General features: G+C 61.4%; 384 protein-coding genes, 5 tRNA genes, 12 pseudogenes and 1 riboswitch (2 of these 402 cut by a window edge). Of the genes and pseudogenes, 215 read left to right on the forward strand and 186 right to left on the reverse strand.

What is annotated here, in order from left to right; genetic code table 11:
- From ACZ0AI_RS18910 to ACZ0AI_RS18925, 4 genes are all read right to left on the reverse strand, one after another.
- Nucleotides 1-1,136: the 5' portion of a TRAP transporter large permease gene (locus tag ACZ0AI_RS18910; RefSeq protein WP_463563189.1), read on the reverse strand. 145 nt of this gene lie to the left of the window's left edge; only the first 1,136 of its 1,281 coding nucleotides appear in the window; it begins with the start codon at nucleotides 1,134-1,136; the stop codon falls past the left edge of the window.
- Entirely contained in the window at nucleotides 1,137-1,745 is a 609-nt protein-coding gene (locus tag ACZ0AI_RS18915; protein ID WP_463563190.1) for a TRAP transporter small permease subunit, read from the reverse strand.
- Nucleotides 1,746-1,815: 70 nt separating this feature from the next.
- Nucleotides 1,816-2,871, reverse strand: coding sequence for a TRAP transporter substrate-binding protein (locus ACZ0AI_RS18920; RefSeq protein WP_463563191.1), 1,056 nt, complete (start codon nucleotides 2,869-2,871; stop codon nucleotides 1,816-1,818).
- A 132-nt stretch (nucleotides 2,872-3,003) separates the two neighbouring features.
- Nucleotides 3,004-3,675 carry an RraA family protein gene (locus ACZ0AI_RS18925; protein WP_463563192.1) on the reverse strand — a complete coding sequence of 224 codons (672 nt, stop codon included), beginning with the start codon at nucleotides 3,673-3,675 and terminating at the stop codon, nucleotides 3,004-3,006.
- Between the two features lie 108 nt (nucleotides 3,676-3,783).
- On the opposite strand from ACZ0AI_RS18925, the gene ACZ0AI_RS18930 reads away from it, so the two are divergent.
- The gene (locus tag ACZ0AI_RS18930) at nucleotides 3,784-4,722 is read left to right on the forward strand and encodes a LysR family transcriptional regulator (protein WP_463563193.1); all 939 of its coding nucleotides are present in this window, start codon (nucleotides 3,784-3,786) and stop codon (nucleotides 4,720-4,722) included.
- A 140-nt stretch (nucleotides 4,723-4,862) separates the two neighbouring features.
- Here the strand turns inward: ACZ0AI_RS18930 and ACZ0AI_RS18935 are convergent, their stop codons facing one another.
- The gene (locus ACZ0AI_RS18935) at nucleotides 4,863-5,693 is read right to left on the reverse strand and encodes a DUF1206 domain-containing protein (RefSeq protein ID WP_463563194.1); all 831 of its coding nucleotides are present in this window, start codon (nucleotides 5,691-5,693) and stop codon (nucleotides 4,863-4,865) included.
- Nucleotides 5,694-6,098: 405 nt separating this feature from the next.
- A tRNA-Arg gene (locus ACZ0AI_RS18940) sits at nucleotides 6,099-6,175 on the reverse strand.
- 348 nt (nucleotides 6,176-6,523) lie between these two features.
- Between ACZ0AI_RS18940 and gabD the strand changes: the two genes are divergently transcribed.
- The 7 genes from gabD to ACZ0AI_RS18975 all read left to right on the forward strand — a co-directional run bounded on the left by gabD (nucleotide 6,524) and on the right by ACZ0AI_RS18975 (nucleotide 17,044).
- The gene (gabD, locus tag ACZ0AI_RS18945) at nucleotides 6,524-7,972 is read left to right on the forward strand and encodes an NADP-dependent succinate-semialdehyde dehydrogenase (RefSeq protein WP_463563195.1); all 1,449 of its coding nucleotides are present in this window, start codon (nucleotides 6,524-6,526) and stop codon (nucleotides 7,970-7,972) included.
- A 281-nt stretch (nucleotides 7,973-8,253) separates the two neighbouring features.
- Nucleotides 8,254-9,534 (forward strand): 4-aminobutyrate--2-oxoglutarate transaminase, encoded by a 1,281-nt coding sequence (gene gabT / locus ACZ0AI_RS18950; protein ID WP_463563196.1) that lies wholly within the window; start codon nucleotides 8,254-8,256, stop codon nucleotides 9,532-9,534.
- A gap of 210 nt (nucleotides 9,535-9,744) precedes the next feature.
- The gene (locus ACZ0AI_RS18955) at nucleotides 9,745-10,959 is read left to right on the forward strand and encodes an HDOD domain-containing protein (protein ID WP_225836292.1); all 1,215 of its coding nucleotides are present in this window, start codon (nucleotides 9,745-9,747) and stop codon (nucleotides 10,957-10,959) included.
- 193 nt (nucleotides 10,960-11,152) lie between these two features.
- Entirely contained in the window at nucleotides 11,153-12,229 is a 1,077-nt protein-coding gene (locus ACZ0AI_RS18960) for an FAD-dependent oxidoreductase (protein ID WP_463563197.1), read from the forward strand.
- A gap of 200 nt (nucleotides 12,230-12,429) precedes the next feature.
- Entirely contained in the window at nucleotides 12,430-13,995 is a 1,566-nt protein-coding gene (locus ACZ0AI_RS18965; RefSeq protein WP_463563198.1) for a methyl-accepting chemotaxis protein, read from the forward strand.
- A 327-nt stretch (nucleotides 13,996-14,322) separates the two neighbouring features.
- Nucleotides 14,323-15,687: a glutamine synthetase family protein gene (locus ACZ0AI_RS18970; RefSeq protein WP_463563199.1), complete on the forward strand. Its 1,365-nt coding sequence runs from the start codon at nucleotides 14,323-14,325 to the stop codon at nucleotides 15,685-15,687.
- A 55-nt stretch (nucleotides 15,688-15,742) separates the two neighbouring features.
- The gene (locus tag ACZ0AI_RS18975; protein ID WP_463563200.1) at nucleotides 15,743-17,044 is read left to right on the forward strand and encodes an NAD(P)/FAD-dependent oxidoreductase; all 1,302 of its coding nucleotides are present in this window, start codon (nucleotides 15,743-15,745) and stop codon (nucleotides 17,042-17,044) included.
- 226 nt (nucleotides 17,045-17,270) lie between these two features.
- Here the strand turns inward: ACZ0AI_RS18975 and ACZ0AI_RS18980 are convergent, their stop codons facing one another.
- The gene (locus ACZ0AI_RS18980) at nucleotides 17,271-19,226 is read right to left on the reverse strand and encodes a metallophosphoesterase family protein (protein ID WP_463563201.1); all 1,956 of its coding nucleotides are present in this window, start codon (nucleotides 19,224-19,226) and stop codon (nucleotides 17,271-17,273) included.
- A 111-nt stretch (nucleotides 19,227-19,337) separates the two neighbouring features.
- Nucleotides 19,338-20,015, reverse strand: a complete 678-nt coding sequence (locus ACZ0AI_RS18985) for a Crp/Fnr family transcriptional regulator (RefSeq protein ID WP_463563202.1) — start codon at nucleotides 20,013-20,015, stop codon at nucleotides 19,338-19,340.
- An 87-nt stretch (nucleotides 20,016-20,102) separates the two neighbouring features.
- On the opposite strand from ACZ0AI_RS18985, the gene ACZ0AI_RS18990 reads away from it, so the two are divergent.
- Nucleotides 20,103-20,624 carry an Mpo1 family 2-hydroxy fatty acid dioxygenase gene (locus ACZ0AI_RS18990; RefSeq protein WP_463563203.1) on the forward strand — a complete coding sequence of 174 codons (522 nt, stop codon included), beginning with the start codon at nucleotides 20,103-20,105 and terminating at the stop codon, nucleotides 20,622-20,624.
- Between the two features lie 173 nt (nucleotides 20,625-20,797).
- On the opposite strand, the gene ACZ0AI_RS18995 is transcribed toward ACZ0AI_RS18990, so the two are convergent.
- The 6 genes from ACZ0AI_RS18995 to oscA form a co-directional block, all read right to left on the reverse strand.
- Complete coding sequence (locus ACZ0AI_RS18995) at nucleotides 20,798-21,556, reverse strand: sulfite exporter TauE/SafE family protein (RefSeq protein ID WP_463563204.1); 759 nt, start codon at nucleotides 21,554-21,556, stop codon at nucleotides 20,798-20,800.
- A 107-nt stretch (nucleotides 21,557-21,663) separates the two neighbouring features.
- Nucleotides 21,664-22,662: a sulfate/molybdate ABC transporter ATP-binding protein gene (locus ACZ0AI_RS19000; protein WP_463563205.1), complete on the reverse strand. Its 999-nt coding sequence runs from the start codon at nucleotides 22,660-22,662 to the stop codon at nucleotides 21,664-21,666.
- Nucleotides 22,663-22,723: 61 nt separating this feature from the next.
- Nucleotides 22,724-23,590 (reverse strand): sulfate ABC transporter permease subunit CysW, encoded by an 867-nt coding sequence (cysW, locus tag ACZ0AI_RS19005; RefSeq protein ID WP_463563206.1) that lies wholly within the window; start codon nucleotides 23,588-23,590, stop codon nucleotides 22,724-22,726.
- Between the two features lie 10 nt (nucleotides 23,591-23,600).
- Nucleotides 23,601-24,413 carry a sulfate ABC transporter permease subunit CysT gene (cysT, locus tag ACZ0AI_RS19010; RefSeq protein WP_042554213.1) on the reverse strand — a complete coding sequence of 271 codons (813 nt, stop codon included), beginning with the start codon at nucleotides 24,411-24,413 and terminating at the stop codon, nucleotides 23,601-23,603.
- An 81-nt stretch (nucleotides 24,414-24,494) separates the two neighbouring features.
- Nucleotides 24,495-25,496 (reverse strand): sulfate ABC transporter substrate-binding protein, encoded by a 1,002-nt coding sequence (locus ACZ0AI_RS19015; protein ID WP_463563207.1) that lies wholly within the window; start codon nucleotides 25,494-25,496, stop codon nucleotides 24,495-24,497.
- Between the two features lie 157 nt (nucleotides 25,497-25,653).
- Nucleotides 25,654-25,836 carry a sulfur starvation response protein OscA gene (oscA, locus tag ACZ0AI_RS19020; RefSeq protein WP_463563208.1) on the reverse strand — a complete coding sequence of 61 codons (183 nt, stop codon included), beginning with the start codon at nucleotides 25,834-25,836 and terminating at the stop codon, nucleotides 25,654-25,656.
- A 274-nt stretch (nucleotides 25,837-26,110) separates the two neighbouring features.
- Between oscA and ACZ0AI_RS19025 the strand changes: the two genes are divergently transcribed.
- Both ACZ0AI_RS19025 and ACZ0AI_RS19030 read left to right on the forward strand, forming a co-directional pair.
- Nucleotides 26,111-26,692, forward strand: coding sequence for an alpha/beta hydrolase (locus ACZ0AI_RS19025; RefSeq protein ID WP_463563209.1), 582 nt, complete (start codon nucleotides 26,111-26,113; stop codon nucleotides 26,690-26,692).
- An 82-nt stretch (nucleotides 26,693-26,774) separates the two neighbouring features.
- Nucleotides 26,775-27,725 (forward strand): sigma 54-interacting transcriptional regulator, encoded by a 951-nt coding sequence (locus ACZ0AI_RS19030; RefSeq protein WP_463563210.1) that lies wholly within the window; start codon nucleotides 26,775-26,777, stop codon nucleotides 27,723-27,725.
- A gap of 204 nt (nucleotides 27,726-27,929) precedes the next feature.
- Here the strand turns inward: ACZ0AI_RS19030 and modC are convergent, their stop codons facing one another.
- The 7 genes from modC to ACZ0AI_RS19065 all read right to left on the reverse strand — a co-directional run bounded on the left by modC (nucleotide 27,930) and on the right by ACZ0AI_RS19065 (nucleotide 35,070).
- Complete coding sequence (gene modC / locus ACZ0AI_RS19035) at nucleotides 27,930-29,024, reverse strand: molybdenum ABC transporter ATP-binding protein (protein WP_463563211.1); 1,095 nt, start codon at nucleotides 29,022-29,024, stop codon at nucleotides 27,930-27,932.
- A complete protein-coding gene (gene modB, locus ACZ0AI_RS19040) occupies nucleotides 29,021-29,704 on the reverse strand; it encodes a molybdate ABC transporter permease subunit (RefSeq protein ID WP_463563212.1) in 684 nt (227 codons plus the stop codon). The genes modC and modB overlap by 4 nt, the downstream gene beginning before the upstream one ends.
- A gap of 266 nt (nucleotides 29,705-29,970) precedes the next feature.
- Nucleotides 29,971-30,729, reverse strand: coding sequence for a molybdate ABC transporter substrate-binding protein (gene modA / locus ACZ0AI_RS19045; RefSeq protein ID WP_463563213.1), 759 nt, complete (start codon nucleotides 30,727-30,729; stop codon nucleotides 29,971-29,973).
- Nucleotides 30,730-30,926: 197 nt separating this feature from the next.
- Nucleotides 30,927-31,787 (reverse strand): glycine betaine ABC transporter substrate-binding protein, encoded by an 861-nt coding sequence (locus ACZ0AI_RS19050; protein ID WP_463563214.1) that lies wholly within the window; start codon nucleotides 31,785-31,787, stop codon nucleotides 30,927-30,929.
- A 213-nt stretch (nucleotides 31,788-32,000) separates the two neighbouring features.
- Nucleotides 32,001-32,945, reverse strand: coding sequence for a choline ABC transporter substrate-binding protein (locus ACZ0AI_RS19055; RefSeq protein ID WP_463563215.1), 945 nt, complete (start codon nucleotides 32,943-32,945; stop codon nucleotides 32,001-32,003).
- A 45-nt stretch (nucleotides 32,946-32,990) separates the two neighbouring features.
- Nucleotides 32,991-33,872 (reverse strand): ABC transporter permease, encoded by an 882-nt coding sequence (locus ACZ0AI_RS19060; protein WP_225836256.1) that lies wholly within the window; start codon nucleotides 33,870-33,872, stop codon nucleotides 32,991-32,993.
- A 1-nt stretch (nucleotide 33,873) separates the two neighbouring features.
- Complete coding sequence (locus tag ACZ0AI_RS19065) at nucleotides 33,874-35,070, reverse strand: quaternary amine ABC transporter ATP-binding protein (protein WP_463563216.1); 1,197 nt, start codon at nucleotides 35,068-35,070, stop codon at nucleotides 33,874-33,876.
- A gap of 1,294 nt (nucleotides 35,071-36,364) precedes the next feature.
- On the opposite strand from ACZ0AI_RS19065, the gene gbdR reads away from it, so the two are divergent.
- Nucleotides 36,365-37,465 (forward strand): choline metabolism transcriptional regulator GbdR, encoded by a 1,101-nt coding sequence (gene gbdR, locus ACZ0AI_RS19070; protein WP_463563217.1) that lies wholly within the window; start codon nucleotides 36,365-36,367, stop codon nucleotides 37,463-37,465.
- A 474-nt stretch (nucleotides 37,466-37,939) separates the two neighbouring features.
- Here gbdR and ACZ0AI_RS19075 read toward each other — a convergent pair whose 3' ends face one another.
- The 8 genes and pseudogenes from ACZ0AI_RS19075 to ACZ0AI_RS19110 form a co-directional block, all read right to left on the reverse strand.
- Nucleotides 37,940-38,188: a hypothetical protein gene (locus tag ACZ0AI_RS19075; protein WP_463563218.1), complete on the reverse strand. Its 249-nt coding sequence runs from the start codon at nucleotides 38,186-38,188 to the stop codon at nucleotides 37,940-37,942.
- Between the two features lie 39 nt (nucleotides 38,189-38,227).
- Nucleotides 38,228-39,001 carry an electron transfer flavoprotein subunit beta gene (gene etfB, locus ACZ0AI_RS19080; protein WP_463563219.1) on the reverse strand — a complete coding sequence of 258 codons (774 nt, stop codon included), beginning with the start codon at nucleotides 38,999-39,001 and terminating at the stop codon, nucleotides 38,228-38,230.
- A 54-nt stretch (nucleotides 39,002-39,055) separates the two neighbouring features.
- A complete protein-coding gene (gene etfA / locus ACZ0AI_RS19085; RefSeq protein WP_463563220.1) occupies nucleotides 39,056-40,285 on the reverse strand; it encodes an electron transfer flavoprotein subunit alpha in 1,230 nt (409 codons plus the stop codon).
- Nucleotides 40,286-40,375: 90 nt separating this feature from the next.
- Nucleotides 40,376-42,348: pseudogene (gene dgcB / locus ACZ0AI_RS19090) on the reverse strand (dimethylglycine demethylation protein DgcB).
- 175 nt (nucleotides 42,349-42,523) lie between these two features.
- Nucleotides 42,524-44,584, reverse strand: a complete 2,061-nt coding sequence (gene dgcA, locus ACZ0AI_RS19095) for a dimethylglycine demethylation protein DgcA (protein ID WP_463563221.1) — start codon at nucleotides 44,582-44,584, stop codon at nucleotides 42,524-42,526.
- Between the two features lie 84 nt (nucleotides 44,585-44,668).
- Nucleotides 44,669-45,199, reverse strand: a complete 531-nt coding sequence (locus ACZ0AI_RS19100) for a DUF5943 domain-containing protein (protein ID WP_463563222.1) — start codon at nucleotides 45,197-45,199, stop codon at nucleotides 44,669-44,671.
- A 55-nt stretch (nucleotides 45,200-45,254) separates the two neighbouring features.
- A complete protein-coding gene (locus ACZ0AI_RS19105; protein WP_463563223.1) occupies nucleotides 45,255-46,232 on the reverse strand; it encodes a dipeptidase in 978 nt (325 codons plus the stop codon).
- 358 nt (nucleotides 46,233-46,590) lie between these two features.
- Nucleotides 46,591-47,553, reverse strand: a complete 963-nt coding sequence (locus ACZ0AI_RS19110) for a GlxA family transcriptional regulator (RefSeq protein ID WP_463563224.1) — start codon at nucleotides 47,551-47,553, stop codon at nucleotides 46,591-46,593.
- A gap of 191 nt (nucleotides 47,554-47,744) precedes the next feature.
- Here ACZ0AI_RS19110 and choX point away from each other — a divergent pair, with 191 nt between their 5' ends.
- From choX to ACZ0AI_RS19130, 4 genes are all read left to right on the forward strand, one after another.
- A complete protein-coding gene (gene choX / locus ACZ0AI_RS19115; RefSeq protein ID WP_225836236.1) occupies nucleotides 47,745-48,680 on the forward strand; it encodes a choline ABC transporter substrate-binding protein in 936 nt (311 codons plus the stop codon).
- Between the two features lie 67 nt (nucleotides 48,681-48,747).
- On the forward strand, nucleotides 48,748-49,632 hold the full coding sequence (gene cdhC / locus ACZ0AI_RS19120) for a 3-dehydrocarnitine:acetyl-CoA trimethylamine transferase CdhC (RefSeq protein WP_463563225.1): 885 nt from the start codon (nucleotides 48,748-48,750) through the stop codon (nucleotides 49,630-49,632).
- Nucleotides 49,633-49,654: 22 nt separating this feature from the next.
- Entirely contained in the window at nucleotides 49,655-50,620 is a 966-nt protein-coding gene (locus ACZ0AI_RS19125; RefSeq protein WP_463563226.1) for an L-carnitine dehydrogenase, read from the forward strand.
- A gap of 2 nt (nucleotides 50,621-50,622) precedes the next feature.
- Nucleotides 50,623-51,093: a thioesterase family protein gene (locus ACZ0AI_RS19130; protein ID WP_463563227.1), complete on the forward strand. Its 471-nt coding sequence runs from the start codon at nucleotides 50,623-50,625 to the stop codon at nucleotides 51,091-51,093.
- A 276-nt stretch (nucleotides 51,094-51,369) separates the two neighbouring features.
- On the opposite strand, the gene ACZ0AI_RS19135 is transcribed toward ACZ0AI_RS19130, so the two are convergent.
- Both ACZ0AI_RS19135 and gbcA read right to left on the reverse strand, forming a co-directional pair.
- Nucleotides 51,370-55,386: a hypothetical protein gene (locus ACZ0AI_RS19135; protein WP_463563228.1), complete on the reverse strand. Its 4,017-nt coding sequence runs from the start codon at nucleotides 55,384-55,386 to the stop codon at nucleotides 51,370-51,372.
- Nucleotides 55,387-55,717: 331 nt separating this feature from the next.
- A complete protein-coding gene (gbcA, locus tag ACZ0AI_RS19140) occupies nucleotides 55,718-57,010 on the reverse strand; it encodes a glycine-betaine demethylase subunit GbcA (RefSeq protein WP_463563229.1) in 1,293 nt (430 codons plus the stop codon).
- A 356-nt stretch (nucleotides 57,011-57,366) separates the two neighbouring features.
- Here gbcA and gbcB point away from each other — a divergent pair, with 356 nt between their 5' ends.
- Together gbcB and ACZ0AI_RS19150 are read left to right on the forward strand one after the other, a co-directional pair.
- Nucleotides 57,367-58,467 carry a glycine-betaine demethylase subunit GbcB gene (gbcB, locus tag ACZ0AI_RS19145; RefSeq protein WP_463563230.1) on the forward strand — a complete coding sequence of 367 codons (1,101 nt, stop codon included), beginning with the start codon at nucleotides 57,367-57,369 and terminating at the stop codon, nucleotides 58,465-58,467.
- 964 nt (nucleotides 58,468-59,431) lie between these two features.
- Nucleotides 59,432-60,295 carry an alpha/beta hydrolase gene (locus ACZ0AI_RS19150; RefSeq protein WP_463563231.1) on the forward strand — a complete coding sequence of 288 codons (864 nt, stop codon included), beginning with the start codon at nucleotides 59,432-59,434 and terminating at the stop codon, nucleotides 60,293-60,295.
- Nucleotides 60,296-60,481: 186 nt separating this feature from the next.
- Here ACZ0AI_RS19150 and ACZ0AI_RS19155 read toward each other — a convergent pair whose 3' ends face one another.
- On the reverse strand, nucleotides 60,482-61,522 hold the full coding sequence (locus ACZ0AI_RS19155; RefSeq protein WP_463563232.1) for a threonine aldolase family protein: 1,041 nt from the start codon (nucleotides 61,520-61,522) through the stop codon (nucleotides 60,482-60,484).
- A gap of 311 nt (nucleotides 61,523-61,833) precedes the next feature.
- Here ACZ0AI_RS19155 and ACZ0AI_RS19160 point away from each other — a divergent pair, with 311 nt between their 5' ends.
- The 10 genes from ACZ0AI_RS19160 (at nucleotide 61,834) to ACZ0AI_RS19205 (ending at nucleotide 72,694) form a co-directional block, all read left to right on the forward strand.
- Nucleotides 61,834-62,022, forward strand: coding sequence for a hypothetical protein (locus ACZ0AI_RS19160; protein WP_463570064.1), 189 nt, complete (start codon nucleotides 61,834-61,836; stop codon nucleotides 62,020-62,022).
- A 107-nt stretch (nucleotides 62,023-62,129) separates the two neighbouring features.
- Nucleotides 62,130-62,867, forward strand: coding sequence for a TraX family protein (locus ACZ0AI_RS19165; RefSeq protein WP_463563234.1), 738 nt, complete (start codon nucleotides 62,130-62,132; stop codon nucleotides 62,865-62,867).
- A gap of 168 nt (nucleotides 62,868-63,035) precedes the next feature.
- Nucleotides 63,036-64,289 (forward strand): serine hydroxymethyltransferase, encoded by a 1,254-nt coding sequence (gene glyA, locus ACZ0AI_RS19170; RefSeq protein WP_463563235.1) that lies wholly within the window; start codon nucleotides 63,036-63,038, stop codon nucleotides 64,287-64,289.
- A 98-nt stretch (nucleotides 64,290-64,387) separates the two neighbouring features.
- Nucleotides 64,388-65,638, forward strand: coding sequence for a sarcosine oxidase subunit beta family protein (locus ACZ0AI_RS19175; protein WP_463563236.1), 1,251 nt, complete (start codon nucleotides 64,388-64,390; stop codon nucleotides 65,636-65,638).
- 55 nt (nucleotides 65,639-65,693) lie between these two features.
- On the forward strand, nucleotides 65,694-66,020 hold the full coding sequence (locus ACZ0AI_RS19180) for a sarcosine oxidase subunit delta (protein ID WP_042553864.1): 327 nt from the start codon (nucleotides 65,694-65,696) through the stop codon (nucleotides 66,018-66,020).
- Nucleotides 66,017-69,034 carry a sarcosine oxidase subunit alpha gene (locus ACZ0AI_RS19185; protein ID WP_463563237.1) on the forward strand — a complete coding sequence of 1,006 codons (3,018 nt, stop codon included), beginning with the start codon at nucleotides 66,017-66,019 and terminating at the stop codon, nucleotides 69,032-69,034. Before ACZ0AI_RS19180 ends, ACZ0AI_RS19185 begins: the two co-directional genes overlap by 4 nt.
- Nucleotides 69,027-69,656: a sarcosine oxidase subunit gamma gene (locus tag ACZ0AI_RS19190; protein WP_225836200.1), complete on the forward strand. Its 630-nt coding sequence runs from the start codon at nucleotides 69,027-69,029 to the stop codon at nucleotides 69,654-69,656. The genes ACZ0AI_RS19185 and ACZ0AI_RS19190 overlap by 8 nt, the downstream gene beginning before the upstream one ends.
- 220 nt (nucleotides 69,657-69,876) lie before the next feature.
- On the forward strand, nucleotides 69,877-70,734 hold the full coding sequence (purU, locus tag ACZ0AI_RS19195) for a formyltetrahydrofolate deformylase (protein WP_463563238.1): 858 nt from the start codon (nucleotides 69,877-69,879) through the stop codon (nucleotides 70,732-70,734).
- A gap of 217 nt (nucleotides 70,735-70,951) precedes the next feature.
- Nucleotides 70,952-72,151 carry a formaldehyde dehydrogenase, glutathione-independent gene (gene fdhA / locus ACZ0AI_RS19200; protein WP_463563239.1) on the forward strand — a complete coding sequence of 400 codons (1,200 nt, stop codon included), beginning with the start codon at nucleotides 70,952-70,954 and terminating at the stop codon, nucleotides 72,149-72,151.
- Between the two features lie 108 nt (nucleotides 72,152-72,259).
- Nucleotides 72,260-72,694, forward strand: a complete 435-nt coding sequence (locus ACZ0AI_RS19205; protein ID WP_463563240.1) for a VOC family protein — start codon at nucleotides 72,260-72,262, stop codon at nucleotides 72,692-72,694.
- A gap of 25 nt (nucleotides 72,695-72,719) precedes the next feature.
- Here ACZ0AI_RS19205 and ACZ0AI_RS19210 read toward each other — a convergent pair whose 3' ends face one another.
- The 10 genes from ACZ0AI_RS19210 to ubiE all read right to left on the reverse strand — a co-directional run bounded on the left by ACZ0AI_RS19210 (nucleotide 72,720) and on the right by ubiE (nucleotide 79,862).
- On the reverse strand, nucleotides 72,720-73,613 hold the full coding sequence (locus tag ACZ0AI_RS19210) for an acyltransferase (protein WP_463563241.1): 894 nt from the start codon (nucleotides 73,611-73,613) through the stop codon (nucleotides 72,720-72,722).
- Nucleotides 73,614-73,863: 250 nt separating this feature from the next.
- Entirely contained in the window at nucleotides 73,864-74,571 is a 708-nt protein-coding gene (locus ACZ0AI_RS19215; RefSeq protein ID WP_463563242.1) for a 16S rRNA (uracil(1498)-N(3))-methyltransferase, read from the reverse strand.
- The gene (gene tatC / locus ACZ0AI_RS19220; RefSeq protein WP_463563243.1) at nucleotides 74,568-75,362 is read right to left on the reverse strand and encodes a twin-arginine translocase subunit TatC; all 795 of its coding nucleotides are present in this window, start codon (nucleotides 75,360-75,362) and stop codon (nucleotides 74,568-74,570) included. The genes ACZ0AI_RS19215 and tatC overlap by 4 nt, the downstream gene beginning before the upstream one ends.
- Entirely contained in the window at nucleotides 75,359-75,766 is a 408-nt protein-coding gene (gene tatB, locus ACZ0AI_RS19225) for a Sec-independent protein translocase protein TatB (protein WP_463563244.1), read from the reverse strand. The genes tatC and tatB overlap by 4 nt, the downstream gene beginning before the upstream one ends.
- 9 nt (nucleotides 75,767-75,775) lie before the next feature.
- Entirely contained in the window at nucleotides 75,776-76,042 is a 267-nt protein-coding gene (locus ACZ0AI_RS19230; protein WP_042553873.1) for a twin-arginine translocase TatA/TatE family subunit, read from the reverse strand.
- A gap of 27 nt (nucleotides 76,043-76,069) precedes the next feature.
- Entirely contained in the window at nucleotides 76,070-76,414 is a 345-nt protein-coding gene (locus tag ACZ0AI_RS19235) for a phosphoribosyl-ATP diphosphatase (protein ID WP_463563245.1), read from the reverse strand.
- The gene (gene hisI / locus ACZ0AI_RS19240; protein ID WP_463563246.1) at nucleotides 76,407-76,808 is read right to left on the reverse strand and encodes a phosphoribosyl-AMP cyclohydrolase; all 402 of its coding nucleotides are present in this window, start codon (nucleotides 76,806-76,808) and stop codon (nucleotides 76,407-76,409) included. The genes ACZ0AI_RS19235 and hisI overlap by 8 nt, the downstream gene beginning before the upstream one ends.
- A 62-nt stretch (nucleotides 76,809-76,870) precedes the next feature.
- The gene (gene ubiB, locus ACZ0AI_RS19245) at nucleotides 76,871-78,478 is read right to left on the reverse strand and encodes a ubiquinone biosynthesis regulatory protein kinase UbiB (protein WP_463563247.1); all 1,608 of its coding nucleotides are present in this window, start codon (nucleotides 78,476-78,478) and stop codon (nucleotides 76,871-76,873) included.
- Complete coding sequence (locus ACZ0AI_RS19250) at nucleotides 78,475-79,092, reverse strand: ubiquinone biosynthesis accessory factor UbiJ (protein ID WP_463563248.1); 618 nt, start codon at nucleotides 79,090-79,092, stop codon at nucleotides 78,475-78,477. The genes ubiB and ACZ0AI_RS19250 overlap by 4 nt, the downstream gene beginning before the upstream one ends.
- On the reverse strand, nucleotides 79,092-79,862 hold the full coding sequence (gene ubiE / locus ACZ0AI_RS19255) for a bifunctional demethylmenaquinone methyltransferase/2-methoxy-6-polyprenyl-1,4-benzoquinol methylase UbiE (RefSeq protein WP_463563249.1): 771 nt from the start codon (nucleotides 79,860-79,862) through the stop codon (nucleotides 79,092-79,094). Before ubiE ends, ACZ0AI_RS19250 begins: the two co-directional genes overlap by 1 nt.
- Nucleotides 79,863-80,103: 241 nt before the next feature.
- Between ubiE and ACZ0AI_RS19260 the strand changes: the two genes are divergently transcribed.
- The gene (locus ACZ0AI_RS19260; RefSeq protein ID WP_463563250.1) at nucleotides 80,104-80,382 is read left to right on the forward strand and encodes a polyhydroxyalkanoic acid system family protein; all 279 of its coding nucleotides are present in this window, start codon (nucleotides 80,104-80,106) and stop codon (nucleotides 80,380-80,382) included.
- A gap of 157 nt (nucleotides 80,383-80,539) precedes the next feature.
- Here the strand turns inward: ACZ0AI_RS19260 and ACZ0AI_RS19265 are convergent, their stop codons facing one another.
- Together ACZ0AI_RS19265 and ACZ0AI_RS19270 are read right to left on the reverse strand one after the other, a co-directional pair.
- Nucleotides 80,540-82,342 carry an ATP-binding response regulator gene (locus ACZ0AI_RS19265; RefSeq protein WP_463563251.1) on the reverse strand — a complete coding sequence of 601 codons (1,803 nt, stop codon included), beginning with the start codon at nucleotides 82,340-82,342 and terminating at the stop codon, nucleotides 80,540-80,542.
- Nucleotides 82,339-82,950, reverse strand: coding sequence for a response regulator (locus tag ACZ0AI_RS19270; protein WP_463563252.1), 612 nt, complete (start codon nucleotides 82,948-82,950; stop codon nucleotides 82,339-82,341). Before ACZ0AI_RS19270 ends, ACZ0AI_RS19265 begins: the two co-directional genes overlap by 4 nt.
- A 175-nt stretch (nucleotides 82,951-83,125) precedes the next feature.
- Between ACZ0AI_RS19270 and ACZ0AI_RS19275 the strand changes: the two genes are divergently transcribed.
- From ACZ0AI_RS19275 to ACZ0AI_RS19285, 3 genes are read left to right on the forward strand one after another with little or no spacing between them, the layout of a single operon-like run.
- Complete coding sequence (locus tag ACZ0AI_RS19275) at nucleotides 83,126-86,152, forward strand: two-partner secretion domain-containing protein (RefSeq protein WP_463570066.1); 3,027 nt, start codon at nucleotides 83,126-83,128, stop codon at nucleotides 86,150-86,152.
- Entirely contained in the window at nucleotides 86,127-88,490 is a 2,364-nt protein-coding gene (locus ACZ0AI_RS19280; RefSeq protein WP_463566272.1) for a beta strand repeat-containing protein, read from the forward strand. Before ACZ0AI_RS19275 ends, ACZ0AI_RS19280 begins: the two co-directional genes overlap by 26 nt.
- Before the next feature lie 3 nt (nucleotides 88,491-88,493).
- A complete protein-coding gene (locus tag ACZ0AI_RS19285; RefSeq protein ID WP_463563254.1) occupies nucleotides 88,494-90,146 on the forward strand; it encodes a ShlB/FhaC/HecB family hemolysin secretion/activation protein in 1,653 nt (550 codons plus the stop codon).
- A 293-nt stretch (nucleotides 90,147-90,439) separates the two neighbouring features.
- Here the strand turns inward: ACZ0AI_RS19285 and ACZ0AI_RS19290 are convergent, their stop codons facing one another.
- Entirely contained in the window at nucleotides 90,440-90,871 is a 432-nt protein-coding gene (locus tag ACZ0AI_RS19290; RefSeq protein ID WP_463563255.1) for a nuclear transport factor 2 family protein, read from the reverse strand.
- A gap of 139 nt (nucleotides 90,872-91,010) precedes the next feature.
- Complete coding sequence (locus tag ACZ0AI_RS19295; RefSeq protein ID WP_463563256.1) at nucleotides 91,011-91,475, reverse strand: TIGR02444 family protein; 465 nt, start codon at nucleotides 91,473-91,475, stop codon at nucleotides 91,011-91,013.
- A gap of 50 nt (nucleotides 91,476-91,525) precedes the next feature.
- Here ACZ0AI_RS19295 and ACZ0AI_RS19300 point away from each other — a divergent pair, with 50 nt between their 5' ends.
- Genes ACZ0AI_RS19300 through ACZ0AI_RS19315 form a run of 4 tightly spaced genes read left to right on the forward strand, consistent with a single transcriptional unit; the run spans nucleotide 91,526 to nucleotide 95,130 of the window.
- On the forward strand, nucleotides 91,526-93,436 hold the full coding sequence (locus ACZ0AI_RS19300; RefSeq protein ID WP_463563257.1) for an ATP-binding cassette domain-containing protein: 1,911 nt from the start codon (nucleotides 91,526-91,528) through the stop codon (nucleotides 93,434-93,436).
- Nucleotides 93,437-93,486: 50 nt separating this feature from the next.
- Nucleotides 93,487-94,020, forward strand: a complete 534-nt coding sequence (locus tag ACZ0AI_RS19305) for a mechanosensitive ion channel family protein (RefSeq protein WP_225839547.1) — start codon at nucleotides 93,487-93,489, stop codon at nucleotides 94,018-94,020.
- A 25-nt stretch (nucleotides 94,021-94,045) separates the two neighbouring features.
- The gene (rhtB, locus tag ACZ0AI_RS19310) at nucleotides 94,046-94,675 is read left to right on the forward strand and encodes a homoserine/homoserine lactone efflux protein (RefSeq protein ID WP_463563258.1); all 630 of its coding nucleotides are present in this window, start codon (nucleotides 94,046-94,048) and stop codon (nucleotides 94,673-94,675) included.
- A 2-nt stretch (nucleotides 94,676-94,677) separates the two neighbouring features.
- On the forward strand, nucleotides 94,678-95,130 hold the full coding sequence (locus ACZ0AI_RS19315) for a YaiI/YqxD family protein (RefSeq protein ID WP_463563259.1): 453 nt from the start codon (nucleotides 94,678-94,680) through the stop codon (nucleotides 95,128-95,130).
- 52 nt (nucleotides 95,131-95,182) lie between these two features.
- Here the strand turns inward: ACZ0AI_RS19315 and elbB are convergent, their stop codons facing one another.
- Complete coding sequence (gene elbB, locus ACZ0AI_RS19320) at nucleotides 95,183-95,842, reverse strand: isoprenoid biosynthesis glyoxalase ElbB (protein WP_463563260.1); 660 nt, start codon at nucleotides 95,840-95,842, stop codon at nucleotides 95,183-95,185.
- 149 nt (nucleotides 95,843-95,991) lie between these two features.
- Nucleotides 95,992-96,543 carry a DedA family protein gene (locus tag ACZ0AI_RS19325; RefSeq protein WP_463563261.1) on the reverse strand — a complete coding sequence of 184 codons (552 nt, stop codon included), beginning with the start codon at nucleotides 96,541-96,543 and terminating at the stop codon, nucleotides 95,992-95,994.
- A gap of 266 nt (nucleotides 96,544-96,809) precedes the next feature.
- On the opposite strand from ACZ0AI_RS19325, the gene hemB reads away from it, so the two are divergent.
- Together hemB and ppk1 are read left to right on the forward strand one after the other, a co-directional pair.
- Nucleotides 96,810-97,823 carry a porphobilinogen synthase gene (gene hemB, locus ACZ0AI_RS19330; protein ID WP_225836153.1) on the forward strand — a complete coding sequence of 338 codons (1,014 nt, stop codon included), beginning with the start codon at nucleotides 96,810-96,812 and terminating at the stop codon, nucleotides 97,821-97,823.
- A gap of 18 nt (nucleotides 97,824-97,841) precedes the next feature.
- Nucleotides 97,842-100,055, forward strand: a complete 2,214-nt coding sequence (gene ppk1 / locus ACZ0AI_RS19335; RefSeq protein ID WP_463563262.1) for a polyphosphate kinase 1 — start codon at nucleotides 97,842-97,844, stop codon at nucleotides 100,053-100,055.
- A 47-nt stretch (nucleotides 100,056-100,102) separates the two neighbouring features.
- Here the strand turns inward: ppk1 and ACZ0AI_RS19340 are convergent, their stop codons facing one another.
- Nucleotides 100,103-101,905, reverse strand: coding sequence for an acyl-CoA dehydrogenase (locus tag ACZ0AI_RS19340; protein WP_463563263.1), 1,803 nt, complete (start codon nucleotides 101,903-101,905; stop codon nucleotides 100,103-100,105).
- A 172-nt stretch (nucleotides 101,906-102,077) separates the two neighbouring features.
- Here ACZ0AI_RS19340 and ACZ0AI_RS19345 point away from each other — a divergent pair, with 172 nt between their 5' ends.
- Nucleotides 102,078-102,920, forward strand: coding sequence for a 23S rRNA (adenine(2030)-N(6))-methyltransferase RlmJ (locus ACZ0AI_RS19345; RefSeq protein ID WP_463563264.1), 843 nt, complete (start codon nucleotides 102,078-102,080; stop codon nucleotides 102,918-102,920).
- 235 nt (nucleotides 102,921-103,155) lie between these two features.
- Here ACZ0AI_RS19345 and ACZ0AI_RS19350 read toward each other — a convergent pair.
- The 6 genes and pseudogenes from ACZ0AI_RS19350 to aceE all read right to left on the reverse strand — a co-directional run.
- Nucleotides 103,156-103,686 (reverse strand): annotated as a pseudogene (locus ACZ0AI_RS19350) (alpha/beta fold hydrolase); the annotation flags it as partial.
- 29 nt (nucleotides 103,687-103,715) lie between these two features.
- Nucleotides 103,716-104,963: an HD-GYP domain-containing protein gene (locus tag ACZ0AI_RS19355; RefSeq protein WP_463563265.1), complete on the reverse strand. Its 1,248-nt coding sequence runs from the start codon at nucleotides 104,961-104,963 to the stop codon at nucleotides 103,716-103,718.
- 88 nt (nucleotides 104,964-105,051) lie between these two features.
- A pseudogene (msrA, locus tag ACZ0AI_RS19360) lies at nucleotides 105,052-105,700 on the reverse strand (peptide-methionine (S)-S-oxide reductase MsrA).
- Between the two features lie 70 nt (nucleotides 105,701-105,770).
- Complete coding sequence (locus ACZ0AI_RS19365; RefSeq protein ID WP_463563266.1) at nucleotides 105,771-108,464, reverse strand: sensor domain-containing phosphodiesterase; 2,694 nt, start codon at nucleotides 108,462-108,464, stop codon at nucleotides 105,771-105,773.
- A gap of 328 nt (nucleotides 108,465-108,792) precedes the next feature.
- On the reverse strand, nucleotides 108,793-110,775 hold the full coding sequence (gene aceF, locus ACZ0AI_RS19370; protein WP_463563267.1) for a dihydrolipoyllysine-residue acetyltransferase: 1,983 nt from the start codon (nucleotides 110,773-110,775) through the stop codon (nucleotides 108,793-108,795).
- Nucleotides 110,776-110,786: 11 nt separating this feature from the next.
- Complete coding sequence (gene aceE, locus ACZ0AI_RS19375; protein ID WP_463563268.1) at nucleotides 110,787-113,435, reverse strand: pyruvate dehydrogenase (acetyl-transferring), homodimeric type; 2,649 nt, start codon at nucleotides 113,433-113,435, stop codon at nucleotides 110,787-110,789.
- A 270-nt stretch (nucleotides 113,436-113,705) separates the two neighbouring features.
- Here aceE and glnE point away from each other — a divergent pair.
- From glnE to ACZ0AI_RS19510, 27 genes and pseudogenes are all read left to right on the forward strand, one after another.
- Nucleotides 113,706-116,648 (forward strand): annotated as a pseudogene (glnE, locus tag ACZ0AI_RS19380) (bifunctional [glutamate--ammonia ligase]-adenylyl-L-tyrosine phosphorylase/[glutamate--ammonia-ligase] adenylyltransferase).
- A 49-nt stretch (nucleotides 116,649-116,697) separates the two neighbouring features.
- Entirely contained in the window at nucleotides 116,698-117,729 is a 1,032-nt protein-coding gene (gene waaF / locus ACZ0AI_RS19385) for a lipopolysaccharide heptosyltransferase II (protein WP_225836136.1), read from the forward strand.
- Nucleotides 117,730-117,735: 6 nt separating this feature from the next.
- Entirely contained in the window at nucleotides 117,736-118,737 is a 1,002-nt protein-coding gene (gene waaC / locus ACZ0AI_RS19390; protein ID WP_463563269.1) for a lipopolysaccharide heptosyltransferase I, read from the forward strand.
- Nucleotides 118,738-118,757: 20 nt separating this feature from the next.
- A complete protein-coding gene (locus ACZ0AI_RS19395; RefSeq protein ID WP_463565975.1) occupies nucleotides 118,758-119,879 on the forward strand; it encodes a glycosyltransferase family 4 protein in 1,122 nt (373 codons plus the stop codon).
- Between the two features lie 16 nt (nucleotides 119,880-119,895).
- On the forward strand, nucleotides 119,896-120,729 hold the full coding sequence (rfaP, locus tag ACZ0AI_RS19400) for a lipopolysaccharide core heptose(I) kinase RfaP (protein WP_463563270.1): 834 nt from the start codon (nucleotides 119,896-119,898) through the stop codon (nucleotides 120,727-120,729).
- On the forward strand, nucleotides 120,722-121,459 hold the full coding sequence (locus ACZ0AI_RS19405) for a lipopolysaccharide kinase InaA family protein (RefSeq protein ID WP_463563271.1): 738 nt from the start codon (nucleotides 120,722-120,724) through the stop codon (nucleotides 121,457-121,459). Before rfaP ends, ACZ0AI_RS19405 begins: the two co-directional genes overlap by 8 nt.
- Nucleotides 121,456-122,205, forward strand: coding sequence for a lipopolysaccharide kinase InaA family protein (locus tag ACZ0AI_RS19410; protein ID WP_463563272.1), 750 nt, complete (start codon nucleotides 121,456-121,458; stop codon nucleotides 122,203-122,205). The genes ACZ0AI_RS19405 and ACZ0AI_RS19410 overlap by 4 nt, the downstream gene beginning before the upstream one ends.
- Nucleotides 122,202-123,632: a lipopolysaccharide kinase InaA family protein gene (locus ACZ0AI_RS19415; RefSeq protein ID WP_463563273.1), complete on the forward strand. Its 1,431-nt coding sequence runs from the start codon at nucleotides 122,202-122,204 to the stop codon at nucleotides 123,630-123,632. The genes ACZ0AI_RS19410 and ACZ0AI_RS19415 overlap by 4 nt, the downstream gene beginning before the upstream one ends.
- Nucleotides 123,633-123,710: 78 nt before the next feature.
- Nucleotides 123,711-125,441: a carbamoyltransferase family protein gene (locus ACZ0AI_RS19420; protein ID WP_463563274.1), complete on the forward strand. Its 1,731-nt coding sequence runs from the start codon at nucleotides 123,711-123,713 to the stop codon at nucleotides 125,439-125,441.
- 8 nt (nucleotides 125,442-125,449) lie between these two features.
- Complete coding sequence (locus ACZ0AI_RS19425; protein WP_463563275.1) at nucleotides 125,450-126,502, forward strand: glycosyltransferase family 9 protein; 1,053 nt, start codon at nucleotides 125,450-125,452, stop codon at nucleotides 126,500-126,502.
- A gap of 75 nt (nucleotides 126,503-126,577) precedes the next feature.
- On the forward strand, nucleotides 126,578-127,681 hold the full coding sequence (locus ACZ0AI_RS19430) for a glycosyltransferase (RefSeq protein ID WP_463563276.1): 1,104 nt from the start codon (nucleotides 126,578-126,580) through the stop codon (nucleotides 127,679-127,681).
- A 14-nt stretch (nucleotides 127,682-127,695) separates the two neighbouring features.
- Nucleotides 127,696-128,556 (forward strand): AarF/UbiB family protein, encoded by an 861-nt coding sequence (locus tag ACZ0AI_RS19435; protein ID WP_463563277.1) that lies wholly within the window; start codon nucleotides 127,696-127,698, stop codon nucleotides 128,554-128,556.
- A 39-nt stretch (nucleotides 128,557-128,595) separates the two neighbouring features.
- A complete protein-coding gene (locus ACZ0AI_RS19440) occupies nucleotides 128,596-129,261 on the forward strand; it encodes a hypothetical protein (protein WP_463563278.1) in 666 nt (221 codons plus the stop codon).
- Nucleotides 129,262-129,398: 137 nt separating this feature from the next.
- Nucleotides 129,399-130,223: a hypothetical protein gene (locus ACZ0AI_RS19445; RefSeq protein WP_463563279.1), complete on the forward strand. Its 825-nt coding sequence runs from the start codon at nucleotides 129,399-129,401 to the stop codon at nucleotides 130,221-130,223.
- Nucleotides 130,220-131,176, forward strand: a complete 957-nt coding sequence (locus tag ACZ0AI_RS19450) for a glycosyltransferase family protein (protein WP_463563280.1) — start codon at nucleotides 130,220-130,222, stop codon at nucleotides 131,174-131,176. Before ACZ0AI_RS19445 ends, ACZ0AI_RS19450 begins: the two co-directional genes overlap by 4 nt.
- The gene (locus ACZ0AI_RS19455; RefSeq protein ID WP_463563281.1) at nucleotides 131,173-132,039 is read left to right on the forward strand and encodes a DUF6625 family protein; all 867 of its coding nucleotides are present in this window, start codon (nucleotides 131,173-131,175) and stop codon (nucleotides 132,037-132,039) included. Before ACZ0AI_RS19450 ends, ACZ0AI_RS19455 begins: the two co-directional genes overlap by 4 nt.
- Nucleotides 132,036-132,950: a glycosyltransferase family 2 protein gene (locus ACZ0AI_RS19460; protein WP_463563282.1), complete on the forward strand. Its 915-nt coding sequence runs from the start codon at nucleotides 132,036-132,038 to the stop codon at nucleotides 132,948-132,950. The genes ACZ0AI_RS19455 and ACZ0AI_RS19460 overlap by 4 nt, the downstream gene beginning before the upstream one ends.
- Nucleotides 132,943-133,758, forward strand: coding sequence for a glycosyltransferase family 2 protein (locus ACZ0AI_RS19465; RefSeq protein WP_463563283.1), 816 nt, complete (start codon nucleotides 132,943-132,945; stop codon nucleotides 133,756-133,758). Before ACZ0AI_RS19460 ends, ACZ0AI_RS19465 begins: the two co-directional genes overlap by 8 nt.
- Nucleotides 133,759-133,846: 88 nt before the next feature.
- Entirely contained in the window at nucleotides 133,847-134,245 is a 399-nt protein-coding gene (locus ACZ0AI_RS19470; RefSeq protein WP_463563284.1) for a sugar 3,4-ketoisomerase, read from the forward strand.
- Complete coding sequence (locus tag ACZ0AI_RS19475) at nucleotides 134,242-134,490, forward strand: LbetaH domain-containing protein (protein WP_463570069.1); 249 nt, start codon at nucleotides 134,242-134,244, stop codon at nucleotides 134,488-134,490. The genes ACZ0AI_RS19470 and ACZ0AI_RS19475 overlap by 4 nt, the downstream gene beginning before the upstream one ends.
- A complete protein-coding gene (locus ACZ0AI_RS19480; protein WP_463570125.1) occupies nucleotides 134,450-134,674 on the forward strand; it encodes a DapH/DapD/GlmU-related protein in 225 nt (74 codons plus the stop codon). The genes ACZ0AI_RS19475 and ACZ0AI_RS19480 overlap by 41 nt, the downstream gene beginning before the upstream one ends.
- Before the next feature lie 37 nt (nucleotides 134,675-134,711).
- Nucleotides 134,712-135,800 carry a DegT/DnrJ/EryC1/StrS family aminotransferase gene (locus tag ACZ0AI_RS19485; RefSeq protein ID WP_463563286.1) on the forward strand — a complete coding sequence of 363 codons (1,089 nt, stop codon included), beginning with the start codon at nucleotides 134,712-134,714 and terminating at the stop codon, nucleotides 135,798-135,800.
- Complete coding sequence (locus tag ACZ0AI_RS19490; protein ID WP_463563287.1) at nucleotides 135,787-136,866, forward strand: glycosyltransferase; 1,080 nt, start codon at nucleotides 135,787-135,789, stop codon at nucleotides 136,864-136,866. The genes ACZ0AI_RS19485 and ACZ0AI_RS19490 overlap by 14 nt, the downstream gene beginning before the upstream one ends.
- A gap of 233 nt (nucleotides 136,867-137,099) precedes the next feature.
- The gene (gene msbA / locus ACZ0AI_RS19495) at nucleotides 137,100-138,860 is read left to right on the forward strand and encodes a lipid A export permease/ATP-binding protein MsbA (protein WP_463570071.1); all 1,761 of its coding nucleotides are present in this window, start codon (nucleotides 137,100-137,102) and stop codon (nucleotides 138,858-138,860) included.
- A 50-nt stretch (nucleotides 138,861-138,910) separates the two neighbouring features.
- Nucleotides 138,911-139,846, forward strand: a complete 936-nt coding sequence (locus ACZ0AI_RS19500) for a glycosyltransferase family 2 protein (RefSeq protein ID WP_463563289.1) — start codon at nucleotides 138,911-138,913, stop codon at nucleotides 139,844-139,846.
- A complete protein-coding gene (locus ACZ0AI_RS19505; RefSeq protein ID WP_463563290.1) occupies nucleotides 139,843-140,985 on the forward strand; it encodes a glycosyltransferase in 1,143 nt (380 codons plus the stop codon). The genes ACZ0AI_RS19500 and ACZ0AI_RS19505 overlap by 4 nt, the downstream gene beginning before the upstream one ends.
- A 58-nt stretch (nucleotides 140,986-141,043) precedes the next feature.
- The gene (locus tag ACZ0AI_RS19510) at nucleotides 141,044-142,222 is read left to right on the forward strand and encodes an O-antigen ligase family protein (RefSeq protein WP_463563291.1); all 1,179 of its coding nucleotides are present in this window, start codon (nucleotides 141,044-141,046) and stop codon (nucleotides 142,220-142,222) included.
- Here ACZ0AI_RS19510 and ACZ0AI_RS19515 read toward each other — a convergent pair.
- Together ACZ0AI_RS19515 and ACZ0AI_RS19520 are read right to left on the reverse strand one after the other, a co-directional pair.
- Entirely contained in the window at nucleotides 142,181-143,155 is a 975-nt protein-coding gene (locus tag ACZ0AI_RS19515) for a glycosyltransferase family 2 protein (protein ID WP_463563292.1), read from the reverse strand. The genes ACZ0AI_RS19510 and ACZ0AI_RS19515 overlap by 42 nt on opposite strands.
- A 2-nt stretch (nucleotides 143,156-143,157) precedes the next feature.
- Nucleotides 143,158-143,829: a BUD32 family EKC/KEOPS complex subunit gene (locus ACZ0AI_RS19520; RefSeq protein WP_463563293.1), complete on the reverse strand. Its 672-nt coding sequence runs from the start codon at nucleotides 143,827-143,829 to the stop codon at nucleotides 143,158-143,160.
- A gap of 148 nt (nucleotides 143,830-143,977) precedes the next feature.
- Here ACZ0AI_RS19520 and hldE point away from each other — a divergent pair, with 148 nt between their 5' ends.
- Nucleotides 143,978-145,399, forward strand: a complete 1,422-nt coding sequence (gene hldE / locus ACZ0AI_RS19525) for a bifunctional D-glycero-beta-D-manno-heptose-7-phosphate kinase/D-glycero-beta-D-manno-heptose 1-phosphate adenylyltransferase HldE (protein ID WP_463563294.1) — start codon at nucleotides 143,978-143,980, stop codon at nucleotides 145,397-145,399.
- A 90-nt stretch (nucleotides 145,400-145,489) separates the two neighbouring features.
- On the opposite strand, the gene ACZ0AI_RS19530 is transcribed toward hldE, so the two are convergent.
- The 4 genes from ACZ0AI_RS19530 to ACZ0AI_RS19545 all read right to left on the reverse strand — a co-directional run bounded on the left by ACZ0AI_RS19530 (nucleotide 145,490) and on the right by ACZ0AI_RS19545 (nucleotide 148,955).
- Complete coding sequence (locus ACZ0AI_RS19530) at nucleotides 145,490-146,455, reverse strand: metal ABC transporter ATPase (RefSeq protein ID WP_463563295.1); 966 nt, start codon at nucleotides 146,453-146,455, stop codon at nucleotides 145,490-145,492.
- Nucleotides 146,456-146,524: 69 nt separating this feature from the next.
- On the reverse strand, nucleotides 146,525-147,361 hold the full coding sequence (locus tag ACZ0AI_RS19535; protein WP_463563296.1) for an aldo/keto reductase: 837 nt from the start codon (nucleotides 147,359-147,361) through the stop codon (nucleotides 146,525-146,527).
- Nucleotides 147,358-148,530 carry an NAD(P)/FAD-dependent oxidoreductase gene (locus tag ACZ0AI_RS19540; RefSeq protein ID WP_463563297.1) on the reverse strand — a complete coding sequence of 391 codons (1,173 nt, stop codon included), beginning with the start codon at nucleotides 148,528-148,530 and terminating at the stop codon, nucleotides 147,358-147,360. The genes ACZ0AI_RS19535 and ACZ0AI_RS19540 overlap by 4 nt, the downstream gene beginning before the upstream one ends.
- Nucleotides 148,531-148,622: 92 nt before the next feature.
- Nucleotides 148,623-148,955 (reverse strand): DMT family transporter, encoded by a 333-nt coding sequence (locus ACZ0AI_RS19545; protein WP_042553924.1) that lies wholly within the window; start codon nucleotides 148,953-148,955, stop codon nucleotides 148,623-148,625.
- Nucleotides 148,956-149,041: 86 nt separating this feature from the next.
- On the opposite strand from ACZ0AI_RS19545, the gene ACZ0AI_RS19550 reads away from it, so the two are divergent.
- Nucleotides 149,042-149,929, forward strand: coding sequence for a LysR family transcriptional regulator (locus ACZ0AI_RS19550; RefSeq protein ID WP_463563298.1), 888 nt, complete (start codon nucleotides 149,042-149,044; stop codon nucleotides 149,927-149,929).
- Between the two features lie 70 nt (nucleotides 149,930-149,999).
- Complete coding sequence (waaA, locus tag ACZ0AI_RS19555) at nucleotides 150,000-151,280, forward strand: lipid IV(A) 3-deoxy-D-manno-octulosonic acid transferase (RefSeq protein ID WP_463563299.1); 1,281 nt, start codon at nucleotides 150,000-150,002, stop codon at nucleotides 151,278-151,280.
- Nucleotides 151,281-151,364: 84 nt separating this feature from the next.
- Here the strand turns inward: waaA and ACZ0AI_RS19560 are convergent, their stop codons facing one another.
- Nucleotides 151,365-152,336, reverse strand: coding sequence for an IS110 family RNA-guided transposase (locus tag ACZ0AI_RS19560; protein ID WP_463566181.1), 972 nt, complete (start codon nucleotides 152,334-152,336; stop codon nucleotides 151,365-151,367).
- Nucleotides 152,337-152,780: 444 nt separating this feature from the next.
- Nucleotides 152,781-154,214 carry a TolC family outer membrane protein gene (locus ACZ0AI_RS19565; RefSeq protein WP_463563301.1) on the reverse strand — a complete coding sequence of 478 codons (1,434 nt, stop codon included), beginning with the start codon at nucleotides 154,212-154,214 and terminating at the stop codon, nucleotides 152,781-152,783.
- Nucleotides 154,215-154,365: 151 nt separating this feature from the next.
- A riboswitch (TPP riboswitch) is annotated at nucleotides 154,366-154,472 on the forward strand.
- 171 nt (nucleotides 154,473-154,643) lie between these two features.
- Here ACZ0AI_RS19565 and thiC point away from each other — a divergent pair.
- Nucleotides 154,644-156,530, forward strand: coding sequence for a phosphomethylpyrimidine synthase ThiC (thiC, locus tag ACZ0AI_RS19570; RefSeq protein ID WP_463563302.1), 1,887 nt, complete (start codon nucleotides 154,644-154,646; stop codon nucleotides 156,528-156,530).
- A 43-nt stretch (nucleotides 156,531-156,573) separates the two neighbouring features.
- Here thiC and ACZ0AI_RS19575 read toward each other — a convergent pair whose 3' ends face one another.
- Nucleotides 156,574-157,332, reverse strand: coding sequence for an RsiV family protein (locus tag ACZ0AI_RS19575; RefSeq protein ID WP_463563303.1), 759 nt, complete (start codon nucleotides 157,330-157,332; stop codon nucleotides 156,574-156,576).
- A 170-nt stretch (nucleotides 157,333-157,502) separates the two neighbouring features.
- Here ACZ0AI_RS19575 and ACZ0AI_RS19580 point away from each other — a divergent pair, with 170 nt between their 5' ends.
- The 9 genes from ACZ0AI_RS19580 to ACZ0AI_RS19620 all read left to right on the forward strand — a co-directional run bounded on the left by ACZ0AI_RS19580 (nucleotide 157,503) and on the right by ACZ0AI_RS19620 (nucleotide 166,989).
- Nucleotides 157,503-158,120, forward strand: a complete 618-nt coding sequence (locus tag ACZ0AI_RS19580; RefSeq protein WP_463563304.1) for an NUDIX domain-containing protein — start codon at nucleotides 157,503-157,505, stop codon at nucleotides 158,118-158,120.
- Entirely contained in the window at nucleotides 158,111-158,563 is a 453-nt protein-coding gene (locus ACZ0AI_RS19585; RefSeq protein ID WP_463563305.1) for a DUF1249 domain-containing protein, read from the forward strand. The genes ACZ0AI_RS19580 and ACZ0AI_RS19585 overlap by 10 nt, the downstream gene beginning before the upstream one ends.
- A gap of 116 nt (nucleotides 158,564-158,679) precedes the next feature.
- Complete coding sequence (gene cpdA / locus ACZ0AI_RS19590; RefSeq protein ID WP_463563306.1) at nucleotides 158,680-159,498, forward strand: 3',5'-cyclic-AMP phosphodiesterase; 819 nt, start codon at nucleotides 158,680-158,682, stop codon at nucleotides 159,496-159,498.
- A 220-nt stretch (nucleotides 159,499-159,718) separates the two neighbouring features.
- On the forward strand, nucleotides 159,719-160,300 hold the full coding sequence (locus ACZ0AI_RS19595) for a YqiA/YcfP family alpha/beta fold hydrolase (protein WP_463563307.1): 582 nt from the start codon (nucleotides 159,719-159,721) through the stop codon (nucleotides 160,298-160,300).
- Between the two features lie 45 nt (nucleotides 160,301-160,345).
- A complete protein-coding gene (gene parE, locus ACZ0AI_RS19600) occupies nucleotides 160,346-162,244 on the forward strand; it encodes a DNA topoisomerase IV subunit B (RefSeq protein WP_463563308.1) in 1,899 nt (632 codons plus the stop codon).
- Nucleotides 162,244-163,242: an esterase-like activity of phytase family protein gene (locus ACZ0AI_RS19605; protein WP_463563309.1), complete on the forward strand. Its 999-nt coding sequence runs from the start codon at nucleotides 162,244-162,246 to the stop codon at nucleotides 163,240-163,242. Before parE ends, ACZ0AI_RS19605 begins: the two co-directional genes overlap by 1 nt.
- Nucleotides 163,239-163,763, forward strand: a complete 525-nt coding sequence (locus ACZ0AI_RS19610) for a retropepsin-like aspartic protease family protein (protein ID WP_463563310.1) — start codon at nucleotides 163,239-163,241, stop codon at nucleotides 163,761-163,763. The genes ACZ0AI_RS19605 and ACZ0AI_RS19610 overlap by 4 nt, the downstream gene beginning before the upstream one ends.
- Nucleotides 163,764-163,770: 7 nt before the next feature.
- Nucleotides 163,771-166,026 (forward strand): DNA topoisomerase IV subunit A, encoded by a 2,256-nt coding sequence (parC, locus tag ACZ0AI_RS19615; protein ID WP_463563311.1) that lies wholly within the window; start codon nucleotides 163,771-163,773, stop codon nucleotides 166,024-166,026.
- Nucleotides 166,027-166,284: 258 nt separating this feature from the next.
- Entirely contained in the window at nucleotides 166,285-166,989 is a 705-nt protein-coding gene (locus ACZ0AI_RS19620) for a PqiC family protein (protein ID WP_463565976.1), read from the forward strand.
- A gap of 10 nt (nucleotides 166,990-166,999) precedes the next feature.
- Here ACZ0AI_RS19620 and ACZ0AI_RS19625 read toward each other — a convergent pair whose 3' ends face one another.
- Nucleotides 167,000-167,932 carry a LysR family transcriptional regulator gene (locus ACZ0AI_RS19625; protein ID WP_463563312.1) on the reverse strand — a complete coding sequence of 311 codons (933 nt, stop codon included), beginning with the start codon at nucleotides 167,930-167,932 and terminating at the stop codon, nucleotides 167,000-167,002.
- A 144-nt stretch (nucleotides 167,933-168,076) separates the two neighbouring features.
- On the opposite strand from ACZ0AI_RS19625, the gene ACZ0AI_RS19630 reads away from it, so the two are divergent.
- Together ACZ0AI_RS19630 and sstT are read left to right on the forward strand one after the other, a co-directional pair.
- Nucleotides 168,077-169,465 carry an L-serine ammonia-lyase gene (locus tag ACZ0AI_RS19630; protein ID WP_463563313.1) on the forward strand — a complete coding sequence of 463 codons (1,389 nt, stop codon included), beginning with the start codon at nucleotides 168,077-168,079 and terminating at the stop codon, nucleotides 169,463-169,465.
- 249 nt (nucleotides 169,466-169,714) lie between these two features.
- The gene (gene sstT / locus ACZ0AI_RS19635) at nucleotides 169,715-170,977 is read left to right on the forward strand and encodes a serine/threonine transporter SstT (RefSeq protein WP_463563314.1); all 1,263 of its coding nucleotides are present in this window, start codon (nucleotides 169,715-169,717) and stop codon (nucleotides 170,975-170,977) included.
- 67 nt (nucleotides 170,978-171,044) lie between these two features.
- Here sstT and ACZ0AI_RS19640 read toward each other — a convergent pair whose 3' ends face one another.
- Entirely contained in the window at nucleotides 171,045-172,229 is a 1,185-nt protein-coding gene (locus ACZ0AI_RS19640) for a BaiN/RdsA family NAD(P)/FAD-dependent oxidoreductase (protein WP_463563315.1), read from the reverse strand.
- 256 nt (nucleotides 172,230-172,485) lie between these two features.
- Between ACZ0AI_RS19640 and ACZ0AI_RS19645 the strand changes: the two genes are divergently transcribed.
- The gene (locus tag ACZ0AI_RS19645; RefSeq protein WP_463563316.1) at nucleotides 172,486-173,250 is read left to right on the forward strand and encodes a substrate-binding periplasmic protein; all 765 of its coding nucleotides are present in this window, start codon (nucleotides 172,486-172,488) and stop codon (nucleotides 173,248-173,250) included.
- Between the two features lie 11 nt (nucleotides 173,251-173,261).
- Here ACZ0AI_RS19645 and ACZ0AI_RS19650 read toward each other — a convergent pair whose 3' ends face one another.
- The 3 genes from ACZ0AI_RS19650 to mdtD form a co-directional block, all read right to left on the reverse strand.
- On the reverse strand, nucleotides 173,262-174,497 hold the full coding sequence (locus ACZ0AI_RS19650; RefSeq protein WP_463563317.1) for a diguanylate cyclase domain-containing protein: 1,236 nt from the start codon (nucleotides 174,495-174,497) through the stop codon (nucleotides 173,262-173,264).
- Between the two features lie 36 nt (nucleotides 174,498-174,533).
- On the reverse strand, nucleotides 174,534-175,913 hold the full coding sequence (gene dbpA / locus ACZ0AI_RS19655) for an ATP-dependent RNA helicase DbpA (RefSeq protein ID WP_463563318.1): 1,380 nt from the start codon (nucleotides 175,911-175,913) through the stop codon (nucleotides 174,534-174,536).
- Between the two features lie 77 nt (nucleotides 175,914-175,990).
- Entirely contained in the window at nucleotides 175,991-177,406 is a 1,416-nt protein-coding gene (gene mdtD, locus ACZ0AI_RS19660) for a multidrug transporter subunit MdtD (RefSeq protein WP_463565977.1), read from the reverse strand.
- Nucleotides 177,407-177,554: 148 nt separating this feature from the next.
- Between mdtD and torT the strand changes: the two genes are divergently transcribed.
- Nucleotides 177,555-178,571 (forward strand): TMAO reductase system periplasmic protein TorT, encoded by a 1,017-nt coding sequence (torT, locus tag ACZ0AI_RS19665; protein ID WP_463563319.1) that lies wholly within the window; start codon nucleotides 177,555-177,557, stop codon nucleotides 178,569-178,571.
- On the opposite strand, the gene betA is transcribed toward torT, so the two are convergent.
- The 5 genes from betA to ACZ0AI_RS19690 all read right to left on the reverse strand — a co-directional run bounded on the left by betA (nucleotide 178,568) and on the right by ACZ0AI_RS19690 (nucleotide 185,095).
- Nucleotides 178,568-180,277: a choline dehydrogenase gene (gene betA / locus ACZ0AI_RS19670; protein WP_463563320.1), complete on the reverse strand. Its 1,710-nt coding sequence runs from the start codon at nucleotides 180,275-180,277 to the stop codon at nucleotides 178,568-178,570. The genes torT and betA overlap by 4 nt on opposite strands.
- Nucleotides 180,278-180,396: 119 nt before the next feature.
- Nucleotides 180,397-181,869, reverse strand: a complete 1,473-nt coding sequence (gene betB / locus ACZ0AI_RS19675) for a betaine-aldehyde dehydrogenase (protein ID WP_463563321.1) — start codon at nucleotides 181,867-181,869, stop codon at nucleotides 180,397-180,399.
- Nucleotides 181,870-182,215: 346 nt separating this feature from the next.
- Nucleotides 182,216-182,818, reverse strand: coding sequence for a transcriptional regulator BetI (betI, locus tag ACZ0AI_RS19680; protein ID WP_463563322.1), 603 nt, complete (start codon nucleotides 182,816-182,818; stop codon nucleotides 182,216-182,218).
- A gap of 59 nt (nucleotides 182,819-182,877) precedes the next feature.
- Nucleotides 182,878-183,570, reverse strand: coding sequence for a response regulator (locus tag ACZ0AI_RS19685; protein ID WP_463563323.1), 693 nt, complete (start codon nucleotides 183,568-183,570; stop codon nucleotides 182,878-182,880).
- Entirely contained in the window at nucleotides 183,563-185,095 is a 1,533-nt protein-coding gene (locus tag ACZ0AI_RS19690; protein WP_463563324.1) for a sensor histidine kinase, read from the reverse strand. The genes ACZ0AI_RS19685 and ACZ0AI_RS19690 overlap by 8 nt, the downstream gene beginning before the upstream one ends.
- A gap of 167 nt (nucleotides 185,096-185,262) precedes the next feature.
- Here ACZ0AI_RS19690 and ACZ0AI_RS19695 point away from each other — a divergent pair, with 167 nt between their 5' ends.
- Nucleotides 185,263-187,137, forward strand: a complete 1,875-nt coding sequence (locus ACZ0AI_RS19695; protein WP_463563325.1) for a potassium transporter Kup — start codon at nucleotides 185,263-185,265, stop codon at nucleotides 187,135-187,137.
- 305 nt (nucleotides 187,138-187,442) lie between these two features.
- Here the strand turns inward: ACZ0AI_RS19695 and ACZ0AI_RS19700 are convergent, their stop codons facing one another.
- Complete coding sequence (locus tag ACZ0AI_RS19700) at nucleotides 187,443-188,075, reverse strand: class I SAM-dependent methyltransferase (protein WP_463563326.1); 633 nt, start codon at nucleotides 188,073-188,075, stop codon at nucleotides 187,443-187,445.
- A gap of 117 nt (nucleotides 188,076-188,192) precedes the next feature.
- Between ACZ0AI_RS19700 and ACZ0AI_RS19705 the strand changes: the two genes are divergently transcribed.
- The 10 genes from ACZ0AI_RS19705 to ACZ0AI_RS19750 all read left to right on the forward strand — a co-directional run bounded on the left by ACZ0AI_RS19705 (nucleotide 188,193) and on the right by ACZ0AI_RS19750 (nucleotide 198,637).
- Nucleotides 188,193-190,550, forward strand: coding sequence for a DNA polymerase II (locus ACZ0AI_RS19705; protein ID WP_463563327.1), 2,358 nt, complete (start codon nucleotides 188,193-188,195; stop codon nucleotides 190,548-190,550).
- 261 nt (nucleotides 190,551-190,811) lie between these two features.
- Complete coding sequence (locus ACZ0AI_RS19710; RefSeq protein WP_463563328.1) at nucleotides 190,812-192,158, forward strand: OprD family porin; 1,347 nt, start codon at nucleotides 190,812-190,814, stop codon at nucleotides 192,156-192,158.
- 311 nt (nucleotides 192,159-192,469) lie between these two features.
- On the forward strand, nucleotides 192,470-193,021 hold the full coding sequence (locus ACZ0AI_RS19715) for a sugar O-acetyltransferase (RefSeq protein WP_463563329.1): 552 nt from the start codon (nucleotides 192,470-192,472) through the stop codon (nucleotides 193,019-193,021).
- Nucleotides 193,022-193,182: 161 nt separating this feature from the next.
- Complete coding sequence (locus ACZ0AI_RS19720) at nucleotides 193,183-193,821, forward strand: peroxiredoxin (RefSeq protein WP_131178117.1); 639 nt, start codon at nucleotides 193,183-193,185, stop codon at nucleotides 193,819-193,821.
- A 9-nt stretch (nucleotides 193,822-193,830) separates the two neighbouring features.
- Nucleotides 193,831-194,418, forward strand: coding sequence for an NADPH-dependent FMN reductase (ssuE, locus tag ACZ0AI_RS19725; protein WP_225835995.1), 588 nt, complete (start codon nucleotides 193,831-193,833; stop codon nucleotides 194,416-194,418).
- Nucleotides 194,419-194,527: 109 nt separating this feature from the next.
- Nucleotides 194,528-195,517, forward strand: a complete 990-nt coding sequence (locus tag ACZ0AI_RS19730; RefSeq protein WP_463563330.1) for a sulfonate ABC transporter substrate-binding protein — start codon at nucleotides 194,528-194,530, stop codon at nucleotides 195,515-195,517.
- Between the two features lie 58 nt (nucleotides 195,518-195,575).
- Nucleotides 195,576-196,724, forward strand: coding sequence for an FMNH2-dependent alkanesulfonate monooxygenase (gene ssuD, locus ACZ0AI_RS19735; RefSeq protein ID WP_042554443.1), 1,149 nt, complete (start codon nucleotides 195,576-195,578; stop codon nucleotides 196,722-196,724).
- A gap of 54 nt (nucleotides 196,725-196,778) precedes the next feature.
- Nucleotides 196,779-197,573: an aliphatic sulfonate ABC transporter permease SsuC gene (ssuC, locus tag ACZ0AI_RS19740; RefSeq protein ID WP_225835989.1), complete on the forward strand. Its 795-nt coding sequence runs from the start codon at nucleotides 196,779-196,781 to the stop codon at nucleotides 197,571-197,573.
- Complete coding sequence (gene ssuB, locus ACZ0AI_RS19745) at nucleotides 197,570-198,370, forward strand: aliphatic sulfonates ABC transporter ATP-binding protein (RefSeq protein WP_463563331.1); 801 nt, start codon at nucleotides 197,570-197,572, stop codon at nucleotides 198,368-198,370. The genes ssuC and ssuB overlap by 4 nt, the downstream gene beginning before the upstream one ends.
- Before the next feature lie 51 nt (nucleotides 198,371-198,421).
- Nucleotides 198,422-198,637 (forward strand): TOBE domain-containing protein, encoded by a 216-nt coding sequence (locus ACZ0AI_RS19750; protein WP_463563332.1) that lies wholly within the window; start codon nucleotides 198,422-198,424, stop codon nucleotides 198,635-198,637.
- Between the two features lie 263 nt (nucleotides 198,638-198,900).
- On the opposite strand, the gene ACZ0AI_RS19755 is transcribed toward ACZ0AI_RS19750, so the two are convergent.
- Complete coding sequence (locus ACZ0AI_RS19755) at nucleotides 198,901-200,424, reverse strand: AhpA/YtjB family protein (protein WP_463563333.1); 1,524 nt, start codon at nucleotides 200,422-200,424, stop codon at nucleotides 198,901-198,903.
- A gap of 179 nt (nucleotides 200,425-200,603) precedes the next feature.
- Between ACZ0AI_RS19755 and serB the strand changes: the two genes are divergently transcribed.
- Nucleotides 200,604-201,818: a phosphoserine phosphatase SerB gene (gene serB, locus ACZ0AI_RS19760; protein ID WP_463563334.1), complete on the forward strand. Its 1,215-nt coding sequence runs from the start codon at nucleotides 200,604-200,606 to the stop codon at nucleotides 201,816-201,818.
- A 43-nt stretch (nucleotides 201,819-201,861) separates the two neighbouring features.
- Here the strand turns inward: serB and ACZ0AI_RS19765 are convergent, their stop codons facing one another.
- The 5 genes from ACZ0AI_RS19765 to ACZ0AI_RS19785 all read right to left on the reverse strand — a co-directional run bounded on the left by ACZ0AI_RS19765 (nucleotide 201,862) and on the right by ACZ0AI_RS19785 (nucleotide 209,232).
- Nucleotides 201,862-203,925 (reverse strand): EAL domain-containing protein, encoded by a 2,064-nt coding sequence (locus tag ACZ0AI_RS19765; RefSeq protein WP_463563335.1) that lies wholly within the window; start codon nucleotides 203,923-203,925, stop codon nucleotides 201,862-201,864.
- Nucleotides 203,926-203,988: 63 nt separating this feature from the next.
- Nucleotides 203,989-205,791, reverse strand: coding sequence for a molecular chaperone (locus tag ACZ0AI_RS19770; protein ID WP_463563336.1), 1,803 nt, complete (start codon nucleotides 205,789-205,791; stop codon nucleotides 203,989-203,991).
- A 130-nt stretch (nucleotides 205,792-205,921) separates the two neighbouring features.
- Nucleotides 205,922-206,779, reverse strand: coding sequence for an archaetidylserine decarboxylase (asd, locus tag ACZ0AI_RS19775; protein ID WP_463565978.1), 858 nt, complete (start codon nucleotides 206,777-206,779; stop codon nucleotides 205,922-205,924).
- 58 nt (nucleotides 206,780-206,837) lie between these two features.
- A complete protein-coding gene (locus ACZ0AI_RS19780) occupies nucleotides 206,838-207,653 on the reverse strand; it encodes a rhodanese-like domain-containing protein (RefSeq protein ID WP_463563337.1) in 816 nt (271 codons plus the stop codon).
- Between the two features lie 67 nt (nucleotides 207,654-207,720).
- The gene (locus ACZ0AI_RS19785) at nucleotides 207,721-209,232 is read right to left on the reverse strand and encodes an HDOD domain-containing protein (RefSeq protein WP_463563338.1); all 1,512 of its coding nucleotides are present in this window, start codon (nucleotides 209,230-209,232) and stop codon (nucleotides 207,721-207,723) included.
- Nucleotides 209,233-209,354: 122 nt separating this feature from the next.
- On the opposite strand from ACZ0AI_RS19785, the gene motA reads away from it, so the two are divergent.
- Nucleotides 209,355-210,206 (forward strand): flagellar motor stator protein MotA, encoded by an 852-nt coding sequence (motA, locus tag ACZ0AI_RS19790; RefSeq protein WP_463563339.1) that lies wholly within the window; start codon nucleotides 209,355-209,357, stop codon nucleotides 210,204-210,206.
- Nucleotides 210,207-210,211: 5 nt separating this feature from the next.
- Nucleotides 210,212-211,231, forward strand: a complete 1,020-nt coding sequence (gene motB / locus ACZ0AI_RS19795; protein WP_463563340.1) for a flagellar motor protein MotB — start codon at nucleotides 210,212-210,214, stop codon at nucleotides 211,229-211,231.
- A 38-nt stretch (nucleotides 211,232-211,269) separates the two neighbouring features.
- Here motB and rsgA read toward each other — a convergent pair whose 3' ends face one another.
- Entirely contained in the window at nucleotides 211,270-212,301 is a 1,032-nt protein-coding gene (gene rsgA, locus ACZ0AI_RS19800; RefSeq protein WP_225835972.1) for a small ribosomal subunit biogenesis GTPase RsgA, read from the reverse strand.
- A 118-nt stretch (nucleotides 212,302-212,419) separates the two neighbouring features.
- On the opposite strand from rsgA, the gene ACZ0AI_RS19805 reads away from it, so the two are divergent.
- Both ACZ0AI_RS19805 and orn read left to right on the forward strand, forming a co-directional pair.
- Nucleotides 212,420-213,235, forward strand: a complete 816-nt coding sequence (locus ACZ0AI_RS19805) for a class I SAM-dependent methyltransferase (protein WP_463563341.1) — start codon at nucleotides 212,420-212,422, stop codon at nucleotides 213,233-213,235.
- 26 nt (nucleotides 213,236-213,261) lie between these two features.
- Nucleotides 213,262-213,804 carry an oligoribonuclease gene (gene orn, locus ACZ0AI_RS19810; RefSeq protein ID WP_225835968.1) on the forward strand — a complete coding sequence of 181 codons (543 nt, stop codon included), beginning with the start codon at nucleotides 213,262-213,264 and terminating at the stop codon, nucleotides 213,802-213,804.
- A gap of 114 nt (nucleotides 213,805-213,918) precedes the next feature.
- Here orn and queG read toward each other — a convergent pair whose 3' ends face one another.
- Nucleotides 213,919-214,989, reverse strand: coding sequence for a tRNA epoxyqueuosine(34) reductase QueG (queG, locus tag ACZ0AI_RS19815; protein ID WP_463563342.1), 1,071 nt, complete (start codon nucleotides 214,987-214,989; stop codon nucleotides 213,919-213,921).
- A gap of 58 nt (nucleotides 214,990-215,047) precedes the next feature.
- Between queG and ACZ0AI_RS19820 the strand changes: the two genes are divergently transcribed.
- The 13 genes and pseudogenes from ACZ0AI_RS19820 (at nucleotide 215,048) to ACZ0AI_RS19880 (ending at nucleotide 230,199) form a co-directional block, all read left to right on the forward strand.
- On the forward strand, nucleotides 215,048-216,547 hold the full coding sequence (locus ACZ0AI_RS19820; protein ID WP_463563343.1) for an NAD(P)H-hydrate dehydratase: 1,500 nt from the start codon (nucleotides 215,048-215,050) through the stop codon (nucleotides 216,545-216,547).
- Nucleotides 216,535-217,002, forward strand: coding sequence for a tRNA (adenosine(37)-N6)-threonylcarbamoyltransferase complex ATPase subunit type 1 TsaE (gene tsaE, locus ACZ0AI_RS19825; protein WP_463563344.1), 468 nt, complete (start codon nucleotides 216,535-216,537; stop codon nucleotides 217,000-217,002). Before ACZ0AI_RS19820 ends, tsaE begins: the two co-directional genes overlap by 13 nt.
- Before the next feature lie 8 nt (nucleotides 217,003-217,010).
- Nucleotides 217,011-218,438 (forward strand): N-acetylmuramoyl-L-alanine amidase, encoded by a 1,428-nt coding sequence (locus ACZ0AI_RS19830; protein ID WP_463565979.1) that lies wholly within the window; start codon nucleotides 217,011-217,013, stop codon nucleotides 218,436-218,438.
- A complete protein-coding gene (gene mutL / locus ACZ0AI_RS19835) occupies nucleotides 218,435-220,309 on the forward strand; it encodes a DNA mismatch repair endonuclease MutL (RefSeq protein WP_463563345.1) in 1,875 nt (624 codons plus the stop codon). Before ACZ0AI_RS19830 ends, mutL begins: the two co-directional genes overlap by 4 nt.
- Nucleotides 220,310-220,378: 69 nt before the next feature.
- On the forward strand, nucleotides 220,379-221,335 hold the full coding sequence (gene miaA, locus ACZ0AI_RS19840) for a tRNA (adenosine(37)-N6)-dimethylallyltransferase MiaA (RefSeq protein WP_463563346.1): 957 nt from the start codon (nucleotides 220,379-220,381) through the stop codon (nucleotides 221,333-221,335).
- Between the two features lie 108 nt (nucleotides 221,336-221,443).
- Entirely contained in the window at nucleotides 221,444-221,704 is a 261-nt protein-coding gene (gene hfq, locus ACZ0AI_RS19845; RefSeq protein ID WP_463563347.1) for an RNA chaperone Hfq, read from the forward strand.
- 14 nt (nucleotides 221,705-221,718) lie between these two features.
- Nucleotides 221,719-223,020, forward strand: coding sequence for a ribosome rescue GTPase HflX (gene hflX, locus ACZ0AI_RS19850; protein ID WP_463563348.1), 1,302 nt, complete (start codon nucleotides 221,719-221,721; stop codon nucleotides 223,018-223,020).
- A 97-nt stretch (nucleotides 223,021-223,117) separates the two neighbouring features.
- A complete protein-coding gene (gene hflK, locus ACZ0AI_RS19855; RefSeq protein ID WP_463563349.1) occupies nucleotides 223,118-224,305 on the forward strand; it encodes an FtsH protease activity modulator HflK in 1,188 nt (395 codons plus the stop codon).
- On the forward strand, nucleotides 224,305-225,174 hold the full coding sequence (gene hflC, locus ACZ0AI_RS19860) for a protease modulator HflC (protein WP_225835948.1): 870 nt from the start codon (nucleotides 224,305-224,307) through the stop codon (nucleotides 225,172-225,174). The genes hflK and hflC overlap by 1 nt, the downstream gene beginning before the upstream one ends.
- A gap of 346 nt (nucleotides 225,175-225,520) precedes the next feature.
- Complete coding sequence (locus tag ACZ0AI_RS19865) at nucleotides 225,521-226,705, forward strand: ATP phosphoribosyltransferase regulatory subunit (protein WP_463563350.1); 1,185 nt, start codon at nucleotides 225,521-225,523, stop codon at nucleotides 226,703-226,705.
- 79 nt (nucleotides 226,706-226,784) lie between these two features.
- Nucleotides 226,785-228,077, forward strand: coding sequence for an adenylosuccinate synthase (locus ACZ0AI_RS19870; protein WP_463563351.1), 1,293 nt, complete (start codon nucleotides 226,785-226,787; stop codon nucleotides 228,075-228,077).
- A 1,003-nt stretch (nucleotides 228,078-229,080) separates the two neighbouring features.
- Nucleotides 229,081-229,341, forward strand: a pseudogene (locus ACZ0AI_RS19875) (HAMP domain-containing protein); the annotation flags it as partial.
- Nucleotides 229,315-230,199 carry a methyl-accepting chemotaxis protein gene (locus ACZ0AI_RS19880; RefSeq protein WP_463565980.1) on the forward strand — a complete coding sequence of 295 codons (885 nt, stop codon included), beginning with the start codon at nucleotides 229,315-229,317 and terminating at the stop codon, nucleotides 230,197-230,199. The pseudogene ACZ0AI_RS19875 and the gene ACZ0AI_RS19880, both read left to right, overlap by 27 nt.
- A 118-nt stretch (nucleotides 230,200-230,317) precedes the next feature.
- On the opposite strand, the gene ACZ0AI_RS19885 is transcribed toward ACZ0AI_RS19880, so the two are convergent.
- Nucleotides 230,318-230,404, reverse strand: a tRNA-Leu gene (locus ACZ0AI_RS19885).
- An 83-nt stretch (nucleotides 230,405-230,487) separates the two neighbouring features.
- A tRNA-Leu gene (locus ACZ0AI_RS19890) sits at nucleotides 230,488-230,574 on the reverse strand.
- A 201-nt stretch (nucleotides 230,575-230,775) separates the two neighbouring features.
- Between ACZ0AI_RS19890 and rnr the strand changes: the two genes are divergently transcribed.
- The 7 genes from rnr (at nucleotide 230,776) to dnaB (ending at nucleotide 237,786) form a co-directional block, all read left to right on the forward strand.
- Nucleotides 230,776-233,265, forward strand: coding sequence for a ribonuclease R (gene rnr / locus ACZ0AI_RS19895; protein WP_463563352.1), 2,490 nt, complete (start codon nucleotides 230,776-230,778; stop codon nucleotides 233,263-233,265).
- On the forward strand, nucleotides 233,262-234,011 hold the full coding sequence (rlmB, locus tag ACZ0AI_RS19900; RefSeq protein ID WP_225835943.1) for a 23S rRNA (guanosine(2251)-2'-O)-methyltransferase RlmB: 750 nt from the start codon (nucleotides 233,262-233,264) through the stop codon (nucleotides 234,009-234,011). The genes rnr and rlmB overlap by 4 nt, the downstream gene beginning before the upstream one ends.
- Nucleotides 234,012-234,196: 185 nt before the next feature.
- Nucleotides 234,197-234,619, forward strand: coding sequence for a 30S ribosomal protein S6 (gene rpsF / locus ACZ0AI_RS19905; RefSeq protein WP_225835941.1), 423 nt, complete (start codon nucleotides 234,197-234,199; stop codon nucleotides 234,617-234,619).
- Between the two features lie 28 nt (nucleotides 234,620-234,647).
- On the forward strand, nucleotides 234,648-234,878 hold the full coding sequence (rpsR, locus tag ACZ0AI_RS19910) for a 30S ribosomal protein S18 (RefSeq protein WP_225835939.1): 231 nt from the start codon (nucleotides 234,648-234,650) through the stop codon (nucleotides 234,876-234,878).
- Between the two features lie 36 nt (nucleotides 234,879-234,914).
- Nucleotides 234,915-235,808 (forward strand): hypothetical protein, encoded by an 894-nt coding sequence (locus tag ACZ0AI_RS19915; protein WP_463563353.1) that lies wholly within the window; start codon nucleotides 234,915-234,917, stop codon nucleotides 235,806-235,808.
- Between the two features lie 21 nt (nucleotides 235,809-235,829).
- Nucleotides 235,830-236,276, forward strand: a complete 447-nt coding sequence (rplI, locus tag ACZ0AI_RS19920; protein WP_463563354.1) for a 50S ribosomal protein L9 — start codon at nucleotides 235,830-235,832, stop codon at nucleotides 236,274-236,276.
- A gap of 115 nt (nucleotides 236,277-236,391) precedes the next feature.
- Nucleotides 236,392-237,786 (forward strand): replicative DNA helicase, encoded by a 1,395-nt coding sequence (gene dnaB / locus ACZ0AI_RS19925; RefSeq protein WP_463563355.1) that lies wholly within the window; start codon nucleotides 236,392-236,394, stop codon nucleotides 237,784-237,786.
- 6 nt (nucleotides 237,787-237,792) lie between these two features.
- Here dnaB and ACZ0AI_RS19930 read toward each other — a convergent pair whose 3' ends face one another.
- Entirely contained in the window at nucleotides 237,793-239,610 is a 1,818-nt protein-coding gene (locus ACZ0AI_RS19930; RefSeq protein ID WP_463565981.1) for a diguanylate cyclase domain-containing protein, read from the reverse strand.
- A 249-nt stretch (nucleotides 239,611-239,859) separates the two neighbouring features.
- Between ACZ0AI_RS19930 and ACZ0AI_RS19935 the strand changes: the two genes are divergently transcribed.
- On the forward strand, nucleotides 239,860-242,163 hold the full coding sequence (locus ACZ0AI_RS19935) for a YgiQ family radical SAM protein (protein WP_463563356.1): 2,304 nt from the start codon (nucleotides 239,860-239,862) through the stop codon (nucleotides 242,161-242,163).
- A 158-nt stretch (nucleotides 242,164-242,321) separates the two neighbouring features.
- On the opposite strand, the gene ACZ0AI_RS19940 is transcribed toward ACZ0AI_RS19935, so the two are convergent.
- From ACZ0AI_RS19940 to ACZ0AI_RS19960, 5 genes are all read right to left on the reverse strand, one after another.
- The gene (locus ACZ0AI_RS19940; protein WP_463563357.1) at nucleotides 242,322-243,047 is read right to left on the reverse strand and encodes a class I SAM-dependent methyltransferase; all 726 of its coding nucleotides are present in this window, start codon (nucleotides 243,045-243,047) and stop codon (nucleotides 242,322-242,324) included.
- A 71-nt stretch (nucleotides 243,048-243,118) separates the two neighbouring features.
- On the reverse strand, nucleotides 243,119-244,384 hold the full coding sequence (locus tag ACZ0AI_RS19945; RefSeq protein WP_463563358.1) for an Hsp70 family protein: 1,266 nt from the start codon (nucleotides 244,382-244,384) through the stop codon (nucleotides 243,119-243,121).
- Between the two features lie 67 nt (nucleotides 244,385-244,451).
- Nucleotides 244,452-245,405 (reverse strand): lysylphosphatidylglycerol synthase transmembrane domain-containing protein, encoded by a 954-nt coding sequence (locus tag ACZ0AI_RS19950; protein ID WP_225835921.1) that lies wholly within the window; start codon nucleotides 245,403-245,405, stop codon nucleotides 244,452-244,454.
- A 212-nt stretch (nucleotides 245,406-245,617) separates the two neighbouring features.
- Nucleotides 245,618-246,058 (reverse strand): YqaA family protein, encoded by a 441-nt coding sequence (locus tag ACZ0AI_RS19955; protein WP_225835919.1) that lies wholly within the window; start codon nucleotides 246,056-246,058, stop codon nucleotides 245,618-245,620.
- A 12-nt stretch (nucleotides 246,059-246,070) separates the two neighbouring features.
- A complete protein-coding gene (locus tag ACZ0AI_RS19960) occupies nucleotides 246,071-246,799 on the reverse strand; it encodes a VC0807 family protein (RefSeq protein ID WP_225839936.1) in 729 nt (242 codons plus the stop codon).
- A 307-nt stretch (nucleotides 246,800-247,106) separates the two neighbouring features.
- Here ACZ0AI_RS19960 and ACZ0AI_RS19965 point away from each other — a divergent pair, with 307 nt between their 5' ends.
- The 3 genes from ACZ0AI_RS19965 (at nucleotide 247,107) to ACZ0AI_RS19975 (ending at nucleotide 249,332) form a co-directional block, all read left to right on the forward strand.
- Nucleotides 247,107-247,862: a substrate-binding periplasmic protein gene (locus ACZ0AI_RS19965; RefSeq protein ID WP_463563359.1), complete on the forward strand. Its 756-nt coding sequence runs from the start codon at nucleotides 247,107-247,109 to the stop codon at nucleotides 247,860-247,862.
- Nucleotides 247,863-248,070: 208 nt separating this feature from the next.
- Nucleotides 248,071-248,934 (forward strand): isocitrate lyase/PEP mutase family protein, encoded by an 864-nt coding sequence (locus ACZ0AI_RS19970; protein WP_225839934.1) that lies wholly within the window; start codon nucleotides 248,071-248,073, stop codon nucleotides 248,932-248,934.
- Between the two features lie 131 nt (nucleotides 248,935-249,065).
- On the forward strand, nucleotides 249,066-249,332 hold the full coding sequence (locus ACZ0AI_RS19975) for a DksA/TraR family C4-type zinc finger protein (protein WP_225835916.1): 267 nt from the start codon (nucleotides 249,066-249,068) through the stop codon (nucleotides 249,330-249,332).
- On the opposite strand, the gene ACZ0AI_RS19980 is transcribed toward ACZ0AI_RS19975, so the two are convergent.
- Nucleotides 249,333-249,860 (reverse strand): GNAT family N-acetyltransferase, encoded by a 528-nt coding sequence (locus ACZ0AI_RS19980; RefSeq protein ID WP_463563360.1) that lies wholly within the window; start codon nucleotides 249,858-249,860, stop codon nucleotides 249,333-249,335.
- Nucleotides 249,857-250,375, reverse strand: a complete 519-nt coding sequence (locus ACZ0AI_RS19985) for a GNAT family N-acetyltransferase (RefSeq protein WP_463563361.1) — start codon at nucleotides 250,373-250,375, stop codon at nucleotides 249,857-249,859. Before ACZ0AI_RS19985 ends, ACZ0AI_RS19980 begins: the two co-directional genes overlap by 4 nt.
- Nucleotides 250,376-250,689: 314 nt before the next feature.
- On the opposite strand from ACZ0AI_RS19985, the pseudogene ACZ0AI_RS19990 reads away from it, so the two are divergent.
- Both ACZ0AI_RS19990 and ACZ0AI_RS19995 read left to right on the forward strand, forming a co-directional pair.
- Nucleotides 250,690-251,454 (forward strand): annotated as a pseudogene (locus tag ACZ0AI_RS19990) (PDC sensor domain-containing protein); the annotation flags it as partial.
- A gap of 411 nt (nucleotides 251,455-251,865) precedes the next feature.
- The gene (locus tag ACZ0AI_RS19995; protein WP_463565982.1) at nucleotides 251,866-252,567 is read left to right on the forward strand and encodes a methyl-accepting chemotaxis protein; all 702 of its coding nucleotides are present in this window, start codon (nucleotides 251,866-251,868) and stop codon (nucleotides 252,565-252,567) included.
- 33 nt (nucleotides 252,568-252,600) lie between these two features.
- On the opposite strand, the gene ACZ0AI_RS20000 is transcribed toward ACZ0AI_RS19995, so the two are convergent.
- From ACZ0AI_RS20000 to ACZ0AI_RS20020, 5 genes are all read right to left on the reverse strand, one after another.
- Nucleotides 252,601-253,362 (reverse strand): SDR family NAD(P)-dependent oxidoreductase, encoded by a 762-nt coding sequence (locus ACZ0AI_RS20000; RefSeq protein ID WP_463563362.1) that lies wholly within the window; start codon nucleotides 253,360-253,362, stop codon nucleotides 252,601-252,603.
- Nucleotides 253,363-253,421: 59 nt separating this feature from the next.
- Nucleotides 253,422-254,183 (reverse strand): amino acid ABC transporter ATP-binding protein, encoded by a 762-nt coding sequence (locus tag ACZ0AI_RS20005; protein WP_463563363.1) that lies wholly within the window; start codon nucleotides 254,181-254,183, stop codon nucleotides 253,422-253,424.
- Nucleotides 254,176-254,838 (reverse strand): amino acid ABC transporter permease, encoded by a 663-nt coding sequence (locus ACZ0AI_RS20010; protein ID WP_463563364.1) that lies wholly within the window; start codon nucleotides 254,836-254,838, stop codon nucleotides 254,176-254,178. The genes ACZ0AI_RS20005 and ACZ0AI_RS20010 overlap by 8 nt, the downstream gene beginning before the upstream one ends.
- 12 nt (nucleotides 254,839-254,850) lie before the next feature.
- Nucleotides 254,851-255,492, reverse strand: a complete 642-nt coding sequence (locus ACZ0AI_RS20015) for an amino acid ABC transporter permease (protein ID WP_070880824.1) — start codon at nucleotides 255,490-255,492, stop codon at nucleotides 254,851-254,853.
- 94 nt (nucleotides 255,493-255,586) lie between these two features.
- Nucleotides 255,587-256,492 carry a transporter substrate-binding domain-containing protein gene (locus ACZ0AI_RS20020; RefSeq protein WP_463563365.1) on the reverse strand — a complete coding sequence of 302 codons (906 nt, stop codon included), beginning with the start codon at nucleotides 256,490-256,492 and terminating at the stop codon, nucleotides 255,587-255,589.
- 191 nt (nucleotides 256,493-256,683) lie between these two features.
- On the opposite strand from ACZ0AI_RS20020, the gene pdxR reads away from it, so the two are divergent.
- Complete coding sequence (gene pdxR / locus ACZ0AI_RS20025) at nucleotides 256,684-258,123, forward strand: MocR-like pyridoxine biosynthesis transcription factor PdxR (protein ID WP_463570127.1); 1,440 nt, start codon at nucleotides 256,684-256,686, stop codon at nucleotides 258,121-258,123.
- Nucleotides 258,124-258,350: 227 nt separating this feature from the next.
- Here pdxR and ACZ0AI_RS20030 read toward each other — a convergent pair whose 3' ends face one another.
- Entirely contained in the window at nucleotides 258,351-259,676 is a 1,326-nt protein-coding gene (locus tag ACZ0AI_RS20030; protein ID WP_463563366.1) for an aminotransferase class III-fold pyridoxal phosphate-dependent enzyme, read from the reverse strand.
- Between the two features lie 203 nt (nucleotides 259,677-259,879).
- Here ACZ0AI_RS20030 and ACZ0AI_RS20035 point away from each other — a divergent pair, with 203 nt between their 5' ends.
- Entirely contained in the window at nucleotides 259,880-260,662 is a 783-nt protein-coding gene (locus ACZ0AI_RS20035) for an aldolase (protein WP_463563367.1), read from the forward strand.
- Between the two features lie 149 nt (nucleotides 260,663-260,811).
- On the opposite strand, the gene urtE is transcribed toward ACZ0AI_RS20035, so the two are convergent.
- The 9 genes from urtE to yrfG all read right to left on the reverse strand — a co-directional run bounded on the left by urtE (nucleotide 260,812) and on the right by yrfG (nucleotide 274,242).
- On the reverse strand, nucleotides 260,812-261,510 hold the full coding sequence (gene urtE / locus ACZ0AI_RS20040) for an urea ABC transporter ATP-binding subunit UrtE (protein WP_463563368.1): 699 nt from the start codon (nucleotides 261,508-261,510) through the stop codon (nucleotides 260,812-260,814).
- A 169-nt stretch (nucleotides 261,511-261,679) separates the two neighbouring features.
- On the reverse strand, nucleotides 261,680-262,519 hold the full coding sequence (gene urtD, locus ACZ0AI_RS20045; protein WP_225835898.1) for an urea ABC transporter ATP-binding protein UrtD: 840 nt from the start codon (nucleotides 262,517-262,519) through the stop codon (nucleotides 261,680-261,682).
- The gene (urtC, locus tag ACZ0AI_RS20050) at nucleotides 262,516-263,604 is read right to left on the reverse strand and encodes an urea ABC transporter permease subunit UrtC (RefSeq protein ID WP_463566183.1); all 1,089 of its coding nucleotides are present in this window, start codon (nucleotides 263,602-263,604) and stop codon (nucleotides 262,516-262,518) included. The genes urtD and urtC overlap by 4 nt, the downstream gene beginning before the upstream one ends.
- A gap of 109 nt (nucleotides 263,605-263,713) precedes the next feature.
- On the reverse strand, nucleotides 263,714-265,285 hold the full coding sequence (urtB, locus tag ACZ0AI_RS20055) for an urea ABC transporter permease subunit UrtB (protein WP_463563369.1): 1,572 nt from the start codon (nucleotides 265,283-265,285) through the stop codon (nucleotides 263,714-263,716).
- Between the two features lie 137 nt (nucleotides 265,286-265,422).
- A complete protein-coding gene (gene urtA, locus ACZ0AI_RS20060; protein ID WP_463563370.1) occupies nucleotides 265,423-266,688 on the reverse strand; it encodes an urea ABC transporter substrate-binding protein in 1,266 nt (421 codons plus the stop codon).
- Between the two features lie 61 nt (nucleotides 266,689-266,749).
- Nucleotides 266,750-267,472 (reverse strand): GntR family transcriptional regulator, encoded by a 723-nt coding sequence (locus ACZ0AI_RS20065; protein WP_042555070.1) that lies wholly within the window; start codon nucleotides 267,470-267,472, stop codon nucleotides 266,750-266,752.
- A 1-nt stretch (nucleotide 267,473) separates the two neighbouring features.
- Nucleotides 267,474-271,100, reverse strand: a complete 3,627-nt coding sequence (uca, locus tag ACZ0AI_RS20070; RefSeq protein ID WP_463563371.1) for an urea carboxylase — start codon at nucleotides 271,098-271,100, stop codon at nucleotides 267,474-267,476.
- A gap of 191 nt (nucleotides 271,101-271,291) precedes the next feature.
- Nucleotides 271,292-273,088, reverse strand: coding sequence for an allophanate hydrolase (atzF, locus tag ACZ0AI_RS20075; protein ID WP_463563372.1), 1,797 nt, complete (start codon nucleotides 273,086-273,088; stop codon nucleotides 271,292-271,294).
- 494 nt (nucleotides 273,089-273,582) lie between these two features.
- Complete coding sequence (gene yrfG, locus ACZ0AI_RS20080; protein ID WP_463563373.1) at nucleotides 273,583-274,242, reverse strand: GMP/IMP nucleotidase; 660 nt, start codon at nucleotides 274,240-274,242, stop codon at nucleotides 273,583-273,585.
- A 136-nt stretch (nucleotides 274,243-274,378) separates the two neighbouring features.
- Here yrfG and nudE point away from each other — a divergent pair, with 136 nt between their 5' ends.
- The gene (nudE, locus tag ACZ0AI_RS20085) at nucleotides 274,379-274,945 is read left to right on the forward strand and encodes an ADP compounds hydrolase NudE (RefSeq protein WP_225835883.1); all 567 of its coding nucleotides are present in this window, start codon (nucleotides 274,379-274,381) and stop codon (nucleotides 274,943-274,945) included.
- Nucleotides 274,942-275,772: a 3'(2'),5'-bisphosphate nucleotidase CysQ gene (gene cysQ / locus ACZ0AI_RS20090; RefSeq protein WP_463563374.1), complete on the forward strand. Its 831-nt coding sequence runs from the start codon at nucleotides 274,942-274,944 to the stop codon at nucleotides 275,770-275,772. Before nudE ends, cysQ begins: the two co-directional genes overlap by 4 nt.
- A 142-nt stretch (nucleotides 275,773-275,914) precedes the next feature.
- Here the strand turns inward: cysQ and ACZ0AI_RS20095 are convergent, their stop codons facing one another.
- From ACZ0AI_RS20095 to ACZ0AI_RS20155, 13 genes are all read right to left on the reverse strand, one after another.
- Nucleotides 275,915-277,831 carry a beta-ketoacyl synthase gene (locus ACZ0AI_RS20095; protein WP_463563375.1) on the reverse strand — a complete coding sequence of 639 codons (1,917 nt, stop codon included), beginning with the start codon at nucleotides 277,829-277,831 and terminating at the stop codon, nucleotides 275,915-275,917.
- Between the two features lie 277 nt (nucleotides 277,832-278,108).
- Entirely contained in the window at nucleotides 278,109-279,389 is a 1,281-nt protein-coding gene (dctM, locus tag ACZ0AI_RS20100) for a C4-dicarboxylate TRAP transporter large permease protein DctM (protein WP_463563376.1), read from the reverse strand.
- Entirely contained in the window at nucleotides 279,386-280,024 is a 639-nt protein-coding gene (locus tag ACZ0AI_RS20105; protein WP_463563377.1) for a TRAP transporter small permease, read from the reverse strand. The genes dctM and ACZ0AI_RS20105 overlap by 4 nt, the downstream gene beginning before the upstream one ends.
- Nucleotides 280,025-280,181: 157 nt before the next feature.
- Nucleotides 280,182-281,177 carry a C4-dicarboxylate TRAP substrate-binding protein DctP gene (dctP, locus tag ACZ0AI_RS20110; protein ID WP_463563378.1) on the reverse strand — a complete coding sequence of 332 codons (996 nt, stop codon included), beginning with the start codon at nucleotides 281,175-281,177 and terminating at the stop codon, nucleotides 280,182-280,184.
- Nucleotides 281,178-281,502: 325 nt separating this feature from the next.
- Nucleotides 281,503-282,888, reverse strand: coding sequence for a sigma-54-dependent transcriptional regulator (locus tag ACZ0AI_RS20115; protein ID WP_463563379.1), 1,386 nt, complete (start codon nucleotides 282,886-282,888; stop codon nucleotides 281,503-281,505).
- A complete protein-coding gene (locus ACZ0AI_RS20120) occupies nucleotides 282,885-284,702 on the reverse strand; it encodes a sensor histidine kinase (RefSeq protein ID WP_463563380.1) in 1,818 nt (605 codons plus the stop codon). Before ACZ0AI_RS20120 ends, ACZ0AI_RS20115 begins: the two co-directional genes overlap by 4 nt.
- Nucleotides 284,703-284,828: 126 nt before the next feature.
- A complete protein-coding gene (rfbD, locus tag ACZ0AI_RS20125) occupies nucleotides 284,829-285,698 on the reverse strand; it encodes a dTDP-4-dehydrorhamnose reductase (protein ID WP_463563381.1) in 870 nt (289 codons plus the stop codon).
- Nucleotides 285,695-286,240 (reverse strand): dTDP-4-dehydrorhamnose 3,5-epimerase, encoded by a 546-nt coding sequence (rfbC, locus tag ACZ0AI_RS20130; protein ID WP_463563382.1) that lies wholly within the window; start codon nucleotides 286,238-286,240, stop codon nucleotides 285,695-285,697. The genes rfbD and rfbC overlap by 4 nt, the downstream gene beginning before the upstream one ends.
- Nucleotides 286,240-287,109, reverse strand: a complete 870-nt coding sequence (gene rfbA / locus ACZ0AI_RS20135) for a glucose-1-phosphate thymidylyltransferase RfbA (RefSeq protein WP_225835866.1) — start codon at nucleotides 287,107-287,109, stop codon at nucleotides 286,240-286,242. Before rfbA ends, rfbC begins: the two co-directional genes overlap by 1 nt.
- Nucleotides 287,106-288,173 carry a dTDP-glucose 4,6-dehydratase gene (rfbB, locus tag ACZ0AI_RS20140; RefSeq protein WP_463563383.1) on the reverse strand — a complete coding sequence of 356 codons (1,068 nt, stop codon included), beginning with the start codon at nucleotides 288,171-288,173 and terminating at the stop codon, nucleotides 287,106-287,108. Before rfbB ends, rfbA begins: the two co-directional genes overlap by 4 nt.
- Nucleotides 288,174-288,236: 63 nt before the next feature.
- Nucleotides 288,237-288,800, reverse strand: a complete 564-nt coding sequence (locus ACZ0AI_RS20145; protein ID WP_463563384.1) for a hypothetical protein — start codon at nucleotides 288,798-288,800, stop codon at nucleotides 288,237-288,239.
- A gap of 96 nt (nucleotides 288,801-288,896) precedes the next feature.
- On the reverse strand, nucleotides 288,897-289,757 hold the full coding sequence (ypfJ, locus tag ACZ0AI_RS20150) for a KPN_02809 family neutral zinc metallopeptidase (protein ID WP_463563385.1): 861 nt from the start codon (nucleotides 289,755-289,757) through the stop codon (nucleotides 288,897-288,899).
- Nucleotides 289,758-289,782: 25 nt separating this feature from the next.
- Nucleotides 289,783-290,217, reverse strand: coding sequence for a DUF411 domain-containing protein (locus tag ACZ0AI_RS20155; protein WP_463563386.1), 435 nt, complete (start codon nucleotides 290,215-290,217; stop codon nucleotides 289,783-289,785).
- Between the two features lie 152 nt (nucleotides 290,218-290,369).
- On the opposite strand from ACZ0AI_RS20155, the gene ACZ0AI_RS20160 reads away from it, so the two are divergent.
- The 9 genes from ACZ0AI_RS20160 (at nucleotide 290,370) to ACZ0AI_RS20200 (ending at nucleotide 297,622) form a co-directional block, all read left to right on the forward strand.
- On the forward strand, nucleotides 290,370-290,786 hold the full coding sequence (locus ACZ0AI_RS20160) for a DUF4345 domain-containing protein (protein ID WP_463563387.1): 417 nt from the start codon (nucleotides 290,370-290,372) through the stop codon (nucleotides 290,784-290,786).
- Nucleotides 290,779-291,231 (forward strand): GNAT family N-acetyltransferase, encoded by a 453-nt coding sequence (locus ACZ0AI_RS20165; protein ID WP_463563388.1) that lies wholly within the window; start codon nucleotides 290,779-290,781, stop codon nucleotides 291,229-291,231. The genes ACZ0AI_RS20160 and ACZ0AI_RS20165 overlap by 8 nt, the downstream gene beginning before the upstream one ends.
- A gap of 423 nt (nucleotides 291,232-291,654) precedes the next feature.
- Complete coding sequence (locus ACZ0AI_RS20170; RefSeq protein ID WP_463563389.1) at nucleotides 291,655-291,816, forward strand: hypothetical protein; 162 nt, start codon at nucleotides 291,655-291,657, stop codon at nucleotides 291,814-291,816.
- Nucleotides 291,817-291,957: 141 nt separating this feature from the next.
- Nucleotides 291,958-292,911 carry a SctD/MshK family protein gene (locus ACZ0AI_RS20175; RefSeq protein ID WP_463563390.1) on the forward strand — a complete coding sequence of 318 codons (954 nt, stop codon included), beginning with the start codon at nucleotides 291,958-291,960 and terminating at the stop codon, nucleotides 292,909-292,911.
- A gap of 182 nt (nucleotides 292,912-293,093) precedes the next feature.
- The gene (locus tag ACZ0AI_RS20180) at nucleotides 293,094-293,465 is read left to right on the forward strand and encodes a hypothetical protein (RefSeq protein WP_463563391.1); all 372 of its coding nucleotides are present in this window, start codon (nucleotides 293,094-293,096) and stop codon (nucleotides 293,463-293,465) included.
- Nucleotides 293,462-293,803, forward strand: coding sequence for a tetratricopeptide repeat protein (locus ACZ0AI_RS20185; RefSeq protein ID WP_463563392.1), 342 nt, complete (start codon nucleotides 293,462-293,464; stop codon nucleotides 293,801-293,803). The genes ACZ0AI_RS20180 and ACZ0AI_RS20185 overlap by 4 nt, the downstream gene beginning before the upstream one ends.
- Complete coding sequence (sctV, locus tag ACZ0AI_RS20190) at nucleotides 293,800-295,935, forward strand: type III secretion system export apparatus subunit SctV (RefSeq protein WP_463563393.1); 2,136 nt, start codon at nucleotides 293,800-293,802, stop codon at nucleotides 295,933-295,935. Before ACZ0AI_RS20185 ends, sctV begins: the two co-directional genes overlap by 4 nt.
- Before the next feature lie 29 nt (nucleotides 295,936-295,964).
- Entirely contained in the window at nucleotides 295,965-297,209 is a 1,245-nt protein-coding gene (locus ACZ0AI_RS20195) for a type II and III secretion system protein family protein (RefSeq protein WP_463565984.1), read from the forward strand.
- 14 nt (nucleotides 297,210-297,223) lie between these two features.
- A complete protein-coding gene (locus ACZ0AI_RS20200) occupies nucleotides 297,224-297,622 on the forward strand; it encodes a hypothetical protein (protein ID WP_463563394.1) in 399 nt (132 codons plus the stop codon).
- A 14-nt stretch (nucleotides 297,623-297,636) separates the two neighbouring features.
- On the opposite strand, the gene ACZ0AI_RS20205 is transcribed toward ACZ0AI_RS20200, so the two are convergent.
- Nucleotides 297,637-298,446 (reverse strand): tetratricopeptide repeat protein, encoded by an 810-nt coding sequence (locus tag ACZ0AI_RS20205; protein WP_463563395.1) that lies wholly within the window; start codon nucleotides 298,444-298,446, stop codon nucleotides 297,637-297,639.
- 144 nt (nucleotides 298,447-298,590) lie between these two features.
- On the opposite strand from ACZ0AI_RS20205, the gene ACZ0AI_RS20210 reads away from it, so the two are divergent.
- From ACZ0AI_RS20210 to ACZ0AI_RS20270, 13 genes are all read left to right on the forward strand, one after another.
- Nucleotides 298,591-299,184 (forward strand): type III secretion protein, encoded by a 594-nt coding sequence (locus tag ACZ0AI_RS20210; RefSeq protein WP_463563396.1) that lies wholly within the window; start codon nucleotides 298,591-298,593, stop codon nucleotides 299,182-299,184.
- Between the two features lie 39 nt (nucleotides 299,185-299,223).
- The gene (locus ACZ0AI_RS20215; RefSeq protein ID WP_463563397.1) at nucleotides 299,224-299,427 is read left to right on the forward strand and encodes a hypothetical protein; all 204 of its coding nucleotides are present in this window, start codon (nucleotides 299,224-299,226) and stop codon (nucleotides 299,425-299,427) included.
- A 102-nt stretch (nucleotides 299,428-299,529) separates the two neighbouring features.
- Nucleotides 299,530-299,850, forward strand: coding sequence for a hypothetical protein (locus ACZ0AI_RS20220; protein WP_463565985.1), 321 nt, complete (start codon nucleotides 299,530-299,532; stop codon nucleotides 299,848-299,850).
- Between the two features lie 2 nt (nucleotides 299,851-299,852).
- A complete protein-coding gene (gene sctJ, locus ACZ0AI_RS20225) occupies nucleotides 299,853-300,632 on the forward strand; it encodes a type III secretion system inner membrane ring lipoprotein SctJ (RefSeq protein WP_463563398.1) in 780 nt (259 codons plus the stop codon).
- Nucleotides 300,629-301,255 carry a type III secretion protein gene (locus ACZ0AI_RS20230; RefSeq protein WP_463563399.1) on the forward strand — a complete coding sequence of 209 codons (627 nt, stop codon included), beginning with the start codon at nucleotides 300,629-300,631 and terminating at the stop codon, nucleotides 301,253-301,255. The genes sctJ and ACZ0AI_RS20230 overlap by 4 nt, the downstream gene beginning before the upstream one ends.
- Nucleotides 301,252-301,836 carry a type III secretion system stator protein SctL gene (gene sctL, locus ACZ0AI_RS20235; RefSeq protein ID WP_463563400.1) on the forward strand — a complete coding sequence of 195 codons (585 nt, stop codon included), beginning with the start codon at nucleotides 301,252-301,254 and terminating at the stop codon, nucleotides 301,834-301,836. Before ACZ0AI_RS20230 ends, sctL begins: the two co-directional genes overlap by 4 nt.
- Nucleotides 301,833-303,155: a FliI/YscN family ATPase gene (locus tag ACZ0AI_RS20240; RefSeq protein WP_463563401.1), complete on the forward strand. Its 1,323-nt coding sequence runs from the start codon at nucleotides 301,833-301,835 to the stop codon at nucleotides 303,153-303,155. Before sctL ends, ACZ0AI_RS20240 begins: the two co-directional genes overlap by 4 nt.
- Entirely contained in the window at nucleotides 303,152-303,631 is a 480-nt protein-coding gene (locus ACZ0AI_RS20245; protein ID WP_463563402.1) for a hypothetical protein, read from the forward strand. The genes ACZ0AI_RS20240 and ACZ0AI_RS20245 overlap by 4 nt, the downstream gene beginning before the upstream one ends.
- Nucleotides 303,628-304,638 carry a type III secretion system cytoplasmic ring protein SctQ gene (gene sctQ / locus ACZ0AI_RS20250; protein WP_463563403.1) on the forward strand — a complete coding sequence of 337 codons (1,011 nt, stop codon included), beginning with the start codon at nucleotides 303,628-303,630 and terminating at the stop codon, nucleotides 304,636-304,638. The genes ACZ0AI_RS20245 and sctQ overlap by 4 nt, the downstream gene beginning before the upstream one ends.
- Nucleotides 304,635-305,294, forward strand: coding sequence for a type III secretion system export apparatus subunit SctR (sctR, locus tag ACZ0AI_RS20255; protein WP_042556778.1), 660 nt, complete (start codon nucleotides 304,635-304,637; stop codon nucleotides 305,292-305,294). The genes sctQ and sctR overlap by 4 nt, the downstream gene beginning before the upstream one ends.
- A gap of 3 nt (nucleotides 305,295-305,297) precedes the next feature.
- Entirely contained in the window at nucleotides 305,298-305,567 is a 270-nt protein-coding gene (locus ACZ0AI_RS20260) for an EscS/YscS/HrcS family type III secretion system export apparatus protein (RefSeq protein ID WP_042556779.1), read from the forward strand.
- A gap of 3 nt (nucleotides 305,568-305,570) precedes the next feature.
- On the forward strand, nucleotides 305,571-306,389 hold the full coding sequence (sctT, locus tag ACZ0AI_RS20265) for a type III secretion system export apparatus subunit SctT (protein ID WP_463563404.1): 819 nt from the start codon (nucleotides 305,571-305,573) through the stop codon (nucleotides 306,387-306,389).
- Nucleotides 306,389-307,444 (forward strand): EscU/YscU/HrcU family type III secretion system export apparatus switch protein, encoded by a 1,056-nt coding sequence (locus tag ACZ0AI_RS20270; protein WP_463563405.1) that lies wholly within the window; start codon nucleotides 306,389-306,391, stop codon nucleotides 307,442-307,444. The genes sctT and ACZ0AI_RS20270 overlap by 1 nt, the downstream gene beginning before the upstream one ends.
- Before the next feature lie 72 nt (nucleotides 307,445-307,516).
- On the opposite strand, the gene ACZ0AI_RS20275 is transcribed toward ACZ0AI_RS20270, so the two are convergent.
- The gene (locus ACZ0AI_RS20275) at nucleotides 307,517-308,251 is read right to left on the reverse strand and encodes an ATP-binding protein (protein WP_463563406.1); all 735 of its coding nucleotides are present in this window, start codon (nucleotides 308,249-308,251) and stop codon (nucleotides 307,517-307,519) included.
- Nucleotides 308,239-309,168 (reverse strand): winged helix-turn-helix domain-containing protein, encoded by a 930-nt coding sequence (locus tag ACZ0AI_RS20280; protein WP_463563407.1) that lies wholly within the window; start codon nucleotides 309,166-309,168, stop codon nucleotides 308,239-308,241. The genes ACZ0AI_RS20275 and ACZ0AI_RS20280 overlap by 13 nt, the downstream gene beginning before the upstream one ends.
- A 782-nt stretch (nucleotides 309,169-309,950) precedes the next feature.
- On the opposite strand from ACZ0AI_RS20280, the gene ACZ0AI_RS20285 reads away from it, so the two are divergent.
- Nucleotides 309,951-313,355, forward strand: a complete 3,405-nt coding sequence (locus ACZ0AI_RS20285; RefSeq protein ID WP_463563408.1) for a hypothetical protein — start codon at nucleotides 309,951-309,953, stop codon at nucleotides 313,353-313,355.
- A 195-nt stretch (nucleotides 313,356-313,550) separates the two neighbouring features.
- Here the strand turns inward: ACZ0AI_RS20285 and trmA are convergent, their stop codons facing one another.
- From trmA to ACZ0AI_RS20325, 8 genes are all read right to left on the reverse strand, one after another.
- The gene (trmA, locus tag ACZ0AI_RS20290) at nucleotides 313,551-314,648 is read right to left on the reverse strand and encodes a tRNA (uridine(54)-C5)-methyltransferase TrmA (protein ID WP_463563409.1); all 1,098 of its coding nucleotides are present in this window, start codon (nucleotides 314,646-314,648) and stop codon (nucleotides 313,551-313,553) included.
- Between the two features lie 211 nt (nucleotides 314,649-314,859).
- Nucleotides 314,860-316,149, reverse strand: a complete 1,290-nt coding sequence (locus tag ACZ0AI_RS20295) for an NCS2 family permease (protein WP_463563410.1) — start codon at nucleotides 316,147-316,149, stop codon at nucleotides 314,860-314,862.
- Nucleotides 316,150-316,412: 263 nt separating this feature from the next.
- Nucleotides 316,413-317,651 (reverse strand): MFS transporter, encoded by a 1,239-nt coding sequence (locus ACZ0AI_RS20300; protein WP_463563411.1) that lies wholly within the window; start codon nucleotides 317,649-317,651, stop codon nucleotides 316,413-316,415.
- A gap of 171 nt (nucleotides 317,652-317,822) precedes the next feature.
- Nucleotides 317,823-318,116, reverse strand: a complete 294-nt coding sequence (locus ACZ0AI_RS20305; protein WP_463563412.1) for a hypothetical protein — start codon at nucleotides 318,114-318,116, stop codon at nucleotides 317,823-317,825.
- Nucleotides 318,117-318,308: 192 nt separating this feature from the next.
- Entirely contained in the window at nucleotides 318,309-320,420 is a 2,112-nt protein-coding gene (locus ACZ0AI_RS20310; protein WP_463563413.1) for an ATP-binding protein, read from the reverse strand.
- 113 nt (nucleotides 320,421-320,533) lie between these two features.
- A complete protein-coding gene (locus ACZ0AI_RS20315) occupies nucleotides 320,534-322,924 on the reverse strand; it encodes a hybrid sensor histidine kinase/response regulator (RefSeq protein WP_463563414.1) in 2,391 nt (796 codons plus the stop codon).
- Between the two features lie 61 nt (nucleotides 322,925-322,985).
- Entirely contained in the window at nucleotides 322,986-323,471 is a 486-nt protein-coding gene (locus tag ACZ0AI_RS20320) for a response regulator (protein WP_225835795.1), read from the reverse strand.
- A gap of 20 nt (nucleotides 323,472-323,491) precedes the next feature.
- Entirely contained in the window at nucleotides 323,492-325,780 is a 2,289-nt protein-coding gene (locus tag ACZ0AI_RS20325) for an ATP-binding protein (protein ID WP_463563415.1), read from the reverse strand.
- A 296-nt stretch (nucleotides 325,781-326,076) separates the two neighbouring features.
- On the opposite strand from ACZ0AI_RS20325, the gene ACZ0AI_RS20330 reads away from it, so the two are divergent.
- Nucleotides 326,077-327,012, forward strand: coding sequence for an SdiA-regulated domain-containing protein (locus ACZ0AI_RS20330; protein ID WP_463563416.1), 936 nt, complete (start codon nucleotides 326,077-326,079; stop codon nucleotides 327,010-327,012).
- A 149-nt stretch (nucleotides 327,013-327,161) separates the two neighbouring features.
- On the opposite strand, the gene ACZ0AI_RS20335 is transcribed toward ACZ0AI_RS20330, so the two are convergent.
- The 5 genes from ACZ0AI_RS20335 to ACZ0AI_RS20355 form a co-directional block, all read right to left on the reverse strand.
- Nucleotides 327,162-327,725, reverse strand: a complete 564-nt coding sequence (locus tag ACZ0AI_RS20335; RefSeq protein WP_463563417.1) for a DUF4136 domain-containing protein — start codon at nucleotides 327,723-327,725, stop codon at nucleotides 327,162-327,164.
- Nucleotides 327,726-327,758: 33 nt separating this feature from the next.
- On the reverse strand, nucleotides 327,759-328,376 hold the full coding sequence (locus ACZ0AI_RS20340; protein WP_225835788.1) for a DUF4136 domain-containing protein: 618 nt from the start codon (nucleotides 328,374-328,376) through the stop codon (nucleotides 327,759-327,761).
- A 26-nt stretch (nucleotides 328,377-328,402) separates the two neighbouring features.
- Nucleotides 328,403-329,152, reverse strand: a complete 750-nt coding sequence (locus tag ACZ0AI_RS20345; protein ID WP_463563418.1) for a methyltransferase domain-containing protein — start codon at nucleotides 329,150-329,152, stop codon at nucleotides 328,403-328,405.
- Nucleotides 329,152-329,454 (reverse strand): MazG-like family protein, encoded by a 303-nt coding sequence (locus ACZ0AI_RS20350; RefSeq protein ID WP_225835784.1) that lies wholly within the window; start codon nucleotides 329,452-329,454, stop codon nucleotides 329,152-329,154. Before ACZ0AI_RS20350 ends, ACZ0AI_RS20345 begins: the two co-directional genes overlap by 1 nt.
- Nucleotides 329,455-329,528: 74 nt before the next feature.
- Entirely contained in the window at nucleotides 329,529-330,380 is an 852-nt protein-coding gene (locus ACZ0AI_RS20355; RefSeq protein ID WP_463563419.1) for a MaoC family dehydratase, read from the reverse strand.
- 255 nt (nucleotides 330,381-330,635) lie between these two features.
- Between ACZ0AI_RS20355 and ACZ0AI_RS20360 the strand changes: the two are divergent.
- Nucleotides 330,636-330,986 (forward strand): annotated as a pseudogene (locus ACZ0AI_RS20360) (helix-turn-helix transcriptional regulator); the annotation flags it as partial.
- On the opposite strand, the pseudogene ACZ0AI_RS20365 reads toward ACZ0AI_RS20360, so the two are convergent.
- Nucleotides 330,987-332,343, reverse strand: a pseudogene (locus tag ACZ0AI_RS20365) (3-oxoacyl-ACP reductase). It abuts the pseudogene before it with no gap.
- A 292-nt stretch (nucleotides 332,344-332,635) separates the two neighbouring features.
- Between ACZ0AI_RS20365 and ACZ0AI_RS20370 the strand changes: the two are divergent.
- Nucleotides 332,636-333,913, forward strand: a complete 1,278-nt coding sequence (locus ACZ0AI_RS20370) for an acetyl-CoA C-acetyltransferase (RefSeq protein WP_225835777.1) — start codon at nucleotides 332,636-332,638, stop codon at nucleotides 333,911-333,913.
- A gap of 79 nt (nucleotides 333,914-333,992) precedes the next feature.
- Here ACZ0AI_RS20370 and ada read toward each other — a convergent pair whose 3' ends face one another.
- Complete coding sequence (gene ada, locus ACZ0AI_RS20375; protein WP_463563421.1) at nucleotides 333,993-335,033, reverse strand: bifunctional DNA-binding transcriptional regulator/O6-methylguanine-DNA methyltransferase Ada; 1,041 nt, start codon at nucleotides 335,031-335,033, stop codon at nucleotides 333,993-333,995.
- A 173-nt stretch (nucleotides 335,034-335,206) separates the two neighbouring features.
- On the opposite strand from ada, the gene ACZ0AI_RS20380 reads away from it, so the two are divergent.
- From ACZ0AI_RS20380 to ACZ0AI_RS20415, 8 genes are all read left to right on the forward strand, one after another.
- A complete protein-coding gene (locus ACZ0AI_RS20380) occupies nucleotides 335,207-336,094 on the forward strand; it encodes a PA4780 family RIO1-like protein kinase (RefSeq protein ID WP_225835773.1) in 888 nt (295 codons plus the stop codon).
- Nucleotides 336,095-336,537: 443 nt separating this feature from the next.
- On the forward strand, nucleotides 336,538-339,111 hold the full coding sequence (gene nirB / locus ACZ0AI_RS20385; RefSeq protein ID WP_463563422.1) for a nitrite reductase large subunit NirB: 2,574 nt from the start codon (nucleotides 336,538-336,540) through the stop codon (nucleotides 339,109-339,111).
- A complete protein-coding gene (gene nirD / locus ACZ0AI_RS20390; protein ID WP_463563423.1) occupies nucleotides 339,111-339,491 on the forward strand; it encodes a nitrite reductase small subunit NirD in 381 nt (126 codons plus the stop codon). The genes nirB and nirD overlap by 1 nt, the downstream gene beginning before the upstream one ends.
- 103 nt (nucleotides 339,492-339,594) lie before the next feature.
- Nucleotides 339,595-340,407 (forward strand): formate/nitrite transporter family protein, encoded by an 813-nt coding sequence (locus tag ACZ0AI_RS20395; protein WP_463563424.1) that lies wholly within the window; start codon nucleotides 339,595-339,597, stop codon nucleotides 340,405-340,407.
- A 9-nt stretch (nucleotides 340,408-340,416) separates the two neighbouring features.
- Nucleotides 340,417-342,174 carry a protein kinase domain-containing protein gene (locus ACZ0AI_RS20400; protein WP_463570076.1) on the forward strand — a complete coding sequence of 586 codons (1,758 nt, stop codon included), beginning with the start codon at nucleotides 340,417-340,419 and terminating at the stop codon, nucleotides 342,172-342,174.
- A 235-nt stretch (nucleotides 342,175-342,409) separates the two neighbouring features.
- Nucleotides 342,410-343,168, forward strand: coding sequence for a TerC family protein (locus ACZ0AI_RS20405; protein WP_463563426.1), 759 nt, complete (start codon nucleotides 342,410-342,412; stop codon nucleotides 343,166-343,168).
- 418 nt (nucleotides 343,169-343,586) lie between these two features.
- On the forward strand, nucleotides 343,587-346,061 hold the full coding sequence (locus ACZ0AI_RS20410) for a sensor domain-containing protein (RefSeq protein WP_463563427.1): 2,475 nt from the start codon (nucleotides 343,587-343,589) through the stop codon (nucleotides 346,059-346,061).
- Between the two features lie 274 nt (nucleotides 346,062-346,335).
- Nucleotides 346,336-347,094 (forward strand): type IV pili methyl-accepting chemotaxis transducer N-terminal domain-containing protein, encoded by a 759-nt coding sequence (locus tag ACZ0AI_RS20415; RefSeq protein ID WP_463563428.1) that lies wholly within the window; start codon nucleotides 346,336-346,338, stop codon nucleotides 347,092-347,094.
- Nucleotides 347,095-347,161: 67 nt separating this feature from the next.
- On the opposite strand, the gene mapR is transcribed toward ACZ0AI_RS20415, so the two are convergent.
- Nucleotides 347,162-348,571, reverse strand: a complete 1,410-nt coding sequence (gene mapR / locus ACZ0AI_RS20420) for a GntR family transcriptional regulator MpaR (RefSeq protein WP_463563429.1) — start codon at nucleotides 348,569-348,571, stop codon at nucleotides 347,162-347,164.
- Nucleotides 348,572-348,854: 283 nt separating this feature from the next.
- Here mapR and ACZ0AI_RS20425 point away from each other — a divergent pair, with 283 nt between their 5' ends.
- From ACZ0AI_RS20425 to ACZ0AI_RS20440, 4 genes are all read left to right on the forward strand, one after another.
- Nucleotides 348,855-350,525 carry a nitrite/sulfite reductase gene (locus ACZ0AI_RS20425; RefSeq protein WP_463563430.1) on the forward strand — a complete coding sequence of 557 codons (1,671 nt, stop codon included), beginning with the start codon at nucleotides 348,855-348,857 and terminating at the stop codon, nucleotides 350,523-350,525.
- A complete protein-coding gene (locus ACZ0AI_RS20430) occupies nucleotides 350,522-351,037 on the forward strand; it encodes a DUF934 domain-containing protein (RefSeq protein WP_463563431.1) in 516 nt (171 codons plus the stop codon). The genes ACZ0AI_RS20425 and ACZ0AI_RS20430 overlap by 4 nt, the downstream gene beginning before the upstream one ends.
- Before the next feature lie 52 nt (nucleotides 351,038-351,089).
- Nucleotides 351,090-353,045, forward strand: coding sequence for a cytochrome o ubiquinol oxidase subunit I (gene cyoB / locus ACZ0AI_RS20435; RefSeq protein WP_463563432.1), 1,956 nt, complete (start codon nucleotides 351,090-351,092; stop codon nucleotides 353,043-353,045).
- Between the two features lie 472 nt (nucleotides 353,046-353,517).
- On the forward strand, nucleotides 353,518-354,276 hold the full coding sequence (locus tag ACZ0AI_RS20440; RefSeq protein WP_463563433.1) for a substrate-binding periplasmic protein: 759 nt from the start codon (nucleotides 353,518-353,520) through the stop codon (nucleotides 354,274-354,276).
- Between the two features lie 28 nt (nucleotides 354,277-354,304).
- Here the strand turns inward: ACZ0AI_RS20440 and ACZ0AI_RS20445 are convergent, their stop codons facing one another.
- The 8 genes from ACZ0AI_RS20445 to ACZ0AI_RS20480 form a co-directional block, all read right to left on the reverse strand.
- Nucleotides 354,305-354,790 (reverse strand): hypothetical protein, encoded by a 486-nt coding sequence (locus ACZ0AI_RS20445; RefSeq protein WP_463566185.1) that lies wholly within the window; start codon nucleotides 354,788-354,790, stop codon nucleotides 354,305-354,307.
- Between the two features lie 123 nt (nucleotides 354,791-354,913).
- Nucleotides 354,914-355,339 (reverse strand): GNAT family N-acetyltransferase, encoded by a 426-nt coding sequence (locus ACZ0AI_RS20450; protein ID WP_463563435.1) that lies wholly within the window; start codon nucleotides 355,337-355,339, stop codon nucleotides 354,914-354,916.
- 240 nt (nucleotides 355,340-355,579) lie between these two features.
- Entirely contained in the window at nucleotides 355,580-356,806 is a 1,227-nt protein-coding gene (locus ACZ0AI_RS20455; RefSeq protein WP_463563436.1) for a c-type cytochrome, read from the reverse strand.
- Entirely contained in the window at nucleotides 356,803-358,566 is a 1,764-nt protein-coding gene (locus ACZ0AI_RS20460) for a GMC family oxidoreductase (RefSeq protein WP_463563437.1), read from the reverse strand. The genes ACZ0AI_RS20455 and ACZ0AI_RS20460 overlap by 4 nt, the downstream gene beginning before the upstream one ends.
- Nucleotides 358,567-358,571: 5 nt before the next feature.
- Nucleotides 358,572-359,312, reverse strand: a complete 741-nt coding sequence (locus tag ACZ0AI_RS20465) for a gluconate 2-dehydrogenase subunit 3 family protein (RefSeq protein WP_463563438.1) — start codon at nucleotides 359,310-359,312, stop codon at nucleotides 358,572-358,574.
- A gap of 403 nt (nucleotides 359,313-359,715) precedes the next feature.
- Nucleotides 359,716-360,381: an SDR family NAD(P)-dependent oxidoreductase gene (locus ACZ0AI_RS20470; protein WP_463565986.1), complete on the reverse strand. Its 666-nt coding sequence runs from the start codon at nucleotides 360,379-360,381 to the stop codon at nucleotides 359,716-359,718.
- A gap of 262 nt (nucleotides 360,382-360,643) precedes the next feature.
- Nucleotides 360,644-361,117: a thiol-disulfide oxidoreductase DCC family protein gene (locus ACZ0AI_RS20475; protein WP_463563439.1), complete on the reverse strand. Its 474-nt coding sequence runs from the start codon at nucleotides 361,115-361,117 to the stop codon at nucleotides 360,644-360,646.
- A 232-nt stretch (nucleotides 361,118-361,349) separates the two neighbouring features.
- Nucleotides 361,350-362,969 (reverse strand): methyl-accepting chemotaxis protein, encoded by a 1,620-nt coding sequence (locus tag ACZ0AI_RS20480; RefSeq protein ID WP_463563440.1) that lies wholly within the window; start codon nucleotides 362,967-362,969, stop codon nucleotides 361,350-361,352.
- Between the two features lie 404 nt (nucleotides 362,970-363,373).
- On the opposite strand from ACZ0AI_RS20480, the gene ACZ0AI_RS20485 reads away from it, so the two are divergent.
- The 4 genes and pseudogenes from ACZ0AI_RS20485 to ACZ0AI_RS20500 form a co-directional block, all read left to right on the forward strand.
- Nucleotides 363,374-364,204: a hypothetical protein gene (locus ACZ0AI_RS20485; protein ID WP_463563441.1), complete on the forward strand. Its 831-nt coding sequence runs from the start codon at nucleotides 363,374-363,376 to the stop codon at nucleotides 364,202-364,204.
- A 159-nt stretch (nucleotides 364,205-364,363) separates the two neighbouring features.
- Nucleotides 364,364-365,974 (forward strand): YdgA family protein, encoded by a 1,611-nt coding sequence (locus ACZ0AI_RS20490; protein WP_463563442.1) that lies wholly within the window; start codon nucleotides 364,364-364,366, stop codon nucleotides 365,972-365,974.
- Between the two features lie 387 nt (nucleotides 365,975-366,361).
- Nucleotides 366,362-367,048: pseudogene (locus tag ACZ0AI_RS20495) on the forward strand (PAS domain-containing protein); the annotation flags it as partial.
- 114 nt (nucleotides 367,049-367,162) lie between these two features.
- Nucleotides 367,163-367,588, forward strand: a pseudogene (locus tag ACZ0AI_RS20500) (methyl-accepting chemotaxis protein); the annotation flags it as partial.
- Nucleotides 367,589-367,699: 111 nt separating this feature from the next.
- Here ACZ0AI_RS20500 and ACZ0AI_RS20505 read toward each other — a convergent pair.
- From ACZ0AI_RS20505 to ACZ0AI_RS20555, 11 genes are all read right to left on the reverse strand, one after another.
- Nucleotides 367,700-368,038, reverse strand: coding sequence for a hypothetical protein (locus ACZ0AI_RS20505; RefSeq protein WP_463563443.1), 339 nt, complete (start codon nucleotides 368,036-368,038; stop codon nucleotides 367,700-367,702).
- Nucleotides 368,039-368,428: 390 nt separating this feature from the next.
- A complete protein-coding gene (locus tag ACZ0AI_RS20510) occupies nucleotides 368,429-371,464 on the reverse strand; it encodes a DEAD/DEAH box helicase (RefSeq protein ID WP_463563444.1) in 3,036 nt (1,011 codons plus the stop codon).
- 4 nt (nucleotides 371,465-371,468) lie between these two features.
- On the reverse strand, nucleotides 371,469-372,332 hold the full coding sequence (locus ACZ0AI_RS20515) for a Hachiman antiphage defense system protein HamA (protein ID WP_463566186.1): 864 nt from the start codon (nucleotides 372,330-372,332) through the stop codon (nucleotides 371,469-371,471).
- A gap of 457 nt (nucleotides 372,333-372,789) precedes the next feature.
- Nucleotides 372,790-373,230, reverse strand: coding sequence for a GNAT family N-acetyltransferase (locus tag ACZ0AI_RS20520; RefSeq protein ID WP_463563446.1), 441 nt, complete (start codon nucleotides 373,228-373,230; stop codon nucleotides 372,790-372,792).
- 489 nt (nucleotides 373,231-373,719) lie between these two features.
- Nucleotides 373,720-373,795, reverse strand: a tRNA-Thr gene (locus tag ACZ0AI_RS20525).
- Nucleotides 373,796-374,084: 289 nt separating this feature from the next.
- Nucleotides 374,085-375,314, reverse strand: coding sequence for a methyltransferase (locus tag ACZ0AI_RS20530; protein ID WP_463563447.1), 1,230 nt, complete (start codon nucleotides 375,312-375,314; stop codon nucleotides 374,085-374,087).
- A gap of 33 nt (nucleotides 375,315-375,347) precedes the next feature.
- On the reverse strand, nucleotides 375,348-376,037 hold the full coding sequence (locus tag ACZ0AI_RS20535) for an ABC transporter permease (RefSeq protein WP_463563448.1): 690 nt from the start codon (nucleotides 376,035-376,037) through the stop codon (nucleotides 375,348-375,350).
- Nucleotides 376,034-376,729: an ABC transporter permease gene (locus tag ACZ0AI_RS20540; RefSeq protein WP_463563449.1), complete on the reverse strand. Its 696-nt coding sequence runs from the start codon at nucleotides 376,727-376,729 to the stop codon at nucleotides 376,034-376,036. The genes ACZ0AI_RS20535 and ACZ0AI_RS20540 overlap by 4 nt, the downstream gene beginning before the upstream one ends.
- Before the next feature lie 46 nt (nucleotides 376,730-376,775).
- Nucleotides 376,776-377,528: an ABC transporter substrate-binding protein gene (locus ACZ0AI_RS20545; protein WP_463563450.1), complete on the reverse strand. Its 753-nt coding sequence runs from the start codon at nucleotides 377,526-377,528 to the stop codon at nucleotides 376,776-376,778.
- Nucleotides 377,529-377,546: 18 nt separating this feature from the next.
- Complete coding sequence (locus ACZ0AI_RS20550) at nucleotides 377,547-378,320, reverse strand: ABC transporter ATP-binding protein (RefSeq protein WP_463563451.1); 774 nt, start codon at nucleotides 378,318-378,320, stop codon at nucleotides 377,547-377,549.
- Between the two features lie 270 nt (nucleotides 378,321-378,590).
- Nucleotides 378,591-378,986, reverse strand: a complete 396-nt coding sequence (locus tag ACZ0AI_RS20555) for a response regulator (protein ID WP_463563452.1) — start codon at nucleotides 378,984-378,986, stop codon at nucleotides 378,591-378,593.
- 377 nt (nucleotides 378,987-379,363) lie between these two features.
- Between ACZ0AI_RS20555 and ACZ0AI_RS20560 the strand changes: the two genes are divergently transcribed.
- Genes ACZ0AI_RS20560 through ACZ0AI_RS20580 form a run of 5 tightly spaced genes read left to right on the forward strand, consistent with a single transcriptional unit; the run spans nucleotide 379,364 to nucleotide 385,868 of the window.
- Entirely contained in the window at nucleotides 379,364-382,837 is a 3,474-nt protein-coding gene (locus ACZ0AI_RS20560) for a response regulator (RefSeq protein WP_463563453.1), read from the forward strand.
- Nucleotide 382,838: 1 nt separating this feature from the next.
- Nucleotides 382,839-383,657: a CheR family methyltransferase gene (locus ACZ0AI_RS20565; protein WP_463563454.1), complete on the forward strand. Its 819-nt coding sequence runs from the start codon at nucleotides 382,839-382,841 to the stop codon at nucleotides 383,655-383,657.
- On the forward strand, nucleotides 383,654-384,241 hold the full coding sequence (locus ACZ0AI_RS20570; RefSeq protein WP_463563455.1) for a chemotaxis protein CheB: 588 nt from the start codon (nucleotides 383,654-383,656) through the stop codon (nucleotides 384,239-384,241). The genes ACZ0AI_RS20565 and ACZ0AI_RS20570 overlap by 4 nt, the downstream gene beginning before the upstream one ends.
- Nucleotides 384,235-385,437, forward strand: coding sequence for a hybrid sensor histidine kinase/response regulator (locus ACZ0AI_RS20575; RefSeq protein ID WP_463563456.1), 1,203 nt, complete (start codon nucleotides 384,235-384,237; stop codon nucleotides 385,435-385,437). The genes ACZ0AI_RS20570 and ACZ0AI_RS20575 overlap by 7 nt, the downstream gene beginning before the upstream one ends.
- 56 nt (nucleotides 385,438-385,493) lie before the next feature.
- On the forward strand, nucleotides 385,494-385,868 hold the full coding sequence (locus ACZ0AI_RS20580; protein ID WP_463563457.1) for a response regulator: 375 nt from the start codon (nucleotides 385,494-385,496) through the stop codon (nucleotides 385,866-385,868).
- Between the two features lie 212 nt (nucleotides 385,869-386,080).
- On the opposite strand, the gene ACZ0AI_RS20585 is transcribed toward ACZ0AI_RS20580, so the two are convergent.
- From ACZ0AI_RS20585 to ACZ0AI_RS20615, 7 genes are all read right to left on the reverse strand, one after another.
- A complete protein-coding gene (locus tag ACZ0AI_RS20585) occupies nucleotides 386,081-386,266 on the reverse strand; it encodes a hypothetical protein (RefSeq protein WP_463563458.1) in 186 nt (61 codons plus the stop codon).
- Nucleotides 386,267-386,537: 271 nt separating this feature from the next.
- Nucleotides 386,538-386,777, reverse strand: a complete 240-nt coding sequence (locus ACZ0AI_RS20590; RefSeq protein WP_463563459.1) for a hypothetical protein — start codon at nucleotides 386,775-386,777, stop codon at nucleotides 386,538-386,540.
- Between the two features lie 245 nt (nucleotides 386,778-387,022).
- A tRNA-Phe gene (locus ACZ0AI_RS20595) sits at nucleotides 387,023-387,098 on the reverse strand.
- A gap of 89 nt (nucleotides 387,099-387,187) precedes the next feature.
- Nucleotides 387,188-387,460, reverse strand: coding sequence for an oxidative damage protection protein (locus ACZ0AI_RS20600; RefSeq protein WP_463563460.1), 273 nt, complete (start codon nucleotides 387,458-387,460; stop codon nucleotides 387,188-387,190).
- On the reverse strand, nucleotides 387,457-388,524 hold the full coding sequence (gene mutY, locus ACZ0AI_RS20605; RefSeq protein ID WP_463563461.1) for an A/G-specific adenine glycosylase: 1,068 nt from the start codon (nucleotides 388,522-388,524) through the stop codon (nucleotides 387,457-387,459). Before mutY ends, ACZ0AI_RS20600 begins: the two co-directional genes overlap by 4 nt.
- Nucleotides 388,521-390,752 carry an AsmA family protein gene (locus ACZ0AI_RS20610; RefSeq protein WP_463563462.1) on the reverse strand — a complete coding sequence of 744 codons (2,232 nt, stop codon included), beginning with the start codon at nucleotides 390,750-390,752 and terminating at the stop codon, nucleotides 388,521-388,523. Before ACZ0AI_RS20610 ends, mutY begins: the two co-directional genes overlap by 4 nt.
- A gap of 67 nt (nucleotides 390,753-390,819) precedes the next feature.
- On the reverse strand, nucleotides 390,820-391,926 hold the full coding sequence (locus tag ACZ0AI_RS20615) for an NAD(P)/FAD-dependent oxidoreductase (protein ID WP_463563463.1): 1,107 nt from the start codon (nucleotides 391,924-391,926) through the stop codon (nucleotides 390,820-390,822).
- 361 nt (nucleotides 391,927-392,287) lie between these two features.
- Here ACZ0AI_RS20615 and ACZ0AI_RS20620 point away from each other — a divergent pair.
- From ACZ0AI_RS20620 to ACZ0AI_RS20660, 9 genes and pseudogenes are all read left to right on the forward strand, one after another.
- Nucleotides 392,288-393,946 (forward strand): annotated as a pseudogene (locus ACZ0AI_RS20620) (OFA family MFS transporter).
- Between the two features lie 302 nt (nucleotides 393,947-394,248).
- The gene (gene hisB / locus ACZ0AI_RS20625; protein WP_042555462.1) at nucleotides 394,249-394,842 is read left to right on the forward strand and encodes an imidazoleglycerol-phosphate dehydratase HisB; all 594 of its coding nucleotides are present in this window, start codon (nucleotides 394,249-394,251) and stop codon (nucleotides 394,840-394,842) included.
- Nucleotides 394,842-395,480 (forward strand): imidazole glycerol phosphate synthase subunit HisH, encoded by a 639-nt coding sequence (hisH, locus tag ACZ0AI_RS20630; RefSeq protein ID WP_463563464.1) that lies wholly within the window; start codon nucleotides 394,842-394,844, stop codon nucleotides 395,478-395,480. The genes hisB and hisH overlap by 1 nt, the downstream gene beginning before the upstream one ends.
- On the forward strand, nucleotides 395,480-395,734 hold the full coding sequence (locus tag ACZ0AI_RS20635; protein ID WP_463563465.1) for a DUF2164 domain-containing protein: 255 nt from the start codon (nucleotides 395,480-395,482) through the stop codon (nucleotides 395,732-395,734). Before hisH ends, ACZ0AI_RS20635 begins: the two co-directional genes overlap by 1 nt.
- A 38-nt stretch (nucleotides 395,735-395,772) precedes the next feature.
- Complete coding sequence (hisA, locus tag ACZ0AI_RS20640) at nucleotides 395,773-396,510, forward strand: 1-(5-phosphoribosyl)-5-[(5-phosphoribosylamino)methylideneamino]imidazole-4-carboxamide isomerase (RefSeq protein WP_225835664.1); 738 nt, start codon at nucleotides 395,773-395,775, stop codon at nucleotides 396,508-396,510.
- Between the two features lie 42 nt (nucleotides 396,511-396,552).
- The gene (locus ACZ0AI_RS20645) at nucleotides 396,553-396,849 is read left to right on the forward strand and encodes a chorismate mutase (RefSeq protein WP_225835663.1); all 297 of its coding nucleotides are present in this window, start codon (nucleotides 396,553-396,555) and stop codon (nucleotides 396,847-396,849) included.
- A 22-nt stretch (nucleotides 396,850-396,871) separates the two neighbouring features.
- On the forward strand, nucleotides 396,872-397,642 hold the full coding sequence (gene hisF / locus ACZ0AI_RS20650) for an imidazole glycerol phosphate synthase subunit HisF (protein WP_131179645.1): 771 nt from the start codon (nucleotides 396,872-396,874) through the stop codon (nucleotides 397,640-397,642).
- A 213-nt stretch (nucleotides 397,643-397,855) separates the two neighbouring features.
- The gene (locus tag ACZ0AI_RS20655) at nucleotides 397,856-398,611 is read left to right on the forward strand and encodes a substrate-binding periplasmic protein (RefSeq protein ID WP_463563466.1); all 756 of its coding nucleotides are present in this window, start codon (nucleotides 397,856-397,858) and stop codon (nucleotides 398,609-398,611) included.
- A 187-nt stretch (nucleotides 398,612-398,798) separates the two neighbouring features.
- A complete protein-coding gene (locus ACZ0AI_RS20660) occupies nucleotides 398,799-399,551 on the forward strand; it encodes a substrate-binding periplasmic protein (RefSeq protein WP_463563467.1) in 753 nt (250 codons plus the stop codon).
- 545 nt (nucleotides 399,552-400,096) lie between these two features.
- On the opposite strand, the gene ACZ0AI_RS20665 is transcribed toward ACZ0AI_RS20660, so the two are convergent.
- The 3 genes from ACZ0AI_RS20665 to gpmI all read right to left on the reverse strand — a co-directional run bounded on the left by ACZ0AI_RS20665 (nucleotide 400,097) and on the right by gpmI (nucleotide 404,482).
- Nucleotides 400,097-401,410 (reverse strand): S41 family peptidase, encoded by a 1,314-nt coding sequence (locus ACZ0AI_RS20665; protein WP_463563468.1) that lies wholly within the window; start codon nucleotides 401,408-401,410, stop codon nucleotides 400,097-400,099.
- Between the two features lie 32 nt (nucleotides 401,411-401,442).
- On the reverse strand, nucleotides 401,443-402,687 hold the full coding sequence (locus ACZ0AI_RS20670) for a murein hydrolase activator EnvC family protein (protein WP_463563469.1): 1,245 nt from the start codon (nucleotides 402,685-402,687) through the stop codon (nucleotides 401,443-401,445).
- Between the two features lie 259 nt (nucleotides 402,688-402,946).
- A complete protein-coding gene (gene gpmI, locus ACZ0AI_RS20675) occupies nucleotides 402,947-404,482 on the reverse strand; it encodes a 2,3-bisphosphoglycerate-independent phosphoglycerate mutase (RefSeq protein WP_463563470.1) in 1,536 nt (511 codons plus the stop codon).
- Nucleotides 404,483-404,697: 215 nt separating this feature from the next.
- On the opposite strand from gpmI, the gene ACZ0AI_RS20680 reads away from it, so the two are divergent.
- The 3 genes from ACZ0AI_RS20680 to secB are packed head-to-tail and all read left to right on the forward strand — an operon-like array spanning nucleotide 404,698 to nucleotide 405,879.
- A complete protein-coding gene (locus ACZ0AI_RS20680) occupies nucleotides 404,698-405,111 on the forward strand; it encodes a rhodanese-like domain-containing protein (RefSeq protein ID WP_463563471.1) in 414 nt (137 codons plus the stop codon).
- 1 nt (nucleotide 405,112) lies between these two features.
- Nucleotides 405,113-405,367: a glutaredoxin 3 gene (grxC, locus tag ACZ0AI_RS20685; protein WP_463563472.1), complete on the forward strand. Its 255-nt coding sequence runs from the start codon at nucleotides 405,113-405,115 to the stop codon at nucleotides 405,365-405,367.
- A 47-nt stretch (nucleotides 405,368-405,414) separates the two neighbouring features.
- Nucleotides 405,415-405,879: a protein-export chaperone SecB gene (gene secB / locus ACZ0AI_RS20690; protein WP_463563473.1), complete on the forward strand. Its 465-nt coding sequence runs from the start codon at nucleotides 405,415-405,417 to the stop codon at nucleotides 405,877-405,879.
- Nucleotides 405,880-406,037: 158 nt separating this feature from the next.
- Here secB and trmL read toward each other — a convergent pair.
- Nucleotides 406,038-406,494: pseudogene (gene trmL / locus ACZ0AI_RS20695) on the reverse strand (tRNA (uridine(34)/cytosine(34)/5-carboxymethylaminomethyluridine(34)-2'-O)-methyltransferase TrmL).
- Here trmL and ACZ0AI_RS20700 point away from each other — a divergent pair.
- Nucleotides 406,493-406,933: a hypothetical protein gene (locus tag ACZ0AI_RS20700; RefSeq protein WP_463563475.1), complete on the forward strand. Its 441-nt coding sequence runs from the start codon at nucleotides 406,493-406,495 to the stop codon at nucleotides 406,931-406,933. The pseudogene trmL and the gene ACZ0AI_RS20700 overlap by 2 nt on opposite strands.
- 625 nt (nucleotides 406,934-407,558) lie before the next feature.
- Here ACZ0AI_RS20700 and ntrC read toward each other — a convergent pair.
- From ntrC to glnA, 5 genes are all read right to left on the reverse strand, one after another.
- A complete protein-coding gene (gene ntrC / locus ACZ0AI_RS20705) occupies nucleotides 407,559-408,995 on the reverse strand; it encodes a nitrogen regulation protein NR(I) (protein WP_463563476.1) in 1,437 nt (478 codons plus the stop codon).
- Entirely contained in the window at nucleotides 408,992-410,077 is a 1,086-nt protein-coding gene (gene glnL, locus ACZ0AI_RS20710; protein WP_463563477.1) for a nitrogen regulation protein NR(II), read from the reverse strand. The genes ntrC and glnL overlap by 4 nt, the downstream gene beginning before the upstream one ends.
- A 446-nt stretch (nucleotides 410,078-410,523) precedes the next feature.
- Nucleotides 410,524-411,150 (reverse strand): DUF4124 domain-containing protein, encoded by a 627-nt coding sequence (locus tag ACZ0AI_RS20715; protein ID WP_463563478.1) that lies wholly within the window; start codon nucleotides 411,148-411,150, stop codon nucleotides 410,524-410,526.
- A gap of 5 nt (nucleotides 411,151-411,155) precedes the next feature.
- Nucleotides 411,156-411,683, reverse strand: a complete 528-nt coding sequence (locus ACZ0AI_RS20720) for a DUF4124 domain-containing protein (protein WP_463563479.1) — start codon at nucleotides 411,681-411,683, stop codon at nucleotides 411,156-411,158.
- Between the two features lie 170 nt (nucleotides 411,684-411,853).
- Complete coding sequence (gene glnA, locus ACZ0AI_RS20725) at nucleotides 411,854-413,260, reverse strand: glutamate--ammonia ligase (RefSeq protein WP_070880561.1); 1,407 nt, start codon at nucleotides 413,258-413,260, stop codon at nucleotides 411,854-411,856.
- Between the two features lie 330 nt (nucleotides 413,261-413,590).
- On the opposite strand from glnA, the gene thiI reads away from it, so the two are divergent.
- The 4 genes from thiI (at nucleotide 413,591) to ACZ0AI_RS20745 (ending at nucleotide 421,924) form a co-directional block, all read left to right on the forward strand.
- Nucleotides 413,591-415,045 (forward strand): tRNA uracil 4-sulfurtransferase ThiI, encoded by a 1,455-nt coding sequence (gene thiI, locus ACZ0AI_RS20730; RefSeq protein WP_463563480.1) that lies wholly within the window; start codon nucleotides 413,591-413,593, stop codon nucleotides 415,043-415,045.
- Nucleotides 415,046-415,217: 172 nt separating this feature from the next.
- A complete protein-coding gene (gene typA / locus ACZ0AI_RS20735) occupies nucleotides 415,218-417,038 on the forward strand; it encodes a translational GTPase TypA (protein ID WP_463563481.1) in 1,821 nt (606 codons plus the stop codon).
- Nucleotides 417,039-417,302: 264 nt separating this feature from the next.
- Nucleotides 417,303-420,557 carry a DUF2339 domain-containing protein gene (locus tag ACZ0AI_RS20740; RefSeq protein ID WP_463563482.1) on the forward strand — a complete coding sequence of 1,085 codons (3,255 nt, stop codon included), beginning with the start codon at nucleotides 417,303-417,305 and terminating at the stop codon, nucleotides 420,555-420,557.
- Nucleotides 420,554-421,924: a DUF3999 domain-containing protein gene (locus tag ACZ0AI_RS20745; protein WP_463563483.1), complete on the forward strand. Its 1,371-nt coding sequence runs from the start codon at nucleotides 420,554-420,556 to the stop codon at nucleotides 421,922-421,924. Before ACZ0AI_RS20740 ends, ACZ0AI_RS20745 begins: the two co-directional genes overlap by 4 nt.
- A 57-nt stretch (nucleotides 421,925-421,981) precedes the next feature.
- On the opposite strand, the gene ACZ0AI_RS20750 is transcribed toward ACZ0AI_RS20745, so the two are convergent.
- From ACZ0AI_RS20750 to ACZ0AI_RS20760, 3 genes are all read right to left on the reverse strand, one after another.
- A complete protein-coding gene (locus ACZ0AI_RS20750; protein ID WP_463563484.1) occupies nucleotides 421,982-423,040 on the reverse strand; it encodes a serine hydrolase in 1,059 nt (352 codons plus the stop codon).
- Nucleotides 423,041-423,050: 10 nt separating this feature from the next.
- Nucleotides 423,051-424,121 (reverse strand): serine hydrolase, encoded by a 1,071-nt coding sequence (locus ACZ0AI_RS20755; RefSeq protein ID WP_463563485.1) that lies wholly within the window; start codon nucleotides 424,119-424,121, stop codon nucleotides 423,051-423,053.
- Between the two features lie 97 nt (nucleotides 424,122-424,218).
- Nucleotides 424,219-424,611: a YkgJ family cysteine cluster protein gene (locus tag ACZ0AI_RS20760; protein WP_042554281.1), complete on the reverse strand. Its 393-nt coding sequence runs from the start codon at nucleotides 424,609-424,611 to the stop codon at nucleotides 424,219-424,221.
- A 361-nt stretch (nucleotides 424,612-424,972) separates the two neighbouring features.
- Here ACZ0AI_RS20760 and ACZ0AI_RS20765 point away from each other — a divergent pair, with 361 nt between their 5' ends.
- Genes ACZ0AI_RS20765 through ACZ0AI_RS20785 form a run of 5 tightly spaced genes read left to right on the forward strand, consistent with a single transcriptional unit; the run spans nucleotide 424,973 to nucleotide 429,177 of the window.
- A complete protein-coding gene (locus tag ACZ0AI_RS20765; protein ID WP_463563486.1) occupies nucleotides 424,973-426,661 on the forward strand; it encodes a histidine kinase N-terminal 7TM domain-containing diguanylate cyclase in 1,689 nt (562 codons plus the stop codon).
- Nucleotides 426,662-426,696: 35 nt separating this feature from the next.
- A complete protein-coding gene (locus ACZ0AI_RS20770; protein WP_463563487.1) occupies nucleotides 426,697-427,707 on the forward strand; it encodes a class 1 fructose-bisphosphatase in 1,011 nt (336 codons plus the stop codon).
- A gap of 8 nt (nucleotides 427,708-427,715) precedes the next feature.
- Nucleotides 427,716-428,315 carry a DUF924 family protein gene (locus ACZ0AI_RS20775; RefSeq protein WP_463565987.1) on the forward strand — a complete coding sequence of 200 codons (600 nt, stop codon included), beginning with the start codon at nucleotides 427,716-427,718 and terminating at the stop codon, nucleotides 428,313-428,315.
- Between the two features lie 44 nt (nucleotides 428,316-428,359).
- Nucleotides 428,360-428,614, forward strand: a complete 255-nt coding sequence (locus ACZ0AI_RS20780; protein ID WP_042554284.1) for a lipoprotein — start codon at nucleotides 428,360-428,362, stop codon at nucleotides 428,612-428,614.
- Nucleotides 428,614-429,177, forward strand: a complete 564-nt coding sequence (locus tag ACZ0AI_RS20785; RefSeq protein ID WP_463563488.1) for a lipocalin family protein — start codon at nucleotides 428,614-428,616, stop codon at nucleotides 429,175-429,177. The genes ACZ0AI_RS20780 and ACZ0AI_RS20785 overlap by 1 nt, the downstream gene beginning before the upstream one ends.
- A gap of 96 nt (nucleotides 429,178-429,273) precedes the next feature.
- Here the strand turns inward: ACZ0AI_RS20785 and ACZ0AI_RS20790 are convergent, their stop codons facing one another.
- Nucleotides 429,274-429,705 (reverse strand): hypothetical protein, encoded by a 432-nt coding sequence (locus ACZ0AI_RS20790; protein WP_463563489.1) that lies wholly within the window; start codon nucleotides 429,703-429,705, stop codon nucleotides 429,274-429,276.
- A 102-nt stretch (nucleotides 429,706-429,807) separates the two neighbouring features.
- Between ACZ0AI_RS20790 and pip the strand changes: the two genes are divergently transcribed.
- From pip to ACZ0AI_RS20855, 13 genes are all read left to right on the forward strand, one after another.
- Nucleotides 429,808-430,779: a prolyl aminopeptidase gene (gene pip / locus ACZ0AI_RS20795; RefSeq protein WP_463563490.1), complete on the forward strand. Its 972-nt coding sequence runs from the start codon at nucleotides 429,808-429,810 to the stop codon at nucleotides 430,777-430,779.
- Nucleotides 430,776-431,213 carry a D-aminoacyl-tRNA deacylase gene (dtd, locus tag ACZ0AI_RS20800; RefSeq protein WP_463563491.1) on the forward strand — a complete coding sequence of 146 codons (438 nt, stop codon included), beginning with the start codon at nucleotides 430,776-430,778 and terminating at the stop codon, nucleotides 431,211-431,213. Before pip ends, dtd begins: the two co-directional genes overlap by 4 nt.
- A gap of 350 nt (nucleotides 431,214-431,563) precedes the next feature.
- Nucleotides 431,564-432,355 carry a transporter substrate-binding domain-containing protein gene (locus tag ACZ0AI_RS20805; protein ID WP_225835610.1) on the forward strand — a complete coding sequence of 264 codons (792 nt, stop codon included), beginning with the start codon at nucleotides 431,564-431,566 and terminating at the stop codon, nucleotides 432,353-432,355.
- Between the two features lie 295 nt (nucleotides 432,356-432,650).
- Entirely contained in the window at nucleotides 432,651-433,613 is a 963-nt protein-coding gene (locus tag ACZ0AI_RS20810) for an amino acid ABC transporter permease (protein WP_225835608.1), read from the forward strand.
- A complete protein-coding gene (locus tag ACZ0AI_RS20815) occupies nucleotides 433,606-434,340 on the forward strand; it encodes an amino acid ABC transporter ATP-binding protein (protein WP_073263853.1) in 735 nt (244 codons plus the stop codon). The genes ACZ0AI_RS20810 and ACZ0AI_RS20815 overlap by 8 nt, the downstream gene beginning before the upstream one ends.
- Before the next feature lie 279 nt (nucleotides 434,341-434,619).
- Nucleotides 434,620-435,120 (forward strand): retropepsin-like aspartic peptidase RloA2, encoded by a 501-nt coding sequence (gene rloA2 / locus ACZ0AI_RS20820; RefSeq protein WP_463563492.1) that lies wholly within the window; start codon nucleotides 434,620-434,622, stop codon nucleotides 435,118-435,120.
- 1,546 nt (nucleotides 435,121-436,666) lie between these two features.
- The gene (locus tag ACZ0AI_RS20825; RefSeq protein WP_463566273.1) at nucleotides 436,667-437,257 is read left to right on the forward strand and encodes a methyl-accepting chemotaxis protein; all 591 of its coding nucleotides are present in this window, start codon (nucleotides 436,667-436,669) and stop codon (nucleotides 437,255-437,257) included.
- A 754-nt stretch (nucleotides 437,258-438,011) separates the two neighbouring features.
- On the forward strand, nucleotides 438,012-438,689 hold the full coding sequence (gene creB, locus ACZ0AI_RS20830; RefSeq protein ID WP_463563494.1) for a two-component system response regulator CreB: 678 nt from the start codon (nucleotides 438,012-438,014) through the stop codon (nucleotides 438,687-438,689).
- Nucleotides 438,690-438,719: 30 nt separating this feature from the next.
- Nucleotides 438,720-440,141: a two-component system sensor histidine kinase CreC gene (creC, locus tag ACZ0AI_RS20835; protein ID WP_463563495.1), complete on the forward strand. Its 1,422-nt coding sequence runs from the start codon at nucleotides 438,720-438,722 to the stop codon at nucleotides 440,139-440,141.
- A 91-nt stretch (nucleotides 440,142-440,232) separates the two neighbouring features.
- Entirely contained in the window at nucleotides 440,233-440,670 is a 438-nt protein-coding gene (locus ACZ0AI_RS20840) for a CBS domain-containing protein (protein WP_463563496.1), read from the forward strand.
- A 192-nt stretch (nucleotides 440,671-440,862) separates the two neighbouring features.
- Nucleotides 440,863-442,215: a cell envelope integrity protein CreD gene (gene creD / locus ACZ0AI_RS20845; RefSeq protein ID WP_463563497.1), complete on the forward strand. Its 1,353-nt coding sequence runs from the start codon at nucleotides 440,863-440,865 to the stop codon at nucleotides 442,213-442,215.
- A 46-nt stretch (nucleotides 442,216-442,261) separates the two neighbouring features.
- Nucleotides 442,262-442,564 carry a hypothetical protein gene (locus ACZ0AI_RS20850; RefSeq protein ID WP_463563498.1) on the forward strand — a complete coding sequence of 101 codons (303 nt, stop codon included), beginning with the start codon at nucleotides 442,262-442,264 and terminating at the stop codon, nucleotides 442,562-442,564.
- Nucleotides 442,561-442,767, forward strand: a complete 207-nt coding sequence (locus tag ACZ0AI_RS20855; protein WP_463563499.1) for a hypothetical protein — start codon at nucleotides 442,561-442,563, stop codon at nucleotides 442,765-442,767. Before ACZ0AI_RS20850 ends, ACZ0AI_RS20855 begins: the two co-directional genes overlap by 4 nt.
- Before the next feature lie 82 nt (nucleotides 442,768-442,849).
- Here ACZ0AI_RS20855 and ACZ0AI_RS20860 read toward each other — a convergent pair whose 3' ends face one another.
- Both ACZ0AI_RS20860 and ACZ0AI_RS20865 read right to left on the reverse strand, forming a co-directional pair.
- The gene (locus tag ACZ0AI_RS20860) at nucleotides 442,850-443,557 is read right to left on the reverse strand and encodes a 3'-5' exonuclease (protein WP_463563500.1); all 708 of its coding nucleotides are present in this window, start codon (nucleotides 443,555-443,557) and stop codon (nucleotides 442,850-442,852) included.
- Nucleotides 443,554-445,485 (reverse strand): putative nucleotidyltransferase substrate binding domain-containing protein, encoded by a 1,932-nt coding sequence (locus tag ACZ0AI_RS20865; protein ID WP_463563501.1) that lies wholly within the window; start codon nucleotides 445,483-445,485, stop codon nucleotides 443,554-443,556. Before ACZ0AI_RS20865 ends, ACZ0AI_RS20860 begins: the two co-directional genes overlap by 4 nt.
- 229 nt (nucleotides 445,486-445,714) lie before the next feature.
- On the opposite strand from ACZ0AI_RS20865, the gene ACZ0AI_RS20870 reads away from it, so the two are divergent.
- A complete protein-coding gene (locus ACZ0AI_RS20870; RefSeq protein ID WP_463563502.1) occupies nucleotides 445,715-446,755 on the forward strand; it encodes a glycoside hydrolase family 5 protein in 1,041 nt (346 codons plus the stop codon).
- An 86-nt stretch (nucleotides 446,756-446,841) separates the two neighbouring features.
- Nucleotides 446,842-447,885 (forward strand): acyltransferase family protein, encoded by a 1,044-nt coding sequence (locus ACZ0AI_RS20875; protein WP_463563503.1) that lies wholly within the window; start codon nucleotides 446,842-446,844, stop codon nucleotides 447,883-447,885.
- 151 nt (nucleotides 447,886-448,036) lie between these two features.
- Here the strand turns inward: ACZ0AI_RS20875 and ACZ0AI_RS20880 are convergent, their stop codons facing one another.
- Entirely contained in the window at nucleotides 448,037-450,214 is a 2,178-nt protein-coding gene (locus tag ACZ0AI_RS20880; protein ID WP_463563504.1) for a malate synthase G, read from the reverse strand.
- Between the two features lie 314 nt (nucleotides 450,215-450,528).
- On the opposite strand from ACZ0AI_RS20880, the gene ACZ0AI_RS20885 reads away from it, so the two are divergent.
- Together ACZ0AI_RS20885 and ACZ0AI_RS20890 are read left to right on the forward strand one after the other, a co-directional pair.
- Nucleotides 450,529-450,975, forward strand: coding sequence for a GNAT family N-acetyltransferase (locus tag ACZ0AI_RS20885; RefSeq protein ID WP_463565988.1), 447 nt, complete (start codon nucleotides 450,529-450,531; stop codon nucleotides 450,973-450,975).
- A 23-nt stretch (nucleotides 450,976-450,998) separates the two neighbouring features.
- Nucleotides 450,999-451,517, forward strand: a complete 519-nt coding sequence (locus ACZ0AI_RS20890) for a glycine cleavage system transcriptional repressor (RefSeq protein ID WP_225835584.1) — start codon at nucleotides 450,999-451,001, stop codon at nucleotides 451,515-451,517.
- A 77-nt stretch (nucleotides 451,518-451,594) separates the two neighbouring features.
- On the opposite strand, the gene ACZ0AI_RS20895 is transcribed toward ACZ0AI_RS20890, so the two are convergent.
- From ACZ0AI_RS20895 to rarD, 4 genes are all read right to left on the reverse strand, one after another.
- Complete coding sequence (locus tag ACZ0AI_RS20895; protein ID WP_463563505.1) at nucleotides 451,595-454,051, reverse strand: TonB-dependent siderophore receptor; 2,457 nt, start codon at nucleotides 454,049-454,051, stop codon at nucleotides 451,595-451,597.
- Nucleotides 454,052-454,137: 86 nt separating this feature from the next.
- The gene (locus tag ACZ0AI_RS20900; protein WP_463563506.1) at nucleotides 454,138-455,109 is read right to left on the reverse strand and encodes a FecR family protein; all 972 of its coding nucleotides are present in this window, start codon (nucleotides 455,107-455,109) and stop codon (nucleotides 454,138-454,140) included.
- Nucleotides 455,106-455,627, reverse strand: a complete 522-nt coding sequence (locus tag ACZ0AI_RS20905) for an RNA polymerase sigma factor (protein ID WP_463563507.1) — start codon at nucleotides 455,625-455,627, stop codon at nucleotides 455,106-455,108. The genes ACZ0AI_RS20900 and ACZ0AI_RS20905 overlap by 4 nt, the downstream gene beginning before the upstream one ends.
- A gap of 165 nt (nucleotides 455,628-455,792) precedes the next feature.
- On the reverse strand, nucleotides 455,793-456,022 hold the 3' portion of the coding sequence (gene rarD / locus ACZ0AI_RS20910) for an EamA family transporter RarD (protein ID WP_463563508.1). The gene runs 655 nt beyond the window's last position; the window shows 230 of its 885 coding nt (coding positions 656-885); the start codon falls outside the window, past its right edge; the stop codon is at nucleotides 455,793-455,795.

A 456,022-nucleotide genomic window follows, 5' to 3' on the forward strand; every position in this document is an offset into this window, starting at 1 on the left:
AGATTCATCCCGAATGGCGGTGTAATCTGGCCCATCTCACAAAGAATGATCAAAATTACGCCGAACCACAGTGGGTCGAAGCCCAGCGCGATGATTACCGGCACCACCAGCGGCGCGGTGGTGATCAGCATCGCCAGGGTATCCATGAAGCAGCCGAGGATGATGTAGAACAGGATGATCGCCAGCAGCGTGGCCATCGGTGACATATCCAGGTCGGTGACGAAGCTGACCAGCGTGGGCGTCAAGCCGATGGCCGACAGCACGAAGTTGAGGAAGAACGCCGCCAGCGTGATGAAGATGATCATTCCGCTGGTGCGCATGGTGGATTCGAACGCCTGGCCCAGGTTCTGCCAGGTGAAGGTACGGCGCCACAGGCCGAGGCCGAACGCTGCCAGCACGCCGAGTGCCGCCGACTCACTGGCGGTGGCGAAACCGCTGTAGATGGCGCCGACCACCAGCACGAAGATTGCCAGCGGCGGCAGCAGGTCGGGGATGCTCGCCAGGCGTTCGGCCCAGGTGGCGTGCTGCCGGGTGCCGCCGAGTTTCGGCCAGATCATGCAGGTGATCACGATCATCGCCACGAACATCACGCAGAGCAGCAGGCCGGGAATGGTCGCCGCCAGGTAGAGCTTGGGTACCGAGATGTTGGCGATCAACGCGAACAGGATCATGTTGATCGAAGGTGGAATCAGAATGCCCAGGGTGCCGCCCGCCGCGATGGAGCCGAGGAACAGCGGCGCCGGGTAGCCTTTGCGCTCCTGCTCCGGCAAGGCGATGGTCGAGATGGTCGCCGCCGTGGCCACGCTGGAGCCGCTGGTGGCGGAGAACAGCGCCGAGGCACCGATGTTCGAGTTCATCAGGCCGCCTGGCAGCCACGACAGCCACTTGTCGGCAGCGCTGTACATGCGCCCGGCCACGCCCGAGCAGACCAGTAGTTCACCCATCAGGATGTACAGTGGAATGGCCACCAGCAGGAATTCGGCGCCGGTACTCCAGGCGATTTCGCCCATGGCGTTGCTCAATGGCAGCGCCGAGAACAGCTCGGCCAGCGACATGCCCAGCAGGCCCACGCTGACCGCTGCGGCCACGGTCAGGCCCAGCAGGCCCAGCAGTACGACAAGCGTAAAAACCAACATCTAGCGGCCCTCCCTGGTGATGTCGTGAGGGCGGCTGGAGTGCGATTCTTCCTCGATCTCCTCCTCGACTGAGTTGATGCCGATCAGTGCGTTGGCCGCCGCCCAGCGTTGCTGACGCAGCTGAATCACGCTGTTGTAGGCCAGCACCAGAATGGTGGTGGCGAAGAACAGGTACCCGGCGAACCACAGTGACTGGGGAATCCACTGCGGCACCTGCAGCGGCGTGGTGGAAATCGAGCGATAGGCGATGGAGTCCCACAGCACCCCGCCGACATGGAACAGCAGCGTGCCGACGAACAGTGCCATGCCGGCCAGTGCCAGCAGATCGAGGCCGACCTTGGGTTTGAGCGACAGGCGCGAGTAGATGATGTCCACGCGCAGGTGGGAACGTTTGAGCTGCGCGATGGGGAACGCCCAGGCGCTGACGATGGCCAGTACGTAGCCGGCGATCTCGTCGGCACCGCCCATGGAAAAGCCGAACAGGCGGCGCAGCAGCAGGTCGATGCTGATCATCAGGGCCGAGCCCATCAACGCGATGCCACCCACCCAGGCACTGACCTTGGCGATGCGATTGATGAGCCGCAGGCTCGGGGTATCGGTATGTTGCATGAGCAGGTTTCTCCGCGAACGGTTGGAGGTCAGCGCGGCAGCGCTGCATCGGGCGAGGCCTTCGCTGTGCTCAGGGATCTTTCAGGCTGACGCCTATCGCCTTGCCCGCCGTGGAGTTCCACTGCTGCACGCAGTCGGCGCCGCAACGCTTGCCCCAGTCATTGGCGATGCGCAGCACTACGGCGCGCAGTTTGGCGCGCTCCTCGTCGGTGGGGGCATTGGCCTGCATGTCGGCAGGGTGGTGAATCTGGCAGTCGGCTGCACCGGTGTTGCAGGCCAGCGCATAGCGGTTCTCCCTGGCGGTTTCCGTCCAAAGGGCATCCTCCAGCACCTGCGCCTGGGTCTGCAGCAGTTGCTGCACCTGAGGGGAAAGCTGTTGCCAGCGCTGCAGGCCCATGGCGTAGAAGCCGATCGACCAGTCCACCGGCAGGTCGTAGACATGGCTCGCCACGTCGTACCACTTGGCGGCATTGCCCGAGCCCATGCCGGTTACCGCGCAGTCGATGACGCCGGTCTGCATGGCCGTGACCACCTCGGCGAAGGGCAGCGTAACCGGCGATCCGCCGAGTGCGCCGACCATGTCGGCCATGTTGCGGCCACGTACGCGAACCTTGCGACCTTTGAGATCGTCCAGGCCATCCACGGCATCGCGGCAGAAGAACACCTGTGCGGTATAGGGCACGGTTGCCAGCAGCTTGACGCCGTGGCGCTCGGCCATGCGTGCCTCCAGCACCGGCTTGTAGGCATTGGCGATCTTGTGCGAGGTGTCGATGTCGGCCGCCATGCCGGGCAGGTCGATGCCTTCGAAAGCCGCATCGTCGCCCGCCACGAAGGCGAACACGCCCATGCCGATCTCGACCGCGCCGGAACGCAGCACGCGAACCATCTCCGGCCCCTTGAGGCCGCTTTCCGACAGGCCCATCAGGCGTGCGGTGACCTTGCCGCCCGAACTGGCGGGCAGGGTTTCATTCCAGAACGGGCGCTCGACGGCGCGAAAGGTGTAGTTGTGGCTACCGCCACCGACCACATTGAAATGGATGGACGACGCATCGTCCGCAAGCGCGCTGGCGCCGATCGAGCAGCCCAGCGCAGCCAGGATCACCCTGGGGAGCGAGTACAGTTTCATGGTAGTCCTGTTGTTCTTTTGGGGGAGCTACGGGGCAGAAACCTGATGAAAAGTGCAGCGGGTCAGTATTGGTATTGTCGTGGCGCCTGACCTTGCGCGCAGTGATGCCGGTCTATCGATGGAACTGCCGTATCAGCGTGCTTTGCCGATGGCCGCGTCGATCAGCGGGCGCGAGCCCACCACGTCGGGAAACTTCTCGCCTTGGGCCAGGCGCGCCAGCGTGTGCTTCTCGTTTTCCTGGAACTCGATGGCTCGTCTGGCCAGGGCCAGTGCCTGGGCGGGTGGCAGGATGACGATGCCGTTCTCGTCGGCGATCACCGCATCACCCGGCCGAACTACGACGCCACCACATTGCACCGCGGTACAGAATTCGCCTTCCTCGCCTTTCACCCGCGTGGTGATGGCGCTGGCGCCCCAGGACCAGACCGGCACGCCGTGCTGACGAATCTCGCCCAGGTCTGTGACGTAACCGTCGATGACGATCCCGGCGATACCCGCCTGCTTGGCGGCATAGGCCATGGCGCCGCCCATGGCAGCGGTCACGCTTTCGCCGCAGCGGTCGACTACCAGAAAATCACCAGGCCTCGCGCAACCCATCGCGTAATGTAAGATCCCGCCGTCGGCGCCGGGCATCTTCACCGTGACGGCTGTGCCCACGGTGCGCAGATTTTCGAAATGCGCCCGTATTTGTGGGCTCAAGATGCCAGTGGTAATGAAGTGCCCGATAGTCGCGGGCTCGGCTCGCAAAAGAACGGAAAGTTCTTCTGGATCAATTGCTTCAGGAAGTGCTTCGATAATATACATGCGCTATTTAATTATTCGTTTTGGGCAAGAAAGTTAGCCCGATCCTAGCAAGCATGTTTTTCTGGCGATAATAAAAATCAGCGAACAGAAGAGGGGAAGATTTTTATCATGCGTATTACCCTGATGCAGATCGAGGCCTTCTACTGGACTGCCCGATTGGGCGGTGTACATGCTGCATCACGCCACCTTCACCTCACCCAGCCGGCCATTTCCTCGCGCATTCGGGAGATGGAATCGCTGCTCAGCGTCAAGCTGTTCGACCGCAGCAAGCAGCGCATGACCCTCACCGCCGATGGCCATATCGCCCTGCGCCACGCCGAGCTGGCGCTCAACAACAGCGTGAAACTCGAGCAGTTCGCCGCCAAACAGAAGCAGCACCGCAGGCTGCGCCTGGGCGCCGACGAATGCTCGGCGATGGTCGGCCTGACCGCCGTGATCGCCGAGATCAAGGCGCACTTTCCCGAGATCACCCTGGAAATCACCATCGACGTCGGCGCGGTGCTCAACCGCAAGCTCAACGACCACGAGCTCGACCTGGCGCTGCTCACCAACCCCGCCACCCGCGAGGACGTCACCGACATCTTCATCGGCTGGATGACCTTCCAGTGGGTCGCCGCCCCGCAACTGTGCATCGACGCCGACCCCTTCCTGCCGGAGCACGCCGCCGGCCACCCCATCGTCAGCCACTCCGCCCCCTCGACCCTGTACTCGGTGGTCGAGAACTGGCTGAAGGGCGGCAACGCACCGTCGGAAGCCTTTCACTCCAGCAACTCCTTGAGCTTCATGGCCAAACTGGTCTCCGCCGGCCACGCCATTGGCATCCTGCCCGTACCCCTGATCCGCGAAATGCTCGCCCTCAACCTGCTGAAAACCCTGCCCTGCGACCCACCCATCCCACCGGCGCGCTTCTGCCTCTCCTACATGACGGAAATGCCCGACATGCAGATCGATGCGCTGGTCGCGATTACTCGGGAGACGTTATTGCGGCAGAAGTTTTTGGTGGGGGCGGAGGTTATTAACGAGGATCCCCAAGATGTCGAGACTTGAGAGTTACCGAGAGGGCCTGCATGTACTTGGGGGCAGGCCACATTTATAGGTGAGATCAATTATGGTCTGTCCTGAAGGCCTTTAGCTCGTATTAAATAAGATGCCCCGTTGTTACCCGAGGCTTTCATCGCAACGAGGGATCAGTTAAACACCGCCGCGGTGTCTATACGTCGCCAAATAGCTTCGGAAAAACTGTAGAGCGAGAACGCGATCAAGCCTGCGCCAATCAGCGCCAGCCAGAAGGTGCCGAAGTGCAAGGATTGCAATGCGCTCAATGCGTCCTCAAGTCCTGGTGGCTCTGTAGGCTTGTAGCGCGCACCACCGCTGAAGAGCATGCCGGACACCACCAGAAACGAAACGCCTCTGGCAATCAAGCCTACCTTCGAGACTGGCGTTACCCAGCGCATGACGTCATCCGACGCAGAGAAGTACTTTTCGAATTTGGCTTTCCAGCCCTTGATGATGTGCGCGATGCCGACGCCCAGCGGCACCAAAGCGACCAGGTAGACCAGATAGTTTGAATACTTCCAGCCCAATACACCCGAGAGAAAATCGCCGTTGCCACCGCCTCCATTAGAGGATTCACCTAGGGAGCTTCCCAAGAGACCCAGCGTAAACAGGGTCAGCAGGCTATAACTGATGGCGCCGCCAACGAGGCCTGTGCGCACAGCGAGGCCCTTGGCATCGGTGCCGTGATCTTCCGGGTCAGTAATGGCCTGGGTCAATCGCCATGCGGCATAGGCGACAAGTCCCGCGACCATGATCCATAACAACGTCTCGCCGAAAGGTTGTCCCAGCAATTGCGAGATAGCGCCTTTGGTTCCGACCGTTTTCCCGCTACCCCAGGCGGCCAGCAGCGCGAAGATGCCGATAATCAGATACACCACGCCGCGTGCTGCGTAGGCAGTCCGAGCGAGCCAGACGAGGCCCTGAGAGAGTTCGCCTTTGGCGTGGCTGGCTGGGTTATACAAAGTGGCGCTCCTGAGCGGGGGAATACAGATGACGCTGCAGTTGACACCCATTGCGGACGGCCGTTTCGACTGATTAGCAGGGCTGTGTTCACGGCGGCAAGTTCAGGCGCTGAGCGTTTTGAATCTGCGCATCTTCTTTTGATTAGCATGTGCATCTGAAAGCCGCTGCTACTTGAGTGCCATCGGGCAAATTCCCTTCCTAACAAAGCTTGATATCGCGGGGGGGTAGCTACCTGCTCCGGCTGATTACACTGGCGATTCAGGAAGTGGCGTGTACCGATCGGACAGCGCCTCATGAAGGGTTTAGCGCAGATCAAGCAGAACGCTAGAAACGACAAAGCCCGCACATGGCGGGCTTGTGTTTTTCGTCCTCGTCATCCCTATGAGATGAACAGAACATCAATTTGGCGCACCAGGCGGGATTCGAACCCACGACCCCTGCCTTCGGAGGGCAGTACTCTATCCAGCTGAGCTACTGGTGCGTTGCGGGGCGCAATCATACGCATGTCGCTGGCGTGCGTCCATGCTGCTGGCGGGGCGCGTTTGGTGGGTGGGGAAGGCGGGCTTGGGCTATAAAGAAGGGCTGCACGAATGCCGGTGATCGGCTGGGTTGTTAATTTTCTCGAACGGCCTATTGCCCTTTAACCCTGCTGATCTTAGGATCTGTTTGATATTTCAAACAGTTCATGTGGTTACGCTGAACTCTGGGCGTTACACCCCGTTCGAACGGCCAGGCAGTGGCTAATCTGTCGCTCTACCCATACCTGGGTTCGCTCCCAGTTTCTTTCGTCATCTCCTGGCGCCGTGGTGCCAGGATAGAGGAGACCGCCATGCAACTGAAAGACGCTCAACTGTTCCGCCAGCAGGCTTTCGTCAACGGTGCCTGGGCTGATGCCGACAGCGGCCAGACCATCAAGGTGACCAACCCGGCCACGGGTGACGTGATCGGCACCGTGCCGAAGATGGGTGCGGCCGAGACCCGCCGTGCCATCGAAGCGGCCGACAAGGCGCTGCCGGCCTGGCGTGCACTGACTGCCAAGGAGCGTTCCGCCAAGCTGCGCCGCTGGTATGAGCTGATGCTGGAGAACCAGGAAGACCTGGCGCGCCTGATGACCATCGAGCAGGGCAAACCGCTGGCCGAGGCCAAGGGCGAAATCGCCTACGCGGCGTCCTTCATCGAGTGGTTCGCCGAAGAAGCCAAGCGCATCTATGGGGACACCATTCCGGGTCACCAGGCCGACAAGCGCCTGATCGTCATCAAGCAGCCGATCGGCGTTACCGCAGCCATTACGCCGTGGAACTTCCCGGCTGCGATGATCACCCGTAAGGCAGGCCCTGCGCTGGCCGCTGGTTGCACCATGGTGCTCAAGCCTGCCTCGCAGACGCCGTACTCCGCTCTGGCCCTGGCCGAGCTGGCTACCCGTGCTGGTATCCCGGCTGGCGTGTTCAGCGTGGTGACCGGCAGCGCTGGCGATATCGGCAGCGAGCTGACGGGCAACCCGATCGTGCGCAAACTGTCGTTCACTGGCTCCACCGAGATCGGTCGCCAGTTGATGGCCGAGTGCGCCCAGGACATCAAGAAGGTGTCGCTGGAGCTGGGTGGCAACGCGCCCTTCATCGTGTTCGACGATGCTGACCTGGACAAGGCCATCGAAGGCGCGATCATCTCCAAGTACCGCAACAACGGTCAGACCTGCGTGTGTGCGAACCGTATCTACGTGCAGGACGGCGTCTACGATGCCTTCGCCGAGAAGCTCAAGGTAGCGGTCGAGAAACTGAAGATCGGCAACGGTCTGGAAGACGGCACCACCACCGGCCCGCTGATCGACGAGAAGGCCGTGGCCAAGGTCAAGGAGCACATCGAGGATGCCGTTTCCAAAGGCGCCAAGATCCTCTCCGGCGGCAAGACCCACGCCCTCGGCGGTACCTTCTTCGAGCCGACCATTCTGACCGACGTACCGAAGAACGCGCTGGTCTCCAAGGACGAAACCTTCGGCCCGCTGGCGCCGCTGTTCCGCTTCAAGGACGAAGCCGAAGTGATCGCCATGGCCAACGACACCGAGTTCGGTCTGGCTTCCTACTTCTACGCCCGTGACCTGAGCCGCGTGTTCCGTGTGGCCGAGGCACTGGAATACGGTATGGTCGGCATCAACACCGGCCTGATCTCCAATGAAGTGGCGCCGTTCGGCGGCATCAAGGCCTCGGGCCTGGGCCGTGAAGGCTCCAAGTACGGCATCGAGGACTACCTGGAAATCAAGTACCTCTGCCTGAGCATCTGATCAGGCAATGTAAAAACTACTGCGCTCGGTCATACGGCGTTAAAAACAGGCTCAAATGCTCATTTACACTTGTAAACTCGCTTTTCGCCTGTTTTTGCCTTGTCTGACCGTCGCTCGCTACGTTTTTACAAGGCCTGATCCCGCGCCACTTCGGTGGCGCAACTAAGCGTTTCCCCCTGCATCGCGCAAGGCCCGGCAGTCGATCATCGCATGCTGCCGCGGCTGTACCGGGATGCGTCATCCTTGAACCACACCGACGATGAGCGGTGAATGAGGAAGCCATGAGCAAGACCAACGAATCCCTGCTGCAACGCCGCCAAGCCGCCGTACCGCGTGGCGTCGGCCAGATCCACCCGATCGTCGCCGAGCGCGCCGAGAACGCCACCGTGTGGGACGTCGAAGGCCGTGAGTACATCGACTTCGCCGGCGGTATCGCCGTACTGAACACCGGCCACCTGCACCCGAGAGTGGTCGCCGCCGTTCAGGAGCAGCTGACCAAGCTGACCCACACCTGCTTCCAGGTGCTGGCGTACGAACCCTACATCGAGCTGTGTGAAGAAATCGCCAAGCGCGTACCGGGCGACTTCGCCAAGAAGACCCTGCTGGTCACCTCGGGCTCCGAAGCCGTCGAGAACGCCGTGAAGATCGCCCGTGCCGCTACCGGTCGTGCTGGCGTGATCGCCTTCACCGGCGCCTACCACGGCCGCACCATGATGACCCTGTCGCTGACCGGCAAGGTGGCGCCGTACTCCGCTGGCATGGGCCTGATGCCTGCCGGTGTGTACCGCGCCATTGCGCCATGCGAGCTGCATGGCGTCAGCGAAGACGAGTCCATTGCCAGCATCGAGCGCATCTTCAAGAACGATGCCCAGCCTCAGGACATCGCCGCGATCATCATCGAGCCGGTGCAGGGCGAAGGTGGTTTCTACGTCAATTCGCCAGCCTTCATGCAGCGTCTGCGCGCCCTGTGCGACCAGCACGGCATTCTGCTGATCGCTGACGAAGTGCAGACCGGCGCTGGCCGTACCGGTACTTTCTTCGCCACCGAGCAACTGGGCGTCGTGCCGGATCTGACCACCTTCGCCAAATCCGTCGGCGGCGGCTTCCCGATCTCCGGCGTCAGCGGCAAGGCCGAGATCATGGACACCATCGCCCCCGGTGGCCTGGGCGGCACCTATGCCGGTAGCCCGATCGCCTGCGCCGCGGCCCTGGCCGTGCTGAAGGTGTTCGACGAAGAGAAGCTGCTGGATCGCTCCAACGCCGTGGGCGAGAAGCTCAAGGCCGGCCTGCGCGACATCGCCGCCAAGCACAAGGTGATCGGTGATGTACGTGGCCTGGGTTCGATGATCGCCATCGAGCTGTTCGAAGGCGGCGACCACAGCAAACCGGCTGCCGAGCTGACGGGCAAGATCGTCGCCAAGGCGCGCGACAAGGGCCTGATCCTGCTGTCGTGCGGCACCTACTACAACGTAGTGCGCTTCCTGATGCCGGTCACCATCCCGTACGCTCAGCTGGAAAAAGGCATCGCCATCGTTGCCGAGTGCTTCGACGAACTGGCGTAAGCCACGCCGTGAAAAAGACCCGCTTCGGCGGGTCTTTTTTTGCCTGCTGCTCTGCCCCGGTCATAGTGCGGGTCACCGCTTACGTAGCCTGGTGTTGAGCGCAGCGATACCCAGTGCAATACGTGTCACCGCGCACGACCCGGGCTACGGCAGAGCGCTTGCTGACCTGTCTATACTGAGCCTCTTACACCTATGTGAAGAGGTTTGTAGATGTCTGCAGCGGCCACCGCCCCGGAAGTTCTCATCGCCGATACCGATCCGTGGACGGCCGATCTGCTCGAGCAACTGGTGCTCGACGTGCGCTGCGACGCCGTGGTGATCCGTGTCAGCGATGGCCAGGCGGCCATGGCACGCTGCAAGCGGCGTCTGCCTGAACTGGTGATCGCCGACAGCGAGCTGCCGGGTGTCGATGGTCTGGAGTTGCTGCGCCAGTTGCGCCGCCACCCGCGTACTCCGGCGCTGCCGTTCATTCTCATCAGCGGTCGCCTGGATGCCAACAGCGTGCGCGCCGCCAAGCCGCTGGCGCCCACCGCCTACCTGGCCAAACCCTTCAACGCCGAAGCACTGCGCCAGCGCCTGGCCGGGCTGTTGCTCAGCGAGGGCGAGGAGTTGCTGTGCCCGATTCGTCCGCTGCTGGTGAACCGCCTCGAAGATTACCTGGATGCCATGCGCGAAGAGGGGCAGGGCGCGCCGCTGCTGGCCTCGGTGCGTGACTCGGTCAGCCAGTACCTGAACAGCAGCGAGCCGAGCCTGCGTGAGCTGGAGCAGGTGTTCACCCGTGACCCGCAGATTACCGCCTGCCTGATCGCTGCGGCCAACAGTGCCGCTCACCACAACGGCTCACCCTGTCAGACCCTGGCCCAGGCCCTGCCGCGTCTGGGGGTGGCACGTACCCTGAATCTGGTGCTGGGGCTTTCCGTGCAGCGCAACGCACGGCTCAGCGACCCGCGCCTGGCCGAGCAGGGCGTGCGCACCTGGGCCGCCGCCCAGCGCAGTGCCGAGGTCGCTCATTGGCTGGCCTGCGAACTGTCGCTGGATGCCGAGCTCTGCTACACCGCCGGCCTGTTGCACAACATCGGCGAGCTGGCGCTGCTGCGCTGCATGCAGGACTGGCAGGACGCCGGCGGCAGCCTCAGTGATGAGGAGATCGAGCAGGCCATCCGCCTGCGCGCCGCCAGCTTCGGCTCGGCGCTGCGTATCCGCTGGCGCCTACCCTTTGGGCTGCGCGAGCTGGTGGCGGCTTATTACAGCCTCAACAGCGGGGTGTTCTCCCGCGAGGCGCTGGTGCTCAACCTCGCTGGGCAGGTGGTCGCTCTCGGTGCCTCGCAAAGCCCCAGCGAGCTGCGCGAGGCCCGCTGCGTGCGCCTGCTGCGCCTCGATCTCGGAGTGCTCGAGCGCCTGCCTGCTCAGGCGTCTGTGGCGTGATCTCGGCATAAATCACGCCGCAAAAATGTGTCGAAAGCCTGCCTCAAGCGTCTCTTCTCTTGCTCGAAACGACCTGCTGCCGCCATGCTCGGGGAGCGCGGATCATTCCGCGCGTGTTTCGGTCAAAGCTCGTTCTGCTTTCCGCTGAGCGGCCCGCGCCGCTCTGCTCAGGCTCACAAGGATATCGGTGTAGATGACTGACTACGATCTGTTGCTGGTAGGCGCAGGCCCGGCCCATCTCGGGGTTCTGCGGCGCTGGGCGCTGATCGAGCGGCCGGCGGGTCGCATCGGCCTGGTGGCCAGTGCCGAGCACACCTGGCACGCCGGCATGCTGCCCGGTTTGGTGGCGGGGCGTTATGGCGCCGAAGACTGCCAGATCGAGCTGACCGCGTTGTGTCAGGCCGCCCAGGTCGAGCTGATCGTCGCGCCGGTGACGACGCTGGATGCCGCCACGCGGCAATTGAGCCTGGGCGATGGTCGCGTGCTGCAGAGCAACTGGCTGTCGCTGAATACCGGCGACCGGGTCGCCTGTCCGCCCCGCGAGGGCGACGCGATGGACGTGCTGGCGGTCAAGCCGGTGGACAGCTTCATCGCCGGCTGGCAGGCCTGGCAGCGTGATCCCCAGCCGTTGGCGATTCTCGGTGGCGGCGTGGCGGGCGTGGAAATGGCCCTGGCGCTGGCCGATCAGGTGCCGCAGTTGGCGCTGTTCTGTGGCGAGCCGCTGCTGGCCGGCCACTGTGCCGGGTTGCGGATGCGCGCCTGGGGCCATCTGCGCATGCGCCGGGTGCAGGTGCGCGAGCATTGTCCGATCAGCCGCATCGACGGTGATTGCCTGATCAGCGGCGACGCGGCGGTGTGGCGTGGCGGCCGGCTGCTGCTGGCGAGCGGCGCCCAGGCGTTCCCGTGGATCGCCGACAGCGGCCTGAGCTGCGATGCCGATGGTTTCGTGCACACTGCGCCGACCCTGCAGAGCCATTCCCATCCGCAGATTTTCGCCGTGGGCGATTGCGCCAACCTGCCTGGGGTGCGCAAGAGTGGCCTGTATTCCATGCGCCAGGTGCCGGTGCTTGCCGCCAACCTGAGCGCCGCGCTGCGTGGCGGGCCGCTGCGTGACCTCAAAATCAGCGGCCAGCGGCCGCTGTTGCTGGCCAGTGGTGATGGCGGCGCCTTGTTCGGCTGGCGCCAGTGGAGCGCCGGCGGGCAGTTCTACGGGCGCTGCAAGGACTACTTCGACCGCGCCTTCGTCAAACGCCACAGCCTCAAGCGCTGACCTGCATTCCCCCAGCGGCCGACCCTCTGCTACCAAAGTGCCATAGCCCGGCGCATGATGAGGTGGTCAACTCGGTCGGGCGGCTGCCGCGCCTCTACAGATACGCCCCGCGCTGCCGATGAGCTTAAACAAGGCTCGGCCCTTGCCGGCGCGCCCGCTGCGCCCGACATCCCGGCACTATAAAAATAATGAGGTTCGCCATGGGTTCTGGTTTTACGCATGACCGGCTGGCATTGGCCCTGCACGTGCTCGGCTTGCTCGCGTTGCTGGTGGTCTGGCAGCAGGTGCATCTGCCGCCCTATCTTGGCGCCATTGCGCTGCTGTTGCTGGCGCTGTGGCCGTGGTTCGGGCCCTGGCGCAAGGCTGCTGCGCCGCCCGCCGACGCTGCGCCAGCAGCCTCGCTGGATGAGCTGAGCCGTAGCCTGTCGCAACACACCTGTCATAACGCGCTGTCGGCAGCTCAGGTGGCCTTCACCGTGCAGCAGCTGGCCGGCAAGCTGCAGTCGCAGTTGGCCGCGGTCGAGCAGATCGGCGAAGGTGCCCATGCCGTGACTCGCACCGAGCAGAGCAACGCCGAACTCGCCGGCCAGACACTGGGCGCCGCGCAAACCGTGCGTACCAGCAGTGCCAGCGGCCAGGCCGAGCTGCAGCAGGCGATCAGCCGCATGCAGCAACTGAGTGCACAGACCGCTGCCAGCCGCGAGCTGATCGACGGGCTCGGCGCCCGTACCGAGCAGATCGAGCAGGTTACCCAGGTGATTCAGTCCATCGCCAGCCAGACCAACTTGCTGGCGCTCAATGCTGCCATCGAGGCCGCCCGTGCCGGCGAGCAGGGCCGCGGTTTTGCAGTGGTCGCCGATGAGGTGCGCAACTTAGCCGGTCGTACCGCCACCGCCACCGGTGAAGTCGGGCAGATGGTCGCCGATATCCGCCAGCAGAGCACTGCGGTGGTCAGCCATATCCAGCGCCAGGCTGAAGAGCTGGAAGCGGCCGCCCGGCAGATCGAATTCACTGGAGAGCAATTGCGCGGTATCGCTGACCTGGCGGCCGATGTGGACACCCAGGTAGCGCAGATCAGTGCCGGTACGGCGAGCAACCACGAACACCTGGCCGAGCTGCTGGTGGCGGTCGAGCAGTTGCGCGGTGATGTGCGCAGCAGCGAAGACCAGACCCGCCAGTTGGGCAAGGCGGCCGAGCAGTTGGTCGGCCAGGCGGAAACCGTCAGTGAGCGGCTCGCCAGTGTCGGCCTGGACAGTTACCACCAACGCATTTACGACCTCGCGCTGGAAGGCGCTGCGGCGATTGGTCGGCAGTTCGAGGCCGATATTCAGGCCGGACGTATCAGCCTGGCGGATTTGTTCGACCGCCAGTACCAGCCGATCCCCAATAGCTTTCCAGCCAAGTTCAAGACCCGTTTCGACGGTTATGCGGATCAGGTGCTGCCTACCCTTCAAGAACCGCTGCTCAAACGCCACGAAGGCCTGGTATTCGCCATTTCCACCACCCCGGAAGGCTATGTGCCGACCCACAACGAGGCGTTCAACCATCCGCCCACCGGTGATCGCGCTGTGGACACGGTGAAGAGCCGTAGTAAGCGCATGTTCAACGACCGCACCGGCATCCGCTGCGGCAGCCACAAGCAGCGTGTGCTGCTACAGACTTATATGCGCGACACCGGCGAGCTGATGCACGACCTGTCCGTACCGATCCATGTGCAGGGCAAGCACTGGGGCGGTTTACGTCTGGGCTACAAGCCGGAGCCTTGAACGGTGATTGTTTAGCATCTGGCTATCTGAAGGTGCAGTAATAACGATTTAACGCGACTATTGCCGCGTGCGAGCCTCGTTGATATGTCTAGCCCGCTTTGCAGTTCAGCCCCTGTCATCGTTCTGCCTGCCTTGCACTCGCGGGGGCGGGCGCCCGAACCCACGGCGCTGCCACAGACGCTCACCTTCTGGGCGCTCTGGCATTGCCGCCACGCCCGCCCGCCGGATGTTCTTCTCGCTTCGCTATGATGCCCGGGCTGCCCATGCAGCCGATAATCCGATCCGGGTCACCCGTGACGGTCGCCCATGGCTATATGAGAAGTCATCATGCAATTCGCTCCGCTGCAGGACGCCGAGGATTTCCTCGCGCAGAACCCCGATATCGAGCTGTTCGAGCTGTTTATCATCGATGCCAATGGTGTGCCGCGCGGCAAACTGTTGCACCGCGACGAGCTGTTGGCCGTATACCGCAGTGGCCGGCCACTGCCGAGCACCATTCTTGGTCTGAGCATCAATGGCGATGACGTCGAGGACACCGGGTTGGTCTGGGAGGTTGGCGACATCGATTGCCGCGCCTACCCGCTGGCCGGCAGCCTGGTGCGCCTGCCCTGGCGGCTGATCCCCACCGCGGCGGTGCAGGTCAGCATGCACCCGCAGGAGGGTATGCCCGCCAGTGTCGCCGATCCGCGCCACGTGCTGGTGCAGGTGATCGAGCGGCTGCAGGCCGAGGGCTACCACCCGGTGATGGCCTGCGAGCTGGAGTTCTACCTGCTCGATGCCAAGCGCGACGCCCATGGCAAGCCGCAGCCGGCTCTGGATGCCGATGGTGGGAGGCCGCGCAACACCCAGGTCTATGGTTTGCGCGAGCTGGAGCAGATCGAGCCGTTCCTCGCTGACCTGTATGCCGCGTGCAAGGCCCAGGGCATCCCTGCGCGTACGGCGATTTCCGAGTACGCGCCGGGGCAGGTGGAAATCACCCTGGAGCATGGCGATGCGTTGCAGGCCATGGATCAGGCGGTGCGCTACAAGCGATTGGTCAAGGGAGTGGCCCACCGGCATGGCATGCAGGCCTGCTTCATGGCCAAACCGTTCGATCACCTGGCGGGCACCGGCATGCACATGCATGTCAGCCTGAACGATGCCGAGGGTCGCAATCTGTTCGCCAGCGAGGCGCCTGCCGGCACGCCGCTGCTGCGTTACGCGGTGGGTGGCATGCTCGCCAGCCTGCTCGACTCGTTGCTGCTGTTCTGCCCCAACGCCAACTCCTACCGGCGCTTCCAGGCCAACAGCTACGCGCCGCTGGCACCGACCTGGGGTGTGGATAACCGTACCGTGAGCCTGCGCGTGCCGGGTGGCCCGGCGGTCACGCGGCATATCGAGCACCGCATCTGCGGCGCCGATGCCAACCCCTATCTGGCCGCGGCGGCGATCCTTGCCGGCATCCACCGTGGCATCCGCGAGGAGCTGAATCCCGGCGAGCCCATCGAAGGCAACGGCTATGCCCAGGCCAAGACGCTGTTACCGACTGACTGGCTGACCTCGCTGTGTGCGCTCGAGCAATCGACCTGGGCGCCCGATGCCCTGGGTGCGGAGTTCCTGCGTGTCTATCTGGCGGTCAAGCGCGAGGAGCAGCGCCGCTTCATGGGTGAAGTGGGCGAGCAGGATTGGCGCTGGTACCTCAATCAGGCGTGAGCTGTCCGCCAAGCGATCAGTTGCAGCGTGCATGGCGCGCAGCTAAGGAAATGACATGAAAGACACGACGACGGCCGCCGAGCGTAGCCCGTCCTATTACAGCGCGACCATCGATCAGGACAGCGACTACCCCAGTGTCCAGGGTGAAGTGCGCGTCGATGTGGCGATCATCGGCGGCGGCTTTACCGGCGTAGCCACTGCGGTCGAACTGGCCGAGCGTGGCCTCAAGGTGGCCGTGGTGGAAGCCAACCGCATCGGTTGGGGCGCCAGCGGCCGCAATGGCGGGCAGGTCACCGGCAGCCTGTCGGGCGACACCGCCATGACCAAGCAGATGCGCAAGCGGCTGGGCGATGAGGTCGACGACTTCATCTGGAACCTGCGCTGGCGCGGCCATGACATCATCGAGCAACGGGTGCGTCGCTACGGCATCGCCTGCGACCTCAAGCACGGCCACCTGCACGCGGCGATGAAACCCGCCCACCTCAATGAACTGCGTGCCTCCCACGACGAAGCGCTGCGCCGTGGCATGGAGGCGGACTTGACCTTGCTGGACACCAGCGGCGTACGCGCCCACCTGGCCAGCGACCTGTACCTCGGTGCGCTGAAGAACACCCGCAACCTGCACCTGCATCCGCTGAATCTTTGCCTGGGCGAAGCGCGTGCGGCACACAGCCTGGGCGCGCTGATTTTCGAGCACTCGCCGGTGCTGGAGATCGTCCACGGCGCCACGCCGACGCTGGTCACGGCCGAGGGGCGGGTGGTCGCCAATCAGGTAATGCTGGCCGGCGACGTGTACCACAAGCTGGAGCCGGAAAAGCTCAAGGGCATGATCTTCCCGGCCATGGGCGGCATCGTTACCACCGCGCCGCTGGGCGAACTGGCTGCGCAGATCAATCCTCAGGATCTGGCCGTCTACGACTGCCGCTTCGTGCTCGATTACTACCGCCTGACCGCCGATGGGCGCCTGCTATTCGGCGGCGGCGCCAACTACTCCGGGCGCGACTCGCGGGATATCGCTGCTGAACTGCGCCCCGGCATCGAGCGCACTTTCCCGAGCCTGAAAGGCGTACCCATCGAGTTCCAGTGGAGCTGTGCCATGGGCATCGTGGTCAACCGCATCCCGCAGTTGGGCAAGTTGTCGCCCAATGTCTGGTACTGCCAGGGCTACTCCGGCCACGGCATCGCCACCAGTCACGTTATGGGCGAGATCATGGCAGAAGCCATGAGCGGTGAGCTGGCGCGTTTCGAGACCTTTGCCGGCTGTTCGCACATCAAGGTGCCGATGGGCGACGTGTTCGGCAACCCGATGCTGGCGCTGGGCATGTGGTACTACCAACTGCTGGAGAAGCTGCGCTAGACGATACGCTAAGAGCCGCGTCGCGCGGCGAATGGTGGGTATGGACGCCGCTTTTGCAGGATGGCCGCAATCGGCTCGCCCCGAGGTCGGGGCTCCTACGGATCTGAGGATTCACACGACCCTGTAGGAGCCGCGCCCCCGCGGCGAATGGTGGTCACGCCGCTATTTTTCTGGATGGCTGCTATCGCTTCGCCCCGAGGTCGGGGCTCCTACAGGATTGGTGGCTTCACGCGCGTTTAGGCTCTTCGTGCGGCTCCGGTACTTCGTCGCGGTCATCGATGAATTCGGTGCGCGGCGAGCCGTCGGCGTTGTGTTGGAACACGCGGCTGGGCTGGCCTTCGGCGTTGAACAGCACCTGACCGAGGCCGGCGGAATTCCACAAACGCTCGCCTGCCTTGCTCTGCTTGGGAATGTGCGGGAACACCTGCATGCGGCGGCGTTTGGTCAGCCAATTGAGGGGCGACCAGGGTGCATACAGCCAGCGGTTGAGGCGGTCGAACGTATCCAGCAGGCGTCGTGGAAATTCGTTCTTCACGCCGCTGCTGGTGATCTGCCAGACGGTCGGCCCATTGCGCCGTTGGCGTACCTTGACCTCGTAAAAGAACGAGTAGTGCACGTCGCCTGAGAGCACCACGTAGTCCCGTGGCGTACGCGAGTGACGGAAGATGTTCATCATCACGCTGGCAGCGCCGCGATGGGCCATCCAGTTTTCCGCATCGACCATCAACGGGTGGCCGGCCCAGCTGAATACCCGCTGCACCGCTTCGATCAGCTTGACGCCGAACATCGGCGCCGGCGAGACGATGATCGCCGAGGGGTGGTCGAGCAGATCCTGCTGGAATTCGCTCAGGGCTTCCCAGTCGAGCAACCCGGAGGGGCGTTTGATATTGCGCTCGCTGCGCCAACGTCGGGTGCGTGTGTCGAGTACCAGCAGCGCCGGTGTGCTGGGCAGCACGTAGTGCCATTGCTGGAATGCCATCAGCTCGTCGATCAGGCGATCCTGCGCCGGGCTGCCGAAGCCTCGTTCCCTGGCCTGCTCGCACAGGGCGCTGATATTGGCCATTGGCTCGGCGAAGGCGTCGGGATTGTTACCCCAGCCCTGACACAACAGATAGCCAATCAGCGCGTTGCCGATGATGCGCTTGGAGAAGGGATGGCCGTAAGCGGTTTCTTCCCATTGCGCCGAGAGGTTCCAGTCATCGGTCACGTCGTGATCGTCGAAGATCATCAGGTTCGGCAGGTGCGCCAGAACACGGGCAACCTGACCCAGGTTGGCGACGAAGGCCTCAATGCAAGCCTGTTCCGTGCGGTAGCGCTCGGCGTCTTCTTCGCTCAGTTCCGGCTGGTCGAGGTCGATCAGTGTCCAGGGCGTCGGCGACCAGACCAGCAGGTACATGGCCAGCACCTCGGCCAGGGTCACCAAGTGGTTGTCGGCGTTGCTGCTGGTGAAGATGGGCTTTTCGGTACCACCGAAGAAGCGCTCGCGCAGCGTTTCGTTGGTCTTCAGTGCGGGCAGCAGATCGGCACGATGGTAGTAACTGGCCGGGTGCACGTAGAGATCGGCGCTGTCTTCGACCACCGCGCCCTCGAGTTTCTCGTGATACAGGCCCAGGCGTTCGATCAGCGTGTGGACGGCACGCAACATCGGCCCGGCGACGTCATCGGCGTACACCTGATCGCCGCTGTGCATCAGCAGGGCAGGGCGTTCGTGCGGTGCGTGGGCGGTGGCCAGCAGGCGATCCGCGCAGAGCAGACCATCCTTGGACGGGTGATGCGGTTTGCGGCAGGAGCCGTGCAGCAGGTTATCGATGCGCGAGCGCAGCACGAAGTTGGGTTGCGTTGCACCGTCGTACAGCAGGTGCGCGGCCCAGTCGGCGATGCCCTGTTGGCCGTCGACCAGCAGGTCGTAATCGATGCGTTCGTCCTGGGGCAGCGGGGTGTCGAGGTGCAGGTCGATCAGGTGGATGACCGCGTGCTCGCCGATCACCAGGCGCTGACAAGCATCATCACCCATCGGGTAATCACGAGCGGCCTGGCCGGCCGGCGCGAGGCGCAGGGTCAGTTGCAACTCGCGGCTACCGACCAGCCACAGCACCAGACGGCCAGGCTCCAGGCGCCGAAGGATCGGGCCGGCGAGTACGGCAGGCAGGTCGGTGGAGTCTTGAGTTTCTGGCAACGGCATCCGGGATCGCTTCCGGCCAGCACGGGGTCAGCCGGCAGGCCTTTATTTCAGGGAATGAATAGGGACATGGCGCTTAGCCATTGGTTCGGCTGTCACAAAAGCTTCATGTGGTTACTGGGCGGCCTGTCGCAGGCCATCGAGGTCGAGAATCTCGATCTCACCGTAGGTCAGTCGCACGATACCGCGGGCCTGCAGATCCTTGAGCACACCGTTGGCGGTCTGTCGGGAGATCGCCAGCATCGCGGCCAGCTGCTCCTGTGCAAGATGGATGATGCGCCGTGGGCCCTGAGTTTCGCCATAGTCTTCGGCGATCAGTAGCAGGCGCCTGGCCAGACGTTGCGCGGCGGGCAGCAGGCTCAGCTCTTCCAGAGCGATGAACGCCAGGCGCACTTTGTGGGCCATCAGCAGGGCAATGTCGCGCCAGTAGGCGGGGTGTGCGTCGAGCAGGCTCAGCAGTCCGGCCTGGGGCACGTGCAGCAGGCTGCTGGCGCCCTCGGCGAAGGCATCGTGGGTACGCGGCTGGCCGTCGAACAGAGCGATTTCGCCAAACCAGTGCGGGGCTTCCACGAGCACCAGCAGCGCCTCTTTGCCGTCGGCATCCACGCTGCCGACGCGCATGGCGCCGGACAGCACGGCATACAGGCCGCTGGGTGAGTCGCCACGGCTGAACAGACGTTGCCCGGCCTCCAGGTTCAATTGCCGACCCTGGCTCACCAGCGCCTGCTGCAACGCCTGCGGCAGTGCGGCAAACCATTGGCCTTGAAGCAGAACGGCATGCAGATCGGTCATGGATGTTCCGGTTTGTCGGCTAGCTGACAGTGCTGGCGAGGTGGCAGCGCCATTATGCGATGACACGCACCCGTGAGGATAACAACAATGAAAACCCTGGTGGATCACCTCGCCCATTACGCGGCCTATCACCGCGATCGGCGCAATATCGTCACCCACTTCGTCGGCATTCCGATGATCGTCCTGGCGGTCACCGTGCTGCTATCGCGCCCTGGCGTGTCGGTTTCAGGCCTATGGCTGTCACCGGCGTTGGCCGTGGCGCTGGTGACGACGCTGTTCTACCTGCGCCTGGATTTGCGCTTCGGTGTGGTGATGGGCGCGTTGCTGGCGCTCTGCCTGTGGTTCAGCGCCGGGCTGGCGATGGGCGGCACGGCATTGTGGCTGAGCGCAGGGTTGGGGTTGTTTGTGGTGGGCTGGATCATCCAGTTCGTCGGCCACTTCTACGAAGGCCGCAAGCCGGCATTCGTCGACGACGTTATGGGGCTGATGATCGGGCCATTGTTCGTGGTCGCCGAAGCCGCCTTTCTCCTCGGCCTGCGTCAGGAGATTGAGCATGAAGTTGTCCAGCGTGCTGGCCCGACGCTGATTCGCGAGCGTGGGGTGGTTTGACCGGGCTTTTATAAGGCGAAAGCGGATGGTGAGCAGAGCTTTCTTTTTGTAGGAGGGGCTTTAGCCGCGAGCTCTTTACACCTAGCTAAGCAAAATCGAGGCTAAAGCGGATCGCCGCCCGGCCTCTCCCACAAAAGCTCTGCTCACCGGCTGCTTCCGCCACATCTCAGCCGCTAGAAACCACCGCGCAGCGCCAGGTCTGCGCCGAGCAACAGCAGGCCGATAAAGAACCAGCGTTTGAAGCGCTCCGGGCTGATACGGCGGCGCAGCCATTGGCCGCCGGCCATGCCCAGCAGGGCAGGCAGCAGTGCCATAGCGGACATGCCGAGCACTGCAGGTTGCAGCAGCTCGCCACTGTGGCCGAGGCTCAGCGCCAGAGCTAGGGTCGACACGCTGAAGGAAATCCCCAGAGCCTGCACCAGATCGTCTTTTTCCAAGCCAATGGCCTGCAGATAGGGCACCGCCGGAATCACGAACACACCGGTCACGGCGGTGATCGCCCCGGTAATGGCGCCTATGAACGGGGCGAGCCAGCTTTCAAGAGCCGGCTTCACCGTGAAGCGCACCGATGCCAGCCCCAGTACCGCGTAGAGGATCAGTGCTAGGCCCAGCCAGCGCGTGGCATTTGGCACGCTCTGGCTCTGCAGATAGAAGCCGATGACCAAGGTGCCGGCCACGATGCCCAGCAGCAGTGGCCATAGGCGGCGCATCATCGGCAGCGGGCTGCGACCATCACAGAGTTGCCAGATGTTGGTGACCATCGACGGAATGATCAGCAGCGCTGCGGCCTGCATCGGCGTCATCACCATACCCAGCAGGCCGACCGCGATGGTCGGCAGCCCGAGGCCGACCACACCCTTGACCATGCCGGCGAGCAGGAAGGTGAGCAGAATCAGCGGCAGGTAGGTGACGAGACCGTCGAAGGTGAGCATGGGCGAGCGTCCGTTGCAGGTAGGCCCTTATGGTAGGCGAAGGCGCAAACAAAAACGCCCTGGCTGTTTGGCCAGGGCGTTTCGACTTGAAGCTTATCGCGTGCCGCTTATGGCTGCACACCCGTGCTGACCGGCTTGCCGCCCTTGGGTTTGAAGTACAGCGTGGTGCCGCGGCTGAGGTTATCCAGGCTGAGGTGATCCTTGGCCACTTCGGCTTCGATCAGTTCGTCCTGGCCTTCGACCTTCAGAGTGATGCGGGTGATGGCGCCGAGCAGGCGGATGTCACGCACTTCACCAGCCTGATGACCTTCCAGTGCCTCGGTCGACAGGCTCACTTCGTGCGGGCGGAACAGCACGTGGTGATCGTCGCCGACATACAGGCGGTTGGCGTCACCGAGGAAGTGGTAGACGAAGTCGCTGGACGGCTTCTCGTAGACCTCGGCCGGCGAGCCGATCTGTTCGACCACGCCCTTGTTCATCACCACGATGCGGTCAGCCACTTCCATGGCTTCTTCCTGGTCGTGGGTCACGAACACGCTGGTCAGGTGCACTTCTTCGTGCAGGCGCGCCAGCCAGCGACGCAGCTCTTTACGCACCTTGGCGTCGAGGGCGCCGAAGGGTTCGTCGAGCAGCAGCACCTTGGGTTCTACCGCCAGGGCGCGGGCCAGGGCGATACGCTGGCGCTGGCCACCGGAAAGCTGTTCCGGGTAGCGGTCGGCCAGCCAGTCGAGCTGCACCAGGTCGAGCAGGTCGTGAACCTTCTTCTTGATCACGTTCTCGTTCGGACGCTCGCCCTTGGGCTTCATGCGCAGGCCGAAGGCGACGTTGTCGAACACGGTCATGTGGCGGAACAGGGCGTAGTGCTGGAACACGAAGCCGACCTTGCGATCACGCACGTCGTGCTCGGAAACGTCTTCACCGTGGAACACGATGCTGCCGGTATCCGGGACTTCCAGGCCGGCGATGATGCGCAGCAGGGTGGTCTTGCCGCAGCCGGACGGGCCGAGCAGGGCCACCAGCTCACCGCTGTTGATGTTCAGGTTGATGTCGTTGAGCGCCTTGAACTGGCCAAAGTGCTTGTTGATGCCTTGAACTTGAATACTCATGGGTTACACCTGTCGTTCTGTCTGGCCGGTTCGCGCAAGAGCGCGGCGCCGGCGGAATGATTCAATCGTCCTGATTCGTCTTGAGCTGCCGGCTCAAGCGCGCTTCGCTCCATTGGCGAAGCAGCAACACGACCAGGGCCATGACCAACAACAGGATGGCCACGCTGAACGCGGCGACGATGTTGTATTCGTTGTAGAGAATCTCGATGTGCAGTGGCAGCGTGTTGGTGTAACCGCGGATGTGCCCGGAAACCACCGATACCGCACCAAACTCGCCCATCGCCCGCGCCGTGCAGAGCACCACGCCGTAGACCAGCGCCCATTTTACGTTAGGCAGCGTGACATGCCAGAACATCTGCCAGCCATTGGCGCCGAGCAGGCGTGCGGCTTCCTCTTCGGTAGTGCCCTGTTCTTCCATCAGCGGGATCAGTTCGCGTGCGACGAAGGGGAAGGTGACGAAGATGGTCGCCAGGACGATGCCCGGTACGGCGTAGATGATCTGCAGATTCTGATCCTGCAGGTACGGCGCCAGCTTGCTCTGCGCGCCAAACAGCAGCACGTAGATCAGACCGGCGACCACTGGCGATACCGAGAACGGCATGTCGATCAAGGTGACCAGCACGCTCTTGCCGCGGAATTCGAACTTGGTCACCGACCAGGCCGCCGCGACCCCGAACACCAGGTTCAGCGGTACGGAAATGGCCGTGGCCAGCAGGGTCAGCTTGAGCGCGGAAATGGCGTCCGGCTCGCGGATCGCCTCCCAGAAAAACTCCAGCCCACGGCTCAGACCCTGGGTGACGACGATGTACAGCGGCAGCACGAGAATCACCGCGAACACCGCCCAGGCGATGACGATCAGGGTGATGGCGCCGGGGGAGCGGCGTACCGGGCGCGCAGCCGCGTTCTTGCTAAGGGTTGCAAGGCTCATGACGGGCTCCTCAGATTTGCGGCTGGATGCGGCGCTGCAGCAGGTTGATCAGCAGCAGCAGAATGAACGAGACCACCAGCATCAGCACGCCAATGGCGGTGGCGCTCGGGTAGTCGTACTGATCCAGCTTGGAGACGATCAACAGCGGCAGAATCTCGGTCTTCATCGGAATGTTGCCGGCGATGAACACCACGGAGCCGTACTCACCGACACCACGGGCGAAGGCCAGGGCGAAGCCGGTGATCCAGGCGGGCAGCAGGCTTGGCAGCAGCACGTGCCAGAACACCTGTAGCGGTTTGGCGCCCAGGCAGGAGGCCGCTTCTTCGACTTCCTTGGGGAAATCGGCGAGTACCGGCTGCAGGGTGCGCACCACGAACGGTAGGGTCACGAACACCAGCGCCAGGGTAATGCCCAGCGGCGTATAGGCGATCTTGAAGGGGAACAGCGAGCCGATCATGCCGTTGGGCGCGTACAGCGCGGTCAGGGCGATACCGGCGACCGCAGTGGGCAGGGCGAACGGCATGTCGACCATGGCATCGATGATGCGTCGGCCAGGAAAGGTGTAGCGCACCAGTACCCAGGCAATGATGGTGCCGAGGATGCCGTTGAGCAGCGCCGCCGCCAGGGCGGTACCGAAGGAAAGTTTGAGGGAGAACAGCACCTGGCGGTTGGTGATCAGGTTCCACCACTGCTCCAGCGACAGCTGCAGCGAGAACAGGAACATGGCACCCAGTGGGATCAGCACCACCAAGGCGAGATAGGTCAGGGTGTAGCCCAGAGTCAGCCCGAAGCCGGGTATGACCGAGGAGGTTCGACGAGACATGGAGAGTCCTTTTTAATCAGGTCCGCAGAGCAAAGCCCGCCAGTCCTTCAGGAGCGGCGGGCTTCGTCGGTAACGCGTGGCTTACTGATTGATCTTCTTGAAGATGTCGTCGAAAACGCCGCCGTCGTCGAAGTACTTGGGCTGTGCGGAGGCCCAGCCACCGAAGTCCTTGTCGATGGTGACCAGATCCAGATCCTTGAACTGATCCTTGAACTCGGCTGCCACTTCGGCGTTACGCGGACGGTAGAAGTTCTTCGCGGCGATGCGCTGACCTTCTTCGCTGTACAGGTACTGCAGGTACGCTTCGGCGGCCTTGCGGGTGCCTTTGCGGTCGACGTTCTTATCGACGACGGCCACCGGCGGCTCGGCGAGGATGGACAGCGACGGGGTGACGATTTCCAGTTGGTCGCCGCCTTCTTCGGCCAGCGACAGGTAGGCTTCGTTTTCCCAAGCCAGCAGCACATCGCCCAGGCCACGCTGTACGAAGCTGATGGTCGCGCCGCGGGCACCGGTGTCGAGAACCGGCGCATGACGGTACAGCTCGGTCACGTATTCCAGGGCTTTTTCGTCGCTGCCGTATTTCTTCTTGGCGTAAGCCCAGGCAGCGAGGAAGTTCCAGCGTGCACCACCGGAGGTTTTCGGGTTCGGGGTGATGATTTCGACGCCATCCTTGACCAGATCATCCCAGTCCTTGATGCCTTTCGGGTTGCCCTTGCGAACCAGGAACACGATGGTCGAGGTGTATGGGGTGCTGTTGTCGGCCAGGCGTTTCTGCCAGTCCTTGTCGATCAGCGGCTGGTTCAGGTTGATCGCATCGATGTCGCCGGACAGCGCGAGGGTCACCACGTCGGCCTGCAGGCCGTCGATAACCGCACGCGCCTGTTTGCCCGAGCCACCATGAGACTGCTGGATGGTCAGGGCTTCGTTGCCTTGTTCCTGCCAGTGCTTGTTGAAGGCCTTGTTGAATTCGACGTACAGCTCACGGGTCGGGTCGTAGGACACGTTGAGCAGGGTCTGGGCGGAAACCGGGCCGGCTACCAGGGCGCTGGCGATTGCAGCGAGTGCGAAACGGCGAATGGACATGGTGGAGCTCCTCGATACTGAATGCGGTGTTGGCGTGTTGGGCTTTGTTTTTTCGATGTCAGGTCTCAGCGCGACATTCGTGGGTTACATCGGCAGTAGCGATAGGGGTTCATGGTGAGTCTCACGTGCGGCCCGTCGTCGGGTGGCGAAACAGCGATCAGGCGTTCTTGCTAGCGGATGGCTGCAGGCGGAATTTTTCCTTGCGCTCGATCTGCACCACCTGACCGTTGTGCACGGTGATCTCTACCGAGCCGAACTTCAGGCCGTTCAGGGCGCTTTGGATCTCACGCAGGATGGTGGCGTCATCCTGGCCTTCCAGGTTGCGAAGGGTTGCGGTCATGGCTAAGGCTCCTTGCCCTCGTTCTTGGTACGACGGCTGTCGGCTGCGGGGCGTGGAGCGGATACTAGGGAATCTGAAATATTCTTAAAAATACTGTTTAAGAACATTTATATTTCTTTTTGGTATATGAGGGGTTTGCTGCTACTACCGATAGCTATTTGCTTATTAGGAATAAGCAAATAATTTCTTATTCTTTTTAGTGTCTATTTTTGCCTCCTACACTGCACGGCATGCAGATACAGCTGCACGGCATGCAGATACGGGAGGCGCCGCGATGCGCAGTGAAGCGATTCGATACCTGGTAGTGCCGGGCTGGCAGGGCTCGAGTGATGACCATTGGCAGAGCCACTGGCAGCGCAGCCTCCCCAACAGTGTGCGGGTCGAGCAGTTGGACTGGTTGACGCCGCGCCGCGAGGATTGGGTCGCGGCCTTGGAAAGGCAGATCACCGCTGATCCGCGGCCGGCGATTCTCATCGCCCATAGCCTGGGCTGCGTCACGGTCGCCCACTGGGCGGCGCAGGCGCCGGTGGCTTCGCTGCGTCGGGTGCGTGGTGCGCTGCTGGTCGCTCCGGCCGATGTACAGCGCCCCAACTGCCCCGAAGCGCTGCGCAACTTCGCGCCGATTCCTCGGCACCTGCTGCCCTTTCCCAGCCAATTGGTCGGTTCCGACAACGACTCGGCCGCCAGTGCCGCGCGCGCCATCGAACTGGCCCGCGAGTGGGGCAGCGAGACCGCCATCCTCAGTGGCGCCGGGCATATCAACGTGAAATCCGGGCACCAGCGCTGGGAGCAGGGCTTCGCTTACCTGTTCCGGCTGCAGAGCCGTATCGAGCAGCAGATGCGCCGCCGCGCCTGACAACGGCTGACCACCGCGCCTTGCATGGCGCGTGTCCATTTCCCACGGGTCGCTCGCGGCCTGACGTCAAAGAGAGTGAGTTATGAGCCTGTCATCGGCTGGCGATCAGTCGCTGCTGATTTTTCCCGATGCGGACAAGAGTCCGCTGAGTATTCGTGCCAAGGCGCTGGTGTTCATCGATCCACGAACCCGGCAATTGCGCGAAGAAGTCGAGCGCCTGGCCGGTCTGCCCGTGCCGATCCTGATTCAGGGTGAGACCGGGACCGGCAAGGAATTGCTGGCGCGGCACATTCACCGCGCCAGCGAGCGGCCCGGCCTGTTCGTCGCCCTGAGCTGCAGCGGCTTGAGCCTCAATCACGCCGAGGCCGAGCTGTTCGGCTACGTGGCCGGTGCCCATCAGGGCGCACCGAGCAGCCGCGCTGGCTGGCTGGGCTCCGCCAATGGCGGCACCCTCTATCTGGACGAGATCGCCGACCTGCCGCTGCCCCTGCAGGATCAGTTGCTCAGTGTGCTTGAGACCGGCGAAGCCTGGCGAGTAGGCGCTGCACAGCCGACCCCGCTGGATGTGCGCCTGGTGGCTGCCACCAGCATCGACCTGTGGCAGGCCGTGAAGGCCGGCAAGTTCGACGAGCGTTTTGCTCATTACCTGAGTGACGGCCGCCTCGAGTTGCCGCCGCTGCGCGAGCGGGTCGGCGACGTGCTGCCGCTGGCCGAGTACTTCCTGGGTATCTACGCTCAGCGTCTGCGCTTGCCGCTACCTGGCATCAGCCTCGCCGCTCAGGCCGTGCTCGAACGGCATGACTGGCCGGGCAATACCCGTGAGCTGGAGAATGTAGTGCACTTCGCGCTGCTGGTTTGCGGCGCCGACGAGATCGATGCGCAACACCTCAACTTGCCAGCAGCAGCGCCGTTGAAACGCATCGAACACGCCCTCGAGCAGTTGATCGATGACGGCGACGCCGCCCAGCTCGCCGCCCTGCGCGAACTGCTACGTCGAGCCGAGGCAAGGGCGCCGGTGTTGGCGGCTTCCTGATACGACACTGTGTGAGCGGGCGGTTAAAAGGCGAAAGCAGCCGTTTGTTGAGTGCTTTTGTGGGAGAGGCTTTAGCCTCGATTTTGCCTAGCTAGGCGTAAAGAGCTCGCGGCTAAAGCGGATCGCCGCCCGGCCCCTCCCACGAGATCGCGACCGTCCGCTTCCGCCTCCTTGTAGCCATATGCATTACTGGGCCCGTTGTGCCTATGACGCCAACAGCGACACCGATTTGACCTGCGCCCACAGCGGTTGCCCGACGCGGATATCCAGCTGATCGAAGGAGTAGCGGGTGATGCGCGCAATGATGCGTTGCTCGCCGAGCTGCAGTTCGACCAGGCGGTGCGCTGGATTGGGCAGCTCGAACCAGCGTTCGACCGTCGCCGGCAGCAGGTTGAGCACGCTGCTGTCGCGGGCCTGTTCCAGGCTCAGGCTGACGTCACGGGCCTTGATCTTGATCCGCACCTGACGGCCTGCCGGCAATGGCGCGTGGGCCAGCCGCAGGCAGGCCGTGCTGCCAGGCAGCCTGATATCGAGCAGGTCGTAGTGCGCGTCGTGCCGCTCGACCTGGCCTTCGATCACCGCCTCGGCATCGTCCTCGAAGATGAATGGCAGGTCGCTGCGGATCAGCGTTTCCTTGAGTGGCCCGCTGGCCGTGACCCTGCCTTCGTCGAGCACCACCAGATGATCGGCGAGACGCGCCACTTCATCCGGCGCGTGGCTGACGTAGAGGATCGGGATATCCAGCTCGTCGTGCAGGCGTTCCAGGTAGGGCAGCACTTCGCCCTTGCGTTTGAGATCCAGCGCCGCCAGTGGCTCGTCCATCAGCAGCAGACGCGGGCTGGTGAGCAGGGCGCGGGCCATGCCGACGCGCTGGCGCTCACCGCCGGAGAGACGATCCGGCAGCCGCTCCAGCAAATGCTCGATGCCAAGCAGTTCGACCGCCTGCTCCAGGGGCACACGCCGCTCTGCCTTGGCGATGCGTTTGAAACCGAACTGCAGGTTGCGCAGCACCGAGAGGTGGGGAAACAGGTTGGCGTCCTGGAACACGTAGCCGACCGGGCGCTGGTGGGCTGGCAGCCAGACACCGCTGGCACTGTCCTGCCAGGTTTCGCCATTGATCTGCAGATAGCCGCTGCCCGGACGTTCCAGGCCGGCGACGCAGCGCAGCAGGGTGGTTTTGCCCGAGCCTGAGTGGCCGAACAGGGCGCTGACACCGCGCCCGGGAAGCTGCAGGTCGACGTCCAGGGTGAAGCCGGGATGCGTGAGGCTGAAACGCGCGTGGATCCGGGAATCGCTCATGTCCAGGCCTTCTGGCCACGGCGGCCGCTGGAGTAGAGCGCCAGCAGCACCAGGAAGGAGAACGCCACCATGCCGCCGGCCAACCAGTGGGCCTGGGCGTACTCCATGGTTTCCACGTGGTTGTAGATCTGCACCGAAGCCACCTGGGTCTTGCCGGGAATGTTGCCGCCGATCATCAACACCACGCCGAACTCACCGACGGTGTGGGCGAAACCGAGAATCGCCGCAGTGATAAAACCTGGCTTGGCCAGTGGCAGCACCACTGTGAAAAACGTATCCCAGGGCCCGGCGCGCAGCGTTGCCGCTGCTTCCAGCGGTGCACGGCCCATGGCTTCGAAGGCGTTCTGCAAAGGCTGCACCACGAACGGCAGGGAATAGAACACCGAGCCGATGAGCAGCCCGGCGAAGGTGAAGGTCAGGGTACCCATGCCGAGTGCCTGGGTCAGTTGGCCGAAGAAGCCATTGGGCCCCATGCTGATCAGCAGGTAGAAGCCGATCACCGTCGGCGGCAGCACCAGCGGCAGGGCGACGATGGCGCCGATCGGTCGCTTCAGCCAAGAGTCTGTACGCGACAGCCACCAGGCGATGGGCGTGCCGACCAGCAGCAACAGCACCGTGGTCAGGGTGGCCAGCTCCAGAGTGAGGAGAATGGCGGCGAAGTCGTTGGGGCCCAGGGGCATGCAATGGCCTTTTAGCTGTGGTGGACGGAAAAAGCGCCGGAGCCGGCTGCTGATCTTCCGACTTGGGCTGCGGCATTTCAAATCGATAGCTGTAAAGTGGCGGAAGCGGCCGGTGAGCAGAGCTTTTGTGGGAGAGGCTTTAGCCTCGATTTTGCTTAGCTAGGTGTAAAGAGCTCGCGGCTAAAGCCCCTCCTACAAAAAGAAAGCTCTGCTCACCGTTCGCTTTCGCCTTACTGCATCCGCTCGCAAGGTCGTTAGCGGGCCATTTAAAGCTGGTAGCCGTAGGCCTTGATGATTTCGGCGGCTTTCGGCCCTTTCAGGTAATCGACCAGCGCCTTGGCAGCAGGGTTGTTTGCGCCTTTCTTGAGGATGAGCGCGTCCTGGCGGATCGGCTCGTACATCACTTCAGGCACCACCCAGGCCGAACCGCTGGTGATCTTGCCATCCTTGTAGACCTGGGAAAGCGCGACGAAGCCCAATTCGGCATTGCCGGTGGAGACGAACTGCAGCGCCTGGGTGATGTTCTGGCCTTCGACGATCTTGCCCTTCAGGGCGTCGCTCAGGCCCAGTTTGGCCAGTGTCTGGGTCGCGGCCAGGCCATAGGGCGCAGCCTTCGGATTAGCGATGGACAGATGCTTGAAGTCGCCTTTCTCGAGCACGGCGCCCTGGTCATCGACGACGCCTGCTTTCGGCGACCACAGCACCAGCTTGCCGATGGCATAGGTGAAGCGCGAACCGTCCACGCTCTGGCCTTCTTTCTCGAGCTTGGCTGGGGTGCTGTCATCGGCGGAGAGAAAGACCTCGAAGGGCGCACCGTTGCTGATCTGTGCGTAGAACTGCCCGGTGGCCCCGTAGGACGCCTGCACGCTGTGCCCAGTGTCCTTCTCGAACTCGCTGGCAATCGCTTGCATCGGCGCGGTGAAGTTGGCAGCGACCGCGACCTGTACCTGATCGGCAAGGGCGTTACCCGCCATGGCAAGGCTGGCGCAAAGAACGAAAAGTGGACGAACGAGGCGGTTACGCATGGACGGCTCCTGAGGGTGTGGGCCACCAACGGCGGCCACTTGCGGTAACGCTATATACAAAAATATATGGCGATAGGGAAGTGAAACCGTCAGTTCGCTCATCACAGTGAGCCGATCTCTTTCAGTGCCAGAACGAAAAATGCCAGTCAGATCACCTGACTGGCATTTTCGAGACCACCCTGTAGTGGGGTGTCAGATCACTTCAGCCATTCGGCGACGCGATCCGGGTTCTTGGCGATCCACTGCTTGGCCGCTTCGTCCGGCTTCACGCCATCGCGGATCGACAGCATCACTGCGCCTACTTCCTCGGCACTCCAGGAGATCTTCTTGAGGAATGCCGCAGCATCGGGTGCCTTGGCTTCCAGGCCTGGGTTGGCCACGGTGTCGACGTGCTCGGCTTCGCCGAAGACGTTTTTCGGGTCTTCCAGGAAGCGCAGTTTCCATTGCGCGAACATCCAGTGCGGGATCCAGCCCGTCACCACGATTGGCTTCTGATCTTTCTCAGCGCGGGTCAGTGCGGTGGCCATGCCTGGGCCCGAGCTCGGCATCAGCTTGATGCTCTTGAGGTCGTACTCCTTGATCGCGTCTTCGGCGCGGCGCATCACGCCGGCACCGGCGTCAATGCCGGTAATCTTGCCGTCGAAGTCCTTGGCATATTTCTCCAGGTCAGCGATGGTTTTGGCTTCTACGTAATCCGGCACGATCAGACCGATCTTGGCGCCGTCGTAGTTGGTGCCCAGGACGGTGACCTTGTCCTTGAGCTTCTCGAAATATTCGCCATGGGTGGCTGGCAGCCAGGCGGAGAGTGTGGCATCGAGGTCGCCGCGGGCCACGCCCTGCCACATGATGGCGGGTTCGACCGGCTGCAGGGTGACGTCGTAACCGAGTTTGGTCTTGAGAATTTCGCCAGCTACGTGGGTTACCGCGACGCTGTCGTCCCAGCCATTCACGTAGCCGATTTTTAGGGCGGGTTTGTCCGCCGCCATGGCGCTGGACATGCCCATGGCCAGGGCTGCGACGCCGAGGCTCTGCAGGCAGAGGCGTTTAAAGTTATGCATAGGTCTTGCTCCGTCAGTGAGTGGCAGTTCAGTTGGTTTACTGGCTCGTTCTGATCGCGGGCCTTGCGGCACCGGCTGTGCAGAGCAGGGCATGGCCCTGGTGAAACCGGGCGCATGGGAGGCGTGCCTCCCAGCTGACAGGTTGCGCAGTGTGCGCCACCGGTCTGTACCTGACCCGGCGTGTAAAAGCCGGATCACAGTGAGTGCGGGCTGTTAAAGCCCGACGAATTTCTTCACGGCAGCAACGCCGTCTTTGCCGTCGAAAGTGGTCACGCCTTCCAGCCAGGCGTCGAGCGCCTGCGGGTTAGCCTTGATCCACTCCTTGGCCACGTCGGCCGGGTCTTTCTTCTCCAGCACTTTCTCCATCAGCTGGCTTTCGATATCGACGTTGAACTGCAGGTTGTTGAGCAGTTTGCCAACGTTGGCGCAGCGCTCTTCGTAATCTGGCGGTACCACGGTGTAGACCTTGGCGGCGCCATAATCCGGGCCGAACACGTCGTCACCACCGGACAGGTAGGTGATGTCCTGCTGAGTGTTCATCGGGTGCGGTGCCCAGCCGAGGAAGACCACTGGCTCCTTCTTGCGAATCGCGCGTTGCACCTGCACCAACATGCCGGCCTCGCTGGACTCGATCATCTTGAAGTCGCCGAGATCGAAGGTGTTGCCCTTGATCATGCCGTCGATCAACAGGTTGCCGTCGTTACCCGGCTCGATGCCGTAGATCTTGCCGCCTAGCTGATCCTTGAACTTGGCGATGTCCTGAAAGCTCTTCAGGCCTGCTTCGGCAGCGTAGGTCGGTACGGCCAGGGTGTACTTGGCGCCTTCGAGGTTGGCCTTGGGCAGTACCTTGACGCTGTTGTCCTTGGTGAACGGCTCGATCACCGAGTCCATCGACGGCGCCCAGTAACCGAGGAACACGTCGATCTGCTTGTTCTTCACGCCGGTGAAGGCGATCGGTACCGAGGCCATGGTCTTGCGTGGCGTGTAGCCGAGGCCTTCGGTCAGGGTCATGGCCACGCCGGTGGTGGCGGCGATATCGGCCCAGCCGATTTCGGCGAAACGCACCTGTTTGCAGCTGGCCGGCTCTTGAGCCCAGGCGCCCTGCATCAACATGCAGGACAGCACACCTACGCCCGCCGCCTTGTAAAAGTTGTTCATCCGCGAATCCTTGTAGAGTTGAAAGAACGCTGAGTATGGTCGGCTTTACTGGCGCTGCAGACGCGCGCTCAGCCAGTTGAACCAACCGGCACGGTTCGCCGCAGTTTGCGGGGTGCCGAAGCTCTCGGTAATACGGTCGAGGATGATCGCCAGCAGAACCACGGCCATGCCGCTTTCGAAGCCCAGGCCGATGTCCAGACGCTGGATACTGGCCAGTACGTCGTTACCCAGGCCGCCAGCGCCGACCATCGAGGCAATGATCACCATCGACAGGGCCATCATGATGGTCTGGTTGACGCCCGCCATGATCGACGGCATTGCGTTAGGCAGTTGCACCTTGAACAGCAGTTGGCGACCGTTGCAGCCGAACGACTGACCGGCCTCGACGATTTCCTTGTTGACCTGGCGAATACCCAGGCTGGTCAGGCGTACCGCCGGCGGCATGGCGAAGATCACCGTGGCGATGATGCCGGGCACGCGGCCGAGGCCGAACAGCATCGCCGCCGGGATCAGGTAGACGAACGCCGGCATGGTCTGCATGAAGTCCAGAATCGGCCGGATGATGGTCGACACGCGCTCGCTCTTGGCCGCCCAGATGCCCAGCGGAATACCCATCAGCAAGCTGATCAGGGTCGCCGAGAAGGTCAGGCCGAGGGTCACGACTGTTTGTTCCCAGAAGCCGGTCATGACGATCAGCACGAAGGCGATGGCGGTGAATACGGCGAAGCGAAAGCCGATGCGCCACAGGCCGAGGGCCACGAAGATGGCGATCAGCAGCCAGGCCGGGGGCAGCATGAGTACTGCCTCGATGCCCTCGGAAAAGCCGCTGACCACGCTGCCGATACTGTCGAAGGCACCGCTGTAGTTATCCAGCAGGTGTTGTACCGAGTCGTTGACCCAGCTGCCCAGATCCAGTTTCTCGCTCATGTCATTCTCCCTGCAGACGAGTCAGAAGGCGGCCTTTGCTGATGGCGCCACTGTAATTGCCGTCCTGGTCGACCACCGGGATCGGCCCCTCGTTGTCCACCAGGCGACCGATCACCTGATCCAGCGGCATATCTTCGGGAACCGGATTGATTTCCTTCAGAACGGCCTGATTCAACGAACAGGATTCGCCGCCCTCGACCAGCAGGGCGATCTTCTCCAGGCTGATGGAGCCCTGGAACTTGTTGTCTTCGTCGACGATGAAGGCGTAGTGCTTGTCCTGTTCCTGCAACTCACGGCAAACAGTCTGCGCGTCGGGCGCCTTACCGTTGTGCACGTAGATCGGCACGCTGTCCGACTTGAGCTGGCCAGCGGTCAGATAACGGCTGGTGTCGACCGTATCGAAGAAGTTGCGCACGTATTCGTTGGCAGGGCTGTCGATAAGTTCCTGCGGCGTGCCGACCTGAATCAGCTTGCCGCCTTCCATGATGCCGATGCGATTACCGATACGCATGGCCTCTTCGATATCGTGAGACACGAAGATGATGGTGCGGCGATCGGTCTTCTGCAGCTCGAGGAGGATGTCCTGCATCTCGCGGCGCTTGAGCGGGTCGAGGGCTGAGAAGGCTTCATCCATGATGATCATCGACGGGTCGACGGCCAGGGCGCGAGCCAGTCCGACACGCTGCTGCATGCCGCCCGAGAGCTCGTGGGGGAATTTACTGGCGAAGGTGTCCAGGCCAACCTGGGTCAGAACCTGCATGGCGCGCTCTTCGCGCTCCTTGCGGCCCTTGCCGGCCACTTCGAGACCGAAGGCGGCGTTGTCCAGAACGGTGCGCGAGGGCATCAGTGCAAAGGACTGAAAGACCATGCTCATGTCGCGGCGGCGCAGTTCGATCAGTTGATCCTTGGGCAGCTTGGCGACGTTCTGCCCGTCGATGAAGACGTCTCCGGCAGTCGGTTCGACCAACCGGTTGATCAGGCGGATCAGGGTGGATTTACCGGAGCCGGAAAGGCCCATCAGGACGAAAATTTCACCTTCCTCGACGCTGAACGATACGTCGCTGACGCCAATGACGGCGCCTTTCTCGGCGAGAATTCTATCCTTGCTCCAACCTTGCTTTAGCAGGTCGATTGCTTCTTGCGGTTTGTCGCCGAATACCTTGTAGAGGTTCTCGACAACGATTTTTCCAGACTGCATGGGATGGTTCCCCTTCAGTAGACATCCAGAGCAGCTACACGCAGCCTGCCGCACGCCCACCGGGCATACGTCAGGCAATGTCGACTGTTCTCGCTTGTGGGTATGGACACGGTTCCGAGGTTTGGACAGCGTTCTGCTACATGGCGTTCTGCTGGCACTCGCGCACGCTCCCGAAGACCTGCCCAGGCGGCTTGCAGCCCCCGGCATTCCTGGGTTACGTGTCGAATGAATAATGCGTTGCCGTGCTGCAAACTGCTTTCCAAACCCTCTGGCAGTGTTACGAAGCCCAGTCCTTTGGGAATTCACACCCCATCCGAGGTGTGCGTACATCCGAAATTTCTTGTTGGACTGGCGCCCTGTTGCGGTAGCCAGCACTTATCTGTTCTTCGGTCCGGAGCGGAGGGCTCCGGTCTGCCACTCTGGTCAAGAGCGACAGCGACGAAATCGGCTGACTCAACGATATAGTCTTGCGGTCGCGGCAATTATCGAATTGCGACCCTGACGTGTTGGGCGACGACACCAAGGTGTGTCACCTAAAAAACCATAACAGATTTTTTCTACCCTTGGCCAAGGCTGGAGGCCACGTGTGGCGCGGTTCTCAGCTTTTCAGTCGGCCTTAGGCTAGGTGAGCCGGGGGCTGCAGCGAATTCGAAAAAAAACGTATGTAAGCCTGTCGGTAGTTGCAAAACGGACGTTGAAAGAGCGATTTTTGAACTGTTCTGATCGCCTGGTACATCCGGGAGCGGCTGGTACCTGCAGATTGATGACGTCTTTTCATGGATCCATACGACCCTGGCAGTCGGAGTGGCTGTGCCAACTTATTTGTTGAATCAGCCGCTGCGAGCTCATCGTCGAGCTATGCGGCGATAACAGGAAATCCGCCTGTTACCAATGGGCGTTTATCGCCCAGATGGCCGGTTGTCCGCCAGCTTTTGGTGCAGGTCGAGTAATGGCCGAATCGTCATTGCCGTGACCGCTCAGTCACGGGCTCCGTTACTGCCGCCGGGTAACCATCCCAAAAGTATGGGAACACCCTCAGGATGTAGTGCTACCAAAATGCTCAAGCCCTTGTGGCATGGCACTTTGCGCCAATTTTAAGATGAATCGCCGAGTACCTCTGGCTCGCTCTGCCGGGGCGTTCCAGCCTGGGCGATATTTTATTGAACGACCGTTCAATGTCGGCATGACCTTTGCGTTATATAGGCCATCTGCTTGACTGCCATGTGCCGTGAATACAAGAAAATCAGAGCCTCGTGATGAAGGCTCACAACGTGCTTAGCGTGAGGGTTCACCGATGTCACAGTTCAACCAGGGAGCGCAGCTCCAGAGCCGTGTTCCCCAATCCATCGGGTTTCTCCTGTTGGACAATTTCACCCTGATCTCCCTGGCGTCCGCCGTGGAACCTCTGCGCATGGCCAACCAGCTTTCCGGCAAGGAGCTGTATCGCTGGCACACCCTGACCCTCAATGGCTTGCCTGTGTGCGCCAGCGACGGTCTGCAGATCACCCCGGATGCCTGCACTGCCAACGCGCCAGCCCTGAGTGCGGTGATCGTTTGTGGCGGTGTGGATATTCAGCGTAGCGTCACCCGTGAACACGTGCAGTGGCTGCAAGCCCAGGCGCGTCAGGGCCGGCAGATGGGCGCGGTGTGCACCGGCAGTTGGGCGTTGGCCAAGGCCGGCTTGCTCGATGGCTACGATTGCAGTGTGCACTGGGAGTTTCTCGCTGCGATGCAGGAGGCTTTCCCCCGTGCGGCCATCACCACGCGACTGTTCTCCATCGACCGCAACCGCAATACCTCGTCCGGAGGCACCGCGCCGATGGACATGATGCTGCACCTGATCGGCCGCGAGCATGGTCGAGAACTGGCGGCGGCGATCTCCGAGATGTTCATCTACGAGCGCATCCGCAACGAGCAGGATCACCAGCGCGTGCCGCTCAAGCACATGCTCGGCACCAATCAGCCGAAACTGCAGGAAATCGTCGCCTTGATGGAAGCTAACCTCGAGGAGCCCATCGACCTCGATCAACTGGCGCTCTACGTGGATGTTTCGCGTCGTCAGCTGGAGCGTCTGTTCCAGAAGTACCTGCACTGCTCGCCGTCGCGCTATTACCTGAAGCTGCGCCTGATTCGCGCCCGGCAGTTGCTCAAGCAGACCTCCATGTCGATCATTGAAGTTGCCTCGGTCTGCGGCTTCGTCTCCACGCCGCATTTCTCCAAGTGCTACCGCGAGTACTTCGGCATTCCACCGCGTGATGAGCGCGCGGGCAGCAGCTCGAACGTGATTTCCCTGGTGCCGATTCGCGATGACCTGATGCATGAGTCGTCTTCCGCCATGTCCGCGCTCAGTCGTGCTAAGGGTGAGTCGACCTTCGCCAGCGTGCGCATCCTCTGATCCAGATGGTGGTGACGGCTCCTGGCCGTTACCGCCAGATGCATCCTGAGCAAAAAATCGCCTGGAGCGATTTTTGACGTCGCTTGCGAGGGCCCGAAGGGTGACCACCCGGGGGTGGTGGGCACAAAAACACCTGCCGCTCGAGAACCGCATGGCATCGGGCTTTCGGTGCTTTCCAAACAGCTTATCCACAGCCATGCACACAGTATTTGTGCGCAAGCTATTGGTGCTGACGATAACGTTGCCTGCTCTTTACGATTTTTGCTGGAGTGGCCCTGGAAAGGGCTTCTTGGCGGTTTTTCCGAAAAGCGTCTGGACAAAAAACCGACAAGCAGTTGCAAGGCCCGTGATGCCGGGCGGCTGGCAGTTATTCAACAGTTTATCCACAGGCGCATGCACAGTATTTGTGTGCAAATCGTGGCGGTTTGCAGAGTAGGGCAGGCTGCGCTGCAGCCTGCCCAATTACCAGAAGCCCTAGCGGCGTGGCACGAGAGCCGGCAGCAGGGTGCGTGAGATGGCTTCGCGTACGGTCGGCAGCACGGTGGCGCTGCCGGCGAGTATGTCTTCGACCATATGGCGCAGCGCCAGGGCGCGTTCCGGGCACAGGCCGGTGACCGCGTATTCGCAGGCCTGCTCGGCGCTGGCGCCACTGGGAATGCTGATGCCCAGGGCTACCAGGCGTTCACGGAGATCTTCCTGGTCGATCAATTCGGCGTGCATCATCGTCCTGTCCTCGTGGAGTGTTTGAAGATCGGCGCCCCGTCAGCGCAGTACGCCTTCGTCCAGCAACAACTTGAAGATAGCCTCTGCGCCCTCCTGTGGCGAGACGCCGTTGAGCACCTGGCCACCGCCGCCTGCGGCCTTGGCCGTGGCTGCTTTCATTCGTTCGGCGCCGGTCTTGGCCTTGATCACCTTGAGGCGTTTGGGTCGGGGGCGCGCTGGTAGCCACTGAGCATCGGCGTAGAGCGGGTCGTCGATCAGTTCCACCGATTCATTGTCCAGAATGCCGCGACGGGCCGGGCCGAATGCGCTCTGGCGAGCGGCTGGTGCCGCACCGTCGACACTGGCGACGAACGGCAGGCGCACCTTGAGCCGCCGCCGTTGCCCACGGGGCAGCGCCTGCAGCACCTGGGCGCTACCTCCTTCGATGCTTTCCACTTCTGCCAGGCCAATGATCAGCGGCCAGCCTAGGCGCTCGGCCAGTAGGTAGGGCAGCATGCCCGAGCCTTCGCCGGTTTCCGCCTGGCTACCGGTCAGTACCAACTGTGCGTTGGCGCGTTGCAGGTGCTCGGCGAGTGCTGGCAGGGCATCGGCCTCGCGAGTCTGTTCGAGCACAGTGAGGCCGGGCAGGCCCATGCCCAGGTAGGCGCGCAGGGTTTCTTCGTGCGGATCGCCGGCATGCACCACGTTGAGTTTCTCACCCGCCAGCGTCAGGCCCAGCTCCACGGCGCGGGCATCCTGCTCGGCGCGCCGCGGCCGCCCCGATGCCGGGTGTGCGCCGATGGAGACGAGGGCAACGACGTTCAATTCAGCCATGCTGGAACTCCACCGGTACTTGGGATTTCGCGGGCCATGCCCGCGATAGGCTGCTCATGCGGCATCGCGTTTGGCTCCCTGGCGGTGGGCTTCGACCCGTTCCATCAAGGCCTGGAGGATGGCGGCGGAGTCGCCGATCACTGCCATGTCGGCCCGTTTGATCATGTCGCAGCCGGGGTCGAGGTTGATCGCCACCACCTTGTCGCAGGCGCCGATGCCCTGCAGGTGCTGGATCGCGCCGGAGATGCCGACCGCCATGTACACGCGGGCGGTGACCCAGGTGCCGGTGGCGCCGACCTGGCGGCCGCGAGGCATATGGCCGTCGTCCACCGCCACCCGTGAGGCGCCTTCGGTGGCGCCGAGGGTCGCGGCGGCGCGATGGAACAGGGCCCAGTCCTTCACGCCGTTGCCACCGGAGAGGATGAACTCCGCTTCGGCCATGGGAATCTGTGCCGGGTCGACGGCCACCGAGCCCAGGTCTTCGATACGCGGCAGGTTGCGCGCGACCTGCGCCGACAGCTCGACCAGTCGCGCTTCATGGCGGCTTTCGCTGACCGGTTCGGCGCATTCCGCGGCAGCCAGAATCAGGCGCGGGGCTACCTGGGCGATGTCCTCGCGGCCCGCGCCAGCACGGCCGGTACTTTGCCCGTCCTTGACCTGCCAGACGCGCGTCGCCGGGCGCTCGCCCAGGCTGGCTGCCAGGCGTCGCCCAAGTTCACCGCCGCCGTTACGGCTGTCCGGCAGCAGCCAGTGACGCGGTGCGAACTGACTTTCCACCGCGCGCAGGGCAAGCACGCGCTGCTCCGGTGAATAGCCTGCGTACTCTTCGCCGTCGAGGTGTACCAGACGGTTCACGCCCGCGGTCTCGAAGGTGCTTTCGCGGATTTCGCCAAACACCACGGCAAGCACTGCGCCGTCCTTGCCGGCCAGTTGGTGGGCGAGGCCGAGCAGATCCTTGTCGTGACTGCTCAGGCGGCCGCCGACCATGTCCGGCACCACGGCGATGACGAATGCCGGCTGCTCGACGATGTGCAGTGGCAGTTGCACCTCCACGCTGGCGCTCTGGCGCTTGTTCGAGCCGCCCTGCTGCGCGCCGCTGCGGTCGATGCGTTTGAGTCCGGCCGGGCCGAGGAAACCGGCGGCCGCGGCGTGCGGGTTCTTGCGCACCAGGCCGTTGGGGCCGACCCACTGGATCTGCTGAGTTTGCAGGGCAGCGTGCAGCGGATGCAGGCGGTTGCGTGCGATCCATTCGGCGCGCGGGTCGCGTCGGATCAGGTCACTCATTTAGGCCACCTCCGCCAGCGCGGCACCGTAGGATGGGTGATAACCCATCGGCCATTGATGGGTTATCACCCATCCTACGCATCTGAGCCATCACGCCACCTCCACGGTGTCTGATTTGGCCACCGGTTTCTTCCGTTGTGCTTCGCTCTCGATCAGCACCTCGGCCACCAGCTCGGCGATGTCCTTGATCTGCGGGCGCGGTTCGACCACGCCTTCGAGCATCACGGTGCATTGCGGGCAGCCGACGGCCACCAGTTCGGCACCGGTTTCCTTGATGTCTTCCATGCGCATGTCGGGAATCCGCTGCTTGCCGGGGATGTCGGTGATCGGCGCGCCGCCGCCACCGCCACAGCAGCGTGAGCGGAAACCGGAGCGGGCCATTTCCCTGACTTCGATGCCGATGGCCTTGAGCACCGTGCGCGGCGCTTCATATTCGCCGTTGTAGCGGCCCAGGTAGCAGGGGTCGTGATAGGTCACGCTGCCGCCCTTGTGTTGGCCGAGAGGTAGCAGGTCGCGCTGCATCAACGATTCGATGAACGTGCTGTGGTGCATGACCTGATAATGGCCGCCCAGGGCGCCGTACTCGTTCTTCAGCACGTGAAAGCTGTGCGGGTCGCAGGAGACGATGGTCTTGAACTGGTACTTGGCCAGGGTGGCGATATTGCGGTTAGCCAGCTGCTGGAAGGTCGCCTCGTCGCCGAGACGGCGGGCCACGTCACCGCTGTCGCGCTCCTCCAGGCCGAGCACGGCGAAGTCCACCCCGGACGCCTTGAGGATCTTCACGAAGGCGCGCAGGGTGCGCTGGTTGCGCATGTCGAAGGCGCCGTCGCCTACCCAGAACAGCACGTCGGTGCGTTGTTTCTCGCTGAGCAGCGGCAGGTTCAGGTCGGCGGCCCAGTTCAGTCGTCCGCCCGGTGCGAAGCCGCCCGGGTTGTCGGTGGCGATGAGATTTTCCAGCACCTCGGCACCCTTGTTCGGCGTCGAGCCTTTCTCCAGGGTCAGGTGGCGGCGCATGTCGACGATGGCATCGACATGCTCGATCATCATCGGGCATTCCTCCACGCAGGCGCGGCAGGTGGTGCACGACCACAGGGTGTCGGCATCGACCAGCGCCTTGCCCTGCAGCGAGACGATTGGCTGATGCGGGCCGCCGCTGTACTCACCGAGTGGTTTGCCACGGCCGTCTAGGGATGGATAGGGCGAGCCGGCGAACTTGGCGTCGCTGCCACCGGCCAGGCCGATGACCATGTCCTGAATCAGTTTCTTCGGGTTCAGTGGCTGGCCAGCCGCGAAGGCCGGGCACATGGCCTCGCACTTGCCGCACTGCACGCAGGCGTCGAAGCCGAGCAGCTGGTTCCAGGTGAAGTCGGTGGGTTTTTCCACACCCAGCGGCGCTTTGGGATCGCTCAGGTCGAGTGCCTTGAGGCCGGTGGAGCGACCACCGCCGAAGCGTTCGCTGCGGCGGTGCCAGGCCAGGTGCAGGGCGCCGGCGAAGGCGTGCTTCATCGGCCCCCCCAGGTCATGCCGAAGAACAGCTCGGACACGCCCCAGGCCACGCCCACGGTCAGGAGGGCCGCAAGCACCCAGCCACCGAAGTCGGTGGGCAGAATGCCAGCCACCGGCAGCGTGGCGATGAAGAAACTTGCGGAGAACATCAGTAGGCTTTTTGGCAGGCGCATCCACGGGCCTTTCGACAGCCGTGCCGGCGGATTGCGTCTGCGTTTGGCGACGAACAGGGCGCCAACGAACATACAGGCCGTCGCGGCCAGCAGGGCGAAGCCAAGGATGCGGTTGTGCAGGCCGAAACCATGCACGACGATCGCCAGCACGGCGGCAAGCACGAAGCCCCCCGCAGTCGCCACGTGGGTTTTCGACATGTAGGCGTCACGCTCGACCACATGGTGCAGGTCGACTAGATAGCGCCGCGGCATGTTCAGCAGGCCACCGAGCCAGTCGACCTGGGCGGGCCGGCCACGGCGCCACATGAAGAAGCGTTTCGCTGCACCCAGTACGGCCAGGCCGAGGGCGGCGAAGAGCAGGATGGGGAGAATGGTTTGCAGCATGGTGGAGCTCCCGCAAGGGTCTTGTAGGAGCTGGCTTGCCAGCGATTCAGGCAGCGCGGTGTGGCGTGGCAGCCGCGTTATCGTTCATCGTCGGCAAGCCGGCTCCTACAGGCGTGTTCGGAGTTCCCTCGCGGACGGTTCGACGCCTCGACGTGGGAATCATCAGCGGCTTTTCTTAGAAATCCTTGCACAACCGCAGCGCGTCATAGATCGCCGCATGGGTGTTGCGCTGGGCCACGCAGTCGCCGATGCGGAACAGCAGGTAACCCTCACCGGCCTGGCTCAGCGAGGGCTGTGGCGCGATGGCGAACAGCGCGTCGATGTCCATCTGGCCCTTGTTGCGCGAGCCTTCCTTCAGGGCGTAGTACAAGCCCTCGTCCGGGCGCACGCCGTTCTCGACGACCACCTGATCGACCACGCGCTCTTCCTTGGCGCCGGTGTATTCGTTCTCCAGCACGGCAATCTTCTTGTCGCCCTCGGCGTAGACCTTCTCCAGCATCATGTCGCCGGTCATGATCACTTCCTTGGGATACATGCTGCGGTAGTAGGTCGGGAATGACGTACCGCCAATAGCCACACCCGGCTTGATGTCGTCGGTGACGATCTCGACCTGGCAACCCTTGTCGGCGAGGAAGTCCGCCACCGACATACCGGTGAATTCGCAGATGGTGTCGTACACCAGCACGTTCTTGCCCGGTGCCACCTTGCCGCTGAGGATGTCCCAGCTGCTGACCACCAGGCCTTCGGCCGCACCCCAGTGCTCGACCTGCTCGAGGAACGGGTGCCCGCCATTGGCGAGAATGACGATGTCGGCCCGCAGGTCGTTGATGGTGTCCACGTCGGCCGCGGTACCCAGGCGCAGGTCTATGCCCAGGCGCGCCAGCTCCAGCTGATACCAGCGGGTGATGCCGGCGATCTGGTCGCGCTGCGGGGCCTTGGAGGCCAGGGTGATCTGCCCGCCGAGCTGCTCCTGCTTCTCGAACAGCGTCACGTCGTGGCCACGTTCGGCGCTCACGCGAGCGGCTTCCATCCCGGCCGGGCCGCCACCGACGATCACCACCTTGCGTTTCGGCCCGTTAGATTTCTCGATGATGTGCGGCAGGCCCATGTACTCGCGGCTGGTCGCGGCGTTCTGGATACACAGCACGTCCAGGCCCTGATACTGGCGATCGATGCAGTAGTTGGCACCGACGCACTGACGGATCTGGTCGATCTGGCCCATCTTGATCTTGGCGATCAGATGCGGGTCGGCGATGTGCGCGCGGGTCATGCCGACCATGTCCACGTAGCCGCCTTCGAGAATGCGCGTGGCCTGGTTCGGGTCCTTGATGTTCTGCGCGTGCAGCACCGGCACGTTGACTACTTCCTTGATGCCGGCCGCCAGGTGCAGGAACGGCTCTGGCGGGTAGCTCATGTTGGGGATGACGTTGGCCAGGGTGTTGTGGGTGTCGCAGCCCGAACCGACCACGCCGAGGAAATCGAGCATGCCGGTTTCGGTGTAGTACTTGGCGATCTGCTTCATGTCGTCGTGGGACAGACCGTCCGGGTGGAACTCGTCGCCGCAGATGCGCATGCCCACGCAGAAATCGTCGCCCACTTCGGCACGCACGGCCTTGAGTACTTCCATGCCGAACTTCATGCGGCCTTCGAAGCTGCCGCCCCATTCGTCGGTGCGTTTGTTGACCCGCGGCGACCAGAACTGATCGATCATGTGCTGGTGCACGGCGGACAGTTCGACGCCATCCAGGCCGCCTTCCTTGGCCCGGCGTGCGGCCTGGGCGTAGTTGCCGATCACCCGCCAGATTTCCTCTGGCTCGATGGTCTTGCAGGTGGCACGGTGCACCGGCTCGCGGATGCCGGACGGCGACATCAGGGTTGGCCAATGGCCGCCATCCCAGCGCGAGCGACGGCCCATGTGGGTAATCTGGATCATGATCTTGGCGCCATGCTTGTGCATGGCGTCGGCCAGGTTCTGGAAGTGCGGGATGATCCGGTCGGTCGCCAGGTTCACCGATGCCCACCAGTGCTGCGGGCTGTCGATAGCCACCACCGAGGAGCCACCACAGATGGCCAGGCCGATGCCGCCCTTGGCCTTTTCCTCGTAGTACTTCACGTAACGCTCGGTGGTCATGCCGCCGTCGGTGGCATACACCTCCGCGTGCGCGGTGGAGAGCACGCGGTTACGGATGGTCAGTTTGCCGATCTGGATCGGCTGGAACATTGCTTCGAAGGCCATGACCTTCTCCTCGGCGACTGCACAGCGTTCACGGTTGACGCGGGCAAAGGCACCTTTATTGGGTGGCGCCTCTTGCCCTATTGGTTACAGCGGGCGGGTGATGAACAAGCCATCGTCGTGGCCTTCTTCCGAGCCGCTGTATTGCTGCACGGAGACGGTGCGGATCGAGCTGCCGTTGGCGGCGAGAATCTGATCGATGGCGCCGGAGAACCAGCCGGTGAACATGTAGTCCACCTTGCGACCTACCTTGCCGTAGACGTACACGAAGGCGGAGTGCTTGAGCTTCACTTCGGCATAGCCGGTTTGCAGATCGAGTTTCTGCGTTTCGAACAGCCCCCAGCCGCGTTGCGACAGGCGTTTCATGTAGTGCTCGAACACCGCGGCACCTTCGATGCCGTGGCACTCGGCTTCCTTCTCGCACCAGTGCCAGGCGGACTTGTAGCCAGCCTTGTAGAGTATTTCGGCGTATTTGTCGGCGCCGAGCACTTCCTCGATGCCCATGTGGTTGTTGACGAAGAAATGCCGCGGTACGTAAAGCATCGGCAGGGCGTCGGTGATCCAGACGCCCGTTTCGTCGTCGACCTGGATGGGCATTTCGGGGGCGTGGGTGGCCATGTGGATAACTCCATAATCAAGTCGTTCGTAGGGTGGATTTGGCGTCGCGTCCGGCCTATTCGCCCCAGACGTCGGCCAGCACCCTCACCCAGTTTTCGCCCATGACCTTGCGCACGGTACGTTCGCTCATGCCGCGCTTGAGGAGGGTTTCGGTGAGGTTGGGGAATTCGCCTACGGTGCGGATGCCCAGCGGGTTGACGATCTTGCCGAAGCTGGTCAGGCGGCGGGCGTAGCCCTTGTCGTGGGTCAGGTACTCGAAGAAGTCCTGACCATGGCCCTGGGTGAAATCGGTGCCGATGCCGATGGCGTCTTCGCCGACGATGTTCATCACGTACTCGATAGCCTCGGCGTAGTCGTCGATGGTCGAGTCGATGCCCTTGGCCAGGAAGGGCGCGAACATGGTCACGCCGACGAAGCCGCCGTGGTCGGCGATGAACTTCAGCTCGGCGTCGGACTTGTTGCGCGGGTGCTCTTTCAGGCCGGATGGCAGGCAGTGGGAATAGGTGACCGGCTTCTTGGATTCGAGGATGACTTCCTCGCTGGTCTTGCTGCCGACGTGGGACAGATCGCACATCACGCCGACGCGGTTCATCTCGGCGACGATCTCGCGGCCGAAGCCGGACAGCCCGCCGTCGCGCTCGTAACAGCCGGTGCCGACCAGGTTCTGGGTGTTGTAGCACATCTGCACGATGCCCACGCCGAGCTGCTTGAAGATCTCCACGTAGCCGATCTGATCCTCGAACGCATGGGCATTCTGGAAGCCGAACAGAATGCCGGTCTTGCCCAGATCCTTGGCGCGGCGGATGTCAGCGGTGCTGCGCACCTGCATCACCAGGTCGCTGTTCTCGCGGATCAGTTTCTGGCTGGAGGCGATGGTGTCGATGGTTTCCTGAAAATCCTCCCAGACCGACACCGTGCAGTTGGCCATGGTCAGGCCGCCCTTGCGCATGTCTTCGAACAGTTCGCGGTTCCACTTGGCGATGATCAAACCGTCGATGACGATGCTGTCGGCGTGCAATTCGGCTGGGCTCATCAGGCTGCTCCCCTTGATTGGTGGCACCAGATTCGTTGCTGGCGCTTTGTGGGGAGCATATGCCTCGCCGCCCGATCGACCGGGTGCAAAAACGACTGGGGGATTGCCGAAAGCGTCAAGGCGAGGTCGTGAATGGATAAGCCTCTTTGGGCAGGCCTGTTCCAGGGCAGGGGATGACCGGCATGCAGCTACAAGGCGGAAGCAGCCGGTGGATGCAGAGCTTTCTTTTTGTAGGAGTGGCTTTAGCCGCGAGCTCTTTACGCCTAGCTAGGCACAATCGAGGCTAAAGCCTCTCCCACAAAAGCTCTGCCCATCGTCCGCTTCCGCCTTTTTCAGCCCGTAGGATGCTTGCGCCTTTTCACGGTCGCAGAGTGGGTGGGGCTGTTTCGTGTCGATCCTGCCGTGGGCTGACGGCGAAGCGGGTGCGGTAGCGGCGGGCGAAGTAGGATGCCGATTCGAAGCCGCAGGCCAGCGCCACTTCCAGCACGCTGAGGTCGCTCTGGCGCAACAGCTGGCGTGCCTTGTCGAGCCGCAGGCCGAGGTAGAAGGTGATGGGCGTGGTGTCCAGGTGCTGACGGAACAGCCGCTCCAGTTGCCGGGTGGTGATGCCTACCGTGTCGGCCAACTGCCTGGGAGAACGAGGCTCTTCGGTGCAGCGCTCCATCTCGGCGATCACCAGGGCCAGCTTCTTGTCGTGAATGCCATAGCGGCTGCTGACCTGCATGCGCTGGTGATCCAGCCGCGTGCGGATACGGCCGAGCACGAACTGCTCGGATACCTGGATCGACAGCGACTCGCCATGGTCGCGGCCGATCAGCCCGAGCATCAGGTCGAGGCTGCTGGTGCCGCCGGCACTGGTGATGCGCCGGCCGTCGATTTCGAACAGCTCCTGGGTCGGTTGCAGTTGTGGATAACGTTCGCGAAAGGCATCCAGCGCCTCCCAGTGCAGGGTGAAGCGCTGCCGTGCGTCCAGCAGCCCGGCCTCGGCCAGCACGAAGCTGCCGGTGTCGATGCCGCCCAGCACCCGGCACTCTCGATCCGCTCGGCGCAAACGGCTCGCCAACTGCGGGCTGAAACCTGCCAGCGGATCGAAGCCGGCCACCACGAACAGGTTGGCGTCCACCAGCTCCTCATCCAGGGCGCCATCGACGTTGAGCGACATGCCGTTGCTGGCCGGCACGGCCTGGCCATCGTCGCTGAGCAGGCGCCAGCTGTAATGTGGCGCGTGAAAGCGATTGGCAACCCGCAACGGCTCGATGGCGGACATCAGCCCCATCATCGAAAAGCCGGGCAGCAGGAAGAAACAGAAGTGGTGCGACATGGCGGAGTCCCCGCGTGTGGAGTCCGCATCTAACGGCAGGAGGGCTCTCTGATCAAGTCGGTATGGTCTGGTTTTGTGTCGATATAGTGCGAATCGCTTACCGGGTATCTGCGTAAGGTGCATGCATCGGAATCACGCTTTTCCGGTCACGGTACTAAAAACCAGATCAAACCGTTGAGAGGAGCCTATCAATGAAAGCGCTTACCGCATTCGCAGCGTGCTGCACGCTTACCCTGTTGAGTACGCCCTTGCTGGCCGCCGACGAGGAGAGTTGCAAGACCGTTCGCCTTGGCGCCGTCGGCTGGACGGACGTCGTCGCCACTACCGCCGTAGCCAGCGAACTGCTGCAGGGCCTCGGCTATGAAACGACCCAGACCCAGGCGTCGCAGCAGATCATTTTCGCCGGTATCCAGAAGGGCCAGGTCGATGCCTTTCTCGGCTACTGGAAGCCGATCATGGACGACAACATCAAACCCTTCCTCGACTCCGGCGCGGTGAAGGTGGCCGAGCAGCCCTCGTTGAACGACGCCGTGGCGGTACTCGCCGTGCCCAGTTACGCCGCCGAGCAGGGACTGAAAACTCTGGCCGATATTCCGCGCTTCAAGAGCCAGCTGGACGGCAAGATCTACGGTATCGAGGCCGGCTCCGGCGCCAATATGGCGATCCAGAAGATGATCGACCAGAACCGCTTCGGTCTCGGTGAATTCAAGCTGGTGGAATCCAGTGAGGCCGGCATGCTCGCCGCCGTGGGCCGCGCCGTACGCAGCGAGAAGCCGGTGGTGTTCTTCGGCTGGAAGCCACACCCGATGAACCTGCAGATGCCGATCACCTACCTGAGCGGCACCGAAGGTGTGTTCGGCCCCAACGATGGCGCCGCCACGGTTTCCACCGTGACCTCGCCGGACTACGCCCAGCGCTGCCCCAACGCCAATCGCCTGCTGACCAGCCTGCGCTTCACCAGCGCGCAGGAGGCCGAGCTGATGCAGCCGATCATGGATCGCCAGGCGCCAGACAAAGTGGCGCGTGAGTGGATTGCCGCCAACCCCGAGGCAGTAGCCGGCTGGCTGGAAGGCGTCACCACCCGTGACGGCAAGCCTGCCGCCGAAGCCCTGAACGCCACCCGCTAATCCCATCCCGTGTCGTTACCGTGCTTGCGCGGTGACGGCGTTCGCCCCGAAGAAGAGGAGATCGAACATGAACAATGAAGTCATCATCACCTGCGCGGTCACCGGCGCTGGCGATACCGTTGGCCGTCATCCGGCCATTCCGGTCACCCCGAAGCAGATCGCAGCTGCTGCCATCGAGGCCGCCAAGGCCGGTGCCACCGTCGCCCACTGCCACGTGCGCGATCCGCAGACCGGCAAGCCGAGCCGCGACGTGGCGCTATACCGCGAACTGGTCGAGCGCATCCGCGAGAGCGACACCGATGTGATCATCAACCTCACTGCCGGCATGGGGGGCGACCTGGAGATCGGCCGGGGCGAACAGCCGCTGGAATTTGGCGCGGGTACTGATCTGGTCGGCCCGTTGACCCGTCTGGCCCATATCGAGGAGCTGCTGCCGGAGATCTGCACCCTGGATTGCGGCACCCTGAATTTCGGCGATGGCGATTTCATCTACGTTTCCACCCCGGCGCAGCTGCGCGCTGGCGCCAAGCGCATCACCGAGCTGGGTGTGAAGGCCGAGCTAGAAATCTTCGACACCGGACACCTGTGGTTCGCCCGGCAGATGATCAAGGAAGGTCTGCTGGACGACCCGCTGATTCAGCTGTGCCTGGGGATTCCCTGGGGCGCACCGGCGGATACCACCACCATGAAGGCCATGGTCGACAACCTGCCACCGGGCCTGACCTGGGCCGGCTTCGGCATCGGTCGCATGCAGATGCCCATGCTCGCCCAGGCCATGTTGCTGGGCGGCAACGTGCGCGTCGGCCTGGAAGACAACATCTGGCTGGACAAGGGCGTGCCGGCCAGCAACGGCTCGCTGGTCGAGCGTGCGACCGAGATCATCGAACGCCTTGGCGGGCGGGTGCTGAGCCCGGCCGAAGGGCGCGAAAAGATGAACCTGAAAAAACGCTGAGCCTTTAGCCTGGAGCTTGGAAATGTCCTTCATTACCGATATCAAAATCTTCGCCGCCCTCGGCACCGGCGTGATCGGTGCGGGCTGGGTCGCCCGTGCCCTGGCCCGTGGCCTCGACGTGCATGCCTGGGATCCGGCGCCAGGCGCCGAAGCAGCGCTGCGCACGCGCATCGCCAACGCCTGGCCGGCCCTCCAGAAGCAAGGGCTGGCGCCAGGTGCCGCAATCGATCGACTGCGCTTTTTCGATGACCTCAAGGCTTGTGTGGCCGATGCCGATTTCATTCAGGAGAGCGCACCCGAACGTCTCGACCTCAAGCTCGAACTGCACGCCCGGGTCAGCGCCGCGGCGCGCCCCGATGTGATCATCGGCTCCAGCACCTCGGGCCTGCTGCCCAGCGAGTTCTATGCCGGGGCGCGTCACCCGGAGCGCTGTGTGGTCGGCCATCCTTTCAATCCGGTGTACCTGTTGCCGTTGGTGGAGGTGGTCGGTGGCGAGCGCACCGCACCTGAGGCCGTGCAGGCGGCCATCGCCATCTACAGCGCACTGGGCATGCGCCCGCTGCACGTGCGCAAGGAAGTGCCGGGCTTTATCGCCGACCGCCTGCTCGAGGCGCTGTGGCGCGAGGCGCTGCACCTGGTCAACGATGGTGTGGCCACCACGGGTGAGATCGACGACGCGATCCGCTTCGGTGCCGGGCTGCGCTGGTCGTTCATGGGCACCTTCATGACCTACACCCTGGCGGGCGGCGACGCCGGCATGCGCCACTTCATGGCCCAGTTCGGGCCGGCGCTGAAGCTGCCCTGGACCTACCTGCAGGCACCGGAGCTGACCGAGGCGCTGATCGACGATGTGGTCGCCGGCACGGGCGAGCAGCAGGGCCAGCGCAGCATCGCCGAGCTGGAGCGCTACCGCGACGACTGCCTGCTGGCGGTACTCGATGCCGTGCGCCAGACCAAGGCGCGCCACGGTTTCACCTTCGAGGAATGAACATGCTGCCTGTTACCTACCGAACTGCGGTGCAGGCCGATTGGGTCGACTACAACGACCACCTGCGCGATGCCTATTACCTGCTGATCTGCAGTTTCGCCACCGACGGGCTGATGGATCTCGTCGGCCTCGACGAGACGGGCAGGGCGCGCACCGGGCATACGCTCTACACGCTGGAGTGCCACCTCAATTTTCTCGCCGAGGTGAAGCTCGGCGTGGAGGTTCAGGTGCGCAGCCAACTGCTCAGTCATGATCGCAAGCGCCTGCATATCCATCACCTGATCGAGCGCTGCGCTGACGGGCAAACCGTGGCCGAAAGCGAGCAGATGCTGATGAACATCGACACCGCCAGCGGCCGCTCGGCGCCCTTCGATGAGCAGGTCGCCGGGCGCGTTGTCGAACTGACCGGGTCGCAGCAAGGCATGCCGCGCTCCGCCTGTGTCGGCCGGGTGATTGGGTTGCCGGTTAGATAGCGCTGCAAGACAGGCCTCTGCAGGGCGCTTGCACCCTCGATCGCCCGCAAGCCGGCTCCTGCCGAGCCTGCTGGGATTTACCCATGTAGGAGCCGGCTTGCCGGCGAGCATCCGAGGGCGGATCGATTGGTGTGCTGAAGCGAATCGAAGCCAAACCGCGCGCTGTAGGGTGGGCTTTAGCCCACCAGAGAGACAAAAGCGCGAGTGCGGGTGACCTTGATCGCCCGCAAACGGCGCCCTGCAGGAGTCGATTGCCAATCGAACCGTTCTGGCCAATCAGCCGCGCATCACCCGCCAAGCCGGCATGTTGTCATTAGGGTTGTAGGTCAGCTCGCTCTTGTCGGTTTTTTCCACGCCAATGGCTTTCAACCAGGTTTCCAGATCGCCGGTGCTGATCTTGCCGTCGCGTCTGTCGTTCTTGGTCAGGTTGTCGAGCTGGTCGAAGAAGCCCTGGTTGTCGAGCAGGAAGCGCGCCGCCTCTTTCTCGGCGTCGCTGCCATCGCCGTTGGCGATCTTCTCCAGATCCTTCTTGCTGACGATGGCGTCCTTGCCGTTCCAGTCGTCCCAGCGATCACGGATGGTATCGATGACGCCCTGATTCTCGTCGAAGAAGGCGCGGTCGTACTGCTCTTCGTGGGCGCCGACCATTTTCAGCCAGGTATTGAGGTCGTTGGTGCTCACCTTATTATCATGGCCGCCTTTACCCCACTGGGTATCGAGTTGCGTCCAAAACTCACCGTTGTCGAGCAGGAACTGTGCAGCCGCCTTCTCTTCGTCGCTGCCGTCGCCGTTGGCGATCTTTTCCAGATCCTTCTTGCTGACGATGGCATCTTTGCCGTTCCAGTCATCCCAGCGCTCGCGGATGGTGTGCATGACCTCGCGATTGTCCTGATAGAAGTCCTTGTCGAACTTGGCCAGGTGCAGGTCGTCATCCAGACGATTGATGGACGAGCCGCCTTCTTGCGGCGTGTCCTTGAAATTCTCCCATTCATCCTTCTGGTAGTCGTAGATGCTCTGTCCGGCGGGAGCGTCGCGACCGTCGTATTCGTAAAAGCTGTAGCGCGCGTATTCGAGCTTGTCGCCCCAGTCTTCCTGGGTCATGCCGAGTTCGGCGAGATCCTTGAACCACTGGCCTTCCTTGTCGGTGGCTTTCTGTTTTTTCTCATGGTCGACGAAAATGCCAATGATGCCGGCGATCAGCCCAAGGCCCGCGGTAATCAGGAACAGCGGCCCGGTTGCGCCTGCCAGCGCGCCGATACTGGCGAACAGGCCGACGGTGCCGATCACACCAGCCGTTGTACCCGCTACGCCGCTAATGATCTGCAACGCACCTGCCGCTTTGCCCATGTCGCTGTTGTTGGCAATGGCGTCCTTGATGGCGTAGCCGCCCATGACGATGTCCGCCACGCTGAGGATGTCCGGGGCCACGCCCAGTACTTTGGTCAGGGTGCCGCCAATCTTTGCCGCCAATCCAGGCTTTATGGACGGCACGTCCACCGCGCCGGTCGGGGTCAGCGCGTCGCGAATGGTCGCGCTATCGACGATGTTCGGCGTCGTGGGTGCGTTGCGGATCGAGTCGTTGACCTGCTCGATAGCGTCATCAACGATATCCGCGGCAGGCGGTGTGCGACTTTCCTGCTCGAACATCTCGTTGATGGACTCGCGATCCAACTCGAAATTGCCGGAGAAACCGTCGAATGGGTCGTTGCTCGCTGGCGTACTGCGGCCTGACTGCTGCTGACGTTCATCGAATACCCGGTCGAATGACTCACGACTCGGTGGCGTGATGTTGCGCTCTTCAAAATACTCCACGGCATCTTCGTAAATCGACGAAACGGCATCGTAGTAGGTCGTGCTGCCGGACGAGATCGAGGAGCTAACCGAGCGACTGGCAGCGTTTTCCAGGTGATCGGCAAATTCGCTGATCGAGGCATCATCCGGAACATTGCCCAGCCCGCTCGCGGTGCGCTGTTCGTTGATACTGTCGTTGATGGTCTCCTCGGTGATGTTGAGGTTCTGCTCCTGAGCAATTTCGTTGAGGCTGTTGTAGCGCGAGTAGTCTGCCGGTGGCGTTCCCCCGGCGCGGGTAACGATGCTATCGAGTAGTTGCCGGCTGCCAGCATCATCGAGGGAGCCAATGCCCGAGGCTTCGGCGGAAAGCCTGACTTGGTCAACGGCGTTACCGCCGCCGCCACCGTTCAGCGAGCCCAGCTCGATAAGGCTGTTGGCGCGGTTTTCTGCCGCATCGGGAATACCGGAGATGCCGCGCTCGCGTAGGAAACCTTCGATCTTTTTACCGATCGTGCCGTTTTCTTTGCCCCAGATTTCCGGAAGGGTTTTGCTCAGTCCCAGTAGTTCGGCAGTGTTGGTCTTGGTGAACAAGTCGAAGATCTTGGTCTTCTCGAACTGCGCCCCACCACTGAGGAAGGTGATGAAGTCCTTGGCGATGGCCAGGCGTTCCAGCGGTTCGTCGGACAGCTGGCCGTTCTTGGCCGAAAGCATGTAAATCGCCCCGCCCAGGGAGCCGAATGCGGAGAGAGTGCCGAGTACACCGTACTGGTTCAGCGTGCCGATAGCCCTGGTGAAATCATCCTTGCTGACTTCCGCCGGAATGTATTTGGTTTGTAGCTGCTGATCGAAATCAGCCTGGGTAATGGTGCCGTTGTTGAGCTGGTTACTGAGCTCGACGAAGTCGGCCATCTTGGTCTTGTCATTGAGCAGCTCGTTGTAGAACTTCTCGATACTGTCCTGTACGCGGCGTGGGATATCGGCGGACTTGAGAATGGTCTTGATCAGGCCGCCCAGATCCTTGTAGGCCATTTCCTTGTATTCATCGGGAATTGCGCCAGGGTCGCCGACCAGGGTATCGATTTCGACCAGAATACCGTTCTGCTTGAGCTCGGACTCAGCCTTGCGGGCGCGTTCCGGGTCGAGCAGCTCCAGGCTCGACGCAAGGCGGGCAACTTCCGCTTGGCCCTCGCTGTTCAGGCCCTGTTTCTTCATGTCGGCCAGGTATTTGACGAAGTCCAGGCTGGTTAGAGTGTCGTAAATTTCGTCTGCCAGCTTGGCCTTGTCTTCGCCGCTGACCTTCTCGATGGCGCTGTCCAGCTCTGCCTGGAACTCCTTGCCGATCTTGTCCTTCTCGCCGTCGCCGCTGGTGAACATGTCGCTGAGCAGCTTATCCACCGAGTCGCCGTTGAGGATGTCCTGCATATCCTCGGTACTCAGGGTTTCGCCATCGGTATCGAACTGGCGCCAGGTGGTATTTCCGCCGCGCGGGTCTTCGATGTAGGGCGTGATGCGGTGGCCGCTTTCCATCGACGCCTTGGCCTCGATGGCCTTGACCAGCTTGTAGATGTCGCTGTCTTTGCCGACCGTGCCGTCGTCGATGAGCTTCTTGTACTTGTCGAGCAGGTTCTTGGTGGCCAGCTCGACCACCGTCATCTCTTCCTTGTCGTCCTTGTTGGCCTTCTCGCCGCTGCTCTGACCGAGCAGATCCAGGGTATCGAGATTGGGTAGGTCGTATTTGTCGCGCAGCGCCTGGATCGAGTCGCCGCTTTTGACGTGGTCGCTCCACATCCCCGCGACCCGGTCGTACATCTCCTTGTTTTCGTGCTGGGATACGACGTACTTCTTGCCGTCCTTGGTCTCGAACTGGATGACTCCATTGCCGAATTCGTCTGGCCCGCCCCACAGGGCAATATCATGCTCGGCCACGTAGGTGTCGGCACCCGCCACCTCACGGCCATCGGCCACGCGCTGCTCAAGGGTGTAGCGAGACAGGCCGATCTGCTGCACCGACGCGAACAGCTCGGGGGTCAGCGCCTTGGAGACGCTGACGGTTTCGCCGTCGGCGGTGATGTAGGTGATCACCTCGGCGTCTTCCAAATTGCCCTGCCACTTGAACTGGGTGTAGTCGCCCCAGTCCTGCACCTCGGTATTGCGGTCGGCGATGATGTGTTCGTCGCCCATTGCTGCGACGACCTGAGCCTTTTGCTCGGGGGACTGGTTAAGGGCGTGTAGGTTGACCAGAAACTTGTACAACTCGGGGTTGACCGAGCGCTCCACCACTACGCCCTGACCATTGACCTCGTAACGGATCTTGCCGTCCTTGGCCGCTTCGACCTGGGTTTTGTCCACTGGCGGCCACGTCTCATTGTCGGTGGCGGTGCGGTCTTCCTTGGGCTTGGGATTGCCTTCGGCCTTGAGGCTCAGACGCATGATGCTGTCGAAACGTAGGCCGTCACCGCCTGCCTGGTCGTTGGGGCCTTTGCTCAGTGGTTTCACGCTCACGGTAGTTTCCTCGCGAAAGTGGAAGCGCGTGGCCGGGCTGCTTCGCAGAGAACGCCGCGTGTGTGCCTATGGCCGGGACTGCCTCGATTGTTTCGCTTACTGGCGTGAAATGCTGTGAAACATTCCGTTCATCACCGAACGGGCAGGGAGAGGCCCCGCGGGGGCATGGTTAGGTTAAAGGCGGAAGCGACCGGTGGATGCAGAGCTTTCTTTTTGTAGGAGGGGCTTTAGCCGCGAGCTCTTTACGCCTAGCTAGGCAAAATCGAGGCTAAAGCCTCTCCCACAAAAGCTCTGTTCACCGTCCGCTTCCGCCTTTTTGCAGCCCTTGTGTTTACTGCGCCTTGACGTCGCGCAGGTAGGGCGCCGGAGCGGCGCCGAGGTTGTTGAGCATGCGGCCGCTGTACCAGTCGATAAAGTTGACCACGCCGAACTCGTAGGTCTTCGAGTAAGGCCCGGGCTGATAAGCAGTGGAGTTGATGCCGCGCTGGTTCTCTTCGGCCAGACGGCGATCCTGGTCGTTGGTGGCGTCCCAGACTTCACGTAGGCGGGCAACGTCGTAGTCAACGCCTTCGACGGCATCTTTGTGCACCAGCCATTTGGTGGTGACCATGGTTTCCTGGGCGCTGATCGGCCACACAGTAAAGACGATAATGTGATCGCCCATGCAATGGTTCCACGAGTGCGGCAGGTGGAGAATGCGCATCGAACCCAGATCCGGGTTCTGGATGCGCCCCATCAGTTTTTTGCTGCCCTGCTTGCCGTCCATGGTCATGGACACGGTGCCTTTGAGCAGCGGCATGCGCACGATGCGGTTACGCAGGCCGAAGCCGGCATGCAGGTAAGGGATCTTCTCGGCTTCCCATTTGGCGGCGGATTCGGCGACGTGATCCTTGAATGACTGACTGGCACGCGGGTCGTTGGTGTCATCCCACTCCAGCAAGGTGTTGAGCAGCTCCGGGTGCGAGCCATTGCAGTGGTAACACTCGCGGTTGTTCTCCAGCACCAGTTTCCAGTTGGCCTTCTCGTACAGGTTGGTCTGCACCGCCACCTTGGTGTTTTCCATGTCGTATGGCTCCATGTAATGAGCCAGGGTGGTGAGGAATTCGTCGATCGCCGGCGGGTTCTCGGCCAGAGAAATGAAGATGTAGCCGCCAGCGGTCTTGCAGTTCACCGGCTTGAGGCCGAACTGCTTCATGTCGAAGTCGGCACCCATTTCGGTACCGGCGAACAGCAAGCGGCCGTCCAGCTCGTACGTCCACTGATGGTAGGGACAGACCAGCTTGGCCACCTTGCCCTTGTCACTGGTGCACAGGCGCGAGCCGCGATGCCGGCAGACGTTGTGAAAGGCGTGCACGACGCCATCGGCGCCGCGGATGACGAGAACCGGGTTGTTACCGATCTGCAGGGTCAGGTAATTGCCCTTGGTGGGAATCTCGCAGGTCATGCCGGCGATCAGCCATTCCTTGTGGAAGATCTCCTGCATGTCGAGCTGGAACACGCGCTCGTCGTTGTAGAACGGCTGCGGTAGGGAAAAAGTGCGTTCGCGGTTCTGCAGCATGTCGGCGGCTGCGGCGCGGGCCGGTTCCAGCGGGTCGCCAAGGCTCAGAGTGGAGGTGACGGTCATCGGAGAACTCCTCGTGGCGAGCGCGCTGCGCGGGCCGTGAAAGTGGCTATTGCGGTGGTACGCAAGGTGGCGCATCGCACCCCTGATCGCCTGCCGAATGGCGCTTTGCAGAGGGGTTGCGGCTGACGCTCTTATCCTGTTCGGCTGGGGGCGAGTGTGGAGCCGGGCGCAACCTGAACCTTATCCATGGGCGACATGGCCGAATCATTTCCCGACTCGGTAGGCCAGTGTCTACGGGGCAGGTCGCCGTTAGCATGCCGATGTCGCTGGCAGGTAAATGAACGACAGGTGCGTTGCGCACAATCGCGGCAGAGACAGGGCCGGTGAGCGGCCTGCGTTGCGCGAGAGAAACGACCATGTCGAACGAATTCCTCTATCCCGTTACTACCCAGACCTGGAGCAATGGCCGCCACGTGGTGCGTTGCGTCAAGGTCATCCAGGAAACATGGGATGTGCGCACCTTCTGCTTCATGGCCGACCAGCCGGTGCTGTTCTTCTTCAAACCGGGTCAGTTCGTCACCCTTGAGCTTGAGATCGAAGGCCGGCCGGTGATGCGCTCCTATACCATTTCCAGTGCGCCTTCGGTGCCTTACAGCTTCTCGATCACCATCAAGCGGGTGCCGGGCGGCAAGGTGTCCAACTGGCTGCACGACAACCTGTCCGAAGGCCAGGAACTGGCCGTGCATGGTCCGGTCGGGCTGTTCAATGCCATCGACTTTCCGGCAGACAAGGTGCTGTTTCTCAGCGGCGGCGTGGGCATCACTCCGGTGATGTCGATGGCCCGCTGGTTCTACGACACCAACGCCAACGTCGATATGGTCTTCGTGCACAGCGCGCGCTCGCCCAAGGACATCATCTACCACCGTGAGCTGGAGCACATGGCGGCGCGCATCAACAACTTCAATCTGCACGTGATCTGCGAGAAGCATGGCCTGGGCGAGGCCTGGTCGGGCTATCGCGGCTATCTCAACGAGCCCATGTTGCAGCTGATGGCGCCGGACTATCTGCAGCGGGAGATCTTCTGCTGCGGGCCTACGCCATACATGGCTGCGGTCAAGCGGCTGCTCGAAGCCAAGGGCTTCGACATGAGCCGCTACCACGAGGAAGCCTTTGGCCCGGTACCGGCGGACGTGCGTGAGGAGGTCAAGGAGCTGGCCGAGCAGGCCGCCGATGCGCCGGACGTGCCAGCCGCCGATCTCAACCAGGTGGCATTCACCAGCACCGGCAAGAGCATTCAGGTCGGCCCTGGCGAGACCGTGCACGCGGCAGCGGCGAAACTCGGGCTGCATATCCCCAAGGCATGCGGGATGGGGATTTGCGGAACCTGCAAGGTACTGAAGACGGCCGGCGACGTGGATATGGAGCACAACGGCGGGATCACCGACGAGGACGTGGCCGAGGGATACATCCTGTCCTGCTGCAGCGTGCCACGTAACGACGTGAGCATCGATTATTGATCCTCGTGCGTTTGGTTAAAAAACCAGCAGCACCCTGCAGGGCTTGCAATCAGTGAACTGTAGGCAGCATCAAACAGCTTATCCACAGCTAGACACACAGTAATTGTGTGCAAAAAAGAATAAGTTACGCTCGAGCAACTGTGATCGGCGATAAGCCTGCTCAGTAGAATTGGTGGTTTTTTGATCGCTTTCCGCTAGGCCTTATAAATAAAGGGCTGTGGCTCGGTGGTGACAGGTTATTCACAGCTTGATCCACGGACTTTGGGGAAAGGCGGCGGCTGGGTTATTCACCGTTAGTTAACCCGATATCGATTGCGGAGCGTTGCCAAGGCGCTTGGTATGCTTGGATTGCTGTTGATCAAAAAACGATCTATTTGCTTGAGGCTACGTAATCACTGGCCTGTATGGCTGTCTGAACACCTTATGCACAGCTAAGCGCACAGCTTATGTGTGTAGATAACTCTGCAAGATCATGAATTAGAACGTTTTTCGCTCAAATCGCTAGATCCCTTACCAGATAACGGCTACAGCCGTTTATATACAGGTTACCCACGTCATCATCCACGGATTCTGGGGACGTCTATCCACAGCGCTGGAGTGGCACTTATCGCCTGTTGTGGATTAAATGGCCTATCAAGTCGGTGGTTGAAAAACATACAGATCGCTGCAGGCTGCGTTTTATAAGGCCTGTGGATACATATGCACAGCTTGTGCAGCGAGTGCTGCACTGCGAATGTGTGTAAGTGATGGGCCAACGTATTGATATAGAACATTTTTTGTACGAAAGCCGTCAGGTGCCGGGGTGTCTGCCCTGTAGGCCCTTGCCGACAGCTTATCCACATACTCATCCCCGATAGCTGGGGATAGTCTCATCGGTTATCCCCAGTTGTTGAAAATGGGCACTTGCTGCAATCGCCGGCAGTCGTATTGGCTGATGGGGCGATCTGCCCACATGGAGAGCTGAATGACTCTAGCAAAGCCCTTGCGTTACCTGGCCTTGATCGTGCCGTTATTAGGCCTGACCGCTTGTTCGACAGTGGACATCCTCAACGCCCTGGCGCCGGGTGGTGCCAGCAAGGTCAAGGGTGTGGCCTATGGCAGCGGGCCGCGGCAGTTACTGGATATCTACCGGCCCGCCAACCTGCTAGAGCCTGCTCCGGTGGTGCTGTTCTTTTATGGCGGGAGCTGGAACTCAGGCGCGCGTGGTGACTATGCCTTTGTTGGCGAGGCCTTGGCGGCACGTGGCATCGTCACAGTGATCGCCGATTACCGGCTTTATCCACAGGTGCGCTATCCGGAGTTTCTGCGCGATAACGCCGCCGCCCTGGCCTGGACGCTGCAGGAGGTGCAGCTCTATGGTGGCGATCCGCAGCGGTTATTCCTGATGGGCCACAGCTCCGGGGCCTACAACGCGGCGATGCTGGCGCTGGATCCGCGTTGGCGTGGGCAGGTGGGCGTGCCTGAGGGCGCGATCAAAGGCTGGATTGGCCTGGCCGGGCCCTATGACTTTCTGCCCATCGAGAACCCCGAGGTAAAACCGGTGTTCTTTCACCCCCACTCCCCGGCGGATTCGCAGCCCATCAATCAGGTGCATGCCGGTACACCGCCCGCCTTGCTGATGGCCGCTAACGACGATGAATTGGTCGACCCGCAACGCAACAGCGCTGGCCTGGCCAAACGCTTGCGCGAGGCCGGCGTACCTGTCCAGGAGCGCTACTACAGCAGGCCCAGCCATCGCACCCTGGTTGCTTCATTGACCTGGCCACTGCGCTGGCTGGCGCCAACGCTGGATGAAACCGTGGCGTTTATCCATGAGCCACCGCATTAAGAGGGCGTACGGAGCGCATGCTTGGTGATGCACTCGGCGGATTACGCCTGCGGCTAATACGTCCTACGTACGGCACGCTTTTGTAGGCGTCGCACCCTCGCGGCGATGCATGGGCATACACCGGATCTTCCAGAATGGCCGCTATTGCATAGCGCCGGGGGAGCGACCACAGGTTAGGCCAGCCCGTCAGGCCGCCATGACCTCGCGGATATCCGCTGCCAACTGGCGGACGCGGGCTTCTTCGGTGTCCCAGGAACACATGAAGCGTGCGCCACCGGCACCGATGAAGGTGTAGAAGCGCCAGCCGCGAGCGGTCAGGGCGGCGAGGGCAGGTTCGGACATCTGCAGGAACACGCCGTTGGCTTCCACCGGGAACATCAGGCTGACGCCGGGCACGTCTTCCACCAGCCTGGCGAGTAGTTGTGCACAGTGGTTGGCGTGATTGGCATAGCGCAGCCAGGCGTCGTTCTGCAGGATGCCGACCCAGGGCGCCGACAGATAGCGCATCTTCGAGGCCAGCTGTCCGGCCTGTTTGCAGCGGTAGTCGAAGTCTTCGGCGAGGTCGCGGTTGAAGAACAGGATCGCCTCGCCGACCGCCATGCCGTTCTTGGTGCCGCCGAAGCAGAGCACGTCGACACCGGCTTTCCAGGTCAGCTCAGCCGGGCTGCAGCCGAGGAAGGCGCAGGCGTTGGAGAAGCGTGCGCCGTCCATGTGCAGGTGCAGGCCGAGTTCCTCGCAGGTCTGGCTGATCGCCTGGATTTCTGCGGGGCTGTAAACGGTGCCGACTTCGGTGGCTTGGGTCAGGGTGACCACCCGCGGTTTGGGGTAGTGGATGTCCTTGCGTTTGAGAGCGATCTCGCGGATCGAGGCGGGCGTCAGTTTGCCCTGCTCGGTGTGGGCGGTGAGCAGCTTGGAGCCGTTGGAGAAGAATTCCGGCGCTCCGCATTCGTCGGTCTCGACGTGGGCGGTCTCCGAGCAGATCACGCTGTGGTAGCTCTGGCATAGCGCGGAGAGGGCCAGGGAGTTGGCGGCGGTGCCGTTGAAGGCGAAGAACACGTCGCAGTCGGTTTCGAACAGGCTGCGGAAGTGGTCGGCGGCGCGAGCCGTCCATTCGTCATCGCCATAGGCGCGCTGGTGGCCTTGATTGGCTTCTGCCATGGCTTCCCAGGCCTCGGGGCAGATGCCCGAGTAGTTGTCGCTGGCGAATTGCTGGGAATTGTCGGGCATTGGAAAATCCTTGTCTGCTGCGCCCCAACCGGGCGTATGCCGCTACTTTAGCCCGCCTTGGCTAGCCTTAGAACTCGCTGGCGCGACATATTGTTCAGGGCTCGTCGAGGGCAATCATTCTGAACTCACGGCGGTCTGTGGGCTCACAAAGCAGAGAGTCGTAATCAAAGACTCACCGATTCCACGCTACAGGAGCCCACCATGAGCTACCGTCATCTGATCGCACTTTTCGCACCGCTCGCCTTCGCCCTACCGGCCGTGGCAGCCGAACCCTGGTCCCTGAAGCCAAGTCGACCTTCGTGCAGGAATGCGTGAAAGGCGCTCAGTCCGGCCACTCTCAGGAACAACTCACGGCGTTCTGCGATTGCGCCGCGACCAAGGTCAGCGAAGAGTTCAGCGAGGCCGAAATGGCCGAGATGAGCAAGCAGGTTCCGCCGGATGCCGCGCTGCAGCAGCGCCTGGTCACGGCCTCGAGCAGCTGCAACGCCAAACTGCAGTAAGCCTCGAACCGGCGGCGCAGGGTTCAGCCCTGCGCCTCCTTCTGATTTGCGTCGAGGCAGCCACAGCCTCTACCGTGCAGCCTCATCTCCCAGTGTGACGCGTGCACATGCCTCCAGCACCACTTGCTCAGCCAATGCCTTTCGGCCGTGACGCGGCCCTTGATCTGATCAAATGGCTGGCGCTGCTGACCATGCTGATCGATCACCTGCGCCATGTCTGGCCCTCCCTGTATTTCCTCTACGTACCTGGCCGCCTGGCCTTTCCGCTGTTCTGTCTGGCCATCGCCGCCAACGTCGCACGGCCGAGAGTGGGCGATTCCAGTGCTGTCTCGCTGAGTTATCTCGGCTGGTTGCTACTGTTCTCGCTGCTTTCCGAATGGCCCTATCGACTGCTGGTGCCCACGGCGGAATCGCTCAATGTGCTGCCGACCCTGGTGCTCGGCCTGCTGATCGCCAACGCCGTGCAGCGCCCGCAGCCCCAGGCCTGCTGGTTGGGTGGGGCGGCGCTTTTGATCGCCGCGTTCGGCCATGAGTGGCTGATGTTCGGCGCTTTCGGCGCGGTGTTGCCGGCGGCTTTCCTGCTGGCGCTGCGCAAGCCTTATGGCGCCTGGCTGCTGCCGATGTTGTGCTGCCTGGCGGCCAACTACTGGGCGCCGTTCTACCGTGACGCGACCCGGGGCGACCCGTTCGCCTGGAGCGTGCTTGCCATCTGCCTGTTCGCCCCGCTGATCGGCCTGCTGCTGTTGCGCGCGCGTCCGCCATTCCCGGTACCGCCGGTACGACGCTGGGCCTATCTGTTCTACCCAGGGCACTTTCTCGCGCTGGTCGCACTGCGGTTCATCTGAGTTTGCGGCATGTGCAATTGCGACACTCGGTCATGTCGCAAACGCAATCTCCCGTGGCGTGCATAGGCATCTGGTTCTCGAGGGCGAGTCATACCATCGCTGCAACAAGACTCATATCGAGCAACCGAGCCAGATGCGGCGCCTTCAGGCGCTTCGGGGAGATACGTGATGTTCAGCAAGCAAGATCAGATTCAGGGCTACGATGACGCACTGCTCAGCGCGATGAATGCCGAGGAGCGTCGTCAGGAACATCACATCGAACTGATCGCCTCGGAAAACTACACCAGCAAGCGGGTGATGGAGGCGCAGGGCAGCGGGCTGACCAACAAGTACGCCGAAGGCTATCCGGGCAAGCGCTATTACGGCGGTTGCGAGCATGTGGATAAAGTCGAGGCGCTGGCCATCGAGCGTGCCAAACAGCTGTTCGGCGCCGATTACGCCAACGTGCAGCCGCACTCCGGTTCCTCGGCCAACTCCGCCGTGTACCTGGCGCTGTTGCAGCCCGGCGACACCATTCTCGGCATGAGCCTGGCCCACGGCGGCCACCTGACCCACGGTGCCAAGGTCAGCTCGTCCGGCAAGCTGTACAACGCCGTGCAGTACGGCATCGATACCGACACCGGGCTGATCGACTACGACGAGGTCGAGCGCCTGGCCCTCGAGCACAAGCCGAAGATGGTCGTAGCTGGCTTCTCCGCTTACTCCAAGACCCTGGATTTCCCGCGTTTTCGCGCCATCGCCGACAAGGTCGGCGCCTACCTGTTCGTCGACATGGCCCACGTTGCCGGTCTCGTTGCGGCTGGCTTGTATCCGAATCCGATTCCCCTCGCGGACGTGGTCACCACGACCACCCACAAGACCCTGCGCGGGCCCCGTGGCGGCCTGATCCTCGCCAAGGCCAACGAAGAGATCGAGAAGAAACTCAACGCTGCGGTATTCCCCGGTGCCCAGGGCGGCCCGTTGATGCATGTGATCGCCGGCAAGGCGGTGTGCTTCAAGGAGGCGCTGGAGCCAGGCTTCAAGGACTACCAGGCGCAGGTCATCAAGAACGCCCAGGCCATGGCCGAGGTGTTCATCGAGCGTGGTTTCGATGTGGTGTCCGGTGGTACCGACAACCACCTGTTCCTGCTCTCGCTGATCAAGCAGGGCATCACCGGCAAGGATGCCGACGCAGCCCTCGGGCGCGCTGGCATCACGGTGAACAAGAACGCCGTGCCCAACGATCCGCAGTCACCGTTCGTGACCTCCGGGCTGCGTATCGGCACCCCTGCGGTCACCACCCGCGGCTTCAAGGAAACTCAGTGCCGTGAACTGGCAGGCTGGATAAGCGACATCCTCGAGCACCTTGGCGATGCCGATGTCGAGGCCCAGGTGGCCGGCCTGGCTGCCGGGCTGTGTGCCGACTACCCGGTGTATCGCTAACGCATCGTCGTTGTCGTGGCAGCCGGCTCGCTGGCGATCGGTCTTACCGGTCGCCAGCGAGCCGGCTCCTACGTTGGAACAGAATTCAGGAGTCCCCCATGCAGCGCTATTCCGGCTTCGGCCTGTTCAAGCATTCCTTCAGTCACCACGAAAACTGGCAACGCATGTGGCGCAACCCGACTCCCAAGCCGGCGTACGACGTGATCATCGTCGGCGGTGGCGGGCATGGCCTGGCTACCGCCTACTACCTGGCCAAGGAGTTCGGCGTGAAGAACGTCGCCGTGGTCGAGAAGGGCTGGCTGGGCGGTGGCAACACCGCACGTAACACCACCATCGTGCGTTCCAACTACCTGTGGGACGAGTCCGCGCACCTCTACGAGCACGCAATGAAGTTGTGGGAAGGTCTATCGCAAGACCTGAACTACAACGTCATGTTCTCCCAGCGCGGTGTGTTCAACCTCGGTCATACGCTGCAGGACATGCGCGACATCGAGCGCCGCGTCAGCGCCAACCGTCTCAATGGGATCGATGGCGAGGTGGTCGATGCCAAGCAGGTGGCGGAGATGATTCCCTACCTCGATTGCTCGAAGAACACCCGTTACCCGGTACTCGGTGCTTCGCTGCAACGCCGTGGTGGCGTTGCCCGTCACGACGCCGTGGCCTGGGGTTTCGCCCGCGCCGCCGACGCCCTGGGTGTCGACCTGATCCAGCAGACGGAAGTCATTGGCTTTCGCAAGCAGGACGGCGCGGTAATCGGCGTGGAAACCAGCAAGGGCTTCATCGGCGCCAAGCGCGTCGGCGTGGTCGCCGCCGGTAACTCAGGTCACCTGGCCAAGCTCGCCGGCTTCCGCCTGCCGCTGGAATCACACCCGCTGCAGGCGCTGGTTTCCGAGCCGATCAAGCCCATCATCGACACGGTGATCATGTCCAACGCCGTACACGGTTACATCAGCCAGTCGGACAAGGGCGACCTGGTCATCGGCGCCGGGATTGACGGCTACAACGGCTACGGCCAGCGCGGCTCCTATCCGACCATCGAACACACCCTGCAGGCCATCGTCGAGATGTTCCCGGTGCTCTCGCGCGTGCGCATGAACCGTCAGTGGGGCGGCATCGTCGACACCACACCGGACGCCTGCCCGATCATCGCCAAGACCCCGGTAAAGAACCTGTTCTTCAACTGCGGCTGGGGCACCGGTGGCTTCAAGGCCACGCCAGGCTCGGGCAACGTGTTCGCGGCCTGCCTGGCCAAGGGCGAGATGCATCCGCTGGCCAAGGCTTTTTCCATCGAGCGCTTCCACAACGGTGCGCTGATCGACGAGCACGGCGCAGCCGGTGTGGCGCACTGATTTTGGCGCCCTCTCTCGCTGAGAGAGGGACGATGGTTTTCTGGAGGTACCGAACATGTTGCACATCTTCTGCCCACACTGTGGCGAACTGCGTTCCGAAGAAGAATTCCATGCTGGCGGCCAGGCGCACATTCCCCGCCCGCTGGATCCGAACGCCTGCACCGATGCGCAGTGGGGCGAGTACCTGTTCTTCCGCGACAACCCGCGTGGCATCCACCACGAGCTGTGGATTCACGCAGCAGGCTGCCGTCAGTACTTCAACGTCACCCGCCACACGGTGAGCTACGAGATTCTCGAAACCTACAAGATCGGCGAGCGCCCCAGCGTCACTGAGGCTTCGCTCGCCGAGAAGAAGGCCGTCGACCAAGGAGTAACGGCATGAGCCAGGTCAATCGTCTTTCCCAGGGTGGCCGCATCGATCGCAGCCAGCCGCTGACCTTCAGCTTCAACGGCCAGACCTACCAGGGTTATGCCGGCGACACCCTGGCCGCCGCGCTGCTGGCCAACGGCGTCGACGTGATCGGCCGCAGCTTCAAGTACTCGCGCCCGCGCGGCATCGTTGCCGCCGGCGCCGAAGAGCCCAATGCCGTGCTGCAGATCGGTTCCGCCGAAGCGGCGCAGATCCCCAACGTGCGGGCAACCCAGCAGGCGCTGTACGCGAACCTGACGGCCACCAGCACCAACGGCTGGCCGAGCGTCAACACCGACCTGATGGGGATTCTCGGCAAGGTCGGCGGCGGCATGATGCCGCCCGGTTTCTACTACAAGACCTTCATGTACCCGCAGAACCTCTGGCTGACGTACGAGAAGTACATCCGCAAGGCTGCAGGCCTCGGTCGCTCGCCGAAAGAAAACGACCCGGACATCTACGACTACCTGAACCAGCACTGCGACGTACTGGTGGTCGGTGCCGGCCCTGCCGGTCTCGCTGCAGCCCTGGCCGCTGGGCGCAGTGGCGCCCGGGTCATTCTCGCGGATGAACAGGAAGAGCTCGGCGGCAGCCTGCTCTCTACCCGCGAGATGCTCGACGACATGCCAGCTGCCGAGTGGGCCGCCAAGGCCATCGCCGAGCTGCAGGCCATGCCGGAAGTGACCCTGCTGGCGCGTGCCACGGTCAACGGTTACCACGACCACAACTTCCTCACCATCCACCAGCGCCTCACCGACCACCTCGGTGAAGTCGCGCCAATGGGCCAACCGCGCCAGCGCCTGCACCGTGTGCGTGCCGGTCGCGTGGTGCTGGCCACCGGCGCCCACGAGCGCCCGCTGGTGTATGCCAACAACGACGTGCCCGGCAACATGCTGGCCGATGCCGTGTCGACCTACGTGCGCCGCTATGGTGTGGCGCCCGGGCAGAAGCTGGTGCTGTCGACCAACAACGATTACGCCTACCGCGTGGTGCTCGACTGGCTCGACGCCGGTCGCCAGGTGGTGGCCGTGGCGGACGCCCGCAGCAACCCGCGCGGCAGCTGGGTCGAGGAAGCGCGCCGACGTGGCGTGCGCGTGCTCACCAGCAGCGGTGTGGTCGAGGCGCGTGGCAGCAAGCGTGTCACCGGTGCGCGCATCTGCGCCATCGACGCTGCCAGGCACAAGGTCACCAGCCCGGGCGAGACCCTCGACTGCGACCTGATCGTCAGCTCTGGCGGCTACAGCCCGGTGGTGCACCTGGCGTCGCACCTTGGTGGTCGTCCGGTCTGGCGTGAAGACATTCTTGCTTTCGTGCCGGGTGACGGTTTCCAGAAACGTCATTGCGCCGGTGCCGTGAACGGTGTGTTCGGCATGGGCGACAGCCTCGCCGATGGTTTCGAAGCCGGTGCCAAAGCGGCCGCGGAAGTGGGCTTCCAGCCGGTGAGCGGCACGCTGCCGAAAGCCGAGAAGCGCATCGAGGAAGCGTCGATTGCGCTGTTCCAGGTGCCGCACGACAAGAACACCGCACGTGCGCCCAAGCAGTTCGTCGATCAGCAGAACGACGTCACCGCCGCCGGTATCGAGCTGGCCACCCGTGAGGGTTTCGAGTCGGTCGAGCACGTCAAACGCTACACCGCGCTGGGTTTCGGCACCGACCAGGGCAAGCTGGGCAACATCAACGGTCTGGCCATCGCCGCCCGTTCGCTGGGCATCAGCATCGCCGAAATGGGCACCACCATGTTCCGCCCGAACTACACCCCGGTGACCTTCGGCGCCATCGCCGGTCGTCATTGCGGCGATCTGTTCGAGCCCAAGCGCTACACAGCCATCCAGAAGTGGCACCTGGAAAATGGCGCCGAGTTCGAGGACGTCGGCCAGTGGAAGCGCCCCTGGTACTTCCCGAAAAAAGGTGAAGACCTGCACGCCGCCGTGGCCCGCGAGTGCCTGGCCGTGCGTAACGCGGTGGGCATTCTCGACGCCTCGACCCTGGGCAAGATCGACATTCAGGGCCCGGATGCGCGCGAGTTCCTCAACCGCGTGTACACCAACGCCTGGACCAAGCTGGACGTGGGCAAGGCCCGCTACGGCCTGATGTGCAAGGAAGACGGCATGGTCTTCGACGACGGCGTAACGGCCTGTCTGGCCGACAACCATTTCCTCATGACCACCACCACTGGCGGCGCTGCCCGCGTGATGGAGTGGCTGGAGATCTACCACCAGACCGAATGGCCGGAGCTGAAGGTGTACTTCACTTCAGTGACCGACCACTGGGCGACCATGACCTTGTCCGGCCCCAACAGCCGCAAGCTGCTGGCCGAAGTTACCGACATCGACCTGGACAAGGACGCCTTCCCGTTCATGACCTGGAAGGAAGGCACTGTCGGCGGCGTGCCGGCTCGGGTATTCCGGATCTCCTTCACCGGTGAGCTGAGCTACGAAGTCAACGTGCAGGCCAACTATGCCCTGGGCGTATGGGAGAAGATCATCGCCGCCGGCCAGAAGCACGGCCTGACTCCATACGGCACCGAGACCATGCACGTGCTGCGTGCCGAGAAGGGCTTCATCATCGTCGGCCAGGACACCGACGGCTCCGTCACCCCGGACGACCTGAACATGGGCTGGTGCGTGGGGCGTACCAAACCGTTCTCCTGGATCGGCTGGCGCGGTATGAATCGCGAAGACACCCTCAAGGAAGGCCGCAAGCAACTGGTCGGCCTCAAGCCGGTGGATCCGAACAAGGTACTGCCAGAAGGCGCGCAGCTGGTCTTCGACCCCAAGCAGCAGATTCCGATGACCATGGTTGGCCACGTCACCTCCAGCTACATGAGCGCCGCGATGGGCCATTCCTTCGCCATGGCCCTGGTCAGGGGCGGCCTCAAGCGCATCGGCGAGCGCGTCTTCGCGCCGCTGGTCGATGGCAGCGTGATCGAAGCCGAAATCGTCAGCTCCGTGTTCTATGACCCGAAAGGGGATCGCCAGAATGTCTAACGCCAATCTTTATCAGCAACGCCCTGCCGACATCGCCGGGCAGTCGTCCCTGCACCATGCCGGGTTGCACGAATTGGCCGGCAAGGGCCGCCAGGGCGCTGGCGTCACCCTGCGCGAGAAGAGCCTGCTGGGCCATCTGGTCCTGCGTGGCGACGCCGACGATGCCAATTTTGCCGGCGGTGTACACAAGGCCCTCGGCCTCGAGCTGCCGGGCGCACTGACCCTAGTGGCCAACGGCGATACCTCGCTGCAGTGGCTGGGCCCGGACGAATGGCTGCTGATCGTGCCAGGCGGCAGCGAGTTCGAGGTCGAGCGCACGCTGCGCGAGACGCTGGATGGTCAGCATATTTCGGTGGTCAACGTCAGCGGAGGGCAGACCCTGTTGGAGCTGCGTGGGCCCAAGGTGCGCGAGCTGCTGATGAAGTCCAGCAGCTACGACGTTCACCCGAAAAACTTTCCGGTGGGCAAGGCGGTAGGCACGGTGTTCGCCAAGTCCCAACTGGTGATTCGCCGCACCGGGGAGGAGACCTGGGAACTGCTGATTCGCCGCAGCTTCTCTGACTACTTCTGGCTGTGGCTGCAGGATGCCAGCGCCGAGTACGGGTTGGCTGTGGAGGCCTGAGGTCTCGTTGCTGTAACCCACTGTGGGAGCGGGCCATGCCCGCGAAAAATCGCGGGCATGGACTAGGCTTCCCCGCCCGTTCCCGCAGAATAAATGCTGACCGTCGCTTCTGCTTTAGCTTCACCACTCCCAAAGGCTACGCACAAGCGCAGCCGATGACGCTCCCCGTCGTGCACTGCCGGCCGGCGCATGGGAGCGATCACCACAAGGAATCGCTTTCATGAGCCGCACCCCCGATACCTGGATTCTCACCGCCCATTGCCCGAGCCTGCTGGGTACCGTGGATGTGGTCACCCGCTACCTGTTCGAGCAGGGCTGTTACGTCACCGAGCACCACAGTTTCGATGATCGGCTGGCCAGTCGCTTCTTCATCCGCGTCGAATTCCGCGCCCAGGCCGGTTTCGATGAAACGGCGTTTCTCGCCGGCCTTGATGAGCGCACCGCACCCTTCGAGATGCGCACAGAACTGACGCCGCCGGGTTACCGCGCCAAGGTGGTGATCATGGTCTCCAAGGCCGATCATTGCCTCAACGACTTACTCTACCGTCAGCGCACCGGCCAGTTGCCGATGGACATCACCGCCATCGTCTCCAATCACCCTGATCTCAAGCCGCTGGCCGACTGGCACGGCATCCCCTATCACCACTTTGCCCTCGACCCCAACGACAAGCCGGCGCAGGAGCGCAGGGTGATGCAGGTGGTCGAGGACACCGGCGCCGAACTGGTGGTGCTCGCCCGTTACATGCAGGTGTTGTCCGCCGAGCTGTGCCGCAAGCTCGATGGCCGGGCGATCAACATCCATCACTCGCTGCTGCCCGGCTTCAAGGGTGCCAAGCCCTATCACCAGGCGTATCAGAAGGGCGTGAAGCTGGTCGGCGCCACCGCGCACTTCATCAACAACGATCTCGACGAGGGGCCGATCATCACCCAGGGTGTAGAAAGCGTCGATCATGCGCACTACCCCGAGGATCTGGTAGCCAAAGGCCGGGATATCGAGTGCCTGACCCTGGCTCGTGCCGTCAGTTATTTTCTCGAGCGACGGGTTTTCCTCAACGCCAATCGTACCGTGGTGCTCTGAGGGCATCTTTGCCGCGCATAGAACACCGACTGTCGGTTCTGTACCCACGGAACTGCCAGGCGCTGGCTACTCTCCCCTGACCCGCGTTCGACGACAGATCGTCGACACGCCCACTCGGTAGCCGTCCTGCCCTTACCGGCGGGTGCCGAGACAGACGCTTCAATACTCCCTTGCAAGGCCTGCGTGCCTTGTATCCACAACAAGAAAGGAGATGCATATGTCTGGTAATCGCGGTGTCGTCTATCTCGGCACAGGCAAGGTCGAAGTCCAGAAGATCGACTATCCGAAGATGCAGGACCCGCGTGGTCGCAAGATCGAGCACGGGGTCATCCTCAAGGTGGTTTCCACCAATATCTGCGGCTCTGACCAGCACATGGTGCGCGGGCGCACCACCGCCCAGGTCGGCCTGGTGCTCGGCCACGAGATCACCGGTGAGGTGATCGAGAAGGGTAGCGATGTCGAGAACCTGAAGATCGGTGATCTGGTGTCCGTGCCCTTCAACGTCGCCTGTGGCCGCTGCCGCTCCTGCAAGGAACAACACACCGGCGTCTGCCTGACGGTCAACCCGGCGCGTGCCGGTGGCGCCTATGGCTATGTGGACATGGGTGACTGGACCGGAGGCCAGGCCGAGTACGTGCTGGTGCCCTACGCCGACTTCAACCTGCTCAAGCTGCCGGATCGCGACAGGGCGATGGAAAAGATCCGCGACCTGACCTGCCTGTCCGACATTCTGCCCACCGGCTACCACGGCGCCGTCACGGCGGGCGTAGGGCCGGGCAGCACCGTATACGTGGCGGGTGCAGGCCCGGTCGGCCTGGCCGCAGCGGCTTCGGCGCGGCTGCTGGGCGCTGCAGTGGTGATCATCGGTGACGTCAATCCGGTGCGCCTGGCCCATGCCAAGGCGGTTGGCTTCGAGATCGCCGACCTGTCCAAGGACACGCCGCTGCACGAGCAGATCGCCGACCTGCTCGGTGAGCCGGAAGTGGATTGCGCCGTCGACGCGGTGGGCTTCGAGGCCCGCGGTCATGGGCATGCCGGCGCCCAGCACGAAGCGCCTGCCACGGTGCTCAACTCGTTGATGGGCGTGGTGCGGGTGGCCGGCAAGATCGGTATTCCCGGCCTCTACGTCACCGAAGACCCGGGCGCGGTGGACGCGGCAGCGAAGATCGGCAGCCTGAGCATCCGCTTCGGCCTCGGCTGGGCCAAGTCGCACAGCTTCCATACCGGGCAGACACCGGTGATGAAGTACAACCGTGCCCTGATGCAAGCGATCATGTGGGATCGCATCAACATCGCCGAAGTGGTTGGCGTGCAGGTCATCAGCCTGGAGGACGCGCCACGCGGTTACGGCGAGTTCGATGCTGGCGTGCCGAAGAAATTCGTCATCGACCCGCATAAGACCTTCAGTGCTGCCTGATGCAAATAAGCGGAGCCTTAGGGCTCCGCTTCCACCTTTACGTGATCCTTTTCTTCCGGCGGCATACTCGGCTGCTACCCTGTCTGGCTCAACCTGCAGGAGCAACTCATGAGCTTTGACCGACGGATTTCCCTGATTACCCTTGGCGTGGTGGACGTACAAGCCAGCGCCGCCTTTTACGAACGGCTGGGTTGGACGCGCTCGTCCGCTTCCCAGGAAAAGATCGTATTCATCAAGCTCAAAGGGCTCGCGCTGGGGCTGTTCTCGCGGGACGAACTGGCCAAGGATGCCAACCTGCCCGAGGCCGGGCCTGTGGGCTTCTCCGGCATCACCCTGGCGCACAATCTGGAAAGCCCCGAAGCCGTGGATGCGGCCATGGCGCTTGCTGTTGCCTCGGGCGGACGGCAGGTCAAAGCGCCTGAAAAGGTATTTTGGGGCGGTTACTCCGGCTACTTCGCCGACCCGGACGGCCATCTTTGGGAATTGGCGCACAACCCCTTCGCGCCGCTGGACGAGGCGGGCCATATGATCCTGCCGGACTGATGCACCGGGCCTGGTCGTAGCAGATTCAGGCCGCGCTCTCCTGCTTCAATTGCTCGATCAATGCATCCTTCTCTTCCCATAAAGCGCTGACCCAGTTCTGCACGTACAGGCGGAATTCGGCATCGTTCTGGTAGTCGCCCTGCCAGAGCGCGGGATCGAGCGCGCGCGTGCGGATATCCATGATGACTCTCGGTACCTGTCCGCTGATCAGCTTCCAGAAACCGGGCGGCGTTTCTTCCGAGTAGACGATGGTGACGTCGAGAATGGCGTCCAGCTGTTCGCCCAGCGCTGCCAGCACGAAGGCCACGCCGCCGGCCTTGGGCTTGAGCAAATAGCGATAGGGCGAGCCCTGCTGTGCCTGTTTGGCCGGGGTGCAGCGCGTACCTTCTAGGTAATTGACCACGGTGACTGGCAGCTCGCGAAACTTCTCGCAGGCGCGTCGGGTGATATCCAGATCCTGGCCCTTGAGGTGCGGATACTTTTCCAGTTTGGCCTTTGAGTAGCGCTTCATGAACGGATAGTCCAGCGCCCAGAACGCCAGGCCGAGGAAGGGCACCCAGATCAGTTGCTGCTTGAGGAAGAACTTGAAGTAGGGCGTCTTGCGGTTGAACGCCTGTACCAGCGCTGGAATGTCGACCCACGACTGGTGATTGCTGATGACCAGGTAGGAGGTGTCCTGATGCAGTTCGCCGCCGCCGCGAATATCCCACCGGGTCGGGGTGAGCGCCGCGAAGATGCGTTTGCAGTTTTCGGCCCAGAACTCGGCGACCCACATCACCTGGCGTGAGCAGGCGGCCTTGAGTGCTTTGCCCGGCAGCACGAACTTGCCGATGGCGATAATCAGCATCGGCCCGATCAGGATCAGGGTGTTGAGCAAGAGCAGGAAAATAACGGTGAGGCCGGTGAGCAGACGGCGCATGACAGCTCCTTGTGGGCACGAGGTGTTCATCATAGGCAGACAGCAGGCTGGCGCCAAATCGCTCTGCCGGACAAGGCGTTACTGGATGTCCCTTGAGGCGGTGGTTGGTTTCAGTAAGTTAAAAGCGGACATCCGGGATCGTGTAGGAGCGGCTTTAGCCGCGAGCCCTTTACGCCTATACAGGCACAATCGCGGCTAAAGCTCCTCCCACGAGATCACGAACGGACGGTATCGCTACCGAGCCGCCAGCTCAGAACAACCTGGCCAGCAGAGCCGTCACCGCTGTCTCTACCCGCAGGATGCGCTCGCCGAGCTGCACCGGCTGCAGGCCGGCCTCAGCCAGTTTCTCCACCTCGTAGGGAATCCAACCGCCCTCGGGGCCGATGGCCAGAGTCACCGGTTGTTCAACGGCGCGGGGGCAAGCCGGGTAGCAGCCGGGGTGGCCGGTCAGGCCGAGAGTGCCTGCCGCCAACTGTGGCAGGCGATCTTCGACGAAGGGCTTGAAGCGCTTTTCGATGATCACCTCGGGCAGCACCGTATCGCGGGCCTGCTCCAGGCCAAGAATCAGCTGTTCTCGAATCGCCGCCGGTTCGAGAAAGGGTGTCTGCCAGAAGCTCTTTTCCACCCGGTAGCTGTTGAGCAGGATCAGCCGTGGCACGCCCATGGCGGCGACGCTTTGCAGCACACGCTTGAGCATCTTCGGTCGGGGCAGGGCGAGCAGCAGGGTGATCGGCAGCTTGGCGGGTGCTGGCTGGTCGAAGTTGACCTGCAGCTCGGCGCTGTTGGCGTCCAGCTGCAGCAACTGGCCACTGCCCATGGCGCCGCCGAGGCGGCCGACCCGCAGGGTGTCGCCGTTCTCGGCGCGGTGCACTTCGTGCAGGTGGGTCAGGCGCCGGCCGTCCAGGCGCACTCGGTCGGCGGCGATGAAGTCGCCGTCCTCGAGCAACAGCAGATTCATGGCTGAGTGCTGGGCGGCTGGTCGACCGGCGCTTCATCCTCATCAGGGTCGGGCTCACCACGCCGTGTGCGGATCAGGCTACCGGCAATGATGCCCAGCTCGAACAGCAGCCACATCGGCACGGCCAGCAGGGTCTGCGAGAAGATGTCCGGTGGGGTCAGGATCATGCCGAGCACGAAGCAGCCGATTATCACGTAAGGGCGGATTTTGCGCAGATAGGCGACGTCGACGATGCCGATCCAGATCAGCAGTACCACGGCCACCGGCACTTCGAAGGCAAAGCCGAAGGCGAAGAACAGGGTCATGATGAAATCGAGGTAACTGGCGATATCGGTCATCATCGACACGCCTTCGGGCGTTACGCTGGCGAAGAAGTGGAAGATGATTGGAAAGACCAGAAAGTAGGCAAAAGCCACCCCCGCATAGAACAGCACGATGCTGGAGATCAGCAACGGGATGGCGATGCGTTTCTCATGCTTGTAGAGGCCCGGGGCTATAAACCCCCAGATTTGATGCAGGATCACTGGCATGGCCAGGAATACGGCAACCAGCATCGTCAGCTTGAACGGGGTGAGGAACGGCGACGCCACATCGGTGGCGATCATCGTTGCGCCTTCCGGCAGGTACTGACGCAGTGGTGCAGAAACCAGGGTGTAGATCTGCTGTGTGAAGTAGAACAGACCGGCGAAGAGCAGGAAGATAGCGGCTACGCAACGCAGCAGGCGCGTACGCAACTCGGCAAGATGAGAAACCAGCGGCATTTCCTGGTCGTTGTCAGAGAGTCGACTCATGGTTGCGGCGTCTTGTCCTGGCTGGCGACGGGCGCCGGGGCTGGCGTTGAGATCGGGGTGGGCGTAACAGCCGATCCCGCCGCGGGTTCGGCAACGGGCGCTGAAGGCTCCGTGGGGAGCGGCGTCTGGGCCTGTGGAGCGGGCGTGCTTGGCGGCAGAATGTCATTCTTTACCGCTTGCATTTCCTTCTCCAGCTCAAGGATGTGCTCGTTATGCAGCTGGCGACGGATCTCGTCGGCGCCGATTTCACGCTCGACCTCCGACTTGATCGCATTGAAGCTGCGTTTGATACGGCCAATCCATAGCCCAGCGGTGCGCGCGGCGCCGGGCAGGCGCTCGGGCCCGAGCACCAGCAAGGCGATCAGACCGACCACCAGCAGCTCGCTGAAACTGATACCGAACATGCTCTGGCCTCAGTCTTTACGCAGGGGTTCTTCGACCTTGCTGGCCTGGCCTTCCACGGTGTGTGGCTGGTTCAGCGGCGCTTGCTGCTGATAAGGCTGTTGCGGCTGTTGCGCTTGCGGTTCGGCCGGCTTGCCCTCGTCTTCGTTCATCGCCTTGCGGAAACCCTTGATGGTTTCACCGACGTCGGAGCCGAGGTTCTTGAGTTTCTTGGTGCCGAACACCAGCACGACGACGATAAGGATGACTACCCAGTGTTTCCAATCGAAAATGCCCATGCTGCATTGTCCTCGTCAGAGTCTTTATTAAGTGTCGCTGTCGCTGTCGCTTCGTGCGGCTTTTTCCGCATGCCCGGACAGGCCGAAACGGCGATCCAGTTCATCCAGTACCGCCTGCGGGTGCTGATCCAGCGCGGCCAGCATGACCATGCTGTGGAACCACAGGTCGGCAGTTTCGTAGATCAGATCGCTGCAGTCACCGCTGGTGGCAGCGTCCTTGGCGGCAAGAATGGTTTCCACCGATTCTTCGCCCACCTTCTCCAGGATCTTGTTCAGACCCTTGTGGTACAGGCTGGCCACGTAGGAGCTGTCTGGGGCCGCGCCCTTGCGCGACTCCAGCACCTCGGCCAAGCGCTTGAGGGTATCAGTCATGGCGGTGTTCCGGTGTATATATGGTGTGCGGATCTTTCAAGACGGAATCGACGGTCTTCCACGCGCCATTCTCGAATACCCGGTAGAAGCAACTTTCGCGCCCGGTATGGCAAGCGATGCCGCCGAGCTGTTCAACCTTTAACACGATTACGTCGGCGTCACAGTCCAGACGCAGCTCGTGGAGCTTCTGCACATGACCGGATTCCTCGCCCTTGCGCCACAGCTTGCCACGCGAGCGTGACCAGTAGATGGCGCGCTGCTCGCTGGCAGTCAGGGCCAATGCTTCGCGGTTCATCCAGGCCATCATGAGGATGCGCCCGGTCTGGTGATCCTGGGCGATGGCCGGCACCAGGCCGTCTTCGTTCCAAGTGACTTCATCTAACCAGTTGTTCATTGCTTTTCCGTATTCGAGACGCGGCGTTTCGTTGCAAGTGTGCCAGCCAGGGCGCTGGCTGGCTATCGGCGCACGATCAGGTACAGACCACTGGCGGTCATCAGCCAGGCTGGCCAGGCGATGGCCGGTTCACTCAGGTTGGCCATGCCCAGGGCCAGCACCACACCGCCGCCGATCAGCGCGGCGCCGATCAGTCGTACCGCCCAGCCGTCACGCTCGCGCCATGGCGGTGGTGGATCTTTGGCATGCGGCTGAGCCATGCGTTCGAGCAGGCTGCGGGTCATGTTGGCCAGGTGCGGCACTTGCTCGACCTGACTCTGCAGGTTTTGCAGCAGGTTGCGCGGGCTGACGCGTTGGCGCATCCAGCGCTCGAGGAACGGCTGAGCGGTGGTCCACAGATCCAGATCAGGGTACAACTGGCGACCCAGGCCTTCGATATTCAGCAGGGTCTTCTGCAGCAACACTAGCTGCGGCTGCACTTCCATATTGAAGCGCCGCGCGGTCTGGAACAGGCGCATCAACAGCAGACCGAAGGAGATGTCCTTGAGAGGGCGTTCGAAGATCGGTTCGCACACGGTACGGATCGCCGCTTCGAAATCGTTGACCTGGGTTTCTTGCGGCACCCAGCCAGAGTCGATGTGCAACTGCGCCACCTTGCGGTAGTCACGCTTGAAGAAGGCCACCAGATTGCGCGCCAGGTAATCCTGATCCTCGGGGGTGAGGCTGCCGATGATGCCGCAGTCGATGGCGATGTACTGCGGGTTCCACGGCGTTCGCGTGCTGACGAAGATGTTGCCCGGGTGCATGTCGGCATGGAAGAAACTGTGGGTGAACACCTGGGTGAAGAAAATCTCCACGCCGCGTTCGGCCAACAGTTTCATGTCGGTGCGCTGGTCGGCCAGAGTCGCCAGATCGGTGACCTGGATGCCGTAGATGCGCTCCATGACCAACACCTTGGGGCGGCACCAGTCCCAATACACCTGGGGCACGTAGAGCAGATCCGAGCCCTCGAAGTTACGTCGCAACTGGCTGGCGTTGGCCGCCTCGCGCAGCAGGTCGAGTTCGTCGTAGATGGTCTTCTCGTAATCGCTGACCACGTCCACAGGGTGCAGGCGACGGGCTTCGCTCGAGGCGCGCTCGGCCAGTTTGGCGAGCAGGAACAACCAGGCCATGTCGGCGCGGATAATCGGCTTGAGGTTCGGGCGAACCACTTTGACCACTACTTCTTCACCGCTTTTCAGCTGCGCCGCGTGCACCTGGGCGACCGAGGCCGAGGCCAGCGGTTCGGTGTCGAAACGGGCGAACGCTTGGCTGACCGGCATGCCGAGTTGTTCCTCGATCAGCGCCAGCGACTTGGCCGGGTCGAACGGCGGTACGCGATCCTGCAGGTGGGTCAGTTCGTCAGCGATATCCGGCGGGAGTAGGTCACGGCGGGTGGACAGCAACTGGCCGAATTTGATGAAAATCGGCCCCAATTCTTCCAGGGCCAAGCGCAGGCGCTGACCGCGATTGAGCGGCGAAGCCTTGCGCGGCAGCCAGCGCCAGGGCAGCAGGAAGCGCGGCGCGCGCAGCCAGAAGGGCAGCGGCAGGGCGAACAGCAGGTCATCCAGGCGGTAGCGGATAACCACGTAGAGGATGCGCAGCAGGCGACGAAGGGCAAGCAGCTTCATGCGATGGGCTTATGGCGTTGGGCGAGGCGCTCGATGCGCGCGTCGAGACGGTCGAGGGAAAGTTTCAGGGCATCCAGTTCGGCAAAGCGTGCGTCGGCCTCACGGTGACCAACCAGGGTGCGTGATTCTTCACTGAGGTAATCGGCCAGGCTCAGTTGCAGGCTGTGCAGAGTGTCCCGCGTCCAGCCCGTGCGGCTGCGCAGGTGGCCGGCCAGCAGTGGCGTGGCGATCGGGCCGAGCCAGCGTGACAGCTCGTATTCCCAATCCAGCTCAAGATCCTGCAACACGCCGGCCAGCTCCAGCAGCACGCCACTTTCGCCGTCCAGATCGACCTCTGGCGTGTGCAGCACGGCCTGCTTGTCCTTGGCCAGCGCCAGGCTCAGCAGAGAACTGGCTGGCGCGCGCAGGGTGCAGTCGACTTGCCCCGCCCATTGGCTGGCCAGGCGCAGGCCTTCACCGTCGGCGAGGATGAACAACTGGAACGCTGGTGCGCGCGACTCGACCGCGATCACCCGGCCATGCAGCCGGGTCAGGCGCGGCAGGGCAGTGCTGTCCAGCGCGAGTACGCGGTTAAGGCCGCGCTCGACGCCGGCGAACAGGGCCTGGCTCAGCATCAGGGCTTGATACCGCGGTGCAGCGCGACGATGCCGCCGGTCATGTTGTGGTAAGTCACGCGGTCGAAGCCTGCGGTCTCCATCATCGCCTTGAGGGTGTCTTGATCCGGGTGCATGCGGATCGACTCGGCCAGGTAGCGATAGCTTTCGGCGTCGTTGGTCACCAGCTTGCCCACGAGCGGCATGAAGTTGAACGAGTAGGTGTCGTAGACCTTGGACAGCAGGGTGCTTTTCGGCTTGGAGAACTCCAGCACCAGCAAACGACCGCCGGGCTTGAGTACACGCAGCATCGAGGCGATAGCGGCGTCTTTGTGAGTCACGTTGCGCAGGCCGAAGGCGATGGTCACGCAGTCGAAATGGTTATCTGGAAAGGGCAGCTTTTCGGCGTCGGCCTGGACGAAGGCGATGTTGCCCGACACACCGCGGTCGAGCAGGCGGTCACGGCCGACCTTAAGCATCGAGGCGTTGATATCGGCCAGTACCACTTCGCCGGTATCGCCGACGATACGTGAGAACTTACGCGCCAGATCGCCCGTGCCGCCGGCGATATCCAGCACGCGGTTGCCGCTGCGTACGCCGGACAGCTCGATGGTGAAACGCTTCCACAGACGGTGCATGCCGCCGGAAAGCAGGTCGTTCATCAGGTCGTACTTGGCGGCTACCGAGTGGAATACTTCGGCGACCTTGTCCGCCTTGCGGCTTTCCGGAACGTCCTGGAAACCGAAGTGAGTGGTGGGTTCGCTGCCGTCGTTCTTGCGCGGATCGTTCATGTCACCCTTTCCTGAAATCCGAGAGGCTTGGCGCCGTTTTAAAAGCCTATGAGCTAAAGCCATGCGAGGCACTGTCGCCAGTGGGGCCAGCGGCTGGCCCGCAGCATGGTTTCGACAGGCTCTAGTCAGCCGAGTGCCCGCATTCTAAACCTAAAAGCCGGGCACAGGCGCACGCCGGTAGTGGCCCACCGGGCGCTTCTTGTATATTCCCCCGCCAGCGATTTCAGTCAGGAGAGCCATGATGGCCAGAATTACCGTCGACCGCCCCCATAACCTGGGCGTCGAAGCCGCCCGCGGCAAGGCCGAACAACTGGCCGAGCGCCTGGCGCGCGAATACGACGTGCGCTACCAGTGGAACGGCGACACGCTGGAGTTCAAGCGCAGCGGCGCCGACGGTCGGATCGAGGTCAGTGAGGATCGGGTCAACCTGCAACTCAATCTTGGCCTGCTGCTTTCGGTGCTGAGCGGCAAGATCAAGAGTGAAATCGAAGAGGTGTTGGACAAGGAATTGCAGGCCTGACTTGGGTTACAGGTTTGATCGGTATACACAGCGTGCCCTGGAGGCACCGCTGTAACACTCGCGGTTTAAGCAAAACGTAATCAATGGAATCGCATCATTTGCTTTTTGTGCGTTAAGTAGAGGTGACCCTCTTCCTGTACGCGGTGTAGCCAAATAGTCAGAGTTGATTCACTGATTCCGACTCCATTGATTCCGTGATAATGCCGGCGAGTATCCGGTACAGCTGTGAGGGCGATACAGGTTTGTGCAGCAGCGGCACACCGCTGTCGCGGGTCTCGCGCAAGCGCTCCGGGGCCGTGTCGCCGGTGATGATCAAGGCCGGCACCTGCCACCCAAGCGCCTGGCGCACTTGGTTTATAGCCTGGGCGCCAGTCTGGTTCTCGCGTAGACGGTAGTCGCTGATCAGCATCTGTACGGGCCACTGGTTGACCACTTCCAGCGCTTCCTCGATACGTTCCACCGCCCGGCACTCGCAGCCCCAGTTCTGTAGCAACTGCTGCATGCCCTGGCGGACGATTGCATCGTCTTCGATCACCAGTACGCGCAAGCCCTGCAGTCGATCCGACTGTTGTTGCGGAGCGCCGGGCAAGGCGAATGCATCTTCACTGAGGCCGGCCCTGACCAGCGGCAGGCGCACGCGAAAGATGCTGCCGCGCCCTGGTTTCGAGACCAGTGTCAGGCCATGCCCCAACGAGCGGGCCAGCCCATCGGTGATCGCCAGCCCGAGGCCCAGCCCCTTGAGGCGGTCACGTTCGGGATTACCCAACTGGTGAAATTCGCGAAAAACCTCGCTTTGTTGTTCCGGTGCGATACCGATACCGGTGTCGATGACCTCGATCTGTACCTCGTCGCCGCGCTTGCGACAGGCAATCAGCAAACCGCCTGTGTCGGTATAGCGGATCGCATTGGTGATCAGGTTACGCAGCATCAATTCCAGCAGGTTGGGGTCGGAGCTCACCGCCAGCGATGTTTCGCGACAGCGGTAAACGATGTCCTTGGCATCCGCCAGGCTGCCCAGTTCGTTTTCCAGTTTGTTGAGCAGTGGCTGCAGGCGGAACGCCTTGCGCTGAGGCTCGATCACCCCGGCTTCGATACGTGAGAAATCCAGCAGGGTATTGAGCATCTGCGCGCTGGCCTGGCTGGCGGTTCGTGCATTGCCCAATACCTTGTGCTGCATCTCCGACAGCTCACTACGCGCCAGCACCTCGAGGAACAGCTCCTGGGCATGCACGGGCTGGCGCAGATCATGGCTGGCTGCAGCGAGGAATTTCGACTTGGCCAGGTTGGCCTCTTCGGCCTTGGCGCGGGCCTGCTCGGCACGCTCCGATTCAATCCGCAGTTGCTCGACCAGATCGAGATTCTCGAAGCGCAGGGCAATGGAGCGTTGCGACGAGCGCTGCGCCAGCAGAGCCTGGCCAAACTGGCCGATGACGTACAGGGTGCAGCCGATGGCCAGCATCGTGTACGAGTTGCCCTCGATCAGCCACAGCTTGGTGTTGATGGCCCCCAACTGCGCGAACTGCATGCTCGCATACAGTGGGAACACCGGCGCCAGCAGCGAGACCGCGTTGCCGCTGACCCCGGCCAGCGACGCCATGGCCAGTAATTGCTCGGGTAATGAAGCCTGGCCCATGACGATCCAGGCCAGCGCGCCCCAGGCCAGCCCTTCGAACACCTTGATGATGCTCATGCGCAGGATCAGGTGCGCCGTATTGTCGGGCGTCACGCCGCGGCGCAAGGCCAGCATCGCGTAGCTCACACAGAGCACCCGGCCGCATACCACCATGGCGAACCAGATGAACAACACCTGACGGTTCTCGGGCGTTTGGAGCGCGATCACGAGAATCAGCGCGAGCGCCGTGCCCAGGTACAGCGAGTTCTTCATGCCGATGAACACCAGGCGCACCTGTTCGACGCGAATATCCCTGTTTCGATCTTCACTGAGGGGCGGGGTGTTCAATGAATCAGCCCACGGCGGCGCGCGACGAAGGCCGCCTCGGAGCGGCTGGACACCTGCAAGGCTGCCAACGTGGCCTGCACATGGCCGCGCACGGTGTTTTCAGAAAGGTTGAGGCGCCTGCCGATCATCTTGTTCGAGAGCCCCTGGCAGAGTAGGTCGAGCACTTCGCATTGCCTTGGCGTCAGGCGGGTCGCCAGGCTGTCGCCGTCCGCAGACGGCGCTGGGTGATCCTCGAACAGCACCTGGCCAGCGAGAACCTGGGCGATCAGCTCCAGCATCCGGGTGGGTGTTTCAGCCTTGCAGATGAACCCGTGGGCGCCTCGCTCCAGCGCATCGCGCACCACCTGACCATCCTGTATCGCTGAGACCATCACCACTTTTGCCAAGGGCCACTTGCGCTTGAGCAGGGCGATGCCATCCAGGCCGTTGAGGCCGTCGAGCTGCACATCAAGCAACAACAGATCGAAGGCCTCGCTCGGGCAGAGCAACGCCTGCTCCATCGAGGCCGCCTCGGCAATCTCCACATCGCCCAGGCCGGCGGCCAGCACCATGCCGATCCCGGAGCGGAACAGCGCGTGATCATCGATAAGCAGCAGGCGTTTGGTCATGCTGGCCATTCAATCGCGCCAGCCTGCGCCACGCAAGCAACCAGTCCAAATGGACTATAGGGCGCCGCGTCATTCCGGGTTAGCGTGACCGCTTATAAATCGATGGGGTCAGCGGTGGTCACCAGCAGTCGCTGGTGCCGGCGTCATCCCTGCAGGCCTCTTCAGGGATGACAGCATGAACCGTGTATTCACCACCGTCTGGAATCACAGCCTTGGCGCCTGGACAGTCGCCAGCGAACACGCTAGCCGCCAGGGCAAGCGAAGTACCTCGAAAGGCCAACGCATCGGCAGCGTGGCCCTGCTGAGCGCCACCCTGTTCAGCCCGGTGCAGGCAGTCGCAGCGGATCTACCCGCGGGCGGGCAGATCGTGCAGGGCTCCGGCCAAATCGGCACGCCGAGCACCAACCAGATGGTCATCGACCAGGCCAGCAACAAGCTGGCCATCAACTGGCAGAGCTTCGATATCGCTGCCGGCAACAAGGTGACCTTCAACCAGCCTGGCAGCGACTCGATTGCCCTGAACCGCGTGCTCGGCGCCGATGGCTCGAGAATCATGGGCCAGCTCGACGCCAATGGCCGGGTCTTCATCATCAACCCTAACGGCGTGCTGTTCGGCCAGGGTGCGCAGGTGAATGTCGGCGGTTTGGTCGCCTCCACGTTGGATATCAGCGACGCGGACTTTGCTGCGGGTAACTACCAGTTCAAAGGTGATGGCAGCAATGCCAGCGTGATCAACCAGGGCTCGATCAATGCCCGTGATGGCGGCGCCATCGCCCTGCTCGGCGGAGCAGTGAGTAACCAGGGCGTGATCGTTGCCAACCGGGGCACGGTCGCCCTGGCGGCGGGCAATAAAATCACCCTGGACTTTGCCGGTGACGGCCTGCTCAACGTGCAGGTAGATGAGGCCGCGGTCGATGCCCTGGTGGAAAATCACCAACTGATCAAAGCCGACGGCGGCCAGGTGCTGCTCACCGCCAATGCCGGTGACGCGCTGCTGAAAACCGTGGTCAATAACACCGGCGTGATCGAAGCCCAGACTCTGGGTGAGAAAGACGGCAAGATTGTTCTGCTTGGCAGTTTTGACGGCGGCACCGTGCAGGTGGCGGGCACCCTCGATGCCAGCGCACCGACGGGCGGCAATGGCGGGTTTATCGAAACCAGCGGTGCCCACGTCAAAGTAGCCGACAGCACCAAGGTCACCACCAAATCTGCAAACGGCAAGACCGGCATCTGGCTGATCGATCCGACCGACTACACCATCGCGGCCACCGGTGGCGACCAGACCGGCGCGTTTTTTACGAATGCGCTCAAAAGCACCAGTGTTCAGATTCAGAGCACCTCGGGCAGCAGCGGCACGCTGGGCGACATCAACGTCAACGACACGATTTCGTGGTCGGCCAACCTGCTCAAGCTGACGGCGCAAAACAATATCAACATCAACCAGGCGCTGCGAGGCTCCGGCACGGCCAGCCTGGCGCTGGAATATGGCCAGGCGAACGTGGCCTCCGGCAACACGAGCAAGTACAACGTCAAGGCCGAGATCGACCTGCCGTCGGGGCAGAACTTCAGCACCAAACTGGGCAGCGATGGCGCGCTGACCAATTACACGGTGATCAACAGCCTGGGCGCGGCCGGCAGCACCAGCGGCACCGACCTGCAAGGTATCGGCGGCGTATTGAATGCCAACTATGTGCTGGGTGCCAATATCGATGCGACCTCCACCTCGGCCTGGAATGGGGGGCTGGGATTTACGTCCATCGGCACCAGCGGCGTACCGTTTTCCGGGCAGTTCGATGGCCTGGGCCATGTCATTACCGGCTTGAACAGTTCTACCACCAGCGTGACCGGCACCGCCGGTCTGTTCGGCTCCAACAGCGGAAGCCTGCGTAATATTGGCTTGGTCGCTCCGGTTATCGGCGCTAATAGCGGCAACGGTACCCAAGCCAATATCGCCGCGCTGACCGGTATTAACAGTGGTGCCATCAGCAATGCTTATGTCAGCGGTGGTTCGGTGGCCGTCACGACGGGTGCCATTGGTGGCGGCCTTGTTGGACTCAACAGTGGCACGATCAGTGACAGCTACAACAGCAGCAAGGTCAGCGTCGTGGGAAACTATGACTGGTGGCTGGGAGGACTGGTTGGCAATACCACCTCAGCCAGTACGATCATCAACAGCTATAACTCGGGTGAAGTGGTCGGCAGGTACACCGCAGGTGGCTTGGTTGGCAATAATCTGGGCAAGATCACCGATAGTTTCAATAGCGGCAATGTGTCAGGAACCACCAGTACAGGGGGGCTGGCGTCCCATAATCGCGCTACTGGAGTCATCACCAACAGCTTCAATACCGGCTCCGTGACGGGCAATAGCCTGACCGGCGGCTTGGTCGGCAACAATACGACGTCCGGCCAGGTTCTCAATAGCTACTCGATTGGTGCGGTGAGCAGCCGTGGCACTACCGGCAGTGGCTTTGGCGGCCTGGCTGGAGGAAACGCAGGCATCATCAGAAACAGTTACGCGACCGGTTCGGTGGCGGGCGTCACAGCGGTGGGCGGCCTGGTTGGCGCCAATACCAGCGCTGGCTCCATCGAGAACGCCTATTCGTCTGGCGCGGTAAGCCTGCTTGCCGGCGGCTCCGGCACCTTGGGCGGCCTGATCGGCACCATCGCTTTCGGCACAAGTCCCTCGATCACTGGCGGGTATTACAACACCACCGTGAACCCTGGCATGCCAGGTGTCGGTAATAATGGCGGTCCCAGCACCCCCGCGATCACTGGCCTGACCACGGCGCAGATGATGACCGCATCCAGCTTCGCCGGCTGGGGCCTTTGCCACCACCGGTGGCAGCTCGTCAGTCTGGCGCATCTACGAGGGGCAAACCGGCCCGCTGCTGCGCAGCTTTCTCACGGCCGTCACCGTCACCCCCACGAACCTCGCCGGCAAGACCTACGATGGCACCCTCGCCAGCGGCACCTTCACCTACACCCCCAGCCTGACGGATGCTGTGCTCGACGGCAGCGCCACCTACACCACCCAGTCAGCCAATGCTGGCACCTACAGCGTCGCCAGTGGCGGGCTAACCCTAGGCGGCCTGTATTCCGGCCAGCAGGGCTACGACATCAGCTATGGCAGCGACAGCAGCCTGAGCATCACGCCGAAAGCCTTGACGGTGACCGGCGTGACTGTCGCCAGCAAGACGTATGACGGCACCACGTCGGCCACGGTATCGGGCGGTACCCTGAATGGCCTGGTGAGCGGCGAAACCCTGAGCCTGTCCGGCCAGAGCGGTACATTCAACGATCAGAACGCGGGCAACGGTAAGGCCGTGACGGTGACCGGCGCCACCCTGGGCAATGGCACTGGCCTGGCCAGCAACTATACGGTCACCAACGCCACCGGCGCCACCGGCACCATCACGCAAAAAGCGCTGACGGTGACCGGCGCGGCGGCGGCCGACAAGGTCTACGATGGCAGCACGACAGCGAGCGTGACCGGCGGCAGCCTGTCCGGCCTGGTCGGCTCGGAAACGCTGGGCCTCAGCCTGTATGGAGTATTCGGCAACAAGAATGCGGCCAGCGGCAAGACCGTGACGATAACGGGCGGCGCGCTATCCGATGGCACTAACGGCGGCTTGGCCAGCAATTACACGGTCGGCCCGGTGACCGGCCTGACCGCCAGCATTACGCCAAAAGCCCTGACGGTCAGCGGCGTGACGGTCAGCGCCAAGGCGTATGACGGCACGAAAGCAGCGACGCTCACCGGCGGCACCCTGGATGGCCTGGTCTCCGGCGAAACCTTGAGCGTGTCCGGCCAGAGCGGTGAATACAACGACAAGAACGCGGGCACCGGCAAGGCCGTGACCGTCACCGGCACCACCCTGGTCGACGGCAGCGGCCTGGCCAGCAATTACTCGGTGACCAATCCGACCGGCGTGACCGGCGACATCACCAAAAAAGCGCTGACGATCACCGGTATCACGGCCACCAACCGGGCCTACACCGGCGGTACCGCGGTCAGCCTGGGCGGTACCGTGATTGTCGACGGCCTGGTCGGTGCGGAAGGCTTCGGCGTCGGCGGCATGGTCGGCGTGTTTGCCGACAAGAACGTCGGCACCGGCAAGGCCGTCACCATCACCGGCGCGGTCATGACCGTCGGCAGCAACGGCGGCCTGGCCAGCAACTACACGATCAGCAACCCGACCGGCGTGACGGCCAATATTACCAAGGCCACCATTTCCGCGGTCACCAATATCGTGATCGACGACAAAGTCTACGATGGCGGCCTGAACGCCATCGTCAATGCGGCCGGCGCCACGTTCGGCGGCATCAAAAGCGGTGACAGCCTGACAGTCAACGCGACCACCGCCACCTTCGCCGACAAGAACGTCGGCACCGGCAAGGCGGTGACGATCAGCGGCATCGGGCTGGGCGGCACGGACGCCGGCAACTACAACCTGACCACCACCACCGGCAGCAGCACCGGCGCCATCACGCCGAAAGCGCTGACCATCATCGGCATGTCGGCTGTCAGCAAGGTGTACGACGGCAACACCAAGGCCAGCGTCACGGGCGGCTCGATCGATGGCCTGGTCGGCTTGGAGACCCTGGGCGTGACGGGCCTGACGGTTACTTTTGATGACAAGAACGCCGGCACCGGCAAGGCGGTGACGGCGACCGGCACCACCCTGGTCAACGGCGGCAATGGCGGCCTGGCCAGCAACTACACGATGGCCAACCCGACCGGTTTCACCGCCAATATCACGCCGAAAGCACTCACGGTTACCGGGGTCTCTGCCAGCGACAAGGTGTATGACGGTAATACCGGCGCGGTTCTGGTGGGCGGTAATCTGAGTGGTCTGATCTCTGGTGAAACGCTGGCTCTGAACGGCATGACCGGCACCTTCGCTGATAAAAATGCCGACACCGGCAAGATAGTTACCGTTAGTGGTGCAACACTTGCCGACGGTACGGGTTTGGCCAGTAACTACACCTTAACCAATCCCACTGGGCTGACAGCCAATATAAACAAGGCCGGGCTGACCGTGACCGCCAACGACGCCAGCAAGATCTACGACGGCATCGCCTACAGCGGCGGTAATGGTGTTAGCTACAGCGGCTTTGTCAATAATGAGGACGAAACAGTGCTGGGCGGAACGCTGGTTTATGGCGGCAGCGCCCAGAACGCGCTCAATGCCGGTAGCTACAGCATTGCTGCCACCGGTCTTACCGCCAGTAACTATGACCTTGCATTCAATGACGGCACTCTGCAGATCGCCGCGGCCCCCGTGCAGCCCCCCGTCACGCCGCCGGTAACCCCCGAGCCACCTGTTACTCCAGAACCTCCGGTCACACCCGAGCCGCCCATCGAGCCTCCTCAAGAGGAGCCGACCCTGACCAGCCGCCAGACCCTGCAATATGCCGCGGCCCGTAACAGCGCTCGTGAGCAGCGCCTGAGCCAACCGGCGCCTAACCTGTCCAGCCAGGACAGCAGCCCGGCCTACGACATCGTCGACAGCGGCATCCGTTTGCCAGAGGGAATCTGACCCATGCGCTTCTCTCTCTCCCTGTTCGCCCTGGCGATCACAGCCAGCAGCACGGCCAGCCTGGCCCAGGTCGCCCCAGATGCTGGCCAGTCGATCCGTGAAATCGAGCAAGTGCCGCTGCCGCTGCCACCCAAACAGTCCATCGACCTCAACTTGCCGGCTGCGCCGAGCAGCGAGGCAGCGGTTGGTGGGCCCACCCTGCAGGTTAATGCCATAACCCTGACGGGCAACCAGGCGATCGACAGTTCCGAACTGTTACCGCTGATCACCGATCTGCAAGGCCGGGCGGTCTCGTTGGGTGAGTTGCAGGCCGGCGCCAGCCGTATCACCGCGCTGTACCGTGAACGCGGTTATCCCTTGGCGCGTGCTTACTTGCCGGCCCAGGAAATCGACGAGGGCCGCGTCACCATTGCGGTGCTTGAAGGCCGTTACGGCCAGGTCAGGATCAATAACAGCTCCCGCACTGGCGCTACTGCCCTGGCTCCGCTGGCCGCGCTCAAGCCCGGCGACGCCGTACGCGGGCAGGCGCTGGAGCGCAGCCTGCTGCTGCTATCGGACACACCGGGGGTGGAGGTCAAATCCACCCTCACGCCCGGCGCATCGGTGGGCACCAGCGACTTGCTCGTGGCTGTGCAGCCAGGGGCGCTGCTGTCCGGCTCGGTCGATGCTGACAACTACGGCAACCGCTTTACCGGCGAGTACCGCCTGGGTGGCACTCTCAACGTCAACAGCCCGCTGGGCCTGGGTGATCGCCTGTCGCTGCGCGCCATGGGTTCGGATGAAGACCAGCAGTACGGCCGCATCGCCTACCAGTTGCCGATTGGCCCCTGGGCCACCCAGGTAGGTGTCGCCTATTCGGATATGGACTACGAGCTGGCCAAGGATTTCGGCGATCTCAAGGCCCACGGCAATGCGCGGATCACCAGTGTCTATGCGATCCAGCCGTTGATCCGCTCGCGCGATCTTTCCCTGTATGCGCAGTTGCAGTTCGACGACAAGCGCCTGAAGGACGATATCGACCTGTTCGACAGCAAGAGCGACAAACGCTCACGCGTGGTCATCGCCAGCCTCAACGGCAACAGCCGCGACACCCTGCTCGGCGGTGGCGTCAACAGCTTTTCCCTGGCCTGGAGCCAGGGCAGCCTGAACATCGATGGTGAGCTGAACCAGTTGATCGATGACCTGACGGCCGGCACGCAAGGCCGCTTCCACAAGGCCAACCCGAGCCTGGTGCGCCTGCAACGCCTGACGGATCGCTTCAGCCTGTACGGCCAACTACAAGGCCAGTGGGCCGACGGCAACCTCGATAGCTCGGAAAAGCTGAGCCTTGGCGGCGCCTACGGCGTACGTGCTTATCCCCAGGGCGAGGCGTCTGGCGACCAAGGCTGGCTGGCCAACCTCGAACTGCGTTACGCGCTAACCGACGCCTGGCAACTGAACACCTTCGTCGATCATGGCGAGGTGCGTTTGAACAAGGACACCTGGAGCACCGGCGACAATCACCGCAGCCTCTCCGGGGCAGGTATCGGTGCACGCTGGGCAACGCAGGGCTGGCAGATCAGCACCGTGGCTGCCTGGAAACTCGGCAATGCCGAAGCACAAAGCGATGTGGATCGTAGTCCTCGGGTCTGGGCGCAGGTCGTGCGTTATTTTTGAGGCACGCCAGGATAAATGGATCCGCGCAATTGATTTCTTGTACGCAAAGAGGCTTGCTCTCTCCGGGGCGCCGTCAGGCTGAAACGCGTTAGTTCGCTGGGCTTTGTGTAGGGCAGCGTGGCAGAAAGTTGCGTTCTTACGTCGGGGTGAGCGCCTCCACTGAGGTCAGAGGAGGCCTATTACTTTCAGGTTGTTGCCGGCCTGCCAGGTGCAGGCTGGTGTCTATCTGTGATCAAACGCAGCGCGTTGTGCGACCAGCGTTGGCTGCACTAGCTTGATCACTGGTAGATAGCTTAGAAGCGGAAGGCCTGGCGACCGATCAACAGCCACTGGCCTTTCTGTTTTTGCCAGATCTGGAAGTTTTCGATTTCGGTCGGGACGATGCCTTTCTCTTTGTTGATGGCTTGAGCCGAGAAGTGATGGCGCACCAGCGCGACGTCTCCGGACAGGGTGATCTTCTGGTTAAGCATCTTCAGTTCTTTGAACGCGCTCTTGCCGGTTTCGATGTCTGCGATAAAGGCTTTTTTGTCTTGGATATTGCCGCTGGAGTGGCCATAGGTGAGGTTTTCGGCCGTCAGTGCCTGCAGCTTGGCGATGTCCTTGTGCAGCATGGCCTGGGTGAGGCCGTCCACTGCGGTGGCGACATCCTGTTCATCGGTAGAGGCAGCGGCCACGTAGCCGGTAAACAGGCACAGAAAACAGACGAGCAGTTTCAGCTTTTTCATGCACAGAACCCTTTTTGTAATTGTTAGGAGTAAAGGCGACGGGATTGTCCGTCGTCGTACAACTTAACTGATTCTGGGTTCCTGACAAGTGCCACGCTCACCCAAATAGCCAACATTTCGTCAGGCTGGCGTACGGCCATTATCGCTGCAGGCGTGTGCTGTGCAGCAGGTCGCACGCTTCGCGAGTCGCGGTTGTGCTGGTCGGGGCGAGGGCGTCCAGCCAATGCCGGGCGCTGCTCTCGGGTAATTTAGGCCAGCCAGCTGACAGCGCTTGCAGGCGCTGCAGGTGTTCGCGTTCCGCATCCAGCTCGAGTTGTTTGAGGTGCTGGCGTAATAGCGCCAGCGCCTGATCCGTCTGCGCGGCCTCATGCCAGGATTGACGCAACTGCCTCAGTGGTACGACGACGTCGCGCTGCCAGGGGGCTGCAGCCTGGCGTAATTGCGCCACGTAGTCGGTGGTGCAGTGTGTTGCGCGTTGATCCAGCCATAGGCCGCAGAGCACCAGGCAGACATCCGCTCCAGCATCCTGCAGCGCCAAACAGGCCGTCTCGACGCCAGGGCGGGCATAGAGATTCGCGGCGAAGTCCCACAGGTCAGTAGTCACGGTACGCTCCGAGTAAGCGGCAGGGGACTCTGGTAGAATCCGCCGCCATTATGATCCGACTTCTGAACCTTACCTTACAGCGTGGCCCGCAGCGTCTGCTAGAAGACGCCGAGCTGACCCTGCACGCCGGCCACAAAGCCGGCCTTATCGGTGCCAACGGCGCCGGAAAATCGAGCCTGTTCGCCTTGCTGCGTGGCGAGTTGACCCCGGATGCCGGCGATTGCCTGCTGCCCGGCGACTGGCGCATCGCCCATATGCGCCAGGAGGTCGATACCCTCGAGCGCCAGGCCGTGGACTACGTGCTTGACGGCGACCACAACCTGCGCCGTGTGCAGGCTGATCTGGCAGTTGCCGAGCAGCGCCAGGACGGCAGCGCCATTGCTCGCCTGCACAGCGAGCTGGACAGCGCCGACGGCTACACTGCCGACGCCCGTGCCCGCAAGCTGCTGGCCGGCCTGGGCTTCGACAATGCGCAGATGGATCGCCGGGTCGGCGATTTTTCCGGTGGCTGGCGCATGCGCCTTAATTTGGCCCAGGCGCTGATGTGCCCATCCGACCTGCTGCTGCTTGATGAGCCGACCAACCACCTGGATCTGGATGCCATTCTCTGGCTCGAGGGCTGGTTGCAGAGCTATCCGGGCACTTTGCTGCTGATCTCCCACGACCGGGATTTTCTCGATGCCGTGGTCGACCACGTCGCCCACGTCGAGCAGCGCAAGCTGACGCTATACCGTGGCGGTTACAGTGCCTTCGAACGTACCCGTGCCGAGCGTTTGGCCCAGCAGCAGCAGGCGTACGAGAAGCAGCAAGTGCAGCGTGCGCACATGGAAAAGTACATCGCCCGTTTCAAGGCCCAGGCGACCAAAGCACGCCAGGCTCAGAGCCGCATCAAGGCGCTGGAGCGTATGGAAGAGCTGAGTGCGGCGCATGTCGACTCGCCCTTCGATTTCGTGTTCCGTGAGGCCGACAAGATTTCCACACCGCTGCTCAGCCTTAGCGAAGGCCGCCTCGGTTATGGCGACAAGACCATTCTGCAGCAGGTCAAGCTGAGCCTGGTGCCGGGCGCCCGTATCGGCCTGCTCGGCCCCAACGGCGCGGGCAAGTCGACGCTGATCAAGAACCTCTCCGCTGAGCTGCAGCCGCTGAGCGGCAGCTTGCAGCGTGGCGAGAATCTGGTGATCGGCTACTTCGCCCAGCACCAGCTCGACTCCCTGGACGACAAGGCCAGCCCGCTGTTGCACCTGCAGCGTATTGCCCCCGGCGAGCGCGAGCAGACCCTGCGCGATTTTCTCGGCGGCTTTGACTTCCGTGGGCCGCGTTGCGATGAGCCGGTGCTGAATTTCTCCGGTGGCGAGAAAGCGCGCCTGGCCTTGGCGCTGATCGCCTGGGGCAAGCCCAACCTGCTGCTGCTCGATGAACCGACCAACCACCTCGACCTGGAGATGCGCTTGGCGTTGACCATGGCGCTGCAGGAATTCGCCGGGGCGGTGGTGGTGGTGTCTCACGATCGGCACCTGCTCAAGAGCACCACTGACGAGTTCCTGCTGGTCGCCGATGGCCGCGTGGCACCGTTCGACGGTGACCTGGAGGATTACGCGCGCTGGCTGGTGGATTATCGTCAGCGCCAGGCCGCTCCAGCGACTGCGACAGCGGTCAGCACGGGCAATGACAAGCGTGGCCAGCGCCAGGCCGCCGCTGCGCTGCGCCAGCAACTGGCACCGCACAAGAAGGCAGCGGACAATCTCGAGGCTGAGCTCGGTCAGGTGCAGGGCAAGCTCGCCGCACTGCAAGAGCGCCTTGGCGATAGTGCCATCTACGAGGCCGCGCGCAAGGAAGAGCTGCGCCAGGCGTTGGCCGAACAGGCAGGGCTGAAGAGCCGTGAAGGCGAGCTGGAAGAACAGTGGCTGGAAGCGTTGGAAACTCTGGAAGTGTTGCAGCAAGAACTGGAGGCAATGGCTTGAATTTCGATTTTACCGACCTGGCCTGGCTAACCGCCTGGAGCCAGCCACTGATGCTCGCTGGGCAGGTCGTTCTGATTCTGGTACTGGCCTGGCTGGCACAGCGGATTCTCACTCGTGGCATTAGCCGCTTGGGCCATCGCTATCCACAGCTACCGGCAGAGCTGCTGGTGCCGTTGCGCGGCCTCACCCGCTGGCTGATCCTGGGTAGCGCGTTCATGCTGGTGCTGGAGCGCTTAGGTGTTTCGGCCCAGGTGTTGTGGGGTGCTTTGACCGGCTTTGCGGCAGTGGCAGCCATCGCTTTCTTCGCCATCTGGAGCGTATTGTCGAACCTGTTCTGCGCGCTGCTGATCTTCGCCCTCGGGCCGTTCCGTATCGGTGACTGCGTCGAGGTGCTGGAAAGCGCCGACAAGCCGGGCGTGCGGGGTCGTGTATTGGACATCAACCTGTTCTACACCACCCTGGAAGACCTGACCGGTGACGCGCCGGGCACCTGGGTGCAGATTCCCAATAGCCTGTTCTTCCAGAAGGCCGTGAGGCGCTGGCGCAACGGTGATGTACCGGCAGCACGCAAGATCGAATCCTGATCATCATTAATTCGAGGTCGTCATTATGGCTCTGGAAACCTGGCTCGCGTTCTTCGTCGCTTGTTGGCTGATCAGCCTGTCGCCAGGTGCCGGTGCCATCGCATCGATGTCGGCCGGCTTGCAATACGGCTTCCTGCGCGGTTACTGGAACGCCTTGGGCCTGCAGCTCGGCCTGGCGCTGCAGATCATCATCGTCGCAGCTGGCGTCGGTGCGATTCTGGCGACCTCGGCGCTGGCCTTCAGCCTGATCAAGTGGTTTGGCGTCGCTTACCTGGTTTACCTGGGCTGGCGACAGTGGTCTGCGCTACCTGCCGATATGAACGTGAGCGGCGAGCGCCCGATTGGCCGGCCGCTGAGCCTGGTGTTGCGCGGCTTCCTGGTGAATTTCGGCAACCCCAAGGCCATCGTCTTCATGCTCGCGGTGCTGCCGCAGTTCATCAACCCCCATGCACCGCTGACTGAGCAGTACCTGATCATCGGCGTGACCATGGTGACTGTCGATCTGATCGTCATGGCTGGCTATACCGGCCTGGCCGTACGCGTTTTGCGCCTGCTGCGCACGCCGCGTCAGCAACGCATCATGAACCGCAGCTTTGGCGCGCTGTTCGTAGGCGCTGCGGCGTTGCTGGCCACCGTGCGTCGCGCACCGGTCTGAGCATGCGCGTATGGATCGATGCCGACGCCTGCCCACGGCTGGCGCGGGATCAGGTGGTCAAGTTCGCGCTCAAGCGTAACTTCGAAGTCGTCATGGTCGCCGGGCAAGCGCAGCCCAAGCCGGCTTTCGCCTGTGTGCGTTTGATCGTCGTGCCGAGCGGCCCGGATGCGGCTGATGATTATCTGGTGGAGCACGCCGTGCCAGGCGAGCTGGTGATCTGCAGCGACGTGCCGCTAGCTGATCGCTTGGTGAAGAAGGGTGTGCTTGCGCTGGATCCGCGCGGTAAGGAGTTCGACGAGCGCAACATGGGCGAGCGTCTGGCGGTACGTAATCTGTTCACCGACCTGCGTGAGCAGGGGCAGGTCGGCGGTGGTCAGGCTGCCTACGGCGACAGAGATCGGCAGGCTTTCGCCAATTCTCTGGATCGCCTGCTGACGCGCCTGTCACGCGGTTGAACGCCTTGTCGACCAAGCGTTTAAGCGTCGCCGCTGTGGGCGGCGATAGTTTTCACTCGTGGGTCAGTTCCAGTACGCGGTCTACCAGCTTATTGATCCCTGACGCCGCCTGGGAGATGGACTCAGCCAGCATGTAGGCCGGCGTGGTCACCAGCTTGCGCTGGGTATCCTCGACGATATCTTCGACGTTGCACTCGACGTGCTCGGCGCCCATTTTGGTCAGTGCTGCTGCGGTGTCGGCGTCATGGCCGATGGTGCAGGTCACGCCAGCGCCAAAGATGCGCGCCGCCAGGGCCGGGGCGATGCAGATCAGCCCGACGGGTTTGGAGGCACTGACGAACGACTGCGCAGCCGCCAGCACATCGGCCTGTACAGTGCAGTCGCCGCCAGCGCTGGCGAAGTCGGAAAGATTCTTGGCGGCGCCGAAGCCACCCGGCAGGATCAGTGCATCGAAGTCGTCGGCGCGCAGTTCGCGCACGTCTTTGATGTTGCCGCGGGCGATGCGTGCGGATTCCACCAGCACGTTACGCGCTGGCTGCATTTCTTCGCCGCTCAGGTGGTTGAGTACGTGTGTCTGATCGATGTCTGGCGCGAAGCACTGCACTTCGGCGCCGCGTTGGTCGAGGCGCAGCAGGGTGATCACGCTTTCGTGGATCTCCGAGCCGTCATAGACGCCACAACCGGAAAGAATCACTGCGACTTTCTTGTTCATCGACCAACTCCTGATGAGGTACGAGCCGAGCCCGGATCTAGCGTCCGGCGGTCTCGCCTGGGGGTAACATGTCTTTTGTTATGACTGATCAGTCAGCCAATTGTTACAGGCTTTTGAACGTTTGTGAGGTCGTCGTCAATTGCAGTGCTTCAGGTGCGGCGCTGTCTACGACGGTACAGCCAGATGCCCAGGCCGATGATCAGCAAACCCGCGAAGACGTACAACTGAACCTGATGCAGCTCGCCAAGCAGGCCTTCGAGTGCGCGGCCAAGCTTATAGGCGAGGGTGCCGAGCACGATGGCCCAGATCGCGGCGCCGATGGCATCGAGAATCACGTAACGGCGGCGCGGATAGCCGGAGATACCGATAGCCAGTGGCATCACGGTGCGCATGCCGTAGAAGAAGCGGAAGCCCAGCACCCACAAGTCCGGATGGCGGCGCAAGTACATCAGTGCCTTGTCGCTGAGCGCTTGCCACTGGGGACGATTATCGAGAATGCGTCGACCGTGACGGCGGCCCAGATGGAACCACAGTTGGTCGCTGGCATAAGTGCCGAGGAAGGCGAAGATTATCACCAGCTCGATCTGCAAAATGCCCCGCAACGCCAGATAAGCCGCCAGTAACAGCGACATTTCACCTTCGAGAAAAGTGCCCAGGGCCAGGGCCGGGTAACCGAAGTGCTGCAGCAAATTTTCCAGCATTGAAGATGACCGTAGAGGAGGGGAGGCAAGGCTACGCCGTTCGACAATGTAAAACAGCATTTGTCAGGAGACTGTGAAATGGTTCGCTGCGTTTTTTGACCTCTTCGGGCCTCGCGTCATGATTCTGTCTGCTTTTGACTTTTTCGATGTGCCTTATCGGCTGCGACGTGCCGTCGCAGTATTCGTTATCGTCGTCATCATTTGGTCATAATGGCGGCTTATAACTGTCACACTTCGCCCGCTTGAGCGGGCCCAGGAGTCTGCACGTGAGCTTTACCCCTGCTAACCGCCTGTTCCCAGCCACCCGCCTGCGCCGCAATCGTCGCGACGAATTTTCCCGGCGTTTGGTGCGTGAGAACGTGCTGAGCACCAACGACCTGATCCTGCCGGTATTCGTGCTCGATGGCGAGAATCAGCGTGAGGCGGTGGCATCCATGCCCGGCGTTGAGCGTCTGTCCATAGACCTGCTGCTGCAGGAAGCGGAGAAGTGGGTGGCTCTGGGTATTCCCGCGTTGGCGCTGTTCCCGGTAACCCCCGCAGAAAAGAAAACCCTCGACGGCAGTGAAGCCTGGAACCCGGACGGCATCGCTCAGCGTGCCACCCGTGCGTTGCGCGCGCGCTTCCCCGAGCTTGGGGTGATCACCGACGTGGCCCTCGACCCGTTCACCACCCATGGTCAGGACGGCATTCTCGACGAAGAAGGCTACGTGCAGAACGACATCACCGTCGATGCGCTGGTCAAGCAGGCGCTGTCTCACGCCGATGCGGGCGCTCAGGTGGTGGCGCCGTCGGACATGATGGACGGGCGCATCCAGGCTATCCGCGAGGCGCTGGAGCTGGCCGATCACGTCAACGTACGGATCATGGCCTACTCTGCCAAATACGCCAGCGCCTACTACGGCCCGTTCCGCGATGCGGTGGGCTCCTCGCTGAACCTCGGCAAGGCCAACAAGGCCTCCTACCAGATGGATCCGGCCAACAGTGACGAGGCGTTGCATGAAGTCGCCGCCGACCTCGCCGAAGGCGCCGACATGGTCATGGTCAAGCCGGGCATGCCGTACCTGGACATCGTTTCCCGGGTCAAAAGCGAATTCAAGGTGCCGACCTTTGTCTATCAGGTCAGTGGCGAATATGCGATGCACATGGCTGCCATCCAGAACGGCTGGCTCAGCGAAGCGGTCATTCTCGAGTCGCTGACGGCCTGCAAACGAGCGGGTGCCGATGGCATCCTCACTTATTTCGCCGTGCGTGCGGCCGAACTCATACGACAGGGGCAGTAGCCCCTCCAGGGTAATTCAATGAGCAACGAAGGACTCAGTGAGAACGAACAGCTCGATGTACCGGCAGTCAGCCTGCCGGTGATCGACGAAGCGCCGGTGGAAGCGATAGTGGAAACGCCAGTAGTCGAAACCACGGCGGTCGCCGTGCCAGTGCCCAGCCTGGATGACAGTAGCTTGTACATCCACCGTGAGCTGTCGCAACTGCAGTTCAACATCCGCGTGCTGGAACAGGCGCTGGACGAGTCCTACCCGTTGCTGGAACGTCTGAAGTTCCTGCTGATCTTCTCCAGCAACCTCGATGAGTTCTTCGAAATCCGCGTTGCCGGGCTGAAGAAGCAGATCAACTTCGCCCGTGAACAGGCCGGCGCCGATGGCTTGCAGCCGCATCAGGCGCTCTCGCGCATCGCCGAACTGGTACACGAGCAGGTTGGCCGGCAGTACGCCATCCTCAACGATGTGCTGTTTCCTGCGCTGGCCAAGCACGGCATCAACTTCATTCGCCGCCGCTACTGGACGACCAAGCACAAGGCCTGGGTGCGCCGCTATTTCCGCGACGAGATCGCGCCGATCATCACACCGATCGGTCTCGACCCGACGCACCCGTTCCCGCTGCTGGTCAACAAGAGCCTGAACTTCATCGTCGAACTGGAAGGCGTCGATGCCTTCGGTCGCGATTCTGGTCTGGCTGTAATCCCTGCGCCGCGTCTGCTACCGCGGATCATCAAGGTGCCGGAAGACGTCGGCGGCCCAGGCGCCAACTACGTGTTCCTGTCGTCGATGATCCACGCCCACGCCGATGACCTGTTCCCTGGCATGAAGGTCAAGGGTTGCTACCAGTTCCGTCTGACCCGTAACGCCGATCTGTCGGTGGACACCGAGGATGTCGAAGACCTGGCCCGCGCCCTGCGCGGTGAGCTGTTCAGCCGTCGTTACGGTGATGCGGTTCGCCTGGAGGTGGTCGACAGCTGCCCGAAACACCTCACTGACCAGTTGCTCAAGCAGTTCGGCCTGTCGGAGCACGAGCTGTATCAGGTCAACGGCCCGGTCAACCTGACCCGCCTGTTCAGCATCACCGGTCTGGAAAGCCATCAGGATCTGCAATACGCGCCGTTCACGCCGGTAATCCCCAAGTTGTTGCAGAACAGCGAGAATATTTTCAGCGTGGTCAGCAAACAGGACATCCTGTTGCTGCATCCCTTCGAGTCCTTTACGCCGGTCGTTGACCTGCTGCGCCAGGCCGCGAAAGACCCCCACGTGCTGGCCATCAAACAGACGCTCTACCGTTCTGGCGCCAACTCGGAGATCGTCGATGCCCTGGTGGAAGCCGCGCGCAACGGCAAGGAAGTCACCGCGGTGATCGAGCTGCGCGCACGCTTCGACGAGGAGTCCAACCTGGCCCTGGCTAGCCGCCTGCAGGCTGCCGGTGCGGTGGTGATCTACGGTGTGGTGGGCTTCAAGACCCACGCCAAGATGATGCTCATTCTGCGTCGTGAGAACGGCGAGATCGTCCGTTACGCGCACCTGGGTACTGGTAACTACCACGCCGGCAACGCCCGTCTGTACACCGACTACAGCCTGCTCACCGCCGACGTGGCGCTGGGTGAGGATGTGTCAAAAATGTTCAGTCAGCTGATTGGCATGGGCAAGACCCTGCGCATGAAGAAGCTCCTGCATGCGCCCTTTACCCTAAAGAAAACCCTGCTCGACCTGATCGCCAAGGAAACCCACCTGGCCAGCGAAGGCAAGCCGGCGCACATCATCGCCAAGTTCAACTCGCTGACCGATGCGAAGATCATTCGCGCGCTGTACAAGGCCAGCCAGACCGGCGTGCGGATCGATCTGGTGGTGCGTGGCATGTGCTGCCTGCGGCCGGGCGTGCCGGGCGTGTCGCACAACATTCAGGTGCGTTCGATCATCGGTCGCTTCCTGGAGCACACCCGGGTGTTCTACTTCCTCAATGGCGGCGAAGAGAAAATCTATCTCTCCAGTGCCGACTGGATGGAGCGCAATCTCGATAAGCGCGTGGAGACCTGCTTCCCGGTCGAGGGTAAAAAACTGATTCTGCGCGTGAAGAAGGAGCTGGAAACCTACCTGACCGACAACACCCATGCCTGGGTGCTGCAGCCAGACGGGCGCTACCTGCGGCTTTCGCCGACCGGCAACCAGAACTCGCGTAGCGCGCAGGCCAGCTTGCTGGAAAAACTCAGCGCACCAGTGATTATCCCGCGCTGAGTCGTTGGCGCTGAAAACGGGCCTTAAATGGGCCCGTTTTTTATCCCTCAAAACCACGCCTCGTTCATTGTCAGGCAGGTGTCGTCGCGCTGTTCCAGCACATCCAGGTCGTGATGGCAGCCGGGCACTTCACGCAGCAGAAAATAGCGCGCTGCCTGCAGTTTGCCACTGTAGAAGTCGACATCGGCCGCATTACCAGCTAGGCGACCCTGCTCCGCGTGAACGGCCTGCTCCAGCCAGCGCCAGCCGATTACCAGATGGCCGAATACCTTCAGGTACAGCGCCGAGTCCGCCAGAGCGCTGTTCACGCGGCCCTGCTGCAGGTCGCCGAGCAGCGCTAGCGTGACGTTCGATAGGCGCGCCAGTAGTTTTTCCAGCGGCTGACGCAAGGCGTCCAGTTCGATGAAGGGTTCGGCGCGCTGGCAGGTATCGATGATCTGCCGGCTCAATGCCTTGAGTGCCGCGCCGCCGTGCTGGCCGACCTTGCGCCCTAGCAGGTCGAGGGACTGGATGCCGTGGGTGCCTTCGTGGATCGGGTTGAGGCGGTTATCTCGGTAATACTGTTCCACCGGGTGATCGCGGGTATAACCGTGGCCGCCGAGAATCTGGATCGCCAGGGCATTGGCTTGCAGGCAATACTCGGACGGCCAGGACTTGGCCACCGGAGTCAGCAGGTCGAGCAGTTGCCCGGCCTGCTCACGCTGTTCGGCGTCCTCCAGCGTCTGGCTATCGTCGAACAGGCGAGCACAGTAGAGAGCGAGGTCGAAGGCGCCTTCCACGTAGGCCTTCTGGGTCAGCAGCATGCGGCGTACATCGGCGTGCTCGATGATCGCCACCTGAGCGCTTGCCGGGCTCTTGCCGTCGGGCAGGCGCCCCTGCGTGCGCTGGCGTGCGTATTCCAGAGAGTACAGATAGCCGGCGTAGCCGAGCATCACCGCACCCATGCCGACGCCGATACGCGCCTCGTTCATCATCTGGAACATGTAGGACAGGCCGGCATGAGGCTTGCCCACCAGATAGCCGACGCAATTACCGTGATCACCGAAATTCAATGCCGTGGAGGTGGTGCCGCGCCAGCCCATCTTGTGGAACAGGCCTGTCAGAACCACATCGTTGCGCAGGCCCTGGCTGCCGTCTTCGCCGATCAGAAATTTCGGCACGATGAACAGCGAGATACCTTTCACCCCGGCCGGCGCGTCGGGCAGTCGGGCCAGCACCAGGTGGATGATGTTCTCGCTCAGGTTATGGTCGCCACCAGAGATGAAGATCTTGTTGCCCTTTAGGCGGTAGCTGCCATCAGCTGCCGGCTCGGCACGGGTGCGGATATCGGCGAGAGAGGAGCCTGCATGGGGCTCGGTCAATGCCATGGTGCCGAAGAAGCGGCCTTCGATCATCGGCTGTAGAAAACGACGCTTCTGCAGTTCATCGCCAAAGGCTTCGATCAGGTTGGCGGCCGCCATGGTCAGCAGCGGGTAGGAGGCCGTGGCGATGTTGGCCGCCTGGAAATGCGCGAAGCAAGCCTGGGACAACAGGTTGGGCAGTTGCATGCCGCCTGCCTCGAAGTCTCTGGTCGCGTTCAGGAAACCAGCGTCGACGAAGGCCTGCAGCGCTGGCTTGACCTCGCCGATCAACTGCGCGGCGCCGTCGACATACTGCGGCTCATTCTCGTCGCCCTTGCGGTTGTGCGTAGCGAACAGCTCTTCGGCGATGCTGTGCGCGGTATCCAACGCGGCGTTGAAGGTTTCCCGGCTGTGCTCGCTGAACCGCTGGCGGCTGGTGAGCGCTTCGGCATTCAGCACTTCGTAGAGTTCGAACGCCAGGTTGCGGGCGCTGAGCAAGGTCTCGGGCATGATGGCTCTCCGGTTGAATGAGGCCAGTCTAGGGAGCTGCGCGCGGCCCGCTAGCATCATCGACCGCCGTGATGGCGAGGAACAAGCCGTAAATGGCCTGGGGCATTCCACCGCAGGCGCTGCAGCGCGCGCGCAGGACGGCTACAATTCGCCTCCTGCTCAGGAGCCGATGATGAATTACCGCCACGCCTTCCATGCCGGCAACCACGCCGATGTATTGAAACACTTGGTGCTGTGCCGCCTGTTCGCCCTGTTGGCGCGCAAGGAGGCCCCGTACGCCTATCTGGATAGCCATGCCGGTGTCGGCCTGTACGACCTGACTGGCGACCAGGCCAGCCGCACCGGTGAGTGGCGTGAGGGCATCGGTCGTCTGTGGGACGCCACGGATGCACCGGAACCGTTACTCGATTATCTGGAAGTGATCCGTGCGATGAACCCCGATGGCGTCCTGCGCCATTATCCGGGCTCGCCCGAGCTGGCGCGTCTGCACACCCGCGAGCAGGATCGCCTGCACCTCAACGAGAAGCACCCGGAAGACGGTCAGTTGCTCAAGGAAAACATGGCCGGTGACCGGCGTGTGGCCGTGCACCTGGGCGAAGGCTGGCATCTGCCGCGTGCCCTGCTGCCGACGCGTGAGAAGCGGGCAGTCATGCTGATCGACCCGCCGTTCGAGAAGGCCGATGAGCTGGAGCGCTGCGTTACCTCGCTCAACGAGGCCATCGGTCGTATGCGCCAGACCATCGTGGCGATCTGGTACCCGATCAAGGACGAGCGTCAGCTCAAGCGTTTCTACCGCGACATGGAAAAGAGCGCGGCGCCGAAATTGCTACGTGCCGAACTGTTCGTGCACCCCGCTGATGAGGCTCAGCGCCTGAACGGTTCCGGCCTGCTGATCAGTAACCCGCCATGGGGACTGGAAGAGGAATTACGCGAGCTGTTGCCCTGGCTGGCCGAACGCATGGCACAAAGCAAAGGCAGCTGGCGCCTCGACTGGCTGATCGCTGAGCAGAGCTGACGGCTCTTATCTGTATCGATCGAAGGCCTGGTTTCAGCGGCTTGTGAGGGCGCTCACGAACTGCTCCGGGTCTTCCAGCATCATCAGGTGCCCACCGGGCAGGCAGGTAACGCTGGCGGCCTTTTCCAGCGCCCACGGTGGGAGGGTTCAGACCTTCTTTCGAGCGCTCTCCGGCGATCAGGTGCACGGGTGTCGATCCTTCGAATATTTCCCTGACTGCTTGCAGGTAGTCAGCATGACCGGTTACCTCAACGACCGAGCGTGCGGTGGCCTGGATGGTCGATGCCGGCTGGTTGCCCAGGAGGCTCGATGCGCTTGCACGATGGCTCGCGGTGGTCGCGATCCCAGACTTTGCCAGCCAGCCATCCGGGTTCTCCCTGAATTGCGCCAGCATCGTATCAGCCTCATGGGGCGTCATCCGAGCCACGCTGGCTGACCAGAAGGCATCGGCCAGCGAGAAGTTTCCCTCGACACTGTAAATCGACGCGACCCTTGTCGGATGAGCCGTTGCGAACAGCATGGCGATTGCGCCTCCAACGGAGTGCCCTACCAGGTGCACACGCTCGATGTCTCTCTCCGTGAGCCATCGAGCAAGGTGCGCAACCTGCCCGGGTAGCGTGATGGTGGAGGGATCCACATGCTGCAGGCCGCCGTAACCGAGCAGGTCGGGCATGTGTGCCTGGATGCTCCGTGAGCGAAATAGCGGTGCCAGATCACGCAGGCTGCCAATCAGGCCATGAATGAGAAGATAGGGATACTCGGGCATCTGGGTGCATCCATGGATGACGGGCTGATCTACCTTCGCCGTGGATCGACGTAGTAGCTCAGTTGCTGACGCGGATTCAGGTACTCGCGGGCTTCGGGGGGCAGCTGCGAGGCGCGCACGCTGCTTGCGATGACCACTGAGGCGTCTGCTTCCAGATTGACGATCAGCGCTTCTTCCTTGGGCACCTGAGCATCGTAGATGATCAGCGTCGGCTTCATTGGCAGCGTTGGGTGCATACCCAGCACCAGGGCGTAGCGCTCGTCTTGCAACTGAACCAGGCTGCCCGGCGGGTAGACGCCCATGCAGCGAATAAACGCCTTTAGCGCGACCTCATCGAAACGCACTCGCTGCTGTGGCGAGTACATGCGTGCGAGAGCTTCGTGAGGGCTCAGGGCTGTGCGCGGGTCGAGTGGGTTGCACAGGTTGTCGAAGTGGTTGGTGATGCACACGATGCGGCTCAGGCGGCCGATCGATGCTTCGTGCAACTGCCGTGGATAGCCGCTGCCGTCACAATATTCATGGTGCTCGTGGATGATGCGCAGCACGTCGTCGTCGAGCATCAGCTTCTCGCCCATACGTCGGCCGAACACGGTGTGCATCTCCAGCAACTGCTGCTCGGCGTGAGTCAGGGGCGGTAGTTTGAGCAGTACCTTGCTGGGTACTTCCAGCTTGCCGATGTCATGCAGCAGGGCGCCCATGCCGAGCATGTGGCAGGCCTCGCTATCCAGGCCCAGCTGGCGGCCCAGCATGACCGATAGCACGGTGACGTTGAGCGAATGCACGTAGGCATCTTCGGCAGCCTTGCCGGTGATGCTGTGCAGTGCTACGCCATCCTCGCCAAGCATGGTCTCGACCAGCTCGTTGACCAATGCCCCAGCCAGTTTGACCGAGTTCTCCGGCTGGTTTCGCAGGCTCTGATTGAGTGTCTTGACCCGCTGGCTGGCCTGGGTGAAGGCGCGGTCGACCTCGGACAGCCTTTTGCGCAGCACGCTGAGTTGCTTGACCCGCACCTGACGCGCCTGTTCCTGAGGATCTGGCGGGGTTGGTGGCGCCTGTTCGACCACTTTGGTCGGCAATGCCAGCGGCCCGCAATCGCTACGCGCGGGGTCGTAGCGCAAGCGCTTGAGACCCAGCGCACGGAGCTGCTTGAGCTGGCTTTCGTCCTTGATCTTGAAATTACTGAAGGCGAACGAATGTTCCCACCAGCTCAGATCGAGTTGGACATAAAGCCCGACACAAAGCTGGTCGGGCGAAATGTACTGAGTGGTATCCGGCATTCCGTGCTTGATCTGCAAAGTGACTGTTGGCTAAGTCTAGCGCCGTCCTGGGGTTGTAGCATCCCGTCAGATAGGACTATTCCAGTCCTCAGGCGGGTAGGCACACACCGGTTCCTTTCAGGCCGCAATAGCCTTCCGGGTTCTTCGCCAGGTACTGCTGGTGATAAGCCTCGGCGTAGTAGAAGGTCGGTGCTTCAGCGATCTCCGTGGTGATCTCGCCAAGTCCGGATTTCTCCAACTCGCTCTGGAACTGTGCCTGGCTATGGCGGGCAGCCTCAAGCTGTTGCTCGTCGGTGCAGTAGATGGCCGAGCGGTACTGGCTACCGATGTCGTTACCCTGGCGCATGCCCTGGGTTGGGTTGTGGACTTCCCAGAACACTTTGAGCAACTCTTCATAGCTGGTCTGCTGCGGATCGAACACCACCAGCACCACTTCGGCATGGCCCGTTAGGCCCGAACAGGTTTCTTCATACGTCGGATTGGGCGTATGACCGCCGGCATAGCCCACAGCAGTGGTCCAGCACGCCAGGCTGCTGCCAGAAGCGGCGCTCGGCACCCCAGAAGCATCCCAGGCCGAACACCGCGGTTTGCAGGCCATCAGGGAATGGGCCCTGCAGCGGGTTGCCATTGACGTAATGGGCTTCGGGCACTGAAATCGGTGTCTCGCGGCCAGGCAAGGCCTGTTCGGCGCTGGGCAGCTCGAGTTTGTGGGCGAGAATTTGCGAGCGTAAGACCATGAATCATGTTCTCCGAGTCGTTGCTGTTGTTTGGGGTAGACCGCAGCGGCCGTTGGCTGTTAGCGACCGTTCAGCGCGTGGGGCGCCGCGGGTAGCGCTTGAGGCTTTCTACCAGATCTCGGCCGGGTATGGGGCGGTCGAACAGGTAGCCCTGGCCGATATCGCAATGCTGACGGCGCAGGAAACCCAGCTGGGCTGCGGTTTCGATACCTTCGGCGACCACCTTGAGCTTGAGGTTGTGCGCCATGGCGATCACCGCCGAGGTGATTTCCATGTCGTCCTGATTCTCCGGGATGTCCTTGATGAAGCTGCGGTCGATCTTGATCACGTCGATCGGGAATTTTTTCAGGTAGCTGAGTGACGAGTAACCCGTGCCGAAGTCATCCATGGCCAACGTCAGGCCCAATTGCTTGAGGCGGCTGAGCTGGCTGCGGGTACTTTCGGTAGCTTCCAGCAGGAGGCCTTCGGTGAGCTCCAGCTCAAGCATCTCCGGCGGCAACTGCTCTTCCTCCAGGATGGCGGCAATCGAGCCGACCAGATCCGGGTCGCTGAACTGCTTGGGCGACAGGTTGATTGCCACCTGCAGGTTACCCAAGCCGACGGCGGTGAGCTGCTTGCTCATGCGGCAGGCCTGACGCACCACCCATTTGCCGATGGGCACGATCAGCCCGGTTTCCTCGGCGACACTGATGAACTGATCCGGACGAATCATGCCTTTTTCCGGATGCTGCCAGCGCAGCAGCGCCTCCATGCCCAGCAGTTGTCCGGTCTTCAGGCACAGCTTGGGCTGGTAGTAGACCTCGAGTTCGTTCTGCGTCAGGGCGCGGCGCAGGTTGTTTTCCACGAATAATTTGTAGTTGGCCTCGGCATTCAGAACATCTGTGAATACCTGCAACTGATTCTTGCCGTTGGCCTTGGCCTTGTGCAGTGCGAGGCCGGCATGCTTCATCAATGTCTGCGGATCTTCACCGTGTTCAGGTGAGCAGGCCAGGCCAACGGAACCGGTGACGTTGATCAACTGGTTATCGACGAACAACGGCTTATCGAGGGTTTCCAGCACCTGTTGAGCGATCAATTGGCCGCGCTCACTATGGCAATTGTCGAGCAGGATGGCGAATTCGTTGCTGGCGAAGCGCGCCAAAGTACCTTCGCCGCCGAAGCTGTTGCGCAGGCGCTTGGACAGGCTCACCAGCAACTTGTCGCCAGTCTGGTGGCCAAGGGTGTCGTTGATTCGTTTGAAGTTGTCGATATCGACCAGTAGCAGGCTAATCGGTGAGCTGCTGGTGGTGGTGAAGCGTTTTTCCAGGGCTCGAATAAACGCATAGCGATTGCCCAGGCCGGTCAGGTTGTCGCTGTAAGCCAGGCGTTCGATGCGCTGCTGAGACTGTTTGGTTTCGGTAATGTCTTCATAAATGCCAATGTAGTGCGTCAGCGTGCCGTCGTCGGCGTGCACCTTGGAAATCGAGAACTGGCTCCAGTACGGTTCCAGGTTCTTACGCCGACTCTTGAATTCGCCCTGCCAGCTGTTCTGTTCTGCCAGCCCGGAAGTGCTGTCGAATAGCAGCTCGCTTAGATTCTCCAAGGCGGGTAGCTCCGACAGCTGACGACCCTGCACTTCGTCGGCGCTGTACTGGGTAATCGCGGTGAAGCTTGGGTTTACGTACTCCACCATGCCGTCGCGATTAAGCAAGATGAAGGCGCTGGCGCTCTGCTCGACGGCACGCTGGAACAGATACAGAGCGCTGGTGGCGTTACGGCGTTCCTGATTGCTCAGCACGTTGGCGTATTGATCGGCCAACTCTCCGGCGAAGGTGACTTCTTCCGCCTGCCAGATCCGCGGCCCACCGGTGTGTTCCAGGCACAGTACGGCAACCAGTTCACCACCGACCCGGATGCTGGCATCAAGTATGGCGGTGATCGCTTCGGGACGTAGATAGTCGTCACGCAGCTCACTGGTGCGCGGATCGCTTTCGGCGTCATGGGCGTTCAGCGAGCGACTTTCTTTCAATGCACGAAGGTATTTCGGGTAGCGACGACCGTCGATCGGTAACGGTACTTCGTAATGATCCTGATCGAGCAGATACAACGCCACGGGATCGAGCGTGTCGCCATTGATATGCCAGATACCCGCTCTGGCAACGCCGTATATCTCGCAGGCGCTGCGGGTGATCAGCTCGGCAGCTTCACGCGTCGGATCGCTGCTCTGATAGCGCTGGCTGGCTAGGCGCACGATGAGTTGCTGTTGCGCGAGAGAGCGCAGTTGATGCTGCTGCAGTTCAGCCTGGCTGCGCTGAAATTGCTCTAGCGAGTCCAGCACCTCGGTGTGCTCTGGTGGCTCTGGCGTGGGAAGGTTGTGGCTGTCTGCGAAAGCGTCGTCGGTGACCATCAGATAGCCGCGCAACAGGTGTCGTCCCCGTTGTTTGAATGGCTCGCCGAGCTCCATCAACCTCAACGGTCCGTGCGGTGTGTGCAGTGTGTAGTGCACCAGGTAATGTGTGCTTTCAGACAATTGTTGCTGAATGGCATCGTGCAGCCGGTAGCGTGCTTCCGGTTCCATCAGGCTGGCGTAGGGCGTTTCCACCAGGGTGCAGAGGTCACTGGCGGCGATACCGAGCTGCTTTTCGCAAGATGCATCAATGAACAGCAGCAGCCAGTTCGCTTCGTTCATCCGCTCGAAACGCAGCATGCCGAGCCGAGAAGGCACGGGCAGTTGCGTCACGACCTCGGCCGCTAAACGGCTCGCGGCATCGGGATGGCTTTTCATCGAATGGCTGTATCCATCTGCTGGCCTAGGCAAACGCCTGGCCTTTTCACTATAGCGCTAACGAGGGGGTTGCCGTATCTCCCTGGCCGCTGCAAGGCGGTAATGGCCCTTAGGTTGCACCATGGGGTGACGGCTGACAAGAAATCTAATGGCATTGTGACGTCTTTCTTTTAACTGGCTGATTTAAATAAATAATTATTTAAATTTGACGTCTATTACGGGGTTTCGAGCGCACTTTAACGCGACCACCGAGTTGAAATATGCAAAAAAAACCCCGCCTGATCGGGCGGGGTCGAGGTTACGAGCGTGGCGCTCGAAAACGTATTGCTTACAGCAGCATGGTGCGGATGTCGTTCAGCACATCGCCCAGGCGCTTGGTGAAGCGTGCAGCGGCTGCGCCATTGATCACACGGTGATCGTAGGACAGCGACAGCGGCAGCATCAGCTTGGGCTGGAAGGCCTTGCCATCCCAGACTGGCTGGATGGTTGCCTTGCTGACACCGAGGATTGCCACTTCCGGTGCGTTGACGATCGGCGTGAAGCCGGTGCCGCCAATGTGGCCGAGGCTGGAGATGGTGAAGCAGGCGCCCTGCATGTCGTCAGCCGAAAGCTTCTTGTTGCGCGCTTTCTCTGCCAGTGCAGCGGCTTCAGCAGCCAGTTGCAGCAGGCTCTTCTGATCGACGTTCTTGATCACCGGTACCAGCAGGCCATCGGGGGTGTCGACTGCGAAGCCAACGTTCACGTACTTCTTGCGGATGATCGCTTTGCCACTTGGCGCCAGCGAACTGTTGAAGTCCGGCAGCTCCTTGAGCAGGTAGGCGCATGCCTTGAGCAGCAGTGGCAGAACGGTCAGCTTCACGCCGGCTTTCTCGGCAACGGCCTTCTGGGCGACGCGGAAGGCTTCCAACTCGGTGATGTCAGCCGAATCGAACTGAGTCACGTGTGGCACGTTCAGCCAGCTGCGGTGCAGGTTGGCGGCGCCGACCTGCATCAGGCGGGTCATCGGCACTTCTTCGATTTCACCGAACTTGCTGAAATCGACGGTCGGGATCGGCGGAATGCCAGCACCACCGGTTGCACCGGCAGCCGCTGCGGCAGGAGCCGATTTGGCCTTCTGCAGCTCGGCCTTGACGTAAACCTGCACGTCTTCCTTGAGGATGCGACCTTTCGGGCCAGTACCTGCCACGGCGCTCAGCTCGACGCCGAACTCGCGGGCCAGCTGGCGTACGGCCGGGCCAGCGTGCACTTTGCTGCCATCACGGCTTGGCGTGGCTGCCGGAGCGGCCTGCGGTGCAGCCTTGGCAGGTGCCGAACCCTGAACGTTGGCCGCTTTGGCCTGTTCCGGGGCAGCAGCTGGCGCCTGAGCGGCGGCTGCAGGTTTGGCGGCGGCCTTGCCCTGGACTTTCAGAACCAGGATCAGATCACCGGTCTTGGCCTGATCGCCGACCTTGATGGAAATGCTTTCGATGACGCCAGCCTTGGGGGCAGGGATTTCCATGCTGGCCTTGGCCGACTCCAGCACGATCAGCGACTGTTCGGTTTCGACGCTGTCGCCAACCTTGACCAGTACTTCGATCACGCCAGCAGCATCTTCGCCGATGTCCGGGATGCGGACTTCTTCGCTGCTTTCGCCAGCCGGTTCTTCAGCTGCCGCAGGAGCGGCGGCTTCGGCAGGGGCAGCAGCACTCGGTGCGGCAGCAGGAGCGCTGGCAGCTTGCTTCGGCTGTGCACCCGCGGCGCCTTTGAGCACCAGGATCAGGTCGCCGGTACCCACTTCGTCACCGACCTTGACCGACACGCTCTCCACCACGCCTGCAGCGGGCGATGGAATTTCCATGCTCGCCTTGTCGGATTCGAGGGTGATCAGCGACTGGTCGACTTCGATGGTATCGCCCGGTTTGACCGCTACTTCGATGATGCTGGCCTTGGCGCTGGAACCGATGTCCGGCACTTTGACTTCCTGAGGCTCGGCACTGCCAGCAGGCTCAGCCTGCGGCTCGGCGGCTGGTTGCGCTGCTGCGGCAGGTTCTGCCTTGGCAGGTGCCGGTTCTTGCTCGGCCGGGGCGGCTTCGGCATCGCCTTCCACGTCCAGTTCGAGCAGCTCGTCGCCTTCTTTCAGGTTATCGCCCAGCTTTACTTTCAGGCTCTTGACGACGCCGGCCTTGGGGGCCGGGATCTCCATGCTGGCCTTGTCCGACTCGAGAGTCAGTAGGCTTTGGTCGGCCTCGATGCGGTCGCCAACCTTGACGAACAACTCGATGACTTCACCCTCACCACCGCCGATGTCGGGTACGCGAATCAATTCACTCACAATGCGTCTCCTCAGCAGTCCAGTGGGTTGCGTTTTTCGGGGTCGATACCGAACTTGACGATGGCTTCAGCCACGGCCTTGCGTTCGATCTGACCACGATCGGCCAGCGCTTCGAGCGCAGCCAGAACGACCCAACGGCGATCCACTTCGAAGAAGTCGCGCAGTTTGCGGCGGCTGTCGCTGCGGCCGTAACCGTCGGTACCCAGTACCTTGTATTCCTTGACCGGAACCCACTGACGAACCTGTTCGGCAAACAGCTTCATGTAGTCGGTGCTGGCAATGACCGGGCCCTGACGACCGCTCAGGCACTGCTCGATATAGCTCTTCTTGGGTTCCTGTTCCGGGTGAAGGCGGTTGCTGCGCTCCACGGCCAGGCCATTGCGACGCAGTTCGTTGAAGCTGGTAACGCTCCACACATCGGCGCCGATGTTGTAGTCGTTGCGCAGGATCTTCGCCGCTTCGCGAACTTCGTTGAGGATGGTGCCGCAACCCAGCAGTTGCACGTGGTGGGCGGCTTCCTTCTTGTCCTCTTCGAGCAGGTACATACCCTTGATGATGCCTTCTTCGACACCTTCGGGCATGGCCGGCTGCTGGTAGTTCTCGTTCATCACGGTGATGTAGTAATAAACGTTTTCCTGCAGGGTCATCATCCGGTGCGTGCCTTCGCGCATGATCACCGCCAGCTCGTAAGCGTAGGTGGGGTCATAGCTGCGCACGTTGGGGATGGTGCTGGCGAGGATGTGGCTGTGGCCGTCCTCGTGCTGCAGGCCTTCGCCGTTCAGCGTGGTACGGCCGGAAGTGCCGCCCAGCAGGAAGCCGCGGGTCTGGCCGTCGCCGGCAGCCCAGGCCAGGTCGCCAATACGCTGGAAGCCGAACATCGAATAGAAGATGTAAACCGGCAGCATCGGCGTGTTGTAGTTGCTGTAGGCGGTACCAGCAGCGATAAAGGAGGAGAACGCACCGGCCTCGTTGAGACCTTCCTGGAGGATCTGGCCGTCCTTCTCTTCGCGGTAGTACATCACCTGATCGCGGTCGACCGGCTCGTACAACTGGCCGACAGGCGAGTAGATACCCAGCTGGCGGAACATGCCTTCCATACCGAAGGTACGGGCCTCGTCAGCGAGGATCGGCACGATGCGGCTACCCAGCTCCTTGTCCTTGACCAGCGACGCGAGGATGCGACCGAAAGCCATGGTGGTGGAGATTTCGCGGTCGCCCGAGCCATCCAGAACGGCCTTGAGGGTTTCCAGCGGCGGCGTCGGGATGCTGATGTTGCCGCGGTTACGCTGCGGCAGGTGGCCACCAAGCTTCTCGCGGCACTTGCGCAGGTATTTCATTTCCGCGCTGTCTTCGGCTGGGCGGTAGAACGGCAGTTCTTCCAGCTGCGAATCGTTCAGCGGGATATCGAAGCGATCGCGGAATTTCTTCAGCGACTCGATATCGACTTTCTTGGTGTTGTGCGCGGTGTTCTTGGCTTCGCCGGCACCGGTGCCATAACCCTTGATAGTCTTGGCCAGAATGACGGTCGGCTGACCCTTGTGGTTGACCGCCTGGTGGTAGGCCGCATAGACCTTGTACGGATCGTGGCCACCGCGGTTGAGGTTGAAGATTTCCTCGTCCGACAGTTTCTCGACACGTTTGAGCAGCTCTGGGTCGTGCCCGAAGAAATGCTTGCGCACGTAGGCGCCGTCTTTGGCCTTGTAGTTCTGGTACTCGCCGTCGATCGCCTGATCCATACGGCGCTGCATGCGGCCGTCTTCGTCCTGAGCGAACAGCGGATCCCACATGCGGCCCCAGATGACCTTGTTGACGTTCCAGTTGGCGCCGCGGAACACGCCTTCGAGTTCCTGGATGATCTTGCTGTTACCGCGAACCGGGCCGTCGAGGCGCTGCAGGTTGCAGTTGATGACGAAGATCAGGTTGTCGAGGTTCTCGCGGCCGGCCAGGGAGATGGCGCCCAGGGTTTCCGGCTCGTCGGTCTCACCGTCACCGATGAAGCACCAGACTTTCTGCTTGCCGGCCGGGATGAGGCCGCGGTTTTCCAGGTACTTCATGAAGCGTGCCTGGTAGATCGCGGTGATCGGGCCCAGGCCCATGGATACGGTCGGGAACTGCCAGAAGTCCGGCATCAGATGCGGGTGCGGGTACGACGACAGACCGCCACCGTCCACTTCCTGACGGAACTTTAGCATCTGCTCTTCGCTCAGGCGGCCTTCCAGGAAGGCGCGTGCGTAGATGCCGGGAGAGGCGTGGCCCTGATAGTAGATCAGGTCGCCGCCGTGTTCGTCGGTCGGAGCCTGGAAGAAGTAGTTGAAGCCGATGTCGTAGAGGGTCGCACTGGAGGCGAAGGTAGAGATGTGACCACCCAGATCCGGATCCTGCATGTTGGCGCGCATGACCATGGCCAGAGCGTTCCAGCGAACGATCGAGCGGATGCGGCGCTCCATGAACAGGTCACCCGGCATACGCGCTTCGCGAGTTACCGGGATGGTGTTGCGGTAGGGGGTGGTAATCGAATAGGGCAACTGCGTGCCGCTACGAGTGGCCAACTCACCCAGACGCGTCATCAGATAGTGGGCACGGTCTTCGCCTTCCTTGTCGAGGACGGATTCCAGTGCGTCCAGCCATTCCTGGGTTTCGATTGGATCGAGGTCTTGCATGGCTTGCTCCAGAGCGGAAAGGCTTCCAGAATCGGAAGCCAGGATGCGTGGCCGGCTTTTTGAGCGGGCACATTAATTCTTGGATATACCGGTTGGGTAGATCCGGCTTTGTGTAGTTTTACTACATTTCGCTGGCGATTTCAGCTCTTCCGAACGATTGAGTCGTACCAAAACTACAATCAAATCAGGCGTGAGCCAGACGCGGCGAGCCTTCGCAAGGGCTTCGTCGGTTTCCCAACAGGTTCCGTAGCCCGCCGAAAAGGATAGACCATGAGCTTGCCCGCGCTGGTTTCTTTGCCCGCCATCCTCCAGCCGCTGGCCCAGCGCGCCGAACAGTCCCTGACTCAGGCCTTCAGCCAATTGTCTTCCCAGGCTGCCGCCGATTTCGCCGGCTGGCCGCCGCTGCGCAAGGAGCATTTGCAGCGTGTCGCGGCGGCCAGTGACTTCGTCACACAGCAGGGGCTGCGTGACCCGCAGATGCTCCTCGAGCTGGCCGATAGCGGTGAGCTGGAGCGCCGGCTGGCGGCTGGCGAGTTGCGGGGGCAGCTTGCCGAGCAACTGAGCGAGTGCACTGACGAAAACGCCCTGGCGCGCAGTCTGCGGCGCTTTCGCAATCGTCAGCAGGTGCGCATCATCTGGCGGGATGTCAGCCGTCAGGCGGATCTGGTGGAAACCTGTCGCGATCTTTCCGATCTGGCCGATGCCTGCATCGATCTGGCCTATCAATGGCTCTACCCCAGGCACTGCGAGCAGTTCGGCACGCCGGTCGGGCGCCGCACTGGCGAGCCGCAGCACATGGTTATCCTCGGCATGGGCAAGCTCGGTGCCTTCGAGTTGAACCTGTCGTCGGATATCGACCTGATCTTCGGCTATCCGGAAGGCGGTGAAACCCAGGGGGTCAAACGGCCGCTGGATAACCAGGAGTTCTTCATTCGGCTGGGCCAGAAACTGATCAAGGCACTCGACGCCATTACCGTCGACGGCTTCGTGTTCCGCACTGACATGCGCCTGCGCCCCTATGGCTCTTCCGGCGCGCTGGTCTTCAGCTTCAATGCGCTGGAGCAGTATTACCAGGATCAGGGTCGCGACTGGGAGCGCTACGCGATGATCAAGGCGCGGGTGGTCGGCGGTGATCAGGAGGCAGGCGCGCAGTTGCTGGAGATGCTGCGCCCGTTCGTCTATCGGCGTTACCTGGACTTCTCCGCCATCGACGCGCTGCGCACCATGAAGCAGCTGATTCAGCAGGAAGTACGCCGTAAGGGCATGGCCGAGAACATCAAACTCGGCTCCGGCGGCATCCGCGAGGTGGAGTTCATCGCCCAGGCCTTTCAGCTGATTCACGGCGGTCGTGATCTGAGCCTGCAGCAGCGCTCGCTGCTCAAGGTGCTCGATACCCTCAAGGGGCAAGGCTATCTGCCGTCGCAGGCGGTCGACGAACTGCTCGCCGGTTATGCCTTCCTGCGTTACACCGAACACGCCCTGCAGGCAATCGATGACCGGCAGACGCAGATGCTGCCGGACAACGATGAGGATCGTGCGCGGGTGGCGTTCATGCTCGGTTTCGATGGCTGGGAAGCCTTCCATGAAAAACTGATGTACTGGCGTGGGCGCGTCGACTGGCACTTCCGGCAGGTCATCGCTGACCCGGACGAAGATCAGGACATCGGCGAGGAGCCCATGGTCGGCGCCGCCTGGCTGCCGCTGTGGAACGACGATCAGGATGAGGAGGCCGCCTGCCGGCAACTGGCCGAAGCTGGCTTCACCGATGCCCAATCTGCCTGGCAGCGCCTGGTAGGCCTGCGCAACGGCAATCAGGTGCGGGCCATGCAGCGCATCGGCCGCGAGCGTTTGGATGCTTTCATTCCGCGGTTACTGGCCGCCACGGTGGAGCAGGAAAAGCCGGATCTGGTGCTCGAACGCGTGCTACCGCTGATCGAGGCGGTCGCGCGGCGCTCCGCCTACTTGGTGCTGCTCACGGAAAACCCCAACGCGCTGCTGCGCCTGCTTACGTTATGTGCGGCGAGCCCGTGGATTGCCGAGCAGATCACCCGCTTTCCGCTGCTGCTTGACGAACTGCTCAACGAAGGTCGGCTGTTCAGTCCGCCCCAGGCTCCGGAACTGGCGGCCGAGCTGCAGGAGCGGCTGACGCGCATTCCCGAGGACTAACTGGAACAGCAGATGGAAGCGCTGCGCCATTTCAAGCTGGCCCACGGCCTGCGCGTGGCCGCATCGGAAATTACCGGGACGTTGCCGCTGATGAAGGTCAGTGATTACCTGACCTGGCTGGCCGAGGCCATTCTCGATCAGGTGCTGGCCCTGGCCTGGCGGCAGATGGTCACTCGGCACGGCACGCCGCAGCGGCCCGACGGTAGCCTGTGTGCGCCGGACTTCATCATCGTCGGCTACGGCAAGGTCGGCGGTATCGAGTTGGGCCACGGTTCCGACCTGGATCTGGTGTTCATCCATGATGGCGATTCCCAGGCCGAGACCGATGGCGCCAAACCCATCGACGGCGCGCAGTTCTTCGCCCGGCTGGGGCAGCGCATCATTCACCTGCTGACTGCGCAGACCAACTCCGGCCAGCTCTACGAGGTCGACATGCGCCTGCGCCCCTCCGGCGCAGCGGGCTTGCTGGTCAGCTCACTGGGGGCTTTCCGGCGTTATCAGGAAGGCGAAGCCTGGACGTGGGAGCATCAGGCGCTGGTGCGCGCCCGGGTGCTGGTTGGTTGCCCGCGGGTAGGTGCGGCTTTTGCCGAGGTGCGTACGGCCGTGTTGGCCCGTGAGCGTGATCAGGCCAGACTACAAGCCGAGGTCAGTGAGATGCGCGCGAAGATGCGTGACAATCTCGGCACTCGCGCTACCGCTGCCGGCACGGCGGACAATGCCTTCGACGCAGCGTCGGTGTTCGACCTCAAGCAGGACGCCGGAGGTATCGTCGATATTGAATTTATGGTGCAATACGCGGCTCTGGCGTGGTCGAAGCAGCACCCGGTACTGCTCGAATTCACCGATAACATTCGCATTCTGGAAGGCCTGGATCGGCTCGGTCTGCTCCGCGATGGCGAGGCGACCCTGCTGCAGGATGCTTACAAAACCTATCGCTCTGCAGCCCATCGACAGGCGTTGCAGAAGCAGCCCGGGGTAGTGGGTGGCGACCAGTTCCACGAGCACCGACGCAACGTGATGCGCATCTGGCGTGAACTGGGCCTCTGATGACCGTCACTCGCCACCGTGCCCCCTCAATCATTGCACCGCTGAGCTTATGAATATTCTGATCATCGGCCCTTCGTGGGTAGGCGACATGGTGATGGCGCAGACATTGTTTCAATGTCTGAAAGTGCGCCATCCCGATTGCGCCATCGACGTGCTGGCGCCGGAGTGGAGTCGGCCGATTCTCGAGCGCATGCCCGAAGTGCGTGAAGCACTGAGCTTTCCTCTCGGCCATGGCGTGCTGGAGCTGGCCACGCGGCGGCGCATCGGCAAATCCCTGGCCGGCCGCTATGACCAGGCGATTCTGCTGCCCAACTCGCTGAAATCGGCGCTGGTGCCATTCTTCGCCGGTATCCCCGTGCGCACCGGCTGGAAGGGCGAGATGCGCTACGGCCTGCTCAACGACGTGCGCACCCTGGACAAAGCCCGTTACCCGCTGATGATCGAGCGTTTCATGGCGCTGGCCTACGCGCCTGGTGCCGAGCTGCCGCAGCCCTATCCACGGCCTTCGCTGAGCATCGATCCGGCGACCCGTGACGCGGCGCTGGCGAGCTTCGGCCTGACTCTGGATCGGCCGGTTCTGGCCCTGTGTCCGGGCGCCGAGTTCGGTGAGGCCAAGCGCTGGCCGAGCGAGCATTACGCTCGTGTCGCCGAGCACAAGATCCGCGAGGGCTGGCAGGTCTGGCTGTTCGGCTCGAAGAAAGATCACCCGGTCGGCGAAGATATCCGTTCACGGCTGATCCCGGGGCTGCGTGAGGAAGTGGTCAACCTGTCCGGTGAAACCAGCCTGGCCCAGGCCATCGACTTGCTGTCCTGCGCGGCCTCGGTGGTCTCCAACGATTCCGGGCTGATGCACGTGGCGGCAGCGCTCAATCGCCCGTTGGTGGCGGTCTATGGCTCGACTTCGCCTGCATTCACTCCACCTTTGGCCGAACAGGTCGAAATTATTCGTCTCGGTATCGAGTGCAGCCCGTGCTTTGACCGTACCTGCCGTTTTGGCCATTACAACTGCCTGGTACAGCTCGAACCGCGCGTCGCCAACGATGCGCTGGATCGGCTCGTCGCCCGTCCGGTCGAGGTCTAGCGCCGGATGCGAGTGCTGTTGATCAAGACTTCGTCGCTGGGCGATGTGATCCATACCCTGCCGGCGCTGACCGACGCGGCCCGAGCCATTCCCGGTATCCGTTTCGACTGGGTAGTGGAGGAGGGCTTCGCCGAGATTCCGGCCTGGCACCCGGCGGTTTCCCAGGTGATTCCGGTGGCCATCCGCCGCTGGCGCAAGCACCCGCTGCAGACCCTGCGTAGCGGTGAGTGGTCGCGCTTCAAGCAACGCTTGCGCGACACCCGTTATGACCTGGTTATCGATGCCCAGGGGCTGCTCAAGAGCGCCTGGCTGACTCGATACGTCAAGGCGCCAGTGGCCGGGCTGGATCGCAATTCCGCCCGCGAGCCGATTGCCACGCGCTTCTATGATCGCCGCTACAGCGTACCCCGTGCCCAGCATGCCCTGGAGCGCACCCGCCAGCTGTTCGGTCAGGCGCTGGGTTATAGCGTGCCCGCCGGTCTGGGTGATTACGGTTTGGATCGCGCCCAGCTTGCAGATCCGTCACCGCGCCCTTATCTGGTATTCCTGCACGGCACCACTTGGGCGAGCAAGCACTGGCCGGAAGTCTACTGGCGCGAGCTGGCCGAGCAGGTCAGCGAGCAGGGCTGGTCGGTTCGGCTGCCCTGGGGCAACGCGGTAGAAAAGGCGCGAGCCGAGCGTATTGCTGCCGGCATCGAGGGTGCTGCGGTGCTGCCGAAGCTCAACCTGGCCGGCGTCGCCAAGGTGATCGCCGGTGCCCAGGCCTGCGTTGCCGTGGATACCGGTCTCGGCCACCTGGCTGCCGCGCTGGATGTGCCTTGCGTATCGCTGTACGGGCCGACGTTGCCCGGCCGCGTTGGCGCCTACGGCCGTTCGCAGATTCACTTGTGTGCCAGCGGCCCGGATGCTGGCAAGGGTGATCGCGACAAGCCGTGTTTCGATGATTTGCTGCCGCAGCGGGTGTTCACCGAGTTGCACGCGCTGCTGCTGGACATGGGGATAGACTGATGCCACAGAGCGAAGGGCCGATGCGCCTGGCTTTCATCCTCTACAAATACTTTCCTTTCGGCGGTCTGCAGCGCGACTTCATGCGTATCGCACTTGAGTGTCAGAGCCGCGGTCACAGCATCCGCGTGTACACGCCGATCTGGGAAGGCGAAATACCTGAGGGTTTCGAGGTGGTCGTGGTGCCGGTCAAGGCGCTGTTCAATCATCACCGCAACGAAAAGCTCACCGCCTGGGTTCAGGCGGATCTGCGTCAGCGTCCGGTTGATCGCGTGGTGGGTTTCAACAAGATGCCTGGGCTGGATGTGTACTACGCCGCCGACGGCTGTTTCGAAGACAAGGCGCAGACCTTGCGCAACCCGCTGTATCGCCGCTGGGGCCGTTACAAGCATTTCGCCGAATACGAACGTGCGGTGTTCGCGCCCGAATCGAAAACCGAGATCCTGATGATCTCGGAGGTGCAGCAGCCGTTGTTCGTCAAGCACTACGCTACGCCGGCCGAGCGCTTCCATCTACTGCCGCCGGGCATTTCCCAGGATCGTCGAGCACCGGCCAACGCTGCCGAGATACGCGCTGAGTTCCGTCGCGAGTTCAAACTGGTCGATGACGATCTGCTGCTGGTGCAGATCGGCTCCGGCTTCAAGACCAAAGGGCTGGATCGCAGCCTCAAGGCGCTGGCTGCGCTGCCGCCTGAGTTGAAGAAGCGTGCCCGGCTGATCGTCATCGGTCAGGACGACCCCAAGCCCTTCCTGATGCAGATCACCGCGCTCGGGATCGGCGATCACGTGCAGATCTTCAAGGGACGCAGCGACATACCGCGCTTCTTGCTGGGCGCTGATCTGTTGATTCACCCTGCGTACAACGAAAATACCGGTACCGTGCTGCTTGAGGCGCTGGTAGCGGGTTTGCCGGTGCTGGTGACCGATGTCTGTGGCTACGCCCACTACATCAGGGATGCCGATGTTGGTCGCGTGGTGCCTAGTCCATTTGAGCAGGCCACGCTGAACTGCACACTCGCCCAGATGCTGGCAGACGCCGAAGGTCGTGCAGCCTGGCAACGCAACGGCTTGGCATTCGCCGGCAGCGCTGATTTGTACAGCATGCCGCAGCGTGCCGCTGATGTGATTCTGGCGCCGCGCCCGTGATGAGGAGTGTCCAGCCATGAATCTGTTTCTCGAACAGCCATTCGCCACGCTGTGGCAGGGCAAGGATGCCTTCCAGGAAGTCGAGCGCCTGCAAGGCCAGGTCTACCGGGAGCTCGAGGCGCGCCGCACGCTGCGCACCGAAGTCGACGGCAAAGGCTACTTCGTGAAGATTCACCGCGGGGTGGGTTGGGGCGAAATCCTCAAGAACCTGTCCACCGCACGTTTGCCGGTGCTCGGTGCTGGTCAGGAATGGAAAGCGATCCAGCGCCTGACCGAGGCCGGTGTGCCGACCATGACCGCCGTGGCTTACGGCGAGCGCGGCAGTAACCCGGCGCAACAGCATTCCTTCATCGTCACCGAAGAACTGGCGCCGACCGTCGATCTGGAGCAACTGACGGTCAATTGGCGTGACCAGCCGCCACAGCCAGCATTCAAGCGTGCGCTGATTCGCCGTGTGGCTGAAATGACCGGGCGCATGCATGCTGCCGGCGTGAACCACCGCGACTGCTACATCTGTCATTTCATGCTGCACACCGACAAGCCGTTCGACGCCGCTGATTTCCGCCTGTCGGTGATCGACCTGCACCGCGCCCAGATACGTCCTGCCGTACCGCGGCGCTGGCGCGACAAGGATCTGGCCGGGCTGTACTTTTCGGCGCTGAATATCGGCCTTACACAACGCGACTTTTTGCGCTTCCTCAAGGCTTACTTCGCTGCTGCCGGCAGCGCGCGTTCGCTGCGCCAGATTCTGAAGGATGAGGCCGCACTGTTGGCCTGGCTGCAAGGCAAAGCCGAACGCTTGCTGTCGCGCTATGCGCGCAAGTACGAAACAGGGGCAAGCCATGAGTGAGTGGCGCGTTACCGCTCTGGCGACCCCAGAGGCTGCCAGGGCCTTTGCCAGCCTGGATGCCGTATTCGCCCTGCAGGGCGAGCCGATTACCCGTGACCCACTGTCGGACGTGATCCGCGTGGAGTTCGACGGGCTGCGCTATTACGTCAAGCGTTACCACGGCGCGGGCAAAGGCGCTCGCCGCTTCGTCGGCAGGCCGCGGGTCAAGGCCGAGTGGCAGAACCTCAAGCATTTCGCCGCCTGGGGCGTTCCCACTGCGCCGATTGCCGCCTACGGCCTTGAGCGCAAGGGCACCGCCTTTGATCGGGGCGCGTTGATCACTCAGGAGTTGGCCGACACCATGGATATGTGGCGCCTTGCTGACAGCAACGATGCGCGCCTACGTGATCGTGCCTGGGTCGAGGATGTCAGCTGCCAGTTGGCCAAGGCCACGCGCACTCTGCATGACCACCACTTCGCGCACAATGATCTGAAGTGGCGCAACCTGTTGGTCGACGAGCACCGCCGCCTGTATTTCATCGACTGCCCGACTGGAGCATTCTGGTGGGGGCCGTTTCTGCGCAGGCGTATCGTCAAGGATCTGGCCTGCCTGGATAAGGTCGCCAAATATCACCTGTCACGTACTCAGCGGCTGCGTTTTTACCTGCAGTACCGGCGTCGCGAGCGATTGAACGACAGTGATAAGCATCGTATCGGCCAAATCGTCCGCTATTTCGAGGGAAGAGAATGAAGGACTTCATCGACAGCGAGGATCGCTCGCTGCTCGAACGCCACAATCTGGCCAGTTTCGAGGCGCTGTGGGCGCTCGAGCTGCATGCAGTGGACGAGCCTAACAAGGCGCCCCGTGGCGGCTGGAGTTCGGTGTACCGGCTCGACCTGGATGGTCATGGCTACTACCTGAAACGTCAGAGCAACTACCTGACCCGCAGCCTGGAGCGCCCATTGGGCGAGCCGACGTTAGCGCGTGAATTCCGCAGCATCCGCCGCTACAGCCGCCTGGGCATCCCGGCCATGAGTGCGTCGTTCTATGCCGAGCGGCGTGTCGCAGGCGAGCGCCGGGCCATTCTGCTGACCCGGGCGTTGGACGGCTGGCAGGATCTCGACAGCTGGCTACCCGGCTGGACGGCACTCGCTGCCGAACAGCGCCTGGCAATCGTCAGCGCCTGCGGTGCACTGGCCCGCCAGGTACATGACAAAGGGCAATTGCATGGCTGCTTCTACCCCAAGCATATCTTCCTGCAACCCAGTGTTGACGGCTTTTCTGCTCAACTGATCGACCTGGAAAAGACGCGCCCGCTGTTTTTCGGCGAGCGTGACCGGATCAAGGATCTTGAACCGCTGTTGCGCCGCGCCAATCCCTGGAGTGAAGAAGATACGGTCGCGTTCCTGGCCGCCTACCTGGGCAGTGAACAGAGCGTGCATCATTGGCTGCAGCGCCTGACGGCGCGCTTCAAGGACAAGGCTCAGCGCGCATGAAACTGGCCTCTCTGACCGATGTGGGGCGTAGCCCCGAACTGCCGCTGCTGATCGAGGCACCGGCAGAGCAATCTCTCGAGCTGCACAGCCTGCTGCGTGTGCTGCCAGGCCAACGCTATGTGGGCAGAGCGCAGTGGCAAGGGCGTGCGGTGCTGGCCAAGTTGCTGGTCGGCAGCAAGGCCGAGCGGCATTACGCCCGTGAGCTGCAGGGCGCCCAGTTGCTGGCGGAGCAGGGGCTGTGTACACCGCCCCTGATTGAGCATGGCTCAATCTCCGGGGAGGGTGGCTGGCTGCTGTTCGAGTTCCTCGAGAACGCTCGCAGCTTGGCCGACGACTGGCAGGCGGTGGCCGATCAGCCCTGGTTGAGTGACGCTCAGCAGCAGGTGCTGGGCGAAGCCCTGGCGGTGATCGCCGAACTGCACCGCAAGGGACTCTGGCAGGATGATCTGCATCTGGACAATCTGCTGCGCCAGGATGGCCGCCTTTATCTGATCGATGGCGGTGGCATCCGCGCTGAAACTCCCGGGCAACCGCTGTCGCGCGATAAGGTGTTGGCCAATCTCGGGCTGTTCTTCGCGCAGCTTCCCGGGGCCGTCGACAGTTTTGTCGAAGAGCTGCTGGTGCATTACCTGCTGGTCAATGGCGAGCATGCGCTGCCGCTGGAGGCACTGCTCAAGGCCGTGACCAAGGCGCGAGCGACGCGCATGCAGGCGTACATGGCCAAGATCGAGCGTGAGTGCACGGCCTTTCGGGCCTCCAGCAGCGCCTCGCGCCTGCAGGTGGTGCGGCGGGAAGACGATGCACTGCTGGCGCCATTGCTGGCCGATCCGGACGCGGCAATTGCCGCTGGGCAGCCGCTCAAACTGGGCGGCTCGTCTACTGTGGCCCGGGTCGAGCAAGCTGGCCGACAGTTGGTTATCAAACGCTACAACATCAAGAGCTTCGGGCACTGGCTGAGGCGTTTCTGGCGGCCCAGTCGTGCCTGGCACAGCTGGTGCGAAGGCAATCGCCTGGATTTTCTAGGCATCGCCACGCCCAAGTCGCTGGCCGTGCTCGAGCGTCGTACTCTGTGGCTGCGCCGTCAGGCTTATCTGATTACCGAACACACGCCGGGTGTGGATATAATTGCTCGTTTCGCGCCCTACCAGGCAGACGAGTTGCCGCCCGAGGCGGATCTGCAGGCGCTTGAGACCTTGTTCGCGGCATTGCTGCGTGAGCGCATCAGCCATGGTGACTTCAAGGGCAACAACATCCTGTGGCAGGCTGGCCGCTGGGCGCTGATTGATCTGGATGCCATGCAGCATCACGGCAGCACCAGCAGTTTCAAGGCCGCCTATGCCCGGGATCGTGCGCGCCTGTTGCGCAACTGGTCGGCAGAAAGCGCCTTGTATCAGGAGCTGGATCGGCGTTTACCGATTATCACCTGAGCCCGCCCCAGGCGGGCTTGGCGAAACCAAACAATCGCGCCTGTCGACGTTCGGCAAGCGCACTAAGAGGCTTTATCCGTGGCATTGACGATTCTTGGCCTTTCCGGCGCCCTCAGCCATGATCCATCCGCTGCGCTGTACATCGACGGCAAGTTGATCGCGGCTGCCGAAGAAGAGCGCTTTGTGCGCGACAAGCACGCGAAGAACCGCATGCCCTACGAGTCGGCCAAGTTCTGCCTGGAGCAGGCTGGCATTAAGCCCTCGGACGTCGACGTAGTGGCGATTCCCTTCGCCCCGATCAGCCTGTTCGGTAAAGAGCGCTGGCACTACGCCAAGCGCTACTGGTACGCACCGGATCGCGCGTTCGACGCGATCCTCATGGGCAACCGTCGCTACAAGCGCTACCGCAAGAAAATCGTCTGGTGCCTGGAACAACTCGGTTTCGACGCCAAAAAGATCAAGATCGAGCCGGTCGAGCATCACCTGGCGCATGCCGCCAGCGCCTATCACTGCTCGGGCTTTACCGAGAAGACCGCCATCCTCGGTATCGATGGCAAGGGCGAGTACGCCACCACCTTCTTCGGTTATGGCGAGAACGGCCGCATCCACAAGATCAAGGAATTCTACGACCCGGATTCCCTTGGTGGCCTGTATGGCGCGATTACCGAATTCCTCGGCTTCGAGATGCTCGACGGTGAATTCAAGGTCATGGGCATGGCGCCCTATGGCGATGCCAGCAAATACGATTTCTCCCGCCTGGCCAAGTTCGAGAACGGCGAACTGGTGATCAACACCGACTACGCCAACGTCATCGGCCTGCGTCGCTACAAGGAAAAGGGCAAGGGCTTCTACTTCTCGCCCAAGCTGATCGAGTGGCTGGGGCCCAAGCGTGAAGGCGATATCGCCGACGATCCCTACATCCACTATGCCGCCAGCATGCAAGCGCTGTTCGAGAAGCTGGCGCTGGAGATGATGGATTACTACCTGGGCGACATCATCCGCGAAACCGGCAAGATCGCTTTTGCTGGCGGCTGTGCGCTGAACGTCAAGCTCAACCAGAAGATTATCGCTCGTCCCGAGGTCAAGGAGCTGTTCGTACAGCCAGCCTCCGGCGACGCCGGTACTTCGGTCGGTGCCGCTGCTTACGTCTCCCACAAGCGCGGAGTACCGGTCGAGAAGATGGAGCACGTCTACCTCGGCCCGGCCTACTCGAACGAAGACGTCATCGCGGCCTGCGCACGCCACCCGAACGCGCCGAAATGGCAGCAGATCGACGACATGCCGCAGCGCATCGCGCAGATCATGGTCGACGGCAATCCCGTGGCCTGGTTCCAGGGCCGCATGGAGTTCGGTCCGCGTGCCCTTGGTGGCCGCTCCATCATCGGCTGCCCAAGCATCCCAGGCGTCGCCAACCGCATCAACGAACAGATCAAGTTCCGCGAGCGCTGGAGACCCTTCTGCCCATCGATGCTCGACACCGTCGCCGAGCAGATGCTCAAGGTCGATCACCCGAGCCCGTTCATGACCTTCACCTTCGAGGTCAACGATGAATGGAAAGAGCGCGTCAGCGAAGTCGTCCACGAAGACGGCACCTCCCGCGCTCAGGTTCTCAAGCGCGAATACAACCCGCGCTGGTACGACCTGATGCTGGAACTGGAAAAGCTCACCGGTAACGGCGTGTCCCTGAACACTTCGCTGAACCGCCGTGGCGAACCGATGATCTGCTCACCCACCGACGCCCTGAACATGTTCTTCGGCTCGGATCTGCAATACCTGATCATGGAAGATATTCTGGTGGTGAAGGAATAAGGCCGGCAGTGAGTGCAGATAATGCGGCTTTAGCTGGGCAAGCTCACCTCGAACGCTCGGACTGCTGTGTTGCTGTAGTGCCGTCGTTGGGGTTGGGCGATAGCCTGATTTATGTGCTCATTGCCAGTAATTTGGCGCGCGCTGGTTTCAGGGTGACTATGGTCAGTAATCACCTAGCTCATCTTGCGCAGTGGCTGCCTGGGCTGGAGATCATTTCCTTCCCCGACTCCAGTGCCGTGCAGTCACTACATGAATCCTATGATGTAGTGATTTCTGACTGCGGAGGGGTGATAGCCATTACGTCGCAGCCTGCTGAGTGGCTGGCCGAACGCTTTGTCTTTGTCGGCGCTTTGCGTGTTGCCCCTGACTATGTTGTCGATCATTTTGAGAGAATTGCGTCGACGCACGGCTTGGAGAAAGCGGTAGTTTTGCAAAAACTGGCGTCTTGCGCTGGGCGTTTGCGCGTCTTGGACGATGATAGTGCGACGATGGTTGAGCAAGCAGTAGCGTTCTGCAAGACCAAACTGGAGTTGCCGGATGCGTCAGCGGACATCGGATTTTGCATTCCAGGTCAACTGCAAACGCAACGTTACTCCACACGCGTCGTATTGCATGCGTCTTCGTACAACAAAAAGAAGAACTGGTCTTATAAGAAGTACCTGAGCTTGGCGCGTAGGCTGAAATTACTGGGCTATGAGCCTGAGTTTGTTCTGTCTCCAAAAGAACGGGCAGAGTGGGCACCTCTTTTTGAAGAGGAGTTTCCAGTACCCTTCTTGGCTGATGCAAAGGAGCTGGCCGCATACCTTTGCGAGTCCGGATACGTGATAGGTAATGACTCAGGTATTGGCCACCTGGCATCCGCTTTAGGTGTGCCGGTATTGACCATTTACCGTAAAAGGCGAGATGGCTTTTGTTGGCGCCCAGGCTGGGGAAATAATATCGTTGTCCGCCCAAGCCTTTCAATTGGTGCGGCCAGGCGGTTCTGGTCGTTTTTTTTAAGTGTGCGTCGTGTGGAGCGGGCCTTCCAGGTTCTGGTCTCCCAAGCCGGAGCTACCCAGTGAGTGCACGAGTCATTTCAATATGTATTCGCTTGGCATGTTCGCAATGCTGAACATGCCAGCTAGAGGCGGTCTTGAATGAGCAGTTCTGAGCCTTGGGTTCTACAAATCTGCCATGGCTACGATGGGCCTTTTTTGGATTGCGCTCGCCAGTACGCCAGCCTGTTTACAGGCACTCGCTATAAGGTAATGACTGTCTACTTGTCGGGGATAGCTAATACCGATGTCGAGGCGGGTTCCGCCTCCGATGAAGTGGTATTTCTCGGTTATGGCTCACGCGATATGCGCGGTCTCAAGTTAGGCGTCATCCGAGATATTCGCCGCCTAGTTGGTTCACATAATTTCAAACTCTGCATCGCTCATCGTTTTAAGCCTACTTATGTCGCTTGTTTGGCCACCCGGTTACCAGTAATTGGCATAAACCACGCCTTCGGTGTTTATCAGCGTCGCTTTCGAAGGTTCTTCGCCAATGCCTTTCGCAAACGACTGACGCTGCTCGGTGTTTCCAATGCTGTGCGTGACGACATCAGATCATGCCTGCCCGCCTGGCCTGGGACGCGTATAGAGACGCTCTATAACCGTATAGATACTGAGGCAGTACAGGCTTTGCAAGTCAGCCGCGAGGAATCTCGTGAGTTTCTCGGATTACCGCAGGATGCCTGGGTGGTCGGTAACGTCGGCAGGCTACATCCAGACAAGGATCAAGCCACTCTCATTCGCGGCTTTGCCAGAGCTTTACCAAGGCTTCCTAGTAAAAGTCAGTTGGCAATCATGGGGTGTGGCAAGTTAGAGGCGGATCTGAAGGCACTCGCAGCCGAGCTAGGTGTGAGTGCTTCTATTAAGTTTCTTGGCCAAGTACCACAAGGGCGACGCTATTTTAAGGCGTTCGACATATTCGCTTTGAGTTCTGACCACGAACCATTTGGCATGGTATTACTGGAGGCTATGGCGGCAGGGGTTCCGGTTGTATGCAGTGATTGTGGTGGTGGGCGTGAGGTGGTTAGCGGCGTAGGTGATCTATTTCCATTTGGAGATCACAGGAAGCTTGCTTTGATACTGGTTGAGCTTGCCGCGCAGGAGGGTATAGCGGGACTTAAATATGCTGAGGCACTTACGCGCTTTGATGATGCTGCCGCCCGGAACCGGTTTGGTGAGTTATTTCTGAAAAATATGCATGGTTGAGTGTTGGGATTTATATGGCGGCTTCAGAATGTGCGAAATTCAAAAAAACTAAAGTAGGGCATTTTGAGTTTTTTATTGCGCCGGGCAAGGAAGCTACTCACAAGCGTGTTAAAGAATTCTTGGTTGAGTATGTTGCTGATTTTCCGGCGTTTGGAATTGCCGACGCGGAGCGTGCGGTTTACCTACTAAAAAACGAAGATGCTGTATTCAAGTACAGAAAATTTGGGCGTTGGAGTGTTAGGTTTCGCAATGGATTAAGAGTAAAACGGTCGGGAAAGAATTGCTTGGCTGATGAGTTTTCAAATCTTGCTAAGCTAACAAGCAGTGATTTAACTCCCGCTGTATATGGTTATGCCCACAGGCGAACGTTTGGCTTTTTATTTGAAGAGCTGCTGGTGGTCGAGTATTTTTCAGGGAGTTGTACGCTCGATGCTCTTTTACAGCGAGATAGGTCTATCGCTGGTGATATATTACTGCGCGTCTTTGAGTTGTTTTCTCGGATGCTTGATCAGGGATTTGTTCACCTAGATTCGCATCCAAATAATATTATTGTCACAGCAGACGGTGATCTAAAGTTTATTGACTTTGAAGGGTGCTCTTTCGATGTCACTGATAGACTCTTCTGTCTAGCATTCTGTATAGGGCGATTTTATCGTTTTTGGTTTGAAAAATATATGCAGGAGGATGTTTACGATGCCGCGGTGTCTGGTTTAGTTACAAAGCATGATGCGTTGTCAGCAGAAAGATTTTTTGCGGTATATGCCAGATTCAAGTCGGAGAAGGTGTCGCGGAAATTATGCTATCAATATTTCTATAAAAGAAAAGTGCGCGAAGATTTTATCTCCAGTTGCCTGAAGATGTATCGTGCGAGATAGGTTCGCTCCGTCCGCTTTTCCAGGTTTAGGGGTTTTAATGTGAGTGATTGGTTCGCGCTCGATGGTGTTTTATGTATCAGTCTTGTTGAGCGAGAGGATCGGCGTGAAAGGTTGCTGGAACAATTTTCTCGTTTGTCTCTAACCGTAGAGTTCGTGCTAGCCGAACGCGACCCTTTGGATCCACAGCGGGGTTGCTTTCAGTCGCATCAACGTTGCGCTCAAATGCTGCTTGATCGTGGCTGGCGGCGTGCTCTTATTTTGGAAGATGACGTGTTGTTCTATGAGGTAAAGTCAGGGCAGGTCGATCGCATAAACTGTTATCTGGATCGGCATAATCCTCCTGTCTTGTATATGGGGTTGATACTGGGAAAGCTATGGCCAATATGGCGAAAAGGTATTGTTGGTTGTCGGGCATTGGGAACCCATGCTTACGTACTTGGCAGTGACGCTGCCCAGCATGTGATATCTCAGCAATACTGTAATCAGGGTATTGATACTTTTCTTAAGCGTCGCTTTCCGGGGCGGGCCGCTTATCCAATGCTATGCCAACAGCAGCCCGAATCAATCTGCAAAAGTGATCTGGACTGTGGTCGTGATCCTGGATTCGTTAAGGATGAAGGTTTCTGGCAAAGAAACAAAAACAGGCAGCATGTTGAATGGTGGAAAAATCTAATAATGCTACTGACTCCGAAAAGCTGGAGCTGATGTCCCTTTTAAGCGCCGTGTGCGCTTAAATCTCATGTCTCGAGGGCAGTTAAACTGCATCATGAGTTATAAGGGAAGTGGTTGTTCCGATTTTACCCGAGTTTTATGTCTTGCGTTTTTGTAATCGAGGCGGCAGAGTGAAAGTTGCGATTGTTTATTTTGGGATTCCTAGAAATACGGCGATGTGTTATCCCTCTATTGAGCAGCATATATATGCTCAGTTGCCAGCTGATTTTAGTGTCGAATCCTTTTATCATTTTTATGACCAGCAGGACGTAATCAACCCTCGTTCGGGTGAGCACGGCGTGCTGTCTAAAGAGAATTATGAGCCGTTTTCCTGGATGGATGGCGAACTAGAGTTGCCGGGCATCTGCCTCGCTCGCTGGGGTACCGATGAGTTAAAAGCTCGAGGAGACGTATGGAAAGATGAGTACAGATCTTTTTCCAATCTGATTCATCAGCTAAATTCATTATATAGAGTCACCTCGCGAGTTGAGGCCTATGGGCCTGATGTCGTGATTTTTTTAAGGCCGGATTTGCTCTATTTAGATCCAATCCCTGTTTTTGCCATTCGCGCAGCTGCCAATAAATCGAAAGCTGTTTATATTCCAAATTGGCAGTGGTGGAATGGGCTGAATGATCGCTTCGCGATATGTGGTCGACAAGCCTATTTACCATATGGGAAGCGTATCGAGCGAGCGCTTGAGTATTGCCAGCGCTCAGGGCGTGCTCTTCATGCAGAGCGCCTGCTGCGATTTGTCATGGCAGACTCTGGGGCTCTTTTACATACGTTAGACGTACGTGCTGCTCGGGTCAGAATCGGCGGGGAAATAGTCGACGAGACTTTTTCATCGACGCGCTCAATGGGGCGCCGAGAAAATCGTTATGCTCATATGATAGCCTCCATACGAAGTAGATCAGATAAGATTGTTGTCGAAGCGAAAGAATGGTGGAGGCCATGAAGGTTCTTTTGTTGGTTCAGGCGGAACAAAGAATAATACTCGATCGGCTATATGAAGGTATTGCTGCTCACTGCGAGTGTGATATCCGTAGACTGTCAAGTGACGAGCAGGACAGCCTCAAGAAGTACTTTGCGCGTCATGTTGATGTGCATAGATATGATCGAATTGTTTTTTTTCTGAGGTTCAAGAAAGAAATACGCCAGGTCTCTTTTATAAGAACAATTCCTAACGTGGTTTTCCTGGAGCATGATGCTTATCAGAACTATATCCCAGGAAAGTATAAGGGTGTTTTTTCGAAGCACTATCGGCATCTACCATGGGCTCGGGTCTTAAGCTCTGGGTTTGGAGTGGCCAGTCGCCTGCAGAGCGAAGGCGTGGATGCTGTATTTGTCCCTAAAGGCTACGACCACAGTTTATTGACCAATGCACAGGGTGAACGTGATATCGAATTGGCATTCGTGGGCAGCACCAAAAGTGGTGCTTATCATGGCCGTAAGGAGATGCTCGGGGCCCTGTCGCGTCTTGAACCTCTTCAGGTCATGCGCACGAGCTCTGGTAGTGAATACGTACAGACCCTGAATCGAATACGCTTTTTTGCCAGTGCTGATGTCGGGATGGGTGAATATATGATCAAGAATTTTGAAGCGATGGCCTGTGGCTGTATCTTGTTTACCTATGATCAAGGTGCCCAAGAGAATCAGGCTTTAGGCTTCGTTGATATGCAGAATGTTGTGCTGTATCGGTCGGTAGAGGAGTTTCGAGAAAAGCTAAAACGTTTGCGAACTGACTCGGTTCTGGCAAGTCGTATTGCTGAACAGGGATGCGACTTGGCTGAGCGTCGGTTTCGCTTTTTCGATTTAGGCAGGCAGATCGTTCTGGCGATGCAGGCCCCACTGCGCAAGGCTCAATACGAGCGGCGCTGGGGGAAAATCAGAGGTTTTCTTGGAGTTTGAAGGTGCCCAGCATTCGTTTTGTGATCCCCTATTTTGGTCGATGGCCTTTCTGGTTCGATTTTTTTCTCGAGAGCTGCCGCCGTAACCCGAGTATTGACTGGTTGTTGTATACGGATTGCGCTATCCCTGAAGATCCCCCTCCTAATGTCCGCTTCATCAGCATGACATTTTCTGATTACTGTGAGCTGGTTTCGGGGCGTTTGAGCATTAGTTTTAAGCCTGATAGCCCTTACAAACTGTGTGATATCAAGCCTGCGATTGGTGCCGTTCATGCCGAAGATTTGGAGGGGTACGATTTTTGGGCCTTCGGTGATATAGACGTGATTTATGGCGATCTACGCCGTTACTTCACATCCGACCGACTACAAAGTAAGGATCTATTTTCGACACATAGTCGAAGAATTTCTGGGCATTTATGTGTGCTGCGCAATACCGCTCTCATGCGGGATGCTTTTCGGCAGATTCCCAACTGGCAGCGTCGTTACGAGGATCAAGCTCACCAAGCGCTCGACGAAGGGGCCTTCAGTCGTATTTTCGTTCGACACAAGAATTGGCCGGAACCGCTGCGTGCATTTGCTGCACGCTTTAACGATTGGAGCCAGCGCAGCGAGTTTGTCGAGTCGCACAGCACGTATACCCTTCATGCGGATGGACGCCGCGTTGTGGCTGATAGCTGGTTCCTGAACGATGGTCGGTTGAGTAATAGCGAGCAGGGGGACGAAGAGTTGCCCTATCTGCACTTCATGATGTGGAAGAACAAACAGTGGAAGGATTTACCGGCTGATGTGTTGATCGGCCCACCGGGATTACACCTTGAAAAATCCTGGCAGGTAGGCCCCCGTGGCTGGCGAGGTCTCGAATGAAAGCAGCCGAGATGCCACTCGTCTCAGTCATCGTCCCCTGCTACAACTATGCCTCCTATATTGGCGATGCTTTGCGCAGTGTGCTGGAGCAGGACTACGCTAACTTCGAACTGATCGTCGTCGATGACGGTTCCAGTGATGACAGCGTGCAAGTCATCGAGCGCAGCCTGCAGGTCCTCCAGCCAGCCAGTCAGGTGCAGCGTGTCGAATTCGTTAGGCAGGAGAATCAGGGCGTCAGCGCAGCATTGAACACCGGCCTGGCATTGGCTCAGGGTGCTTACGTAGCGACCTTCGACGCCGACGATGTGATGCCCGCTGGTCGCCTAGCTCTACAGGCTGCTTATCTGCACGAACACCCGGAGGTAGGTTGTCTTGGTGGCGTGGCGATCCGTATAGATGAACTGGGTGAACTGCTTCCGAAGAAAGACAAGAAGCGCAGGGTGCGGCGTTATGATTTCTATCAGACTTTGGCTTTGGCTTTGGTTGTCGGCGGCAACATCGCAGTGTACCGGCGTGACGTGATGCTGGCCGTGGGTGGCTATGACCCCGCGATCAAGATTCAGGACTTCCAGATGACGCTGAAAATCGCCCATGCTGGCTACTATGTGGATATTCTTCCCGATGTCGTTACTCTATATCGCAAGCACCCAGACAGCCTGTCGAAGAATTACAAATCTGAATACGACTACGGCCTGCAGGTTATCCAAGCTTACAGGGAACATTCTGCATACGCATCAGGCAAAGCCCGGTTGATAACCAAAGCTCTGCGTATGGCGGTTACGGATGACAAAAAGTATGCGTGGAGCCTACTTCGGCAAGTGCCTCTTCGCGACTGGGATCGCCAACTCCTGAAGCGGGTCAGGCATCTTCTATTGAAAAAGAGTCATACCGCAGGGAAACCACATGCTTGAGTCGTCGCTTCATCCGCAAGTCAGCCTTAATGGTGCTCCTGTTTCCATTGATGTCGTGATATTGAGCTTCGCCAAGAATGAAGAGCTTCGCTCTATGACCGAGCATTGTCTTAGTACTTTGCTTGCGTCTGAAGATCCTGTTTCGATTGTTTTTCGCGTGATCGTGGTTGAGTCCAACCATATCGCGCCCGTATATGATTTCGAGTCTGTGGAGACGGTCTATCTGCCGCCACCGTTTAATTATCACCGCTACATGAATCACGGTATCTCCAAAGGGGATAGCCCGTTTGTCGCGATTTGCAATAACGACCTGAGCTTTCATCCCGGATGGGCTACTAGCCTGCTTAAGGCCTTTTCTGCTGATGAAAGATTGTACAGCGCCAGCCCAATTTGCTCGTTGCACCATCCACGCAATGGATTCGATCTGGACAGTGGAATCCATCATGGTTACGACGTACTGAGGGAAATATCCGGCTGGTGCCTGGTGTTCAGGCGAGAAATGCTCGATATCACTGGCATGCTAGATGAGCGCTTCTATTTTTGGTACGCGGACAACGATTACGCTCGAACGCTTAAAGAAAAAGGGCTTCTCCACGGTCTGGTGACTAGTTCAGTGGTTGATCATCTGGACAGTCGAACCCTCAAGACCCACAGCACCCTGCGCCAATGGCTGATGACAAAAAGGTCGCAGTATGTTTTTGAAAGAAAATGGTCAGGGAAAAGTGACTACTATTTTTTTCGAAAGTACGTGAAGTTATATATGAAAGTCCCGTTATACTTGCTGGGGATAAAGAAAATAAGAAGTTAATGGTTCGGCTTTCTTAGTTTGCATTGGAGTGCTGTGCTGGAGTGCGTTGCTATCGCAATTTTGCTACTCGGTTTGTATAGAGGTTTTCATGGACTATGAGCTGATAGATTTTCGAGTTATGGGAGATGAAACAGGCTCTTTAGTAGCAATAGAGGGCAAGGTGAATATCCCTTTCGACGTGAAGCGTGTCTATTATATTTATGGTACTACTTCAAATGCGGTCAGGGGCAGGCACGCGCATCGTAATTTGCAGCAATTAATATTTTGTCCTGTCGGTAGTTGTGAGTTCACTCTTGATGATGGGCGGGAGCGTAAGACGGTAAGGCTTCAGAGTCCTAGTCAAGGCCTATACTTGAAAGGTAGTTTGTGGCGTGAGTTTTCTGGATTCTCCCATGACTGTGTTGTGATGGTCTTGGCTTCGAGTGTGTATGATGAAAGTGACTATATTAGAAATTACGAAGAATTCTTGAGTGAGGTTGCACCATGATTCATCCACTTTCTGATGTTCAATCTAATCATATAGGCGTGGGCACAAAGATTTGGCAGTTTTGTGTGGTTCTGGAAGGTGCCGTTGTTGGTGAGAACTGCAATATATGTTCGCATTGCTTTATTGAGGGTGGTGCGCAGATTGGCAATAATGTAACTATTAAGTGCGGCGTTCAGGTTTGGACTGGTGTTAAAATAGAAGATGATGTTTTTGTTGGTTCCAAATGTTACGTTTTGCAACGATAAGTACCCGCGTTCGCAAAATAAAGATTGGCAGTTGGACGGTGTGCTCGTTGGGCGAGGGGCTTCTATAGGCGCTAATGCGACTATTCTACCAGGCGTTTCCATAGGAGAGAATGCTCTGATAGGAGCGGGTGCCATCGTTACGAAAAATGTTGAGCCCGGTCAAGTCGTTAAAGGAAAACACTAGGCGTTCTGGTCGGTATCAGGATAATTAAAGGCTGCGTATGATTAAGTTTCTAGATTTGCACAGGCTCAACGAGCAGTATTCAGCCGAGATTAATGAGCGGATTAGTCAGGTGCTCAGTAGCGGCTGGTATCTCCAAGGCAAACAGAACGAGTTATTTTCGGATAGTTTTTCAAATTTCTGTGGTAGCTCACATGCGCTAGGTGTGGCTAATGGCCTGGATGCACTGAGCCTTATTTTAACTGCGTATGGTTTTGGCACGGGTGACGAAATTATTGTTCCAGCTAATACCTATATCGCCTCTATTCTTGCTGTTTCGCAATGCGGCTGCATTCCGGTTCTAGTCGAGCCGGATATTAATACTTATAATATTGACCTTGAATTGATTGAGGAGAAAATCACCTCAAATACCAAGGCAATAATGGTAGTGCACTTGTATGGTCAGGCTGTTCAGATGGATCGAATCTGGGCGCTCGCTGAAAAGTACGGCTTGAAAGTCATTGAGGATGCAGCCCAGGCTCATGGAGCCTTCTATAAGAACCGCCGTGTAGGCGCATTGGGTGATGCCGCTGGCTTCTCGTTCTACCCAGGTAAAAACTTGGGGGCCATGGGGGACGCGGGCGGAATTACCACCGATGATCACGCTCTTTTTCAGCGAGTTAAGGCAATGGCGAATTATGGCTCTGACTATAAGTACAATCATATTTATAAAGGAGTTAACTCTAGGCTGGATGAACTTCAGGCGGGAGTCTTGGATGTCAAACTAAAGTATTTAGATAGGGATAACGTTAGGCGTAGGGAAGTTTCAAGGTATTATCGTGATAATATAAGTAATGGTTCTATTATATTGCCCGCGGCTTATGAAGAAGCTGCGCATGTGTGGCACGTTTTTGTCGTTCGTACTGAACGGCGGAATGAGTTCAAATCTTACTTAGAACTAAATGGGGTTCAGACCAATATTCATTATCCTACTCCTCCTCATAAGCAACGTGCGTATGAAGAATGGAATGATATGTCGCTACCAGTAACAGAGAAAATCCATCGAGAAGTAGTTTCGTTGCCTATTAGCCCTGTCATGGGCGATGATGAAGTTATGCGTGTCGTGGAGGTCGTGAATGAGTGGCGTTGAGGGGCGATTGCTGTCTATATGCTGTTTGGGCTATTGCCATGCGCGTTATCTTTCGGATGCTATCGGGTCAATACGTGATATCGGCTATGATAGAGTAGAGGTTGTGGTTGTTGATGATGGGTCTAGTGATAATAGTGTTGCCTTGTTAGAGGAACTCTCCAGCACTGTTCCATTTAGAATGACCGTTGTTGCGCAGAGTAATACTGGTAATATTGGTTTAAATTTTAATAATGCATACAAGCGGTCGGTTGGAGGCTTGGTGGCATTTATATCGCTGGATGATGTTTATAACCCCTCGATTATGCTAAAGCAGATCGAGATGATGAATGCTGATCCCGATCTAGCCTTCATTGCCTCATCGAAAACCGTCAGCATTGATAATGATGGATACGTAACAACCAAGGCAGCTCAGCTGCCGCTGTATAGTCAGCAAGTGGCGAGTGTTGATGACCTGTTGGAGCTGGAGTATTCGGAGCTCGGGTCTTTCTACATCCAGAGCGCAGTTTTTCGCAGGGAAGTTATTGATGCCGTCGGTGCTTTCGATGAAGACATGACCGGTGATGATATCGTTTTGAGGACAAAGATTTTGCGATATCTGCAAGATAATCCCAGTTACCGATTCGAGATTCTTAGGGATAATTCCTTTTTTTACAGGCTGCACGGAAGTAACGTGCATAGGAACTTCCCAAGGCAGGTGAGAATTGTAACTGAGTATCTTGGTCGGTATTGGGCGGAGCGCAGAAATCCAAAGCTCTTGGTTGATTGGGCTTGCGCCTATGTCTCTGATAACCGATTCGATGATTGTGTCGAGTTGTTTTCAATGAATGGGCGTGCAGCAGCTCTTTTATCTGAAGATAGAATACGACTGTGCCTTCGAAAGTCTCTAGCCGGGGAAGTTGGTTTTTTTAGGCAGTTTCAGCGCATGGTCTATAGTCGAGTCAAGCTTGGTGAGGGTAAAAGGAAAGTTACCTTCTTAGGAATCTTTGGTTTTGAATATTCAAAAGTGAGAAAAAAGCCAGCTTCAAACCGGCGAGAAGACTCAATTCATCACACGGATTATAAGTGAGCTCCGCGGTATCGTACGGTTGAATTTTTGGGGCTGATTTACTAGTCTATTTTATATTTGCTCAATTGAGTTCTGAGTTGGCGAGGTTTAGGTCATATGGTGCCTTAGGAGAGAGACACTGCCCTATGGTAGACTCGCGCCCCTGTTTACCAGATGGGCATCCCGATGTCTGACACCCCCGCTCGCCCCCCCAGCTGTCCAGCTTCAAGCTCTACATGCGTCTGTTGAGCTACATGAAACGTTACTGGTTCATGTTTGGCGTCAGTATGATCGGCTACGTCATCTTCGCTTCAACACAGCCGATGATGGCAGGCCTGCTCAAGTATTTCGTCGACGGCCTCGCAGCGCCGGATGCCGGGGCGGTGGATCTGCCTCTGCTGGGCAGCATGCAGCTTCTCTATGGCGTGCCGCTGGCCTTGCTGCTGATCACCGTGTGGCAAGGGCTGGGGTCTTTTCTGGGCGGTTACTATCTGGCACGGGTCTCCCTGGGGCTTGTGCAGGATCTGCGTATCGCACTGTTCAATAACCTGCTGACCCTGCCCAACCGCTACTTCGACAACCACGCCACGGGCTATCTGATATCGCGGATTACCTACAACGTGGGCTCTGTTACCGGCGCGGCAACCGATGCCCTCAAAGTGATGGTTCGCGAAGGCCTTACGGTAATATTCCTGTTCGGCTATCTGCTGTGGATGAACTGGAAGCTGACAATGGTGATGGTGGCAATTCTGCCGCTAATCGCCCTGATGGTGAAAAGCGCCAGCAAGAAATTCCGCAGTCAGAGCCGCAAGATCCAGAGTGCCATGGGCGAGTTGACCCATGTTTCTTCTGAGACCATTCAGAACTACCGGGTGGTTCGCAGTTTCGGTGGCGAGCGCTACGAGCGTGAGCGCTTTCTCGAGGCCAGCGAGGACAGTACTCGCAAGCAATTGCGTATGACCCGTACTGGCGCGATCTATACGCCGTCGTTGCAGTTCGTCAACTATGCCGCCATGGCATTTCTGATGTTCCTGGTGCTTCTCCTGCGCGGTGATGCCAGCGTCGGCGACCTAGTGGCCTACATCACTGCGGCCGGTCTGCTACCCAAGCCGATTCGCCAGCTTTCAGAGGTCAGCTCGACGATTCAGAAGGGGCTAGCGGGCGCAGAAAGTATCTTTGAACAATTGGATGAAACTCCTGAGCCGGATTCGGGGATCGTCGAAAAAGATCGTGTTCAGGGTGCCCTTGAAGTTCGTCAGCTGAATTTCGTTTATCCGGGAACCGACAAAGCCGTTCTGAGTGACATCAATTTCACCGTCGAACCTGGACAAATGGTCGCCCTGGTGGGGCGATCAGGCAGCGGCAAGTCTACGCTGGCCAATCTCATCCCACGTTTCTATCAACATGGCGAAGGGCAGATCCTGCTCGACGGGACGCCAGTAGAAGACTATCGCGTCGAGAATCTGCGCAAGCACATCGCTCTGGTGACACAGCAGGTGTCGCTGTTCAATGACACCGTGTTCAACAACATCGCTTATGGTGATCTGCGCCAATTACCGCGTGAGCAGGTCGAGGAAGCCGCTCGGTCGGCTTATGCCAGCGAGTTCATCGAGCGTTTGCCAAAGGGTTTTGACACAGTGGTCGGTGAGAATGGTGTGATGCTTTCCGGCGGGCAGCGACAGCGTCTAGCGATTGCTCGTGCCCTGTTGAAGAGCGCGCCACTGTTGATCCTCGATGAGGCGACCTCTGCTCTGGATACCGAATCTGAACGTTATATCCAAAGTGCTTTGGATCGGGTCATGGAGGGGCGAACTACGTTGGTGATTGCGCATCGTTTGTCCACCATAGAGAAGGCCGATCTGATTTTGGTCATGGATCAGGGACGGATCGTAGAGCGTGGCAGTCATGAGTCTTTGCTGGCGGCGAATGGTTACTATGCCCGCCTGCATGCCATGGGGCTGGACGATGAACAAAAGGATGCTCAGGGTGAGCCTTCAGTCCAGAGTGACCTTTGAGATAAATGCTTTAGTACTGGCGTGCCAGGCTGGTAATGGGGTGCGATGGAATGCCAACGCCTGAAAAACTGATCACTGTCGTTATCCCTGCGTACAACTATGCATTCGTATTGCCGCGTGCTGTGGCATCCGTGGCGACGCAATTGCACGATGTCGATGCGGAGTTGCTGGTAATCGATGATGGTTCCACTGATGACACGCCTAGTGTCTTGGCCGAGCTTCGAGCTGCCCATGGTGATTGCTTCACCACGATTCGTAAGGAAAATGGTGGCTTGGCTTCAGTCAGGAACTATGCGATCGCGCACTCTGGTGGGCAATATCTGGTTTTTCTCGATGCCGATGATGAGATGTTGCCGGGGGCGCTGGCCGCGCTAAGCGCTCACATCGCTGCACAGCCCCACAGCAGGATGGTCATTGCCGGCCATCACTCCGTTGCAGTTGGTGGCAGGCGCTCTGTGCACGCCGCAGCGCCTCTGCCAGCTACGGCTGAGGCACGTTTGCATGCATATCTGTTCGACAAGACGTTATCGCTTTGCAACGGAGCATGCGCGATGCACCGCGAGGTTTTCGCGGCAGGGCTTTATCCTGAGCAGTTCCGCAGTACAGAGGACATACCTGTCTTCGTTCAGGTTCTTGCACGTTTTCCCTGTACGACGCTTGATGTCCCTATGGCCGTTATTCACAAGCATCCTGCGAGCATGCGGCGAAATCTTGAGTTTGCCCGTCAGACTGGGTTGGCTCTGGTGGACGAGGTGTTTTCAGCGCAGCGGATGCCCGAACGTTTCCAGGGACTTCGGCGACGCTATTACGCTCAGCGCTGTCTTTCCCTATTTCGGGTTTTCAGCGGCGCTGGGTGCAATAAAGAGGCCATGTTTTTTTACCGCAAGGCGCTCAAAACAGACCCTGGAGTGATATTACGCTGGACATATACCCGTAAGGCTCTGCGTATTTTGCTGGGCAGAAGGGGCGGGGAGCGGCGTTCGTGACACAGCCCTTGAAAGTCTTGCAGTTGCAGAACCGCTATAACGTCAGTGCCGCTGATCTTGCTGAGCAGATCATCAAGTCCTTGCCGCGCGAGCGTTATGACGTCACCACCGCATTTCTGCGCGGCCGGCCGAGGCCGGGTGAGCCGGAAAGTTGTGCCGCGCGAACCGTCTATTTCGAATTCAGCCAGGCGGCGACCAAAGGTTTGCGTTTGCGGGCGCTCTGGGCGTTATACAAACACTGTCGTAGTAATCACTACGACATCGTGATCGGGCACCGCTTCAAACCGATCAACATGCTCATGTTGCTCAACCTGTTCTTGAGGGTGCCCGCATGCATCGGCGTGCTTCATGGCCTGGGTGAGTACGACCGCCGTTACCGACGCTGGGAAATGCGACGTTTGCTGACCAAGGCTTGGCGGTTCGTTGGTGTATCCCGCGCGGTGAGAGACGATTTGCTGCACTCCCATTGTGGTTTGACCACCGACAATACCGTGCAGATAAACAATGCCATTGATATCGATCGAGCCGAACAAATGCAGCTTGATCGTGTGCACGCCCGTGCTCGCCTGGGATTGGGTGGCGAGGATGTGGTTGTCGGCACTATCGGCCGCCTCGTTCCGGTCAAGGGGCATATCTATCTGGTTCAGGCGTTCGCGCGCTTGCAGCACGAATTTCCCCTGGCGCGTCTCTTGATAATCGGCGACGGCCGATCCCGCAAGGAGCTTGAGGCGTGTATCAGTGAGCATGGCATGCACGGTCGTGTGTTGCTGCCGGGCACGCTGGATGATGCTTTGCAATATGTGAAGGCTTTCGATGCTTTCGTCATGCCTTCATTGAGTGAGGGCTTGCCATTGGCATTGCTTGAAGGGATGAGCGGGGTGCTTCCGGTATTGGGGTCGTCAATCGATAGCCTGAGGCCCATTCTGCAGGACAGCGGCGGACTCACCTTCGAACCTGCAGATGTGCTGACATTGGCTCAGCAGCTGCGGGCGATGCTTGAAATGTCCAGTAGCGAGCGTGAGGCTCTGGGCCAGCAGGCATACGCATACCTGCGTCGAGCACATGCTGTGGAAGATTTTCGTGATCAGTACCGGCGTCTGATAGGAAGTCTGCTGGCAGAGCAGGTAGCTTCCGGGTAACGGAGGTCTTTGTTAATGCGGGCCCATGTGGGCATGGTCTTATGATGGAGTGGGTGTGGTGTCGCCGAATAGTTTTACAAGTCTTCAGTCCGTCTGGTTCAAGCAGCCGCTGATCCTGCTGCCGGGATTGCTGTGCCTTGTGCTCGGCATAGCGCTGCCTAGTAGCGGGCTTTATTACCAGTTGGTCATCCTTCTGCTTTGGCTGCCGACGCTGTATCTGCTGGTACTCAATAGGCAAGACTGGCGTAGCTGGTTCTCGCCATTGATGGTTGCACTGACCGTTTTTTTTTCTTGGGCGCTGCTCAGCAGTCTGTGGAGTAATGGCGAGGAGCCGGGGCGGGAGATCAAGCATGCTCTGATGATCTACCTGACATTGTTATCGGGTGTGTTGGCTTCCGGTATCGACAAACGTTTTCTGGTGAGGCTTCTGACGTTCAGCTGTTATGCGATGGCGGTTCTGGCAGGCATTTCTCTCTATACCGCCTACATTCACTATGATCTGCCACTCAGCTTTCGTCTGACCAGTTTCTGGCAGTTAAACCACCCCATTCTGGCTGCTCACGTATTCGGTTTCTTTCTAATGGCTTTGCTGTATCTACGCCCAGCCAGACTCGCTCAGCAGGGCGTTTGGTGCCTGGCTCTGCTGCTGCTGGCTGCCTTCATATTATTTACTCAAAGCCGTGGAGTCTGGCTGGCACTTAGTGCAGGGTTGCTGCTGACGGCGGCGATCAAGCGTGAGTGGATCTATACCTTGGCTGTTGTCGCCGGTCTCGCGGTTTGCACGATGGTGTTGATATTCCTGCCTGATATGGTCACCAATCGGGGGCTCTCATATAGGCCCCAGTTGGCTATTGAGGGCTTGGCGATTCTGGCACAGCATCCGCTGGGAGGGTTTGGTCTTGGTGGAGTGTATAGCGTGCCGCTGGCTATCATGAGAAATGAGCCCGATCATCCACACAACCTGTTTCTCAGCGTTGGCCTGGATCTGGGTAGTGTTGGCCTACTGCTTTGGCTCGTTATATGGGCAATGCTGTTCTTGGCCGCATGGCGGCATCGACATCTGGCTTTAGGCGGCGCATTACTGGGGATATGGTGCTTTGCGTCGGTGGCTTTTCTGACCGATGGAGCGGGTATCTGGAGTAAGCCACGTGAGGTCTGGTTTCTAACTTGGATTCCCTTGACGCTCGCGTTGTCGCTAGCGACTACCCCGAAGGTGCGCCAGCAGCCGCTGCCATAGTGACAGCGTGACGTCAGAATGCTCGGTAATCAATGCCAATGCATGGGCGTTTCGGGCGTGGAGGCGTGCCAGGTGCTGCCACAACGCCAGGATTAATACCTCTGCTCCTGCGTGCCGTTGCAGCCAGTCACATAGCTGAGCCATGAGGGGCAGGTAGGTCTCGAGCCTCTCATCCGGCAATGGTTGTTGGTCATGCCAGAGTCGATAGTGGCTGGCGAGCTGCTCGTGGTTGCAGGTAATGTCGGCGGTGGGTAGCCAGGTGTGCAGCAGCTGGCTAAGGCTACCCTGGTTTTCCGCTGCCAGCCGCTGAGAGGCCTGACCGGCATGGACACGGTAAGCGTATAGCGGCTGGTCGATATTGTGCATACGGACTTCTGGAGTTTGCAGCATCATCGACAGGAAAAAGCCGAAGTCTTCGGCGAACCGCAGGCTCTCGTCAAAGCGAATATCGGCAATAGCACTACTGCGTAACATTGCGGCGGGGCCTGGGATGGTGCGTCCGTAAAACAAGTAGTTGGCCTTGAGGCTAGCGTCGTCTGCCGGGTAGACGACAGTTCTCTCTTTGTGGCCGAACGTGCGCAGCGCACATCCGCAAACATCCAGTCGTAGACGCTCCATCGCCGCAAGCTGCTGCTCGAATCGTGCCGGTAGGCTGCGGTCATCGGCATCCATCAGCGCGATATAATCGCCCTTGCAATGTTCAAGGCCCAGATTACGGGCTTTGGATACGCCGCCATTGGCTATGCTGTACAGCTCTATGCGCTGTTCGGCACGAGCGTAGCGCTCCAGAATCTCCAGTGAGTCGTCAGTGGAGCCATCGTTGATGATAACGATCTGATCCGCAGGCCGGTCTTGTTGTAGGAGCGAGTCGATGGCTTGCTCCAGGTACGGAGCAGCGTTGTATACCGGTATCAGCACACTTAACGTGGTCACCTTCAGTCTCGCTCAGTTGCCTGCTTATCGAAGAGTGCGTCAAGACGATTGCGGAAATGAGCAGCGTCTTTCTCCGAGAGGTTTTGTGTATACCCCTTTATAAAAGCAGCCCGATGCGGCTCCAGGCTGCTTATATCCTGTCGGTACCGAAACAGATGCTGGAAGTTACGCGCACGTTTCAGTCGGCCTAGTGAGGTGTCGCCGCAGGTCATATCCGAAATGTCGATCAGGCCAATTTGGCCTGTCTCGTCCTGCACGACATTACCCAGATGCAAGGAGCGGAAATACACACCTTTGTCATGCAATTCTGCGATCAGTGAACCCAGGTCGCGGCACAGCTTTACCTGTTCATTGTTTTGCTGGGCGAGTATCTGGCGCAGCGTGTTGCCAGGGAGGGGCCAGTAGTGAACCGCAGTACGTTCGATACTGCGGATTCGATAAGTCGCGATGATCTCTGGGCAGAGGACGTCGCGTCGTTTCAGTTCTGTGGCGTTGTCGGCGAAGCGCTTGGCATGAGACACCAAGGTGGCTGACGAAATCAGTCGTTTGCGGCGGAACAGTTTGAGAAAACTGCCGTCAATCAACTTGAGGACTTTTTCGCCATTATGGTCGGCCTCGATCACCTCAGCATGCTGGCGCAGGGCGGAAAACTGTTCGTTACTGAGGCGTGACATGCAGATCTACTTATCGGCGTTGAGGGCGTACGGCAGTTTACCTGATGTCGCTAGCGTAAGTAGCTCAGGACGCATGAAGCCTGTTGCAGGTCGCCGCTATGCTAGAATTCTCGACATTTTCAGCGCTCAGTAAAGCCGGAGTTCCCGCATGAAGTTATCCATGCCCCGTTTCGATCAGGCCCCCGTTCTCGTGGTGGGTGATGTCATGCTTGATCGTTATTGGCACGGCGCTACCTCGCGTATTTCGCCTGAGGCCCCGGTGCCGGTGGTCAAGGTCGAGCAGATCGAGGATCGACCGGGCGGTGCGGCCAACGTTGCGCTGAATATCGCTGCATTGGGCGCGCCTGCGGTGCTGGTGGGTGTCACCGGCGAAGACGAGGCGGCGGAAAGCCTGCGTCAGAGTCTCGAAGCCATTGGCGTGAAAACCTATTTCCAGCGCATCGAGAGCCAGCCGACTATCGTCAAGCTGCGGGTCATGAGCCGTCATCAGCAGTTACTGCGCATGGATTTCGAGGAACCGTTCCACACCGACGCCGATGCGCTGGCGCGGCAGGTCGAGCAGTTGCTGGATGAGGTCAAGGTGTTGGTGCTGTCCGATTACGGCAAGGGCGCCCTGCAGAACCATCAGGTGCTGATTCAGGCCGCCCGGGCGCGGGGTATTCCCGTGCTGGCCGACCCGAAGGGCAAGGACTTCTCTATCTATCGCGGCGCCAGCCTGATTACCCCGAACCTCAGCGAGTTTGAGTTGATCGTTGGCCGCTGCGAAGACGAAGCTGAGCTGGTTAACCGTGGTGCGCGTTTGATGCGCGAGCTGGATCTGGGTGCGTTGCTGGTTACCCGTGGCGAGCACGGCATGACCCTGCTGCGCCCTGATCACGGGCCACTGCATCTGCCGGCGCGCGCACGCGAAGTGTTCGACGTGACGGGGGCTGGGGATACAGTAATCTCGACACTGGCAGCCTCTATCGCTGCTGGTGAAGAACTGCCTCAGGCCGTCGCATTGGCCAATCTGGCCGCAGGCATCGTGGTCGGCAAGCTGGGCACGGCGGCGATCAGTACCCCCGAGCTACGTCGTGCGGTGCAGCGTGAACAGGGCTCCGAGCGCGGTGTACTGAGCTTGGAGCAGCTGCTGCTGGCCACTGAAGACGCTCGCGCCCATGGCGAGAAGATCGTGTTTACCAATGGCTGCTTCGACATCCTGCACGCCGGTCATGTGACTTACCTCGAGCAGGCGCGTGCCCAGGGTGATCGTCTGGTGGTCGCGATCAATGACGATGCATCGGTCAGCCGCCTCAAGGGGCCGGGCCGTCCGATCAATGCCGTGGATCGCCGCATGGCTGTGCTGGCCGGCCTCGGCGCCGTGGACTGGGTGGTGAGCTTCAGCGAGGACACGCCCGAACGCCTGCTCAAGCAGGTTCAGCCGGATGTGCTGGTCAAGGGTGGGGACTACGGCATCGAGCAAGTGGTCGGTGCCGACATCGTGCAGGCCTACGGTGGCGAGGTGCGAGTCCTGGGGCTGGTCGAGAACAGCTCGACCACCGCCATCGTCGAGAAGATTCGCAGCCGCTGAGTGCACAAAACCCCGCTATTCAGCGGGGTTTCGCTTTGTATCCTTTATTCCATTGGCGGCCCAGGCGGCACCTGGCCAACGTGTCTGCTGTCAAACCGCGGCTGCAGTATCCAGGCGTACTCGGGGCGCCTGTACGGTGCCCGCGCGGATAGTGCCTGGGCCGGACTTGTGGGCCTTCGGCGTGATGTTTTGCAGCGCCAGCCAGTCCTTCCAGCGAATGCGCTCATCGCGTACCAGCCAGCCATCCTGGGCGGCGAAGCTCTCGGCTAGCCACAAACCACGGGTATTGGCAGGTACCAGTTGGCCCTGGCGCAGGGTCATCAGTTCCGCCGTCGGGCGGCCTTGTTGCAGAGGAATCAGATAGAGATCCGGGCGGGCGTGATCCAGGCGGGCGATCAGCTTGCCGTTCTCCAAATGTTCGTCGACGTGCAGCAGGCTGGGCTGTTTGGCTTCCTTGGGCAGATCCAGGCGCAAGTCGTAGACCAACTGCAACGAGGCCGTCGGTACATGCACGTAGGCGCGCGGGCGTTCCAGCAAGGTCAGGTTGCCACACTGCACGGGACGCGCCGCGCCGGAAAGCGGGCTGAGCCGGAAGTACACGCCATCGCGGTACTTGAGGGTTCCCTCGTAAGGTGCTGGCAGCCAGGTGTCGCCGAAGCGGCCGTGGAGCCAGCCTTCGCTGGTCTCCAGCAGGCACTCTTCGGCGACTTCCTGGATGGCCGTCATCAATGGCAAATTGAGTTCATGGGCCGGTACGTAGCCGGAGATCAATTTGAGTACGACGTCGCCACGGTCGAGACGCCGCTGGCGCACCAGCACCCAGTACTCGCGGCCTTGCCAGTTCAGGGTCAGGCGTACCGAAACGCCAAGGTTGGCCAATTCCACCGCGAAGCGCTGACTATCGTTCAGTTCGACTGGCTTGCGGCGTTCGAGCATTTCGCTGAAGTTTAGCGGTCTGCCCAGGCTCTGATAGACGATGCCGTCGGGCGAGGCCTCTACGAACAGTGGCAGCGTCTTGAAGGTGGCGGGGTCTTTTCGGGAAATGATGCGCGGCATGTCGGCTCCTTCTTACGTCGGGGTCGGCCGCATGAGCGGCGTCAAGGGTGTGCCTGGCACACCCGTTCATCACTCTCCTGATCCTTTGTTACCGCTATTAGTGCCCACAATTACATCAGCGGCCATGGCGACGTTGTGCGCCAGGTGCAACGGGCTGATGGTGCCGACGATGGCGCTACCGACGCCTGGATGAGCGAAGATCAGTTCGAAGCTTGCCCGAACCGGGTCGACACCGCTCTCCAGGCAGGCGTGGCCGCTGGCCAGGGCTTTCTTGATCAGGATGCCTTTGGCGTGACTCGCAGCATAGTCCAATACCGGGCGTTCATGCTGCTCGCCGAGGTTGTAGGTCACCATCGCGCAGTCGCCGCGTTCGAGGGCCAGAAGGCCGCCCTCGACGGTTTTTCCGGAGAAGCCGAAGCCGCGGATAAGCCCGGCCTGCTTGAGTTCGGTGAGCGTGTCGTAGACGGCTTCGTCACGCAGGATGGACAGGTCATCACCGTTCGAGTGCACCAGAACCAGGTCGATGTAGTCCGTTTCCAGACGTTTCAGGCTGCGCTCCACCGAGCGGCGGGTGTGGGCGCTGGAGAAGTCGAAATGCGACAGGCCGTTGTCGAATTCCTCGCCGACCTTGCTGACGATCACCCAATCCTGGCGCTGGCCACGCAGCAGCGGGCCGAGGCGTTGTTCGCTGATGCCGTAGGCGGGCGCTGTATCGAGCAGGTTGATGCCCAACTGCCGGGCGAGATCGAGCAGTTGGCGTGCCTGATGATCGTCGGGAATGGTGAAACCGTTAGGGTATTTGACGCCCTGATCACGCCCGAGCTTGACCGTGCCCAGGCCTAGAGGAGAAACGGTCAGGCCGGTCGATCCTAGCGGGCGGTGCAGACCGTGCAGATCACGTATCAAAACGAGGTCTCCCAGGCGGTGCGGCCGATGGCTGGGCGCGGCAGTTCGGGCAGCGAGGGGTGAATGGCAGGGTGGATGCTATCGCGTTCGAGATTGGCTAGCACGCGATCAGCGAAATCCGGTGCCAGGGCCAGTTTGGTTGGCCAGCCGACCAGCAGCACACCCTGGTCGCTGAGAAAGGCGTTGTCCGGGCGTACCAGGCCGCTTTGCGCCGGTTCGGCGCGTTCTACCCGCAAGGTGGCCCACTGGGCAGCCGATAGGTCGACCCAGGGCAACAGTTGCGTGAGCTCCTTGCGCGCTGCCTCGATCTGCGCCGCCTCGTCGCGCGCCACGCCGTCGGCTTCGGCCAGATCACCGCCCAGGTACCAGACCCATTCGCCGTCGGCACCGGGATGGCTGGTAACGGTGATACGGGGTTTGGGGCCGCCACCGAGGCAATGGGCGTACAGCGGCTTTAGAGTCGGCCCCTTGACCATCACCATATGCAGCGGGCGCAACTGTTGGGCTGGTTGCGCGACGTGCAGGCTGGCCAGCAGCTCGGCATTGCCACGACCGGCGCTGAGCACGATGCGCTGGGCGCGGATCTCACGGCCGTCGACGCATAGGCCAACCAGTTGCCCGTTCTCTTGTAGCGGTTGGATATCGTCGGCGGCGAGCAGGCTGTCACCGGCGAGATCGGCCAGGCGTGTGATCAAGCTAGGCACGTCTACCACCAGTTCTGCCAGGCGATAGACCTTGCCTTTGAATTTCGGATGCTGCAGCGCAGGTGGCAACTGCTCGCCCTTGACCTGATCGACACGGCCGCGCACCGCCTTGCTGGCGAAGAAGCTGGTGAGGTTGCCCGCCAGGGTGCCGGGCGACCACAGGTAATGAGCATCGGAAAGTAGGCGCACGCCCGACAGATCGAGTTCACCGCTGCCATCGAGTGCTTCGCGCCAGCGCCGCGGCATGTCGGCGATGGCTTCGGATGCGCCACTCAGGGCGCCATGCAGGGCATATTTAGCGCCGCCGTGAATGATCCCCTGGGACTTGACGCTCTGACCGCCGCCAAGGCTTTCCCGCTCGACCAACAGCGTGGCGTAGCCTTTGGCACGCAGGCGCGTATTCAGCCATAAGCCGGCGACACCGCCGCCAACGATCAGAACGTCTGTGCTCAGAGTGTGGGACATGCGGGCGCCTCTCGGGAAAACAGGTGCGCAGTATAACCTCGGTGAGAGTGGCAAGCTTCAAGCGGCAAACGGTTGGAGAGCTTGCGGCTACCTCAGTGCCCGGTGACGCGGGAGAACAGTTGGATCACCACGACACCACTGACGATCAGGCCCATGCCCAGCACCGCGGGCAAGTCCGGTTTCTGGTCATAGACGAACATCGCCGCGATGCTGACCAGCACGATGCCCAGGCCGGCCCATATGGCGTAGGCGATGCCTACCGGAATGGTGCGCACCACCAGAATCAGCATCCAGAACGCAATGCTGTAGCCCGCGATCACCAGCAGTAGCGGAAGCGGTTTGTTGAAGCCATCGACGGCCTTCATGGACGTGGTCGCAACCACCTCAGCAGCGATGGCCAGAGCGAGATAGAGATAACCATTCATCGGCAGCACTCCTATTAACAGAGGGCTGATTTTACGGATTCACTCTGTTAGGTAAACTCATTACCTATCTTGATTGGAGATAGGTTGTGCGCTGGACTCTTGAGCAACTTGAAGTGTTCGTAGCCGTTGCCGACGGCAACTCGTTTTCTGCCGTGGCGCGGCGTTTCGGGCGTGTGCAATCTGCAGTTAGCAACGCAGTGGCGGCGCTGGAGGACGATCTGGGTGTACGCCTGTTCGAACGCAGCAGCGGTCGGCAGCCGCGCCTGACCGAAGCCGGCCAGGCGTTGCTCGAAGAGGCGCGCGAGTTGCTGCGACAGTCCGAGCGGCTGGAGGGGCGAGCCCTTGGGCTGTCGCGAGGCGAGGAGGTGTGTCTGCGCCTGGCGCAGGATGAGGCGCTGCCGATGCCGCCGATACTCGACAGCCTGGAGGCCCTGGCCCAGGCGTTCCCACGGGTCGAGGTGCAGATGACCAGCGGCGGCCAGGGGGTGGTGGCGCGTCAGTTGCTCGAGCGGCGTGCCGACCTCGGCCTGCTGTTTCATCATGACGGCATGCCTGCCGAGCTGGAGCGCCGTCGTCTGGGTATGGTGGATATGGTCATGGTTTGCGGAGCCGCTCATCCACTGGCACAGGGCCGCTCCGTCGACCGTCGTGAGTTGGCCCAGCACCGGCAGTTGTTGATAACTCTGCAGGACAGTCACTATCCCGGCAACGAGCGGATCAGCCCGACCGCCTGGCGTACCGACAGCTTTTACGTGATGGCCGAGCTGCTGATGCGTAACCTGGGTTGGGCGTGTCTGCCACGGCACGTGGCGCAGTACCCGACCTATCAAGGGCATCTAATCGAATTGAGCAGTGACTGGATCGCGCCGCCGTTGCCGGTGGAACTGGTGTTTCGCCGTGATGAAACGTTGGGCCCGGCAGCGCAGTGGTTGGTGCGCTATCTCGGTGATCGGCTGCGCATACTGGAGCCCTGATGCGTGCGCTTGTGCCCGGCGTTCTGTGCCTGCTTGTGCTGCAACGCCGGCATCCCTAAGCTTCGCCGCCATGAACCGATATCTTTATAGCCTGCTGTTCCATCTCTGCCTGCCGTTGATCGGTCTACGCCTGATCTGGCGAGCCTGGCGTGCGCCTGCCTATACCAAGCGCGTTGGCGAACGCTTCGCCTTCCTGCCAGCCCTGCGTCCCGACGGCATCTGGGTTCACGCAGTATCGGTCGGCGAAAGCATCGCGGCGGCGCCGCTGGTGCGCGAGCTGCTGGCGCGCTACCCGGATCTGCCGATCACCCTGACCTGCATGACGCCCACTGGCTCAGAGCGCATCCGTGCGCTGTTTCCCGAGGCGCAGTTCGACGGACGTGTTCAGCACTGCTATCTGCCCTATGACCTGCCCTGGGCGGCGTCGCGCTTTCTCGAACGCGTGCGTCCGCGTCTGGCGGTGATCATGGAAACCGAGTTGTGGCCCAACTACATCCACCAATGTGCCCGCCGGGGTATTCCGGTGGCGCTAGCCAATGGACGTTTGTCCGAGCGCTCGGCCAGAGGCTATGGACGCTTTGCCAAGCTCACTGCGCCGATGCTCGCCGAGCTGACTTTGCTCGCGGTACAGAGCCAGGTCGAGGCGCAGCGCTTCATTGCCCTCGGCGCCCGGCCTGAAGCGGTAGAGGTGACCGGCTCGATCAAGTTCGACCAGCAAGTGGATGCAGCTGTGCTGGGGCGCGCCACGGCGCTGCGTGAGCAATGGCAGGCGCAGCAGCGGCCGGTATGGATCGCTGCCAGTACCCGTGAGGGGGAAGATGCGCTGGTGATCCAGGCGCATCAGCAACTGCTCGCCACTCAGCCGGATGCTCTGTTGATTCTGGTGCCACGTCATCTGGAGCGTTTCGACAGTGCGGCCGCGCAGTTGCGTGAGGCGGGCCTCACCTTCGTGCGTCGCTCCTCGGGCGAGGCTGTTGGCCCTGGTGTGCAGGTACTGCTCGGCGACAGCATGGGCGAGTTGATGTTTCTGTATGGCCTGGCCGATGTCGCTTTCGTCGGCGGCAGCCTGGTCGAGACGGGTGGCCACAATCCGCTGGAGCCAGCGGCGTTGGGGCTGCCGGTGATCATGGGGCCGCACCGCTTCAACTTTCAGGAGATCACCGCGCAATTGCTCGAGCGTGGCGCGCTCTGCGAGGTGGCTGACGCCGAGGCGCTCGGTGCGCAGGTCGCGTTGCTGCTGCGCGAGCCGGCACGTGCGGTGGCCATGCGCGAGGCCGGCCTGGCAGTGCTCAAGGCCAATCAAGGCGCGCTGCAGCGGTTGCTGGATGGGCTGGGAAGGCTAATCGTTTAGAGGCTGCTCAATGTGGCGGAATAAAGCGGAGCGCCGTCCGGCCCAGCCTAGATCGCGCATCTGCCGTAGATACCGTCTTGCCCGCTACCTAGCAAGTGCCAATTCAGCATCAAAAGGCATTCCCGATTTCAGCACGCCGTAGGCGATACACAGCAACTTGCGCATCGCCGCGCAGACGATCTGTTTTCCGGTTTTGCCTTTGTCTCTCATGCGCTCAGCCATTGCCCGTATCGCGGCGTTATGCGTTATGGACACCACGCCGGGCATGCACAGTCCCGCCCGCAAGGTGGCAGAGCCGGTGCGCGATATCCGCGTTTGGCCTTTGAATTTCCCAGACTCTTGGAGCCTGGGATTGAGCCCCGCATAGGCTGTCACAGCGCGGCTGCCGTCAAACCTGTCCAAATCGCCCAATTCGGCCAGCAACAGCGCTGCCGTCTTGTCCCCCACGCCGTCGATACTCATCAACAGGTCCCGTTTGCCCTTGAGATCGTCGTTGTCGTCGAAGTGTTTCTTGATCGCCTCAAGCGTCTCGTCGATCTGCTGGCGGGTGTGCTCAAGCACCGATCTGATTGACTCCACTACCCGCGCATCGCTCGTGACATCCAGGCGGTTCTGCTCCATCTGTTCGAGCTCCTGAAGATCCTTCAAGCGACGTACCAGGGCCTTGAGGCGGCGAAGCGACGGTGGATCAGGTTTCCAGATACGTAGCTCGTCCTGATGCTTATCGCCGTAGCTGGCAATCAGCTTCGCATCGACCTTGTCGGTCTTCACCCGCTGTAACTGGCTGCGCGCGTAGTAGGCAATCTGCGCAGGATTGAGCACGCTGACGCGGTAGTTTCTCTCGTAAAGCCACTCGGCTAGCGCCTCGTGGTACACACCGGTCGCTTCCATCACGATCCAGGCCTGTGGATCGGCGTGTTTGAGCAGCCACTGCTGCAGGGTCTCGAACCCTGCCGGGTCATTGGCGAGCTTGCCCTTGGTGCGGTGCTTGCCGTTTGCCTGCACCGTGGCAATGTCGAATGAGTGTTTAGCGATGTCGATTCCGACTACAGACATGGTCTCCTCCTCTTCTGTCTGATCGTCACTGCATCCGTCCAACCTTGCTGATGCGAGCTCGAAGCTCTGGATACCGTTCGGACTTATCAGGATGAGTGTGGAGCCATACAGCGCAATCTACGAAACAGGCTCAAGGCCTTAGGGTGGGCTCGACTTGCATGGCTCCCCCGATGATCAGTCGGGAACTATCGCCTCTTGTGAGGCGGTAGTCGAGATACAAGGGTGGGCTTCAACCCACAACCTTCAGCTATTTCCTCATACTCTGCGTGGGAGTGCCTTCAGAGGCGCTTTGCGGCTGATGTCGAAAGCCGCTGGCTAGCCCGAGCGTGCGCCGAGCGCTCCCACGCTGGAGCGTGGGAGCCATCAAAAGTTGGGGGCTGAAGCGGATCGCAGCCCGGCCCACCCGTCGCGCTGAGCAGGGCGGCGCTACGTCAATTGGTCTGGCTACTCGTCGCCTTGCAGGCGCGCTTCGGCGGCCTTGGCCAGATCCGAAGGAAGAAAGTCGCGATCCGGGTTGTAGTCCGGCTTGAGGTAACGGCCCAAGGCGTCCAGATCTGCCGGGCTGAGGGTGCCGGCAGCTTGTTTCAGGCGCAGGTTGTTGAGGATGTAGTCGTAGCGTGCGTCGTTGTAGTTGCGCACCGCGCCGTACAGTTGGCGCTGGGCGTCCAAGACGTCGACGATGTTGCGTGTGCCCACCTGATAACCGATTTCCGTGGCCTCCAGTGCGCTCTGGTTGGAGATGATCGACTGGCGGCGCGCCTGTACGGTTTCCACGTCGGTATTCACTGCGCGATACAGGTTGCGGGTGTTCTGCACCACCTCGCGGCGCAGCCCTTCACGTCGCTGCTCGGACTGGCTGAGGCGCTGGTAGGCCTCGCGGGCCTGGGAGCTGGTGAGGCCGCCGCTGTACAGCGGGATATTCAGTTCCAGGCCGATGCTGCGCTGCGACACATCGCTGCCGTAGTTCTGCCCGGTGTAATTGGGGTTGCTCAGGCCCAGCGCGTCGTTGTCTCCGCGCTCATAGCGGGCCACTGCATCCAGGGTCGGCGCGTGCCCGGCCTTGCGTTGGCGCAGGGTTTCCTCGGCGGCATTGACGGCAAAGTTACTGGCCTGCAGGTTGAGGTTCTGCGCGGCTGCCGTATTGACCCAGGCGGTGGCATCGTTGGGCATCGGGGTAAGAATCGGCAGGCTGTGCTGGATGCCTTCGATGCTGCGGTATTCGCGGTTGGTCAGGGTGATCAGGGCCTGGAAGGCATCGTCGACCTGACGCTGAGCAATGATACGGTTGGCCCGTGCGGTGTCGAAACCGGCCTGAGCCTGCAGCACGTCGGTCTTGTCCGAAAGGCCGACGTCGAAGCGCTCGTTGGCCTGGTCGAGCTGGCGATTGAAGGCGGCTTCTTCGGCTTTGGTCGAGGCCAGGTTGTCCTGCGCGCGCAATACCGAGAAATAAGCTTCGGCGCTCTGCAGGATCAGGTTCTGTTCGCTGGCGGAATATTCCAGAGCGGCTTGCTCACTGACCGCCTCGGCTGCCTGCAGTTGGAACCAGCGGTCAGCGCGAAACAGTGGCTGGCTGAGGTTGGCCTGGTACACCGTACCGCTGCGCGACTGGGTGGCGGATGGCTGTTGCAATGCGGTGCGGGTGTCGGTCGTCCGTGCGCCGGCGCTGAGGTTCGGCAGCAGGCCGGCGCGGGCCTGCGGTACGCCTTCGCGGCGGGCCTCGAAGTCGGCACGGGCGGCGGCCAGATCGGCATTGTTGGCGGCGGCCTCCTGATACACCGACATCAGGTCGGTGCGCACCGATAGCGGGGCCGGATCTGCCCAGGCCGTGGCGGTTGAAGTGGCGGTCACGGCAACGGCCAGGGAGAGTCTGCGCAGCATGTCAGCGAATCCTAGAATGGGCAGTAGTCGGCGAGACTAAGCCCGGCCATCGGGGTGGTCAAGGCGCGCGGTGGTGGACAGGCAGGCGTCACTATCCGACCTGCGGGTCTTGTCGGCGTTGCTGCGGTTGGCAGGTGCCAGTAGACTGGCCGAGTTCTTGTCGGGGTGCCTCGAATCGGAGGCTGAGATCGGATAGTTCCGGATCCCGTTGAACCTGATCAGGTTAAGGCCTGCGTAGGGAACAAGAGGTATCCACTCCTGCAGTCTACATTATGGATACCCCCGCACCGCGTTCGTGGTGCGCCCGCGCCCTGGCTGTTCGATCATGCCGGCGCTCTCACGAATCCTGCATGCTCAAACAGCCACGGTGTGGTGTTGCTTCATCGCGTCTATCAGGTTCGCTCCGACATTCAGCCTAGGAGCCAGCCGATGAGCAGCAAACAACAACAGCAAAATCTCAGTGAGTCCGCCCAGGTCGACCAGCAGTCGATCCAGCCCTTTCCCCGTTCGCAGAAAATCTACGTCCAGGGCTCGCGCCCGGACATCCGCGTGCCGATGCGTGAAATCAGCCTGGACGTGACACCGACAGACTTCGGTGGCGAGATCAATGCGCCGGTCACCGTCTACGACACCTCCGGCCCTTATACCGACCCGAGCGTCACTATCGACGTGCGCAAGGGCCTGGCCGACGTGCGCAGCGCCTGGATCGAGGATCGTGGCGATACCGAACGCCTCGATGGCCTGTCCTCGGAGTTTGGCCAGCACCGTCTGGCCGATGCCGAGCTGACCAAGATGCGCTTCGCCCATGTACGCAATCCGCGCCGCGCCAAGCCCGGCAAGAACGTCAGTCAGATGCATTATGCGCGGCAGGGCATCATTACGCCGGAAATGGAATACATCGCCATCCGCGAGAACATGAAGCTCGCCGAGCACCGTGCCGCCGGCCTGCTCAAGGAGCAGCACGGCGGCAACAGTTTCGGCGCCAGCATTCCCAAGGAAATCACCGCCGAGTTCGTCCGTGACGAAGTGGCGCGCGGCCGCGCCATCATCCCCGCGAACATCAACCACACCGAGCTTGAGCCGATGATCATCGGCCGTAACTTCCTGGTGAAGATCAACGGCAACATCGGCAACTCGGCGCTGGGGTCGAGCATCGAGGAAGAAGTCGCCAAGTTGACCTGGGGCATTCGCTGGGGCTCGGACACGGTGATGGACTTGTCCACCGGCAAGCACATCCATGAAACCCGCGAGTGGATCATCCGCAACTCGCCCGTGCCGATCGGTACCGTGCCGATCTACCAGGCGCTGGAGAAGGTCAACGGCGTGGCCGAAGACCTGACTTGGGAGCTGTTCCGCGACACCCTGATCGAACAGGCCGAGCAGGGCGTCGACTACTTCACCATTCATGCCGGCGTGCTGCTGCGCTACGTGCCGCTGACCGCCAAGCGGGTCACCGGCATTGTCTCGCGCGGTGGTTCGATCATGGCCAAATGGTGCCTGGCGCACCATAAAGAGAACTTCCTATACACCCACTTCGAAGACATCTGCGAAATCATGAAGGCCTATGACGTCAGCTTCTCGCTGGGCGACGGCCTGCGTCCGGGCTCCATCGCCGACGCCAATGACGCCGCGCAGTTCGGTGAACTGGAAACCCTCGGCGAGCTGACCAAGATCGCCTGGAAGCACGACGTGCAGTGCATGATCGAAGGCCCCGGCCACGTGCCGATGCAACTGATCAGGGAGAACATGGACAAGCAGCTGGAGTGCTGCGACGAGGCACCGTTCTATACCCTCGGCCCACTGACAACCGATATCGCGCCAGGCTACGACCACATCACCAGCGGCATCGGTGCGGCGATGATCGGCTGGTTCGGCTGCGCCATGCTCTGCTACGTCACGCCCAAGGAGCACCTGGGGCTGCCCAACAAGGACGACGTGAAGACCGGCATCATCACCTACAAGATCGCCGCCCATGCGGCCGACCTGGCCAAAGGACATCCGGGCGCACAGATCCGTGACAACGCGCTGAGCAAGGCGCGCTTCGAATTTCGCTGGGAAGACCAGTTCAACCTTGGTCTCGACCCGGATACCGCGCGCAGCTACCACGACGAAACCCTGCCCAAGGATTCGGCCAAGGTCGCTCACTTCTGCTCCATGTGCGGGCCGAAGTTCTGCTCGATGAAAATCACTCAGGAAGTGCGCGAGTACGCCAAGGTCAATGGCTTGTCCGACGAGAGCAAAGCGGTCGAGGCCGGCTTCAAGGAGCAGGCCGAGCGCTTCAAGGAAGAGGGCTCGGTAATCTACCGGCAGGTGTGACGCTCAGCCGGGTGAACGGCAGGTCGCCGCTCACCCGGTTCACTCAGCGTGCCGCGGCGCCGGGCATGTAGACCGGGCGCAGGATGCCCTGCAGCTGGCTGTAAGGGATCTTGATCTCGGGGTGGCCGTCGGAGTAGGGCGCAAGGCGCGCGACATCGTACTTGAGCATCATCGCGTCAGGGTTGAGGGCAATGTTCGGCGTGCGCTCGAAGGGCCAAGTCTGAAGGTATTCAGCATCGTTGCCATGACCTTGGGTGATCAACCACGCCTGGTGGGCGCGTTGGGCGACTTGCCAGAACGCCTCTTCCTCGCCGGGAACGATGAAATCCTGCGGGCTCAGCACCTTGTTCAGCTCACGGTCATAGTTCAGGTAGGTGCGCCCCGGCACGCCATGGGCGCCGCCAATGAAGTGGTAGGCCGACAGCTCGATCACCACCAGGCGGTCATGTTGGCTGAGTACCTTGGCCTGCAGATAGCTGACCCAGCCGGGTTTGCCGTTGGCGAGAAATTCGCGCTCATGGTCGGCCAGCGATTGCGGCCGGGTGCCAGTGGCGGCGCTCACCAGGCCAAGCAGGGTCGATTCGATCCGTGCATTGAGCTCGGGCTGATCGGTCAGGCGCTGCAGTTCGATATTGACCAGCGGGCAGTCCTGGGTGGCGCATCCTGGCGCTTTATGTTCCCAGCGCTCGTGGCTGGTCGCGAGCGCTGGCGGCGTACCTGGCTTGGACAGGCTCTGGCAGGCACCGAGCAGAAGGGCGAGGCTGAGGATGGCGCCGAGGCGAGCAATGGTGGATGTTTTCATGCAGGAAAAGCCGTTGGCGGAGGACGGTGGTTCGACTGCCCGAAAGCAGCGGAGTTCGCGATTATTCGCCAATGCGAGCAGATCGGCCAGGGTTTCGATGCGTCGCTTGCGGGAGAGCCTTAACAGCCCCTAGGATGCATTCAATGTGCAGGCAAACGAGAGAAATGCAGATGACCGAAACCTTTACCCCCGGCCCGGATGCGGTGGAAATCATCGAACGTGAAGAGTGCTTCCGCGGTTTCTATCGTCTGGATCGCTTTCATCTGCGCCACCAGCAGTTTTCCGGCGAAATGGGGCCGGTACTGCGCCGTGAGCTGTTCATCCGTCACGATGCCGTGTGCGTGCTGCCCTACGATGCGGTGACCGACAGCGTGGTGCTGATCGAGCAGTTCCGTGTCGGCGCCATGCACAAAGCCGCCAACCCCTGGCTGGTCGAGCTGGTCGCCGGGCTGATCGACAAGAATGAAGAGCCCGATGAGGTCGCGCTGCGCGAAGCCGAGGAAGAGGCCGGGCTGACGCTGACCTCGCTGTGGCCGATAACCCGCTACTTCCCGTCGCCGGGCGGCTCCGACGAATTCGTCCACCTGTTCCTCGGTCGCTGTGACAGCGCCGGCGTGGGCGGCATACACGGCCTAGAGGAAGAGGGCGAGGACATTCGCGTGCAGGTGTGGCCTTTCGAGGATGCTTTGCAGGCGGTCAAGGATGGGCAGATCAACAATGCGGCGAGCATCATCGCCTTGCAGTGGCTGGCGCTCAATCGCGCCGAGGTAAGGGGCCTATGGGGGTAAATCTGCTGCGTGAGCGCTACCGGGTCGATCTGATCGAACTGCAGGCGGCTTGCGAGGCCAATTACGCGCGGCTGATGCGTCTGCTGCCTGGCATGCGTGATGCGCAGGGCGCTCGACGTGTGGCGCTCAGCCAGGGTGAACGGCAGCTTGGCGTGCTGGCGCTGGAAGTGGTGGAGACTTGTCCGTACACCTCCACCGTGCAGGTGCGCCAGGAACACAGTCTGCCCTGGTTGCCCGTGCCACAGTTGGAAGTGCGCGTCTATCACGACGCACGCATGGCCGAGGTCACCGGTGCGCAGAGTGCGCGACGCTTTCGCGGCATCTACCCCTATCCGAACCCCGCTATGCACCAGCCGGACGAGAAAACCCAGCTCAATGTGTTTCTCGGTGAATGGTTAAGCCATTGCCTGGCGTGCGGGCACGAGACCGAGCCGCAGGTTTGAGCGCACGTGCCTGCACAAGAATGCTTCGGGTTTCTGTGAACTAGTCCCTATTGGCGGGTTTACCTAGCCCGCGTCTCGATTCCATAATTTGCGCCTGCCTTCCAAGGAGAAGCACTTTGTCGAGTGCGTCCGTGTCTACTTCTGCTGATTCTTCGGTATTGCTGGTGCAGCTTACCGATAGCCATCTGTTTGCCGACACGGAAGGCAAGCTGCTGGGCATGGGTACCGCTGACAGCCTGCGCCAAGTAATCGATCTGGTGCTGGAGGAGCAGACGGCCATCGACATGGTTCTGGCGACGGGCGATCTGTCCCAAGACGGCAGCCAAGCCTCCTATTTGCGCTTTCTTGAAATGAGCACCGCGTTGAATGCTTCGGCGCGCTGGATTCCCGGTAACCATGATGATATCCCGGCGATGCAGGCGGCGTGTGTGGGCACCGATCTGTTGGAGCCCGTCGTGGATCTCGGCAACTGGCGGTTGATCATGCTCGATTCGTCGATTCCGGGCGCAGTGCCCGGTTACCTTCAGGAGCCGCAGCTGGCTCTGCTCGAGCGGGCGCTGAGCGAGGCGCCGGATCGTCATCACCTGATCTGCCTGCATCATCATCCGGTGGATATCGGTTGTCAGTGGATGGCGCCGATCGGACTGCGCAATCCTGATGCACTATTTGCCGTGCTGGATCGTTTTCCGCAGACGCGGGCGATTCTCTGGGGGCACGTCCATCAGGCCATCGATGAGATGCGCGGCAAGGTGCGGCTGCTTGCCTCGCCATCGACCTGCGTACAGTTCACCCCTGGCAGCGAGGACTTTCAAGTCGATAGCACGGCGCCCGGCTATCGCTGGCTGCGTCTGCACGGCGATGGGCGCTTGGCAACCGGGGTGTCTCGGGTTCGCGGTATCGTCTTCGAGCCTGACTACAGTGTTCGCGGCTACTAGGGGCTGTTGACGCTTCAGCCCGAAGGGCCGGGCCCTTCGGGTTGTGCGGGAAATCTCGCCATGCGTCGTTGGAGGACTTGGCACGGGAACGACCATTCCCTGCGTCCTCCGCCTAGCGGATCGCCGCCCGGCCTGGCGATATTTCGCGCGGCAACGCGGCTTGTGCTGAAACGTTATCAGACGCTTGCGGCTTGTAGGGCAGCGCTAGTAGCCTCCGGTTATGACTACCAGCATTCTTTATATCCATGGACTCAACAGTTCGCCGGCTTCCACCAAGGCCTGCCAGTTGACCGTCGCCATGACCGACATGGGGCTGCAGGCTCAACTGCGCGTTCCGGCCCTGCATCACCACCCACGCCAGGCTATTGCCGAGCTCGAGGCGCTGATCGCTGAGCTCGGTCGCCCTGTGCTGGTCGGCAGCTCCCTGGGCGGCTACTATGCGACCCACTTGGCCGAACGGCATGGCCTCAAGGCACTGTTGATTAACCCGGCGGTGTGCCCGCACCGGTTGTTCGACGGATACCTCGGCCCGCAACGCAACCATTACAGTGGCGAAACCTGGGATCTGACGGCCGATCACGTGGCTGCACTGGCGGAGCTCGAAACGCCGCCGCCCACGGATCCGGCCCGTTTTCAGGTATGGCTGCAGACCGCCGACGAGACCCTCGATTACCGGCACGCCCAGGCGTACTACCGGCATTGCGCCCTGCGCATCGAGGCAGGCGGTGATCATGGTTTCCAGGGCTTCGCCGAGCGCTTGCCCATGCTGTTCGCCTTCGCCGGCATTGCGCCCGTGTCCTGACCGGCCGCGTCCGACCCCCGATTAATCAGAGCATTTCAGAGACCTATGGCCCAGCAAAACGCCTACAACGCAGATGCCATCGAAGTCCTTTCCGGCCTTGATCCGGTGCGCAAGCGGCCGGGGATGTATACCGACACCAGCCGCCCCAACCACCTGGCCCAGGAAGTTATCGACAACAGCGTCGACGAAGCCCTGGCGGGTCATGCCAAATCCATCCAGGTGATTCTCCACGAGGACAACTCCCTGGAAGTGAGCGACGACGGCCGTGGCATGCCGGTGGACATTCACCCGGAGGAGGGCGTGTCGGGGGTCGAGCTGATCCTCACCAAGCTGCATGCGGGCGGCAAGTTCTCCAACAAGAATTACCAGTTCTCCGGTGGTTTGCACGGGGTCGGTATCTCGGTGGTCAACGCTCTGTCGACCCGGGTCGAGGTTCGGGTCAAGCGTGACGGTAACGAATACGCCATGGCCTTCGCCGACGGCTTCAAGGCCAGCGACCTGGTTGTGATCGGCACGGTCGGCAAGCGCAACACCGGCACCGCTGTGCACTTCTGGCCGGACGCCAAGTATTTCGATGCGCACAAGTTCTCGGTCAGCCGTCTTAAGCACGTGCTCAAGGCCAAGGCCGTGTTGTGCCCCGGCCTGGCGGTGAGCTTCCATGACAAGGCTAGTGGCGAGCTGGTCGAGTGGCTGTACGAAGATGGCCTGCGCTCCTATCTGGTGGATGCGGTCAGCGAGTTCGAGCGACTGCCCAACGAGCCCTTCTGCGGCAGCCTGGCCGGTAACAAGGAAGCTGTGGATTGGGCGCTGCTGTGGCTGCCCGAAGGCGGCGACTCGGTGCAGGAAAGCTACGTCAACCTGATCCCTACCGCTCAGGGCGGTACTCACGTCAACGGCCTGCGTCAGGGGCTGTTGGACGCCATGCGTGAATTCTGCGAGTTCCGCAGCCTGCTGCCGCGCGGCGTCAAGCTGGCCCCTGAGGACATCTGGGAGCGTATCGCCTTTGTCCTCTCGATGAAGATGCAGGATGCCCAGTTCTCCGGGCAGACCAAAGAGCGCCTGTCCTCCCGTGAGGCGGCGGCGTTCGTTTCAGGCGTGGTCAAGGACGCGTTCAGCCTATGGCTCAACGCCCACCCGGAGTTTGGTCAGCAGTTGGCCGAATTGGTCATCAGCAACGCCAGCCGCCGTCTCAAAGCCGGCAAGAAGGTCGAACGCAAGAGAATTACCCAAGGGCCGGCATTGCCTGGCAAATTGGCCGATTGCGCAGGGCAGAACCCGATGCGCTGCGAGCTGTTTCTGGTCGAGGGTGACTCCGCTGGTGGCTCTGCCAAGCAGGCACGTGACAAGGAATTCCAGGCAATCCTGCCGCTGCGCGGGAAGATCCTCAATACCTGGGAAGTGGACTGTGGTGAAGTGCTGGCCAGCCAGGAAGTGCACAACATCGCTGTTGCCGTTGGCCTCGATCCTGGCTCGAGCGATTTGAGCCAGTTGCGCTACGGCAAGATCTGCATTCTCGCCGACGCCGACTCCGATGGTCTGCACATTGCAACGCTGCTCTGCGCGCTGTTCGTGCAGCATTTCCGCCCGCTGGTGGACGCGGGTCATGTGTACGTGGCAATGCCGCCGTTGTACCGCATCGACCTCGGCAAGGAAATCTACTACGCCCTGGACGAGCCTGAGCGCGATGGCATTCTCGACCGCCTGGTGGCCGAGAAGAAGCGCGGCAAGCCGCAGGTCACCCGCTTCAAGGGCCTCGGTGAAATGAACCCGCCGCAACTGCGCGAAACCACCATGGATCCCAATACCCGACGCCTGGTGCAACTGACCCTCGAGGACTTCGAAGAGACTCGCGAAATAATGGATATGCTGCTGGCGAAGAAGCGTGCCGGCGACCGAAAATCCTGGTTGGAGTCCAAGGGCAACCTGGCCGAGGTGCTGCTCTGATGCGGCGATTGCTCGGCGCCGTGCTGTTTTCAATTATGACGCCGGTTCTGACGCCAGTGATGGCGGATACTCCGCCACTCGATGAGCTCAAGTTGCTCAGCGAACACCCGATCGCCGGGATGGACGCTGGCAATCTGTCCGGACTGGCCTGGTGCGGTGATGCGCTGTGGGCGGTGTCAGACCGTGAGGATGATCGCCTCTACCGCCTCGACTCTTCCGCGCGCATCTGGCAGGCCGAAGCCGAGCGTTTCGTCGCGCCGCCAGCGCCGGTAATGCCGCTGCCCTGGGGCTTGCGCATGCGCGCTTGGGCAGCCGGTTTGGTACGCGGTGGTCATCTGGATTTCGAAGGCATTGCCTGCGACGCCAAGGGCAATCGCTACCTGGTCAGTGAAAGCCGCGCTGCGGTGTTGCAAGTGCCGCCAGCCGCCGATGCGCAGTGGCTGGCACTTCCCGAGGGCTTGGTGCGCCAAGCTCGCGCCAGCGGCATGCTGCTGCATTTCAATTCGCTGTTCGAAGGGATCGCCGTCGATCCTTCCGGTGAGCGCCTGTGGCTGGCAGCGGAAAAGCAACGCCGCGGTCTGCTGGTGGTGCATAACCGTCGTGCAACCTGGCGCTGTGAAGGCGGTTGCGTACTGCTTAGCGAGGGCGGCCAAGAGGCTTCGCCAGAGGCGTTGGGCGGTGCGCCGGCACATGTGGATTTCTCTGGCCTGGCGTTTCACAACGAAAAACTTTTTACCCTGGAGCGTCAGGCTCATCGTATCTGCCGGCGTGATCCGGCGAACGGTGATCCCGAACGTTGCTGGTCGTTCGCGGCCGAGGCACTGACCGATGAACGTCGCTACCCCATGAGCTACGGCGTGGCCGAGGCGCTGTCGGTCGACGCCGAGGGTGCTTGGGTGGGTATCGACAATGGCGGCCATGCCCGTGGCGATGGTGAGAAGCGCCCTGTGGTCTGGCGTTTTGCCGCGCCGGCGGGTGGCTGGGATGCGACGCGGTGAGCGAGCAGACTGCTGGCCGTCGTGCCGGCCGGGTGATGTTGGTGCTGGCCTGGGGGGCGGGGCTGCTGCTGGCCACGCATTTCTTCGGCAAATGGGAAGATGACAAGAGCCACCCCAACCGCCAGCCGCAGTCGGTACATGGTAGCGACTACGTTGAGGTGCGCCTGGCTAGCAGTCGTGGCGGGCATTATCTGGTGGACGGGCAGATCAACGGCGATCCGGTGACCTTTCTGCTCGATACCGGCGCCACCCAGGTGGCGATACCTAGCCAGGTTGCCCGCAGCCTGGGTTTGCAATCGGGCGCACCCGTACAGATCAGCACCGCCAACGGCCGCGCCACAGCGCACCGCACGCGCCTGGAGCGTTTGCAGCTTGGCGATATCGTGCTGCATGACGTCTCCGCGCTCATCGCGCCGGGCATGGATGGCGATGAAATCCTGCTGGGCATGAGCGCCTTGAAACAACTTGAATTCAGTCAGCGCGACGGCACCTTGATGCTGCGCCAATCCACCTTGCAATGAGGCACGCATGAGCGAAACCCTCGATTTGAGCCTGGACGGTGTTGAACGCCGCTCCCTTGCCGACTTTACCGAGCAGGCTTATCTCAACTATTCGATGTACGTGATCATGGATCGCGCGCTGCCGCACATTGGCGACGGCCTCAAGCCGGTACAGCGGCGCATCGTCTACGCCATGAGCGAGCTAGGCCTGGATGCCGATTCCAAGCACAAGAAGTCGGCACGTACCGTCGGTGACGTGCTCGGCAAGTTCCACCCGCACGGCGACTCAGCCTGTTACGAAGCCATGGTGCTGATGGCGCAGCCGTTCAGCTACCGCTACACCCTGGTCGATGGTCAGGGCAACTGGGGCGCGCCGGACGATCCCAAGTCCTTTGCCGCCATGCGTTATACCGAGGCGCGGCTGTCGCGTTATTCCGAAGTGCTGCTGAGTGAGCTCGGCCAGGGCACGGTGGATTGGGTGCCGAATTTCGATGGCACCCTGAATGAGCCAGCGACGCTGCCAGCGCGCCTACCCAACCTGTTGCTCAACGGTACTACCGGCATCGCCGTAGGCATGGCCACCGATGTGCCGCCGCACAACCTGCGTGAAGTCGCGGCCGCCTGCGTACGCCTGCTCGACGAGCCCAACGCCACGGTGGAGCAGCTCTGCGAGCACGTGCTCGGCCCGGATTACCCGACCGAAGCGGAGATCATCACCCCGCGTGCCGACCTGCTGAAAATCTACCAGACCGGTCGCGGTTCGGTACGCATGCGTGCCGTGTACAGCGTCGAAGACGGCGACATCGTGGTCACCTCGTTGCCGCACCAGGTATCCGGTGCCAAGGTGCTGGAACAGATCGCTGCGATGATGCAGGCCAAGCCGTCAAAGGCGCCGCAGATCGCCGACCTGCGCGATGAATCCGACCACGAGAACCCCTGCCGCATCGTGATCATCCCGGCCAGCAGCCGCGTCGATCACCAGGCATTGATGCAGCACCTGTTCGCCAGCACCGACTTGGAGTCCAGCTACCGGGTCAACGCCAACGTCATCGGCCTCGACGGCAAACCGCAGGTCAAGGATCTGCGCACTCTGTTGGTCGAGTGGCTGCGCTACCGGGTTGGCACCGTGCGCCGCCGCCTGCAGTTCCGCCTGGATAAGGTCGAGCATCGCATGCATCTGTTGGAAGGCCGTTTGATCGCCTTCCTCAATCTCGATGAAGTGATCCACATCATTCGTACCGAAGATCAGCCCAAACCGGTGCTGATGGAGCGCTTCGGCCTCACTGAGATACAGGCCGAGTACATTCTCGAAACCCGCCTGCGCCAACTCGCTCGCCTGGAAGAAATGCAGATCCGCGGTGAGCAGGACGCGCTGGCCAAGGAACGCGACAAGCTGCTGGCGCTGCTGGGCAGTGAAGCCAAGCTGAAGAAGCTGGTGCGCAAGGAAATCATCGAAGACGCCGAGAAGTACGGTGATGACCGCCGTTCGCCGATTGTCGAGCGTGCCGAGGCCAAGGCGCTGTCCGAGCACGATCTGCTGCCGAACGAAAAGATCACCGTGGTGCTCTCGGAGAAAGGTTGGGTGCGCTCGGCCAAGGGCCATGAAATCGACGCCACCGGCCTGTCCTACAAGGCTGGGGATGGCTTCCAGACCGCAGCGCCGGGACGTTCCAACCAGTATGCGGTGTTCATCGACTCCACCGGGCGTAGCTATTCGCTCGCCGCGCACACCCTGCCATCGGCTCGTGGCCAGGGCGAGCCGCTGACCGGTCGTCTGACGCCGCCTCCGGGCGCCAGCTTCGAGTGCGTGCTGCTGCCCGATGATGAGGCGCTGTACGTGATCGCTTCGGATGCCGGCTACGGTTTCGTGGTCAAGGGCGAAGACCTGCAGGCCAAGAACAAGGCCGGCAAGGCCCTGCTCAGTCTGCCCAATGGCGCGCGGGTAGTGGCGCCAAGGCCGCTCACCAGTCGCGAGGAAGACTGGCTGGCCGCTGTGACCACCGAGGGGCGTTTGCTGCTGTTCAAGGTCGCCGACTTGCCGCAACTGAGCAAGGGCAAAGGCAACAAGATTATCGGTATCCCCGGTGAGCGCGTCGCCAGTCGCGAGGAGTACCTGACGGGCCTTGCCGTGCTACCACAAGGCGCCACCCTTGTTTTGCAGGCTGGCAAGCGTACCCTGTCTCTGAAGGCTGACGACCTTGAACACTACAAGGGCGAACGTGGCCGACGCGGCAACAAATTGCCGCGTGGCTTCCAGCGCGTCGATGGCTTACTGGTCGAGTAAGGGCCTACTGGCAAGTGGCCTCCTACTGGAGTTGCAGGCCGGTTTGACGGATGATACAGCCCCTTGTGGGCCTGCCTGACGGTGGGCCCTATGCCATCTTTTCGGGTCAAAGCGCTCGGTGGCAGGCGCATTGCATATGGACAGGGATTATTTGACACCTCGCCGGCGTTTGCCGACGCGGTGATTTACCTATTTTTTGTTTTTGACCCTTTACCTGTAGCCATGTTCGCTGGCGACACTGCCAGCTGGAAGACATTGATGATTGTTAAGCGGCTTCCTCTCACGCTTCTTCTGGCCGGTCTGCTGACGCTGACCGGTTGTTCGCATTTCATGCCTGTCTCGCTCTACCAGCTCGACGGTGGCACCAGTGCCGCCAAAACCGCTGACAAGGATGGCATGAGCGTATTGCTGGGTCCTATTACCGTTGCCGATTACTTGCAGCGTGAAGCTTTGCTGCAGCGCCAGGACGACGGCAGCCTGAGCACAGCTGGCAATGCTCGCTGGGCCGGCAGCCTGGCCACCGATCTGGATCGCCAAGTGTTGCGCCAGCTGTCGGGACGGATCAATAGCCAACGTTTGGTGCTTGCCTCGGACAACCCGGGCTTTAAGGCCCAGGTGCAGGTGCTGCTGTCGGTGACCCGCTTGGACTCAGGCCCTCGTCAGCCTGCGGTGCTTGAGGCGCAGTGGCGTCTGGTCGGTCGGGAAGGGCAATTGCTCGATACCCGTTTGGTGCACCTCGAAGAGAAGCACCAGGGCGCCGTGGCCGATCAGGTACGCGCCCAGAGCGCGGTGGTACAGCAACTGGTCGAGCAATTGGCGAGCGCAGTGAAGAACCACGGCAATGCGCCTATTGCTGTGGAGGAGCCGCGTAAGAAAGCGCCGGTTCCCGCGGCGCGTCAGGAACCCCCTAAAATGCCAGTGGCCGAGCCGATTCGGATCGACGCGGAAGTGTTTCGCTTCTGATCCTGGCGAATCAGGCTTTGTCTTTCAGTTCAACTCTCTGATAGCCCTCTAGCACCCCCGCTGTCCGTATCGCCTCGTCGATGAATACGGTCACGGCGGGATGCTTGCGCTCGCCCTTGCGGTAGGCGAGGAATATCTTGCGCTGAATGGCCGGTGCCAGGCGCACGGCCGTGACATTGTCCAGCGGACGCACCAAGCGTAGCCCCGAAACCACCGAGATCGAATTGCCGGACGCGACCATCGCTGCGACCATCTCGAACCCGGCACAGTGCGCGTTGATACGCGGTGCGAAGCCGGAGCGGCGGCACAGGTTGCCGATGAACTCGCCGAACGAGCTGTTGGTGGAGTCCAGCGCCCAAGCCTCGTCCTGCAGGTCGGCGATGGTCAGGGTGCTGCGCGATGCCAGCGCGTGGCTCGTTGGTAGCAGTACGTGCAGACGATCTTCGGTCAGCGGGATCAGCTCGTAGTGTTCCTGGCGCGACTTCGCCGCACCGGCCAGGTCATCGATCACTGCCACATCGATCTGCCAGGCGCTCAGGGCGCTGAGGCTTTCTTGTGGTTCCAGATCCGCCACCACCACGTCCAAGCGTGGGTAGGCCTCGCGCAGCTTGCGCACGATGGGCGCCACCAAAGCTACGGCAATCGAAGGAAATGCGGCCACCCGCAGTTCTCCGGCGATTTCGCTACGCATCTGTGCCAGTTCCGAACGGGCCTCATCGAGAATTACCAGAATGCGCTCGACGTGCGCCACCAGCCGACTACCCGCCGGGGTCAGCACAACGCCGCGGCCACGCCGCTCGATCAATGCCACATCGGCCTCGCGCTCCAGCTGCGTGATCTGCTGGGAAACGGCTGAGGGTGTCAGGTGCAGAAACTCGGCGGTGGCTGCCATGGTGCCGCAGCGCGCCAGTTCGCGAAGGGTGCGTAAACGGATCAGATCCATAGGCGAAATTCTATAGGTAAAATTTTCTAATCAATGGGGTAAGAATAAATCAGTATACATAATGAAAGTGGGGTCTTAGATTTTTCCCATCGGCGGGTGCATAACCGGGCACCTGCCTTCACCTCATAAAAGAAAAATACCGCCATGGCCGTTAGCGTATTCGATCTGTTCAAGGTGGGCATCGGCCCATCTAGCTCGCACACCGTCGGGCCGATGCGTGCCGCGGCTCTCTTCACTCATGCACTGGAAAACCAGGGGCACATGCCCAATGTCGTGCGCGTTGTAGCCGAGCTGTATGGCTCGCTGGGCGCTACCGGCAAGGGCCATGGCAGCGATAAGGCGGTATTGCTTGGCTTGAGCGGCTACGAGCCGGATACCGTCGATGTCGAGCAAGTTGCCGGCTATATCGAGGCCATTCGCAGCGAGAGGCGCATCACGTTGCCAGGCGGCCACTCGGTTGCCTTCAACGAAAAGACCGATCTGAAGATGATTCGCAAGGCGCTTGCCCTGCACGCCAACGGCCTGCGCTTCGCGGCGTTCGACGCGGCTGGGCTGCAGGTGCACGAGGCCACCTACTACTCCGTGGGGGGTGGTTTCGTTGTCAATGAATCGGTGCTGGCCGATGGTTCGCGGCACAAGGAAATCGCCCCCGACGCGACCAGCCTGCCGCTGCCGTTTCGCAGTGGCGCCGACCTGCTGCGCCTGACCCGCGAGAACGGCGTCGGCATCGCCGAGGTGATGCGTCGCAACGAACGCCACTGGCGCACGGATGAAGAGATCGACAGTGGTCTGCTGGCGATCTGGCGCGTTATGCAGGCCTGCGTTGAGCGCGGCTGTCGCACCGAGGGCATCCTGCCTGGCGGTTTCAAGGTGCGTCGCCGCGCCGCCATCCTGGCGCGCAAGCTGGGCGGCTTCCAGCGCAGCTATACGGAAGACCCGTTGCGCATGCTCGACTGGGTCAACCTCTGGGCGCTGGCGGTGAACGAAGAAAATGCCGCCGGTGGCCGTGTTGTCACCGCGCCGACCAACGGCGCGGCGGGCATCATTCCCGCGGTGCTGCATTACTACGCCAACGCCATTTCCGGCGCCAGCGAGCGCGGCATCATCGACTTTCTGCTGACCGCCGGTGCGATCGGCATCCTGTACAAGGAAAACGCCTCGATCAGCGGCGCCGAAGTGGGCTGCCAGGGTGAGGTTGGTGTGGCCTGTTCGATGGCTGCTGGCGCGCTGTGCGCGGTGCTGGGTGGCACGCCCGAGCAGGTCGAGAACGCCGCCGAGATCGGCATGGAGCACCACCTGGGCCTGACCTGCGACCCGGTCGGCGGCCTGGTGCAGATTCCCTGCATCGAGCGCAACGCCATCGCCTCGGTGAAAGCCATCAATGCTGCACGTATGGCGCTGTATGGCGACGGTTCGCACCATGTGAGCCTGGACAAGGTGATCAAGACCATGCGCGAAACCGGTGCCGACATGCTGACCAAATACAAGGAAACCGCACGCGGCGGCCTGGCGGTGAACATCATCGAGTGCTGAGCCGCTCACCTGCTAAACCCCTATGATGCGCGGCCTGACGAACCGGCATCCTGATCCGACCATCCCACAACAATAACAAGTGAGACCTACCGGCATGACCATTCCAGCCATCTAATTGGCGCTGATCCTGTTTCCCTCCCTTATAATCGCGTGATGTCTTGGGGTGACCTGCCCGGTTGGCGTGGCTCGTGCCCTGCTGACCTGTCCCCCAATGCCATCAAGCCTAGAATTCTGGACAGCGTCTACTACATGAATACTCTAAAACGCATTGCTTCCGCCTATTCCAATACCAGCCTGGTCCTACGCATTTTCATTGGCCTGGTGCTGGGTATTCTGCTCGCCTACATTTCTCCATCCGCTGCGTTGAGGGTCGGTCTGCTCGGTGAGCTCTTCGTGCTCGCCCTGAAGGCGGTCGCTCCCGTGCTGGTGCTGGTGCTGGTGACGTCCTCGCTGGCGGCTCATCAGAGCGGCCAGCCCACCCATGTTCGCCCGGTACTGATGATGTACCTGGTCAGCACATTCAGTGCTGCGGCCCTGGCGGTGATCGCCAGTTTCCTGTTCCCCACCACGTTGTCGCTGGACATCAGTTCGGCCGTCGGCGAACCGCCTGGCAGCATCATCGACGTGCTGCACAACTTACTGATCAGCATCTTCGTTGGCCCGATCCAGGCGCTCAATACCTCCAACTACATCGCCATCCTGGCCTGGGCAATCGCACTGGGCTTGTTCCTGCGCCATGCCGCGCCGACTACCCGAGTGTTGCTGGCCGACATGTCTGATGCCTTTACACGCATCGTACGTTTCGTCATCGAGCAGGCGCCAATCGGTATCTTCGGCCTGGTCGCAAGCACTCTGGCGGCCTCCGGCTTCGAGGCGCTATACGGCTATGCCCGCCTACTGATGGTGATGGTCGGGTGCATGCTGGTGGTCACGCTGGTGGTCAATCCACTGCTCGCTTATATCAAGATGCGCCGCAATCCCTATCCGTTGCTGTTCACGGTTCTGCGCGAGAGCGCGGTGACAGCCTTCTTCACCCGCAGCTCGGCGGCCAATATCCCGGTCAACCTGCGTCTGTGCGAGAAGCTCAAGCTGGACAAGGATACTTACTCGATCACCATCCCGCTGGGTGCCACCATCAACATGGCCGGTGCGGCGATCACTGTTTCCGTGATGGCTCTGGCGACCACCCATACCCTGGGTATCAACGTCGATCTGCCGACGGCGCTGCTGCTCTGCGTGGTGTCGTCTCTGGCGGCGGCAGGGGTGTCCGGCGTGGCCGGTGGTTCGCTGCTGCTGATCCCGATGGCGACCAGCCTGTTCGGGGTCGATACCGACATCGCCATGCAGGTCGTGGCCATCGGTTTCGTCATTGGTGTAGTACAGGACTCCTTCGAGACCGCCCTGAACTCGCATACCGATGTGGTCTTCACCGCGGCGGTGTCATACGCCGGTGAAGAGCGTGGCGCTGTCGAGCAGGCCACGCGGATCGATACCCAGGCGTCTCGCAGTTGATTGTCAGCGGATGAAAAAAACGCGCCCTCGGGCGCGTTTTTTGTTGGGCGAAAGCCTGGCTCAACGACTACACGAACTGTGCCGCGGCATAACCCGAAGCCCAGGCCCACTGGAAGTTGAAGCCCCCCAGGTGGCCGCTGACATCCAGCACCTCGCCGACGAAATACAGCCCCGGTGCTTTCAACGATTCCATGGTCTTGGACGACACTTCGTTGGTGTCGATGCCGCCAAGAGTGACCTCGGCAGTCCGGTAACCCTCGGTGCCGGCGGGCACCAGCTGCCAGTCCGCCAGGCGCTCGGCGATGGCCTTGAGCTCGGCGGGGGTGTATTGCTTCATCGGTTTGGAGGCGAACCAGTGTTCGGCCAGCAGGCCGGCCATTTTCTTGGTGAAGAGTTCGCCCAGCAAAGTCTTCAGCTCGCTGTTGGGGCGCTCGCGCTGCTGTTCCAGCAGCCACTCAGGCAGGTCGATATGTGGCAGCAGGTCGATGCTGACTGCATCGCCAGGCTGCCAGTAGGAGGAAATCTGCAGGATCGCCGGGCCGCTGAGACCGCGGTGGGTGAACAGAATGTTTTCTACGAAGTTATGGCCGTTGCAGCTGACCCGACAGTCCTCAACCGAGGTACCCGACAGTTCACTGCACAGGGTTTTCAGCTGTGGATCGGTCAGCGTAAACGGCACCAGACCCGCGCGAGTCGGCAGCAGGGTATGGCCGAACTGGCGGGCGATCTGGTAGCCGAAGCCAGTGGCGCCGAGGGTCGGAATCGACAGCCCGCCGGTGGCGATCACCAGCGACTCGCAGCTCACGGGGCCGAGGCTGGTGCTCAGGCGATAGCCGTTTTCGCCGCGCTCGATGGCGTTCACCGAGGTATCCAGGCGCAGGTCGACGCCCGCCTGTTCGCACTCGTCCAGCAGCATGCCGAGGATGTCGCTGGATTTTTGGTCGCAGAACAGTTGGCCGAGTTTCTTCTCGTGGTAGGGCACGCCGTGCTTGGCCACCAGGGCGATGAAATCCCACTGGGTGAAGCGCGCCAGTGCGGACTTGCAGAAATGCGGGTTGTGCGACAGGAAGTTGCCTGGCTCACAGTACAGATTAGTGAAGTTGCAGCGTCCGCCACCGGACATGAGGATCTTCTTGCCCGCCTTGTTGGCATGGTCGAGCAGCAGCACGCTACGACCGCGCGCGGCGGCGCTCATGGCGCACATCAGCCCGGCCGCACCGGCACCGATAATGACAACCTGGGGTGAAAGCACGGCAATGTCCTCGCAGATGCTAGGCGCCAGGCATCGCTGCGGGCTGACGCGAAACGGCGCAGTTTACCTGAAGGCTTGGTTCAGCTGTCGGCGCCGGGATGCGATGGGGCCCTAGCCACACTATCGGATTTTTTTACGAACTGGCCATTGCTCCGGCTGGTCTAGCGATTATGCTCAGATATCAAAGAGGCATAGCTATTAGCCACTATTTCAGCAGCTGCTATCGTGATCCCTCTGCCGGCTTCGTCCTCGCGGCATGTTCCCCTTTCGCTGTCGAGGCCTACGACCATTGAAGAGCTGGCGAGCGTGGTTCCTGTCTCTGTTGTTGCTGCCCTGCGGAGCAGGCGCAGAGCATCTGCGTCTGGTTGCTGATACCTGGCCACCGTTCACCGATCAGCGGCTACCGGGCAATGGTGTCGCGACCGAGCTGGTGACGACCGCACTGAGCCGTGCTGGCTATACCAGCGAGTACCGGGAGGTGCCTTGGAATCGCGCCATTCTAGGGCTGCAGGAGGCTGACTACGATGTGCTGATAAACGCTTGGTACAGCGACGAACGCGCCGTATTCGGCCACTTTTCAGCGCCCTACCTGATCAACCGCATCCGCCTGGTGCAGCGCAAAGGCGATGACATCCTCTTCACCCAACTCTCCGACCTGTACCCCCACAGGATCGCCGTGCTGCGCGGCTATGCCTATTCCCAGGCATTCACTGCCGACAAACGCCTCACTAAGGTCGGCGTGAGTAGTTTCGAGAGTGCTGCCTACATGCTGCAGCATGGCCGGGTGAGCTTGGCCATTGAGGATGAATACGTCGCTCGGTTTCAGTTCAGTCATCAGCTCAAGGGCGTTGCCGATCAACTGGAGTTTCTGCCAATGCCGTTGAGTGAGAACGGCCTGCACATCCTCATCCGCCTCACCCATGGCAACCATGCCGAGATAGCCAGGCGCTTCGACGCCGAGATTGCGGCCATGCGCGCCGATGGCAGCTATGCGGCGATCATGCAGCGTCATGGTTTGTGAGCCTGCGAACGTTACTGCCAGAGCGTACGTGCGCGGCCTTGTCGCTTGGCCTGATAGAGCTGCTGGTCAGCCAGGTGCAGGAGGCTTTCAAGATCATCTGGTGCGCCATGGTAAACACCCGCACTGAATGACAGTGGCGGCGCACCGATAGCGTATTTGAGCTGCCCGCATTGCTCACGCAGGCGGTCTAGTGCCTGGCCCAACTGCTCGGCGTTCTGCTGGCTGACCATGGCGAACTCTTCACCACCCAGGCGGCCGAGCAGGGTATCCGGAAACGCCGCACTCAATGCTCGGGTGAAGGCGATCAACGCCGCATCCCCGCTGGCATGACCGTATTCGTCGTTGATCTGCTTGAAGAAGTCCATGTCGAGCATCGCCACGCTCAGATCGTGACCACTGCGCTGGGCCAGCTGAAACTGCTGGATGCCCTGCTCGTAGAAAGCTCGCCGGTTGTTCAACCCAGTCAGGGCATCGAACTGCGCGGCCTGCTTGAGCGCGCGCATCATATCGCGGCGTTCCAGGGTGGAGATCACCCGGCAGTTCAGTTCTTCCGGGCAGAAGGGTTTGCGCAGGAAGTCGTCAGCGCCGTGCTTGATGAACATGGCGCTGAGTGAGCCCTTGGTGTCTGCGGACAGGCCGAGGATGATCAGCTCGTTGCGCTTCATCTTCTGGCGCAGCAGCTTGACCAGCTCGAAGCCACTGATGCCAGGCATGCTGTGATCGACCACCAGCAGGTCGATATCCGGTTGTTCCTTGAGAATGCGCAGCGCTTCGTCGCCGTCGCTGGCGTCGATGATCTGGTAGCGATGGGGCGCCAGCACGTGACGGATGAAGTGCCGCGTGGCCTCCGAGTCTTCGGCGACGAGAATCTTTACCTGGCTGTTGCTATCCAGCCGGTGCAGCAGGCGGAAGGCATACTCGTAGGAGTGCTGGCTTTCCTTGAGCACGTAATCGACAACGCCCTTGAGCAGCAGGTCATCGCGACGCTTTTCGTTGTACGAGCCGCTGAGCACGATGCACGGCAGGGCGTAGCGCATCACCAGGTCGACGCTTTCGCCATCCGGCGCATCCGGCAGGTGCAGGTCGACGATGGCGGCGAAGAACAGCTCTGCCGAGGTCTCCAGCATCACCTCGGCTTCGCCTAGAGAGGCGCAGAACACCGGTTGCAGATCCGTTTCCTGGCGGAACAGGTGTTCAAGGATTTTCAGAACCAGCGGGCTGTCTTCGATGACCAGAATATTGCGCACGGAACCCCCTGTGACGGATCTGCAGTTAGCTTGAGTCTACAACGTGCGCACGCGTAGTGAGCGGCCCTTGATCTTGCCTTCGCTGAGGCACTTGAGTGCTTGCACGGCCAGGCTGCGTTCAACGGCTACATAGGCCTGGAAGTCGAAAATAGCGATCTTGCCGACCTGCGCGCCAGGGATGCCGCCCTCGCCAGTGAGCGCACCGAGAATATCGCCAGGGCGCAGCTTGTCTTTACGCCCGGCGCCGATGCACAGCGTCATCATGAGCGGCTGTAGTGGCGCCCCACCTTGGTGTTTCAAGCTGCTCAGCGGGTGCCAGTTGAGTGGCGATTTTTGCAGGGTTTCGATGGCTTGGGCACGATGACCTTCGGCTGGGGCAACCAGGCTCATGGCCAGGCCTTTCTCGCCTGCACGACCGGTGCGGCCAACGCGGTGAATGTGAATTTCCGAGTCGCGTGCCAGTTCGACGTTGATCACCATGTCCAGCGCATCGATATCTAGGCCACGCGCCGCCACATCAGTGGCGACCAGTACCGATAGGCTGCGGTTGGCAAACGTCGCCAACACTTGATCGCGGTCGCGTTGTTCGAGGTCACCGTGCAGGGCGGCGGCCGAGATGCCTTTGGCGGTGAGGTGGTCGACTACTTCCTGGCATTGTTGCTTGGTGAAGCAGAAGGCCACGCAGGATTGCGGGCGGTAGTTGTTGAGCAGCTTGACCACGGCGTCCATGCGCTCGTCGGGGCTGATCTCATAGAAGCGCTGTTCGATCTGCGTGTCGTCATGCAGTGCGTCGGCTTTGACCTGCTGCGGGTTGCGCATGAAGGTCGCGGACAGCTGCTTGATGCCGGCTGGGTAGGTGGCCGAGAACAGCAGCGTCTGGCGGCGCTCCGGGGTCTGCCCGATGATCTCGGCGATGCTGTCGTAGAAGCCCATGTCGAGCATACGGTCGGCTTCGTCGAGTACCAGGGTGTTGAGGCCATCGAGTTTCAGCGTGGCCTTGGCCAGGTGCTGCTGGACGCGACCGGGCGTGCCGACGATGATTTGCGCGCCATGCTCCAGCGAGGCGATCTGCGGGCCGAAAGGCACGCCGCCGCAGAGGGTGAGGATCTTGATGTTGTCTTCACCGCGGGCCAGGCGACGCAGTTCCTTGGCCACCTGGTCAGCCAGCTCACGGGTTGGGCACAGCACCAGTGCCTGGCAGCCGAAGTAGCGCGGGTTGAGTGGGTTGAGCAGGCCGATACCAAAGGCGGCGGTCTTGCCGCTGCCGGTTTTGGCCTGGGCGATCAAATCCATGCCCTTGAGCATGACCGGCAGGCTCTGGGCCTGGATCGGCGTCATCTGCGCGTAACCGAGGGACTCGAGGTTCGCCAGCATGGCGGGCGACAGGGCAAGCGAGGAGAAAGCGGTGGCGGTCACGGTACAGAGCCTAGGGGGAGCGTTTAGAGGCGCCTAGTGTAGCAGGCGCCGTGCACAGTTCCGTGGCGATCACTGCGTTACTCGTCGACGTCCACCTCCACGCGTCGGGCGCTGCGCCCGTCTTCCGGCGACAGCTGCAGGAAGATTCCCGCCGCCAGTATCGACAGCAGGCCGACGCACAGGTACGTGGCCTGGAAGGCGCCCAGTACGCTATCCGCCGCACCTTGATTGTCCAGGTTGAAGCCGCCAAGCAGTGCCGCGGCGGCGGCGATGCCCATGCTCATCGACAGTTGCACCACCACAGACAGCAGGCCGTTGCCGCTGCTGGCCTCGGTGTCGCGCAGGTCGATCAGGGTCACGGTGTTCATGGCGGTGAACTGCAGGGAGTTGACGGCGCCGATCAGGGTCAGCTGAATGGCCAGTTGCACGTGTGAGGTCTGCCCGTCGACCAGGGCCATGCTGGCGATCAGCAGGCCGAGCAGTACGGTGTTGCTGGTCAGGATGCGTCGGTAGCCGAGTCGGTCGATCAGTGGCTTGGCCAGCGGCTTCATGGCCATGGCGGCAAGAGCCAGGGGAATCATGCTCATGCCAGCCTGGGCCGGTGAATAACCCATGCCCAGTTGCAGCAGCAGCGGGGTGAGAAACGGCAGGGCGCCGCTGCCCAGGCGCGCGAAGATATTGCCAAGAATGCCCACCGCGAAACTGCGAGTCTGGAACAGGCTGGGCGGAAACAGCGCGTTGGGCGTGCGCCCGGCGCGCAGCCAGTAGGCCGCCAGGCAGGCCAGGCCAGCCAGCAATAGCAGCATCACCCGCACATGGGGCAAGTGCAGTTCACCGAGGCCTTCGAGCGCCATGGTGATCAGCAGCATGGCCGCGCCGAAGAGCAGGAAGCCGGCCAGATCGAACCGCGTGCGTTCGGGGCCGCGCAAGTCCGGCATGAAACGAAAGGCGGCCCAGCAGCCAAGGGCGCCGACCGGCAGATTGATCAGGAAGATCCAGTGCCAGCTGGTGTACTCCACCAGCCAGCCGCCCAGCGTTGGGCCGATCAACGGCCCCAGCAGGCCGGGCAGGGTGATGAAGCTCATGATCCGTACCAATTCGGTACGTGGATAGGCGCGCAGTACCACCAGGCGACCCACCGGCATCATCAACGCGCCGCCGAGGCCCTGGATGATGCGCGCAATCACCAGCATGTTCAGCGACTGCGAGACCGCGCACAGCAGCGAGCCGAAGCTGAACAGCAGGATGGCGCCAAAGAAGATGTGCCGCGTACCGAAGCGATCCGCCAGCCAGCCGGAGGCGGGAATCAGCAGCGCCACGGTGAGCATGTAGGCGATGACCACCGACTGCATGCGCAACGGGTCTTCGGAGAGGTCGGCGGCCATGCTCGGCAGAGCGGTATTGAGGATGGTGCCGTCCAGCGTCTGCATGAAGAACGCGATGGCGACGATCCAGGGCAGCAGGCGGGCGGTGCGGGCGTCGAGCAGGGTCATGGTGGTCTCACTACGGGGTGTCATACTCTATCCATGCCGGTCATCCAGGCATGGATGCTAGGATGAACCGTGGTCAGTGTACTAGGGTCTGTTGACGCTTCACGCACGGCTCGCGCTGAAAGGCCAACAGATACTAGGGAGGGTTCATATGCGCTGTCTGTTGTTGCTCGCTCTGCTCTGGTCGGGCCTTTCGGCGGCGGCGTGGTTTTCTCAGCCGGTTGTCGTCGATGGTCAGTTGCAGGTCTATCAGCCTGCGAGCGCAGCCAGTGAGCCCTGGCGCATCTGCGTACTGATCCCGAATGCCAAGGATCGTTACTGGTGGGGCGTGGCCTGGGGGTTGCAGCAGGAAGCTCAGCGTTTGGGCGTACGGCTTGGCATCTACGAGGCGGGTGGCTACGACCATCCCGAGGTTCAGGTCAGGCAGTTCGACCATTGTGTCAATAAAGGCGCTGATGGCTTCTTGATCGCCGGCATCAATCCTTCCGACCTGTGTTCGCGTATCGCGGTTCAGCAACGTGCCGGGCGCCCGGTAATCGATCTTATCAATGGCCTGGGATGTGAAACGCTGAGCTCTCGTTCGCGAGTCGATTTCGCCGATATGGCCAGCGCGACCCTGGGTTACCTGATCAAGCTCAGTGCAGGTCGGCCAATTCGCGTCGGCTGGGTGCCAGGGCCTGCCGATGCCGGCTGGATAAAGGACGCCGAGCGGGGCCTCAACGAAGCCCTGCAAGGTACCTCTATCACCCTGGTACACGGTGGCTACGGCCCGCTGGATCGCAGCCGCCAGGCGAAACTGGTGCGTGAACTGTTCAAGACCGAACCGCCGCTCGACTACCTGATCGGTAATGCCGAGGCGGCGTTGTTCGCGACCGAGCTGGCGTACAGCAGTGGTTCGTCGACCCAGATCCTGTCGGTCTACGCGACGGATCGCGTGCTGCAGCAAATCCGCAACGGCCGGGTGCTGGCAGCGCCGACTGACTCGCCGGTGATCCAGGCGCGTATTGCGCTGGATCTCGCCGTGCGTGGCCTGCACGGCGAAAGACTTCCCAGGCTGATCAGCCCGCAGATCGAAGTCCTCGATGCTGCCGCGCTGGAGCGTTTCGATCTGCAACGGCTGGCGCCGCCTGCAGGATATCGCATGACCAGCCAGGAACTGCCGAACTAGCCGGCCGAGCGCATCTCTTCGACCGCGCGCCGCGGGGTACCACGTACCGGCTTGCCATTGGCGGTGTAGTAGGGCGCAGTGCTGCGCGGCAGGGCCTGATCGCCGCGAATACGGTCGGCGATTTTCTCGGCGATCATGATGGTGGTGGCGTTGAGGTTGCCGGTGATGATCTCCGGCATGATCGAAGCGTCCACCACGCGCAGCCCCTGCACACCGTGCACGCGGCCCTGGCCATCGACTACCGCCATGGCGTCTTCGCCCATCTTGCACGAGCAGGACGGATGGAAGGCCGTTTCTGCGTGTTCGCGGATGAAGGCGTCCAGTTCGGCATCGCTCTGCACATGGGCGCCGGGGCTCAGTTCGCGGCCGCGATAAGCATCGAGAGCGGGCTGGTTGATGATTTCGCGGGTCAGGCGAATGCCGTCGCGGAACTCCTGCCAGTCCTGCTCATGGGACATGTAGTTGAACAGGATGCTCGGGTGCTGGCGTGGATCCTTCGACTTGACCTGCACGCGGCCGCGACTTGGTGAGCGCATCGAGCCTACGTGGGCCTGGAAGCCATGCTCCTTCACCGCATTGCTGCCGTTGTAGTTGATCGCCACCGGCAGGAAGTGGTACTGCAGGTTCGGCCACTCGAACTCTTCGCGCGAGCGAATGAAACCGCCAGCCTCGAACTGGTTGCTGGCGCCGATACCGTCGCCGGCCAGCAACCACTTGGCGCCGATACCCGGCTGGTTGAGCATCTTCAGGGCCGGGTACAGCGACACCGGCTGGGTGCAGGCGTACTGCACGTACACCTCCAGGTGATCCTGCAGGTTGGCGCCCACGCCTGGCAGATTGTGCACCACATCGATATCCAGGCTGCGCAGCAGCTCGCCAGGGCCGACGCCGGAGCGCTGCAGGATCTGCGGTGAGGCGATGGCGCCCGCACACAGCAGTACTTCGCGGCGTGCCATGGCGACGGTGGCATCGTTCGAATTGCCAATCAGATAGCTGACGCCGCTGGCGCGCTGGCCGTCGAACAGGATCCGATCGGTGGTGGCGTGGGTGACGATGGTCAGGTTGGCGCGCTCGCGGGCCTGATCCAGATAGCCACGTGCCGTGCTGGCGCGGCGGCCTTCCGGGGTCACGGTGCGATCCATCGGGCCGAAGCCTTCCTGCTGGTAACCGTTTAGGTCATCGGTACGCGGGTAGCCAGCCTGCACACCGGCCTCGACCATGGCGTGGAACAGTGGGTTGTTGTCGGCCTTGGGCGTGGTGACGCTGACCGGGCCGCTGTCGCCGTGGTAGTCGTTGGCACCGATGTCGCGGGTTTCCGCCTTGCGGAAATACGGCAGGCAGTCCAGGTAGCTCCAGTCTTCGAGGCCGGGCTGCTTGGCCCAGTTGTCGAAGTCCATGGCGTTGCCGCGGATGTAGCACATGCCGTTGATCAGCGACGAACCACCCAGGCCCTTGCCGCGCCCGCATTCCATACGGCGGTTGTCCATGTACGGCTCGGGGTCGGTTTCGTAGGCCCAGTTGTAGCGCCGGCCTTGTAGCGGGAAGGCCAGGGCAGCGGGCATCTGAGTGCGGAAGTCGAGGCGATAATCCGGGCCGCCGGCTTCCAGCAGCAGCACGCTGACGCTGGCGTCTTCGGTTAGGCGGGTCGCCAGCACGTTACCGGCAGAGCCGGCGCCGATGATGATGTAATCGAATTCTTGGGACATGGTGGCCTCCTGGTAGGTGGCTGAGCCTTGGGCCAAGCGGATCGCAGGCCCGTGTCCGGCTCATGCAACAGGTTTGCAGCGCTGCCGGGACGCCGGTTGGCGCCGCTCGGCATACGCAGTCAGAACACCGAGGCGTAATCGCCCAGCTCGACCTGCACGGATTTGATTCGGGTGTAATGGGCCAGCGTGGTCAGGCCGTTTTCGCGGCCGACGCCGGATTGCTTGTAGCCGCCCACCGGCATTTCGGCAGCGGATTCGCCCCAGCTGTTGATCCAGCAGATGCCTGCTTCCAGCTTGTGGATAACCCGGTGCGCACGATTCAGGTCGCGGGTGACGATGCCGGCGGCCAGGCCGTAGTCGGTATCGTTGGCGCGGCGGATGACTTCCTCTTCGCTGTCGTAGATGAGGATGCTCATCACCGGGCCGAAGATTTCCTCGCGCACGATGGTCATGTCGTCACGGCAATCGGTGAACACGGTCGGTGCCACGTAGGCGCCATTGGCATATTCACCCGTGGTCACCCGCTCGCCGCCGATCAGCAGGCGGGCGCCTTGCTGGCGGCCTGACTCGATGTAGCCGAGCACGCGCTCCATGTGGGCGAAGCTGACCAGCGGGCCGAAGTTGGTGTTGTCATCCTGCGGGCTGCCCAGGCGGATGCGCTTGACCCGCTCCAGTACCTTGCTCTCGAAACGTGCTTGCAGCGTGCGAGGTACGAATACCCGGGTGCCGTTGGTGCACACCTGGCCGGAACTGTAGAAGTTGGCCATCAGCGAGATGTCGGCGGCGCGATCCAGATCCGCATCTTCGAAAATGATCAGTGGCGACTTGCCGCCCAGCTCCATGGTCACTTCCTTGAGCGACGAGCTGGAGGCACTGGCCATGACCTTCTTGCCGGTGACCGTGCCGCCGGTGAAGGAAATCTTCTCGATGCGCGGGTGTTCAGTGAGCCACTGACCCACTTCGCTGCCGCTACCGGTCAGTACGTTGAACACACCATCGGGCAGGCCTGCCTCGCTGTAGATTTCCGCCAGCTTGAGGGTGGTCAGCGAGGTGACTTCGCTGGGCTTGAAGATCATCGCGTTGCCGGCGGCGAGGGCCGGCGCGGACTTCCACAGGGCGATCTGGATCGGGTAGTTCCACGCACCGATACCGGCGACCACGCCCAGCGGCTCGCGGCGGGTATAGACGAAGCTGGTGTCGCGCAGCGGGATCTGTTCACCCTCGATGGCCGGGATCAGGCCAGCGTAATACTCGAGCACATCGGCACCGGTAACGATATCGACGTAGCGGGTTTCGCTCAGTGGCTTGCCGGTGTCGAGGGTTTCCAGCTCGGCCAGCTCGTCATTGCGCTCACGAAGGATATCCACGGCACGACGCAGGATGCGCGAGCGCTGCATGGCGGTCATCGCCGCCCAGACTTTCTGGCCCTGCTCGGCGCTGACGACGGCACGTTCGACGTCATCATGGCTGGCGCGCGAGATATTGGCCAGCACCTCGCCATTGGCCGGGTTGATGCTTTGCAACGTGGCGCCGCTGCTTGAGTCGACGTACTGGCCGCCTATGTAGAGCTTCTGGTCTTCGAATCGAGTCATGGGGGCGTTCTCCTGATCGAGCCAGACGCTGTTCGCGGTCTGGCGGATGGATCGGCGTGAGCGAGATGAAAAGACATGTCAGCCGACTTGATTAAAAAACAGCCTACTTTGTTTTTATTGATCGATCAATCAATAAAGATCCTGCGGGCGACGGAAACCGAGCTGGGTACGACATGCGTATCAGCGTTGTGTCCGAGCCTGGAAAGATGCTGCCATGTAGGAGCCGCGCCCTCGCGGCGAATGGCGCGGGCACTGACGATAGTGTGGTAACGCCGCTATCGAATCGCGCCGAGGTCGACGCTCCTAATGGTCAATGGCTACCGCGTAGGAGCCCGCTTGCGGGCGATCAGCTGGGGCTGGGGTCGGCCTTGGCCAATTGCAGGTCGAGGTAGTCGTAGGCGATCTGCGCCGCCTGGCGGGTATCGAAGCCTTCTCCGGACAGCGCGCCGCGCAGCCATAGGCCGTCGATCAGTGCAGCCATGCCACGGGCGGCGGCGCGGGCCTGAGGTTGCGGCAGCACGCGGCGGAACTGGCCGCACAGGTTTGAGTACAGGCGCTGGTCGTTGACCCGCTGCAGGCGCCGCAGAGAGGGCTGGTGCATGCTGCTGGCCCAGAACGCCAGCCAGGTCTTCATTGCCGGGCCGCTGACCTGGGTTTCGTCGAAGTTGCCGTCGATGATTGCGCGCAGACGCGCCTGCGGCGTGTCTTCGCGCAGCAGCCGATAGCGCGCGTGGACGGCCTCGCTAAGCGCCTGCATCAGGTGACGCATGGTCGCTTCCAGCAAGCCGTTCTTGTCCTGGAAGTAGTGGCTGATGATGCCGTTCGACACACCGGCGAGGCGTGCGATGTAGGCAATGCTGGCATCGCTCATGCCAACCTGGTCGACGGCTTCGAGGGTGGCCGCAATAAGTTGCGAGCGGCGGATCGGTTGCATTCCGACCTTGGGCATCGTGTTCTCCGGTAGGGGCTGTGGCAGCAGTCTAACAGAGGCCTCCGCAGGCTGGCCGCTCAGCCATCCCTATCCACCAGCCGATAGCCGACCCCGGCTTCGGTTATGATAAGCCGCGGTGCAGCCGGGTCGTCGCCCAGTTTCTGCCGCAGGTGAGCGATGACGATGCGCAGATAATGGCTGTGCTCGATATGGGTCGGGCCCCAGATATCGCGCAGCAGTTGTTGTTGGGTGACCACCATGCCCGGATGTCGAGCCAGGGTTTCGAGCACGGCGTACTCCTTGCGGGTCAGGCTGATTTCCTGCTCGGCCAGGGTCACCCGGCGAAACGCGAAGTCGACCCGCAGCCCGCCGCTGACCAGCGCCGCCGCGGGCTTTTCGCTGGCGGGGCGGGTGCGCAGCAGGGCGCGTACCCGGGCGAGGAATTCCTGCACGCCAAAGGGTTTGCTGACGTAATCGTTGGCGCCACTGTCCAGGGCCTGCACCTTGTCCTTTTCTCCGGCGCGCACCGAGAGCACCAGCACCGGTACGCTCGACCATTCGCGTAAACGCGTCAGCACTTCCTGGCCGTCCATGTCGGGCAGGCCGAGGTCGAGTACTACGAGATCCGGCTGTTCCAGTGCCGCCAGGTGTAGGGCGGCTTCCCCACAGTCGGCCTCCAGTACCTGGTAGCCATGGGCCTGCAGGCCGATGCGCAGGAATTTGCGAATCGCCGCCTCGTCGTCGACCAGCAGAATGCGTGCATCAGTCATGGCTGCTGCCCTCGTCGGGCTGTTGCAGTGGAAGTTGCAGAATCATGCTCGTGCCCTTGCCCGGTGTGGAATCAACCTGTGCAGTGCCTCCGTGGGCGTTGAGCATGCCCAGGCAGATCGCCAGTCCCAGGCCAGTACCTTGGCCGCCACGATCGCCCCGGGCAGCGGTGTAAAAGAGGTCGAAGATGTGCGGCTGCTCGTCGGCTGGAATGCCCGGGCCCTGGTCGCTGATGGTGAAGTACAGGTGTTCGCTGTCATGGCGGGCGTTGATGTCGATGGCTCCGCCGACCGGAGAGAAGCGTGCGGCGTTATCCAGCACATTGACCAGTGCCTGCTCGATCAGTGCGCCCTGCACCCATAGCAGCGGCATATCGGGCGGTACCTCGATATGCACCTGCAGGCTTTGTAGCACGGGCTGCAGACGCTGCACGGCGGCGGCGAGCAGGTCGCCAGCGGCCATCCAGTCGCGCTCCAGGTGCAGGCCGCCGTGGCCGAGGCGGGTCATGTCCAGCAGGTTCTGGATATAGCGATCCAGGCGCGAAGCTTCGCTGGCTGTGCTTTCTAGCAGGTCGTCGCGGGTCGCCTTGTCCAGGCTGTCGATGAACAACTGCAGGGTTTCGATAGCGCCGCGCATGGCGGTCAGCGGCGTGCGCAGGTCATGGGACACCGAGGCGAGCAGGGCGCTGCGCAACCGCTCGGTTTCATGCTGCAGGCGCGTGTGCCCCAGGGTTTCGACAAGCTGCACGCGAGCCAGGGCGTGGGCCAGCAGCGGCAGCAGTACGCCGATCAACTGGCGTTGCTCGCCTGCCGGGGGATCGCCCTGCACGGTGCGCATGCCCAGCAGCGCCAGGGGCTGGTCGCCGTCCATCAACGGCCACCACCACCAGTGCGGATGAGTCAGGCTGTGGCTGTCGTAACCGCGCGGGTGGCGGTTTTGCCAGGCATGTTCGGCGCTGATGCGCTCCAGCTCACTGAGCTGCAGGGGGCTACCATCGGCCTGCTGCCACTGGTCTTGCGCGTCGCGACTGAGCAGGCATAAGCGCTCGGCCGGCAAGTCCAGCTGGCTGTGCATGGCAGCGAGCAGGTCGCGCTGATCCTGAGCGCTCGACAGCCGTTCGGCGAAGCTCAGCAGGCTTTCGGTCTGTCGCTGGGCCACTTGCAAGTCACGAAACTGCTGGCGCTGGCGCGCGGCCAGGTTGCCAGTCAGCAAGGCGATCAGCAGGAAGAACAGCAGCGTGAGCACGTCCTGTTCACGATGCACGACCACCGACCAGGCCGGCGGCAGAAAGAAAAACCCGTAAGCGGCGAATGACAGCAGCGCGCACAGCAGCGCCGGGCCGACACTGCTGCGTACCGCCACCAGAAGCACCACGACGAGGAACACCAGGGAGATGTTCGGCAGATCCAGCCAGCGCGAAACAGCCAGCGCCAGCAGCGAACCCGACAAGGCCGCGAGAATGGCCAGCAGGTAATGGCTCAGTGGCGCCAGCGGTCGGCTGGTGAGGCGGTCGGCGGCGGTGGGCATGGTGGTTTTCCGGGGCAGGGCGTGGGCTGATCATGGCGCTGTGCAAGGTTGGCGTAAAGAAGCGTGGCGTCGCGTAAAGATGGCGTAAAAGTCAGCGGCGCAAGGCTGATGAGCTGGCGAACTCGGCGTATACCTGAGGCATCGTCACTTCAGGGATATCTCGTAACGTGAGCACCACTACCCGTACTTCATCTGTTGCGCTACTGATTGGCGCCGCCGGCATCGTGTATGGCGATATTGGCACTAGCCCGCTGTATGCCCTCAAGGAAATTTTCTCGCCGCATTACGGCGTCGATTTGTCCCAGGCCAGCGTGCTGGGCATTCTGTCGCTGATCTTCTGGTCGCTGACCCTGGTGGTCACGGTCAAGTACGTGATGTTCATCCTGCGCGCCGACAACGGCGGCGAGGGCGGCATCATGGCGCTCACCGCGTTGGCTCAACGCGCAGCCGTCAATCATCCGCGGCTGCGTACGGCGCTGATCATGCTCGGCCTGTTCGGCGCTGCGCTGTTCTACGGCGACAGCATGCTCACCCCTGCCGTATCGGTGGTTTCCGCCGTGGAGGGGGTCGGCCTGGTGGTCGATGGCATCGATCATTGGGTGGTGCCGGTGGCGCTACTGATCCTGGTGCCGCTGTTTCTGTTGCAACGCCATGGTACGGCGCGCATCGGTTATCTGTTCGGCCCGGTGATGGTGATCTGGTTCGTGGTGCTCGGTGCACTGGGCGTGCACGGCATCGTGCAGAGGCCGGAAGTGCTGCTGGCGCTGAACCCGTACTGGGCGCTGCAGTTCTTCATTACCAATCCGCTGCTCGGGTTAACGGTGATGGGCGCCGTGGTGCTGACCATCACCGGGGCTGAAGCGCTGTACGCGGATCTTGGCCACTTTGGCCGCCGGCCTATCGTGCACGCCTGGCTGTTCCTGGCCTTTCCCGGGTTGATGCTCAACTACCTGGGTCAGGGCGCGGTGTTGCTCAGTGACCCGGAGGCTGTGCGCAATCCGTTCTATCTGTTGGCGCCATCCTGGGCGCTGATCCCGTTGATCAGCCTGTCGACACTGGCCACTATCATTGCCTCCCAGGCGGTGATCACCGGTGCCTTCTCGATCACTCGCCAGGCGATTCAGCTCGGCTATGTGCCGCGTATGCAGATCCTGCACACCTCCAGCGCCGAACAGGGGCAGATCTACATTCCGCTGATCAATAGCCTGTTGCTGGTCGGCGTGGTGTTGCTGGTGGTGGGCTTCCAGTCGTCCAGTGGCCTGGCGGAGGCCTATGGCGTGGCCGTGACCGGCACCATGCTGTGCACCACACTGCTGGTGTCGGCGGTGATCCTGCTGCTGTGGCGCTGGCCGAAGGTATTGGCGATCCCACTGTTGGCGGTGTTTCTGCTGGTCGACGTGGTGTTCTTCGCCGCCAACGTGCCGAAAATCATGGGCGGCGGCGCGGTGCCGATGATCGTCGGCATCCTCTTGTTCGGCCTGATGACCACCTGGAAGCGTGGCCGCCAACTGGTGCTCGAACGCCTCGACGAACATGCGCTGGTGCTGCGCGACTTCATCGCCAGCATTGCCCTGCAGCCGCCCCATCGGGTTTCTGGCACTGCGGTGTTCCTGACCAGCCGGGTGGATGTGGTGCCCCACGCGCTGTTGCATAACCTGCTGCACAACCAGGTGCTGCACGAGCGGGTCATGCTGCTCACCGTGCTATACGAGGATCGCCCGCGGGTGCCGTTGGCCGAGCGCTTCGAGCTGGATGCCTATGACCAGGGCTTCTACCGTGTGCGTCTGCGTTTTGGCTTTCTCGAGGTGCCAGACATTCCGCAGGCGCTGGCGCAACTGAGCGAGAAGGGGCTGGATTGCCCACCGATGCAGACTACCTATTTCCTCAGCCGAGAGACGGTGATTCCGTCCGAACGCATCGGCATGGCGATGTGGCGTGAGCGGTTGTTCGCCGTGCTGCAGAAGAACGCCGGCAGCTCCCTGAGCTTCTTCCGTCTGCCGGTGAACCGAGTGATCGAGTTGGGCACGCAGGTGGAGATTTAGACTGTGGAAAGACGAAAGCGGTCATCTGCTGCGTGGTTCGATCTGATCGTTCCTCACGCTCCGCGTGGGAATGCCTGCAGGGACGCTCTGCGTCCGATGTCGAGGCCTGGCGGGCGCAGAGCGCCCTGGATTGGGCTCCCACGCTGGAGCGTGGGAGCCATCATCAATCTCGTGGGAGGGGCCGGGCGGCGATCCGCTTTAGCCGCGAGCTCTTTGCTCTTCAATAGAGCTCGCGGCTAAAGCCCTTCCTACAAAAAGAAAGCTCTGCATCCACCGGCCGCTTCCGCCTTATAGCAGTCACCGAGTCAGGCATCGCAGCGACGCCACACGCTGGCCAGCCAGGGTTGCTGCTCGCGTGGCAGGCCAGTCGGGCGGTAGTAGTGTTCCAGTTCGTCGAAGCCGGCGGCGTTGAGCAACTGGCGCCAGCTTTCCAGGTCATGCCAGGCGCCGTAGCGTTCGCCGCTCCAGCCTTCCTGGTTGTCGCCTCTTGGGTTGGAGCTGAACAGCACGCCGCCCGGCTTCAGGCTGGCACGAAGTTCCCTGAGCACCCGAGGCAGCTCCTGGCTGGGGATATGAAACAGCACGGCGTTGGCGAAGATGCCGTCGAAGCGTTCGGCCGGTAGCTCCAGGGCAAGAAAATCCTGCTGCCAGACCTCACAGCCGCTATCAGCGCGGGCCATGGCGACGAACTCCGGGCAGCCATCGATGCCGACTGGGCGATGGCCGAGGGTAGCGAAGGTGCGCAGGTCACGGCCAGGGCCACAGCCGAAGTCGAGAATGCTCAGGGGCGCGGCCGTGTGGATGTGGCGCAGCAACGCTTCGATGTTCTGGCTGACGTCATGGTCGCGGGTGCCCTCGCGGAAGCCTTCGGCGCTGGCCTGGTAATGAGCCAGGGTGCGGCTGGTGATCTGTTGCAACTGATCGGGGTCGAGGGGCATGACAGCCTCAGCAGAAAAACGTGGATGTCTATTTAACCGCATCATGCAGGCTTTGCGCGGGCGGGCCGCGACGATGCGCGATAACATCGCACCCTGAACAGCATTCGAGGTGGCAGGGTGGATCTACAGCAGGGCTTCGTCCTGACCCGGCACTGGCGCGACACGCCGGCTGGTACCCAGGTGGAATTCTGGCTGTCGACCGACAGCGGCCCGCGTCTCGTCCGCCTGCCGCCGCAAACGTCGGTGGCTTTCATTCCTGTGGAGCAGCGTGCGCGTGCCGAGACCTTGCTGGGCAAGGGGGTGGATATCGAGCTGCGCCCACTGCAACTGCGCGACTTCCACCAGCGGCCGGTGCTGGGTCTGTATTGCCGGCAACAGCGCCCGTTGGTTCAATTCGAGCAGACCCTGCGCCAGAACGGTGTGGATGTCTACGAGGCCGATATTCGCCCGCCCGAGCGTTACCTGATGGAGCGCTTCATTACCGCGCCTGTGCTGTTCGGCGGCACGCCGACGCAGGAGGGTGTGCTGATCGATGCGCAGTTGAAGCCGGCGCCGGACTATCGCCCGCAGCTCAAGCTGGTTTCCCTGGATATCGAAACCACCGAGCGCGGTGAGCTGTACTCCATCGCACTGGAGGGCTGCGGCCAGCGCCAGGTGTATATGCTCGGGCCACCGAATGGTGACGCCGACGTCGACTTCGATCTCGCGTATCTGGATAGTCGCGCCGAGTTGCTGGAGGCCCTCAACGGTTGGCTGGAGCGCCATGATCCGGACGCCATCATCGGCTGGAACGTGGTGCAGTTCGACCTGCGCGTGCTGCACGAGCATGCTCAGCGCCTGCAGGTGCCACTGCGCCTCGGCCGTGGCGGCGAGCTGCTGAGCTGGCGCGAGCATGGCTCCAAGCAGCACTTCTTCGCCAGTGCGCCGGGGCGTCTGATCATCGATGGCATCGAAGCGCTGCGCTCGGCCACCTGGAGCTTCCAGTCCTTCAGCCTGGAAAGCGTCGCCCAGCAGCTGCTCGGCGAGGGCAAGGCGATCGACAACCCCTACCAGCGCATGGACGAAATCAACCGCATGTTCGCCGAGGACAAGCCGGCCCTGGCCCGCTACAACCTCAAGGACTGCGAGCTGGTGACGCGCATCTTCGCCAAGACCGAGCTGCTCACCTTCCTGCTCGAGCGGGCTACGGTCACCGGCTTGCCGGTGGATCGCAGCGGCGGTTCGGTGGCCGCGTTCAGCCACCTGTACATGCCGCTGATGCACCGCCAGGGCTTCGTCGCGCCCAACCAGGGCGAGCGCCCGCCCGAGGCCAGCCCCGGCGGCTTCGTCATGGACTCGCGGCCGGGGCTTTACGAGTCGGTGCTGGTGCTCGATTACAAGAGCCTGTATCCGTCGCTGATCCGCACCTTTCTGATCGACCCGGTGGGGTTGGTCGAAGGCCTGCGCCAACCCGAGGATGAACATTCGGTGCCGGGTTTCCGGGGCGCGCGCTTTTCGCGAACCACCCATTGCTTGCCGGCCATCGTCGAGCGGGTGTGGCAGGGCCGCGAGGCGGCCAAGCGTGCCGGCAACGCGCCGCTGTCCCAGGCGCTGAAGATCATCATGAACGCCTTCTACGGTGTGCTCGGTTCCAGCGGCTGCCGTTTCTTCGATACGCGCCTGGCCTCGTCCATCACCCTGCGCGGCCATGAAGTGATGCGCCGTACGCGCGAGCTGATCGAGGCTGAAGGGCATGCGGTGATCTACGGCGACACCGACTCCACCTTCGTCTGGTTGCGCAGCGCCCATGTCGAGGAAGACGCCGAGCGCATCGGTCGTGGCCTGGTGCAGCGGGTCAACGCCTGGTGGCGCGAGCACCTGCAAACCGAGTTCGGCTTGCAGAGTGCTCTGGAGCTGCAGTTCGAAACCCACTTCAGCCGTTTTCTCATGCCGACCATTCGCGGTATGGAAGAGGGCAGCAAGAAGCGCTACGCCGGGCTGATCCGCCAGGCCGATGGTAGTGAGGAGATGGTCTTCAAGGGGCTGGAAACGGTGCGCAGTGACTGGTCGCCGCTGGCCCGGCAGTTCCAACAGGAGCTGTATCTGCGCATCTTCAAGCGTCAGCCCTATCAGGATTACGTGCGCAGCTATGTGCAGAGCACCCTGGATGGCGAGTTCGATGAGCGACTGGTGTACCGCAAGCGTCTGCGCCGGCGCCTCGACGACTACCAGCGCAACGTGCCACCGCATGTGCGAGCTGCACGCCTGGCCGATGCCTACAACGACGAGCAGGGGCGCCCACGGCAGTACCAGAGCGGCGGCTGGATCAGTTACGTGATGAGCGTGGCCGGGCCGGAGCCCCTCGAACTACGCCGCGCGCCTATCGATTATGGCCACTACCTGACCCGGCAGTTGCAGCCGGTGGCCGATGCCATTCTGCCGTTCGTGGATGACGATTTCACCGCGCTGATCGGTGGCCAGCTGGAGCTGTTCTGAGACGTACGCTCAATCCTCTGACACTTCTTGAAAACATTCTTCTTTCGTCACGTGACCTGCGTTAGAGCCAAGCGTCGTAAGAGCGCGCCGCCGATATAAAGCCGCGCTGGGCTAGGCCGTATATTCGAAAAAGTAATTTATTAGTAATTATTGATTCTTTTTTGTTTTATCCGCCTTGGCTTAGCCTTGCTTCCGCCAATCATTAGCGCCTACGAGTCTGGCCTGAGCCAGCTTACGACCCATGCCCCTGGAGCATCACCCATGAAAAAATCCACCCTGGCCCTGGCTGTCACCGTCGCCACCCTGGCGCAACAGGCTAGCGCTGCCGGCTTTATCGAAGACAGCACCGCCAAGCTCGATCTGCGCAATTTCTATTACGACCTGAATACCAAGAACACCGCTGACAACACTGGCGAAGCGAATGAGTGGGGGCAGGGCTTTATCTTCAATTACCAGTCTGGCTTTACTCAGGGTACCGTTGGCGTTGGCGTCGACGTGATCGGCCTGTATGGCCTGCGTCTGGATTCGGGTGGCAAGAACACCAAAGCTGGTCGTGATCGCACCCCAGGTGCCCTGTTTCCGCTGGAAAGCGACGGCAGCGCAGCCAACGATTACAGCAAGGCTGGCGCCACCGCCAAGTTCCGCCTCTCGAAAACCGAACTGCGCGTAGGCACGCTGCAGCCCAAACTGCCGGTGGTGACCTTCAACGACGGTCGTCTGCTGCCGCAACTGTTCAACGGTGGCCAGGTCATCTCCAACGAGATCGACGGCTTGACCCTGACTGCCGGTCAGCTGGAACACACCAAAACCCGTTCCTCTACCGATGACGTAGGTTTGCGCATTGGTGGCGCGGCTCGCCCGACAGGTACCCCCGTTGGTACCCCGATTGCCGACACCAACAAGTTCTACTTCGCCGGTGGTGACTACAAGATCACCAAGGATCTGACCGCCCAGTACTACTACGGTAACCTGGAAGACTTCTACAAGCAGCACTTCCTCGGCCTGGTACATAACCTGGCTCTGCCGGCCGGTAACCTGAAAACCGATCTGCGTTATTTCAACAGTGGCTCCGATGGCAAGAACGGCAACCTGGCCGGTCGTAACGAAGGCTACCGCAGCAGCGGCTACTGGGCAGCAGGCGACACCAAGAACGGTGAAGTCGACAACCAGACCTGGAGCGCCCTGTTCACCTACAGCCTGAGCGGCCATGCCCTGAGTGCGGGTTACCAGCAGGTTTCCGGCGACAGCGCCTTCCCGTTCCTCAACCAGGGTGACGGCTCCAGCTCCTACCTGATCACCGACCGTCAGATCGGCAAGTTCGCCAGTGCTGGCGAGCGCACCTGGCTGGCCGAGTACGGCTATGACTTCGGTACCGTTGGCGTGCCGGGCCTGAAAGCTGTCGTCACTTACCTGAAGGGTGACAACATCGATGCAGCCGACGGCGACCGCAAAGAGTGGGAGCGCGACTTCCGTCTGGATTACGCCGTTCAGCAGGGTTCGCTCAAAGGTTTGGGTTTCTCCTGGCGTAATGCGTCGCTGCGCGGCAACAACGCCACCGACGCCGATGAAAACCGCCTGATCGTCAGCTATAGCCTGCCACTGCTTTAATACTTTTCGGGTGGGGCGAAGCGCCGCTTCCCTCACCCTTTTTATTCGAGCCTGCCTGCATCCATCTCTGGTTGCAGGTGCTCAGCGCGACGGCGGTTCGCCGCCTGTATCGCGATACTCCATTCCTCGTGGTGGAATCTTGCCGGGCATGTGCCCGGTTTTTTTTGCCTGCGTTTTATCTCGCTCCATCGCTGGAACTCTCTGCTGTTGCTGTGCCATGAATTGATTTGCAAAGACCGCCTTGTCCGATCACCGGAACCCATGCGTGCTCGGGCGTTCTTTACTGAACATTCGTGACGGAGCAACGCACCATGGCACTCAGTGAAAAACACAAAATGCTCATCGGTGAGCTCTATCTGGCCAGCGATCCCGAACTGCAGGCCGAAAGCGCCGCGACTATTGCCTGGCTGGCGCGCTACAACGGCAACCTTGGCCTGTCACCTGCCGAGCGTACCCAGGTGCTGGGCGAACGCCTGGCGAGTATCGGCAGGGGCGTGGTGGTGCGTTCGCCGTTTCACTGCGATTACGGTTTCAATCTCACGCTGGGCGATGAGGTGTTCATCAACTTCAACTGCGTGATCCTCGACGTGGTGGCCGTGAGCATCGGCGACAAGACCCAGATCGGCCCCGGCGTGCAGATACTCACCGCGGATCATCCGCGTGCTCCCGCCGAGCGCGAGTCCGGTCTGGAGTTCGGCCGGCCTGTGAGCATTGGTCGCAACGTCTGGATTGGCGCTGGGGCGCTGATCCTTCCGGGAGTGACCGTCGGCGACGACGCACTGATCGGCGCTGGCAGTGTGGTGACTCGCGATGTACCTGCCGGAGCGAAGGTCGTGGGTAATCCGGCGCGGGTTCTCGAATAAGGCCATCTCGCTGGACGGGCCCGCCCTTGACGGGGTGTCGGCACGATCTTTATCGATATAGTCAATTTGGTTATAAATAAATCATTATTTATTCTTTTTAATATTCTGTGTTCCTGAGCATAGTGAGCGCCACGCAACGACTCACTTGAGGAGCACACAGCATGAGCATCCGCCTTGGCGACATCGCCCCTGACTTCGAACAGGACTCCAGCGAAGGCCGTATCCGCTTCCACGAGTGGCTGGGTAGCCAGTGGGGCATCTTGTTTTCCCACCCGGCGGACTTCACGCCGGTGTGCACCACCGAGCTGGGCTTCACCGCCAAGCTGAAAGACGAATTCGCCAAGCGCAACCTCAAGGCCATCGCCCTGTCCGTGGACCCGGTGGACTCCCACGTGAAGTGGATCGACGACATCAACGAGACCCAGAACACCGCGGTCAACTTCCCGATCCTGGCCGATGCCGACCGCAAGGTTTCCGAGCTCTACGACCTCATTCACCCGAATGCCAACGACACCCTGACCGTGCGTTCGCTGTTCGTCATCGACCCGAACAAGAAGGTTCGCCTGACCATCACCTACCCGGCGAGCACTGGGCGCAACTTCAACGAAATCCTCCGTGTGGTCGACTCGCTGCAACTCACCGACAGCCACAAGGTGGCCACTCCAGCCAACTGGCAGGATGGTGACGATGTGGTGATCGTGCCGTCGCTGAAAGACGAAGACGAAATCAAGCAGCGCTTCCCCAAAGGCTATCGCGCCGTGAAGCCCTACCTGCGTCTCACCCCACAGCCGAATAAATAAGGACGTCCCATGTTGGTGGTTTTGCTGGGCGGCAGCCCAAGCCAGAAGTCGCGCTCCAACGTGCTGCTCGACAAGGCGCGACAGTGGCTGCAGTCCCATGGCGTTGAGGTAGTGAGTTACCAGGTGCGCGACTTCGAGGCCGAGGATCTGCTCTTCGCTCGTTTCGACAGCCCGCGGATTCAGGGTTTGCAGGCCCACGTGGCCGCTGCTGATGGACTGATCGTGGCGACGCCGGTGTACAAGGCCTCGTTTTCCGGGGCATTGAAAACCCTGCTCGACGTGCTGCCCGAGCGCGCGCTGCATCACAAGGTGGTGCTGCCAATCGCCACGGGCGGTAGCAGCGCTCACATGCTGGCAGTGGATTACGCCCTGAAGCCGGTGCTGTCGGCGCTAAAAGCGCAGGAAGTGCTGCACGGTGTTTTCGCCGATGACAGCCAGATTGCCTACACCGACACCGGTGGCGATCTGGTGCCAATTTTGGAACAGCGTCTGGATGACGCCTTGCAACACCTGATTCAGGCACTCAACCGCCGGCCACAACCCATAGAGCCGGGCCTGTTGAACGAGCGTCTGATCAGTGGGCGCTGGAGCGCCTGAACCAAGGATTCACACACATTTCCATGGGTGAACGTTCACCCATCAACCACCTTACTAGCCCGACAACGAGGCGGCAGGTGGCCAAACACTCAATGCAGAGGAGAGCGTCATGCGCACTATCACTTTGCGTCGGAGTCTGGTCGCCTTGTTTGCTGCGGCCATTTCCTTCGGCGCCATTACCCAAGCTCAAGCCGAGACACTGCGTATCGGCTATCAGAAATACGGCACCCTGGTGCTGCTCAAGGCCAAGGGGACGCTGGAGAAGCGTCTGGCCGACAAGGGCGTGGACGTCAAATGGACAGAGTTCCCCGGCGGCCCACAATTGCTCGAAGGGCTCAACGTAGGCTCCGTCGATTTCGGCGTGACCGGTGAAACGCCGCCCGTCTTCGCCCAGGCGGCCGGTGCCGATCTGCTCTACGTCGCTTACGAGCCGCCAGCGCCGCACAGCGAAGCGATTCTGGTACCCAAGGATTCACCGCTCAAGTCGGTGGCCGAACTGAAGGGCAAGAAGGTCGCGCTGAACAAGGGCTCCAACGTGCATTACCTGCTGGTGCGTGCCCTGGAAGACGCGGGCCTGAAGTACAGCGATATCCAGCCCGTTTACCTGCCGCCGGCCGATGCCCGCGCTGCGTTCGAACGCGGCAGCGTCGACGCCTGGGTCATCTGGGATCCCTTCCAGGCAGCCGCCGAACAGCAGCTGCAAGCCCGCACCCTGCGTGACGGTGAAGGCCTGGTCGACAACCACCAGTTCTACCTCGCCACCAAGCCTTACGCCGAGAAGAACCCGGAAATCCTCCAGGTGCTGATCGAAGAAGTCCGCGCCGTGGGCGAAGACTCCAAGGCCGATCCGGAAAAGGTTACCGATCAGGTCGCGCCGCTGCTCGGCTTGCCACGCGACATCACCTCCATCGCCGTGAAACGTCAGGGCTACGGCGCTGCAGCGTTGACCCCGGAAGTGGTCGCGGCGCAGCAGAAGATCGCCGACACCTTCACCGAGCTGAAGCTGATCCCCAAGAAATTGAGCATCAAGGACGTGATCTGGACTCGGCCAGATGGACCTCCAGCGCCTCTCACGGCCGCTCAGAAAGCCCAGCAATAAGGCATTCAGCTGCGTGGTCACTGGCCACGCAGCGACCCAATCCCAAGGAGACCACTCCATGAGTCTGAACATTTTCTGGTTTCTGCCGACCCACGGTGACGGCCATTATCTCGGTACCTCGCAAGGGGCCCGTGCCGTTGACCACGGTTATCTGCAGCAAATCGCCCAGGCTGCCGACCGCCTCGGTTTCGGCGGCGTACTGATTCCCACCGGCCGTTCCTGCGAGGATTCCTGGCTGGTCGCCGCGTCGCTGATCCCGGTGACCCAGCGCCTGAAATTCCTCGTTGCCCTGCGTCCGGGCATCATTTCTCCGACCGTGGCCGCGCGCCAGGCCGCGACGCTGGATCGTCTGTCCGGCGGCCGCGCGCTGTTCAACCTGGTCACCGGCGGTGATCCGGACGAACTGGCAGGCGATGGTCTGAACCTGTCCCACGCCGAACGTTACGAAGCGTCCGTCGAGTTCACCCGCATCTGGCGCCGTGTGCTGGAAGGCGAAGTGGTCGATTACGACGGCAAACATATCCAGGTAAAGGGCGCCAAGCTGCTTTACCCGCCGGTTCAGCAACCGCGTCCGCCGCTGTACTTCGGTGGCTCGTCCGAAGCTGCGCAGGATCTCGCCGCCGAGCAGGTCGAGCTGTACCTGACCTGGGGTGAGCCACCGTCCGCGGTGGCCGAGAAGATCGCTGCGGTGCGTGAGAAGGCCGCGGCCCAGGGCCGCGAAGTGCGCTTCGGCATTCGCCTGCACGTGATCGTCCGGGAAACCAACGAAGAGGCCTGGAAGGCCGCTGACAAGCTGATCGCCCATGTCGACGATGACACCATCGCCCGCGCCCAGGCTTCCCTGGCGCGCTTCGACTCGGTCGGTCAACAACGCATGGCCGCTCTGCACGGCGGCAGCAAAGACAACCTGGAAGTGTCGCCCAACCTCTGGGCCGGCGTCGGCCTGGTGCGCGGTGGTGCCGGTACGGCGCTGGTCGGCGATGGCCCGACGGTCGCCGAGCGGGTCAAGGAGTACGCCGCACTGGGCATCGATACCTTCATCTTCTCCGGTTATCCACACCTCGAAGAATCCTATCGGGTCGCCGAGCTGCTGTTCCCACACCTGGATGTGAACCGCCCTGCGCTACCTGAAGGCGCGAACTATGTCAGCCCGTTCGGTGAAATGGTCGCCAACGACATCCTGCCCAAGGCGGCGTCGGCCAGTTGAAACACTGTCGGGCCTGGATGCCCGGCTATTTCGTGATGATTGTTGAGGTATGAAATGAGCAACACGTCTTTCCATAACCTGGCCTTGCGCCTGGCGCCCTGGGCCCTACCCGTGGCGCTGCTGGTCGCCTGGCAAGGCTCAGTGGCCCTGGGGCTGCTGTCCACGCGCATTCTGCCGGCGCCCAGCGCGGTGTTCGAGGCGGGCTGGCAGCTGCTTTCCAGTGGCGAGATCTGGACTCACCTGGCGATCAGCGGCTGGCGTGCAGGGGTTGGTTTCGCCATTGGCGGCGGCATCGGCCTGGCGCTGGGTTTCATCACCGGCCTGTCGAAATGGGGCGAGCGCCTGATCGATAGCTCGGTACAGATGATCCGTAACGTGCCGCACCTGGCGCTGATCCCGCTGGTGATCCTGTGGTTCGGCATCGATGAGAGCGCGAAGATTTTTCTGGTCGCCCTTGGCACGCTGTTCCCGATTTACCTGAACACCTACCACGGCATCCGCAACGTCGACCCGGCGCTGGTGGAAATGGCACGCAGCTATGGTTTGTCCGGTTTCGCACTGTTCCGTCAGGTGATCCTGCCCGGCGCGCTGCCGTCGATTCTGGTCGGCGTGCGTTTCGCCCTCGGCCTGATGTGGCTGACCCTGATCGTTGCCGAAACTATTTCCGCCAGCAGCGGCATTGGTTATCTGGCGATGAACGCCCGTGAATTCCTGCAGACCGACGTGGTGGTGCTGGCGATCCTGCTGTACGCCGTGCTCGGTAAGCTGGCCGACCTGGCGGCCCGTGGGCTGGAACGTGCCTGGCTGCGCTGGCATCCGGCCTATCAAACCAAGGCAGGTGCCAAATGACCGCTTTGCATAGCCTCAATCGAGGCACGCCGCTGACCATTCGCGGTATTCAGAAGTCCTTTGGCGAGCGCCAGGTACTCAAAGACATCGATCTGCGCATTCCTTCGGGCCAGTTCGTTGCTGTGGTCGGGCGTAGTGGTTGCGGCAAGAGCACCCTGCTGCGTCTGCTAGCCGGCCTCGACCAGCCTACTGGCGGTGAGCTGCTGGCCGGTAACGGCACATTGGCGGCGACTCGTGACGACACCCGCCTGATGTTTCAGGAGGCGCGTCTGCTGCCCTGGAAGCGCGTGATCGACAACGTCGGCCTCGGCCTTAGCGGTGACTGGCGGCCCAAGGCCCAGCAGGTGCTGGAAGCGGTTGGTCTGGGCGAGCGCGCCAACGAGTGGCCGGCGGCACTGTCCGGTGGCCAGAAGCAGCGCGTGGCCCTGGCCCGCGCTCTGATTCATGAACCGCGCCTGTTGCTGCTCGATGAGCCGCTGGGCGCACTGGATGCCCTGACCCGTATCGAAATGCAGCAATTGATCGAGGGCCTCTGGCAGAAGCACGGTTTTACCGTACTGCTGGTTACCCACGACGTCAGCGAAGCCGTCGCGACCGCTGACCGGGTCATTCTGATCGAAGACGGCCAGGTTGGTCTGGATCTGGACGTGAACCTGCCACGCCCCCGCAACAAGGGCTCGGCACGCCTCGCTTCGCTGGAGGCCGAAGTACTCAACCGCGTTCTGCAACTGCCCGAGCTGCCACCGCAGCCCGATCCCGTTTCACCGCTCCCGACGCAACTGCGCTGGGCGCTCTAACCCCGACTTCATGCCCCATTCGGGGCTACTTGCTACCCTAGGAGACTCACCATGACCATTAAAGCCATCAACGTCCGCAACCAGTTCAAAGGCACCATCAAGGAAATCGTCGAAGGCGACGTACTCTCGGAAATCGACGTGCAAACCGCCTCCGGTATCGTCACGTCAGTGATTACCACCCGTTCCGTGCGTGAGCTGGAACTGCGCGTAGGCAGCGAAGTGATCGCGTTCGTTAAGTCCACGGAGGTTTCCATCGCCAAGCTCTGATCGCTTCGCGTGGGAAAACGGCCGGCCTTGCGCCGGCCTTTTCATGGGGGCTACGTAATGCCGAGCGGCTGCTTCGTGGCGGGAGCGGACATAGAGCGCTGCTGCTTTTGTGGGAGCGGCTTTAGCCGCGAGCTCTTTGTTTGCCTTGATAAAAAGCTCGTGGCTAAAGCCCCTCCTACAAGTTACGCGAACGTTCGCTTCCACCACCTTGCGGTCGAACATGATGCGTCTGCAGGTGACACGTGACAGATTTGAGCAGGTGCCTAGCGCTCTTCGCGCAGCCTGGCCATTTGCCGCTCGAGCAGTGCCGGATACGGATCGAGCAGGCGCTCGACGCAGCTGGCACCCTCAGGGCTGGCGATGGCGCGGATGCGGGCGCGCTGGCGCAGCGTGGCATCTTCACCGACGCGGCGTTCGACCAGCAGCAGGTTGCGGCTGTGCTGAGACAGGGCCAGGGCATCCTGTGCGGTTTCGCTGAGCAGCAGGTCGCCTTGACTGAGGCCCTGCAGGTCTTCGCCGAGGGTCAGGCCGAGTTGCAGGTGCAAGGTGATGCCACTGTCGGCAACCTCGATCTGCAAGGCATGGCCCAGTGCGCGCAGCAGTTCACCGCAGCAGATGGCGTGGGTCAGGTAGTCGTCCCCGCTGTCCTGATGATGGAACAGCATCAGGCTGCTGCCATCGTTGAGGGTGTACAGCTGCGCCTTGTACAGCGTCGCGGCTTTGTCCAGGCAGTTGCGATAGCTTTCCAGCAGCTCCATCAGGCGCGTGCGCGGCAAGCGCCGCAGTTGTTCCTGGGCGCCTAGCTGGACGGCCAGTACGGCACTTTTCTGTGGCGCAGCAGGTGCCGCCGGGGCGAGATGAGCAGGGGTTTCGTCGCTGTCATAGAGATCGGCGAAGGGGTCATCGTCGATGTTATCGCTACGTCGGCGACTCGGCGGATCGTAGTCGTCGACGTCGAAGCGGGTATCACGCAGATCGCGGACTTCGAACTCGGGCTCGTCGTCGTGATCGGCATCCGCGTCATGCTTGAACTGCTCGTCCAGATCATCGAGGTCGTCGAATTCCGGTTCTGGCTCCGGTTGCGGTTCTGGTTTTTCAGGCGCCAGGCGAGCTTGCAGCTGGCGCGCCAGGTCGCCGATCTCGTCCTGGCGATTGGCGCCCGGAGCGTAGTCATCAGGGTCACGCAGCCAGACGCGCATCTGCATCAGTGGCGTGGAGATTTGCCGCCCGAGGCGCAGGCTCAACGACAACGTCAGCGCCAGCAGGATCAGGCTGAGAATGCCCATGCTCTGCAGGCTGATGGTCATCGGCTGCTCGAACTGCTGCATGTCCAGGCTGATGCGCAGCTGCCCGGCCATCACCTCCTGAAAGGTGATGGGTGTTGAGTACAAACCCTCGGTTTCGCCGAGCATGCTCTTGCTTGGGCGTGTGCCGGCCTCCGCGAGAATGCGGTTGTCGACGCTGTAGATGGCCGCATGGGCCACCAACGGATTCTTCACCAGGTTGTTGAGCAGCACGTTGAGGCTGAGGATGTCGTTGGACACCAGCAGCTCGGTCGCCGAGGCCGCCGTCTGCGTGATCAGGCTGCTGCCCAGTGCTTCGGCCTGCTGCTGCATGGCCTGCTTGAACTGCATGCCGATCACCCAGGCATAGATCACCAGCGCCATGGCCACCAGCAGCAAGCTGTGACTGACGATGCGCAATGCCAGCGGCACGCGACGTTGGCGCAGTGCACGGAAAAGCAGAAGGAAGAAGTTGTCGGGTTTTACGGGGGCGGGCCGGTTCACAGAGCTCGGCTCTCGTTGACTGGAGTGGCGCGCAGTATAACGAGCGACCCGCACAGGGCAAAGCGCCGAGCGTGTTCGGGACGCATTGAAAGTGGTTAGAATGTGTCGTTTTTCACCGGCCCTGCTGCACATCGCCGTTCGGCAGGCCGTTCATAGTCCTGCGAGCCCCGGAGTACGCCTTGCGCGAAATCGTCCTGATCAACATTACCGGCGAAGATCGCCCCGGCCTCACGGCTGCCATTACCGGTGTATTGGCCCAAGGTGGCGTGAATATCCTCGACATTGGCCAGGCGGTTATCCACGACACCCTGTCGTTCGGCATCCTGGTAGAGATTCCCGACACCGAGCGCGCGTCCTCGGTGCTCAAGGACATCCTCTTCACGGCCTACAAGCTCGACCAGCAGGTGCGTTTCACGCCGGTCTCGGAAGACGATTACCAGAACTGGGTCGCCGGTCAGGGCAAGGCACGTCACAGCGTGACGCTGCTGACCCGCAAGGTCACGGCCGAGCAGTTGCAGCGCGTCAGCGCGATCACTGCCAGGTACGGGCTGAATATCGACCATATCGACCGACTGTCCGGGCGCATGCCGCTGGACATGCCGGTCGAGCAGGGCAAGGGCTGTATCGAGTTCTCGGTACGCGGCGAGCCCAGCGACTCGGCCGCTCTGCGCGCCGAATTCCTCAGCGTTGCGCAGGAGTTGAACGTCGATATCGCCTTCCAGGCCGATTCACTGTTTCGCCGCAACCGCCGCCTGGCTGTGTTCGACATGGACTCCACCTTGATCGAGGCGGAAGTGATCGACGAGTTGGCCAAGGCCGCCGGCGTTGGTGAGCAGGTATCGGAAATCACCGAGCGGGCCATGCGTGGAGAGCTGGATTTCCGCGCCAGCTTCAAGGAGCGCCTGGCGTTGCTGAAGGGGCTTGATGTTGGCGTGCTGGACGAAATCGGCGCGTCGCTGCGTCTGACCGAAGGCGCCGAGAACCTGTTCGCCGAGCTCAAGCGCCTGGGTTACAAAACCGCCATTCTGTCCGGCGGCTTCACCTATTTCGCCAAGCAGTTGCAGGCCAAGCTGGGTATCGACTACGTGTTTGCCAACGAGCTGGAAGTGATCGACGGCAAGGTCACGGGTGTCGCCATCGAGCCTATCGTCGATGCGCAGCGCAAAGCCGACTTGCTCCGCGAGCTGGCGCACAAGGAAGGCTTGCGTCTGGAGCAGACCATCGCAGTCGGCGATGGCGCCAACGACCTGCCGATGCTGGCTATCGCTGGGCTGGGGGTGGCATTTCGTGCCAAGCCGCTGGTCAAGCAGTCGGCCAAGCAGGCGATTTCCACCCTGGGCCTGGATGGCCTGCTTTACCTGTTAGGTTTCCGCGACCGCGACGGTCAGCAGTAGGCGAGATGCAGCTGCAACGGGGTGGCCAAACCGCCCCGTTGGCTCAATCGTCTGACGAGAAGTTGTAGTTCATCGACTGGCTCGGGCCCTGCAGGTAGTACCCCTGAATATAGTTCGTGCCGGCCTGCCACAGGGTCGCCAATATGCTCGCCGACTCCACGAATGGCACGATGGTCAGCTTGGCCTGGCTGTGCAGGCTCGCCAGCATGACTTTCAAGGCTTCCTGGTTGGCCGGGTCGGTCAGATCCTTGGAGAAGGAGCCGTCGACCTTGACGAAGTCGACGGGCAGATGCCTGAGCGTGTTGAATGGGTTCAGCGCACAGCCGAATTGGCTCAGGGCGATATGGCAGTGCAGATCCTTGAGGCCCTGAGCCAGCGCTTTTACCTGTTTCAGGTAGGCGATGGCGTCGGGTTCGCTGAACTGGAACACCAGTGCATCGGAAGGCAGGCGCGCGGCTTTCAGAGCAACGCTGAGCCAGGGCAGCAGTGTCTGATCCTGCAGGCTGGCACTGGATAGATGGACGAATAGCCGTGTCGCGTGACCTTTGGAGCGGTGATCGGCGAGCAGTTTGATCGAGCTGAGAATCACCCAGCGATCGATCTTCTCACCCATTCCAGCTTCCCTGGCCACAGCGAGGAATTCCCCAGGCGGAACTTCCTGCCCCGACGGGCTTAGCAGACGCAGCAGCACTTCATAGTGTTCGTGTTCATCACCACGCAGGCTGATGACCGGCTGGAACAACAGGCGGAAGCTGTTTTTCTCCAGCGCCTGCTGCACCATGGCCACGACGCTGCCGCGGCTGGCTGCGGCTGCCAGCTCCTCGGCAGGGTCGAACAGCTTGAGAGTGCCGGGCTCGTCGAGTTCATCGGCGCAGCGCTGGGCGCGGTCGATGACTTCGCCGGCCTTGGGCGTCGTTTCGTTGAGGCCAGCGACGCCGATCGACAGGGTGGTCTGCGCAGTTCGCCCGTTGATGTCGAACAGATGCGCTTCGGTTTTTTTCAGCAGGCCTTCGAGTTGTGGGCGTTGCTGCTGCGGTGACATGCCTGTCTGCAGAACGGCAAATACATCATCACCGAAGCGCGCCAGGTGTGCATCCTGCGGAAAGTACGCGCGCAGCAGGTTGGCCAAGTCGGTCAGCAGTAGGTCGATGGCGCCGAGGCCCATTTCAGCAAGCAGCGCGGCATAGCGGTCGACGCGGATGTAGGCCAGGCTCGCCGGTTGCTCGTCATTGACGGCGCGGTGCGCTGCGGCATCCATCAATTCGATGAAGTGAGCGCGGTTATACAGGCCGGTAACCAGATCCTGGCTGCTGATTTCTCGCAGTTTCTCTTCCAGCTCGGCATTGCCAGTTTCGGCGCGAATCACCATCTGGATGCAGGGTTCGCCATCGTACGCCGCTGGAGACAGGGTGATACGTGCCGAGAAGGTGCTCTCGTCGGTGCGTACGCCTGCACAGGCCAGTTCGTTGTTGTCCTGGTGCTGGTGATTCTTCAGGAAGTCCTTGAAGGCACCCTGGTCGGCGCTGCCGATCAGGTCGATCATCGGCAGGCCTTCCAGTTCTTCGGCGTCGTCGAAGCCGAACAGTTCGAGGTAGGCGCGGTTGGCATAGATATGCATGCCGTCGTGCACATAGGCGATGGCATCGACCGAGCTGTCGAGCAGCAGTTGGCAGCGCTTCTCCGCTTCGCGCAGGGCGACCTCTGCGGCGCGGCGCGCGCGACGTTCTTCGAGGTTTACCAGTTCGCGGCGAGCGACCAGTACCAGGCGCTCATCTTCGCCCTGGGGCAGTGCATCCTGGGCGCCGAGCATAAGTGCTTCGGTGACGTTGTCGGGCTCGTTGTCGGCCAGCAGCAAAATGACTGGAATGTCCTTGCCCGCACGACGAATGGAAGCGAGCGCTTCATGCGGTTCCAGGCATTCACTGAGCGGCGCGCAGATCAGCAGATCCCAGTTGCTCTTGAGGGCCTCAAGCAGGTCTTCGCTGGAGCTCAGGCGGTGCACGCGGGTGGCATTGCCAGCATTGCGGAACAGGCTGACGAGACGCTCGGCCTCATTCTGCGAGTCTTCGAGAATCAGCAGGCGGATGGTTTTCTTTTCGATGGCCATTAGCGAGGTCGAATCTGCGATAAAACAGCAGAAGAAGGCGGTAAATAAAGGGTTTCCGGCAATCTACAGCGACTTCCAGAGTGAGTCAAAGTCTTCCTCCCCGGCCGGCCGGTGGGTTCCGGAGGCTGTGACAGAGGTCGCGTGATCCGCACTTTTTTGCTCGAGATCGTGGTATTCGAACTGGCTGAAACTGCCGGTGCTTGTCTGCTTCTGGCTCAGCACTGCGCGGCGTTCCTGGCCGTTGATATTGATCAGTACTTTGCTGCCTTCCTGGAAGGGCAGGCGCGGCGTGATCAGCGTTGCCGGACGGGAAATGGCGGAGATTTCAGGCAATAGCAGGGCGCGCAGGTACTGGCTGTTCTGCTCGGCCTTGCGAACCAATTGCAGGCCGCAGGGCTGCGCATGCGGGGCAACCAGCTCGATGCCCATCTGCGTGCCGCCGCCACGCACCTGACGAATCCAGCGCACCACCGCGACGCTCCAGCTCTGCTGGGGGTTGTCGCGGATGCCCAGCAGTTCACCGGCCTGCAACTGGTTGGGAACCTCTTTGGGCCAGGAGAGGCAGTAACCGCCCGGGCTATGGTTGACGATCGACAAGGCGTAGTTGGGATAGTTTTCGCCTGCGCCCGACTCCGCCTGTTCCTGCTCGCCGGCGGGCTTGGGGTATTCGATTTCTTCGAACGGTAAGCCGTTTTCCCAATCGTTGCTTCGCTGGGCGTCGTGTGCGCCGGCCCAGATATCGGGTTCACCGCTGAGCGGTTTGAACGACGCGATGGTGTCTCTCTGCTGCTTGAGTATCTCGCTGAACACCCGGCCATTGGCCAGGTAGTAGTTCAGTGCGCTCATGCCAATGCACAAGGTCATGCTGCCCGTGCCCTGGGTGCGCTGGAAGGTGCGTTCGGAAATGTCACCCCAGGCAGCAGCGGCGTGTTGCAGCATGTCGGTGGTGAAACCATCCGGTACGTGCAAGCGGGACTGGGCCCGCTCCTCGGGCAGCAGTTGCAGATGATCCTTGATGGTGTCGACCAGTGGCGTCGGGTCGATACCCAGCGCGCCCAGTAGTTCGCTCGGTTGGAACAGCGAGGTATAGCGCGGCGGCCCATCCAGTTGCGGCGCCACCGCGAAGATGCTCGAAGGGTGACCACCTGCTCGCAGATTAACCAGTGTACTCCAGGGCTCCAGCGCCTCGGCCAGGCGGGCGATGGCGCTTTGGCGCATCTGGTTGCAGCGCGAACAGCCAATCAGCAGGGCGACGATGTAGCCTTGCTCGGCACTTAACCCCTGGGTGTGTCGGGCCAGAGGATCGCGGATCACCACTTTGTGAAGATCTTGTTGGCGAGCGATCAGGTAGATCTGGTGCAGCTCCAGCCACAATCCCTCAGGTACCGGGCAATACAGCTGGCTGGTACGAATCAGTGGTCCGTTGAGGCTGTGGACAGCGCGCTGCAGTGCAGTGCCGAGCAGTTGGTTGCGTTCGCGGCTCGGCTGCGAAACCAACTGCGAAATAATCAGTTTGTAACCGATCGCCAAATGGTTCTGCAGGGCCTGGCACAGATTGGCCACTTTGCGCGGGCGTTCGTCGAGGACGATAGCCTGGTTGAGGAAGTGGCGCTCCAAGTGCTGACAGACGAAATACACCTCGGGGCGCAAGAGCTCCAGCAACTGCAGGCGGTTATCCGAGGGCGTCAGCAGCTGATTGAGCTCAATCAGCGCTTGATACAACTGACGTGCGGTTTCGCCAATGTTGGCCTTGGGCAGGCCGGCAATCCAGCGTTTTAGGTCGCGTGGCGTGGCATCGCAGAAAGTCAGGCCCTGCTTGGTCGGCGTCGGGACGCGGAGCAAAAGGTGGGGGCTCTGTTTATCCATCTAACTTCTGTACTCCAGCGCCAGCTTGCGAGCGAATCGTTCGGTCATCGTGAGGCGACTCTAGCAGCATCTGGCCATCGTCGCAGCCTTTGCGCCACTGATGGCAAAGGCTGCAGGCCGCGTTGCAGATTCACTGGCCGAGCAATTGGCCCATGCGTACCGGGCTATTTGCACCCAGTTCCTCGGCCCATTTCACTTGCTCTGGGCCAAACAGCACGATGGCGGTGGAGCCGAGCTTGAAGCGGCCCAGCTCCGCGCCTTTCTCGAGACTGATCGGTGCCCGGGCGGCCTCGTCGTAGCGCACGGTCTTCAGTTCCCGCTTGGGCGGCGTGATCAGGCCGGCCCAGACGGTTTCGATGGAGGCGACGATCATCGCGCCAACCAGTACCACGGCCATGGGGCCGCGCTCGGTATCGAACAGGCAGACCACGCGCTCGTTGCGGGCGAACAGTTCGGGAACGTTTTCGGCGGTGGTCTGGTTCACCGAGAACAGACGGCCAGGCACGTAGATCATTTCCTTGAGGGTGCCGGCCAGCGGCATGTGGACGCGGTGGTAGTCCTTGGGAGACAGATACACGGTGGCGAAGTCGCCGCCCATGAAGGGCGCGGCGCGCTCTCTGTCACCGCCCAGCAGCTCGGTCACGCTGTAGCTGTGGCCCTTGGCCTGGAATACGCGGCCATGCTCGATGCGGCCAAGCTGGCTGATGGCACCGTCAGCGGGGCAGAGTACCGCGCCGGGCAGGTTGTCCAGCGGGCGCGCACCCTCTTTCAGGGCGCGGGTGAAGAATGCGTTGAAGTGCTCGAATGCGGTCGGATCCTCGACCTGCGCCTCGCTCATGTCGACCTGATACTGCTTGGCGAACCAGGTGATCAGGCGATTCTTGAACCAGGGGGCCCGGCATTCGGCTGCGCAGCCGATCAGGCGCGACAGCAGGTGATGCGGAGTCAGGTACTGGCTGAGGATAAACAGGCGTTCTTTCATCTTTATTCCTTGGCAGCCCGGCATCTCTTGCCGGGCGAATTACAAGTGGACAGTCAAGTCGCACTCACTGTTCGACAGGTGTATCGGAAAGATTGCCCCATTCGCTCCACGAGCCGGCATAGGCCTTGACCCGCGGATAGCCCAGAGCCTTGGCGACCACGTAGGTGAAGCCGGAGCGGCGATGGCTCTGGCAGTGGGTGATGATTTCCTTGTCGGCGCTCAGGCCCAGCTGGTTCAACTGCTGGCCGATATCCTCACGGATGCGCAGGCCGCAGGCGGGATCCATGCCGGCCGTCCACTCGAAGTGGATGGCGCCGGGGATATGACCACCTCTGGCTGCCTGTACCTTCTCGCCGCGGTACTCCTCCAGCGAACGGGCATCCCAGATGGCCAGGTCGTCGGCGCCCAGGCGCGACTTCAGGTAATCGAGGCTGGCCGTTGGCTCGTCACTCAGCGACAGCTGCACCGGTGTGTTTTTCGGCTCGGGGATATTCTGATCAAGCGGACGCTGCTCAGCCTTCCAGGCGGTCAGGCCGCCGTTGAGGAAGTGATAGCGCGGGTGGCCGATGACATCCAGCAGCCAGATGAAGCGCCCGGCCCAACCACCGCCTTCATCGTCGTACACCACATAGGTGGCATCTGGGTGATGGCCAAGCTCGCTGAACAACTGCTCCAGCGCTGCCTGCCCAGGCTGCAGGCCGGGGGCTGGCGGTTTACCCAGTTGAGTACGTTTGGGGTCGACGAAGTGGGCGCCGGGAATATGTCCAGCCTGGTAACGGGCGCTGCTGCTCAGGTCGACCAGAATCAGGCTCGGCTCTTCCAGTCGCGTCGCGAGATCCGCAGGTTCGATGACCAGCGGCAGTTCGTCGAAGGCAGTCATGCAGGCCTCTGTTGATGAAAATAAGAGTGCGATTGTAGCGCAGGCAAGTCAGCGAGAAACCCGTCACTCAGCGGTTACGTTTGCTGAACGTGTCCAGGGCGCGCTCGATGCATTGCGCGGTCTTGGCGAAGGCTTGCAGAACGGTATCGCTGATCGGTTTGCCGTGCAGGTCGGCGAACAGAATCATCACCACCCGATCATTGCTGGCTAATGAGCGGATCAGCAGGTGTTCACTGGGTATTAGAGCTTTCAGGTTGCCAGGGAGCAGGGCAGAGAACTGGGCAATATTGGCGGGTGTCAGGCGCAGTTGCGCCGGCGCCTGGAGCAGGCGACGCAGCACCTGGCTTTGCCCCGGGTCGAGCGTCAGACCGCTGGCGCTGGCATCGACTCCTGCATGTTGCTGCACCTGCAGGCGGCTATGGCTGCGGTCGGCGAGCAGCAGGATTTGGCGCGATAGACCGGTCGCTTGCAGCGCCCCATGGGCGCAACGGGTGAGCTGTTCCACGTTGCTGAACGCCGTTGGCTGGGTTAGCAGTTGGGTACACAGCTGGCGCCAGTCGCCGGTTTGCGGTGTGGGCGCTGGCTTGGGGGGCTGGAAGTGCCGCGCATGCCAAGGCCACAGCAACGCTTCGGCGGGGTGCCAAAGACCAGTGGTGTCTACCTGCCGTGCGCTGTGCACTGCATTCTGGTGAATGTGCTGATGCAGCTCCGCAAGTGGCATCTGCAAGTACAGGCTATTGAGCGTTTGCCAGCGCCGGGTGTGTCTGCCGCTCCAGGCGTTGTGCGCCGAGACGGCCAATACGTTGGCCAGCAAGATGCTGTTGGCCGGTTGCATGAGCCAGCGTTGTAGGGGCGGATCGCTGTCCAGCTGCTGCTGTTGGCGTAGGGGGTCATCGTGCAGGCGCGCCAGGCGTAGCGCCTTGGCCAGTAGGCGCCGGTCGCTGATCAGCAACTGATAGCCCTGAATGATCCAGGCAGGCAGACGCCAGTGCTCAGCCAGTGCCAGGCACAATTCAAACAGGGAAATACCCAGCAGGTCGCGTTCGACCCGTGCAGGTCGCTCGCCTTTGATCAGCACGCGTTGCTCCCAGGCTTCGAACAGCTGGGGATGAGCCGCCAGCAATGCCCACACCGGCGAGAGAAACAACAAGCTGCCCCAGTGGATTTCCTGCCACAGGCGGGCGAGGCGTGCGGCGAACAGACCATTGGCCTGCTGCGCGGCGTGCTGGCTGATCAGCTGGATCTGGCGAAGCGGCTGAGGAATGTCTGTGAGCGCCTTGGCCGGTATGCGCATCAGCAGTTCTTCGGCGCGCTTGAGGCCGATGCGATTGAGCGCTGTTTCCAGGCTTTCCGCCGCTTCACCCATGCTGCTGCTCTTGCGGTTGGTTTCACGCAATACGCTGAGTACCAATGCCGGGCTGTCCTGCATCAGGTCGGCGATCTCGCGTAGCGAGCGGCGGCTGTCGCTCAGTGCGCGGCGTACCTGCTGGTGATGCTGAGTCGGGATAGGCAGTACTTGGCCATCCAACTGCTTGAGCCAGGCATCGAGGGTGCGGGGTAACGGCGTGCTTGCGACCATGGGGATATGCCAAAATGGCTTTTTTTAGACTTAACTGACTATAGTCTCGCCCATCTCTTCCGATAAGTAGAAGGGGTGTTTCGCGCGACCTCCCTTTCTTTTCACTTTTTTAAGTTTTCTTTATGGCCAAAATCATCGGCATCATCGTTGTCTTCGCCTGCGTCTTCGGCGGTTTCGTCGCGTCTGGCGGCAAGCTCATGGCGCTGGTGCACCCTTTCGAGGTGCTGATCATCGGCGGGGCCGCGCTAGGGGCGTTCCTGCAGGCCAATCCGGGCAGTATGTTCATGATCGTCCTCAAGAAATCATTGAAGATGTTCAAGTCCAGGTTCACTCACGACTACTACCTGGAAGTACTGCGCCTGCTTTACGAAATTCTCAACAAGGCGCGCCGCGAAGGGATGATGGCCATCGAGGCCGATCTCGAGGATCCCGCTGCCAGTCCGATCTTCAGCAAGTACCCGGCGGTGCTGGGCGATGAACGCATGGTCGCCTTCATCTGCGATTACCTGCGCATCATGTCCTCGGGCAACATGGCGCCTCACGAGCTTGAAGGCCTGTTCGACATGGAACTGGTTGGCCTCAAGGAGGAACTCGATCATCCCGCCCACGCCGTGGCGAAGATCGCCGATGGTATGCCGGCCATGGGTATCGTGGCCGCGGTACTGGGTATCGTGATCACCATGTCGATTCTTGCCGAGGCGGATAACGCGCAGATCGGCGAGAAGGTCGGCACGGCGCTGGTTGGTACCTTTCTCGGGATTCTCGCTTCCTATGGCTTTTTCGGCCCACTGGCGGCCGCGCTCGAGCACGATGCCAAGGAAGAACTGAACGTCTACGAGGCCATCAAGGCTGGCCTGGTCGCCTCTGCTTCCGGGATGCCGCCGTCGCTGGCGGTGGAGTTCTCGCGCAAGACCCTCTACCCGGCGCACCGCCCAAGCTTCAGCGAGCTTGAACAGGCAATGCGCGGGAACTAAGCACCATGGAAAACAACCAGCCGATTATCGTCAAGCGGGTCAAGAAGGTCGCCGGGGGCCACCATGGTGGTGCCTGGAAGATCGCCTTCGCCGACTTCGCCACGGCGATGATGGCCTTCTTCATGGTGATGTGGCTTATGTCCTCGGCCACGCCCGAGCAGAAAAAGCTGATTTCCGGCTACTTCAAGGATCCCATCGGCTTCTCCGAAAGTGCCAGCCCCTATGTGATCGACCTCGGCGGCTCACCGACTCCTTCGCCGGATCGCACCCTCAACGAACAGCCCCAGGAGTCGCCGGGGGACGAAGCGGACACTGACCCCAAGGATCCTGCCGAGCTGGACGCCGAGCAGGCCGAGGCCAAGGCCGAAGAGGTGGAGCGCGAGCGTCTGGAGTTGCTGCTGCAGGAACTGCAGAACAAGGTCGAGCAGGATCCGCAGTTGCAGCGCTTCAAGGATCAGATTCTGTTCGAAATCACCCAGGACGGTTTGCGCATTCAGATCGTCGATGCCGAGAATCGGCCGATGTTCGCCCTGGGCAGGGCCCAGTTACAGCCCTATTTCGAGGACATCCTGTTCGCACTGACCGACACCATCAAGGCCGTGCCGAACAAGATCAGCGTCAGTGGCCATACCGATGCCAAGCCTTTCGCCGGCGCTGGCGGCTTCGGCAACTGGGAGCTGTCGGCCAACCGCGCCAACGCCGCGCGTCGGGTGTTGACCGCTGCGGGATACGACGATGCCCAGGTGGCGCGAGTGGTCGGTTATGCGTCTTCGGCACTGTTCGACCGTGACGACCCCTTGAACCCGGTCAACCGCCGCATCGATATCGTGGTGCTGACCAAAAAGGCACAACGCAATATCGAAGGGGAGCAGGGCGGCGAACTGGCGCCCGATCAGGCTCCCGACGCTCCTGCGGGCGGTAGTGGTGGCGCGCCAGCGGCCGAACCGTTATCTAACGAGCAGATGCGCGAGCGGCTGAATATCTTCGAGGACGGTACGTTGCAGATGGATCAGCCGAGCGAGTAATGAGGTCACGCGCTCGACTAGGATCGGTCGGCGATGACTCAGTATTCCGACTCCGGCAGGCTGGCCAGAATGTGTCGGTAGCTGTTCATTCGTTGCGGTTGAATGCGGCCATCCTCCAGCGCCTTGAGTAGCGCGCAGCCAGGCTCGCGGTCGTGCTTGCAGTCGCGGAAGCGGCAATGGCCGAGCAGCTCGGCAAACTCGATGAAGCCTGCCTCCACGTCATCTCGGCTGACATGCACCAGACCGAACTCACGGATACCTGGTGAGTCGATCAACTGGCCGCCACCGGGGAAATGGAACAGCCGTGCCGTGGTGGTGGTGTGCGTGCCCTTGCCGGTCAGCTCGGACAGCGGGCCCACTCGGGTATCGACGCCCGGCAGCAGGCTATTGACCAGCGACGACTTGCCCACACCGGACTGGCCGACGAATACGCTGATATTGCCATCGAGCTGCTGCTTGAGCTGCTCCATGCCATCACCTTCCAGGGCGGACACTTCCAGCAGCGGGTAACCCAACTGGCGGTACACGCCGAGCAGTGCGTTCAGCGCCGTTTCGTTCTGCGCATCGATCAGATCGGCCTTGTTGAGCAGCAGCAGTGGGCGGATGCCGGCATGCTCGGCCGCAACCAGATATCGGTCGATCAGGTTGGCGTGAGGCTCGGGCAACGGTGCGAAGACGATGACGATCAGGTCGACGTTGGCCGCTACCGGCTTCAGCTGGCCACGGGTATCCGGGCGACACAGCTCGGTGTCGCGCGGCAGCTGGGCGACGATCACGCCAATACCCTGATTGCCTGGGCGCCACACCACGCGGTCGCCGGTCACCAGGGTCGGCAGGTTGGCGCGCAGGTGGCAGCGGAATATCTGGCCTGACAGCTCGCCGTCCGTGGCCTCGACTTCTACCTGCACACCGAAGTGAGCGATCACCAAGCCGGTCTGTTCCGGGCCCAGGTCGCCGCCTTCCAGAGTTTCCACCACGCGGGATTCGCGTTTGGCCGCACGTGCGGCACGTTCACCCTGGATCTTTTCGATGCGCCAGTTTTGCCGGCGGTTGAGTTGGCGTTTGGCCATGGGGCTTCCGAGTTTGTGATGCGCTGAAAATGGAGGCGAGTCTAGCATGCCGGCGAAGGCGGCAATTTGCTGATGCTGGCGCTAAACTGGTCGTCCATCTTTGACTGAGCCTCTGGGCATGGCTGCTCTCTATCGCGCGCTGTATGGATTGGGTGAGCGCTACCCAGCGTTGCTGGCATTGCTGATCCAGCTTGTCGTCACCCTGTGCATGGGGCTGGCGATCGTCGCTGTCGCGCACCTGTCCAGTTGGCGACCGAGTCCGCTGGCGGCTGGTCTGCTACATGGCCTGCTGTCGGCCTGCTTGGCTCGGTGGTTTGGGCTGTCGCGCTGGTGGTGGTGGCTGAACCTGGTGTTCGTGCCGGCTCTGCTGCTGGCCAGTGGTGCACCGTTGCCGTCATGGCTGTTCCTGCTCGGTTTCCTGCTGCTGTTGCTGCTCAACTGGAACAGTTTCGGGGAGCGTGTGCCGCTGTACCTCACTGGCGCTGGTAGCCGTCGAGAATTGACGCGGTTGCTGGAGGAGCGAGGCGAGCACTTCGCTTTCGTCGATCTGGGCTGTGGCCCGGCAGGCACTCTGCTATGGCTGGCGCGACGTTTTCCCCACGCCCGGTTCACTGGCGTGGAGACTGCGCCGCTTTCCTTTGCTATCGCCTGGCTGCGCAGCATCGGTCAGCGCAATTGTCGAATTCGTTACCAGAATCTCTGGCGCACAGATCTTGCCGCCATCGATGTTGCCTACTGCTTCCTGTCCCCGGCACCCATGCCGGCGCTCTGGGAAAAGGTTCGTGCCGAGCTCCCTACAGGTGCCTGGCTGATCAGCAACACCTTCGAGATCCCTGGTGTGGCGCCGCAGCGTGTGGTGGCGTTGAAGGACTGGCGTGATTCGCGCCTGCTTCTCTGGGAGATCGACGACGCGCAGGGCCCGTCGATTAGCTAGAATGGGGCACTACAGAGGAGCGCAGCATGCAGAATCCACAGAACCTGATCTGGATCGACCTGGAGATGACCGGTCTCGACCCCGAGACGGACGTCATCATCGAAATGGCCACCATCGTCACCGATACCGAACTCAACGTGCTGGCCGAGGGCCCGGTGATCGCCGTGCACCAGAGCGATGAGCGCCTGGCCGCCATGGACGAGTGGAACACGCGCACTCACGGCGAAAGCGGCCTCACCCAGCGGGTTCGCGAGAGCCGTATCAGCCAGGCCGAGGCGGAAGCGCAGACCATCGCCTTTCTGGAAAAGTGGGTGCCGAAGGGCAAGTCGCCGATCTGCGGCAACAGCATCGGGCAGGATCGCCGCTTCCTCTATAAGTACATGCCTGCCCTGGAGGCTTACTTCCACTATCGCTATCTGGATGTCTCGACCCTGAAGATCCTCGCCGAGCGCTGGGCGCCTGGGGTCAAGGATGGCTTCGTGAAAACCGGTACGCATCAGGCGCTGGACGACATTCGTGAGTCGATCGCCGAGCTCAAGTACTACCGCCAGCACCTACTCAAGGTCTGAGGGCTGCAGCCACAAGCTTCAAGTAAAAGCCCGTAGCCGAAGGCGTAACCCGGGGCTCTTGGGTTATGTAACGTCCTGGGTATCGCTGCGCTCAACCCAGGCTACGGAGCTTGGTCAGCCCTGGCGCTGGGCATGTTGTTCCAGCGCCCACTGCACGTGCTCGCGCACCAGCTCTGACGGATGCTCGCGGCGGGCCTCCAGCGCCTCCAGCACCGGGATGCTCGACGGTGCGTTGCCCAGGCCGACGGCCAGGTTGCGCAGCCAGCGCTCGTAACCGGCGCGGCGCAGCGGTGAGCCCTCGGTACGGCTGAGAAATTCCTCCTCGCTCCAGCGAAACAGCTCGGCCAGTTCGGCGTTGTCCAGGCTGTGTCGTGGCTGGAAGTCACCCTGCTCGGTGGCTTTGGCGAAGCGGTTCCAGGGGCAGACCATCTGGCAATCGTCGCAGCCGAACACGCGGTTGCCGATGGGCGCGCGCAGCTCCTCGGGTATCGGGCCTTTCAGCTCGATGGTCAGGTAGGAGATGCAGCGCCGCGCATCGAGCACGTAGGGGCCAACGAAGGCGGCTGTCGGGCAAACGTCCAGGCAGGCGCTGCAGCGGCCGCAGTGTTCGCTGCCGTGGGGCGCGTCCTCGGGCAGGGGGATGTCGACGAATAGCTCGCCGAGAAAGAAGTAGCTGCCGGCCTTGCGGTTGAGCACCAGGGTGTTCTTGCCGATCCAGCCCAGTCCCGATTGTTCGGCAATGGCCTTTTCCAGCACCGGCGCACTGTCGACGAAAGCGCGATAGCCGAATGGCCCGATGGCCTGCTGAATGCGCTCGGCCAGTTGTTGCAGGCGTTTGCGGATCAGTTTGTGGTAGTCGCGGCCCAGGGCATAACGCGAAACGTAGGCCTTTTCCGGCTCTAGCAGGCGTTGCGCCATCTGCGTGTCGCCGGGCAGGTAGTCCATGCGCAGCGAGACCACCCGCAGGGTGCCGGGCACCAGTTCGTCCGGATGTGAACGTTTACGGCCATGTGCGGCCATATAGTCCATCTCGCCCTGGTAGCCGGCATCCAGCCAGCGCTGCAGGTGCGCTTCGTGCTCGCCCAGCTCCAGGCCGCTGATGCCAACCTGCTGGAAGCCCAGTTCACGCCCCCAGTCCTTTATGGACTGGGCGAGGCTGGTGAGGTCGGGGGTGGCGTCAGTCATGCTGGGCGGGAATCTGGATTAGTCGACGTATAATTCTGCCAGACATCGGAGCACAGGCATGCGGCATTCATCAGACGATCTTCCTATCGCACTCTACAGCGGCGCCCAGGTGCGCGCGCTGGACGCTGCGCTGATCGCTGCCGGCACGCCAGGATTGGTGCTCATGCAGCGCGCTGCACACGCCATCTGGCGGGCCCTGCGCCGCAGTTGGCCGGATGCCGGTGCGGTCACTGTCGTAGCTGGGCACGGTAATAATGCCGGCGATGGTTATCTGCTGGCGGCATTGGCACTGCGTGGTGGGTGGCAGGTTCGTGTGCTGGCAGTGGCAGAGCCGCAGCGCCTGCAGGGTGACGCAGCCCTGGCGCGCGATGAAGCCGTGGCCGCCGGAGTCGAGGTGATTGCCTGGGAGTCAGGGCACGAAGCGCAGGGTGTGCTGGTCGATGCGCTGCTCGGCACCGGCCTGGCAGGTGCGGTGCGCGAGCCCTACGCTGCGGCCATCGAATGGATGAATCACAGTGGTCGCCCGGTGCTGGCGGTGGATATTCCCTCGGGTATCTGCGCCGATACCGGTCAGGTTCTGGGCGTAGCGGTAGCCGCCCAGCTCACCGTGACCCTGATCGGCCTGAAAGTCGGCCTGTTTCTGGGCCAGGCGCTCGATCATGTCGGCCGTCTGCTGTTCGACGACCTGCAGGTCGACGCGCAGATTGTCGCGAGTCAGCCGTGGGCGGCGCAGCGTCTGGCCGGCGATGTTCTGCCGCACCTGACCGCCCGGCCACCAACCGCTCACAAGGGCCAGCTGGGTCACGTGCTGGTGGTCGGCGGTGATCACGGCACCGGTGGCGCCGCGTTGCTGTCGGCGCAGAGTGCCCTGCGCAGCGGTGCCGGTATGGTCTCCCTGGCGACCCGCGGCGAGCATCTCGGTGCTGCGCAGGTTCGACTGCCGGAAGTGATGAGTCTGGCGGTCGCCTCGGCCAACCAGTTGCGCGGGCTTGGCGGCAAAATCACCGTGTGGGTGGTCGGGCCAGGTCTCGGCCAGAATGCCTGGGCTCGCAGCTTGATTTCGGCTGCAGCCGCGTCACCAGCTGCTCAGGTATGGGACGCCGATGCGCTCAATCTGCTCGCCGCAGGTGCCGTGAGCATTGCCCCTGGTAGCGTGATTACCCCGCACCCTGGCGAAGCGGCCCGCCTGCTCGGGATCTCGATCCAGGCGTTGCAGGCCGATCGACCCGCCGCAGCCAGAGCTCTGGCCCAGCGCTATCAAGTGGTCTGCGTATTGAAAGGCGCCGGCACGCTGATCGCCGACCCAGCGGCGCACCTGCTGGTCTGCGATCGTGGCGACCCGGTAATGGCCGGTGCCGGCCTGGGGGATGTGCTGGCCGGGCTGATCGGTGCGCTGCTCGCTCAGGGTTGTACACCATGGCAGGCTGCAAGCCTGGGCGTCTGGCTACATGCCGGGGCGGGCGAGTACCTGGCAGGAAAAGGAAATGGTCTGGCGGCGAGCGATCTGTGCGACGCTATCCGCCATTTGTTACAGGAGCGAGCCGCTTGTCGGAAATAGAACTGTTCGCCGCCGATGAAGACGCCATGCTGGCGCTCGGCGCGCGTATCGCCAATGTCACCGAAGGACGCGGGGTTATCTACCTCGAAGGCGACCTCGGCGCGGGCAAGACCACGCTCTCGCGCGGCATGCTGCAAGGCCTAGGGCACAAGGGGGCGGTCAAAAGCCCGACCTTCACCCTAGTCGAACCGTACGAAATCGGCTCGATCCGTGCCTTCCATTTCGACCTCTATCGGCTGGTCGATCCGGAGGAATTGGAGTTCCTGGGTATCCGCGATTACTTCGAAGGCGATGCCTTGTGCCTGATCGAGTGGCCACAGCGCGGCGTTGGCGTTTTGCCAAAGGCTGACATGGACATTACCATTACCCCGCGAGCGGGTGGCCGGTCGCTGCTACTTCGCAGCCATGGTGCGAAGGGTGATAGCTGGTGTGCCGCATTGGTTGCCAGAGCATGAACAAGAAAGTGGGGGCGGGTATGCGCATAGGCGCGCGATTGATCGCGGTCGGGCTGATGTTGACGGTCATGACGGTCGACGTGTGGGCCGCGTCGGATGTGCGTAGCGTTCGCCTCTGGCGTGCGCCGGACAACACGCGTCTGGTTTTCGACCTTTCCGGGCCGGTGCAGCACAGTGTGTTCACCCTGACGGCGCCGGATCGTATCGTGATCGATATCAGTGGCGCCAAACTGACCACCGCGCTGGACAAGTTGCCACTGAGCAACACGCCGATCACCGCCGTGCGTTCGGCGCAGCGCACTGCCGATGACTTGCGCGTGGTCATCGACCTGTCGTCCCAGGTCACGCCGAAGAGCTTCACCCTGGCGCCGAATCAGCAGTACGGCAATCGGTTGGTGCTCGACCTGTTCGATCAGCCGTCAGATGCTGCCCCAAGCTTGTCCACGACCACAACCGTCGATGCCCCTGTGCCGGTCACACCGACTCAGGCTCCGCCCAAGTTGGCGCCTGTGCCAGGTGGCAAGCGCGATATCGTGATTGCCATCGATGCGGGTCATGGTGGCGAAGATCCGGGGGCTCTTGGCCCTACCAAAGGCCAATTCGAGAAAAACGTGACCCTGGCCATCGCCAAGGAACTGCAGCGTCAGATCAACGCCGAGAAAGGCTTCCGTGGTGAGCTGGTGCGTACCGGTGACTATTTCATTCCGTTGCGTAAGCGCACCGAGATCGCCCGTAAGAAGGGCGCCGATCTGTTCGTTTCCATCCACGCCGATGCTGCACCTCGTGCTGCCGCCTTCGGTGCGTCGGTGTATGCCTTGTCGGATCGCGGCGCCACCTCTGAAACCGCACGCTGGCTGGCCGATTCGGAGAATCAATCCGACCTGATTGGTGGTGCCGGCAACGTCAGCCTTGAGGACAAGGATCGGATGCTTGCTGGTGTGCTGCTCGACCTGTCGATGACCGCGTCGCTGTCGTCCAGTCTGAACGTCGGGCAGAAGGTGCTCGGGCAGATGGGGCAAATTACCCCGCTGCATAAGCGTCGCGTAGAGCAGGCAGGCTTCATGGTGCTGAAGTCCCCGGATATTCCTTCGATCCTGGTGGAGACCGGGTTCATCTCCAATCCCAGTGAGGCGCGCAAGCTGCATTCCGCCAGCCATCAAAAGAGTCTGTCGCGCTCGATCGTTACGGGTGCCAAACAGTTCTTCGAGCAGAATCCGCCGCCGGGCACTTACATTGCCTGGCTGCGTGACAACGGCAAGATCGCCCAGGGGCCGCGCGAGCATAGGGTCAGCTCTGGTGAAAGCCTGGCGTTGATCGCGCAGCGCTACCAAATCAGCCTGGCGACGCTGCGCTCCGCCAATTCACTGAAAACCGATGTGATCAAGGTCGGCCAGACCCTGCAGATCCCCGCTACCTCGCTGGCTGCCCAGCCATGAGTGAAGCGATGCGCATCCAGCTGCTGAGCCCGCGGCTGGCGAACCAGATCGCCGCCGGCGAAGTGGTCGAGCGCCCCGCTTCGGTCATCAAGGAGCTGCTGGAAAACAGCCTGGACTCCGGCGCCAAGCGTATCGAAGTGGATGTCGAGCAGGGTGGCGTCAAGCTGCTGCGTGTGCGTGACGATGGTCGCGGTATCGCGGCGGATGACCTGCCCCTGGCTCTGGCTCGCCATGCCACCAGCAAGATTCGCGAATTGGAGGATCTTGAGCAGGTCATGAGTATGGGCTTTCGCGGTGAGGCCCTGGCATCGATCAGCTCGGTCGCACGGCTGACCCTCACCTCGCGCACTGCCGATGCCGATCAGGCCTGGCAGGTGGAGACTGAAGGCCGTGACATGCAGCCGCGTGTGCAACCGGCAGCACATCCGGTTGGCACCTCGGTGGAAGTGCGTGACCTGTTCTTCAATACGCCGGCGCGCCGCAAGTTTCTGAAAGCCGAAAAGACCGAATTTGATCATCTACAGGAGGTGATCAAGCGCCTGGCGCTGGCCCGCTTCGACGTGGCCTTTCACCTGCGTCACAACGGCAAGAACATTCTCTCACTGCACGAGGCCAACGACGACGCCAGTCGCGCGCGGCGTGTGGCTGCGGTCTGCAGCTCTGGCTTTCTGGAACAGGCGCTACCCATCGACATCGAGCGCAACGGCCTGCACCTGTGGGGCTGGGTCGGGTTGCCGACTTTCTCCCGCAGTCAGGCGGATCTGCAGTATTTCTATGTCAACGGCCGCATGGTGCGCGACAAACTGGTCGCCCATGCTGTGCGTCAGGCTTATCGCGATGTGCTGTTCAACGGCCGTCACCCGACTTTCGTGCTGTTTCTGGAGATCGATCCGACGGCAGTGGATGTGAACGTGCATCCGACCAAGCACGAAGTGCGCTTCCGCGAGGGGCGCACGGTGCATGACTTCCTCTACGGCACCCTGCATCGGGCTCTCGGCGAAGTGCGGCCGGAAGATCAGTTGGCCACGCCGGCCGCCGTCGACACCATGCTGCGCCCTACCGGTCAGGCTGCTGGTGAATTCGGCCCCCAGGGTGAGATGGGCCTGGCAGCCAGTGTGCTGGAGCGGCCTGCGGAGTCCGTCTGGCGTTCGCCGGGTGCCGGCTATCAGGGGCAGCGCAGCGAGTCGTCGCTACCTGTTGCGGAAGCTCAGGGTGTGTATCGGGAGTTCTTCGCGCCGATGTCTGCGGGCAGTGCCCCTGTCTCATTGCCGGAAGCGCAGGGCGATATTCCGCCGCTGGGCTATGCCATCGCTCAGCTCAAGGGCATCTACATTCTTGCTGAAAGTGCCCATGGCCTGGTGGTCGTGGACATGCATGCAGCCCATGAACGCATCATGTACGAGCGTCTCAAGGTGGCAATGGCCAGTGAGGGGCTGCGCGGCCAGCCATTGCTGGTGCCCGAATCAATCGCAGTGAGTCAGCGAGAGGCGGATTGTGCCGAAGAGCATGGGCAGTGGTTCCAGAAGCTGGGCTTCGAACTGCAGCGGCTCGGCCCGGAAGCGCTGGCTATCCGGCAGATTCCAGCGCTGCTCAAGCAGGCCGAGGCGACACGGCTGGTCAGCGATGTGCTCGCTGATCTGCTCGAGTATGGCACCAGTGACCGTATTCAGGCCCATCTCAACGAACTGCTCGGCACCATGGCTTGCCATGGTGCGGTGCGTGCCAATCGGCGTCTTACGCTGCCGGAGATGAATGGTCTGCTGCGCGATATGGAACAGACTGAGCGCAGTGGCCAGTGTAACCACGGCCGGCCGACCTGGACGCAGATGAGCATGGATCAGTTGGATAAATTGTTCATGCGCGGTCAGTAACAAGCGCGCCGCGCTTGCGAGCTGCAGCCCATGCGCTGAAAATGCGCCGCCGTTCATTTGAGTTTTGCGATGTCTTCCCTTCCACCCGCGATCTTCTTGATGGGCCCGACCGCAGCAGGCAAGACCGATCTGGCGCTGGCGTTGGCTCAGGTTTTGCCCTGCGAGCTGGTCAGCGTGGATTCCGCGCTGGTCTATCGGGGGATGGATATCGGTACGGCCAAACCGGACAAGGCCACTCTCGAGGCGTTTCCTCATCATCTGATAGATATCCGCGACCCAGCTGATGCTTACTCGGCTGCCGAGTTTCGCCGCGATGCCTTGGATGTCATGGCCAAGATCACTGCACAGGGACGCATTCCCCTGCTGGTGGGCGGTACGATGCTCTACTTCAAAGCCCTATGCGATGGCCTGGCCGATATGCCAGGAGCCAATGCCGAGATACGTGCCGAGCTTGAGGCGCGAGGGCAGCGCGAAGGCTGGGACGTATTGCATGAGGAGCTGCGTGCAGTGGATGCGCAGTCAGCCGCGCGCATTCACCCTAACGACCCTCAGCGCTTGGTGCGCGCTCTGGAAGTATTCAAGGTCAGCGGCATGACCATGAGCGAATTGCGTCTGCGACAGAATGAAGACAGCTCAGCAGCGGGGCGTTTCCCCTATACTGTGGCGCAACTGGCGGTCGCGCCCGCTCAGCGATCAGTGCTTCACGAGCGAATCGCGCAACGATTTGACCTGATGCTGGAACAGGGCTTTGTTACCGAGGTCGAACGGCTGCATCAGCGTGGTGACCTGCACGCTGAGCTACCGTCGATCAGGGCGGTGGGTTACCGGCAGGTCTGGGAGCATCTGGAGGGACGCTTGAGTGCGCCACTGATGCGTGAACACGGCGTAATTGCCACCCGGCAACTGGCCAAACGGCAGTTCACCTGGTTGCGTAGTTGGGAAAATCTGCACTGGCTCGATAGTCTCGATTGCGACAATCTGCCACGTGCCTTGAAATACTTGGCGACGGTCTCCATATTGAACTGAGACCTTGCCGCGGGCCGTCTATCCTTGTGAGGGGCGTGCCAAAGCTGTTCGTTGGTTAATACATCATTCATACCTATTCAATTATCGATCCATTTAGGAGTGCGGCACATGTCAAAAGGGCATTCGCTACAAGACCCTTACCTCAATACCCTGCGTAAGGAACGCGTACCGGTTTCCATCTATCTGGTCAACGGCATCAAATTGCAGGGGCAGATCGAGTCTTTCGATCAGTTCGTCATCCTGCTGAAGAACACCGTCAGCCAGATGGTTTACAAGCACGCTATCTCCACTGTGGTGCCGAGCCGTCCGGTTCGTCTGCCAAGTGTTTCCGAGACTGATCAGGCTGAGTCCGAGCCAGGCAACGCTTAATCCAGGGGGCTGTATTGTTCTTCGAGCGCCATGAAGGGGGTGAACGGGCTATCCTGGTTCATCTGGATAGTCAAAACACCGAGGCGAGCGAGGATCCCCAGGAATTTAAAGAGCTTGCTCTGTCTGCGGGTGCCGACGCTGTCGCTTTTTTCAGTGTGCCGAACAGTCGGCCGACTGCGAAATTCCTCATTGGCAGCGGCAAGGTGCAAGAGTTGCATGACCAGGTGCGGGCCCATGAGGCCGACCTGGTCATCTTCAATCATGTTCTGACGCCCAGTCAGGAGCGTAACCTCGAACGAGCGTTCGAGTGCCGCGTTCTGGATCGCACGGGTCTGATCCTCGATATCTTTGCCCAGCGCGCGCGTACTCATGAAGGCAAGCTGCAAGTCGAACTGGCTCAGCTCGATCACATGAGCACACGTCTCGTACGTGGCTGGACTCACCTTGAGCGACAGAAAGGTGGTATCGGTCTGCGTGGTCCGGGTGAAACCCAGCTTGAAACCGACCGGCGCCTGTTACGTGTGCGTATTCGCCAGATCAAGCAAAAGCTGGAGAAGGTGCGTAGTCAGCGCGAGCAGGCACGCCGTGGGCGCAAGCGCGCCGACATCCCCTCTGTTTCTCTGGTTGGATATACCAACGCCGGCAAGTCCACGCTGTTCAATGCGCTGACCGAGTCGGATGTTTACGCCGCCGATCAACTGTTCGCTACCCTCGACCCGACTCTGCGTCGTTTGCAGCTCGACGATCTTGGGCCGGTGGTGCTGGCCGATACCGTGGGTTTCATTCGTCACTTGCCGCATAAGCTCGTCGAAGCCTTCCGTGCCACGCTTGAGGAATCAAGTAATTCCGATCTGCTGCTGCACGTTATCGATGCTCACGAGCCCGAGCGCACGGCGCAGATCGAGCAGGTGCTGGCGGTGTTGGGCGAAATCGGTGCGCAGGATCTTCCGGTGCTCGAGGTTTACAACAAGCTTGATCTGCTGGAGGGTGTCGAGCCGCAGATCCAGCGTAATGCCGATGGTAAGCCCGAGCGGGTGTGGCTGTCGGCCCGTGATGGGCGCGGTTTGTCGCTGCTCAAACAGGCGGTGGCAGAGCTGCTGGGTGATGATCTGTTCGTTGCTACCCTGCAGTTGCCGCAGCAGTTGGCTCGCCTGCGGGCGCAGTTCTTCGAGCTGGGTGCGGTGCAGCAAGAGTCGTACACTGATGATGGCAGCAGTCTTTTGCAGGTGCGTATTCCTCGCGTCGAGTTGAACCGATTGGTCAGCCGCGAAGGCCTGCAGCCGCTAGAGTTCATCGAACAACACACTTTGCAATAAAGCCTGCAACGGTGATTTTGCCGCTGGAAGCGGGCATTCTGTAGCATTGGTGGGCGCGCCGTTGGCGCGTCTTTGCTTTATTAGTATGGAGAGCGCTATGGCTTGGAATGAGCCGGGTGGCAATTCGAACAATCAGGATCCCTGGGGTGGCGGCGGTCGTCGTGATAACGGCGGCGGTGGCGGCGGTGACCGCAAGGGACCACCGGATCTTGACGAAGCCTTCCGCAAGCTGCAGGACAAACTCAATGGTTTGTTCGGTGGCGGCAAGAAACGCGGCAGTGACAACAATGGTTCCAGAGGCAAGGGTGGCGGTTTCGGCCTGCTGTTCGTTGCGCTGGCCGTCGTGGGCGCCTTTTGGCTGTACAACGCTATCTATGTGGTCGATGAGCAGGAACAGGCCGTCGTGCTGCGTTTCGGTAAATACCACGAGACGGTCGGCCCGGGCCTGAACATCTATTTCCCGCCGATTGATCGCAAGTTCCAGGAAAACGTCACCCGTGAGCGTGCTTACAGCAAGCAGGGGCAGATGTTGACCGAAGATGAGAACATCATCGAAGTACCGCTGACGGTGCAGTACAAGATCAGTAACCTGCAGGACTTCGTGCTCAACGTCGACATGCCGGAAACCAGTCTGCAGCATGCGACCGACAGCGCCGTACGTCATGTGGTGGGCTCCACCGAGATGGATCAGGTGCTGACTGAAGGTCGTGAGCAGATGGCTGGTGATGTGCGCGAGCGTCTGCAGCGGTTCCTTGATACTTATCGCACCGGTATCACTGTGACCCAGGTGAACCTGCAGAGTGCTGCGGCGCCGCGTGAAGTGCAGGAAGCCTTCGATGACGTGATTCGTGCCCGTGAAGACGAGCAGCGTGAGAAGAATCAGGCAGAAACCTACGCCAATGGCGTGGTTCCGGAAGCTCGCGGTCAGGCCCAGCGTCTGATCGAAGATGCCAGTGGTTACCGTGATGAGGTGGTCTCGCGCGCTCAAGGTGAGGCAGATCGTTTCACTGCACTGGTAGCTGAATACCGCAAGGCTCCCGAGGTGACTCGTGAGCGTCTGTATCTGGACACCATGCAGCAGATGATGAGTAACACCAGCAAGGTGATGGTGACTGGCGACAAGGGGCAGAACAACCTGCTTTATCTGCCGCTGGACAAAATGATCGACAGTCGTGGTGGTAGCAGCACGTCCAATAGCGTCTCCGGCGCCGGTGCGGCAGATCTTGGCGCGCGCGTAGGTAACAATGTAGCGCCGAGCGACCCACGTACAAGGGAGGGCCGTTGATGAGCAATAAATCACTGGTGACCCTGATCGTAGGGGTTGTACTGGCACTGATCGCCTGGAGCAGCTTCTACATCGTGGCGCAAACCGAGCGTGCGGTGCTGTTGCAGTTCGGTCGTATTGTCGAGCCGGATGTTCAGCCTGGCCTGCACGTCAAGATTCCGTACGTCAACCAGGTGCGCAAGTTCGATGCTCGTCTGCTGACGCTCGATACTGTCAATTCACGCTTTCTCACTCTTGAGAAGAAAGCGTTGATGGTCGATGCCTACGCCAAGTGGCGTGTGCTGGATGCCGAGCGTTACTACACCGCAACATCGGGTATGAAGCAGATCGCAGATGAGCGTTTGTCGCGTCGTCTCGAGGCATCGTTGCGTGACCAGTTCGGTAAGCGCACCCTGCATGAGTCGGTATCTGGTGAGCGTGATGCGTTGATGGCTGACGTAACTGCATCGCTCAACCGTGCGGCGCAGCGTGAGCTGGGTATCGAGGTGGTGGACGTTCGCGTCAAGGCCATCGACCTGCCCAAGGAGGTCAATCGCAGCGTATTCGATCGTATGAGTTCGGAGCGTGAGCGTGAGGCCCGCGAGCATCGCGCCAAGGGTAAGGAGCTGGCTGAAGGTATTCGTGCCGACGCCGATCGTCAGCAGCGTGTATTGCTCGCTGAAGCCTATCGCCAGGCCGAGGAACTGCGTGGTGAGGGTGACGCCCAGGCCGCTGCTATCTACTCCAAAGCCTACGGTCAGGATCAGGAGTTCTATTCCTTCTACCGCAGCATGAACGCCTATCGTGAGAGCTTCTCCGACAAGCGTGATGTATTGGTGTTGGATCCGAGCAGCGAATTCTTCCGTTACCTGGAAAAATCGCGGCCCTGAAAAGGCGGCCACAGACGGCAAGCAGCAGGTGACGGTATGGCGGGTGACCGCTTGTAGCCTGAAGCTTGTGGCCTGTGGCCTCAGCCGTGGTATGATGCGGCAGCCGGGAAAATCCCGGCTTTTTTACGCCTGTGGGAATCATGCGGCACGAACTGAGCGTTACGTTCTGTCTTTCAAGGTTTTTGACCTTGCCCCTTTCCACGCCGCTGGCGTGGGGGCTTCGTGCAATCAATTCACTGATCGTCTCGATGCCCGTTCCTGGAGCTGACCGGCCTGTTGCCGCGTTCGGCCTTCCATCCGCTTCACTGAAGGCTTGTGCCGCCCGAATCAAGAGGGAAATGGCGAAATGGCGACCGTAGACCGCTGGCTGCTGCCAGATGGGATCGAAGAAGTATTGCCTCCGGAAGCGGCGCGCATCGAAATCGCGCGTCGTCAGGTGTTGGATCTGTTCCAGCGCTGGGGCTATGAATTCGTGGTAACCCCTCATATCGAGTACCTGGAGTCGCTGCTGACCGGTGCTGGTCAGGATCTGGATTTGCGCACCTTCAAGGTGACCGATCCGCTGTCCGGCCGGCAGATGGGCTTTCGCGCCGACATCACGCCGCAAGTGGCACGCATCGACGCGCATACGCTGCGTCGTGAGGGCCCGAGCCGGCTGTGTTATGCCGGTAGCGTGCTGCATGCGCAGCCGCGGGCGCTGACCACATCGCGCAGTCCGATCCAGCTTGGCGCCGAGTTGTATGGCGATGCTAGCCCGGCCAGCGACGTCGAAGTGATCAGTCTGCTGGTCGATACCCTGGAGTTGGCCGAGGTGCCGGATGTGCACATGGATCTTGGTCATGTCGGTATCTACCGCGGTCTGGCGCGTGCCGCCGAGCTGTCCGGTGAGGTCGAACAGCAGCTGTTCGACGCCCTGCAGCGCAAGGCCATGGACGAGATCGATGCCCTGACCGACTCGCTCCCGGACGCACTGCGTCGCATGTTGCGTGCGCTTGGCGAGTTGTGTGGTGGCCGCGAAGTGCTCGACCTGGCTCAGGCTTGTCTGGTCGAGGCGCCGGATGACGTGCACGCCGCGCTGGATGATTTGCTGGCTATCGCCGATGCGCTGGAGTTGCGCTATCCGGAGCTGCCGCTGTATTTCGATCTGGGTGAGCTGCGTGGTTATCACTACCACACCGGTGTGGTGTTCGCCGCGTTTGTGCCGGCTGTAGGCCAGGCCATCGCCCAGGGTGGTCGCTATGACGATATCGGCGCCGACTTTGGTCGTGCGCGCCCAGCCACCGGGTTCTCCACCGATCTGAAGACGCTGGTAAGTCTGGGCAATATGCCGCTCGGCGAAGAGCCCGCTGGCATTTGGGCCCCGGACAGCCATGACGTCTACCTGTGGCAGGCGGTTCGCCGTTTGCGCGCGGAAGGTGAACGCGTGGTACAGGCATTGCCGGGTCAGGAGTTGAGCGAGGCTGCGCAATCGCGCTGTGATCGCCAGCTGTTATTGCGTGACGGTCGCTGGCAGGTGCTGGCGCTGGACTGAATGACCACTCTGGTCGTCTATTCTGAATTACTTTCGCCGGCCGTGACCGGCTCAAGCTTGCGCGAAGAGGACAAGTGTTATGGGTAAGAATGTCGTCGTCCTGGGCACCCAATGGGGTGATGAGGGCAAAGGCAAGATCGTCGATCTGCTGACCGAACATGCCGCTGCGGTGGTGCGTTATCAGGGTGGCCACAATGCGGGCCACACCTTGGTGATCGACGGTGAGAAGACTGTGTTGCACCTGATCCCGTCGGGCGTGCTGCGCGAAGGCGTGCAGTGCTTGATCGGCAACGGCGTGGTGGTTGCACCCGACGCTCTGCTGCGCGAGATCACCAAGCTGGAAGAGAAGGGTGTGCCGGTGCGCGAGCGCCTGCGCATCAGCCCGTCCTGCCCGTTGATCCTGTCCTATCACGTCGCCCTCGACCAGGCGCGCGAAAAAGCGCGTGGGGAGCTGAAGATCGGTACCACCGGTCGTGGTATCGGCCCGGCTTATGAAGACAAGGTTGCTCGTCGTGGCCTGCGCATCGGTGATCTGTTCCATCGTGAGCGTTTCGCCGCCAAGCTCGGCGAGCTGCTGGACTATCACAACTTCCAGCTGGTGAATTACTACAAGGAGCCGGCTATCGACTTCCAGACCACTCTCGACGAGTGTATGGAATACGCCGAGCTGCTCAAGCCGATGATGCTCGACGTCACTGCCGAGCTGCACAATCTGCGTCGTGCTGGCAAAGACATCATGTTCGAGGGCGCCCAAGGCTCCCTGCTGGATATCGATCACGGTACCTATCCGTACGTGACCAGCTCCAACACCACCGCTGGCGGTATCGCTACGGGGTCGGGCGTGGGCCCGATGTTCCTGGACTACATCCTCGGCATCACCAAGGCTTACACCACGCGTGTGGGTTCTGGCCCGTTCCCGACTGAGTTGTTCGACGATGTGGGTGCGTTCCTGGCCAAGCGTGGCCACGAGTTCGGTGCGACCACCGGCCGTGCACGTCGTTGCGGCTGGTTCGACGCGGTTATCCTGCGTCGTGCTATCGATGTGAACAGCATCTCGGGCCTGTGCCTGACCAAGCTGGACGTGCTCGATGGGCTGGAAACCATCAACATCTGCGTTGGCTACAAGAACCAGGGTGGTGCGGTGATCGACGCTCCGACCGACGCTGACAGCTACATCGGTCTGGAGCCGGTGTACGAAGAGATGCCGGGCTGGAGCGAGTCGACCCTGGGTGCCAAAACCCTGGAAGAGCTGCCGGCTAACGCTCGTGCCTACATCAAGCGTGTGGAAGAGTTGGTTGGCGCGCCAATCGACATCATCTCCACCGGGCCGGATCGCAACGAGACCATCGTGCTGCGCCATCCTTTCGCCTGAGTATCGGCGGCTCCCCTCGGAGTCGTGAGCACGTCATGAAAACGGGTCGCCTTTGTGCGACCCGTTTTCATTTGGCGGGCACTCATACTCGGGTTGATGTGGCGATGTGCTGTCATTCGGCACGCGCCTTGCTTTGTCATTATCCTACCTTGAAGTTGCCGCTGCTCTGGCGGTCGGAGGATTTCCCGTGGTTGCTGTTCTGTCGCTATTTCGCAGTCGTCTATTGCTGCCGGTGTTCATTGCGCTGGGTATCGCGCTGTTCGTTCAGGTGCTGCTGGTATTGGCGTTGACCCGTAGTACGGTAGACCGCCTGGTGACTGATCTGGAGCGGCAGTTGGGCAGCGATGCCGGACGCCTTTCCAGTGAGCTGGAGCAGGCCAATCAGGAGGTTTCCGCGAGTCTGGGCGGGCTTTCGGTGCGTACTCGAGAGAGTCTTTCTGCGGGGCTTTCGAGTCGGCTGAGTGACGAGCGTGTGCAGATACGTGCCAGTCTGGAGAAAAGCCTGAAGGATTCCGCCAATGATCTGGCGCAATTGCTCGCTGCTGTGGCCCCGCGAGCCATGTGGGATTCCGATGTGCCGGCGCTGTCCGAGTTCGCGCGGCGTGCGCAGCGTAACCCCAATGTGCTTTTCGTCATATACGACGATGCCGAGGGTAACCATCTGACCCGTTACCTCAACCGCCAGAACGAGCAGGTCAAGGCCATGCTCGAGAAAGGGGCGGGTGAGCGCGCGCTGGACAAGGTCATCGACGCTGCCAAGAGCGATCCTACCGTGTACTTCGTCGAGGCCGGTATCAGTCCCAATGGGGTGGAGATTGGCAAGGTGCTGATGGGGGTGTCCACGTCCGCCATCGATGCCGAGCTGGCCGCTATCGATTCACGCTTCGAGGCGTTGCTGGCCAGCGGCGGTCAGTTGGTTGCCGATAGCCTTGCCGGTGCTTCCACCGAAAGCGCCGCTGCGTTGTCGGCGCGCCTGGCTGCGGCGCAACAGGCGGCTCAGGGAATGTCGGCCAATACCAGTTCGGCAGTCGACGCTGCTGCCTCGAATCTGCGCTGGCGCATCGGGCTGGGGCTGGCTGTGGTCGGTCTGGGGGTGCTGCTGGCACTGGCTATCGTGCTCGGTCGCCGTGTGGTGGTGCGTCTGCGTACCTTGATCGCCGCGCTCGACGATCTGGCGGCGGGCGAGGGTGATCTGACCCGGCGTATCGAGATCGACAGCCGTGACGAGGTTGGTGAAATGGCTTCGGCGGTCAATCGTTTCGTTGCCAAATTGCAGCCCATCGTGCGCGAGGCTGGCGAGGTGGCGGTGCGTACCGGCCAGGAAATCAGTGCGTTGACGGCGCGTAGCGCTGCGGCAGAGTCGGCTGCCAAAAGGCAGCGTGATGAAGTGGCGGCCAGCTTGCAGGCGCTGGCGGCGATGGCCGATGAGGCGCAAGCCGAGAGTCGCGCCATGCAGGAAGCTCTGCAGAGGGTCGAGGCGATTCGTCAGGCAACCCAGGAAAACGCCACCATCGCCAAGCGCGTGGGTGGTTCCATCGAAGAGCTGGTTCAGCGCGTTGATGCCGGCTCAGCTGTAATCGAGCGGCTGGCCAAGCAGAGCGAGCAGATTGAGGTGGTGCTGACGGTTATCCGCTCTATCGCCGAGCAAACCAACCTACTCGCCCTGAATGCCGCTATCGAGGCGGCGCGTGCGGGGGAGAGTGGCCGTGGTTTTGCTGTAGTGGCTGATGAGGTGCGGGCGCTGGCCAGCAAGACCCAGCAGTCGACCGGCGATATCCAGTCGCATATCGTCGCTTTGCAGCAGGGGGCTCGTGAGGCGGTTAGCGCCATTGCTCAAGCCGGTCAGCAGGCTGATCAGGGGCTGGCAGCGCTACGCGAGAGTGCGCGTATCCAGCAGACTGTGCAGCGCTCCGTGGAAGACGTGCATGGCGCGATCAATACGGCGACTCAGGCGGCGGCTCATCAGGCCGAGGGCGCTGATGCGGTGCGTGGGCGGGTCGAGGTGATTCATTCCGAGGCTCAGCGTGCGGCCGAGGCGGTGGCGGCGACGGCCAATAGCGGTCGCGTGCTCGATGGTCTGGCAGGACAGTTGAAGGCCAGTCTCGGGCAGTTCAAGGTTTAACTCGGCCGCTGTTGCTGGAAGAAGCCTGGCGGCTGCCGGGTTTCTTGGCTATTGGTCTGCAGCAGGCACGTTCCTATGGGCAATAAAAAACCGAGCCATTGGCTCGGTTTTTTGAATTTGGTGCCCAGGAGAAGACTCGAACTTCCACGACCTTGCGGTCACTGATACCTGAAACCAGCGCGTCTACCAATTCCGCCACCTGGGCACTGCAGTAATGTTCACCGTTGCCGGTACGGATCATTACGTCCGTTATTTGCAAAGTAGGTTATCAAGCTACTTCACGAAATTTGGTGCCCAGGAGAAGACTCGAACTTCCACGACCTTGCGGTCACTGATACCTGAAACCAGCGCGTCTACCAATTCCGCCACCTGGGCACTGAAACGGATGATTGCTCATCTATTCCGTGTTACAACGTCTCCTCGACGCTGTGGGCGCGAACTATACGGTCGTGCTTTTACCTTGTAAACCCCTGTCAGCGAAAAATTAATCGTGTCGAAAGCTGACCCGAAGGGCGCTTTCGCGCTTCAATAGACACATGGCAAAACCGACTCTATAGATAAGGTGAACAGGTTCTAATGGCCGATTGGCAATCCCTCGATCCCGAGGCCGCTCGTGAAGCGGAAAAGTATGACAACCCCATCCCTAGCCGCGAGCTGATTCTTCAGCACTTGGCTGAGCGCGGCTCCCCCGCCAACCGTGAGGAGCTGCTCGACGAGTTAGGGCTGGCCAGCGAAGAGCAGGCCGAGGCGCTGCGTCGCCGGCTGCGCGCCATGGAGCGCGACGGTCAGTTAATTTATACGCGCCGCGGCACATACGCGCCCGTGGATAAGCTCGACCTGATCCTCGGTCGTGTCAGCGGCCACCGTGACGGCTTCGGCTTTCTGGTGCCCGATGATGCCAGCGATGATCTGTTTCTTAGCCCGGCACAGATGCGCATGGTATTCGATGGTGACCGCGCACTGGCCCGGGTTTCCGGCCTCGACCGCCGTGGTCGCCGCGAAGGCGCGATTGTCGAAGTGATCTCCCGTGGTCACGAGACCATCGTTGGCCGTTATTACGAAGAGAGCGGTATCGGCTTCGTGATCCCCGACAACCCGAAGATCCAGCAGGAAGTGCTGGTGACGGCGGGCCGTAATGGTGGCGCCAAGCAGGGGCAGTTTGTCGAAGTAACGATCACTCACTGGCCAACACCGCGCTTTCAGCCCCAGGGCGACGTGACCGAAGTGGTCGGCAACTACATGGCGCCGGGCATGGAGATCGACGTGGCGTTGCGCAGCTACGACATTCCTCATGTCTGGCCCGAAGCTGTGGTCAAGGAAGCGCGCAAGCTCAAGCCGGAAGTCGAAGAGAAGGACAAGGAAAATCGTGTCGACATGCGGCACATCCCCTTCGTCACCATCGATGGTGAAGATGCGCGCGACTTCGACGATGCGGTGTACTGCGAAAAGAACGGTGGCAACTGGCGGCTGTTCTCGGGCGGCTGGAAGCTTTACGTCGCTATCGCCGACGTCTCGCATTATGTGAAGGTCGGCTCGGCGCTGGATGCTGAGGCTCAGGTGCGTGGCAACTCGGTGTACTTCCCGGAGCGGGTCATCCCGATGCTGCCGGAAGAGTTGTCCAACGGCCTGTGCTCGCTGAATCCGCAAGTCGACCGTCTGGCCATGGTCTGCGAGATCACCATCTCCAAGACCGGCAAGATGACCGACTATCAGTTCTACGAGGCAGTGATCCACTCCCATGCGCGTCTGACCTACAACAAGGTCAGTGCGATGCTCGAGCAGCCGAAGAGCAGCGAAGGCAAGGCGCTGCGTAGCGAATACAAGGAAGTGCTGCCGCACCTCAATCAGCTGTACTCGCTGTATCAGGTTCTGCTCGCGGCGCGTCATGAGCGTGGTGCGATTGATTTCGAAACCCAGGAAACTCGCATCATTTTTGGCGCCGGACGCAAGATCGCGGAGATTCGTCCGACTCAGCGTAACGATGCCCACAAGCTGATCGAGGAGTGCATGCTGGCGGCCAACGTGGCCACTGCAGCGTTCATGCAGAAGCACGGCATTCCTGCGTTGTACCGCGTGCACGACGGCCCGCCGCCGGAGCGCCTGGAAAAACTCAAGGGGTTCCTCACCGAGCTGGGCCTTTCTCTGCACCGTGGCAAGTCCAAGGACGGCCCGTCGCCCAAGGACTATCAGGCACTGCTGGAGAGCGTCCGTGGGCGTCCGGATTATCAACTGATCCAGACCGTGATGCTGCGCTCGCTGAGTCAGGCGGTGTACAGCGCCGACAATCAGGGCCACTTCGGCCTGAATTACGACGCTTACGCGCACTTCACTTCGCCGATTCGTCGCTATCCGGATCTGCTGATTCACCGTGCTATTCGCAGCGTGATCCGCTCCAAGCAGGACACGCCTCACGTTCAGCGTGCCGGCGCGGTCAGCATGCCCAAGGCGCGTATCTATCCGTATGACGAGCCGATCCTTGAGCAGCTTGGCGAGCAGTGCTCGATGTCCGAGCGGCGTGCCGACGAGGCCACGCGTGACGTGGTCAACTGGCTCAAGTGCGAGTTCATGAAGGATCGCGTTGGGGAAACCTTCCCCGGTGTGATTACCGCAGTGACCGGGTTTGGTCTGTTCGTCGAACTCAAAGATATCTACGTCGAGGGCCTGGTGCATGTCACCGCGCTGCCGGGCGACTACTACCACTTCGATCCTGTGCATCATCGCCTCGCTGGTGAGCGCAGTGGCCGCAGCTTCCGACTTGGCGACAGCGTTTCGGTGAAGGTCATGCGCGTCGATCTAGACGAGCGCAAGATCGATTTCGAGATGGCCCAGGGTGTTGATGAAGCGCCGGCAACTCGCAAGCGTAGTGCCTCTGGTCGAGACAGCCGTGGCGGCAAGAGTTCGCGAACTGGTTCTACCAGCAACACGGACGTGCAGAAAAGCCGTGATGTGAAGAAGGCGCTGCTGGCCGATTCCAAATCGGATAAGGGCGCCAGCAAGGCATCGGACAAGGGCGGTAAGCCGAGTCGGCATCGCAAGGGGCCATCGAAGAGCAAGGCCAAGTCATGAGTCAGTTGGAAAAGATCTACGGTTTGCATGCCGTGGAAGCGTTGTTGCGCCATCACCCCAAGCGGGTGAAGCAGATCTGGCTTGCCGATGGCCGTAGCGATCCTCGTGTTCAGCCGCTGCTCGAGCTGGCAGGTCAGGCGCGCGTCGCCGTCGGCCAGTGCGAGCGTCGCGAAATGGATGCTTGGGTCGAGGGCGTGCATCAAGGTGTGGTCGCTGAGGTCAGCCCCAGCCAAGTGTGGGGTGAGGCGATGCTCGAGGAGTTGCTCGACCGTTGTGAAGGCCCGCCACTGCTGCTGGTACTCGATGGCGTGACCGATCCGCACAACCTCGGTGCCTGTCTGCGTACCGCCGATGCCGCGGGCGCGCTGGCGGTGATCGTGCCCAAGGACAAGTCCGCAACGCTGACGCCGGTAGTGCGCAAGGTAGCCTGTGGCGCCGCGGAAGTTATTCCGCTGGTGGCCGTGACCAACCTGGCGCGCAGCCTGGAAAAGCTCCAGCAGCGCGGTCTGTGGATCGTCGGTACCGCGGGTGAGGCCGAGCAGGAGTTGTTCCAGCAGGATATGACCGGGCCGACGGTGCTGATCATGGGCGCCGAGGGCAAGGGGATGCGTCGCCTGACCCGTGAACACTGTGATTATCTGGTGAAGCTGCCCATGGCTGGCAGCGTCAGCAGCCTCAATGTGTCGGTCGCCACCGGTATCTGTTTGTTCGAAGCGCTGCGCCAGCGGCGTTCGCTCAAGAGCTGAAGCTTCCGGCCCGCTGTTCAAAATATCACCAGTTCACCTTGCGTGCGGTGGGGGGCTTCTCTAGAATGTTGCCCCTTGCCGTAGGGTCGGTGCGTTCGCGCCTTACCGTTTCAGCAAGTCAACAGTGTTATTCACTCCTTGTCTGATCGCATTTCGCGGCAGGCTACAACCCGTAAGGAGCATTCATGCGTCATTACGAAATCATCTTTCTGGTTCACCCGGATCAGAGCGAGCAAGTCGGCGGCATGGTCGAGCGTTACACCAAGCTGATCGAAGAAGACGGCGGCCAAATCCACCGTCTGGAAGATTGGGGCCGTCGTCAACTGGCCTACGCCATCAACAACGTTCACAAGGCTCACTACGTGATGCTGAACGTTGAGTGCAGCGGCAAGGCCCTGGCCGAGCTGGAAGACAACTTCCGCTACAACGATGCCGTGATCCGTAACCTTGTCATCCGTCGTGAGGAAGCCGTTATCGGTCAATCCGAGATGCTCAAGGCCGAAGAAAACCGCAGTGAGCGCCGTGAGCGTCGTGAGCGTCCTGAAAATGCCGAGTCCAATGACGGCGATGACAGTGACAACAACGACAGCGACAACGCTGACGAGTAATCCACGGATCTTTTGAGGAGCCAATCCCATGGCACGTTTCTTCCGTCGTCGTAAATTCTGCCGTTTCACCGCTGAAGACGTGAAAGAGATCGATTTCAAAGATCTCAACACTCTGAAAGCCTACATCTCGGAAACCGGCAAAATCGTTCCTAGCCGTATCACCGGTACTAAGGCTCGTTATCAGCGTCAGCTGGCTACCGCTATCAAGCGCGCCCGCTTCCTGGCCCTGCTGCCCTACACCGACGGTCACGGCCGATAAGATCGGACGATTGACAAGTAGTAAGGGATAAATCGCATGCGCGCCTTGGCAGAATTCATTATGCGCGGCCGTATGCAGGCCACTCTTGTAGTGGTCGGTTCTGCGGCATTGCCGCTGCTGTTCTGGTTGAGTGCCGCTGCAGGATGCCTAGTGCTTCTGCGGCGTGGTCTGAGTGATGCTGTTGGCATCCTCGTCTGGGCGTTACTGCCAGCCGTTGGTTGGTGGTACTTCGGCGAGCCGCGCACCTTGTTGGTGTTGCTGGGCGCGTTGGGGCTGGCGTGTGTATTGCGCGCCAATCAGTCCTGGAGACGGGTGCTGTTGTTCAGCGTCGCACTGGGCCTGGTGTATGGACTGGTATTGGGGGCAACGTTTCGTGCGCCCATCGAAGCCATGGCGCAGGAGCTGATCAAGCTGCTGCCGCAAATGTTCGATGGCGTTCACCAGCAGATGTCGGTGGATGATCAGGCGCGTCTCCAAAGTCTCATTGCACCGGTCTTGACCGGACTGCTGGCAGCATTGCTGCAGGTGGTCAGCTTGCTAAGCCTGATGCTTGGGCGGTTCTGGCAAGCGGCTGTGTACAACCCTGGAGGTTTCGGTTCCGAGTTTCGTGAGCTGAGATTTCCGCCGATGCTGGCGATGTTACTGCTGGTCGGCATGCTGCTCGGGCCCAGTCTGGGTGTCGAGATGGCGATGTTGACGCCGTTGTGCAGTGTTCCGCTGGCATTCGCGGGTATCGCCCTGTTGCACGGGCTGGTAGCCAAGGGCCGACTGTCCAAGTTTTGGTTGGTCGGGCTGTACATCACGCTGCTGCTGTTCATGCAATTGATCGTTCCCTTGCTGGTGGTGTTAGCCATAGTCGATAGTCTGTTTGATTTTCGTGATCGTTTGGCGGACAAGCCCGGGTCGGGCTCCGCCAACGGTGAAGGTTAAAAGTTAAGAGGTAACACCCAAATGGAAGTCATCCTGCTGGAAAAAGTCGCCAACCTGGGCAACCTGGGCGACAAAGTGAATGTTAAAGCCGGTTACGGCCGTAACTTCCTGCTGCCGCAAGGCAAAGCCACTGCTGCCACTGAAGCCAACGTTGCTACTTTCGAAGCACGTCGCGCTGAGCTGGAAAAAGCAGCTGCCGACAAGAAAGCCTCGGCTGAAACTCGCGCTGCTCAGTTGGCCGAGCTGGAAGTCACCATCACCGCTACCGCGGGCGATGAAGGCAAGCTGTTCGGTTCCATCGGTACTCACGACATCGCTGACGCACTGACCGCCTCCGGCGTTGAAGTGGCCAAAGCTGAAGTTCGTCTGCCGAACGGTACCATTCGCCAGGTTGGCGAATACGACGTAGCCGTGCACCTGCACAGCGATGTTGAAGCTACCGTAAAGGTAATCGTAGTAGCCGCTTAATAGCGCTGCTCAGCGGGTTTGCACTCAGGTGCGTTCCCGCTAACATCGGGCACGGCATTGCGAAAGCGATGCCGTGCCTTTTGTTTTTCAACGCAAGCATTCTTTCCAGGCTCCCATGAACGACATCAGCATCACTGAACAGTACGACCTGCAAACCTCTGCCCTGAAGGTGCCGCCGCACTCGATCGAGGCCGAGCAGGCAGTTCTCGGCGGTTTGATGCTCGATAACAACGCGTGGGAGCGTGTGCTCGATCAGGTATCCGATGGCGATTTCTACCGTCACGATCACCGCTTGGTGTTCCGCGCCATCCACAAGCTGGCCGAGCGCAACCAGCCGTTCGACGTGGTGACCCTGTCCGAGCAGTTGGACAAGGAGGGGCAGTTGCCTCAGGTCGGCGGCATGGCCTACCTGGGCGAGCTGGCGAAGAACACGCCGTCGGTGGCCAATATCAAGGCCTATGCGCAGATCATTCGCGAGCGCGCCACGCTGCGCAAACTGATTGGCATCAGTAACGAGATTGCCGACAGCGCCTATGCGCCAGAGGGCCGTACGGGCGAGGAAATTCTCGACGAGGCCGAGCGACTGATCTTTCAGATCGCCGAGGCGCGGCCGAAGACCGGTGGCCCGGTGGGTATCAACGACATTCTGGTCAGGGCCATCGATCGCATCGACGAGCTGTTCAATAACGGCGATGCGATCACTGGCCTGTCTACCGGGTTCTCTGATCTGGACGATCTGACCAGCGGCCTGCAGCCGGCCGACCTGGTTATCGTTGCGGGCCGTCCGTCGATGGGTAAGACCACGTTCGCCATGAACCTGGTGGAAAACGCGCTGATGCGCAGCGACAAGTCGATTCTGGTGTATTCCCTGGAGATGCCATCGGAATCCATCGTTATTCGTATGCTGGCCTCCCTTGGCCGCATCGATCAGACCAAGGTGCGTGCCGGCCGCCTGGATGACGACGATTGGCCGCGGCTGACCTCAGCGGTCAACCTGCTCAACGACCGCAAGCTGTTCATTGACGACACTGCCGGTATCTCGCCTTCGGAGATGCGTGCGCGTTCTCGTCGTCTCGCGCGCGAACACGGCGAGATCGGCCTGATCATGGTCGACTACCTGCAGCTGATGCAGATCCCCGGCTCCAGCGGCGATAGCCGGGTGAACGAGATTTCCGAGATCTCGCGCTCGCTCAAGGCGTTGGCCAAGGAATTCAACTGCCCGGTGATCGCGCTCTCCCAGCTCAACCGGGGTCTGGAGCAGCGGCCCAACAAGCGCCCGATCAACTCCGACTTGCGCGAATCCGGTGCGATCGAGCAGGACGCCGACATCATCATGTTCGTGTACCGGGACGAGGTGTATCACCCGGAAACTGAATACAAGGGCGTGGCCGAGATCATCATCGGCAAACAGCGTAACGGCCCGTTGGGTACGGCGCGTTTGGCGTTTCTTGGCAAGTACTCGCGCTTCGAGAACCTGGCGCCTGGTAGCTACCAGTTCGACGACGAATAAGCTTAATTACGCGTTGCTGCTGCCGTACACGGCGGTGCCTGAGCGCCCGGCCGCCTTGGCCTGATAGAGCGCCTGATCCGCCGCCTTGTAGAGGCTGGCGAACTGTTCGGCATGTTGGGGATAGAACGCCACACCGATACTGATGCTCACGGTCAGCGCCTGATCGGCGTAGCCCACCGGCCTGGCTAGCTCGGCGAGCAGGCGGTCTGCTACATCGTGCGCGTAGCCTTGCGCATCCGCGCCACCGATCAGCACCGCAAACTCATCACCGCCAAGTCGGGCAACCGTGTCGCTTGCCCGCACATGTTCGCGTATTCGCTTGCCTATGTGCTGCAGCATCAGGTCGCCGGCATCATGCCCGTAGCGATCGTTGATCGGTTTGAAGTGATCAAGATCGATCAGCAGCAGCGCCAGCGTTTCACCCGACTGCTGAGCCACCTGCAGCGCACGCTCGCACTGCTCGATCAGGTGGCGGCGGTTCGGCAGCTCGGTGAGTGGGTCGTGGAACGCCGCGTGGCGTAGCTCCTGCTCCCGTTGTGACAGTTGCAGATTGGTCGCCTTGAGTTCCGCAGTACGGTGTTCCACGGCCAGTTGCAGCTCGTCGGCGCTGGCCTGCACCTGTGCCAGGCGTGCACTTTTTTCTTGGCTGGCCTGCAGCAGCGCTTCGGAGCGCTGGTTTTTCAGCAACTGGATGCGGTAGGCCAGGGCGAAGGAGAACAGGATCGACTCGGCAGCCACCGCGATGGGAAATACGTAGGTGCTCCAGGCGGCGGGCTGAATCACCCCGGTGGCGCGTAGCAGCAGCAGGACTACGCTGGCCAGGATCATGCCGTAGCCGCAGAAGTACAGGCAGGCCGGAAAGTAGCCCTGGCGCCAGCGCATGAGGGAGGCCCAGAGTGCTGCGGGGATGGCCGTGAACGACAGCAGCACGAAGACCCAGGCGCCCACGGCGCGTTGCCCGAAACCATCTGCCATGACGGCAACCACGTACATGACGCAGCTTATGGTCAGCAGGTGATGGGCCCAGGGCACATGGCGGCGAGTTTGCAGCAGCGTCTGGGTAAAGCGGCAGGCGCCAAAGCCCCATAGCGCTGGCAGGCTGATGCGGTCGAGCCAGAAGGGTACCGCGGTGTTTGGCCATAGGTGCTGGAAGCCGTGCCCGGTCATACCGAGGATCATCAGCAGAGCGCCTGTGGTGGTGACTACGTACCAGAAGTACGCCGAGTCGCGCAGGGCGAAGAAGATGAACAGGTTGTACAGCAGCAGGGCGGTGATCACCCCGTAGATAATGCCGAACCAGAGGTTCTCGTCGGCGCTTAGGGTGCTCAGGTCATCGAGTTGCCAGACCTTCAGCGGAAAGGAGTTGCCCGCTGGGTCGAAGCTGCGCAGGTAAAAGGTCAGTGGCTGCTCGTCCAGGGCCGGCAGTTCGAAGAGCATGCGCCGGTGAGCGTGGTCGCGGCCTTCGTCAAAGCTCACCACTTCTCCGGACTGACGCAGATGCCAGCCTTGTTCGCTGTCGGGCAGGAACAGTTGCAGATCGAGCAGGCTGACGGCAGCGACTTCCAACCACCAGGGGCCAGGCGCCGCCTGGCTCGCCTGGAGGGTGACCTTCACCCACCAGGGGTTGGGGCTCTGGCCGACGCTTGCCTTACCCTTGGCGGAAACGAAGCGCTGCTGCACGGTCGGATCCGCCATATCCTCGATACTCAGGCGGGCGCCGGGATCTTCGAGCAGTTCGATATGCGGATTGAGTGCCAGACCGCTGCTGCCGGCATCGAGAGTGATGATGTCAGCCCGAGCGCTCAGGCTCAGGCCTGAGAGCATCAATATCGAGATCAGGAATATGGCTAGCCGCTGCAAGCGGAGGCTCCTTGGTGGCCTGTGCACGACCGTTGTTGTTCTGCCCTGAGAGTATACCGAGGCGACACATTTTTGATGACTGTCCGCACTCATATTGCATGCCATCGGATAGACCGCCAAGCGACGTTTTACCCCAGCGCTACAGTCGGGTTTGGTCAAAATTTGTGCTATATTCCGCGACCGCGATTTTTCATCTCAACACCGGTCACCGTCATGCAAACAGCCAAGCCGTTATTTGACTATCCCAAGTACTGGGCCGAATGTTTCGGCCCTGCGCCATTCCTGCCGATGAGCAGGGAGGAGATGGATCAGCTTGGCTGGGATTCCTGCGACATCATCATCGTCACCGGTGATGCTTACGTCGACCATCCGTCGTTCGGCATGGCGATCATTGGCCGGCTGCTGGAGTCCCAGGGCTTTCGCGTCGGGATCATCGCCCAGCCCAACTGGCAGTCCAAAGACGACTTCATGAAGCTCGGCGAGCCGAACCTGTTCTTCGGCGTTGCTGCCGGCAACATGGACTCGATGATCAACCGCTACACCGCCGACAAGAAGATTCGTTCCGACGACGCCTACACGCCTGGCGGCATGGCCGGAAAACGCCCGGATCGTGCCAGCCTGGTCTATAGCCAGCGTTGCAAGGAAGCCTACAAGCACGTACCGATCGTGCTCGGCGGTATCGAAGCCTCGCTGCGCCGTATCGCCCACTACGACTACTGGCAGGATCGCGTGCGCAACTCGATTCTGATCGATGCCAGCGCCGACATTCTGCTCTACGGCAACGCCGAGCGCGCCATCGTCGAGGTCGCTCAGCGTCTCTCCTACGGCCACAAGATCGAAGACATCACCGATGTACGCGGCACGGCGTTCATTCGCCGCGACACGCCGAAAGACTGGTACGAGGTCGACTCCACGCGTATCGACCGTCCGGGCAAGATCGACAAGATCATCAACCCGTACGTGAACACCCAGGACACCCAGGCTTGCGCTATCGAGCAGGAAAAAGGCCCGGTTGAAGACCCGAACGAAGCCAAGGTCGTGCAGATCCTGGCCAGCCCTCGCATGACTCGCGACAAGACGGTGATCCGCCTGCCGTCCATGGAGAAAGTGCGTAACGATTCGGTGCTCTATGCCCACGCCAACCGCGTGCTGCACCTGGAAACCAACCCGGGCAACGCCCGTGCGCTGGTGCAGAAGCACGGTGAAGTCGACGTGTGGTTCAACCCGCCACCCATTCCGATGACCACCGAGGAAATGGACTACGTGTTCGGCATGCCCTATGCGCGCGTTCCGCACCCGGCTTATGGCAAGGAGAAGATCCCGGCCTACGACATGATCCGCTTCTCGGTGAACATCATGCGTGGCTGCTTCGGCGGTTGTACTTTCTGCTCCATCACCGAGCACGAAGGGCGCATCATCCAGAACCGTTCCGAAGAGTCGATCATTCGTGAGATCGAGGAAATTCGCGACAAGGTTCCGGGTTTTACCGGGGTTATCTCTGACCTCGGCGGGCCGACCGCGAACATGTACCGCATCGCCTGCAAGAGCCCGGAGATCGAATCCGCGTGCCGCAAGCCGTCCTGCGTGTTCCCCGGTATCTGCCCGAACCTGAATACCGATCACTCGTCGCTGATCCAGTTGTATCGCAGCGCCCGTGCGTTGCCGGGCGTTAAGAAGATTCTCATCGCTTCCGGTCTGCGCTACGACCTCGCGGTCGAATCGCCGGAATACGTGAAAGAGCTGGTGACCCACCACGTTGGCGGTTACCTGAAGATTGCCCCGGAACACACCGAGGAAGGTCCGCTCAACCAGATGATGAAGCCGGGCATTGGCAGCTATGACAAGTTCAAGCGCATGTTCGAGAAGTACACCAAGGAAGCGGGCAAGGAGCAGTACCTGATTCCGTACTTCATCGCCGCCCACCCCGGCACCACCGATGAAGACATGATGAACCTGGCCCTGTGGCTCAAGGGCAATGGTTTCCGCGCCGACCAGGTGCAAGCGTTCTATCCGTCGCCGATGGCGACTGCCACGGCCATGTACCACTCGGGCAAGAATCCGCTACGCAAGGTCACCTACAAGAGTGACGGGGTGACCATCGTCAAAAGCGAGGAGCAGCGCCGCCTGCACAAGGCCTTTCTGCGCTACCACGATCCGAAAGGCTGGCCGATGCTGCGTGAAGCACTGACCCGCATGGGCCGGGCCGACCTGATCGGCCCGGGCAAGGAGCAGTTGATTCCGCTGCACCAGCCGGCAACCGACAGCTACCAGAGCGCCCGTCGCAAAAATTCTACCCCGGCCGGTAGCCATAAGGTCGCCAAGCAAACTACCACCAAGATTCTCACCCAGCACACCGGCCTGCCGCCGCGTGGCAGTGATGGTAGTAATCCGTGGGACAAGCGTGAGCAGGCCAAGGCAGCTGCCCAGGCGAGGAACCAGCAGGCTGCGCGTGAGCGCACTGATGCCGCCAAGGGCAAAGGCAAGAAGCCCGCGAAGAAGCCTGCAGTGCCGCGTTAAGCGAGTGGCTTCAAGGCGAAAGCAGCCGTTTGTTGAGTGCTTTTGTGGGAGAGGCTTTAGCCTCGATTTTGCCTAGCTAGGCGTAAAGAGCTCGCGGCTAAAGCCCCTCCCACAAGTTACGCGAACGGCTGCTTTCGCCTTTTTGCTGTCGTACAGGTCTAGTCGACGCTGAAACGGCAGGTCAGATAACGGTTGCTGGCGCCGTAACGCAAAATTGAGAAAAGCCGCTTGAACAGGTACAGCGGGTGGCTGCGGTAGTACGCCAGTACGGCGTTGCCGACGCCTTCCGAGCGGTGCTGGCGGGCGGCTTTCTTGGGCTTCTTGAACAACCCGGAAAACTCCCAGCGCTGGATCTGTTCGAAACGTTCCTGAGGTTTCAGGCCGTGGCGACGGAACAGTGCGAAGAAGCTGCGCGGGCTGAAATCGTGCAGGTGGTGTGGGTTGCCATCCAGTGTCGGCGTGGTCGGCACCGAGGCGATGATGCGGCCGCCCTTGGCCAGCAGGCTGGCGTAGTTCTCTACCAGGCGAACCGGGTCGGGCAGGTGCTCGATGGTTTCCAGGCTGACGATGCTGTCGAAACCCTCACTGTAGGTGAAGGTTTCCGCGTTCGCACAGACGTAGCGCAGATTGGCTTTCTGGTAGTTCGCCTGGGCATAGGCGATCGCTTCGGGATCGATGTCGATGCCGGTGATCTGCTTGTCCGGGTGCTGTTCGGCCAGCAACGCACTGCCGTAGCCGCAGCCACAGGCCATGTCGAGTACGCGCTGGCCCTGCAGCGAGCGGCTGGCGAACGCGTAACGCTGCATATGCAGATCAAGGGTTGCCTGGTCGGCCGCCAGCCTTTCGTCCATTTTTAGCGGGTAGATGCGTTCTAGGGTGTGCATGGTGGCCGTCCATGGAGTGAGATCGCGAGAATATAAAGTAGTCGCGATCCCTTGTCCCTATCCGTTCGGCGTCAGCCGTAGCGCTTCTTCGCTTCGATGGCCAACCCGCTGCCAATACTGCCGAAGGTATTGCCTTCCACGTGGCGGGCATTGGGCAGCAGTTCGGCCACGCTCTGGCGCAATGCCGGTACACCGCTGGAGCCGCCGGTGAAAAACACCGTATCGACCTGCTCGAGGCCTACGCCGGCATCGGCGAGCAGCCCGGTTACACTGCTGCGGATGCGTTCGAGCAGTGGGGCGATGCTGTCTTCGAACAGCTCCCGAGTCAGTTCGGCGATCAGGCCTGCTTCGATCCGTTGCAGGTCGATGGAATGCCGATGCTGTTCGGTCAGGGCGATCTTGCTGTCTTCCACCTGCATCGCCAGCCAGTGGCCGGCACGTTGCTCGATCAGCTTGAACAGGCGGTCGATGCCGGTCGGGTCAACGATGTCGTAACGCATGTTCTGCAGCGCCCGCTGCGACGCGGCCGCGTAGACCACGTTGATGGTGTGCCAGGTAGCCAGATTGAGGTGCATGCTGGTCGGCATCGGCGCGTCGCTCTTCATCCGGCTGCCGTAGCCGAATAGCGGCATCACGCCCTGCAGGCTGAGCAGCTTGTCGAAGTCGGTACCGCCGATATGCACACCGCCGGTGGCCAGGATGTCATCGTGGCGCTCGGCCTGCTGGCGGCGCTCCGGTGCTAGGCGCACCAGGGAAAAGTCCGAGGTACCGCCGCCGATATCGACGATCAGCACCAGCTCTTCACGCTCGATGGTCGACTCGTAATCGAAGGCTGCGGCGATCGGTTCGTACTGGAAGGACACGTCCTTGAAGCCAAGCTTCTGCGCCACGGCGATCAGGGTGTTCTCGGCTTCCTGGTCGGCCAGCGGGTCGTCATCCACGAAAAATACCGGGCGGCCCAGCACCACGGCGTCGAACGGACGCTCGGCAACCGCTTCGGCACGTTTCTTCAGCTCGCCGATGAAGAAGCCGAGCAGATCCTTGAAGGGCAGGGCGCTGCCCATGACCGCAGTCTCGCTCTTAAGCAGCTTGGAGCCGAGCAGGCTCTTCAGCGAGCGCATCAGGCGGCCTTCGTAGCCTTCCAGGTACTCGTGCAGAGCCATGCGGCCATAGGCCGGGCGGCGCTCTTCGAGATTGAAAAACACCACCGAGGGCAGAGTGATCTTGCCGTCTTCCAGCGGGATCAGCGTTTCGCCGTCCGGGCGCAGCCAGCCAACGGTGGAGTTGGAGGTGCCGAAGTCGATACCGCAGGCGCGGGCAGGGGTGGAAAAGGACATTGACGCGCGGCTCCTGAAAAACGGCCGCGCATTCTAGGCGAAATGAAGGCGTCGTGCTGCCGCTTCGTCAGGGCAATGGGGGATTTTGTGCTTCGGTACGCTTGAGGCGCCATTGGCCCCATTCGAAGCCCAGCACCACGATCAGCGACAGGGCGAAGGGCAGCAGCAGGTAGAAGGCGCGGAACACGATCAGTGCGGCCAGCACGTCGGAGGCGGGAATCTCCGGCAGGGCAGCGAGAAAACTGACTTCCAGCACGCCCAGACCGCCCGGCGCATGGGACAGCAGGGCGAGGGAGAAGGACGCGAGGAATACACCGAGCACGACCGGGTAGCCTGGGTTGTAGGCCTCCGGCAGCGCGAAGTAGATGATCGCCGCGGCGCAGGCCAGCTCCAGCGGGCCTGCCAGCAACTGGCGGCCAACGATGCGCAGGCGTGGGTATTCGACGCGCAGCTTGCCAAAATTCCAGGGCTTGAACTGCAGCCATGAGCCCAGCACATACAGGCCAACCAACAGCAGCAGCAAGGAGCCGATGGCAATGGAGACCAGCGGCGTAACGTCCAGTACGCGGTGGATCAGATCGGGCTGCAGTACCAGTACACAGCCACTGGCGAACAGCGTGCCGAGGGCGAAGGTGAAAGAGCAGAAGACGATCAGGATGCCGATCTCATGGGGCGTCAGGCCCTTGGTGCGGTAGGCGCGATAACGAACCACTGCGCCGGAGAACACCGAGGCGCCGATATTGTGGGCCAGGGCGTAGGTAGTGAAGGAGCACAGGGTGATGAAGCGCCAGGAAATCTTCTTGCCCAGGTGGGCGATGGCGATGCGGTCGTACCAGGCAAGGGCGCAATAGGCGCCAAAGGTCGCCGCGCCGGCAAGCAGCCAGTTGAGGTGCGGAATGGCCTTGAGGCTTTCAGCGATCTCGTCGAGAGAGATGTTGCGTACTTCGCGGTAGAGCAAGAAGCAGGACGCCACCACGGCACACAACCCGATCAGCGTCCAGATCAGGTCACTGCGTTTCATCGTGGGCTTGGTACCTTGCAACTGCGATCCCCTGTTTCACGTCTCTACGGACAGTTGGCTCTGCATTCGATGAGCTGTCACAGCCATCGTTCATTTCTTATCCCTGGGCGCATGTCCTTCAGGGTTGAAGCTGTACAGGGTGCGCAGTATCACGGAGGCGGGCCGGTTGCTCAACTGGCACCGCTTTACAGGCCGTTACCGAGTGTGTCCTTTCAACTGCTCAAACCCAGTGTCAGTGCGGCCACCACAGCATAACGTGCTGTTTTGGCGAGGGTCACGATAAGCACGAAACGCCACAACGGTTCACGCATGATACCCGCCACCAGGGTCAGCGGGTCGCCGACTACCGGTAGCCAGCTGAACAGCAGCGACCAGCGTCCATAGCGCCCGAACCAAACCTGCGCCTGCTGCAGGCGTTGGTCGCTGACCGGGAACCAGCGGCGCCCGCGAAAACGTTCGAGATAACGGCCGAGCCACCAATTGACCAGCGAGCCGAGCACATTGCCCGCGCTGGCCGCCAGGAGAAGTGCCCACACGGGCTGAGCGGCGCCGAGCAGCAGCGCTACCAGCAGCGCCTCGGACTGCAGCGGGAGCAGCGTCGCCGCACTGAATGCGGCGGCGAACAGCCCCAGATAAGCGTAGATGTCCAGCAAGGCGAGGCGTCGTCAGGACTTCTTGTCCGGCTCGGCATTGGCCATGATCTCTTCCAGCTTGAGGCCGGTGAGACCATTAATGGTGCGCCACAGGTAGTAGAAGATGGCCATCAGCATGATCATCGATGGAATGGCGATCATCGGGTAGCTGAGCAGCGTCATGCGCCCCAGCTCGTCGTTGAAGGCTTCGCTGCCGGCTGGGCTGGTGACGATCCACTTGGCCAGCACGTAGTTCATTGCCGACGAGAAGAAGAACGTACCGCTGAGCCAGTAGGTGGCAAGCATCAGGCGCGATTCGAAGCGCTCGGTATGGCCACCCTGTTCCAGGCGATCATGAATCTTGTCGACGTTGAGCACCGTCTTGTTGAACAGCAGCGTGCGGATCAACGGGTAACGGGTGCGCGTCGACACCAGCACGGCGATGCCGATCAGACCGGGAATTGCCGCTTCCTTGATCGCCAGCCACTGGTTGTCCAGGTGCAGCAGGCCGATGCCGCCGGTCAGCACTACGCTGACCAGGCCGAGCAGGGCCACGAAGTTGAATTTGCGGTACTTGAGCAGCTCGAAAGCGCCCCAGCCCAGCGGGAAGGCGAGGGCCAGCACCAGCGCGCCGTCCGGGCCCAGGCGCGCTTCGCCGCTAAGTTTCATGAGGATCAGCGAAGGAATCAGAATGCTGATCAGCAGATCGATGAATGGGCGAGGTTTATGTGTGGCTGGGGGCGTCTGAGTGGTGTCGGTCATGTCATTCGGTGTGGGTGGACGAGCACCGATGATCGCCTGCCTGACGCTCATGCGCCAGCCCGATTGTCGGCGCAATCACCACAAAGTCCTTCGCCCCCGTCCTGCTGAGCACTGTGTGATGCGCAACAATATGCCCGCTTGTAGAGGCGCCGGCGTGTAGAGGCACAAGCATCGTGCTAGCTGAAATTGAGCAGGCACTGCGGTAAAGTCGACGCTTATTGCCGTCAGGTTTGCGTCGACAGACCACTGGTGCCTGCTTCTTGGTACCCGGCTGACTGATTTCTTGAAGTACCTATGGGGATGGCCAATGGGCCTGTTACGTCGCTACGGGGTGCTGTTTCTCGCTTTGCTGTTCTGTGCGCAGGCGGCCGCCGGGCTGCGCATCCTTACCGAGCCCGGCCCGCCGACGGCCTTCATGAAGGACGGCGAGTTGCAGGGCTTTGGCGTGGACGTAGTGCGCGAGTTGATAACCCGTACCGGGTCGCAAGCGCAGATCGAAATGATGCCCTGGACGCGTGCCTACACCATCGCCCAGCGTGAGCCGGGCGTGGCACTGTTCGCCATGATGCGTACGCCCGACCGGGAGAAGCGCTTTCAATGGGCTGGCCCGATTCTGCATGGCAAGGTGCGCTTTTATTCGCTGAAGTCTAGCGGCTTGAAGGTGGACAGCCTCCAGGATGTCGCGGCCAGCGGGCCGCTAGCGGTGCCCAAGCAGTGGTACAGCTACGAGGTGCTGAAGGATCAGGGTCTGCAGAACCTCTACGGCGTACCAACGCCCGAAACCATGGTCACCATGTTTCGTCATGGTCGGGTCAGCCTGATCATGCTGGAGGATATCCTGCTGCGCGACATGCTTGCTCCAGCAGGGCTGACGCCTGCGGACGTAGAGCCGCAGATGGTGTTTATGGAGTCGTCGTATTACATCGCCTTCTCCCTGGACACCGACCAGGCGGTCGTCGCTGCCTGGCAGAATGAATTGGCGGAAATGCGCCGTGACGGCAGCTTTTCGGCGATTTTCCGCCAGTGGTTGCCCGATGTAGAGCTGCCTGAGGCTCTCCGCTGAGTTGGCGGGATAATTGCTGCTGGGTGTCAGGATGCGCCGATGGCCGGTGGCATGAGACACCTACGGATGGCGAGCAGGCAGCCCACGCAGTGGCCACCGTGCATTCGTACCGGTAGCGGCATAACACGAGAATTCGCTCAAAGCGGCCAGGAAAAGGCCGCTGGGCACCCGATTCATCTGACGTTTTGGACAATGCCTTATGTCGAACATGCAACGTGCTTCCCATCATGAGTTGCGGCGCGCCTTTCGTGCGCTGCTGGCTTCGGACTCCTGTTACCACACCGCATCGGTCTTCGACCCGATGTCCGCCCGGATCGCCGGTGACCTTGGCTTCGAGGTCGGTATCCTTGGTGGTTCGGTGGCCTCTCTGCAGGTGCTTGCCGCGCCTGATTTCGCGCTGATCACCCTCAGCGAGTTCGTCGAGCAGGCCACCCGTATCGGTCGTGTTTCTAACTTGCCGGTGATCGCCGATGCCGACCACGGCTACGGCAATGCCCTCAACGTGATGCGCACCGTGGTCGAGCTGGAACGTGCCGGTATCTCCGCGCTGACCATCGAAGACACCCTGCTGCCCGCGCAATTCAACCGCAAGTCGACGGATCTGATCAGCGTCGCCGAAGGCGTCGGCAAGGTGCGTGCAGCCCTCGAGGCGCGTGTCGACTCGGCGCTGGCGATCATCGCCCGTACCAACGCTGGTGTGCTCAGTGTCGATGAAGTGATCAAACGCACCGTTGCCTACCAGAAGGCGGGCGCCGATGGCATCTGCATGGTGGGTGTCGAAGACTTCGATCACCTGGAAAAGATCGCCGAACACCTCAGCGTACCGCTGATGCTGGTGACCTACGGCAACCCCAAGCTGCGTGACAACGCGCGCCTGGCCAAGCTGGGCGTGCGCATCGTGGTTAACGGCCATGCTGCCTATTTCGCTGCGATCAAGGCCACCTACGATTGCCTGCGTGAGCAGCGCAGTGCGGTCGGTATCGACCTCAGCGCTTCCGAGCTGTCGCACAAGTACACCCAGCCCGAAGACTACGTGGCCTGGGCCGACGAGTTCATGAACGTCAAGGAATAACACCCGCTTCATCCGCCACGCCGGACAGCGGCCGCGCAACGCGAGCCGATTAGTCCGCCGTCGGCTGCTGCTTGCCAAGCTCGCACGTACGCTCCTATCTTCCAGTCAGCACCACCCATTGGGAGAGCGATATGGCCACCGGTTGGGCGCAAGACGGCGCCGTGCAGGAACAGATCGACAGCACCATCGAAGACGCCGTGCAACGCGCACGCAGTCAAATGCCCAAGGGCGAAAGCCTCAGCCACTGCGAAGAATGCGATGCGCCGATTCCCGAGGCGCGACGCAAGGCCGTTCCCGGCGTGCGGCTGTGCGTGAATTGCCAGGCGCAAGAAGACAGCGAACAGGCCAAGGCCGGCGGCTTCAATCGCCGTGGCAGCAAGGACAGCCAGCTGCGTTAGTCAGACTGGGAACAATGTCTTGTAGTAGATGGCGTTGGCGCGGTACTGGCCGTCTGGCCCGCAGGCATAGTCCGGCAGGCCGCCGATACAGGTGTAGCCAAGGCTGCGATAGAGGTTTTCGGCGTCACTGCCGGCTTCTGTATCCAGGTAGAGCAGACCACGCTGCAAGGCCTTCGCGTGTGCTTCGAGGTGCTGCATCAGCAGGCGGGCGATGCCCCGGCGTCGGGCACTGCTCAGTACCAGCAGCTTCTGCACCTCACCACGATTGAGCCCGTTGGGCTTCAGGCACAGGCTGAGCTGCACCGAACCCAGTAGCTGCCCCTCGTCCTCGGCGACCCAAATCGCCAACGTACCGCTGTTCAGGTTGTGGCGAACCTCGCTGAAGTAACGGCCCGCCTCCGCTGTGTCGATACCGGCAAGAAAGCCTACCGACGCACCGTTGGCCACGGCATCGAGCAGCAGTGCAATCAAACCTGGCCGATGAGCGTCGAAGTCGGCTTCGTCGAGCTGGCGGATCTGCAGGGTCATGGCGTGCTCCGCTGTGGCGTCAGGACCAGTTGCATGAAGGTCAGATCCAGCCAGCGGCCGAATTTGCAGCCGACCTGCGGCATCTGTCCGGTGATGGCGAAGCCCAGGCGCTCGTGCAGGCGCACCGAGGCAGCATTGCCACTTTCGATGGCCGCGACCATCACATGTTTACCGACCTTGCGCGCCCGCTCGATCAGCGCCTGCATCAGCAGCGGGCCGAGGCCCTGGCCGCGCGTGTCATTGCGCACGTACACGGAGTGCTCGACCGTATTGCAAAAACCTTCGAATGGCCGCCAGTCGCCGAACGAGGCGTAACCCAGGACGTCCTGCGCCTCGTTGACCGCCACCAGGATCGGGTATCCCTGCGTGGCTCGGGCCTCGAACCAGGCCTGGCGGTTGGCCAGATCCACGGGGCGTTCGTTCCAGATTGCCGTGGTGTTGAGCACGGCGTCGTTGTAGATGGCGAGGATTGCCGGTAGATCATCGGCAACGGCATCACGTATCTCAATGGACATAGGCTCTCCCTGGCGCTGGTTGAAGTATTCGCCGGAGCGCTGAGTATCGCGGGCGAGGCCTGGTCTGGGCAATCGTTGCATGTCCCGACTTTGAGCCCCTTGTTGATGAAAGGTGCTTGCTGTACTGGCACATGGCCCGGCTATGATGAGTCGTACGGATTGGTCGACAACGGCCCCGATATCAGCGGAGACGCGACATGGCATTGCTTCCAGTGAGTGTGGCCAAACGAATGACCGTTGGCGTTCTGCTTTTGCTAAGCCTGACCGCTCTGGCGGTGTATTCGGTAATGACCCTGCGCGGCAAGCCGCAATTGATGGCGGTCGGCGTGACATCGGCAGAGCAGGCGGCTGCCGCATTGGCTCGCCAGCTCGCGCTGCAGCTCAGTGAAATCCAGGGCACCACGGCGGCCCTGGCGCACTTGGCCGAAGCGCTACCACGAGACGCCGAGCTGGTGCGCGCCACCTTGCCAGGCGTGATCGACAGCCAGGGCAATGCCGCCATCGCCGGCGGCGGCCTATGGCCCGAGCCGGGGGCTTTCGAAAGCGGCGTGCAGCTGCGCAGTTTCTTCTGGGCGCGCAACGCGGCGGGGCAGCTCGAATACAGCGACGATTACAATGCAGCCTCCGCGACGGCCTATCAGCAGGAATCCTGGTACAGCGCGGCCCGCTCATCTGCAGCCGGGCGCTGCGTCTGGTCGGATGGCTATCTCGATACGGTGACCGGCGTGGCGATGACCACCTGCAGCGTGCCCTATCGGCTGGCCGGACAGTTTGCCGGTGTGGCGACACTCGACCTGCGCCTTGACGGGCTGGCCACCTTCCTGCGCGAGCGCGGCGGCATTACGGGCGGCTATGCCTTCGTCGTCGATCAGGCGGGCAACTTGTTGTTCTTCCCTGATGCCCAGGCAGCCAATGGTTTACCTACCCTGGCTGCGCTGGTCGAGCGTGAGCCGGCGGTCGCGCCGTTGCAGGCAGCCTTGCAGGCTGCGCGAGGTGGCAAGCCGACCAGCATGCTCGATTTCGACGTGCGGCTGCAGGGGCGTGCCTACGTGAGTTTCGAGCCGTTGGGCGATACCGGGTGGCAGGTTGGGCTGGTGACGCCTGAGCGCCAGGTTGCTGGTTTGAGTCAGCGCCTGACCGGCGAAATTCTGCTGTTCCTGCTGCCCTTGCTGGCTGTGCTGCTCGGTCTGGCGTGGCTCGCCGGGCGACGCCTGTTGGCACAGATCGAAGAGACCACCGGGCAGATCGAGCAACTCGGCCAGGGTGGTGGCAGCGAGTTACCGATCGGACGCAGTGATGAAATTGGCGCGCTGCGCGGAGCGGTGAACCGCTATGCCGGGTCGTTGCGCACCATGCTGCTCGATATATCGGAGCAATCGCGAGTCCTCGAACGCCAGGCCGCCGAACTGGCCAGCCTGTCTCAGGCGATCGCCGAGCGCGCCGAAACCCAGCGTGAAGACAATGCGCTGTTGGCGACCGCGATCACCGAGATGTCGGCCAGCGCCCAGGAAGTGGCCGGCAATACCACCGACTGTTCCGACACCGCAGACCGCTCCCTGCTATCGGCCCGTGCCGGTCAGGTCAATGTGCGTGGCAACAGCGCGTCGATTGAGGCGCTGGCAGAGGAGATCGGTCAGGCCGAATCGGCTATTGGCCGTCTAGGTACCGACATCGAACGAGTCGGCAGCGTACTCGAGGTGATTACCTCTATTTCGCAGCAAACCAACCTGCTGGCGCTCAATGCGGCGATCGAGGCTGCGCGGGCCGGGGAACAGGGCCGCGGTTTCGCCGTGGTGGCGGATGAGGTGCGTACGCTTGCCGGTCGTACCCAGGCGTCGGCCAACGAGATTCAGGTAATGATCGGCCAGTTGCGCGAGGCGTCAGGCCAGACGGTTGCCACCATGCAGGCTGGCGTGCGCCGTACTCACGAAGCGGTCGAGCAGGCCAATGGCGTCTCGATCACTCTGGAGGGGACGGTCAACGGCTTCGAGGATATCGTCCAGCGTGCCCAACAGATTGCCGTCGCGGCTCAGGAGCAGAGTCACGTGACCCATGAAATCAGCGAATTGGCGGTGCGTATTCACAGTGCCAGCGAACAGGGTGCCCGTGACTCGGGGACACTGCGCGAACTAGGCCGGGGCATCGAAGAGCTATCCCAGCGGCTCGCGCGGATGAGTCAGGGGAATAAGTGAACGTGCCGGGCGCAGGCGCGCCCGGCGTTGCCGTCACTTGTCGCGGTCGACGGCGAACGGGCCCCAGGCCTGACGGCTGGGCATGATTTCCAGGCGGTTGATGTTGATATGGTCGGGCAGGGTGGCGACGTAGAAAATCTGCTCGGCGATGTCTTCCGCGCTTAGCGGCGTGGTGGTGCTGTACAGCGCGTCGGAGGCGGCCTGGTTGCCCTTGGTGCGAACCAGGGTGAACTCGGTTTCTGCCATGCCCGGGGCGATGTCGGTCACGCGTACGCCGGTGGACACCAGGTCGCAGCGCAGGTTGAAGCTGAACTGTTTGACGAACGCCTTGCTGGCGCCATACACGTGGCCGCCGGGGTACGGCCACTCGCCGGCCACCGAGCCGATGTTGACGATGCTGGCACCCTTGCCGGTTTCCAGCAGTTTGGGCAGCACGGCGTGGGTGACGTTGACCAGGCCGGTGATGTTGGTGTCGATCATGGTGTGCCAGTCTTGCAGGGCAACCTTCTGCGCAGCCTCGGGGGCCAGGGCCAGGCCAGCGTTGTTGATCAGCGCGTGGATCTTGTCGAACGGCGCAGGCAGGCTGTCGACCAGCGCCTGTACGGCGGTGGCGTCACGCACGTCGAGGGTGGCGATATGTACCGGTACCTTGCCTTCCAGCTCGGCCTTGAGCTCGTCCAGGCGTTCCTGGCGACGGCCACTGAGTACCAGCGCCCAACCCGCTTCGGCGAAGCGGCGGGCGGTGGCGCGGCCGAAGCCGGAGGTTGCACCAGTGATGAAAACTACCTTGGTCATGTTCTGCCTCTTGTCAGGGTGTCAGTAGCAGCCGGCGCTTGCATGTGCCGGCCTCGTCGTCAGGCGGAGAGCTCGAGGAACTTGCGTACCCGCTCGGTCTCCGGGTTGCTGAAGAACTTTTCCGGGGCGGATTTTTCGATGATCTTACCTTTTTCCAGGAACACCACCTGATCCGATACCGCTCGGGCGAATTCCATTTCGTGGGTGACCACGATCATGGTGTAGCCCTCGGCGGAGAGGTTCTTCATCACCGTCAGCACTTCGCCGACGCGTTCCGGGTCGAGTGCCGAGGTAGGCTCGTCGAACAGGATCACCTCCGGGCTCATGGCCAGTACGCGGGCAATCGCCACACGCTGCTTCTGGCCGCCGGAGAGGGTGTAAGGATAACTGTCCCGCTTGTCGCCCATGCCGACTTTTTCCAGCAGTTCGATGGCGATCGCGCGGGCTTGTTCCTTGGCCATGCCCTTGACCTGCACCGGCGCCTCCATGACGTTCTGCAGCACGCTGAGATGGGGCCACAGGTTGAAGCCCTGGAACACCATGCCGGTCTTGGCGCGAATGGCCGCCAGCTCGCGGTTGGTCATCTTGCGCCCGGCTTGTTCATTGATGCCGATGCGTTGCCCGGCGATGTAGATACTGCCGCGATCCGGCTCCTCCAGCCAGTTGATGCAGCGCAGCATGGTCGATTTGCCCGAGCCGGAGGAGCCCAGCACGCTGACCACTTCGCCTTTTTTCACGGTCAGCTCAATGTCGCGCAGTACCTCGATGTCGGAGAAGCTCTTGGACAGGTTTTGAATGCGTACCGCCGGGATGTCAGCCATGTTCGAATCCTCGTTTCGCTCCGAAGCGCGCCGCTCTTTTGAGCGCCAGTTCCAGGCAGATGCTGATGAGCCAGTACAGAACGATCACCACCACGAAGGCTTCGGTGGGAATGAAGTAGGTGGCCTGTACCGAGTTGGCGGCGGCGGTCAGTTCTTGCACGGTGATGATGGTTAGAAAGGCTGTGTCCTTGAGGGCGATGATCAACTGGTTACCCAGCAACGGTCGGGTCTTGATCACCAGTTGCGGCAGGATGATGCGCATGAACAACCTGAAGGGCGTGAAGCCGTGCGCCTTGGCCGCCTCGACATAACCGGCCGGCAGTACCAGGCGGCTGCCGCGCAGGATCTCGGTGAAGTAGGCGCCGTGGTAGACGATCAGGGCGATCAGCCCGGCCGTCCAGGCGTCCAGGCGTAGTCCCAGGCGCGGCAGGCCGTAGTAGAGCAGGTAGGCGAGGATCAGGAACGGCAGCATGCGCATGCCGTTGACCAGCCAGCGCACCAGGATTGCCAGCGGCGTGCGTTCTTCCAGGCTGTAGAGCATCGCGCAGCCGAGCACGAAGGCGCAGACGATGGACAGGGCGAACAGCGCCAGGGTGTTGAGGAATCCGTTGAAGAAGGCTTCGCGGGCGTCCCAGATAATGCTCCATTCGGTCATGCTGAAATGTCCTTACATGGCCAGTCGGTTGGCTTTCTTCTCGGCAATCGCCTGCAGCTTGAGCAACACGCCGATGATCAGCATGTACAGCAGCGCGGCAGCGAGAATCGGCGGCAGTGGGTCGTAGGTGACGGCCGCGATACGGTTGGTCACCCGCGTCAGGTCGACGATGCCGATGATGGCGATGGCCGGGCTGCCCTTGATCAGGAAGGACATTTCGTTGACCAGGCCGGGCAGGCTGCTGGTGAGCATCTGCGGCAGCATGATGCGACGGAAGAACACGCCCTGGGTCATGCCGCAGGCCAGGGCTGCTTCCTTCTGATCACGGGAGAAACTGATGAATGCCGAACGCCAGATTTCCGCGTTGAAGGCGGTGGTGTTGAGCGTCAGGGCGAGGATGGCGGCGGTGTTGCGGTCGAGGTTGATGCCGAACATCGGCGCCGAGAGAAAGATGAACAGCACCAGAGTCACCAGCGGCGTGGCGCGTGCCAGGCTGGTGTAGAGAATCAGGAACTGTTCCAGAAAGGGGATGCGCGCCATGCGCAACAGGGCAATGCCGAGCCCGCAGAATACACCGATGGCAATGGCGATGCCGGATATCCACAGGGTCGTCCAGGCGCCCTCCAGCAGCAGTAGCCAGGCTTGTCCGTTCATGGCAGCTCCTTAGGGACGAAATGAGTGAGGCGAGCGAGCCAGGCGCGGCTGGTAAGTCCCTGCGCCTGTTCGCTGTCTGCCGTGATGCGTCGGGTTACTTCATGCCTGCCAGGGTATGGAACTGATCGACGTCGGTGATGGGCTCCTTGGGCATGGTCGGGAAGGCTTCGCCGAACCATTTGGTCTGCAGCTCGGCCAGGCGGCCGTTGTCGCGGATCTGATCCATGAAGCCGGTGATCAGCTTCAGCAGCTCAGGGCTCTTCTTCGGCACCGGCCAGGCGGCGAAGCCGTCACCGGATACGGCGATGCCCTTGGCGAAGGTGTCGCCACGGGTCTTGACCAGGTCGTTGACCGAGATCAGCGCGTTGATCACGTAGTCCAGGCGACCGTTGGCGAGATCGGCATAGGCTTCCGGGTAGGACTGATACTCGACCACGTCGCCGATCTTGCAGCCGGCATCGGCCATCATCTTCTTCAGTTCCGGCAGGCGGGCGAGCAGTGCGCTGCCGGCCTGCAGGCCAGCGGTCTTGCCACACAGGCTGGCGATATCGCTGAGGCTGTCATCGCCGGCACGCTTTACGTAGAAGTGCTGCGCCGAGGCGAAAGGCGGGGCGAAGTTGAATACGCGCAGGCGGTCGTCGGTAACCAGTGCGCCGGTGAAGGCCATGTCGTACTGCCCGGATGAAACCGAGGCGAGCAGGCCTGTCCAGGGCAGGATTTCCTGCTTCACGTCGAAGCCTTTTTCCTTGGCGTAGGCTTTGAGGTCTTCGAGCAGCTCCTTGTGGAAACCCTCGGGCTTGCCGTCGACGATGTAGTTGAACGGCGCGTAGTCGTCCTCGGTGGCGACGCTCAGATAGCCGCGCTTTTCAACGTCGGCCAGATCGGCGTGAGCGCTCATGGTACCGGCCAGCAGACAGCCGGCCAGGCCTGCGAGTGCCAGTTTGCGCAACTGGGCGAATCCGTTCATGGGCGTTGCGGTAGCGATGCCTGCATGGGTCATGGTCAGAGCTCCAGGGGTCGACAGATCGATTGGCTTGCGATGGGCGTGCCAGGTGGCTGTTTTTCACCATAGAGAGCGCAAAGCGTCGGGCAATAGGTGCAGTTTGGCGCATTCGCCTGGCCAGCCTGGAGCGCGGGCCATGGCTCACTAATTGCTTCGTGGTGGGTACAGCACGTGGAGCGGCAGTGACCATGATCGACCACTTCTACCACCTGAATTTCGACCAGCAGCGTGGGTTGCAGGAGCAACTGCGCGAGTCGCTGGTGTCCGCCATTCTTGCCGGCGGTTTTCCCCAGGACGAGCCCTTGCCGTCCTGTCGGCGCCTGTCCCAGCAGCTGTCGGTGTCCCGCAATACCGTGGCACTGGTCTATGAGAGCCTGCTCGACAATGGCTACCTGGTCAGCCGTCCGCGCAGCGGCTATTACCTGCACCCGGATTACTGCGGTAGCCAACGTGAAGGCGCCCTGGCGCGCCTGGCGCCGGCCCATAGCGATGCCAATCCGCAGGCCATTGGTGCACCAGGATGGAGCGGCCGATTCAAGATCCAGCCGAGTTTGAGGCATGGCGTGCTGCGCCCCAGTAACTGGCGGCGCTTCACCTATCCCTTCATCTACGGTCAGCCGATTGCCGACTTGTTTCCCCTGGAGCGCTGGCGCGAGGTGTCGCGCAACAGCATGCGCAACGAGCGCAACCCGGAATGGTTGCGCGACAGCCATGACCAGGACGACGCCATGCTGATCGAGCAGTTGCGCACCCGGGTGTTGCCCAAACGCGGCATCTGGGCCGGCGCCGATGAAATCCTCATCACCCTCGGTTCGCAAAATGCCCTGTATCTGCTGGCCACCCTGCTGATGAGCAAGGGCACCCGTGTGGCGCTGGAGAACCCGGGGTTCGGTGATGCCTGGAACGTGTTCGACCTGCAGGGAGCGGATATCCATCTGCAGGATGTCGACGAGCAGGGCATGCGCGTCGATGAGCGCCTCAACAGCTGTGAATACCTCTATGTCACGCCCGGCCACCAGGTGCCTACCGGGGTGAGCATGAGCGCAGCGCGGCGCAGCCAGTTGCTGCAACAGGTCCGTCAGCACGACCAGATCCTCATCGAGGACGACTACGACGCCGAACTGAATCTCGACAGCCATCCCCAGCCAGCCCTAAAGGCCAGCGACAGCAGTGGTCGGGTGGTGTACATGAGCAGCCTGTCCAAAGCCTTTTCACCGGGATTGCGGCTGGGTTACCTGGTCGCCGACGCGGAACTGGTCGAGGAGCTGCGGGCCTTGCGCCGCTTGATGTATCGCCACCCGCCACTGAACAACCAGCGCATGCTCGCTCAGTTCCTCGCCCAGGGGCATTACGATGCGCACCTGCGGCGTTTTCGCGAGGAGCACGGTCGCCGTCGTGAAGCGCTGCATGGCGCGCTGGATAGCGTTCTGGATGGTTGTCGGCATGTGAGCAGTGCTGGCGCTGGCGCCTTCTGGCTCAGTGCACCAGCCGGCGTCGACAGCCAGCGGCTGGCCTGGGCAGCGGCTCAGCAGAGTGTGCTGATCGAGCCGGGGCGCAGTTTTTTTTCAATGAAGATCCGCCGCAGCGCTACTTCCGCATGGGCTTTCACGCCATCGACGTGCCGCTGATCGAACCGGGTATCCGTATTCTCAATGAGGTGCTGCAAGGGCAGTGATGCCGCTGCAATCTGTGATAACCCACGATCTGCACCGCCACGGATATCGCTCGGTGGGTTACGCGGCGCTCCATCACCGTGTCGACTGAGCGTACAGAGCCCAGCGCCGCTAACCCACCCTACAGGATGTGTTCCCGGCGCCGGTAACCTGCGCCGCCCGGCTCATCCGGTTCGCGTCTGTCACAGGTACTTGGCGCTGAACTCGCCGATCACCTCGTCGAAGATCGCCAGCGCCTGCTGCACCTGGGCCGCGTTGACCATGCACGGTGGCACCACGTGAATGCGGTTCTCCACCACGAAGGCCAGCAACCCACGCTCCAGCAGCGCGGCTTTCATCTGCGCCATGATCGGCGCGGCTAGTGGCGTTTTCTTTAGCGGGTCGGCGACGAACTCCAGCGCCTGGAACAGGCCGATGCCGCGCGCTTCCCCGATCAACGGGTATTTTCCAGCGAGCGCCTTGAGGCCCGGGCCAAGCAGTTCCTGGCCGATCTGCCGGGCATTGTCGACCATGCCTTCCTCGGCCATGGTGTCGAGGGTGGCGACGATGGCCGCCATGGCCAACGGGTGACCGGAGTAGGTCAGGCCACCGGGGAAGAAGTGGCTGTCGAAGTACTCGGCGATGGGCTGGGAAATCATCACCCCACCGGCCGGTACATAGCCGGAATTGACGCCCTTGGCGAAGGTGATCAGGTCTGGCACCACGTCGAAGTTGTCCAGTGCCAGCCAGCTGCCGGTGCGGCCGAAGCCGGCCATCACTTCATCGAGAATCACCAGAATGCCGAACTCGTCGGCCAGTGCGCGTACGCCCTGCATGTAGCCTTTCGGTGGCACCAGGATGCCGGCGGTGCCGGGAATGGTTTCCAGCAGAATCGCGGCGATCGAGGCCGGGCCTTCGCATTCGATGACTCGGCGCAGGTGCTGCAGCGCGCGGGTGCATTCCTCTTCCTCGCTGGCGGCATTGAATTCGCTGCGGTACAGGTACGGATTGAAGAAGTGCACATGGCCGCGGGCGAACTCATTGGGCACCCGGCGCGGATCGCCGGTGGCGACGATCGCCGAGCCGGTGCTGCCGTGATAGGAGCGGTAGGCCGAGAGAATCTTGTCGCGGCCCGTATAGGTACGCGCCATGCGCATGGCGTTTTCGTTGGCGTCGGCACCGGCATTGGTGAAGAACACCTTGCTGAAGTTGGCCGGCGCGTGGGACAGAATGCGTTTGGCCGCCTCGCCACGCATCAGGTTGGCGGTGGCCGGGGCGATGGTCACCAACTGGTCGGCCTGGGCCTTGATCGCGGCAATCACCTTGGGGTGCTGGTGGCCGATATTGGTGTTGACCAACTGGCTGCTGAAGTCCAGGTACTCGCGGCCGTCGTAGTCCCACAGCGTGCAACCAGCGCCCCCGGCGATCACCTGCGGGTTTAGCGCGCCCTGGGTCGACCAGGAATGGAAAACGTACTGGCGATCCAGTGCATGGACATAGTCGTTGCTGATCTGCGTTGGGCTGCTCATGGCGACCTCGTGACGTGAAGAGCGCCTGCTGAGTTGCTGGCGACAGGCTCACCATAGAAATAAAGACGCGGCCCGCCGTAGGGCCAGATGCCTGGAGTCGACGGGTCAGCTATCTGGCCCGTCGACTGTCTCTATCTGTCCCTGGCGCGATGGGGGCAGCTTGCTAGGGTGACGTCATCTGCACACTTGGAGGATCAGCACCCATGGCACATGCATTCGAGGTCAACGCCACGCCACTCGATCCGCGCCTGCTCGACAGCCCGGCGATTCGTCAGGCGCGTATCGACCTGGCGGCCTGCTTTCGTATGGCCGCGCGACTTGGGATGGGCGAGGGGATCTGCAATCACTTCTCCTGCGTGGTGCCTGGCCACGACGACCTGTTTCTGGTCAATCCTTACGGGCTGGCGTTCGCCGAAGTGACCGCCTCGTCGCTGTTGATCTGCGATTTCCATGGCCGTGTGGTGGCTGGTGAGGGCACGCCGGAAGCCACCGCGTTCTTCATCCACGCGCAGTTGCATCGCCTGCATCCGCGCGCCAAGGCGGCGTTCCACACCCATATGCCCAACGCCACGGCGCTGTGCATGCTTGAAGGCGATCCCTTCATCTGGGCGGGGCAGACGGCCTTGAAGTTCTATGACCGCATGCGCGTGGACGAGCATTACAACGGCCTGGCATTGAGCAATGCCGAGGGCGAGCGCATCGCCGGGGCCGTGGGTGAGGCGGATGTCGTGATGCTCAAGAACCATGGCCCGCTGGTGCTCGGTGCCTCCATCGCTGAAGCCTGGGACGACCTCTACTACCTGGAACGTGCCGCCGAGGTACAGCTCAAGGCCATGGCGAGCGGCCGGCCCCTGAAAGCCGTGCCCCATGATCTGGCGCGCAAGGCCTGTCGAATAATGCTCGAAGGCAATGCCGAGAGTGCACGGCTGCACCTGGAAAGCGTGAAGCGCCAGATCGCCCGACTGGAGCCGGATTTCGCCGAGTGAGGGGTAGTTGTAAGGCGTAAGCGGCCGGTCGCGATCTCGTGGGAGGGGCTTTAGCCGCGAGCTCTTTATGCCTAGCTAGGCAAAATCGAGGCTAAAGCCTCTCCCACAAAAGCTCTGCTACCGCCTTTACGCCGCCATGACGGCGCAGGCTAGATCGTCACCAACCCGCGCACGCCATCCGTCTCCATGGTTTCGCCACGGCCCTGCTGGACGATTTCGCCGCGGCTCATCACCAGGTACTGATCGGCCAGCTCGGCAGCGAAGTCGTAGAACTGCTCGACCAGCAGGATGGCCATGTCGCCACGGGCGGCGAGCTTCTTGATCACCACGCCGATTTCCTTGATTACCGAGGGCTGTATGCCTTCCGTGGGTTCGTCGAGGATCAGCAAACGTGGCTGGCTGGCCAGGGCGCGGCCGATGGCAAGCTGTTGCTGCTGGCCGCCGGACAGGTCGCCGCCGCGGCGGTGTTTCATTTCCAGCAGCACGGGGAACAACTCGTAGATGAAGGCCGGAACCTCCTTGGCCTGGCTGCCGGGAAAGCGCGACAGCCCCATCAGCAGGTTTTCCTCGACCGTCAGGCGGCCGAAGATTTCGCGGCCCTGTGGCACGTAGGCGATGCCGGCTCGCACCCGCTGGTGTGGCTTGAAGCCGGTGATCGGCTTGCCTTCCCAACTGACCTGGCCCTGCTTGGCCGGCAGCAGGCCCATCAGGCATTTGAGCAGGGTGGTCTTGCCCACGCCGTTGCGGCCGAGCAGGCAGGTGACTTCCCCCACCTTGGCCTCGAACGACAGGCCACGCAGGATATGGCTGCCGCCGTAGTACTGGTGTAGCTGTTGGACTTGCAGCATGGCTTACCCCTTGATCGTTCCCACGCTCTGCGTGGGCATGCATCTGGCGACGCTTTGCGTCGCTGGAACGCAGAGCGTCCCGGGAGGGGGTTCCCACGCAGAGCGTGGGAACCATCGATAAAGTGGATCGTGATTGCTCGGGCTTGCGGCTTGAAGCTTGCCGCTACTCTCAGCGGCCCAGATAAACCTCGATCACCCGTTCGTTGGCCTGCACGGCGTCCAGCGAGCCTTCGGCGAGCACGCGGCCCTGGTGCAGTACGGTGACGTGGTCGGCGATGGTGCCGACGAAGCCCATGTCGTGCTCGACCACCATCAGCGAATGCTTGCGTGCCAGGGACTTGAACAGCTCCGCGGTGAATTCGGTTTCCGCGTCAGTCATACCGGCTACTGGCTCATCGAGCAGCAGCAACTGCGGGTCCTGCACCAGCAGCATGCCGATCTCCAGGAACTGCTTCTGGCCGTGAGACAGCAAGCCTGCCGGGCGCTGGCGCGAGGCGTCGAGCCGGATGGTGGCGAGTACCTCGTCGATACGGTCGCGCTGCTCGCCGTTGAGCCGGGCGCGCAGGCTGGCCCATACGGATTTGTCGGTCTTCTGCGCCAGTTCGAGGTTTTCGAACACGCTCAGCGCCTCGAAAACCGTTGGCTTCTGGAACTTGCGACCGATCCCGGCCTGGGCGATCTGCACTTCGCTCATCTGGGTCAGGTCGAAGGTCTCGCCGAAGTAGGCGACGCCGCTGTTGGGCCGGGTCTTGCCGGTGATCACGTCCATCAGAGTGGTCTTGCCGGCGCCGTTGGGGCCGATGATGCAGCGCAGCTCGCCGACGCCGATGTACAGCGTCAGGTCGGTCAATGCCTTGAAGCCGTCGAAGGAAACGTTGATGTCCTCCAGCGTCAGAATGGTGCCATGGCGCGTGTTCAGGCCACTGCCCGCACTCTGGCCCAGGCCGATGGCATCACGGCCGCTGCCGGCCGGGTCGATCATCATCTCGGGAATCGGTGCAGCTCTCATGACTTGTCCCCTCGCTTGATAAGGCCGATTACGCCCTTGGGCAGAAACAGGGTGACCACGATGAACAGCGCGCCGAGGGCGAACAGCCAATACTCGGGGAAGGCCACGGTGAACCAGCTCTTCATGCCATTGACCAGACCGGCACCGAGCAGCGGGCCGATCAGCGTGCCGCGCCCGCCGAGCGCCACCCACACGGCGGCTTCGATGGATTGGGTCGGGGCCATTTCGCTGGGGTTGATGATGCCGACCTGAGGCACGTACAGCGCACCGGCCAGGCCGCAGAGCACGGCGCTCAGCACCCAGATGAACAGCTTGTAGCCGCGCGGATCGTAGCCGCAGAACATCAGCCGGTTCTCGGCGTCGCGCAGGGCGGTCAGCACCCGGCCGAACTTGCTACGCGCCAGGCGCCAGCCCAGGTACAGGCTGCTGACCAGCAACACGACGGTCAGAAAGAACAGCGTGGCGCGCGTGTTCGCCGCGGTGATCTCGAAGCCGAGGATGCTACGGAAGTTGGTGAAGCCGTTGTTGCCGCCGAAGCCGGTCTCGTTGCGGAAGAACAGCAGCATGCCGGCGAAGGTCAGGGCCTGGGTCATGATCGAGAAATACACGCCCTTGATCCGCGAATGAAAGGCGAAGAAACCGAACACCAAGGCCAGCAATCCAGGCGCCAGCACCACCAGGCACATGGCCCAGAGGAAATTGTCGGTGCCGTACCAGTACCAGGGCAGCTCGGTCCAGGCCAGGAAGCTCATGAACGCTGGCAGGCCGTCGCCAGCGGCTTCGCGCATCAGGTACATGCCCATGGCATAGCCGCCGAGGGCGAAGAACAGGCCATGACCGAGGGATAGCAGGCCGGCGTAGCCCCAGACCAGATCGAGCGCCAGGGCGACGACGCAGTAGCAGAGGATCTTGCCGACCAGGGTCAGCGTGTAAGCCGACACGTGCAGCGCATGATCACCGGGCAGCAGGTGCAGCAGCGGCATGGCGAGCAGCACGACGAGCACCAGCAGGCCGAGGGCCAGCGACACCTGCGGGCCAAGCTTATGGCTGGCGCGGGCCAGCAACGTTTGGTTGGCTGCGTTCATCGGTGAATCCCCTGTAAGCCGACCTGTGGGAGCGCGCCATGCGCGCGAACGATGGTGGGGATACAGTCGCTGGCATGGCCAGCTCCCACGGTGCAGAAGGTCATGGTGCTCAATCGATCACCCTCCCTTTCAAGGCGAACAAGCCTTGCGGACGTTTCTGAATGAACAGAATGATCAGCGCGAGGATGAGGATCTTGCCGAGCACGGCGCCGATCTGTGGTTCCAGGATCTTGTTGGCGATGCCTAGACCAAAGGCCGCCATGACGCTACCGGCCAGTTGGCCGACACCGCCGAGTACCACCACCAGGAAGGAATCGATGATGTAGCTCTGGCCGAGATCCGGGCCGACGTTGCCGATCTGGCTGAGGGCCACGCCGCCAAGGCCGGCGATACCCGAGCCGAGCCCGAACGCCATCATGTCCACACGGCCGGTAGGCACGCCGCAGCAGGCGGCCATGTTGCGGTTCTGGGTGACGGCGCGCACGTTGAGGCCCAGGCGGGTCTTGTTCAGCAGCAGCCAGGTCAGCACCACCACGGCCAGGGCGAAGCCGATGATCACGATGCGGTTATACGGCAGCACCAGGTTGGGCAGCACCTGGATACCGCCGGACAGCCAGTAGGGGTTGGCCACTTCGACGTTCTGCGCACCGAACAGCACACGCACCAGCTGGATCAGGATCAGACTGATGCCCCAGGTGGCGAGCAGAGTTTCCAGTGGCCGACCGTAGAGGTGACGAATCACCGTGCGCTCCAGCGCCATGCCGATGACGGCGGTCACGCAGAAGGCCACCGGCAGTGCCACCAGCGGATACAGCGCCAGGGCCTCGGGAGCGTAGCGCTGGAACAGGATCTGCACCATGTAGGTGGAATAGGCGCCGAGCATCAGCATCTCGCCGTGGGCCATGTTGATCACCCCGAGCAGGCCGAAGGTGATGGCCAGGCCAAGCGCGGCGAGCAGCAGGATCGATCCCAGACTCATGCCACTGAACGCCTGGCCGAGCAGCTCGCCGATCAGCAGCTTGCGCTTGACCTGAGCCAGGCTGGTTTCGGCGGCGGTGCGCACGGCTGTGTCGCTCTCAACGCCGGGTTCCAACAGATTTTCCAGGCGGGTACGCGCCAGCGGCTCGCCGGTTTCACCGAGCAGGCGCACGGCAGCGAGGCGCACCGCAGGGTTGGCGTCGACCAGTTGCAGGTTGGCAAGAGCCAGGGTCAGGGCATCGCGAACGATATCGTCGTCTTCCTTCTCCAGGGTCTGGGCGAGCAGTGGCAGTTGCGCCGGCTGGGCGCTCTTTTGTAGCTGCACTGCAGCACTCAGCCGCTGTGCCGGTTCGTCGGCAAGCAGCTGATGGCTGGCCTGGGCATTGGCGATCAGGCCACGCAGGCGGTTGTTCAGGCGCAATTTGCGCGGGTTACCCACAGGGGAAGCTTCACCTTCGGCAGCCTGGTAGCCGTCGTCGGTTTCGATGAACGCGGTCTTTTCGCTATCCGCAGCTACACGGCCCTGTTGCAGGGCGTCGAGCAGCGGTTGGCGCGCCAGGTCGGGCATGGCGGCCCAACTTTCCAGCAGTTTGGCCTGCTGCGCCGGGCTGGCAGCCACGAAGTCGGCCGCATCGCCAGCTTGGGCGGCGAATGGCACTACCAGCAGCAGGCTGAGAAGTAGTCGGACAAATGCGTTATGCATGGGGTAATCCTTGGTGCCCGATAAAACCGGGAAGCTGTAGGAGTCAGCTGCCAGCGATTGATCTTCAGAGCAACGCGCTCTTGAGATTGCTCGCCGGCAAGCCGGCTCCTACAGGAGGAGCCGGGCGAGCCCGTGGATCAGTTCGACTTCACCGGGGTGTCGCCTTTCTTGTCGTTGCCTTCGATGTAAGGGCTCCACGGCTGGGCGCGAACCGGGCCGTCGGTTTCCCAGACCACTTCGAACTGACCGTCGTCCTGGACTTCGCCGATCATCACCGGCTTGTGCAGGTGGTGATTCTTCTCGTCCATCTTCAGGGTGAAACCGCTCGGTGCGGCGAACTCCTGGCCGGCCATGGCGGCACGCACCTTGTCGACGTCGGTGGTACCAGCCTTTTCGACGGCCTGGGCCCACATGTGGATGCCCACGTAGGTGGCTTCCATCGGGTCGTTGGTGACCACGGTGTCGGCGTTCGGCAGCTTCTTGGCCTTGGCGTAGGCTTTCCAGTCGGCGACGAATTTCTCGTTGACCGGGTTCTCCACGGACTGGAAGTAGTTCCATGCGGCCAAGTGACCGACCAGCGGCTTGGTGTCGATACCGCGCAGTTCTTCTTCACCTACCGAGAAGGCCACCACCGGTACGTCGGTGGCTTCGATGCCCTGGTTGGCCAGTTCCTTGTAGAACGGCACGTTGGAGTCGCCGTTGACGGTGGAGACCACCGCGGTCTTGCCGCCGGCGGAGAACTTCTTGATGTTGGCGACTATGGTTTGGTAATCGCTGTGGCCGAACGGCGTGTAGACCTCTTCGATGTCCTTGTCCTGAACGCCCTTGCTGTGCAGGAAGGCGCGCAGGATCTTGTTGGTGGTGCGCGGGTAGACGTAGTCGGTGCCGAGCAGGAAGAAACGCTTGGCGGCGCCGCCGTCTTCGCTGAGCAGGTATTCCACCGCCGGGATCGCTTGCTGGTTCGGCGCGGCGCCGGTGTAGAACACGTTCGGCGACATTTCTTCGCCTTCGTACTGCACGGGGTAGAACAACAGGCCGTTGAGTTCTTCGTAGACCGGCAGTACCGATTTACGCGACACCGACGTCCAGCAGCCGAAGGTCACCGCGACCTTGTCCTGGGTCAGCAACTGACGGCCACGCTCGGCGAACAGCGGCCAGTTGGAGGCCGGGTCGACCACCACCGCTTCGAGCTGCTTGCCGAGTACGCCGCCCTTGGCGTTGATCTCGTCGATGGTCATCAGCGCCATGTCTTTGAGCGATGTTTCCGAAATGGCCATGGTGCCGGACAGCGAGTGCAGGACGCCGACCTTGATGGTCTCGGCGGCGTGGATGCTCCAGCTCAGGCCCATGGCGACGATGGACGCGGAAAGGGTGAAGGCCTTGATCAGGCTGCGACGTTGCATAGGACGATCTCCATTGACTGACGAGTTTTATGTTGTTGGCAGTGGATCAAGGGACACCACATCAGCCCTGCGCCTGTACGGCCCGCTCGCGGGCGTTGTGCAGCATGTGCAGGGTGATCTTGCGCACTTCCGCCTTGCTGACCTCTATGTGGGTCTTCAGCAACAGCTGTGCTTCTTCGCAACGACGCGACAGGATCGCGCCGAGGATGCGTGCGTGCTCTTCGTAGGTGGCTTCCACCCGAGGCGTTTTGGTGAAGTCCAGGCGACGGACGATACGAATCTTTTCGCTGATTTCGCGGTGCAGGCGAGCCATCTCGCGATTGCCGGTGGCCTCCACCAACTGGCAGTGAAAGCGTTCGTCGAGCAGCGACACTTCGCGGCCTTCTGGCGGACGTTGCTCGGGCGGTGCCGTCCAGATGTGGCGCAGTTCTTCCAATTGTTCTGGCGTTTCACCCGCCGGGCGGTCGCACAGGCGCCGAACCGCCGCCAGTTCGAGCACGATGCGCACGTCGTAGAGCTCTTCGAAATGATGGAAGTCGAACGGCTTGACCTGCCAGCCGCTGCGGAAATACACCTCCAGATAACCCTCGCGCTCCAGGCGATAGAGCGCCTGGCGCACCGGTGTGCGGCTGGCGGCCATGCGCTCGGCCACTTCACCTTCACTGAAACGGTCGCCCGGCAGCAGGCGGAACTCGGAAATGTCGTCCTTGAGCTGCCCGTAGATACGCTCGGCGAGGTTCTCCGGGCGTTCCTTGCCGCGTTTGATCGGGTCGACCAGTTGCATGTCAGGCCGCCTCGCTCGGATCGAGGATCAGCAGCACGTCGCCCGGAGTGACCGCCTTGCCCGGCTGGCAGCGCACCGCCTTGACCGTTCCCGCTACTGGCGCGAGCACGGCCAGCTCCATCTTCATCGCCTCGACCACCAGCAACGGCGTACCGGCTTCGACGTACTGGCCCGGCTCGACCAGCACCTTCCAGACGCTGCCGCACATGTCGGCGCTGACGGCCTGGCCATCGACGGCTTCGTCCTCCTCGCTGCTGGCAACTGGCGCGGCGTGGCTGTCGGCGTCGTCGTCGCGCCACAGCTGCACTTCGGCATCGAAGGCCTGCTTCTGCAACTGCTGGAAGTTGGCGATGCTGCTGGCGTTGTCCGCCAGGAAGCGCTGGTATTCGGCGAAATCGAAGGTGCTCTGCTCGATCTTTATTTGCGCGCGGCCTTCACGGAAGGCGTCGCGGAATTCGTCGAGTTCGGCTTCGCTGACCGGGTAGAAACGCACCTGATCGAAGAAGTGCAGCAGCCACGGCTGGCCGTTGGCGAACTGGGTGTTCTTCACGAACTTGTTCCAGATCGGCAGGGTACGGCCGACCAGCTGGTAGCCGCCGGGCGAATCCATACCGTAGATGCACATGTACATGCCGCCGATACCCACCGTGCCTTCGGCGGTGTAGGTGCGTGCCGGGTTGTACTTGGAGCTGAGCAGGCGGTGGCGCGGGTCGAGCGGTACGGCGCAGGGCGCGTCGAGGTAGACGTCGCCGAGGCCGAGGATCAGGTAGCTGGCTTCGAAGAGGATGTCGCGCACTTCCTCGCGGGTGGCCAGGCCATTGGCGCGCTGGATGAAGTCGACGTTGTTTGGCAACCACGGCGCCTGGCTGCGCACGGTCTCGCTGTAGCGGCTGACGGCAGCGAGGGTGGCGCTGTCTTCGAAGGCCATCGGCAGGTGAACGATGCGGGTCGGCACCTTGAGCGTGCTGACATCACCCAGCTCGCGCTCGAGGCGCAGCAGGTGATCGAGCAGCGCCTGTTGATGCAATACGCGGCTGTCGTAACGCAACTGCAACGAGCGGACGCCCGGTGCCAGCTCTTCCAGACCGGTGAGCGGAGTCGCCTTGAGCGCTTCCATCAGCAGGTGCACACGCAGACGCAGCGCCAGGTCGAGCACGTTGTCGCCGTATTCGAGCAGGATGTAGGCATCGCCAGCCTGGCGGTAGACCGCGCGTGGGCGGCTGCCATCGGCTGGCAGCTCGGCCAGCACGGTGGCCGATACGGTGTCGCCCGGCTGCAGGCTGGGCGCCGGCAACTGTACGGCGTTGACTGCGCTTAGCCGTTCCAGGCTGCCCAGTTGGGCCTGTTCCAGCGCCTGAGCCTGCTCGAAGCTGATCGGATGAAAGCGCAGAGTGTCGCCTGGCTTCACCTGGCCAACCTTCCACAGCTCGGCCTTGGCGATGGTTACCGGGCAGACGAAACCGCCCAGGCTCGGGCCGTCCTTGGTGAGGATCACCGGGAAGTCGCCGGTGAAGTTGATGGCTCCGATGGCGTACTCGCAGTCATGCACGTTGGACGGATGCAGGCCGGCTTCGCCGCCGTCGGCGCGTGTCCAGCTCGGCTTCGGCCCGCTCAGGCGCACGCCGAGGCGGTTGGAGTTGTAGTGCACCTGCCAGTCGGCGGTGAAGAACTGCTCGATCGCCTCGGCAGTGAAGAAATCCGGCGCACCGTGGGGGCCGTAGAGCACACCGATGTTCCAGGTCGTGCCGTACTCGGGAATCAGGCTGGCATCCAGCGCCTGGGGCTCGCTGACCGGCGCTGGCGTGGTGCAGGCGGGCAGGTTCTGGGAGATGGCGAGCATGTCGGCGGTGCGCAGGGTACGCCCGGCATGGCCGCCGAACTGGCCGAGGGCGAAGGTGGAGCGACTGCCCAGGTACACGGGCACATCGAAACCGCCGCGCACGGCGAGGTAAGTACGGCAGCCGCTTTGCGCGCGGCCGAGTTTGAGCACCTGGCCGGCCTTGATGGCGATTGGCGCCCAGTAGGGCACGCTTTCACCGTCCAGCTCGGCAGGGCAGTCAGCACCGGCGAGGGCGACCAGCGCATCACTGTGGAAGCGCAGGCTCGGGCCCTGCAGGGTGAATTCCAGCCCGGCGGCGCTCTCGTGGTTACCGACGATGCGGTTGGCCAGGCGGAAGGCGTAATCGTCCATCGGCCCGGACGGTGGCACGCCGATGTCCCAGTAGCCGAGACGACCAGGGAAATCCTGCACGCTGCTGTAGGTGCCAGGTTCCAGCACTTCGACCACCTGAGCGGCGTAGCTGAAGGTGTCGAGCAGGCGGGTCCAGATCTGCGCGGCGTGGAAGCTCGGCTCGGCGACCACCTGGCGCAGGTAATCGAGGTTGCTGGCGATGCCGTGCAGGCGGGTTTCGCCCAGCGCTTTGCTCAGCTTGGCGATGGCCTCGTCGCGCGTGGCGGCGTGGACGATCAGCTTGGCGATCATCGGGTCGTAGAAGGCCGAGACTTCGCTGCCGGTACTGACCCAGCCATCGACGCGGACGTCGTCCGGAAAGTGCACGTCGGTCAGCACGCCCGGGCTGGGCTGGAAGTTCTTCAGCGGGTCTTCGGCATAGATGCGCACTTCGATGGCCGCACCTTGCGGGGCGCGGTTCAGCGCAAGCCAGTCCAGCTCGTCGCCTGCGGCCACGCGCAGCATGCATTCGATCAGATCCAGACCGGTGACCATCTCGGTCACCGGGTGCTCGACCTGCAGGCGGGTGTTCACTTCGAGAAAGTAGAAGTCGTCGCGAGCGGCGTCGTAGATGAACTCCACGGTGCCGGCACTGCGGTAGCTCACCGACTCGCCCAGCTCGACAGCTGCGGCATGCAGGCGCTCGCGGGTGGCTTGCGGCAGGTTCGGTGCAGGGGTTTCCTCGACCACTTTCTGGTTGCGCCGCTGCAGCGAGCAGTCGCGTTCACCCAGGGCTGCCACGCGGCCTTTGCCATCACCGAATATCTGCACTTCGACATGACGCGCCTGGTCGACGAAGCGCTCGAGGAATACCCCCGAATCACTGAAGAACTGCTCGCCCATGCGTTTGACACCGTCATAGGCGCTGGCCAGGGCCACGGCGTCGGCGCAGCGGGTCAGGCCGATACCGCCACCGCCAGCGGTGGTCTTGAGCATCACCGGGTAGCCGATGCCTTCGGCGGCCGCCATGGCCTCTTCGAGGCTTTGCAGCAGGCCGGTGCCGGGCGCCATCGGCACCTGCGCTTCGGCGGCCAGTTCGCGAGCCCGGTGCTTGAGGCCGAACTCGCGGATCTGCGTCGGCGTCGGGCCAACGAAGGCGATGCCCGCGTTTTCGCAGGCCTCGGCGAATTCGGCGCTTTCCGAGAGAAAGCCATAACCCGGATAGATCGCTTGGGCGCCGGTCTCCTTGGCGGCGGCGAGAATCTTGTCGATACGCAGGTAGCTGTCGGCAGCCTTGTCGCCGCCCAGCGCTACGGCCACGTCGGCATCACGTACATGCTGAGCGTTGCGGTCGGCGTCGGAGTACACCGCCACGCTCTTAACGCCGAGACGCTTGAGGGTGCGGATGGCGCGGACGGCGATCTCGCCACGGTTGGCGATCAGGACTGTTTCAAACATGGTGGCTCTCCGTGGCGAGATCGCCGTGACGGGCTACGCCAGTCCTGCAATTTGACTTCGTCGCTGCGCTGCTGAGCAGCTGGTCACCACGGTTGGCGATCAGTACGGTATGGAACATCGGTTTGTTTCTCCAGGCAGATTCGGCGGCAGGTCGTTGGTGGCTCCCTCTCCTTTACTGGAGAGGGCACTGCTCACTTCTTGGTGCTGGCAATAAAGGCGCGCCAGCCACCGAAACTGGTGATGTCTCGTGCATCACTCAGCGCCCAGGGCTCGCAGATGAAACCCTTCACGCTGCGCCCGTCCGCCAGGGTCAGGTTGCCGATACCCAGAGGCGCGGGGATTTCGGCGACGAATTCGCCGAAGCGCGCCAGAGGGATGTCCCATAGCTCGACGATGATCGACGTACCATCGCTGCTACGCGCCAGGCCCGGTTTGGGCGGCACGGTGCCGGCCAGGGCGTAGAGGCGATAGTCCGGCGAGGTCAGGGTCTGCTCGACCAGCACCGCGTTGCGGGTGGTCAGCTGGAAGTTCAGCGGCATGCCGGTCAGGTGCGCACCTACCACGGCTACCCGCACGCTGCCGGCAGGCACTGCCGTGGCCGGCTTTTGTGGAGGCAGCGCGCGACCGGTGGCGCCGAGTGGCAGCTCCAGGCTGGCCAGCCAGCGTTTGCCGAAGGCCGCCAGGGCCAGGTCGTGCCAGGCGGGGGCGAGCAGGGTGATGCCGGCGGGCAGGCCGTCGTCGCGCAGGCCGGCGGGTACGGCCAGGGCAGAGAGGTCGGCGAGATTGGTGAAGTTGGTGTAAGTGCCGAACTGGCTGTTGAACAGCACCGGCTCCTGGCGCATTTCGTCGAGGCTGCGAATGGTCGGCGAAGTCGGCACTACCAGCGCGTCGAAACCTGCCAGCGCGTCGTTGATCTTGCGGCTCAGCTCGGCGCGCAAGTACTCGGCCTTGTAGGCGTCGCAAGCGCTGTATTGGTGGCCGCTGTCGACGATACCGCGTACCACCGGGTCGAGATGCTCCGGCGCCACGCCCTCCACGGCGACGGTGCGCTCGGCGACCCAGGGGCCGTAATACAGCTGTTCGGCGAGCTCACGGAAGGGGCTGAAGTCGATGGGTTGCAGGGTGACGCCCAGCGCGCGCAGTTTTTCCAGCGCCTGCTCGAATACGACCTGGGTCTGGGTATCGGCAAAGAACTCCAGGCTGTCGGGCACGGCGAAGGTCGGTGCGGACTTCATGCCGACAGGGGCGCTGTTGGGATTGTTGCGCGAGTAGGCGTCGTCTGCGTCGTAACCGCCGGCGAGGCGGGCGACGGTTTCGGCGTCGCCGACCGTGAGGGCGAACACCGAGATGCAATCGACTGTGCGGCACGCTGGCACCAGGCCGGTGTTCGGTAGCCAACCCTTGGTCGGCTTGAGCCCGACGATATTGTTGAAGCCCGCTGGCACACGGCCCGAGCCGGCCGTATCGGTGCCCAGTGAGAACGGTACCAGGCCGCGCGCGACCACGCTGGCCGAGCCTGAGCTGGAACCGCCGCTGACGTACTCTGGATTGAAGCTATTGGCGACTGCGCCGTGGGGCGAGCGGGTACCGACCAGGCCGGTCGCGAACTGATCGAGATTGGTCTTTCCGATGAGGATGGCCCCGGTGGCGCGCAGGCGCTCGACCACCGTGGCATCGGCCTCGGCCTGGTAGGCGAATTCGGGGCAGGCAGCGGTGGTCTGCCAGCCGGCTGCGTTGATGTTGTCCTTGATGGCGAACGGCACGCCGTACAGCGGCAGCTTGTCCTGCTGGCCTTCGGCCTTGTCGAGCAGGGCCTGCAGATGGCTCAACTGGGCGTCGAGCTGCGCAGCGCTGGCCAGGCAGATCCAGGCGTTGTCGTCACGGCTCAGTTGCGCGAGCAGGGCGTGCAACAGTTCGGCTGGTTGCGCGGCATCACGGTAAGCCTGTTGCCAGTCGGCGAGGGTAAAGGCGAAGGTGGCGTTGGACATACTCTGAGATTCCATCTTGTATCCAAGTTGAAATTGCTAGAGCAAGAGCGATGCCAGTTTTTAACTAGCTGATTTTTATGAGTTTTATTTTATTAGGAGGTTTTTTAGGACTATTCCTGCACCGTAGCGGAGCCGCGCTGAAGCCTTTTGGTGCGCAGGCGACCGGCGTGGTGTGAGATGGGATAAGGGCAGGCGTCAGGCGAAAGCGGTCATCTGCTGCGGGGTTCGATCTGATCGTTCCTCACGCTCCGCGTGGGAATGAGTGCAGGGACGCTCTGCGTCCGATGTCGAGGCCTGGCGAGCGCAGAGCGCCCTGGATTGGGCTCCCACGCTGGAGCGTGCGAGCCATCATCAATCTCGTGGGAGGGGCCGGGCGGCGATCCGCTTTAGCCGCGAGCTATTTAAGCCTAGTAGGCACAATCGAGGCTAAAGCCTCTCCCACAAAAGCACTCAACAAACGGCCGCTTTCGCCACTCACCAGCCGCTCTTGCTACCTACAGCCCGCTCAACAGCGCCCGATAATCCCGCACGGCCTCGAACTCTTCGGTGTCTTTCACGCCTTTGCGGCTATCCGGCTCATAGATCGCCAGCAGGTGCTTTATGCCAAAGTGTTGGGCGCTGCGCAGGATCGGCACGTTATCGTCGATGAACAGGCTGCGCGCCGGCTCGAACGACAGATCCTGCTGCAGGGCAGACCAGAACTGCGCGTCTTCCTTGGGGAAGCCGTAATCATGGGAGCTGATCAGACGGTCGAAGTAGGGCGCCAGCTCGATGCGTTCCAGCTTCAGAGACAGCGAATCGCGGTGAGCATTGGTGATCATCACCACCTGTTTGCCGGCCTGGCGGATGGCAGCGAGGAATGTGTCGGCGTCCGGGCGCAGGGCGATCAGGTCGGCGACCTCGCGCTTGAGGTCACGGATCGACAGGTTCAGCTCGCGGCTCCAGAAGTCCGTGCAATACCAGTTCAGTTGGCCAGCGTGCTTCGTAAACAGCGGCTGCAGTTCGGCATCGGCCAGGGCACGGCTGACGCCGTGGTGCTCGGCGTAGCGCTGTGGCAGGTGCTCGAGCCAGAAGTGGTTATCGAAGTGCAGGTCGAGCAGAGTACCGTCCATGTCCAGCAATACGGTGTCGATTTCGGGCCAGGGCAGGTTCATGGCAAGGCGGCTCTCTGAGATGTAAATGCGGTGGACGGGGCCTGCTAGTCGTCAAATGCGCGCTTTTAGAGCGCAGACAATCCAAGCAGGCGCGGTATGATAACCGTTCCGGTCAGCCCAGCAGCAGGACTCACCCATGCGTCAGAAGCCCACCGTCATCGCCCGAGAAATCGTTGCTAGCAGCCGCCTGTTTCGTGTCGAGGAAATCCAGTTGCGCTTCAGCAACGGTGCCGAGCGCACCTACGAACGGCTGGTCGGGCGCGGCACTGGGCATGGTGCGGTGATGATCGTGGCCATGGTGGATGACGAGCACGTTCTGCTGGTCGAAGAATATTGCGGCGGCACGGGTGAGTACGAGATCTCCCTGCCCAAGGGGCTGATCGAGCCGGACGAGGATGTACTCGATGCCGCCAATCGAGAATTGCAGGAAGAGGCCGGTTTCGGTGCTCGCAAGCTGGAGCATCTGACCGAGCTGAGCCTGTCTCCCGGTTATATGAGCCAGAAGATCCAGGTGGTGCTGGCCCGTGATCTGTATCCACAAACACTGCCTGGCGACGAGCCGGAGCCGCTACGTGTGGATAAAGTCAGTCTGCGTGAGCTGTCCGCCCTGATCCAGCATCCGCAGTTCAGCGAGGGCCGTGCCCTGGCCGCGCTGTATCTGGTGCGCGATCTGCTGGAGCAGCGTGGGGAGCTGAGCCGATGAACCAACCGTTGTTGCCTGCCGTACTGGAACTGGTGCAGCAGGCGGGCGCCGCGATTCTGCCGTTCTGGCGCCAGGGTGTTCAGGTGGTCGAAAAGGCCGATGCTTCGCCGGTAACCGCCGCCGACCTGGCGGCCCATCGTGTGCTGGCCGACGGTCTGCAGGCGCTGGACGCGAGCATTCCCGTATTGTCCGAAGAAGATGCCGATATCGCCCTGAGCGAACGTGCTGGTTGGACTCGCTGGTGGCTGGTCGACCCGCTCGACGGCACCAAGGAATTCATCGCCGACAGCGAAGAGTTTACCGTCAACGTAGCGCTGATCGAGCGTGGGCAAGTGGTGTTCGGGGTGGTCGGCATTCCTGCCTCGGGCGTTTTTTATTACGGCGGGAGCGGCCTGGGCGCCTGGCGCGCTGAACCGGGTGACGAGCCGCAGGCGATTACCGTACGAGAAACGCCGGCCGTCGGCCTCACTGTAGTCGCCAGTCGGCGTCATGGCAGCGCCGAGCAGGAGCAGTTGCTGGCTTCCCTGGTTGCGCGCTTTGGCGATATAGAACGAATCAGTGTCGGCAGTTCGCTGAAGTTCTGCCAGCTCGCTGAAGGCAGCGCGGACTTCTATCCGCGCCTGGCGCCGACTTCGCAGTGGGACACCGCTGCTGCCCAGGGCGTACTCGAGGGCGCTGGCGGGGTGGTGCTGACCCTGCAGGGCGAGCCGCTGCGCTACGAGGCGCGGGAGTCGCTGCTCAATCCTTTCTTTCTAGCACTGCCGGCCGACGTCGAATGGCGCGAGTTGCTGGTCGAGGAAGCCAAGCGGTTAGCGCCAGTTAATTAGCGCCTCCCCGGCTACCGCTATTTGCCAAACATTGTAGGAGCCGCTATCCCGCCGCGAATCGTCTGGCCAGCGCGGAAATCGCGGTATAACCACAATCGTTCGCGCCGAGGGCGACGCTCCTACATGGACAGTGGCTTACGCCTCAGTCGAGCATGTCGCTGTAGCGGCCGTCCTGCTTGAACACCAGCGGCTGGGCGAAGCCCGGTACCTTGATCTGCTCGCTGCCGATGTCGATCTGCGTGTCGTCGATCAGGTCGTTGCCGAAGTTGTAGATGATATCCAGCTGACCTTTCAGTGCCTGCTCGTCGTAAGCCCGCGCCGTCACGCGGGTTTGCTCGCGACGCTGCTGGTAGGTGCTGAAGGCCGCCTCGCCGTGACGCTTGCGCAGCATGCGCTCGACCACGTGCGGGGCGAGTACTACGGCGCTGGCGTTGTTGCCGCCAAAACCCTTGGAGTTGATGAAGCACACGTCCATGCGCTGGTCGTGACGATCCACGTTGCTGATGCTCAGGTGCTGCTGGTGCACGTCCGCAGCCACTTCATCGATGGTCTTGATGCCAGGAATGATGCCGTACTTGAAGGTGCCCAGCGCGGAGATCACCTGGTCGCCACTGGCGGTTGCCAGGGAGTGGCCGACGAACGCTTTCACTGCCGCTACTGGCCAGCTGTCAATGGCGAAAGCCGCCGCTACGCGATCCAGCAGTTCGGATTCGGTGACCCGGTTGGCCGGGGTGCTGGAGCCGTGGGCATGCACGAAGCTGCGCTGGCGCACGGCATCGACGCCCAGCAGCTGCACGGCGCTGGCCACGGCCTTGGCGACGGTCAGGTAGTTGCCTGGGCCGGGCGCGGAAATGGATTTCTTGAAACCGTCGGCGTTGATGAACACGTCGGTGGCGGCGCCGTGGATGTCGGCACCCAGTTGCAGGGCCAGCTCATCGTCCATCAAGACGATGAACTGGCAGGCTTCCGACAGGGTGAAACCGCAGTTGTCGCCGAACGGGCGGCTGGCGCGGCGGAAGTCGACGTTACCCTGGGTTGTATCGGTTTTGCCTTCGATCAGGCGCAGGCCGTCTTCGGTGGCCAGTGCGCCCATGGCGCCATAGCCCTCGATGCACTCGGCGTTGATCGGTGCCTCGCTGTTGCCGACGATCACTACTCGTGCGGTGCCGGCATTGATCTGCTCGATGCCTTTCTGCAGGTTGTAGAGGAACGTTGCGCAGGCGCCGGTGACGCTGCCGGTGGTGCCGACGCTGCCCAGCACGTAGGCGTTGATGAAGTCGGCGGGCATGGTGTTCAGGCCCAGGGCCAGCTGCTTGGAGCTGACGCGGTGGCCCTTGAGGCGCGACTGCATCAGACCGCCGAAGCCGTTCTCGTCGAGCTGGCTCATGATGCTGCCGGCGAATACTGCAATCTCGTCGGGGGCAACGTGGTCGACGATGGTCTGCCACGGCACACCGGTGGCGCGCAGGGCATCGGTGACGCCAACCACGGCCATCTGCAGGCCACGCGGGTGGAAGCGCGAGTTGTACAGTTCGCCCGGCTCGAAGCCGGTCGGCAACTGGCCTGCGGATTTCACCGGCAGGGCACGGTAGCTGTCGACCTTGAATTCACAGGTGTCGTGCAGGGTGACGCGCACGTCGTTGCCGCCCAGTTCCTCTACCGACCAGTTGGCCGGCAGCGGCTCGGGCAACTGCTTGCGGGTGCTGACGAAGGTCAGGCTGCCGCCTTCACCGTTCAAAGAGATGCTCTTGTGCCAATGGGCAGCGTCGGGGTCGAGGTGCTGTTTCTCGATGCGGCGCACCAGGGTGGACGCTAGCACCTGCTCGCCATAGCGGCGCTCGATCTCGATGGCCGACAGTGGTTCACCGGCCTGGCTCTGATAGGCGCCATCGACCACGCGCACCAGCTTGGTCATCACCGCCAGGCCGATGAGTGTTTCGCGGCGTGCCTGCTCGTCCAGCGATTCGATCACCATGCGGCGGAAGCCGTGGTGGAAGGAGCTGCGGCCGGCGGCATTGTAGCCACCGAAACCGACGATCACAGGCAAACGAGACTTCACGCGGACACTCCTTCAACTAATTAGATCAGCACGCGCCATTATCGAGCGGATGCTGGGTCAGCGGATCGAGGCGAGGCGCGCGTTTCTGACGATAGGCGCCATGATGGAAATTCAGGTGCCTATGCTGACGCGATCCATGACCCACGAGTCACGACTTGATACAAGGTTACCCGTTATCGGTTGCGGCGGCACGGCTCACATGCGATCTGCCTGAAACAAAAAAGCCCGGCACTGAGGCCGGGCGTAATGGGGGCGAACCCCCATAAAGTGGAACGTCTTACATGCCCAGGAAGTTAGGCAAGCCCAGCGAAATGAACGGCACGTAGGTGACCAGGAGCAGGAAGCACAGCATCACCAGCAGCCACGGCGATACCGCGCGCACTACACGGGTCAGCGGCATGCCGGTCACCGCCGAGGTGACGAACAGGTTGAGTCCAGTTGGCGGCGTGATCAGGCCGATCTCCATGTTCACCACCATGATGATGCCCAGGTGGATCGGGTCGATGCCCAGCTGCATGGCGATCGGGAACAGGATCGGCGCCAGGATCAGGATGATCGCCGACGGCTCCATGAAGGTACCGGCGATCAGCAGCACGATGTTCACCACGATCAGGAACTCGATCGGGCTGAAGCCCTGCTCGACGACCCAGGCAGTGATCGACTGCGGAATCTGCTCGGTGGTCAGCACGTGGGCGAACAGCATGGCGTTGGCGATGATGAACATCAGCACCACGCTCAGCTTGCCGGCCTCGATGATCACCTTCGGGCACTCACGCACCGTCATGTCCTTGTAGACGAAAATCGCTACGAAGGCGGCATACACGGCGGCCACCGCGGCGGCTTCAGTCGGCGTGAACATGCCCGAGTAGATACCGCCGAGGATGATCACGATCAGCATCAAACCCCAGCCCGCTTTGCGGCCAGCGGTGAGGATTTCCTTGAACGAGGCGCGCGGCAGCGACGGCATGTTCTGCACGCGTGCCATGATGTAGATGACCACCATCAGCACCAGGCCGAGCAGCAGGCCCGGCACCACACCGGCCATGAACAGCTTGCCCACCGAGGTTTCGGTCGCGGTGGCGTAGACCACCATGACGATCGACGGCGGAATCAAGATGCCCAGGGTGCCGGCGTTACAGACGATACCGGCCGCAAAATCCTGCTTGTAGCCCGAACGCACCATACCGGCGATCACGATCGAACCGACTGCGGCCACCGTGGCAGGCGACGAGCCGCTCAGTGCGGCGAACAGCATGCACGCGAGGATCGCGGCGATGGCCAGGCCACCCTTGATGTGACCGACGCAGGCGTTGGCGAAATCGATCAGCCGACGGGCCACGCCGCCGCTGGTCATGAACGCACCGGAGAGCAGGAAGAACGGAATCGCCAGCAGGGTGTAATGCTCGCTGGTCTCGAACAGCTTGATCGCCAGCGAACGCACCGAGTCGTTGCTGAAGAACAGAATGGTCATGGCCCCGGACAAACCCAGGGAAATCGCCACGGGAATGCCGATAAACATCAGCACGAACAGGGCGACGAACAGGAAGGCAATGGTCATTTGGTGGTCTCCGCCTTGTCGCTTTCAGCCAGTTTCACAGCGTCATCAACTTCGCTGTGCAGGCCCAGGCCTTGTTGTTTGCCCTGCAGGACGCGGATGAAAATCTGTAGAAAGCGCAGGAACATCAGGGTGAAGCCGATCGGTACGATCATCACGATGTGCCATTGCTGAACACCGAAACGATCCAGATCCTCGGCACCGGTGCCGACGCTGTACAGCACAGCGACCCACTGCTCGCTGGAATACGCCATTAGGGCGCAGTAGCCCAGGCAGATAATCAGCGCGAGGATGGCCATCAAGCGCTGATTGGCGGGGTTGAACTGGCGCACCAGCAGGTCGACGCCGATGTGCGCGCCGATGCGTACCCCCCAAGCCAGGCCGACGAAGATCAGCCAGCCGAACATGGCCTTGGTCAGGGCCACGCTCCAGGTCATTTCCTGGGCGACATAGAGGATGCCGTCGCCGATGCTGAACATCGCATCGTTGGCGAAGGGCAGCGAATCACCCAGGGAATAGAAAACACCGTACAGGTTGTTGAATACCACGTACGAGAAGGTGACCAGGGTCATGCCTGCAAGCAGGAATGCCACCAGTATTTCCTCGAGTTGGTTCCAGACACGAGAGACAGCGTGCATGGGTTATCTCCATCAATAGAGCGGTCGCGAGGCGACGAATGAGACAGGAACGCGCAGCCCGACAGCCTGAGTGTGGCATTCGGTCAGAGATCTGTCGGTGAAACGGGCGGCGATCCCGCTCAGGAACCGCCGCCTATCGCGCAGCTAAGGCTCAGCCTTAGTTGGCGTTGTTGGAGTTCTCGGCAGCTTTGATCAGGTCAGCACCGATCTCGCCTTCGAACTTCTTCCATACCGGACGCATGGCTTCGCGCCACTCTTCACGCTGCTCGGGAGTCAGGGTGACGATTTCAGTGGTGCCAGCATCGATGATGCGCTGCTTGTCTTTCTGGTTCAGCTCGCCAGCCTGCTTGTTCACCTCAACGGTGACCTCAGCCAGGATCGCGGTCAGTTCTGTACGGATATCTTCCGGCAGACCTTCCCAGAACTTGGTGTTGGTGATCACCATGTAGTCCAGTACACCGTGGTCAGACTCGGTGATGAACTTCTGCACTTCGTGCATCTTCTGGCTGTAGATGTTCGAGTAGGGGTTCTCGGCACCGTTGACTACACCGGTCTGCAGGCCTTGATACACCTCGGCGAAGCTCATCTTGCGCGGCGCAGCGCGCAGGGCCTTGAACTGCTCATCGAGTACGGCGGAGGCCTGTACGCGGAATTTCAGGCCACGGGCGTCTTTGGGCTCAACCAGCTTCTTGTTGGCGGACAGCTGTTTCATGCCGTTGTGCCAGTAGCCGAGGCCGGTGATGCCTTTGCTTTCCATGCTGGTCAGCAGGGATTTGCCCTCAGGGCTTTGCTGGAAGCGGTCGACGGCGTTGATGTCGTTGAACAGGAACGGCAGGTCGAAGATCTGGATCTGCTTGGTGTAATGCTCGAACTTGGCCAGCGACGGAGCAATGATTTGCACGTCGCCAAGCAGCAGCGCTTCCATTTCCTTGCCGTCGCCGAACAGCGAGGAGTTCGGATAGACCTGCACGGTCACCTTGCCATCCATACGCTCTTCGACGAGCTTCTTGAACAGCAGCGCGCCTTGACCTTTAGGGGTGTGCTCGGCCACCACGTGGGCGAACTTGATGGAGATCGGGTCGGCAGCCTGAGCCATACCGGCGATGCTCAGCGACAGGGCGCAAGCCAGTGCCTTGGCAGTGAATTTGAACATGCGATGCTTCCTCTTGTTGTTGGATATCTAGCCCTGCTGGGGGCTGAAACGAGCGGACAAGAGCAAGTCGAGGATTGCCGTATGAAGCGGCAGGATCGGTTGGCTGCGATTAGGCCTGGACTTGTACTTGTTCTTCGCTGGTCAGGAATATAGCAAGCGCTGTGCCAGCCTGCGACGAAAGCGCGCAGGACAGCTTTGCGTTGTTCGCAAAGCCTTGTGGGGTGGGCTTGCTTGATTTCGCCAGGAAATGCTGCCGGTCATGGCGACTGTCGGCTTTCATGGGAGGTTGGCAGGGATGATGAATACTCGGCAATAATCCGCCTATTCAGTCGGCGTCGTCTGGCGAGCTACCGCCAGCGTCCGCGAAATTCAGCCCATGCTTACGTAATTTATCGTGCAGGGTCTTGCGCGGCACGCCGAGGGCTTCGGCCAGGCTGCGCAATGAGCCGTGGCTGCGGGTCAGCTCGGCAGCGATCAACGCGCGTTCGAAGGCCTCGACCTGTTCACTGAGGCTGCCGGTCAATGGGGCGCTCTGCGGCTGGCTGTTAATCGTCAACTCCAGGCCGAGATCCAGCCCCAGAGCGAAGCGCTCGCCGGCGTTCTGCAATTCGCGCACGTTACCCGGCCAGGGATGGCGCAACAGCATGGCCCGCTGGCCGGGCTGCAGTTCGCGTTGCGTCAGGCCGTGGCGGGTGCTGGCGGTGTCGGCGAAATGCTGGAACAGCACCAGAATATCCTCGCCGCGCTCGCGCAGTGGCGGGATACGCAATGGCGCGACGTTGAGGCGGTAATAAAGATCCGCACGGAAGCGACCCTGATCGGCGGCGGTGCGCAGGTCTTCCTTGGTCGCGGCAATCACGCGGATATCCAGGGGAATCAGCTGGTTGCCACCCAGGCGCTCGACCACGCGTTCCTGCAGTAGGCGTAACAGTTTGACCTGTACGTCGAGGCTCATGCTCTCGATCTCATCGAGGAACAAGGTGCCGCCATTGGCGAATTCGAATTTACCGATACGGCGCTTCTGCGCGCCGGTGAAGGCGCCGGGCTCGTGGCCGAACAGTTCGCTTTCCACCACGGACTCTGCCAGTGCGCCGGCATTGATGGCTACGAAAGGCCCGTCGCGTCGATTCGACAGGTCGTGCAGGGCGCGAGCGACAACTTCTTTTCCTGCACCGGTTTCGCCCAGGATCAGTACATCGGTGCTGATGCTGGCGAGGGAGCCGATTTGCTCGCGCAACCGCTGAATGGCGGGGGAGTTTCCGACCAGCCGTCCGGAGAGCTGCTGACGGTCGGCCAGGGCCAGGCGCAGGCTGCGGTTGTCCAGCACCAGGCGGCGCAGGGCGAGGGCTCGACGAACGCTTTCCAGTAAATCCTCGCTGGCGAAGGGCTTTTCCAGGAAGTCGTAGGCGCCCGTGCGCATAGCCTGTACGGCCAGCGGTACGTCGCCGTGCCCGGTGATCAACAGTACTGGCAGCTCGGGATCCTGTTCGTGCAATTGCTGCAGCAACTGCAGACCGTCGACACCAGGCATGCGGATATCGCTGACCACCACACCGGGCCAGTCGCGTTCGATGCGTTCGGCGAGGCCCTTGGCATCGGCCAGGGTGGTAACCTTGAGGCCTGCCAGATCGAGGGTTTGGCTGAGGGCCTGGCGCAGGTGCGGGTCGTCGTCGATCAGCAGAACCTGGGTACGGGCGTCGATGGTGGTCATACGGCGAAGTCCTCGGGCGGCTGGATGTTCACGCCATTTTCGGCGGTGTGCAGGCGCAGGATCAGGTGAGCGCCTCCTTTGGGATGGTTGCTGAACAGCAACTCGCCACCCAGGGCGCGCATCAGGGTGTCGCAGATCGCCAAGCCAAGGCCGAGGCCCTGGGCGCTGGTCTTGGTGGTGAAGAAGGGTTCCCGGGCATGGGCCAGAGCGGTCTCGGAGAAGCCTGGGCCGTTGTCGCGCAGGTGCAGCTCGACCAGATTGTCGTGCAGCTCGGTGCTGATCCAGATGCGCCGCGGCTGCGCCCGTTCGCCAAGGGCGTCTAGGGCATTTGCCAACAGGTTGCTGAGCACCTGGCGCAGGCGGGTTTCGCCGGCCTGTACCCAAAGGGTGGCGTCGGGTAGGTCGCGGATCAGTTCCACATCCATCGCCCGACGGCGTTTGGCGAGCAGTGCCAGGGCATCATCCAGGGCCGGCTGTAGAGCCACGCTTTCCGGAGCGTGCCGGTCGCGGCGGGCGAAGGCGCGCAAGTGGGCGATGATCGAGGCCATGCGCTCGGTGAGCTGGCTGATCAGCTTGAGGTTGCCGCGGGCGTCCTCGGTGCGCTCGTGGTCGAGCAGCACACCGGCGTTTTCGGCATAACTGCGAATGGCCGCCAGCGGTTGATTGAGTTCGTGGCTGATGCTCGCGCTCATGGTACCCAGGGCTGTCAGTTTGCTGGCCTGTACTAACTCGTCCTGGGCCTGCACCAACTCCTGTTGGGCTTGCTCGCGTTCCAGGACTTCCTGTTTCAGGCGGCTGTTGAGGCGTTCCAGATCCTGGGTACGCTCCTGCACGCGCTGCTCCAGTTCCTGGCGGGCCCGGGTGCTGAGGGCGATGCGATCGAGGTAGTGACGGCGCCGCTGCATCATCAGGCCGAGCAGCAAAATCAGCACCAGCAGGGTACCGCCGCCGATGGCCACCACGGTACGTACCGAGCGGTCGAGCACCACGCGCGGGGCAAGAATGCTGACACTCCAGCCAGTTTCGTCGAGCACTCGGCTCTGTGTCAGCCAGACGTCGGCATCCAGTCGCAGGGGTGGCGGCGATTGGGTCGGATACGGCTGGATGGCTGCGATGGAGGCGCGCTCGGCCTTGTCCAGCGGGCGACTGGCGTGAAACCGCCAGTCCGGTCGCGAGGTGAGGATCACCACGCCATTGCCGTCGGTCACCAGCAACTGCTCCGGGGTATTGCCCCACAGGCTTTCGGTGTGGTCGAGATCGACCTTGATGACCATCACGCCGATCTTCTGGGCACCATCGTAAACGGCGGAGGCGAAGTAGTAACCGCGCTTGCCAGACGTGGTGCCGAGACCGAAGAAGCGCCCCAGGCGGCCGGCCAGGGCCTCCTGGAAATAGGGCCGGAAGGCGAAGTTGCCGCGCACGAAGGTGTCCTGCTGATCCCAGTTGGAGGCGGCCAGGGTTTCGCCTGCAGGGTTCATCAGGTAGATCACGTCGGCACCGGTCTGCTGGCGCACCCGCTTGAGCAACTGGTTGGCCGCAGCCTGGGCGGCTTCGTCTCCCGGCGTGGCCAGTACGGTACGCAGTCCCGGCAGGTCGCCGAGAATCGGTGGGAGCACTTCGTAACGGCGTAAGGTGCCCAGCAGGTTGGCCACGTACAGGTCGAGGGTTTGACGATTCTGCTCGGTCAGCTCGGCGCGGTAGTAACGCTCGGCAAGGTGCTGCAGTGGCCACAGCAGCGGCGCCAGCAGCAGCGCCAGCAGGGCCAGGCTGCGCCAACGTGGGCGTTTGGGCATGGTGGTGGGAATCGTGTTCATGAAATAGGCGCCGGGAAGACCTGGGCATTATGAGCGCATAAGCTTTCAGCCTGGTAGCTCGGGTCGAACGTGGCGACACCCAAGGCCCTGGGTATCGCTGCACTCAACCCAGGCTACGGGACGGCGTCAGCGTGGACTGCTCAGGCACTCCAGCAGGCCATCCTGCCAGTCCGGCAGGCGTACGCCCCAGTCGCGCTCCAGGCGAGTGCCATCCAGCCGCGAGTTGAGCGGGCGCTGGGCGGGTGTCGGGTAGTCGCTGGTGGCAATCGGCTTCAGTTGTGCGACGGATTTGCCTTGGGCCTGCAACTGCGCGGCGATGGCTTCAGCGAAGCCGAACCAGGAGGTCTCGCCGCGAGCGGTGAAGTGATAGAGGCCCCAGGCAGCGGTCTGCTGCGTTTGCCAGCGTTCGATCAACTGAGCGGTGGCGGCGGCGATACTGCCGGCCCAGGTCGGTGCACCGATCTGATCGGCGACTACGCTGAGCTGCTCGCGCTCCTGCAACAGGCGCTGCATGGTCAGCAGGAAGTTGCGACCGTGCAGGGAATACACCCAACTGGTGCGCAGGATCAGGTGTTTGCCGCCGACCGCGGCGATGGCCTGCTCGCCGGCCAGCTTGCTGCGCCCGTAGACGCCCAGCGGATTGGGCGTGTCTTCCTCGTGGTAGGCGGCGGGGTTGCTGCCATCGAACACGTAATCGGTGGAATAGTGGATCAGCGGTACGTCGAGGTCGGCCGCTTCCTCGGCGAGCACTCCGGGAGCGCTGGCATTGATCGCGAAGGCAGCGTCCGGCTCGCTTTCTGCCGCGTCGACCGCGGTGTGCGCGGCGGCATTGACGATCAGTTCTGGGCGCAGATGGCGTACGGCTTCACGAATGCGCCCGGTATCGGCAAGGTCGAGTTGCTCTCTGCCCAGTACGATGAGTTCGTGATGCTGACTAAGCAGCAATTGCAGCTCTCGGCTGACCTGGCCGTACTGGCCGAGCAGAAGGATTTTCATGGAAACAGCTCGGCCTCGTCGAAGCGCAGGCCCTGCTGATCCTTCGCCGAGAGTTTGGGATCGCCTTGCAGCTGCCAGTCGATGGCCAGCTTGGGATCATCCCAGCGGATGCAGCGCTCGTGGGCCGGTGCGTAGTAATCGGTGGTCTTGTAGAGAAATTCGGCGAATTCGCTGAGCACCAGAAAACCATGGGCGAAGCCTTCCGGTACCCACATCTGACGCTTGTTGTCAGCGGAAAGGTGAGCACCGACCCACTGGCCGAAGGTCGGCGACTGGCGGCGCAGATCCACGGCAACGTCATACACCTCGCCTGCGGTGACGCGCACCAGCTTGCCCTGGGCCTGTTGCACCTGATAGTGCAGGCCGCGCAACACGCCGCGCTGCGAGCGGGAGTGGTTGTCCTGCACGAAGGTGGGGTTCAGGCCGGTCGCTTCGGTGAAGGCCAGGGCGTTGAAACTCTCGAAGAAGAAACCCCGCTCATCACCGAATATCTTCGGTTGCAGAATGAGTACATCGGGGATTTCGGTGTGGATGATTTGCATCAATTGTCCTCGGCCAGACCGAACAGGTACTGGCCATAGCCGGTTTTGCCGAACGCCTTGGCCTGCAGCAGCAGGCGGTCGCGGTCGATCCACTCCTGCCCATAGGCGATTTCTTCCAGGCAGGCGACTTTCAGACCCTGGCGATGTTCGATGGTTTGCACGTACTGCGACGCTTCCAACAAGCTGTCGTGGGTGCCGGTATCGAGCCAGGCGAAGCCGCGACCGAGGCGTTCTACGCGCAGATCACCGCGTTGCAGGTAGGCATTGTTGACGTCGGTGATCTCCAGCTCGCCACGCGGCGAGGGTTTGACCGCCTTGGCGATCTCGATCACGTCGTTGTCGTAGAAATACAACCCGGTCACTGCGTACTGAGAACGCGGCTGGGCCGGCTTTTCCTCGATGGAAATGGCCTGGCCCTGTGCATCGAACTCCACCACGCCAAAGCGCTCGGGATCGCGAACCCAGTAACCGAACACCGTGGCGCCCTTGTCCGCTGCCGCGGCACGTAGCAGTTTCTCGGTGAAGTGCTGACCATGGAAGATGTTGTCGCCGAGGATCAGGCATACCGAGTCATCGCCGATGAACTGCTCGCCAATGATGAAGGCGCGCGCCAGACCATCTGGTTCGGGTTGTTCGGCGTAGCTCAGCTGCAGGCCGAACTGGCTGCCGTCGCCAAGCATCTTCTGGAACTGTGGCAGGTCGTGGGGCGTGGAAATGATCAGGATCTCGCGGATGCCAGCCAGCATCAGCACTGAGAGCGGGTAGTAGATCATCGGCTTGTCGTAGATCGGCAGTAACTGCTTGGACACGCCCAGGGTGATCGGGTGCAAGCGGGTGCCGGAGCCTCCGGCGAGAATGATGCCTTTCACTGTTGTTGCTCCTTGGGGGCGCCGAGCCGTTCACGTTGATAGCTGCCGTCCTGTACGCGGCGACACCAGTCAAGGTTGTCGAGGTACCAGCGTACGGTCTTGCGCAGGCCGCTGGGGAAGGTCTCTTCCGGCGTCCAGCCTAGCTCGCGTTCGATCTTGCTGGCGTCGATGGCGTAACGCAGGTCGTGGCCGGGGCGGTCGGTGACGAAGGTGATCTGTTCGCGGTAGGAGCCCGCTGCGCGCGGCTGCAACTCGTCGAGCAGGTCGCAGATGGCATGCACCACGTCGAGGTTCTTTTGCTCGTTGTGGCCGCCGATGTTATAGGTCTCGCCAACCGCGCCGCGGCTGACCACCTGCAGCAGGGCCCGGGCGTGATCCTCGACGAACAGCCAGTCGCGTACCTGTTGGCCGTTGCCATACACAGGTAGCGCTTTGCCATCCAGAGCATTGAGGATGACCAGCGGGATCAGCTTCTCAGGGAAGTGATACGGGCCGTAATTGTTCGAACAGTTGGTCAGCAGCACCGGTAGGCCATAGGTGCGCTGCCAAGCGCGTACCAGATGGTCCGATGCGGCCTTGCTGGCCGAGTACGGGGAGCTGGGGGCGTAGGGCGTCTGCTCGGTGAACAGATCGTCGACGCCGTGCAGGTCGCCGTACACCTCGTCGGTGGAGATGTGGTGGAAGCGGAACGCCTGACGACGCTGCTCGTCCAGACCCAGCCAGTAGGCGCGGGTGGCCTCGAGCAGAGCATAGGTGCCGACGATGTTGGTCTGGATGAACGCCGCCGGGCCGTCGATGGAACGGTCGACGTGGGACTCGGCAGCCAGGTGCATGATGGCATCCGGCTGAAAACGCTGCAGGGCATCGGCCACGGCGGCCTGATCACCGATGTCGGCCTGCAGGAAGCTGTAACGCGGATCGTTCTCGACCTGCTGCAAGGATTCCAGATTGCCGGCGTAGGTCAGCTTGTCGAGGTTGAGCACTTCATGATCGGTATCGTTGATCAGGTGACGAATCAGCGCGGAGCCGATGAAGCCCGCGCCGCCGGTGACGAGAATACGCATTGAAGATAGCCCGACGGTAAAAGTGTGAAGTATGCCTGCCCACCGGGTTTTGCGTACAGCCGGTCATCCCTGGCCGATCTGCGGTGCAGTGATCGTATCGCGCTCCAGTAGGGTCTCGAAGCGATCCAGATCGAGCAGGAAAGAAGACTTGGCGTTGCCTTGGGTGTCGTGCATGCGGTGCGCGTAGAAGTGCTCTGGCGCGGATGCTTCGATCAGCTTGGCGAGTTGCGCAAAGGGCAGTCGATAGATGCCGGCTAGGTAGTCGACACGGCCGAAGCGTGATTCGGTTTGCGTCCAATCGACCCAGTAATAGATGTCGATCTGTGGATAAAGCCGCGAATAGCGTTCGTAGTCCTTACGGTTGAAAGTCACTGTACGGCGAGGATCCAGGCCATAGCGGGCGCTGACGAAAAAAGGTGTGTTTTGAACCTTGAGATCGGCCAGCCGACCCTCGACCAGCAGATCCGGGGCGTAGGGGTTATGCGATTTTTCCGGGTTTTCCATCGCGCTTAGCCGCAGGTGGCGGCTACACAGCTCGACGAAGCTGCGCTCCAGATGCAGGCCGTGGTGGCACCACCAGCCTTTGTCTTCGGTATTGTGGATGACGCGGTCATTGCGGATAGGCATCGGTACATTCCTTGTCCGTGGAGTGGGGCGGTTGCCGATCCAGGCAACCGTGAAGGGGCATGCCGATTGAACGGCGTGCCCCTCCAGTCTAGACGCTTACAGCTGTGCGCTTGAAAAGGTATCGCAGGCATTGACCTGGCCGCCTTCGAAGCCGGTGGTGAACCAGCGCACGCGTTGTGCCGAGGTGCCGTGGGTGAAGGAGTCCGGGACTACCTGCCCACGGGATTTCTGTTGCAGGCGGTCGTCGCCGATGGCGTTGGCGGCGTTCAGCGCTTCCTCCAGATCGCCGGGCTCGAGCCAGTCCAGGCGTCGTTGTGCGTGGTGTGCCCAGATCCCGGCCAGGCAGTCGGCCTGCAACTCCTGGCGAACCAGCAGGCCGTTGGCACCCTCCAGGTTCTCACCGCGCTGGCGCGCCGCGTTGACCTTGGCGGAGACGCCCAGCAGGGTCTGCACGTGATGGCCGACCTCATGAGCGATCACGTAGGCCTGGGCGAAGTCGCCAGCCGCGCCGTAGCGCTGTTCCAGATCGCGGAAGAAACTCAGATCCAGGTAGACCTGCTTGTCGCCCGGACAATAGAAGGGGCCAACTGCCGAGCTGGCGAAACCGCAGGCCGAGTTCACGCCGCCATCGAACAGCACCAGGGTTGGATCCTGATACTGGCGATTGGCGGACTGGAAGATCTCGCGCCAGGTATCTTCGGTATCTCCGAGCACCGCCCGCACGAACTCCGACTGCTCGTCATTGGCGGCAGGATTATCCGTCTGACTGCTGGAGTAACCCCCCGACTGGCCCGCCAATTGACCCAATATCTGCAGCGGATCCTGGCCCATCAGTAGGCCGACCACCACGACAATGGCGATACCGCCCAAGCCCAGGCCGCGGCCACCACCGAAGCGTGACCCACCACCGCGGGCATCCACCACGTTGTCACTGCGTCGTGCTCGTTTCCAGCGCATGGGGATGTCCTTTCAAGAGGGCGATTCAGTTGCCCGGGTAGCTACTGACCACACTTTCGCCGCCTTGTGCGTCCAGACCGATGACCTGATAGGCATCGCGGATATTGCCGCGCTCCATACCCGGTGAGCCGGTGGGCATTCCGGGTGCGGCGATGCCGAGTAAATCCGGGCGTTGGCGCAGCGTGAGGATGTCTGCCGCGGGAACGTGGCCTTCGACGAACTTGCCGTCGATCACGCCGGTATGGCAGGAACCCAGGTGCTCGGGTACGCCTAAACGCTGCTTGACCGCGTGCATATCGGTTTCAACGTGATCGTTGACTTGAAAACCGTTGTCTTGCAGGTGGCTGATCCAGCCTTTGCAGCAGCCGCAGTTGGCATCACGGTGCACGTCGATGGTGGGCGGCTCGGCGGCCTGGGCGATACCGGCGAATAGGCCGGCGAGCAGAAGCAGTGGGCGCATGCTGAGAATCCTGATCAATGATGAACGAGCATAGCGCCGTGCCGGAGGATTTACCTCACCCGATGGCTTGACTGGGGCATGCTGCGCCAACGCCTTCCAGCGGCCGCGGTGAGTGGCCTATGCTCACTGCCTGTGAATAAAGGAGTCATGCCATGTTGTTTGCCCGTGTGTTTCTCGCTGTGCAGATCCTGGTGCTCGCCGGGTTTGGCGTGGCTTATTTCCTGCGCCCCCAAGAGATGGGCGCAATCAGCGGTATGTTGCTGATGGAGGCGTCGGCGGTGACCGATGTTCGGGCCTATTACGGCGCCCTACAGGTGGGGGTGGCGGTCTTTCTCGGTTTGGGTTTGTGGCTGCGCGAGTTGACTCGCCCGGCGCTGACGTTACTGCTGGTGCTCTACGTCAGCCTGGCACTGGGCCGCATTGTCGGTATGTGGCTCGATGGTGGCGCGCAGCAGACCTTCAACCTCTGGGCGGCGCTGTTCGAAATGGTATCAGCCGGTCTTGCCGGTTGGGCGCTGCAGCGTTTGCGTGTGCGTCGCAATCCACCGTTACGTGTAGCAGATGAGTGACCTTCATATTCGGGCAGCCTGCGTTGCGGATGCCGAGGCGATAAGCGAGGTTATCGTCCGGGCTTTGCGACAAAGCAATGCGCTGGACTATCCACCATCGGTGATCGAGCGCGTGGTGGGCAATTTTACGCCCGCTGCGATTGTGCAACTGCTTGCGATCCGTTTGGTGCTGGTGGCTGAGCTCGGAAACGTTATCGTCGGCACCGCGAGTCTGGATGGTGAGGTGGTGAGAACGGTTTTCGTAGCGCCCGCTGTGCAAGGGCGCGGTATTGGCCGAGCGTTGATGTGTGCGATCGAGCAGGCTGCGCTACAGGCAGGCGTGCGGCGGTTATCTGTTCCCTCTTCGCTGACGGCCAGGGCTTTTTATGCCGCGCAAGGCTACAGCTTGGTTCGCGAGGTTGTGGACAACGATGAACGCACACTGGTGATGGCGCGTGACCTTTGATGCGCCACTTTATGACAGGCAATAAAAAACCCGCCGAAGCGGGCTTTTACTGACCAATGCCAACATCCTGTCGGCTGCCATCCTGGCTATGGTCACGTCGTCCATGACCCCGAGCACATCCTGTGCTGCAGGAATGTGGCTAGATTACGGCGTCATCGATCTGTCGGCGAGAGCGAACCCGCGCGTTGTCGTGTAAGCCTTTCGCTATAGTTGCGCTGGAGTATCGACCAGTTCACGGGCACTCCCCCTGTTAAACGCCTATCTACAAGCTTTAACAACCTTTAACAACACCGCTTGGCCATCCATCCCTAGGCTTCGAGTCGTTGCAGGAAAGCCCGCTCATCGAGGTGGTTTTCCTGAAACCGGTTATCACCGCTGGTGGTGCCGCCAATTACTACCCTTAGATTCGTTTGGAGATATCCCATGGCTGAGACTCCTGCAGTAAACAGTGGCAACTCAGACGCCGCCATCGAAAAGATGTCCGCAGTGTTCGATATGGCGATCGAGAAATCCGCCAAGATCACCGAGATCACCACGGCCAAGAAAGCCGAGCTCGACGCTACCAAGCAGCGTCCGCAGAACTGACCCGGGCTGCAGGCGGCGCTTGGCGTCGCCTGCAACCTGTGTCTGCGCCGTTATCGGCACCTTTTCCATCGAGTGCGTGGTCTGGCCGTTCTGGCTGGATATGTCGCTCGATAGCGCGATCCCTGAGCCCTGGTGAGTCATATGACTGCGATAGCCTCTAGTTCCGTCCTGCCGAACAGCGGCGACCAGCCCCGTCTGGATGTGACCGCAGGCATCCACCGTGGCGTATCCCTGCCGCTTGATGAAGCGGTGTACAGCATCGGCAGTGGCACTGCGGCGAACCTGATGCTGCGTGACGCCGGCGTTGCGGAGCGTCACCTGACCCTGCGTTTCAGTGCCCGCCACGTCGGCGTGGAGGCCACCGGCGGCGACGTTCGGGTGATCCGTGGCGGGCGTGAAACCACGATCGCGCGCGGTCACGGCTACCGCGGTCGATTGCCTGTGGATATCCGCATCGGCGAAGCGACTCTGCGCCTCGCCATGCCTCAGCGCGGAGGTTCGGCTGCCAATCCCGTGTGGTACGGCAAGGCGCAATGGGCCATTGCCGCGCTATTCATGTTCATTTGTGCGGGCGCCCTGGCGATGCTGCGCGACACCCCGATGTACGCCTCCGAGCCCGAGTCGCTGCAGCGCCTGACTATTGCCGAGGAACAGCCGGCAGAGGCGCCCAAGGCAGCGTCACTACAACTGGCACGCGCCGACTTGGCCAGCCAGGCCAAGGCCGCCGGGCTGAACAATCTCAAGCTCGATGCCAGTGCCGGTCAGGTGCGCGTCAGCGGCACCGTGGAGCCTGGCCAGAAGCAGGACTGGCTGGCCTTGCAGCAGTACTTCGATGGCCGTTACGGGCGCCAGTACGTACTGCGCGGTGACGTCAGCGTGCGCGAAAACGCCGCCCGCCCACGGGTCAATTTCCAGGCCGTATGGTTCGGCGACAACCCCTACGTGATCAACGCATCAGGTGCACGCCTGTATCCCGGCGCACCGTTGGAAGGTGGCTGGAAGCTCGAGCGTATCGAGGACGGTCAGGTGGTGTTGGCGCTTGGCGATGAGCGCTTCGCTCTCACACTCGGGCCTTCGCCAGTGCCTGAGGGGTAGGGTGTGTTCCTATTCCAGCATCGCGGCAAAACGGGCCCGGCCCTTCGGGTTGCGCGGGAAACCTCGCCATGCGTCGTTGGCGGACTTGGCAAGGGAATAACCATTACCGGCGTCCTCCGCCTAGCCTGGCGAGGTTTCTCGCGGCAACGCGTCTCGTGCTGGAATAGGAGCACACCCTCAGCATGAAGATCGATTCACGCGCTCCACTGGCACATGTCGATTCAGCTTCGCAGGCCAGTAACCGAACGGCTGATCTGCTACCTACATCGATAAAGCCTTCACCAGCTCCTCGTGAGCCCAGCCTGCCGCGCACGCCGCCACTGCCATCGGTACAGGATGACCTGCAGGCGCTGGAGCTGGCTGCTGGTGTGGAGCCTGGTCTGTTCGCCGGTTCACGGCCCGCGGAAATTCTAGAAGACATTCTCGAACGCATCTTGCCGACGCTGCCGCTCGACGGCGAAACCAGAACGCTGGCCATGGCCCTCGTCCGCGAAGAGCTCGACACCCGTCAGGCTCTGGATCGGCAACGGGTCGAAACCGAGACGGGGGAATGATGCAGCGCGACGATCATGATGCCGCCAAGCTGTTGCAAGGCCTGGGCGATCTCTATCTGCGGGTTGGTCAGGGGCAGCGCGCGCTGGTGCTGTTGCTGCTGGCCGTACAACTGAACCCTGACGACCAAGTGTTGCTGGCCCGCCTGGCTGCCGCCTTCACCGCCATCGGCGATGGCGAGCGGGCGTTGCGTACCCTGGATCGTCTGCATGCGCTGCAGGGCGAGTCGGCGGCCTGGCTGCTGCTGCGCAGCCGTGCCCTGTGGAGCACCGGCCAGCACGCCGAGGCACGCGGCTGTTTCGCCCGCTACCGGCAACTGCGCCAGGAGCGTGAAGCATGATGGCGCGCCTCAGCGCCCTGGCGGGCATGGCCGCGCAGCGCACCGAGGTGGTGGTCATCGCCTTTATGATGATGGCCATCGTGATGATGATCATCCCGCTGCCGACCTACCTGGTCGATACCCTGATCGGTATCAGCATCGCCCTGAGCATTCTGGTGCTGGTGGTGGCCTTCTACATCAGAAAGCCATTGGAGTTGTCGGCACTGCCGGCACTGATTCTGCTCAGCACGCTGTTTCGCCTGGCCCTGTCGATCAGCACCACACGGCTGATCCTGCTGCACGCCGATGCAGGGCACATCATCGAAGCCTTCGGCAAGTTCGTCATCGCCGGCGAGGTGGTGGTGGGGCTGGTGATCTTTCTGATCATCACCGTGGCGCAGTTCGTGGTGATCACCAAGGGGGCCGAGCGAGTTGCCGAGGTGGCCGCACGCTTCAGCCTGGATGCCATGCCCGGCAAGCAGATGAGCATCGACAACGACTTGCGTAACGGCGACATCGACGCCAACGAGGCCCGTCGTCGGCGCTCCGACCTGCAGCGCGAGAGCCAGCTGTTCGGCGCCATGGACGGTTCGATGAAGTTCGTCAAAGGCGATGCCATCGCCGGCCTGATCATTCTTTTTGTCAACCTGATCGGCGGACTGCTGATTGGCATGCTGTCACGCGGTATGTCGTTCGCCGACGCGGGCCACACCTACTCGCTGCTCACCGTCGGCGATGGCCTGATTTCGCAAATTCCTGCGCTGCTGATCGCTGTCGCGGCCGGTACCGTGGTCACCCGGGTCAACAACGAGGCTGAGCAGGTCGACCTGGGTACCGAGATCATCCGCCAAATGGGCAATAGTCAGCGTGCACTGACGATCACGGCATTGATTCTGCTCGCGGTGGCTTTTATTCCTGGTTTTCCAGCCGCCGTGTTTGTCGGTTTGTCAGCGGTGCTCGGTCTGTGCGCCTGGATGCTGCGGCGGCGCCAGAACCGTGAGCTGGAGGCCGAAATGACGCTGCCCGAGGTGGTCGAGGAGACTGCTGTCGAGGCCGAGGCGGAAAACGAAGCCGAGGGATCAGCCGCCGCGGATTCACGGGTGCTGCTGTCCCTCGGTTCGGCGCTGGCCGAAGCGGTGCCCCTGCAGCCCTTCAAGCAGCGCCTCGAGGTGCTCTGCCACGATCTGCACAACGAGTTGGGCATCGAATTTCCGATGCCGTCGGTGCTGGTCGACATGGCTGCGCCGGCTGGCAGCTATCGCGTCGAGCTGGAAGGCGTGCCGGTAGATCAGGGCGAGTTGAACCCTGCTCAGGTGCTGCTGCGCGACGATCCCGTGCACTTGCAACTGCTCGACATCCAGGGCGAGGAGCGCGCATCACCGCTGAGCAGCCGCCCCGGTGTATGGATCGCCGGCGAGCACCAGGCCGACTTGAGCGATGCGGGCATCGTCTATCTGCGCCCGGACGAAATTCTCCGTGATGTGATGGCGCGTACCCTGCGCCGTTACGCCGGGGACTTTCTCGGTATTCAGGAAACCCGTCAGCTGCTCGCCCATCTGGAGGAGAGCCATGGCGAATTGGTCAAGGAAGCCCTACGTGCGGTGCCCTTGCAACGTATCGCCGATGCCCTTCGCCGTCTGGTGGCAGAGGGGGTATCGATCCGCAACCGCCGGGCGCTGCTCGAGGCGATGGTCGAGTGGGGCGGTCGCGAGGGTGATGTCGGGCGTTTCAGCGACCACCTGCGTACCGCGCTGGCGCGCCAGATCAGCCATCAGCATGCCGATGAAAAACGGGTGATCGCCGCCTTCGTGCTTGGCTCGGCCCTGGAGGCTCAACTGCTGGAGGCCGCGCGTCAGCAAGACACCGGGCGTGGCGAAATCCGCGCTCGGGAAGCCACCCGCGGTCTGCTCAAGGCGCTGCGTCAGCAGTGCGCGCAACTTCCCGAACAGGTCAAACCGACCCTGGTGGTGCACCCGGAGTTACGCCGCCGGATCCTGCGCCTGTGCATGCGTGACGAACTGGAGATGGCCGTGTTGTCCTTTACCGAACTGGCTCCTGAATACAGCCTGCAGGCGATCAAGGTGATCGGTACGCCGGCTACTGCGCGGGCGGAAAAAAGCCAACCGGCACCTGCTCTGGCAGGTGCCACATGATGCGTGGGCTGTTGTTGTTGCTCTGCTGCATGCCATTGCTGGCTGTGGCGCAGTCGCCGCGGGAGGGCAGCATCGAGCTGGCGACGGGGGAGGGGCGCATCATGCGTTTCGCCGAGCCCGTGGATGCGGTGATGGTCGCCGAGCCGGGCGTTGCCGACCTGCAGGTGGTGTCGCCTGGCGTCATCTACCTGTTTGGCAAGCGTGCCGGGAACACCACGCTGGTGGCCTTGGGCAGCGACGAGCGGGAGATAGCCTCGCTGCAGATCAACGTCGGCAGCAATGGGCGGCCGATCAGCAGCGCGCTGCGCAGTCGCTATCCACAGAGCAGCGCCGTAGTGAAGGGCGTGGGCAATCGCCTGGCGGCCAGCGGCCAGGTCAGCAGCGTCGGCGAGGCGCTGGATCTCAATGCCATGCTCGACCCTACCGGGCAGGAATGGCAGGGCGCGGTGAACACCGCGACCTATCCGGGTTCGGCGCAAGTGAATATTCGCGTGCGTTTCGCCGAGGTGTCTCGCGAGGAACTGCTGCGCTATGGCGTGAGCTGGAATGCCTTATTCAACAACGGCACCTTTTCCTTCGGCCTGCTCACCGGCGGCAACCTGGCAGCGGAAGCGGCGAGTGGCGCCTCCAACTTGATAAGCGCCGGCCTGGACAGCGGCAATTTCAATATCGACACCGTGCTCGAGGCGCTGCAGAGCAACGGCGTGCTGGAGATTCTCGCCGAGCCCAACATCACCGCCATGACCGGTGAAACGGCGAGCTTTCTGGCAGGCGGTGAAGTGCCGGTGCCGGTGCCGGTAAACAGCGATTTGGTCGGCATCGAATACAAGTCCTACGGTGTGTCGCTGCTATTCAGTCCGACGGTGCTGCCGGGCGACCGCATCGGCCTGCAGGTGCGCCCGGAAGTCAGCAGCCTGATGGGCGGCAGCACCTTGGAAGTGTCCGGGTTCCGCGTGCCGTCGTTCCGCGTGCGCCGCGCCGATACCCGCGTCGAGGTGGGCAGCGGGCAGACCTTCGCCATCGCCGGCCTGTTCCAGCGAGAGAACTCCCAGGATCTGGAGAAAGTCCCGCTGCTCGGTGACATGCCGATCCTCGGCAACCTGTTCCGCTCCAAGCGCTTCCAGCAGAACGAAACCGAGCTGGTGATCCTGATCACGCCTTATCTGGTCGAGCCGATGCAGACCCAGGCCATGCTCACGCCGCTCGATCGCGCCAACGGCATGCATGCGCAGGCGCCAACGCGAAGCAGTGCCTTCGGGTTCTATCTGCAATGAACGGGAGTGCTGCCGTGATTCGTTTAAGTCTGTCTGGCGTCTGTCTTCTGCTCGCTGCGTGTCAGACCGAATTGAAAGCGCTGGCCTACGAGACTGGCTTCGAGCGGGTGGTCGATGCCGAAGGCCGCAGCCTGCTGATCCCCAAGGCGTGCCGACGCTACGATGGCGACGGCCAGCTGATACCAGAAGAGGATGTGCTGGCGCTGCCACTTGGCTGTGCCAATAACGCCAACCTGTTGCGCATGGTTGAGCGCCGTGGTGATGTGCTGCGCGGTCGCGAGACCGGGCCGACACTGGCGGCGCCCGTGGGCCGGGCGGCGCAGTCGTATCTGGAGGGCTTCGAGACCGAGGAGAAGCGCCGCCGTCGACAGGAACAGGCGGCGCAGAACGCTATCTCAGGTGGTGCGCGATGAGCCCCCGGCAGCGCCTATTTGTTGGCGCTCAGGCCCAGTGCTCGGGCGCGTTCGGCGGGGTCGGCGATGGCAGCGATACGCTGCGCTTCGGCGATCAGCGACTGACGCTCGGCTGTGCTGACACCGACGAGTTGCACGCTGGCCGGTTTACCTTGTGCGCCGGCCAGCACCTGAACCAGCAGCGCGGCGCGCTGGTGACGCGGTTGCGCGGTGGGTGCACGGTCGACGCCATCGATTTCTCGCAAGGCCTTGGCACTATCACCGTTGAGGGCGTAGGCCAGTGCCAGGTTGCTGCGCGCATCGAGATCCGAGGGCGTCAGTTTGTTGGCTGTAGCGAAGGCATGCTGCATGGCGACGATATTGCCCAGCTGCGCCTCGGCTGCGCCAAGCCGGGAGAAGGCCTGGACGTTGTCCGGCATTTGCTCGGCAGCACTGGCGAGCAACGGCTGGGCGCGCTCCGGATACCCCAGGCGCAGTTGTGCAGTGCCCAGACCCAGCAGGCCGACAGGGTTGTCCGGCTCCAGGGAGACGGCTTTCTGGTAGGCCTGTTCGGCACCCGGCAGGTTGCCACCGGCCAGGCGAGCGGCACCGAGCCGCTGCCAGGCCTCGAAACCGGCGCCGGGCTGTTCGGCGGCGCGCTGATAAAGCGTCGCGGCGGTACCGCGGTCACCGCGCGCCTCGACGTCGCCGGCCAATTTCATCAGGCGTTGGTAGGCATCATCACCCGCTGGCGCGGACGCATTGCTGGGCGCGTTGCTGCTGCAGGCGCCCAGCAGGGCGAAGCTGGCGAGCAGCAGAATGTGGCGGGGGGAAATCGACGGCAAAGGCGGTGCTCCTGGGTTGATCCGGCACGTGCTGGGCATTCTATAGAGCCATCTTCGGCGGGGTATGTGAAGCGGCTGCGAAATCTTGTGATTGTTGCCGGCCAGCGGTTGTTTCACCGCCCTGCCTGCGCCGATAGTGGTTCCATGAGGCGCGGCCTGGCGCTGGCTCTGCTGTTACTGGCGGGTAGTGCGGGGCTGGCTCGCGCCGAGGCAACGCCACAGTGGTACGAACAGCCCTACGCCTACGTGGTGATCAACCAGGATCTGCGCAGTGCACTGGAAGCCTTCGGGCGCAACCTCGGTCTGCCGATGGCAATTTCCAACCGGGTCAAGGGGCGCGCACAGAGCAATCTACGTGCTTCCAGCGCTGGCGAGTTTCTCGACGCGCTGTGTGGCAACAGCGGCCTGACCTGGTTTTTCGACGGCAACATGCTGCACGTGAACAGTGAGGAAGAGATCGAGATTCGCCAGTTCGAACCCAGCGGTTTCCAGCTCGACGAGCTGCAGACCTCCCTGGACGAGCTGGGTGTAGCAGGCAAGCACCTGTCCCTGCGCAGCAGTTTCCACGGGGACGGCATGCTGATTTCCGGGCCGCCGCCCTACATGGCGCTGGTTCAGCAACGTATCGATCAACTGCAGAGCCCGGTGGTAGCGGAACCCGAAGTGGTTCGCGAACGGGGGGTGCGGGTGTTTCGCGGTAGCGCCGGCATCCAGGTGGTCAAGGATGCGGACGAATAGCAGGTAGCTTTTCAACATCCAGGTGAAAGGAGAGATCCCATGGCAGTCAGTTCGGTAGATGGCAACAGCACTGTAGAGAACACCCCTGAGGCCGAGTTCGACCAGGCGCTGGAGAACGCACAGGCCGAGGAGGAACTCACCGATAGCATGATTACCCAGGCGATCATTCTGGGCGGCCAGTTCCTGATCATGCCGCGAGCTCAGGAGATCCTCAAGGAAGCCACCGCGGACGATGAAGAATAACCACGGGGATCGGCCATGACAGTCAGCGCAGCAGTTGCCACGGCGGCCCCTTCGGCCGCCGGCCAAGACGTCGCCCAGGTATCGCAGAACCTGTTCGAGCACATGGCCAGCCAGGCCAAGGGCATGCCGCAAGGTGCCAGCCCTAACCAGATCGGCGAAAACCTGATGGAGCGTCTCAACGGTTTCATCGACCGCTCGCGGGGTTTCTCCGACGCTGCTGCCGTGGAGCGCACGCCCTACGTCAGTAACTCGCCAGTAGACAAGGGCGCTGGCGTCGAGCCGGGCAAGGTCAACGAACAGCAGATCGATCGTCTGGTCGGCTCCCTCAGCCGTGTCTTCGATTACTCCATCGAAACCCAGATGGTGGTGCGTGGCGCCACGCAGATTTCCGGCTCTGCCAACACCCTGCTAAGGGGCCAGTGAATATGCGCGGGCATCCCTTTCGGCTGGTCGCGCTGTTGATGCTGACGCTGCTGCTGCAGGCCTGTGACGGCATGGTGCTGTACAGCAACCTGGGCGAGCGTGAAGCCAACAGCATGGTCGCTGCATTGCTGCGTGAGGGCATCGCCGCCCAGCGCCAGGTGCAGGAGGATGGCCGCATCACCGTCAGCGTGCCCCAGGAGCGGCTTTCCGATGCCGTGGCCCTGCTCGACGAGGCCGGCCTGCCGGAGCAGCAGTTTTCCAACATGGGCGAAGTGTTCAAGAACAACGGGCTGGTGTCATCGCCGGTACAGGAGCGGGCGCAGATGGTTTACGCCTTGAGCGAGGAGTTGTCGCACACCGTTTCGCAGATCGATGGCGTGCTGTCGGCGCGGGTGCACGTGGTGCTGCCCGACAACGACCTGCTCAAGCGGGTGATTTCGCCTTCATCGGCGTCGGTGCTGATCCGCTATGAGCCGGATACCGATGTCGACCAACTGATTCCGCAGATCAAGACCCTGGTCGCCAACAGCATCTCGGGGCTCAACTACGACGGCGTTTCGGTCACCGCGATCAAGGCGGCGATGCGTAACCTGCGTGACGATACGCGGCCACCGCTAAGCTCATTCCTGGGCATCTGGATGCTCGATGAAAGCGTGTCGCGGGCACGTACCCTGTTCTTTACCGGGCTGCTTCTGCTGCTCGGTATGGCCGGGGCATTCGCCTGGTACCTGTGGCGCGAACGCCAGGGCCAGGGCACCTACGTACTGAGGGAAAGCGAATGAGCCAGGCATTGCGCGACGCCTGGCGCGCGCTGCTGGCTCAACCGATGCAATTCGTCGCCGAAGATTGCCTGGAAGCCGCATTGCTCGGCGCGGTGCCCCGTGAGCGGGTGATCGATCTGGCCAGGCAGCCGCGCTTCGCGGGGCGCATCGGCGGCTTGCTCGCTTCTTATTACGGACTTGAACCACTGGCGAGCGTTGGCCAGGTCGCCGATGACGACCTGCCGGTGGTGCTCCTGTCCCAGCAGCGTTTTGCCCGTCTCGCGTTGACCTGCGGTGCCTGCCAGCATGCCGCCTCCCTGGCTCGGGAGATTCGTGGGCCGCTGGTGCAGAGGTTGCGTGCGCATCTGGGAGACGAGGTCTACGACCTGGCCGTGAACTGGCGCGCACCACCCGTCGGCAAGCAGGCGATCATTTCGGGCGATGCGTTGCTCGCCGCCATCGACCAGGATGGACAGCGTTGCGTGGATGCCTGGCTGGCCGCACAGCCGGCCCCGTTGCAGGCCTGGCTGCGCCTGCGCTTCGATCTGGCTGCGCAGCTGTCGACAGGCAACGGCGATGACATCCAGCGGGTACGCCAGGTGGCCAGTGCCCTCACCGCTCAAGAAGAGCGGGGCGTGGCATGAGTACCCTGCCAAGTAAACCTGGCCAGCGCATCCTGCGTGGCGAGCAGGCCGCGCAATGGATCGACGGCTACGCCTTTCTGCAGGCTGCCCGCGAGGAAGCCGAAAGAACCCACGACGACTTGCAGCGCCTGCGTGATCAGGCACGAGACGAGGGCCTGGCGGACGGGCGCGCCGAAGGGCAACGCGAGGCAGCGGAGCTGCTGGCACGCACGGCGCTGCAGGTCGATGACTACCTGGCCGGCCTGGAAGCGCAGATGACCGATCTGGCCCTGGGCATCGCCCGCCAGGTGATCGGTGAACTGGATGACGGCACGCGCCTGGCACTGTGTACGCGTCGGGCATTGTCGGCGTTCCGCGAGGGGCAGCGGCTGCGCCTGCAGGTGCGACCCGATCAGCTCGACGCGGTGCGCGGGCAACTGGCCGATCTCGGCGAACGTCTGCAGGTGGAAGCGGATGACAGCCTCGCCGCTGGCCATGCCCGTCTGAGCAGCCCCCAGGCCAGCGTCGAGCTGGATCTGCATACCCAGCTGCAGGGGTTGCGCCAGGCGTTGTTGCCCGGTGTGCTGGAGGGCGGCGCATGAATGCGCCCCTGAACGACCTGTTGCCAACCCTCAGCGCCCGCCTGGACGATGCGCAACCGCGGCCGTTGCGCGGGCGTATCCGCAGTATCCGCGGCACCCTGATCCAGGCCAGCGTACCGGACGTCGGCATCGGCGAGCTGTGCCGTCTCAGCGATCCAGCCAGTGGCCGCGTGCTGACTGCCGAGGTGGTGGGGTTCGACGGCGATGAGGCGATTCTCTCGCCGGTCGGCTCTCTTGAGGGCCTGTCGACCCGTACCGAAATCGTCGCCACGGGCGAGAACCAGAGTGTGCTGGTGGGCGATGCCCTGCTTGGCCGGGTGATCGGGCCGCTGGGCGACTGCCTTGATGGCGGCCCACCGATCAGTGGCCTGCAGCGCTATCCATTGCAGGCCGAGCCGCCTGCGCCGTTTTCCCGGCAACTGATCGAGCAGCCGATGCCGCTCGGTATCCGTGCCATCGACGGTCTGCTCACGGTGGCTCGCGGTCAGCGCATGGGTATCTTCGGCGAGCCCGGCGTGGGCAAGTCGTCGCTGCTGGCGAGCATCGTGCGGCGCAGCGAGGCCCAGGTGATCGTCATCGGCCTGATCGGCGAGCGCGGACGTGAGGTGCGCGAGCTGCTCGACGTCCACCTGGGCGCCGAAGCCCGTGCCCGCACTGTCGCGGTGGTCGCTACCTCGGATCGCCCGGCCACCGAGCGGGTCAAGGCCGCGCTGGTGGCCACCGCCCACGCCGAGTATCACCGTGATCAGGGCCGCCATGTGCTGCTGTTGCTCGACAGCCTGACCCGCTTCGCCCGTGCCCAGCGCGAGATCGGCCTGGCCATCGGCGAGCCGCCGACCCGCCGTGGCTACCCACCGTCATTGTTTTCCGCTCTGCCGCGCCTGCTGGAACGCTCCGGGCCCTCGGCCACGGGCAGCATCACGGCGCTGTATACGGTGCTCACCGAAGGTGACGCCTCCCTCGACCCGGTGGCCGAGGAAGTGCGCTCGATCCTCGACGGCCATCTGGTGCTCAGTGCCGCGTTGGCCCAGCGCAACCATTTCCCGGCCATCGATGTGCTGCAGAGCCGTAGTCGCCTGATGGATCGGGTGGTCGAGCCCGAGCAGCGGCAGCTCGCTGCTCACCTGCGTGCACTGATGGCGCGGCATGCCGATATCGAACTGTTGGTGCGTACGGGCGACTACGTGCCCGGCAGCGATCCTCTGGCCGACGAGGCCATCGCCCGGCAGGCTGCCATCGAACAGTTCCTGCGCCAGGATGCCGCCGAACCTAGCAGTCTCGACGACACGCTGCGTGCGCTGCGCAAGGTGCTGGCATGAGCAGCGCCCACGCCGTGCAGCAACTGGACGATCTGCGTCGCCTGCGCGAGCGTCGTGCCGAGGCGCAACTGACCAGCTGGCGCGTGCGTTGCCAGGAGGCGGCCCAGCGGCTGGCCGCAGCGCAAGCCGAGGTTCGCGAGGCGCTGGCGTTGCTCGAACAGGAAGCCCGGCAACTGCAGACCCTGCTCAGCGAAGGCGCACTGCCGGTTGGGCAGTACCGCAACGCCCTGGATCTTCTCGACGCCCTTGAGGCGCAGCGCGGGCATCTGGCGGAGCAGGCCAGCGAGGCATGTCGGTATCTGGCCGAAGTGCAGGCCAGCCGTGATCAGGCTCACCAGCTCTGGTTGCGTCGTCAGCTGCAATGCGAGGCACTGGAGCCCTTGCTGCAACGCCATTACCGCACTCAGCAGCGGGCCGCTGAGGCGATCGAGGAAAGCCTTGCCGAAGACCGTTCCCATGGAGCCACACGTCGATGAATTGCCATCAATCGTCGCTGCCCGCGCCTTTGCTACCGTTGCTGCCGCAGCTCGATGTCGCCCGGCAGGCGCTGCACAATCGTCTGTTGCGGCTCCGCCAGCCCTGGCAGGGACAAGTGGCCGGCGAGCGGCTCGAGGTCAGCGTCAGCGGCCAGCCGTCAGCAATGGACGCGGCCATTGTGCTGCCTGCGCGGCTCGGAGCGGCGACGCTGCAACTGCATATGGATGCGCCCCTGCTCGAGTGGCTGCTGGCGCCCCTCGATCTACAACGTGATTTTCACAGCCTGCCGCAGCCCCTGCAGAGCGTGCTGCTCGAACAGGCGCTGTTGCCTTGGATTGCACCTCTGGAACAGGAACTGGGCGAGGCCCTGACACTGGATGCCGAGCCGCAGCCCTGGGATTTCATGCTGACCCTGCAACCGAGTATCGCGGGTGCGCGGCTCGGCGTTCTTGGCCTGGGCCTCAGCACTGCTGCCGGCGAAGCGGTGGCCGGTTTGCTGGAGCGCCACCTGCAGCCGGCGCGCCATGCGCTGCCGATGTTGCAACTGGGCCTGGCGCTGCAGCGAGGCTGGCAGACCCTGAGCCTGGCCGAACTGCGCAGCCTGCAGCCGGGCGATGTGCTGATGCTCGATTGTCCGTCGGGCGCCGATGGTTTGTTGGTGCTCGCCAATGGACACCGGCAGGCCCGTTTCAAACGCCAGCAGTCCGGCCTGGAACTGCTCGAAGCCTTGCAACCGATCAACCCGAATACGGAGAACCCCATGGGGCAAGACGCCGATGATGCGCAACTGGACGATGTACCGCTGACGGTGATCTGTCAGATCGGCAGCCTGGAGCTACCGCTGGGGCAACTGCGCGAACTGGGCGAGGGTAGTGTGCTGGCCCTGCCTGTCATCGAGGCCGAACAGGTCGAGCTGATGGTCAATGGGCGCTGCGTAGGGCGCGGCGAGCTGGTCGCCATCGGTGATGGTCTGGGTGTACGCCTGACCCGGTTCGCCAGCCTATGACGGATTACCAACCGAACCTGCTGGAAATCATTCTGGTCGTTACCACGATCGGTCTGATTCCCCTGGCGGTGGTGACCCTGACCGGCTTTCTGAAAATCTCCGTGGTGCTGTTCCTGATCCGTAACGCCCTGGGCGTGCAGCAGACGCCGCCGAACCTGGTGCTCTATGGCATCGCCCTGATCCTCGCCGTGTACGTGACCACGCCGCTGATCGGCGAAATGTACCGCGAGGTGGAGGGCCGCTCGATCAGCCTGCAGAACGCCGAGGAACTGCGCGAACTGGGGGACGCCCTGCACGCGCCCTTGCAGACGCATCTGTCACGCTTCGCCAACCCTTCTGAACGCGCATTCTTCGTGCAGGCCACCGAGACCGTATGGTCAGAGGAGGCGCGCGCCGATCTGCGCGACGACGATCTGGTGGTGCTGATTCCTGCGTTCGTCAGCTCCGAGCTGACCCGTGCCTTCGAAATCGGTTTTCTGCTCTACATCCCCTTCCTGGTGATCGACCTGCTGGTGGCCAACGTGCTGATGGCCATGGGCATGATGATGGTGTCACCGACACTGATCTCGATACCCCTGAAGATTTTTCTATTCGTCGCCGTCAGCGGCTGGTCACGGCTGATGCACGGCCTGATCCTCAGTTACGGAGGAGGGTGAAGCATGGGCCAGGATGTATTTCTCTCGTTGATGAAGCAGGCACTGATGACCGTGCTGCTGCTTAGCGCGCCCGCCTTGGGCGTGGCTATTCTCATCGGCCTGGGCGTAGGGCTGTTGCAGGCGCTGACGCAGATCCAGGATCAGACCCTGCCGCAGGCGGTGAAGCTGGTGGCGGTGCTGCTGGTGCTGGTGCTGATCGGCCCGTTGCTGGCGACCCAGGTGGCGGCGCTGGCGAGCCACGTGCTGGACAATTTCCCCGCCTGGACACGCTAGGGCATGGATGCCGACATCGGCCTGGGCATCGCCGAGATCGCCTACCCGGTGATCTCGGCGGCGGCCTTGGCGGTATGTCGGGCGCTGGGCTTGGTGTTCATCACCCCGGCATTCAACCGCCTGGGGCTGACCGGGATGATCCGCAGTTGCGTGGCGGTGGCGATTTCCGCGCCGATGTTCTTGCCAGCTTTCTCTGCGCTGACCGCGCTGGAGGATTACGGCAGCTTCTTTCTAGCCGGTCTGATGGTCAAAGAGTTCCTTATCGGGGTGACCGTTGGGCTGCTGTTCGGCATTCCGTTCTGGGCCGCCGAAGTGGCCGGCGAGCTGGTCGATCTGCAACGCGGGTCGACCATGGCGCAACTGGTCGACCCGTCCGGAGCCGGCGAGTCCGGGGTAACCGCGACCTTGCTCAGCGTGATGTTGATTACCCTGTTCTTCATGTCCGGCGGCTTCATTCTGATGGTCGACGGCTTCTATCACAGCTACCAGCTATGGCCCGTCACCGCGTTCACCCCGGTGATCGCCAGTTCGGCGCTGGAGGCGGTGTTGGCGATTCTCGACCAGGTGATGCGCATCGGCGTGCTGATGGTGGCGCCGCTGATCATTGCCCTGCTGGTCGTCGACATGATGCTTGCCTACTTGTCGCGGATGGCACCGCAGATGAATATCTTCGACCTCTCACTATCGGTGAAGAACCTGATCTTCACCTTCCTGATGGTGCTTTACTGCGGCTTCCTGATCCCGCTGATGCTCGAACAACTGGCCGAGTTTCGCGGCACCGTCGAGGTGCTCAAGACGCTGTCTGGCGCAGGTGAGTCCTAGTGGCGGGCAACAGCGGCAGCGAGGAAAAATCCCAGCCGGCCTCCGACAAGAAACTGCGCGAGGCCCGCCAGAAGGGCCAGGTTTCGAAGAGCCAGGACATGGTGTCGGCGGTGGTGCTGCTCGGCTGCACAGTGTGCATCGCCTTTATCGCCGGCATCGCCGAGTCGCGGGTGCGCGGCTTGCTTGACCTTGCCGCGACCATCTACGTCGAACCGTTTGCCACGGTTTGGCCGCGCCTGCTGGAGAGTGCTCAACAGGTATTGCTGCGCACCGCTCTGCCGATCCTTGGGATAACCGTGGTGTGCGTGATTCTCACCAATATCGTCACGATGCGCGGCATGCTGTTCTCCGGTGAGTCAATAAAACCAGACATTGCCCGGATCAATCCGGTCGAGGGTGCCAAACGCATCTTCTCGATGCGCAATTTCATCGAGTTTCTCAAGAGCCTGTTCAAGGTGCTGGTGCTGTCGGTCGCCTTCTACGTGGTTGGGCGTATCGCCCTGCAGGCGCTGATGGAGTCGTCGCGCTGTGGTGCCGGGTGCATCGAATCGGTGTTCTTCCTGCTGCTCAAGCCGCTGGTGGCCACGGTTATCGTCACCTATCTGGTCATCGGTATCGTCGACGTGCTGCTGCAGCGCTGGCTGTTCCAGCGTGAAATGCGCATGACCCGCAGCGAGCAGAAACGCGAGCGCAAGGACATGGACGGTGATCCGCTGATCAAGCGCGAACGTCAGCGCCAGCGCCGCGAAATGCAGGCCCTGAGCAGCCGCAAGGTCGGTATCGCCCATGCCACGTTGATGATCGGCAGCGAAGACGGCTGGCTGGTCGGCGTCCGCTACGTACGCGGCGAGACCCCGGTGCCGGTGTTGGTATGCATCGCCTCGGCGCAGGACGCGAAAGCCTTGCTGGCGCAGTCAGTGAGCCTGGGCGTGCCGCGCAGTGCCGATGCCAAACTGGCTGCCGATATTGCCAAGCGTGCAGTGAAAGGCGAGCCGATTCCGGCCAACACGTTTCAGCCGGTGGCCGATGCGCTGGTCGCGGCGCGGCTGATCTAGCAATCGCTGTCGGGCTGTCAGGATCTGTCGCAGTGGCCGCCGTCCATCCGCGATGTCCCGATCTTTTGCCGCTCAGCGTACCTGCTGGCGCAGTGGAGCCTGATAGTGCGCCTGCTCGACTCGCGGGCGCGACGAGCGATCTCGATAAGGGCCAAGGCCGAGTGCCGCCAGCGTCAGTTCCAGGCCTAGCGACTGGTTGCCGTCGGTGGAGCAGGCCCAGGTCAGTGCCGAGCGGATAGTGTCGCTTTCCGCGCCGTAGAGGCTCTTCCAGGCTTCCGGCACCACGGTTTCCAGCTGATTCGCGGCTTTCTTCACCACGGCCAGTGCATAGGCGGCGTGGCGGGCGACGATCCGTTGGGTATTGCCGGTCTGGTCGAGTTTTTCCAGGGCGTATAGACGCTCGGTTTTGGGCATCTGGTAGAACTTCAGGGTGTCGTCGCGGTGAGCGATCAACAGGGACTTATCCACCAGGCTTTCGATCAGCGGCAGCGGATCGCCCGATAGCAGTTCGTCGCCTTCGACTATGGCGCGCACTGCATTGAGGGTGAAGGTGCCGTTGAAAATCGCCACCAGTCGCAGCATCGCCTGCTCGGCGGGTGCCAGCGTCTGGTACGACCAGTCCAATGTGGCACGCAGCGAACGATGGCGTGGCGGCGCGGTACGGCGACCCTCCATTTGCAGGCGAAACTCGCCGTCCAGCAGCTCGGCAAGTTGTGCCAGACCGAAGGCGCTGGCGCGGGTCGCGGCGATTTCGATGTCCAGAGGGATGCCGTCGAGCTTGCGGCAGATGCTGATCACGTCTGCCACGTTGCCGTCGTTGAGGGTGAAGGCGGTGTCACTGGCCTGCACCCGTTCGACGAACAGTTCGATGGCCGGGTAGGCCAGCGCCTGCTCGCTGTTCGGATGCTCACAGGCCGCCGGCAATTGCAGTGGCAGCAGGCGTTCGACCTGTTCGCCCGCGGTGCGCAATGGCTCGCGGCTGGTGGTGAGAATGGCGCAGTCAGGGTCCACTTGAGCAGGGTTTCCACCACCAGAGCGGTGCCATCCAGAGCCTGTTCGCAGTTATCCAGAATCAGCAACTGGCGGCGTTGCTGCAGGTATTGCATCACGTCACGCAGGGGGTCGCTGCCCGCCTGCAGGCCCAGCGCTTCGGCCAGGGCGTGAGGGATGCGGCTGTCGTCATCGATTTCACTGAGGTCGACGAAGCAGGTGCCGTGGGGCATCTCGCCGGCCAACTGGTTGCCCAGCGCCAGAGCGACGGTGCTCTTACCGATACCGCCGGGGCCGACCAGGGAGATCAGGCGAGTCTGCAACAGTTGCTCGCTCAGTCGCTGCAGCACCGCATCGCGGCCCAGTGGTCGGCTGATCAGGCTGGGTAGCGACTGTAAGCGCTCCGCAACTGCTGGCTCACTGGAGGCCTCGTAGGGCTCGGTACGGGCCACGAAACGATAGCCGCGGCCGGGAACGGTGACGATGTATTCGAAGCCACTTTCATCCTCACCGAGCACCCGGCGCAGGGCGACGATCTGCGCGCGCAGGTTGCACTCTTCGACGATGACCTTGGGCCATGCACAGGCGATCAGTTCGGATTTTTCCAGCAGCTCACCCGAGCGCGAGGCCATCGCAATGAGCAAGTCCAGCGCGCGGCTACCCAGGCTGACGGGTTCGCCGTTCTTCAGTAACAGATGCTGGCGTGGGTAGAGGATGAAGGCCCCGAACCGCAAGGCGCCTTCGCTGCTGAATGGTGCATGGTCATAAGGCGTCTCGGTCGGCGTGGTGGTGCCGAGAGTGGTCGAATACATGCCTATAGTCCCTCAAGGATTATGGTTGTTGTACGCACTGGCGACGGCTGCGCGTGAGCGCACCCAGTCATGCTCGGGTTCGGCTCGTGTGGCGGCCCGGTGAGACGGGTGCTGACGAAACGTGCCAGTACGGCAGTTTGAATAGGCAAGAAGAAATCCCCCCAAACGTCGTTTGTTTTTGTTTATCACCGCATCGCTACAAAGCGGTGTCGATCAGAGGCAGGGGTACACATCGCAATTAACGTGCCGCGCCCGGGCGTGACTGGATGATCGCTAACTGATTGATTGTGAATGGCCCGTACGGTTCACCAAGGAATGTGCGTTCGGGAAATCGGATAGCGGCCAAAAACGCGTTCGGAAATCCGTTCGCGGTGAGGTCGGTCGAGCACGAATAAGCTGGCATGTCGCGATACTCCTGACAGTCCGTTCAGCGCCACCCCCGCATCCTGTTAAGGGTCATGTGGTGCTGTGAAAAGCTGCGAAATCCGTTGCGATCAGGTTGTTACATCAATGTGACGATTGCTTGAATGAGGGAGCAGCAGGTCATGCCTTTTTGCGTGCGCAGTTCTCGTTCTCGTTAATTGGCGAGTCGTCATGCACAGGTCTGCGCCGTTCAACAAGTGCCACAGGCACTCTCTTTTGCACAAGGCTCGCCATCCCGTTTTGCGACCTTGTCCGCTTATTAAGCCGGAGCGCAGACACCCATGAGCACTATCGATACAACAACCCCAAAACGCGTAACTGGAGAGACCGGCGACACTGACTTCGATGACAAGCTGCGTGAGGCTCAGAGCAAGGGCGGTCAGCTCGACAAGGAAGGCATCGAGGCCTACAAGGAGTACCGCGGCCCCTACCTGGACGGTAAGCCGCCGCTGGCCGAGAGCAATCACCAGTGGAAGGAAGAGGACATCGTCAACGTCGAGAGCGAGTGGTTGTCCTCCACCGGCCATCGCCTGATGCTCTGGGATGACCTGCTGCTGGTGACCATGAAAAATGGTGATCAGGTACTGGTGCACGCCGGCGTGAACCCGCGGCTGCACCAGGTGGCCAAGGAAAAACTGGATGCCGGTGACGTCGCCGGGCCACCGGCCTGGACCGAGAAAGAACTGTCCGAAGAGCATGAGCTCTGGCTTGGCAAACGCGAAGCCTACGGGTTCGAGGTGGTCACCTCGGCCGAGCAGATTCCCGAGCTGGGTGATCTGCGTTTCATCGAAGACGGCTACATGGATATGAGCGCGGCGGTGTATCACCCCGTCCATGGCTTCCAGCTGACCGTCGACAACAGCTTGTCCTATGGCGAGAACGATACGGCCCTGTTCACCACTGCCGATGGTAGCAAGTACGCAGTCTCCAAGGAGGTATCGCCGGAAGCCTACAAGAAGGTCAAGGAGCTGGCCGAGACCCGCGACAAGATCGAGAGCAAGATCGAGGACGACGGCTACAAGGTGATGAGTGCCCGGGATGACATCCCGGTGGTCACCGATGGCACCAAGGTGGAGACCCTGGCGCCGGGCGTGCTTGCCGTGGAAACGCCGCGGCGTGGCAAGTTCATCGTCATCGAGAGTGTCACGCCGGAGCATTTTGCCAACCTCAGCGGGGTGCAGACCGAGAAGCAGCAAGGCGCCGTCGACAAGGCATTCGAGGATCGCGACCTGCCGCCCGCCAAGGAAACCGACTTGATGCTCGCCGAAACCAGCGAGAAGAAGGACGGCAAGGCCAAGACCGTTGGCGAGCTGTATTACGACAATCTCAAGGAGGCCTACAAGGACAAGCCGTCCGACTCCAAGGAAGCCAAGTACCTGCGCCTGCTCGAAGCCCGGGCGATGCTCAGCGGCGGCTTCCAGTACCTGCCCTACAGCACCACCAACGGCGCCTTCAACAGCACCACCACCAGCTATGGCAAAGATCCCAAGGAGATGAACCCGGCCGAAATGCGCGGGCTGGTGGACGAGGGCAAGCTCGGCGAGGAACTGCTGGCATTGATGACCGATGAGGACATCGCCGCCGACAACGATCGTTTTCTCAAGGAGGCGATCGACAAGGTCGAGGACAAGGACGGCTTCAAGGACAAGCTGGCCGAGACCCTGCGCGACCCCGAGTACAAGAAGGCGCTCGAGGCGCTGGAGAAGGACAACCCCGAAGGCGCGGCGGCACGTTACGCCGCCGACATGCAGTCACTCAGCCTGCTCGATTCGGAGCTGGCGGCGCAGATCGACACCGAGTTCAAGTTCGGCATTCCCATCGACCAGCTCAACGAGCTTTACAAGGATGGTGTCGAAGGCGTCGGCGAGGAGAACGTCGACAAGGCCACCACCGACATGGTCTCCACGCTGCTGACCACCATGATGACCTCGGTGCTGGGTACCAAGCGCGGTACCGACATCTACAACTACTACTTCGGCGGCGGCAAGGAAAAGGGCCAGGCCAAGCCCGAGCTGAATGCCGAGGAGCAGAAGCTGGTCACCGCCGCGGAAAACTCCCGGGAGCCGCTGACCCAACTGCTCAAGGACAGCGCCAAGGCGAGCATCAACGACCCCTCGGGGAATTCCGGTGCCATCACCGCCGAGAAGATCGAAAAGGCGGTGGCGAAAGTCCCCCTGGCCGAGCGCGACGGTGTCGCCGGGGTACTGGGCAAGCTAGGCAAGACCGGGGTACTGAGTTCCGGCGCCGGGTTGATCTCGATGGTCGCCGGGATCTACAAGCTCTCCGATGGCGGGCTGAACTTCGGCGAAACGCCGGCCGAGCGCATCGAGGCGGCGAAGAACTTCGTGACCACCATCAGCATGATCTCGCCGATGGCCACCATGGTCACCGGGGCCTATGAAGAGCTGTTCCGCACCCCGAGCAGCCCGGGCAAGCCGAGCATTGCCGATACGCTGGGGTTGGGCAAGAGCCTCAAGGAAACCGTCTGGGACAAGCACTTCAAACCCAGGGACGTGTCGGAAACCGACGCCATCGAACTCAAGGAAAGGCAGCAGAAGCTCGACAACCTCAAGGAGCTGCCCCAGCTCGACATGGGCGAGAAATTCACCGCCGACAGTTTCTGGAAGGAGTTCGATGACACCACCCGCAAATCACGGCCGGCAGTCGAGGACTTGATCGAACAGCTGCCGCCGGAGCAGCGTGACGCGGCGCGCACCAGCTTTCTCAACATCACCGACAAGAACCCGGATTTGAGCAAGGTGCCCGAGGCCGATCGGCTGCGCTGGGTGGGTGGTGCGCTGTCGACCATCGGCGGCGCTGCCGACGTGGTGGGTGGGGTGCTCGACCTGGTACTCGGCGGCATGGGCATCGACAAGCTGCGCAAGGAAGGTGGCACGCCCGAACAGTTCGCCGCCAAGAGCCTGCAGCTGGTTGGCGGCACCGCGGGGTTGGTGATGGGCGGGGCCGGCCTGGCTGCAGCCATCGGCGTCGGTTCGGCGGCCGTTGCCGGGGTGGTTGCCGCCGCTGCCGGCGGTGTGGGGGCGGTACTGGGTTTCATCGGCGCCATCATCGGCGGTGTGGTCGCCCTGAAGAAAAGCGAGGAGACGGTCGAGAAGGTACGCGACTACTTCCGCGAGCTGGGTAACGACGGTGTACTCGAGAAGGAGTGGGGCGACAAGCTCAACTACCTGGTGCACATGGGCTACGAGTACAACTATTACGAGGGCAAGTACGAAGACCGCTTCGATGCCTGGTACCCCGAGGACATTCCCGTCTGGGAGGCACAACCCGAGCACTACAAGGAATTCACCGAGAAGGTCGAGAAGGATGGGCGCATCGACGACGACTGGTTCACCGACAACATGCAGGATCTGGTCACCCACAGCGACAAGTTCGACGCCGAGTTCTACCGCGACAACAAGGACAAGATCGACCGCATCGTCGACAACTGGGAGCAGTGGCAGGGCAGCGACGACATCGTCAGCGACAAGGACTTCAACAAACTGCTCAAGGGCGACGACCGCTTCGACAACTCCAAGGAAGACATCGAGGCCGTGCAGTTCCTGATGGATAACAAGGAGTTCTTCGAATTCCTCGACACCATCCGCTTCCACCCCAACAACACCAAGAGCGACGGGAAAATCAGCCGCAAAGATGTGGACAAGTGGTTGGAACAGGTGAGCTGATAAGGCGCTCACGGCCCGCACGCTAGAGCGTACGGGCCATTAAAGTGGCTGTTTCAAGGCGGAAGCGGACATAGAGCGCTGCTGCTTTTGTGGGAGCGGCTTTAGCCGCGAGCTCTTTGTTAGCCTTGATAAAAAGCTCGCGGCTAAAGCCCCTCCTACAAAAAGAAAGCTCTGCATCCACCGGCTGCTTCCGGCTTAACCGCGACGTACCAGCAGCACGCCTGATTCCATGTGGTGGGTATAGGGGAACTGGTCGAACAGCGCGCAGCGTTCGATGCGGTGGGTGTCGTGCAACTGGGCGATGTTCTGCGCCAGGGTCTCCGGGTTGCAAGAGATGTACAGAATGCGCTCGAAACGGCGGGTCAGCTCGCAGGTGTCGGTATCCATGCCAGCACGGGGCGGGTCGACGAACACGCTGCCGAAGTCGTAGCTCTTCAGGTCGATCTCGGCCAGGCGGCGGAACGGGCGAACCTCGTTGAGCGCTTCGGTCAATTCCTCGGCGGAAAGGCGCACCAGGGTGACGTTGTCGATCTGGTTGTCGGCCAGGTTGGCCAGCGCCGCATTGACCGAGGTCTTGCTGATCTCGGTGGCCAGCACCTTGCGCACGCGAGTGGCCAGCGGCAGGGTGAAGTTGCCGTTGCCGCAGTACAGCTCCAGCAGATCGTCTTCGCGCTCGCCGAGTACGTCGTAGGCCCAACCGAGCATCTTCTGGCACACCTCGCCATTGGGCTGGGTGAAGGCACCCTCCGGCTGGCGATAGCGGAAGGTACGCCCAGCCACTTCCAGGCGCTCCTCGACATAAGGACGGCCGACGACAATACGCTTGCCCCGCGAGCGCCCGACTACGCTCACGCCCAGCTCTTCGGCCAGCACCTTGGCAGCGGCTTCCCAAGCGTCATCCAGGGGGCGGTGGTAGCACAGGGTGATCAGCGCATCGCCATTCAGGGTGGTGAGGAACTCCACCTGAAACAGCTTGAAGCCCAGCGTGTTGCTCGCCTGCCAGGCGGCCTTGAGGCGCGGCATCAGCGCATTGATGCGCAGGCTGGCGATGGGGAAGTCTTCGAAGAAGATCGGGCTGTGCTTGTCGCCGGCTTCGAACATCGCGTAATGACGATTCTCGCTGCCGGCTTCGCGCCACAGGCGGAATTCGGTACGCAGGCGGTAGTACTCGCGTGGCGACTCGAACACCTCGGGCTCCGGGGCGGCGAACGGCGCCAGCAGCTCCACCAGGCGGGCCTTCTTCTCGGCGAGTTGGGCGTCGTAGGCGGCGGGGTCGAATGCGGGACGGCTCATCGGTCACTCGTGCGGCAGGAAAACGGGGCGCCATTGTAGCGATTCCGCTGCCGGCGTGCCGTTCCCGTCGATCATCTGCGCTGCGGGACGCGGAGCGTCCGGGGAGGCGTTCCCACGCAGAGCGTGGGAACGATCAGGTGGATTGCCTAGGATGCGGCGTAGGGTGGGCTTCAGCCCACCGATGAGCGAATGCCTGATCGGAGGCGAAATCTCAGAACAATGCCAGCTTGATCACGCAGAAGATGGCCAGCGCAATCAACATCCCGTTCAGCTCTCGGAAGCGCCCGGCCAATGTCTTGGCGGCGACCCAGGTGATGAAGCCGAAGGCGATACCGGTAGCGATCGAGTAGGTCAGCGGCATCGCCAGGGCGGTGACCACCACAGGGGCTGCCACGGTGATGTCGCTCCATTCGATCTCGGCCATACCCGAGGCCATCAGCACGGCAACGAACAGCAGCGCCGGTGCCGTGGCGAAGGCTGGCACGCTGCCGGCCAGCGGGGCGAAAAATAGGGCGAACAGGAACAGGATGGCGACCACGATGGCGGTCAGCCCGGTGCGTCCGCCAGCGCTGACGCCAGCCGCCGACTCGATGTAGCTGGTGGTGGTCGAGGTGCCCAGCAGCGAGCCGCCCAGGGCGGCGGTGCTGTCGGCGATCAGCGCTCGGCCCATCTTCGGCAGGTGACCGTCCTTGCGCATCAGCCCGGCTTTCTTGGCCACGGCGATCAGGGTGCCGGAGTTGTCGAACAGGTCGACGAACAGGAAGGCGAAGATCACGCTGATCAGACCGACGTCCAGCGCGCCGGCGATATCCAGCTGCATGAAGGTCGGTGCCAGGGAGGGCGGCATCGACATCAGGCCACCGAACTCGCTGACCCCGAGCAGAATGCTCAGCCCGGTGACCACCAGAATGCTGATCAGTACCGCGCCAGTGACGCGCAGCGCTTCCAAGCCGATGATCAGGAAGAAGCCGAGAATCGCCAGCAGTGCACCGGGCGCGCCCAGGTCGCCGAGGCCGACCATGGTCGCCGGGTTGGCGGCGACGATACCGGCGTTCTGCAGGGCGATCAGCGCCAGGAACAGGCCGATACCGGCGGCGATGGCCGAGCGCAGCTCCAGCGGAATGCTGTTGATGATCCATTCGCGGATCTTGAAGATCGACAGCAGAAAGAACAGGCACGCCGACAGGAACACCGCACCCAGCGCGACCTGCCAGGTGTGGCCCATGCCCAGCACCACGGTATAGGTGAAGAAGGCGTTGAGGCCCATGCCCGGCGCCAGGGCGATTGGGTAGTTGGCGATCAGGCCCATGACGGCGGAGCCGAAGGCGGCCGCCAGGCAGGTGGCGACGAACACCGCACCCTTGTCCATGCCCGTCTCGCCGAGGATGCTCGGGTTGACGAACAGGATGTAGGCCATGGTCAGGAAGGTGGTGACCCCAGCGAGAATCTCGGTACGAACCGTGGTGTTGTGTGCGTTGAGTTGGAACAGTCTTTCCAGCATGCCGGGGCTCCCGATGGCAGCGACGCGTGGTGAATGGCAGAGGGCAAGCAAAGCACATCATGTGCCAGCCGCCCCGCTGATCCGCGCAAGCGCGGCATCATAGCTGCTCGTCTGGGCTCGGTGAACATCGTGTCGGATAGAGCGCTTTCAATTATTGTCCGGTGCAGCCGCCAGCGCGCATTCTTGGTGCGATAAGCCACTGTCAGCCGGCGTGCGCAATATTCACTGCGCGTCGAGCGGGCAAGCGCTGCCGCGTAATGGCCCTAGGTTTTCTCTCTCTCCACCAATGGCGTGTGCATATGGTCACGGGTGGAAAGCGCCGGGAACAGCTTGATCCACAGCACGCTGATGGCGATGGCGCCAACGCCGCCCATCAGTACCGCCGGTACGGTGCCCAGCCAGGCGGCGCTGACGCCTGCGCGGAAGTCGCCGAGTTGGTTGGACGCGCCGATGAACAGCCCGTTCACCGCGCCGACCCGGCCACGCATTTCGTCTGGTGTTTGCAGTTGCACGAAGGCGCCACGGATCACCATGCTGACCATGTCTGCCGCGCCGAGCAGTACCAGCGTCGCCAGGCTGAACCACAGCGAGGTGGAAAGGCCGAAACCGATTGTTGCCACGCCGAAGATCGCCACCGAGCTGAGAATCACCGGGCCGACTCGCCGCTCGATGGGGTGGCGCGCCAGGTAGATCGACATCAGCAGCGCACCCACCGCCGGCGCCGAACGCAGCAGGCCAAGGCCCCAGGGGCCGGTGAGCAGGATGTCCTTGGCGAACACCGGCAGCAACGCGGTGGCGCCGCCGAGCAGCACGGCGAACATGTCCATGGAAATGGCGCCGAGCACTTCCGGGCGGCTGCGAATAAAGCGAAAACCCGCCAGCAGGGACTCCACCGAGATTTTCTGTTTCAGCGGTTTCTGTTGCGATGGCAGGCTGAGCATCAGGCTCATGGCGATCAGGTACAACACCAGTGCGGGCCCGTACACCCAGGCTGGCGCCACTGCAAACAATACGCCGCCGAGGGCGGGAGACACGATAGTGGCAGTCTGCATCGCTGAACTGGATGCGGCCACCGCGGCAGGGAACAGGCCCGGCGGCACGATATTAGGCAGCAGCGCCTGGGTGGTGGGCATCTCGAAGGCCCGTGCCGTACCCATCATGAAGGCGATGATGAAAATCATCTCGCGGGTCAGGCTGCTGGTGCTGGTACCGATCAGCAGCGTGATGGCGACCACGGCCTGGCCGCACTGGCACAGCGCCGCGACCTTGCGGCGGTCGAAGCGGTCGGCGACGTGGCCGGTCAGCAGGATGAAGAGGATCTTTGGCAGAAACTCCACCAGGCCGACCAGGCCCAGGTCGAGCACGTTGCCGGTGAGGCTGTACATTTGCCAGCCGATGGCCACGGTGAGCATCTGAAAGCCGCTGGCGGTGAATACCCGCGCCAGCCAGAAGCGAATGAAGGGCGTGTGGTGACGCAGCAGCAACTGACCATGAACGGACATTGGAATACTTAGGCGGCTAACGACGGCCGCTCAGGTTAGCACGTCCGCTGTAACATTTGGATGCAAGAGGCCGCCAGGGCACGGCTCATCGAGTCCCGAAGAGAGCACGCCGTGCTTTAGGGCCTGTTTTTAACGCTGCAGTGCCGACGCGTACAAACGTTGAACAGGTGCTTAGCGAATCAGGCCACTGAGCAGCCACAGACCAAGAAGCAGCCAGATCAACCCGCCGATCACTGAGCCACGCATGAACGAGCGCACCGCACTGTAGAGCAGGATCAGGCCGATTAGCAGTACGGCGATGCTGAGTAGAGAGGGGGTAACGCCCAGAGCACCGGCCATGCCATCGATAAAGCCGGCAACCGCGCCGCCTAGCAGGCTGAATACGCCGCTCAGGGCATCGACGATAAAGCGGATGAACGAGCCGAATGCCTCACCGAGGGATTCAAAAAAACCTTCTACGCGCATAGAGACATTCCTGGTGATATAGAAGAGGCAGTCAAAAACTGGCCGGCAGCGATGTTTGATGTCGCTTGTGACGGCCCGCAGGTTGGCCGCCAGGGATGGCGGGCCACAAAATCGAGCTGCTGGCCTATTGGGCTGTCAGGTGTGGGTGGAGTTCCACGATTTTGCGCATGGCCTTGCCCAGTCGACGCGGGATCAGTTGCCGAGCATCGCCTTGATCTTGCCCGCCAGTGCCTCGAACGAGAACGGCTTGGCGATCATCTCCATGTTGTTGCCGAGGTAGCCTTCGTGCACGTGCGCGCCTTCAGCGTAACCGGTGGCGAACAATACCTTGAGGTTTGGTTGAGCCTGCCGAGCTGCATCGGCGAGCTGGCGCCCGTTCATGCCCGGCAGGCCAACATCGGTGAGCAGCAAGTCGAGCGCCGGGTGCTGTTCCATCAGGCCCAGGGCGCTTTGTGCGTCGCCTGTCTGGAGCAACTGGTAGCCAAGCTCTTCCAGCACCTCGACGATCAGCATGCGCACCACGGTGTCGTCTTCCACCACCAGGATTCGTTCACCAGTACCGTGTGGCGCCTGCGGCGGTGCAAGCTGGATTGGCACCGCTGGCGCGACATGCAGGCGCGGCAGGTAAAGGTTCAGGGTAGTGCCACGCCCGACCTGGCTTTCCAGCTGCAGGTAGCCGCCGGTTTGCTTCACGAAGCCGTAGACCATCGACAGACCCAGGCCCGTGCCCTTGCCGATGGGTTTGGTGGTGAAGAAGGGCTCGAAGGCATGGCGAATCACCTCCTGGGACATGCCGCTGCCGGTATCACTGACCGAGAGCCGCAGGTAATCGCCAGCAGGCACTTGGTAACTCTGTGCGGTGGCCTCATCGAGTTGCGTGTTGTGAGTTTCGATGCGCAACGTGCCGCCGTCTGGCATCGCATCACGGGCGTTGATGGCCAGGTTGATCAGCGCATTTTCCAGTTGGTGGCCATCGCTGCGGGTCAGCCACAGATCATTGGCGAGGTGAATCTCCAGGCTGATCTGCTCGCCAAGGGTGCGGGCCAGCAGTTCCTCGATGACGTGTACCAGGGTGTTGACCTCGACAGGGCGCATGTCCAGCGATTGACGCCGGGCAAAGGCCAGCAGTCGATGGGTCAGGGATGCGCCGCGGTTGGCTGAGGCGATGGCGGCTTCTATGAACTTGGCCAGCCCAGGGTTTTCGGTGGCCGGTAGTTTGCGCTGGATCAATTCCAGGCTGCCGAGTATGCCGGCCAGCAGGTTGTTGAAGTCGTGGGCGATGCCGCCGGTGAGTTGGCCGATGGCTTCCATCTTCTGCGCCTGGCGTAACTGCTCCTCGGCCTGGATGCGCTGCATTACGGCCTCGCCGACGCGTTCCTCCAGGGTCTGGGTCAGTTGACGCAGGGCCAGTTCGGTCTGCTTGCGCTCTTCAATATCGATCAGCACGCCCGGAAAGCGCAGTGGTGTGCCATCTGCCGCCAGTTCGCAGCGGCCGTTGGCCTCGATCCAGCGGTAGCTGCCGTCTGTTTGGATAATCCGGTATTCGGCGCGGTAGGCGCCGCCCGTTTGCATGGTCTGCTCGATCAGCGCCTGAACCTGTGCGCGGTCTTGCGGGTGGATGGCTGGGGTGAAATGGCCGAGCGGCATGCCGTTGCTAGCGTCTAGCGGATCAGTGGAAAAGGCACGTGCGAAGCGTTCATCTCCGGTGACGGTATCAGTAGGGATGTTCCATACCCAGGTACCGAGTACTGCGCCGGCATTTAAGGCGAGCTCGATGCGCTCGTTGGCGGTGCGCAGTTCTGCAGCAACCTGGGTGCGCTGCTGTGTGGCGACCATCTGGCTGGTGGTTTCCACGACGATGCACATCATGCCGTGGGAGTGGCCTTGGGAATCGAGCAGCGGATTGAAGTACAGGTTCATCCAGGCATCGTCCTGCAGGCCTGGGCGGCGCAGCGGCAGGTAGAGGTTTTCCTGGGAGATCGACTTGCCGGCCAGGCCCATGGCGATCACATGGCGGTTCCAGTCGGCGATTTCCGGCCATGCGTCTTCTGCCGGCAAGCCGAAGATCTCCGGGTGGCGCAGGCCAGCGAAGGTGGCGTAAGCATCGTTGTAGATCAGTACGCCGTCCGCGCCGCAGAGCAAAACGATGGGCGTGGGAGAGGAGAGGATCAGGCGCGTGGTGCTGAGCAGTACATCCGGCCATAGGTGGATTGGGCCGAGCGATGTAGCGGCCCAATCGAAGCGCCGGATAATCTCGACGGTGTCACCGGATTGGCCGGCAAACAGGCAGGGTTCTGTGGGCATGATCTAGGTCGCGAGCAAGAGTCTGAGAAGGCTAACGTAACGGTTGAACACTTGCATGAGCCGTTGATTTGACGCGGCCTATCGCGTTGTTTTCCGCGGGCGGCGCGCTTGCTTCAAGTGGCTTTTTTGCTAGCAAAGGCGTACTGCAATTTTTCCGCCAGCTCTTCGCTGCGGTAAGGCTTCTGCACAATAAAGTCTTCGTCGTCATTCAGCCCGCCCAGTTCGGCATAGCCGGTCACGAACACTACGGGCAACTGCGGGTAGCGCTGGCGAGCAATCTGGGCCAGTTCGGCGCCGTTCATACCGGGCATGGCGAAATCAGCCAACAGTAGGTCAATTCCCTCATCAAGCTTGCTCAGGGCTTCGGCGCCGCTGTTGGCTTCACGCACCTGGTAACCCAGCGCGTCGAGGGTCAGGGCGGTGACCTCGCGCACGTGTGGGTCATCGTCGACCAGCAGGATCGTGCGCTGTGCACCGTACTCGGCGTTGGGCTGTGGTTGGCTGGATATTTCGTCGATTGGTTTGATGATGTCGCGCAGCCCCGGGAGGTAAACCTTGACCGTGGTGCCTGCGCCCATTTCCGTAAGGATGCGTGCACCGCCGCCGGACTGCTTGGCAAAACCGAATACCTGAGCCAGACCGAGGCCTGAGCCCTTGCCAATTTCCTTGGTGGTGAAGAATGGCTCGAAGGCCTTGGCCAGTACCGCTTCGCTCATGCCGCTGCCGGAATCCTGCACCGATAGCACTACATACTCCCCTGCTTCAGGGTCTTCCGGCCGCTGCGGCGCTTGGCTGATCACCTCGTTACTGGTGCTCAGGCGCAGCGTGCCGCCCACGGCCATTGCATCGCGGGCATTGATTGCCAGATTGAGGATGATCAGTTCGATCTGCGTCGGGTCGACCCGCGCGTGCCACAGGCCTGGCTCGGTGGTGGTTTCGATCAGCACACTGCCGCCCAGGGTGCTCTTGAGCAGTTCCAGCATGCCGTGGACGGTTTCGCCCAGATTGACCGCTTCCGGTACCAGACGCTGGCGCCGCGAGAAAGCTAGCAGTTGGCCGGTGAGCTTGGCGCCGCGTTCGCCGGCGTCGGTGATGTTTTGAAGGCGGCTGCGAGCTTTGTCCAGATTGCCCTTTTCCAGGTCACGGATCAGGAAGCTGGTGCTGGTCAGTACCACCGTCAGCAGGTTGTTGAAGTCGTGGGCTACACCCGCAGTGAGCTGGCCGACGGCTTCCAGGCGCTGCATTTGCTGCAAGGTCGCCTCGACGCGCTCGCGCTCGTCGATCTGCTCACGCAGTTGCTGGTTGGTGGAGGCCAGCTCCTCGACCACGGCACGCTCATGAGTGATGTCGCGCACGGCGGCGTAGAGTAAGTCGTCGTCACGAACCAGAATCCATGACAACCAGTGGTAGTCACCACTAACGTGGCGCATGCGGTTGACGAAGCGCACCGAGACATTTGCCGACGTGACCCGCTCGATCTGCATCAGCGTTGCGGTGAGATCGTCGGCATGCACCAGTTCCCAAAGCGGCCCTTGGGTCAGTTGCTGGCGTGACCAGCCGAGGGTTTGCTCCCAGGCCGGATTGAGTGCACTGGGGTGCATGTCGAAACGCAGTACGGCGAGCAAATCGCGTGACAATTCCCAGTTGCGGTCACGCTCGCGTGTGCGCTTCTCGACGCGCTCGCCGAGCATGTCGTTGAGGCGCAGCAGGGCTTCGTTGGCCTGCTTCTGTTCGGTGATGTCGTGCAGCACACCGAGGAAACGCGTGCAGGTGCCCTGATCGAAAAAGGCCTGGCCACGGGCGGAAATCCAGCGTTCGCTGCCATTGCTCAACGGCAGGCGGAATTCAGCCTGGAACTCGTTGCCGGTGTCTTTGGACAACGCTTCGGCGACTTGCTTGCGCAGTTGCAGGCGATCATCGGCATGGCAGCGTTCGTAGAACATCGCCATGCCGACGTCAGCATCGGCATCCAGCTCATAGAGTGCCCTGCAGCGCTCGTCCCAGATCATGCTGTCGGTCGCGGGTACGTAATCCCACATGCCCATGCGTGCTGCGCCAATGGCCATTCGGGCGCGTGCTTCGACGGCTTGCAGCGTGTCTTCGACACGCCGGCGTTCCTGGCGCTCATTGACCTCGGCCATGGCCCGGTCGACGGCCTTGGGCAAGAAGGGCAGGTTCTGCTTGAGGACGTAATCGACAGCGCCCAGGCGCATCATCTCTACGGCGTGTTCTTCACCGAACATGCCGGACAGGAAGATAAAGGGCGTTCGCGGTGCCAGCCGGCGTGCAACTTCCAGCGCTTGGGCACCTGAGGAGCCGGGTAATAGATAGTCCGAAAGGATCAGATCGAAGCTGCCTTTCTGCAGTGCGAGTTCGGCCGCTTGATGGTCATAGACCAAGGTGCTGTCGACGACCAGCCCATTGCGTTCCAGTGTCAGCAGGGCCAGTTCCGCATCACGCGGACTGTCTTCGATAAACAGCAGTTTCAGAGGCTCGAGCGGCATGGAAAGGTCATCAGTTACTGTCTGGATTAGGCCTGCGCTTCAAGCGAAACCGTGTTGGTCTTCAATCGCTGCCAGATTCCGGATCGGTCTCTGCGTTGCGTCGGTGCAGGCGCAGCGAACCAGGAGGCGGCTCGTTGAGTACTGCCCAAAAAATACCAAGATCGGAGATAGCGGAGACGAATGCCTTGAATTCGACCGGCTTGACCACGTAAGCGTTCACGTTCAATTCGTAAGCTCGCTGCAGATCCGGGCCTTCACGCGATGAGGTGAGCATGACAATCGGGATGCTGCGCAATTCAGGCGATTCGCGAACGGTCTCCAGCACTTGCAGACCATCGACCTTGGGCAGCTTGAGGTCGAGCATCATGATCGCCGGATTGCCGGGCAGGCGGTCGGCGTAGTCGCCACGGCGAAACAGGTAATCCAGCGCTTCTGCGCCGTCTCGCATGATGATTACGTCATTGGCTAGCTGACTACGCTCCAGGGCGATCAGGGTCAGTTCCAGATCGTGGGGGTTGTCTTCGACCAGCAGAATCGGTTTTAGCATTCAAGTCCTCTTCCCGTCATCTAAGCAGCGGGGTGGTTACGTTTGGGTAGGGCGAAATAAAAGGTAGCCCCTTGATCGACAGTTCCCTCTGCCCAGACCCGGCCATCGTGTCGCTCGATTATACGTCGCACGCTGGCCAAGCCTATGCCGGTACCTTCGAATTCTTCCATGCGGTGCAGGCGCTGGAAAACCCCGAACAATTTGTCGACGTACTCCATGTTGAAGCCGACCCCGTTGTCGCGCACGAACACCACGACCTCGTCGTCGTCCTCATGGGCGCCGATGACGATCACTGCCTGCTCGCGATCTCGGCTGTATTTGATGGCATTGGCCAGCAGATTGCGCAGCGCCAAGTGGAGAAAGACCGCGTCGGCGATCACGGCTGGCAGTGGCTGTACGTGCCATTCCAGGTTGCGCCCCTCGTAGTCGGGCTTCATCTCTTCACGAATCGAGTCGACCAGAGCCTGCAGGTTGACGTCGGAGAAGCGCAATGCAGAGCGGCCCATCTGCGAGAAGCTCAGCAGGTTGTCCACTAAGGTGCCGGCGAAGCGTGCCGACTCGCTGATGTGCTCGAGAAAGCGCACGCCGCGTTCTGACAGTTTGGGGCCTTCGAAGTCACCGAGTAGCTCGGCGTAGCCCGCGATATGCCGCAGTGGTGCGCGCAGGTCATGGGACACGCTGTAGGAGAACGCTTCCAGCTCTTTGTTGGATTTCTTCAGGTCGCTGGCCAATTGGGCCATTTCCTCGGCCTTGCGCAGTACGATGCCGAGTACTGCGTTGCGCAGCTCCAGGGCGCTTTCCGGCTCCTGTGGATGCCAGGGCGTGGAAAAGCCGCTTATATCTTCCTGCCAGCGCGCAAAACTGTTGCGCGGGTTGAGCGCGCCGCTGGCGCTGATGGATTTCTCAGGCTTGCCCGCCCAGTTGACGATGCGCGTCTGTTCCGGCTTGAACCAGATCAGGTAATGGGAGTGCAGCTCGGAAATGGCCACTGCCAGCACGCCGCCGACATGTTTGGCGAGCCCCGGCAGTTCCGGAATATCGCGGCTGACGTTGTCGGTCTGGAACAGCTCTTCACCGTTGCGGGCACCCAGCCACTGCACCAGTGCGTTGACTTGATCGCGGGGTGGCGTTTGCCCGAGCAGGTCGCAACGTGATGAGGAAATGATCGCTGCACCGCTGGCCTGAACGAAGTTCAGGAAGGTATCGGGCAGCGATAGCAAGCCTTCACTGACGCTGTCGCGGTCGGCCATGGCCGAGAGCATCTGCACGATGTACTGGCGCAATTGCAACAGGTGCTGGGTGCGTGCCTGGGCGATCTTCGCTTCGATCTGCAGCGACAGCATGCGACCTAGCAGCTCGCAGGCCGTTCTGGTCTGGAAGCCGACCGGGCGCGCATGCGCGTGGTGGCAGGAAATCAGCCCCCAGAGCTGCCCTTCGACCACGATGGAGATCGACATCGAAGCGATGGTCTGCATGTTCCGCATGTACTGCAGGTGCACCGGCGACACGCTGCGCAGGGCCGCATAGCTGAGATCCAGCGGCTTGCCGGTCTGCGGGTTGAGCGACGGGCGCAGGGCGGAAGGCTGGTAGTTGGCGTCTTCGATCACGCGGATGCGATTGCCCACGTACAGCGCGCGCGCTTGGGGCGGGATATCCGCAGCGGGAAAGCTCAGGCCCAGGTAGCTGGGGTAATCAGGATCGACGCGTTCGGCAAGCACCAGGCCATTACCCTCGGTATCGAAGCTATAAGCCTTGACCCGGCCGAACCCGGTGATGCGTTTCACTTCGTCCACTGACAGGCGGCACAACTCATCGACGCTGTCGGCGTCCTGCAGATGGCCGATGAACGTGCGCACCATCGGGTAGAGGTTGTTGTAAGCCGCGACCACATTGCTGGTCGGCTCGAATTCGGCAATCAGCACGCTGTCGTAGCAGTGCGCCATCATGGCGATCAGTTGGCCGCTGCGGCTGCCTTCTCGGAAGCGCACATCGCCAATGTGAAACGGTGTGGTTTCATCGTGGGACAACTGCGCCAGGCGCTCGGTCAGCGAGTCGCTGTCTTCAAGCAGCCCGTTCAGGTGTTGGCCCAGCAGTTGATCCGGCTCGAGGCCCAGCCACTCGACGACGTTCTCGCTCACCTGCAGCACCGTGAGCGCCTGCTTGTCGAACACCACCATGAATCCCTGAGGCTGAATGCTGCCGGGAATATGGATGGGTTCTTTGGCGCAGTTGGCGATCGCGCTGCTCAATGAGGTGATGGTTTCGCTGGTCGCCAAGCGTTTCTCCTTCGGTTCCCGGCCGATCTGCATGAACGGTCTCGAGGGCGGATGCCTTGGTGCGGTGGGAGGAGGGCCGCTACAGCCTAGGACAACGGCGCGTGGGGATTTTCTCCGTGAATCTGTTCTGTCTGCGCAGGCAGTCTGCACGGTCTCGAATGCCGGGTAAACCGTAACGCGGTGTAATCAATGTGTAAGGCCATTACACCCTGACTGCCGGGTGTCTAGGAACTTAGCCGCGCCGTACACCTCTCATGATGCGGTCTGCCGTACCGACAGATTGCAACATTCCTTGGGCACACTGCCCGCATTTGAACACGAGAATCGCCATGATATCTGCTGCCAAGCGGGCTTTTTCCCGGCTGCCCGTTCTGCGCCCATGGGCGTGGCTGCTGTTGCTGATCCTGCTCGTTGCTGGTTATCAGATGCGGGCTCTGCACCTGGACGACCGTCTTTATTACTGGCTGACCACCCCGGCGGTCTCGGAATGGGCACCGAACAGCCTGCTTTCCCATAAGTACAAGGTTCAGATCGATGCCAAGGTAGTCAGCGGCGTAAGCGATAACCTTTCGGCCTTGAGCTACGACGACCAACGCGACCAGTTGTGGGCGGTGCTCAATAATCCCGAAGAGCTGCTGGCCATGAGCAAGGACGGCGAAGTGCTGGCGCGTTACCCGTTGAGCGGCTTTAGCGATGTTGAGGGCGTGACCTACCTGGGCGATGGCATGCTGCTGCTCGCCGAAGAGCGCTCGCACGCGCTGGTGGTGGTGCCGGTGCCGAAACGCTCTGGCGCCTTGTTCCGTGAGGACTATCGCGCTCTGACCCTGGGCATCCAGCGTGACGGCAACCAGGGCTTCGAAGGCGTGGGTTACGACCGGGCGCGGGATCGGCTGTTCGTGGTCAAGGAACATTCGCCCATGAAGCTCTACGAAATCCGCGGTTTCAAAAGCAGCGTGAACGGTAACTTCGGCCTGGAAATCATCGACCACGACGATTGGATTCGCGATTCGGTATTCGCGTCCGACCTGTCATCGGTGCACTTCGACGAGCACACCGGCAACCTGGCGCTGCTCAGTGACGAGTCCAAACGGATCATGGAACTGGACGGCGAGACCGGCGAGCTGGTCGGTTTCCGCACCCTGGACAGTGACTTTGCCGGCCTCGGCAAGTCGGTGCCCCAGGGCGAAGGCATGACCTTCGACGATGAAGGCAATCTGTATATCGTCAGCGAACCCAATCTGTTCTATCGCTTCGGCCGTGGTTAGCAGCCGCCGCGCCGAGCATTTGTAGGAGCGTCGCCCCGGCGCGAATCGACGGCAGCTTCATCGCCATATCGGTGCTGCCCGCATGATTCGCCCTGGGGGCGGGGCTCCTACAATGGAATATTCTCGCCGCCCCTACTTCGTCGGCTCTCCTAGCGCGGTGGATACTGGCTCAGCACCCGCCCCACGGTTTCACGGATTACCGTCTCGCGCTGCGCGGGATTACCCTCGTCGTTGCGCATGATGCGTTCGTCACTGCCGCGCCAGACCAGCTTGCCGTCCTTGCCATCGAACAGGTCGATTTGCACGGTGGCGACCTTGTAATCGACGGTACGGGTTTCGTTGTAGGCCGGGCCGCCCCAGTAATTGCCCCAGTAGCCGCCGAAACCGCCACCAAAGCCGGTGCTGACCTGCTGCTGGCGCTGGTCGACGATCAACCACACCTGTACGCGCAGATCCCCCGCGGCACCCGCCGCTGCAGGGCGCAGGCCGCGCTGGTCGAGCTGATCGCCCACTGCGCCGCGCAGACGCTGCTCGGTCAGGTCGCTGCGAATCCGTGGATCATCGGGCTTGTACTGCACGGCCGGTTCCTGCCAGCTCCAACTGCGGTAGCCGGCGAAGTCGCGGCTGGCATCGAAGTCACGGTTGATTTGCTGGCTTTGGCAGGCGCCGAGCAGCAACAGGACGGGGATCAATAGCAAAGGCAGGCGGCGCATAAGAGTTCTCCTGAATCAGTCAGACATCGAGGGTCATGCCGGCGGATATTCGCCCAGTGCGTCGCTTACCGCCTTGCGCAGGGCCTCGGCGCGTTCCGCCTGGCTGCCGCTGCTGCGCATTTCTGCCTGGCCGCTCCACACCTGTTCTCCGCTGCGGCCGTCAAAGAAGTCGATACGCACCACCACGACCTCTTCTTCATAGTTGCGAGTCAGCGGAACGCGGGCGCCCACGCCAACACCGTTGCCGTAATAACCGCGGTTGCCGTAGCTGCCATAGCCACCTCCATAGTAGGGATCGTAGCTGTCAGCGACCTGACGTACGCGGCGTTCCAGGCGCGTATCGGTGCGCACCTTGAGGTCGGCAGCGGCATTGCCCTGGGTGGGGCGTAAGCCACGTTGATCGAGGGCATTGTTGAGGGCGTCCTGCACCAGATCCGCACTGGCCCAGGCGCTGCCCGCCGGGCGCTGCTGCCAGGCCCAGCTGCGATAGGCAGCGTAGTCGCGCGGCGCGGCGGGGTAGGCGCTACGGTCGAAATGGTTGGCCGCACCGGGCGGGGCCGGCGGTATTGGTACTGAATCCGTGGTGTACGGGTTCTGGCTCTGGCAGGCCGCCAGGGCAGTGGTGAGCAGCAACAGCGCGATGCGTTTCATGACGGTTCTCCTGGCAGAGCAGGCGTTCAGCGTGGCCGACAGATCCAGTGCAGGTAGCGTCCGAGTCCGGCGAATGCCGGGTGACGACGGTGTGCCAATTCCATTTCCAGCAATTCGGCGAGCTCGGCCTTGGCCTGGAATTCCCGAGGCATGTAATCATGAAAGACCCGTACGCCGCTCTCCTGTTCGACCTGCCAGTGAGCGGCAAGTTGCGACTTCAATTCGCGCGGATCGAGGGGCCGTTGCGGCGTCAGGCTCTGCTTTTCGCCGGCGAATTCGTCCTTGCGCAACTTGCGCAGATGGCCCTTGAGCAGGTTGCGGTAGATCAGCGCATCCTTGTTGTAGAAGGCCAGCGACAGCCAGCCATCTGCCACGGTCAGGCCATGCAGCGCCGGCAGGATGGCGGCCGGCTCGGCCAGCCATTCGAGCACGGCGTGGCAGATGACCAGGTCGAAGGGCGCGTCGAAACGGCCTGGCAATTCCTGCCACGGCGCGTGAATGAAGGTTGCCTCGACACCCGCTTCGGCGAAGCGCTCGCGGGCGCCGGCCAGCATGGGTTCGGCTGGTTCGGCGAGAGTGACCTGATGGCCGCGCTGCGCCAGCCACAGGGCCATATGGCCAAGCCCGGCGCCGACATCGAGCACCCGCAGTGGGCGCGCAGGCAGTGCCTCGGTGAGATCAGCCTGCAGCACGGCGAGGCGGATCTCGCCTTTGGCGCCGCCATAGATCTTCTCGGCGAAGCGGGTCGCCAGTTCGTCGAAGTGACGGTCGCTCATCAGCTGAACCGCCGTTCGCTGTCGGCGAGTTTGGCGCGCACCACCTGTTCCATATCCAGCCCCAACTCGCTGCACAGCAGAAGCAGATAAAGCACCACGTCTCCGACTTCCTGCCCGGCATGCTCGAGTTTGTCAGCCGGCAGGCTGCGTGACTGATCCTCACTGAGCCACTGGAATATCTCCACCAGCTCGGCCATTTCCACGCTGGCAGCCATGGCCAGGTTCTTCGGGGCGTGGAATTGGCGCCAGTCGTTACGATCACGAATGGTGTGCAGGCGAGCGGTGAGTTCGGCGATGTTCATGCGATGTCCCTAGGCGTTAGCCGCACATTGTTTCATGCGGCGAGGCCGACGCGCAGCAGACTTTGCGTAGCGGTTCAGATGACCTGCCAGTAGCCGACCATATGCGACACATCCTCTTTGCCGAGCAAATCGAACTGGCCCTCTGCCGCGGGCAGGCTGGCGCGCATGCGGACGCTGCTCGGCAGCCGCACCGGCTTCTGGAAGCGCACTTCGACGCTGTAGCCCGAGGCGGGCAGGTGCGCCTGCAGCGCAGCCAGGGCTCGCGCCTTGTTCCACAGGCCATGGGCGATGGCGCGCGGGAAGCCAAATGGCTTGGCCGTTAACGCCGAGAGGTGAATGGGGTTGTAGTCGCCGGAAATTCGCGCATAACGTCGGCCGATATTGGCAGGTGCCTGCCATTGGGCCAGATCGTCCAGCGGTAGGCGGGTCGATTCGCTGCGGGCAATCGCCGGGCCGTCCAGCTTCATGCCTCGGCAGAGCAGGCGGCTATCACCTTCCCACAGCAGGCCGAGTTGATCCTCGAGGCGGGTGATGACGCTGAACACTGCGCCCTTCTCATGGGGCACCAGGTTGCTGGCTTCCACGCTCAACGTGAAGGGGCCGAGCCCTGCAAGTTGGCGAATCACCCGGATACGATTTTCCAGGTGCACCAGGCCGAGCAACGGAAAGGGAAAGTCGGGCTCGGTGAGCAGTTTCATCTGCAGGGGGAAGGCCAGTACATGGGGATAGGTGGCTGGCAGCCGGGCATCGTCAGTAAAGCCGCACAGCTCGCGGTAACGGGCGAGGTGGCTGGCATCAACGCTGACCGAGCAACGTAGCCCTCGGTGCGGCAGCACCTTGCCGGTAATACCGCGACGCATCGCCGCGCGCAGGAGCAAGCCGGGCAGGGCCGGTGGTGTGTGCAAATCGAGCCATTCGGTTGCCATCGTGCGCTCCGGTGCAAAATGAGTTTCAGCGTACTCTCGCCGAGATTTAGGACAGTAGCCAGCCTGTATTGGTGCCCTCTGTCCGCGGGCTGAGCGTGGAACGGCAAAGCCGCCTACGCTTGTTGTCATCCAGCCAGGCAAGGAAGACGCCAGCATGCATGACATTACCCTCCGGGCCGCACCCTGATGCGCTCGATCACGGACGCGCCGCAACTCTCGTATCTGCTCAACCCGTTGGTACGACGCTCGCCTGGCGAGGCGCGCCTGGATCTGGTGCGCCAGGTGCGTGAGCTGATCGATCAGCTACTCACCGAAGGCGCCACCCTAGAACAGGTCGCCGCTCGCCTGCAGATGCCGGCCCGACGTTTGCGCGAGCAGTTGTCGCAGGCTGACGTGCGTTTCAACGACATGGTCAACGACTGCCGCTGCAGCCTGGCCCGACGTCTGTTGCTGGAGACCGACGAGCGCATCGAGCTGATCGCCGAACGCACCGGGTTTTCCGAGCCAAGTACCTTCTACCGCGCGTTCAAGCGTTGGGTCGGTGAGACGCCGGTGGAGTTTCGCCGCCACGGCCGGCTGCAGGCAGCCGAGCGCGGCTCATCCTGATCAGGCCCCCAGCAGGCTCTGCCCGCACACCCTCAGCACCTGGCCGCTGACGGCGCCGGAGCCAGGCTGGGCGAACCAGGCCACGGCTTCGGCGACATCCTGGGGCAGGCCGCCCTGATTCATGGCATTCATGCGTCGCCCGGCTTCACGGATGGTGAAGGGGATGGCGGCAGTCATGCTGGTTTCGATAAAGCCCGGCGCCACAGCGTTGATGCTGATGCCACGCTCGGCCAGCGTCGGCGCCCAGCTTTGAGCCAGGCCGATCAGCCCGGCCTTGCTGGTTGCATAGTTGGTTTGCCCGACATTACCGGCGATGCCGCTCAGCGATGCGATCAGCACCACCCGTCCGTTATCGCGCAAGGCACCGGCCTGCAGCAGGGCATCGGTGAGCCGCTGTGGTGCGCGCAGGTTGACGTCGATCACCGACTCCCAGAGCCCTTCGCTCATCTTCGCCAGGGTCTTGTCGCGGGTGATGCCGGCGTTGTGCACAACGATATCCACACCTTGCGGCAGGGCCTCGAGCAGTTTGGCGGGCGCGTCGTCGGCACAGATATCCAGCGCCAGGCTGCGTCCGCCGAGGCGCGAGGCCAGAGCATCGAGAGCATCCTTGGCCGGCGGCACATCCAGTAACACAACGTCGGCACCGTCGCGGGCCAGGGTTTCGGCGATGGCGGCTCCGATACCGCGGCTGGCGCCGGTGACCAATGCGGTCTTGCCGGCCAGTGGGCGGGTCCAGTCGCTGACCTGCTGCGCACAGGGCTGCAGGCGCAGCACCTGGGCCGAGACATAGGCGCTCTTGGGCGAAAGCAGAAAGCGCAGTGCGCCTTCCAGCTGATTTTCCGCGCCCTGATCGACGTGCAGCAGTTGCACGGTGCCGCCACGGCGGATTTCCTTGGCCAGGGAGCGGGTGAAGCCCTCCAGGGCACGCTGTACGCTGGAGGCCTGGGGATCGTCGAGCGTCTGCGGGGCGCGGCCGAGCACCACGACGTGCGGGCAACGGCCCAGGTTCTTCAATGCGGGCTGGAAGAACTGACGCAGAGCATCGAGCTCCTCGAAGCGGCTCAGACCGCTGGCATCGAACACCAGCCCCTTGAGCTTGGGGCCGTGCTCAGCCGGTCCAGCGCGGCAGGCCGTACTGGTCATCGAGAGCCGCGAAGGTTTCGTCGGTCAGGCGGCTGGCAAAGGCTGCCACCGCAGTGCCCAGGTCGCCGTTGCCACCGATCAGCAACGCGCCCTCCAGAGGCCTGTTACGGCCCGCCACCCAGCGTTCCAGAGGCAGCGGAGCGGGCAGCCCGAGCGCGCCGACCAGGCGGCGTCCGGTAGGCGTATTGGCGAAGTTGAGGTAGCGATCAGACATGGAACAGACTCCAGGGCAGAAACTCAAAGAGGTTGACCACTGTACGCCATCACTCGTTTCATGCATCGACAGGGGCCGGCTGACCGGCCAATTCAGCGGTGATCAGCCACATTGGTATCTCTAAAAACGTTGGCGAGGCAGTCAGCGCAAGGCAAGAACAGGCGAAAAAGCGGAGTTTACGAGCTGTAAATGAGCATTTTGAGTCTGTTCTTAACGCATCGATGACAACGCAGGTAGTTTTTTAGAGGTGCCAATTAAAGTGCCGCACAATATTACCTACAAGGAGCCGTACATGAGCCTGCCGCGCCGGGTCGCCATCGTTGGTGGCAACCGTATTCCCTTCGCCCGCTCCAATACTGCCTACGCCACGGCCAGCAACCAGGCCATGCTCACCAGCGCGCTGGAGGGGTTGATCGAACGCTACAACCTGCACGGCGAGCGCCTCGGCGAGGTGGTCGCAGGGGCGGTGCTCAAGCATTCGCGGGACTTCAACCTGACCCGCGAGTGCGTGCTCGGTTCGCGCCTGGCCCCGGAAACTCCAGCCTACGATCTGCAGCAGGCTTGCGGCACCGGGCTGGAGGCCGCGCTGCTGGTGGCCAACAAAATCGCCCTGGGGCAGATCGAGTGCGGTATCGCCGGTGGCGTGGACACCACCTCGGATGCGCCGATCGGCGTCAACGAAGGTCTGCGCAAGATCCTGTTACAAGCCAATCGCAGCAAGAGCACCGGCGACAAGATCAAGGCGCTGCTGCAGATACGTCCGCGACACCTGGCACCCTCGCTGCCACGCAATGGTGAGCCGCGTACCGGCTTGTCCATGGGGCAGCATTGCGAGCTTATGGCGCAGCACTGGGCCATCCCCCGTGACGAGCAGGATCAGTTGGCCGTGGAGAGCCACCGCAAGCTCGCTGCCGCCTACGCCGAAGGCTGGCAGGACGATCTGCTCACCCCATTTCTCGGTCTGACCCGCGACCAGAATCTGCGCCCCGATATCGACCTGGCCAAGCTGGCCACCCTCAAGCCGGTGTTCGAGCGTGGCCAGCGCGGCACCCTGACCGCAGCCAATTCGACGCCGCTGACCGATGGTGCGTCGCTGGTGCTGCTGGCCAGCGAAGAGTGGGCCAAGGCCCGTGGCCTGCCGATTCTTGCCTACTGGCGTGATGGCGAAGCGGCGGCCGTGGATTTCGTCAAAGGCAACGAGGGGCTGCTGATGGCGCCGGTGTACGCGGTGCCGCGCTTGCTGGCGCGCAACGGCCTGACCCTGCAGGATTTCGATTACTACGAAATCCACGAAGCCTTCGCCGCCCAGGTGCTGTGCACGCTCAAGGCCTGGGAGGACGCCGAGTATTGCCGCACCAAGCTGGGCTTGGAGCAGCCACTGGGCAGCATCGACCGCGCGAAGCTCAACATCAAGGGCAGCTCCCTGGCTGCCGGCCACCCGTTTGCCGCAACCGGTGGGCGTATCGTCGCCAACCTGGCCAAGCTGCTGTCGGTGGCAGGCGAAGGTCGCGGCCTGATCTCCATCTGTGCCGCAGGCGGCCAGGGCGTTACCGCGATTCTGGAGCGCTGATTCATCCCTCGTGCTCACCCGGGGCGCTGTCCTGGGTATCGCTTCGCTCCACGCCAGGCTACGGGGATAGCCTGCCCGATCAATCTTCGTGGCTGATCGTTTCGGCTTCGGCCTTGAGCAAGGCGGCTTTGCGTGCCACGCCCCAGCGGTAGCCGCCGAGGCTGCCATCGGCTGAGGTAACGCGGTGGCAGGGCACCAGCAAACCCAATGGATTGCTGGAGCAGGCTCGGGCGATGGCCCGTGGGTGGCTGCCGAGGCTGGCGGCCAGTTGGCCGTAGCTGCGCGTCTGCCCCGTGGGAATTGCTCGCAAGGCCTGCCATACCTGCTGCTGAAAGGCCGTGCCGCGTAGATCCAGTGGCAGGCGGGCGGCGCGTGCCGGTTCCTCGATCTGCCTCAGCACCTCGTGTAGCCAATCCTGCAGCGCCTCGTCATCACGTTGCAGCGTTGCGGCGGGGAAACGCTGGCGCAGCTCCGCCTCGACTACGTCCTCCGACTCGCCGAACAATAGGGCACAGAGCCCCTTGTCGCTGCTCGCCAGCAGCAGGTAGCCGAGTGGGCTGGGCGCCACGGCCATGCGCAGCCGTTCCCCTACGGCACCCTTGCGTCGGCTGGCTGCGCTAACGCCATCGGCTCGTTCGTAGAGCGCTCGGGTACTGGAGTAACCGCTGTTCAGTGCGGCATCGAGCAGCGAATCCGCCTGGGGCAGTTCGAGCTCCAGGCGCTCACGTTGGCGGGCGCTGACCCAGGCCTTGGGCGTCATCCCGGTGCGGGCCTTGAAGGCTCTGGTCAGGTGTGACGGGGATAGCCCGATGCGCGCAGCAAGCTCGACAAGTGTTGGCGGTTTGTCGGCCTCATCGAGCAGGCGACAGGCCGCGGCCACCAGTGCATCGAGTTGCTCGGCCGGGCTGCTGCCCTGTGGCGTGCAGCGTTTGCAGGGTCGATAGCCCGCTGCCTCGGCTTGCGCAGGTGTGGCATGGAAGCTGACATTCTCACGACGCGGCCGGCGTGCCGGGCAACTGGGGCGGCAGTAAATACCGGTCGAGCGCACGGCGAAGACGAATTGACCGTCCTGCGTCGCATCGCGCTCGCACACAGCCCGCCAGTGGCGTTCTTGCGGCATGATCACCTCCTGTAACAGTGCCGTGATTGTCCGCAGTCGCCGTGTTCCACGCCAGTGCCAATCACGCTTTCAAACTGTGCGGCGCCCGCACATTTTCTGCAGAGGCTGGGCGCTGCCTCAGGATTGCCGTATAAAAGGGCCGCATAGACCACTGAGGACCCTGATAAAAGCTGATGAAGACGCCAAAACGCATTGAGCCCCTGGTCGAAGACGGCCTGGTGGACGAGGTGATACGCCCTTTGATGAGCGGTAAGGAAGCAGCGGTCTATGTGGTGCGTTGCGGTACCGAACTGCGCTGCGCCAAGGTCTACAAAGAGGCCAACAAGCGTGGTTTCCGCCAGGCCGCCGAGTATCAGGAAGGGCGCAAGGTACGCAACAGCCGTGATGCACGGGCTATGGCCAAAGGCTCCAAATACGGTCGCAAAGGCCAGGAAGACGCCTGGCAGAACGCCGAGGTGGCGGCCCTGTTTCGCCTGGCCAGCGCCGGCGTCCGGGTGCCCAAGCCTTATGACTTTCTCGAAGGTGTGCTGCTCATGGAGCTGGTCGGTGACGGCGAGGGTGGCGTAGCGCCGCGCCTCAACGACGTCGACCTGCACCCCGAAGACGCCCGAGAATTCCACGCGTTCATGATCGATGAGATCGTCAAGATGCTCTGCGCCGGCCTGGTGCATGGTGACTTGTCCGAGTTCAACGTGCTGCTCGGCCCTGAAGGCCCGGTGATCATCGATCTGCCTCAGGCGGTGGATGCGGCGGGTAACAACCACGCCTTCAAGATGCTCGAACGTGACGTCGGCAACATGGCCGCCTATTTCGGCCAGTTCGCACCGGAGCTCAAGTTCACCAAGTACGCCAAGGAAATGTGGGCGCTCTACGAAGACGGCAAGCTGACGCCCGATAGCGTGTTGACCGGTGAGTTCGATGACCCCGAGGACGACGCTGACGTCGACGCTGTGCTGCGCGAGATCAAGGCCGCTCTGGCCGATGAAGCGCGTCGCCAGGCCGTGCTCAACGCCGAGGACGAGCCCAAGGACAGCGAGCCGCCTCCGCCCTGGGAGCGCTGAATGTGGCCGGAGTTTAGTGGAGGTGGGCTAAAGCCCACCCTACCGCTGAAGCGGATCGCCGCTCGGCCCGCCCAACTGCGTGATCGTGCCCTGAAACGGTGAGTTGAGGGGCTCTATGCTCTATTTTGGTTCGCTGTGCCCGTGTCTGTTTTAACTGTCTGCTGTCTTCATCCCTGTCTGAATTCCCCGCCATTGCTGAGCTGCAGCGTTTCTCGAAACGTTGGCATGCAACCTGCTATTCACTCCCTGTGACCTGCCTGACCGTGCAGGCACCCTGGCCGCTTCGGCTGCCAGCGGTGATGAGCCTGGGCAATGTGGCCCGCCATCCCCCAAAACTACATAACTGAATCCAAGGCAAAGACGCCTGAAGCTGACAACAGCTCCAGGCGTCTTTTTTTTGCGTTGCAGAAAACCGTGATACCGCAGCAGACAGAGGGCAGGCTATGAATTCCATCGTCACATCGATCAAGCGCGAGAACCTGATCGTCATCGGCAACGGCATGGTCGGCCACCACTGTGTGGAACAGTTGATCGCCAGCGGTGCCCTGCATCGCTATCAGGTGCACGTGTATGGCGAAGAACGCCAGCGCGCCTACGACCGTGTGCACCTGTCCGAGTACTTCTCCGGCAAGGATGCCGAAGCCCTGGCCCTTGGCGAGCCTGATCTGTACGCCCGCAACGGCGTGCATCTGCACCTCGGCGAACAGGTGCTGGAGATCGACCGCGAGAACCGCGAAGTCGTCACCACCAAAGGCCGTCGCGGCTACGACCGGCTGGTGCTGGCCACCGGTTCCTACCCGTTCGTGCCGCCGATTCCGGGCGCCGAGGGCAATTCTCGCCTGGTTTACCGAACCCTAGACGATCTCGATGGCATCCGCGACGCAGCGACCAAAGCCCGTCGAGGTGTGGTGGTCGGCGGTGGCCTGCTCGGCTTAGAGGCGGCCAACGCGCTGAAGTCACTTGGTCTGGAAGCCCATGTGGTGGAGTTCGCGCCACGCCTGATGCCGGTACAGCTGGATAACGACGGTGGCGACGCATTGCGGGCGCGCATCGAGGCCCTTGGTGTCGGCGTGCACCTGTCGCGCGCCACCCAGGAAATCGTCATCGGTGAGGAATACGCCTACCGCATGAATTTCAGCGATGGCGCTGATGGTAACTGTGAGTATCTGGAGACCGACCTGATCGTGTTTTCCGCCGGTATTCGTCCGCAGGACGCCCTCGGCCGTGCCGCCGGCCTCGACATCGCGACCCGCGGGGGGGTGGTGGTCGACAACGACTGCCGCACCAGCGACCCGGCGATCTTCGCCATCGGCGAATGCGCGTCCTGGAATGGCATGGTCTTCGGCCTGGTTGCGCCGGGCTATGCCATGGCCCGCAACGTCGCCGCTCAGCTGGCTGGCGAGCCCCACGAACTGTTCACCGGCGCCGACATGTCGACCAAGCTCAAGCTGCTTGGCGTCGACGTCGGTTCCATCGGCGATGCCCACGCCGCCACGCCGGGCGCCAAGAGCTATCGCTACATCGACGAAGCCAATGCCAGCTACCGCCGTCTGGTGGTCTCGCCGGATGGTCAGCACGTCATCGGCGCGGTGCTGGTCGGTGACAACAGCTATTACGACACCCTGCTGCAGTACGCCCAGAACGGCATCAAGCTGCCGGCCGATCCGTCCAGCCTGATTCTGCCGCTCTCCGAAGGCGCGCCGACCCTGGGCGCCGATGCGCTGCCGGATACCGCGACCATCTGCTCCTGCCACAACGTCAGCAAGGGCGCGGTGTGCTGCCAGGTAGACGCCGGCATCACCGACCTCGGCGAGCTGAAGGCCATCACCAAGGCCGGTAGCGGTTGCGGTGGTTGCAGCGCCTTGCTCAAACAGGTCTTCGAGCATGAACTGAGCGCCCGCGGCGTAGCCGTGGATAAGAGCCTCTGCGAACATTTTGCCCATACCCGCCAGGAGCTGTACGCCATCGTCCGGGTGGAAGGTGTGCTCAGTTTCGAGGAACTGCTGGCCAAGCATGGTCGCGGCCACACCGGCTGCGACATCTGCAAGCCGGCAGTCGGTTCGATCCTCGCGTCGTGCTGGAACCAGCCGATCACCGACCCGTCGCTGATCCCGCTGCAGGACACCAACGACACTTTCATGGCCAACATGCAGAAGAACGGCACCTACTCGGTGGTGCCGCGTATTCCCGGTGGCGAGATCACCCCGGACGGGCTGATCGCCATCGGCGCCGTGGCGAAGAAATACGACCTCTACACCAAGATCACCGGCGGTCAGCGTATCGACCTGTTCGGCGCTCAGTTGCACGAACTGCCGGAGATCTGGAGCGAGCTGATCGCCGCCGGCTTCGAGACCGGGCATGCCTACGGCAAGTCGCTGCGTACCGTGAAGTCCTGCGTGGGCAGCACTTGGTGCCGTTACGGCGTGCAGGACAGCGTCGGCATGGCGCTGCGCCTGGAGGATCGCTACAAGGGCCTGCGTTCGCCGCACAAGATCAAGTTCGCGGTCAGCGGTTGCACCCGTGAGTGCGCCGAAGCGCAGAGCAAGGACATCGGCGTGATCGCCACCGACAAGGGCTGGAACCTCTACGTGTGCGGCAACGGCGGCATGCGCCCGCGGCACGCCGAGCTGTTCGCCACTGATCTGGATGACGAGGCGCTGATCCGCACCATCGACCGTGTGCTGATGTTCTACGTACGCACCGCTGACAAGCTGCAGCGCACCTCGGTATGGCGCGAGTCGCTGGAAGGCGGCCTGGATTACCTCAAGGCGGTGATCCTCGACGATAGCCTGGGCCTCGGCAATGAGCTGGAAGCGCAGATGCAACTGGTGGTCGACCGCTACGAATGCGAATGGGCCGGTGCCCTCAAGGACCCGGAGAAGCTCAAGCGCTTCCGCACCTTCGTCAACGACAAGCGCGGCGATCCGGACATCCACTTCGTCAAGGAACGCGGCCAGCGCCGCCCCATGACCGCCAGTGAACTCCACCTGATTCCCGTTACCGAGGAGGTGCTCTGATGAGCCAGTCCAACGCCGTGCGCGCCCAATCGCTTCCCGCCACCGAGTGGCAACCGCTGTGCAGCAGCCAGGATCTGGTCGCCAATTCGGGCGTGGTGGCCTGGCTCGAGGGTGACCAGATCGCCCTGTTTCACCTGCCCCACAGCGAGGCCGGCGAGCAGTTGTTCGCGGTGGAAAACCGCGATCCGAAATCCGGCGCCAATGTCATCGGCCGCGGCCTGATCGGCCAGATCAAGGGCGACCTGGTGATTGCCTCGCCGCTCTACAAACAGCATTTCCGCCTGGCTGACGGCACTTGCCTCGAGTACCCGGAGCAGCGCCTGCGCGTGTGGCCGGTGCGGCTCAATGGCGACACCGTGGAAATCGGCCTGGCGGGCTGAACGCTCGACGACTTACTGCGGAGGCCGAGAAGAGCGCCAGTCAGGCGTCCCGGCCCACCCGACACCTCATTCCTGTTTGCATACCTGAAAAGAGAGCATCTCCATGTCCTACCTGGTTCCTGCCGAATTCGTCACAAAGATGGTGGATGCCGGCGAGTCGAAGATCTTCATGTCGACCCGCGATACCCTGATCCGCGCCTTCATGGCCGGTGCGATTCTGGCCCTGGCGGCGGTGTTCGCCATCACCATCACTGTCCAGACTGGTTCGCCGCTACTTGGCGCAGCGTTCTTCCCGGTCGGTTTCATCATGCTGTACCTGATGGGCTTCGACCTGCTTACCGGGGTATTCGTCCTCGCTCCGCTGGCACTGCTCGACAAGCGTCCGGGGGTCACCGTCGGTGGCGTGCTGCGCAACTGGGGGCTGGTGTTCATCGGCAACTTCGCCGGGGCACTGACGGTCGCCGTGATGATGGCTTTCGTCTTCACCTATGGCTTCTCGACCAGCGCGGGTGAGATCGGCGAGAAGATTTCGCACATCGGCGAGTCGCGCACTCTGGGCTACGCCGAGTTCGGCACGGCCGGCTGGCTGACCATTTTCCTGCGCGGCATGCTGTGCAACTGGATGGTGTCCATGGGCGTGGTCGGCGCGATGATCTCCACCACCGTCAGCGGTAAGACCATCGCCATGTGGATGCCGATCATGCTGTTCTTCTACATGGGCTTCGAACACTCGGTAGTGAACATGTTTCTGTTCCCCTTCGGGATGATCATGGGCGGCGATTTCTCGGTGATGGACTACATGATCTGGAACGAAATTCCCACCGCACTGGGCAACCTGGTTGGCGGCCTGGCCTTCACTGGCCTGACCCTCTACACCACGCACATCAAGACCGCCCCCAAACGCACTTACAACTGAGTACCGTCAATGGCCGCTGCTGCCGAAAACCTCTGGACGGACAGGAAGAGCCAACTGCAGGTCAGCATCGGCCAGTGCTCGGACAAGGGGCGCAAGGCACGCAATCAGGACTTTCATGGCCTCTGCGTGCCCCATGAGCCGCAACTGGGCAGCAAGGGCATCGCCATCGCCCTGGCTGACGGCATCAGCAGCAGCGACGTCAGCCACATCGCCAGTGAAACGGCGGTGGCGGCGTTCCTCTCCGACTACTTCAGCACCAGCGAAGCCTGGTCCGTGAAGACCTCGGTCACCCGCGTGCTCAGCGCCACCAATGCCTGGCTGCACGCTCAGACGCGGCGCGGCCAGCATCGCTACGACATCGACCGCGGTTACGTGTGCACCTTCAGCGCCTTGGTGCTGAAGTCGACCACCGCGCACCTGTTCCATGTGGGCGACACACGCATTTACCGCCTGCGCGACGGCTCTCTGGAGCCGCTGACCCGGGATCACCGCGTCTGGGTCGGCCAGGAAAAGAGCTACCTGAGCCGTGCTCTGGGCATCCAGCCGCAGTTGGAGATCGACTACCAAGCGCTGGCGATCGAGAGCGGCGACCTGTTCCTGTTGGCCACAGACGGCGTCTACGAATTCGTCGATTCGCGGTTCATGACCGATTGCATCGCCGAGCACGCCGACGACCTGCAACTGGCTGCCCAGCGTATCGTCGATCAGGCGCTGGCCAATGGCAGCGACGACAACCTGACCCTGCAACTGGTACGCGTCGACAGCCTGCCGCGCGCCGAGGCCGACGAGTTGCAGCACAAGCTCGGCGAGCTGCCGTGCCCGCCGATTCTGGAAGCGCGCATGCAGTTCGACGGTTACCGCATCGTCCGTCCGCTGCACGCTAGCGCCCGCAGCCACGTGTACCTGGCCACCGATGAAGACAGCGGCGCTACCGTGGTGATCAAGACGCCTTCGCTGGATCTGCAGCACGATGCCGGCTACCTAGAGCGCTTTTTCATGGAGGAGTGGATCGCCCGGCGCGTCGACAGCCCCCACGTACTCAAAGCCTGTGCGCCGACCCGCAAGCGCAACTTCCTGTACGGCGTCAGCGAATTCATCGAAGGCCAGACCCTGGCCCAGTGGATGATCGATCACCCGCGCCCGGATCTGGAGACCGTACGCAGCATCGTCGAGCAGGTCGCCCGTGGCCTGCGGGCCTTCCACCGCCTGGAAATGCTCCATCAGGATCTGCGCCCCGCCAACCTGATGATCGATGCCACCGGCACGGTGAAGATCATCGATTTCGGCGCCACCCGCGTGGCGGGCCTACAGGAGATCGACAGCCGCCAGACGGACGACCCGATACTCGGCACCGCGCAATACAGTGCCCCGGAATACTGGCTCGGCGAGCCGGGTACGGTGCGCTCGGACGTGTTCTCTCTGGCGGTGATTGCCTACCAGATGCTCACTGGCCGGCTGCCTTACGGAGCGGGCATGGCACGGGCACGAACCCGCACGGCCCAGGCGCGGCTGCGCTACACCCCGCTCGGCCAGCCAGAACGCGAGCTGCCGCTGTGGCTCGATGATGTGCTGCGCAAGGCCTGCCACCCGGATCCGCTGAAGCGCTATGACGACCCTGACGAATTTGCCCATGCCTTGCGCCACCCCGGCCAGGCCCTGCTGCGCCGTGGCCGGGTGCCGCTGCTGGAGCGCAACCCGCTGTTGTTCTGGCAGGTCAGTTGCCTGCTGCTGGCGCTGACGGTGGTGGCATTGCTGGCGCGCCAGTAGTCGAAAAGGTAGCGCTACTAGGCGGTATTTCCGATGGCCGTCACTACTGCTCATGGTCTTGCCTGGCCGCTTCGTATCCACCACCCTGTGAAAGCCGTGGAGGCCCCGCCAGTGCACGCTTTCGGGGCGCTGGTGGCGAGGTAATTTAATGAAATGATTTGTCGCAAATTGTCATATTTGTTCTTCCGGCAACAGGACAGAATGCGCGCTCTGTTCAGCCATAAAGTGCGTGATCGTGGACTATCTCCTGCAACTAGCTAGCGACCCAACTGCCTGGGTCGCCCTTGCCACTCTGGTGGTAATGGAAGTGGTACTCGGCATCGACAACCTGATCTTCATTTCCATCCTCACCAACAAGCTGCCCGAGCATCAGCGTGACAAAGCGCGGCGCCTGGGTATCGGTGCGGCGCTGGTGCTGCGTCTGGGCCTGCTCGGCACCGTGGCGTGGATCGTCCAGTTGGTCGAGCCGGTGATCGAGCTGTTCGGCCAGGCGTTCTCCTGGAAGGACATCATCCTCATCGCCGGTGGTCTGTTCCTGCTCTGGAAGGCGACCAAGGAAATTCATCACTCCATGGATCCGGAGCCGGAAGGCGACATGTTCGTCGGCCGGGCCGCCAGCCTGGGTTTTGGCGCCGCCATCGTGCAGATCCTGCTGCTCGACCTGGTGTTCTCGGTCGATAGCATCATCACCGCCGTGGGCATGACCCCGCACGTGCCGATCATGGTCATCGCCGTGGTCGCTGCCGTTACCGTGATGCTGGTCGCGGCCAACCCGTTGGCGCGCTTCATCGCCGCCAACCCGACCGTGGTGATGCTGGCCCTGGGCTTCCTCATCATGATCGGCATGACGCTGATCGCCGAAGGCTTTGGTGCCCACGTGCCGAAGGGCTACATCTACGCGGCGATGGCGTTCTCCGCCATCATCGAAGGCCTCAATATGTTGTCTCGCAGGGGCCGTCGTAAAGCGGCTGCCGAGGCCAACAAGGCGCCTTGAACCGGTACGCCTCCCCCTGCCGCAGCGGGGGAGGTGGCTGCATGCTGCACCTCCCTGCTTACTTCATTCTCGGCAAAGACTGACCGTTCAGTCATATTTTGCTGGCAGAGTGCCACCTTGCACGGCAAAATCTCCTCACGCCCAGTGAGTGGACGAGCTTGCGTGCCCTTTCGAGCCAGGTAAACAGTCGGCTCATACCCCATCCGCTCCTGCCGATACACTCATTGTCATTCCCTGAACCGGGAAATGCCGAGGCAAATTTGCCTGTGAGCGAATCATCCATCGGTACCGTGTGGCGGCTTTCGAACGAGCTGGAGTGATGGTTCCTTCATTGCTCGAACGACTTTTCGCGCACGCTCCATCTGGCTGAGAGAACGCCGTGGGTTGCGCTTTTCAAGGATTTCCCAGGACTGCTGCCATGCTCCTCACAAACCCCAATGCCGACGTGATGTATCGCCTGCTGGTGCAGAGCGTGGTGGATTACGCCATCTACATGCTCAGCCCCGAGGGTGTGGTGACCAACTGGAACGCTGGCGCCCAGCGCGCCAAGGGTTACCTGGCTGCGGAGATCGTCGGTCAGCACTTCTCGGTGTTCTACAGCGAGCAGGAACGTGCCGCCGGCGTACCTGATCGCGGCCTGCAGGAGGCCCGTGATACGGGGCGCTTCGAGGCGCAGGGCTGGCGCCTGCGCAAGGACGGTAGCGAATTCTGGGCTCACGTGGTGATCGATGCTGTTCGCGATGACGATGGCCAACTGATCGGCTTCGCCAAGATCACTCGCGATTGCACCGAGCAGCGTCAGTTGCAGATCGAGCAGCGCGAACAGGAGCGGCGCTTCCGCCTGCTGGTGCAGGGGGTGACCGATTATGCGATCTACATGCTCGACCCCCAGGGGCACGTGGAAAACTGGAATGCCGGCGCCGAGCGGGCCAAGGGCTACAAGGCCGAGGAAATCGTCGGCCAGCACTTCTCGGTGTTCTACACCCCGGAAGATCGCGACGCCGGTTTGCCCGCCAGAGGCCTGGAAACTGCCCGCAGCGAGGGGCGTTTCGAGGCTGAAGGTGTGCGCCTGCGCAAAGACGGTTCGCCGTTCTGGACTCACGTGGTGATCGACGCGATTCACGATGAAGACGGCCAACTGATTGGCTTCGCCAAGATTACCCGCGACATTACCGAACGCCGACAGAATGAGCTGGAACTGCTCAAGGCCAAGGAACTGGCGGAAAACTACAGCGAGGAAATGGCTTCGCTGTCGCGCTTCCTCGACTCGGTGATTTCCAATATCCCGGCCAGCGTCATCGTCCAGGACACCACTAGCCGGCAGATCCTGCTGGCCAACCCACAGGCAGAGAAGCTGTTTGGCTGCAGCACCAAGGACATGCTCGGGCGCCGTGCTGACCAGTGTCTGGCACCTGCCATCGTCGACTATATCGAGCAACAGACGGAGCACTGCATTCGGACCGATGCCCTTCATCTATCCGAAGATTGCCTGGATACGCAGATGGGCCAGCGCATGCTGCGCACTCGCGTGCTGCTCAGCAGTAGCATCGAGTACCAGACCAGCTACGTGCTACTGATTGCCGAGGATGTCACCGACGAGCTCGCCGCCCATGCGCAGATCCATCACATGGCCCATCACGATGCCCTGACCGGGCTGCCCAACCGTACGCTGTTCGGTGAACGGCTCCATGAAGCGCTGCGTGAGGGGGAGGAGAAGGGGCAACTGACCGCCGTTCTCTGCCTGGATCTGGACAACTTCAAGAACATCAACGACGCCCTTGGTCACGCCTTTGGTGACCGCCTGTTGCGTTCTCTGGGCCAGCGCCTCAAAAGCGTGTTGCGCGACCGCGACACCCTGGCGCGGCTAGGCGGTGACGAGTTCGCGGTGGTGCTCAACGGCTTGGAAAGCGCCGAGGATGCGCAGCGTACCGCCAACCGGCTGATCGCCGCCGTGGCGCCGGTATTCCTGATCGACGGCCACAGCTTCTCGGTCGGCGTGAGCATCGGCATTGCCATCTCCCCGGATGATCACCAGCAGGCCGATCAACTGATGCGCTACGCCGACATGGCGTTGTACGAAGCCAAGCGCAATGGTCGCAACCGCTACGAGTACTTCCACCTGGAGCTGGACGCTGCGGCGCGTCGGCGCCGAACCATGGAAATGGATCTGCGCACGGCGCTGCACCTTGGGCAACTGCAGTTGTATTACCAGCCGATCATCGACAAGGGCAGCAATCAGATTTCCGGTTACGAAGCGCTGATGCGTTGGCATCACCCGAGCAGTGGTCTGGTCATGCCGCTGGACTTCATTCCCATCGCCGAGGAAACCGGGCTGATCCACGACGTGGGCGCCCGTGCGCTCAACCTCGCCTGTCAGGAAGCAGCAAGCTGGCCGGGCAAGCAGACGGTGGCGGTCAACCTGTCGCCGGTGCAGTTCAAGAACAGCGACCTGGTGAAAATAGTTGGCCTGGCCCTGGCCGACTCGGGTCTGGAGCCCGAGCGCCTGGAGCTGGAAATCACCGAATCGGTGTTGCTGGAAAACAGCGAGAGCAACATCGATACCCTTAAAGCGCTCAAGGCCCTTGGCGTGAGCATCGCCCTGGACGACTTCGGTACCGGTTATTCTTCTCTGGGCTACCTGCGCTCCTTCTCGTTTGATCGGATCAAGATCGACAAATCCTTCGTTCAGGATATGGGTGAAAGCCGTGAGGCACTGTCGATCGTGCGGGCCATCACCGGGATGAGTAGTAGCCTGCTGATCAAAACCACTGCCGAAGGTGTGGAAACTGACGCACAGTTCGAACAGCTAAAGGCTGAAGGTTGCTCGCACTTTCAAGGTTATCTGTTCGGCCGCCCCCAACCGGCTAGTGAGCGTATCGAGGTACTGGAGTAGGCTGGTGGGAGCCGACCAGTGTGACGGGCGTCACCAATCTCCATGTTCGCCCGCCGGATGGTGATGTATCGCGTAACAGCGACACGTCAACGACGGGCGTATGGATTAGAATTTAACAATCGCTGGCGTCGGAATACTGGCAACCTTGGTTGTCTCCGCGCTCCAGTATTCACTCAGGTCGACTATCGCCGCTTGCCCCGCTCTCCAGTGGGGTGTTTGCATCGCTGGATCGTCCCTTAGCGCGCATGAGGATACCGAGTTGATTAAACGTTGCATGGGAACGCTCCTGCTGAGCCTTAGCCTGATCAGCTTCGCCAGCTGGGCTGAAATGAAGCCTCTGGAGGCAATGAACATGGCTGGCCTGCAGCGCAGCCTGGGCCAGATCATGGCCAAGGATTACCTGATGATCGGCTCCGACGTTAAGGTCGATGACGCCACCAAACAACTCAACACCAGCATCGCGCGGTTCGAGGATCATCACGCCAAGCTCAAGGCCCACCCCACTAACGACGAAATCCGCGCTGCACTGGGCCAGGTCGAGGTCATCTGGGGTACTTATCGAGCGATGGTCAGCGCGACGCCAGACAAGGCACAAGCGCCTGCGATACTGGCCAAAGCCGAGGAACTGGTGAAGCAGACTCAGCACGTCACGGATCTGTTCGAGAAGCACAACGGCGACGCCGCTTCGCACTCGATCAACCGCAGTGGCTGGAACCGCGTGCTCACCCAGCGCACCGCGATGTTCTACATGGCCCGTGCCTGGGGCGTGCAGGCGCCCAACCTGGATGCCAACTTCGACGCCTCGGTGAAGGAGTTCGACAGCATCATGAAGGAGCTGCAGGCCGCTGGTGCGCCGAACGAAGAGATCGCGGTAGCGCTGCGCAAGACCGACGCGCGCTGGCAGTTCGCGACCAAGGCTTTCGCCTCCAAGGATTTCGTGCCGACCATCGTCGCCGTGAACGCCGAGTCGATGTTCCGCCAATTGAACGAAATGACCCGCCTCTACGCCGGCCTGCAGGGCGACCAGCTCTGATGCTGTGGTGCTCATCCCGCCCGGGATGAGCACCGTTGCGCCTCACCCCGCCGCGCTCGCCACACCCTCAGAACGAATCGATGATTCGCCCCAGCGTCGCCATGGCCTGCTCACTCTGCGTGCTCCAGGGGTGGCCGTGGTTGAGCCTTGCGCAATGGCCGAAGCCGCGGGTTGCCGAGAAGATCGGCCCCGGTGCCAGGCTGATGCCCTGGGCCAGCGCCAGGCGGAACAGCTGCAACGCATCCACCCGTTTGGCGAATTCGAACCAGAGAAAATAGCCACCGCTCGGGCGGGTGACTCGCGTGTCCGCTGGAAAGTGCCGCGCTGCCGAGGCCAGCATCGATGCCTGCTGGGTTTCCAGTTGATGGCGCAGCTTGCGCAGGTGGCGGTCGTAGCCGCCGTGCTGCAGGTAGTCGGCGAGGGCCGCCTGGGCAGGTACCGATGGTGAGATGGTGGTCATCAGCTTGAGCCGGGCGATGCGCTGGGCGTAGCGGCCACCGGCGACCCAGCCGACCCGATAACCCGGCGCCAGACACTTGGAAAACGAGCCGCAGTGCATCACCAGGCCTTCGCGGTCAAAGCTCTTTACCGGCTTGGGCGGTTGGGTGCCGTAGTACAGCTCGGCGTATACATCGTCTTCGATCAGCGGCACCTGATGGCGTTGCAGCAGGTGGTAGAGGCCGCGTTTCTTGTCGTCGCTCATGCTCGCGCCGAGGGGGTTCTGCAGGCTGCTCATGAACCAGCAGGCTTTGATCGGCAATTGCTCCAGGCTGCTCGTCAGGCTGTCCAGATCGATGCCTTCACGCGGGTGCACGGGGATTTCCACCGCCTTGAGCTTGAGTCGCTCCAGCACCTGCAGGGTGGCATAGAACGCCGGGCTCTCGATGGCCACCAGGTCGCCCGGCTCGGTCACCGATTGCAGGCACAGGTTGAGCGCCTCCATGGCGCCGGTGGTGATCACCAGCTCCTCCAGCGGCAGGCGCACGCCGCTGACCATGTAGCGCAGGGCGATCTGTCGGCGCAGGTCCGGGTTACCTTCGGTCATGTCGGCGATCACCGCGTGGCTGGGCATGTCGCGCACGCTCTGCGCCATGGAGCGGGCCAGGCGCGGCAGCGGGAACAGATCCGGGCTGGGGAAGGCCGAGCCGAAGGGCACGGTATGGGGGTCTTTCAGTGAGCCGAGCACCGAGAACACCAGTTCGCTGACATCAACATCGGTGGTCTGCGCCGTGCCCGCGCGTACTTCCGGCTCGTGCAGCGGGCGCTGGGCGTGTTCGCGGACGAAGTAACCGGAGCGCGCGCGGGCGTAGATCAGCCCGCGGTCTTCGAGCAGGTAATAGGCCTGGAACACGGTCGAGGGGCTTACCCCGTAGGTACGGCTGGCGTGGCGCACCGAGGGCACCTTTTCGCCAGGCGCGAGCACGCCGGTGCGGATCAGCCCGGCTATTTCATCGGCGAATTTTTCGTAGCGTTTCATGCTGTCCTGACTTGGCGGTTGGGAGGAGGGCAGAGCGCCGCTGCTCGCTAAGGTGTGGTCGCGATAATGGCCTGTGGACTAATTTGGTAACAGATTCAGGAATATAGATAAAATACGGATCAGAGCTAGAGGGCCTCTGCCATATGGGATTTTCAAGCAGGAAAAGGTAGCAGGTTCTGCTTCTGATATGGTTTTTTCAGTTTTATCTGCGTCTGTTTCGAAATTTCCCTCTTGTCCATAGTGCTGGCCTGTATGCCGTGTGTGGCGGCAATGAGGGCCTTGCATGTATCACTACGACGAGTACGACCGCGCGCTGGTGCGCGAGCGCGTTGCGCAGTTCCGCGATCAGGTGCAGCGGCGCATCAGCGGCGAGCTCAGCGAAGAGGAGTTCCTGCCGCTGCGCCTGCAGAACGGTCTGTACATGCAGAAGCACGCTTACATGCTGCGCGTGGCAATTCCTTACGGCACCCTGTCGGCGCGGCAACTGCGCACCCTGGCGACCATCGCGCGGGATTACGACCGCGACTATGGGCACTTCACCACGCGGCAGAACATCCAGTTCAACTGGATCGAGCTGGAGCAGGTGCCGGACATTCTTGAGCGCCTCGCCGAGGTGGAGATGCACGCCATCCAGACTTCGGGCAACTGCGTGCGCAACATCACCACCGAAGCCTTCGCCGGGGTGGCGGCCGACGAGTTGCTCGACCCGCGCCCGCTGGCCGAGATCCTCCGTCAGTGGTCGACGGTCAACCCGGAATTTCTGTTCCTGCCGCGCAAGTTCAAGATCGCCCTGTGTGCGGCCGAACAGGATCGCGCCGCAGTACCCATGCACGACGTCGGCCTGTACCTGTATCGCGATGCCGCTGGTGAGCTGCTGGCGCGGGTGATGGTCGGCGGCGGCCTGGGGCGCACGCCGATCCTCAGCCAGGTGATCCGCGACGGCCTGCCGTGGCGGCATCTCTTGTCTTACGTCGAAGCGATCCTGCGCGTGTACAACCGCCATGGTCGGCGCGACAACAAGTACAAGGCGCGCATCAAGATTCTGGTCAAGGCGCTGGGCATCGAAGCCTTCGCCAGGGAAGTCGAAGCCGAATGGCAGTGCATCAAGGACGGCCCTGCCGAGCTGACGGACGACGAGTACCAGCGCGTCGCCGCGGCCTTCGCGCCGCCAGCCTATGCTGCGCTGCCCCATGCCGACCTGGACTTCGGCACCGCCCTGGCCGCTGATGCCGCCTTCGCCCGCTGGGTATCGCGTAACGTGCAGCCCCACAAGGTGCCGGGCTACGCCAGCGTGGTGCTGTCCACCAAACCGGGTGCCAGCCTGCCGCCAGGCGACGTGACCTCCGGGCAGATGGACGCCGTTGCCGAGCTGGCCGAGCGCTACGGCTTCGGCGAAGTCCGCGTGGCCCACGAACAGAACCTGGTGCTGCCCGACGTGCGCAAGGCCGACCTGCACGCGCTCTGGCAGCGTGCCGTGAGCATTGGCCTGGGCAGCGCCAATATCGGCTTGCTCACCGATGTGATCGCTTGCCCCGGTGGTGACTACTGCGCCCTGGCCAACGCCAAGTCGATTCCCATCGCCCAGGCCATCCAGCAGCGTTTCGAGGATGCAGAAGCACTGCACGCCCTTGGCGACATCAGCCTGAACATCTCCGGTTGCATGAATGCCTGCGGCCATCACCACATTGGCAATATCGGCATCCTCGGCGTCGATAAGAACGGCAGTGAGTGGTACCAGGTGACCATCGGCGGCGCCCAGGGCAAGGCCAGTGCGCTGGGCAAGGTGATCGGCCCGTCGTTCAGCGCCGCTGAAGTGCCGGACGTGATCGAGCGCCTGGTCGAGACCTTCGATGAGCAGCGCGAAGGCGACGAGCGCTTCATCGATACCGTGCAGCGTGTCGGCATCGAGCCCTTCAAGGCACGGGTCTACCGCAAGGCGGGGGAGCCGGCATGAACAACCTGATCACCCTGCGCGATGGTGCGGCACAGGTCGTCACCGACGATCCCTGGATGCTTCTGCGCGAAGACAATGTGCCCGCAGAAAACCCGCTGATCCTGCCCCTTGCGCGCTGGCGCGAACGGCAGAGCGAGGCCGTGCTGCAGGGAGTCGAGGCCAGCCGCGACGGCCTGTGCCTGAGCCCCGATGACGACCCCGTTGAGCTGCAGCCCTGGCTCGCCGTACTGCCGCTGATCGCCATCGACTTCCCCAGTTTCCGCGACGGTCGTGGCTACAGCCAGGCCTACCTGCTGCGAACCCGCCTGGGCTGGTGCGGCGAGTTGCGTGCGGTCGGTGACGTACTGCGTGACCAGCTCAGCCATATGCGCCAGTGCGGCTTCGACAGCTTCGCCGTGCGTGAAGACAAATCCGTGCACGACGCCCTAAAGGGCCTAGCCGGCATGAGCGTGCAGTACGGCCGCTCGGCCATCGAGCCAAGGCCGCTGTTTCGTCGTCGTTCATCCACCTGATTCCCACTGACCCAAGGAGCCCGTGCGCCGCTAGCCGGCGCCGATTCGACACATGCTCGGAAAACTGACTCTCGACGCGATACCCCTGCACGAGCCCATCCTCGTCGTCACCATGATCGCCGTGGCGCTCGGCGGCCTGGGCCTGTTCGCTGCGCTGACCTACTTCAGGAAGTGGGGCTGGCTGTGGCGTGAATGGCTGACCTCGGTCGACCACAAGAAGATCGGCGTGATGTACATTCTCGTCGCCCTGATCATGCTGCTACGCGGCTTTGCCGACGCCATCATGATGCGCACCCAGCTGGCCGTGGCCACCGGCGGTGACGGCGGCTACCTGCCGCCCCATCACTACGATCAGATCTTCACCGCCCATGGCGTGATCATGATCTTCTTCGTCGCCACACCGCTGGTGGTCGGCCTGATGAACATCGTCACGCCGCTGCAGATCGGCGCCCGTGACGTCGCCTATCCGTTGCTCAACTCCCTGAGTTTCTGGCTGTTCGTCGGCGGCGTGCTGCTGACCAACATCTCGTTGTTCGTCGGTGAATTCGCCATGACCGGCTGGGTGGCCTATCCGCCACTCTCGGGCATCGAGTACAGCCCTGGCGTCGGGGTCGATTACTACATCTGGAGCCTGCAGCTCTCCGGCCTGGGCACGCTGCTCACCGGGGTCAACTTCCTGGTCACCATCCTCAAGATGCGTGCGCCGGGCATGACCCTGTTCAAGATGCCGATCTTCACCTGGACGATCTTCTGCACCAGCGTGATCATCGTCGCCGCCTTCCCGATCCTCACCGCCGCCCTGGCGATGCTGACCCTGGACCGCTATCTGGACTTCCACCTGTTCACCAGCACCGGCGGCGGCAGCCCGATGATGTACGTGAACCTGGTCTGGGCCTGGGGCCACCCGGAGGTGTACATCCTCATCCTGCCGGCCTTCGGGGTGTTTTCCGAAGTGACCGCGGTGTTCGCCCGCAAGCGCCTGTTCGGGTATGCCTCGATGGTCTGGGCGACCATCGCCATCACCTTCCTGTCGTTCGTGGTCTGGCTGCACCACTTCTTCACCATGGGCTCGGGGGCCAGCGTCAACGCCTTCTTCGGCATCGCCACGATGATCATCGCGATCCCGACCGGGGTGAAGATCTTCACCTGGCTGTTCACCATGTACCGGGGCCGCCTGGAATTCACCACGCCGATTTTGTGGACGCTGGGCTTCATCGTTACCTTCTCCATCGGCGGTATGACCGGCGTGCTGCTGGCGGTGCCGGGCGCCGACTTCCTGCTGCACAACAGCCTGTTCCTGGTTGCCCACTTCCATAACGTGATCATCGGCGGTGCGGTGTTCGGCTACATGGCCGGCATCACCTTCTGGTTCCCGAAAGTGTTCGGCTTCAGGCTCCATGAGGGCTGGGGCAAGGCATCCTTCTGGTTCTGGCTAACCGGCTTCTACCTGGCCTTCATGCCGCTCTACATCCTGGGCTTCATGGGCATGACCCGGCGCCTCAACAGCACCACCAACCCGGAGTGGGAGCCCTACCTGAACGTGGCCGTGATTGGTGCTGTGCTGATCGGCCTGGGCATCGTTTGCACGCTGATCCAGTTCGCTGTGTCGATCATCAAGCGCAAGGAACTGGCCGACCACACCGGCGACCCCTGGAATGCCCGTACCCTGGAGTGGTTCACCGCGTCGCCACCGCCGTTCTACAACTTCGCGGTCACCCCGCGTGGCGACCGCATCGACGAGTTCCACGAGATGAAACGCGAGGGCCTCAAGCCCGCGCCGACCATCTTCCGGCCCATCCACATGCCGCGCAACACCGGCATCGGCCTGGTCGCCGCTGCGTTCATGACCCTGATGTGCTTCGCCCTGATCTGGCATATCTGGTGGCTGGTGGGCGTGACCTTCGTCGCCAGCATCGCCTGCTTCATCGTGCGCAGCTACGACGAAGACACCGACTACTACGTGCAACCCGATGAGATCGCGCGGATCGAGGCGGCCGGGCGGGGCTGACGCTCCATTAGCATGGAGAACTGACAAGCAATGCAAAAAGGGGACAGATGCTGAATCTGTCCCCTTTTCAATTATTGGCGCCACCCTACGTTGTTGGTGATAGACGCGTGGTGCTTGCGCTCGAAGGGTTACTGGCAATGAGCTGGGGATCCAGCTTCTGCTTACCGGGTCGGCGGCGATCAGGTCGACGGTGGCGTAGGCGCCTTGTGCGAGGCGGTAGTCGTTGCCAACGTGTCATTCAGTATCGTTGTACCGACGACCCTGGCGGTAAGCGTTGCCGCGGCGCACAATTTTCCAGCAAGTATTGGAAGTGGTCGGTAATGGGTAGTTTGAAGATATGGCTATGCTAAAACGGTAATAGCCTTGAAAGCCGTTTCTCAACAGACGCTGAATCACACTGCAGGCATAAAATGCGTTTTAACGGCTAGGCTTGCATTGCCCTGGGTCGGTATCCATTGAGCAGACGTGAAACGTGAAGCCTCTGACATTTTCTGCCGCGCTACTCTGTCTGCTGTTTGGCTCTTTTGCCAAGGCCGAGCCCTATCAGGTCGTTACTGAGGAGTGGGCGCCCTATAACTATCAGGAAGACAATCAGCTCGCCGGCATGGCCACGGATATCGTTCGGGCCATCATGGCGCTGACCGGGGATGAGTTCGAGGTAGTCGTGCTGCCCAGTATGCGAGCCAGCCACGTATTAAAGAACCAGCCCAAAACCATCATGTACTCCATGTTCCGCACACCAGAGCGAGAGCCACTGTACAAATGGGTTGGGCCGATAGCAGAAGAGTCCATCCACCCTTACCAATTGACGCATACAGCACAGCCAGTCAGCTCCCTGGAGCAGTTGTTGCGCGCACCGCAGATTACTACGCGGCATGCCGGCCTGGTTCCTGACACCCTGCAGTCGCTAGGTTTTCGCAACCTCGAAAGAAGCGCAACCGGCAGCCTGCAGCTCTACCGCATGCTGCTCGCCGGGCGCACGAATATCATTATCGGTGACACCGATGCGGGAGTGGCTTACTACAGTCGCCAATTGGGTATCGCGCCAGGCACGCTTCGGCAGATACCGCTCGAGATCTATCGCGCCTCGCTCTACATCGCCTTTAGCCGCGACAGCGACGATGAGCTGGTCTCTGCCTGGGCCAATGCCTTGGAGCAACTGCGTGATTCCGGCGAGCTCAAGCGCATTCAGCAGCGATACGAGCAAAATGACCGGGCAGGTAGTGATTGATCACCCGAGCGTCGCGCTGATTTCTCGCTCACTTGTGCGTCAACACCAGCGTCGTACCCGAACCAGGCACATGGATTTCGCTTGAGCTGATCACCTTGATCGGTTCACCTGGCTCTGCAAACAGAACGGCGTCGCCCTTGACGTTGCGAAAGGTCATCACCGAACCCGAGAAGTCATAGCTGGCGGAGCCTGTGAACGTATAGTTCTTGATGTGGGCCTGCTTGGTGATGACCTGGTTGTCGGCGAAATCGAAGCTAACCGTCATCGGGTAGCCGTCTTGCTCCGTTGTGCCTGTGTATAGCCCGCGAGGCAATTGCACGGGGGTTGGCTTCGCCTTATAGGCGTCGACAATTTCAATCTTCGCCTGGCTCACCGCAGGTGGCTTGCCACGAAATTCGTCCATCGATTTCTGGTGTTCGTATGGCACGTAGAAGGTGACGTAACTGCCCCACGCAATGAGCGCGAGAACAATCAGGCTGAACACATGGCCAGATCCGCGCTGTGATTTGTTCATCGTGGTTTCCTGAGTGGCGAGAGCTGAGGCGAAGCGCTGGCGTCGTATCGCTCGCTTGCGGGGGAGTCGAGAAAACATGTTCTTTATTCTTTCCGGCAGTCCAGGCGGATGCATGAGTCAGTGTCAGAGTAAGCGTTTCTGATAAAAGAAGCGCTGATGCTCTGGGGGGAAATCATCAAGCTGGCCGAACTGGGTGAAGCCATGTTTTTCGTAGAAGGCCGGTGCTTGGAAATCAAACGTGTCGAGCCAGATTCCTACGCAGCCTCTTTCGTGCGCAAGGTCTTCGGCCATATTCATCAGGCGTGAGCCGATGCCTTGTCCCTTGGTTTGCTCGGGTATTGCCAGTAGCTCGATGAACAACCAACGATAAAATATATCCCCATATAGCCCGCCAATTATCTCATTGCTGTGCTCGTCTCGAACCAGCAAGGCGATTGTCTCTGGTTTTGGATCGCCCGCTCGAGAAAGGTTATGAGCCCGCAAGGGGCTGAGGATAGCCGAGCGCTCATCTTCTCCCGGGTTAACCTTTATTTCGATATGCGCGCGCATTCGTTATTCCTTTGCACATTCAGGTGGATGGGCACCATAAAGTATCAATTCATACCTGCGCCAGCATCAGCCACGACAGCATGCTCAAGGAGATCGAGTACCTCGAATGTGCACTCAATGAAGGATTGCGCCTCTCGTGTTCCACCCAGCCGGCGGCTGGATGCAGACCAGGGGCGGAGGCCGATCCCTCTGAGCGAGGGCGGCCCCCTGATTACCGCGATGCTGTGAGCACGACGATAATCATTGCGCCTGCAATTGCTCGCGTTGCTTACGCACCTCACTGGCGCTGACCGCTTCGGCGGCGTTGCCCCAGCTGTTGCGCACGTAGGTGAGCACGTCGGCGATGTTCTCGTCCGTCAGGTTCCAGGCGAAGGACGGCATGGCCGGCCCGGTGGGGGCGGCGTCGGTCGTGCCGGCGCGGTTGCCGGCGAGCACCACGCGAATCATCGACACGGCGTCGTGGCTGTTGACCAGCGGTGCGTTGGCCAATTTCGGGAACAGCTTGGGAATGCCTTCGCCGTTTGGCGTATGGCAGCCCGAGCAGCGGTCTGCATAGATGTTGCGCCCGGCTTTCATGACGGGGTCGGTGGCTGCCAGCGGTTCAGGCTTGTCATGCTCGTGGTCGAGATCCTTGAGGTAAACGGCCACGGCCATCAGGTCTTCGTCACGCCAGTGCTGGGTGGATTTCTCCACTGCTTCGGCCATGGGGCCGGAGGCGATGTCGTAGCGGTTGGCGCCGGTTTTGAGGTACTGCACGATGTCGTCCTCGCTCCAGTCTCCCAGGCCGACATGGGCAACGCCGGTGATGTTCGGCGCCATCCAGCCCTGCAACTCGCCACCCTTGAGGGCCTCGGCGTTCTTGTCGCCACCGATGAGGTTCTTGGGTGTGTGGCAACTGCCGCAGTGTCCCAGCCCTTGTACCAGGTAGGCACCCCGGTTCCACTCTGCGCTTTTTTCCGCGTCGGCCTGGAATTCGCCTTCGGTGAAGTTGAGCCAGTTCCAGACCTTCATGCTCATGCGGACGTTGAAGGGAAACGGCAGCTGGTTGGTTTCCACCTCGTTTTGTACCGGCTCGATGGTGCGCAGGTAGGCCCAGAGCGCCATGTTGTCTTCACGCGTGACCTTGGTGTAGGCGGCGTAGGGCATGGCTGGGTAGAGCTGCTTGCCATCGCGCCCGTGGCCGCGGGCCATGGTGTTCTGGAAATCTTCGAAGCTCCAGCGGCCGATACCGGTTGCGGGGTCGGGGGTGATGTTGGCGCCAAGCAGTTTGCCGAATGGCGTGTCGATGGCTACACCGCCAGAAAACAACGGCTTGCCGGGCAGTGTATGGCAGGCGGTGCAATCGCCGAGGGTGGCGATGTACTTACCCTTCTGCACCGTTTCGTAGGAGTCCGAGCCGGTGGCTGCGTAGGCACTGATGCTCGTCGCGGCCAGTAGCCCGACAACGAGGTTGAGGAGATTTTTCATACGCTGATCATCTCCCCTGGGCGCTTGAGGTAGTGGGTGCGAATCGCATGCGCCGCCTTGAACGCCAGCGCGCCGACCGTGCCCGTTGGGTTGTAGCCAGGGTTCTGTGGGAAGGCCGAGGCGCCCACTACGAACAGGTTGGGCACGTCCCAGACTTGCAGGTGCTTGTTCACCGAACTGGTAGACGGATCCGCGCCCATGACAAAGCCGCCGACCACGTGGCTGGACTGGTATGAAGTGTTCGACCATGGCCCCTTGCGCGGGTTGGCGAACATCATCTTCGGGTTCATGGCGCGGGCGATCTCGGCGGTCTTGTCGGTCACGTACTGCGCCATGCGCAGGTCGTTAGCGGTGAAGTCGAAGGTGATGCGCAGCAGCGGTCGGCCATGCGGGTCGGTGTAGGTCGGATCTAACGAGAGATAATTGCTGCGCGTGCTGTAATTGCTCGCCTCGCAGCCGATGGACATGCTCGCTGCATAGTACTGTGCGGTGGCCTTCTTCCACTCCGCGCCCCATTTTGGCGTGCCCGGTGGTACCGGCCGCGAGCCGATGGGCGCTGCACCAATCGGGGTTACTCGCGTACTGCCGCCGCCGACGAAGCCCAGGCCGGAGTGGTCGAAGTTGTCATTGTTGAACTCGTCGATACCCATGCCGATGGCGCCGCCACCGATGAAGGGATTGAAGTTCTTGTCATCGAAAAACAGCTGCACGCCGTTGGCCGTCTGGTAGGCGTAGTTGCGCCCAGTGGTGCCGGTGTTGCTCAGCGGATCGTAAGGTTGGCCGATGCCCGAGAGCAGCATCAGGCGCACGTTCTCGAAGGTAAAGGCAGCCACCACGACAATGTCTGCCGGCTGCTCCCACTTCTCGCCGTTGGCGTCGACATAGATGATCCCGGTGGCGCGCTTGCCGGTGCTGTCCTTGGTCACTTCCAGCACTTCGCAGTTGGTCTGGGCGGTGAAGTTGGGCATGCGAATCAGCGCGGGGAGCACGTTGACGATGGCGCTGGCCTTGGAATAGTTGGCGCAGCCGTAGTTGGTGCAGAAGCCGCAGAAGGTGCACGGCCCCATCGTCACGCCGTACTGGTTGGTGTACGCCTGGGAGGCCAGAGCAGAAGGCACCGGGAAGGGCTTGTAGCCCATGTTGCGCGCCGCTTCGGCGAACAGCGTCGGCGCGTAGGTCTGCTTGGTCGGTGGGTTGGGATACTCGTTCGAGCGCGCACCCTCGAACGGGTTGCCGCCTTCGATGATCGTGCCGCCGATATTGCCGGCCTTGCCGGAGATGCCCGCTACGCGATCAAAGGCGTCGTAATGCGGCTCCATTTCTTCCCAGGTGGTGCCCCAGTCTTGCAGGGTCAGGCCTTCAATGGCTTGCTTGCCGTAACGCTCGGTCAGGTGGCTCTTGAGGTGAAACTCTTCAGGCTGGAAGCGGAAGGTGATGCCTGCCCAGTGGTTGCCCGCGCCGCCCGTACCGTTGCCCGGGTGAAAGGAGCCCCAGGTGCGCATGGGCAGTGCGGTTTCACTGGGTTTGTTGCGCATCGTGCAGGTGTTCTGCCGGGTGCGCAGCATCAGCTCCTGGCGTGACAGGTAGCGCAGCTCATCGGCTGCCGAGGCGATGTTGAAATCGGTGGCGGTATCGCGCCACGCGCCACGCTCGAAGCCGACCACTTGCAGGCCTTCGTCGGCGAGTTCCTTGGCGATGATCGAGCCGGCCCAGCCGAGCCCAACCACCACGACGTCGGTTGTGGGGAGTTTCTTGACCATGCCGCTCATCCTTTGCGATTCCACGAGGAGCTGCCGATGATCGACAGCGGTACCAGATCCAGCTTCTCGTTATGCCGGTCGATGTAGGGGCGGTAGTCGTAGCGCGCACCGGGGAAGCCGAGCATCTTCCAACTGACCATGTCGCGGTTGCCACCGTAGATCGGGTCGGCGAAGAAGCCCTCCATGGTGTTTTGCAGAATTTGCGCGAAGAACGCCTTGGACTCGATTCCGGAGAACTCGATGTCACCGCTTTCCAGGCCCTTGAGCACCTCGTCACGCTGGGCTTCATCCAGTTCGCTGAAACGTTTGCCGAACGCCGTCTGGCAGTGTTTGCCCAGTTGCTCCAGGCCGATCCGGTAACGTTCGCGCGGAACCAATGGTGATTCTGGCTCGACCCCAGGGGCAAACGGGCCTTGCTGGTAGAGGCGCTCGTAAGTGCCGTAGTGGCTGACCAGTTGGCGGTCGATGAACACGGCGCAGCCGGCATCTTTGCCACTCACCGAGAGATCGTCTGCGGGGATCAGCCGCTCGACGATCGCCTCGACCTCGCGGGCCTGCTCGGCGGTGAAGAACTGCCAACCTTTGGCGTCGTAGTGCAGCGGGCCGTTGTGGTCGAAGGGTAACCACTGCGGCACGCCATTAACGGTTGCGGCCCGCGCACTGACGGCGACGCCAGCGGCGAGCGTAGCTGCCGATGCCGCCAGCAACTTACGCCGGCTCAATCCTTGAGGGGGTTCTTTGGACATGTCGACTCCTCGAGAACCCGCGCAATCGGGTGCACGGGATCAGGCTTTTAGAACGGATCCACCCGAAGGCGGAATGCGGATGCACGGACATCCAGGACGGGCGTCGATATGTATGGCCGCTGGAATAGGTTTAATTAATTCGGCACATCGACGGCCCCATCAGGGGCACCACGCATTCGGTGCGGCGCCCTGCAGCAATATCTTGTAATAGGCTAATTGCTTTTTGACGGAACTCCTTTCAAAAGCTATGACAATCAGGCTTCTAAAGGCGTTCAAGAGATTTTCGACGGCGTTTTCTCAAGGAGGGCAGGGGAAATGAACGGATGCGCAGCCACTCTTTTGTATCTCTGTTATGCAGGGAGGTGATCAGCTCAAGGCCAGAGTCTAGATCGCACGGGAGCACTTACCAAGGGAGGCGCTCTGCGTTGTAGGCAAAGAAATTGCCGCTGTCAGCAGGCGTCAGGCGGTCAATCAATGAAAGCAGCTCATGCGCCGCCACGCTTGACGGCCTTGCCGTAGAGGCGCCCCGGAAAGGTTGTGACAAACCGGAAATAACGGTGCCTGGATGCAGGCTGAGCAAACGAGTCTGAGGACGGGTTCTGGCCAGTTCGAGCGCCGCCGTTTTGATCAGCATATTGAGTGCTGCCTTGGAGGCGCGATAGGCATACCAGCCCCCCAGGCGGTTGTCGCCAATACTGCCCACCTTGGCCGATAGCATCGCCATCACTCCGTTGGGGGTAAGCAATGGTAGAAAGTGGCGCAACACAACAGCCGGCCCCAGCGTATTGACTTGAAATACAGCCTGGAGGGCATCCTCTTCAATCGCCGCGTAACTTTTTTCAGGCTTGATCTCGCCCCGGTGGAGCAGGCCGGCAGCATGCAGGATCAACCCATAAGGTGCTTCGGTAGCTAATTCGCTTGCAGCCTGGGCGATGGTTTCTGGTTTTTCCAGATCCAGTTGCGGATCACTGTGGCGCCCCAGCTCACGAACACCCGCACAGCGCGGATCCTCCCCGAGCAACTCGCAAAAGGCCGAGCCCAGTGAGCCGCTGGCACCTATCACTAGCAGGCTGTTGAAAAACTACCTGCGTGGCCATCGCGGCGTTAAAAACAGGCTCAAAATGCTCATTTACAACACGTAAACTCCGCTTTTTCGCCTGTTTTTGCCTTGCGCTGGCTGCCTCGCCAACGTTTTTCAACGGCCTGCTAGGGCACGGTAGCCATCATCAAGCGAGCTCATCTTGAAGGGATTGCTCATGTCGCCTCTCCTGCAGACGGCCCAGGTAAATGCAGTGGCACTTGGTTGATCAGACAGATCCAGTGGTCAGGGCTCACTTTTTACCCGGTCTGCCTTGTCTCAACGCGGGCGGCTCGGCTGGTGCGGTTTCAGGCGTCGGCATTGTGCAGTGATTGTCGTGACAGCGACGGCTGCCATCAGGGTGAGGCAGCCATGCCAAATGGGGGCGCAAGCGGCAGAACAGGCGATAGCCCATCGTGAAGATCGGCCGCAGTGGGCGCCATGTCAGAGGCGTTGCCCAAATGCCCAAACCGGCGGCTCGCCAGCTCCACAAGGTAGCATCCAGCCCGGTGACCCAACGGCCATCGGCGAAGCGGGCATGCAGTAAGTTCTGCATAGCCTCTAACGAGAAGCCCAGTGTTTCGGCCGTCACCCCCTCCCTGCGGATGTCGACAAACAACAGTCGATCTTCTGCGGCGTGCCGGCGCAGCAGGTTGATCTCCCGAGTGCAGAGCGGGCAATCACCGTCAAAGTACAGCGTCAGTGGCCACGGTTCTTTCTTGTGCATGACGCCCTGCCTTGTATGAATGTTGGTAAGGCTGCAGGGAACACACCTTGCGCAGGTCAGTAAGCCATATAGTGATGCGGCAGTAACCCTCGCCCTCATTGCGCTTGTGGGTAAGCGCTGCATCAGCACATCCACAATTGCGCTCGGGGCCATTACATTTTTCTGGGTACCCTTGTGATGCGACAGCTAGCGCATTTTTGAGTACCCCGATTTTCAGTAATCGGCCCCTTTTTCACACCACGAACCGGTTAACCAACTGGTTCAGGTTGACCGCCAGTTTTGACATTTCACCACACGCACTGGCCGTCTGGCTGGCTCCCGCAGCACTCTGTGTTGCCAGCTCGCGAATGCTGACCAGGTTGCGGTCAACCTCACGTGCAACATGCGACTGCTCTTCAGAGGCCGTGGCGATCAGGAGGTTACGTTCATTGATCTGAATGATAGCCGTTGATATTTGATCCAGTGAGGTACTGGCCTCCTGGGCGACGCCAAGCGATTCGGTCGCCAGGTCTCTGCTCGTGTTCATCGCCTTCACGGCCAGGTCAGAGTCGTTCTGAATGGCCGCGATCATCTGCTCGATTTCCTGGGTCGACACCTGAGTGCGATGCGCCAAAGCCCTTACTTCGTCAGCAACCACCGCAAACCCGCGACCTTGCTCGCCAGCTCGTGCGGCTTCGATAGCGGCGTTCAGAGCCAACAGATTGGTCTGTTCTGCAATCGCCCGAATCACCTCGACAACTTTGGTGATGCTCTGGGCACGATCTGACAACCCTTGAATCTGTTCGCTCGTGTTTTCAACGTTACCGTTCAGCTTTTGAATGGACTTCAATGTCTGAGCCACTCGCGCCAAACCTACTTCGGTATAGCCCTGGGTGCGCTTTGACTCTTCGGAAGCAGACTCCGCGTTACGAGCGACTTCATCAACGGCCGCGCTCATTTCTGTGACCGCTGTGGCAGCTTGATTGACCTCGTCATTCTGGGCGACAAGGCCCCGACTCGACTCCTCAGTGACCGCTGTCATCTCTTCTGACGCAGAGGCCAGTTGGGTGGACGAATCGGAGATCTGCATAATCGTGGTGCGCAGATTTTTCTGCATCTGCGCGAGCGCTTTCAACAGTCGCCCGGCTTCATCGGTGCCGCTGACCAAGACCTCCTTGGAGAGGTCGCTGGCCGCGATACGCTCCGCGACGGACAGGGCATCATTAATCGGAGAGGTAATACTTTTCGTCAGCAATAATGCCAACCCAGACGTCAAGATGACCACGCCCGTTATAAGGCCGATAACAAGCCAAAGGCCATTGCTATAGAGATTGGTCGCGGTTTGCCCAGCCTGCGCTGCACCTTCATCGTTAAAACGGGTCAAGTCCTTGACCTGCTGCTCCATATTATTGGTCAGGGGGCGGATGCTGGTACTCACCAGATTGACTGCCGCCGCTATGTCACCCTGCCTCATCAACGGTTCGAGAAGATCCAGTTGTTTGGAATAGGCATCAGCACTGTTTTTCACCGGCGTATAAAACGAGCGTTCTTTGTCGCTTGCGATGAGGGGCTCATAATTCGTCACCGCATCGGTGAACGCCTTGCGGTAGCCGGCGAAGCTTTCAATATTCTTTTGAATGGATTGGGGGTCTGCAAGGCCCCGCTGTGTCTCGAGCCTCAGGCGAAGGGCCGCATTGTTCATCAACGCCGTTTGTCGGATGCTAGCCATCCAGTTGAGCTCGACGTCTTTTTCGGCGTCCCTCAGCTTGCCCATTTGCACGATTGCGAATATGCCGAGCACAAAAACCAACGCGATTATTAAAGCGAAAAACAGGGATGCTCGTGGAGCTACATTGAGGTTTCTAAGGCGCATACGATATTCCTGTTTTCCAGCGGTGGTTGATATGTTCAACAGGCTATCGACCCAAAGTTGGAAACTTTAACGTCGTCGAAAGGATGTGCGTTTAGGTTCCCGCCGCGACACGGTCATGGCCGACGCGGATTGCAACGCCTCAAGCTCAGCGTCGATGGCCGCGATTAGTTGGCCGCTACATGTGCCGCTGGATCCCGGTGCCGAAAACCCAGCACAACAGCGATCCTCGTTCCGTTAAAGAATTGGCTAGCGACGCCGTTAAACGGGGATCGGAAACCTCAAAAGCGTCTTTGCATTCAAAAGATCATGTCGGTGGTAACGCATACGCTGTGAAGCCCTTGCCTGCGCTAACAGAGGTTACTGTGCCGCTTGAGTGGCAGGGGTATGAATAGGAGACACATGATATGAGCGCCATACCTGGGGTCGGCTCGTACACCGTAACGGATCTACAAGCAAACCATGCTGGGCGGGTCGCTACGAGCCAACCTGCGAATATCAACGAGGGCATTGATAACGCTTCGCTCAGCGATCCGCTGGTAACAAGCAATACGGTACAGATCAGCACAGAGGCTTTTGACAAGTATCAGGCGTACGCAGAGTCGGTAAGAACTGGCAGCACTCGCACCAATGATCCAGTCATCTCTGCAAGGGCGACTATTAACGATCCAAATGCGCTGAGTGAAGAAGAGCACAACGCGTTGATGGCAGGCCTAACCGGCGACACGATGGCTTCACGGTGGAGTGCCTTTGAAAGGCATGCGCAAGCCTTGGAAGCGGCGAACCTGAACCTGCGTTCTGCGTCTGAGCAGATTGAACAGACCTATACGAGCGTCCTGGAAAATATCGCCCAAGGCCACCCGGATTTAAAGGATGCGTCTTTTGGCTTCAGCGTTAATGCTGGTGGGAAAATCGTTCTGACGACAGCCGAGGGGCTGAGCAATGAGCAAGCTGATCGCCTGGTGAAGGCGCTGAATGAATCAGATGAATTGGTAAAGCAGGCCATTGACCTCGCTGATGCTCAGATTGCTGTCTTTGATACCGAGCGGTTTAGCCTGGGCATTAACTTCAATCGTGATAACTACGCCCAGAGCATCGATATCGGCGCAGCGCTTCTGGCAAGAATGTCTGCTCGGCACGCTCCCCGTGATGGATCGGCGAGCGGTCTGCACCAGAACAACTGGAACAACAATTGGAGGCAGCAGTTGTGGAGCAACGGAGAGCGGAACGCCGTTTGAACGGGGCATCTCTTCGCGCCTGAACAAGAGCGCTCGCACAGTATAACGAGCCCCATGGTGCTACCATCGCCGCCGCCTTTCGCAGTGCCGCGCTCGTCACAAAGGGGTTGTTGCCAGGAAGGCTGAACATTCACATCATGGACATGCATTGAGCAGACGATGAAAAAAATTGCAGGAATAGCGGTAGGCGTAGTGGTCGCAGTTGGCGTGATCAGCACAGCCGGTGCGTGGTACACCGGAACTCAATTGCCAAGTGCTTTGCAAAGCGCCATTGCAGAAGCCAATCAGCAGGGCCAGGACGCGCTGCTGGGTACCGGGGCTAGTGCCAAGCTGGAATTGGTATCGCTGGAAACGCGCCTGTTCACCAGTACTGCTCACTATCGCCTCAGCTTCGACGCGCCCGCCCAAGAGGATGTGCCCAGACACCTGGAAATTCTGCTGGTGGACAACATCGAGCACGGCCCGCTGCCCGCATCGCGCCTCAAGCGCCTTAATCTGTGGCCGGTCATGGCCGCCAGCAACTATGCGCTGGAGGCCAACGAATACACCCAGAAGTGGTTCGATGCCGCCAAGGGCGCTGCGCCGCTTACCGGCCAGGGCAGTCTGGGCTATGACGGATCTACCAGCGGCACGCTGGTACTGACGCCTCTGGACTTCGCGCCGACGCCGACCTCCACGGTCAAGTTCTCCGGCCTGACCCTGGATGGGGAAGCCAGCAAGCATGCGGTCGCATTCAAGGCAGTCGGCGCCATGGACAGCCTGCTCGTCACGGCGACCGACAGTGAGGGCGCTCCTATTCAGGTCGAGCTGCGGGGCCTGACCCTGAACAGCGACCAGAAGCGCGGCAGCGGCGATTTCTACCTCGGTGATAGCAGCCTCAAACTGGCCACCGCGCAGATCAAGGTCGGCGACAAACCCCCGGTGCTGGTCAAGGACATCGCCCAGTTCGGCAGCCTGCAGGAAGCCGGCAATGTGCTGGGCGGGCGCATGGGCTATGACATCGGCATGGTCAGCTACGACGGCAAAGACCTCGCCGGCATGCACATGCTCTGGTCGCTGAAGAACTTCGATGCCGCTGCCGTGCAATCCTTGCTCGAGCTGTATCGCGACAAACTCAAGCCCATCCAGGAAACTCAGGCTCTTGGTGAGGATGCGCCGGATCTGGCGTTGTCGCCCGAGGACGAAACGCGCCTCAAGGCCGATATCGAAAAGCTGCTGGCCGCCAAGCCACAAGTTGCCCTGGAAAAATTCAGCCTCAAAACCACCAACGGCGAAGCATCGCTGAGCATGGCACTGGATCTGAGCAAGCCCGAATCGTTCGAGCTGGCGCCAGACGAGATCGCCAAGCAGATGATCGCCAAGCTGGATGCCAAACTGTCCATCGCCAAGGCGATCATCGGTGATGGCGTTCGTGCTCAGGCCATGATCGAAGGTCAAACCGACGCCAAGGCCATCGAAGACCAAGCTGCCATGTTCACCGAAATGGGCAGCGGTATGGCCCTCGGTACCGGCCTGCTGACCCTGGAAGGCGACACCCTGCAAGCGTCGTTGCACTACGCCAACGACAAGGTGACCTTCAATGGCCAAGACATGACCGTCGAAGAGTTCGCCATGTTCGTCATGTCCAAGGCTAATGGCCTGGGCGGCGGTGCTCTGGGTGGTGACGATCAGTCGCAATACGACGAATCGGATGAAGCCTATCCCGAAGGCGGCATCGGCGAAGAAGACTACGACGAGAACGAGCTGCAAGAGCAACCGTCGGCGCAGTAAGACGCGGGAGCAACACGCAAAAGGCCAGTCATGCGACTGGCCTTTTTTATTGCTGCGCCAGGCATCGCTCGTTGCGTAAGGAATCAATAGATTCACAGCCATTGCCCTGGCCGCTGAATTCCAGGCGCTTCACGGGCTCTCGGTGCCCACAACAGATTGGATGCAGAGAACGCGGTTAACACGTAGATCGTGGCTTCTCTGACGATTAACTCCCCCGGAAACCGCGGTCTGTCCCGTCTCATTTCAAGATTCTCATCCTCGGGCCGATGCAGTCATACCTATTCTGGAGTCCTTGTCGTGTTCAACTCTCGCCTCAAACAAATCAACAGTGAGCTGGAAGCTCGCTTAGCGATGCAGGAGGAGGTAAGGGAGAACCTCGAAAAGGAAATGATCATTATCCAGCTCAACGGTGATGGTCGGATCGAACGTGTCAACGACCTGTTCCAGAGTGAGCTCGGCTATCGGCCCGGGGAAGTCGAGGGGCAGTACCTGACCCAGCTATCGCCGTCGGAACTGGCTCGTGACCCGCACCAGTTGCGCGCGCTCTCCGCGATCAAGGAGCGCCGCCATTTCAACGGCGCCTTGCGCTTGCTGGGCAAGGATGGTCAGCACGTGTGGCTGCGTTCCGTGGTCATCCCCATGAGCGATCATCTGACGGGCGCCAAGCAGATAGTGATCCACTCCAGCAACCTGACGCGCACCATCGAGGCGTCGCTGGAGAACGAGAGCCTGGTCAAGGCACTGCTGCGCTCGACGGCGGTGATCGAATTCAGCCTGGACGGTACGGTCATCACCGCCAACGATTCCTTCCTGCGCGGCATGGGCTACAACCTGGCGCAGGTTGTCGGCAAGCACCACCGCATGTTCTGTACTGCTGAGGAGAGTGCCTCGGAGGGCTATCGTCAGTTCTGGGAGCGCTTGCGCCGCGGTGAATTCGTCGTCGCCCGCTTCCGCCGCATCGACAGCAGCGGTCGAGACGTCTGGCTGGAGGCCTCCTACAACCCCATCACTGATATTCACGGCAAGCTCTACAAGGTGGTGAAGTTCGCCACCGTGATCACCGAGCAGGTGAACCTGGAAAAAGCCGTTGCCGAGGCCGCCAACCTGGCCTACAGCACGTCGCTGCAGACGGACACCAGCGCCAGCAAGGGCCGTGAGGTTATCCGTAATACGGTCGAAGTGCTGCACCGCCTGGCCAACTCGATGGAGAACGCCACCCAGGGTATTCAGGCGCTGGATCAGCAGGGCCAGATGATCGAAGCCATCGTCAAAGCCATTAGCGGCATTGCCGACCAGACCAACCTGCTGGCGCTCAATGCCGCGATAGAAGCTGCGCGTGCAGGTGAGCAAGGCCGTGGTTTCGCCGTGGTGGCAGATGAAGTCCGCCAGCTCGCGTCACGTACTTCGAAAGCCACCCAAGAAATCGTCGGCGTGGTGCAGCAAAACCAGGAGCTCGCCTCCAATGCTGTCGACGTGATCAACCGCAGCCGCGAACTGGCCGATGAAGCACTGACCCTGGCCAACGACTCCGACACCGTGATCCAGGATATCCAGAAGGACGCGGAGTGCGTCGTCGCTGCCGTGAGCCAGTTCTCCAGCCAGGTCTCGAACTGACGCAAAGCGCTCGGTGAGGGCCTGCGGAGCCTCACCGAGAACTTCAGGTTTCAACACTGTGTGAGCCGATTTAAAACATCAAGCCTCGCTTGGGCTGAACCTCGCCTTGAGTCATTCGAGGCGAGGGGGTACGGCTGTTTTTCTGCTGCACTTCAAAAGCCAAAAAAGTGTGAGCGCCGTCGGCCAGAACAGCGTGTTGATGATGTCGTGAATGCTGGCCTGCCAGCGCCAGTATCCAAGGCTTTCGATATCGTCTCGCCTGTCCACCCACTCGCCAGCACAGGCGATGATGAAAACACCCAGCCAGGCAATGTATGGCCTGAGTCGTCGTGTGAATGCGATCAGCGCCAAATACACCGCCATGCCCACATAAATATGCAGTGCGTCCTTCGACAGCCCGGTTGCCGAGACGATGGCCAGTTTGATGCTTTGTGCGGTTGAGATGTCCACATACCCCCTTGCCAGGTAAACGCCAGGGTTTTCTTCAATCCGTAACCTTAGCCCTGATCTGTAGCAGCGCGCTCGCTCGCATCACATGGCAAATGTGCTGGTGGCTGCTTCGTGGAAACTTTGTGGGCGGTGCGGCACCAAGAGTCGAGCGGTTCTTATCTGTATAATTTTTATAGATTTTATTTAATTTTTTTGCTCGGATTATCCCTTTAAATATCCTTTTCCCGGTCACTGGCCCAATTAGAGTAGGCGCAACCTGATTTTCAGTTATGCCTAACCATATTTGAATGACTCACTGACTCTGCGAGTTGTGCTGTATTTAAACGGGAGAAAAATAGTATGGGCGCAAAGGCGGACAGTAAGCCACATAAACTTCTTGCCTTTATTTTTCTACGCTTTACCGTTCACTTTCTGCCATATCCCGTAGATGTCCGGATCTAGACGCCGTCTATCGTTACCACGTACGATTCGGAAGAGGTCTTTTGCCTCTAAACCCTTAAAGAAACCTACTATATCGGTAGTACGTCTCCTACCCTCATTATTCGAACTGTAGGCTGCGGCAATTCTAGTTGCGTCCACTCGTTCTAGGCCAAGTCCCATCACTAGTTGTAAAGCATCAAAATTAGGAACACCTTCGGCAGCTAGAACAGATAGGTCTCGAACACCACCTTGAATTTTTATTCTCCGGCGCTTTGCCTCGTAGGATAATAATTCGGCTACGCCATATAACGCCCATGGCAGTAAATATTGAACTTTTGAATAAATCATGCGGACTAGCTCGCCAAGGTTCTTGTTCTTTTGGCGGTCTCGTATTGATGTTAATGGCTGGCCTTCGATCCAGATGCAAGAAACAAAGGATGTCACTCCGCCAAGTTTTTCTCCTTCAAATTCGGACATGAATTTTGAAACTGGGCCTAATAAGTAACTTAGAGCGTCGAATTTGTAAATATGGCCGCCAACTACTATCTGACCAAACTTCTCAAGACGCCAGTCTTCAAGAGACATTAACCACTCGTGAAGCTCAGCCTGGGCCTCAAGTGACCAGCCGATACGGGCTGCAATATTCATCAGGTCAGCGTTAGAGTCAAACGCGGTCTTTAGGACTTTCTTTTGTTGTAGACTAAAGTTTTCAGAGAATTCTTTTACGTCCATACTCATTTGGCTGGATGCCAGCATGTTATTGGATATCTCATTGGCATCGTCAGAATTTAATTTCACAAGTCCAGCAACACTAGCGTGCGTATAACTCACACGGACGAGGTTTACTAATCCGCGGATTCTTTTAGCGAGAGCTGTATTTTTACCATCGATTTTTATACTTCCGAGCTTGATGCTTTCTAGATCCGACTCTTGAATTTTATCCGATTTAATGGCTTCCTTAAGCTCGGTTAAAGCAGCCCCTAAAGCTGACTGAACCGGTGGTATAGAATCTAAACTAGTTCCAAGATAGTTTTGCAACGTGAATCCCTGTAACTTATGCTCATAACTTGTGGGCTCAAAAAGAATGCAGTGTCCTTCAGAGTCAACTCCAAATCTTCCAGCTCGCCCGGCGATGTTCCAGAGAGAGCGAGGAGTGATTTGGTAGTTCTTTGAAACTAATGATTCTACCAATACGGTTGCGAATGGGAAATTAACACCTTCGGCTAAGGTTGTAGTAGCGCATACAATATCGATTTTCTTTGCGGATATTATATCTTCAAGAGATATGCGCACGCTTGGCGGAAGCTGAGCGTGATGATACGCTACCTTTCTTCTAATATGATTTCTTAGTGATGACTCCGGGTACAGCTCTCTTTCGATTTTAGCATCTAATCTCTCGAGATCTTCCTCTGTGCTAGGCTCACTATCACCGACGAGTTGAGATCTCATCTCAAAAATACGTTGAGAAAGATCTTCACACATCTTTACCGTTGTACAAAGGACTAAGGTAATTCCTGATGTCGAGAGTTTTATAGCTAAAAGAGCCAGCCTCGTTAGACGATCATCAGACTCAGTTATTGTCAGTGGTGTTGGATCAATACCTTCGAATTTTAGAACTCCTTCGCCAGATATAAACTCAAATTTTCCCAGTCTTAGACGATTGGTTCTCCAGTCCACCTTTACGGATGATGATTTTTTACCAAGGTCAAGCCAGGAGACTAAGTCAGATATGTTTGGGGTTACTGCTGAGAGCTGGATGATCCTTGCGTCCTTAGGAACTATCTGCCTAATCCGCCACAAGTAAAACTCTAATAGTATACCCCTAGAGCCCTGCTCAATATGATGTGCCTCATCTACCAAGACAAGAGCAATGTTTTTCACGAATTCGTGATCTACTCTAAGCAGTAGGTCGGCTCTTTCGGGGGTAAAGACCAGAACCTGGGCATCTGACTCGTCAGGCGTAGATAATTGCTCATGAACTGTCAGATGAGCTCCTAACTCTCTGACATTTATACCTAGCCGGCTAAGTGAGGCCGTTAAATCTCTGGAAACCTGATGAACTAGGGCGCGACTAGGGGAAATATACAAAACTTTTCTATCTGGATGTGACTTGATAGCAGAGGCAATCAGTACTTTAGCTAACGAAGTTTTGCCTGTTCCAGTCGGTGCAGCTAGGCCGTAGCTAATAACACTCTCTGCTAGAAGTCCTTTTTCAATAGCCTGTTTTTGAACCGGCCAAAATTCAAGAGGTACACCCAATGCATTGATTTGATGTCGCTCTAGATTTGAATGATTTTCTAAGATTGCTAGGCTGGAATACTTACGCCTTTGATCTAGTACCTTGGAAATTGCGATGAAGTCATCGCCGGCGAGATCCAGTCGATAACTACCCGCTTGGTTGCTAAATTCTCGGAAGATAGAGTTGGTTTGATCAGGGTTTACCTTTCTAAATTGAAGGTTTTTACCTTCTTGGAAAAGTGCTTCTGCTATTGCTTTGTGTACCAGCTCATTAATGTCATCTGGTACTTCCATTTCTGCTTGTAATATATTGGGTTGATCAGAGTCGGCTTTTAAGCTGCCCCAGTAGCTTTCTCTACGTCGTAAGAAAAAATCTTGCACACGATTATCGAAAGATGAATCCTTAGCGACCTTTGCAGATGCGCCCGGCAGTCCAGCTAGATCATATAGTAAAGCAGCTTTTAGGAGATGTTTTCCCTGCGATATGAAATCAGACTTGTGAGCTGATTGAATTCCAAATCCCGCCTCAATATCGCCAGCAGTTATACACAGTTTTTGCTCCAGCCCATACTTGGAATCGATCCAAGCAGGGGCGCTTGCTAAAACAGCTTGGCTGAATCGTAAAAGATTACGTTTCGCTAGGACTTGTTCACTATCGTTGTAAGATTTACCTAGTCTCTCATCCAAAATGTTGCGTTGGAGTTCTGAGTAACCGGAAACAAACCATTCTGCTTCCATGCAAGGGCTGAGCTCATCTGCTTCAAACATAGTATTAGCCTTCCGCTATGACATCCATGACACTCTTTCCATAATGATATGACTCACGAGCAAGCGTAGCCAGATCATCTACAACTATTGCTGAAAACTCAAATGGATATGAAATTGATGAACTCAAAATAAAGTCGTCATCTGCACTATGGACTGTCGACGAATTGACTACAGCTACCCCAAGAAAAGAGCATCTTATAGGTTCAGGAGGAATCAAGTCTCTCTTTATTTGGCGGGCTTCATTAGCGGAGAATGAGGCAGATAAATTATCTCTGATTTTTGCGAAATCAAATCGCTCATCTTCCTTGGCGTATCCATCTATCGATTCAACCATTTGCTTGAGAATGCCATGCCTATGTCCTGCGAATTTGGTTTTTTCAGTTGGAAGTATGCTGCTTTTGGCTTCTACTAATAAATATTCAAATTCAGTACCATCTGTTTTGACAAAAAAACCATCCATTTTATGAACATTAGTATTTTCAGATGATGTCAGGGTAAGCTTGCTGTATAGCTTTCTATATCCGAGGACTTCCTCTAGATAGACAGATGATAATATTTCTCCACAATGACTGTTTTGGAATTTTGGCGTGGTAGGTGCTTGTGCAAACAGCGACCATATCATTTCCAGCGCGTCATGCTCTGCGCCGAAATCTTCACCGATTTTTTCTGGAGAACGATAGTGATAAGGTAATTTTCCGCCTATGTATCTTGAAAGCTTTCTACCATTGTGGTCTGGCTTCAAAAATGTACGCCGCCCTGATCTTAATTTTTGTATTGTCAAGCACGAGGATTCGATATCAGCGCAACCATCGACATACAGATTTAGATCAATTGGCAAAATACTCTCCTTGTTTTCAGTGATCTCCACCACCGATCCCAGTGTTGATGGGTCGTTTGGAGCTACAAGCTTAGGTGCAGTTCATGTCACTTAAAGATAAGTGCAGGTCAAATGAGACTCGCGGTGCTGATGGCACTTTGATTCAACTTTGGCGTAAGGATAATCAGGAATAGACCACGATGTCTACCTTGATATTAAGGCATCCCGAGCTGACCCCGAGGTTAATGAATAGCGAACACCCTAAGAGCAGAAAATGGGACAGATCTATTTATTTTCGATTGGTACACGCCGAGAAAATAAATCTGTCCCTATTTACCTGCTCTATCTCCCGACAGAGCGGCTACTGATTCGGTATTACCGGCAACTGGACGATGGCGAGCAAGGTTTCACGCGGCGGGCGATAGAGGCTGCAGCGACAAGACGTCAGAGCAAATAAAGACAAACCCCAGCCGGGTGCCGGTTTTTTTGTGGCGATGATCTGGTGGATCTATTGGCTGAGGTGCTTTTCGAAACGAATATCACCCTCCGGCAACATTTCCACTGGCTGCCAACCAAGGTTGCGATAGAACCCACTCGCGCGACTTTGCTCGGCGGTTTCGAGCCATATCGTTTGGTGAGTCTGGAAGAGGAAGGCCTCTGCTTTTTCCATCAGCGCACGCCCCAGGCCAAGCCCTTCGAAGTCAGGCAGCACGAAGGCGGCAAATACGCAGCCGTCGTCAGCATCGGCCATTGAGAAACCCACTGGGGCACCATCGACCTCCGCAATCCAGGCGCACGGCGATTCTGATATCGCCTGCCCAATTGATTCAGGGGTAATGCCCATTTCCGTTAATTGGGCGTGGGACAGGTGGTTTTCTTGGACGCTAGTTCGAATCTTAAAGATCGCGCTGATATCGGACAGCTCAACTGCCCTGATTGTTTTCTTCATGCTGCATTCTCGGTTCCATCCGTTCGGGTACGGGATTCTCACATGCCAGCACGATGCGTGCGCGCTCAGTCGTCCCTGGTTCGGCGTTGCGGTCAGCGGTGTGGGTCGCCGTGTGCCCTGGTGGGTTGATAGGAGTCAGGGCCAGGCCCATGGCGGCAGCAATAGGGGACGTCCCCCGTCCACTTCAGCCTGGGACATCTGGCTGAGGTGGTGCACCTCAACCCGCTGGCTTGAATCCGGTACACATCGTTGCCGTCACCGCCCGGAGCGGGAAGAGCCATGACTGCGACACTGGGGCTTGGGTTTATCTGATCAAGGATCAAGAGGCAACGGATGAGGCGATTGCGCTCAATCGGAAGGAAGCCACGCGATGGCTGCGCGAACTGCTCTGAGGTGGACGATTTTTGAACACTGCAGCGCTGCGCAATGCAGCGTGGACAGTGTCCACAAACGACAAGGCCCCGCATTTCTGCGAGGCCTTGTGTTGTATGGTGCCGGCACCAGGAGTCGAACCCGGGACCTACTGATTACAAGTCAGTTGCTCTACCAGCTGAGCTATACCGGCATTTCAGGGCCGCCATTATATCCATTCGTTTGCATGAGTAAAGACGCTTGCGGCAGGTTTTTGCTGCTCTTTTTTGGCACCCTGGTGCGGCTTATGCACAAATGCAGGGCGGGTAGATCGGTTTGGCGATTTCCTACGCAGCGTTAAACCGATTTTACAAGAGATTGTTTTATATGGATTTTTTGTCTGATCAAAAAGTGATCAGCTTTGATTGGGCCTTACTGGAGGGGGCTTGGCGGCTGTTGCTCAGAATCTGTGAACAGAGTTATCCACAGATTGTGTGCGCAACTCAGGCGCGTTCGGCGAGCAGCAGGAGGTTGCGGGGCGTGAGGTGCGCGGGGCAGAACTGGCCGAGGCGTACGGCATAGCCCTGTTCCTGCAGATACAGCGCGCGGTCGAGTACCAGCCAGAGCTCCAGTGGGCGACGGAACAGGCCACGCAGCAATTCCAGATTGCGCACTTCGGCCAGGCGCTGCCAGCCGGTTACTTCGAGGTGCTGCCAATCTCGGTCGTGAGGCTGCGGCAGCCCTTTCAGTTCGGCCAGGTCGCGGCAGTAAGCGGCGAAGCTTTTCTTCAGCCAGGCGGGCGGCAGTGATGGGGTGGGCAGATAGTCGTCCACGCCGCGCAATTCGCGTTGCAGCAGGTCGAAGGCCAGACGCCAGGCCATGGACTGATCGCGTTGTTGGCGCACGCGGTTGCCGGCGGTGACGGTTTCGCTCATGGGCAGGGCCAGGTCGTCCAGCGACAGGTCGAGAGTCGAGTTCTGGGCCGCTGTGGATAACGCCTGGTAACTGCTCGCGGCGGTGCGGTTGTAACAGCAGGGGGCAATCGCCAACTGCTGGCAGCCCGCCGCGCTGGCCAGGTGCATCAGGCGCACGTGCAGGTCGCCGCAGGCATGCAGGGCGACGGGGCTGTGTGCGGCGAGGACTCGTTCGCTGGCCGTGCTGGCGAGCACATCGTGTTCGATGTGCTGTGCAGTTATCCCCAGGCGTTGGCTGAGGTCGCTGCCGCTGGCGACCAGGGCGGCGTCGTACTCCAGGCAGGTCAACGCCTGGCCGTCATGGGCGAGCACGCGGCCCAGGTGGCCTTTGCCTGCGCACCAATCCAACCAATGCTGCGGCGGGCGATTGAATTGCAGGCTGTCGCTGAAGGCGCGTATCTGCTGCCACTTGCGGCCTGGTACATCCACCGAGAAGCGTGACGGCAGCTTGTGCGGCGCGCGCTGGGGCAGATCGCCAATTTCATTCAGCAGTGCCGCCTGGGCAGCCAGCTCAGGAAAAGGCGCGGGGGCGGTCTGCAGCGCTGTTGGCTGATTGTGGGCGGCTTCGGCCTGTTCAAGCGTGCGACTGCGTAGCCAGTTGCCGAGCTCGGCGTGTCGGTTCTCCCAGGGCAATAACCGATGGGTGAAGGGGCGTGGTTTCCATAGCGCCTGGTGCGCGCAGAGAAATGCGTCCAGCGCCTGGAAGCGCTGGAGCAGAGCATCGCCACCGAGTGGCTGGAGAGATTGGGTGCGGGTCATGGCGAAGAGCGCCGGGGCGTTAGCCCCGACACTTCAGCGGCCCTGGCAGGCGTCGACGCGCAGCCAGCGTTCCAGCAGTTTGAAGGCGTTGATCAGCACGAAGGTGATGACCAGATAGAACACGGCGGCGGTGAAGAAGAACTCCATGTTCACATAGGTGCGCGCGTTCAGGGTGCGCGCCATGCCGGTCAAATCCAGCAGGGTCACGGTACTGGCCAGTGCGCTGGCCTTTAGCATCAGGATCACTTCGTTGCTGTAAGCCGGCAGGCCGATGCGTGCGGCGCGAGGCAGGATGATATGCAACATCGATTGAGCACGCGACATGCCAAGGGCGCGCGCGGCTTCGATCTCCCCCGGTGGCACGGCCTGGATCGCGCCACGCAGGATCTCGGCGATATAAGCAGTGGTGTGCAACGTCATGGTGATCACCGCGCACCAGTATGGGTCGCGCAGGTAGGGCCACAGCGGGCCCTGGCGCACAGCCTCGAACTGCGCCAGGCCGTAGTAGACCAGGAACAGTTGCACCAACATCGGCGTGCCGCGGAAAAAGAAGATGTAGCCGTAGGGCACGGCGCGCACGTACCAGAGGCGCGAAGCACGGGCGATGCCCATGGGCAATGCCAGGATCAGGCCGGCAACTACCGCAACGGCGAGCAGTTCGAGGGTGAGCAGCGCACCTTCGGCCATTTTCGGCAGATGTTTGAGGATCAGTTCCCAGTTCATTGCGTGCTCCTTACGAAGCCGCGCGAAACTCTCTTCTCGAGAAAGTGCAGGCCGATCATGGAAATAATGGTCAGGCTCAGGTAGATGATGGCAGCGACCAGGTAGAAGGTCATGGCTTGCTTGGTGGAGGTTACGGCGATCTGCGACTGGCGCATGATTTCCGTCAGGCCGATGACCGACACCAGCGCGGTATCCTTCATCAGGATCATGAACAGGTTACCCAGCCCGGGCATGGCGACACGCCACATTTGTGGCATTGTCAGGCGCCAGAGGATGCGGCTCTTGGAGAGCCCCAGGGCTAGACCGGCTTCACGATGACCCTTGGGGATGGCCAGCAGAGCGCCGCGGAATACTTCGGTGGAGTAGGCGCCGAAGCACAGGCCGAGCGCGATCACGCCGGCGGCGAACGGGCTCAGTTCCAGGCTGCCGACGCCGAGGGCTTCACCCAGTTCGCGCAGCACGTTCACCGTGCTGAAATAGATGAGCATCACCCACAGCAGTTCGGGAACGCCGCGCACGATGGTCGAGTAAGTGCCGCCAAGCCATTGCAGGGGCTTGTACGGAGAAGTCTTGGCTAGCGCGCCGAGCAGGCCGAGCACCAGACCGAGGCACAGTGCGCTGAGCGCGAGCTGGACGGTCATCAGGGTGCCGGCTGCCAGGGCCGGGCCGAATCCGGAAAGGTCGAAATTCATGGAAACTCAAGCGCCCGCGCCGCCACTGGCGACGCGGGCAGGCTGCTTAGTAGATGCTGAAGGGGAAGTACTTGTCGTTGATCTTCTTGTAGGTGCCGTCGGCAACGACTTCCGCCAGTGCTTTGTTCAGGCGCTCGCGCAGGGCATCGCCCTTACGTACTGCGATGCCGATCTTGTCATTGTCGAATACTGGGTCACCCTTGAATTCGAAGCTTTTGCCGGCATCGCTTTTCAGCCATTCCCAGTTGACGAAGGTGTCAGCCAACACGCCGTCAACGCGGCCGGAAGCCAGGTCGAGGTAGGCGTTTTCCTGGGTGTCGTAGAGTTTGATGTCGACCACACCGTCCAGGTTGTCTTCCAGCCAGGTACCGGCGATGGTCGCGCGCTGGGCACCGATCACCTTGCCTTTCAGGCTGGCTTTATCGCTCTTGAAGTCGCTGCTCTTCGGGGCGATGAACTGCAGTTTGTTGGTGTAGTACGGGTCGGTGAAATCGACTGCTTGCTGGCGCTCTTCGGTGATCGACATGGACGCGACCAGGAAGTCGAACTTCTTGGCGTTCAGGGCCGGGATGATGCCGTCCCAGTCGGAGGTGACCACTTCGCACTCGGCCTTCATCTTGGCGCAAAGGGCCTGGGCGATTTCCACGTCGAAGCCGCCGACCTGGCCGCTGGCGTCGATGAGGTTGAAGGGCGGGTAGGCGCCTTCGGTACCGATCTTCAGTTTGTCGGCAGCGACGGCACTGGTGCCGAAAGCCAGAGTGGCGGCAGCTGCCAGCAGAATCTTTTTATAGCTATGCATGCGTGATTGCTCCGTGTTTTAACGATTGCTGGACATGAATTGTTTGCAGCGCGCCGATACGGGGTTGTCGAACACCTGTTGCGGCGACCCCTGTTCCTCCACCAAACCCTGATGCAGGAAAACCACTTCACTGGAAACCTGGCGGGCGAAGTTCATCTCGTGGGTCACCAACAGCATGGTGCGACCTTCGTCGGCGAGCGCGCGGATCACATTAAGCACTTCTTGTACCATTTCTGGGTCGAGTGCCGAAGTCGGTTCGTCGAACAGGATCACCTTCGGCTGCATGGCCAGGGTGCGAGCGATGGCCGCGCGTTGCTGCTGGCCGCCGGAAAGTTGATTGGGGTAGGCGTGGCGTTTGTCGGCGATGCCGACCTTGGCCAGTAGCGCTTCGGCGATTTCGGTGGCTTCGGCCTTGCTCTTGCCGAGCACGCGGCGTGGCGCTTCGATGATGTTGTCCAGCACGGTCATGTGCGGCCACAGGTTGAAGTTCTGAAACACGAAGCCGATTTCGCTGCGCAGGCGATTGATCTGCCGGCTGTCCGCGGCGACCAGTTCGCCATTCTTCTGGCTCTTCAGCTTGAGTTCTTCGCCGGCCACGATGATCTGGCCCTGATGGGGATTTTCCAGCAGGTTGATGCAGCGCAGAAAGGTCGACTTGCCCGAGCCGGACGAGCCGAGGATGGAAATCACGTCACCGTCGCGGGCCGTCAGGGAAATGCCCTTGAGCACGTCGAGGTCGCCATAGCGTTTGTGCAGATTGCGGATTTCCAGCGCAGGCGGTGCCTCAGCCATCGAGCAGTCCTCTTAATTCTTGTGCGGATAAGATCCGTGTATGGCAGGGCTGTGGGCTGCAAACCTAGCATAGGCACCAGGGGGCGCCAAGGGTGCTGCTGGCCCGCTGCCGCTACGGTTACGGGGGTGTCGCATCATCGCAGTTGCTTGTCGCCCCGCCGCAAAACAGGGATAGCGCAGACTGCATTTTAAAAAGACGCGAACCCTACTCACATCCGCCTCGCAATTCCAGTGCCAGTACGCGGTTTGGCCGATCCGAGGCCGCAACTGTCAGTTGCTGAGCATGCCTTGTACCTTGTCGCGCAGGGCATCGAGAGAAAAAGGTTTGCCAATGATGTCGGTGCGGGTGGCCGGCTCGCTCTTGTCGATCTCGACGCTTTCCGCATAGCCGCTGGCGAACAGCACTTTCAGGTTCGGGCGCAGCTGGCGTGCCGCGACGGCCAGTTCCTGGCCGTTCATGCCGGGCAGGCCGATGTCGGTCATCAGCAGGTCGATGGGCTCATCGCTACGCAGTATCTCCAGCGCCCGCTGCGCCTCTGCGGCCTCGCTCACCTGGTAGTCGAGTTCTTCGAGCACCTCCACAGTGAGCATGCGCACCACATCGGAGTCTTCCACCAGCAGGATGCGCTGGCCGGTAGGCGATGCGTTGGGAGCTAGGTCTGACACGGCGTTACCTCGATAAAGGGTGGTGAAACAGCGTATCGAGGTGCGGAGCAACTGGCCCGGTGTTCGATCGCGTTTCGACGCCGCGGGGGGCACGGCAGGCCGCCTAGCATGGCACGAATCAGGTGCCTGATCTGCACCGAGAGAGTGCCGTCGGGCTGAAATTACCGTAGGTACAGCAGGGTCGTGGTGAGTGGTGGGGCTGTATCTCGTGTCGGCTGAAAAATAAGTCGAACCCTGAATCAGGTTGCACTATCGAATCGCGCGGTGCCACCGAGCGCTGACTGTTGGATAAAGTTCAGCTAGCGCATTAACATCGCGCCGTTTACCGAATAACCGTGCAGTTCCATGCATTTTTCAATCATGGCCAGGGATTTCCGATGACCAACACCTCTTCTATCGATGAGAGCAGCTTCAAGCGCATTCTCAGGCGCAATGTCGCCTTGCCGCTTGGCGTGGGAGTGGTCAGCGCGATCTTCTTCGTGGTGCTGATCGGCTACCTGCTCAATGTGCTCGGCTGGGTGCAGCACACCGACCGGGTGCTCAATAACGCCAATGAAGGCCTGAAGCTGTCGATCGATCAGGAAACCGGGTTTCGCGGTTATTTGCTCTCCGGCGATGTGCGCTTCCTGCAGCCGTTCGAGGTTGCCAAGCCGCGGATCAAGGCGGAGATGGAGATTCTCTCCGAGCTGGTCGCGGACAACTCGGTGCAGGTCGATCGTTTGCGCACCATCACCGCGTTGCAGGATGAGTGGAATACCTTCGCGCAAGCTGCGATCACTGCCAAGCGCGAAGGCGGCAATTTCATCGACCCGGTGCGCGATGGTCGTGGCAAGCAACTGACCGACGCCATTCGCGGCGAGTACGCGGATTTCGTCGCTCACGAGCAACGTCTGCGCAAAGAACGCAACGACGCGGCGAGCAGCACGGCGACCATCACCATCGGTCTGTTTCTGCTTTTTACCTTGTTGTTCAGCGGCTCGCTGGCGCTGTTCGGACGCCGCGAGCTGCTTAGCCTGACCAACACCTATGGCGCCATCCTCAAGAAGCAGGATGAGCACAACGAGCGCCTGCAGGCGCAGGCCTGGTTGCGCAATGGGCAGACCGAAATGGCTGATCGGCTGATCGGTCAACTGGCATTGCCGGTGCTGGGGCGCAACATGCTGGAATTCCTGGCCAGCCACCTCGGGGCGGTGGTGGGCGCGCTTTATGTGCGCGAGGAGCACGGTGGCCTGCGCCGCGTTGCGTCCTACGGGTTTTCCCGCGAGCAGGAAAATACCGAGCAGTCGTTCTACAACGCCGAAGGCCTGGTTGGCCAAGTGGCCCAGAGCCGTCGCCTGTTGACCCTCGATCAGTTGCCCGCCGACTACCTCAAGGTCAGTTCGGGGCTGGGCCATGGCGAGCCACTGACCGTGGCGCTGCTGCCCATCGACAACGATGGTGAAGTCAACGGCGTGATTGAACTGGGCTTCCTGCGCCCGCTGAGCGAGCGCGACAGCGAGTTCCTCAAGCAGATCGCCTCCAGCATCGGCGCTTCGGTCGAAGCTGCCCGCTATCGTCATCGCCTGCAGGAAATCCTCGCCGAAACCCAGCAGCTCAACGAAGAGCTGCAGGTACAGCAGGAAGAACTGAAGACCGCCAACGAGGAGCTGGAAGAGCAGTCGCGGGCGCTCAAGGAGTCCCAGGCGCACCTGGAAACCCAGCAAGCGGAGCTGGAGCAGACCAACGAGCAGTTGTCCTCGCAGCGCGACGCGCTGGATGACCGCAACAGCGCTCTGCGCGTTGCCCAGGCCCAGCTGGAAGAGCGCGCCGAAGAGCTGCAGCGCGCCAGCCGCTACAAGTCTGAATTCCTCGCCAACATGTCCCACGAGCTGCGCACGCCGCTGAACAGTTCGCTGATTCTTGCCAAGCTGCTGTCCGACAACCCCAAGGGCAATCTCGACGCCGAACAGGTCAAGTTCGCCGACTCGATCTACTCCGCGGGTAACGACCTGCTCAACCTGATCAACGACATCCTCGACATCTCCAAGGTCGAGGCCGGCAAGCTCGACCTGCGCCCCGAAAACGCCAACGTGGTGCGCCTCGCGCAAAGCCTGGAGAGCACCTTCCAGCCGTTGGCTGGGGAGAAGCAACTGGCCTTCAGCGTGCAGGTCGACGACGACGTGCCGCGCTCGCTGTACACGGATCGCCTGCGCGTCGAGCAAATCCTCAAGAACCTGCTTTCCAATGCCATCAAGTTCACCGAGCAGGGCGCGGTCAGCCTGAGCGTCAGCCGTGTCGATGATGGCGTGTCGTTCGCCGTTCGCGACAGCGGGATCGGCATTCGTGGCGATCAGCAAGAGTACATTTTCGAGGCCTTCCGCCAGGCCGATGGCACCACCAACCGACGCTTTGGTGGTACCGGTCTGGGGCTGTCGATCTCCCGCGATCTGGCCGTGTTGCTGGGCGGTTCGATCAGTGTTACCAGCGTGCCGAATGAGGGCAGTGTCTTCACCCTGGTGCTGCCACAGAGTTATTCACCGCAGGAAGGCGATGCCGAGCTGCTGCCAGCCGAGCCTGCCGCTGTCGCCCGTAGTTTCGTGCAGCGACCGGCCGAGCCGGTAAAGGACGTAGTGGTGGAAAACACTGTCCCGACGTTCCCGGACGACCGCGGCATGTCGGTACTTGGCGGCCGTTGCGTGCTGGTGATCGAGGATGAACCGCAGTTCGCCCATATCCTTTACGACTTGGCCCATGAGCTGGATTACCGCTGTCTGGTTGCCCATTGCGCCGAAGACGGTTTGAACCTGGCCACTACCCATCACCCTGACGCCATCCTGCTGGACATGCGCCTGCCGGACAGCTCCGGCCTGTCAGTGTTGCAGCGGCTCAAGGAAAACCCAGGTACCCGGCACATTCCGGTGCACGTTATTTCCGTTGAAGATATGGCCGAGGCCGCGCTGCATATGGGCGCTGTGGGGTATGCGCAGAAGCCTGCCACGCGCGACCAACTCAAGGGCGTATTCAGCAAGCTGGAAGCACGCCTGACGCAGAAGATGAAGCGTGTGCTAGTGGTCGAGGACGATAAACTGCAGCGCGACAGCATCGCCCGGTTGATCGGCGATGACGACATCGAGATTGTCGCTGTCGAGTTCGGTGAACAGGCGCTGGAACAACTGCGCCATCACATCTTCGATTGCATGATCATCGACCTCAAATTGCCGGATATGCAGGGCGACGAACTGCTGGCGCGCATGGGCAGCGAGAACATCCGCTCCTACCCGCCGGTGATCGTTTACACCGGGCGCAACCTGACTCGCGCCGAGGAAGCCGAGCTGCTCAAGTACTCGCGCTCGATCATCATCAAGGGCGCGCGCTCCCCAGAACGGTTGCTCGATGAAGTCACCCTGTTCCTGCACATGGTCGAGTCGGAGCTGTCCAGCGAGCGGCAGAGCATGCTCAAGACCGCGCGTAGCCGCGACAAGGTGTTCGAGGGGCGACGCATCCTGTTGGTCGATGATGACGTGCGTAATATCTTCGCCCTCACCAGCGCTCTCGAGCAAAAGGGCGCCCAGGTCGAGGTGGCGCGCAATGGTCTTGAGGCCATTGAAAAGCTGGATGCGGTGGGCGATATCGATCTGGTGCTGATGGATGTGATGATGCCGGTGATGGACGGCTACGAAGCCACTCGGCGTATCCGCGAGAATCCGCGCTGGCGCAAACTGCCGATAATCTCGGTGACCGCCAAAGCGATGAAGGATGATCAGGATCTGTGCATGAAGGCTGGCGCCAACGATTACCTGGCCAAGCCGATCGATCTGGATCGCCTGTTCTCGCTGATCCGCGTGTGGCTGCCGAAGCTGGAGCGCATCTGACATGTCCGACCGTACGCAGGATATCGAGCTGCGTCTGCTGATCGAGGCGATCTACCTGCAGTACAGCTACGACTTTCGCGACTACTCCGGCTCGTCGCTCAAGCGCCGTATGGTGCACGCGATGCGCCAGTTCGACTGCTCAAGCATCTCTGCCTTGCAGGCGCGGATCATCCATGACCCTGCGGCCTTCATGCAACTGCTGCAGTTTCTCACCATCCCGGTCAGCGAGATGTTTCGCGACCCCACCTACTATCTGGCCCTGCGCCAGGAGGTGGTGCCGTTCTTGCGCACCTATCCGTCGCTCAAGCTGTGGGTGGCGGGTTGCAGCACCGGTGAGGAGGTGTATTCCCTGGCCATTCTGTTGCACGAGGAAGGGCTGCTGGAGCGCTCGATCATCTATGCCACGGACATCAATCCGTACTCGCTGGACAAGGCCAAGAAGGGCATCTTCCCTATCGACAACATGCGCCTCTACAGCGAGAACTATCAGCGCTCTGGCGGCAAGGGCTCGCTCTCCGATTACTACACGGCGGCCTACGACGGCGCGCTGTTCGAGCGTTTTCTGTGTGCCAATGTAACGTTCGCCGACCATAGCCTGGCCACTGACAGCGTATTCTCGGAGACTCAGCTCATCTCCTGTCGCAATGTGCTGATCTACTTTAATAAGGCTCTGCAGGATCGCGCTTTCGGGTTGTTCCACGAGTCTCTTGGCCACCGTGGATTTCTCGGCCTGGGCAGTAAGGAGAGCCTGGACTTCTCGGCGTATGCCGGGCGCTTCGAGGCGTTGAATAAGCAAGAACGGGTGTTTCGCAAGCTATGAGCGCGAATCTGCGTGAACTGGAAGCGGTGGTCGTCGGTGCCTCGGCAGGTGGTGTCGAGGCGCTGTTGACGCTGTTCGAGGAGCTGCCTGCCGACTACGGGTTGCCGCTGGTGGTGGTGCTACACCTGCCCGACAACCGTGAAAGCCTGTTGCCTGATCTATTTGCTCGGCGCCTGGCGCTGCGGGTGAAGGAGGCGCAAGACAAAGAGCTGTTGCAGTCTGGAACGCTGTACTTCTCGGCGTCCGGTTACCATCTGTGCATTGAATCGGATCGGCGGTTTTCCTACAGCCGCGATGAGCCACTGCACTATTCGCGGCCGTCGATCGATTATCTCTTCGAGTCGGCCGCCGATACCTATGGCGCTAACGTGATAGGCATACTGCTGACCGGCGCCAATCAGGATGGCGCTATTGGCCTGAACACAATAAAACAACGGGGCGGTGTGACCGTGGTGCAGGATCCACTGGAGGCGCAGGTTCCGACGATGCCCGAAGCGGCGCTGGCACTGCATCGTCCTGATTACATTCTTTCTTTGCGGGGCATTCTCGCATTGCTAGCCGAACTGGACTCACGCCCATGTTGAGTAGCACCGCATGCAAACTACTGATCGTCGATGATCTACCGGAAAATCTGCTGGCACTGGATGCGCTGATTCGCCGCGATGATCGTGAAGTGTTCCAGGCGCAATGCGCCGACGACGCGCTGGTGCTGTTGCTCGAACACGAGTTTGCCCTGGCTATTCTCGATGTACAGATGCCCGGCATGAACGGCTTCGAGCTGGCCGAACTGATGCGTGGCACGGAAAAGACCAAACACATCCCCATCGTCTTCGTCAGTGCTGCCGGGCGTGAAATGAACTACGCGTTCAAGGGCTACGAGAGCGGCGCCGTCGACTTCCTCTACAAACCGTTGGATATCCAGGCGGTGCAGAGCAAGGTAGCGGTGTTCGTTGATCTCTATCGTCAGCGCAAGGTCATGGCGCAGCAACTCGATGCGCTGGAGCGCTCGCGTAAAGAGCAGGACGCGCTGCTCACCGAGCTGCGCTCCACCCAGAGTGAGCTGCAGCACGCGGTGCGCATGCGTGATGACTTCATGTCCATCGTCTCCCACGAGCTGCGCACACCGCTCAATGGCCTGATCCTCGACACCCAGCTGCGCAAGATGCACATGGCCAAGGGCAACATGACGGCGTTCAGCGAAGACAAGCTCAAGGCCATGTTCGACCGTGACGAGCGACAGATCCATAGCCTGATCCGTCTGATCGAAGACATGCTCGATGTGTCGCGCATTCGCACTGGCAAGCTGTCGATTCGTCCGGTGGAGTTCGATCTGGCACAAACCGTGCGCAACGTCGCCGAGAACTTCGCCCAGCAGATGGCCGTGGCAGGCTGCGACCTGCAGCTCGACAGCGATGAATTACTGCGCGGCAGTTGGGATCAGTTCAGGATCGAGCAGGTGATCAGCAACCTGCTCAGCAACGCCCTTCGCTACGGCTCGGGGCGCCCCATTGAGGTTCGCGCGCGCTCCGACGAGGGCGGCGTGCTGGTCGAGGTGCGCGACCACGGCATCGGTATTTCCATGGAAAACCAGCAGCGCATCTTCCAGCAGTTCGAGCGCGCGGTGAGTAGCGAGTCGGTAGCGGGCCTAGGCCTGGGGCTGTTCATCTCGGATCAGATCGTCAAGGCGCATGGCGGGCGTATCGAGGTGCAAAGCAGTCTAGGGCAGGGCTCGCTATTCCGCGTGTGGTTGCCGCAGGCCAAGCGCGCAGATATAGGTTGAACTCACTGCGCCGGCAAGGTCGAAGCGGAGGAGGAAAAATAGCCAGGAGCAGGGCAATGAAGCAACCCACACGAACCGTACTGATCGTTGAAGACGATGCGCTCCTGCTCATGCTGCTGGCTGAATACCTGCAGGGCGAGGGCTATAGCGTGCTGAAAGCCGATTGCGCCACCGACGCCTTCGCTATCCTCGCCACCAAGCCGCACCTCGATTTGCTGATCACCGACTTCCGCCTGCCAGGCGGCGTGTCTGGTGTGCGCATCGCCGAACCGGCCTTGTTGCTGCGTCCGGAGCTCAAGGTGATCTTCATCAGCGGCCACCCCGCCGAAGTCCGCGAAACCGGCAGCGCGCTGCTCGACTCCGCGCCGCTGCTAAGCAAGCCCTTCACCCTCGAAACACTGAGCGCACAGATCGACCACCTGCTCGACTGATTCCAATTGATCGCTCGATAGCCCTGACACCCAGCCGCAGCGTCGTATCCCGCAGGGTGAGTTAGGCACGCTTCAATACGGGGCCTGTCCGTCCTCCCTCCGCGCGGTAACCCACCAAGCGACCTCAACGCTCCAGCTTCAATCGCAGGAGCCCAATCCCGGGTATCGCTTCGCTCAACCCAGGCTACAAAGGGCGCGTCGCTGCAGACCGATCAACGTCTCTCTGGGCTTGGTTTTCCGGGCTCTTCTACCGGGCGTTTAGGCTGAAACGGGCTATCCGGGTCATCGACGATGGAGCCTGGATCTTCATTTCCCGGGTCGTTGATTGGCTCTTCGTGAGGTTCGGCCGGTGGGGATTTCGGGTCGTTGGCGGCGTTCAGGGCAATTTGGATATGCATGGCTGGCTCCACTGCGTTTGGGCTCGGCACATAAGGTGCGAGGTCTATGCGTTTGGAGGAGGCGGGCTGTGGCGTGTTCAGGCTGTCGGCTGGACGGTAGTTCCCTCATCGCGGCGAACCTATGCGCTGTGATCCAGAAGCAATACGACAGCGGGGCTGCGTAACCAGGATCAGATCAAAGCGCTTCGCGCCCAGGCTCGTGACCCGAAGTAAGCCCTTTGCAGCAAAAAGCCCGGAATTATCCGGGCTTTTTTGGGCTGTCGAACAGCTGTCACTCCGTCTTCGCGCTGCCTTCTTCCCGATCCGTCAGTGCGTCCTGATCAGAGCCTGGGTTGCCAGGCGGAGGAGTCCAGTCGACACGCTCCTTCTTGGCTTCTGCATCATCAGCGCCTTGCTTCGGCTCTGACTCGGCATCATCGAGCCCGGAGTCATGGCTCTGCCCTGCATCGGTATTTTTGCGGGATGGCCCTTGATAGGGAGCTTCGGGCCCATTGTTGTCTTCAACTGTCATGGCAGGTCTCCGGTAGCAGCGCAGAAAATCCGCGCCTATAAATCTGGAAACCCACCGAGCAGCGAAGTGCCAAGCCCTCGACGGGCGGCAATGGCAAGCCAGCTCTCTATTGCCAGCGGCAGTCCCGGCCGCCTGAACCGAAAATCAGAGATGAAGCCGCCCTAATCACAGACAACAAAAAGCCCGCACTAGGCGGGCTTCTTGTGGGCTTTCGGGTGATTTTGACACCACCTGAAAACGAAAGGTGGTGCCCAGGGACGGAATCGAACCGCCGACACGGGGATTTTCAATCCCCTGCTCTACCGACTGAGCTACCTGGGCAACGGGGCGTATTAGACGGTTTTCGCTTTTTGCTGTCAAACATTTTTTGGAAAATATTTAAATATTCCGGGCGCTTACGTCTTCAAGCCTCATTCGCTGGGGGGGACGTAGCCTTCCGCTTGTGCGTAGTCTTCACCGGAGAGGAACTTGTCCATCTCGGTTTGCAGGAACTTGCGATCTTCGCCGTTCATCATGTTCAGGCGGCGTTCGTTGATCAGCAGGGTCTGGTGTTTTTGCCATTCATCCCAGGCTTGCTTGGAGACGTTCTGATAGATGTCTTCACCTTTGGCGCCAGGGTAGGGCGCGCGATCCAGGCCGGGCAGTTCTTGTTTGTGCTTGCGGCACAGTACGGTGCGGGTCATGCCATTTCTCCTGTGTTCAGTGTTTCGGCTGCGCGCTTGAGCAGTTTTTTCACCGGGGCGGCGAGCCCAAGGCGCGGCGGGGTGGCGAGGTTATACCAGAGCCAGTCGGCCTCGGCCACGTAGCCGGGAATGCCATCGACTTCGATCAGCCAGGGTTCGATGGCCAACTGGAAGTGGCTGAAGGTGTGGGTCAGGCCGTCGAGCTGGCGGCGTTCACCGAGGCGCAACTGGTGCTGATCGGCGAGTGCTGCCAGGGCCTCGAGGTCTTCGAGCTCCGGGAGGCTCCACAAGCCGCCCCAGAGGCCTGTCGAAGGACGCCGGTAGAGCAGGATGGCGCCGTCGCGGTTGGCGAGTATTGGCATTAGGGTGCGCTTCTGCGGTAACTCCTTGCGCGGCTTGGCGATCGGGTAGCGAATCTCCAGACCGAGCAGGTGCGCCTCGCAGCCGCTCTGCACCGGGCAGAGCAGGCAAGTGGGCTTGCTGCGGGTGCACAGCGTGGCGCCCAGATCCATCATCGCCTGGGTGTAATGGTTGACGCGCTCCTCGGGCAGGAAGCGTTCGGCCACGGCCCACAGCTGCTTGGCCACTTTGGGCTCGCCCGGATAGCCTTCCTGGGCCACGTAGCGGGCCAGCACGCGTTTTACGTTGCCATCGAGAATCGGCGCCCGCAGGTCCATGCTCAGGCTGGCGATGGCGCCGGCCGTGGAGCGGCCGATGCCGGGCAGTTCGATGAGCGCTTCGATGTCGCGGGGGAATTCGCCATCGTGGTCGCGCATGACGATTTGTGCGGTCTTCTGCAGGTTGCGTGCGCGGGTGTAGTAGCCCAGCCCCGTCCACAGGTGCAGCACTTCGTCTTCGGGCGCTTCGGCCAGATCACGCACGGTGGGCAGTGCGCTCATGAACCGGTCGAAATAGCCGAGCACGGTACTGACCTGGGTCTGTTGCAACATGATTTCCGACACCCACACGCGATACGGCGTGATGTCCTGCTGCCAGGGCAGATCCTTGCGTCCGTGCGTGTCGTACCAGCGCAGTACCGCGCTGGAGAATTGCTCGGGTGTCATCGGTTGAACAGGCCCTTGAGTGCGTCTTTCAGTTCAGGGCTGACCTTGTCGCCAAGCTTCTCTTCGAGTTTCTCGTTGATACGGTCACCGGCCAGTTTGGCGGCGACCTTGCCCAGGCCTTCCTGATCCAGGCGGCAGGCCTTGGCGCCGAGTTCCAGCGGGCCGCGGCAGTGCAGCGGCCAGGCGATGCCAACGTAGCGGCTGTTGACCTCGCAGGCGGGGTCGGGCATTGCGCGCTGGTCGCCTTCGATGGTGATGCCTGCGCGGTAGTCCAGGCCCAGCACGCGCAGGTCGAGGTCACCTTCGCCGGTCACGCTGAGACCCGGGATGCGCGCTTGCAGATCCGGGTTGCTGGCCACGCCGTTACGGATGTTGAGACTGCCTTGCAGGCGCTCGAATGGCGTGTCTTTGCTGCGCGGATCGCTGCTCAGGGTTTTGCGGTTGAGGGTGGCGATGCCGCGGCACAGTTGCTGTTCGAGGTTGGCGTCGACCAATACGCCGTCTTTGAGCAGGAAGCTGGCGGTGCCGTTGAGCGCGTCGATCCAGGCCTTCTGACTGTTACCGCTGGTGGTCAGATCGCTTTTCAGGTCAAGCAGGCCCTTGAGCGGTGAGGGGCGCTGTTCGTCCTTGAGGAATGGCTCGACCGGGATGCCGTTCAGTTGCGTATGCAGGCTGAGCACCGGCACGGCCGGGCGTACGTCGGCATCAGCCTTGAGGGTGAAGCTGCCGTTGCCGAGGTTGCCGCGCAGTTCTTCCAGATTCAGGGCGCCGCCCTGGCTGCGCGCTTTCAGGCTGACATTGCTGAGCGCCTGTTTTTGCAGCGTCATCTGCTCGAGGGTCAGGTTGGTTTGCAGGTCTAGCTTGCGCAGGGTCGGGATCGGCAGCACTTCGCTGGAGCTCCAGGCCTGCTGGGTCGGCGCGTTGGGCACTGGTGTTGTGCCGGCCTGGCCTGCGTTGGCGACGGTTTCGCGCACTTCGGCCTTGCGAGCTGTATCGCTGTCCTTCTTGTCCTTGCTCGCCGGTGGCAGGTAGCGGTCGAGGTTGAGCTTGTCACCCTTGAGTTGCACGCGCAGCGCCTGTTTGGCGAAATCGGCGACGGCGATCTTGCCGGTAAAGGTGCTTTCGTCGAGCTTGAGGGTCAGTTCATCCAGCGACAGGCTGTTTGGCGTGCCGCCGAGCTGGGTCACCAGTTCGAACTGCGACAGGGTCTTGTCGTCGCTCATCGGCGGCAGCTTCTGGCCAAGGCTGGCGAGGAATTCACGCAGGTTGACCGGGGCTATGGACAGGCCGCCGGACAGCTTGGGTTCGCTCTCCAGATCGCGAATCTTCAATTCACCCAGGGCGCGCAGTTGGTTGGCCGAGAGCTTCAGGCCGTTCCACTCGGCCACTTGGGCCGCCAGGTCGACCAGCAGTTGGCCCTGGGCTGCGTAGGTGAGGGTCTGGCCATTGAACGGCTCGCCGGAGGCTTCACCGGACAGGCGCGCGTCTTCGAGCTGGTAGCGCTTGAGTGCGCGGTCGAAGCGCAGCTCGCCTTGCAGTTCAGTGCGTGCGCGCATTACTGGCTGGTTGCTGCCGAAGAAAGCACTGAGTTTGATCGGTACGCCTGCGCCTTCGCGAATCGCGCCGGTGGTGAGCTGGATACTTTCGGCGCTGAATTGCTGGCCCTTCTGGGCGTCGCGGTAGTCCACACGGGCGCCGTTGACGATCAGGCTGTCGATGTCCAGTTTGATCGGCTGGGCGCTGCTTCCTTGGGCGGGTGCGGATTCTGGCTGCTGCGGGTCATTGGCTGCGGTCTGCTCGGCCGGCGTTTCGCCAGGCTTGGCGGCAGGGCGGCCAACGTCTTCCCAGTTGCCGTGGCCATTTTCGTCGCGCTGCAGGTCGAGGTTGAGGCCGTCGACGCGGATATCGCTCATCTGTACTTCTTTGTGCAGCAGCGGTAGCACACGCACTGACAGACCGAGCAGGCGCAGGTTGGCGAAGGGTTTGTCCGGCGTGCTGGCGCTGGCCAGGGTGGCGTCGGTCAGCTCCAGGCCCAGCCAGGGGAACAGGCTCCAGCCGATATCGCCGTTGAGGGTCAATTCGAGGTTGGCCTTGTCCCGCGCCAGCTGGCGGATTTCATCCTTGTAATCGTTGGGATCGAACAGATGAGTCAGGGCAAAGCCCAATGCCACGATGATCAGCAGCAGTCCGAGGAAGAACAGACCCAGGATTTTGCCGAGCGCTTTCATGGACGAGTCCTTTGCAGTGACGAGAAATTTGAAGCCGCGAGTATAACGCGCGACGGCGTGGCTAGGGCTAAAGCCTGTGGGCGATGCGTTCGGCGATGGCCAGGCTGGCAGTCAGGCCAGGCGATTCGATACCAAACAGATTCACCAGCCCTGGTAGACCATGATCTGCCGGCATTTGCAGCATGAAATCTTCCGCCGTAGCGCCAGGCCCGCTCAGTTTTGGTCGTATGCCGGCGTAGCCGGGCACCAGGCGAGTGCTGTCGAGCGCCGGAAAGTAGCGGCTGATCGCGTTGGCGAAGGCGTCGCGCAAGGTTTCGTCAACGCGGTAATCGATGCAGCTTATATAGCGTGTGTCGGGGCCGAAGCGCAGTTGGCCTGCCAGATCCAGGGTGGCGTGCACGCCAAGACCACTGGTGTTGGCCTCCGGCATTGGGTAGACCAAATGGCTGAACGGCGCTTTACCGTTGTAGTTGAAGTAGTTGCCCTGGCACATGTGCAACGGCGGAATTTGTTGCGGCGCCAAGCCTTGAGTGCACAGCGCTAATTGCTGGGCGAACAGCCCGGCAGCATTGATCACGCGCTGGGCTTTCAGGCTGAACGGCTCACCTGCGCTGGTGCCGCTGGCAATCCAGCCATCACCGTCATGGGTGAGGCTGTCGACGCGGGTCTGCAGCACCAGTTCGGCCCCTTGGCGTTCGGCGCAGGCGAGTAGCGATTGCAGATAGGCGTGGCTGTCGATGATGCCGGTATTGGGCGAGAGTAGGGCGGCAACGCCGCGCACCGAGGGCTCCAGGGTGCTGAGGCGAGCACTGTCGATGGGCTGTAGCTCGTCCACGCCACTGGCCAGGGCATTGTTGGCCAGGGCATCGAGCTTGCCGCGCTCCTGGTCGCTCACTGCCACCAGCAGTTTGCCCAGACGTCGGTAGGGCACCTGCCATTGCTTGCACCAGGCATACAGGCGCTCGCGGCCTTCCAGGCACAGTTCGGCTTTCAGTGAGCCTGGCGGGTAGTAGATACCGGCGTGGATGACTTCCGAATTGCGGCTGGAGGTGTGGCTGCCCACCAGGGTTTCCTGCTCGACGATCAGCGTACTGCGCCCAGGTTCTGCCAGGCGCGCGGCACAGGCCAGGCCAAGGGCGCCCGCGCCGATTATCAGGGTGTCGATGCTGTCCATGGCTACCTTCCTGTTGGTGTGAGGTGCAGGGCTGATCGATCCGATTCAATCGTCATGACGCCGATTGTTATACCGCCTCGGCGCTGATTGGGGGGGCAATGATCGATCATCACCAGTGCCAGCAATTGCCGGCTGTCGGTAAATTCATTGGATAAGGCTGAGAAAGGCGTCGCAGACCGCCAAAAGTGCTGTTTGGGTAGGTGCACAAGCACTATGGCTATGTGACACAATGCCGCGGGAACTCTAGCATTCTGCTAGCTGCGAATGACTCGCCGAGCAATATTTGCTGTTAAACGCTGTTTTTAAAGGCGTATGCAAAGAATCGTATGTGTTTGCCAACCTAAAATTCAGAGAAGAAAAAATGACTGACGCCATCGTGCAAAACGGTGCTTCAGCGACTCCTGCGTTCCTTTCCAAGGCGCGCATCATCGCGAAGCCCGGTTTCAACCGCTGGCTGGTTCCGCCAGCTGCCCTCGCTATTCACCTGTGCATCGGCATGGCCTACGGATTTTCCGTATTCTGGCTGCCGCTGTCGAAAGCCATCGGCATCGATGCTGCTGTCGCCTGTGCGCCGGATATCGGCTTCTTCGAGCAGATATTCGCCAGCAACTGCGACTGGCAGATCTCCATGCTGGGCTGGATCTACACCCTGTTCTTCGTATTCCTGGGTTGTGCGGCTGCCGTGTGGGGCGGCTGGCTGGAACACGCTGGCCCGCGCAAGGCCGGTCTGGTTTCGGCCGTGTGCTGGTGTGGCGGTCTGCTGATTTCCGCGTTCGGTATCTACACACACCAGATCTGGTTGATGTGGGTGGGTTCCGGCGTGATCGGTGGTATCGGTCTGGGCCTGGGCTATATCTCCCCGGTATCGACCCTGATCAAGTGGTTCCCGGACAAGCGCGGCATGGCGACCGGCATGGCCATCATGGGCTTCGGTGGCGGTGCGATGGTCGGTGCACCTCTGGCTGCAGCGCTGATGGGCCACTTCTCCAGCGAAACTGACGTCGGTGTATGGCAGAGCTTCGTTGTGATGGCGGTGATCTATTTCGTCTTCATGGTCGGTGGCGCTCTGTCCTACCGCGTTCCGCCAACTGGCTGGAAACCGGCAGGCTGGGTTGCTCCGGCAGCTAAGGCCAATAACGCGATGATCACCAAGGGCCACGTACACGTGAACACCGCGTGGAAAACCCCGCAATTCTGGCTGGTCTGGGCCGTTCTGTGCCTGAACGTATCCGCTGGTATCGGCATCATCGGCATGGCTTCGCCCATGCTGCAGGAAGTATTCGGCGGCAAGCTGATCGGCGTGAACGTGCCTTTCAGTGAGTTGAGCAAAGATCAGCTGATGCAGATCGCGGCAATCGCTGCCGGCTTCACCGGCCTGCTGAGCCTGTTCAACATCGGTGGCCGCTTCTTCTGGGCATCTTTCTCCGACTTGATCGGCCGTAAAGCGACCTACTTCGTGTTCTTCGCGCTGGGTTTCACCCTGTACGCGCTGGTTCCGTGAACCGGTCACCTGGGCAGCATCGCGCTGTTCGTGTTCGCCTTCTGCCTGATCTTGTCCATGTACGGCGGCGGCTTCGCAACCGTTCCGGCCTACCTGGCGGATCTGTTCGGTACCCAGATGGTTGGCGCCATTCACGGTCGCCTGCTGACCGCTTGGGCGTTCGCTGGCGTGCTGGGTCCGGTGCTGGTGAACTACCTGCGTGAATATCAGCTGAGCATCGGCGTCGAGCGCGCAGCTGCCTATGACATCACCCTGTACATTCTCGCCGGCCTGCTGGTTCTGGGCTTCGTCTGCAACCTGCTGGTTCGCCCAGTGGATGCCAAGTACTTCATGACCGAAGAAGAGCTGGCCGCTGAGCGTGCCCATGGCGAGAAGTCCGCGCCGAGTGCCGCAGAGCTGGAGTGGGCTGCCGATCCGTCGAGCAAGCCGCTGGTGATCGCTGCCTGGCTGGCCGTGGGTCTGCCGCTGGCGTGGGGTGTGTGGGTAACCCTGCAGAAGACCGTCGTTCTGTTCCAATAAGCACGATCTGCTGCGCGTCGGCCCTGCGGCGTTGAAAACAGGCTCGGAATGCTCATTTACAGCTCGTAAATTCCGCTTCCTCGCCTGTTTTCGCCTTGCAGGGCTCTAGCTCGCGAGATCGTGAGCTGTTTACAGAAATCCCGCTTGCGCCCCGTGCGCCAGCGGGATTTTTTATGTCTGGTGCTTTTGGGCCGCCGGGCCTCGAGCGTTTTTCGTCCATTTTTGCCGTGTGCCTTTATAGGTTCGCTGCTTATCAGCCTATAATGGCGGCCCTTTCGCCCAACGATTTTGTGGAGCAGGTGATGGCCGAACGTACGGCATCCGTCGAGCGCAATACCCTGGAGACCCAGATCAAGGTCTCGATCAATCTGGATGGTACCGGTAAGTCCAAGTTCGATACCGGTGTACCGTTTTTCGAGCACATGCTTGACCAGATCGCCCGCCATGGCTTGATCGACCTCGACATCTTCTGCAAGGGTGATCTTGAGATCGACGATCACCACACCGTCGAAGACGTCGGTATCACACTCGGCCAGGCGTTCGCCAAAGCGGTCGGCGACAAGAAGGGCATGACCCGTTACGGCCATTCCTACGTCCCGCTGGATGAAGCGTTGTCGCGCGTGGTCATCGATTTTTCCGGTCGTCCGGGCCTGCAGATGCACGTGCCGTTCACCCGCGCAGTAGTCGGCGGCTTCGATGTCGATCTGTTCCAGGAATTCTTCCAGGGCTTCGTCAACCACGCCCAGGTCAGCCTGCACATCGATAACCTGCGTGGCGTGAATACCCACCACCAGATCGAAACCGTGTTCAAGGCCTTTGGCCGCGCGCTGCGCATGGCCGTGGAGCTTGATCCGCGCATGGCCGGGCAGATGCCGTCTACCAAGGGCGTGCTCTGATGCAGACGGTTGCAGTCATCGACTATGGCATGGGCAACCTGCACTCGGTGGCCAAGGCCCTGGAGCACGTCGGTGCTGGCCGGGTATTGGTGACCAGCGACGCGCAAGTGATCCGTGAAGCGGATCGCGTGGTGTTCCCCGGTGTCGGTGCGATCCGCGATTGCATGGCCGAGATCCGCCGCCTGGGCTTCGATGAGCTGGTGCGTGAAGTCAGCCAGGATCGTCCGTTCCTGGGTATCTGCGTCGGCATGCAGGCGCTGCTCGAGCGCAGCGAAGAGAACGACGGCGTCGACTGCATCGGCCTGTTCCCCGGCCAGGTACGCTTCTTCGGCAAGAACATGGTCGAAGACGGCGAGCCGCTCAAGGTTCCGCATATGGGCTGGAACGAAGTGAGCCAGGCGGTCAATCACCCGCTGTGGCACAGCATTCCGGATCAGGCGCGCTTCTACTTCGTGCACAGCTATTACATCGAGGCTGGTAAAGCGCAGCAGGTTGTCGGCCGTGGCCACTACGGCAAGGATTTCGCCGCCGCCCTGGCCGATGGTTCGCGCTTCGCCGTACAGTTCCACCCCGAGAAGAGCCACACCCACGGCCTGCAACTTTTGCAGAACTTCGCCGCCTGGGATGGCCGCTGGTAATGGCCAGGCTCAAGAGCCCGACCCTCACGCTCACACCCGAGCAGGAAAGCGATGCGGTGCACAAGCTGCAGCGCTTCCTGGCCGACCGCTACGAGTTGGAGCTGGGTTCCTTCGAGGTGCTTGAGCTGCTCGAACTGTTTGGCCGCGAAGTGGCGCCGCATTACTACAACCGAGCGGTCAACGACGCGCACGGCCTGCTGCGCGAGCGCTTCGAAAGCCTCGAAGTCGACCTGTGGGCGCTCGAGAAAGATTGATTCCAGCCAACGCTGATTGAACTGAACAAGGTGTGCAGATGCTGATTATCCCCGCTATCGACCTCAAGGACGGCGCCTGTGTGCGTCTACGTCAGGGCCGTATGGAAGACTCCACGGTGTTCTCCGATGATCCGGTGAGCATGGCTGCCAAGTGGGTCGAGGGCGGTTGCCGTCGTCTGCATCTGGTTGACCTCAACGGCGCGTTCGAAGGCAAGCCGGTCAATGGCGACGTGGTCACTGCCATCGCCAAGCGTTACCCCAACCTGCCGATCCAGATCGGCGGTGGTATCCGCTCGCTGGAAACCATCGAGCATTACGTCAAGGCCGGCGTCAGCTACGTGATCATCGGCACCAAGGCGGTAAAAGATCCGCAGTTCGTGACCGATGCGTGCAAGGCCTTCCCGGGCAAGGTCATCGTTGGCCTGGACGCCAAGGACGGTTTCGTCGCCACCGACGGCTGGGCTGAAGTCAGCACCGTACAGGCTACCGATCTGGCTCGTCGCTTCGAGGCCGATGGCGTCTCGGCGATCGTCTACACCGACATCGCCAAGGACGGCATGATGCAAGGCTGCAACGTCGAGGCCACCGCGGCCCTGGCTGCCGCCAGCCGTATTCCGGTGATCGCCTCGGGCGGCATCCACAACCTGGGTGATATCGAGAAGCTGCTGCTGGCCCGTTCGCCAGGCATCATCGGCGCCATCACCGGCCGCGCTATCTACGAAGGCACCCTGGACGTCGCCGAGGCTCAGGCTTTCTGCGATTCCTTCAAGGCTTGACGTTACCTCAGGCGACAGCCTAGCTCGGACAAGGAACTTGCAATGATCGAATGCCATTCAATCGATGAAGTGCGTACGCAGATCGATGCCCTTGATCGGCAGATCGTCCAGTTGCTGGCTGAGCGCGGTGGCTATGTTCGTCAGGCCGCTCAGTTCAAAGCTGACAGCGATGCCGTGCGTGCGCCGCAGCGGGTCGAAGAGGTGGTTGCCAAGGTCAGAGAGCTGGCGCGTGATTCGGGGGCCTCTCCCGAGGTGATCGAGCACGTCTACCGTGCCATGATCGCTGCCTTTATCGAGACCGAATTGACCGAGCATGCAGGCCTGAACCCATCCGCCTGACGTCGTATTCCGGAGAAACCCCATGGCATTGGCCAAACGCATCATCCCCTGCCTCGACGTGGACAACGGCCGTGTGGTCAAGGGCGTCAAGTTCGAGAATATCCGCGATGCCGGTGACCCGGTGGAGATCGCTCGTCGTTACGACGAACAGGGCGCCGACGAGATTACCTTTCTCGATATCACCGCCAGCGTCGATGGTCGTGATACCACGCTGCACACCGTCGAACGTATGGCCAGCCAGGTATTCATCCCGCTGACCGTGGGCGGCGGCGTGCGTACCGTGATGGACATCCGCAACCTGCTCAATGCCGGTGCCGACAAGGTATCGATCAACACCGCTGCGGTATTCACCCCCGAGTTCGTCGGCGAGGCTGCCTCGCGCTTCGGCTCGCAGTGCATCGTCGTCGCCATCGATGCCAAAAAGGTCTCCGGGCCAGGCGAAACGCCGCGCTGGGAAATCTTTACCCACGGCGGTCGCAAACCCACCGGCCTCGACGCTGTGGCCTGGGCGCAGAAGATGGAAGGCCTGGGCGCAGGCGAGATCCTCCTGACCAGCATGGATCAGGACGGCGTGAAGAGTGGTTACGACCTCGGCGTGACCCGTGCCATCAGCGAGGCCGTGGGCATTCCGGTGATCGCCTCCGGCGGCGTCGGTAACCTGCAGCACCTGGCCGACGGCATCATCGAAGGCAAGGCTGCTGCGGTATTGGCAGCGAGCATCTTCCACTTTGGTGAATACACCGTGCCCGAAGCCAAGGCCTACATGGCCAGCCGCGGTATCGTGATGCGTTGAGCACCTCATGCGCCGGCTGGATGTGTCATGCGTCCAGTTTGGTGCATTTGCGCTTTTGGATGCCCGCTAATGGCGCTAAGCTAGCACCCGTGTGACAGGGATTGGTCGAGTCAGGGCGTCTAGCCCGGTATTTCCGATTGAATCGTCTGGTCGCTCCGGGCGTGACCTTTCTGGCCGCCCGTCAACGCTTTGAATTGACAGGTAGTCGAGTACATGTGGAAACGTCTGTGGTTGGCAGCGGCGGGCGCCCTGCTTTTGATGACATCGGCAGCACGCGCCGAAATCGACCCGAACTACAACGTGGTGTTGCTAACGGAAAACTTCCCGCCGTACAACATGGCCATCAATGGCAAGAACTTTGCGCAGGAAGACAATATCGACGGTATCGCCGCCGATGTGGTGCGCGAGATGTTCAAACGTGCTGGCGTGTCCTACAGCCTCACTCTGCGTTTCCCCTGGGATCGCATCTATAAACTCGCCATGGAAAAGCCCGGCTACGGTGTGTTCGTAACCGCCCGGCTGCCTGAACGCGAGGAACTGTTCAAATGGGTCGGCCCGATCGGCCCGGACGACTGGATATTGCTGGCGCGTGGCGACAGCAGTCTGGTGGTGAACAACCTTCAGCAGGCCAAGCAGTACCGTATCGGCGCCTACAAGGGCGATGCCATCGCCGAGCACCTGGAGAAACAGGGGCTGCAGCCGATCACTTCGTTACGCGATCAGGAAAATGCCAAGAAGCTCGAGAGCGGTCAGATCGACCTGTGGGCTACCGGTGATCCTGCCGGCCGTTATCTGGCGCGCCAGGAAGGTGTCAGCGGCCTGAAAACCGTGCTGCGTTTCAACAGTGCACAGCTCTATCTGGCCCTTAACAAGGACGTGCCGGACGAGGTGGTACAGAAGCTGCAGTCGGAATTGGACAAGATGCGCGCTGAGGGCTACGTCGACAAAATCCTCAACAGCTATCTTTAGGCATGAAGGTCATTTAGCTGCACGCCGCGAGCGCTACCGAGGGGGCGCTCGCGTGGTCAAGATCTGGCGTTCATGCTGCATGCAGTGTGCCTTCGGCACGCGGTAGTCATTGCCATGGAAGGTGATGGTGCGGGGATTCGGCAGGAAGCCGCCAACCATAATCATAACCACGCGGCGGGGACGACTGATGTTGAACACTTTGAAAGCGCTTGTGCTGTTACTCACTTTTGCGGCCTCTGCCGCCAGGGCCGAGTTGCCACCTGACTACAAAATGGTGTTGCTGACCGAGAATTTCCCGCCGTTCAACATGGCGGTCGACGACAAGAACTTCGCCCGTGATGACGGTATTGACGGTATCAGCGCCGAAATTGTTCGTGCGATGTTCAAACGCGCCGGCATTGAGTACACCCTGACCCTGCGCTTCCCCTGGGATCGCCTCTACAAACTGACTCTCGACAAGCCAAACTACGGCTTGTTCTCCACCACCTTTACGCCTGAGCGTCAGCCGCTGTTCAAGTGGGTCGGCCCACTGGCCAAGACTGGCTGGGTACTGCTTGCCGCGCCCGGCAACAACCTGACCGTCAACAGCTTGAAGGAGGCCAGTCAGTACACCATTGGCGCCTACAAGAACGATGCGGTCAGTCAGCACTTGGAAAGCCAGGGCCTAACGCCAGTCAACGCCTTGCGTGACCAGGAAAACGTGAAGAAACTCACCAGTGGCAAGATCGACCTGTGGGCAACCACTGATCCGGTCGGTCGCTATCTGGCCAAGCAGGAAGGTGTCAGCGGCCTGAACACCGTACTGCGTTTCAACGATGCCGAGCTGTACCTGGCGTTGAACAAAGACACCCCGGACGAAGTCGTGCAGCGTTTGCAGAAAGCGCTCGACGAACTGCGCAACGAAGGCTTTATCGACGAGATGACCAACAGCTACTTGTAAGCCGCGACCCCGCGGCGAATGCTGGCCACTCCGCAGATATTCAGAGTGGCCACCAGCGCATTCGCGCCGTGTCGACGCTCCTACCGGGTTGGCATTGAACCCCCATCTCGCAGGCACCTCACTACTGTCACCAACGCCGTAGGAGGCCTCTTGCTTGGGATTGTAGTCGGCCTCGCTTGCGCGCGAATCGGGGGCACGACACGGCTCTTCGCAATGGCCACTATCGCATTGTAGGAGCCGCGACCCCGCGGCGAATGCTGGCCACTCCGCAGATATTCAGAGTGGCCACCACCGCATTCGCGCCGGGTCGACGCACCTACCGGGTTGGCGTTGAACCCCCATCTCGCAAGCACCTCACTCCTGTAGGAGCCTGCTTGCGGGCGATGCGATGATGGTCATTGCGCGAGTGGGCGCCATGGCCGCCTTTCGCTGGCAAAGGCCAGTTCACCCCGGCTCCTACACGGTCATGTGTGTCACCAATCTATAGCCAAAAAAAAGCCCCAGTGCAGTCGCCTGTACTGGGGTTTTTTCGTTGCGTCTGACGCTTAGTCAGCGCGGGTGACGTTCAGGCCTTTGAGCAGGTTCAGCGCCTGGCTCAGTTGGTAGTCGTCATCCTGCGGGCGAGCTGGTTTGCCGGTATTGCCCTGGCTCGGCCGGTCGGCGCCGCCGTTGCCGTTGCCCAGGTGACCTTGCAGGTCGGCTTCCTTGAGGCTCGGGTCGTCGCTCTCTCGGGTCAGCTTGGCACGCGCCACCTCTACGTCCGGGACGATGCCCTGAGCCTGGATGGAGCGGCCATTGGGGGTGAAGTACAGCGCGGTGGTGATCTTCAGCGCGCGGTCGTTGTTCAGCGGCAGCACGGTCTGTACCGAGCCCTTGCCGAAGCTGTCGGTGCCCATCACCACGCCGCGTTTGTGATCCTGCAGGGCGCCGGCGACGATTTCCGAGGCAGACGCGCTGCCGCCGTTGATCAGCACCACCAGTGGAACACCTTCGCTGGCGTCGAGCGGATCGGCGGAGAAGCGCAGCTCCGAGTTGGCGATGCGGCCTTTGGTGTAGACAATCAGGCCCTTCTTGAGGAAGTGATCCGCTACCTCGACGGCTGACTGCAGCACACCGCCCGGGTTGTTGCGCAGGTCGAGCACCATGCCGCTGAGCTTTTTGCCGTTCTCTTTACGCAGTTTATTCAGCGCCTTGCCCACTTCCTCGCCGGTGTTGACCTGGAACTGGGTAACGCGAATGTAGCCATAGCCCGGATCGATCATCTGGCTACGCACGCTGGTGACCTTGATCACCGCACGGGTCAGCTCGACGTCGAACGGTTTGCCGCCTTCGCGCACCAGGGTCAGGAGGATCTTGCTGCCAGCCTTGCCGCGCATTTTCTCCACGGCTTCCATCATCGACAGGCCCTTGGTCGGCTGGCCATTGATCTTGATGATCAGGTCACCGGGGTGGATGCCGGCTTTGGATGCCGGGGTGTCGTCAATCGGCGATACCACTTTGATGAAGCCGTCTTCGGTGCCGACTTCGATTCCCAGGCCGCCGAACTCGCCGCTGGTACTTTCCTGCAGCTCGGCGAAAGCCTTGGGATCAAGGTACGCCGAATGCGGGTCAAGGTTGCTGAGCATGCCTTTGATGGCATTCTCCAGCAGTTCCTTGTCGGTGACTGGTTCCACGTAGGCGGCTTTGATGCGATCCATCACCTCGGCGAAGGTGCGCAGCTCGTCGAGCGGCAGAGGCGCTACGCTTTCGTCGGCGGGCGGCGCTGGGCTGATCGGCGTCTGATCAGCATGCAGCACAGGTGCGCCACCGAGCAGGGCTATCGCCAGGGCCAGGGAGGTGAGGCGGGACAGTTGCGGCATATCGAACTAACTCCTACGGAATGAGGTGGCGCTTATCCTTGCGCTCGACACCATTGTGCCGGATCGCTGGCACGGCCCTGCTGACGAATCGCGAAATACAGGGCCGGTGTATCCTGCCCGCCGCTGGTACCAACGGTGGCGATGGGGTCACCGGCTTTGACGATGTCTCCGGCATCTTTGAGCAGACTCTGGTTGTGCCCATACAGGGTCAGGTAACCATTGCCATGGTCGAGGATGACCAGAAGCCCGGAGCCGCGCAACCAGTCTGCGAAAACCACACGACCGCCATGCACGGCGCGTACCTGACTACCGGCAGAGGCGCCAATTAGCACGCCATCCCACTTAGTCCGAGCGTCTTCGCCGCGAGGGGTTCCATATCTCGCCACCAGGCGGCCGTTAACCGGCCATGGCAGTTTACCCTTGGCGTTGGCGAAGGGGCCGCCATAGCTGGCGCCGGAGCTGACCAAAGGGCCATCAGCCTGGGGCTTGGCGGCTGGCGCTGCGGGCCTTTCACGAGCAGCGGTGAGGGCGCGCTGGCGCTCCTGCTCGGCTTCGCGGGCTTGGCGTGCGAGGGTTTCCTCGATGGTCTTGAGTACCCGGCCGAGCTCTGCCTGTTCCTGTTCGCGGGCCTTGAGGCGCTCACCGCGGGCGGCGTAATCCTTGTTCAGCTTGGCCAGGGTGATCTGGCGTTCCTTGCGTACGGCCGCCAGCTCGTTACTGCGCGTATCCAGCTGGCTTTTCTGTTCCTGCAACTGCGCCTGGTGGTGCCCAATGTCTTTCTCGACGTTGGCCAACTGGCGTAGCGTTTCGTTGAAGGCCGTCAGTTGTTCCATGCGGGCTTCAGCGAGGTAATCGTAGTAGGTCAGGGTGCGGGAGAACTTCTCTGGATTCTGCTGGTTGAGCAGCAGCTTAAGGTATTCCTGACGACCACCCTGATAGGCCGCCCGAGCCTGGATGCCGATCAAACGCTGCTGCTCAACGCGCGCGTCCTGGAGTTTTTTTTTCTCCTGATCGAGGCGCTTGAGTTCCTCTTCGCTCTCTTGCAGCTCGTCACGCAGGCCCTTGACCTGGTTTTCCAGTTCGCCCATTTCGGTTTCTGTGGATTTGAGCTGCTTCTGGACGCCAGACTTTTCCTGCTGCAGTTGCTCCAGCAGTTTCTTCAACTCGCCGACGTCGGCGCGCGCTGCCTCGAGCTGTTTTTGCGTGTCGGCTTTCTGATCGGCGAAAGCGGGCACCAGCAGGCTGGTCAGAAGGATAAGGGCGAGGGCACGAAACATGGGGCAGGCGGTACCTGGCGGGGAACATTAGGGGCTGTTGATGTTTCAGCGTACGCCGCAGGGCTCGGCGCTGTCGCGCTGAAACGTCGACAGGCCCTAGTATGCCCTTGGTGCGGGGTAAAAAAAACGCCTTGAGTGGCGAATGCCGACTCAAGGCGTCTGGTGGTCGACCGGTGGGTAGCGCGGGCAATGCTTTTCATCTCGCTCCACTACCGCATGCGGTGCGCTGAAGCGCTATTCGCCCAGGTCGATGCTGTGCTCAGTTGAAAGTGACGATACTGGTGCCGGTCATTTCCTTCGGAATCGGCATGCCCATCAGTGTCAGCAAAGTCGGCGCTACGTCGGCGAGTACGCCACCTTCGCGGATGCTGACATCGCGCTTGCCGACATAGATGAACGGTACGGGCTCGCAGGTGTGGGCGGTGTGCGCCTGGCCGGTGCACTCATCCTGCATCTGCTCGACGTTGCCGTGATCGGCGGTAATCAGCGCCTCACCACCGACCTTGTCGAGTGCTTCGACGATGCGGCCGACGCAGGTGTCCAGGCACTCCACAGCCGCCACGGCGGCCTCGAATACACCGGTATGACCGACCATGTCGCCGTTGGCGTAGTTGACCACGATGACGTCGTAACGCTGGTTGTCGATGGCATCGACGATTTTGTCGGTGACTTCGGGAGCATTCATCTGCGGCTGCAGATCGTAGGTGGCGACATTCGGCGACGGAATGAGGATGCGCTCTTCGCCGGGGAACGGCTCTTCACGGCCACCGGAGAAGAAGAAGGTGACGTGCGCGTACTTCTCGGTTTCGGCGATGCGCAGCTGGGTCTTGCCGTTCTTGGCCAGGTACTCGCCAAACACGTTGACCAGCGGTTCTGGCTTGTAGGCGCTCGGCGTGTCGATGCTCGCTGCGTACTGGGTGAGCATGATGAAGCCGGCAGTCTGCGGCACGCGGGCGCGTTCGAAGGCATCGAAGCCCGGCTCGACGAAGGCGCGGGTCAGTTCGCGGGCACGGTCGGCCCGGAAGTTCATGAACACCACGGCGTCGCCGTCTTCAACGCTGACCGCTTCGCCGATGCTGGTGGCTTTGACGAATTCGTCACTCTCGCCACGAGCGTAGGCGGCTTCCAAACCAGCGACTGCTGTCTTGGCGCTGAACTGGCTCTGCCCGGCGGCAATCAGGTTATAGGCCTGGGCAACACGATCCCAGCGGTTGTCGCGATCCATGGCGAAGTAGCGGCCGATCAACGAGGCGATGCGACCCTTGCCGAGCTTGGCGAAGGTGGCGTCGAGCAGCTCGATGGAGCCCTGTGCGCTTTTCGGCGCGGTGTCACGGCCATCTAGAAAGGCGTGCAGATAAATCTTCTCGGCGCCGCGGCGGGCCGCCAACTCTGCCATCGCCACGAGATGATCCTGATGGCTGTGTACGCCGCCATCCGACAGCAGACCCAGGATGTGCACGGCCTTGCCTACACCGACTGCCTTGTCTACCGCTGCGGTGATCGTCGGGTTCTCGAAGAAATCGCCATCGCGAATCGCCTTGGTCACGCGCGTGAAGTCCTGGTACACCACACGCCCAGCCCCAAGGTTCATGTGACCGACCTCGGAGTTGCCCATCTGCCCGTCCGGCAGGCCAACGTCCATGCCGCTGCCGGAAATCAACCCGTTGGGCTGAGTGGCGCGCAGGCGGTCATAGACCGGCGTGTTGGCGGCGAAGATGGCATTGTGTTCGGGCGTGTCGCTGTGGCCGAAGCCGTCGAGAATGACCAGAACCAAGGGTTTGGGCGTTGCGCTCATACTGGGCTCGCTCTGCTTGAGTGACCAAAAGATTGCCGGCAGCGATTTTCACGTCGCCCGCGACGATCCGGGGGATGCGCGCCAAGAATGGCGATACACCAAAAAAGATCAGACATTCTACGGCCAAGGAAAGATCCCGTCACCGCCGTACGGCCTTTGGTGGACTTGCGGGCCTGTGTATACTGGCCGGCATTTTACAGCCCCGGAAACGCGTGATGCTTGCCAACCTGATTGAATTCGCCACGACCCATTTCATCCTCAGCGGTCTGTTCGTCATCATCCTCGCGCTGCTGGTCTTCACCGAGCTGCGCAAGGGTGGACAAAGCCTGAGCAGCCGCGAGCTGACCGCGCTGATCAATCGCGACGAAGGCGTGGTGATCGACATCCGCAACAAGAAGGACTTCGCCAGCGGCCATATCGTTGGCGCCCTGAATATCCCCAACGACAAGCTGACTTCGCGCATCACCGAGCTCGAAAAGCACAAGGCCAAGACCCTGATCATCGTCGATGCTCTGGGCCAGCAGGCGGGTTCTGTCGCGCGTGATCTGAAGAAGGCCGGTTATAACGCGGCCAAGCTGGGCGGTGGTATCGCCACTTGGCGCAGCGACAACCTGCCTGTGGTGAAGTGATATGACCAAGGTCGTCATCTACTCCAGCGACTGGTGCCCCTACTGCATCCGAGCCAAGCAGCTGTTGACCAATAAAAGCGTGTCGTTCGACGAGATCCGCGTCGACGGAAAACCGGATCTGCGGGCAGAAATGACTCGCAAGGCCGGCCGCACTTCGGTGCCGCAGATATGGATCGGTGAGACCCACGTGGGTGGCTGTGATGAGCTGTATGCCCTGGAACGGGCGGGCAAGCTCGATGCGCTACTCCGTGCCTGATAGACCCAGAACCTTTCTTTAAGTCCATACAGCAGAAGGCTTTGCCCATGACCGAACAAGTTACCGGTGCCGCCCAAGGCGAGCAGAATCCACAGTTCTCCCTGCAACGCATCTACGTGCGTGACCTGTCCTTCGAGGCGCCGAAGAGCCCTGAGATTTTCCGCCAGGAGTGGACGCCGAGTGTTGCGATGGATCTCAATACGCGGCAGAAGCCCCTGGAAGGCGACTTCCATGAAGTGGTGTTGACCCTGTCGGTGACCGTGAAGAACGGTGAAGAAACCGCGTTCATCGCTGAAGTACAGCAAGCGGGCATCTTCCTGATCAAGGGGCTGGACGCCGGCTCCATGAGCCATACACTGGGCGCGTTCTGCCCGAACATCCTGTTCCCATACGCGCGCGAAACCCTGGACAGCCTCGTGGTACGCGGCTCGTTCCCAGCGCTGATGCTGGCGCCGGTGAACTTCGATGCGCTGTATGCCCAAGAGCTGCAGCGTCAGCAAGCGGCCAACTGAGTCATCGGTCTTTGCAGAAAAACGCCCTTCGGGGCGTTTTTTTATGGGCTCACCCAGGTCTCGGCAAAGTCGTAGCCTGCGGTTGAGCGGAGCGATACCCAGGGATGCCGTTCCCGGGTATCGCTTCGCTCAACGCCGGGCTACCAAGGCTGCTCAGCTCATTTGAAGCCGTGCTGCCGCCAGGCCTCGTAGACCGCCACCGCCACGGTATTGGACAGGTTCAGGCTGCGACAGCCCTCGCGCATCGGTAAGCGGACACGCTGCTGCTCTGGCAGGGCGTCGCGAACCTCCTGAGGCAGGCCGCGGCTTTCCGGTTCCGAACAGGAAGGCGTCACCCGGTTGGTAGGTAACTTCGTGGAAAGGCTGCGAGCCCTTGGTGGTGAAGGCGAATACCCGTGGCTGATCGAGGCTTTCCAGGCAAGCTTCCAGGCTGGCATAGCGCTGCAGTGTGGCGTATTCGTGGTAATCCAGCCCGGCGCGGCGCAGGCGCTTGTCATCCAGTTCGAAGCCGAGCGGTTCGATCAGGTGCAGGTGGCAGCCGCTGTTGGCACAGAGCCTGATAATGTTGCCGGTGTTGGGCGGAATTTCCGGTTGAAAAAGGATTACATGAAACATGCACGGCTCCGAGCCAGAAGACGGTGCGTATTCTACGCCCGATAAGCCATCAAGACCGCGTCCGTGGCTTCGGGTCATCTGCTCGCTGGCGATCTTCGGCTTTCTGGTCGGTTTGATGATCGGTCGTCTGTTCCATCCCGATGCGATGCATCTTAAGGATGTGGAGGCGGGCGATGATCAGTTGGTGCTTTGGTTCAACGTAGAGCCGCAGGTGCAGGTTCGGGATTTCCAGGGCACGTTCCTGCTACGTTTCGAGGGGCTGGGGCGTGAGCAGCAGGGCCAGCTGCAGATCGCTGGGCGAGCCGCCAATTGGCGCGTGGTGCGTGATGGACGAGAGCTTGAAGTGCGTATCCTGGCGGCTCGCCCATTGCGGGCTGAATGGAGGGCCGAGGAAGTCGATGGTCGCTGGCGCCTGACGATTCGTCTGGCGCCGCGCTAGTCAATAAAAGAGGGAGCACTCAGCCTGCCTGTACCAAGGCTCCCGAAGAAAAGGGGGATTCTCTGATCTGCCTGTACCAGAGTCCCCGAAGAAAGAAGGGAGTTCTCGGCCTGCCTGTACCGAGGCTCCCAAAGAAAGAGGGGAATCCCCGGCCTGCCTGTACCAAGGTCCCCGAAACTGGGTTATCTACATCATTGCAGATGGCGTGCCAGTTTCTTGTTTTCTTCTGTATGCACCGTGATTACTGGGCTGTGGCCTGTAGGGGCAGTTTCCGACCTGCATATGGCGCGTGTCTGGATGTTCCGCGCGGGTGCATGAGCTCGCACACAGTGCGCTGATGGCGTGCATTTTTATCGCTGGCTTGCCGCCACGTAGGGTGGGAACCGATTCATCGTTCTACCCTCGATGTCATACGGTTCATGACTATCGCAGCTAGAAAACGCCACTGCGGCGGCAGAAATCTCCTGTAGCACGGGTCGAGCGCAGCGGTACTCTGGAAGGTTGCCCTGGGTTTCGCTGGGCTCAGCCGCAGGCTACGGTGCCAGGCCCTGTCGCTGAGAAAGTACAGGCCATAAAAAAGCCGCGCCCTGAACAGGGCGCGGCGTTCTGTTGTTACGGCAGCGACTCAGTTGTCGTCGCTGTCGTCTTCTTCGGAGCCGTCGACGTTCATGCCCAGCTCTTTGATCTTGCGGGTCAGGGTGTTGCGCCCCCAGCCTAGCAGGATGGCTGCATCACGCCGCCGCCCTGCGGTGTGCTTGAGAGCCGTCTCGATCATGATTCGCTCGAATGCCGGTACGGCACTGTCGAGCAGGTTCGACTGGCCACGGCCCAGGGCCTGATCAGCCCACTGGCGCAGTGCCTGTTCCCAGTTGCTGACCGGTGCGTTGTCCTGGGGCTGGACGAGCAGCTCTGGCGGCAGGTCGTCGACATGCACTTCGCGCCCCGAGGCCATCACCGTGATCCAGCGGCAGGTGTTCTCCAGCTGGCGCACGTTGCCTGGCCAGGGCAGCTGTTGCAGATAATCCTCGGTTTCGCTTTTTAGCAGCTTGGGTTCGACCGCTAGTTCGGTGGCGGCGCGGCTAAGGAAGTGCCTGGCCAGGGTCGGGATATCTTCGCGACGATCCGACAGGCGCGGGATATGAATGCGGATGACGTTGAGACGGTGGAACAAGTCTTCGCGAAACTTGCCGGCGGTTACCAGGCTTTCCAGGTTCTGGTGGGTGGCGGCAATGATGCGTACGTCCACCTTTACCGGTGTGTGCCCGCCGACCCGGTAGAACTCGCCGTCGGCCAGTACGCGCAGAAGGCGGGTCTGGGTATCGGCCGGCATGTCGCCGATCTCGTCGAGGAACAGGGTGCCGCCGTCGGCCTGCTCGAAGCGCCCGCGGCGCTGGTTGGCTGCACCGGTGAAGGCGCCTTTTTCGTGGCCGAACAGCTCGGATTCCATCAAGTCTTTGGGGATCGCTGCCATGTTCAACGCAATGAATGGCGACGCCGCCCGTGGGCTGTGGCGGTGCAGGGCGTGGGCGACCAGCTCCTTGCCCGTGCCAGACTCACCATTTATCAGCACGGTGATATTGGAGTGCGAGAGGCGGCCTATCGCGCGGAATACCTCCTGCATCGCCGGCGCTTCGCCAATGATTTCCGGGGTGCGCGCTTGTACTACCGGCACGTGCAGGCCTTGCTGCTCTTGAGCATGCTGGTTGGCGCGCTTGACCAGCGATACCGCTTCGTCGACGTCGAAGGGCTTGGGCAGGTATTCGAAAGCACCGCCCTGATAGGACGCCACGGCGCTATCCAGATCCGAATGGGCGGTCATGATGATCACCGGCAGGCGCGGGTGCATCTCGCGGATTCTGGCCAGCAGCTCCAGGCCGCTGGAGCCGGGCATGCGGATGTCCGAGATGATCACGTCCGGCTGCTGACGGGTCAGGCGGCCGAGTACGCCATCGGCGCTGTCGAAGCTCTGGGTGGTCATGCCCTCTTGTTGCAGGGCTTTTTCCAGTACCCAGCGGATGGAGCGGTCGTCGTCAACGATCCATACGGTTTCACTGCGGCTCATGTCGGAGTTGCTCCTTGTTCCAGCGGCAGAAAGATCGAGAACACGGTGTTGCCAGGATGGCTCTCGCATTCGATCAGGCCTTGATGCTGACTAATAATGTTCTGAGTGATCGACAGGCCCAGGCCTGTGCCGTCGGCACGCCCGCTGACCATGGGATAAAAGATGGTTTCCAGCAGATCTGTCGCAATGCCTGGGCCGTTGTCGATAATCTCGATCTTGGTCACCAGGCGATGGCGAATGTAGCCAATGGTGAACTGCCGCAAAGTGCGCGTGCGCAGGGTGATGCGCCCGGGGCGCAGATCCGGCTTGGAGCCGATCGCCTGCATGGCGTTGCGCACGATATTGAGCACGGCCTGAATCATCTGTTCACGGTCGATGACCAGATCCGGAATGCTCGGGTCGTAGTCGCGCACCAGTACGATACTGCCCTGACTTTCGGCCTCGACCAGGCTGGCGACGCGCTCCAGCACTTCGTGCACGTTGGTAACCGCCAGGGATGGCAGCTTGTTGGAGCCGAGCATGCGGTCGACCAGGTTTCGCAGGCGATCCGACTCTTCGATGATGACGTTGGTGTAGTCCTTGAGGCTTTCTTCCGGTAGCTCGCGGGCCAGCAACTGGGCCGCACCGCGAATGCCGCCAAGCGGGTTCTTGATCTCGTGGGCCAGGCCGCGTACCAGCAGTTTGGTGGTCTCCTGCTTGGAGAGCTGGGCCTCTTCCTTGGTGATGCGCAGCAGGCGATCACGTGGATGCACCTCGAGCAGCAGCATGGTTTCGCCGCGGCTGAGTACCGGCGTGACCGCGTAGTCTACGGTCAGGCTCTGCCCGGTCTGGGTGGTCAGCACTGCCTCGCGCTTGTTGAACGGGTGGGCCTCGGCGACTGCCTGGCGCAGGGCGCCCAGGGCTTCGCGGGTTTCCGTGAATAGCTCGCTGATGAACTGACCATGGCTGCGTTGACCGCTGACTGCCAGAAGCATTTCCGCGGCAGGGTTCATGTACTCCAGGCGCAGGTCGGCATTGAGCAGCAGCGTGGCTGTAGTCAGGTTGTCGAGCAGTAGGCGATGCAGGGCTTCATTGATGATCATCGGGCAAGCTCCAAGGGCTTGGCCTCAGAGCATCCGCCAACAGGGGATGTCTGGACAAGGCGATGGCCGTTGTCTGGCAACGTGGCGCAGCTTGGCGTGTCTCGTTGCGGGTGTGGGCCAGCCAAAAGTCGTTCCTCGTGCGGTTTGCAGCAGAAGGGCCGGTTGGGTATGGCGGGCGAGGCGCACCTCGGGCCATCCGGCAGTGCGAGAGAAAATGCAAGAAGCAAACCAAAGCCCCCTAAAGACGCGCGCAAAGGCGCAATGGGCCGGATTTGGCAACTTTTCGGCGCAACGATGAAAATCGTTGTGTGCCAATTTGGGACGAGTATAGAAATCGGTGCGTCGCAGTGCACTTTTTTGGTGCTAACTGCTTTGTAACGAGGCGCGTGCGCAGCTAAGCGCGTTTGAGTGCTGCCGACGTGCAGCGCTTTCTTCTGGCGGGAGAATTACAGGAAGGGGAGGATGCTGATGATGCCCTTGTCTTCTTCCTTGGGCTTGTCCTTGAGTGGGCATTCCGGGCGCACGCCGTAATCGTCCTTTTCACAGGGGCGAACCTTGCGCTTCTGGGCCAGGGTGACACGCCTCATGTGGAAGGGCTGGCTAGGCGTGCGTTCGACGATGATGCCGCCCTCGGTGATGATTTCCACGGCAATCTGGTGTGTACCACGGTCGACGTTTTCCAGCGGGAACACCGGGCTGCGCCCGGCGCTGCCGACTGGCTGGCCGTCCAGCAGCAGGCGGTAACTGTGGCCTGGATGCAGGGCTGGTTCGCTGTTGACGGTTACGATCAGGTTGCCGGCGTTGTCGTTGATGGTCGCATCCGGTTGTGGAATGGTGATTCTCAACAATTCGTAGCTGAGTACTGGCAGAGTCGGCGCGGCTGGAGTCGACGGAGCCATGCTGCGCGTTTGCGGCGGCTCGATGCGGTTGGACGGCGCCATCTGCACCTGTTGGGCATTGCCGTCTCGCGGTTTATCGGTGAACACGCGGTTACCCTCGGCATCCACATAGGTGTAAACCTGGGCGAAGCCTGGCAGGGCGATCAACAAAAGGCCGAATAGCAGGGTGCGCATGCTGATCACTTGCCTCGGGCCGGGCTGTTGGTGCTGACGCGTTGCACCGTAAAGGTGCGCGTTTCGCTTTGCTGGATAATCTGCTCGCCCCGAATGACGGCAACCGCCAGGCTGTGTTCGCCCCGATCAATTTCGTTCAGTTGCAGGCGTGGCACGTTGCTACGCGGGCCGTAGGGTTTTCCATCCAGTATCAGTTGCAGGCTATGGCCTGGGCTCAGGCGGGGCTCGATGGTAACCCCGACCGAGAAGGTGCCGTTGTTGGCGCGCATTGCTTCGTCGTTGGGCAGGTCTCGCAGCTCGAACACCTGATAAGGGTTCTGGGGCATCTCGCTCATTCTGGGCGTGCTGGGCTGCGCAGGCGCGGCTGCCGGCTCCGTGGTATTGATCGGCTTCAGCTCGACACTCTCGGCCTTGGTGCCCTCAGGTGGCTGATTGGTGAATACCGTGTTGCCATTGGCATCGGTGTACTTGTAGATCTGTGCGCTGACCGGTAGGGCCAGTATCAGCAACAGGCAAGCGAGCGTGCGGCGCATTGGGCCGGTCTCCGATCTGGATAATGTCGATAGCCTTGCACTGCGGCGACGTACTGGCAAGCGCGCCGCGCCAAGGATTTGCACTCGCCCATGAAATGCGAGCCATAAAAAAACCTCCCCGGCAGAACCGGGGAGGTTTTTATCGCGCTGCTATCTGCAGCGAGGCTGGCTTAGACGCTGTAGTACAGGTCGTATTCCAGCGGGTGCACGAAGGTGCGCACTTTGATTTCTTCTTCCGATTTCAGCTCGATGTAGGCATCGATGAAGTCGTCGGAGAATACGCCGCCCTTGGTCAGGAACGCACGGCCCTTGTCCAGCTCTTCCAGGGCTTCTTTCAGGCTGCCGCACACCTGTGGGATCAGCTTGCCTTCTTCCGGTGGCAGGTCGTACAGGTTCTTGTCCGCCGCGTCGCCAGGGTGGATCTTGTTCTGGATGCCGTCCAGGCCGGCCATCAGCAGTGCTGCGAAGGCCAGGTACGGGTTGGCAGCCGGATCCGGGAAGCGCGCTTCGATGCGGCGGGCTTTCGGGCTGGAAACGTACGGGATACGGATCGAGGCGGAACGGTTACGAGCCGAGTAGGCCAGCATGACCGGCGCTTCGAAGCCTGGAACCAGACGCTTGTAGGAGTTGGTCGACGGGTTGGTGAAGCCGTTCAGGGCCTTACCGTGCTTGATGATACCGCCGATGAAGTACAGCGCGGTTTCGGACAGGCCGGCATAGCCTTCACCCGCGAAGGTGTTCTTGCCGTCTTTGGAAACCGAGATGTGTACGTGCATGCCCGAACCGTTGTCGCCATACAGCGGCTTCGGCATGAAGGTGGCGGTTTTGCCGTAGGCATCGGCCACGTTGTGCACGCAGTACTTCAGGGTCTGAGTTTCGTCAGCCTTGGCTACCAGGGTGTTGAACTTCACGCCGATTTCGTTCTGACCGGCAGTCGCCACTTCGTGGTGGTGAACTTCGATGACCAGGCCCATTTCTTCCATGGCATTACACATGGCGGTACGGATTTCGTGGTCGTGGTCGCACGGCGGAACTGGGAAGTAGCCGCCTTTTACTGCAGGGCGGTGGCCCTTGTTGCCGCCTTCGACGTCCTGGTCGGTCATCCAGGAACCTTGTTCGGAGTAGATCTTGAACATGGAACCGGAGATATCGGACTTGAACTTCACTTCGTCGAAGATGAAGAACTCTGGCTCCGGGCCAACGAATACGGTGTCACCGATACCGGTGGTCTTCAGGTATTCCTCAGCGCGACGAGCGATCGAGCGCGGGTCACGATCGTAGCCTTGCATGGTGCTCGGCTCGATGATGTCGCAGACCAGGATCAGGGTCGGCTCTTCGGTGAATGGGTCGAGCACGGCAGTGCTGTCGTCCGGCAGCAGGATCATGTCGGAGGCTTCGATGCCTTTCCAGCCATGAATGGAGGAGCCGTCGAACATCTTGCCGACTTCGAAGAATTCGTCGTCCAGGGCATCACGGGCCGGCATGGTCACGTGGTGCTGCTTGCCCTTGGTGTCGGTGAAGCGCAGGTCAACCCACTTCACGTCGTGTTCTTTGATCAGTTGAACAGCCTTAGACATGTTGTCCTCCAGGTGGATAGGGTCTTCTATTAACCCTTCTTTGAGTTCGTGACGCCGGGCAAGATGGTCTGCCAGGACACCCTGCCTCACAAGGGAGCAATTTGCATGCCAGTGCCCCGTGATGGGCTCATGCCCTGAAAACCAGCGCTGGCGCGGGTATCCTCGCATTGATGAGGTGCACGCCGGCTCTCTATTGGTGCGAATTAATGATGTCGTGCTCTTATTTGGTGCACTCTAGGAATGTTTTAGGATTTTTGATCAAAGCTTGAGCAATTTCCGCTATAATCCGCGCCCCTGTTTTTCAGGCACTGGTGCCCGACATTTGCTCCCATGAAATTGATCGTCAAAGTCTTTCCGGAAATCACCATCAAGAGCCCGCCGGTTCGTAAGAACTTCATCCGGCAGTTGGCCAAGAACATCCGTGCAGTCACGCGTGATCTCGATCCGCAACTGCAGGTGACCGGTGTCTGGGACAATCTGGAAGTGAAGACCGAGGTCACCGAGGCCAAGCTTCTGCACGAGCTCGTGGAACGCCTGAGCTGCGTGCCGGGCATCGTGCATTTTCTGCAGATCGACGAATACCCGCTGGGCGACTTCGACGATATCGTCGAAAAGTGCAAGCTTCATTACGGTGACCTGTTGCCGGGCAAGATCTTTTCGGTGCGCTGCAAGCGCGGTGGCCGGCATTCTTTCTCCTCTATCGATGTTGAGCGTCATGTCGGCAGCCAGTTGCGCCAGCAATGCGGCGCTGCGGGTATAGACCTGAAGAAGCCCGAGATCGAGGTGCGCATCGAGATCCGTGATCAGCGCCTGTTCGTCATTCATCATCAGCATCCGGGCATGGGCGGTTATCCGCTGGGCTCGCTGGAGCAGACTCTGGTGCTGATGTCCGGTGGTTTCGACTCCACCGTCGCCGCCTACCAGATCATGCGTCGCGGCCTGATGACCCATTTCTGCTTCTTCAATCTCGGTGGTCGTGCCCACGAACTGGGCGTGATGGAAGTCGCTCATTATCTGTGGCAGAAGTACGGTCGCTCGCAGCGCGTGCTGTTTATCAGCGTGCCGTTCGAGGAAGTGCTCGGCGAGATTCTCGGCAAGGTCGACAACAGCTACATGGGCGTGACCCTCAAGCGTATGATGCTGCGCGTCGCCAGCCAGCTGGCCGAGCGTCTGCAGATCGATGCGCTGGTCACCGGTGAAGCGATCAGCCAGGTATCCAGCCAGACCCTGCCGAACCTCTCGGTGATCGATTCGGTTACTGACAAGCTGGTGCTGCGTCCCCTGATCGCCAGCCACAAGCAGGACATCATCGACACCGCCGAGGCCATCGGTACTGCCGAGTTCGCCCGGCACATGCCTGAGTACTGCGGCGTGATCTCGGTGAACCCGACCACCAAGGCAAAGCCGCATCGCGTCGTCCATGAAGAGCAACAGTTCGACATGGCGGTGCTTGAGCGCGCGCTGGAGCGGGCACGCCTGCTGCCGATAGATCGGGTGATCGAAGAGCTAGGCCAGGATATTCAGGTCGAGGAGCTGGCCGAGGCACTGCCCAGCCATGTGGTCATCGATATTCGTCATCCCGATCTGGTCGAGGATGAGCCGCTGCAACTGCCTGGCGTCGACGTACAGGCCATGCCGTTCTATGCACTGAACAACCGTTTCAAGGAGCTGGATGCGAGCCGCCAGTACCTCCTTTACTGCGACAAGGGCGTGATGAGCCGCTTGCATGCTCATCACCTGCTGAGCGAGGGACATGCCAATGTGCGCGTTTATCGTCCGGCATAAAACGCCTGGGCTGAATGGCGGCAGTATCCGCCACCGACCTCCCGACCCGATTCGCGGCGGCATTGTCGCCACACATCGTTAACGTACTGCCTTTATCCTTATCCCGATTTTTCGCGTTGGGCCGCTGAATGCAACTGCTGGGTAGCCCGACCCAACCTACGAGACCACTACTGTGATCGAGAATCTACGTAACATCGCCATCATCGCCCACGTTGACCATGGTAAAACCACCCTGGTCGACAAACTCCTGCGCCAGTCCGGCACTCTGGAGCGCGGCGAGCTCAACGACGAGCGCGTGATGGACAGCAACGACCAGGAAAAAGAGCGTGGCATTACCATTCTCGCGAAGAACACCGCGATCAACTGGAACGGCTACCACATCAACATCGTCGACACCCCCGGCCACGCCGACTTCGGCGGTGAAGTAGAGCGCGTGATGTCGATGGTCGACTCCGTACTGCTGCTGGTCGATGCTCAAGACGGCCCGATGCCGCAAACCCGCTTCGTGACCAAGAAGGCGTTCGAAGCCGGTCTGCGTCCGATCGTGGTGATCAACAAGGTCGACCGTCCGGGCGCGCGTCCAGACTGGGTTCTGGATCAGATCTTCGACCTGTTCGACAACCTCGGTGCCACCGAAGAACAGCTGGACTTCAAAGTCGTCTACGCCTCGGCCCTGAACGGCATCGCTGGTCTCGACCACACCGAGATGGCTGAAGACATGGCCCCGCTGTACCAGTCGATCGTCGACAACGTACCAGCGCCGAAAGTTGACCGTGACGGCCCGTTCCAGATGCAAATCTCGGCACTGGACTACAACAGCTTCCTCGGCATCATCGGTGTAGGCCGTATCGCCCGTGGCCGCGTCAAGCCGAACACGCCGGTAGTCGCCATCGACGCCGACGGCAAGCGCCGCAATGGTCGTATCCTCAAGCTGATGGGTCACCACGGTCTGCACCGCGTTGACGTGGAAGAAGCAGCAGCCGGTGACATCGTGTGCATCAGCGGTATGGATCAGCTGTTCATCTCCGACACCCTGTGCGACATCAACAATGTCGAAGCGATGAAGCCGCTGACCGTCGACGAGCCGACCGTTTCCATGACCTTCCAGGTCAATGATTCGCCGTTCTGCGGCAAGGAAGGCAAGTTCGTCACCAGCCGTAACATCAAAGAGCGCCTGGACAAAGAGCTGCTGTACAACGTGGCCCTGCGCGTTGAAGAAGGCGACTCGGCTGACAAGTTCAAGGTCTCCGGCCGTGGTGAGCTGCACCTCTCGGTACTGATCGAGAACATGCGTCGCGAAGGCTTCGAAATGGGCGTAGGTCGTCCGGAAGTGATCATCCGTGAAGTCAACGGTGCCAAGCACGAGCCGTTCGAAAACGTCACCATCGACATCCCTGAAGAAGCGCAGGGCAAAGTGATGGAAGAGATGGGCCTGCGTAAGGGTGACCTGAGCAACATGGTGCCGGATGGCAAGGGCCGTGTACGCCTGGAATACAACATCCCGGCGCGTGGTCTGATCGGTTTCCGTAACCAGTTCCTGACCCTGACCAACGGTGCTGGCATCCTGACCTCTATCTTCGACCGTTACGACGTGATGAAGTCGGGCCACATGTCCGGCCGTCAGAACGGCGTACTGGTGTCGATCGATACCGGCAAGGCGCTGACCTACTCCCTGGAAACCCTGCAGGCGCGCGGCAAGCTGTTCGTCGAGCACGGTCAGGAAATCTACAACGGTCAGATCGTCGGCCTGAACAGCCGCGACAACGACTTGGGCGTCAACCCAACCAAAGGCAAGAAGCTCGACAACATGCGTGCTTCGGGTAAAGACGAAACCATCGCCCTGGTACCGCCGGTTCGCTTCACCCTGGAACAGGCTCTGGAATTCATCCAGGACGACGAGCTGTGCGAAGTGACCCCTAAGTCGATCCGTCTTCGCAAGAAGATCCTCGACGAAGGCGAGCGTACCCGTGCTGCCAAGAAAGCCAAGAACTGATTCAGTTCTAGCTGACTAGAAAGCCCCCGCCGGCGCGAGCCTGCGGGGGCTTTTCTTTGTCTACCATTCGGGCCGAAACACGGTCTTCCGCCTGCGGCGGGAGATCAGAAGTGACGGCCAGCCATTTCGTCGTTTGGGCCAAGACGCTAACCGTTGGTTGCAATTGTGAGCGGCTCCAGTACCTATCCGTCTGGAGCTCATATACTGCAGCCTCGGTCAGCCCGTGGGTCGGCATGGATCGTTTCTCATCAAGGATTTGAGTGCATGCAATGGATTTTCATGCTGATAGGGCTGGTGCTTGGGGCGCTGGTGCTCGGCGCGATAACGGGAGAGGCGATGGCCGGGGCGGCGCTGGGGGGCTTGCTTGGGCTGGCGGCAGGGCAGGCGTTCGCGCTGCACGCGTTGAAGCTTCAGCATGAGGCGCTGCGTAAATCTCTGGCGGAGCTGATTGCCCGCTTCAACCATGGCACCGGCGACCTGCACGAGCGTCTCGTGCGTCTGGAGCAGGGCGTTTCGCAGCCGCGCACCGATGAGCTGCCCGAACAGACCGACGTACCGCCGGTTCAGGCCCCTGTGGAATCTGTTGCAGCGGCGCCGGTCGAGTCGATCGTGGAGCGTGAGTGGGAGCTCGAGCTGGTACTGCCTGCTGTCACGCCGACCGCGCCGCTTGCACAGTCGAGCCCCGAGCCAGCCTTGGAGCAAGCTGCTGCGCCGCCTCCGTCCGCCGCAGCGCGGGTTGCCGAGCCGCCAGCGCCGACCTGGCTCGACCGTGGCATCGCTGTTGCGCGGGGCTGGCTGCTCGGCGGCAACACCGTATTGCGCGTGGGCCTGGTGCTGCTGTTCCTGGGCCTGGCCTTCCTGCTGCGCTACGCCTCCGAGCGGGTGGTGGTCGCCATCGAGTTGCGCTACGCCGGTGTGGCGCTGGCGGCGATCGCTCTGCTGGCGCTGGGCTGGTGGCTGCGTCAGCGGCGCCCGGCCTACGCCTTGCTGATGCAGGGCGGCGGTATCGCCGTGTTGTATCTGACGATATTCGCGGCCATGCGTCTGCATCCTCTGCTTTCCCCGCAGGTGGCGATGGCGCTATTGGTGGTGGTGACCATCTGCTCGGCTGTGCTGGCCATCCTGCAGGACGCCCGTGGTCTGGCCGCTGCTGCGGCGCTGGGCGGTTTCGCCGCGCCGATCCTGGCCTCCAGTGGTGGCGGCAGTCACGTGGCGCTGTTCAGCTATTTCACCCTGCTCAATGCCGGGATCTTCGCCATCGCCTGGTTCAAGGCCTGGCGCGAGCTCAATCTGATCGGTTTCATCGGCACCTTCGGCATTGGCCTGGCCTGGGGGCTGCGCTCCTACACCACGGATCTGTGGCCCAGCACCCAGGCCTTCCTGCTGTTGTTTTTCCTGATGTACGTGGCTATCGGTCTGCTTTTTGCCCGGCGGCGTCTGCTCGAAGCACCGACCGAGCCGGAAAACGATTCGCGCGAGGCGCTGCTCAAGTGGACGGCGCGTCAGACCGGTTACGTCGACGGCAGCGTGTTGTTCGGTACGCCATTGGTGGGCTTTGGCCTGCAGTACGCGGTGGTTCAGCACTTGCCCTTCGGCGCGGCGTTCAGTGCTCTGGCCATGGGCCTGATGTACATGCTGCTGGCCCGGCTACTGGTTGCGCGTGCGCCAGGGCGTGCCGTGCTGCTGATGGAGACCTGCCTGGCGTTGGGCGTGATCTTTGCCACCCTGGCCATTCCATTGGGCCTGGATGCTCGCTGGACTTCCGCCGCCTGGGCGGTCGAAGGCGCTGGTTTGTACTGGTTGGCGCTGCGTCAGCAACGGCTTTTCGCGCGTCTGTTCGCCCTGCTGCTGCAGGTGGGCGCGGCAGTGGCATATCTGTGGGGCGTGCGCTCTGGCGATGAAACCTTGCTCAAGGGTTCGGCACTCGGCGCACTGATGCTCGGTGCGGCACTGCTTTTCAGTTTTATGCAGCTGCGTGGTGCGGGAGCCCAGGTGGCGGATCGCGAGCGTCGCCTACAACCCATGTTGGCTTATGGCGGCCTGGCATTCCTCTACCTGATGGCTCCACTGAGCTTCGGCCCCTACGGCACCGCTGCCGCCTGGGCCGTGGCGGGGGTGGCGACGCTGCTTGCCGGGTTGTATCTGGGCGCGCGCAGTGTGCTGATCAGCGCCTTCGTCGTGCAGGTACTGGGTGGGGTGATCTACCTGATCTTCAGCGATGGCCTCGATCAGGCCGTGGTCGCTGAGACCCTGCGACCGCTGGCCCATCTGACGTTCTGGGCGCCGACGCTGCTGGCGCTGGCGGGCCTGCTCTGCGCCTGGCGCCTGCATCTCGCGGGGCGCGTGGCCCGCTCCGATCTGCTGCCGCTGGATCTGCAGGAGCTGTCGCATGTGGCGTTGTTCTGGTGCGCGGCCTGGTGGCTGTTGGCGGCGCTGGGCGAAATTTCGCGCTTTGTGCCTGACGACCTGCAGGGGCATGCATTCCTGCTGGTTGCCGTGGTCAGCCTGGCCCTCACCACTCTGTTCGCCCTGCGTCAGCGCTGGCCGGCACTGGCGGTGTTCAGCCTGGCGCTGGTGCCGTTGGGATTCGGCGCCCTGTTGCTCACCTGGCACCTGGGTTATCACCCATTGGCGTCGCTCGGCTGGCTTGCCTGGCCAGCGCTGTTCGCCCTGCATTTCCTGATGCTGCGCCGCATTCAGGGGCTGGCCCCGGAGGCGTTGATCCGGATCGGCCACGTGCTCGGTTGCTGGCTGCTGCTGGGCGTACTGGCGTTGGAGTTGCGCTTCCTGTTCTTCGCCCTGGCCGAACATTACAACGCCTGGCGCTGGCTGGGCTGGGTACTGGTGCCATGTGCCTTCCTGATGTTGATGAGCCTGCGTCGCGCGCTGCCTTGGCCGGTGGCTGCCTATCAGCGGGAGTACCGCAGTTACGCGGCTTTACCGTTGGCCGTCCTTCTGCTGGGCTGGTTCTGGCTGGTCAATCTGCTCAGTGACGGTTCTGCCGAGCCGCTGCCTTATGTGCCGCTGATCAATCCGCTGGAACTGGGCATGCTGTTCGTGCTCTTTGCCGTGCACCGCTGGGCTCGAGACGGATTGTCCACGCTGGCCATCGAGCCAAGGCAGATGCAATTGGCAACCCAGGCGGTGCTCGGCGCCTCGTTGTTCGCGCTGTTGACCATGATGGTTTGTCGTACTGCATTCCATTGGGGGCAGGTGCCGTTCCAGGTGGATACATTGATCGATTCGCGGCTGGTGCAGGCCGGTCTATCCATCGTCTGGACGCTGATCGCCCTGAGCCTGACCATCGCCGGGCACCTGCGCGCTCGCCGTGATCTGTGGATGGCCGGCGCGGCGCTGATCGGTGTGGTGGTCGTGAAGCTGTTCTTCGTAGACCTGGGCAACAGCGGCAGCCTGGAACGGATCATCTCCTTCATTGGCGTCGGCGTACTGTTGCTGGTGGTGGGCTATTTCGCCCCGCTGCCGCCGCGCCAGCAGCGTGAAACGCAGGTGTCGGCATGAGCCTGCGTATCGCGGGTGCGCTGGTCATACTGGGCGTGAGCCTCTCTGCACCGGCAGCTGAGGTAAGAGAAAGTCCCGCTGACTATGCCGTTGCTGTACCGCTGACCTTGAGTGGAGAGGGGCCCTGGTATCGGATGCAATTGCCGATGGAGGCCCAACTCGCCGCCAGGTATGCCGACTTTCGCGACCTGCGCGTATTCAACGAAGAAGGCGAGCGCCTGGCCTACAGCCTGATTTCCGGTGCAGAGCGCTTCGCCGAGAGCCAGCAACGTGCCGATCTGCGGCTGTTCCCCTTACGTGGCCCGGCGGGGCGCCGCACTGCTGGGCCGACATTGCGCGTGCAGCGTGGTGATGACGGCTCGATCATCGAGCTCAACGCTGACACCGAAGCCTCTGCCACTGCCGATGTATTGCGAGGTTGGCTGCTGGATGCCAGTGCCACCGACTTTCCCCTGCAGCGCCTGCATCTGCAGTGGAGTGCCGAGAGCGAGGGTTTCCAGCGCTTCAGCATCGAGGCCAGCGATGATCTTAACCATTGGCGGCCACTGGGCGAGGGGCAGGTCGCTCAGTTGAGCTTCAATGGCGAACGCATCGATAAGAGCGACGTGGAGTTGCCGGCCACCCGGGCGCGCTACCTGCGTCTGCTGTGGCTGGTCCCGGAGCAGGCGGTGAGCCTGAGCGCCGCCAGCGTCAGCGGCACACGCAGCACTGCCGAACCGGCAGCGCTGATTTGGTCTGCAGCGCTGAAAGGGCAGGCAAGTGAGCAGGGCGTTACCTGGGCATTGCCGCTGGCCTTGCCCCTCGAGCGTCTGCGTATCGAGGTCGAACAACCCAACAGCCTGGCGCCGGTGTTGCTGCAGGGGCGTCGGGATAGCACGGCGTCGTGGACGCCGCTGGCGAGCTCGGTTCTCTACCGTTTGCCCGTCGATGGCCGCGAGGTGGTGCAGGATCAGATCGAGCTGCCGCAATCGCCGGTCAGTCAGTTGCGCTTGCAAGTCGATAGCCGCGGTGGCGGTCTGGGGCAGAGTGAGCCGCGTCTGAGCGTGGCCATGCGCGCTACCGAGCTGCTGTTTCTGGCGCGCGGCAATCCACCCTATCAGTTAGCCCTTGGCCGGGTGAATGCCCAGGCTGGTAGCCTGCCGGTCACCACCCTGGTACCCGGCTTCACCCCGCAGCGCCTGGAGGGCATGGGCCAGGCCGCCATCAGCGGCGTGATCCCGGAAGTCGAGGTGGCGCCCGCGGCCGTTCCTGCAAAGCCTGGGGCCGACTGGAAGCGCATTGGCCTGTGGGCTGTATTGCTGGTTGGCGTCGGCGTGCTGGTGCTGATGGCGTTCAGCCTGTTGCGCGCGCCCGCAAAACGCTCCTGACAGGGGGATCAGGAACGCAAGGCGGGATCGCTTTTGCATGGTTGGAGCGCGCGATGATCAGGCTCTGCTGGGGGCGTCGTTCAGCAGCAGTTCCTGAATCACCTTACCAACTTGCTCGAATAGCTTGCCGGCTTCGTCGTTCTCATCGAGATCCTCGGCGCAGGCGACGATGACCAGAGCGCTTTCAGTCTGCGGATTGGCGATACCCATGTGGCAGGCGCGGTGCTGCTGGGTGCCGGTTTTCTGTATGAAGGGCAGATCCTTGTTCAGGCCAGCCTCCAGGCGATAGGCGTCGTAACCACCCAGCCCCATGATGTCGTACAGCAATGTCGAGCTGTCGTTGCTCAGCAGATCGCCTTTCGCCAGTTTGCTCAGCAACTGACCGTAGGCGACCAGGGTGGCGCTGTTCAGGCCGCTGTCGTAGTAGCGGGTGTAGGCTTCATCGAGGTCGCTGATCTCGAGCTGATCGATTTTCAGGTCGAGCACATTGGCCACCGCCTCTACGCGTTGCGGGCCGAGCGGTGCAGCGGCAATTTCGACGATCTTGCGGTTTTCCAGCGAGCGGGCGTCCGGGTGCAGCTTTCCGTACAGTTCGTGACGCACCCGCAGCAGCGTCGTGACCTGGCCGAAATCGCTTCCTGCCGCGTCGTTGATGCGACGGTTTAGTGCGTCCTCGCCGACCACGCGAATCAGCATGTCTGCGGCGGTGTTATCGCTCTCCTGGAGCATTTCGCGGATCAGCTCGCGCACGCTGTAGCGGGCACCCGCGTTCTCCCAGACCAGGCCGCCGGAGCCGTCCACGCGGTCACCTTCTTCCAGAGTGATCTTCTGGTCGAGTTGCAGGTTTCCCTCATCGACCTCCTGCAGCACGGCAATGGCTATTGCTGCCTTGGTCGCCGAAGCCAGGTACCAGGCGCGATCCGCATGGTAGTTCAGCTCGCTACCGTCGGCGGGGCGTAACAGGTAGACGCCTAGCCGTCCGGGGGATGCCTCATCGAGTTCGCTCAGGCGCTGCTGCAGTGCGTCGAATCGTTCGTCTTGTTGAGGGGCAGCCCAGAGCCACAGGGAAACGGCCGCGCAACCGAGCAGAGCAGTACCAGCCAGCCATACCTTCACGGGGATATCCTCAATTGAGTGCGTCACGTTGCAGCACGCCGGACTCGGTCAGTGCTTCACCAACCTGACGCAGGCTGCGTTCTGCCTTGGCCAGTGATGGTTCGCCTTGTACACAGGCAACGATCAGTACCGGTTCGGCCGAGCCGCGATCAGGCGTCTCGATCAGCCCTGAGTCGCAGATGCGCGCGCGCTGGGTGCCGGTCTTGTGGGCGAAGCGTGCGTCGTCTGGCAGGCCGGCGATGATGCGTTTGCTGCCGGTTTTCACCCGGCCCATGATGCCGAGCAGGTATCTGGTTTGTTCGGCGCCCAATGCCTGGCCGTCGGCCAGTCGCTCCAGCAGCTCGCCATAGGCGCTGAGCCGCGCGGCATTCAGGTTGCTGCGGTAGTAGTTGGCGTAGGCGGTATTCAGGCTGATGGGCGCCAACTCCTTGCGTGGCACGCCGAGCAGCGATGCGAGCCTGTCCAGCCGTTCACCATCCTTGCGGGCCTGGCGCAGGCGCAGCAGGTCGCGCCCGCCAAGGTGCTCCGCCGAAGGGTGCAGCTCGCGATAGATATGCCGGCGCACATCCCCCAGCGTGGTGATGGGCTCGAAGCCTTCGGACACCAGTTCGCCGACCAGTGCGTTCACAGCATCCAGGCCAGCCAGGCGGATAAGGCGGTCGGTGGCGGTGTTGTCGCTGTAGATGATCATCTGCTCGAGCAGAAAGCGTACCCTCAGGCGCTCGCCCGGCCCGTACTGATTAGTGCTCCCGGCGCCGTCGACGAAGTCATCGGCGGCCAGTGCCAGGCGGGTATCGAGGTTCCAGTCGCCACGCTCCACGCCCCTCAATACGGCGATGGCCACCGGCACCTTGATGCCGGAGGCCATGTACCAGAGTTCTTCGGCGTGCAGCATTACGGCCAGGTTGCTGTGCAGATCCTTCACATAAACGCCGAGTTCGCCGTCCTGTTTGGCGGCCACTATCTGCAAACGCTCCAGCAGCGGCTCCTGCCAGCCCGGCCGTTCGCTGGCAGCCGACGCAGTGCCGGTCAGCAGGGCTAGGGCAACGAGGGCGGGGTATATGAGTGAGCGGTGGTGCATGCGAATCCTCCGGGTGGCGGTGCGAGCCGGGCCTGGAGGATTCGAGGCGCTAGCACGCCGGGGTGTTCAAGCAGGCGGGTAACCGGAAGTTGCAGACCTACTTCGGTCGCCAGGCGCAGTAACCCGGGCGTGGGCCGATTTTAGGGTGATTGCGGCAGGTATCCGGGCGACGTTCGTAGATGGTGCACAGCCGGCTCTTGCGATCCAGATAGTAGCAATCGTTGTTGCTCATGCGCGTCAGGGTGAAGATCCCGGTCTTCTGGCTGAAGCGCTCGACCAGGCCATCTTTCTGCAGGCGCTTGGCGATGTTCTTCGGTGGGTCGCCACGCTCGAATTCGTCGACCACGCCAATGCGGATCAGGTCGGCGATGCGTACCTCGACCGGCAACTGACAGCAGCTGGAAATGCAGCTGTGGCACATGTCGGCGGTATAGCGCGCCCAGGTATCGAGGCGGTCTATTTCCGCTGCGGCAATCAGATTGCTTTTCATCTAGAGAGGTTTCGCGTGGTTGGCGGCGCGCGATAATAACGATGTTGGCGAATTTGTGAACAGGCTTCCGCCGGTTGGTTGCCCCAAGCGCGCATTTTCGGGCCGGCGAAATGAGAAAAACCTCCTGAAAAGCATGATATTTGCAGTATCTTAGTGCGCACGTTCTGCCGTACCGATCTGTCGTCCCAGAGGCTCGTAATCTGGATGGGCGATACTGCGCCAGACCCTGTGCGCTGCCCTCTATCCCGAGCCGTGTTGGAATGGAAACTTCTTCCTTGCTTGCCCCCATATCGCGCCGGTCAGGCCACAACACTTCATGTCCAGTCGTCGTTCGCTGTCGCCTGGCAGATGAGGGTGAGGCATGAACGGCTGCATCAATTCAGCCTGGCAATTCAACGCTGCAGTGCTGCTGACCGCGGTGGTGTGCATAGGTGGCGTGCTGCTCGCACGTTGGGTCATTCATCAACGGGATTTCCCTGGCCGCGACACCTTTATCCTGATGCACCTGGCGAGCATGTGGTGGATGGCCATGGCCGGCCTCGAGGTCGCATCGGTTGCGCCCGACTGCAAGCTGTTCTGGGCCACCATGTCCTGGCCGGGGATCGTCTCCGTACCGACGTTCTGGTCGGTGTTTCTCTGGCAGTACGTGAGCAGCGTACGCAAGCCACTGCCGCGGCATTCGGTACTCGGCTTGATGGTTGCGCCGGTGCTGATCTGGTTGGTGGTGCTGAGCAACCCGTGGCATGGCCTGTTCTATGGCGCTGAAACCGGGCCGGTGTCTGCCGAGCTGGGCGCGCCGATTCGTTATCAGCATGGCCCGCTGTTTTACGCCACGGCGGTGTACGTCTACCTGTTCATGAGTTTCAGCCTTGGCGTGGTGCTGCGCGCGGCGCTTACCAGCCACGGCGTACACCGGCGCCATTACCTGGCGTTCGTGCTGGTTACTGCGGTGCCCTGGTCGGCGAATATCGCCTATGTAGGTTTTGGCGCGGTGGTATTCGGCGTCGACCCCACGCCCTTCAGTTTCGTCTTCACCCTGGTCGCGTTCTCCTGGTTGATTCTCGGCGTGCGCCTTTTCGACCTGCTCCCGGTGGCGCGGCACCTGTTGCTCGAAGCGTTGCTTGACCCTGTTCTGGTCATCGATACGCAGGGGCGGGTGATCGAGGCCAATCAGGCAGCGCTCAAGTTCGGCGGGCTCGATCCTGACTGGCAAGGCCGCAAGCTGCAGGAGTGGCCGGTGTTTGGCCGTGAGTTGCAGGCGCTGTTGCTGGAAACCAGTACGCAGCAGGAGCAGTTGCTGGCATTGCCTGAAGCGCAGCTTTACTTCGAGGTGCGTGTGCGCGCCATCGAACGCCTGACCCGCCAGGGCACCTTGATATTGGGGCAGATGCTCTACCTGCGCGACGTGACCCAGCGTCAGCTCAGCAAGCTGAAGCTGGCTGAGGCGCTGGCCCTTAGCGAGGAGCGTTTGCGCACCATCACCAGTCTGCACGAGCAGTTGCGCGAACAGGCACTTTGTGACCCGCTGACCGGTCTCTACAATCGGCGTTATCTGGACGAATTGTTCGGCCGGGAACTGGCCCGCGTCAGGCGTGAAAACGCGCCCTTGTCGCTGGCGCTGATCGATCTGGATCACTTCAAACAGCTCAACGACGAGCATGGCCATCTCGACGGCGACGATGTGCTCAAGAGCGTGGCGCAGCATCTGCTGGTGAACTTGCGCAGTTCCGATACGGTCTTTCGTATCGGCGGCGAAGAGTTCCTGCTGATTCTGCCCGGAGCCGATGCGCTCGAAGCGACCAAACGCCTCGAAGCCATATGCCTGGGGCTGGCAAAAAAGCCGATCGAAACCCGTAGTGGCGTGCGTCAGGTAACCCTGTCGGCCGGTCTTGCACTGTGGCCCGATCAGGGCCAAGTGCTCGACGAATTGCTGCGGGCAGCCGACGCCGCCCTGTACGAAGCCAAACGTGGTGGGCGTAACCGTGTATGCAGCCTGTTGCCGCGCGCTGCGTCGCCAGCTGCTGAGGCGCCCGTTTCTGGAAAGGGTTAAACTCCTTCCGATTACCTTCCTTCCCGGAGTCCTTCATGTCCCGCGTTACCCTTAGTCGCTACCTCATCGAGCAGACCCGTAGTCAAAATACCCCGGCCGATCTGCGCTTCCTGATCGAAGTAGTGGCGCGTGCATGCAAGGAAATAAGCCATTCGGTATCCAAGGGTGCCCTCGGCGGCGTCCTCGGCAGCATGGGTACCGAGAACGTGCAGGGTGAAGTGCAGAAGAAGCTCGACGTGATCTCCAACGACATCCTGCTCGAAGCCAACGAGTGGGGCGGTCACCTGGCCGGCATGGCCTCCGAGGAAATGGACAACGCCTACCAGATTCCCGGTAAGTACCCGAAAGGTGCCTATCTTCTGGTATTCGATCCACTGGACGGCTCCAGCAACATCGATATCAACGCACCGGTTGGGACTATTTTTTCGGTGCTGCGTTGCCCGGATCAGTACATATCTCAGAACGACAGCCTCGACGAGAAAGCCTTTCTGCAGCCAGGTACCCGGCAGGTAGCTGCCGGTTATGCGATCTACGGCCCGCAGACCATGCTGGTGCTGACCCTGGGCGACGGCGTCAAGGGCTTCACCCTGGATCGTGAAATGGGCAGTTTCGTGCTGACCCACGAAAACATGACTATTCCGGCGGCTACTCAAGAATTCGCGATCAACATGTCCAACCAGCGTCACTGGGAAGAGCCGGTTACCCGCTACGTGAGCGAGTTGATGGCCGGTGAAGAAGGCCCGCTGAAGAAGAACTTCAACATGCGCTGGGTGGCCGCGATGGTTGCCGACGTGCACCGCATCCTGACCCGTGGTGGCCTGTTCATGTACCCACGTGACAGCCGCGAGCCATCCAAGCCGGGCAAACTGCGGCTGATGTACGAAGCCAACCCGATGTCTTTCCTGGTTGAACAGGCGGGCGGTGCCTCCACCGACGGCCACCAGCGCATCCTTGACATCCAGCCTGAAGGCCTGCACCAGCGCGTGGCGGTATTCCTGGGTTCCAAGGAAGAAGTCGAACGTGTGACGGGCTATCACAAGGGCTGATCATGCAGATGCAGCTTTGGCAGCCATTGCTGGATTGGTGGTTTGGCCAGTCGACCTCGGCGGTAGAAGCCGCTAAAGCGCATAACACGCTGTGGTTCGGCAAACGTGACGAGCAGGATGCCGAGGCGCGTGAGCGCTTTGGTGTGCTGGTCGAACAGGCGCTCGCTGGCGGGTTGCAGGAGTGGTCGGCCGATCCACGCGGTTGGCTGGCCAAGGTGCTGCTGCTCGACCAGCTACCACGCATGATCTACCGCGACACGCCGCTGGCCTTTGCCGGTGATGCGCTGGCACAGCCGCTGGTTGAGGAAGGCGTCACTCTGGGCTGGGATCGGCAGTTGCCGTCGATCCAGCGAGTATTCATCTACCTGGTTTTCGAGCACGCCGAGAGCGTCCCTCAGCAGTTGCGTGCCATGCAGTTGTTCGGCGAGCTGAGCGAGTCAGCAGCGGACGCCGAGCGTGAGCTGTTCGCCGGCTTTCTCGACTACGCTGAACGGCATCTGCGCATCATCGAGCGCTTCGGGCGCTTCCCCCATCGCAACGAAACCCTCGGGCGCAGCAGTACCGACGTGGAGTTGCGCTTTCTGCTGGAACCGGGCTCGAGCTTCTGACGTCGAACCGGCATGTGACAACTGGACTACTGGAGTTACCCCTCATGCGCTTGCGTTCTCTCGTGCTACTGGCGACCTGTGTCGTTCTGGCGGCCTGCGGCAAGGTCAATCAGGATAATTACGCCAAACTCTACTCGGGCATGACCAAGGCAGAGGTCGAAGACTTGCTCGGTACCGCGACGGAATGTTCCGGCGCGCTGGGCATGTCCAGCTGCACCTGGGGTGACCAGGTCAGCTTCATCAGCGTGCAGTACGCCGGTGACAAGGTAATGATGTTCTCTGCCAAAGGGTTGAAGTGATGAATAAGTTTGCGATGGGTTGCCTGGCGCTGGGCGCCGTACTGTTGGTCGGCTGTGCCAATTCGGGCACTGGCGTGGCGCCACCGAAGACCGTCGAGTCGGTCGACCTCGAGCGCTATCAGGGCACTTGGTACGAAGTGGCGCGGCTGCCGATGTTCTTCCAGCGCAACTGCGTTGAGTCCGAGGCGCGTTACGGCCTGCAGGACGATGGCAGCGTCTCGGTGACCAATCGTTGCCGCAATGCCGACGGCGAGTGGCAGCAGGTCGAAGGTCGCGCCGTACCTCAGGTCGAGGGCAAGACCGACAAGCTCTGGGTGACCTTCGACAACTGGTTCAGCCGTTTGCTGCCGGGCGTGAGCAAGGGCGAGTATTGGGTGCTGGATCTGGATGATGAGTATCAAACCGCACTGGTCGGCCATCCGAACCACAAGTACCTGTGGCTGCTCTCGCGTACCCCGAAAATTTCCGATGAAGTTCGCGACGAGCTGCTCTCTGTTGCCCGTACCCAAGGTTATGACACCGACAAGCTGATCTGGCGTGAAGGTGCCAAGCCGGCAGAGTGAGATAGCTCTCGGTAGCCCGGGTCGAGCGCAGCGACACCCGGGATCGCTTCCTGGCTATCGCTGCGCTCTACTCAGGCTAAGGGACTGCTTTCTGCCTCACTCCCACTCCAGCCTTGCCAGCTTCCATTTGCCGTCGTCCTGCCACCATTCGAGCTTCACGCTGAAATGCCGCGCGCTGTCTGGGATCAACCCCTCGGCGCCGGTCAACGCCACCTGCGCGTCGGTGTAGCCTTTGTCGCGGTAAGTCGTATCGATACGACTGTTCTTGCTCAGCGCGAGTACCTTGACGTTGTTGTGGTGCAGGAACAGCAAGGTCATGGTGCGTTTCGCCCAGTCCCGATCATTGACCTGCTGGGCGAGAAACTCGCCGTGCAGTTGATCGAGCACGGCAGCGGTCTTCTTTGCCTCCAGGTTGTCCTGCAACTGCTGTACGGCTGCTTCGAGCGAAGCCTGTGGGTCATCGTCTGTGCGGCACCCGGCCAGTAGCAGGGCGAACAGCAGGGGCAGGGCAAATTTCCGCATCGGCATGCTGAATTCCTTTTTCATGGTTATGATGCCCGGACGAGCGCAACAGCCCGTTCGACGTGCGGGCGGCCCGAGCCTACCTCAAATCTTCCTCAGGAGCGCACCATGCAGACGCTGTACCCGGAGATCAAACCGTACGCCCGTCACGAGTTGGCGGTAGACGCCCCGCACGTTCTCTATGTCGATGAGAGCGGCTCGGCGGATGGTCTGCCGGTGCTGTTCGTGCATGGTGGCCCTGGCGCCGGTTGCGATGCGGCGAGCCGTCGCTACTTCGACCCGAACCTGTATCGCATCGTCACCTTCGATCAGCGCGGTTGTGGCCGCTCCACGCCCCACGCCAGCCTGGAGAAGAACACCACCTGGGATCTGGTCGCCGACATGGAGCGTATCCGTGAGCACCTGGGTATCGACAAGTGGGTGCTGTTCGGCGGTTCCTGGGGCTCGACCCTGTCGCTGGCCTACGCCCAGGCTCACCCGGATCGGGTGCATGCGTTGATCCTGCGCGGTATCTTTTTATGCCGCCCGCAGGAGTTCAAATGGTTCTACCAGGAGGGTGCCAGCCGATTATTCCCCGATTACTGGCAGGATTACCTGGCGCCGATTCCCGCCGAGGAGCAGGGCGACCTCATGCAGGCGTTCTACAAGCGCCTGACTGGCGCCGACCAGATCGCCCAGATGCACGCGGCCAAGGCCTGGTCGTGCTGGGAAGGGCGCACCGCCACGCTGCGGCCCAACCCGCAGGTGGTCGACCGCTTTGCCGAAAGTCTGCGCGCGCTGTCGATCGCCCGCATCGAATGCCACTATTTCGTCAACGATGCTTTCCTCGAACCCGACCAACTGCTGCGCGACATGCCGAAGATCGCCCATCTGCCGGGCATTATCGTGCATGGCCGTTACGACGTGATCTGCCCGCTGGATAACGCCTGGGCGCTGCACCAGGCGTGGCCCAACAGCGAACTGCAGATCATCCGCGAGGCAGGCCATGCGGCCGCCGAACCAGGCATCGCCGATGCGCTGGTGCGCGCCGCCGACGAGATTGCCCATCGCTTGCTCGACCTGGCTCCGGACGAAGCATGAAGGCACTGCTGCAGCGCGTCGCCAGCGCCCGGGTCGACGTCGCCGGAGAAACCGTCGGCGCCATCGACCAAGGCCTGTTGGTGCTGGTCGGTGTCGAGCCGCAGGACAGCGAAGCCAGTTGCGCCAAGCTGCTGCACAAGCTGCTCAATTACCGGGTGTTCAGTGACGAGGCGGGCAAGATGAACCTGTCGCTCAAGGATGTCGGTGGTGGCCTGTTGTTGGTTTCCCAGTTCACCCTGGCCGCCGACACCCGCAGCGGCCTGCGCCCTGGTTTCTCCACCGCCGCACCGCCCGCCCAGGGCGAGGCGCTGTTCGGTCATCTGCTCGAACAGGCCCGCGCGCAGCATCCACAGGTTGCCAGCGGGCGTTTCGGCGCAGACATGCAGGTGCACCTGATCAACGACGGCCCGGTAACCTTCCTGCTGGAAACCTGAAGTCTCTGCTACTGCCTGGCCTGCTTCTTGCCTTCTCGTTCGCCGCTGGCTGGCACTGTTTGTCGCTGATCAGGCGTTGATATCTCGCTATCTACGTCGATCACGGTTAGCATGCCGCGCCGCCTTCCGCCCATGGCCTGTCATCTGCACCAGTACGGTGCGTGACCCACTCCGGGCGCCTGGAACTTGTTCAAAGTCTGCTGCGCGTCGGCACTGCTGCGTTAAAAACAGGCTCGGAATGCTCATGTACAAAAGTACACTCCGCTTCCTCGCCTGTTTTTGCCTTGCATTGCTCTAGCTCGCTAGACCTTGAGCAAGCTCTTATAACTGTCTGCCCCTCAGGAGCAAGAATGAAAAAGCTTGTCGCCTCACTGTTGTTATCCATCTGCGCCTTCACCGGCCTCGCTCAGGCTGGTGTCATCGACGACGCGGTCAAGCGCGGTACCCTGCGCGTGGGCATGGATCCGACTTACATGCCCTTCGAAATGACCAACAAGCGTGGCGAGATCATCGGCTTTGAAGTCGACCTGCTCAAAGCCATGACCAAGGCCATGGGCGTCAAGCTGGAGCTGGTTTCCACCTCCTATGACGGCATCATCCCGGCACTGCTGACCGACAAGTTCGACATGATCGGTTCGGGCATGACCCTGACCCAGGAGCGCAACCTGCGCATCAACTTCTCCGAGCCCTTCATCGTGGTCGGCCAGACCCTGCTGATCCGCAAGGAGCTGGCAGACAAGGTCAAGAGCTACAAAGACCTGAACAGCGCCGATTACCGCATCACCTCGAAGATCGGTACCACCGGTGAGATGGTCGCCAAGAAGCTGATCGCCCAAGCCAAGTACAGCGGCTTCGACAACGAGCAGGAAGCGGTGATGGACGTGGTCAACGGCAAGGCCGATGCCTTCATCTACGATGCGCCGTACAACGTCGTTGCGGTGAACAAGGCCGGCGCCGGCAAGCTGGTGTTCCTCGACGAGCCCTTCACCTTCGAGCCGCTGGCTTTCGGCCTGAAGAAGGGCGATTACGACAGCATCAACTGGATCAACAATTGGCTGCACCAGATCCGCGAAGACGGCACCTACGATCGTATCCATGCCAAGTGGTTCAAGAGCACCAATTGGCTCAAAGACATGGAGTAAGCAGAACCAGCCCACGATCTGCTGCGCGTCGGCCCTGCTGCGTTGAAAACAGGCTCGGAAAGCCGCTTGCGGCTAACGCACTTTAGTGCGGCTCCGAATGGAGCGAGCAAAGCGAGTAATGCTCATGTACAAAAGTACACTCCGCTTCCTCGCCTGTTTTTGCGGGGCCGCCTAGGCCTTGCATTGCTCTAGCTCGCGAGATCGTGAACCGGTTCTACGGCTCTGCTTCGCTACACCCGGCGCGCGGCTTGTCCGCGCGCTGTCATGTTTGCAACTCAATGGGTAGACACTCGCCGTGGCTAAACAGAAGAAAGCCCAGTGGCCCTGGCACCTACTGACCGGTCTGATCCTGGTCGTGGGCGCCTTGCTGATCTGGTATTCCACCTCGCTGATTTCCTATGAGTGGCGCTGGAATCGCGTTCCCCAGTACTTCGCCTATCACGCTGAAGAGGCGCAGCGGGCGGCTGACTACAGCCGTGTCGAGAGCGTCAGCCGGCAGGGTGACGATGCATTGGTCACGCTGCTTGGCGAAAGCGGTGAGCAGCAGCAACTGAGCGTGGCAAGCGACAGCCTGCAGTTCAGCGAAGGTGATGATGTAGCCGAGGGCGATGTTATCGGCGTCAATCGTCACTGGGCCGCCGGGCCGCTGCTCTGGGGGCTCTGGACGACCCTGTGGATATCCGTGGCGGCGGGTGTGTTCGGCCTGTTGATAGGGATGATCACCGGCCTGTGCCGGCTTTCGGCAAATCCGACGCTGCGTCATCTATCGACGGTCTACGTCGAGCTGGTACGCGGCACGCCGCTGCTGGTGCAGATTTTCATCTTCTATTTCTTCATCGGCACCGTGCTCGATCTGTCCCGAGAGTTCGCCGGGGTAGCGGCGCTGGCGCTGTTCACCGGTGCCTATGTGGGCGAGATCGTGCGTGCCGGCGTGCAGTCCATCGTCCGCGGTCAGGACGAGGCGGCTCGCTCTCTTGGGCTGAGCGCTGCGCAGTCGATGCGCCACGTGATTCTGCCGCAAGCCTTCAAGCGTGTACTGCCACCCCTGGCTGGGCAGTTCATCAGCCTGGTCAAGGACACCTCGCTAGTCTCGGTGATCGCCATCACCGAATTGACCAAGAGCGGCCGCGAAGCCATTACCACCTCGTTCTCCACGTTCGAAATCTGGTTCTGCGTGGCCGCACTCTATCTGGTGATCAACCTGCCGTTGTCGCAGATCGCCAACCGCCTGGAACGGAGGCTTGCGCAAAGTGATTGAAGTTCGTGATCTGATCAAGGTATTCGACGCCCGAGGCCAGCAGGTTCGCGCCGTCGACGGTGTGACCACCCAGGTGGCGCGCGGTGAAGTGCTGGTGGTGATCGGCCCGTCTGGCTCCGGCAAGTCGACCTTCCTGCGCTGCCTCAATGGCCTGGAAGAACTGGATGAAGGTTCGGTGAGCATCGACGGCCTTGACCTGGCCAACCCGAAAACCGATATCAACGCCTACCGCCGCGAAGTCGGCATGGTGTTCCAGCACTTCAACCTGTTCCCGCACATGACCGTGCTGGAAAACCTCTGTCTGGCGCAGAAAGTGGTGCGTAAGCGTGGCAAGGCCGAGCGCGAGGCCAAGGCCCGTGCGTTGCTGGACAAGGTCGGCATCGGCCAGAAGGCTGGCGAGTTTCCGTCGCGGCTGTCCGGCGGCCAGCAGCAACGTGTGGCCATCGCCCGTGCCCTGTGCATGGATCCCAAGGTGATGCTGTTCGACGAGCCGACCTCGGCCCTCGACCCGGAAATGGTCGGTGAGGTGCTCGACGTGATGAAGCAACTGGCCGTTGAAGGCATGACCATGGTCTGCGTTACCCACGAAATGGGCTTCGCCCGTGAAGTGGCGGATCGCGTGTTGTTCTTCGACCACGGCAAATTGCTGGAAGACGCACCGCCTGCAGAGTTCTTCGCGCAACCGAAGGATCCACGCGCACAGGCGTTTCTGCGTCAAGTGCTGTAGCGCGACGGCCAGAGGCGCTTTAAGGCAGAAGCGGCCGGTCGCGATCTTGTGGGAGGGGCCGGGCGGCGATCCGCTTTAGCCGCGAGCTCTTTGCTCTTCAATAGAGCTCGCGGCTAAAGCCCCTCCTACAAAAAGAAAGCTCTGCATCCACCGGCCGCTTCTGCCTTGTTGCGGCCCCTCAGGCGCCGCTTCGAACACATATTGCCTAGGTAGGTTTTTAGAACCATCCACGCCTGAATCAGTCCCAATGCTGTCTATTCAGCATAAGGATTTTCACGCGTGAAAACCGTTCTAGCTCTGTTGGCAGTTGCCGTTACTCTGCCGGCAATGGCCAATCAACCGACCTTGTACGGTCGCTACGAGTACATCCAACTGCCGCAGATCGGCCAGACCCTCAAGGCCAAGATGGACACGGGGGCGATGACCGCATCGCTGTCGGCCCGCGATATTGAACAATTCCAGCGTGATGGTGAGGACTGGGTACGCTTTCGTCTGGCCATTGACGAGGCTGACGACCAGCTCTTCGAAAAGCCCGTGGCCCGTGTCACCGAGATCAAGAACCGTGCTGAAGAGGGTGGTTCCGACGAGCCATCGTATTCCTCGCGGCCGGTAGTCGATATGGACATCTGCCTGGGCGAGGAGAAGCGCACCATCGAGGTCAACCTGACTGATCGCAGCCATTTCGACTATCCCTTGCTGATCGGCGCGAGTGCCATTCGCACGCTGGATGCCGCCATCGATCCAGCCAATCGCTATACCGCCGAGCGGCCCAAGTGTTGAATCACTAGTCCGCACTTCCATTATTGGTTATCCGGTGTGATTCTTGCCTCGAAATGGCACATTGCCACAGCGTTGTGTGTCTGTGGCACCTGTTTCGAGGTGGGATATGTGGGGATTGCTCAAGCCGGGTGTACGCGTGTTGGAGCGCGTCAGTTTTGCCCGCAAGTTCCAGTTGCTGTTCGTACTGTTCGTCATTCCGCTGGGCTATGCGCTCTGGGTGATATTGAGTGCCAGCCTGGAACGCATCGAGGTTCTGAACCGCGAATTTGACGGCATGCAAGGTGTTAATGCGCTTGGTGCGGTTGAGCAGGAGCTACTCGAACAGCGCTTTCTGCTGGCCCGCTGGAAGGGCAACGACAAGGCTGCCGAAGGCCTGCTGCGTGAGCGCAGCAGCAAGCTCGGCGAGGCTCTGGCCGCAGCCTCCGAGCAACTGAAACTGACTCCACTGAGCGAAGAAACCGAGCGCCAGTTGGACGCGTTGCGCGCGTCGCTGGCTGAGTTGGATCTGAGCGTGCTGGGTAAAATGGCGCTGCTCGATGCCTTGGAGCGTTACCAGAACACCCTCTCGCGTTTGGTGGTGCTACGTGAGCTGGTTGCCACCGACAGCGGGCTGATACTCGACCCCTATCTCGATACTTATCTGATGATGGAGCAACTGACATTTACCCTGCCGCGCCTGGCAGAAAATCTCGGCAGTTTCGCCAGCCAGGGTTACGGCTCGTTGGTGGCACAGCACTTCACTCTGCAGAACCGCGTGCTGGTACGTGACCTGCGCCGCTCGCTGGAACAATCCGGTGCGCAGATGGCTAAAGCGCGCACTGCTTTGGAGCGCACCTCGGCGACCGCCATGGTTCGTTTGCAGCAGCCTTTCGCACAAGCCGAGCAGGGTCTGCAGAGCTTCCTCGGCGAGGTCGACCGTGACATGTTCGAGGCCAGCCCCATGGTGATGCAACCTGCACAGTTCGTGCAGCACGTGCAGACCCTGCAGGAGCAACTGCTGGCGCTGCGCCAGGCGGTGTTCGAGCAGTTCAATGCGAGCCTTGGTGATTACCAGGGGCAAGCCCGGCATGACATGCTGCAAACCGTATTGATCTTCGCGGCGCTGACCATCCTGGCGCTGTATCTGCTGCTCTGCCTCAACGCCTCGATCCGCCGCAGCACCACGGGCATCATCCAGGCCACCGAAGGCCTGCGCGACGGTGATCTGCGGGTTCGCATGCAGGTACACGGTGCCGACGATCTGGCTGCAATCTCTACGGCGCTGAACAGCGCGGTCGCCCAATTACGCGACTCGATGCAGGGCGTCGGCCGGGAAGGTCAGCAGCTCGACCAGACGGTTCAGGGTCTCGGCAACCAGGCCAGCAGTTCCTTGGCCGCGGTCGAGCAGCAGCAGGCGCAGATGAGCCAGATCGCCACGGCGGCCACACAGATGGCGGCTACCGCCCAGAGTGTCGCGCAGAGCTGTGAGCAGGCCGCTCAGGAAGCCGGTCAGACCCGTGAGATCGCCAACCAGAGCAACCAGCGCAGCGCCCGTACCAGTGCCAGCATGCGTGAACTCAGTGGTCGTTTGGCGGGAAGCGCGACCACCCTGCAGCAACTGCGCAAGCAGACCGAGCAGATCACTCGAGTGGTCGACGTGATCAAGGGCATCGCCGAGCAGACCAACCTGCTGGCGCTCAACGCTGCCATCGAGGCCGCACGCGCGGGCGAGCAGGGTCGCGGCTTTGCCGTGGTCGCCGACGAGGTGCGTTCGCTGTCGCAACGCACCCAGAACTCCACGGCGGAAATCGCTCAGACGGTGGGCGATCTACACAAGGTGGTCGGCCAATCGGTCGCCGAAATGGAGCAGGCCATGCAGCAGGCCGAAGGCGATGTGGGCAATGTGCTGGCCATGAGTGCGGATCTCGATGGCATCGTCGAGTCGGTACAACGGGTCAGCGATCGCCTGGCGCAGATCGCTACGGCTGCCGAGCAGCAGGCCGCTACCGCTGATGAGGTCAGCCACAATATCCAGCAGGTCGACCAGGCGGCCAGTGCGCTGCTTGACGGCGCGCGGATGGTCAGCAACGCCAGCGAGCAACTGCGCCGAGGCAGCGAGACCCTGGCGCAGAACACTGGGCGTTTCCGAGTGGATTGATGGTGCGAGTTCTGTTGCTCGAAAAGTGATCGACGCGCTGCAGGCCATAGCTACTATGGCCTGCAGCGACTGTTCCTAAGGTTGTCCACAGATTCATCCACGGTAACTGTGCATGACACTAAAGCTTGCTCAGGGCTTATTCAGTCATCTGAATGATCAATGAAGTCAAGGGAATACAGCCGGTTACAAGGGGGGCGAAAGGGCTGTTCGAATAATGATCAGTTTCTTGCAGGCCACGCCAGCTATGCCTTGGCCATTGCTTTCCAAGGCTTATCCACAGATTACTCCACCGCAACTGTGTATAGCTATGTAGGTGGTTTGGCGTTCGCAGAGCGGCTTAGTGGGTAAATTTGAAGTTCTTGCCTATTTTCATTGGGTTACCTTCGCTGGTCATAAAACGTACAACGCTTTACAGGCAGCGTACTGCGTGGTGTAGCGACGTTCATACAAGGATTATCCACAGCTTCGTCCACGTAAATTGTGCACCGATACATGATGCGAAAGATGCATTTATCTATTGACTAAAATTCTTTGATTACAGTGGCTTGCCCCAAATATGTCTGTGGGTAAGTCGTTGATCAAATAATGATCTCAGGGCTGTAGGTTCCTGTTTTCGAGGGCTGCAGCGCTTCATGCCGAGCTTATCCACAGATTGATCCACGCCTTTTGTGTATAGCCGTTCGAGGTACTGACTATTGACGAGGACAGTGTGCTCACGCAGGCTCCGCAGCCCACGTGCCGCAAGGATGCCACCATGGCGACCATCCTGATCGTCGAAGATGAAGCCGCAATTGCCGATACCCTGGTGTACGCCCTGCAAGCCGAGGGCTTCGCTACTCGCTGGTCGACCCTGGCCGGTGAAGCACTGACGCTGCTGGAGCGTGAGGCCTTCGATCTGGTGATTCTCGATGTTGGGCTACCGGATATCAGTGGTTTCGAAGCCTGCAAACGGCTGCGGCGCTTTTCCGAGGTGCCGGTGATGTTCCTCACCGCGCGCAATGATGAAATCGACCGTGTGGTGGGCCTGGAAATTGGCGCCGACGATTACGTGGTCAAACCCTTTAGCCCCCGTGAAGTGGCGGCGCGGGTCAAAGCCATTCTCAAGCGAGTCAGCCCTCGACAGGCGCCCGCCAAACCAGCCGAAGGGCCGTTTCGGGTCGACAGCGAGCGGGTGCGTATCGATTACCACGGACAAACGCTGAGTCTCACCCGACTGGAGTATCAATTGCTGCAATGCCTGCTCGGGCAGCCGGAGCGGGTGTTCAGCCGCGAGCAGTTGCTCGACGCCCTGGGAGTGGCGGCGGAGGCCGGTTACGAGCGCAATATCGATAGCCACATCAAGAGCCTGCGCGCCAAGCTGCGACAGATCGCGCCCCAGGCCGAGCCGATCCAGACGCACCGTGGCCTGGGCTACAGCCTGAAGCTGGAGTAGGCCGATGCTCACCTCTCAGGAGTTTCGCTGATGCCGCTCGGGGTACGTATCTTCCTGGTGTATTTCCTGTTCGTCGGTTTGTCCGGCTGGTTCGTGCTGAGCACGGTGATGGACGAAATCCGCCCTGGCGTGCGTCAGTCCACCGAGGAGACCCTGGTCGACACCGCGCACCTACTGGCGGAGATTCTCCGTGAAGACGTCAAGTCAGGTCACCTGACCCAGGGTCGACTGCCCGAACTGCTCAAGGCCTACGGGCTGCGTCAGCCCCAGGCGCAGATCTGGGGCGTACCGAAGAACCAGGTCAACCATCGCATCTACGTCACCGATGATCAGGGCGTCGTGCTGCTCGACTCCAGCGGCCTGGCGGTGGGCCAGGACTACTCGCGCTGGAACGACGTCTACCTGACGCTGCAGGGGCGCTACGGTGTGCGCTCGACGCGCGAAGATCCCAGCGATCCGGATTCTTCGGTGATGTATGTGGCGGCGCCGATCATCGACGGCGGGCGCATTCTCGGCGTGGTGTCGGTGGCCAAGCCGAATCGTACGCTGCAGCCTTACATCGAGCGGTCACAGCGGCGCCTTGGCTGGCTGGGTGCTGGGCTGATCGGCTTGGGTTTGCTGATCGGCGGTCTACTCAGTTGGTGGCTCAGCGGTTCGCTGCGTCGCCTGACCCGTTATGCACAGGCGGTCAGCGAGGGGCAGAGAGCAGAGTTGCCCTCGGTGCGCGGTGGTGAGCTCGGGCAACTGGCCCAGGCGGTGGAGCGCATGCGCACCGAGCTGGAGGGCAAGGCCTACGTCGAGCGCTACGTGCATACCCTTACCCATGAATTGAAAAGCCCCCTGGCGGCGATCCGTGGCGCAGCCGAGTTGCTGGAAACCGATATGCCCGAAGCCCAGCGTCAGCGTTTCGTGGCCAATATCGCCGAGGAAGGTGAGCGTTTGCAGAACCTCATCGAGCGCCTGCTGCATCTGGCTCAGGTCGAGCAGCGCCAGGGTCTGGAGGAGCGCGTGGCGGTACCGCTGCAGCCGCTGATCGACAGCCTCGTGCAGGCGCAGATGGCGCGTATCGAGCGCAGCGCCCTGCGTGTGGATAACCTTGTGGCGGCCAGCCACGCAGTGCCAGGCGAGCATTTTTTGCTGCGCCAGGCGCTGGCCAATCTGCTCGACAATGCCCTGGACTTCACGCCTCCGGGCGGGCTGATCCGCTTCTCGGCCGAAAGCGACGATAACCACCTGCAGGTGCGTTTGTTCAACCAGGGGCCGGCGATTCCCGACTATGCGTTGCCGCGTCTGACCGAGCGCTTCTATTCGCTTGCGCGGCCGGCTACCGGACGCAAGAGCACCGGCCTGGGGCTCAATTTCGTGCAGGAAGTGGCCGATCTGCATGACGCGACGCTGAGTATCGCCAACGTCGAGGCTGGTGTGCAGGTGTGCCTGACGTTTCCACGCTGATGCTGTGACCCGCTGCCGTTAACCGTGCACAAACGCGTGTTGTTTAGCTATGCTCATGGCCCGTCAATCTTCCGATACAAGAAGAACGCGCATGAAAAAAACCGTCGCCGAAGTATTGAAAAGCAAGCCCATTTCCAACGTGTACAGTGTCGCTCCCGAAAGTAGCGTGTTCGCTGCCGTGAAGCTCATGGCCGAAAAAGGCATCGGCTCCCTCGTGGTGCTCGAGGGCGAGCGCCTGGCTGGCATCGTCAGCGAGCGCGACTATGTGCGCAAGGTGGCTGTGCAGGAGCGTTCTCCGGCCAACATGAAAGTCAGTGACATCATGACCAGCAAGGTGATCACCGTGACTTCAACGGAGGACAGTCGACACTGCATGGAACTGATGACCAGCAACCGGCTTCGCCACCTGCCGGTGGTTGACGATGGTCAGCTGGTCGGTCTGCTGTCGATTGGTGACCTGGTGAAGGACATCATCAGCGCCCAGGAAGACCTGATTCAGCATCTGGAACAGTACATCCGCGGTGAGTGAATTTCGCCCTCGCCAGAGGTCTGTGATCACCTGGATTTCCTGATGGTGGGTCGTCGGCAAGCGGGTTCCCGCTAGAGCCGCTAGGCGCCTGGCGGCTCCCACAATTGCCACACAATCTCCATATTCACTCCACGCTGCCTCCACGGGGCGTGGCCAGACTGCGTGCATCCCAACTGCACGGAGCGCTGTGCCATGAACCGAAGCCTGATGTTGAAACTGGGCACCATTGCCCTGCTGATTCTGTTGTTGATGATTCCCCTGTTGCTGATCGATGGCCTGGTCAACGAACGCCAGAACCTGCGCAACGACGTGCTGCGCGATATCGCCCGCAGCTCCAGTTACGCCCAGCAGATCACCGGGCCGATTCTGGTGGTGCCCTATCGCAAGAGAGTGCTGACCTGGAAAACCCGCAAGGACAGCGAAGAGCGTTATCAGGAGGAATCGATCGAGCAGGGCCGCCTGTACTTCCTGCCGGAGCGTTTCAGCCTTGATGGTGACGTGCGCACCGAGCTGCGTTATCGCGGTATCTATCAGGCGCGCCTGTATCACAGCGATAGCAAGGTAAGCGGCGAGTTTCGGGTTCCGGCCAACTACGGTGTCAGCGACGTCGAGGCGTTTCGTTTCGGCGATCCTTTCGTGGCAGTCGGCATCAGCGATGTGCGGGGCATCGGCAATGACCTCAAGCTGCAGCTCAACGGCACCAGCCTGAGCTTCGAGCCGGGCAGCGGCGACGAAAGTTTCGGCAGTGGCGTACACGTACCGCTACCCACGCGTGACAGCCGTGACGAGCAGGCCTACACCTTTGCCTTCGACCTGAAACTGCAGGGCACCGAGCAACTGAGCATCACCCCGGTCGGCCGCGAAAGCCAGGTCACCCTGCGTTCGGACTGGCCGCACCCCAGCTTCGTCGGGGAGTTCCTGCCCAGCCAGCGCAAAGTGACCGAGCAAGGTTTCACCGCCAACTGGCAGACCAGCTTCTTCGCCACCGACATGCAGGATGCCTTGAGCAGTTGTGTCAGTGGCTCCTGCTCGGCCATGCAGAGCCGGTCCTTCGGGGTGAGCTTTATCGAGCCGGTCGACCAGTACCTCAAGGCCGACCGGGCGATCAAGTACGCGCTGCTGTTCATCACCCTGACCTTCGCCGTGTTCTTCCTGTTCGAGGTGCTCAAGCGCCTGGCCGTGCACCCGGTGCAGTACGCCCTCGTAGGTCTGTCGCTGGCGCTGTTCTACCTGCTGTTGCTGTCGCTGTCCGAGCATCTGGGGTTCGCCATTGCTTATGGATTGTCCGCTCTGGGCTGCGTGGCGCTGAACACCTTCTACGTCAGCAGCGTGTTGCGTAGCTGGTCGCGTGGTGCTGCCTTTGGCGTTTTGCTGGCGGCCTTGTACGGGCTGCTCTACGGCCTGCTCGGTGCCGAAGACTACGCCCTGCTGATGGGCTCGCTGCTGGTGTTTGGCGTACTGGGCTGCGTGATGGTGCTGACCCGCAAGCTGGACTGGTACGGCGTGGGCCGCCCAGCCACCAGCGAAACCCAGCCAACCCTCTGATCAACCTTGCCGGGGCGTGCGGCTCGCACGCCCCCTGGAGACTGCTATGCGCCTCTTACTGCAATTTTCCGCCTGCTTCGCCCTTGGCCTGTGCATTGCCGGCGTGCTGCTGATCGCCATGATGTTCATCGGCCGCTTCGACTGGATCGAGCTGCTGATGCTCAGCGGCTGGCCCTTCGCACAGCTTGGCCTGCAGCTGTTGCCCGAGCCGTTCTGGAACACGCTGACCGGCGTGACCGATGCAGCAGCCAACAGCTCCGTGCAGTCGTTCCTGCAACTGTGCGTGGCGATGATGCAGATCGCCCTGCTGTTCGGGCTGGGCTTCTTCCGCCTGTGGTACCGGCGATGAGCGGGCGTATCGGGCTGCGCGAGGAACGCAGCGCGGGGCGGCAACTGGCACGCTGTATCGCCCAGTTGTTTCCCGCAGCACCATGGTTAGCCCTCAGTGAAGGCCACGTGGTGTTTCTGCCGGTGCCGGCCGACCTCGAACTACCCGCTCGCCTTCCTTACAGAAGTACCTCCTGGGTATCGCTGCGCTCAACCACAGGCTAACAGGCAGCGCTAATCCCCTAGCCTGGGTGGAACGCAGCGATACTCGGGGGCGATTGCGGATTGGGTGAGGCCTCAGGGGCGATTACAACGACGGCGCCTGCTGCCGTCTGCGCCAGCCGGCCAGGCTTTGTTCCAGGGCCTTGAGGCTGTCGATTTGCTGCTTGCGGGCCCGGCTGAACAGGATCAGTGCCAGTTCGGCAGTCACCAAGGCATCTGCGCTGGCGTGGTGGCGTTGCTGCACCTGCAGGCCGAAATGCTTTGTCCAGTCGTCCAGGCCTCCGTTGCGGATTTCTGCCTGGGGGCAGAGCAGGGGGGCCAGTTCGGCGACGTCGAAGAAGGGATGACGCAGGCGCAGATTCAGGGTCTCTTTCAGGGCGCGGGCGAGCATGCGCTGGTCGAAACCGGCGTGGAAGGCCAGCAGCGGGCTATCGCCGAGAAACTCCATGAATGCCAGCAGCGCTTCACCCGGCTCAATGCCGGCAGCGATGGCGCTGGGCGCCAGGCCGTGGATCAGCACACTGGCGCTGACCCGATGATCGTCGCGCTGCAGGGTGCATTCGAATTGCTGGCCAAGCTGGATGGCACCGTTGTCGATGACCACAGCACCGATCGACAGCACCTGGTCGCGCTTCATGTCCAGCCCACTGGTTTCCAGATCGAGCACCACCAGGCGCTGCTGCGCCAGCGGTGTTTCATCCACCACGGCGGGGGCGTGCAGTGCATCGCGGCGGCGTTGCTGTTCAGGAGGCAGTGTCGTATGGCGGCGGGTAAGCCAAGTGAGTGCATTCATAACTGGTAGCGCAACGTCAGGCTGCTTTGCAGGCGCTGGGCCTGGCGAAAAGATTCACGCAGGATGCGCCGATCCAGATGGTTGAGGCTGTCCGGGTCGAGGCGGTTGGAGTACGGCTGGGACTGGCGTGCCTGCAGTTGGTGCTGTTGCAGGCGCGTCTGCTGGATGAAGTGATAGGCCTCTTCATACGCGGCGCCATCCAGCGGCTCGATGATTCCGCGCTCGGTCAGTTCGCGCAGCCGCTGCTGGGTGTTGCAGGCCTTGATGCCGTGTGCAAGGGCAAGCAAGCGGGCGCCATCGACGAAGGGTGTCAGGCCTTGGGATTTGAGATCCAGGGTGTCTTTTTCGGCGCCGCGACGGGCTACCACGAAATCCCGAAAGCGCCCAACGGGGGGGCGCTGACGCAGGGCATTCTCGGCCATCATGCGTTGGAACAAACTGTTGTCGGCGATTTGCCCGAGCAGTTCGTCACGTAGCGTCTCGCAGCCGCTGGCATCCCCCCAGACTGCGCGCAGGTCGAAATAAATGGTCGAGGCCAGCAGGTTTTCCGGCGAGGCTTCGCGTACGAACCCGGCGAGGCGCCGTGACCACTCCTGGCGCGACAGGCACAGCTGCGGGTTGCCGGCCATGATGTTGCCTTTGCACAGGGTGAAACCGCAGTGCGCCAGGCGTTGATTGATCTCTATGGCCAGGGGCAGCAGGCGGCCGCGGATCGCTGCGGCTTCTGCGCCGTCTGCTGCCTCGAAGAGAATGCCGTTGTCCTGATCGGTGTGCAGGGTCTGCTCGCGCCGGCCTTCGCTACCGAAACACAACCACGTGAAGGGCACGCCAGGGTCGCCCAGCTCTTCGAGAGTCAGCTCGATGACCCGGCACACGGTGTGGTCGTTGAGCAGGGTGACGATATGGGTGATCTGACTGGAGCTGGCACCGTGGGCGAGCATGCGGTCGACCAGTTGGCGGACGTCTTCACGCAGCGCCGCGAGTGTTTCAACCCGGCCGGCATGGCGAATGGTGCGGGCCAGGTGCACCAGATCGACGCGCTGCAGGGAAAACAGGTCGCGTTCGGAAACCACGCCGCAGAGCTTGCCCTGTTCCACCAGGCAGACGTGGGCGATATGCCGCTCGGTCATGGCGATGGCGGCATCGAAGGCGCTGGCGCTCGGCGGCAGGTGGAAGGGCGCCTGGGTCATCAGGCTGTCGATCGGCAGCTCCAGCGAACTGCCGTCCGCCACCGCACGGCGCAGGTCACGCAGGGTGAAGATGCCCTGTGGGCGCAGGCCGGGATCGACGATGACGATACTGCCGACTTGCTGTTCGTGCATCAGCCGCACGGCATCACGCAAGGGCATATCCGGTGCGCAGGAAATCGGTTGGCGCATGGCCAGCTCGCCCAGGCGGGTATCCAGCGAATACTGCGAGCCGAGGGTTTCCACCGCGCGCATCTGCACCTGCTGGTTGACCTGGTCGAGCAGGCTGCTGACGCCGCGCAGGGCGAAATCCCGCAAGGGTGTGGACTGCGCGAACAGGCGGGAGAAGGCGGCTTTGTCGAGCAGCAGGCAGAAGGTGTCTTCGGAGGCCAGGTGTGCGGTGCGCGTGGCCCGTTCACCGATCAGCGCGGCCATGGGGAAGCACTCGCCGCTGGTGATCTCGAAAGTGGTTTCCGTGCCGCGTCGCGCCGAGTGCGGGCGCTGGCCGTGCACCCGGCCCTGCTTGACGATGTAAAGGTGCTGCACCGGGCCATCGTCCGGGTGGATGATGGTGTCGTCCTCGCCATAGAAGCGCAGTTGGCAGTGTTCGACCAGATAGGCGAGGTGTGCGGTATCCATCTGGTTGAACGGTGGAAACTTCTGCAAAAACTCCATGGTGCCGTAGATGTTCTGCTGCACCGCAGTCTTGCCGGCCAGGGCGAAGTCGTCCGCTGCTTTCATCGCTCGCATCCCTTTTGTTCTTGTGGCGACATGGTGGTGGTCTGAGCCAGGAATCGACATAGGACGTAAGTCTAGAGCGCTCTGCTGGTCTCCTGCGTTTATCGATTGTCACGAGATTACCGCGGCCACTCGTGAACCTCTGCGGTCAATTGGCGTCCTGTTCTGTCTGAGACGCATTTTTATCGCATTCGGATGGTTTCGTTGATTCCGGAGACAGAGGAGAGCATCAATGAGTGGCACTTTTTTTAGCCGAGCCATGACCTTCGGGCTTGGCGTGATTCTGAGCTGCAGCGTCAGTGCGCAGCAGAAGCCTATCGAGCTGATCGGCATCAACGTCGCCGGCGCGGCATTCGCCAGTTCTCACATTCCCGGCAAGCACGGCACCAACTTCTTCTTCCCGCCACCCGGCTACTACACCAAGTGGCAGCAGAAAGGCATCAGTTGGATACGGTTTTCCATCCAGTGGGAGCGTTTGCAGCCCAAGGCCAATGGCGAGTTCGACGAAAGCTACGCCAAGCTGATCGACAAGACCCTGACCGAAGCCCACCAGAGCGGCATCGAGGTGATGCTCGACGTGCACAACTACGGACGTTACTACGGCAAGGTGATCGGCACCGACGATGTGCCAATTTCCGCTTACAAGAACCTGATGGAGCGCATTGCCTCGCGTTGGGGTAACAACCCTGCAGTGTATTCCTACGACCTGATGAACGAGCCCTACGGCGCGGCCAACAAGTTCTGGCCGGAGGTGGCCCAGGCCGGCATCGACGGGGTGCGCAAGCACGATTCGAAGAACGCGGTGTACGTCGAGGGGGCGCAATATTCATCCGCGACCCAGTGGCCGAAACTCAACGATGCGCTGCTGGATCTGAAGGACCCGGCGAACAACATCGTCTATTCCGCACACATGTACATCGACCCTGACAGCAGTGGCAGCTACAAGCAGGCCCTGGCGCCCAATCTTGACCCGCAGATTGGCGTCAAGCGCATCGAGCCGTTCGTCAACTGGCTGATCAAGCACAACAAGAAGGGCCATATCGGCGAGTTCGGTGTGCCGGCCGACGATGAGAGCGGCCTGAAAGCGCTGGATCAGACCCTTGCCTATCTGCAGAAACATTGCATCCCGTTCACCTACTGGGCGGCTGGCCCTTCGTGGGGCAAGCACAAACTCTCGATCGAGCCGATCAAGGGTGTCGACCGGCCGCAATGGGCGGTCTTGCAGAAGTACCTGGGTGGCGGTAACTGCACCAGCATCGGCCCGGGAACCTGAGGCTCGCGTTGGTGCTCTGATGGGCGGGGCGACACGCTTGCTGTCGCTACCGTCCCCTCGCTGTACCTCATCTCAAGGATGCACACATGACAAACCGCAATCTGTGGGTGGATTACGCCAAGGCAATCGGCATTCTGCTGGTGGTCTATGGCCATGTTGTGCGCGGCCTGCTCAACGGTGGAATCATCACCGAGAACGTGGCCTTCCATGAGTTGGTGGACAGCATCATCTACACCTTTCACATGCCACTGTTCTTCTTCCTCTCCGGGTTGTTCTTCTGGCATTCACTGAACAATCGCGGCAGTGGCGGGCTGTTCTGCAACAAGATCGATACCATTTTCTATCCCTTCGTACTGTGGTCGCTGCTGCAGGGCAGTATCGAGGTGGTACTGGCGCGCTACACCAATGGTGGCGTGGGGATGGGCGAAGTGCTGGCGCTGCTGTGGTCGCCGCGGGCGCAGTTCTGGTTCCTGTATGCGCTGTTTGCCGCTTTCTGCCTGGCGATCCTGCTCTATCGCCGTTTTTCCACGCGGGCTTTCCTGCCGCTGCTGGTGCTCAGTGCGCTGTTCTATCTGCTGCAACAGTGGACGCCGCGTGTCGCCGCGCTGGTATTCCTGGCGCAGAATTTCGTGTTCTTCGCGCTGGGCGTCTGGTTCAACCAGATCCGTGATGGCATCGAAGCGCGTGCTTCGGCATTCACGCTGGGCAGCGGCCTGGCTTTCGTCGTGGCGCAGTATCTGTTCCACGGCCCGCTGGGGCTGACCTACGCGGATCGCGGTGCGGCATCGCTGATGGTGGCGTTCATCGGCATCCTGTTCACCGTCAGCCTGTGCATGGTGCTGGCACGTCGGCCGCTGGGCTGGGTGCTGACCCTGGGCGCGCTGTCGATGCCGATCTTCCTCATGCATATCCTCGCCGGCAGTGGCATGCGGGTGATCCTGAGCAAGTTCCTGGGCATCAACGACGACACTCTGCATATCGTCGCCGGCTGCCTGGCGGGTGTAGTGCTGCCGATCATCGCGGCGAAGATTCTCCAGGCGCTGGGCATCAACTGGCTGTACGAAGCACCCAAGCGGTTCTCCGCCTATCGCTGGCAGCAGCGGCGGGTTGCGGTGCAGCCGGCTGGGTGAAGACCTGGGTATCGCTATGCTCAACCGCAGGCTACGGAGCGATTTTGTAGCCCGGCGTCGAGCGAAGCGACACCCGGGTTAGTGACGACGCGAGCCTTGCTGGACGCAAAAAGAAAACCGCCTTTCGGCGGTTTTTCTTTTGCGTTGGCGCTTAGCGTGCCTGGCTGGCTTTCAGCTCGCGGCGGCGGCGGTGCAGTACGGGCTCGGTATAACCGTTAGGTTGTTTCGTGCCTTCCAGTACCAGTTCCAGGGCCGCCTGGAAGGCGATGTTGCCGTCGAAATCCGGCGCCATTGGGCGGTACAGCGGGTCGCCTGCGTTCTGTCTGTCGACCACCGGGGCCATGCGCTTGAGGCTTTCCAGCACCTGCGCCTCGCTGATCACGCCATGACGCAGCCAGTTGGCCAGCAACTGGCTGGAGATGCGCAGGGTGGCGCGGTCTTCCATCAGGCCGACATCGTTGATGTCCGGCACCTTGGAGCAACCGACGCCCTGATCGATCCAGCGCACCACGTAACCGAGAATGCCCTGGGCGTTGTTGTCCAGCTCGTTGCGGATTTCGGAGGCAGACCAGTCGGTGCTTGGCGCCAGCGGGATGCTGAGGATTTCGTCCAGCGAGGCCGGTGTGCGCTTGGCCAGTTCGGCCTGGCGGGCGAATACGTCGACCTTGTGGTAGTGCAGGGCGTGCAAGGTCGCAGCGGTCGGCGAGGGCACCCAGGCGGTGTTGGCGCCGGCCAGCGGGTGGCCGATCTTCTGTTCGAGCATGGCCGCCATCAGGTCGGGCATGGCCCACATGCCCTTGCCGATCTGCGCGCGGCCCGGCAGGCCGGTGGCTAAGCCGACGTCGACGTTGTTGTTCTCGTAGGCGGCGATCCACTTCTCGCTCTTCATGGCGGCTTTACGCACCACGGCGCCGGCTTCCATGGAGGTGTGGATTTCGTCGCCGGTGCGGTCGAGGAAGCCGGTGTTGATGAACGCCACGCGTTCGCTGGCGGCGGCGATGCAGGCCTTGAGGTTGACGGTGGTGCGGCGCTCCTCGTCCATGATGCCGACTTTCAGGGTGTTGCGCGGCAGGCCCAGCACCTGTTCGACACGGCCGAACAGTTCGCTGGTGAACGCCACTTCCTCGGGGCCGTGCATTTTCGGTTTGACGATGTACACCGAGCCGGTGCGGGTGTTGGCGCGGCTGCTGTTGCCGTTGAGGTTGTGCAGCGCGGCGAGGCTGGTGCACAGCGCGTCGAGAATGCCTTCGGGCAGCTCGTTGCCGCTGGCGTCGAGTACCGCCGGGTTGGTCATCAGATGGCCGACGTTGCGCACGAACAGCAGGCTGCGTCCGTGCAAGGTCAGTTCGCCGCCATCCGGGCGGGTGTAGACCCGATCCGGGTTCATGGTGCGAGTGAAGGTGCTGCCACCCTTGCTCACTTGTTCGCTCAAGTCGCCCTTCATCAGGCCCAGCCAGTTGCGGTAGACCAGGGTCTTGTCATCAGCATCGACGGCGGCCACCGAGTCTTCGCAGTCCATGATGGTGGTCAGGGCGGATTCCATCAGCAGGTCTTTCACGCCGGCGGCATCGGTGCTACCGACCGGGCTGCTGGCGTCGATCTGGATTTCGAAGTGTAGGCCGTTGTGTTTGAGCAGAATGGCGATGGGCGCGCTGGCTTCGCCCTGGAAGCCGACCAGTTGGCTGGCATCGCGCAGCCCGCTGATATCACCATTGTTGAGGGTGACCAGCAGCTTGTCGCCTTCGATGCGATAGCCCGTGGTGTTGACGTGGGAGCCATTCGCCAGCGGTGCGCTTTCATCGAGAAAGGCGCGGGCGAAGGCGATGACCTTGTCGCCGCGTACCTTGTTATAGCCTTTGCCCTTTTCGGCGCCGGCCTCGAAGCTGATCGCGTCGGTACCGTAGAGCGCGTCGTACAGCGAACCCCAGCGTGCGTTGGAGGCGTTCAGCGCGAAGCGTGCGTTCATCACCGGCACGACCAACTGCGGGCCTGCCATGCGGGCGATTTCATCGTCGACGTTTTCGGTACTGGCCTGTACCTGATCGGGCTGCGGCTGCAGGTAGCCGATCTGCTGCAGAAATGCTTTGTAGGCCACCGCGTCGTGGGGCTTGCCGGACTGCTCACGGTGCCAGCCATCGATCTGCGCCTGCAACTGATCGCGCTTGTCGAGCAGGGCACGGTTTTTCGGTGCCAGGTCACGGAACACCGCATCGGCGCCGGCCCAGAACGCATTGGCAGTGACGCCGCTGCCGGGAATGGCTTCGTCATTGATGAAATCGAACAGCACCTTGGCGACCTGCAGGCCACCGACTTGAATACGCTCAGTCATCTCTCGCCTCTCTGCTTCGCTTAGCCACTGTAACGGCGGGGGAACCCTCGGTGCTGCGCAGACATATCGCTATCGGGGCCGTGGTAGACGGCTGCCCTTTGTCGATGCGGCATGTCTGGAGATGCTTCGTGAGCGGGGTTTTCCACAACCAGCAGGACTGGGGTTGGATTTATGTAGTGGTTTTTTGCAGATACTACATGAACGAATCGGGAAAAACAGTCCAGAAATGGTCGTCGCTACCTTGGTCGTACTCAAGCCTGCAGGCCGAGATGACGAGACGACCTATACTGCAGACCACCTGCGAGGAATCGATCATGCCGATACGTGTTGCCGCCACTGCCGATCTTGATGACCTGGCGCCGCTGTTTGCGGCCTATCTGCATTTTTATGCCGTGGCCAAGAGCGCTGCACAGGTGCGGGATTTCCTGGCGGCGCGTCTCGAACGGGGCGACTCGACGATCTTTATCGCACGTGATGAGCAGGGTGCTGCCCAAGGTTTCGTGCAGCTCTATCCGCTGTATGCCTCGCTGGCCTTGCGCCCGAGCCTGCTGCTGAGCGATCTGTACGTTGCCGATCACGCACGGCGCCAGGGTATTGGCGAACGATTGCTCGACGCTGCCCGGCAGCATGCACTGAACACCGGCGCCTGCGGGTTGCAGCTGGAAACGGCAAGAACCAACCTGGCGGCGCAGTCCCTCTATGAACGTCTCGGCTATGTCCGGGATGCGGTTTACCTTACCTACTGGCTCGACCTGAGCTGAGCACCAACGACGAGGACGTGAGCATGGATCATCTGATACTGACCGTTATCGCCCAGGATCAACCCGGCCTGGTCGAGCGTGTCGCCCAGTGCGTGGCCAAGCATGGTGGCAACTGGCTGGAAAGCCGCATGTCGCGTATGGCAGGACAGTTCGCGGGAATCCTGCGGGTGGACGTTCCAGCAGCATCACACGGCGCGCTTATGGAGGCCTTGGGCGAGCTGAGCGCCCAGGGTATTCGTGTTCAGCTTGCCTCGGCTGGCGCCGAGCCAGACTGCACCTGGAAATCGATCCATCTCGATCTGCTGGGCAACGACCGCCCGGGCATAGTGCGCGATATCACGCAGCTGCTGGCGGCCAACGGCGTCAACCTGGAAAGCCTGGTTACCGACGTGACGCCCGCGCCCATGAGCGGCGAGCCACTGTTCCACGCACAGGCAACCCTGGCAGTACCGGAAGGGCTGCCACTGAGTACGTTGCAGACTTCGCTGGAAACCCTGGCGGACGATTTGATGGTGGAGCTGAAGTTGCGGATGGAGGACTAGTCCTGCGTCATCAATGAGGGTGATCAAAACGACAAGGCCGCCTAGTGAGCGGCCTTGTCGGTTACAGGGCTAGCGGATCACCATTTGTAGTCGACGCTGGCGATCACGCTACGAGGGTCGCCGTAGTAGCAGTAGGTTCCGTCACAGGTCGACAGGTATTCCTTGTCGAACAGGTTCTTGGCATTCAGTGCAACGCTGGCACCCTCCAGAGTGCTGCTGAATTTGCCCAGGTCATAGCGCACTGCAGCGTCATAGACGCTATAGGAGCGGGTATGTCCATCCGATCTGCTGGCTACGAAGGCCAGGTTGCCGACACCGATATTGTTGGTTTCGCCTACATAGCGCACGCCAAAGCCTGCTCCAAAGCCGTCTAGGAAGCCGTTGTTCCAGGTGTAGTCTGCCCAAAGCGATGCCTGGTTTTCCGGAGTCAACGGCAGCGGACGGTTCTTGTCGGCAGGGTCGCCGACCTTGGTCATTTTGCTGTTCGCGTAAGTGTAGGCAGCGGTGATCTTCAGGTTCTCGGTAACGTTGCCAACAGCTTCAAGCTCAAACCCACGGACTGTTACTTCGCCCACTGGAGCGGTCACGCCCAAGGTATTGGTGGTGATGATGTTTTGTCTTGTCAGGTCGTATGCGGCTGCAGTGAAGAGTATGTCGCTGCCCGGCGGCTGGTACTTGATCCCGAGCTCATACTGCTTGCCTGTGCTGGGGCGGAAGGTCTGGCCGTTGCTGCCGCCTGCTTCTGCCTGGAAGGACTCTGCATAGGAGACATAGGGTGTGAAGCCGGAGTCGAACATATAGCTGAGGGCAGCATTGCCGCTGAACGCGCTATCACGGCGGTCATCCTTGGTGCCTCCGTTCACATTATAGAACTCCGAGTCGGTGCTCACCCAATCCTGGCGTCCTCCCAGAGTCAGGCGCCAGTTATCCAGTGCAATCTGATCTTGGATGTATAAGCCTGTGCCATGGCGTTTCTGGTTGTAATCCTGCAAGGCGAAGTAGGAGACGTTGCTGAAGTCCTGGCCATAGATCGGGTTGATTATGTTGCTGGTAGGCGCTTCGCCGAAAAGCCACCGATAGTTGGTGTTGACCCGCTGGTAATCCAGGCCCAGCAGTACGGTGTGCTTCAGCGCGCCGGTATCGAAGTCTGCTTGCAGGTTGTTGTCGACGGCGAACTGGCTAACGTCTTCGTCGACCACATTGGCACCGCGGCGCAAGGTTCCGTCATCGTCTATAACCGCTTGGTCGGGGAAGTTAGGGAAAAAGAATCCGCCCGCCGTAATGCTCTGAAACGCCAGATCGCTCTTGGTGTAACGCAAGTTCTGGCGGAACTGCCACATATCGTTGATACGATGCTCGAAGGCGTAGCCCAGCGCGTAATAGTCCTTGTCATAGAACTCCCAGTCCGGATCGCCGAGATTCTTGTGGTAGTCCACCTTGCCAGCCGGTGTGGCCAGCTTGGTGCCTTGCAGCGGCAGGAACTGGCTGGTGGTGCCGGTATCGTCACGGTTGAACTGGCTGAGGAAGGTCAGCTTGGTGTCGTCGGCTATGTTCCAGGTCAAGCTGGGCGCGATGTTGAAACGTTGATCGTCGATATGCTCGATTGCCGTACCGCTGTCGCGCAGTACACCGCCAATACGGTAAAGGAAGCGCCCCTCGTCATCGAGGCGGCCGGTGCTGTCGAAGCTGATCTGCTTGTGCTGGAAGGTGCCGACTTGCAGCTGTATCTCGTTGCTGCTGACATCCTCCGGGCGCCGACTGACCATATCCAGCAGACCGCCCGGAGGTGTTTGGCCGTAAACCGAGGAGGCCGGGCCGCGCAGCAGGGCGACGCGCTCCAGGTTCCAGGTTTCCAGCTTGGGCATCACGTAGGTGCCCTTGGGCAGCGGCAGGCCGTCGAGCATCTGGATTGGCTCGAAGCCACGAATCTTCATCCATTCAGCGCGGCTGTCACTGCCATAGCTGCTGGCGATCACGCCGGGCATGTAGCGCACGGCATCATCCAGATTCTGAACCTTGCGATCCTGCATCTGCTCACGTGTCGCCACGGAGATGGAGCGCGGTGCTTCGAGAATCGACGTATCGGTCTTGGTACCCGCCGCCGTGCGGGTTGCCAGATAGCCCGTGGTCGGCCCCCAGGCACTTTCCACGCCGCTGCCGGCGCTGATGGTGGTCTCAGGCAATGCCACCGCGGCATTGTCCGCCACGGGCTGCACGCTGTAAGTGCCTCCCGTACCGGGTACCAGCATCAGGCCCGTTCCGTAAAGTGCCTGACGCAGGGCGCCAGCCGTGTCGAACTGGCCTTGTACTGGTTGCGCGCTCTTGCCGGCGGTCAGGCCTGGGTCGATGCTCAGCACCACACCGGCCTGGCCGGCGATCTGATTAAGGGAGCTGGCCAGCGGTGCTGCGGGCAGCTGGTAGGTGCGCACGCTGGAGTCAGCCGACTGGGCCAGACTGAGGGCGGGCAGGCTGGCCAGCGCCATGGCGGCGACCAGCATGCTCGGACGGAACGGGGTACGGCTGAACATCTGCATCGCAGGTGGCTCCTACAGGGAAATGAGTCTCGATTTCCTATTGCCGAAGCAGATGCAGAAAGTGATAGGGCCCGCGCGAACTATTTTTATTGCGGCGTTTGCGGCTGTGGCACGACCTTTATCCACCAATTGGTATAGCGCTCCACGCTTACCGGCAGGCTGGCGGGTAGCGCGGCGAGTGCCAGATCCAGGTTACGCAGCGGAAAACTGCCGCTGATGCGTAGATCGGCGATGCTGTCGTCGATACCCAGATGGCCGTTCTGATAGTCGCCGAGGCGCTCCAGCAGGTCGGCCAGGCGCACGTTTTCCACCACCAGCATGCCGTGCATCCAGGCGTCTGCGGCGGCCGGCGCCGGCTGACTGACACCCAGAGTGTCGCTGCTCATCAGCACTTGCTGACCCTCCGGGATCACCCGCTCGTCGTTGGTGTGCCGTGGATGTGCAGCCACTGCGGACTGCAGCACGATCAGCTGGGTGCCCCGATCTTCCTCGCGCACCAGGAAGCGGGTGCCCAGGGCGCGCAGGGTGCCGTGTCTGGTCTCGACCAAGAACGGACGCGGATCGCCGTGAGCAGTTTCCACGAGAATTTCGCCGCTGCGCAGGAACAGCCTGCGCTCTTCGGGATTGAAATCGATATCTACGGCACTGCGACTGTTGAGGCGCAACCGACTGTGATCTGCCAGTTGCAGTTCGCGCTGTTCGCCAGCAGCGGTCACTTCATCGGCCAGCCAGTCGCTTAGCGGGCGCTGCTGGTTGAGCAGGCCAAGGCCAAGCACGCCGGCCAGCAATACACCGAGCAGGCCGCTCACGTTGCGCCGCTGGCTGCCAGCTGGACGCCGCAACAGGGCCTTGCGCGCTGCGGGTGCCGCCGCTACAGCGAGTTGCTGATCCAGGCCGGTCAGTTGTTTCCAGGCGCGCACATGTTCGGGGTCGCTGGCCAGCCAGCGCTGGAATTCGACTTTCTCCCGCTCGCTCGCCATGCCCGAGTCGAGGCACAGCTGCCAATGGATGGCGGCTTCCAGTACCCGATTGCTGACCGGCGCGGTGGCGGCGATCATGCCGTCGGCTCTCCGTACAGGGCGATGTAGCACTGCCGCGCCGCCTGGGCGAGATACTGGCGCACGCGCGGAACCGACACGCCGAGACGCTCGGCGATCTCGGCGTGACCGAGGCCGTCCAGGCGGTTGTAGAGGAAAGCACTGCGCGCCTTGAGCGACAGCGTGCCGAGCAGACGATCGATTTCGCGCAGGGCTTCGAGCACCAGCGCCTGTTCTTCCGGGCTGGCGTGCACCGCTTCAGGGGTATGACTCAGCTCTTCCAGGTAGGCGCGTTCCACGGCGTTGCGACGGAAGTGATCGATCAGCAGCCCGCGGGCAATGGTGCCGAGCAGAGCGCGGGGTTCGCGCAACTGTTGCAGATCCGGCTTGCCGAGCACACGGACGAAGGTGTCCTGGCTGAGGTCTTCGGCTCGCTGTGGGCAGCTCAGGCTTTTACGCAGCCAGCCGAGTAGCCAGTCGCGATGATCGCGATAGAGCTGGCCCGTCAGTTGCTGATGCGTGGATTCCCCGACCGACACAAGTAGCTCCGCGAATAAGGAGAAATAAAGCAATAACTATTCGCATATGATTGCAGGATGCAACTACGCCCTGCAATCGCTTGTGGTCGGTTTTGTGTGTAAGGGATGGTTTTCGACATGCGGCAAGAACCTGCAGGTGCAGATTCTTGCCCTCGACAGTGCTGGCTAGCGCTTGCGCAGAGTCAGCCAGGCATCGACGCTATACACCGCCAGGCCTGCCCAGATGAACACGAAGGCGACGATCTTGACCGGGTCGAGGTGCTCATCGAAAACGAACACGGCCAGCAGCAGCACCAGGGTCGGCGCCACGTACTGCAGAAAGCCCAGGGTAGTGTAGGGCAGGTGGCGCGCGGCCGCGTTGAAGCACACCAGGGGAATCAGCGTGACGGGGCCGG

The organism is Pseudomonas sp. AC355 (assembly GCF_979258205.1).

What these genes read in the sequence shown, in the direction of transcription:
- ACZ0AI_RS18915 (WP_463563190.1), bottom strand. Translation starts at nt 1,745, where the DNA reads ATGCAACATACCGATACCCCGAGCCTGCGGCTCATCAATCGCATCGCC.
- ACZ0AI_RS18920 (WP_463563191.1), bottom strand. Translation starts at nt 2,871, where the DNA reads ATGAAACTGTACTCGCTCCCCAGGGTGATCCTGGCTGCGCTGGGCTGC.
- ACZ0AI_RS18925 (WP_463563192.1), bottom strand. Translation starts at nt 3,675, where the DNA reads ATGTATATTATCGAAGCACTTCCTGAAGCAATTGATCCAGAAGAACTT.
- ACZ0AI_RS18930 (WP_463563193.1), top strand. Translation starts at nt 3,784, where the DNA reads ATGCGTATTACCCTGATGCAGATCGAGGCCTTCTACTGGACTGCCCGA.
- gabD (WP_463563195.1), top strand. Translation starts at nt 6,524, where the DNA reads ATGCAACTGAAAGACGCTCAACTGTTCCGCCAGCAGGCTTTCGTCAAC.
- gabT (WP_463563196.1), top strand. Translation starts at nt 8,254, where the DNA reads ATGAGCAAGACCAACGAATCCCTGCTGCAACGCCGCCAAGCCGCCGTA.
- ACZ0AI_RS18955 (WP_225836292.1), top strand. Translation starts at nt 9,745, where the DNA reads ATGTCTGCAGCGGCCACCGCCCCGGAAGTTCTCATCGCCGATACCGAT.
- ACZ0AI_RS18960 (WP_463563197.1), top strand. Translation starts at nt 11,153, where the DNA reads ATGACTGACTACGATCTGTTGCTGGTAGGCGCAGGCCCGGCCCATCTC.
- ACZ0AI_RS18965 (WP_463563198.1), top strand. Translation starts at nt 12,430, where the DNA reads ATGGGTTCTGGTTTTACGCATGACCGGCTGGCATTGGCCCTGCACGTG.
- ACZ0AI_RS18970 (WP_463563199.1), top strand. Translation starts at nt 14,323, where the DNA reads ATGCAATTCGCTCCGCTGCAGGACGCCGAGGATTTCCTCGCGCAGAAC.
- ACZ0AI_RS18975 (WP_463563200.1), top strand. Translation starts at nt 15,743, where the DNA reads ATGAAAGACACGACGACGGCCGCCGAGCGTAGCCCGTCCTATTACAGC.
- ACZ0AI_RS18980 (WP_463563201.1), bottom strand. Translation starts at nt 19,226, where the DNA reads ATGCCGTTGCCAGAAACTCAAGACTCCACCGACCTGCCTGCCGTACTC.
- ACZ0AI_RS18985 (WP_463563202.1), bottom strand. Translation starts at nt 20,015, where the DNA reads ATGACCGATCTGCATGCCGTTCTGCTTCAAGGCCAATGGTTTGCCGCA.
- ACZ0AI_RS18990 (WP_463563203.1), top strand. Translation starts at nt 20,103, where the DNA reads ATGAAAACCCTGGTGGATCACCTCGCCCATTACGCGGCCTATCACCGC.
- ACZ0AI_RS18995 (WP_463563204.1), bottom strand. Translation starts at nt 21,556, where the DNA reads ATGCTCACCTTCGACGGTCTCGTCACCTACCTGCCGCTGATTCTGCTC.
- ACZ0AI_RS19000 (WP_463563205.1), bottom strand. Translation starts at nt 22,662, where the DNA reads ATGAGTATTCAAGTTCAAGGCATCAACAAGCACTTTGGCCAGTTCAAG.
- cysW (WP_463563206.1), bottom strand. Translation starts at nt 23,590, where the DNA reads ATGAGCCTTGCAACCCTTAGCAAGAACGCGGCTGCGCGCCCGGTACGC.
- cysT (WP_042554213.1), bottom strand. Translation starts at nt 24,413, where the DNA reads ATGTCTCGTCGAACCTCCTCGGTCATACCCGGCTTCGGGCTGACTCTG.
- ACZ0AI_RS19015 (WP_463563207.1), bottom strand. Translation starts at nt 25,496, where the DNA reads ATGTCCATTCGCCGTTTCGCACTCGCTGCAATCGCCAGCGCCCTGGTA.
- oscA (WP_463563208.1), bottom strand. Translation starts at nt 25,836, where the DNA reads ATGACCGCAACCCTTCGCAACCTGGAAGGCCAGGATGACGCCACCATC.
- ACZ0AI_RS19025 (WP_463563209.1), top strand. Translation starts at nt 26,111, where the DNA reads ATGCGCAGTGAAGCGATTCGATACCTGGTAGTGCCGGGCTGGCAGGGC.
- ACZ0AI_RS19030 (WP_463563210.1), top strand. Translation starts at nt 26,775, where the DNA reads ATGAGCCTGTCATCGGCTGGCGATCAGTCGCTGCTGATTTTTCCCGAT.
- modC (WP_463563211.1), bottom strand. Translation starts at nt 29,024, where the DNA reads ATGAGCGATTCCCGGATCCACGCGCGTTTCAGCCTCACGCATCCCGGC.
- modB (WP_463563212.1), bottom strand. Translation starts at nt 29,704, where the DNA reads ATGCCCCTGGGCCCCAACGACTTCGCCGCCATTCTCCTCACTCTGGAG.
- modA (WP_463563213.1), bottom strand. Translation starts at nt 30,729, where the DNA reads ATGCGTAACCGCCTCGTTCGTCCACTTTTCGTTCTTTGCGCCAGCCTT.
- ACZ0AI_RS19050 (WP_463563214.1), bottom strand. Translation starts at nt 31,787, where the DNA reads ATGCATAACTTTAAACGCCTCTGCCTGCAGAGCCTCGGCGTCGCAGCC.
- ACZ0AI_RS19055 (WP_463563215.1), bottom strand. Translation starts at nt 32,945, where the DNA reads ATGAACAACTTTTACAAGGCGGCGGGCGTAGGTGTGCTGTCCTGCATG.
- ACZ0AI_RS19060 (WP_225836256.1), bottom strand. Translation starts at nt 33,872, where the DNA reads ATGAGCGAGAAACTGGATCTGGGCAGCTGGGTCAACGACTCGGTACAA.
- ACZ0AI_RS19065 (WP_463563216.1), bottom strand. Translation starts at nt 35,070, where the DNA reads ATGCAGTCTGGAAAAATCGTTGTCGAGAACCTCTACAAGGTATTCGGC.
- gbdR (WP_463563217.1), top strand. Translation starts at nt 36,365, where the DNA reads ATGTCACAGTTCAACCAGGGAGCGCAGCTCCAGAGCCGTGTTCCCCAA.
- ACZ0AI_RS19075 (WP_463563218.1), bottom strand. Translation starts at nt 38,188, where the DNA reads ATGATGCACGCCGAATTGATCGACCAGGAAGATCTCCGTGAACGCCTG.
- etfB (WP_463563219.1), bottom strand. Translation starts at nt 39,001, where the DNA reads ATGGCTGAATTGAACGTCGTTGCCCTCGTCTCCATCGGCGCACACCCG.
- etfA (WP_463563220.1), bottom strand. Translation starts at nt 40,285, where the DNA reads ATGAGTGACCTGATCCGACGCGACCCGCGCGCCGAATGGATCGCACGC.
- dgcA (WP_463563221.1), bottom strand. Translation starts at nt 44,584, where the DNA reads ATGGCCTTCGAAGCAATGTTCCAGCCGATCCAGATCGGCAAACTGACC.
- ACZ0AI_RS19100 (WP_463563222.1), bottom strand. Translation starts at nt 45,199, where the DNA reads ATGGCCACCCACGCCCCCGAAATGCCCATCCAGGTCGACGACGAAACG.
- ACZ0AI_RS19105 (WP_463563223.1), bottom strand. Translation starts at nt 46,232, where the DNA reads ATGAGCCCAGCCGAATTGCACGCCGACAGCATCGTCATCGACGGTTTG.
- ACZ0AI_RS19110 (WP_463563224.1), bottom strand. Translation starts at nt 47,553, where the DNA reads ATGTCGCACCACTTCTGTTTCTTCCTGCTGCCCGGCTTTTCGATGATG.
- choX (WP_225836236.1), top strand. Translation starts at nt 47,745, where the DNA reads ATGAAAGCGCTTACCGCATTCGCAGCGTGCTGCACGCTTACCCTGTTG.
- cdhC (WP_463563225.1), top strand. Translation starts at nt 48,748, where the DNA reads ATGAACAATGAAGTCATCATCACCTGCGCGGTCACCGGCGCTGGCGAT.
- ACZ0AI_RS19125 (WP_463563226.1), top strand. Translation starts at nt 49,655, where the DNA reads ATGTCCTTCATTACCGATATCAAAATCTTCGCCGCCCTCGGCACCGGC.
- ACZ0AI_RS19130 (WP_463563227.1), top strand. Translation starts at nt 50,623, where the DNA reads ATGCTGCCTGTTACCTACCGAACTGCGGTGCAGGCCGATTGGGTCGAC.
- gbcA (WP_463563229.1), bottom strand. Translation starts at nt 57,010, where the DNA reads ATGACCGTCACCTCCACTCTGAGCCTTGGCGACCCGCTGGAACCGGCC.
- gbcB (WP_463563230.1), top strand. Translation starts at nt 57,367, where the DNA reads ATGTCGAACGAATTCCTCTATCCCGTTACTACCCAGACCTGGAGCAAT.
- ACZ0AI_RS19150 (WP_463563231.1), top strand. Translation starts at nt 59,432, where the DNA reads ATGACTCTAGCAAAGCCCTTGCGTTACCTGGCCTTGATCGTGCCGTTA.
- ACZ0AI_RS19155 (WP_463563232.1), bottom strand. Translation starts at nt 61,522, where the DNA reads ATGCCCGACAATTCCCAGCAATTCGCCAGCGACAACTACTCGGGCATC.
- ACZ0AI_RS19165 (WP_463563234.1), top strand. Translation starts at nt 62,130, where the DNA reads ATGCCTCCAGCACCACTTGCTCAGCCAATGCCTTTCGGCCGTGACGCG.
- glyA (WP_463563235.1), top strand. Translation starts at nt 63,036, where the DNA reads ATGTTCAGCAAGCAAGATCAGATTCAGGGCTACGATGACGCACTGCTC.
- ACZ0AI_RS19175 (WP_463563236.1), top strand. Translation starts at nt 64,388, where the DNA reads ATGCAGCGCTATTCCGGCTTCGGCCTGTTCAAGCATTCCTTCAGTCAC.
- ACZ0AI_RS19180 (WP_042553864.1), top strand. Translation starts at nt 65,694, where the DNA reads ATGTTGCACATCTTCTGCCCACACTGTGGCGAACTGCGTTCCGAAGAA.
- ACZ0AI_RS19185 (WP_463563237.1), top strand. Translation starts at nt 66,017, where the DNA reads ATGAGCCAGGTCAATCGTCTTTCCCAGGGTGGCCGCATCGATCGCAGC.
- ACZ0AI_RS19190 (WP_225836200.1), top strand. Translation starts at nt 69,027, where the DNA reads ATGTCTAACGCCAATCTTTATCAGCAACGCCCTGCCGACATCGCCGGG.
- purU (WP_463563238.1), top strand. Translation starts at nt 69,877, where the DNA reads ATGAGCCGCACCCCCGATACCTGGATTCTCACCGCCCATTGCCCGAGC.
- fdhA (WP_463563239.1), top strand. Translation starts at nt 70,952, where the DNA reads ATGTCTGGTAATCGCGGTGTCGTCTATCTCGGCACAGGCAAGGTCGAA.
- ACZ0AI_RS19205 (WP_463563240.1), top strand. Translation starts at nt 72,260, where the DNA reads ATGAGCTTTGACCGACGGATTTCCCTGATTACCCTTGGCGTGGTGGAC.
- ACZ0AI_RS19210 (WP_463563241.1), bottom strand. Translation starts at nt 73,613, where the DNA reads ATGCGCCGTCTGCTCACCGGCCTCACCGTTATTTTCCTGCTCTTGCTC.
- ACZ0AI_RS19215 (WP_463563242.1), bottom strand. Translation starts at nt 74,571, where the DNA reads ATGAATCTGCTGTTGCTCGAGGACGGCGACTTCATCGCCGCCGACCGA.
- tatC (WP_463563243.1), bottom strand. Translation starts at nt 75,362, where the DNA reads ATGAGTCGACTCTCTGACAACGACCAGGAAATGCCGCTGGTTTCTCAT.
- tatB (WP_463563244.1), bottom strand. Translation starts at nt 75,766, where the DNA reads ATGTTCGGTATCAGTTTCAGCGAGCTGCTGGTGGTCGGTCTGATCGCC.
- ACZ0AI_RS19230 (WP_042553873.1), bottom strand. Translation starts at nt 76,042, where the DNA reads ATGGGCATTTTCGATTGGAAACACTGGGTAGTCATCCTTATCGTCGTC.
- ACZ0AI_RS19235 (WP_463563245.1), bottom strand. Translation starts at nt 76,414, where the DNA reads ATGACTGATACCCTCAAGCGCTTGGCCGAGGTGCTGGAGTCGCGCAAG.
- hisI (WP_463563246.1), bottom strand. Translation starts at nt 76,808, where the DNA reads ATGAACAACTGGTTAGATGAAGTCACTTGGAACGAAGACGGCCTGGTG.
- ubiB (WP_463563247.1), bottom strand. Translation starts at nt 78,478, where the DNA reads ATGAAGCTGCTTGCCCTTCGTCGCCTGCTGCGCATCCTCTACGTGGTT.
- ACZ0AI_RS19250 (WP_463563248.1), bottom strand. Translation starts at nt 79,092, where the DNA reads ATGCTGAGCCAGGCCCTGTTCGCCGGCGTCGAGCGCGGCCTTAACCGC.
- ubiE (WP_463563249.1), bottom strand. Translation starts at nt 79,862, where the DNA reads ATGAACGATCCGCGCAAGAACGACGGCAGCGAACCCACCACTCACTTC.
- ACZ0AI_RS19260 (WP_463563250.1), top strand. Translation starts at nt 80,104, where the DNA reads ATGGCCAGAATTACCGTCGACCGCCCCCATAACCTGGGCGTCGAAGCC.
- ACZ0AI_RS19270 (WP_463563252.1), bottom strand. Translation starts at nt 82,950, where the DNA reads ATGACCAAACGCCTGCTGCTTATCGATGATCACGCGCTGTTCCGCTCC.
- ACZ0AI_RS19275 (WP_463570066.1), top strand. Translation starts at nt 83,126, where the DNA reads ATGAACCGTGTATTCACCACCGTCTGGAATCACAGCCTTGGCGCCTGG.
- ACZ0AI_RS19285 (WP_463563254.1), top strand. Translation starts at nt 88,494, where the DNA reads ATGCGCTTCTCTCTCTCCCTGTTCGCCCTGGCGATCACAGCCAGCAGC.
- ACZ0AI_RS19290 (WP_463563255.1), bottom strand. Translation starts at nt 90,871, where the DNA reads ATGAAAAAGCTGAAACTGCTCGTCTGTTTTCTGTGCCTGTTTACCGGC.
- ACZ0AI_RS19300 (WP_463563257.1), top strand. Translation starts at nt 91,526, where the DNA reads ATGATCCGACTTCTGAACCTTACCTTACAGCGTGGCCCGCAGCGTCTG.
- ACZ0AI_RS19305 (WP_225839547.1), top strand. Translation starts at nt 93,487, where the DNA reads ATGCTCGCTGGGCAGGTCGTTCTGATTCTGGTACTGGCCTGGCTGGCA.
- rhtB (WP_463563258.1), top strand. Translation starts at nt 94,046, where the DNA reads ATGGCTCTGGAAACCTGGCTCGCGTTCTTCGTCGCTTGTTGGCTGATC.
- ACZ0AI_RS19315 (WP_463563259.1), top strand. Translation starts at nt 94,678, where the DNA reads ATGCGCGTATGGATCGATGCCGACGCCTGCCCACGGCTGGCGCGGGAT.
- elbB (WP_463563260.1), bottom strand. Translation starts at nt 95,842, where the DNA reads ATGAACAAGAAAGTCGCAGTGATTCTTTCCGGTTGTGGCGTCTATGAC.
- ACZ0AI_RS19325 (WP_463563261.1), bottom strand. Translation starts at nt 96,543, where the DNA reads ATGCTGGAAAATTTGCTGCAGCACTTCGGTTACCCGGCCCTGGCCCTG.
- ppk1 (WP_463563262.1), top strand. Translation starts at nt 97,842, where the DNA reads ATGAGCAACGAAGGACTCAGTGAGAACGAACAGCTCGATGTACCGGCA.
- ACZ0AI_RS19340 (WP_463563263.1), bottom strand. Translation starts at nt 101,905, where the DNA reads ATGCCCGAGACCTTGCTCAGCGCCCGCAACCTGGCGTTCGAACTCTAC.
- ACZ0AI_RS19345 (WP_463563264.1), top strand. Translation starts at nt 102,078, where the DNA reads ATGAATTACCGCCACGCCTTCCATGCCGGCAACCACGCCGATGTATTG.
- ACZ0AI_RS19355 (WP_463563265.1), bottom strand. Translation starts at nt 104,963, where the DNA reads ATGCCGGATACCACTCAGTACATTTCGCCCGACCAGCTTTGTGTCGGG.
- ACZ0AI_RS19365 (WP_463563266.1), bottom strand. Translation starts at nt 108,464, where the DNA reads ATGAAAAGCCATCCCGATGCCGCGAGCCGTTTAGCGGCCGAGGTCGTG.
- aceE (WP_463563268.1), bottom strand. Translation starts at nt 113,435, where the DNA reads ATGCAAGACCTCGATCCAATCGAAACCCAGGAATGGCTGGACGCACTG.
- waaF (WP_225836136.1), top strand. Translation starts at nt 116,698, where the DNA reads ATGAATATTCTGATCATCGGCCCTTCGTGGGTAGGCGACATGGTGATG.
- waaC (WP_463563269.1), top strand. Translation starts at nt 117,736, where the DNA reads ATGCGAGTGCTGTTGATCAAGACTTCGTCGCTGGGCGATGTGATCCAT.
- ACZ0AI_RS19395 (WP_463565975.1), top strand. Translation starts at nt 118,758, where the DNA reads ATGCGCCTGGCTTTCATCCTCTACAAATACTTTCCTTTCGGCGGTCTG.
- rfaP (WP_463563270.1), top strand. Translation starts at nt 119,896, where the DNA reads ATGAATCTGTTTCTCGAACAGCCATTCGCCACGCTGTGGCAGGGCAAG.
- ACZ0AI_RS19405 (WP_463563271.1), top strand. Translation starts at nt 120,722, where the DNA reads ATGAGTGAGTGGCGCGTTACCGCTCTGGCGACCCCAGAGGCTGCCAGG.
- ACZ0AI_RS19410 (WP_463563272.1), top strand. Translation starts at nt 121,456, where the DNA reads ATGAAGGACTTCATCGACAGCGAGGATCGCTCGCTGCTCGAACGCCAC.
- ACZ0AI_RS19415 (WP_463563273.1), top strand. Translation starts at nt 122,202, where the DNA reads ATGAAACTGGCCTCTCTGACCGATGTGGGGCGTAGCCCCGAACTGCCG.
- ACZ0AI_RS19430 (WP_463563276.1), top strand. Translation starts at nt 126,578, where the DNA reads ATGAGCAGTTCTGAGCCTTGGGTTCTACAAATCTGCCATGGCTACGAT.
- ACZ0AI_RS19435 (WP_463563277.1), top strand. Translation starts at nt 127,696, where the DNA reads ATGGCGGCTTCAGAATGTGCGAAATTCAAAAAAACTAAAGTAGGGCAT.
- ACZ0AI_RS19450 (WP_463563280.1), top strand. Translation starts at nt 130,220, where the DNA reads ATGAAGGTTCTTTTGTTGGTTCAGGCGGAACAAAGAATAATACTCGAT.
- ACZ0AI_RS19460 (WP_463563282.1), top strand. Translation starts at nt 132,036, where the DNA reads ATGAAAGCAGCCGAGATGCCACTCGTCTCAGTCATCGTCCCCTGCTAC.
- ACZ0AI_RS19465 (WP_463563283.1), top strand. Translation starts at nt 132,943, where the DNA reads ATGCTTGAGTCGTCGCTTCATCCGCAAGTCAGCCTTAATGGTGCTCCT.
- ACZ0AI_RS19470 (WP_463563284.1), top strand. Translation starts at nt 133,847, where the DNA reads ATGGACTATGAGCTGATAGATTTTCGAGTTATGGGAGATGAAACAGGC.
- ACZ0AI_RS19475 (WP_463570069.1), top strand. Translation starts at nt 134,242, where the DNA reads ATGATTCATCCACTTTCTGATGTTCAATCTAATCATATAGGCGTGGGC.
- ACZ0AI_RS19480 (WP_463570125.1), top strand. Translation starts at nt 134,450, where the DNA reads ATGTTTTTGTTGGTTCCAAATGTTACGTTTTGCAACGATAAGTACCCG.
- ACZ0AI_RS19485 (WP_463563286.1), top strand. Translation starts at nt 134,712, where the DNA reads ATGATTAAGTTTCTAGATTTGCACAGGCTCAACGAGCAGTATTCAGCC.
- ACZ0AI_RS19490 (WP_463563287.1), top strand. Translation starts at nt 135,787, where the DNA reads ATGAGTGGCGTTGAGGGGCGATTGCTGTCTATATGCTGTTTGGGCTAT.
- msbA (WP_463570071.1), top strand. Translation starts at nt 137,100, where the DNA reads ATGAAACGTTACTGGTTCATGTTTGGCGTCAGTATGATCGGCTACGTC.
- ACZ0AI_RS19500 (WP_463563289.1), top strand. Translation starts at nt 138,911, where the DNA reads ATGCCAACGCCTGAAAAACTGATCACTGTCGTTATCCCTGCGTACAAC.
- ACZ0AI_RS19520 (WP_463563293.1), bottom strand. Translation starts at nt 143,829, where the DNA reads ATGTCACGCCTCAGTAACGAACAGTTTTCCGCCCTGCGCCAGCATGCT.
- hldE (WP_463563294.1), top strand. Translation starts at nt 143,978, where the DNA reads ATGAAGTTATCCATGCCCCGTTTCGATCAGGCCCCCGTTCTCGTGGTG.
- ACZ0AI_RS19530 (WP_463563295.1), bottom strand. Translation starts at nt 146,455, where the DNA reads ATGCCGCGCATCATTTCCCGAAAAGACCCCGCCACCTTCAAGACGCTG.
- ACZ0AI_RS19540 (WP_463563297.1), bottom strand. Translation starts at nt 148,530, where the DNA reads ATGTCCCACACTCTGAGCACAGACGTTCTGATCGTTGGCGGCGGTGTC.
- ACZ0AI_RS19545 (WP_042553924.1), bottom strand. Translation starts at nt 148,955, where the DNA reads ATGAATGGTTATCTCTATCTCGCTCTGGCCATCGCTGCTGAGGTGGTT.
- waaA (WP_463563299.1), top strand. Translation starts at nt 150,000, where the DNA reads ATGAACCGATATCTTTATAGCCTGCTGTTCCATCTCTGCCTGCCGTTG.
- ACZ0AI_RS19560 (WP_463566181.1), bottom strand. Translation starts at nt 152,336, where the DNA reads ATGTCTGTAGTCGGAATCGACATCGCTAAACACTCATTCGACATTGCC.
- ACZ0AI_RS19565 (WP_463563301.1), bottom strand. Translation starts at nt 154,214, where the DNA reads ATGCTGCGCAGACTCTCCCTGGCCGTTGCCGTGACCGCCACTTCAACC.
- thiC (WP_463563302.1), top strand. Translation starts at nt 154,644, where the DNA reads ATGAGCAGCAAACAACAACAGCAAAATCTCAGTGAGTCCGCCCAGGTC.
- ACZ0AI_RS19575 (WP_463563303.1), bottom strand. Translation starts at nt 157,332, where the DNA reads ATGAAAACATCCACCATTGCTCGCCTCGGCGCCATCCTCAGCCTCGCC.
- ACZ0AI_RS19580 (WP_463563304.1), top strand. Translation starts at nt 157,503, where the DNA reads ATGACCGAAACCTTTACCCCCGGCCCGGATGCGGTGGAAATCATCGAA.
- ACZ0AI_RS19585 (WP_463563305.1), top strand. Translation starts at nt 158,111, where the DNA reads ATGGGGGTAAATCTGCTGCGTGAGCGCTACCGGGTCGATCTGATCGAA.
- ACZ0AI_RS19595 (WP_463563307.1), top strand. Translation starts at nt 159,719, where the DNA reads ATGACTACCAGCATTCTTTATATCCATGGACTCAACAGTTCGCCGGCT.
- parE (WP_463563308.1), top strand. Translation starts at nt 160,346, where the DNA reads ATGGCCCAGCAAAACGCCTACAACGCAGATGCCATCGAAGTCCTTTCC.
- ACZ0AI_RS19605 (WP_463563309.1), top strand. Translation starts at nt 162,244, where the DNA reads ATGCGGCGATTGCTCGGCGCCGTGCTGTTTTCAATTATGACGCCGGTT.
- parC (WP_463563311.1), top strand. Translation starts at nt 163,771, where the DNA reads ATGAGCGAAACCCTCGATTTGAGCCTGGACGGTGTTGAACGCCGCTCC.
- ACZ0AI_RS19620 (WP_463565976.1), top strand. Translation starts at nt 166,285, where the DNA reads ATGATTGTTAAGCGGCTTCCTCTCACGCTTCTTCTGGCCGGTCTGCTG.
- ACZ0AI_RS19625 (WP_463563312.1), bottom strand. Translation starts at nt 167,932, where the DNA reads ATGGATCTGATCCGTTTACGCACCCTTCGCGAACTGGCGCGCTGCGGC.
- ACZ0AI_RS19630 (WP_463563313.1), top strand. Translation starts at nt 168,077, where the DNA reads ATGGCCGTTAGCGTATTCGATCTGTTCAAGGTGGGCATCGGCCCATCT.
- sstT (WP_463563314.1), top strand. Translation starts at nt 169,715, where the DNA reads ATGAATACTCTAAAACGCATTGCTTCCGCCTATTCCAATACCAGCCTG.
- ACZ0AI_RS19645 (WP_463563316.1), top strand. Translation starts at nt 172,486, where the DNA reads ATGTTCCCCTTTCGCTGTCGAGGCCTACGACCATTGAAGAGCTGGCGA.
- mdtD (WP_463565977.1), bottom strand. Translation starts at nt 177,406, where the DNA reads ATGACCCTGCTCGACGCCCGCACCGCCCGCCTGCTGCCCTGGATCGTC.
- torT (WP_463563319.1), top strand. Translation starts at nt 177,555, where the DNA reads ATGCGCTGTCTGTTGTTGCTCGCTCTGCTCTGGTCGGGCCTTTCGGCG.
- betA (WP_463563320.1), bottom strand. Translation starts at nt 180,277, where the DNA reads ATGTCCCAAGAATTCGATTACATCATCATCGGCGCCGGCTCTGCCGGT.
- betB (WP_463563321.1), bottom strand. Translation starts at nt 181,869, where the DNA reads ATGACTCGATTCGAAGACCAGAAGCTCTACATAGGCGGCCAGTACGTC.
- betI (WP_463563322.1), bottom strand. Translation starts at nt 182,818, where the DNA reads ATGCCCAAGGTCGGAATGCAACCGATCCGCCGCTCGCAACTTATTGCG.
- ACZ0AI_RS19685 (WP_463563323.1), bottom strand. Translation starts at nt 183,570, where the DNA reads ATGACTGATGCACGCATTCTGCTGGTCGACGACGAGGCGGCGATTCGC.
- ACZ0AI_RS19690 (WP_463563324.1), bottom strand. Translation starts at nt 185,095, where the DNA reads ATGCCCACCGCCGCCGACCGCCTCACCAGCCGACCGCTGGCGCCACTG.
- ACZ0AI_RS19700 (WP_463563326.1), bottom strand. Translation starts at nt 188,075, where the DNA reads ATGCCCCTCGACCCCGATCAGTTGCAACAGATCACCAGCCGCACCCTG.
- ACZ0AI_RS19710 (WP_463563328.1), top strand. Translation starts at nt 190,812, where the DNA reads ATGAAAAAATCCACCCTGGCCCTGGCTGTCACCGTCGCCACCCTGGCG.
- ACZ0AI_RS19715 (WP_463563329.1), top strand. Translation starts at nt 192,470, where the DNA reads ATGGCACTCAGTGAAAAACACAAAATGCTCATCGGTGAGCTCTATCTG.
- ACZ0AI_RS19720 (WP_131178117.1), top strand. Translation starts at nt 193,183, where the DNA reads ATGAGCATCCGCCTTGGCGACATCGCCCCTGACTTCGAACAGGACTCC.
- ssuE (WP_225835995.1), top strand. Translation starts at nt 193,831, where the DNA reads ATGTTGGTGGTTTTGCTGGGCGGCAGCCCAAGCCAGAAGTCGCGCTCC.
- ACZ0AI_RS19730 (WP_463563330.1), top strand. Translation starts at nt 194,528, where the DNA reads ATGCGCACTATCACTTTGCGTCGGAGTCTGGTCGCCTTGTTTGCTGCG.
- ssuD (WP_042554443.1), top strand. Translation starts at nt 195,576, where the DNA reads ATGAGTCTGAACATTTTCTGGTTTCTGCCGACCCACGGTGACGGCCAT.
- ssuC (WP_225835989.1), top strand. Translation starts at nt 196,779, where the DNA reads ATGAGCAACACGTCTTTCCATAACCTGGCCTTGCGCCTGGCGCCCTGG.
- ssuB (WP_463563331.1), top strand. Translation starts at nt 197,570, where the DNA reads ATGACCGCTTTGCATAGCCTCAATCGAGGCACGCCGCTGACCATTCGC.
- ACZ0AI_RS19750 (WP_463563332.1), top strand. Translation starts at nt 198,422, where the DNA reads ATGACCATTAAAGCCATCAACGTCCGCAACCAGTTCAAAGGCACCATC.
- ACZ0AI_RS19765 (WP_463563335.1), bottom strand. Translation starts at nt 203,925, where the DNA reads ATGGCCATCGAAAAGAAAACCATCCGCCTGCTGATTCTCGAAGACTCG.
- ACZ0AI_RS19770 (WP_463563336.1), bottom strand. Translation starts at nt 205,791, where the DNA reads ATGGATAAACAGAGCCCCCACCTTTTGCTCCGCGTCCCGACGCCGACC.
- ACZ0AI_RS19780 (WP_463563337.1), bottom strand. Translation starts at nt 207,653, where the DNA reads ATGACTGCCTTCGACGAACTGCCGCTGGTCATCGAACCTGCGGATCTC.
- ACZ0AI_RS19785 (WP_463563338.1), bottom strand. Translation starts at nt 209,232, where the DNA reads ATGGTCGCAAGCACGCCGTTACCCCGCACCCTCGATGCCTGGCTCAAG.
- motA (WP_463563339.1), top strand. Translation starts at nt 209,355, where the DNA reads ATGGCCAAAATCATCGGCATCATCGTTGTCTTCGCCTGCGTCTTCGGC.
- motB (WP_463563340.1), top strand. Translation starts at nt 210,212, where the DNA reads ATGGAAAACAACCAGCCGATTATCGTCAAGCGGGTCAAGAAGGTCGCC.
- rsgA (WP_225835972.1), bottom strand. Translation starts at nt 212,301, where the DNA reads ATGGCCAAACGCCAACTCAACCGCCGGCAAAACTGGCGCATCGAAAAG.
- ACZ0AI_RS19805 (WP_463563341.1), top strand. Translation starts at nt 212,420, where the DNA reads ATGGCTGCTCTCTATCGCGCGCTGTATGGATTGGGTGAGCGCTACCCA.
- orn (WP_225835968.1), top strand. Translation starts at nt 213,262, where the DNA reads ATGCAGAATCCACAGAACCTGATCTGGATCGACCTGGAGATGACCGGT.
- queG (WP_463563342.1), bottom strand. Translation starts at nt 214,989, where the DNA reads ATGACTGACGCCACCCCCGACCTCACCAGCCTCGCCCAGTCCATAAAG.
- ACZ0AI_RS19820 (WP_463563343.1), top strand. Translation starts at nt 215,048, where the DNA reads ATGCGGCATTCATCAGACGATCTTCCTATCGCACTCTACAGCGGCGCC.
- mutL (WP_463563345.1), top strand. Translation starts at nt 218,435, where the DNA reads ATGAGTGAAGCGATGCGCATCCAGCTGCTGAGCCCGCGGCTGGCGAAC.
- miaA (WP_463563346.1), top strand. Translation starts at nt 220,379, where the DNA reads ATGTCTTCCCTTCCACCCGCGATCTTCTTGATGGGCCCGACCGCAGCA.
- hfq (WP_463563347.1), top strand. Translation starts at nt 221,444, where the DNA reads ATGTCAAAAGGGCATTCGCTACAAGACCCTTACCTCAATACCCTGCGT.
- hflK (WP_463563349.1), top strand. Translation starts at nt 223,118, where the DNA reads ATGGCTTGGAATGAGCCGGGTGGCAATTCGAACAATCAGGATCCCTGG.
- hflC (WP_225835948.1), top strand. Translation starts at nt 224,305, where the DNA reads ATGAGCAATAAATCACTGGTGACCCTGATCGTAGGGGTTGTACTGGCA.
- ACZ0AI_RS19865 (WP_463563350.1), top strand. Translation starts at nt 225,521, where the DNA reads ATGGCGACCGTAGACCGCTGGCTGCTGCCAGATGGGATCGAAGAAGTA.
- ACZ0AI_RS19870 (WP_463563351.1), top strand. Translation starts at nt 226,785, where the DNA reads ATGGGTAAGAATGTCGTCGTCCTGGGCACCCAATGGGGTGATGAGGGC.
- ACZ0AI_RS19880 (WP_463565980.1), top strand. Translation starts at nt 229,315, where the DNA reads ATGGCTTCGGCGGTCAATCGTTTCGTTGCCAAATTGCAGCCCATCGTG.
- rnr (WP_463563352.1), top strand. Translation starts at nt 230,776, where the DNA reads ATGGCCGATTGGCAATCCCTCGATCCCGAGGCCGCTCGTGAAGCGGAA.
- rlmB (WP_225835943.1), top strand. Translation starts at nt 233,262, where the DNA reads ATGAGTCAGTTGGAAAAGATCTACGGTTTGCATGCCGTGGAAGCGTTG.
- rpsF (WP_225835941.1), top strand. Translation starts at nt 234,197, where the DNA reads ATGCGTCATTACGAAATCATCTTTCTGGTTCACCCGGATCAGAGCGAG.
- rpsR (WP_225835939.1), top strand. Translation starts at nt 234,648, where the DNA reads ATGGCACGTTTCTTCCGTCGTCGTAAATTCTGCCGTTTCACCGCTGAA.
- ACZ0AI_RS19915 (WP_463563353.1), top strand. Translation starts at nt 234,915, where the DNA reads ATGCGCGCCTTGGCAGAATTCATTATGCGCGGCCGTATGCAGGCCACT.
- rplI (WP_463563354.1), top strand. Translation starts at nt 235,830, where the DNA reads ATGGAAGTCATCCTGCTGGAAAAAGTCGCCAACCTGGGCAACCTGGGC.
- dnaB (WP_463563355.1), top strand. Translation starts at nt 236,392, where the DNA reads ATGAACGACATCAGCATCACTGAACAGTACGACCTGCAAACCTCTGCC.
- ACZ0AI_RS19930 (WP_463565981.1), bottom strand. Translation starts at nt 239,610, where the DNA reads ATGCTCTCAGGCCTGAGCCTGAGCGCTCGGGCTGACATCATCACTCTC.
- ACZ0AI_RS19935 (WP_463563356.1), top strand. Translation starts at nt 239,860, where the DNA reads ATGCAAACAGCCAAGCCGTTATTTGACTATCCCAAGTACTGGGCCGAA.
- ACZ0AI_RS19940 (WP_463563357.1), bottom strand. Translation starts at nt 243,047, where the DNA reads ATGCACACCCTAGAACGCATCTACCCGCTAAAAATGGACGAAAGGCTG.
- ACZ0AI_RS19945 (WP_463563358.1), bottom strand. Translation starts at nt 244,384, where the DNA reads ATGTCCTTTTCCACCCCTGCCCGCGCCTGCGGTATCGACTTCGGCACC.
- ACZ0AI_RS19950 (WP_225835921.1), bottom strand. Translation starts at nt 245,405, where the DNA reads ATGAAACGCAGTGACCTGATCTGGACGCTGATCGGGTTGTGTGCCGTG.
- ACZ0AI_RS19960 (WP_225839936.1), bottom strand. Translation starts at nt 246,799, where the DNA reads ATGACCGACACCACTCAGACGCCCCCAGCCACACATAAACCTCGCCCA.
- ACZ0AI_RS19965 (WP_463563359.1), top strand. Translation starts at nt 247,107, where the DNA reads ATGGGCCTGTTACGTCGCTACGGGGTGCTGTTTCTCGCTTTGCTGTTC.
- ACZ0AI_RS19970 (WP_225839934.1), top strand. Translation starts at nt 248,071, where the DNA reads ATGCAACGTGCTTCCCATCATGAGTTGCGGCGCGCCTTTCGTGCGCTG.
- ACZ0AI_RS19975 (WP_225835916.1), top strand. Translation starts at nt 249,066, where the DNA reads ATGGCCACCGGTTGGGCGCAAGACGGCGCCGTGCAGGAACAGATCGAC.
- ACZ0AI_RS19980 (WP_463563360.1), bottom strand. Translation starts at nt 249,860, where the DNA reads ATGACCCTGCAGATCCGCCAGCTCGACGAAGCCGACTTCGACGCTCAT.
- ACZ0AI_RS19985 (WP_463563361.1), bottom strand. Translation starts at nt 250,375, where the DNA reads ATGTCCATTGAGATACGTGATGCCGTTGCCGATGATCTACCGGCAATC.
- ACZ0AI_RS19995 (WP_463565982.1), top strand. Translation starts at nt 251,866, where the DNA reads ATGTCGGCCAGCGCCCAGGAAGTGGCCGGCAATACCACCGACTGTTCC.
- ACZ0AI_RS20000 (WP_463563362.1), bottom strand. Translation starts at nt 253,362, where the DNA reads ATGACCAAGGTAGTTTTCATCACTGGTGCAACCTCCGGCTTCGGCCGC.
- ACZ0AI_RS20005 (WP_463563363.1), bottom strand. Translation starts at nt 254,183, where the DNA reads ATGGCTGACATCCCGGCGGTACGCATTCAAAACCTGTCCAAGAGCTTC.
- ACZ0AI_RS20010 (WP_463563364.1), bottom strand. Translation starts at nt 254,838, where the DNA reads ATGACCGAATGGAGCATTATCTGGGACGCCCGCGAAGCCTTCTTCAAC.
- ACZ0AI_RS20015 (WP_070880824.1), bottom strand. Translation starts at nt 255,492, where the DNA reads ATGAACGGACAAGCCTGGCTACTGCTGCTGGAGGGCGCCTGGACGACC.
- ACZ0AI_RS20020 (WP_463563365.1), bottom strand. Translation starts at nt 256,492, where the DNA reads ATGACCCATGCAGGCATCGCTACCGCAACGCCCATGAACGGATTCGCC.
- pdxR (WP_463570127.1), top strand. Translation starts at nt 256,684, where the DNA reads ATGATCGACCACTTCTACCACCTGAATTTCGACCAGCAGCGTGGGTTG.
- ACZ0AI_RS20030 (WP_463563366.1), bottom strand. Translation starts at nt 259,676, where the DNA reads ATGAGCAGCCCAACGCAGATCAGCAACGACTATGTCCATGCACTGGAT.
- ACZ0AI_RS20035 (WP_463563367.1), top strand. Translation starts at nt 259,880, where the DNA reads ATGGCACATGCATTCGAGGTCAACGCCACGCCACTCGATCCGCGCCTG.
- urtE (WP_463563368.1), bottom strand. Translation starts at nt 261,510, where the DNA reads ATGCTGCAAGTCCAACAGCTACACCAGTACTACGGCGGCAGCCATATC.
- urtD (WP_225835898.1), bottom strand. Translation starts at nt 262,519, where the DNA reads ATGAGAGCTGCACCGATTCCCGAGATGATGATCGACCCGGCCGGCAGC.
- urtC (WP_463566183.1), bottom strand. Translation starts at nt 263,604, where the DNA reads ATGAACGCAGCCAACCAAACGTTGCTGGCCCGCGCCAGCCATAAGCTT.
- urtB (WP_463563369.1), bottom strand. Translation starts at nt 265,285, where the DNA reads ATGCATAACGCATTTGTCCGACTACTTCTCAGCCTGCTGCTGGTAGTG.
- urtA (WP_463563370.1), bottom strand. Translation starts at nt 266,688, where the DNA reads ATGCAACGTCGCAGCCTGATCAAGGCCTTCACCCTTTCCGCGTCCATC.
- ACZ0AI_RS20065 (WP_042555070.1), bottom strand. Translation starts at nt 267,472, where the DNA reads ATGCAACTGGTCGACCCGATCAAACGCGGCAAGGAACGCCCGGAGAAC.
- uca (WP_463563371.1), bottom strand. Translation starts at nt 271,100, where the DNA reads ATGTTTGAAACAGTCCTGATCGCCAACCGTGGCGAGATCGCCGTCCGC.
- atzF (WP_463563372.1), bottom strand. Translation starts at nt 273,088, where the DNA reads ATGTCCAACGCCACCTTCGCCTTTACCCTCGCCGACTGGCAACAGGCT.
- yrfG (WP_463563373.1), bottom strand. Translation starts at nt 274,242, where the DNA reads ATGAACCTGCCCTGGCCCGAAATCGACACCGTATTGCTGGACATGGAC.
- nudE (WP_225835883.1), top strand. Translation starts at nt 274,379, where the DNA reads ATGCGTCAGAAGCCCACCGTCATCGCCCGAGAAATCGTTGCTAGCAGC.
- cysQ (WP_463563374.1), top strand. Translation starts at nt 274,942, where the DNA reads ATGAACCAACCGTTGTTGCCTGCCGTACTGGAACTGGTGCAGCAGGCG.
- dctM (WP_463563376.1), bottom strand. Translation starts at nt 279,389, where the DNA reads ATGACCATTGCCTTCCTGTTCGTCGCCCTGTTCGTGCTGATGTTTATC.
- ACZ0AI_RS20105 (WP_463563377.1), bottom strand. Translation starts at nt 280,024, where the DNA reads ATGCACGCTGTCTCTCGTGTCTGGAACCAACTCGAGGAAATACTGGTG.
- dctP (WP_463563378.1), bottom strand. Translation starts at nt 281,177, where the DNA reads ATGTTCAAATTCACTGCCAAGGCACTGGCTTGCGCCCTGTCGCTGAGC.
- ACZ0AI_RS20115 (WP_463563379.1), bottom strand. Translation starts at nt 282,888, where the DNA reads ATGACCACCATCGACGCCCGTACCCAGGTTCTGCTGATCGACGACGAC.
- ACZ0AI_RS20120 (WP_463563380.1), bottom strand. Translation starts at nt 284,702, where the DNA reads ATGAACACGATTCCCACCACCATGCCCAAACGCCCACGTTGGCGCAGC.
- rfbD (WP_463563381.1), bottom strand. Translation starts at nt 285,698, where the DNA reads ATGAAAATCCTTCTGCTCGGCCAGTACGGCCAGGTCAGCCGAGAGCTG.
- rfbC (WP_463563382.1), bottom strand. Translation starts at nt 286,240, where the DNA reads ATGCAAATCATCCACACCGAAATCCCCGATGTACTCATTCTGCAACCG.
- rfbB (WP_463563383.1), bottom strand. Translation starts at nt 288,173, where the DNA reads ATGCGTATTCTCGTCACCGGCGGCGCGGGCTTCATCGGCTCCGCGCTG.
- ACZ0AI_RS20145 (WP_463563384.1), bottom strand. Translation starts at nt 288,800, where the DNA reads ATGCCTATCCGCAATGACCGCGTCATCCACAATACCGAAGACAAAGGC.
- ypfJ (WP_463563385.1), bottom strand. Translation starts at nt 289,757, where the DNA reads ATGCGCTGGAAACGAGCACGACGCAGTGACAACGTGGTGGATGCCCGC.
- ACZ0AI_RS20155 (WP_463563386.1), bottom strand. Translation starts at nt 290,217, where the DNA reads ATGCGCCCACTGCTTCTGCTCGCCGGCCTATTCGCCGGTATCGCCCAG.
- ACZ0AI_RS20160 (WP_463563387.1), top strand. Translation starts at nt 290,370, where the DNA reads ATGTTGTTTGCCCGTGTGTTTCTCGCTGTGCAGATCCTGGTGCTCGCC.
- ACZ0AI_RS20165 (WP_463563388.1), top strand. Translation starts at nt 290,779, where the DNA reads ATGAGTGACCTTCATATTCGGGCAGCCTGCGTTGCGGATGCCGAGGCG.
- ACZ0AI_RS20170 (WP_463563389.1), top strand. Translation starts at nt 291,655, where the DNA reads ATGGCTGAGACTCCTGCAGTAAACAGTGGCAACTCAGACGCCGCCATC.
- ACZ0AI_RS20175 (WP_463563390.1), top strand. Translation starts at nt 291,958, where the DNA reads ATGACTGCGATAGCCTCTAGTTCCGTCCTGCCGAACAGCGGCGACCAG.
- ACZ0AI_RS20180 (WP_463563391.1), top strand. Translation starts at nt 293,094, where the DNA reads ATGAAGATCGATTCACGCGCTCCACTGGCACATGTCGATTCAGCTTCG.
- ACZ0AI_RS20185 (WP_463563392.1), top strand. Translation starts at nt 293,462, where the DNA reads ATGATGCAGCGCGACGATCATGATGCCGCCAAGCTGTTGCAAGGCCTG.
- sctV (WP_463563393.1), top strand. Translation starts at nt 293,800, where the DNA reads ATGATGGCGCGCCTCAGCGCCCTGGCGGGCATGGCCGCGCAGCGCACC.
- ACZ0AI_RS20195 (WP_463565984.1), top strand. Translation starts at nt 295,965, where the DNA reads ATGCCATTGCTGGCTGTGGCGCAGTCGCCGCGGGAGGGCAGCATCGAG.
- ACZ0AI_RS20210 (WP_463563396.1), top strand. Translation starts at nt 298,591, where the DNA reads ATGAGGCGCGGCCTGGCGCTGGCTCTGCTGTTACTGGCGGGTAGTGCG.
- ACZ0AI_RS20215 (WP_463563397.1), top strand. Translation starts at nt 299,224, where the DNA reads ATGGCAGTCAGTTCGGTAGATGGCAACAGCACTGTAGAGAACACCCCT.
- ACZ0AI_RS20220 (WP_463565985.1), top strand. Translation starts at nt 299,530, where the DNA reads ATGGCCAGCCAGGCCAAGGGCATGCCGCAAGGTGCCAGCCCTAACCAG.
- sctJ (WP_463563398.1), top strand. Translation starts at nt 299,853, where the DNA reads ATGCGCGGGCATCCCTTTCGGCTGGTCGCGCTGTTGATGCTGACGCTG.
- ACZ0AI_RS20230 (WP_463563399.1), top strand. Translation starts at nt 300,629, where the DNA reads ATGAGCCAGGCATTGCGCGACGCCTGGCGCGCGCTGCTGGCTCAACCG.
- sctL (WP_463563400.1), top strand. Translation starts at nt 301,252, where the DNA reads ATGAGTACCCTGCCAAGTAAACCTGGCCAGCGCATCCTGCGTGGCGAG.
- ACZ0AI_RS20240 (WP_463563401.1), top strand. Translation starts at nt 301,833, where the DNA reads ATGAATGCGCCCCTGAACGACCTGTTGCCAACCCTCAGCGCCCGCCTG.
- ACZ0AI_RS20245 (WP_463563402.1), top strand. Translation starts at nt 303,152, where the DNA reads ATGAGCAGCGCCCACGCCGTGCAGCAACTGGACGATCTGCGTCGCCTG.
- sctQ (WP_463563403.1), top strand. Translation starts at nt 303,628, where the DNA reads ATGAATTGCCATCAATCGTCGCTGCCCGCGCCTTTGCTACCGTTGCTG.
- sctR (WP_042556778.1), top strand. Translation starts at nt 304,635, where the DNA reads ATGACGGATTACCAACCGAACCTGCTGGAAATCATTCTGGTCGTTACC.
- ACZ0AI_RS20260 (WP_042556779.1), top strand. Translation starts at nt 305,298, where the DNA reads ATGGGCCAGGATGTATTTCTCTCGTTGATGAAGCAGGCACTGATGACC.
- sctT (WP_463563404.1), top strand. Translation starts at nt 305,571, where the DNA reads ATGGATGCCGACATCGGCCTGGGCATCGCCGAGATCGCCTACCCGGTG.
- ACZ0AI_RS20285 (WP_463563408.1), top strand. Translation starts at nt 309,951, where the DNA reads ATGAGCACTATCGATACAACAACCCCAAAACGCGTAACTGGAGAGACC.
- trmA (WP_463563409.1), bottom strand. Translation starts at nt 314,648, where the DNA reads ATGAGCCGTCCCGCATTCGACCCCGCCGCCTACGACGCCCAACTCGCC.
- ACZ0AI_RS20295 (WP_463563410.1), bottom strand. Translation starts at nt 316,149, where the DNA reads ATGCTGGAAAGACTGTTCCAACTCAACGCACACAACACCACGGTTCGT.
- ACZ0AI_RS20300 (WP_463563411.1), bottom strand. Translation starts at nt 317,651, where the DNA reads ATGTCCGTTCATGGTCAGTTGCTGCTGCGTCACCACACGCCCTTCATT.
- ACZ0AI_RS20305 (WP_463563412.1), bottom strand. Translation starts at nt 318,116, where the DNA reads ATGCGCGTAGAAGGTTTTTTTGAATCCCTCGGTGAGGCATTCGGCTCG.
- ACZ0AI_RS20310 (WP_463563413.1), bottom strand. Translation starts at nt 320,420, where the DNA reads ATGCCCACAGAACCCTGCCTGTTTGCCGGCCAATCCGGTGACACCGTC.
- ACZ0AI_RS20315 (WP_463563414.1), bottom strand. Translation starts at nt 322,924, where the DNA reads ATGCCGCTCGAGCCTCTGAAACTGCTGTTTATCGAAGACAGTCCGCGT.
- ACZ0AI_RS20320 (WP_225835795.1), bottom strand. Translation starts at nt 323,471, where the DNA reads ATGCTAAAACCGATTCTGCTGGTCGAAGACAACCCCCACGATCTGGAA.
- ACZ0AI_RS20325 (WP_463563415.1), bottom strand. Translation starts at nt 325,780, where the DNA reads ATGCAGATCGGCCGGGAACCGAAGGAGAAACGCTTGGCGACCAGCGAA.
- ACZ0AI_RS20330 (WP_463563416.1), top strand. Translation starts at nt 326,077, where the DNA reads ATGATATCTGCTGCCAAGCGGGCTTTTTCCCGGCTGCCCGTTCTGCGC.
- ACZ0AI_RS20335 (WP_463563417.1), bottom strand. Translation starts at nt 327,725, where the DNA reads ATGCGCCGCCTGCCTTTGCTATTGATCCCCGTCCTGTTGCTGCTCGGC.
- ACZ0AI_RS20340 (WP_225835788.1), bottom strand. Translation starts at nt 328,376, where the DNA reads ATGAAACGCATCGCGCTGTTGCTGCTCACCACTGCCCTGGCGGCCTGC.
- ACZ0AI_RS20345 (WP_463563418.1), bottom strand. Translation starts at nt 329,152, where the DNA reads ATGAGCGACCGTCACTTCGACGAACTGGCGACCCGCTTCGCCGAGAAG.
- ACZ0AI_RS20350 (WP_225835784.1), bottom strand. Translation starts at nt 329,454, where the DNA reads ATGAACATCGCCGAACTCACCGCTCGCCTGCACACCATTCGTGATCGT.
- ACZ0AI_RS20355 (WP_463563419.1), bottom strand. Translation starts at nt 330,380, where the DNA reads ATGGCAACCGAATGGCTCGATTTGCACACACCACCGGCCCTGCCCGGC.
- ACZ0AI_RS20370 (WP_225835777.1), top strand. Translation starts at nt 332,636, where the DNA reads ATGAGCCTGCCGCGCCGGGTCGCCATCGTTGGTGGCAACCGTATTCCC.
- ada (WP_463563421.1), bottom strand. Translation starts at nt 335,033, where the DNA reads ATGCCGCAAGAACGCCACTGGCGGGCTGTGTGCGAGCGCGATGCGACG.
- ACZ0AI_RS20380 (WP_225835773.1), top strand. Translation starts at nt 335,207, where the DNA reads ATGAAGACGCCAAAACGCATTGAGCCCCTGGTCGAAGACGGCCTGGTG.
- nirB (WP_463563422.1), top strand. Translation starts at nt 336,538, where the DNA reads ATGAATTCCATCGTCACATCGATCAAGCGCGAGAACCTGATCGTCATC.
- nirD (WP_463563423.1), top strand. Translation starts at nt 339,111, where the DNA reads ATGAGCCAGTCCAACGCCGTGCGCGCCCAATCGCTTCCCGCCACCGAG.
- ACZ0AI_RS20395 (WP_463563424.1), top strand. Translation starts at nt 339,595, where the DNA reads ATGTCCTACCTGGTTCCTGCCGAATTCGTCACAAAGATGGTGGATGCC.
- ACZ0AI_RS20400 (WP_463570076.1), top strand. Translation starts at nt 340,417, where the DNA reads ATGGCCGCTGCTGCCGAAAACCTCTGGACGGACAGGAAGAGCCAACTG.
- ACZ0AI_RS20410 (WP_463563427.1), top strand. Translation starts at nt 343,587, where the DNA reads ATGCTCCTCACAAACCCCAATGCCGACGTGATGTATCGCCTGCTGGTG.
- ACZ0AI_RS20415 (WP_463563428.1), top strand. Translation starts at nt 346,336, where the DNA reads ATGGGAACGCTCCTGCTGAGCCTTAGCCTGATCAGCTTCGCCAGCTGG.
- mapR (WP_463563429.1), bottom strand. Translation starts at nt 348,571, where the DNA reads ATGAAACGCTACGAAAAATTCGCCGATGAAATAGCCGGGCTGATCCGC.
- ACZ0AI_RS20425 (WP_463563430.1), top strand. Translation starts at nt 348,855, where the DNA reads ATGTATCACTACGACGAGTACGACCGCGCGCTGGTGCGCGAGCGCGTT.
- ACZ0AI_RS20430 (WP_463563431.1), top strand. Translation starts at nt 350,522, where the DNA reads ATGAACAACCTGATCACCCTGCGCGATGGTGCGGCACAGGTCGTCACC.
- cyoB (WP_463563432.1), top strand. Translation starts at nt 351,090, where the DNA reads ATGCTCGGAAAACTGACTCTCGACGCGATACCCCTGCACGAGCCCATC.
- ACZ0AI_RS20445 (WP_463566185.1), bottom strand. Translation starts at nt 354,790, where the DNA reads ATGAACAAATCACAGCGCGGATCTGGCCATGTGTTCAGCCTGATTGTT.
- ACZ0AI_RS20450 (WP_463563435.1), bottom strand. Translation starts at nt 355,339, where the DNA reads ATGCGCGCGCATATCGAAATAAAGGTTAACCCGGGAGAAGATGAGCGC.
- ACZ0AI_RS20455 (WP_463563436.1), bottom strand. Translation starts at nt 356,806, where the DNA reads ATGAAAAATCTCCTCAACCTCGTTGTCGGGCTACTGGCCGCGACGAGC.
- ACZ0AI_RS20460 (WP_463563437.1), bottom strand. Translation starts at nt 358,566, where the DNA reads ATGGTCAAGAAACTCCCCACAACCGACGTCGTGGTGGTTGGGCTCGGC.
- ACZ0AI_RS20465 (WP_463563438.1), bottom strand. Translation starts at nt 359,312, where the DNA reads ATGTCCAAAGAACCCCCTCAAGGATTGAGCCGGCGTAAGTTGCTGGCG.
- ACZ0AI_RS20475 (WP_463563439.1), bottom strand. Translation starts at nt 361,117, where the DNA reads ATGCACAAGAAAGAACCGTGGCCACTGACGCTGTACTTTGACGGTGAT.
- ACZ0AI_RS20480 (WP_463563440.1), bottom strand. Translation starts at nt 362,969, where the DNA reads ATGCGCCTTAGAAACCTCAATGTAGCTCCACGAGCATCCCTGTTTTTC.
- ACZ0AI_RS20485 (WP_463563441.1), top strand. Translation starts at nt 363,374, where the DNA reads ATGAGCGCCATACCTGGGGTCGGCTCGTACACCGTAACGGATCTACAA.
- ACZ0AI_RS20490 (WP_463563442.1), top strand. Translation starts at nt 364,364, where the DNA reads ATGAAAAAAATTGCAGGAATAGCGGTAGGCGTAGTGGTCGCAGTTGGC.
- ACZ0AI_RS20510 (WP_463563444.1), bottom strand. Translation starts at nt 371,464, where the DNA reads ATGTTTGAAGCAGATGAGCTCAGCCCTTGCATGGAAGCAGAATGGTTT.
- ACZ0AI_RS20520 (WP_463563446.1), bottom strand. Translation starts at nt 373,230, where the DNA reads ATGAAGAAAACAATCAGGGCAGTTGAGCTGTCCGATATCAGCGCGATC.
- ACZ0AI_RS20530 (WP_463563447.1), bottom strand. Translation starts at nt 375,314, where the DNA reads ATGACCCGCACCCAATCTCTCCAGCCACTCGGTGGCGATGCTCTGCTC.
- ACZ0AI_RS20535 (WP_463563448.1), bottom strand. Translation starts at nt 376,037, where the DNA reads ATGAACTGGGAACTGATCCTCAAACATCTGCCGAAAATGGCCGAAGGT.
- ACZ0AI_RS20540 (WP_463563449.1), bottom strand. Translation starts at nt 376,729, where the DNA reads ATGAATTTCGACCTTTCCGGATTCGGCCCGGCCCTGGCAGCCGGCACC.
- ACZ0AI_RS20545 (WP_463563450.1), bottom strand. Translation starts at nt 377,528, where the DNA reads ATGCATAGCTATAAAAAGATTCTGCTGGCAGCTGCCGCCACTCTGGCT.
- ACZ0AI_RS20550 (WP_463563451.1), bottom strand. Translation starts at nt 378,320, where the DNA reads ATGGCTGAGGCACCGCCTGCGCTGGAAATCCGCAATCTGCACAAACGC.
- ACZ0AI_RS20560 (WP_463563453.1), top strand. Translation starts at nt 379,364, where the DNA reads ATGACCAACACCTCTTCTATCGATGAGAGCAGCTTCAAGCGCATTCTC.
- ACZ0AI_RS20565 (WP_463563454.1), top strand. Translation starts at nt 382,839, where the DNA reads ATGTCCGACCGTACGCAGGATATCGAGCTGCGTCTGCTGATCGAGGCG.
- ACZ0AI_RS20570 (WP_463563455.1), top strand. Translation starts at nt 383,654, where the DNA reads ATGAGCGCGAATCTGCGTGAACTGGAAGCGGTGGTCGTCGGTGCCTCG.
- ACZ0AI_RS20575 (WP_463563456.1), top strand. Translation starts at nt 384,235, where the DNA reads ATGTTGAGTAGCACCGCATGCAAACTACTGATCGTCGATGATCTACCG.
- ACZ0AI_RS20580 (WP_463563457.1), top strand. Translation starts at nt 385,494, where the DNA reads ATGAAGCAACCCACACGAACCGTACTGATCGTTGAAGACGATGCGCTC.
- ACZ0AI_RS20585 (WP_463563458.1), bottom strand. Translation starts at nt 386,266, where the DNA reads ATGCATATCCAAATTGCCCTGAACGCCGCCAACGACCCGAAATCCCCA.
- ACZ0AI_RS20590 (WP_463563459.1), bottom strand. Translation starts at nt 386,777, where the DNA reads ATGACAGTTGAAGACAACAATGGGCCCGAAGCTCCCTATCAAGGGCCA.
- ACZ0AI_RS20600 (WP_463563460.1), bottom strand. Translation starts at nt 387,460, where the DNA reads ATGACCCGCACCGTACTGTGCCGCAAGCACAAACAAGAACTGCCCGGC.
- mutY (WP_463563461.1), bottom strand. Translation starts at nt 388,524, where the DNA reads ATGACACCCGAGCAATTCTCCAGCGCGGTACTGCGCTGGTACGACACG.
- ACZ0AI_RS20610 (WP_463563462.1), bottom strand. Translation starts at nt 390,752, where the DNA reads ATGAAAGCGCTCGGCAAAATCCTGGGTCTGTTCTTCCTCGGACTGCTG.
- ACZ0AI_RS20615 (WP_463563463.1), bottom strand. Translation starts at nt 391,926, where the DNA reads ATGGACAGCATCGACACCCTGATAATCGGCGCGGGCGCCCTTGGCCTG.
- hisB (WP_042555462.1), top strand. Translation starts at nt 394,249, where the DNA reads ATGGCCGAACGTACGGCATCCGTCGAGCGCAATACCCTGGAGACCCAG.
- hisH (WP_463563464.1), top strand. Translation starts at nt 394,842, where the DNA reads ATGCAGACGGTTGCAGTCATCGACTATGGCATGGGCAACCTGCACTCG.
- ACZ0AI_RS20635 (WP_463563465.1), top strand. Translation starts at nt 395,480, where the DNA reads ATGGCCAGGCTCAAGAGCCCGACCCTCACGCTCACACCCGAGCAGGAA.
- hisA (WP_225835664.1), top strand. Translation starts at nt 395,773, where the DNA reads ATGCTGATTATCCCCGCTATCGACCTCAAGGACGGCGCCTGTGTGCGT.
- ACZ0AI_RS20645 (WP_225835663.1), top strand. Translation starts at nt 396,553, where the DNA reads ATGATCGAATGCCATTCAATCGATGAAGTGCGTACGCAGATCGATGCC.
- hisF (WP_131179645.1), top strand. Translation starts at nt 396,872, where the DNA reads ATGGCATTGGCCAAACGCATCATCCCCTGCCTCGACGTGGACAACGGC.
- ACZ0AI_RS20655 (WP_463563466.1), top strand. Translation starts at nt 397,856, where the DNA reads ATGTGGAAACGTCTGTGGTTGGCAGCGGCGGGCGCCCTGCTTTTGATG.
- ACZ0AI_RS20660 (WP_463563467.1), top strand. Translation starts at nt 398,799, where the DNA reads ATGTTGAACACTTTGAAAGCGCTTGTGCTGTTACTCACTTTTGCGGCC.
- ACZ0AI_RS20665 (WP_463563468.1), bottom strand. Translation starts at nt 401,410, where the DNA reads ATGCCGCAACTGTCCCGCCTCACCTCCCTGGCCCTGGCGATAGCCCTG.
- ACZ0AI_RS20670 (WP_463563469.1), bottom strand. Translation starts at nt 402,687, where the DNA reads ATGTTTCGTGCCCTCGCCCTTATCCTTCTGACCAGCCTGCTGGTGCCC.
- gpmI (WP_463563470.1), bottom strand. Translation starts at nt 404,482, where the DNA reads ATGAGCGCAACGCCCAAACCCTTGGTTCTGGTCATTCTCGACGGCTTC.
- ACZ0AI_RS20680 (WP_463563471.1), top strand. Translation starts at nt 404,698, where the DNA reads ATGCTTGCCAACCTGATTGAATTCGCCACGACCCATTTCATCCTCAGC.
- grxC (WP_463563472.1), top strand. Translation starts at nt 405,113, where the DNA reads ATGACCAAGGTCGTCATCTACTCCAGCGACTGGTGCCCCTACTGCATC.
- secB (WP_463563473.1), top strand. Translation starts at nt 405,415, where the DNA reads ATGACCGAACAAGTTACCGGTGCCGCCCAAGGCGAGCAGAATCCACAG.
- ACZ0AI_RS20700 (WP_463563475.1), top strand. Translation starts at nt 406,493, where the DNA reads ATGCACGGCTCCGAGCCAGAAGACGGTGCGTATTCTACGCCCGATAAG.
- ntrC (WP_463563476.1), bottom strand. Translation starts at nt 408,995, where the DNA reads ATGAGCCGCAGTGAAACCGTATGGATCGTTGACGACGACCGCTCCATC.
- glnL (WP_463563477.1), bottom strand. Translation starts at nt 410,077, where the DNA reads ATGATCATCAATGAAGCCCTGCATCGCCTACTGCTCGACAACCTGACT.
- ACZ0AI_RS20715 (WP_463563478.1), bottom strand. Translation starts at nt 411,150, where the DNA reads ATGCGCACCCTGCTATTCGGCCTTTTGTTGATCGCCCTGCCAGGCTTC.
- ACZ0AI_RS20720 (WP_463563479.1), bottom strand. Translation starts at nt 411,683, where the DNA reads ATGCGCCGCACGCTCGCTTGCCTGTTGCTGATACTGGCCCTACCGGTC.
- glnA (WP_070880561.1), bottom strand. Translation starts at nt 413,260, where the DNA reads ATGTCTAAGGCTGTTCAACTGATCAAAGAACACGACGTGAAGTGGGTT.
- thiI (WP_463563480.1), top strand. Translation starts at nt 413,591, where the DNA reads ATGAAATTGATCGTCAAAGTCTTTCCGGAAATCACCATCAAGAGCCCG.
- ACZ0AI_RS20740 (WP_463563482.1), top strand. Translation starts at nt 417,303, where the DNA reads ATGCAATGGATTTTCATGCTGATAGGGCTGGTGCTTGGGGCGCTGGTG.
- ACZ0AI_RS20745 (WP_463563483.1), top strand. Translation starts at nt 420,554, where the DNA reads ATGAGCCTGCGTATCGCGGGTGCGCTGGTCATACTGGGCGTGAGCCTC.
- ACZ0AI_RS20755 (WP_463563485.1), bottom strand. Translation starts at nt 424,121, where the DNA reads ATGCACCACCGCTCACTCATATACCCCGCCCTCGTTGCCCTAGCCCTG.
- ACZ0AI_RS20760 (WP_042554281.1), bottom strand. Translation starts at nt 424,611, where the DNA reads ATGAAAAGCAATCTGATTGCCGCAGCGGAAATAGACCGCCTCGATACC.
- ACZ0AI_RS20765 (WP_463563486.1), top strand. Translation starts at nt 424,973, where the DNA reads ATGAACGGCTGCATCAATTCAGCCTGGCAATTCAACGCTGCAGTGCTG.
- ACZ0AI_RS20770 (WP_463563487.1), top strand. Translation starts at nt 426,697, where the DNA reads ATGTCCCGCGTTACCCTTAGTCGCTACCTCATCGAGCAGACCCGTAGT.
- ACZ0AI_RS20775 (WP_463565987.1), top strand. Translation starts at nt 427,716, where the DNA reads ATGCAGCTTTGGCAGCCATTGCTGGATTGGTGGTTTGGCCAGTCGACC.
- ACZ0AI_RS20780 (WP_042554284.1), top strand. Translation starts at nt 428,360, where the DNA reads ATGCGCTTGCGTTCTCTCGTGCTACTGGCGACCTGTGTCGTTCTGGCG.
- ACZ0AI_RS20785 (WP_463563488.1), top strand. Translation starts at nt 428,614, where the DNA reads ATGAATAAGTTTGCGATGGGTTGCCTGGCGCTGGGCGCCGTACTGTTG.
- ACZ0AI_RS20790 (WP_463563489.1), bottom strand. Translation starts at nt 429,705, where the DNA reads ATGCCGATGCGGAAATTTGCCCTGCCCCTGCTGTTCGCCCTGCTACTG.
- pip (WP_463563490.1), top strand. Translation starts at nt 429,808, where the DNA reads ATGCAGACGCTGTACCCGGAGATCAAACCGTACGCCCGTCACGAGTTG.
- dtd (WP_463563491.1), top strand. Translation starts at nt 430,776, where the DNA reads ATGAAGGCACTGCTGCAGCGCGTCGCCAGCGCCCGGGTCGACGTCGCC.
- ACZ0AI_RS20805 (WP_225835610.1), top strand. Translation starts at nt 431,564, where the DNA reads ATGAAAAAGCTTGTCGCCTCACTGTTGTTATCCATCTGCGCCTTCACC.
- ACZ0AI_RS20825 (WP_463566273.1), top strand. Translation starts at nt 436,667, where the DNA reads ATGCGTGAACTCAGTGGTCGTTTGGCGGGAAGCGCGACCACCCTGCAG.
- creB (WP_463563494.1), top strand. Translation starts at nt 438,012, where the DNA reads ATGGCGACCATCCTGATCGTCGAAGATGAAGCCGCAATTGCCGATACC.
- creC (WP_463563495.1), top strand. Translation starts at nt 438,720, where the DNA reads ATGCCGCTCGGGGTACGTATCTTCCTGGTGTATTTCCTGTTCGTCGGT.
- ACZ0AI_RS20840 (WP_463563496.1), top strand. Translation starts at nt 440,233, where the DNA reads ATGAAAAAAACCGTCGCCGAAGTATTGAAAAGCAAGCCCATTTCCAAC.
- creD (WP_463563497.1), top strand. Translation starts at nt 440,863, where the DNA reads ATGAACCGAAGCCTGATGTTGAAACTGGGCACCATTGCCCTGCTGATT.
- ACZ0AI_RS20850 (WP_463563498.1), top strand. Translation starts at nt 442,262, where the DNA reads ATGCGCCTCTTACTGCAATTTTCCGCCTGCTTCGCCCTTGGCCTGTGC.
- ACZ0AI_RS20855 (WP_463563499.1), top strand. Translation starts at nt 442,561, where the DNA reads ATGAGCGGGCGTATCGGGCTGCGCGAGGAACGCAGCGCGGGGCGGCAA.
- ACZ0AI_RS20860 (WP_463563500.1), bottom strand. Translation starts at nt 443,557, where the DNA reads ATGAATGCACTCACTTGGCTTACCCGCCGCCATACGACACTGCCTCCT.
- ACZ0AI_RS20865 (WP_463563501.1), bottom strand. Translation starts at nt 445,485, where the DNA reads ATGAAAGCAGCGGACGACTTCGCCCTGGCCGGCAAGACTGCGGTGCAG.
- ACZ0AI_RS20870 (WP_463563502.1), top strand. Translation starts at nt 445,715, where the DNA reads ATGAGTGGCACTTTTTTTAGCCGAGCCATGACCTTCGGGCTTGGCGTG.
- ACZ0AI_RS20875 (WP_463563503.1), top strand. Translation starts at nt 446,842, where the DNA reads ATGACAAACCGCAATCTGTGGGTGGATTACGCCAAGGCAATCGGCATT.
- ACZ0AI_RS20880 (WP_463563504.1), bottom strand. Translation starts at nt 450,214, where the DNA reads ATGACTGAGCGTATTCAAGTCGGTGGCCTGCAGGTCGCCAAGGTGCTG.
- ACZ0AI_RS20885 (WP_463565988.1), top strand. Translation starts at nt 450,529, where the DNA reads ATGCCGATACGTGTTGCCGCCACTGCCGATCTTGATGACCTGGCGCCG.
- ACZ0AI_RS20890 (WP_225835584.1), top strand. Translation starts at nt 450,999, where the DNA reads ATGGATCATCTGATACTGACCGTTATCGCCCAGGATCAACCCGGCCTG.
- ACZ0AI_RS20895 (WP_463563505.1), bottom strand. Translation starts at nt 454,051, where the DNA reads ATGCAGATGTTCAGCCGTACCCCGTTCCGTCCGAGCATGCTGGTCGCC.
- ACZ0AI_RS20900 (WP_463563506.1), bottom strand. Translation starts at nt 455,109, where the DNA reads ATGATCGCCGCCACCGCGCCGGTCAGCAATCGGGTACTGGAAGCCGCC.